This window comes from Streptomyces collinus, assembly GCF_031348265.1.
Lineage (GTDB): Bacteria > Actinomycetota > Actinomycetes > Streptomycetales > Streptomycetaceae > Streptomyces > Streptomyces collinus.
In genome coordinates this window covers 4,731,344-5,187,444 of sequence record NZ_CP133771.1, presented here as the reverse complement: position 1 = coordinate 5,187,444, position 456,101 = coordinate 4,731,344, and the positions used below count along the sequence as shown (strand labels likewise).

General features: G+C 71.0%; 417 protein-coding genes, 2 tRNA genes, 3 rRNA genes and 2 pseudogenes (1 of these 424 cut by a window edge). 134 read left to right on the top strand and 290 right to left on the bottom strand.

What is annotated here, in order from left to right; genetic code table 11:
- Both RFN52_RS23650 and RFN52_RS23645 read right to left on the bottom strand, forming a co-directional pair.
- Positions 1–51: the 5' portion of a hypothetical protein gene (locus tag RFN52_RS23650; RefSeq protein ID WP_184848833.1), read on the bottom strand. Its footprint begins 561 nt before the window's first position; 51 of the gene's 612 nt are visible here — the first part of the coding sequence; the start codon lies at positions 49–51; its stop codon lies beyond the left edge, outside the window.
- Between the two features lie 88 nt (positions 52–139).
- Positions 140–679 (bottom strand): hypothetical protein, encoded by a 540-nt coding sequence (locus tag RFN52_RS23645; protein ID WP_311241036.1) that lies wholly within the window; start codon positions 677–679, stop codon positions 140–142.
- Between the two features lie 17 nt (positions 680–696).
- On the opposite strand from RFN52_RS23645, the gene RFN52_RS23640 reads away from it, so the two are divergent.
- On the top strand, positions 697–834 hold the full coding sequence (locus RFN52_RS23640; protein WP_184848831.1) for a hypothetical protein: 138 nt from the start codon (positions 697–699) through the stop codon (positions 832–834).
- 67 nt (positions 835–901) lie between these two features.
- Here the strand turns inward: RFN52_RS23640 and RFN52_RS23635 are convergent, their stop codons facing one another.
- The 10 genes from RFN52_RS23635 to RFN52_RS23590 all read right to left on the bottom strand — a co-directional run bounded on the left by RFN52_RS23635 (position 902) and on the right by RFN52_RS23590 (position 8,062).
- Complete coding sequence (locus tag RFN52_RS23635; protein WP_184848829.1) at positions 902–1,132, bottom strand: hypothetical protein; 231 nt, start codon at positions 1,130–1,132, stop codon at positions 902–904.
- Positions 1,133–1,436: 304 nt separating this feature from the next.
- Complete coding sequence (locus RFN52_RS23630; protein WP_373308520.1) at positions 1,437–1,898, bottom strand: pilus assembly protein TadG-related protein; 462 nt, start codon at positions 1,896–1,898, stop codon at positions 1,437–1,439.
- A gap of 17 nt (positions 1,899–1,915) precedes the next feature.
- Positions 1,916–2,344, bottom strand: coding sequence for a TadE/TadG family type IV pilus assembly protein (locus RFN52_RS23625; protein ID WP_184848825.1), 429 nt, complete (start codon positions 2,342–2,344; stop codon positions 1,916–1,918).
- Positions 2,345–2,806, bottom strand: a complete 462-nt coding sequence (locus RFN52_RS23620) for a TadE family protein (RefSeq protein ID WP_184848822.1) — start codon at positions 2,804–2,806, stop codon at positions 2,345–2,347.
- 47 nt (positions 2,807–2,853) lie between these two features.
- Positions 2,854–3,105: a hypothetical protein gene (locus RFN52_RS23615; protein WP_010041603.1), complete on the bottom strand. Its 252-nt coding sequence runs from the start codon at positions 3,103–3,105 to the stop codon at positions 2,854–2,856.
- A 90-nt stretch (positions 3,106–3,195) separates the two neighbouring features.
- Positions 3,196–4,119 carry a type II secretion system F family protein gene (locus tag RFN52_RS23610; RefSeq protein ID WP_184848820.1) on the bottom strand — a complete coding sequence of 308 codons (924 nt, stop codon included), beginning with the start codon at positions 4,117–4,119 and terminating at the stop codon, positions 3,196–3,198.
- Positions 4,119–5,069: a type II secretion system F family protein gene (locus RFN52_RS23605; RefSeq protein ID WP_184853999.1), complete on the bottom strand. Its 951-nt coding sequence runs from the start codon at positions 5,067–5,069 to the stop codon at positions 4,119–4,121. The genes RFN52_RS23610 and RFN52_RS23605 overlap by 1 nt, the downstream gene beginning before the upstream one ends.
- Positions 5,070–5,115: 46 nt before the next feature.
- On the bottom strand, positions 5,116–6,423 hold the full coding sequence (locus RFN52_RS23600) for a TadA family conjugal transfer-associated ATPase (RefSeq protein WP_184848818.1): 1,308 nt from the start codon (positions 6,421–6,423) through the stop codon (positions 5,116–5,118).
- The gene (locus RFN52_RS23595; protein WP_062928492.1) at positions 6,420–7,310 is read right to left on the bottom strand and encodes a hypothetical protein; all 891 of its coding nucleotides are present in this window, start codon (positions 7,308–7,310) and stop codon (positions 6,420–6,422) included. Before RFN52_RS23595 ends, RFN52_RS23600 begins: the two co-directional genes overlap by 4 nt.
- Before the next feature lie 17 nt (positions 7,311–7,327).
- Positions 7,328–8,062, bottom strand: coding sequence for a hypothetical protein (locus tag RFN52_RS23590; RefSeq protein ID WP_184848816.1), 735 nt, complete (start codon positions 8,060–8,062; stop codon positions 7,328–7,330).
- Positions 8,063–8,651: 589 nt separating this feature from the next.
- On the opposite strand from RFN52_RS23590, the gene RFN52_RS23585 reads away from it, so the two are divergent.
- Positions 8,652–9,356 carry a hypothetical protein gene (locus RFN52_RS23585; RefSeq protein ID WP_184848814.1) on the top strand — a complete coding sequence of 235 codons (705 nt, stop codon included), beginning with the start codon at positions 8,652–8,654 and terminating at the stop codon, positions 9,354–9,356.
- A 12-nt stretch (positions 9,357–9,368) separates the two neighbouring features.
- On the opposite strand, the gene RFN52_RS23580 is transcribed toward RFN52_RS23585, so the two are convergent.
- From RFN52_RS23580 to RFN52_RS23560, 5 genes are all read right to left on the bottom strand, one after another.
- Complete coding sequence (locus RFN52_RS23580) at positions 9,369–10,586, bottom strand: LCP family protein (protein WP_184848812.1); 1,218 nt, start codon at positions 10,584–10,586, stop codon at positions 9,369–9,371.
- A 34-nt stretch (positions 10,587–10,620) separates the two neighbouring features.
- A complete protein-coding gene (locus RFN52_RS23575; RefSeq protein ID WP_486388992.1) occupies positions 10,621–12,726 on the bottom strand; it encodes a bifunctional polysaccharide deacetylase/glycosyltransferase family 2 protein in 2,106 nt (701 codons plus the stop codon).
- A 375-nt stretch (positions 12,727–13,101) separates the two neighbouring features.
- A complete protein-coding gene (locus tag RFN52_RS23570) occupies positions 13,102–13,731 on the bottom strand; it encodes a hypothetical protein (protein ID WP_184848808.1) in 630 nt (209 codons plus the stop codon).
- A 33-nt stretch (positions 13,732–13,764) separates the two neighbouring features.
- Positions 13,765–15,747: a DUF6571 family protein gene (locus RFN52_RS23565; RefSeq protein WP_184848806.1), complete on the bottom strand. Its 1,983-nt coding sequence runs from the start codon at positions 15,745–15,747 to the stop codon at positions 13,765–13,767.
- A gap of 50 nt (positions 15,748–15,797) precedes the next feature.
- Entirely contained in the window at positions 15,798–16,130 is a 333-nt protein-coding gene (locus RFN52_RS23560) for a hypothetical protein (protein WP_184848804.1), read from the bottom strand.
- A 449-nt stretch (positions 16,131–16,579) separates the two neighbouring features.
- On the opposite strand from RFN52_RS23560, the gene RFN52_RS23555 reads away from it, so the two are divergent.
- Positions 16,580–17,251 (top strand): hypothetical protein, encoded by a 672-nt coding sequence (locus RFN52_RS23555; protein WP_184848802.1) that lies wholly within the window; start codon positions 16,580–16,582, stop codon positions 17,249–17,251.
- Positions 17,242–18,327, top strand: a complete 1,086-nt coding sequence (locus tag RFN52_RS23550) for a hypothetical protein (protein ID WP_184848800.1) — start codon at positions 17,242–17,244, stop codon at positions 18,325–18,327. The genes RFN52_RS23555 and RFN52_RS23550 overlap by 10 nt, the downstream gene beginning before the upstream one ends.
- An 89-nt stretch (positions 18,328–18,416) precedes the next feature.
- Here the strand turns inward: RFN52_RS23550 and RFN52_RS23545 are convergent, their stop codons facing one another.
- Both RFN52_RS23545 and RFN52_RS23540 read right to left on the bottom strand, forming a co-directional pair.
- On the bottom strand, positions 18,417–18,917 hold the full coding sequence (locus tag RFN52_RS23545; protein WP_229856501.1) for a hypothetical protein: 501 nt from the start codon (positions 18,915–18,917) through the stop codon (positions 18,417–18,419).
- A gap of 255 nt (positions 18,918–19,172) precedes the next feature.
- A complete protein-coding gene (locus RFN52_RS23540) occupies positions 19,173–19,751 on the bottom strand; it encodes a hypothetical protein (RefSeq protein WP_184848798.1) in 579 nt (192 codons plus the stop codon).
- A gap of 432 nt (positions 19,752–20,183) precedes the next feature.
- On the opposite strand from RFN52_RS23540, the gene RFN52_RS23535 reads away from it, so the two are divergent.
- From RFN52_RS23535 to RFN52_RS23520, 4 genes are read left to right on the top strand one after another with little or no spacing between them, the layout of a single operon-like run.
- Positions 20,184–20,540: a hypothetical protein gene (locus tag RFN52_RS23535; protein WP_184848797.1), complete on the top strand. Its 357-nt coding sequence runs from the start codon at positions 20,184–20,186 to the stop codon at positions 20,538–20,540.
- Positions 20,540–22,033, top strand: a complete 1,494-nt coding sequence (locus RFN52_RS23530) for a C2 family cysteine protease (RefSeq protein WP_184848795.1) — start codon at positions 20,540–20,542, stop codon at positions 22,031–22,033. Before RFN52_RS23535 ends, RFN52_RS23530 begins: the two co-directional genes overlap by 1 nt.
- Positions 22,034–22,043: 10 nt before the next feature.
- A complete protein-coding gene (locus RFN52_RS23525; protein ID WP_229856504.1) occupies positions 22,044–22,379 on the top strand; it encodes a DUF6406 domain-containing protein in 336 nt (111 codons plus the stop codon).
- Entirely contained in the window at positions 22,360–23,142 is a 783-nt protein-coding gene (locus RFN52_RS23520) for a hypothetical protein (protein ID WP_184848791.1), read from the top strand. Before RFN52_RS23525 ends, RFN52_RS23520 begins: the two co-directional genes overlap by 20 nt.
- A 48-nt stretch (positions 23,143–23,190) precedes the next feature.
- Here the strand turns inward: RFN52_RS23520 and RFN52_RS23515 are convergent, their stop codons facing one another.
- Genes RFN52_RS23515 through RFN52_RS23495 form a run of 5 tightly spaced genes read right to left on the bottom strand, consistent with a single transcriptional unit; the run spans position 23,191 to position 26,423 of the window.
- A complete protein-coding gene (locus RFN52_RS23515) occupies positions 23,191–23,646 on the bottom strand; it encodes a hypothetical protein (protein WP_184848789.1) in 456 nt (151 codons plus the stop codon).
- Between the two features lie 50 nt (positions 23,647–23,696).
- Entirely contained in the window at positions 23,697–23,963 is a 267-nt protein-coding gene (locus RFN52_RS23510) for a hypothetical protein (protein WP_184848787.1), read from the bottom strand.
- On the bottom strand, positions 23,960–24,829 hold the full coding sequence (locus tag RFN52_RS23505) for a hypothetical protein (RefSeq protein ID WP_184848785.1): 870 nt from the start codon (positions 24,827–24,829) through the stop codon (positions 23,960–23,962). Before RFN52_RS23505 ends, RFN52_RS23510 begins: the two co-directional genes overlap by 4 nt.
- Positions 24,830–24,866: 37 nt before the next feature.
- On the bottom strand, positions 24,867–25,361 hold the full coding sequence (locus RFN52_RS23500; protein ID WP_311241035.1) for an RDD family protein: 495 nt from the start codon (positions 25,359–25,361) through the stop codon (positions 24,867–24,869).
- A 3-nt stretch (positions 25,362–25,364) separates the two neighbouring features.
- Entirely contained in the window at positions 25,365–26,423 is a 1,059-nt protein-coding gene (locus tag RFN52_RS23495; RefSeq protein ID WP_229856506.1) for a hypothetical protein, read from the bottom strand.
- 680 nt (positions 26,424–27,103) lie between these two features.
- Between RFN52_RS23495 and RFN52_RS23490 the strand changes: the two genes are divergently transcribed.
- Entirely contained in the window at positions 27,104–27,364 is a 261-nt protein-coding gene (locus tag RFN52_RS23490) for a WXG100 family type VII secretion target (RefSeq protein WP_097218954.1), read from the top strand.
- Positions 27,365–27,563: 199 nt separating this feature from the next.
- On the opposite strand, the gene RFN52_RS23485 is transcribed toward RFN52_RS23490, so the two are convergent.
- Complete coding sequence (locus RFN52_RS23485; RefSeq protein ID WP_221758581.1) at positions 27,564–27,866, bottom strand: hypothetical protein; 303 nt, start codon at positions 27,864–27,866, stop codon at positions 27,564–27,566.
- Positions 27,867–28,044: 178 nt separating this feature from the next.
- Here RFN52_RS23485 and RFN52_RS23480 point away from each other — a divergent pair, with 178 nt between their 5' ends.
- The 3 genes from RFN52_RS23480 to RFN52_RS23470 all read left to right on the top strand — a co-directional run bounded on the left by RFN52_RS23480 (position 28,045) and on the right by RFN52_RS23470 (position 30,463).
- Complete coding sequence (locus tag RFN52_RS23480) at positions 28,045–28,377, top strand: SAV_915 family protein (protein WP_184848779.1); 333 nt, start codon at positions 28,045–28,047, stop codon at positions 28,375–28,377.
- Entirely contained in the window at positions 28,370–29,833 is a 1,464-nt protein-coding gene (locus RFN52_RS23475) for a hypothetical protein (RefSeq protein WP_184848777.1), read from the top strand. Before RFN52_RS23480 ends, RFN52_RS23475 begins: the two co-directional genes overlap by 8 nt.
- 180 nt (positions 29,834–30,013) lie before the next feature.
- Positions 30,014–30,463 (top strand): hypothetical protein, encoded by a 450-nt coding sequence (locus RFN52_RS23470; protein WP_184848775.1) that lies wholly within the window; start codon positions 30,014–30,016, stop codon positions 30,461–30,463.
- 63 nt (positions 30,464–30,526) lie between these two features.
- On the opposite strand, the gene RFN52_RS23465 is transcribed toward RFN52_RS23470, so the two are convergent.
- Both RFN52_RS23465 and RFN52_RS23460 read right to left on the bottom strand, forming a co-directional pair.
- A complete protein-coding gene (locus tag RFN52_RS23465) occupies positions 30,527–35,005 on the bottom strand; it encodes a type VII secretion EssC family protein (RefSeq protein ID WP_184848773.1) in 4,479 nt (1,492 codons plus the stop codon).
- 98 nt (positions 35,006–35,103) lie between these two features.
- Positions 35,104–37,494 carry a serine/threonine-protein kinase gene (locus RFN52_RS23460; RefSeq protein WP_184848771.1) on the bottom strand — a complete coding sequence of 797 codons (2,391 nt, stop codon included), beginning with the start codon at positions 37,492–37,494 and terminating at the stop codon, positions 35,104–35,106.
- Between the two features lie 207 nt (positions 37,495–37,701).
- Here RFN52_RS23460 and RFN52_RS23455 point away from each other — a divergent pair, with 207 nt between their 5' ends.
- Complete coding sequence (locus tag RFN52_RS23455; RefSeq protein ID WP_184848769.1) at positions 37,702–38,274, top strand: hypothetical protein; 573 nt, start codon at positions 37,702–37,704, stop codon at positions 38,272–38,274.
- Here RFN52_RS23455 and RFN52_RS23450 read toward each other — a convergent pair.
- Together RFN52_RS23450 and RFN52_RS23445 are read right to left on the bottom strand one after the other, a co-directional pair.
- Complete coding sequence (locus RFN52_RS23450; protein ID WP_184848767.1) at positions 38,189–40,036, bottom strand: serine/threonine-protein kinase; 1,848 nt, start codon at positions 40,034–40,036, stop codon at positions 38,189–38,191. The genes RFN52_RS23455 and RFN52_RS23450 overlap by 86 nt on opposite strands.
- A 94-nt stretch (positions 40,037–40,130) precedes the next feature.
- Positions 40,131–40,979: a menaquinone biosynthetic enzyme MqnA/MqnD family protein gene (locus RFN52_RS23445; RefSeq protein WP_184848765.1), complete on the bottom strand. Its 849-nt coding sequence runs from the start codon at positions 40,977–40,979 to the stop codon at positions 40,131–40,133.
- A 321-nt stretch (positions 40,980–41,300) separates the two neighbouring features.
- On the opposite strand from RFN52_RS23445, the gene RFN52_RS23440 reads away from it, so the two are divergent.
- The 3 genes from RFN52_RS23440 (at position 41,301) to RFN52_RS23430 (ending at position 42,541) form a co-directional block, all read left to right on the top strand.
- The gene (locus tag RFN52_RS23440) at positions 41,301–41,504 is read left to right on the top strand and encodes a cold-shock protein (RefSeq protein ID WP_003992177.1); all 204 of its coding nucleotides are present in this window, start codon (positions 41,301–41,303) and stop codon (positions 41,502–41,504) included.
- Positions 41,505–41,614: 110 nt separating this feature from the next.
- Positions 41,615–41,848 carry a glycine zipper domain-containing protein gene (locus tag RFN52_RS23435; protein ID WP_184848763.1) on the top strand — a complete coding sequence of 78 codons (234 nt, stop codon included), beginning with the start codon at positions 41,615–41,617 and terminating at the stop codon, positions 41,846–41,848.
- A gap of 39 nt (positions 41,849–41,887) precedes the next feature.
- The gene (locus RFN52_RS23430) at positions 41,888–42,541 is read left to right on the top strand and encodes a class I SAM-dependent methyltransferase (RefSeq protein ID WP_184848761.1); all 654 of its coding nucleotides are present in this window, start codon (positions 41,888–41,890) and stop codon (positions 42,539–42,541) included.
- A gap of 141 nt (positions 42,542–42,682) precedes the next feature.
- Here the strand turns inward: RFN52_RS23430 and kstD are convergent, their stop codons facing one another.
- The 4 genes from kstD to RFN52_RS23410 all read right to left on the bottom strand — a co-directional run bounded on the left by kstD (position 42,683) and on the right by RFN52_RS23410 (position 49,555).
- Positions 42,683–44,473, bottom strand: a complete 1,791-nt coding sequence (gene kstD / locus RFN52_RS23425) for a 3-oxosteroid 1-dehydrogenase (protein WP_184848759.1) — start codon at positions 44,471–44,473, stop codon at positions 42,683–42,685.
- 401 nt (positions 44,474–44,874) lie between these two features.
- Positions 44,875–45,951: a sugar ABC transporter substrate-binding protein gene (locus tag RFN52_RS23420; RefSeq protein WP_184853997.1), complete on the bottom strand. Its 1,077-nt coding sequence runs from the start codon at positions 45,949–45,951 to the stop codon at positions 44,875–44,877.
- Positions 45,952–46,103: 152 nt separating this feature from the next.
- Entirely contained in the window at positions 46,104–48,023 is a 1,920-nt protein-coding gene (locus RFN52_RS23415) for an AMP-dependent synthetase/ligase (RefSeq protein ID WP_184848757.1), read from the bottom strand.
- 242 nt (positions 48,024–48,265) lie between these two features.
- Positions 48,266–49,555 (bottom strand): acetyl-CoA C-acetyltransferase, encoded by a 1,290-nt coding sequence (locus RFN52_RS23410; RefSeq protein WP_184848755.1) that lies wholly within the window; start codon positions 49,553–49,555, stop codon positions 48,266–48,268.
- A gap of 147 nt (positions 49,556–49,702) precedes the next feature.
- Between RFN52_RS23410 and RFN52_RS23405 the strand changes: the two genes are divergently transcribed.
- Together RFN52_RS23405 and RFN52_RS23400 are read left to right on the top strand one after the other, a co-directional pair.
- Positions 49,703–51,007 carry a 3-oxoacyl-ACP reductase gene (locus tag RFN52_RS23405; RefSeq protein WP_184848753.1) on the top strand — a complete coding sequence of 435 codons (1,305 nt, stop codon included), beginning with the start codon at positions 49,703–49,705 and terminating at the stop codon, positions 51,005–51,007.
- Positions 51,007–51,858 (top strand): MaoC/PaaZ C-terminal domain-containing protein, encoded by an 852-nt coding sequence (locus RFN52_RS23400; RefSeq protein WP_184848751.1) that lies wholly within the window; start codon positions 51,007–51,009, stop codon positions 51,856–51,858. Before RFN52_RS23405 ends, RFN52_RS23400 begins: the two co-directional genes overlap by 1 nt.
- Here RFN52_RS23400 and RFN52_RS23395 read toward each other — a convergent pair.
- The 9 genes from RFN52_RS23395 to RFN52_RS23355 all read right to left on the bottom strand — a co-directional run bounded on the left by RFN52_RS23395 (position 51,846) and on the right by RFN52_RS23355 (position 58,262).
- Entirely contained in the window at positions 51,846–52,511 is a 666-nt protein-coding gene (locus tag RFN52_RS23395) for a TetR/AcrR family transcriptional regulator (RefSeq protein WP_184848749.1), read from the bottom strand. The two genes, RFN52_RS23400 and RFN52_RS23395, sit on opposite strands and share 13 nt — an antisense overlap.
- Before the next feature lie 96 nt (positions 52,512–52,607).
- Entirely contained in the window at positions 52,608–53,918 is a 1,311-nt protein-coding gene (locus tag RFN52_RS23390) for a dicarboxylate/amino acid:cation symporter (protein WP_184848747.1), read from the bottom strand.
- Between the two features lie 65 nt (positions 53,919–53,983).
- The gene (locus tag RFN52_RS23385; protein ID WP_311241034.1) at positions 53,984–54,085 is read right to left on the bottom strand and encodes a putative leader peptide; all 102 of its coding nucleotides are present in this window, start codon (positions 54,083–54,085) and stop codon (positions 53,984–53,986) included.
- A 140-nt stretch (positions 54,086–54,225) separates the two neighbouring features.
- Complete coding sequence (locus RFN52_RS23380) at positions 54,226–54,525, bottom strand: DUF4229 domain-containing protein (RefSeq protein ID WP_184848745.1); 300 nt, start codon at positions 54,523–54,525, stop codon at positions 54,226–54,228.
- Positions 54,526–54,616: 91 nt separating this feature from the next.
- Positions 54,617–55,141, bottom strand: coding sequence for a GNAT family N-acetyltransferase (locus tag RFN52_RS23375; RefSeq protein ID WP_184848743.1), 525 nt, complete (start codon positions 55,139–55,141; stop codon positions 54,617–54,619).
- 16 nt (positions 55,142–55,157) lie between these two features.
- Complete coding sequence (locus RFN52_RS23370; RefSeq protein WP_184848741.1) at positions 55,158–55,808, bottom strand: UdgX family uracil-DNA binding protein; 651 nt, start codon at positions 55,806–55,808, stop codon at positions 55,158–55,160.
- A gap of 69 nt (positions 55,809–55,877) precedes the next feature.
- Positions 55,878–57,041 carry an aminofutalosine synthase MqnE gene (gene mqnE, locus RFN52_RS23365; RefSeq protein WP_053669557.1) on the bottom strand — a complete coding sequence of 388 codons (1,164 nt, stop codon included), beginning with the start codon at positions 57,039–57,041 and terminating at the stop codon, positions 55,878–55,880.
- A gap of 45 nt (positions 57,042–57,086) precedes the next feature.
- Complete coding sequence (locus tag RFN52_RS23360) at positions 57,087–57,542, bottom strand: Lrp/AsnC family transcriptional regulator (protein ID WP_033314055.1); 456 nt, start codon at positions 57,540–57,542, stop codon at positions 57,087–57,089.
- Positions 57,543–57,599: 57 nt separating this feature from the next.
- Positions 57,600–58,262, bottom strand: a complete 663-nt coding sequence (locus tag RFN52_RS23355; protein ID WP_033314054.1) for a UbiX family flavin prenyltransferase — start codon at positions 58,260–58,262, stop codon at positions 57,600–57,602.
- A 115-nt stretch (positions 58,263–58,377) separates the two neighbouring features.
- On the opposite strand from RFN52_RS23355, the gene RFN52_RS23350 reads away from it, so the two are divergent.
- Positions 58,378–58,983 (top strand): rhomboid family intramembrane serine protease, encoded by a 606-nt coding sequence (locus tag RFN52_RS23350; RefSeq protein ID WP_184848739.1) that lies wholly within the window; start codon positions 58,378–58,380, stop codon positions 58,981–58,983.
- On the opposite strand, the gene mqnP is transcribed toward RFN52_RS23350, so the two are convergent.
- Together mqnP and RFN52_RS23340 are read right to left on the bottom strand one after the other, a co-directional pair.
- A complete protein-coding gene (mqnP, locus tag RFN52_RS23345) occupies positions 58,973–59,875 on the bottom strand; it encodes a menaquinone biosynthesis prenyltransferase MqnP (RefSeq protein ID WP_184848737.1) in 903 nt (300 codons plus the stop codon). The two genes, RFN52_RS23350 and mqnP, sit on opposite strands and share 11 nt — an antisense overlap.
- A complete protein-coding gene (locus RFN52_RS23340; RefSeq protein ID WP_184848735.1) occupies positions 59,872–61,323 on the bottom strand; it encodes a menaquinone biosynthesis decarboxylase in 1,452 nt (483 codons plus the stop codon). The genes mqnP and RFN52_RS23340 overlap by 4 nt, the downstream gene beginning before the upstream one ends.
- Positions 61,324–61,390: 67 nt before the next feature.
- Here RFN52_RS23340 and RFN52_RS23335 point away from each other — a divergent pair, with 67 nt between their 5' ends.
- Both RFN52_RS23335 and RFN52_RS23330 read left to right on the top strand, forming a co-directional pair.
- A complete protein-coding gene (locus RFN52_RS23335; RefSeq protein ID WP_184848733.1) occupies positions 61,391–61,690 on the top strand; it encodes a PLD nuclease N-terminal domain-containing protein in 300 nt (99 codons plus the stop codon).
- 63 nt (positions 61,691–61,753) lie between these two features.
- Positions 61,754–62,269, top strand: a complete 516-nt coding sequence (locus RFN52_RS23330; RefSeq protein WP_184848731.1) for a DinB family protein — start codon at positions 61,754–61,756, stop codon at positions 62,267–62,269.
- 9 nt (positions 62,270–62,278) lie between these two features.
- Here the strand turns inward: RFN52_RS23330 and RFN52_RS23325 are convergent, their stop codons facing one another.
- Both RFN52_RS23325 and RFN52_RS23320 read right to left on the bottom strand, forming a co-directional pair.
- Positions 62,279–62,389: a DUF397 domain-containing protein gene (locus RFN52_RS23325; RefSeq protein ID WP_229856558.1), complete on the bottom strand. Its 111-nt coding sequence runs from the start codon at positions 62,387–62,389 to the stop codon at positions 62,279–62,281.
- Positions 62,337–63,287 (bottom strand): helix-turn-helix domain-containing protein, encoded by a 951-nt coding sequence (locus tag RFN52_RS23320; protein WP_184848729.1) that lies wholly within the window; start codon positions 63,285–63,287, stop codon positions 62,337–62,339. Before RFN52_RS23320 ends, RFN52_RS23325 begins: the two co-directional genes overlap by 53 nt.
- 104 nt (positions 63,288–63,391) lie before the next feature.
- Here RFN52_RS23320 and RFN52_RS23315 point away from each other — a divergent pair, with 104 nt between their 5' ends.
- Positions 63,392–64,045 carry a DUF7848 domain-containing protein gene (locus RFN52_RS23315; protein WP_184848727.1) on the top strand — a complete coding sequence of 218 codons (654 nt, stop codon included), beginning with the start codon at positions 63,392–63,394 and terminating at the stop codon, positions 64,043–64,045.
- On the opposite strand, the gene RFN52_RS23310 is transcribed toward RFN52_RS23315, so the two are convergent.
- Both RFN52_RS23310 and uvrA read right to left on the bottom strand, forming a co-directional pair.
- Positions 64,012–65,079, bottom strand: coding sequence for a ferritin-like domain-containing protein (locus tag RFN52_RS23310; RefSeq protein ID WP_184848725.1), 1,068 nt, complete (start codon positions 65,077–65,079; stop codon positions 64,012–64,014). The genes RFN52_RS23315 and RFN52_RS23310 overlap by 34 nt on opposite strands.
- Positions 65,080–65,168: 89 nt before the next feature.
- On the bottom strand, positions 65,169–67,631 hold the full coding sequence (uvrA, locus tag RFN52_RS23305; protein WP_184848723.1) for an excinuclease ABC subunit UvrA: 2,463 nt from the start codon (positions 67,629–67,631) through the stop codon (positions 65,169–65,171).
- Between the two features lie 81 nt (positions 67,632–67,712).
- Between uvrA and RFN52_RS23300 the strand changes: the two genes are divergently transcribed.
- From RFN52_RS23300 to RFN52_RS23290, 3 genes are all read left to right on the top strand, one after another.
- A complete protein-coding gene (locus RFN52_RS23300; RefSeq protein WP_184848721.1) occupies positions 67,713–68,489 on the top strand; it encodes a MerR family transcriptional regulator in 777 nt (258 codons plus the stop codon).
- Between the two features lie 102 nt (positions 68,490–68,591).
- On the top strand, positions 68,592–69,050 hold the full coding sequence (locus tag RFN52_RS23295; RefSeq protein ID WP_184848719.1) for a nucleoside deaminase: 459 nt from the start codon (positions 68,592–68,594) through the stop codon (positions 69,048–69,050).
- Between the two features lie 134 nt (positions 69,051–69,184).
- A complete protein-coding gene (locus RFN52_RS23290; protein ID WP_184848717.1) occupies positions 69,185–70,582 on the top strand; it encodes a condensation domain-containing protein in 1,398 nt (465 codons plus the stop codon).
- A gap of 21 nt (positions 70,583–70,603) precedes the next feature.
- Here RFN52_RS23290 and ccsB read toward each other — a convergent pair whose 3' ends face one another.
- The 7 genes from ccsB to hemL all read right to left on the bottom strand — a co-directional run bounded on the left by ccsB (position 70,604) and on the right by hemL (position 79,102).
- On the bottom strand, positions 70,604–71,683 hold the full coding sequence (gene ccsB, locus RFN52_RS23285; RefSeq protein ID WP_184848715.1) for a c-type cytochrome biogenesis protein CcsB: 1,080 nt from the start codon (positions 71,681–71,683) through the stop codon (positions 70,604–70,606).
- Complete coding sequence (resB, locus tag RFN52_RS23280) at positions 71,680–73,422, bottom strand: cytochrome c biogenesis protein ResB (RefSeq protein ID WP_184848713.1); 1,743 nt, start codon at positions 73,420–73,422, stop codon at positions 71,680–71,682. The genes ccsB and resB overlap by 4 nt, the downstream gene beginning before the upstream one ends.
- Before the next feature lie 3 nt (positions 73,423–73,425).
- The gene (locus RFN52_RS23275; protein WP_184848711.1) at positions 73,426–74,199 is read right to left on the bottom strand and encodes a cytochrome c biogenesis CcdA family protein; all 774 of its coding nucleotides are present in this window, start codon (positions 74,197–74,199) and stop codon (positions 73,426–73,428) included.
- A 13-nt stretch (positions 74,200–74,212) separates the two neighbouring features.
- Positions 74,213–74,860 carry a TlpA family protein disulfide reductase gene (locus tag RFN52_RS23270; RefSeq protein WP_184848710.1) on the bottom strand — a complete coding sequence of 216 codons (648 nt, stop codon included), beginning with the start codon at positions 74,858–74,860 and terminating at the stop codon, positions 74,213–74,215.
- Positions 74,861–74,926: 66 nt separating this feature from the next.
- The gene (locus tag RFN52_RS23265; RefSeq protein WP_184848708.1) at positions 74,927–76,225 is read right to left on the bottom strand and encodes a polysaccharide deacetylase family protein; all 1,299 of its coding nucleotides are present in this window, start codon (positions 76,223–76,225) and stop codon (positions 74,927–74,929) included.
- A gap of 874 nt (positions 76,226–77,099) precedes the next feature.
- Entirely contained in the window at positions 77,100–77,789 is a 690-nt protein-coding gene (locus RFN52_RS23260) for a histidine phosphatase family protein (RefSeq protein ID WP_107456063.1), read from the bottom strand.
- Complete coding sequence (gene hemL, locus RFN52_RS23255; protein ID WP_184848706.1) at positions 77,786–79,102, bottom strand: glutamate-1-semialdehyde 2,1-aminomutase; 1,317 nt, start codon at positions 79,100–79,102, stop codon at positions 77,786–77,788. Before hemL ends, RFN52_RS23260 begins: the two co-directional genes overlap by 4 nt.
- 509 nt (positions 79,103–79,611) lie before the next feature.
- Between hemL and RFN52_RS23250 the strand changes: the two genes are divergently transcribed.
- On the top strand, positions 79,612–80,049 hold the full coding sequence (locus RFN52_RS23250) for a hypothetical protein (protein WP_003974483.1): 438 nt from the start codon (positions 79,612–79,614) through the stop codon (positions 80,047–80,049).
- Between the two features lie 270 nt (positions 80,050–80,319).
- Here the strand turns inward: RFN52_RS23250 and RFN52_RS23245 are convergent, their stop codons facing one another.
- From RFN52_RS23245 to RFN52_RS23220, 6 genes are all read right to left on the bottom strand, one after another.
- On the bottom strand, positions 80,320–81,585 hold the full coding sequence (locus RFN52_RS23245; RefSeq protein WP_184848704.1) for a DUF418 domain-containing protein: 1,266 nt from the start codon (positions 81,583–81,585) through the stop codon (positions 80,320–80,322).
- A gap of 478 nt (positions 81,586–82,063) precedes the next feature.
- A complete protein-coding gene (locus RFN52_RS23240; protein WP_184848702.1) occupies positions 82,064–83,347 on the bottom strand; it encodes an NAD(P)/FAD-dependent oxidoreductase in 1,284 nt (427 codons plus the stop codon).
- Positions 83,348–83,684: 337 nt separating this feature from the next.
- Positions 83,685–84,551 carry an ABC transporter permease gene (locus RFN52_RS23235; protein ID WP_184848700.1) on the bottom strand — a complete coding sequence of 289 codons (867 nt, stop codon included), beginning with the start codon at positions 84,549–84,551 and terminating at the stop codon, positions 83,685–83,687.
- Positions 84,548–85,429: an ABC transporter permease gene (locus RFN52_RS23230; protein WP_184848698.1), complete on the bottom strand. Its 882-nt coding sequence runs from the start codon at positions 85,427–85,429 to the stop codon at positions 84,548–84,550. Before RFN52_RS23230 ends, RFN52_RS23235 begins: the two co-directional genes overlap by 4 nt.
- Before the next feature lie 3 nt (positions 85,430–85,432).
- Entirely contained in the window at positions 85,433–86,569 is a 1,137-nt protein-coding gene (locus RFN52_RS23225) for an ABC transporter ATP-binding protein (RefSeq protein ID WP_184848696.1), read from the bottom strand.
- Positions 86,562–87,665, bottom strand: coding sequence for an ABC transporter substrate-binding protein (locus RFN52_RS23220; protein ID WP_184848694.1), 1,104 nt, complete (start codon positions 87,663–87,665; stop codon positions 86,562–86,564). Before RFN52_RS23220 ends, RFN52_RS23225 begins: the two co-directional genes overlap by 8 nt.
- Before the next feature lie 585 nt (positions 87,666–88,250).
- Here RFN52_RS23220 and RFN52_RS23215 point away from each other — a divergent pair.
- Both RFN52_RS23215 and RFN52_RS23210 read left to right on the top strand, forming a co-directional pair.
- The gene (locus RFN52_RS23215; RefSeq protein ID WP_184848692.1) at positions 88,251–89,528 is read left to right on the top strand and encodes an NAD(P)/FAD-dependent oxidoreductase; all 1,278 of its coding nucleotides are present in this window, start codon (positions 88,251–88,253) and stop codon (positions 89,526–89,528) included.
- Between the two features lie 304 nt (positions 89,529–89,832).
- Positions 89,833–90,492: a GntR family transcriptional regulator gene (locus tag RFN52_RS23210; protein WP_184848690.1), complete on the top strand. Its 660-nt coding sequence runs from the start codon at positions 89,833–89,835 to the stop codon at positions 90,490–90,492.
- A gap of 101 nt (positions 90,493–90,593) precedes the next feature.
- Here RFN52_RS23210 and RFN52_RS23205 read toward each other — a convergent pair whose 3' ends face one another.
- The 3 genes from RFN52_RS23205 to RFN52_RS23195 form a co-directional block, all read right to left on the bottom strand.
- Positions 90,594–91,328, bottom strand: coding sequence for an SDR family NAD(P)-dependent oxidoreductase (locus RFN52_RS23205; RefSeq protein WP_184848688.1), 735 nt, complete (start codon positions 91,326–91,328; stop codon positions 90,594–90,596).
- A gap of 71 nt (positions 91,329–91,399) precedes the next feature.
- Positions 91,400–92,506: an alanine racemase gene (locus RFN52_RS23200; protein ID WP_184848686.1), complete on the bottom strand. Its 1,107-nt coding sequence runs from the start codon at positions 92,504–92,506 to the stop codon at positions 91,400–91,402.
- A gap of 51 nt (positions 92,507–92,557) precedes the next feature.
- Complete coding sequence (locus tag RFN52_RS23195) at positions 92,558–93,034, bottom strand: RidA family protein (protein ID WP_184848684.1); 477 nt, start codon at positions 93,032–93,034, stop codon at positions 92,558–92,560.
- Positions 93,035–93,198: 164 nt separating this feature from the next.
- Between RFN52_RS23195 and RFN52_RS23190 the strand changes: the two genes are divergently transcribed.
- The gene (locus RFN52_RS23190; RefSeq protein WP_184848682.1) at positions 93,199–93,879 is read left to right on the top strand and encodes a haloacid dehalogenase type II; all 681 of its coding nucleotides are present in this window, start codon (positions 93,199–93,201) and stop codon (positions 93,877–93,879) included.
- A gap of 620 nt (positions 93,880–94,499) precedes the next feature.
- Here RFN52_RS23190 and RFN52_RS23185 read toward each other — a convergent pair.
- A complete protein-coding gene (locus RFN52_RS23185) occupies positions 94,500–94,985 on the bottom strand; it encodes an ArsI/CadI family heavy metal resistance metalloenzyme (RefSeq protein ID WP_184848680.1) in 486 nt (161 codons plus the stop codon).
- A gap of 26 nt (positions 94,986–95,011) precedes the next feature.
- Positions 95,012–96,376, bottom strand: coding sequence for an NAD(P)-binding domain-containing protein (locus RFN52_RS23180; protein ID WP_184848678.1), 1,365 nt, complete (start codon positions 96,374–96,376; stop codon positions 95,012–95,014).
- Between the two features lie 147 nt (positions 96,377–96,523).
- On the opposite strand from RFN52_RS23180, the gene RFN52_RS23175 reads away from it, so the two are divergent.
- Positions 96,524–96,901 (top strand): ArsR/SmtB family transcription factor, encoded by a 378-nt coding sequence (locus RFN52_RS23175; protein ID WP_184848659.1) that lies wholly within the window; start codon positions 96,524–96,526, stop codon positions 96,899–96,901.
- Between the two features lie 159 nt (positions 96,902–97,060).
- On the opposite strand, the gene arsB is transcribed toward RFN52_RS23175, so the two are convergent.
- Positions 97,061–98,182, bottom strand: a complete 1,122-nt coding sequence (gene arsB, locus RFN52_RS23170) for an ACR3 family arsenite efflux transporter (RefSeq protein WP_184848657.1) — start codon at positions 98,180–98,182, stop codon at positions 97,061–97,063.
- Entirely contained in the window at positions 98,179–98,487 is a 309-nt protein-coding gene (locus RFN52_RS23165; RefSeq protein ID WP_184848655.1) for an ArsR/SmtB family transcription factor, read from the bottom strand. Before RFN52_RS23165 ends, arsB begins: the two co-directional genes overlap by 4 nt.
- Before the next feature lie 96 nt (positions 98,488–98,583).
- Between RFN52_RS23165 and RFN52_RS23160 the strand changes: the two genes are divergently transcribed.
- Positions 98,584–99,003 (top strand): arsenate reductase ArsC, encoded by a 420-nt coding sequence (locus RFN52_RS23160; protein ID WP_184848653.1) that lies wholly within the window; start codon positions 98,584–98,586, stop codon positions 99,001–99,003.
- Between the two features lie 51 nt (positions 99,004–99,054).
- Here RFN52_RS23160 and RFN52_RS23155 read toward each other — a convergent pair whose 3' ends face one another.
- Positions 99,055–99,732 (bottom strand): TetR/AcrR family transcriptional regulator, encoded by a 678-nt coding sequence (locus RFN52_RS23155; protein ID WP_184848651.1) that lies wholly within the window; start codon positions 99,730–99,732, stop codon positions 99,055–99,057.
- A 131-nt stretch (positions 99,733–99,863) separates the two neighbouring features.
- Here RFN52_RS23155 and RFN52_RS23150 point away from each other — a divergent pair, with 131 nt between their 5' ends.
- From RFN52_RS23150 to RFN52_RS23140, 3 genes are all read left to right on the top strand, one after another.
- On the top strand, positions 99,864–100,253 hold the full coding sequence (locus RFN52_RS23150; protein ID WP_184848649.1) for a VOC family protein: 390 nt from the start codon (positions 99,864–99,866) through the stop codon (positions 100,251–100,253).
- Between the two features lie 40 nt (positions 100,254–100,293).
- Complete coding sequence (locus RFN52_RS23145) at positions 100,294–100,893, top strand: dihydrofolate reductase family protein (RefSeq protein WP_184848647.1); 600 nt, start codon at positions 100,294–100,296, stop codon at positions 100,891–100,893.
- 303 nt (positions 100,894–101,196) lie between these two features.
- Complete coding sequence (locus tag RFN52_RS23140; protein WP_184848645.1) at positions 101,197–102,255, top strand: PucR family transcriptional regulator; 1,059 nt, start codon at positions 101,197–101,199, stop codon at positions 102,253–102,255.
- Positions 102,256–102,343: 88 nt separating this feature from the next.
- Here RFN52_RS23140 and RFN52_RS23135 read toward each other — a convergent pair whose 3' ends face one another.
- Complete coding sequence (locus RFN52_RS23135) at positions 102,344–103,867, bottom strand: flotillin family protein (protein WP_184848643.1); 1,524 nt, start codon at positions 103,865–103,867, stop codon at positions 102,344–102,346.
- Between the two features lie 99 nt (positions 103,868–103,966).
- A complete protein-coding gene (locus RFN52_RS23130) occupies positions 103,967–104,464 on the bottom strand; it encodes an NfeD C-terminal domain-containing protein (protein ID WP_184848641.1) in 498 nt (165 codons plus the stop codon).
- A 271-nt stretch (positions 104,465–104,735) separates the two neighbouring features.
- Between RFN52_RS23130 and RFN52_RS23125 the strand changes: the two genes are divergently transcribed.
- Entirely contained in the window at positions 104,736–105,536 is an 801-nt protein-coding gene (locus RFN52_RS23125) for a GNAT family N-acetyltransferase (protein ID WP_184848639.1), read from the top strand.
- A gap of 69 nt (positions 105,537–105,605) precedes the next feature.
- Here the strand turns inward: RFN52_RS23125 and RFN52_RS23120 are convergent, their stop codons facing one another.
- The 4 genes from RFN52_RS23120 to RFN52_RS23105 all read right to left on the bottom strand — a co-directional run bounded on the left by RFN52_RS23120 (position 105,606) and on the right by RFN52_RS23105 (position 110,065).
- Positions 105,606–107,039, bottom strand: a complete 1,434-nt coding sequence (locus RFN52_RS23120; RefSeq protein ID WP_184848637.1) for a sensor histidine kinase — start codon at positions 107,037–107,039, stop codon at positions 105,606–105,608.
- Positions 107,040–107,759, bottom strand: coding sequence for a response regulator transcription factor (locus RFN52_RS23115; protein WP_184848635.1), 720 nt, complete (start codon positions 107,757–107,759; stop codon positions 107,040–107,042).
- A gap of 117 nt (positions 107,760–107,876) precedes the next feature.
- Complete coding sequence (locus RFN52_RS23110; RefSeq protein ID WP_184848633.1) at positions 107,877–108,953, bottom strand: LLM class flavin-dependent oxidoreductase; 1,077 nt, start codon at positions 108,951–108,953, stop codon at positions 107,877–107,879.
- A gap of 218 nt (positions 108,954–109,171) precedes the next feature.
- On the bottom strand, positions 109,172–110,065 hold the full coding sequence (locus RFN52_RS23105; RefSeq protein WP_184848631.1) for an NADP-dependent oxidoreductase: 894 nt from the start codon (positions 110,063–110,065) through the stop codon (positions 109,172–109,174).
- A gap of 125 nt (positions 110,066–110,190) precedes the next feature.
- Between RFN52_RS23105 and RFN52_RS23100 the strand changes: the two genes are divergently transcribed.
- Positions 110,191–110,598, top strand: a complete 408-nt coding sequence (locus tag RFN52_RS23100) for a winged helix-turn-helix transcriptional regulator (RefSeq protein WP_184848629.1) — start codon at positions 110,191–110,193, stop codon at positions 110,596–110,598.
- Between the two features lie 44 nt (positions 110,599–110,642).
- A complete protein-coding gene (locus RFN52_RS23095; RefSeq protein ID WP_184848627.1) occupies positions 110,643–110,978 on the top strand; it encodes a YnfA family protein in 336 nt (111 codons plus the stop codon).
- A 17-nt stretch (positions 110,979–110,995) separates the two neighbouring features.
- On the opposite strand, the gene RFN52_RS23090 is transcribed toward RFN52_RS23095, so the two are convergent.
- Positions 110,996–111,430, bottom strand: coding sequence for an ester cyclase (locus tag RFN52_RS23090; RefSeq protein ID WP_184848625.1), 435 nt, complete (start codon positions 111,428–111,430; stop codon positions 110,996–110,998).
- A 124-nt stretch (positions 111,431–111,554) separates the two neighbouring features.
- On the opposite strand from RFN52_RS23090, the gene RFN52_RS23085 reads away from it, so the two are divergent.
- A complete protein-coding gene (locus RFN52_RS23085) occupies positions 111,555–112,331 on the top strand; it encodes an SDR family NAD(P)-dependent oxidoreductase (protein ID WP_184848623.1) in 777 nt (258 codons plus the stop codon).
- Positions 112,332–112,342: 11 nt separating this feature from the next.
- On the opposite strand, the gene RFN52_RS23080 is transcribed toward RFN52_RS23085, so the two are convergent.
- Complete coding sequence (locus RFN52_RS23080; protein ID WP_184848621.1) at positions 112,343–113,536, bottom strand: RtcB family protein; 1,194 nt, start codon at positions 113,534–113,536, stop codon at positions 112,343–112,345.
- Positions 113,537–113,707: 171 nt separating this feature from the next.
- Between RFN52_RS23080 and RFN52_RS23075 the strand changes: the two genes are divergently transcribed.
- The 3 genes from RFN52_RS23075 to RFN52_RS23065 all read left to right on the top strand — a co-directional run bounded on the left by RFN52_RS23075 (position 113,708) and on the right by RFN52_RS23065 (position 116,908).
- A complete protein-coding gene (locus tag RFN52_RS23075; RefSeq protein WP_184848619.1) occupies positions 113,708–114,526 on the top strand; it encodes a DUF3558 domain-containing protein in 819 nt (272 codons plus the stop codon).
- Between the two features lie 119 nt (positions 114,527–114,645).
- Entirely contained in the window at positions 114,646–115,539 is an 894-nt protein-coding gene (locus tag RFN52_RS23070) for a DUF3558 family protein (RefSeq protein ID WP_184848617.1), read from the top strand.
- A 115-nt stretch (positions 115,540–115,654) separates the two neighbouring features.
- Positions 115,655–116,908: a DUF2637 domain-containing protein gene (locus RFN52_RS23065; protein ID WP_184848615.1), complete on the top strand. Its 1,254-nt coding sequence runs from the start codon at positions 115,655–115,657 to the stop codon at positions 116,906–116,908.
- A 63-nt stretch (positions 116,909–116,971) separates the two neighbouring features.
- Here RFN52_RS23065 and lysS read toward each other — a convergent pair whose 3' ends face one another.
- On the bottom strand, positions 116,972–118,717 hold the full coding sequence (gene lysS, locus RFN52_RS23060) for a lysine--tRNA ligase (protein ID WP_184848614.1): 1,746 nt from the start codon (positions 118,715–118,717) through the stop codon (positions 116,972–116,974).
- Between the two features lie 148 nt (positions 118,718–118,865).
- Here lysS and argS point away from each other — a divergent pair, with 148 nt between their 5' ends.
- A complete protein-coding gene (argS, locus tag RFN52_RS23055; RefSeq protein ID WP_184848612.1) occupies positions 118,866–120,629 on the top strand; it encodes an arginine--tRNA ligase in 1,764 nt (587 codons plus the stop codon).
- Between the two features lie 63 nt (positions 120,630–120,692).
- Here the strand turns inward: argS and RFN52_RS23050 are convergent, their stop codons facing one another.
- Positions 120,693–121,193, bottom strand: a complete 501-nt coding sequence (locus RFN52_RS23050) for a DinB family protein (RefSeq protein WP_184848610.1) — start codon at positions 121,191–121,193, stop codon at positions 120,693–120,695.
- A gap of 95 nt (positions 121,194–121,288) precedes the next feature.
- Between RFN52_RS23050 and RFN52_RS23045 the strand changes: the two genes are divergently transcribed.
- Entirely contained in the window at positions 121,289–122,074 is a 786-nt protein-coding gene (locus tag RFN52_RS23045) for a DUF4253 domain-containing protein (RefSeq protein ID WP_184848608.1), read from the top strand.
- On the opposite strand, the gene RFN52_RS23040 is transcribed toward RFN52_RS23045, so the two are convergent.
- The 4 genes from RFN52_RS23040 to hemB form a co-directional block, all read right to left on the bottom strand.
- Positions 122,040–123,272 (bottom strand): aminotransferase-like domain-containing protein, encoded by a 1,233-nt coding sequence (locus RFN52_RS23040; protein ID WP_184848606.1) that lies wholly within the window; start codon positions 123,270–123,272, stop codon positions 122,040–122,042. The two genes, RFN52_RS23045 and RFN52_RS23040, sit on opposite strands and share 35 nt — an antisense overlap.
- A gap of 118 nt (positions 123,273–123,390) precedes the next feature.
- A complete protein-coding gene (locus RFN52_RS23035; RefSeq protein ID WP_184848604.1) occupies positions 123,391–124,290 on the bottom strand; it encodes an SAM-dependent methyltransferase in 900 nt (299 codons plus the stop codon).
- 120 nt (positions 124,291–124,410) lie between these two features.
- Positions 124,411–125,811, bottom strand: coding sequence for a helix-turn-helix domain-containing protein (locus RFN52_RS23030; RefSeq protein ID WP_184848602.1), 1,401 nt, complete (start codon positions 125,809–125,811; stop codon positions 124,411–124,413).
- A gap of 267 nt (positions 125,812–126,078) precedes the next feature.
- On the bottom strand, positions 126,079–127,077 hold the full coding sequence (gene hemB, locus RFN52_RS23025) for a porphobilinogen synthase (RefSeq protein ID WP_184848601.1): 999 nt from the start codon (positions 127,075–127,077) through the stop codon (positions 126,079–126,081).
- 285 nt (positions 127,078–127,362) lie between these two features.
- Here hemB and RFN52_RS23020 point away from each other — a divergent pair, with 285 nt between their 5' ends.
- Positions 127,363–128,751 (top strand): FAD-binding oxidoreductase, encoded by a 1,389-nt coding sequence (locus RFN52_RS23020; RefSeq protein ID WP_184848599.1) that lies wholly within the window; start codon positions 127,363–127,365, stop codon positions 128,749–128,751.
- Positions 128,752–128,771: 20 nt separating this feature from the next.
- Here RFN52_RS23020 and RFN52_RS23015 read toward each other — a convergent pair whose 3' ends face one another.
- The 5 genes from RFN52_RS23015 to RFN52_RS22995 all read right to left on the bottom strand — a co-directional run bounded on the left by RFN52_RS23015 (position 128,772) and on the right by RFN52_RS22995 (position 134,570).
- The gene (locus tag RFN52_RS23015) at positions 128,772–130,478 is read right to left on the bottom strand and encodes a bifunctional uroporphyrinogen-III C-methyltransferase/uroporphyrinogen-III synthase (protein WP_184848597.1); all 1,707 of its coding nucleotides are present in this window, start codon (positions 130,476–130,478) and stop codon (positions 128,772–128,774) included.
- Positions 130,475–131,434 carry a hydroxymethylbilane synthase gene (gene hemC / locus RFN52_RS23010; RefSeq protein WP_184848595.1) on the bottom strand — a complete coding sequence of 320 codons (960 nt, stop codon included), beginning with the start codon at positions 131,432–131,434 and terminating at the stop codon, positions 130,475–130,477. The genes RFN52_RS23015 and hemC overlap by 4 nt, the downstream gene beginning before the upstream one ends.
- Positions 131,431–133,200, bottom strand: a complete 1,770-nt coding sequence (locus RFN52_RS23005) for a glutamyl-tRNA reductase (RefSeq protein ID WP_184848593.1) — start codon at positions 133,198–133,200, stop codon at positions 131,431–131,433. The genes hemC and RFN52_RS23005 overlap by 4 nt, the downstream gene beginning before the upstream one ends.
- Positions 133,197–133,961, bottom strand: a complete 765-nt coding sequence (locus RFN52_RS23000) for a redox-sensing transcriptional repressor Rex (protein WP_184848591.1) — start codon at positions 133,959–133,961, stop codon at positions 133,197–133,199. The genes RFN52_RS23005 and RFN52_RS23000 overlap by 4 nt, the downstream gene beginning before the upstream one ends.
- A 330-nt stretch (positions 133,962–134,291) precedes the next feature.
- Positions 134,292–134,570 (bottom strand): glutaredoxin family protein, encoded by a 279-nt coding sequence (locus RFN52_RS22995; RefSeq protein ID WP_184558945.1) that lies wholly within the window; start codon positions 134,568–134,570, stop codon positions 134,292–134,294.
- Positions 134,571–134,732: 162 nt separating this feature from the next.
- Between RFN52_RS22995 and RFN52_RS22990 the strand changes: the two genes are divergently transcribed.
- The 3 genes from RFN52_RS22990 to RFN52_RS22980 all read left to right on the top strand — a co-directional run bounded on the left by RFN52_RS22990 (position 134,733) and on the right by RFN52_RS22980 (position 138,254).
- A complete protein-coding gene (locus RFN52_RS22990; protein ID WP_184848589.1) occupies positions 134,733–135,650 on the top strand; it encodes an HAD family hydrolase in 918 nt (305 codons plus the stop codon).
- A 349-nt stretch (positions 135,651–135,999) separates the two neighbouring features.
- Positions 136,000–136,770 carry an ECF subfamily RNA polymerase sigma factor, BldN family gene (locus tag RFN52_RS22985; protein ID WP_184848587.1) on the top strand — a complete coding sequence of 257 codons (771 nt, stop codon included), beginning with the start codon at positions 136,000–136,002 and terminating at the stop codon, positions 136,768–136,770.
- Between the two features lie 236 nt (positions 136,771–137,006).
- Positions 137,007–138,254, top strand: a complete 1,248-nt coding sequence (locus RFN52_RS22980; RefSeq protein WP_184848585.1) for a DUF5667 domain-containing protein — start codon at positions 137,007–137,009, stop codon at positions 138,252–138,254.
- 220 nt (positions 138,255–138,474) lie between these two features.
- Here RFN52_RS22980 and RFN52_RS22975 read toward each other — a convergent pair whose 3' ends face one another.
- From RFN52_RS22975 to RFN52_RS22925, 11 genes are all read right to left on the bottom strand, one after another.
- On the bottom strand, positions 138,475–139,530 hold the full coding sequence (locus RFN52_RS22975) for a 1-acyl-sn-glycerol-3-phosphate acyltransferase (protein ID WP_184848583.1): 1,056 nt from the start codon (positions 139,528–139,530) through the stop codon (positions 138,475–138,477).
- A gap of 14 nt (positions 139,531–139,544) precedes the next feature.
- The gene (locus tag RFN52_RS22970) at positions 139,545–140,606 is read right to left on the bottom strand and encodes an NAD-dependent epimerase/dehydratase family protein (protein ID WP_184848581.1); all 1,062 of its coding nucleotides are present in this window, start codon (positions 140,604–140,606) and stop codon (positions 139,545–139,547) included.
- Between the two features lie 200 nt (positions 140,607–140,806).
- Positions 140,807–140,905 carry a 30S ribosomal protein bS22 gene (locus tag RFN52_RS22965; RefSeq protein WP_003948845.1) on the bottom strand — a complete coding sequence of 33 codons (99 nt, stop codon included), beginning with the start codon at positions 140,903–140,905 and terminating at the stop codon, positions 140,807–140,809.
- Positions 140,906–141,060: 155 nt separating this feature from the next.
- A complete protein-coding gene (locus RFN52_RS22960; RefSeq protein WP_004984898.1) occupies positions 141,061–141,273 on the bottom strand; it encodes a helix-turn-helix domain-containing protein in 213 nt (70 codons plus the stop codon).
- Between the two features lie 129 nt (positions 141,274–141,402).
- The gene (locus RFN52_RS22955) at positions 141,403–142,218 is read right to left on the bottom strand and encodes a phosphatase (RefSeq protein WP_184848579.1); all 816 of its coding nucleotides are present in this window, start codon (positions 142,216–142,218) and stop codon (positions 141,403–141,405) included.
- 85 nt (positions 142,219–142,303) lie between these two features.
- Complete coding sequence (locus RFN52_RS22950; protein ID WP_184848577.1) at positions 142,304–143,476, bottom strand: acetoin utilization protein AcuC; 1,173 nt, start codon at positions 143,474–143,476, stop codon at positions 142,304–142,306.
- Positions 143,427–144,644 carry an MFS transporter gene (locus RFN52_RS22945; protein ID WP_184848575.1) on the bottom strand — a complete coding sequence of 406 codons (1,218 nt, stop codon included), beginning with the start codon at positions 144,642–144,644 and terminating at the stop codon, positions 143,427–143,429. Before RFN52_RS22945 ends, RFN52_RS22950 begins: the two co-directional genes overlap by 50 nt.
- An 88-nt stretch (positions 144,645–144,732) precedes the next feature.
- The gene (locus tag RFN52_RS22940) at positions 144,733–145,377 is read right to left on the bottom strand and encodes an HAD family hydrolase (RefSeq protein WP_184848573.1); all 645 of its coding nucleotides are present in this window, start codon (positions 145,375–145,377) and stop codon (positions 144,733–144,735) included.
- 62 nt (positions 145,378–145,439) lie between these two features.
- Positions 145,440–145,556 (bottom strand): 5S ribosomal RNA (gene rrf, locus RFN52_RS22935).
- Between the two features lie 95 nt (positions 145,557–145,651).
- Positions 145,652–148,767, bottom strand: a 23S ribosomal RNA gene (locus tag RFN52_RS22930).
- A gap of 306 nt (positions 148,768–149,073) precedes the next feature.
- Positions 149,074–150,601, bottom strand: a 16S ribosomal RNA gene (locus RFN52_RS22925).
- The 16S, 23S and 5S rRNA genes sit together here, the layout of an rRNA operon.
- Before the next feature lie 756 nt (positions 150,602–151,357).
- Here RFN52_RS22925 and trpS point away from each other — a divergent pair.
- The gene (trpS, locus tag RFN52_RS22920) at positions 151,358–152,386 is read left to right on the top strand and encodes a tryptophan--tRNA ligase (RefSeq protein WP_184848572.1); all 1,029 of its coding nucleotides are present in this window, start codon (positions 151,358–151,360) and stop codon (positions 152,384–152,386) included.
- A 38-nt stretch (positions 152,387–152,424) separates the two neighbouring features.
- On the opposite strand, the gene proC is transcribed toward trpS, so the two are convergent.
- The 5 genes from proC to RFN52_RS22895 form a co-directional block, all read right to left on the bottom strand.
- On the bottom strand, positions 152,425–153,237 hold the full coding sequence (gene proC / locus RFN52_RS22915) for a pyrroline-5-carboxylate reductase (protein WP_184848570.1): 813 nt from the start codon (positions 153,235–153,237) through the stop codon (positions 152,425–152,427).
- Positions 153,238–153,341: 104 nt separating this feature from the next.
- Positions 153,342–154,121, bottom strand: coding sequence for an ABC transporter permease (locus tag RFN52_RS22910; RefSeq protein WP_184848569.1), 780 nt, complete (start codon positions 154,119–154,121; stop codon positions 153,342–153,344).
- Positions 154,118–154,951 carry an ABC transporter ATP-binding protein gene (locus RFN52_RS22905; RefSeq protein WP_184848567.1) on the bottom strand — a complete coding sequence of 278 codons (834 nt, stop codon included), beginning with the start codon at positions 154,949–154,951 and terminating at the stop codon, positions 154,118–154,120. The genes RFN52_RS22910 and RFN52_RS22905 overlap by 4 nt, the downstream gene beginning before the upstream one ends.
- Before the next feature lie 60 nt (positions 154,952–155,011).
- Complete coding sequence (locus tag RFN52_RS22900) at positions 155,012–155,851, bottom strand: class I SAM-dependent methyltransferase (protein WP_184848565.1); 840 nt, start codon at positions 155,849–155,851, stop codon at positions 155,012–155,014.
- 159 nt (positions 155,852–156,010) lie between these two features.
- Positions 156,011–156,604 (bottom strand): dihydrofolate reductase family protein, encoded by a 594-nt coding sequence (locus tag RFN52_RS22895; RefSeq protein ID WP_184848563.1) that lies wholly within the window; start codon positions 156,602–156,604, stop codon positions 156,011–156,013.
- 67 nt (positions 156,605–156,671) lie between these two features.
- On the opposite strand from RFN52_RS22895, the gene RFN52_RS22890 reads away from it, so the two are divergent.
- Complete coding sequence (locus RFN52_RS22890; RefSeq protein WP_184848561.1) at positions 156,672–157,262, top strand: TetR/AcrR family transcriptional regulator; 591 nt, start codon at positions 156,672–156,674, stop codon at positions 157,260–157,262.
- Between the two features lie 9 nt (positions 157,263–157,271).
- On the opposite strand, the gene RFN52_RS22885 is transcribed toward RFN52_RS22890, so the two are convergent.
- Positions 157,272–157,772, bottom strand: a complete 501-nt coding sequence (locus RFN52_RS22885; RefSeq protein ID WP_184848559.1) for an EamA/RhaT family transporter — start codon at positions 157,770–157,772, stop codon at positions 157,272–157,274.
- 106 nt (positions 157,773–157,878) lie between these two features.
- Entirely contained in the window at positions 157,879–158,205 is a 327-nt protein-coding gene (locus RFN52_RS22880; protein WP_184848557.1) for an SH3 domain-containing protein, read from the bottom strand.
- A 184-nt stretch (positions 158,206–158,389) separates the two neighbouring features.
- Between RFN52_RS22880 and RFN52_RS22875 the strand changes: the two genes are divergently transcribed.
- Positions 158,390–160,498 carry a protein kinase domain-containing protein gene (locus RFN52_RS22875; RefSeq protein WP_184848555.1) on the top strand — a complete coding sequence of 703 codons (2,109 nt, stop codon included), beginning with the start codon at positions 158,390–158,392 and terminating at the stop codon, positions 160,496–160,498.
- Positions 160,499–160,556: 58 nt separating this feature from the next.
- On the opposite strand, the gene ilvD is transcribed toward RFN52_RS22875, so the two are convergent.
- From ilvD to RFN52_RS22855, 4 genes are all read right to left on the bottom strand, one after another.
- Entirely contained in the window at positions 160,557–162,410 is a 1,854-nt protein-coding gene (gene ilvD / locus RFN52_RS22870; RefSeq protein WP_184848553.1) for a dihydroxy-acid dehydratase, read from the bottom strand.
- A gap of 162 nt (positions 162,411–162,572) precedes the next feature.
- Positions 162,573–163,202 carry a TetR/AcrR family transcriptional regulator gene (locus RFN52_RS22865; RefSeq protein ID WP_184848551.1) on the bottom strand — a complete coding sequence of 210 codons (630 nt, stop codon included), beginning with the start codon at positions 163,200–163,202 and terminating at the stop codon, positions 162,573–162,575.
- Complete coding sequence (locus tag RFN52_RS22860) at positions 163,199–164,023, bottom strand: sugar phosphate isomerase/epimerase family protein (protein ID WP_184848550.1); 825 nt, start codon at positions 164,021–164,023, stop codon at positions 163,199–163,201. The genes RFN52_RS22865 and RFN52_RS22860 overlap by 4 nt, the downstream gene beginning before the upstream one ends.
- A gap of 82 nt (positions 164,024–164,105) precedes the next feature.
- Entirely contained in the window at positions 164,106–165,038 is a 933-nt protein-coding gene (locus tag RFN52_RS22855) for a Ppx/GppA family phosphatase (protein ID WP_184848548.1), read from the bottom strand.
- A gap of 83 nt (positions 165,039–165,121) precedes the next feature.
- Here RFN52_RS22855 and RFN52_RS22850 point away from each other — a divergent pair, with 83 nt between their 5' ends.
- A complete protein-coding gene (locus tag RFN52_RS22850) occupies positions 165,122–165,931 on the top strand; it encodes a DUF3109 family protein (RefSeq protein ID WP_184848546.1) in 810 nt (269 codons plus the stop codon).
- Between the two features lie 5 nt (positions 165,932–165,936).
- On the opposite strand, the gene RFN52_RS22845 is transcribed toward RFN52_RS22850, so the two are convergent.
- Positions 165,937–167,673 (bottom strand): BACON domain-containing protein, encoded by a 1,737-nt coding sequence (locus RFN52_RS22845; protein WP_184848544.1) that lies wholly within the window; start codon positions 167,671–167,673, stop codon positions 165,937–165,939.
- Between the two features lie 197 nt (positions 167,674–167,870).
- On the opposite strand from RFN52_RS22845, the gene radA reads away from it, so the two are divergent.
- Positions 167,871–169,280, top strand: coding sequence for a DNA repair protein RadA (gene radA / locus RFN52_RS22840; protein ID WP_107460301.1), 1,410 nt, complete (start codon positions 167,871–167,873; stop codon positions 169,278–169,280).
- A gap of 80 nt (positions 169,281–169,360) precedes the next feature.
- Positions 169,361–170,485 carry a DNA integrity scanning diadenylate cyclase DisA gene (gene disA / locus RFN52_RS22835; RefSeq protein WP_031104906.1) on the top strand — a complete coding sequence of 375 codons (1,125 nt, stop codon included), beginning with the start codon at positions 169,361–169,363 and terminating at the stop codon, positions 170,483–170,485.
- Positions 170,486–170,797: 312 nt separating this feature from the next.
- On the opposite strand, the gene RFN52_RS22830 is transcribed toward disA, so the two are convergent.
- Positions 170,798–171,655: a hypothetical protein gene (locus RFN52_RS22830; protein ID WP_184848542.1), complete on the bottom strand. Its 858-nt coding sequence runs from the start codon at positions 171,653–171,655 to the stop codon at positions 170,798–170,800.
- Between the two features lie 174 nt (positions 171,656–171,829).
- Between RFN52_RS22830 and RFN52_RS22825 the strand changes: the two genes are divergently transcribed.
- Positions 171,830–172,471, top strand: coding sequence for a phosphatase PAP2 family protein (locus tag RFN52_RS22825; protein ID WP_184848540.1), 642 nt, complete (start codon positions 171,830–171,832; stop codon positions 172,469–172,471).
- 71 nt (positions 172,472–172,542) lie between these two features.
- Here the strand turns inward: RFN52_RS22825 and RFN52_RS22820 are convergent, their stop codons facing one another.
- Both RFN52_RS22820 and RFN52_RS22815 read right to left on the bottom strand, forming a co-directional pair.
- Positions 172,543–173,226, bottom strand: a complete 684-nt coding sequence (locus RFN52_RS22820; RefSeq protein ID WP_184848539.1) for a response regulator transcription factor — start codon at positions 173,224–173,226, stop codon at positions 172,543–172,545.
- Positions 173,223–174,812 (bottom strand): sensor histidine kinase, encoded by a 1,590-nt coding sequence (locus RFN52_RS22815; protein WP_184848537.1) that lies wholly within the window; start codon positions 174,810–174,812, stop codon positions 173,223–173,225. The genes RFN52_RS22820 and RFN52_RS22815 overlap by 4 nt, the downstream gene beginning before the upstream one ends.
- 119 nt (positions 174,813–174,931) lie before the next feature.
- Here RFN52_RS22815 and RFN52_RS22810 point away from each other — a divergent pair, with 119 nt between their 5' ends.
- The 5 genes from RFN52_RS22810 (at position 174,932) to cseC (ending at position 179,621) form a co-directional block, all read left to right on the top strand.
- Positions 174,932–175,873, top strand: coding sequence for an HhH-GPD family protein (locus RFN52_RS22810; RefSeq protein ID WP_184848535.1), 942 nt, complete (start codon positions 174,932–174,934; stop codon positions 175,871–175,873).
- Between the two features lie 284 nt (positions 175,874–176,157).
- Complete coding sequence (locus RFN52_RS22805; protein ID WP_030251439.1) at positions 176,158–176,697, top strand: SigE family RNA polymerase sigma factor; 540 nt, start codon at positions 176,158–176,160, stop codon at positions 176,695–176,697.
- Positions 176,685–177,338, top strand: a complete 654-nt coding sequence (locus RFN52_RS22800; RefSeq protein WP_184848533.1) for a hypothetical protein — start codon at positions 176,685–176,687, stop codon at positions 177,336–177,338. Before RFN52_RS22805 ends, RFN52_RS22800 begins: the two co-directional genes overlap by 13 nt.
- Before the next feature lie 217 nt (positions 177,339–177,555).
- Positions 177,556–178,257, top strand: coding sequence for a two-component system response regulator CseB (gene cseB, locus RFN52_RS22795; protein WP_184848531.1), 702 nt, complete (start codon positions 177,556–177,558; stop codon positions 178,255–178,257).
- Positions 178,258–178,271: 14 nt separating this feature from the next.
- Positions 178,272–179,621 carry a two-component system sensor histidine kinase CseC gene (gene cseC, locus RFN52_RS22790; protein WP_184848529.1) on the top strand — a complete coding sequence of 450 codons (1,350 nt, stop codon included), beginning with the start codon at positions 178,272–178,274 and terminating at the stop codon, positions 179,619–179,621.
- A gap of 15 nt (positions 179,622–179,636) precedes the next feature.
- On the opposite strand, the gene RFN52_RS22785 is transcribed toward cseC, so the two are convergent.
- The 3 genes from RFN52_RS22785 to RFN52_RS22775 all read right to left on the bottom strand — a co-directional run bounded on the left by RFN52_RS22785 (position 179,637) and on the right by RFN52_RS22775 (position 182,367).
- Positions 179,637–180,083 carry a VOC family protein gene (locus tag RFN52_RS22785; RefSeq protein ID WP_184848527.1) on the bottom strand — a complete coding sequence of 149 codons (447 nt, stop codon included), beginning with the start codon at positions 180,081–180,083 and terminating at the stop codon, positions 179,637–179,639.
- A gap of 97 nt (positions 180,084–180,180) precedes the next feature.
- Entirely contained in the window at positions 180,181–180,639 is a 459-nt protein-coding gene (locus RFN52_RS22780) for a helix-turn-helix transcriptional regulator (RefSeq protein ID WP_184848525.1), read from the bottom strand.
- A gap of 144 nt (positions 180,640–180,783) precedes the next feature.
- Entirely contained in the window at positions 180,784–182,367 is a 1,584-nt protein-coding gene (locus RFN52_RS22775) for an MDR family MFS transporter (RefSeq protein WP_184848523.1), read from the bottom strand.
- A gap of 122 nt (positions 182,368–182,489) precedes the next feature.
- Between RFN52_RS22775 and RFN52_RS22770 the strand changes: the two genes are divergently transcribed.
- Positions 182,490–183,086, top strand: a complete 597-nt coding sequence (locus RFN52_RS22770; RefSeq protein ID WP_184848522.1) for a TetR/AcrR family transcriptional regulator — start codon at positions 182,490–182,492, stop codon at positions 183,084–183,086.
- Positions 183,087–183,107: 21 nt separating this feature from the next.
- Here RFN52_RS22770 and RFN52_RS22765 read toward each other — a convergent pair whose 3' ends face one another.
- On the bottom strand, positions 183,108–183,821 hold the full coding sequence (locus RFN52_RS22765; RefSeq protein ID WP_184848520.1) for a M23 family metallopeptidase: 714 nt from the start codon (positions 183,819–183,821) through the stop codon (positions 183,108–183,110).
- A 440-nt stretch (positions 183,822–184,261) separates the two neighbouring features.
- Between RFN52_RS22765 and RFN52_RS22760 the strand changes: the two genes are divergently transcribed.
- Together RFN52_RS22760 and RFN52_RS22755 are read left to right on the top strand one after the other, a co-directional pair.
- The gene (locus RFN52_RS22760) at positions 184,262–184,894 is read left to right on the top strand and encodes an HAD family acid phosphatase (protein WP_184848518.1); all 633 of its coding nucleotides are present in this window, start codon (positions 184,262–184,264) and stop codon (positions 184,892–184,894) included.
- A 60-nt stretch (positions 184,895–184,954) separates the two neighbouring features.
- Complete coding sequence (locus RFN52_RS22755; RefSeq protein WP_184848516.1) at positions 184,955–188,017, top strand: NACHT domain-containing protein; 3,063 nt, start codon at positions 184,955–184,957, stop codon at positions 188,015–188,017.
- A gap of 65 nt (positions 188,018–188,082) precedes the next feature.
- On the opposite strand, the gene RFN52_RS22750 is transcribed toward RFN52_RS22755, so the two are convergent.
- Positions 188,083–190,608: an ATP-dependent Clp protease ATP-binding subunit gene (locus RFN52_RS22750; protein WP_184848514.1), complete on the bottom strand. Its 2,526-nt coding sequence runs from the start codon at positions 190,606–190,608 to the stop codon at positions 188,083–188,085.
- Positions 190,609–191,038: 430 nt separating this feature from the next.
- Between RFN52_RS22750 and RFN52_RS22745 the strand changes: the two genes are divergently transcribed.
- Positions 191,039–191,716: an SCO3374 family protein gene (locus tag RFN52_RS22745; protein ID WP_184848512.1), complete on the top strand. Its 678-nt coding sequence runs from the start codon at positions 191,039–191,041 to the stop codon at positions 191,714–191,716.
- Here RFN52_RS22745 and RFN52_RS22740 read toward each other — a convergent pair whose 3' ends face one another.
- The 10 genes from RFN52_RS22740 to RFN52_RS22695 form a co-directional block, all read right to left on the bottom strand.
- Positions 191,717–192,052, bottom strand: coding sequence for a histone-like nucleoid-structuring protein Lsr2 (locus RFN52_RS22740; protein ID WP_107460317.1), 336 nt, complete (start codon positions 192,050–192,052; stop codon positions 191,717–191,719). It lies immediately after the preceding gene.
- A gap of 268 nt (positions 192,053–192,320) precedes the next feature.
- Complete coding sequence (locus RFN52_RS22735; protein WP_184848510.1) at positions 192,321–192,854, bottom strand: amino-acid N-acetyltransferase; 534 nt, start codon at positions 192,852–192,854, stop codon at positions 192,321–192,323.
- Positions 192,855–192,863: 9 nt separating this feature from the next.
- Positions 192,864–193,301 (bottom strand): BlaI/MecI/CopY family transcriptional regulator, encoded by a 438-nt coding sequence (locus RFN52_RS22730; protein ID WP_229856691.1) that lies wholly within the window; start codon positions 193,299–193,301, stop codon positions 192,864–192,866.
- Between the two features lie 182 nt (positions 193,302–193,483).
- Entirely contained in the window at positions 193,484–193,672 is a 189-nt protein-coding gene (locus RFN52_RS22725) for a hypothetical protein (RefSeq protein WP_184848506.1), read from the bottom strand.
- Positions 193,673–193,690: 18 nt separating this feature from the next.
- Positions 193,691–194,347, bottom strand: a complete 657-nt coding sequence (locus RFN52_RS22720; RefSeq protein WP_229856673.1) for a hypothetical protein — start codon at positions 194,345–194,347, stop codon at positions 193,691–193,693.
- Between the two features lie 100 nt (positions 194,348–194,447).
- Positions 194,448–195,245 (bottom strand): type III pantothenate kinase, encoded by a 798-nt coding sequence (locus tag RFN52_RS22715; RefSeq protein WP_184848504.1) that lies wholly within the window; start codon positions 195,243–195,245, stop codon positions 194,448–194,450.
- Positions 195,246–195,261: 16 nt separating this feature from the next.
- Complete coding sequence (gene nadC / locus RFN52_RS22710; protein WP_184848502.1) at positions 195,262–196,236, bottom strand: carboxylating nicotinate-nucleotide diphosphorylase; 975 nt, start codon at positions 196,234–196,236, stop codon at positions 195,262–195,264.
- A 5-nt stretch (positions 196,237–196,241) separates the two neighbouring features.
- Positions 196,242–197,951, bottom strand: coding sequence for an L-aspartate oxidase (locus RFN52_RS22705; RefSeq protein ID WP_184848500.1), 1,710 nt, complete (start codon positions 197,949–197,951; stop codon positions 196,242–196,244).
- On the bottom strand, positions 197,948–198,949 hold the full coding sequence (gene panC, locus RFN52_RS22700) for a pantoate--beta-alanine ligase (protein WP_184848498.1): 1,002 nt from the start codon (positions 198,947–198,949) through the stop codon (positions 197,948–197,950). The genes RFN52_RS22705 and panC overlap by 4 nt, the downstream gene beginning before the upstream one ends.
- Positions 198,946–199,884, bottom strand: coding sequence for a Rossmann-like and DUF2520 domain-containing protein (locus RFN52_RS22695; protein ID WP_184848495.1), 939 nt, complete (start codon positions 199,882–199,884; stop codon positions 198,946–198,948). The genes panC and RFN52_RS22695 overlap by 4 nt, the downstream gene beginning before the upstream one ends.
- A 181-nt stretch (positions 199,885–200,065) precedes the next feature.
- Here RFN52_RS22695 and RFN52_RS22690 point away from each other — a divergent pair, with 181 nt between their 5' ends.
- Complete coding sequence (locus RFN52_RS22690) at positions 200,066–201,247, top strand: threonine aldolase family protein (protein WP_184848493.1); 1,182 nt, start codon at positions 200,066–200,068, stop codon at positions 201,245–201,247.
- Here the strand turns inward: RFN52_RS22690 and RFN52_RS22685 are convergent.
- Complete coding sequence (locus tag RFN52_RS22685; protein ID WP_184848491.1) at positions 201,240–201,443, bottom strand: hypothetical protein; 204 nt, start codon at positions 201,441–201,443, stop codon at positions 201,240–201,242. The two genes, RFN52_RS22690 and RFN52_RS22685, sit on opposite strands and share 8 nt — an antisense overlap.
- Positions 201,444–201,602: 159 nt before the next feature.
- On the opposite strand from RFN52_RS22685, the gene RFN52_RS22680 reads away from it, so the two are divergent.
- The gene (locus tag RFN52_RS22680) at positions 201,603–202,709 is read left to right on the top strand and encodes a DUF5937 family protein (protein WP_184848489.1); all 1,107 of its coding nucleotides are present in this window, start codon (positions 201,603–201,605) and stop codon (positions 202,707–202,709) included.
- 23 nt (positions 202,710–202,732) lie between these two features.
- Here the strand turns inward: RFN52_RS22680 and RFN52_RS22675 are convergent, their stop codons facing one another.
- Together RFN52_RS22675 and RFN52_RS22670 are read right to left on the bottom strand one after the other, a co-directional pair.
- A complete protein-coding gene (locus RFN52_RS22675; RefSeq protein WP_184848487.1) occupies positions 202,733–203,401 on the bottom strand; it encodes a response regulator in 669 nt (222 codons plus the stop codon).
- Positions 203,402–203,457: 56 nt separating this feature from the next.
- On the bottom strand, positions 203,458–204,651 hold the full coding sequence (locus RFN52_RS22670; RefSeq protein WP_184848485.1) for a sensor histidine kinase: 1,194 nt from the start codon (positions 204,649–204,651) through the stop codon (positions 203,458–203,460).
- A 118-nt stretch (positions 204,652–204,769) separates the two neighbouring features.
- On the opposite strand from RFN52_RS22670, the gene RFN52_RS22665 reads away from it, so the two are divergent.
- Positions 204,770–205,765 (top strand): SAM-dependent methyltransferase, encoded by a 996-nt coding sequence (locus RFN52_RS22665; protein WP_184848483.1) that lies wholly within the window; start codon positions 204,770–204,772, stop codon positions 205,763–205,765.
- Between the two features lie 30 nt (positions 205,766–205,795).
- On the opposite strand, the gene RFN52_RS22660 is transcribed toward RFN52_RS22665, so the two are convergent.
- Positions 205,796–206,947 (bottom strand): NADH-quinone oxidoreductase subunit D, encoded by a 1,152-nt coding sequence (locus tag RFN52_RS22660; RefSeq protein ID WP_184848480.1) that lies wholly within the window; start codon positions 206,945–206,947, stop codon positions 205,796–205,798.
- A 31-nt stretch (positions 206,948–206,978) separates the two neighbouring features.
- Here RFN52_RS22660 and RFN52_RS22655 point away from each other — a divergent pair, with 31 nt between their 5' ends.
- Positions 206,979–207,509, top strand: a complete 531-nt coding sequence (locus RFN52_RS22655; protein ID WP_184848478.1) for a PH domain-containing protein — start codon at positions 206,979–206,981, stop codon at positions 207,507–207,509.
- Positions 207,506–208,840 carry a PH domain-containing protein gene (locus tag RFN52_RS22650; RefSeq protein WP_184848476.1) on the top strand — a complete coding sequence of 445 codons (1,335 nt, stop codon included), beginning with the start codon at positions 207,506–207,508 and terminating at the stop codon, positions 208,838–208,840. The genes RFN52_RS22655 and RFN52_RS22650 overlap by 4 nt, the downstream gene beginning before the upstream one ends.
- A gap of 59 nt (positions 208,841–208,899) precedes the next feature.
- Here the strand turns inward: RFN52_RS22650 and RFN52_RS22645 are convergent, their stop codons facing one another.
- Positions 208,900–210,165, bottom strand: coding sequence for a hypothetical protein (locus RFN52_RS22645; RefSeq protein ID WP_311241032.1), 1,266 nt, complete (start codon positions 210,163–210,165; stop codon positions 208,900–208,902).
- Positions 210,166–210,323: 158 nt separating this feature from the next.
- Positions 210,324–211,460, bottom strand: a complete 1,137-nt coding sequence (locus RFN52_RS22640; protein WP_184848473.1) for an alpha/beta hydrolase — start codon at positions 211,458–211,460, stop codon at positions 210,324–210,326.
- Between the two features lie 231 nt (positions 211,461–211,691).
- On the opposite strand from RFN52_RS22640, the gene RFN52_RS22635 reads away from it, so the two are divergent.
- From RFN52_RS22635 to RFN52_RS22610, 6 genes are all read left to right on the top strand, one after another.
- Positions 211,692–213,524 (top strand): phosphatidylglycerol lysyltransferase domain-containing protein, encoded by a 1,833-nt coding sequence (locus RFN52_RS22635; RefSeq protein WP_184848471.1) that lies wholly within the window; start codon positions 211,692–211,694, stop codon positions 213,522–213,524.
- A 70-nt stretch (positions 213,525–213,594) separates the two neighbouring features.
- A complete protein-coding gene (folP, locus tag RFN52_RS22630) occupies positions 213,595–214,476 on the top strand; it encodes a dihydropteroate synthase (RefSeq protein WP_184848469.1) in 882 nt (293 codons plus the stop codon).
- Entirely contained in the window at positions 214,473–214,979 is a 507-nt protein-coding gene (locus RFN52_RS22625) for a nuclear transport factor 2 family protein (RefSeq protein WP_107460336.1), read from the top strand. Before folP ends, RFN52_RS22625 begins: the two co-directional genes overlap by 4 nt.
- A gap of 235 nt (positions 214,980–215,214) precedes the next feature.
- Positions 215,215–215,574 (top strand): dihydroneopterin aldolase, encoded by a 360-nt coding sequence (gene folB, locus RFN52_RS22620; protein ID WP_184848468.1) that lies wholly within the window; start codon positions 215,215–215,217, stop codon positions 215,572–215,574.
- Positions 215,571–216,182: a 2-amino-4-hydroxy-6-hydroxymethyldihydropteridine diphosphokinase gene (gene folK, locus RFN52_RS22615; RefSeq protein WP_184848466.1), complete on the top strand. Its 612-nt coding sequence runs from the start codon at positions 215,571–215,573 to the stop codon at positions 216,180–216,182. The genes folB and folK overlap by 4 nt, the downstream gene beginning before the upstream one ends.
- A gap of 59 nt (positions 216,183–216,241) precedes the next feature.
- Complete coding sequence (locus RFN52_RS22610) at positions 216,242–216,730, top strand: DUF3180 domain-containing protein (protein ID WP_184560865.1); 489 nt, start codon at positions 216,242–216,244, stop codon at positions 216,728–216,730.
- Positions 216,731–216,741: 11 nt separating this feature from the next.
- Here RFN52_RS22610 and RFN52_RS22605 read toward each other — a convergent pair whose 3' ends face one another.
- From RFN52_RS22605 to dacB, 7 genes are all read right to left on the bottom strand, one after another.
- Positions 216,742–217,629, bottom strand: coding sequence for a hypothetical protein (locus RFN52_RS22605; RefSeq protein ID WP_311241031.1), 888 nt, complete (start codon positions 217,627–217,629; stop codon positions 216,742–216,744).
- 179 nt (positions 217,630–217,808) lie between these two features.
- A complete protein-coding gene (gene folE, locus RFN52_RS22600) occupies positions 217,809–218,414 on the bottom strand; it encodes a GTP cyclohydrolase I FolE (protein ID WP_184848464.1) in 606 nt (201 codons plus the stop codon).
- A gap of 126 nt (positions 218,415–218,540) precedes the next feature.
- A complete protein-coding gene (gene ftsH / locus RFN52_RS22595) occupies positions 218,541–220,580 on the bottom strand; it encodes an ATP-dependent zinc metalloprotease FtsH (protein ID WP_184848462.1) in 2,040 nt (679 codons plus the stop codon).
- A gap of 186 nt (positions 220,581–220,766) precedes the next feature.
- Entirely contained in the window at positions 220,767–221,327 is a 561-nt protein-coding gene (gene hpt, locus RFN52_RS22590; RefSeq protein ID WP_102913044.1) for a hypoxanthine phosphoribosyltransferase, read from the bottom strand.
- A gap of 62 nt (positions 221,328–221,389) precedes the next feature.
- The gene (gene tilS, locus RFN52_RS22585) at positions 221,390–222,466 is read right to left on the bottom strand and encodes a tRNA lysidine(34) synthetase TilS (RefSeq protein ID WP_184848460.1); all 1,077 of its coding nucleotides are present in this window, start codon (positions 222,464–222,466) and stop codon (positions 221,390–221,392) included.
- Positions 222,467–222,662: 196 nt separating this feature from the next.
- Positions 222,663–223,790, bottom strand: a complete 1,128-nt coding sequence (locus RFN52_RS22580; RefSeq protein ID WP_184848458.1) for an Rv3626c family coenzyme F420 biosynthesis-associated protein — start codon at positions 223,788–223,790, stop codon at positions 222,663–222,665.
- 84 nt (positions 223,791–223,874) lie between these two features.
- Positions 223,875–225,461 (bottom strand): D-alanyl-D-alanine carboxypeptidase/D-alanyl-D-alanine endopeptidase, encoded by a 1,587-nt coding sequence (gene dacB / locus RFN52_RS22575; protein ID WP_184848457.1) that lies wholly within the window; start codon positions 225,459–225,461, stop codon positions 223,875–223,877.
- Positions 225,462–225,540: 79 nt separating this feature from the next.
- Between dacB and RFN52_RS22570 the strand changes: the two genes are divergently transcribed.
- Positions 225,541–226,032, top strand: a complete 492-nt coding sequence (locus tag RFN52_RS22570; RefSeq protein WP_003975424.1) for an inorganic diphosphatase — start codon at positions 225,541–225,543, stop codon at positions 226,030–226,032.
- A gap of 119 nt (positions 226,033–226,151) precedes the next feature.
- Complete coding sequence (locus RFN52_RS22565; protein ID WP_184848455.1) at positions 226,152–227,849, top strand: threonine/serine exporter family protein; 1,698 nt, start codon at positions 226,152–226,154, stop codon at positions 227,847–227,849.
- 81 nt (positions 227,850–227,930) lie between these two features.
- Here RFN52_RS22565 and RFN52_RS22560 read toward each other — a convergent pair whose 3' ends face one another.
- The gene (locus RFN52_RS22560) at positions 227,931–228,815 is read right to left on the bottom strand and encodes a DedA family protein (RefSeq protein WP_184848453.1); all 885 of its coding nucleotides are present in this window, start codon (positions 228,813–228,815) and stop codon (positions 227,931–227,933) included.
- Positions 228,816–228,948: 133 nt separating this feature from the next.
- Here RFN52_RS22560 and RFN52_RS22555 point away from each other — a divergent pair, with 133 nt between their 5' ends.
- Positions 228,949–229,314, top strand: coding sequence for a YbjQ family protein (locus RFN52_RS22555; RefSeq protein WP_184848451.1), 366 nt, complete (start codon positions 228,949–228,951; stop codon positions 229,312–229,314).
- Between the two features lie 19 nt (positions 229,315–229,333).
- Here the strand turns inward: RFN52_RS22555 and RFN52_RS22550 are convergent, their stop codons facing one another.
- The gene (locus RFN52_RS22550; protein ID WP_184848449.1) at positions 229,334–230,095 is read right to left on the bottom strand and encodes a MerR family transcriptional regulator; all 762 of its coding nucleotides are present in this window, start codon (positions 230,093–230,095) and stop codon (positions 229,334–229,336) included.
- A gap of 102 nt (positions 230,096–230,197) precedes the next feature.
- Here RFN52_RS22550 and RFN52_RS22545 point away from each other — a divergent pair, with 102 nt between their 5' ends.
- Both RFN52_RS22545 and gad read left to right on the top strand, forming a co-directional pair.
- Positions 230,198–231,484, top strand: a complete 1,287-nt coding sequence (locus RFN52_RS22545; protein WP_184848447.1) for an ion channel protein — start codon at positions 230,198–230,200, stop codon at positions 231,482–231,484.
- Between the two features lie 53 nt (positions 231,485–231,537).
- A complete protein-coding gene (gene gad, locus RFN52_RS22540; RefSeq protein ID WP_184848445.1) occupies positions 231,538–232,944 on the top strand; it encodes a glutamate decarboxylase in 1,407 nt (468 codons plus the stop codon).
- 792 nt (positions 232,945–233,736) lie between these two features.
- Here the strand turns inward: gad and RFN52_RS22535 are convergent.
- From RFN52_RS22535 to RFN52_RS22510, 6 genes are all read right to left on the bottom strand, one after another.
- On the bottom strand, positions 233,737–234,498 hold the full coding sequence (locus RFN52_RS22535) for an ABC transporter permease (RefSeq protein ID WP_184848443.1): 762 nt from the start codon (positions 234,496–234,498) through the stop codon (positions 233,737–233,739).
- Complete coding sequence (locus RFN52_RS22530) at positions 234,495–235,445, bottom strand: ATP-binding cassette domain-containing protein (protein WP_184848441.1); 951 nt, start codon at positions 235,443–235,445, stop codon at positions 234,495–234,497. The genes RFN52_RS22535 and RFN52_RS22530 overlap by 4 nt, the downstream gene beginning before the upstream one ends.
- Positions 235,446–235,518: 73 nt before the next feature.
- A complete protein-coding gene (locus RFN52_RS22525) occupies positions 235,519–236,160 on the bottom strand; it encodes a PadR family transcriptional regulator (RefSeq protein ID WP_184848439.1) in 642 nt (213 codons plus the stop codon).
- A gap of 10 nt (positions 236,161–236,170) precedes the next feature.
- The gene (locus RFN52_RS22520) at positions 236,171–236,722 is read right to left on the bottom strand and encodes a DinB family protein (RefSeq protein WP_184848437.1); all 552 of its coding nucleotides are present in this window, start codon (positions 236,720–236,722) and stop codon (positions 236,171–236,173) included.
- A 106-nt stretch (positions 236,723–236,828) separates the two neighbouring features.
- Positions 236,829–238,292 (bottom strand): aldehyde dehydrogenase family protein, encoded by a 1,464-nt coding sequence (locus tag RFN52_RS22515; protein ID WP_184848435.1) that lies wholly within the window; start codon positions 238,290–238,292, stop codon positions 236,829–236,831.
- A gap of 96 nt (positions 238,293–238,388) precedes the next feature.
- Positions 238,389–239,225: a Sco1979 family transcriptional regulator gene (locus RFN52_RS22510; RefSeq protein WP_491590963.1), complete on the bottom strand. Its 837-nt coding sequence runs from the start codon at positions 239,223–239,225 to the stop codon at positions 238,389–238,391.
- A gap of 352 nt (positions 239,226–239,577) precedes the next feature.
- On the opposite strand from RFN52_RS22510, the gene RFN52_RS22505 reads away from it, so the two are divergent.
- Positions 239,578–240,072 carry an ATP-binding protein gene (locus RFN52_RS22505; RefSeq protein ID WP_311241030.1) on the top strand — a complete coding sequence of 165 codons (495 nt, stop codon included), beginning with the start codon at positions 239,578–239,580 and terminating at the stop codon, positions 240,070–240,072.
- A gap of 92 nt (positions 240,073–240,164) precedes the next feature.
- Here the strand turns inward: RFN52_RS22505 and RFN52_RS22500 are convergent, their stop codons facing one another.
- The 5 genes from RFN52_RS22500 to rpmG all read right to left on the bottom strand — a co-directional run bounded on the left by RFN52_RS22500 (position 240,165) and on the right by rpmG (position 243,258).
- A complete protein-coding gene (locus RFN52_RS22500) occupies positions 240,165–240,383 on the bottom strand; it encodes a DUF397 domain-containing protein (protein WP_045296613.1) in 219 nt (72 codons plus the stop codon).
- 976 nt (positions 240,384–241,359) lie between these two features.
- A complete protein-coding gene (rpsR, locus tag RFN52_RS22495) occupies positions 241,360–241,593 on the bottom strand; it encodes a 30S ribosomal protein S18 (RefSeq protein ID WP_184848431.1) in 234 nt (77 codons plus the stop codon).
- A gap of 6 nt (positions 241,594–241,599) precedes the next feature.
- The gene (locus RFN52_RS22490) at positions 241,600–242,838 is read right to left on the bottom strand and encodes a CobW family GTP-binding protein (RefSeq protein ID WP_184848429.1); all 1,239 of its coding nucleotides are present in this window, start codon (positions 242,836–242,838) and stop codon (positions 241,600–241,602) included.
- 4 nt (positions 242,839–242,842) lie between these two features.
- The gene (locus tag RFN52_RS22485) at positions 242,843–243,091 is read right to left on the bottom strand and encodes a type B 50S ribosomal protein L31 (RefSeq protein WP_033310254.1); all 249 of its coding nucleotides are present in this window, start codon (positions 243,089–243,091) and stop codon (positions 242,843–242,845) included.
- A 2-nt stretch (positions 243,092–243,093) separates the two neighbouring features.
- Positions 243,094–243,258: a 50S ribosomal protein L33 gene (rpmG, locus tag RFN52_RS22480; protein ID WP_184848427.1), complete on the bottom strand. Its 165-nt coding sequence runs from the start codon at positions 243,256–243,258 to the stop codon at positions 243,094–243,096.
- A gap of 65 nt (positions 243,259–243,323) precedes the next feature.
- Here rpmG and rpmB point away from each other — a divergent pair, with 65 nt between their 5' ends.
- The 4 genes from rpmB to RFN52_RS22460 all read left to right on the top strand — a co-directional run bounded on the left by rpmB (position 243,324) and on the right by RFN52_RS22460 (position 245,782).
- Entirely contained in the window at positions 243,324–243,560 is a 237-nt protein-coding gene (gene rpmB, locus RFN52_RS22475) for a 50S ribosomal protein L28 (protein WP_184848425.1), read from the top strand.
- Positions 243,560–243,865, top strand: coding sequence for a 30S ribosomal protein S14 (rpsN, locus tag RFN52_RS22470; protein WP_062928325.1), 306 nt, complete (start codon positions 243,560–243,562; stop codon positions 243,863–243,865). Before rpmB ends, rpsN begins: the two co-directional genes overlap by 1 nt.
- A gap of 123 nt (positions 243,866–243,988) precedes the next feature.
- Entirely contained in the window at positions 243,989–244,507 is a 519-nt protein-coding gene (locus RFN52_RS22465; RefSeq protein ID WP_229856669.1) for a hypothetical protein, read from the top strand.
- A 747-nt stretch (positions 244,508–245,254) separates the two neighbouring features.
- On the top strand, positions 245,255–245,782 hold the full coding sequence (locus RFN52_RS22460; protein ID WP_184848423.1) for a DUF4232 domain-containing protein: 528 nt from the start codon (positions 245,255–245,257) through the stop codon (positions 245,780–245,782).
- 22 nt (positions 245,783–245,804) lie between these two features.
- On the opposite strand, the gene RFN52_RS22455 is transcribed toward RFN52_RS22460, so the two are convergent.
- A complete protein-coding gene (locus tag RFN52_RS22455) occupies positions 245,805–246,938 on the bottom strand; it encodes a DUF2786 domain-containing protein (protein WP_184848421.1) in 1,134 nt (377 codons plus the stop codon).
- A gap of 83 nt (positions 246,939–247,021) precedes the next feature.
- Between RFN52_RS22455 and RFN52_RS22450 the strand changes: the two genes are divergently transcribed.
- Entirely contained in the window at positions 247,022–247,759 is a 738-nt protein-coding gene (locus RFN52_RS22450) for a Clp protease N-terminal domain-containing protein (protein ID WP_184848419.1), read from the top strand.
- Positions 247,760–247,840: 81 nt separating this feature from the next.
- Positions 247,841–249,586 carry a bifunctional 3'-5' exonuclease/DNA polymerase gene (locus RFN52_RS22445; RefSeq protein ID WP_184848417.1) on the top strand — a complete coding sequence of 582 codons (1,746 nt, stop codon included), beginning with the start codon at positions 247,841–247,843 and terminating at the stop codon, positions 249,584–249,586.
- On the opposite strand, the gene RFN52_RS22440 is transcribed toward RFN52_RS22445, so the two are convergent.
- Positions 249,546–252,602, bottom strand: coding sequence for an AfsR/SARP family transcriptional regulator (locus RFN52_RS22440; RefSeq protein WP_311241230.1), 3,057 nt, complete (start codon positions 252,600–252,602; stop codon positions 249,546–249,548). The genes RFN52_RS22445 and RFN52_RS22440 overlap by 41 nt on opposite strands.
- Positions 252,603–252,969: 367 nt before the next feature.
- A complete protein-coding gene (locus RFN52_RS22435) occupies positions 252,970–253,863 on the bottom strand; it encodes a glycosyltransferase family 2 protein (protein WP_184848415.1) in 894 nt (297 codons plus the stop codon).
- A gap of 206 nt (positions 253,864–254,069) precedes the next feature.
- On the opposite strand from RFN52_RS22435, the gene RFN52_RS22430 reads away from it, so the two are divergent.
- Both RFN52_RS22430 and RFN52_RS22425 read left to right on the top strand, forming a co-directional pair.
- Entirely contained in the window at positions 254,070–254,951 is an 882-nt protein-coding gene (locus RFN52_RS22430) for an AraC family transcriptional regulator (RefSeq protein ID WP_184848413.1), read from the top strand.
- 88 nt (positions 254,952–255,039) lie between these two features.
- A complete protein-coding gene (locus tag RFN52_RS22425; RefSeq protein WP_308432000.1) occupies positions 255,040–258,216 on the top strand; it encodes an AfsR/SARP family transcriptional regulator in 3,177 nt (1,058 codons plus the stop codon).
- A gap of 16 nt (positions 258,217–258,232) precedes the next feature.
- Here the strand turns inward: RFN52_RS22425 and RFN52_RS22420 are convergent, their stop codons facing one another.
- Complete coding sequence (locus RFN52_RS22420) at positions 258,233–258,445, bottom strand: hypothetical protein (RefSeq protein ID WP_184848409.1); 213 nt, start codon at positions 258,443–258,445, stop codon at positions 258,233–258,235.
- Between the two features lie 168 nt (positions 258,446–258,613).
- On the opposite strand from RFN52_RS22420, the gene RFN52_RS22415 reads away from it, so the two are divergent.
- A complete protein-coding gene (locus tag RFN52_RS22415) occupies positions 258,614–259,606 on the top strand; it encodes a LuxR C-terminal-related transcriptional regulator (RefSeq protein ID WP_229856668.1) in 993 nt (330 codons plus the stop codon).
- 123 nt (positions 259,607–259,729) lie between these two features.
- Here the strand turns inward: RFN52_RS22415 and RFN52_RS22410 are convergent, their stop codons facing one another.
- The gene (locus tag RFN52_RS22410; RefSeq protein WP_150485478.1) at positions 259,730–260,395 is read right to left on the bottom strand and encodes a response regulator transcription factor; all 666 of its coding nucleotides are present in this window, start codon (positions 260,393–260,395) and stop codon (positions 259,730–259,732) included.
- Between the two features lie 24 nt (positions 260,396–260,419).
- The gene (locus tag RFN52_RS22405) at positions 260,420–261,691 is read right to left on the bottom strand and encodes a sensor histidine kinase (RefSeq protein ID WP_184848407.1); all 1,272 of its coding nucleotides are present in this window, start codon (positions 261,689–261,691) and stop codon (positions 260,420–260,422) included.
- A gap of 173 nt (positions 261,692–261,864) precedes the next feature.
- On the opposite strand from RFN52_RS22405, the gene RFN52_RS22400 reads away from it, so the two are divergent.
- Complete coding sequence (locus RFN52_RS22400; RefSeq protein WP_184848405.1) at positions 261,865–262,503, top strand: DedA family protein; 639 nt, start codon at positions 261,865–261,867, stop codon at positions 262,501–262,503.
- On the opposite strand, the gene RFN52_RS22395 is transcribed toward RFN52_RS22400, so the two are convergent.
- Entirely contained in the window at positions 262,487–263,275 is a 789-nt protein-coding gene (locus RFN52_RS22395) for a thioesterase II family protein (protein WP_184848404.1), read from the bottom strand. The two genes, RFN52_RS22400 and RFN52_RS22395, sit on opposite strands and share 17 nt — an antisense overlap.
- Before the next feature lie 250 nt (positions 263,276–263,525).
- Between RFN52_RS22395 and RFN52_RS22390 the strand changes: the two genes are divergently transcribed.
- From RFN52_RS22390 to RFN52_RS22380, 3 genes are all read left to right on the top strand, one after another.
- Positions 263,526–264,284: an ABC transporter ATP-binding protein gene (locus RFN52_RS22390; protein ID WP_184848402.1), complete on the top strand. Its 759-nt coding sequence runs from the start codon at positions 263,526–263,528 to the stop codon at positions 264,282–264,284.
- On the top strand, positions 264,278–266,779 hold the full coding sequence (locus RFN52_RS22385; RefSeq protein WP_184848400.1) for an ABC transporter permease: 2,502 nt from the start codon (positions 264,278–264,280) through the stop codon (positions 266,777–266,779). Before RFN52_RS22390 ends, RFN52_RS22385 begins: the two co-directional genes overlap by 7 nt.
- 131 nt (positions 266,780–266,910) lie before the next feature.
- Entirely contained in the window at positions 266,911–267,516 is a 606-nt protein-coding gene (locus RFN52_RS22380; RefSeq protein ID WP_229856666.1) for a class I SAM-dependent methyltransferase, read from the top strand.
- Positions 267,517–267,600: 84 nt separating this feature from the next.
- Here RFN52_RS22380 and RFN52_RS22375 read toward each other — a convergent pair whose 3' ends face one another.
- The 10 genes from RFN52_RS22375 to sbnA form a co-directional block, all read right to left on the bottom strand.
- A complete protein-coding gene (locus RFN52_RS22375; RefSeq protein WP_184848398.1) occupies positions 267,601–268,587 on the bottom strand; it encodes a TauD/TfdA family dioxygenase in 987 nt (328 codons plus the stop codon).
- 8 nt (positions 268,588–268,595) lie between these two features.
- Positions 268,596–268,850 carry a hypothetical protein gene (locus tag RFN52_RS22370; RefSeq protein ID WP_184848396.1) on the bottom strand — a complete coding sequence of 85 codons (255 nt, stop codon included), beginning with the start codon at positions 268,848–268,850 and terminating at the stop codon, positions 268,596–268,598.
- 146 nt (positions 268,851–268,996) lie between these two features.
- On the bottom strand, positions 268,997–269,938 hold the full coding sequence (locus RFN52_RS22365; RefSeq protein ID WP_184848394.1) for a TauD/TfdA family dioxygenase: 942 nt from the start codon (positions 269,936–269,938) through the stop codon (positions 268,997–268,999).
- A complete protein-coding gene (locus RFN52_RS22360) occupies positions 269,935–271,263 on the bottom strand; it encodes an MFS transporter (protein ID WP_229856664.1) in 1,329 nt (442 codons plus the stop codon). Before RFN52_RS22360 ends, RFN52_RS22365 begins: the two co-directional genes overlap by 4 nt.
- The gene (locus RFN52_RS22355; protein ID WP_311241029.1) at positions 271,260–272,342 is read right to left on the bottom strand and encodes an ornithine carbamoyltransferase; all 1,083 of its coding nucleotides are present in this window, start codon (positions 272,340–272,342) and stop codon (positions 271,260–271,262) included. Before RFN52_RS22355 ends, RFN52_RS22360 begins: the two co-directional genes overlap by 4 nt.
- A complete protein-coding gene (locus RFN52_RS22350; protein WP_184848392.1) occupies positions 272,339–283,288 on the bottom strand; it encodes a non-ribosomal peptide synthetase in 10,950 nt (3,649 codons plus the stop codon). The genes RFN52_RS22355 and RFN52_RS22350 overlap by 4 nt, the downstream gene beginning before the upstream one ends.
- A complete protein-coding gene (locus RFN52_RS22345) occupies positions 283,285–288,525 on the bottom strand; it encodes a non-ribosomal peptide synthetase (RefSeq protein ID WP_311241028.1) in 5,241 nt (1,746 codons plus the stop codon). Before RFN52_RS22345 ends, RFN52_RS22350 begins: the two co-directional genes overlap by 4 nt.
- Positions 288,526–288,591: 66 nt before the next feature.
- The gene (locus tag RFN52_RS22340; protein WP_184848390.1) at positions 288,592–288,810 is read right to left on the bottom strand and encodes an MbtH family protein; all 219 of its coding nucleotides are present in this window, start codon (positions 288,808–288,810) and stop codon (positions 288,592–288,594) included.
- 63 nt (positions 288,811–288,873) lie between these two features.
- Positions 288,874–289,863 carry a 2,3-diaminopropionate biosynthesis protein SbnB gene (sbnB, locus tag RFN52_RS22335; RefSeq protein WP_184848388.1) on the bottom strand — a complete coding sequence of 330 codons (990 nt, stop codon included), beginning with the start codon at positions 289,861–289,863 and terminating at the stop codon, positions 288,874–288,876.
- Between the two features lie 8 nt (positions 289,864–289,871).
- Positions 289,872–290,855, bottom strand: coding sequence for a 2,3-diaminopropionate biosynthesis protein SbnA (gene sbnA, locus RFN52_RS22330; RefSeq protein ID WP_184848386.1), 984 nt, complete (start codon positions 290,853–290,855; stop codon positions 289,872–289,874).
- Positions 290,856–291,053: 198 nt separating this feature from the next.
- Between sbnA and RFN52_RS22325 the strand changes: the two genes are divergently transcribed.
- The 5 genes from RFN52_RS22325 to RFN52_RS22305 all read left to right on the top strand — a co-directional run bounded on the left by RFN52_RS22325 (position 291,054) and on the right by RFN52_RS22305 (position 298,265).
- Positions 291,054–292,865, top strand: coding sequence for an acyl-CoA dehydrogenase family protein (locus RFN52_RS22325; protein WP_311241027.1), 1,812 nt, complete (start codon positions 291,054–291,056; stop codon positions 292,863–292,865).
- Positions 292,862–294,577, top strand: coding sequence for an acyl-CoA dehydrogenase family protein (locus RFN52_RS22320; protein WP_184848382.1), 1,716 nt, complete (start codon positions 292,862–292,864; stop codon positions 294,575–294,577). Before RFN52_RS22325 ends, RFN52_RS22320 begins: the two co-directional genes overlap by 4 nt.
- A gap of 118 nt (positions 294,578–294,695) precedes the next feature.
- The gene (locus RFN52_RS22315) at positions 294,696–295,034 is read left to right on the top strand and encodes an acyl carrier protein (protein ID WP_184848379.1); all 339 of its coding nucleotides are present in this window, start codon (positions 294,696–294,698) and stop codon (positions 295,032–295,034) included.
- A complete protein-coding gene (locus RFN52_RS22310; protein ID WP_184848377.1) occupies positions 295,034–296,452 on the top strand; it encodes a condensation domain-containing protein in 1,419 nt (472 codons plus the stop codon). Before RFN52_RS22315 ends, RFN52_RS22310 begins: the two co-directional genes overlap by 1 nt.
- Before the next feature lie 49 nt (positions 296,453–296,501).
- Positions 296,502–298,265 (top strand): fatty acyl-AMP ligase, encoded by a 1,764-nt coding sequence (locus RFN52_RS22305; RefSeq protein WP_184848375.1) that lies wholly within the window; start codon positions 296,502–296,504, stop codon positions 298,263–298,265.
- A 48-nt stretch (positions 298,266–298,313) separates the two neighbouring features.
- On the opposite strand, the gene RFN52_RS22300 is transcribed toward RFN52_RS22305, so the two are convergent.
- The 11 genes from RFN52_RS22300 to bldG form a co-directional block, all read right to left on the bottom strand.
- Positions 298,314–298,390, bottom strand: a tRNA-Thr gene (locus RFN52_RS22300).
- A 107-nt stretch (positions 298,391–298,497) separates the two neighbouring features.
- Entirely contained in the window at positions 298,498–300,120 is a 1,623-nt protein-coding gene (locus RFN52_RS22295) for an alpha/beta hydrolase (protein WP_184848373.1), read from the bottom strand.
- A 107-nt stretch (positions 300,121–300,227) separates the two neighbouring features.
- The gene (locus tag RFN52_RS22290; protein ID WP_184848371.1) at positions 300,228–301,433 is read right to left on the bottom strand and encodes a DNA polymerase III subunit delta'; all 1,206 of its coding nucleotides are present in this window, start codon (positions 301,431–301,433) and stop codon (positions 300,228–300,230) included.
- Positions 301,434–301,682: 249 nt separating this feature from the next.
- Positions 301,683–304,970: a dTMP kinase gene (gene tmk / locus RFN52_RS22285; RefSeq protein WP_184848369.1), complete on the bottom strand. Its 3,288-nt coding sequence runs from the start codon at positions 304,968–304,970 to the stop codon at positions 301,683–301,685.
- A 153-nt stretch (positions 304,971–305,123) separates the two neighbouring features.
- Positions 305,124–307,952 carry a type I DNA topoisomerase gene (gene topA, locus RFN52_RS22280; RefSeq protein WP_184848367.1) on the bottom strand — a complete coding sequence of 943 codons (2,829 nt, stop codon included), beginning with the start codon at positions 307,950–307,952 and terminating at the stop codon, positions 305,124–305,126.
- 246 nt (positions 307,953–308,198) lie between these two features.
- Positions 308,199–308,396: a hypothetical protein gene (locus tag RFN52_RS22275; RefSeq protein ID WP_184848365.1), complete on the bottom strand. Its 198-nt coding sequence runs from the start codon at positions 308,394–308,396 to the stop codon at positions 308,199–308,201.
- Positions 308,397–308,619: 223 nt separating this feature from the next.
- A complete protein-coding gene (locus tag RFN52_RS22270) occupies positions 308,620–310,149 on the bottom strand; it encodes a N5-glutamine methyltransferase family protein (protein WP_184848363.1) in 1,530 nt (509 codons plus the stop codon).
- 147 nt (positions 310,150–310,296) lie between these two features.
- Positions 310,297–310,887 (bottom strand): small secreted protein, encoded by a 591-nt coding sequence (locus tag RFN52_RS22265; protein WP_184848361.1) that lies wholly within the window; start codon positions 310,885–310,887, stop codon positions 310,297–310,299.
- 192 nt (positions 310,888–311,079) lie between these two features.
- Entirely contained in the window at positions 311,080–313,485 is a 2,406-nt protein-coding gene (locus RFN52_RS22260; protein WP_184848359.1) for a sodium-translocating pyrophosphatase, read from the bottom strand.
- Between the two features lie 274 nt (positions 313,486–313,759).
- A complete protein-coding gene (locus tag RFN52_RS22255) occupies positions 313,760–314,194 on the bottom strand; it encodes an ATP-binding protein (RefSeq protein ID WP_184848357.1) in 435 nt (144 codons plus the stop codon).
- 122 nt (positions 314,195–314,316) lie between these two features.
- Positions 314,317–314,658: an anti-sigma factor antagonist BldG gene (gene bldG, locus RFN52_RS22250; protein ID WP_003991900.1), complete on the bottom strand. Its 342-nt coding sequence runs from the start codon at positions 314,656–314,658 to the stop codon at positions 314,317–314,319.
- Positions 314,659–314,736: 78 nt separating this feature from the next.
- On the opposite strand from bldG, the gene sftH reads away from it, so the two are divergent.
- Positions 314,737–317,265, top strand: coding sequence for a DEAD/DEAH box helicase (sftH, locus tag RFN52_RS22245; protein ID WP_311241026.1), 2,529 nt, complete (start codon positions 314,737–314,739; stop codon positions 317,263–317,265).
- Here the strand turns inward: sftH and RFN52_RS22240 are convergent.
- The 7 genes and pseudogenes from RFN52_RS22240 to ssd all read right to left on the bottom strand — a co-directional run.
- Positions 317,156–317,563: pseudogene (locus RFN52_RS22240) on the bottom strand (Rv3654c family TadE-like protein); the annotation flags it as partial. The gene sftH and the pseudogene RFN52_RS22240 sit on opposite strands and share 110 nt — an antisense overlap.
- A gap of 140 nt (positions 317,564–317,703) precedes the next feature.
- Positions 317,704–318,063: a TadE family type IV pilus minor pilin gene (locus RFN52_RS22235; protein ID WP_184848353.1), complete on the bottom strand. Its 360-nt coding sequence runs from the start codon at positions 318,061–318,063 to the stop codon at positions 317,704–317,706.
- Entirely contained in the window at positions 318,050–318,259 is a 210-nt protein-coding gene (locus RFN52_RS22230) for a DUF4244 domain-containing protein (RefSeq protein WP_184848351.1), read from the bottom strand. The genes RFN52_RS22235 and RFN52_RS22230 overlap by 14 nt, the downstream gene beginning before the upstream one ends.
- A 69-nt stretch (positions 318,260–318,328) precedes the next feature.
- The gene (locus RFN52_RS22225) at positions 318,329–319,123 is read right to left on the bottom strand and encodes a type II secretion system F family protein (RefSeq protein WP_184848349.1); all 795 of its coding nucleotides are present in this window, start codon (positions 319,121–319,123) and stop codon (positions 318,329–318,331) included.
- A complete protein-coding gene (locus RFN52_RS22220; RefSeq protein WP_184848347.1) occupies positions 319,120–319,992 on the bottom strand; it encodes a type II secretion system F family protein in 873 nt (290 codons plus the stop codon). Before RFN52_RS22220 ends, RFN52_RS22225 begins: the two co-directional genes overlap by 4 nt.
- Positions 319,989–321,200 carry a TadA family conjugal transfer-associated ATPase gene (locus RFN52_RS22215; protein WP_184848345.1) on the bottom strand — a complete coding sequence of 404 codons (1,212 nt, stop codon included), beginning with the start codon at positions 321,198–321,200 and terminating at the stop codon, positions 319,989–319,991. Before RFN52_RS22215 ends, RFN52_RS22220 begins: the two co-directional genes overlap by 4 nt.
- Positions 321,197–322,309: a septum site-determining protein Ssd gene (gene ssd, locus RFN52_RS22210; RefSeq protein ID WP_184848343.1), complete on the bottom strand. Its 1,113-nt coding sequence runs from the start codon at positions 322,307–322,309 to the stop codon at positions 321,197–321,199. The genes RFN52_RS22215 and ssd overlap by 4 nt, the downstream gene beginning before the upstream one ends.
- A 574-nt stretch (positions 322,310–322,883) precedes the next feature.
- Here ssd and RFN52_RS22205 point away from each other — a divergent pair.
- Positions 322,884–323,717 (top strand): HAD family hydrolase, encoded by an 834-nt coding sequence (locus RFN52_RS22205; RefSeq protein WP_184848341.1) that lies wholly within the window; start codon positions 322,884–322,886, stop codon positions 323,715–323,717.
- A gap of 335 nt (positions 323,718–324,052) precedes the next feature.
- Here the strand turns inward: RFN52_RS22205 and RFN52_RS22200 are convergent, their stop codons facing one another.
- Positions 324,053–324,877 carry a Fic family protein gene (locus RFN52_RS22200; protein WP_184848339.1) on the bottom strand — a complete coding sequence of 275 codons (825 nt, stop codon included), beginning with the start codon at positions 324,875–324,877 and terminating at the stop codon, positions 324,053–324,055.
- A 90-nt stretch (positions 324,878–324,967) separates the two neighbouring features.
- A complete protein-coding gene (locus RFN52_RS22195; RefSeq protein ID WP_184848337.1) occupies positions 324,968–326,233 on the bottom strand; it encodes a polysaccharide deacetylase family protein in 1,266 nt (421 codons plus the stop codon).
- Between the two features lie 292 nt (positions 326,234–326,525).
- On the opposite strand from RFN52_RS22195, the gene RFN52_RS22190 reads away from it, so the two are divergent.
- From RFN52_RS22190 to RFN52_RS22165, 6 genes are all read left to right on the top strand, one after another.
- Positions 326,526–328,895 (top strand): bifunctional SulP family inorganic anion transporter/carbonic anhydrase, encoded by a 2,370-nt coding sequence (locus tag RFN52_RS22190; RefSeq protein ID WP_184848335.1) that lies wholly within the window; start codon positions 326,526–326,528, stop codon positions 328,893–328,895.
- Positions 328,896–329,206: 311 nt separating this feature from the next.
- Complete coding sequence (gene acs / locus RFN52_RS22185; protein ID WP_184848333.1) at positions 329,207–331,162, top strand: acetate--CoA ligase; 1,956 nt, start codon at positions 329,207–329,209, stop codon at positions 331,160–331,162.
- 201 nt (positions 331,163–331,363) lie between these two features.
- Positions 331,364–332,800, top strand: a complete 1,437-nt coding sequence (gene nhaA, locus RFN52_RS22180; RefSeq protein ID WP_184848331.1) for a Na+/H+ antiporter NhaA — start codon at positions 331,364–331,366, stop codon at positions 332,798–332,800.
- A 120-nt stretch (positions 332,801–332,920) separates the two neighbouring features.
- Complete coding sequence (locus RFN52_RS22175; protein WP_062928293.1) at positions 332,921–333,409, top strand: phage holin family protein; 489 nt, start codon at positions 332,921–332,923, stop codon at positions 333,407–333,409.
- Positions 333,406–334,344, top strand: a complete 939-nt coding sequence (locus RFN52_RS22170) for an alpha/beta fold hydrolase (protein WP_184848329.1) — start codon at positions 333,406–333,408, stop codon at positions 334,342–334,344. The genes RFN52_RS22175 and RFN52_RS22170 overlap by 4 nt, the downstream gene beginning before the upstream one ends.
- Positions 334,345–334,508: 164 nt before the next feature.
- The gene (locus RFN52_RS22165) at positions 334,509–334,691 is read left to right on the top strand and encodes a hypothetical protein (RefSeq protein WP_079129072.1); all 183 of its coding nucleotides are present in this window, start codon (positions 334,509–334,511) and stop codon (positions 334,689–334,691) included.
- A 66-nt stretch (positions 334,692–334,757) separates the two neighbouring features.
- Here the strand turns inward: RFN52_RS22165 and RFN52_RS22160 are convergent, their stop codons facing one another.
- The 3 genes from RFN52_RS22160 to nth form a co-directional block, all read right to left on the bottom strand.
- Positions 334,758–335,957: a MarP family serine protease gene (locus RFN52_RS22160; RefSeq protein WP_184848327.1), complete on the bottom strand. Its 1,200-nt coding sequence runs from the start codon at positions 335,955–335,957 to the stop codon at positions 334,758–334,760.
- Positions 335,958–335,970: 13 nt separating this feature from the next.
- Positions 335,971–336,666 (bottom strand): NUDIX hydrolase, encoded by a 696-nt coding sequence (locus RFN52_RS22155; RefSeq protein ID WP_184853988.1) that lies wholly within the window; start codon positions 336,664–336,666, stop codon positions 335,971–335,973.
- A gap of 148 nt (positions 336,667–336,814) precedes the next feature.
- On the bottom strand, positions 336,815–337,861 hold the full coding sequence (gene nth, locus RFN52_RS22150; RefSeq protein WP_184848325.1) for an endonuclease III: 1,047 nt from the start codon (positions 337,859–337,861) through the stop codon (positions 336,815–336,817).
- Positions 337,862–338,196: 335 nt separating this feature from the next.
- Here nth and RFN52_RS22145 point away from each other — a divergent pair, with 335 nt between their 5' ends.
- Both RFN52_RS22145 and RFN52_RS22140 read left to right on the top strand, forming a co-directional pair.
- Positions 338,197–338,871, top strand: coding sequence for a Crp/Fnr family transcriptional regulator (locus RFN52_RS22145; protein ID WP_020129286.1), 675 nt, complete (start codon positions 338,197–338,199; stop codon positions 338,869–338,871).
- Between the two features lie 127 nt (positions 338,872–338,998).
- Positions 338,999–339,820 carry a nucleotidyltransferase domain-containing protein gene (locus RFN52_RS22140; protein WP_184848323.1) on the top strand — a complete coding sequence of 274 codons (822 nt, stop codon included), beginning with the start codon at positions 338,999–339,001 and terminating at the stop codon, positions 339,818–339,820.
- 26 nt (positions 339,821–339,846) lie between these two features.
- Here the strand turns inward: RFN52_RS22140 and RFN52_RS22135 are convergent, their stop codons facing one another.
- The 4 genes from RFN52_RS22135 to sp36 form a co-directional block, all read right to left on the bottom strand.
- Entirely contained in the window at positions 339,847–340,677 is an 831-nt protein-coding gene (locus RFN52_RS22135; protein WP_184848321.1) for an MBL fold metallo-hydrolase, read from the bottom strand.
- The gene (locus tag RFN52_RS22130) at positions 340,674–341,543 is read right to left on the bottom strand and encodes an NUDIX hydrolase (RefSeq protein WP_184848319.1); all 870 of its coding nucleotides are present in this window, start codon (positions 341,541–341,543) and stop codon (positions 340,674–340,676) included. Before RFN52_RS22130 ends, RFN52_RS22135 begins: the two co-directional genes overlap by 4 nt.
- Before the next feature lie 82 nt (positions 341,544–341,625).
- Positions 341,626–342,087 (bottom strand): RidA family protein, encoded by a 462-nt coding sequence (locus RFN52_RS22125; protein WP_031115991.1) that lies wholly within the window; start codon positions 342,085–342,087, stop codon positions 341,626–341,628.
- A complete protein-coding gene (gene sp36 / locus RFN52_RS22120; RefSeq protein WP_003991873.1) occupies positions 342,087–342,245 on the bottom strand; it encodes a Sp36 family protein in 159 nt (52 codons plus the stop codon). Before sp36 ends, RFN52_RS22125 begins: the two co-directional genes overlap by 1 nt.
- 129 nt (positions 342,246–342,374) lie before the next feature.
- On the opposite strand from sp36, the gene bagA reads away from it, so the two are divergent.
- Together bagA and bagB are read left to right on the top strand one after the other, a co-directional pair.
- The gene (gene bagA, locus RFN52_RS22115; protein WP_184848317.1) at positions 342,375–343,352 is read left to right on the top strand and encodes an ATPase BagA; all 978 of its coding nucleotides are present in this window, start codon (positions 342,375–342,377) and stop codon (positions 343,350–343,352) included.
- A 67-nt stretch (positions 343,353–343,419) separates the two neighbouring features.
- Positions 343,420–344,820: an ATPase BagB gene (gene bagB, locus RFN52_RS22110; RefSeq protein ID WP_184848315.1), complete on the top strand. Its 1,401-nt coding sequence runs from the start codon at positions 343,420–343,422 to the stop codon at positions 344,818–344,820.
- Between the two features lie 117 nt (positions 344,821–344,937).
- On the opposite strand, the gene wblA is transcribed toward bagB, so the two are convergent.
- On the bottom strand, positions 344,938–345,276 hold the full coding sequence (wblA, locus tag RFN52_RS22105; RefSeq protein ID WP_030846174.1) for a transcriptional regulator WblA: 339 nt from the start codon (positions 345,274–345,276) through the stop codon (positions 344,938–344,940).
- A 408-nt stretch (positions 345,277–345,684) separates the two neighbouring features.
- Between wblA and RFN52_RS22100 the strand changes: the two genes are divergently transcribed.
- The gene (locus tag RFN52_RS22100) at positions 345,685–347,973 is read left to right on the top strand and encodes a transglycosylase domain-containing protein (RefSeq protein ID WP_184848313.1); all 2,289 of its coding nucleotides are present in this window, start codon (positions 345,685–345,687) and stop codon (positions 347,971–347,973) included.
- 151 nt (positions 347,974–348,124) lie between these two features.
- Here the strand turns inward: RFN52_RS22100 and RFN52_RS22095 are convergent, their stop codons facing one another.
- Positions 348,125–348,589: a GatB/YqeY domain-containing protein gene (locus RFN52_RS22095; RefSeq protein WP_184848311.1), complete on the bottom strand. Its 465-nt coding sequence runs from the start codon at positions 348,587–348,589 to the stop codon at positions 348,125–348,127.
- A 135-nt stretch (positions 348,590–348,724) separates the two neighbouring features.
- Here RFN52_RS22095 and RFN52_RS22090 point away from each other — a divergent pair, with 135 nt between their 5' ends.
- The 3 genes from RFN52_RS22090 to RFN52_RS22080 all read left to right on the top strand — a co-directional run bounded on the left by RFN52_RS22090 (position 348,725) and on the right by RFN52_RS22080 (position 350,782).
- Positions 348,725–349,666: a metallophosphoesterase gene (locus RFN52_RS22090; protein ID WP_184848309.1), complete on the top strand. Its 942-nt coding sequence runs from the start codon at positions 348,725–348,727 to the stop codon at positions 349,664–349,666.
- A gap of 224 nt (positions 349,667–349,890) precedes the next feature.
- The gene (locus RFN52_RS22085; protein ID WP_184848307.1) at positions 349,891–350,661 is read left to right on the top strand and encodes a Pr6Pr family membrane protein; all 771 of its coding nucleotides are present in this window, start codon (positions 349,891–349,893) and stop codon (positions 350,659–350,661) included.
- Between the two features lie 47 nt (positions 350,662–350,708).
- Positions 350,709–350,782: transfer RNA gene (locus RFN52_RS22080), tRNA-Pro, on the top strand.
- Positions 350,783–350,859: 77 nt separating this feature from the next.
- Here the strand turns inward: RFN52_RS22080 and RFN52_RS22075 are convergent.
- The 11 genes from RFN52_RS22075 to RFN52_RS22025 all read right to left on the bottom strand — a co-directional run bounded on the left by RFN52_RS22075 (position 350,860) and on the right by RFN52_RS22025 (position 357,230).
- On the bottom strand, positions 350,860–352,026 hold the full coding sequence (locus tag RFN52_RS22075; protein WP_184848305.1) for a site-specific integrase: 1,167 nt from the start codon (positions 352,024–352,026) through the stop codon (positions 350,860–350,862).
- Positions 352,026–352,214, bottom strand: a complete 189-nt coding sequence (locus RFN52_RS22070; RefSeq protein WP_184848303.1) for a helix-turn-helix domain-containing protein — start codon at positions 352,212–352,214, stop codon at positions 352,026–352,028. The genes RFN52_RS22075 and RFN52_RS22070 overlap by 1 nt, the downstream gene beginning before the upstream one ends.
- Positions 352,211–353,587: a replication initiator protein RepSA gene (repSA, locus tag RFN52_RS22065; RefSeq protein ID WP_184848301.1), complete on the bottom strand. Its 1,377-nt coding sequence runs from the start codon at positions 353,585–353,587 to the stop codon at positions 352,211–352,213. Before repSA ends, RFN52_RS22070 begins: the two co-directional genes overlap by 4 nt.
- Positions 353,580–353,765, bottom strand: coding sequence for a hypothetical protein (locus tag RFN52_RS22060; RefSeq protein WP_184848299.1), 186 nt, complete (start codon positions 353,763–353,765; stop codon positions 353,580–353,582). The genes repSA and RFN52_RS22060 overlap by 8 nt, the downstream gene beginning before the upstream one ends.
- 89 nt (positions 353,766–353,854) lie before the next feature.
- Positions 353,855–354,178: a SpdD-like protein gene (locus RFN52_RS22055; protein WP_184848297.1), complete on the bottom strand. Its 324-nt coding sequence runs from the start codon at positions 354,176–354,178 to the stop codon at positions 353,855–353,857.
- A gap of 25 nt (positions 354,179–354,203) precedes the next feature.
- Entirely contained in the window at positions 354,204–354,359 is a 156-nt protein-coding gene (locus RFN52_RS22050; protein ID WP_020270385.1) for a hypothetical protein, read from the bottom strand.
- Between the two features lie 13 nt (positions 354,360–354,372).
- Positions 354,373–354,564: a mobile element transfer protein gene (locus tag RFN52_RS22045; RefSeq protein WP_184848295.1), complete on the bottom strand. Its 192-nt coding sequence runs from the start codon at positions 354,562–354,564 to the stop codon at positions 354,373–354,375.
- Positions 354,564–354,758: a hypothetical protein gene (locus RFN52_RS22040; protein ID WP_184848293.1), complete on the bottom strand. Its 195-nt coding sequence runs from the start codon at positions 354,756–354,758 to the stop codon at positions 354,564–354,566. Before RFN52_RS22040 ends, RFN52_RS22045 begins: the two co-directional genes overlap by 1 nt.
- Before the next feature lie 19 nt (positions 354,759–354,777).
- The gene (locus RFN52_RS22035) at positions 354,778–355,437 is read right to left on the bottom strand and encodes a DUF2637 domain-containing protein (protein ID WP_184848291.1); all 660 of its coding nucleotides are present in this window, start codon (positions 355,435–355,437) and stop codon (positions 354,778–354,780) included.
- Positions 355,438–355,518: 81 nt separating this feature from the next.
- Positions 355,519–356,874: an FtsK/SpoIIIE domain-containing protein gene (locus RFN52_RS22030; RefSeq protein ID WP_184848289.1), complete on the bottom strand. Its 1,356-nt coding sequence runs from the start codon at positions 356,872–356,874 to the stop codon at positions 355,519–355,521.
- A gap of 2 nt (positions 356,875–356,876) precedes the next feature.
- Entirely contained in the window at positions 356,877–357,230 is a 354-nt protein-coding gene (locus tag RFN52_RS22025) for an SCO3933 family regulatory protein (protein WP_033314179.1), read from the bottom strand.
- Between the two features lie 428 nt (positions 357,231–357,658).
- Between RFN52_RS22025 and RFN52_RS22020 the strand changes: the two genes are divergently transcribed.
- A complete protein-coding gene (locus tag RFN52_RS22020; protein ID WP_184853987.1) occupies positions 357,659–358,699 on the top strand; it encodes an NsdA family TPR-like regulatory protein in 1,041 nt (346 codons plus the stop codon).
- On the opposite strand, the gene RFN52_RS22015 is transcribed toward RFN52_RS22020, so the two are convergent.
- Entirely contained in the window at positions 358,683–359,477 is a 795-nt protein-coding gene (locus tag RFN52_RS22015; protein WP_184848287.1) for a GntR family transcriptional regulator, read from the bottom strand. The two genes, RFN52_RS22020 and RFN52_RS22015, sit on opposite strands and share 17 nt — an antisense overlap.
- Before the next feature lie 575 nt (positions 359,478–360,052).
- Entirely contained in the window at positions 360,053–360,445 is a 393-nt protein-coding gene (locus tag RFN52_RS22010) for a hypothetical protein (RefSeq protein WP_184848286.1), read from the bottom strand.
- Positions 360,446–360,779: 334 nt separating this feature from the next.
- Here RFN52_RS22010 and RFN52_RS22005 point away from each other — a divergent pair, with 334 nt between their 5' ends.
- Entirely contained in the window at positions 360,780–361,250 is a 471-nt protein-coding gene (locus RFN52_RS22005; protein ID WP_184848285.1) for a hypothetical protein, read from the top strand.
- A gap of 141 nt (positions 361,251–361,391) precedes the next feature.
- On the opposite strand, the gene RFN52_RS22000 is transcribed toward RFN52_RS22005, so the two are convergent.
- From RFN52_RS22000 to RFN52_RS21985, 4 genes are all read right to left on the bottom strand, one after another.
- Positions 361,392–361,775 carry a hypothetical protein gene (locus RFN52_RS22000; protein WP_184848284.1) on the bottom strand — a complete coding sequence of 128 codons (384 nt, stop codon included), beginning with the start codon at positions 361,773–361,775 and terminating at the stop codon, positions 361,392–361,394.
- Positions 361,776–361,951: 176 nt separating this feature from the next.
- Positions 361,952–362,908 carry a hypothetical protein gene (locus tag RFN52_RS21995; RefSeq protein WP_184848283.1) on the bottom strand — a complete coding sequence of 319 codons (957 nt, stop codon included), beginning with the start codon at positions 362,906–362,908 and terminating at the stop codon, positions 361,952–361,954.
- A gap of 310 nt (positions 362,909–363,218) precedes the next feature.
- Positions 363,219–363,515 carry a hypothetical protein gene (locus RFN52_RS21990; protein ID WP_311241025.1) on the bottom strand — a complete coding sequence of 99 codons (297 nt, stop codon included), beginning with the start codon at positions 363,513–363,515 and terminating at the stop codon, positions 363,219–363,221.
- Between the two features lie 553 nt (positions 363,516–364,068).
- Positions 364,069–364,347 (bottom strand): hypothetical protein, encoded by a 279-nt coding sequence (locus tag RFN52_RS21985; RefSeq protein WP_311241024.1) that lies wholly within the window; start codon positions 364,345–364,347, stop codon positions 364,069–364,071.
- A gap of 79 nt (positions 364,348–364,426) precedes the next feature.
- Between RFN52_RS21985 and RFN52_RS21980 the strand changes: the two genes are divergently transcribed.
- Positions 364,427–365,182, top strand: a complete 756-nt coding sequence (locus RFN52_RS21980; RefSeq protein WP_184848282.1) for a GntR family transcriptional regulator — start codon at positions 364,427–364,429, stop codon at positions 365,180–365,182.
- Between the two features lie 696 nt (positions 365,183–365,878).
- On the opposite strand, the gene RFN52_RS21975 is transcribed toward RFN52_RS21980, so the two are convergent.
- From RFN52_RS21975 to RFN52_RS21925, 11 genes are all read right to left on the bottom strand, one after another.
- Entirely contained in the window at positions 365,879–366,577 is a 699-nt protein-coding gene (locus RFN52_RS21975; protein ID WP_184848281.1) for a nitroreductase, read from the bottom strand.
- A 114-nt stretch (positions 366,578–366,691) separates the two neighbouring features.
- Positions 366,692–367,054, bottom strand: a complete 363-nt coding sequence (locus RFN52_RS21970; protein WP_184848280.1) for a hypothetical protein — start codon at positions 367,052–367,054, stop codon at positions 366,692–366,694.
- Between the two features lie 169 nt (positions 367,055–367,223).
- Positions 367,224–367,478 carry a hypothetical protein gene (locus tag RFN52_RS21965; protein ID WP_311241023.1) on the bottom strand — a complete coding sequence of 85 codons (255 nt, stop codon included), beginning with the start codon at positions 367,476–367,478 and terminating at the stop codon, positions 367,224–367,226.
- 37 nt (positions 367,479–367,515) lie between these two features.
- A complete protein-coding gene (locus RFN52_RS21960; RefSeq protein ID WP_184848279.1) occupies positions 367,516–368,472 on the bottom strand; it encodes a zinc-binding dehydrogenase in 957 nt (318 codons plus the stop codon).
- Between the two features lie 60 nt (positions 368,473–368,532).
- On the bottom strand, positions 368,533–369,267 hold the full coding sequence (locus tag RFN52_RS21955; protein ID WP_184848278.1) for an NADPH-dependent F420 reductase: 735 nt from the start codon (positions 369,265–369,267) through the stop codon (positions 368,533–368,535).
- A gap of 104 nt (positions 369,268–369,371) precedes the next feature.
- Positions 369,372–369,956 (bottom strand): TetR/AcrR family transcriptional regulator, encoded by a 585-nt coding sequence (locus RFN52_RS21950; RefSeq protein WP_184848277.1) that lies wholly within the window; start codon positions 369,954–369,956, stop codon positions 369,372–369,374.
- A gap of 240 nt (positions 369,957–370,196) precedes the next feature.
- Complete coding sequence (locus RFN52_RS21945; RefSeq protein WP_184848276.1) at positions 370,197–370,607, bottom strand: hypothetical protein; 411 nt, start codon at positions 370,605–370,607, stop codon at positions 370,197–370,199.
- Positions 370,604–371,146 carry a hypothetical protein gene (locus tag RFN52_RS21940; RefSeq protein WP_184848275.1) on the bottom strand — a complete coding sequence of 181 codons (543 nt, stop codon included), beginning with the start codon at positions 371,144–371,146 and terminating at the stop codon, positions 370,604–370,606. The genes RFN52_RS21945 and RFN52_RS21940 overlap by 4 nt, the downstream gene beginning before the upstream one ends.
- Positions 371,147–371,332: 186 nt before the next feature.
- Positions 371,333–372,550: a restriction endonuclease subunit S gene (locus RFN52_RS21935; protein ID WP_184848274.1), complete on the bottom strand. Its 1,218-nt coding sequence runs from the start codon at positions 372,548–372,550 to the stop codon at positions 371,333–371,335.
- Entirely contained in the window at positions 372,550–373,731 is a 1,182-nt protein-coding gene (locus tag RFN52_RS21930) for an N-6 DNA methylase (RefSeq protein WP_184848273.1), read from the bottom strand. Before RFN52_RS21930 ends, RFN52_RS21935 begins: the two co-directional genes overlap by 1 nt.
- 320 nt (positions 373,732–374,051) lie before the next feature.
- Entirely contained in the window at positions 374,052–374,243 is a 192-nt protein-coding gene (locus tag RFN52_RS21925; RefSeq protein ID WP_184848272.1) for a hypothetical protein, read from the bottom strand.
- A gap of 768 nt (positions 374,244–375,011) precedes the next feature.
- On the opposite strand from RFN52_RS21925, the gene RFN52_RS21920 reads away from it, so the two are divergent.
- Complete coding sequence (locus tag RFN52_RS21920; RefSeq protein WP_311241022.1) at positions 375,012–375,428, top strand: hypothetical protein; 417 nt, start codon at positions 375,012–375,014, stop codon at positions 375,426–375,428.
- A gap of 279 nt (positions 375,429–375,707) precedes the next feature.
- On the opposite strand, the gene RFN52_RS21915 is transcribed toward RFN52_RS21920, so the two are convergent.
- The 17 genes and pseudogenes from RFN52_RS21915 to RFN52_RS21835 form a co-directional block, all read right to left on the bottom strand.
- The gene (locus tag RFN52_RS21915) at positions 375,708–377,210 is read right to left on the bottom strand and encodes a peptide MFS transporter (protein ID WP_184848270.1); all 1,503 of its coding nucleotides are present in this window, start codon (positions 377,208–377,210) and stop codon (positions 375,708–375,710) included.
- Positions 377,211–377,216: 6 nt separating this feature from the next.
- Positions 377,217–378,056 (bottom strand): SAM-dependent methyltransferase, encoded by an 840-nt coding sequence (locus tag RFN52_RS21910; RefSeq protein ID WP_184848269.1) that lies wholly within the window; start codon positions 378,054–378,056, stop codon positions 377,217–377,219.
- Between the two features lie 38 nt (positions 378,057–378,094).
- Complete coding sequence (locus RFN52_RS21905) at positions 378,095–379,354, bottom strand: cytochrome P450 family protein (RefSeq protein ID WP_184848268.1); 1,260 nt, start codon at positions 379,352–379,354, stop codon at positions 378,095–378,097.
- A gap of 2 nt (positions 379,355–379,356) precedes the next feature.
- Positions 379,357–379,710, bottom strand: coding sequence for an antibiotic biosynthesis monooxygenase family protein (locus tag RFN52_RS21900; protein ID WP_184848267.1), 354 nt, complete (start codon positions 379,708–379,710; stop codon positions 379,357–379,359).
- On the bottom strand, positions 379,707–380,033 hold the full coding sequence (locus RFN52_RS21895; protein WP_184848266.1) for an antibiotic biosynthesis monooxygenase family protein: 327 nt from the start codon (positions 380,031–380,033) through the stop codon (positions 379,707–379,709). Before RFN52_RS21895 ends, RFN52_RS21900 begins: the two co-directional genes overlap by 4 nt.
- A 1-nt stretch (position 380,034) precedes the next feature.
- On the bottom strand, positions 380,035–380,784 hold the full coding sequence (locus RFN52_RS21890) for an SDR family NAD(P)-dependent oxidoreductase (RefSeq protein ID WP_184848265.1): 750 nt from the start codon (positions 380,782–380,784) through the stop codon (positions 380,035–380,037).
- A gap of 30 nt (positions 380,785–380,814) precedes the next feature.
- Positions 380,815–381,531 (bottom strand): SDR family NAD(P)-dependent oxidoreductase, encoded by a 717-nt coding sequence (locus RFN52_RS21885; protein ID WP_229856687.1) that lies wholly within the window; start codon positions 381,529–381,531, stop codon positions 380,815–380,817.
- A gap of 30 nt (positions 381,532–381,561) precedes the next feature.
- Positions 381,562–382,011: pseudogene (locus RFN52_RS21880) on the bottom strand (SRPBCC family protein); the annotation flags it as partial.
- A complete protein-coding gene (locus RFN52_RS21875) occupies positions 382,011–382,274 on the bottom strand; it encodes an acyl carrier protein (protein WP_184848264.1) in 264 nt (87 codons plus the stop codon). The pseudogene RFN52_RS21880 and the gene RFN52_RS21875, both read right to left, overlap by 1 nt.
- 38 nt (positions 382,275–382,312) lie before the next feature.
- Complete coding sequence (locus tag RFN52_RS21870) at positions 382,313–383,581, bottom strand: ketosynthase chain-length factor (RefSeq protein WP_184848263.1); 1,269 nt, start codon at positions 383,579–383,581, stop codon at positions 382,313–382,315.
- The gene (locus tag RFN52_RS21865) at positions 383,578–384,864 is read right to left on the bottom strand and encodes a beta-ketoacyl-[acyl-carrier-protein] synthase family protein (protein WP_184848262.1); all 1,287 of its coding nucleotides are present in this window, start codon (positions 384,862–384,864) and stop codon (positions 383,578–383,580) included. Before RFN52_RS21865 ends, RFN52_RS21870 begins: the two co-directional genes overlap by 4 nt.
- Positions 384,861–385,292 carry a cupin domain-containing protein gene (locus RFN52_RS21860; RefSeq protein WP_184848261.1) on the bottom strand — a complete coding sequence of 144 codons (432 nt, stop codon included), beginning with the start codon at positions 385,290–385,292 and terminating at the stop codon, positions 384,861–384,863. Before RFN52_RS21860 ends, RFN52_RS21865 begins: the two co-directional genes overlap by 4 nt.
- Positions 385,289–385,660, bottom strand: coding sequence for a TcmI family type II polyketide cyclase (locus RFN52_RS21855; RefSeq protein WP_184848260.1), 372 nt, complete (start codon positions 385,658–385,660; stop codon positions 385,289–385,291). The genes RFN52_RS21860 and RFN52_RS21855 overlap by 4 nt, the downstream gene beginning before the upstream one ends.
- Positions 385,661–385,820: 160 nt before the next feature.
- Positions 385,821–387,737 carry an AfsR/SARP family transcriptional regulator gene (locus tag RFN52_RS21850; protein ID WP_184848259.1) on the bottom strand — a complete coding sequence of 639 codons (1,917 nt, stop codon included), beginning with the start codon at positions 387,735–387,737 and terminating at the stop codon, positions 385,821–385,823.
- 329 nt (positions 387,738–388,066) lie between these two features.
- Positions 388,067–389,938: an asparagine synthase (glutamine-hydrolyzing) gene (asnB, locus tag RFN52_RS21845; RefSeq protein ID WP_184848258.1), complete on the bottom strand. Its 1,872-nt coding sequence runs from the start codon at positions 389,936–389,938 to the stop codon at positions 388,067–388,069.
- Positions 389,935–390,468, bottom strand: coding sequence for a PNPOx family protein (locus RFN52_RS21840; protein ID WP_184848257.1), 534 nt, complete (start codon positions 390,466–390,468; stop codon positions 389,935–389,937). The genes asnB and RFN52_RS21840 overlap by 4 nt, the downstream gene beginning before the upstream one ends.
- Complete coding sequence (locus tag RFN52_RS21835; RefSeq protein ID WP_184848256.1) at positions 390,465–390,914, bottom strand: anthrone oxygenase family protein; 450 nt, start codon at positions 390,912–390,914, stop codon at positions 390,465–390,467. The genes RFN52_RS21840 and RFN52_RS21835 overlap by 4 nt, the downstream gene beginning before the upstream one ends.
- A gap of 201 nt (positions 390,915–391,115) precedes the next feature.
- On the opposite strand from RFN52_RS21835, the gene RFN52_RS21830 reads away from it, so the two are divergent.
- Entirely contained in the window at positions 391,116–392,693 is a 1,578-nt protein-coding gene (locus RFN52_RS21830; RefSeq protein WP_184848255.1) for an FAD-dependent monooxygenase, read from the top strand.
- A 171-nt stretch (positions 392,694–392,864) separates the two neighbouring features.
- Here RFN52_RS21830 and RFN52_RS21825 read toward each other — a convergent pair whose 3' ends face one another.
- The 7 genes from RFN52_RS21825 to RFN52_RS21795 form a co-directional block, all read right to left on the bottom strand.
- On the bottom strand, positions 392,865–394,472 hold the full coding sequence (locus RFN52_RS21825; protein ID WP_184848254.1) for an FAD-dependent monooxygenase: 1,608 nt from the start codon (positions 394,470–394,472) through the stop codon (positions 392,865–392,867).
- A complete protein-coding gene (locus RFN52_RS21820; RefSeq protein WP_184848253.1) occupies positions 394,469–395,509 on the bottom strand; it encodes a methyltransferase in 1,041 nt (346 codons plus the stop codon). The genes RFN52_RS21825 and RFN52_RS21820 overlap by 4 nt, the downstream gene beginning before the upstream one ends.
- Before the next feature lie 199 nt (positions 395,510–395,708).
- On the bottom strand, positions 395,709–397,274 hold the full coding sequence (locus RFN52_RS21815) for an MDR family MFS transporter (protein WP_184848252.1): 1,566 nt from the start codon (positions 397,272–397,274) through the stop codon (positions 395,709–395,711).
- A gap of 220 nt (positions 397,275–397,494) precedes the next feature.
- A complete protein-coding gene (locus RFN52_RS21810) occupies positions 397,495–398,472 on the bottom strand; it encodes a quinone oxidoreductase family protein (protein ID WP_184848251.1) in 978 nt (325 codons plus the stop codon).
- Positions 398,473–398,628: 156 nt separating this feature from the next.
- Complete coding sequence (locus RFN52_RS21805; protein WP_184848250.1) at positions 398,629–399,606, bottom strand: quinone oxidoreductase family protein; 978 nt, start codon at positions 399,604–399,606, stop codon at positions 398,629–398,631.
- A 92-nt stretch (positions 399,607–399,698) separates the two neighbouring features.
- The gene (locus RFN52_RS21800) at positions 399,699–400,700 is read right to left on the bottom strand and encodes a methyltransferase (protein WP_184848249.1); all 1,002 of its coding nucleotides are present in this window, start codon (positions 400,698–400,700) and stop codon (positions 399,699–399,701) included.
- A 94-nt stretch (positions 400,701–400,794) separates the two neighbouring features.
- Entirely contained in the window at positions 400,795–402,351 is a 1,557-nt protein-coding gene (locus tag RFN52_RS21795) for an FAD-dependent monooxygenase (RefSeq protein ID WP_184848248.1), read from the bottom strand.
- 149 nt (positions 402,352–402,500) lie between these two features.
- On the opposite strand from RFN52_RS21795, the gene RFN52_RS21790 reads away from it, so the two are divergent.
- Positions 402,501–402,989 (top strand): MarR family winged helix-turn-helix transcriptional regulator, encoded by a 489-nt coding sequence (locus tag RFN52_RS21790; RefSeq protein ID WP_184848247.1) that lies wholly within the window; start codon positions 402,501–402,503, stop codon positions 402,987–402,989.
- Positions 402,990–403,070: 81 nt separating this feature from the next.
- On the opposite strand, the gene RFN52_RS21785 is transcribed toward RFN52_RS21790, so the two are convergent.
- The 10 genes from RFN52_RS21785 to RFN52_RS21740 form a co-directional block, all read right to left on the bottom strand.
- A complete protein-coding gene (locus tag RFN52_RS21785) occupies positions 403,071–404,738 on the bottom strand; it encodes an FAD-dependent oxidoreductase (RefSeq protein WP_184848246.1) in 1,668 nt (555 codons plus the stop codon).
- 50 nt (positions 404,739–404,788) lie between these two features.
- Positions 404,789–405,628, bottom strand: a complete 840-nt coding sequence (locus RFN52_RS21780) for an ester cyclase family protein (RefSeq protein WP_184848245.1) — start codon at positions 405,626–405,628, stop codon at positions 404,789–404,791.
- 104 nt (positions 405,629–405,732) lie between these two features.
- Entirely contained in the window at positions 405,733–406,695 is a 963-nt protein-coding gene (locus RFN52_RS21775) for a GNAT family N-acetyltransferase (RefSeq protein ID WP_184848244.1), read from the bottom strand.
- 178 nt (positions 406,696–406,873) lie between these two features.
- Positions 406,874–407,647 carry an SDR family NAD(P)-dependent oxidoreductase gene (locus RFN52_RS21770; protein WP_184848243.1) on the bottom strand — a complete coding sequence of 258 codons (774 nt, stop codon included), beginning with the start codon at positions 407,645–407,647 and terminating at the stop codon, positions 406,874–406,876.
- Entirely contained in the window at positions 407,644–409,092 is a 1,449-nt protein-coding gene (locus RFN52_RS21765; RefSeq protein ID WP_184848242.1) for an FAD-binding oxidoreductase, read from the bottom strand. The genes RFN52_RS21770 and RFN52_RS21765 overlap by 4 nt, the downstream gene beginning before the upstream one ends.
- The gene (locus RFN52_RS21760; RefSeq protein WP_184848241.1) at positions 409,092–409,460 is read right to left on the bottom strand and encodes a hypothetical protein; all 369 of its coding nucleotides are present in this window, start codon (positions 409,458–409,460) and stop codon (positions 409,092–409,094) included. The genes RFN52_RS21765 and RFN52_RS21760 overlap by 1 nt, the downstream gene beginning before the upstream one ends.
- A 408-nt stretch (positions 409,461–409,868) precedes the next feature.
- Entirely contained in the window at positions 409,869–410,420 is a 552-nt protein-coding gene (locus RFN52_RS21755) for an O-methyltransferase (protein ID WP_184848240.1), read from the bottom strand.
- A 131-nt stretch (positions 410,421–410,551) separates the two neighbouring features.
- Positions 410,552–410,962: a Pycsar system effector family protein gene (locus RFN52_RS21750; RefSeq protein ID WP_184848239.1), complete on the bottom strand. Its 411-nt coding sequence runs from the start codon at positions 410,960–410,962 to the stop codon at positions 410,552–410,554.
- Between the two features lie 64 nt (positions 410,963–411,026).
- Positions 411,027–411,755 carry a TIGR03943 family putative permease subunit gene (locus tag RFN52_RS21745; protein ID WP_184848238.1) on the bottom strand — a complete coding sequence of 243 codons (729 nt, stop codon included), beginning with the start codon at positions 411,753–411,755 and terminating at the stop codon, positions 411,027–411,029.
- On the bottom strand, positions 411,752–412,825 hold the full coding sequence (locus RFN52_RS21740) for a permease (RefSeq protein WP_311241021.1): 1,074 nt from the start codon (positions 412,823–412,825) through the stop codon (positions 411,752–411,754). Before RFN52_RS21740 ends, RFN52_RS21745 begins: the two co-directional genes overlap by 4 nt.
- Positions 412,826–413,008: 183 nt before the next feature.
- On the opposite strand from RFN52_RS21740, the gene RFN52_RS21735 reads away from it, so the two are divergent.
- Positions 413,009–414,904, top strand: coding sequence for an NAD-binding protein (locus RFN52_RS21735; protein WP_184853985.1), 1,896 nt, complete (start codon positions 413,009–413,011; stop codon positions 414,902–414,904).
- Positions 414,905–415,093: 189 nt separating this feature from the next.
- On the opposite strand, the gene RFN52_RS21730 is transcribed toward RFN52_RS21735, so the two are convergent.
- Entirely contained in the window at positions 415,094–416,953 is a 1,860-nt protein-coding gene (locus tag RFN52_RS21730) for a S9 family peptidase (protein ID WP_184848236.1), read from the bottom strand.
- A gap of 102 nt (positions 416,954–417,055) precedes the next feature.
- Here RFN52_RS21730 and RFN52_RS21725 point away from each other — a divergent pair, with 102 nt between their 5' ends.
- From RFN52_RS21725 to RFN52_RS21715, 3 genes are all read left to right on the top strand, one after another.
- The gene (locus tag RFN52_RS21725) at positions 417,056–417,880 is read left to right on the top strand and encodes a class I SAM-dependent methyltransferase (RefSeq protein WP_184848235.1); all 825 of its coding nucleotides are present in this window, start codon (positions 417,056–417,058) and stop codon (positions 417,878–417,880) included.
- Between the two features lie 83 nt (positions 417,881–417,963).
- Positions 417,964–418,338, top strand: a complete 375-nt coding sequence (locus tag RFN52_RS21720) for a nuclear transport factor 2 family protein (RefSeq protein ID WP_184848234.1) — start codon at positions 417,964–417,966, stop codon at positions 418,336–418,338.
- 88 nt (positions 418,339–418,426) lie between these two features.
- Complete coding sequence (locus tag RFN52_RS21715) at positions 418,427–419,221, top strand: SURF1 family protein (RefSeq protein WP_184848233.1); 795 nt, start codon at positions 418,427–418,429, stop codon at positions 419,219–419,221.
- Positions 419,222–419,276: 55 nt separating this feature from the next.
- Here the strand turns inward: RFN52_RS21715 and RFN52_RS21710 are convergent, their stop codons facing one another.
- The 4 genes from RFN52_RS21710 to RFN52_RS21695 form a co-directional block, all read right to left on the bottom strand.
- Complete coding sequence (locus tag RFN52_RS21710; RefSeq protein ID WP_184853984.1) at positions 419,277–420,317, bottom strand: hypothetical protein; 1,041 nt, start codon at positions 420,315–420,317, stop codon at positions 419,277–419,279.
- A gap of 128 nt (positions 420,318–420,445) precedes the next feature.
- Positions 420,446–421,021, bottom strand: a complete 576-nt coding sequence (locus tag RFN52_RS21705; protein WP_184848232.1) for a SigE family RNA polymerase sigma factor — start codon at positions 421,019–421,021, stop codon at positions 420,446–420,448.
- A gap of 493 nt (positions 421,022–421,514) precedes the next feature.
- Positions 421,515–422,624 carry an aspartate-semialdehyde dehydrogenase gene (locus RFN52_RS21700; protein ID WP_184848231.1) on the bottom strand — a complete coding sequence of 370 codons (1,110 nt, stop codon included), beginning with the start codon at positions 422,622–422,624 and terminating at the stop codon, positions 421,515–421,517.
- On the bottom strand, positions 422,624–423,901 hold the full coding sequence (locus RFN52_RS21695) for an aspartate kinase (protein ID WP_107456236.1): 1,278 nt from the start codon (positions 423,899–423,901) through the stop codon (positions 422,624–422,626). The genes RFN52_RS21700 and RFN52_RS21695 overlap by 1 nt, the downstream gene beginning before the upstream one ends.
- A gap of 234 nt (positions 423,902–424,135) precedes the next feature.
- Between RFN52_RS21695 and RFN52_RS21690 the strand changes: the two genes are divergently transcribed.
- Together RFN52_RS21690 and RFN52_RS21685 are read left to right on the top strand one after the other, a co-directional pair.
- A complete protein-coding gene (locus RFN52_RS21690) occupies positions 424,136–424,840 on the top strand; it encodes a response regulator transcription factor (RefSeq protein WP_184848230.1) in 705 nt (234 codons plus the stop codon).
- Entirely contained in the window at positions 424,837–426,195 is a 1,359-nt protein-coding gene (locus tag RFN52_RS21685; RefSeq protein WP_184848229.1) for a sensor histidine kinase, read from the top strand. Before RFN52_RS21690 ends, RFN52_RS21685 begins: the two co-directional genes overlap by 4 nt.
- 6 nt (positions 426,196–426,201) lie before the next feature.
- Here the strand turns inward: RFN52_RS21685 and RFN52_RS21680 are convergent, their stop codons facing one another.
- The gene (locus RFN52_RS21680) at positions 426,202–426,729 is read right to left on the bottom strand and encodes an SgcJ/EcaC family oxidoreductase (RefSeq protein ID WP_184848228.1); all 528 of its coding nucleotides are present in this window, start codon (positions 426,727–426,729) and stop codon (positions 426,202–426,204) included.
- A gap of 171 nt (positions 426,730–426,900) precedes the next feature.
- Here RFN52_RS21680 and RFN52_RS21675 point away from each other — a divergent pair, with 171 nt between their 5' ends.
- Complete coding sequence (locus RFN52_RS21675; protein ID WP_184848227.1) at positions 426,901–427,737, top strand: PhzF family phenazine biosynthesis protein; 837 nt, start codon at positions 426,901–426,903, stop codon at positions 427,735–427,737.
- A gap of 4 nt (positions 427,738–427,741) precedes the next feature.
- On the opposite strand, the gene RFN52_RS21670 is transcribed toward RFN52_RS21675, so the two are convergent.
- The 3 genes from RFN52_RS21670 to RFN52_RS21660 form a co-directional block, all read right to left on the bottom strand.
- Positions 427,742–428,401 carry a DUF5063 domain-containing protein gene (locus tag RFN52_RS21670; RefSeq protein ID WP_184848226.1) on the bottom strand — a complete coding sequence of 220 codons (660 nt, stop codon included), beginning with the start codon at positions 428,399–428,401 and terminating at the stop codon, positions 427,742–427,744.
- Positions 428,394–428,993, bottom strand: a complete 600-nt coding sequence (recR, locus tag RFN52_RS21665) for a recombination mediator RecR (protein ID WP_003991835.1) — start codon at positions 428,991–428,993, stop codon at positions 428,394–428,396. Before recR ends, RFN52_RS21670 begins: the two co-directional genes overlap by 8 nt.
- 94 nt (positions 428,994–429,087) lie before the next feature.
- On the bottom strand, positions 429,088–429,429 hold the full coding sequence (locus RFN52_RS21660) for a YbaB/EbfC family nucleoid-associated protein (RefSeq protein ID WP_078615225.1): 342 nt from the start codon (positions 429,427–429,429) through the stop codon (positions 429,088–429,090).
- Positions 429,430–429,705: 276 nt separating this feature from the next.
- Here RFN52_RS21660 and RFN52_RS21655 point away from each other — a divergent pair, with 276 nt between their 5' ends.
- On the top strand, positions 429,706–430,464 hold the full coding sequence (locus RFN52_RS21655) for an SLATT domain-containing protein (RefSeq protein WP_184848225.1): 759 nt from the start codon (positions 429,706–429,708) through the stop codon (positions 430,462–430,464).
- A gap of 6 nt (positions 430,465–430,470) precedes the next feature.
- Here RFN52_RS21655 and RFN52_RS21650 read toward each other — a convergent pair whose 3' ends face one another.
- The 4 genes from RFN52_RS21650 to RFN52_RS21635 all read right to left on the bottom strand — a co-directional run bounded on the left by RFN52_RS21650 (position 430,471) and on the right by RFN52_RS21635 (position 435,286).
- Positions 430,471–432,024, bottom strand: a complete 1,554-nt coding sequence (locus tag RFN52_RS21650) for a substrate-binding domain-containing protein (RefSeq protein WP_184848224.1) — start codon at positions 432,022–432,024, stop codon at positions 430,471–430,473.
- 130 nt (positions 432,025–432,154) lie between these two features.
- Positions 432,155–434,104: a serine/threonine-protein kinase gene (locus RFN52_RS21645; protein WP_184848223.1), complete on the bottom strand. Its 1,950-nt coding sequence runs from the start codon at positions 434,102–434,104 to the stop codon at positions 432,155–432,157.
- 79 nt (positions 434,105–434,183) lie between these two features.
- A complete protein-coding gene (locus RFN52_RS21640; RefSeq protein WP_184848222.1) occupies positions 434,184–434,642 on the bottom strand; it encodes a MarR family winged helix-turn-helix transcriptional regulator in 459 nt (152 codons plus the stop codon).
- On the bottom strand, positions 434,639–435,286 hold the full coding sequence (locus tag RFN52_RS21635; protein ID WP_184848221.1) for a DJ-1/PfpI family protein: 648 nt from the start codon (positions 435,284–435,286) through the stop codon (positions 434,639–434,641). The genes RFN52_RS21640 and RFN52_RS21635 overlap by 4 nt, the downstream gene beginning before the upstream one ends.
- Positions 435,287–435,450: 164 nt before the next feature.
- On the opposite strand from RFN52_RS21635, the gene RFN52_RS21630 reads away from it, so the two are divergent.
- From RFN52_RS21630 to RFN52_RS21620, 3 genes are all read left to right on the top strand, one after another.
- Positions 435,451–436,806 carry an aspartate aminotransferase family protein gene (locus tag RFN52_RS21630; protein ID WP_184848220.1) on the top strand — a complete coding sequence of 452 codons (1,356 nt, stop codon included), beginning with the start codon at positions 435,451–435,453 and terminating at the stop codon, positions 436,804–436,806.
- A 122-nt stretch (positions 436,807–436,928) separates the two neighbouring features.
- The gene (locus RFN52_RS21625) at positions 436,929–437,630 is read left to right on the top strand and encodes a GntR family transcriptional regulator (RefSeq protein WP_184848219.1); all 702 of its coding nucleotides are present in this window, start codon (positions 436,929–436,931) and stop codon (positions 437,628–437,630) included.
- A 118-nt stretch (positions 437,631–437,748) separates the two neighbouring features.
- Positions 437,749–438,399 (top strand): putative DNA-mimic protein, encoded by a 651-nt coding sequence (locus tag RFN52_RS21620; protein ID WP_033310151.1) that lies wholly within the window; start codon positions 437,749–437,751, stop codon positions 438,397–438,399.
- Positions 438,400–438,403: 4 nt separating this feature from the next.
- Here RFN52_RS21620 and RFN52_RS21615 read toward each other — a convergent pair whose 3' ends face one another.
- Positions 438,404–438,694 carry a DUF3303 family protein gene (locus tag RFN52_RS21615; RefSeq protein WP_184848218.1) on the bottom strand — a complete coding sequence of 97 codons (291 nt, stop codon included), beginning with the start codon at positions 438,692–438,694 and terminating at the stop codon, positions 438,404–438,406.
- 183 nt (positions 438,695–438,877) lie between these two features.
- The gene (locus tag RFN52_RS21610) at positions 438,878–440,161 is read right to left on the bottom strand and encodes an adenylosuccinate synthase (RefSeq protein ID WP_184848217.1); all 1,284 of its coding nucleotides are present in this window, start codon (positions 440,159–440,161) and stop codon (positions 438,878–438,880) included.
- Positions 440,162–440,347: 186 nt separating this feature from the next.
- On the opposite strand from RFN52_RS21610, the gene RFN52_RS21605 reads away from it, so the two are divergent.
- Positions 440,348–441,247: a diacylglycerol kinase family protein gene (locus RFN52_RS21605; protein WP_184848216.1), complete on the top strand. Its 900-nt coding sequence runs from the start codon at positions 440,348–440,350 to the stop codon at positions 441,245–441,247.
- 19 nt (positions 441,248–441,266) lie between these two features.
- Here RFN52_RS21605 and RFN52_RS21600 read toward each other — a convergent pair whose 3' ends face one another.
- A complete protein-coding gene (locus tag RFN52_RS21600; protein ID WP_184848215.1) occupies positions 441,267–441,764 on the bottom strand; it encodes a GbsR/MarR family transcriptional regulator in 498 nt (165 codons plus the stop codon).
- Between the two features lie 74 nt (positions 441,765–441,838).
- Between RFN52_RS21600 and RFN52_RS21595 the strand changes: the two genes are divergently transcribed.
- Positions 441,839–442,735: an ABC transporter ATP-binding protein gene (locus tag RFN52_RS21595; RefSeq protein WP_184848214.1), complete on the top strand. Its 897-nt coding sequence runs from the start codon at positions 441,839–441,841 to the stop codon at positions 442,733–442,735.
- On the top strand, positions 442,732–444,330 hold the full coding sequence (locus tag RFN52_RS21590; RefSeq protein WP_184848213.1) for an ABC transporter permease: 1,599 nt from the start codon (positions 442,732–442,734) through the stop codon (positions 444,328–444,330). Before RFN52_RS21595 ends, RFN52_RS21590 begins: the two co-directional genes overlap by 4 nt.
- Here the strand turns inward: RFN52_RS21590 and RFN52_RS21585 are convergent, their stop codons facing one another.
- The 11 genes from RFN52_RS21585 to RFN52_RS21535 all read right to left on the bottom strand — a co-directional run bounded on the left by RFN52_RS21585 (position 444,331) and on the right by RFN52_RS21535 (position 456,038).
- The gene (locus RFN52_RS21585; protein ID WP_184848212.1) at positions 444,331–444,933 is read right to left on the bottom strand and encodes a Uma2 family endonuclease; all 603 of its coding nucleotides are present in this window, start codon (positions 444,931–444,933) and stop codon (positions 444,331–444,333) included.
- Positions 444,934–445,020: 87 nt separating this feature from the next.
- On the bottom strand, positions 445,021–446,226 hold the full coding sequence (locus RFN52_RS21580; RefSeq protein ID WP_184848211.1) for a cytochrome P450: 1,206 nt from the start codon (positions 446,224–446,226) through the stop codon (positions 445,021–445,023).
- A gap of 109 nt (positions 446,227–446,335) precedes the next feature.
- A complete protein-coding gene (locus RFN52_RS21575) occupies positions 446,336–447,001 on the bottom strand; it encodes a response regulator (protein ID WP_184848210.1) in 666 nt (221 codons plus the stop codon).
- Positions 446,998–448,341: a sensor histidine kinase gene (locus RFN52_RS21570; RefSeq protein ID WP_311241019.1), complete on the bottom strand. Its 1,344-nt coding sequence runs from the start codon at positions 448,339–448,341 to the stop codon at positions 446,998–447,000. Before RFN52_RS21570 ends, RFN52_RS21575 begins: the two co-directional genes overlap by 4 nt.
- A 98-nt stretch (positions 448,342–448,439) precedes the next feature.
- On the bottom strand, positions 448,440–449,123 hold the full coding sequence (locus tag RFN52_RS21565) for a response regulator (RefSeq protein ID WP_184848209.1): 684 nt from the start codon (positions 449,121–449,123) through the stop codon (positions 448,440–448,442).
- The gene (locus RFN52_RS21560) at positions 449,120–450,499 is read right to left on the bottom strand and encodes a sensor histidine kinase (RefSeq protein WP_184848208.1); all 1,380 of its coding nucleotides are present in this window, start codon (positions 450,497–450,499) and stop codon (positions 449,120–449,122) included. The genes RFN52_RS21565 and RFN52_RS21560 overlap by 4 nt, the downstream gene beginning before the upstream one ends.
- On the bottom strand, positions 450,492–451,700 hold the full coding sequence (locus RFN52_RS21555) for an acyltransferase family protein (RefSeq protein ID WP_184848207.1): 1,209 nt from the start codon (positions 451,698–451,700) through the stop codon (positions 450,492–450,494). The genes RFN52_RS21560 and RFN52_RS21555 overlap by 8 nt, the downstream gene beginning before the upstream one ends.
- Positions 451,693–452,691, bottom strand: coding sequence for an alpha/beta hydrolase (locus RFN52_RS21550; protein WP_184848206.1), 999 nt, complete (start codon positions 452,689–452,691; stop codon positions 451,693–451,695). The genes RFN52_RS21555 and RFN52_RS21550 overlap by 8 nt, the downstream gene beginning before the upstream one ends.
- 299 nt (positions 452,692–452,990) lie before the next feature.
- Positions 452,991–453,854, bottom strand: coding sequence for an alpha/beta hydrolase (locus RFN52_RS21545; RefSeq protein WP_184848205.1), 864 nt, complete (start codon positions 453,852–453,854; stop codon positions 452,991–452,993).
- A 176-nt stretch (positions 453,855–454,030) separates the two neighbouring features.
- Positions 454,031–455,215: a kynureninase gene (gene kynU, locus RFN52_RS21540; RefSeq protein ID WP_184848204.1), complete on the bottom strand. Its 1,185-nt coding sequence runs from the start codon at positions 455,213–455,215 to the stop codon at positions 454,031–454,033.
- Entirely contained in the window at positions 455,208–456,038 is an 831-nt protein-coding gene (locus tag RFN52_RS21535) for a tryptophan 2,3-dioxygenase family protein (RefSeq protein WP_184848203.1), read from the bottom strand. The genes kynU and RFN52_RS21535 overlap by 8 nt, the downstream gene beginning before the upstream one ends.
- Positions 456,039–456,101: the final 63 nt, after the last annotated feature.

Genomic DNA, 456,101 nt, shown 5'->3' with positions numbered 1-456,101 from the left:
ACCGATCTCCACGATGCCTCCGAGTGGCCCGAAGACCTCACGAGCCAGCACGCTTTCCGGTACGGGAGTGATCTGACCTGCCACTACGTCATGCCTCGCATCCGCTCAGAACTGTCCCATCATGTGCTGGATGACCGCCTCACGCTGGGGCAGCGCGGGGGGGGGGGGGGACCCGCGTTGAGGATGTCCACTCCCTCCAGCGTGTCGACGAAGCACTCGGGCTGCCTTCCGCCGGGCCGCTGTGTTCCCGCAGCACGGAGTCCGCGAAGGATCGCGGCACTTCGGTCCGCACCACCACACCGTCCGGGCCGGCGTACTGCGTGGCCACCCTGTTGAGATCGTCCTCCGAAACGTCCGACTGGGCCTTCGACCGGGCCGACTTGGCATGCTGAACGTCCCGGGTCCCGGCGCGGACCTTGGCCTCATCAGGCTTCCCGGCGCCTTTGCTGCCGGTCGGGTCGTCCTTGTACTTGTCCGCCTCCTTGCCCGTCCGCTTCACCCACGAGTCGGCCGAGGTGAGGCGGGACTGCGCCGAGGAGAGGCTGTCGCGCGCCTCGCGGCCCTTGCGAAGAGCCTTGTCCGCCAGCGACTGCGCCCGCTCCAGCTTCGGCCAGAAGTCCGCCAGCGCGTCCCCGCACATCTCGTAGGACTTCTTCAGCTTCTTGAGGTTCTTCGGCACATTCGCGAAGTGCGAGTATGTCCGATGCCGTCGTGCGCGAGTTCAAGAAGCTGGACGACGAACTCGCCAAGAAGGTGAACGACGCCATGAAGACCGAGGACAAGCGGGGCGGTAAGGGCGGCGAGGGCGGTAAGGGGGATGGCGGGGGAAGGTAGAACCACCGCCGAGAGAGACGCGAAGGGCCCCGGATCCGGAGATCCGGGGCCCTTTCCTGCGCATTCGTCAGGAAGCGACGGCCGCGTTGAGGTGCAGGTCCGCCGCGATGCCCTGCGGCGAGACGGCGAGGCCCAGGCCGCCGCCGACGCCGGCGGTGAGGCCGGCGGCCGTGGTCTCGACGTAGAGACCGGCTGCGGCGCCGGCACCCGCGGCAGCACCGCCCGCCTGGCCGCCGGCGATGGTGTCCAGCTCGGCGTCGGACATCTGGGCGGTCTGGATCTGCGGGGTGAAGGCCATGGAGGGCGGTTCCCTTCGTTCAAAATTCGAAGTGCTCGAGCGCGACTGATCAAAGCACGTCGGAAGAAGGGGCGGCCAGCCAGTGCCCAGTCCGCGGATAGGGATGTGAGTGCATTTCTTGCCGCGAATTCATGAGTGTGACCATTCGGTCACCCAGGACCTCGCGGTCTTCACACTTTCTGCCGGTACGCGGTACGGAAATGCGTTCCGCAGGGCGGGAAATGAGCCGGTCTCGGCTTCTGCCCCACTCCGCCACGACCTCACGGTGACCGGTGTGCAGATTCGCCGAATGTTCCGGATCGGCTCAGCCGACCTCGTTCTGCGCCACCGCCTGCCCGTGGACCACGACGTCGCCGCCGTAGAACATCCCCGTGAAGACCGGGGAGTACGTGAGCTGTACCTCGACCTCGACCTGCTCGGCGTTCGCCGCCACGCAGTGGGTCGCGCCGATGTCCGCGCCCGTCATGTCCATCTCGCGGGCGAAGGCCTTCACGCGGGCGTTGCAGTTCTCGAAGTTGATCGGCGCGGGGCCGCCCTCGTTCTCGTAGAGGGCGTCACGGTCGATGTCCTGTGCGGCGTAACGGGCGGCCTGTTCGGCGATGTCGGCGGCACGCTCCCGCTTGGAGATGGACAGGCCGCCGTCGATGACGAACGCGGAGAGGGAGAGGAAGACGAGGGTGAAGATGATGACCGCGCCGGCGCCGGAGCCGCGGTCGTCCAGACGCGCGGCCCGGGCCGTCCACCAGGACGGCCACGAGGACCGAATGTGTCGCACACGGTGTCTCACGCCGACCTCCGGAACGGGTCGAGCGGGGAGCTGAAGCTCGACGACAGGGTCGTCGGGACGTCGAGGCCGAGCATGGCGAGGCCCCGCACCTGGCAGCTCACCTCGACGGTGAAGATGGTGTCCGGCTCGAAGCCCTGGCTGGTCTGCGTGACGGACACCGGGCCCGAGCAGACGTCCGCGAGGTTCGCCTCCGCGGCCTTCCTCGCCTCGGCCATGGCCGTCGCGTGGTCCTTCTGGATCGAGCCCGCGCGGGCCGCGTCCCGGGCCGCGCCGTCGAGCGCCCCGCGGCCGTCCACCAGCTGTCCGAAGGCCACCAGCACCAGGATGAACAGGATCATCACCGGCGCGAGGATCACGACCTCGACGGTGGACAGGCCACTGTCGTCCGCGGACCGGCGGCGCTGGGCGTGAGAAGGGACGGACATTCAGTTCCCCTCGTCCGTGACGAACCGCTCCACCGGCCCCGCCGACCGCGCGTGCACCGTCAGGTCCAGTCCGGGAAACACCGTCGGGACCCTCGCCGCGATCTCCACGCCCACCGTGTTCTGCTCCGGCTGCACCATCGTCACGTCCGGGGACAGGACCAGTTGGGGGCCGAGCTGGCGAATGTAGCTGTCCACCACGTCCCGCGCCTCGCCCCGCCACGCACCCGGCTGTTCGTCCGCCGTGGCGCGGGCCTTGCGGGCTCCGGCCTGGGCCGCCGCCTGGGCGACGTGGTCCGCGAAGAAGTACAGGGCGAACTGCACCGTCGCGAAGATCATGAAGAACAGGACCGGGGTGAGCAGCACGAACTCGATCGCGGTCATGCCTGAGTCGCCGCGGGCGGCCGCACGTTCCCGTGCGGCCCGCACCCAGCGGCGTGCCCGTCTGCCCACATCTGCCGGCATCCCGTGAACCCCGTTGCTCCTGATGCTTCTGACGCTCCCGAGGGCGATCAGCAGGTCTTGCCCGCGTCCGCACCCTTGATGCAGTCGCCGACCTTGTTGGCGCCCTCGCTCAGCGCGGCGTTGATGATGGCGGCCACGACACCGACGATCGCCACGACGACCGCGGAGATGATGACCCACTCGACCGCGGAGGCACCGCGGTCCAGCTCGCCGGAGCGGGCCCGCTCGGTGCGGGCCTGGAGGAAGGTGACCAGGAAGTCCACGGCGGGAATGCCGGTGTGGAAGTTGCGTCCGTTCATGACGTCTTGTCCTTTCGAAATCGGTTCACGGAGTTCTGGAGTTGTGAAGGTCGCTCACCTGCGACGCGCACGCACGGCTCACTGCACGGCTCACTGCACCTGGAACACCCGCATCGCCGCCGGAAAGATCAGGAACACCAGGAACCCGGCGCACAGCAGCAGCTGCGCGACGAGCATCGACTGGGACTTCTCGCCCGCGCTGCCCTCGATCTCGGCGAGTTCGCGGTGCCGCATGGTCTCGGCGCGGGAGGCGAGGGACTCGCGGACCTTGGCACCGTCGTCCGCGACCAGGGCCAGGGAGGCGGAGAGGTCCTTGAGCTCCTCCACGCCGATCTCCTCGCCGAGCGCGCCGAGCGCCTGCCACTGGCTGACTCCGGTGATGCGGGCGTCGGACAGGGCGTTGCGGATGCGCTGGTTGGCCCAGCCGTCGGACACCTCGGCAGCCGCCATCAGGGCCTCGGGCAGACCGCGTCCGCCGGCGAGGCTCATCGACACCAGGTCGAGGTAGGCGCCGATCACACGCCGCAGGTCGCGCCGCTTGTCGGCCGCGTCCCGCCGAACTTCCAGGTCGGGGAGGAAGAAGAAGACGACCGCGAAGAGCAGGGCCAGCCAGACCGGGATGATCGGGCTCCGGCCGAAGCCCAGCGTGTAGACGATGGCGAACAGGAACGGGCCGAAGAACAGGCCGGCCACGCCCAGCAGCACCTTCGTCGCCAGGAACTTCTCCCAGCTGCGGTCCAGCACCGCGAGGTCGGCGCGCAGCGAGCGCTGTTCCCAGCCCTGCTGGAGGTAGAACTCCGAGACGCGCAGACCCACTTCGGCCCGCACTGCGCCCAGGCGGCCCTTCTCCTGCTCGACGCGGGCCGACTCGTAGGCCGAGCCGCGGGCGCGCATCGCGTCGATCCGCGCGACCTGGGAGATCGCGCTGCGCTTGCTGGGCATGAGGGCGCGCACGAGGGCGTAGATGCCCAGGCCCATGACGGCGCCGACGACGAGCGGCATCGTGAGATCCATCAGCGTGCCCCCTCTTCCTGCGGCAGCCGCTGCTGGGACTGCGCCCCCGACGGCGTCCTCGGTCGGACGAACTGGACGGAGGCCTCGTCGCGGACCAGGAAGCGCTCGGGCGTCTCGATGGTGGACAGCTTGCGCAGCCACCAGAAGCCGAGCGCGAACAGGCCGCAGACGCAGGCCAGGACGAGCTGGCCGACTGCCGTTCCGTACGGCTCCACGAAGTCGCGGTTGAAGATCGACAGGCCGAGGACGAAGGCGATGGAGACCGCGACGACGATCTGCACCGACCTGCGGGTCGAGGCGCGCTGGGCCATGACCCGCTGGCGCATGTCGACCTCCTCGCGGGCCGACTTGGCCAGGGCGCCGAGTACTTGGCGCAGACCCGGGCCGCGCAGCCGCGCGTTGAGGATGAGGGCCGCGACGATGATGTCGGCGGAGGCGTCGTCGATCTCGTCGGCGAGCTGCTGGAGCGCCTCGGGCAGCGGGGTACGGGCGCGCAGCCGGTCGACGAGGGCGTCGAGGTGGGGCCGCAGGACGGGGGCCGCGGCGCGGGCGGAGGCCGGGATGGCCTGCTCCAGGCCCACGGCGCCGGCGATGGTGTCGCGCAGGGACTCCGTCCAGGAGGCGAGGGCCTCCACGCGGCGCATGGCGGCCCGTTCCTCACCGGCGCCGCCGAACAGGCGGTCCCAGAAGAAGACGAGGACACCGGCCGCGATGCCCGCGACGGCCCAGCGGGTGAGGACCAGGACGACCAGGCCGACGATGGCGGCGAGCGAACCGCGCTGCCCGGCGAAGCGGATCAGTTCGCTCGCCCGCTCGGCGGCCTTCTGCTTCTCGTGGTCGGGCTTGGCGGGCAGCCCGCGGACGGCGATGAGGAGGAGGGCGAGGCCGCCGCCGACGGCGACGCCGCTCCCTATCGAGTACAGGACGGTGGTGGAGAACAGGCCGCCCATGGAGCCGAGCGAGCCGATTGCCGCGAGGTTCGTGGTCATCCCCGGCTCACCCCCAGGTCCCGGACGGCTGGTAGCCGTGTGCCATCAGTTCCTCCAGGCAGGCTATGGGCGCGTGCGGCACGATCCGGCCGTCGGGGGCCTCCGCGAACACCTCGCTGGACAGCACCCGTCCGTCGACGCCGTTGACCTCGCGGACGGAGGTGACCATGCGCTGGAGGCGGCCGCCGTTGCCGAAGTTGTTGCGCCGCTGGATGAAGACGACGAAGTTGACCGCGCCCGCGATCAGCATCTGGCTGGCCTCGATGGGCAGCCGCTCGGTCGCCTGCAGCGCGTAGGTGGAAATACGGTTGAAGACCTCGTGCGAGCTGTTGGCGTGGATCGTGGACAGCGAGCCGTCGTTGCCCTGCGACATCGCGTTGAGCATGGTGACGATCTCGTCGCCGAGGACCTCACCGACGATGACGCGGGAGGGGTTCATACGCAGCGAGCGCCGCACCAGCTCCGCCATCGAAATGGTGCCCTGGCCCTCGGAGTTGGGCAGGCGCTCCTCGAATGCGACGACGTTGGGGTGCAGGTCGGGGAAGGTGTCGAGGCCGAGTTCCAGGGCCCGTTCGACGGTGATGAGGCGCTCGTGCGGCGGGATCTCGTTGGCGAGGGCGCGCAGGAGCGTGGTCTTGCCGGCGTTGGTGGCGCCGGCGATCATGATGTTCTTGCGGGCGCGGACCGCGCAGGCCATGAAGTGGGCGACCTCCGGCGACAGGGTGCCGTTGCCGACGAGGTCGGAGATGAACACCTTGCCCATGCGCGCCCGGCGGATGGACAGGGCGGGGCGCCGGGTGACGTCCATGACGGCCGACAGTCGCGAACCGTCGGGCAGCCGCAGGTCGAGCTGCGGGTTGGCCGAGTCGAAGGGCCGGGAGGACAGACCCGAGTACGCGCCGAGCACCTGGATGAGCTCGATGAGCTCCTCGTCGGTCTCGGCGACGGGGTCGCCCTGCACCTCACGGCCGTCGGCGTACCCGATGAACACCTGGTCGCAGCCGTTGATGTCGATGTTCTCGACGTCCGGGTTGTCCAGCAGCGGCTGGAGCCGGCCGACGCCGAACAGCGCGGCGTGCACGGCGGCCGCGTACTGCTCCTCGGTCTCGGCGTCCAGCGGCGTACGGCCCGCGTTGATCTCGGCGCGGGCGTACTCCTCCAGGATCTGGGCTATGACGGCCCGGGCGTACTGCCGTTCGTCCTCCGTGGACATCGGAGTGACGCCCGCGGCCTGGTCCTGCCGGCGCTGCTCGGCGATGCGGTCGCCGGCGTCCTGGCGGAACCGCTTGACCAACTGGTGGTCGACAGCGGTCATGCGCCGGCCCCCGCGTGGCCCTGCATCTGGCCCGGGGCGTGCGGGGCGTGGTGGGCCTGCGGTGCCTGGTTGGCCTGGGCGGAGGCGGCCCAGGCGGCGCCGTACTGCTGGTAGAGGTCGGCGGCGACCTTGCGGGCTGAGCGGATCAGCAGCGACTTGTCGAGGCGGCCGCGCTTGCGGCCGGCCAGCTGATCGGCGCCGGCCGGGTCGTCGGCGATGGTGCCGACCACGCGGGCGCCGGTCTGGGCGTGCACGAGCATGTCGTTGACCTGCGAGGCCAGCTTGCCGGCGGTGCCGGTGTCGGCGATCAGGACGACGCCGATCATCGGGGTGCCGAGGCTCGCGGCGCCACGCGATCCGCCGTGCAGCTTGCCGGCGAGGGCGGCGGCCCGGTCACGGACGCGGGCGAGAGCCTCCGGCTCGGTGCGCGAGATGAGCAGCACGAGCGCGGCGTGCGGGAACAGCTCGACGGCCGGGGTGTCCCCGCTGATGCGTCCGCAGTCGGCGATGACGTCGGCGGCTGCGTGCGGGGAGTCGGCGAGGGAGTTGAAGGCGTGCCCGAGGGTCGGCCACAACCCCGCGAGTCCGGCGGCCTGTTCGGCGATGCCGAGTCCGACGAGTACCTCAAGACCGCCGCTCAGCGGCTGAACGTGGTCCCAGAGCTGGTCGGGCACGAGGCCGCGGCGCGCGGTGGCGGCGATGGAGAGCATGCCGGTGTTGGGGTTGAGCGGGCCGCCGTGCGCGGCGGCACTGCGGTAGACGAGGTCACCGCCCGCCGGGTCCGCCTCGGCGAGCAGGACACGCCGCGGCCAGACCGCCGCGAGGGCGACGGCCGCGGTGGTGACGCCGGGGGAACCCTTGTCGGCGGCGAGAGCGATGAGCGCCATGGGTCGGGTGCCGCCTTCTAGTTGCCGGAGTTACCGGGGACCTGGACGAGAGCGACCTCGCCGTTGGAGGCGGCCTGGGCCAGATCGGCGGCCTTGTCGCTGTCGACGGTCAGGGTGACCGCCAGGTTGGTGCTGCTGACGAGTTCGTCTCCGCTGTCCTTCGCGCCCGGGACGTAGGTGACACGGGCGTTGTCGACGATGACGGAGCTGCTGGACGCCGACGACGAGGAGTTGCTGTTGCTGTTGGTCGAGCCGGAGGCGGAGCTGACGCGGTAGGCCGCGACGGTGTCGCCCTGCTTGATGCCGGTCGGGTACTGGCCGGCCTTGAGGGACAGGCCCACGGTTGCCTTGCCGGCGGCGACACCCGCCTCGTCGCCGAACATCTCGCCGACCGCGACGACTCCGGCGGGGATGGCGTTGACGGCCTTGAGCTTCTCCAGCTGCTTCAGCTGGCTCCACTCGACGTAGTGGATGCTGTCGTCCTTGGCGACCATGACGGAGGTCGTGTTCGACGTGTTGACCGAGCCGCCCGCGGGGATGGCCTGCGTGACCTTGACGACCTCGATCCGGTCACCGGCCTGGAGCACGAGCATGGTCGCCCCCAGCGCACCCACCAGGATCAGCAGCACCGCGAGCGCGGCCAGTGCCGGTTTGCGCTCGCGAGGCGGGGTGGGAAGCCGGTCGCCGACCGACGGCTGAGCCGGAACGGCAGAACGACCTGCGCCCGCCCCCGTACGCTCTTGGATCTTCACGCAACCGCTCCCCGTACACCCAAGAAGATGTCTGTCATGTGCCTTCAAATTCGGACACTTCACCCGCGTCGACCCGCACGGAGAAGTGCGGGACGGGCCGGACGTACCCGCCCGACCTGGGCGAATAGCCAGCACTGGGGGTGAGTGTCAAGCCATCGCACCGTATCAGCCGCACATAAGCCCCTCAAGGCGCGTCCGGCCCCAGGGGCCGCAGGGTACGGCCTGTTATCCATCTGCAACGTCCCACCCGCCCAACCCGGCCGGGACCAGCCCCACATGACGCCGGCACCTGTGCGCGAGCGAATCGCCACGGACCCCAACGGCCCCTGCAGAGCGGCCGGTTCGTCACTTGTCGGCCATCAGGCCTGCACGATTCGCTCACGAAGCGGGGGTGGGCATCGCGCGGATGCCCTGGCGGGAGTGACGTCGACGCCCGCAGGTGTCACTCCTGCAGGGCATCGAGGTCCAGGCGTCCTGGCCGGAGATCCGCCGGAAGACGCGCCCGGGCAGAGACCGCAGGCGTCCGCTGAGGCGCCTCCCGAGCCGCCATGCCATGATCTTCGCCCCATCAGCGACCTAGGAGCCCCCATTGAAGCGCGCCGCCCTGGCCGTCGTCTCCGTCCTGGCCCTGACCTCCGCACTGACCGCCTGCTCGGGCGGCGAGGACAAGCCCTCCGCTGCGCCGACGACGCCGAAGGCCAAGCAGATCACTCCGGCCCAGCGGCTGGCGAAGGCCATCGTGACGGAGGACGACCTGCCCGGATACAACGTGTCCGAGCTGGAAGCCGAGTACGCCTTCGCCAAGTCCTCCGATGAGCTCACGGTCGACAGGCCCGGCTGCGCCCCGCTGGCCCTTGCGATGAATCAACTCCCGCTCGGTGAGCCGCGAGCCGACCTGACGCGCAGCGCAGGGGCGGGCTACGGCAAGGAGAGCACCTACATCACTCTCGCCTCGTACGAGCCGGCGGCCGAGGCCGAGTCGTTGCTGGCCGGGCTTGCGAAGGCCGTACCGGAGTGCCGCGACGGGTTCACCGCGAAGGCGGGCAAGAACACCACCGACTACGAGTCGGTCACCGCCGAGAAGGGCACGACGAGCGGTTCCGTCGCCTTCCGCTCCACGATGACGTTCCGGGGTGTCTCCCACACCCTGCGCACCGAAGCCGTCCGCGACGGCGACGTGCTCGCCGTCTACTTCTCGGTGAACGGCTTCGCCATCGCCGACAGCACACGGCCCAGCGACGCCAAGATGCCCGCGAACGTGGTGAAGGCGCAGAACTCCAAGCTCGCGAAGTGATCGGCCCGTCGATCAGCCGGGCGACCGGTCCTCGCGCAGGGCGTCGAACAGGGCGCGGGCCCGCCGCTCGTCCCACTTCACCGCGCTGCCCTTGGGGGTGCGCAGGTCAGGGTCGGCCACGGGCACGTTGAGCCGCCGGCCTCCGCCGCCCGTGGCCTTCCGCAGGGCCTCGAACAGCCCCATGAGATCCGGCAGTTCGGTGCCCTCGTCGACGATGAGCGTGTCGAGTCCCGCGTCCAGCGTCGGGAACGATTTCGACGGGTCGGCGAGGGTGGACGGGGTGGCGGCCTTCCGGGCGAGGGCGGCGAGGAATCTCTGCTGGTTGCGGGTGCGGCCCAGATCGCCCCGGGCCTCCTGCTTGCGCTGCCGTACGAAGGCCAGCGCCTCGGCGCCGTCGAGGGTCTGGCAGCCCGCGGGCAGGTTCGCTCCGGAGTCCTTGTCCCGCACGGGCCGGCCCAGGCACAGGTCGACGCCGCCGACGGCGTCCACCACACCCACGAACCCGGCGAAGCCGATCTCCGCGTAGTGGTCGACGCGCACCCCGGTGTTGCGTTCCACGGTCCGCACCAGCAGGTCGGGGCCGCCCAGCGAGAACGCCGCGTTCAGCTTGTCCGGCGCGGCCCGGTAGCTGCGGCCGGTGCCGGGGTCGACGTACGACGGGAGGGTCACCCAGGAGTCGCGCGGCAGGCTCACCATGGTCGTGCCGTTCGCGCCGGTGTGCAGCAGGATCACCGAGTCGGTGCGGCGGCCCTCGGCGGAGCCGGTGTTGAGGTCCTTCCGGTCCTGCTCCGACAGTCCCTCGCGGCTGTCGGAGCCGACGACCAGGTAGGTGGTGCCCTCGCCGGCCGGCACCCGGGCGCCCAGCGCGCCGAGGTCGACCTCCTGGTTGAGCCGGGTGTCGGCCCAGACGTACGTACCGGCGCCGCCGAGCACCAGCACGGACGCCAGGACGGCGGCCGTACGCAGGTACCTCCGTCCCCTGCCCGCCCGGCGCCGCGGGTTCCTGCTGCCGCGCCCGCCGCGCGGGCCCGGGCCGCTGTCGTAACGGCCGGGGGCGGCGGGCGAGGGCATGCCGGGCAGCGGGGCGGTGCGGGTGGAGGGCGGAGGTGCTCTACGGGGCGGGGGCAGGGGTGCTTCTCGGGTCGGCGGCGCTAGGAAGGGCGCGGCCGGTTCAGGCTGCGGGCTCCACTCCGGCGGGGGTTGTCCCGGACGGTCGGTCCAGTCGCTCATCGACGCCTCGAAGGTGCTGTGGGGGGCTCTCGGGTCAGCGCATCGGCACACTCCTATACGGAACGGGCCCGCCGATCTGTTCAGCGGCCGTCCCGGACCGCTTCATCCGCTGCCACCGCAGCCGGCTGCCGACCAGCAGCGCCACCAGCGACTGGATGACGACGAGATACATCAACTGCCGGTAGACGACGATCTGGAACGGCATCGACCACAGCGCCCGCACCGGCTCGCCGTCGAGTCTCAGCGCGTAGCCGGAGCAGACGATCTGCACGCCCAGGAACGCGAACCAGACCGCGGCGGACTCCCACGGGTCGCGGAACAGCACGCCGTACAGGGCGTAGACGTCGATGACGGGCGCGAGCAGCGGCAACGCGACCTGGAACAGCGCGAGATACGTCAGCCCGCGCCGCCCGAACCGCCCGGCCGGGCCCCTGCCGAGGAGGGCCCCCCGGTGCTTCCACATCGCCTGCAGCGTGCCGTAGCACCACCGGTACCGCTGCCGCCACAACTGCCGCAGGCTGGTGGGCACTTCGGTCCAGGCCACGGCGGACTCCTCGTACAGCACGCGCCAGCCGGACCGCCACAGGGCCATCGTCAGGTCGGTGTCCTCGGCGAGGGTGTCCTCACTGACCCCGCCCACCCCGATCACGGCGTCCCGCCGGAACGCGCCGATGGCACCGGGCACGGTCGGCATGCACTCCAGCACCTCGAACATGCGCCGGTCGAGGTTGAAACCGAAGACGTACTCCAGGTGCTGCCAACGGGCTAGCAGACTCCGCCGGTTGCCGACCTTGGTGTTGCCGCTGACGGCACCCACGGCCGGGTGCGCGAGCGGCTGCACGATCCGCTCGACGGCGTCGGGCTCGAAGACGGTGTCCGCGTCGACCATCACGACGATGTCGTAACGGGCGTGCGCGAGCCCTCGGTTGAGCGCGGCCGCCTTGCCGGCATTGACCTGCCGTACGACCTCCACCCGCGCATCGCCCATGTTCTCGGCGATGTCGGCGGTCCGGTCGGTGGACCCGTCGTCGATGACGATGACCTGGAGCTGCCGGTGGGTGGAGTCGAGCAGCGACCGCAGGGTCGACCCGATCCCGGCCTCCTCGTTGTACGCCGGCACCAGCACGGTCACCGGCCCCGATGTCTCCCGCATCCAGGGCGCTCCGGTCCGGAACCGCTCCAGCCGCCGGACATGGGCCCGGGCGAAGAGGGCGAGCAGCAGCAGCCGCAGCACGCCGAGGCCGCCGGCGACGCCGAGGATCCAGATCATGGCGGTGGAGAAGACCTGCCCGAGGCCGGTGATCCCGATCAGCCCCCGCCCGAGCCACCGCTCGACGAGGGACGGGGAGGCGTAGGGCACGAGCCCGAGCCCGTCGGAGACGGTGGTGAACCGTTCCACGGCCCGGTTCCTCAGCAGCCTGCGCGCCTCCTGGTACGCGCTCTCCGTCTGGCTGAGCTGGCGGACGATGCCCTGCGCGGGCCTGCGCGACCCCTTGTCGGCGGCGACGAGCACGTATCCGTACCCGGCGGCCCGCCGCGCTGCCTGCCACTCGCGTCCGCACAGGGTGTCGGGCGAGGTGGTCCGAGGCATCCGCAGCAGCTGGGTGCGCTCTCCGGTGGCCCCGGCGAGGGCGCTCTGGGTCAGCTCCAGCTCGGCCCGGAAACGGGGCACGGAGGATTCTCCCAGCACGGCCCCGGTGTAGGTGTTGGACCCGATCTCATGCCCCTCGGCCCGGATCCGCCGCACCAACTCCGGGTGCCGGGCGGCCTGGGCCCCGTGCACGAAGAAGGTCGCCCGCGCGTTGTTCCTGCGCAGCAGGTCGAGGAGCCGGGGTGTCCAGACGGGGTCGGGGCCCCCGTCGAAGGTGAGCGCGACGGTCCGGGCGGGCATCGCTCCGGTCCGGATCCCGTCCCGGTTGATCCCGATCACGGGCCCGCCGCGGGCGACGGCATCGGGCACGGGCGCGGTACAGGGCGACCGCGTCTTCGCGGCATCGACCTCGTGCTGGGTCCAGCCCTGGAAGATCAGCAGGGCGAAGACGAGGGGGAGGGTGAGGGCGAGGAGGAGCCAGTGGGCCCGGGGGTCGCGGGACTGTTTGTGACGCGCTCGGGCCCGGCCCTTGGACGCGGCGGGGCTCAGGGGGCGTCACCGCCTCCGGGCTCCGGCCATCGTCCGACTCCCGCGCCCTCCGCGGGGCGTCTTCTCCACGCGTTGCCGTAGAACGGGCTGGATGCCACGGGCGTCGTACTCGCGGTGATGCTGCGGGAGTTACGCATGGGGCGCGAGTGTAGTTTCGGAGGTCTGGGTGTGGGGCCGGAACTGCGAGCTTGCACATCAGAAGAAGCGGATGACCCCGGGGAGGGGCTCCGGTCGAGGAGGCAGAGAAAGAGCGACGCGAACCCCGTCGGACGGCTCAGGACGCGGTCCACCAAGTGCGCTTGGCCACGCAGAGGGACGCGCGGGGGTGCCCAGTCCGCGAAGGGCGCCGGGCCTCAATTTCTGAGGGGTCGGCCCTCAATCCGGAAGTCTGGACGGGAGATCGCACTCCGCTTCCTTGTAGGCATTACGACCGAAGGCCGTGGCCAGATCGACAAGCTTCTGTCGATTTTCACTGTCCGACCCAGGCAGTTCTTCCGTTGCATGGGCGAACACGGTCAGGTTGTGCGGCTGCTTGGTCTTCGCCTCGCTGGAATAGCAGGGGACATAAATCGCCGCCAGATCCGACGTCGAAACACCTTTGACCCCTGCGTCGAAATAGGTGACCTTCCCGGAGGTGGGCGGCAGATTGTGGTCGGCCCACTGACGCCAAGGCATGGCAACACCCATCTCAGCGTGCAAGTTGAGAAGACGCTGGTTATTGTCACCCATCACGGAGCAGGTGTTGATGTAGGACTCGTCCGGGTCAGGTGTCGACGTCGTGACAAAGTCGTAATCGGCAGCTCGCGGCAGCAGGGAACCGAAAATTCTGGCAGCAGCTTTTCGGTCAGGCAAGCTTCGACACACATCATCGGCCTTGATATCTCCCCGCTCCTCGGAGAAAACCCCGAGGAGATAGGCCAATAGGGTAGAGAGAACGGCAGCCAGGGCAATGCCGCCGTACAAGAGGGTTCGCCGGATAGATCTACGGCCACTCGCTTCCGTCAAGGTCGTTCCCCTAATCGCTGTCAACTGAATGGTTCACGAGGCCGCTTCACTGTCGGATACCAGGCCGCCAGCATCACGGAACCCTTGGCCCGCCTTGTCGCCGGCCTTCGATTCGGCCTCTTCGGAGCCGGTGGCGGCCTTGGCCGACTCCTGTGTGGTCAGGATCGCCGAGCTTTCGACGTCATCCATCTCCTTCACGTTCTTGTAGACCTCCTTCCGCAGTCCCTCGCCGTCATCACCGAAGCCGTCCAGGAGGCCATTGAAGACCTGACCCGCTGCCGTTCCGGCCAGCCCGCCGACTACAACGCCACCGGGGCCGGTGAACGGGGCCATCGCGATGGCTGTCGCGCTGCCCACAAGGGAGCCACCCCATGTGCTCGCCTGCCCCTTCCAGGCCTCGTCCCGCGCGGACGCATCGGTGTCGTCTTTGTTCGCTTGAAAATGCTGCCCCTGAGCGATGACGCCCTGGAAGAGGCCAGTTTGGTAGGCGAGTTTATCGATGGTGTCCGGGGTGCTCAGCGGATAGGCATCGGGATGCTTCGCTTGCGCTTCCATCAGTGCAGCCGCGTAGACATGTTGGGAAACGTTGAGCCTGTCATAGCCTTCTTGATTTCGGGACACGGCGTGAATGAACCGCACAGCATCGTATTTGTCGATCTGGGCGGCAGATCCCGAGGTCGGAAAGAGTTTATCTCCGTTGGCCTGGTCATAGTTCAATGCTCGGTGAAGATCGGGCATATATTCAGCCGAGATGTTGGCGAAGCTGTCCGACATGTACCCGTGTTCCCGAAGTCGGTCCTGGTCCTCGGACACCGACTTCACAAGCGCACTGAACAGACCCGCCTGCTCCTTCGAGTGCTTCACATCCTCGGCCGTAGCGGCTTCACCGGGCCGATGCCCGGTGGTTGCCGCTTCCAGCGCGTGCCCCATCGAATTCCGACCGGTCACGCTCTCCTTGCCTTCCATGCTGTCGTCCGGCCACTTGCGCTCTTCGAAGAGGTACTTGAAGTTGGTCTCGGCCTTACCGTCGTCGCCCTTCTGCTTGGCGGTAAAGAACTTGGTCGCCGCTCCAGGGCTGTTGGCAAGTGCTTTCATGTAACCGGTGAGAGGATCGTTACCCTCATCGTTGCCTAGGTGGTTGACCGTGCTCGTGGTACCCCAGCCGGATCCGTAGAGTCCATCGGCACCCTCCATGACCCGCTTGTCTTCCTTCACGAGCGCGGTTCCATAGTCCTCGAGGAACTTGTCGTCATAGTCGCCGTAGCGCATGAGGTTGCTCATCACGATGAAACCCTCAGGACCGCCGGAGCCCCCGTGCGGGGACGGACCCGGATCAGAGATCGGATCGTCACCGATCTCGACCATGTCCTTCTTCCACTTCCTCATCTCCGGCGAGTCGGAGTTGGTGGCTGCGGCCACGGTGAGACTCAGGTTCTTCTGCATCTCGTCGAGCTCATCGGCCCGCTCGAAGTCCGACGTTTCGCCGTACCCGGAAGGCCTGTCGAGGTTGCTCATCTTTTCCCAGAGCTGCAGCGTCTTCCTCGCTCCGAGAGCTCCGACGACCTTTTCGGCAAAGGGATATTCGTCGTAGTTCTCGGCGAAGAGGGCGTCCAACTCGTCGAACTCCTCAGGACTGAGGTCCACGGGGTCCTTCTTCGCCAGCTCCGCAGCACGTTTGGCAGCCTTGGTCGCCGCTGTATTGGCAGCCCTGCTCACCTGCGCCTCGTTGATCTGGACCATGCCCGCGAAACCGGGGTACGGGTCATTGTCCATGTTGAGGGCCAAGTGGTAACGCCGTTTGAGCATGGGGAGTTCACCTTGGGCCCAGGACGCCACCTTCAAGATGTCGGCAAGTTCCTGGACGCCCACGCCCCAGTAGGCGAGCTGTGCCTTGTAGTAAGAGGCCCGGTCCCGCAGGGTCCCCTGGTCACGTCGTACGGAGTCGATCGTGCCCTTGAGCTTCTCCGGGTCGATCCCTGAGAAGACGCCGCTGCTCCCCCCGTCGTCCGGGCGCATACCGTTCCCCGTTTCGCTCTCATCGGATCCAGTGCTGTCCTCGAACCGCTTCAGTACATGTGTCTGCTGCGGTTCATCGAGTTGGCTTCCTCTTGGGTGACCTTCTCCGGCATGCGGTCGATTTCGCGCTGAATGTCCTCAAGCACCTTGTCAATGCGCGTTCGTACCGTCTTGCGGTGGCCGGCCACGTCGTCGTGCCACTTGTCGGCGTTCTTGCCGACCCATGACCTCACCGAGTCCCGGCCGCCCTTTCCGATGTCCGCAGCCGCCTTCTTCAAGGAGCTCACGAGGTCGCCCCGCTCCTTCTCAAGCTCTCGTTTGAGCTTCTGCAGCCGCACGCGGTCCGGGTTGTCCACCTTTGGGTTGTCGCCGTCGGCTCCCATGCTTCCCCCTCATCCGAGCGCACCCTACACAGCGGACGTTTCGTTTCGGCTTCGCCGGCGCGGATGAGCAAACGCGCTCAGGACACCCGCATACGGTACGGCGCGCCCTCTTCGCTCCGCGCCCGGACCACCACTGAGAGGCAGCACGCAGCTTCGCACCTCGCCGGTCGGGCGACTCTCGTCATAGGGCTGCGTGTGGTTCGTGGCGGTTCTGAGGAGACCCACACCAGGCAATCGAAAGCTCTCACCATGGGCGCCGATGCCTGGACACGGCGGCATCCAGCGCCGCCACCCGCCAGGGCGCTCTCCGGACACGACTCACCCCCTACGAAAGCCCCATATACCCGAGATTGCCGCTGCTCTTGGGCAAGTTCACGCTGGTGAAACCGGAAACCTCACCGGTACCGTCAGGGCACCAACTGAACTTCTGTCTCTCACGGGGAGTCACTGTGAAGCGCCGCTCATTGCCCGTTGCTGCCGCATTGACAGCGACGGCAGCACTGCTGTTGACGGCCTGCGGTAGCGGGGACGACAAGTCCGGCGACAGCGACAAGATCGCCGGTGCGGGCCAGGGGGCGGAGACGCCGAAGGAGTCGGCATCCGCCTCGGGAGCACCGGCAGGGGACAAGCCGGACGGTGTCGACTTGTCCCTGCCCAGCGACATGGACCTGGTTTTCGACTGGGACAAGCCGAAGGACAAGAACGAGGCGGCTGCGATGCAGGACGCCGCGAACTACCTCCGCGCTATCTATCGGGGCGTCGACAAGCGAACGACCAAGGATGCGGCGGTGACGGCTTACTCCACTGGTGATGGGCTGCACTACGCGCAGGTACAGATCAACGAGTGGATCAAGGGCGGATGGACCGCCACCGGAACACTGCGTCACTACGATGCCACCACGCGTTCCGCCCCCAATGGCAAGTCCGTTGAGGTCGCCTTCTGTGCGGACGCAGGCAAGTTTTACGGCAAGGAAATCAAGACCAAGAAGGTCCTCACCACCAAGCCCAGCATTGAGGACTTCGATTACTTCAAGATCGTCATGGTCAAGTTCCCCACGGGGACGGACCTGTGGCAGGCGTCCAAGGTCTTCGTCGAGACGAAGGCGGAGAAATGTCAGTGATCGGGTCACGACGCATACTCCTCGGAACCGCAGCGCTGACTCTAGCCCTGAGCGCCCTTGTCCTCACGGAATCCGCATACGCGGCGAAGCCGGTGGGTTCCGGCAAGGGGGCCAACACTGAGCAGGAAGGCGGAGGTGGCAAGTCAGGCATCTACGCCGCCGCCCGCATCCAGTACTCCGGATCCGTGGCCAAGGACGGCGGCACGGGCAACCTGACGTCCACGGACGTCAACTGGACGCCTCCGCCCTGCTGGTACGCGCCGTACCTCGGCGCCAAGGACTTCAAGAAGGAAATGTCGAAGCACATCGACAGCCAGCTGAAGGCACCCGGTATGGGCGGGACGGCGGGGTCGGCCATCGGCGAGACGCAGCGCCACTACGAGGACGGGTACGGCTGGTCCGGGAGTCCCGGCTACAAGGACTACAACGTCGAGAACGACGGCAAGGGCATGTTCTGGGCCGGCGTCGAGAACCCCGACGAGCCGGACTATCTCAAGCGGACCTCGTGCACCGATCTCCCCTTCTGGGTGGAGAACGGCGATGCTCCGCCGCCCCAGTACGAGGAGGCCATCTCACCGGAGATACTCGCCGCTCTCGCCTACCAGCACATGCAGCTGCCCGACACCAAGGTCACCCTCGCCCCCGAGGCCAACACCAAGGTGAACCTGCCGACCTGGGCCTGGCTCGACAAAGCCGTCTTCGACGAGGTCCAGGCGACGGCGGCCCTCAACGTCCCCGGCTTCAACATCCAGGCCACCACCACCGCCAGGCCGGTGTCCCTCAAACTGGAGCCGGGCACCGAGGACGCCGTGACCTATCCGGCCTCGGGCGAGTGCGTCATCAACACCGACAAGTCCATCGGCGAGCCTTACGCCAAGGGCAAGGCCGACGAGACACCGCCGTGCGGGATCAAGTACCTCCGCTCCTCCGGCGACGGCACGTACAAGCTCCAGGCGACCATCACGTGGGAGATCGACTGGACCGGCACCGGCGGTGCGGGCGGAGACCTCCCGAACGGCACGTTCGGCAACGAACAGGCGGTCACGGTCCAGGAGATCCAGGCCGTCAACCGGTAACCCGAACGGTCACCCCGGCGGGACCAGACCGGTCGCACGGCGGACGCACTCTCCGTCGTGCGACAGGTATGCCCCCGGACAGGATGCGCTCACCCTGGGTGCGGCGAGGACGCGAACTCGTCTGTCCTTGGGAGCAGATCGGTGATCATCTGCCAGACTTCCTTGGCATCGACCCGGACCAGCTTGAGCCGAGCGGTGTCATCCACTTGGCCGGGCAGAACCGGCTCAGCGGGCAGCTCACGATGCCAATAGCCGAGAGGTCTGCAATCCCACGCCGCGAAACCGCGCACCTGCATGGCAGGCGTTCCCTCATCGCGCCCCTGCCATGCAGCGGTCATCCGCCAACTGCAACGCATTCCGGCGGTCAACTTGGCGAGGGTGCTGAGCTGTGATTTCCGGGTAAGCCCGGCACTCTTCAGCGCCTCGCCTATCCGGTCGATGCCCTCCTCGGCCGTCAGCCCCCGAAGGCTGTCCAGGGTGGCAAGCCCCGCGTCGAGCACGGCCATCGTCGCGTCGACCTCGGGCGTGGCAACCTCTTCGGTCTCCTCCCCCTGAACGTTGACCATCCGCGTCAGCGCCCAGACGAGCATGTTCGGGTGCTTACCAGCGGAGTCAGCGCGAAGTCGAGGTTTCCGTACTGGTCGGTGAGGCCGGCCTCGCACAGTTCGCGTTCGGCTTCTTCGAACTCCGAGGGCACCTCCTCCCCCTCCAGTCGGTGACCCAGGACGGCCAGGTGGCTCTCGGCAAGCCGGAACCGACCCCGTGTGGCTGACGTACGAGGGCATTGCGTAGTCGCTTTCGTCAGCGGAAACGTGTGGCGGTGATGACCCGATGAGTCCGTCGGGTCACTGAAAGATGTCCAGCCAGTGCAGCGACCTGGCGAAGAAGGCACGGACGGCCCCGCCCCTCGTGAGGTTGCGGGTGTTGACACCACACATCACGGTGGCCAGGGCGAGGTCGGTGCCGTCAGCCGGGCCCAGAACGGTGAGAGTGGCCTTCTTTCGTGCACTGCTGCCATGGCGACGGATCCGGACCTCCACACCGTTGCGCGTCAGGGTCCGGTCGCCGTGCCGTGCACTGCTCGCGCGGTACCGGTACTCCCGCCCGGTGACCTGCATCCGCAGCGCTCGGCCTGCTCTGGTCTGTGCCCAGCGGTTGCGCTTGAGCCGGACTCCGGTTCCACCGACGCTGAGCTCCGCTATGAAGAGCGATGGCTTTCGTCCGTAGGCCCAGCCCATGAAGGAGGTGACGGGCACAGTGTCGCCCTTGACCTCGGTGACATTCCGGTCCCCCCGCCGACTCGCCGGGTAGACCACCTCGATCCTGCCGAACTCCCCGGCTGTGCCCCGGTACCCGAACTTCCAGGCCTGCCGATGGCCTGACCGGTCCTCCCACCGGTCGAGCGTGTACGTGTGTTGCTGCATGGTTCCTTCCCCTCGCGCCGCTCGTCGCGGATGTGCCACGGCCGGTGTCAGTCGAACGGATTGAGGGCGCTGGCCAGCCACTTGAAGCAGTTGCAAAATGGCCTCGTCGGCACCCTTTCCCTCTGCCTCCTGAACCCTGGCCGACCGGAGCAGCACAATCAAATTCGCTGTTGTGCGCCGGCAATCGCGGCCCCTGAGACTAGTCACCCGGCGACCATCGACAAGCCATAGGACATGTCGGATGTCGCCGAAATCAAGGAGGTGCGCTGACGTGGCCAACAGGCGCACGGATTGTGGCGGCCATGTGATGGTCCGGGGAGATTTCCCACCCCTTCGCATGGTCGAACACGCCCCCCGTATGCTTCCCCAGCGATGCCGTGGACCCGTACGCGAGACGGCATGCACCAGCGGTAAACGGGGGAGGAAACAACCGTGGGGCCCACAACGGGCGATGACGCAGCCGAGTTGAAGAGGCGGGCCGAACGGCTCCGGGAAGCCGCGCGGGAGGCCAGGACGCTGGCCCGCAGGCTGGGACCGTACCTCGACGACGCGGTGAAGAAGGCCACCCCGCGCGCCGCCGCCTTCCGAACCGGCGGCGATGAGGGCGCCATCTGGCAGGGGCCCTTCGCCGATGAATGCACGGCCAAGCTGCGGCAACGGCAACGCACGCTGAACAGCATGGGCACCGCACTGCTGGCGGACGCCACCCGCTGGGAGAGCCAGGCCGACGAACTGCTGCGCCAGGCTGGGGAGAAGGACAAGGCCCAGGCCGGAACGGGTGGCGGCTGATGGGCTTCAGAGGCTTCGACGCCGCCAAGCTGACGACTCTCGCCGGCCACCTGGACACCCTCGCTCAGAACTCCGGAAAGCTCCATTCACAGCTGGCCGCCGTGCTCACCACCGCCCAGCAGAACCTGCCGTCGGGGCAGAACGCCTCCCGCAACCCCGACCTCCAGGATCTCGTCGGCGATGTGATCCCGATGCCGTCGTTCTTCCGTCGCCCGCGTCTTCCCGGCTCCCTAGGCGGCGAACTCGACGACATGCAGTCGTCGATGAAGCGCCGCATCAGGCAGATCGAAGGACTGCGGGAGCTGGAGAAGCGGGGATACCCCGTCAGCGACAGCAGCCTCTTCCTCGACGAGAAGGCGCCCGACGCGAAGAAGATCGACGATGCCCTGCGCCATCTTCACGAGCTGAAGGGCAAGGACTTCGGTACCAACGGCAACCGCGACGACCTGGAGCAGCTCTCCGGCGAGCTCGACGGACTGACCGCCGCCGAACTGGACTCCTTCGTGACGAAGGCCTCGCCCGAGGACCTGGCCTTCTACAACCAGCTGCTCACCTGCACCGACGACTCCGGCTGGAACCCGTTCGACGACAACGGCCTGCCCGAGGGCAGGCGACGGGACACGCTGAGCCTGATGCTGTCCAAGGTGAGTCCGGAGAACGTAGCCAAGTTCACGGCGGCCTTCCCGGGCGTGCAGCCCACATTCACGAACACCGACGCGTACGAGGCGGGCGGCAACAGCCAGAACGGCCAGACCAACAACGGCATTCACTGGGCACCGCCTTCGGACCCCTTGTTCCAAGACGGAGTGTCCGCCGATGACGTCAACCAGCGCCAGTTCGGCGACTGCTGGTACGTCGCATCGCTGGCAGGCCTGGCGCAGAAGGACCCCGCCTTCGTGCAGGAGGGCATCAAGCAGAACCCGAACGGCACGGTGAGCGTCCGCGTCTGGGACAAGGAGGGCAACTACCACTGGGTGACGATGACGGCCGACCTGCCGTCCGACCAGAACGGCAACCCCATCGGTACGTACGGCAACGGGGAGAGCTGGCCGGCGTACTACGAGAAGGCATTCGCGATCGTCTACTCCGACGACGGTGACGACGAGCGTGGGTACGGCGGCATCGAAGGGGACGACCCCAAGAAGTCAGCTCCGTACCTGACCGGCAAGGAAGGCGAGGACCTCACCACCGGCGGCTTCCTTGGCATCGGCGAACACGAGGACAAGTGCCTGGAGTCGCTGAAGGAGTCCTACGACTCCGGGAAGGTCGTCACCGTGTCCACCCCGGCCGACGAGGAACTGGACAAGAACCACCCGGCCGAATGGGGCAACACTTACCACAGCAACCACGCGTACTACGTCCGGGGATTCACCGACGATGGCAAGGTCATCCTCGGAAACCCCTGGGGCGTCTCCGGCTATCCGCCGATTACCGTGTCGCAAGAGCAGTTCAACAAGTACTTCGGCGGAGCGGAGGCCTTCGATGCCCCATGACGCTCGGGAGGTGAGCAGTGTGTCCGAAGGCCAGAAGGTGAAGTATCCCTTCGCATTCGACGGTCGCTGGGCACTTCGTCACCAGATTCCGTACTCCGTCGAACACGATGGCCGGACCTATCAGGTCCTGGCGTCCGTCTTCGCCGAGCCGTCCGTGCACGGCCGTATCCGGATCGGCTGCGAAGGCCGACCCGTCGGGGAGTTCGACGGGTTGACCCCGGGTGACGTTCTGGACATCACCGGGGACAGATGGCGGGTGGTGGGTGTCGATTACCGAACCCGCATCGTGCTGGAGCACGTGATCGACGGTTGCAAGGAGGACACCGGTGTTCAGCCCGGCAAGTAGGTACGGCATCGCGGGTGCCACCCTGGCCTTGTGGGCGTTGACCGCCTGCGGAACGTCGTCCGGCGGCGGTGACAACCCGACGACCGCACCCACGACCACGCAGGCGGCGGCGAAGGACAAGGGCCCGCAATGCATCGGTGAAGCCCCGGCGGACGGCGTGCACGTCCTGCGCGGAGGCGGCTTCCGGCTGCCAGGCGGTGGAGGCGTGCAGTACGCGGCCGCGACCGCCGACGGAACGTCGCGTACTGCGACACTGCGCGACGGGGCCGGTTACGGGGCGGGACAGCAGCAGTGGACCGTGAAGCCGGGATCCCGATTGACCGTCTCGGGCCATGCCTACACCGTGCGGCAGGTCTGTTCCTACCGTGTCGTCCTGGAACCGAAGGACGCCAAGGACAAGGCCGCTCTCGCCGCCGCTCCCGAGTCCATGGAGTTCGCGGGCGGCACCGCCGACAATGCCCTGTGCTTCACCACCAACCGCGCCGTCCTGGCCGCCGCGTCGAAGAGCTTCCCGGCCAAGGGGCAGCCCCTGTCCCTCCTCGACAACGGCAGCGTGAAGCAACTGCCCACCGGCCCCTCCCTCACTGTTTCGTACGTCGACACCGCGGCGGGCACGGCCGGCCTCGGCGCGAACTGCGCCGGTGTTCCGGTGGCCATTTACAAAGACGTGAGCGTCGGCGACACGGTCGAATTCTCGGGAGTGCTGTTCGAGGTGTCGGGGCTTACGGAGCAAGCGGTACGCCTCACCCGGACGAGCGAGTAGCTCGCAGAAGGCCCGGACCAGACCGGCCGCCGACGGCAGGTGTCGGATCTATGGGAGGTGTGGCTGGGAATACACAAGGACGGGCACCTGCGGTGCGAACGCGTCCACCGCGGCCTGGAGCCGTTCTGGGTCCAAACGCCACAGGTTGATGGGACGGCTTGCCAGAAAGAGCTCGTAATCCACGTGGGGGGCCAGGTTCTCGGCCCTCTCCCGACTGACGCCCCTGTTCATGCCGGGCAAAACAGGCGCTCCGGGCTTGCGTTGCACTCCGATGTAGTTGATCCCGTTCCCAGCCGTGCGCTGATGCCACACCACGATGGACGTGATGTCGCTCCATGGGACATGGGCGAGTTGGGCATCGTAACGCGCAGGAGCACCCCCCAGGAGCACCCCTTCGCCGTCGACGCGGAGCGCAACCAGCTTCTTCCACTTCGAGCCGCTGAGCAGTTGGAAAGGCGTTCGAACGAAGTAGGCCTCGTAAACGGGTGAGTTCGCATCAGTCATCAGGAACCTCATGAAGGCCGTGTCGTGCAGGAAAGCTTCGATCCTTCAACCTACTGCGCGGCACCGGTCTTCTTCTTGTGCTCCTCGTCCTGCACGCGTTGCAAGATCTTGTTGTACTGTCCCCGTGCGGCGTCCAGGGCGTCGTGAATCGCCTTCCTCCGGCCGCGCCATTCCGAACGGAACTTGTCCGCAGCAGGGCCTTGCCACGCCTCGGTGCCGGACGCCGCGTCCACCGCGTCCAGCGTCTTGTCGATCTCATTCGCGAATCTCTTCAGATTGTTGAGATCTTTCCTGCACTCTTCGACGCGATCGCTCACTTCGCCCACCCAGTGGCCGACTTCTCAGGTGCGGTCGGCTGCCTGATCAACTTGTTGATGAACTTCTCCAGGGTACGCTCGCTGACCGCCTGTGCCGTGATGCCGGTGGGCGCCTGCGGTGAGTCCACGTTGACCACCCACACCTCGCGGTCTGTCGCGTACGCCGTCAGAAGCGGTCCGGGTTCATCGGCGAGCACGATCAACTGGCTCACCACAAGTGCTCTATCGATCACAGAGGCCAGCTTCTTGTCCACCGTGTCGTCTGTCAGAGCCGACGGGTCTAGCTGTAGGACCTTTCCATCCCGGTCAGCCGTGCCGAAGGGGTCCACAAGCGCCTGGACGATCCGGGCGGCATCGCGCGCCTTGCTGGCGAGGGTGAAGATGTGCAAACCGCCACCGGTGACCTGCTCGATCAACAAGAGGTCAGAGGAATGCACGAAGACAAATGCGGTCACGCTGCCGCTTGACGTCTGCTGCTCGACGGCGAGTGCCCGTGCAGCGGTGCGCCGCAGAGTCAGCGCCATGCTGACCTCCGGCGTAACCCTCATGTCCACATCCGCGGTGCCTTGCGCATCAGTTCCCTCGGACCGCGGGACGGCGTCGAGTTCCGGGATGTTCGCGACCTCCACTGCACCCCGGGAAACCAGCGAGCGAAGCGCCGTTGCCAGTACCCATTCGCGCTGCTCTTCGGAAAGCGTCGACAAGTGTGGTGTCGGCGACACGACTTCCTGCAGTGCGCTGGGGTCCAGCACGGCAAGTTCCTCGTCGGTCAGCTTGATGAGCGGCTGGGTCCCCCCTTCTGCCAGCGCCTTGCCGACAAGTTCGCGGAACTTGTCCAGCTCGAGGTCGAGTTCGAGGTTTGCCATACCGAGTCCCTTATATCTTTGAGGTTCTGCAGTCGGTTCACGAGTCGGCAGAGGCCTTCACGATGCGCACCCCGGAGAAATCGAGCGGTGGCGCTTCACTGCCGCCCAGGAAGAATCCGATGGGCAGGATCGTGAGGCCGTACGTAATGCCGCCGATCCAGCGGCCGAGAAGTTGCCAGAGCCGTGGCCGCCCGCCGTCCGCCATCCTGACCACACGCGTACCTACAAGCAATTTGCCTACGCTGCAACGGAACAGCAGACCCAGCAATACTTGATTGATCAACGAGAGGCCCATGCCGGCGACGAGAACTCGCAGCCACAGATTCCCGCTGGTGAGTGGGGGTGCCTCCGACGCCGGGAGACTCAACACATACACCAACCCGGACATGGCCGCGCAGATAACTGCGAGAGTTCCGTCGATGGCTGCCGCTCCATAGCGTCGGCCCGTGGACGCAGGCGCTGGTGCCGTGGCAGCATCTGGGTTCGGGCGCCGTGGCACACCGAACAAGTCCTTCGATTCCACCGGAGGCATCTCCTACCAGAACTGATACTTCTTGATGGTGCTGGGGACTAGATTCGTGACAGCACTCTTGGCGCCGTTGACGATCTCCTCGCCTTTGTCCGCCACGTCTCCCGCCCACTTGGTCGTCGCATTCCAAGCCCTTTTGGTGGTATCAGCGATCGCCTTTCTGTTGTCATAGGCCCAAGTGCCGAGGAAGTAGGCGCCGGCCACACCGAGGGCCACCCAGCCGACAACAGGGACCGCAGCCGCGACTGTCGCGCTGGCGCCAAGGGCCGTCGCCGCAGCCGATCCGCCCATGACCGCCCCGGCGCCGGCTGCCTCCACAAACCCCATGCCACGGTCAAACCCGCCCAAAACGCCGTCGTGGTCAGGAGCGACCATTTCCTTGACGCCATGAACGACCGCCAGCGGCAAGCCGACACGGTCGAGGATGCTGAGTCCGGGCGCCTGATTCAGCAGCTTGGCCGGCAGAGGAATCTTCAGTTTGGTGGTGAGGAACGTGCGAAGACCCTGCTGCCACTTCCACGGCTGCTGGTAAAGCCCTTCGATCTTCTGGAGCTTCAGAAGCTCGCGCATGTACTCGATATTCTTCAGCTTCAGCCGGTCACCGGTGATGCCGAAGTATTTGTTCAGCTCAAGGACCGCCTTGGCCCCGGCTACGTTCTGCCCTTGGGACCAGCGCTTGTACAGCTGGAGGGAAGCCTCGATGCCCGAGGCGACCTTAGTCAGCCGTAGCGGCATCGTTACGTTCTTCTTTATTTCCTTGAACTCTTCTACATACTCACCGATTTCGCCCTTGCGCTCCTGGTAGTCCTGCCAGGTCTTGAGCACTCCGGTGAGCCCCATGAACATGAGCTCGGCGCTCGGGTCTGCATCCAGAATTCCGAGTCGACGACGCACGTCTTTTGCCTGATCACGGGACCAGGTTGCATCCTGCCGAAAGCGGCCGAGGTTTCCCTGGTCGCCTTCCCATTTGGCGAGAATTCCGGAAACCAGGGGCCCTTGAATGGAGAGTGCGCCATCGGCGACGTCCAGCGCTGCAGCCAGCTTGCGCGCATTATCCTTGGACATTCCCCTGAACGTCACGCAGAAAACCCCTTTGACAGTGCTCGTCATTGCCGCCACGCGGAGCGTCGCCCTCCTGCTGCGACGCGGCCCGCTGAAGCGCGCCGGAAGGCTTTATGCCGTCCAAGCGTCTGTCAAACGCCTTTCCCGGGCGCGTGGTTGCGTCGAAACAAGGTAGCAAAGGCGCCCTGGCAAGCTACCGGCGGATCCCCGCCAGGAGAGAGCGCGATCAGCGCTCGTGACGCCATTCACGTACGCGCAACCCAACTCCCGCGTACACATACATGGCTGACTCATGTACAAATTTTCACACTCTTCGAACATCGTCCGTCACGCGCCTCGGGCAGCGGAGGGTGATCGGACTCGCAGCCATTGCGCCGGCTGTGTGACAACGCCGGACAACGGCGCATCTCGTCCTTGTTTGAACCGATCAGGCCTATATTCCCGCGGTACTGCCCTCCTTGCGCATTGCGCGTAAGTCTGGCCTCTCCCTGCCAAGGAGCTGCCGGTGCACCGGCAGCCCGCCCGGAGACACCGCGGCTCGGGCTCACCATCAGGGTCAACACCACTCGTTCACACACAACTCCCGTCCCTGAAGGCGATGGACGGCGGCTACCTCTGGTGCGGTAGCGTCCCTTGGTGCAAACGGATAGTCCGTTTACGTGTGTGACACGGGGAGGATCGCCATGGATCGCGGTGCAGATCTCACTCAGCTTCGGGAGCTGTCCAAGCTCTTCGGCAAGAAGGCCACCGACCTCCAGGGCCTCATCAAGGCACTGGAGTCCGCCACGAGCCACAGCTCGGGCTACTGGAAGGGCCCCAAGGCCGACCGCTTCCGGAACGACTGGCACGACATCAAGCCGACGTTCGACAAGTGGGTCGACACGCTGAACGACGCCAGCAAGTCGGCCAACACCAGCGCCGACAACATCGAGCGCGCGACCTGAGCTGACGCCTGCCGCGCCGACGTCGTAGCTGCCGGGGCATTCCTTCGAGGCCGTCGCACCTCGAGCGGGATGCCCCCGGCGGCAGTTGAACAGGAGGTGCGGACAGTCACTGTGCGCGACGTCAGCACGTCAAGGAACGACGTCGAGCGACACAGGAGCTGCCGCCTCAGCCCCGCACGGACAGCTCACGCGCGGCGACTCAGACGTCCTTGTTGTACATACGCGCTTCGCTTTGTGACACCTTCTCGGGTTCACTCCGAATGGCGGCATCAATGATAGGCAGCAGTTTGTCGACCTGCTCGACCAACTTTTTGTTCCGCCCGTCCAGTTCTCTATGCCAGGCTCGCGCGTTCTTCCCTACCCAGACCTTGTCACCGCCGATCTGTTCGGTCGGGCCCTTGAGTGCCTTCTTGATGCTCTCCACCTCTTTGGCCAGGTCGCTCCGCAGCCGCTCAAGGTCCGCCTTCCGCGGATTGGGCACCTTGGCATCTGAATCCGCCACAACCCCACCCCTCATTCATTGCAGTTCCGGCTGACGAATGCTCACCGTACCAGCGACCTCTGAGCGTTCCGGTGGAGCCCCCAGCGGAAGCGGAAAGCCGCTGGCGTCAACTCGATGCCAACATAAGCCGTCTGGAGATCACATTGCTTGCCGGTCCATCACCTCATAATCTGTCGCAATGACCTCAAGCGAAACGGCCCAGGCCGCTCCCGAAGCTCTCGTGCTTCCCACCATGACCGAGGTGCCTCAAGGACCTGACGGCTCCCCGCTCAGCGACAGCACCGTCGACGTCATCCTCGTGCCCATGGCCGGTGATGACGGCGAGGAGCGGCTCGTGGCATTGGCTTTCACGTCCATCCCCCTGCTGGTCGAGGCCATGGGAGAAGGGCAGCCTTGGGTCATCATCCCCACCGAGGAAGTAGGGGAGGCACTCAGCGGGTCGGGCGCAGCCGCGGTGCTGATCGACCCTCAACTGGCCGACAGCGCGGAAGGTGAATCGACCAGTGGTTGATCCAAACTTCTCCGGAATCAACCCGGACAACCTCTTGAGGACGATCAAGGACCTTGAGTCCGGCGGTAAGAAACTGCACGGGGCAAAGTCCTCATATGTGAGCAGATTTCAGAAATTTGGGCTAGAGACGAGCAACCTGTCAGAAATCGGTAAGATCGCCGGCTGGGTCGATGACGAGTTGCCCATGCTTCGCCGCCGTCAGGCACTCGCAGCAGCAATGGAGCTTGACCAAAAGGGCATTCAGAAGCCTGGCGCCATGGTCCAGCTTCGCGAACCCATAGCGACGATCGGCGAGGCTCGAAGCGCGGGAAAGAAGCTTGCAGAGGATGCAAACGAGGCGGCTGGGCTCGACCGGGGTAAAGCTGGCCCTGAATTCCACCGAATCGCAGAGGAACTTGCGAAGCACAAGGGCGACCCTGACTTCGCTTCGGCGTTCTACGCCAAGATGGACCCCGACCTCGTCAAGAACCTGCCAGTCGCCGTCGCGGCGGCCAACGCCCCGTCAGCCAAGGACGATGTAAAGATCTTTGGGTCCGCGTTCACGACGGCGGTCAATGCTGAAACACCTGCTCCTGGTTTCAACAAGAAGGCCGCGCTCTTCCACGGTCAGTTCACGAAGGACGAGCCCACGGCTGTGTTCAACCGGGCGCTCATGCAGGGGGACAATCCGGATCTTTGGGACCTTGCCTGGAAGCACACACAGATCGCCGCGAAGAAGCTGCTCGACCCGGCAGACACGTGGTCCGACAGTGCTGGTCTACTCGCCAGCGTGATCGGCGTTCAGTCGAAGTATGCAGCCCATTTCTGGGAGAATGCACAGAAATTCTCCGGTGAAGCGGCCCAGTTGAAGCAACAGCGCCTCGACGCTATGACCAAAGCGCAAAAACGAGAGTTCAAAAACGCCACTAGTCGCGCAGCCAAAGCCTCCGGAAAGTCGGCGCGGGAAGCGGAACGCATACTCGCAAAGTACGGGATGGGCTCGTTCTCCCGGCTTATGGAAGCCTCCGTTGCCGACGGCGGAAGCTGGCTGATCAACAAGGTTCCCGGCCTCAAGCCGCCCAGCACTACGTCGCTGTGGGGTCGAGCCCTCCGGACCGGCGGAAAGGTGCCTCTGGTAGGAAGCCTCCTCACCATTGGCGCCATCGGCTGGGATATCAGCAACGGTGAGGAGAAGGACGTCGCCGTGGCCGCCAACGTTGGTGGAATGGCGGCCGGTATGGGTGCAACATGGGGTGCGACGGCACTTGTTGCGGCCGCCGGGGGTCCGGTCGGCTGGGGAATCGCAGCAGGTGTCGTAGTGGGATTCGGTATCGGCTATGGCGTCTCCTACGCCATCAAGACAGAGACCGGTAGGAAGGCAGTCAACGCCGTTACTGGCGCCGCCAAGAGCGCAGGAAAGGCGATCGGTGACGCCGCGTCAAGCGTCAAGAATACGGTGGGCGGATGGTTCTCATAGGATTGCAGGAGAATGACTAAGAAAAGGAAGAAGCGCCCTGCGGAGCAGTATCGGCTTCCGCCTCACGTCCATAAGGCACGTCAGGACGTCGCCAGGGCCAAGGCGTGGAGGCCGCGGCCCCCTCTCCCGCAAGTCCGCCTGATCCTAGTCGGGTTTGGGCTATTTCTGCTGTGCGTAGGGATGGCTCTATTCTTCGTACTGCCGTCGCATTCCCTGGTTCAGGACCTGCGTTCCCGCGGGGTGAGCGCCGCTGCCACGGTCGTCGGTGTCGATTCGAAGCCGAAGTACGTGAAGGTTCGTCTGGTGAGCAGCCCCAAGGCAGGCACCGAGGTCAAGCTCTGGGACTACGCCGGGATGCTTCCCGAAACGCAAACCGGCGCTTCCATGATCGTCACCTACGATCCCGAGGACCCATCCCGTATCCTCGCTCAGAGCTGGGTGGAGGACCCGCCAGCAAACCTGCCTGCCTACGGCACTTCGGCTCTGGCCGTCATATGTCTCGGCCTCACCACGGCAGTGATCTGGCGTCGTCTCTGGATTCTTCGCACGTTCGGCCCGGAGGAACCCCCAGCCTCGTCGACGGGTGGCAAGAAGCCGAGTGCCAAGAGCACTGGCGACACAAAGCCTTAGTTCTCAGTGGCAGGCAAGCAGCGCCGAGGGGCTCCCGCTCAGTGAGCGGGAGCCCCTCGCGATTTACGCGTTCATCACAGCCTGCACCGGCACAAACGCCCCGCCGGCCACGAACAATCCGCTGCCCGCTGCCCCGCCCCCGCTGTTCGCAGGCAGCCGGATGCCGAACAGCTCTCCGTCCGATGAGCTCTGCGGCGTCAGCAGCAGGCCATTGCGGGACTTGCGGGCCTCGACCGCGAAGCCCCGGTACTGGCCGGACAGTGAGTCCGTCGTGCCGGCGGCGAGCAGGCCCACACCGCCGTCGGCTCCCTTGCGGATGACCCCTTCCAGCGGTTCGTCCAGCGGTGCGTCGTAGAGGAGTTCGGCGTCGTCGACCACGACAACGTACGGTCGTCCGTCGAGCTGGTCCTGGATCTCCTCCAGGTCGTCGCCCGAGCTGTCCGCGTTGAGCATGCCCAGCACGCCCTCTCGCCCCTCGAGGTCCCGCAGTGGAGACCGGCGAGGTGTGACAACCACCAGAGGCGTACCTGCTCGCAGAAGCGACTCGGCAGCGCACAGCAGTGCCGTGGAACGGCCGGACTTCGGCGGGCCCGCGATGACGAAGCCGGGGCCGTTCTCCTCCAGGTCGATCCCGATGGGGTGGAGCTCGTCGCCGCCCACGGCGAGCAGCGCCCACAGAGGCGACGGCGGGACGAAGTCCGGGTCCAGAGCCATTGCCTCCGACGCCGTGATGCGCGACGGAAGGGCATCGACTCGCAGAGGACGGCGGCCCGCCGGGACGCGGCCGTAGCGGGTTCGCGCCTCTTCCGCGATCTCGCGGAGGGCACGGACCTGGGCCTGACCGGCAGGATCCTGCGCCAGTAGGCCGATCTGCGTCTCGTCCACACCGGTGTCGGTGATCCGCAGGGCGCGTCCGGGTGGCATGTTCTTCGGGACCTCGCGGGCCTGGAGACCTGCTGTGGAGTAGTCGTTCGGGTCGGCGAAGCGCATGACGAGTCGGTCGGCGAAGGCCGAGGAGACGTGACCGCTGAGGCCGCTGCGGTCGGCCGTCATGACGACCTTCAGACCCGCTGCCGAACCCTCACGGAAGAGTCTCTGGGCCGCTTCCAGCAGCTGACCGTAGTTGTAGTTCTCGAATGTCGAGGCGAATCCCTCCCAGCTGTCCAGCAGCAGCACCATCCAGGGCAGGCGCTCTTCAGGAGCGGCACTCGCGCGCTGTTCCGCCGCACTCGACGCGCCCTCCATTGCGAGCAGTTGCTGTCGACGGGCGACCTCCACCTGCAAGCGCTGGATCAGGCGACGGGCTCGGTCCGGCTCGTCGCGGGTCACGACAGCGCCCACGTGAGGCAGACGCACCAGCGGCAGAAGGGCGTTGGAGCCGCAGTCGATGCCATAGACGTGCACATCGAGCGGTGAGGTGTTCCGGGCCAGGGAGCCGGCCAGGGTACGAAGAGCCGTCGAGCGACCGGAGCGGGCGCCGCCGAGCAGCAGTGTGTGCTCGCCGTGCACGAGGTCCAGGGACACCGGCACGCGGCTCTGCTTCGCCGGCAGGTCGACCAGGCCGTACGGGATCGGAGGCACGTCGCCGTCCGGGGCGGCCGGTGCACCGCCGTAGGCAGACAGTTCGTCGAGTGTGACGGACTCCGCCAGCGGCGGCAGCCATGGGCTGCGCTGCTCGCCGAAGCCCATCCGCTCGGCGCCTTCGCGTACGGCGTCGACGAGGACGGCCAGGTCCGTGACCATCGTGCCGTCGTCCTCGGCCTCCTCCCGCTTGGGCAACGGGCGGGCATAGGCGTTCCACGGCAACGGGATCAGCGTGGCCTTCGGGCCCGTCTGGCCCGTGGCGGGGCGACGGCCACCGATACGGGCCGACTGCACGCCGACCAGGGACTGGGCGCCGGAACGCACGTACATGCGCCCTGGAGTCGACTTGGCGATCGCGCCCGAGTCCGGTGCGTCGATGACGTCCATCGACTCGGAGGCGTCGGTGACGCGCAGGGCGATGCGGAGGTTGGTGTTGGCACGGATGTCGGCGCTCACCACACCCGCGGGACGCTGCGTCGCGAGGATCAGGTGCACGCCGAGCGAGCGGCCCCGGCGCGCGATGTCGACCAAGCCCGCGATGAAGTCGGGCAGTTCGGCGACCAAGGACGCGAACTCGTCGATGACGAGCACGAGCCGGGGCATCGGCTCCAGTTCGGGGCGGAGCTTGCGGGTGTCGTTGTAGTCCTCGATGTCCTTGGCCGCCGCATCGAAGAGGATGCGCTCCCGGCGATGCAGCTCGGCCGCGAGTGAGGCGAGGGCCCGCTCGGTCAGATGGGCGTCGAGGTCGCTGACCATGCCGACGGTATGGGGCAGGCGGGCGCAGTCCATGAACGCGCTGCCGCCCTTGTAGTCGATGAGGACGTAGTTCAGGGCGTCGGGACGGTTGGCGACCGCCAGCGAGGCGATGATCGTCTGGAGCAGCTCGGACTTACCGGCACCCGTCGTACCGGCGACCAGCGCGTGCGGCCCGTCACGGCGGATGTCCAGGACGAACGCGCCGTCGGCGGCGAGTCCGATGGGTGCGGCCGTGGTCGATCCACCTGCCCGCCAGATGCGTTCCACTTCGGTACCCGCCGGGTTGGGCATGTTCAGCAGGTTCAGCAGCCGGGCCGAGGTGGGCAGGGCGGAATCGGCGTCGTCGCGACTGACGTCGCGGACCGGGGCGAGGGAGCGGGCCAGGAGTTCGCACCATTCGTACGGAACCTGGTCGGCCAGCACATCGCCGACGGCCTCCAGGCCGTAGCCGCGCACCCGGACATGGTGGGCCGCGTCCGGTGACCAGGCCACGACGGCTTTGCACTCCTCGGGAAGCAGCCGCTCGTCCTCGTCGATACAGAGGGCGAAGATGCCGTACTGCGGTCCCTCGGTGAGGAGTTGGGGAACGCCCGGGACGCGGCGCAGCAGCCGTGCTCCGTCGAGGATCAGGAGCACGTTGGCGTCCGGATAGAGCTGGCCCGTCATGTTGTGCTGCTCGCGGGCCGCCTTGCGTCGAGCCAGTTCGTTGAGCAGTTCGTTGACCCGGCGGCTGATGCCCTCCGAGTCGAAACCGACCAGGGCGACGCAGTCCTGTCCCTCGTCGGGGTTGGTGTGCGGAAGCCAGTGCGCCCAGTGCCACTCGGCGCCGGCGGCCGGTGTCGCGGCCAGGGAGACCAGTGACAGGTCCCGAGGGCTGTGCAGCACGGCGGCCTGCACGCTCAGCCAGCGCGCGGTGGCAAGGGCACGGGCGCGGTCTCCCGCGATGCCGACCACGCCGAGCCGGGCGAAGGGCAGGGTGACGGGGACGTCGGGCAGGACCGGGGGTTCCGGGGGCTCCTCGTCGTGCGCTGAACCGCCACGCGCGAAGACGAGTTCCACGTCGGAGGGCAGGGCTCCTAGGCCGATACGCAGCTGCATCGCGTCCGGGTCGGTGAGCCGGCGCTCCCAGAGACGGCGGCGCGGTCCGGTCGCGAAGAGCAGGATCTCCGCCGGGTCGGGGTTGTCCTCGCGGCGGGCGCGCTGTTCTTCCTTGCCGAGGGTGACGAGTTCGGACTCGTGGGCCGCGAGATCCTTCTTGTACTGCTTGAGGGACGTCTTGTGCTTCTTCTTGCCCTCGCGGTTCTCACTGATCCACTGGCCCAGCATCATGAGCGGGCTCATCAGGCAGAACAGCAGCATGTAGATCTGCTTGGTGATGAAGTACATCGACAGCCCGAACAGCATGGGCATGAAGGCCATGATGAACTGGAAACGCGCCCGTTCCCCCTTGGAGGGAGGCACCGGCACGGCCAGCCGCCGCCGAGGCCGCAGCGGCGACAGCCGAGGGGGGCGGTTGTAGGCGAGGCCGCCTTCGCTCATCAGGGACAGATGCGCATCCGGCTCGGCCACCTGGTCGAGGACCAGCAGCGAGTCACCCACGCGTACGACGCCGCCCAGGGGCCAAGGAGTCCCGGCCGTCACCGCGTCATCGTTCAGCCGGGCACCGGTGCCGGTCTCCGGGGTGAGGGTGACGTTGCCCTGGAGGTCGATGGTCAGCCGGAGGGCGACCGCCGGCAGTGAGGCGTCCGGCAAGGGGAGCGAACAGGTCGGCGCCGATCCGGCGGTTGCCGCGCCGACGCCCAGCCGGACCACCCGCCCCGCGCCGGGACCGCCCGCCACGCGCAGTTCGTACTGTCCGACCGGCTCGCCCTTGCGCAGCAGCGGGCCTATCGAGGGGTCGACGGAGACGCGCATGCCGTCCCGCAGGGCGCCGGCCGCCGGTGCCGCGGGGTCGCACAGCTCACCGTCCGCCCACAGCACCGGCGCCCCGGAGACCGCCGTTCCGTAGCCGGGCAGCGAGGCCAGGGAGGTCCCGGGCATGGCCACGACGTTCTCCGACCCGACACCCCGCGGGTTGATGCCTTGTCCGACGGCCTGCGCCAACACCTCCGCGACATCGCCAGCCGTGGCGGTGTCGTCGGCGGTGACGACGACGTCCTCCGGCTCACCGCCTTCGCGTACGACCGTGACCAGCATCCGCATGATGGTCGTCCTCCCCGTCGGCCCCTGTGGCCACGTTCGTTAACTTCAGCTAACGGAGACTATGGCAGTCCCCTGCATGGCGCCCCAGCGCCCCGGCGTCACACCGCCGGCATCGCGTAGATCTCCGGTCCGTTCGTCACCAACAGTCGGTTTCCTGCCGTCGCGATCTGCCACGGGGCGCCGGAGTCCTTGTCATCGGTCCATGTCCAGCGCACGTCCCCGGTCTTGGCCTCAAGGGCGATGACGCCGCCTGACAGAGGCCCGGCAGCGCAGTACAGCGTCGTGCCGGCCCTCACGAACGTCCCCGCCCCGCCGCGGTTCTGGTCCTCGCAGAGCCAGATCCGCCGCTGCGTCCTGACGTCGACGGCCCAGATGCCGCGGTCGTAGTCGCTGACGTAGAGCACACCGTCGATGACGGCCGGGTTGTTGAAGCCGCGGCGGCCCTCGGGGGAGAGCGTCCAGCGGGTACGGCCGGTCTCCGCGTCGACCGCTGTCAGCTTCTCGCCGGGCAGGAAGACGAGGCCGTTCGCGACCGTGGGCTGCCAGGCCCAGTCGTCGCCGATCTTCTGCGTCCACAACTGGTCGCCGGTTGCGGTGTCGCGCACGGTGAGGTTGTGGTTGGAGTCCGCGTAGACGAGGTACTTGCCGGAGACGGTGCCCTGGACGTCGTAGTCCCGCGTGCCCCAGTCGCGGTGCTGCAACCACACCTTCTTCCCGGTGCTGTGGCTGATCGCGGCGATGGCGGTGCGGTAGTCGGTGGCGCTCTGGGCCTGTGCGTAGTCGGTTGCCGTGACGTACACGTTCTTGTCGTCGATGGCGATGGTGCTCTCGATGCCGAGTTTCTTGCCGAGTCGGCTGCGCCACACCTCCTTGCCGGTCTTCACGTCCCGGGCGACGAGGACTCCCTCGACGCCGCTGTCGGCGAGGAACACCTTGCCGTCGTGGAACAGGAGCGGGGAACCGGGGGCGCAGACATCGGGCTTCGACCAGCGGGCTTCACCGGTCTTCACGTCATACGCCACCAGAGGGTCGCCGCTGATCAAGAGCAGGCCGTCATGAATGAGGAGGGGTACATCGGTGGTGGTGCTGTCTTCCGCCGCTGTCTCGTGCCACAGGGGTTGGGGGGCGACTCCCGCCGGCGGGGTGGTGAAGTTCTCCCCGGCGGGACGGGCGGAACCGGCGCCGTTCTTACCGGTCGCCCCGTCCGCGGTGTCGCCGTTCCTGCTGAGCCACCAGGCGGAGCCGCCGCCCGCCAGCGTCACGGTGGCGGCACCGCCGAGCGCGAGACCGAGAACACGGCGGCGGGAAGGGGAGGTGGTGGCGACAGTGGAGGCCGGCCCCGGGGCACCGGGGTGTCCTTGAGGGCCGTGGCCCGGCGGGGGCGTTCCGTACCCGGGAGCGGGAAGGCCGCCCGGCGGTGTGGCGTAGCCGGGGGCCGGCGATCCCTGGGCGGCGGCCGCGGGGGCACCGCCGTATCCCGGGGCCTGCGGATACCCGTAGCCCGGGGTGGGGATGCCCGGTGACTGCGGTGCCCCCTCCGTCATCGTCGGCGCGGGCCCGAAGGACGCGGCGCCCGTGGGCTGAGGCCGCTGCGGCGCCTCCAGGTCCAGGATGCCGGCCGCATGCGTGGCGATCGTCGAGGCCACCGCCGACGGCAGCCAGTCACTGAGGACGCCTTCGACCCCCTGCGGGGCGAGCGCCGCCACGATTTCGGCCGGAACCGGCCGATGCGCCGGGTCCTTGGCGAGGCAGGCGCGGACGAGGCCCAGCAGTTGCTGCGGTACGCCCTCGACGTCGGGATCACCGTGCACGACCTGATAGAGCAACGAGGCGTGCGAGGCGGCGCCTTGGCCGAACGTGCCCCGACCGGTTGCGGCGAACGCGAGGACGGCGCCCAGCGAGAAGACATCACTCGCCGTGCCGATGTTCTCGCCCAGCGCCTGCTCCGGTGACATGTAGCCGGGAGACCCGACCACGACGCCCGTCTGCGTCATACGGCTTCCGTCCACCGCCCGCGCGATGCCGAAGTCGATGACGCGCGGACCGTCTGCCGCCAGCAGGACGTTCGACGGCTTCATGTCACGGTGGATCAGTCCGGCGGCGTGCACCTCCTGGAGGGCTGCGGCGAGGCCGGCGGCCAGCGCCCGGACGGTGTGCTCCGGCAGGGCACCGTGCGCGGTGACCACGTCCGTGAGGTCCGGGCCGAGCACGTACGACGTCGCCAGCCACGGCAGCGGCGCGTCGGGGTCGGCGTCCACGACCGGGGCGGTGAAGCGGCCGGAGACCGCCTTGGCCGTCTCGACTTCGTGCCGGAAGCGGTCGCGGAAATCGCCGTCCGCGGCCAGGTCCGGACGTACGACCTTCACCGCGACGGTACGGCCACCGGGTGAACGGGCGAGGTAGACCCGCCCCATGCCGCCGGCACCGAGTCTTCGCAGAAGTCGGTACGTGCCCAACTCCGCAGGATCGTCCGGCTGCAGTGTCTCCATGGTGGGCCTTCCCCGGCATGGCCCGATGGGGCATGCGTCATGCGTCTGTGATGGTGTTCGCTTTGGCAGACACAGTAGTGAGCACCCCAACCAGGGTGAGAATTAGGGGCCATGAGCGGAAGTTCGGCGAGGCCGAAGCGGAGAAAGGCGGCTGGATCTGCCTTGCGGTACGAGCACAGGGCAGAGCGTCCGCCGTCCCTTCGCCGCGTGAAGACCACGTTCGGGGAGCGCCTGTTCGGTTGCCTGGTGCTGCCCGGCTTCGTCGTCCTGATCATGCCGCTGGTCCTGTTGGACATGTACTGGGGCCACGAGCTGTGGGGTGACTTCGCTCCGGCGTGGCCCGGCGGTGCGTACGCCTTCACCGGCGTGGTCGGCGCCCTGGTGCCGGTGGTCTTCTTCGCCTGGGTGGCGCCACTGACCCGGATGGACTGGAAGAAGAACAGGGCGCGTTCGCTGGCCTGGGTGGCAGCCTCCCTGCCCGGGCTGGGCGCTTGCTACCTGGTCGCCGGGGTGATCGCCACGACCGTGCGGCCCAAACGGCGCCGCAACTGGGACTCCGGCTGTTACAGCGAGGGCGGCCCCTGCTGGGTGCACGTGCACTACCCATGGCTGTGGGTCGTCGGCCTCGTCTCCACCCTCGTGGCGGCCGCGCTGCTGATCACCCTGCTCGTCAGGCTCAGCCGCAGGGCGGCCCCTACCCCACCCTCGACATCCGCGCCTCCGGCCGACCCGACTCCTGGCTCTCCGACCGGTACCGGAGGTCGTCGCCCACCGGCTTGAGGTGGACGGTCGTCTTCGCCGGGTTGCAGCCGCTGTGATTGGTCTTCGCGCCGACCGACGTGGCGACGAGTTCCGTCTTCGTCACCTGCTTCAGGGTGAGTACGTCGACGCAGACGCCGCCGATCGGGTCCGTCTGGCGGAGCTTGCCCAGTTCCTGGCCGACGGCGGTCCGTTCGACCGTGAGGCGGAACGTGCCGAGGGGCAGTCTGCCGTCGAGGGCGATGCCCTGGCCCTCCCAGGTGCCGAGGTACGTGGCGGGTACCGCGCCGGCGGAGGGGGCGGAGCTCGCGCTGGCCGCCGGGGGCGAGTCGGAACCGCTGGAGGAGTCCGCGTCGTCCTGGCCTCCGCCCCGGTCCGGCAGCAGGTCGAACACGAACACCGACCCGATCGTCACGGCCGCCATCGCCCCGGCGACCGCCAGCGCCACGGAGCAGCTCAGCCTCCGCACCCGTCCGCCGCTCTCGCCCTCCGGCGTGGACGTGGCAGCGACGGAGACGGTGACCCTGCCGGGGCGCGGCCCGGAGGCCGGGGCGGTGTCCTGCGGGTGGTCGCCGTCCCGGGGTTCGGGCACGGCGGCGACGTGGGGTGTGGGGGCCATCGTCGGGGGTGGCATCGCCGGGAGTGGCATCGCCGGGGGCGGGGTCGCCCCGGAAGAGGCGGCCTCGGAAGAGGTCACCGCAGACGGCATCGACCCGGGCGGCAGTACCCCGGGCGATGGCATCACCGGCGGCGGACCGAACACCCCGAGACCGTCGCTCCCGTCACTCCCGGGCGCTTCCGGCCCGCCCACCGAGGGGCTGCTGAAACCAACCGGCCCGGAAGGCCCCCCGGCCCCTGCCCCGGCCCCGCCCGCCGCCCCGGCTCCCGTCACCTCCAGGTTCAGCAGGTGCACGGCACTCCGGCTCACCTGCTCCACCAGCGCCCCCGGCAGCCACCCGCCCGCCACCAGCCGGGCCGCGCCCTCGGGGGCCAGTCGGCGGGCCAGCTCAGCCGGGGCGGGCCGCGCCGCCGGGTCCTTCGTCAGGCACTCCGCCGTCAGGCCCCTCAGCTCCCCGTCCAGCAGGCCGAGTTCCGGCTCCTCGTGGACGACCTTGTAGAGCAGGGCGGCGGAGGAGTCCCCGGGAAAGGGAGGCCGGCCGGTCGCCGCGTACGCGAGGACCGCGCCCAGCGAGAAGACGTCGGCGGCGCCCGTGACGGCCTTGCCGAGGATCTGCTCGGGCGACATGTAGCCGGGCGAGCCGATGGACACGCCGGTGGAGGTGAGGGACGCCGTGCCGTCCGTGGCCCGGGCGATGCCGAAGTCGATGAGGAGCGGGCCGTCGAGGGTCAGCAGGACGTTCGACGGCTTCACGTCCCGGTGCACCAGCCCCAGCTCGTGCACCGCCGCCAACGCCTCGGCGAGCCCCGCCCCCAGCGCCCGTACGGTGTGGGCCGGCAAGGGACCGCCGTCGGCGACCGCGGCCGACAGGGACGGGCCGGCGGCGTACGCCGTCGCCACCCATGGCACCCGCGCCCCCGGGTCCGCGTCCAGGACGGGCGCCGTCCAGGCGCCGCCCACCCGGCGCGCGGCCTCGACCTCGCGCCGGAAACGCGCCCGGAACTCCTCGTCCAGGGCGAAATGCGGATGCACGATCTTCACGGCGACCGTGCGGCCACCGGCGCTGCGGCCCAGATAGACCCGGCCCATGCCGCCGGAGCCCAGCCGGCCGAGCAGCCGGTAGGGCCCCACGACGGTGGGTTCGTCGACGTCGAGCGGCCGCATGGGCGTCACCCCTCCCCCGTGGGCAGGCGGGGACGGCTCCGGTCCCGGTACGCCTGCACTCCCCCAGCAGAGTAGTGCGGGAGCACCGCCCGGCTCACGGCTGGAGCAGGTCCACCTTCACGTCCGCCGGGAAGCCCGTCGTCGGGCCGACCCGCCGGGCGAACTCGGCGACCGCCGCCAGCTGCGGGCCGCCGAAGCGGAAGTCGAGGGTCGTGAAGTAGCGGGCGAGGGTCTCCTCGTCGAAGGCCTCCCAGCGGGCGGCCTGCTCGGCGACCTTGCCGACCTCCTCCAGGGAGAGGTTGCGGGAGTCGAGGAAGGCCTCGTGCACCCGGCGCGTGATGACCGGCTCGCGCTCCAGGTAGTCGCGGCGGGCCGCCCAGACCGCGAAGACGAACGGCAGGCCCGTCCACTCCTTCCACAGCGCGCCCAGGTCGTGCACGGCCAGGCCGAAGCGCGGCCCGTCGAGCATGTTGGCGCGCAGCGCGGCGTCGCCGATGAGGACGGCGGCGTCGGCCTCCTGCATCATCAGGCTCAGGTCGGGCGGGCAGGTGTAGTAGTCCGGCTGGACGCCGAAGCGCTCGGCGAGGAGCAGCTGAGCGAGGCGGACGGAGGTGCGGGAGGTCGACCCGAGGGCGACGCGGGCGCCGTCCAGCCGGTCCAGGGGGACCTGGGAGACGATCACGCAGGACATGACCGGGCCGTCGCAGCCGACGGCGATGTCGGGGAAGGCGACCAGGTCGTCGGCGTGCCGGAGGAACTCGACGAGGGTGATCGGACCGATGTCGAGTTCGCCCTGCACCAGCTTCTCGCTGAGCTTCTCCGGGGTGTCCTTGGAGAGCTCGAAGTCGAGGAGCGTGCCTGTTCTCGCGAGCCCCCAGTACAGGGGCAGGCAGTTCAGGAACTGGATGTGGCCGACGCGCGGCCGGGTGCGAGGATTGTCCACATCGTGAGGCTAGCCCTCACGGCGTACGGACCGGCGCGCGACCCCGCCACCGGGGTGTGGCCCGCCGTTGGCGCCCCTTCCGCCAGTCGGCCGTGGGTTGTTCAAACATTCGGGTGACGTGATCTTGACCCCTATTGCATTCCGGGGCCTGCGTGCTAGGCTCGTCGCAAGTTGCAGTTTGGTTTCCCTTGCAGTACAGAGCCTGCGGAGCATGTGACCGCGGGCTCTCGTCATTCACAGACATATGCACTTGTGCGGAATTCTTCTTCACACTTGCTGGTTCTGGAGCAGGGCAACCCTTTTGAAGCCCAAGGAGGGCTTATGGCTACCGGAACCGTGAAGTGGTTCAACGCCGAAAAGGGCTTTGGTTTCATCGCCCAGGAGGGCGGCGGCCCCGACGTCTTCGTCCACTACTCCGCGATCAACGCGAGCGGCTTCCGCTCGCTCGAGGAGAACCAGCAGGTGTCTTTCGACGTCACGCAGGGCCCGAAGGGCCCGCAGGCTGAGAACGTCACGCCGGTCTGATTTGTAGTACCCAAGGAGCCCCGCGCCGTAAGGCGACGGGGCTCCTGCCCTTTCCGGGCCCGGTCGGCTGGTGAATTCCCGGCGAATTCCGGCCGTGGGACGATGGGCGGATGGGGAAAGATCAGGAGAACAGCGAGGAGGCCGGCGGCTCGCCCACCGACAAGGCCTTGACCACAAGCCTGTCGGTCGGCCTGTCGGTCGGCCTGTCCCTCGGCACGGCCTTAGGGATCGTGCTCGGCATGACCGTCTTCGACAACCTCGCCCTGGGCCTGGCTCTGGGCCTCGGTTTCGGGACGGCGATCGGTGCGGGTGCGGGTATCGGCGCCTGGCGGGGCCGCCCCTGACGGCGGCGCCAGGTCCCTCACGCCCTAGGGTCTACGGCCATGACCGACACCGCAGACTTCGTGACCGAGACCCGCGTGTTCTACGACACCGTGGCCGAGGAGTACGCCGCTGCCTTCAGCGATCTGCGTCCGGGGACGCCCCTGGACCGGGGCGTGCTCCACGGTTTCGCGGGGCTCGTGGGCGAGGGGGGCGAGGTCGCCGACCTGGGGTGCGGGCCCGGGCGGGTGACGGCGTACCTGGCGTCCCAGGGGCTGTCGGTGTTCGGCCTGGACCTGTCGGAGTCGATGCTCGCGATCGCCCGCCGCGAGAACCCGGGCCTGCGGTTCGTACGGGGTTCCATGCTGGAGCTCGACCTGCCGGACTCCTCGCTCGACGGCCTCGTGTCCTGGTACTCGATCATCCACACCCCCGAGGAGCACCTGCCCGCCCTCTTCGCCGGTTTCCACCGCGTGCTGCGCCCCGGCGGGCATCTGCTCCTCGGCTTCCAGTACGGGGACGAGCCCCGCCGCTACGAGGAGGCCTTCGGACACGATGTGTCCCTGACCTTCCGCCGGGGCCGTCCGGAGCGCATCGCCGCCCTGCTGAGCGGCGCCGGCTTCACCGTCCGCGCCACGACCGTACGAGAGCCCGACGAGGCGCGGGGCGAGCCGGTCGCCCAGGCGAGCCTCGTGGCCCGCAAGCCCGGGGACTGAACCGCCCGGGGCATCGCCGCAGCCCCACACGCGACGCCCCGGGTGGCTCCGTGACCGGCCGCGGATGCCCCCAGGCGCACCACGACCGGCTCACGCTCGGACGACCCCCTCTGAACACGCCCCCGGCCCTGCTCCGACCCGCTACAGCACCCCCGCGATGTCCCGCGCCGCGATGTACCCGAACGTCATCGCCGGGCCGATCGTCGAGCCCGCGCCCGCGTAGCTGTGGCCCATCACCGCCGCACTGGCGTTTCCCGCCGCGTAGAGGCCGGGGATGACCGAGCCGTCCTCGCGCAGTACCCGGGCCCGGGCGTCCGTGCGGAGGCCGCCCTTCGTGCCGAGGTCGCCGGGGACGATGCGGAAGGCGTGGTACGGGGGGAGCCAGAGCGGTGCCAGGCAGGAGTTGGGGAGGACGGACGGGTCGGTGTAGTAGTGGTCGTAGGCGCTGTCGCCGCGGTGGAAGTCGGGGTCCTCGCCCTGTCGCGCCTGGGCGTTGAAGCGGTTCACGCTGGTGCGCAGGGCCGCCGCGGGGACGCCGATGGAGGCCGCCAGCGCGTCCAGCGTCCACTCCTTGTGCGCAGCCCCGGAGTCGTACCAGGAGTCGGGGAAGGGCAGCGCCGGCAGGACGTCCTTGAAGAGGTACCGGTTGCGGTAGTTCTGGTCGGTGATCAGCCAGCACGGGATGGCCGGGTCGGTGTCGTGGACGTCGTACATGGTGTGCACGACGTCGCTGTAGGGCGCGGCCTCGTTGACGAAGCGGCGGCCCGAGCCGTTGACCAGCAGCCCGCCGGGCAGGGTGCGTTCGGCGAGGCAGAAGTAGGGCCGGCCGGGGACGGGGATGGCCGGGCCCCACCACGCGTCCTCCATCAGGTCGAGCGCCGCGCCCAGTCGCTCCCCCGCCCGGATGCCGTCGCCGGTGTTCTCCTTCGCCCCGACGGTCCACTCCGTGCCGATGGGCTGCCGCTGGAAGCGTTCCCGCATCGCGGCGTTGTGTTCGAAGCCGCCGGAGCCGACGATCACGCCCCGGCGGGCGCGGACCAGGCCGGGAGCGCCGTCGCGGGTGACGACGGCTCCCGTGACCGTGCCGTTCTCGACGTGCAGGTCCGTCAGGGGTGTGTTCAGCCAGACGGGGACCCCGGCCGAGCGCAGGCCCGCGCGCAGGCCCGCCGCCAGCGCCTGGCCCATCGTCAGGGGCTTCTGGCCGAGCGTCGCCGCCTTGGCGCCGCGGGCGAGGCACAGGGCGGCGACGGCCGCGCCCCGGGCGTTCACGGCGGCCAGGGCGACCCACTTGTAGTCGGCGCTGAAGACGACCATGCCGGCGGGTACGTCCATGTACGGCGGGTTCAGGTGCGCCAGCTCGGGCCCCAGGACATTGCCGTCGAGCTGGTCCGGCTCGATGGAGCGGCCGTTCGGCAGACCGCCGGGCAGCTCGGGGTAGTAGTCGCTGTAGCCCTCCATCCAGCGGAACCGGAGCGGGCTGTGCGCCATGACGAAGGAGATCGTCGCCGGGCCGTGGGCGAGGAAGGCACGCTGCCGGTCGGCGGGGATCTCCGGGCCGACGACGGCGGCGAGGTAGGCGGCGGCCTTCGCGGGGGTGTCCGGGACGCCGGCCGCGAGGATCACGGAGTTGTTGGGGATCCAGATCCCGGCGCCGGATCGGGCGGCCGAACCGCCGAAGGTGGGTGCCTTCTCCACGACCACACAGCTCAGGCCCTGGCGGGCGGCGGTCAGCGCGGCGGTCATGCCCGCGGCGCCGGAGCCGATGACGACGACGTCGTAGGTGCCGAGCGGCGGTAAGTCGGCTGCCCGGGCGCTCTGTTGAACGCCCGCGGCGACCGCGAGACCAGCACCGGCGGCCCCGGCGGCCCCGGCCAGCAGGCGTCTTCGGGACGGGCCTTCGGCAGTTCCTGCGGTGTCCGTGCGAGTGGTCATGGCCGCTCCAGCCCGACGAGAACGCGTAAGGGGTGGGAATGTCGCGCGGGGGCCTCGCGAAGTCAAGACCCGTGCGGCCCCCACCACGCGACCCGAGCCCGACGACACCCCACGCGTCCGGCCCGAGCCCGAAGCCCACGCGGCCCGCCCGAGCCCGAAGCCCACCCCGCGACCCGAGCCCGAAGCCCCACGCAGCCCGCCCGAACCCGCCGACACCCCACGCAGCCCGCCGAGCCCGAAGCCCACGCAGCCCGCCCGAGCCCGAAGCCCACCCCGCGACCCGAGCCCGAAGCCCCACGCAGCCCGCCCGAACCCGCCGACACCCCACGCAGCCCGCCCGGCATCGCCGCGTCGACAAGCGAAGGGGGCGCGCGCCACGGCCCGCCCCGGCGCACCCGCCGTCAGTCGAGGCCGATGGCCGCGCAGTCCGCCCTGTACTTGGAGGTGCAGATGTCCTTGACGGTGTACACGCCGTCCGTGATCACCGTCTCCTTGATGTTGTCCTTGGTGAGGGCGACCACCGGCACCAGCATCGCCGGGATGTTCTTCTGCGTGGGGCTGTCGACCGTCTCCCGGGTCAGCGCGGCGAACTCGATCGAGCGGCCCTGCACCTTGGCCACCGCGATCTTCGCGGCGTTGGTCGCCTCCAGCAGGAAGGACTTGTACACCGTCATGTACTGCTCGCCGGACACGACCCGCTGCACCGCGTCGAGGTTGGCGTCCTGCCCGGTCACCGGCGGCATCTTCGCGGCTCCGGCCTCCTGCATCGCCTCGATGACGGCGCCGGCCATGCCGTCGTTGGCCGAGTAAACAGCGGCGATGTTGCTCAGCCCGACCGACCGGATCGCCTCCTTCATGTGCTCCTTGGCGATCGCGGGCTTCCACTCCTTGGTGTCGTACTCCTTGACGATGTTCACCTGGCCTCGGAGCTCGCTCAGCGCGCCGTCCTTGAACCGTGCCGTGTTCGGGTCGCCGGGGTCGCCGTTCATCATGACGACCTTGCTCTTCCCGGCCTTGTCGCCGAGTTCCCCGACGATGGCGCGGCCCTGCACCTGTCCGACGAGTTCATTGTCGTGGGAGACGTAGGCGTCGATCGGGCCCTCGGCGAGCCGGTCGTAGGCGATCACCGGGATGCCGGCGTCCTTGGCCTTCTGCACGTCCGTGGCGATGGCCTTGGAGTTCAGTGCGTCGACGAGGATGACGTCGACCTTGTCGGCGATCATCTTCTGGAACTGCTCGCTCTGTCTGGTGACGCTGGCCTCGGCGTTGGCGTAGCGGACCTTGCCCTTGTCCTCCGTGAGGGACGCGACCTCCTCCTTGATCAGCGGGTAGTCGAACTTCTCGAAGCGTGCCGTGTCCCGGTCGGGCAGCAGCAGGCCCACCGTGATGTCGTTGCCCTTCTTCGCGGCGGTGTCGTCACTCCCGCCGTCGCCGCAGGCTGCGAGGGACAGGGCCGATACGGAGACCGCCAGGGCCATGGAGACGTGCCGCACGGCGGCCTGACGGGTGTTGCGCGCTATCACTGGTGGTGCCTTCCGATGGGGGGAGCATCGTGACGAGGTGGTCGAAAGCCAACGGGCAGACGCCGTGCGTCGTCAATAAGCACGTGTGAAGAGATCGCAAAGGTGCCTCACCGCGTGTACAGGCCCTCCACTTCCGTCGCGAACGCGCGCAGCACGGCCTCCCGGCGGAGCTTCATCGACGGGGTCAGGTGGCCCGCCTCCTCGGTGAAGTCCTCGGGGAGGATGACGAAGCGGCGGATGGACTCCGGGCGGGAGACCATCTTGTTGGCCTCGTCGACAGCACGCTGGAGGACGGCGCGCAGTTCCTCGTCGTCGACCAGGAGCGTGGCGGGGACGGGGTGTTTGCCGTTCATCTGGCGCCAGTGCGTGATGCCGTCCGGGTCGAGGGTGATCAGCGCCGAGACGAAGGGGCGGCCGTCGCCCAGGACGAGGCACTGGGAGATCAGCGGGTGTGAGCGCAGCCAGTTCTCCAGCGGGGCCGGGGCGACGGACTTGCCGCCGGCGGTGATGAGCATCTCCTTCTTGCGGCCGGTGATCGTCAGGTAGCCCTCGTCGTCCAGTTCGCCGAGGTCGCCGGTGGCGAGCCAGCCGTCGGGGGCGGCGGGGACGACGCCGCCGGCCTGCGGGTCCCAGTAGCCGCGCAGCACGTGGTCGCCGCCGACGAGGATCTCGCCGTCGGCGGCGATACGGACGCGGGTGCCGGGCAGCGGCCAGCCGACGGTGCCGAGGCGGGGTTTCAGGGGCGGGGTGACGGTGCTCGCGCCGGTGGTCTCGGTCAGGCCGTAGCCCTCGAAGATCTCGATGCCGGCACCGGCGTAGAAGGCTGCCAGGCGGCTGCCGAGCGGGGACCCGCCGCAGATGGCGTAGCGGACCCTGCCGCCCATGGCGTTGCGGATGCGGCGGTAGACCAGGGGGTCGTAGAAGGCCCGGGCGGTCTTGAGGGCGCGGGAGGGGCCGGGGCCGGTGCCCGTCTGCTGGGCCTCCAGGGCCTCTCCGTAGCGCTGCGCCACCGCCGCCGCGCGGTCGAACGAGGAGACCCGGCCGCCCGCCTCGGCCTTGGCTCGGGCCGAGTTGAAGACCTTCTCCAGCATGTACGGGATGGCGAGCAGGCAGGTCGGCCGGAAGCTGGCCAGGTCCGGGAGCAGCCGGTCGGCCTTGATGCTGGGGGCGTGGCCCAGCCGGACGCGGGCCCGGATGCAGGCGATCGCCACCATGCGGCCGAAGACGTGGGACATCGGCAGGAACAGCAGGACCGAGGCCTCTTCGCTGGTCTTCGCCCGGAAGACGGGGTAGAGCAGCTCGATGGCGTTGTCCACCTCGGCGAAGAAGTTGCCGTGGGTGAGGGCGCAGCCCTTGGGGCGGCCGGTGGTGCCCGAGGTGTAGACGAGGGTGGCGAGGGTGTCGGGGCCGAGCATGCCGCGCCGCACCTCGACTTCCTGGTCGGGCAGGTGCGCGCCGGTTTCCGCGAGCCGGTCGACGTGGCCCTTCTCGACGACCCACAGGTGCTTGAGGTCGGGCAGGCGTTCGCGCTCGGGGCCGAGGGCGGCGGCCTGCGCGGCGTTCTCGGTGACCAGGGCGACCGCGCCGGAGTCCTGGAGGATCCAGCGGGCCTGGAAGACGGAGGAGGTGGGGTAGACGGGGACGGTGACGAGTCCGGCCGCCCAGGCGGCGAAGTCCAGGACCGTCCACTCGTAGATCGTGCGGGCCATCACGGCGACCCGGTCGCCGGGCATCAGGCCCTCGGCGACCAGGCCCTTGGCCACGGCCCTGACCTGGTCGGCGAACTGGGTCGCCGTGACGTCGTTCCAGCGGCCGTCGGCGTCCTTGCGGCTGAGCACCACGGCATCGGGATGCGCGTTCGCGTTGTCGAAGGGCAGGTCGGCGAGCGACCCGTGCGCCCACGGCGGGGCCAGCGGCGGTACGGAGGCTTCCCGTACCGCCCCGTCCATCCGCCGCACCTCGGGCTGGACCAGGACCGGCCCTCCGTACGCGTCGCCGTAGGCGGAGGAGGGATACGCAGTGGACACGGGCGGCTCCTGGGGCGTGCAGCGAAGGACTGCTTGCTGCATGACGTACGTGCCTCGCACGCCGAGGCGCTCAACCGGCTCAATCCCCCCTGAGAGGTCCGTAAGGGGTTACTGACGGTAGGAACGGGATCGTACGGCGCTCACGTGGCGGGTTTGTGCGAATTCGGGAATGGTCCGGAGCCGGGCGTGTGCAATCTCGGGGGTTACGTGAGGGTCCTTCAGGTTCCGCACGGCCGTTGCTCTCAGGCGCGTTCCAGGATCGCCGTCACCCCCTGTCCGCCCGCCGCGCAGACGGAGATCAGGCCGCGGGCGGGGGCGTCCCGTTCGGCGAGGAGCTTGGCCAGGGTGGCGACGATCCGGGCCCCGGTGGCGGCGAAGGGGTGGCCGGTCGCGAGGGAGGAGCCGGCGACGTTCAGCCGGGCGCGGTCGACTGCGCCGAGGCCCCGCTTCTCCCAGGCGGCGAGCGTCGCCAGCACCTGGGAGGCGAACGCCTCGTGGATCTCGACGAGGTCGAAGTCGTCCAGGCCGAGGCCGGCCCGTTCCAGCATGCGCGGGACGGCGTACGCGGGCGCCATGAGCAGTCCGTCCTCGCCGCCGGCCACGTCGCCGCCCACGAAGTCGACGGCGGCCGTCTCGTACGCGGTGAGGTACGCCAGCGGCTCCAGGCCCCGCTCGCGGGCCCACTCCTCGCTCGCCAGCAGGACGGTGGCGGCACCGTCCGTCAACGGGGTGGAGTTCCCGGCCGTCATGGTCGGGTCGGGGTGGGCGAGCCCGAACACCGGCTTCAGGGAGGCGAGTTTCTCCACGGTCGAGCCGGGGCGCAGGTTCTGGTCGCGGGCCAGGCCGCGGAAGGGGACCACCAGGTCCTGGAAGAAGCCGCGTTCGTACGCCGCCGCCAGCCGCTGGTGACTGGTGGCGGCGAGCTGGTCCTGCGCGTCGCGGGGGATGCCCCGGGCGCGGGCGGTGACGGCTGCGTGTTCGCCCATGGACAGGCCGGTGCGCGGCTCGGCGTTGCGCGGGATGTCGGGGACGAGGTGGCCCGGGCGCACCTTCGCGAGGGCCTTGAGGCGGGCGCCCGGCGACTTCGCCCGGCGGACCTCCAGGAGGATGCGGCGCAGGGAGTCGTTGACGCCGAGGGGTGCGTCGCTGGCGGTGTCGGCGCCGCCCGCGACGGCCGAGTCGATCTGGCCGAGGGCGATCTTGTTGGCGGCGGCGATGACGGCCTGGAGGCCGGTGCCGCAGGCCTGCTGGATGTCGTAGGCGGGGGTGCTCGGGTGGAGTCCCGAGCCGAGGAGGGTCTCGCGGGCGAGGTTGAAGTCGCGGGCGTGCTTGAGCACGGCCCCGGCGACGAACTCGCCGACCGCGCCCGGCCCCTGGAGCCCGTACCGCTCGACCAGGCCGTCGAGGGCGGCGGTGAGCATCTGCTGGTTGGAAGCGGTGGCGTAGGGGCCGTCGGAGCGGGCGAAGGGGATGCGTGCTCCGCCGACGACCGCGACGCGCCGCACCGACGGCGACAGCTGCTGGGAACTCATCTCGACCAGCTCATTTCGACCAGCCCATCTCGACCTGCTCCTCGTCCGTGACGTAGCCTTACCTCCGGTAACCTTACTCCAGAGTAAGCACGAGTGGGGCTTCAGCGAGCCTCTTCGGCGAACCGTCGTCGGGAACTGGGAGTCGTCATGGCCGACCGCTATCTGCGCTTCACCGGTACCGCGCCCGGCCGCTTCCTCACCCGCCGGCTGGGGCTGCCGCAGCCCGCGGCGCTGACCCGCTGGTCCCCGGAGCGGCCCGCCCTGGACGGCGGCCTGCTGCACCTCACCGCGGGCCGGTCCGCCCTCGGCCCGGCGCCGGTCCTGGCCCGTACGGGGATCGGCCCGGCCGGCTCCGGCCGTGCGGCGGCCGTCGTCCTGGACGCGACCGGGGTGCGGGACGTGGAGGCCCTGGCCGAGGTGCATGCCGCCCTGCATCCCGTCGTACGGTCGGTCGCTCCGAGCGGGCGCGTGGTGGTGCTCGGCGCGCCCCTCGACCCGGCCGACCACCACCAGGCCGCGGCCCAGCAGGCCCTGGAGGGGTTCACCCGCTCCCTCGGCAAGGAGATCGGCCGGGGCAGGACGGTGAACCTGGTCCGGCTCACGGACGCGGGCGCCGCGGAGTCCACGCTGCGCTTCCTGCTGTCGCCGAAGTCGGCGTACGTCAGCGGGCAGGTGATCGAGGTGGGAGCCCCGCAGGAGACGGCTCCGCCCGACGCGGACCGCCCCCTGACCGGCCGCACCGCCCTCGTCACCGGCGCCGCCCGGGGCATCGGCGAGGCGGTCGCCGAGACCCTCGCGCGGGACGGTGCCCGGGTCGTCGTCCTCGACGTGCCGCAGGCCGGACAGGACGCCCGGCGGGTCGCCGAGCGGCTCGGGGGCACCGCGCTGCTGCTCGACATGACGTCCGCCGACGCGGGCGCGCGGATCGCCGAGGCCCTGCCCGACGGCCTGGACCTGCTGATCCACAACGCGGGCATCACCCGCGACCGGCGCCTGGTGAACATGCCGTCCGAACGCTGGATCTCCGTCCTCGAAGTGAACCTGGCGAGCGTGCTGCGCACCACGGACGCCCTGCTCAAGGACGGGACGCTGAAGCGCGGCGGCCGGATCGTCGCCACCGCCTCGATCGCGGGGCTCGCCGGCAACGCCGGTCAGACCAACTACGGGGCGAGCAAGGCGGGCGTCGTCGGCCTGGTCCGCTCCCTGGCGCCGCGCGCGCTCGAAGAGCACGGCGTGACGGTCAACGCGGTCGCGCCGGGCTTCATCGAGACGAAGATGACGGCCGCCGTCCCGCTGTTCATCCGCGAGGCGGGCCGCCGGATGAACTCCCTCGCGCAGGGCGGTCTCCCGGTCGATGTCGCCGAGACCACCGCCTGGCTGGCCCACCCGGCCTCGGGCGCGGTCAACGGCCAGGTCGTCCGTGTCTGCGGCCAGAGCCTGCTGGGGGCGTGATGGCCGGCCCCGACGCCCTCGTCCTCACCGGGCCCCCCGCCCTCGCCCCGCTCCTGGCCCGCGGCGCTCTGCTCTCCCCCTTCAAACGCCCCCGTTCCGACGCGGAGTTCCCCCGCACCCGGCTCGTCCTGCCGGACCTGCGCGTGGACCTCGCGCGGCTCGCGGCCTACGAGCGGGTCTGCGGGTTCCCCGTCGGGGAGGACGCGCTGCCGGTGACGTATCCGCATGTGCTCGGGTTCCCCCTGGCCATGCGGCTGATGAGCGGCCGGGACTTCCCGCTGCCGCTGCTCGGCCTCGTCCACACATCGATCACCGTGACCCGGCACGAGCGGATGCCGCCCGGCGGCAGCCACGAACTCTCCGTCCACGTCGAGGGTCTGGTCCCGCACCGGCGCGGCACGGAGGCCACGGTCGTCACCGAGGTGCGTCGCGGCGGTGCCGTCGTCTGGGAGTCGAGGAGCACGTACCTGGCCCGGCACCGCACGGACCGGCCGACCGCGGTGCCCCGGGAGCCGGAGGCGCGCAAACCGCTGCCCCCGGTCGACGAGTGGCGGCTCGCCGGGGATGTCGGGCGCCGCTACGGCGCCGCCTCCGGGGACCGCAACCCGATCCATCTGCACCCGCTCACGGCCCGCCTGTTCGGATTCCCCAGGGCCATCGCGCACGGCATGTGGACCGTGGCCCGCTGCCTCGCCGCGCACGGCGTCCCCCAGCACTGCCATCTGCGCGCGGAGTTCCGGGCACCGGTCCTGCTGCCCGGGACGGTGACGTACGCGGCGCGGGACGGCCGGTTCGAACTGCGCGGCCCCGAGGACCGGATCCACGTGACGGGGGACGTCTATCCGACGTGAGGGCCCGGCGGCTCCTCCCGGGGCGCCCAGGGCCGCCCCGCCATGAGGTCGCCGAGTCCCGCCCAGGCGAAGTTCATCAGGGTGGCCGCGGCCTGCCGGGCGGTGACGCCGGGGGTGGCGTTGGCCCAGGCCGCGAGCGACTCGGCGGCGCCGACGAGGGCCTCGGCCAGCCCGGCGACCTCGCGCTCCGGCAGGTCGGGATCGCGGTGGGCCTCACGGGCCCCGGCGAGGATCAGCTGGGTCACGAACGCGACGATCTCCTCGCGCATCGCGGTGACCTCGGCGGCGAACGGCTCGCCGTGGGTACGGGCCTGGAGGTGCAGGACCGACCACGCGTCCGGGTTCTCGCCGGTGTGCGCGAAGAAGGCGCCGAGGCCCTCCCAGAGTTGCCGGTCGGCCGGCAGGTCGCGGCGGACCCCGGCCCGCACCGCCTCGACGAGGGCCCCCGCCTCCCGGCGGATGCAGGCGGTGAAGAGGTCTTCCTTGGAGTTGAGGTACAGGTACACCAACGGCTTCGACACACCGGCCAGTTCGGCGATCTCGTCCATCGACGCGGCCATGTAGCCCCGTTGGCCGAAGATCCGCACGGCGGCGTCCAGCATCTGCTGTTCACGGACCGCACGCGGCATCCGCTTGGTCTTCACGGCACCCATACCGCTTAGCGTACGGGCCCCCTGGAGGGCCCTCGCCCGGTGAACCGGGGAAGGGCCGCCCAGGGGGCCCGTTCAGGTCTCGATGCCGGACGGCCGTCAGGCGGTCGCGGGGACCGGCTCGGCCTTGTCGCGTGGCTCGTCGACCGGCTCGTCCAGGGAGGAACCGTCGGCCGTGGCGTACGCGTCGCGGTCGAGCAGGTTCTCGCGGGCGGAGACCAGCACCGGGATCAGCGCCTGTCCGGCGACGTTGGTCGCGGTGCGGATCATGTCCAGGATCGGGTCGATCGCGAGGAGCAGGCCCACACCCTCCATCGGCAGGCCGAGGGTGGAGAGGGTCAGGGTCAGCATGACCGTCGCGCCGGTGAGGCCGGCCGTGGCGGCGGAGCCGACCACCGAGACGAACGCGATCAGCAGGTAGTCGCCGACGCCCAGCTGGATGTCGAAGATCTGGGCGACGAAGATCGCGGCGATGGCCGGATAGATCGCGGCGCAGCCGTCCATCTTGGTCGTGGCGCCGAACGGCACGGCGAAGGAGGCGTACTCCTTCGGCACGCCGAGCCGCTCGGTGACCTTCTGCGTCAGCGGCATGGTGCCGACGGAGGAGCGAGAGACGAACGCGAGCTGGATCGCGGGCCAGGCGCCCTTGAAGAACTGGACCGGGTTGACCTTGGCGACGGTCGCGAGCAGCGTCGGGTAGACGCCGAACATCACGATGAGGCAGCCGACGTAGATGTCGGCGGTGAACGTCGCGTACTTGCCGATCAGGTCCCAGCCGTAGGTGGCGATGGCGTGGCCGATGAGGCCGATCGTGCCGAGCGGGGCGAGCCGGATGACCCACCACAGCGCCTTCTGGAGCAGGCTGAGGACGGACTCGCTCAGGGTGAGGATCGGCTGGGCCTTCTCACCGAGCTGGAGCGCGGCGATACCGGCGACGGCGGCCATGAAGACGATCTGGAGCACGTTCAGGTCGGTGAACGGCGTGATGACGTCGGTCGGGACGATGCCGGTCAGGAAGTCGATCCAGGAACCGGTGCTCTCGGGCTTCGCGCCGTCCTTGGGCGTGAGGCCGGTACCGGCGCCCGGGTTGGTGACCAGGCCGATGATCAGGCCGATGCTCACCGCGATCAGCGACGTGATCATGAACCAGAGGAGGGTGCGCGAGGCCAGACGGGCCGCGTTGTTGACCTTCCGCAGGTTGGTGATCGAGACCAGGATCGCGAAGAAGACGAGCGGGGCGACGGCCAGCTTCAGCAGGCCGATGAAGGTGTCGCCGACCTTCTCCAGGGTCGTGACCAGCCAGGAGAGGTCCAGGTCGCGGGCGATCCAGCCGAGGAACACACCCAGGACGAGACCGGCGAGTATCTGGGCCCAGAAGGGCACCTTGAAGAACTTCAGACGTGAGGACACGGACTGACTCCGTTGGGGGACGCGAGGGGGGAACTGACGTGGGGAACGACGGGGGTTGCGTTACGTCAGGGACGACAGAAAGCGGACGCGCACCGACAGAGATCCACGTGCAGTCGCGCCACGAGCGGAGCGCTCAGAGGCGAATGAGGCACGACTGCTGACTTCATACCAAGACCTTAACACCTGAGCTTTGAGGACCCCAAAGCCTGGCTTTGACAGGTGACGACGCACACACACCCATACAACGCAAAGCGCCCCGTTTCCGAGCATGTACGGAAACGGGGCGCCGGAACGCGTGTGAGGGACCTTACGAGGCCTGCCCCTGGGCCCGCGCGGTGTCGTCGGCCACGTCCTCCTGGCTGCGGTTCGCGGCCAGGTTGGCCTTCATCCGGTCGACCCGCTGCGCGACCTGGACCGACGCCCGGTCCCGCTCCTTGCGCAGCACGACCAGACTGATCGGCGCGGAGATGAGCAGGGCGAGGGCCACGATCCACAGCCCGTTGCTGTTGCCGAGCCCGCGCGGGGCGATGCCGGAGTAGACAGCGCCCCAGACGACCACGAGGCAGCCCACGAAGATTCCGAGGCGCATCAGCGTGTAGCGGAGCATCTCAATCCACTCTTCCGGTTCGAACGGTCGGAACACACCCAAAGGGGCACCGTCCAGTGAAGCACGCCGAGCGGCCGATCTTGCAGGGGGGTCAGACGAGGGGCAGCAGCATGATGACGTCCTCGCGGTCGTCTCCCGGCGCCACCCGGATCGCCCCGGGGACCCGCCCGACCTCCTTGTAGCCGCAGGCCTCGTAGAACCGCTCAAGGCCGAGACCGCCCCGGCAGGTCAGCCGGATCGCCTCGATCCCGTCCATCGCCCGGGCCGTGTCCGCGGCGGTGCGCAGCAGGTCCCGCCCCCAGCCCTTGCCCTGGTGCCTCGGGTGCACCATCACCGTGTACAGCCACAGCCAGTGCGTCATCAGGTGGTGCGTGTTGAAGGTCAGGAAGGCGGTCGCCGCGACCCGCCCCTCCTCGTCGTGCCCGGCGAGCAGCTTGACCCGGCCGTCCGCCATCGCCGCGAAGTGCTGCACCAGCGCGGGGCGGATCTCCTCCCGCGTCACCGGCGGCACGTACCCGACGGCCCCTCCGGCGTTGGAGACATCGGTCCACAGATCGAGCAGGCCGTCACGCAGCGCGGGGGTGACGGCGGGTTCGAGCGTGAGGGTAAGGGGCATGTCGGAATTGTAGCTATTACGACAGGGCGTCGGCCGCCACCTTCAGGTCCGACACCAGCCCCCGGTACGCCGCCTCCCGGTCGTCCGACCGCAGCACCGAGGAGGGGTGCACGGTCGGCACCAGCCGCTCCGGCCGCCCGTGGATCTCCTCCTCCAGCACCGTCCCGCGCACCTGCGTGACCCGGAACGAGGACCCGAGCAGCGCCTTCCCGGCGGTGGCCCCCAGCACGACGATCAGCTCCGGCTCCACGACCGCGAGCTCCGCGGCCAGCCAGGGCCCGCACGCGGTCATCTCCCGCAGGTTCGGAGCCTTGTGGATCCGCCGCTTGCGGGGCTCGGCCTGCGTGAACTTGAAGTGCTTCACGGCGTTGGTGACGTAGGCCTCGGAGGGATCGATGCCGGCCTCCCCCAGGGCCCGGTCCAGCAGCTTCCCGGCAGGCCCGACGAACGGCTTCCCCTGCCGGTCCTCCTGATCCCCGGGCTGTTCCCCGACGAGCATGACCCGGGCGTCCTGGTCCCCGGCCCCGAACACGGTCTGGGTGGCGTCCCGGTGCAGGGGACAACCCCGACAGTCGGCGGCGGCCCGCCGCAGGGCGACAAGCCCGCCGCGACCGGGAAGGAACGGTTCGGCGGTGTAGGCGTCCTCAGGCGCCTCGGTCCTGACCATGCCCTCCGGGTACCCCCGTCAGGGGCGCGGAGAACTGCGCGAACAACCCCCACACAGCGAAAGCCGCAATCACACCCGCATAGGCTGCGGCGCCTCGCGAAGCAAGGGGTCAGGCCCCTCATACTCCCGAATGATCTCGTACCGCGTGTTCCGCTCCACCGGCCGGAACCCGGCATCCCGAATGAGATCGAGCAGATCCTCACGCGTCAGCTTGTTCGGCGTCCCGTAGTTGTCCGCGTCATGAGTGATCTTGTACTCGACGACCGACCCGTCCATGTCGTCCGCCCCGTGCTGAAGCGCGAGTTGAGCCGTCTGCACCCCGTGCATCACCCAGAACACCTTCACGTGCGGCACGTTGTCGAACAGCAGCCGCGACACGGCGAAGGTCTTCAGCGCCTCGGCCCCCGTCGCCATCTGCGTCCGTGCCTGGAGGCGATTGCGCACCTTGCCGTCCTGCATGTCGACGAAGTCGTGCTGGTACCGCAGCGGAATGAAGACCTGGAAGCCGCCCGTCTCGTCCTGCAGCTCACGCAGCCGCAGCACGTGGTCCACCCGGTGACGCGGCTCCTCGATGTGCCCGTACAGCATCGTGCACGGGGTCTTCAGACCCTTCTCGTGCGCGAGCCGGTGGATCCGGGACCAGTCCTCCCAGTGGGTCCGGTGGTCCACGATGTGCTGCCGGACCTCCCAGTCGAAGATCTCGGCGCCACCGCCGGTGAGGGACTCAAGGCCGGCGTCGATCAGCTCGTCGAGGATCTCCGACGCGCTCATCCCCGAGATGGTCTCGAAGTGGTGGATCTCCGTGGCCGTGAACGCCTTCAGCGAGACGTCCGGCAGCGCCGCCTTCAGCTCGCGCAGCGACCGCGGGTAGTACCGCCACGGCAGGTTCGGGTGCAGCCCGTTGACGATGTGCAGCTCGGTGAGGTTCTCCGACTCCATCGCCTTGGCGAGCTTGACGGCCTCCTCGATGCGCATCGTGTAGGCGTCCTTCTCCCCCGGCTTGCGCTGGAAGGAGCAGTACGCGCAGGAGGCCGTGCACACGTTCGTCATGTTGAGGTGACGGTTGACGTTGAAGTGCACGACGTCGCCGTTCTTGCGGGTGCGCACCTCGTGCGCCAGGCCGCCGAGCCAGGCCAGGTCGTCCGACTCGTACAGCGCGATGCCGTCCTCACGGGTCAGACGGACGCCCGCCCTGACCTTCTCCTCCAGCTCGCGCTTGAGCCCGAGATCCATGCCCACACCTTTCTACGAAGACGTCCCAACCGTACGGCTACCGCTCTACTCCTCTTCGGGCAGCTCCCCGACCCGGTTCTCCCACTTCGTGGAGAGCACGATCGTCGTCCGCGTGCGGGAGACGCCCTCGATCCCGCTGAGCCGCCGGATCATCTTCTCCAGGCCGTCGACGTCCGCCGCCCGCACCTTGAGCATGTACGAGTCGTCGCCCGCGATGAACCAGCAGTCCTCGATCTCCGAGAGGTCCTTCAGCCGCTGCGCCACGTCCTCGTGGTCGGTGGCGTCGGAGAGTGAGATGCCGATCAGGGCGGTGACTCCGAGGCCGAGCGAGGCGGCGTCGACGGTGGCCCGGTAGCCGGTGATGACCCCGGCCGCCTCCAGCCGGTTGATGCGGTCGGTGACACTGGGTCCCGACAGTCCGACGAGGCGTCCCAGCTCCGCGTAGGAGGCCCGGCCGTTCTCCCTCAGGGCCTGGATGAGCTGCCTGTCCACCGCGTCCATTGCGATCGAAGCCTTCCGCTGAAGTTGTCGTTGAGTCCGATGAGGTTCGGGTGCTGCTCAGCCGTCGCGGTGCGCACCGCCGCCGAGTTCACCCTGCCAACGGCGGTAGAGCCGGTGCGGCACGCCCGCCGCGTCGAGTACGCGTCCGGCGACGAAGTCCACCAGGTCCTGGATGTGCGTCGCGCCCGCGTAGAAGGCGGGTGAGGCGGGCACGACCGTCGCGCCCGCGTCGTCGAGGGTGACCAGGTGCCGCAGGGTCTGGCCGTTCAGCGGGGTCTCGCGCACGGCCACGATCAGCTTGCGTCCCTCCTTGAGGGTCACGCTCGCCGCCCGCTGGAGCAGGTCCTTCGACAGGCCGAGCGCGACCCCCGCCACGCTCGCCGTCGAGGCGGGCACGATGAGCATGCCCTTGGTGGGGTACGACCCCGAGGAGGGGCCGGCGGCCAGGTCACCGGCGCTCCAGTGCCGTACGGCGCCGATGTCGACGGAGAAGGTGTCCGGCTTGCCGTCGGCGCCCCGGGACAGCCATTCCCGCAGGTCGGCCTGCCAGTGGGCGTCCCGGAAGGAGATCCCGGTCTCGTCCAGCAGGGTCAGCCGGGACGCCCGGGACACCACGAGATCGACGCTCTCGCCGGCATCCAGAAGAGCCCGCAGCACGGCAGCGGCATACGGGGTGCCGGAAGCCCCGGACACCCCTACGATCCAAGGCGTACGCGGCATCTCGCCTGGCTTGACTGGGTTCACAACACCGAGCCTATCCGGCGCCACGGCGTGGGAACCGGCCAAGGGGTGCGGGCCGTTGCACGGAGGGGACGAGCGAGCACTGGGGGTCGCCATGTCGGGTCCGCAAGCCGGGTGGTCGAACGGCGACCGTGCGCTGGCCGCGGGCAAGCTCATGCTCGCCTGGGTCGCGCTGCTGTGGCTGCTGGAAGTGGTCGACGTCGCCACGGGCCACGCGCTGGACGGCTTCGGCGTCACCCCGCGCGACCCGTCCGAACTGGTCGATGTCGTCCCCTCGTCCTTCATCCACTTCGGTTTCGCCCATCTGGCGGCGAACACCGTGCCGCTGCTGGTCCTCGGCTTCCTCGCGGCGCTCGCCGGCCTGCGCCGGTTCCTGCTCGTCTGCGCGCTGATCATCGTCGTCGACGGCCTGGGCGTCTGGCTCATAGCCCCGGACCGCACCAACACCGCGGGCGCCTCCGGCGTGATCTTCGGCCTCTTCGGCTTCCTCCTGGTCAGCGGCTTCGTCGAGCGCCGCCCCTGGGGCGTCCTGGCGGGCGTCCTGATCGCCGCGGTCTGGGGCGGCTCGATCCTGGCGGGCCTGGCCCCGACCCAGACGGGCGTCAGCTGGCAGGGCCATCTGCTGGGCCTGCTGGCGGGGGTGGCGGCGGCGTTCGTGTTCCGCCGCGGCCCCACAGCCCCGGCCGCGCTCACACGGTGAGGCCACGCACCAGCAGGTCCAGCAGCGCGCACACGAACAGGGCGATGCCGATGAAGCCGTTGACGCTGAAGAACGCGCGGTTCACGCGGGAGAGGTCGTGGGGGCGCACGATCGAGTGCTCGTAGAGGAAGGCCCCGGCGACGATCAGAAGGCCCAGCCAGAAGAACGCCCCGGCACCGGTGGCGAGGGCGTACCAGACGAACAGGGCGGTCGTGAGGGCGTGGCAGACGCGGGCGCCCCAGATCGCCGACGGGATGCCGAACCGCGCCGGGACGGACATGACGCCGATCTCACGGTCGGTCTCCACGTCCTGGCAGGCGTAGATCAGGTCGAAGCCGCCGATCCAGATCCCGACGGCCAGACCGAGGATCACCGCGTCCCAGGACCAGGAGCCCGTGATCGCCAGCCAGCCGCCGACCGGGCCCATGGCCTGGGCGAGGCCGAGGATGGCCTGCGGGAAGTTCGTGAACCGCTTGCCGTAGGGGTAGACCACCATCGGGATCACCGCGATGGGGGCCAGCGCCAGGCACAGCGGGTTGAGCAGGGCCGCCGCGCCGAGGAACACGGCCAGGGCGATCAGCGCGCCCGTCCAGGCGTGCTTCACCGACATCGCGCCCGTCACCAGCTCGCGCTGCGCCGTGCGCGGATTGCGCGCGTCGATCTCCCGGTCGATGATCCGGTTGACCGCCATCGCGAACGTGCGCAGCCCCACCATGCAGACGGTGACCAGCAGCAGCTTGCCCCAGTGGATGTTCTTGTCCCACTGGAACATGGCGGTGAGCGCGGCGATGTAGGCGAAGGGCAGCGCGAACACCGAGTGCTCGATCATCACCAGCCGCAGGAAGGCCTTGGTGCGTCCCGGCTGGGGGATGGCGGCGGAAGCGGAGGTCACAGCCCGTACTCCTTCCAGCGGCGGTCCACCTTCGCCGCCGTCTCCGGGTCCGACTCGACCATGTCGGGCCAGCCGCCGTCGCGGGTGTAGCCCTCCTCGGGCCACTTCTTCGTCGCGTCGATGCCGGCCTTGCCGCCCCAGAACTGCTGGTAGGAGGCGTGGTCGAGGTGGTCGACGGGGCCCTCGACGATCGACAGATCGCGGGCGTAGTCCGTGTTGCCCAGGGCCCGCCAGGCGACCTCGTGCAGATCGTGCACGTCGCAGTCGGAGTCGACGACCACGATGAGCTTGGTCAGCGACATCATGTGCGCGCCCCAGATCGCGTGCATGACCTTCTGCGCGTGCTTCGGGTACTTCTTGTCGATCGAGACGATCGCGCAGTTGTGGAAGCCGCCCGCCTCCGGCAGGTGGTAGTCCACGATGTCCGGCACGATGATCTTCAGCAGCGGCAGGAAGAAGCGTTCCGTCGCTCGGCCCAGCGGCCCGTCCTCCGTCGGCGGGCGGCCCACGACGATCGACTGGAGCAGCGGCCGCTTCCGCATCGTGATGCAGTCGATCTTCAGTGCGGGGAAGGGCTCCTGCGGCGTGTAGAAGCCGGTGTGGTCGCCGAACGGGCCCTCGGGCAGCATCTCGCCCGGCTCCAGCCAGCCCTCGATCACGACCTCGGCCTGCGCCGGCACCTGGAGGGGCACGGTCTTGCAGTCGACCATCTCGATCCGCTTGCCCGCGAGGAACCCGGCGAACAGGTACTCGTCGATGTCGCCGGGCAGCGGGGCGGTGGAGGCGTACGTCACGGCGGGCGGGCACCCGAAGGCGATCGCGACGGGCAGCCGCTCACCCCGGCGCGCGGCCACCTGGTAGTGGTTCCGGCTGTCCTTGTGGATCTGCCAGTGCATGCCGATGGTGCGCTTGTCGTGCCGCTGGAGCCGGTACAGCCCGAGGTTGCGGACGCCGCTCTCCGGGTCCTTGGTGTGGGTCAGCCCCAGGTTGAAGAACGACCCGCCGTCCTTCGGCCAGGTGAACAGGGCGGGCAGCTGGTCGAGGTCGACGTCGTCCCCGGTCAGGACGACCTCCTGCACGGGGCCGTCCTTCACCTTCTTCGGCGGTACGTGCGTCATCGCGCCGAGCTTGCCGAAGGCCTCCCGGACCCCGACGAAGCCGTGCGGCAGCTCGGGCTTGAGCAGTCCGCCGATCCGCTCGGAGATCTCGGCGTAGGACTTGAGGCCCAGGGACTTCAGCAGCCGCCGGTCCGTGCCGAACACGTTCATCGCGAGCGGCATGCTCGACCCGCGCACGTTCTCGAAGAGCAGGGCGGGGCCGCCGGACTTCTGCACCCGGTCGACGATCTCCCCGACCTCCAGGTACGGGTCCACCTCGGCCTTGATGCGCTTGAGGTCGCCCTCGCGCTCCAGCGCCCTGAGCAGGGAGCGAAGATCGTCGTAAGCCATGGGGTCCAGTATCCCCGAGCCGCTACCCTGGCCTGGAACCACCCACCCGCTTTCGCTGAGAGGCCGCATGCTCCGGGTACTGATGTTCCTCGTCCCGCTGGCGCTCAGCGTGTACGCGTTCATCGACTGCATCAGCACGAAGGACGACGAGATCCGCCACATGCCCAAGCCGCTGTGGGCGATCCTCGTGCTGCTGTTTCCGCTCGTCGGGTCGATCTCCTGGCTCATCGCCGGCAAGAAGCGGGTGCCGGCGGCGGAGCGTCCCCGGCAGTGGGTGGCGCCCGACGACAATCCCGACTTCCTGAAGTCACTCGACCAGGACAAGGACCCGGACACGGACCCGGACGAGCGCAGGCGCGAGGACTAGTGCCTGTGCGGGTTCCGATCAATTGAGTCGACATCTCTTCAGAGCTGCGCGAAGCTCCCCTCGATGACTCAAAGAACCGATACGCCTCCCGCATGGGACGAGCGTACGCAGCTGGTCACCTTCCTGGACTACGCCCGGGACACCGCGCTGGCCAAGTGCGAGGGCGTGTCAGCCGAAGACGCCCGCAAGGCCCCGCTCCCGAGTTCGCCGCTGATGACGTTGTGCGGGCTGATCAGCCATCTGCGTTGGGTCGAGCACTACTGGTTCGAGGTGATGTTCCTGGGCGAGGAGCCCGTGGGGCCGCTCACCGAGGCGACCGACGATGATCCCGACCCCGAGATGCGGACGGCGGTCGACATCCCGTTGCCCCGGCTTCTCGTCGAGTACCAGGAGCAGAGCGCCCGTTACCGCCGCCTGGTGTCCGAGCACGACCTGAACTCAACGGCCAAGCGTCCCATCAGCGATGGCCGCCATGTCGACCTCCGCTGGGTGATCCTCCACCTCATCGAGGAGACGTCCCGCCACAACGGCCACCTCGACGTCGTGCGTGAGCTTGTCGACGGGCGGACCGGCGTCTGAGACCGGCAATCAGAGGGCGTCGGTGAACGCCGCCCAGGCAGACCGGCTTACGAGCAGGACCGGCCCGTCAGGGTTCTTGCTGTCGCGGACGGGGACGGTTTCGGGGTAACCGGGGGCTATTTCTATGCAGTTGCCGCCGTTGGCGTCGCTGTAGCTGCTCCTGATCCAGGTCAGCGAGTTCCCGTCCATGATGCGCGTACCTCTCCATCGTTTCGTGGATCAGATCGGCGGACTGGGGAGCTGACAGGGCGTCCGCCCTGAGCACATCATAAGTGTGGCTGTGGCGCGCGAAGAGGGCCGGATCGTCGTTGAAATGGCCGCGATCCAGCGATTCCGAGTAGACCCAGTCGTGCCCGTCGGGCAGCTTGATCAGCGACATGGAACCACTGGGCCGGAACAGGCCGAGGCGTGAGGCAGGGGCGACCTGGATCCGGATGTTGGGCCGCCGTCCGACGTTGAGCAAGTGCGCGCACTGGTCCCTCATCACGGCCGGACCGCCGATCATGTTGCGCAGGCAGCTCTCGTCGAGAACGACGATGTACAGCGGGCCGCCCTCCGCCAGGAAACGCTGCTGGCGACTCAGTCGCGCGCGCACGCGCTCCTCCAGCTCCTCGCCGCTCACCAGCAGGGAGAACAGCGACTGCGCATAATCCGCCGTCTGCAACAGGCCCGGCATCACCCGCTCCTGGTACTCCCGGAGGGAGACGGCCACCTCGTCCATCTCTGCCCGCCGCCGGAACCAGTCCGGATGCTCCACCTGCGGATACCAGTCGATCCGCGCCCACAGCCGCGCCAACACCCCACCTGTGCCCAACAGTTCGTCACAGGTCTTGGCGAACGTGTCCTGCGGAACCCTCGTACCGCCCTCGACCCGCGCCACGTGCGACCGGTCGCACGGGATCTGTCGGGCCAGACCCTCCTGCGTGAGCAGCGCGGCCTCGCGGAAGTGCCGCAGCACCTCACCGAACACGGCGGCCGTGCTCGCCCCCGAGTCCGCTCCGCCGTTCCGTCGGCTCAAGGCTCCCCCTCCGTGACAGTCCACCGGTGTCACACGCCAAGCATTGAACCGGACTGTTCCCGTGCGCAACGCTCGATACACCCAGAGTGACGGAGGTGCGCGGAATGGAACCGGGAACGCTCGTCTACGACCCGCAGACGTGCAAGGTCGGCGAGTACCAGGACAGGACCGGCCCGTACGTGATGCTGCGCCCGGTCGGCGGCGGCCGGGAATGGCAGGCGGACCCGGCGAGGATCCGGGAGGCGACACCGGAGGAGCGGCTGAGCGCGGGCGTGCGTGCGCTCAACGACCGTTCCAGGGAGGGCCTGTCGGCCGATCCGACCCGGCCGCCCTCCCCGGTGCCCGGGTGCGCGGCCTGCGAGGAACTGGCGCTGCGGCGGGACCGCGCACGCGCGGCGTTCGACGGCAGTGCGGTGACGGACGCGAACGTGCTGCTGCGCCAGCACCAACGCGCGGAGCACGGTGGGGAGTCGACGGGACGCAGGATCTTCCGGTACGTGCCGTACACGATCGTGCAGGACGCGTCGGCGCTGCCCGAGTACGAGGCGTACTGCGTCTCCGGCGAGGAGCGGGACTGCGGGGCGGGTTCGGGCCGGTGTCAGGGGCCCGGCGAGGTGGAGGAGTGGCAGCGCAGGCACACCCAGGAGACGAGGCACCTGCGCTACCGCCGCAGCTTCGCGGACTACGCCGTGCTCCAACAGGTCACGGCGCCGTCAGTCAGCGATCAAGGCTCTACATATCGGAATTCCGGGCCATAAGTCTTGTCGCTGCCGTCGGGCAGTGCGCGCTGCATCAGGAGCTGAGAGGGCTCGACGAGCATGCGCATCCTGGTCACCGCGGCCGCGAGCCTGCTCTGCATCGTGGCCGTCGTGGTGGCCTCCCAGGCGTCTTCCAGGAACTTGAGCATCGCGCTGTACTGGAGATTGACCTCCACCAGCCGCTGCCTCGTCTCGTCGTCCGGCGCGGGCAGGCCTCCGGCTTCCCAGCCGCCTGCCGGAACCTTCCCCATGGGGAGGACGGAGGGCATGGGTATGGCGTCTCCGAGGAATTCCCACCGGTCGGGGTTCTGAGAGGTCCTGATCAGCTTGCGGCCGTGGAAGAGTTCGCGGAAGACATAGAAGTGGGCGAGTTCCCCCTGCTCTCCTGGGTGCGGATTCTCCGGCGAGGCCGCCGTGCCCTCACCCTGCTCCTTGATGATGCCGATGGCCTTCTCGACGCCGGCGAGCCAGGTGATCTCCAGAACGTCGTTGCCCTCGCCGTGGTGCGACATGAGCCGGCGTATCTGCCGGGTGCCGGTGATCAGCTGCGGATGCTGCCGGAACGCCTCGCCGATCGCCGAGTAGAAGGCCCCGATGGACGTGTGCCCGCTGCTCTCCACCGTGACCGGGTCGTCCGGCTCCTCGATGCGGGAGAACAGATCCAGGGAATCCTTGGTCAGCCCGCTCAGGAAGACGGTCAGGTCCGGGCGCACGCCCCCGGGCAGCGGGCCGGGGTATTTCGGTGCCGTCTGGGCGTCGGCGAGGCGGGGCATGCCACCGATGGTCGTCAGCAGATTTCCGGCGAGCCCCAGATGCGACATCTCGTCGAATACGACGCGGCGAATGGCCTGGGCCACGTCGGATTCCTGATCCTCGATGGACCACAGGGCGCACAGATACGGCGGAAGCGTCGAGAGTTCCAGCATGACGGCCTGCTGCAGTGCGTCCTTCAACCATTCGGCATCACGCTGATCTTCGCGCGCGTCCATCAATTCGACGATTCTGCTGCTCTGATAGTTGACGAATGTCGCCATAGGAAGTCACTTCCCCGCCGTGCTCGTGCACCATCAGAAGGCGCATCTGAGTTTCGCCTTTTCGACGCGAATCCCCGATGTTCACGAGCCTACGACGCACCCGTACCGGGCGCAGCCCATCCGGTCCCCTCCGCCATCACCCGCCCCCCGCCCGCCCCGCCGACCGGCCCGAGGTCGATCAGCCAGTCGGAGGCCCGCATGACGTCCGTGTTGTGCTCGATGGTGATGACGGAGTGGCCCGCGTCCACCAGCCGTTGCAGGGCGTCCAGCAGCCGGGCCGTGTCCGCGGCGTGCAGGCCCGTCGTCGGTTCGTCGAGGACGTACAGCGTGCGCTCGCTCGCCCTGCGGCCCAACTCCTTCGCCAGTTTCAGACGTTGGGCCTCGCCGCCGGACAGCGTGGTGGCGGGCTGGCCCAGCGGGAGGTAGCCGAGGCCCACGTCGGCCATGCGGCGCAGCCGTCCGGCCACGGCGGGCACGTCCCGGAAGACCTCCAGCGCCTCGTCCACCGTCGCCTCCAGCACCTCCGCGATGTCGTGGCCCGCGTACCGGACGGCGAGCACCTCGGGCCGGAAGCGGCGCCCCCGGCAGGCCGGGCAGCGCACCGGGACGGCCGGGAGGAAGTGCATGCGGACCGTCAGCACACCGGCGCCCTCGCAGCGTTCGCAGCGGCCGCCCGGCACGTTGAAGGAGAAGCGGCCCGCGGGCAGCCGTCCGGCCGCCGCGAAGGCCTCCCGGACCGGGGTGAAGACGTCCGAGTAGGTCGCCGCGTTGGAACGGGGCACGCGGCCCACCGGCGCCTGGTCGATGAGGACGGCCTTGGTCAGGTGCTCCCAGCCGTCGATGCCGTCGTGCTCGGCGGGCAGCTCCCCCGCCCCGTGGAAGTGCCGGCGGGCGGCCCGGCCGAGGATGTCCAGCAGCAGGGTCGACTTGCCCGAGCCGGACGGGCCCGTGACCGTCACCAGTCGCCCCAGCGGGATCCGTACGGTGACGTCCTTGAGGTTGTGGGCCCGGGCTCCCCTGATCAGCAGGGCCGCGTCGGCGTCCCCGCGGCCGCGCGACCGGGGTGCCGGGAGGCGGCCCGAGAGGTACGCGCCGGTGACGGAGCCCTCGGCCCGGGCCACCTCCTCCGGCGTGCCCTCGGCGACGATCCGCCCGCCGTCCCGGCCCGCCCCCGGCCCGACGTCGACGACGTGGTCCGCCGCCCGCAGCACCTCCAGGTCGTGCTCGACGACGAGCACGGTGTTGCCCAGGTCGCGCAGGCGGCGCAGGACCCCGATCAGACGGGCGGTGTCCGAGGGGTGCAGGCCGATGGTCGGCTCGTCCAGGACGTAGAGGACGCCGGTCAGGCCGGAGCCGAGCAGGGCGGCCAGCCGCAGTCGCTGGGTCTCGCCGGCGGAGAGGCTGGGTGTGGCCTGGCCCAGGGTGAGGTAGCCGACGCCGACGTCCAGCAGGCGCCGGACCCGCTCCTCCAGGTCGGCGACGACCGGCTCCACGAGCAGCCACTCGTCCCCGCCCGACCGCTCGCGCAGGCCGGTCAGCCACGCGCCGAGGTCGGTCAGCGGCAGCCGGGCGGCCTCGACGACGGTGAGGCCGTGCACGGTCACCGCCCGGGCCCGGGCGCACAGCCGGGTCCCGCCGCACTCCGCGCAGGGCTGCTTCACCAGGCCCTGCCGCTCGGCCCGTTCGCGGTAGTCGGGGTCGTCGGCGCGGTCGTTGTAGCGGCGCAGCAGCGCCGTCGCGACCCCTTCGAAGCGGCCCGCCGTCACGGTCGCCGGTGGCGCGGTGTCGGGGAAGTGCCGCCGGAACTCGGGGCTTTCGACGCCGTGGAGGAGCAAGTCCTGCTGTATGCAGTCGAGCTCGCCGAACGGTGTGTCCGTGTCGAAGGTGAAGCCGTAGTGGGCGGCGGCGGCCCGCAGCACGGGCAGGCTCCAGTCGGTGTACTTCGCGTTCCAGCCCTTCACCGCCCCCTGCGCGACCGGCTTGCCGTCGTCGACCAGGCGCCGCACGTCGGGGCGGATCACCTCGCCCAGGCCGGTGCAGGCCGGGCAGGCTCCGGCGGGCTTGTTGAAGGAGAAGGAACCCATGACCAGTTCGGGCACCGGGGTGGAGCAGTGCGGGCAGGGCCGCTGCTCGGGCTCGGCGTCCTCGTCGGCCTCGGCGCCGTCGGCGTAGGACGGCGGGATGTCTTTGCCGCAGCCGGGGCAGGGCCGGATCCCGATGCGCGACCACAGCAGCCGCAGGTAGGTGAAGACCTCGGTGACCGTGCCGACCGTGGAGCGGGGGCTGCGGTTGGTGAGGTGCTGGTCGACGCTGATGGACGGGGACAGGCCGGTGATCGAGTCGACGGCGGGCTTGCTGACGAAGCCGGTGACCATGCCCAGCGACTCCAGGTACTGCCGCTGGCCCTCCCGGTGGAGGGTGTCGAAGGCGAGGGTGGACTTGCCTGAGCCGGAGAGGCCGGTCAGCACGACCAGCTTGTTCTTCGGCAGGGAGAGGGAGACGTTCTTGAGGTTGTTCAGGCGTGCGCCGGTGACGCGGATGCAGTCGTCCATTCCTTCAAGTCTTCCATTTAAGTGCTGTATTGAGACTTGAGAAGGTTCCACCGGCTGTTTCCTGCCGTAACCTTCAAATCGATGACGAACGACCGCCGCCTTCGCCCCGTCGACCTGGCCCGGCTGGCCGGTGTCTCGGCGCAGCAGATCCGCAACTACGAGGACGCCGGGGTGCTCCCGCCGGCCGCGCGGACCCCGTCCGGCTACCGCGTCTTCGGGGAGGTGCACCGCGGTGCGCTGCTGGCGTACCGGGCGCTGATGCGGGGGTACGGGCCGGTGACGGCGGCGGGGATCATGCGGACCCTGCACGCGGGGGACGTCCCGGGTGCGCTCGCGCTGGTCGACGCCGCGCATGCCGCCCTGCACGAGGAGCGGGTGTCCCTGCGGGCGGCGAGCGAGGCCCTGGAACTGCTGGCTCTGGAACCCCCGGCCCCGCTCCCCCGCTCCGGCGGCCTGCGCATCGGCGAGGTGGCCGTGCTGCTGGGCGTACGGACGTCCGCGCTGCGGGTGTGGGAGGGCGCCGGGCTGCTCACACCGGGGCGCGAGCGCGGGACGGGCTACCGGATCTACGAACCGGCCGATGTGCGCGACGCCCGGCTCGTGCACACCCTGCGCCGCAGCCACTATCTGTTCGACCAGATCAGGCCGGTGCTGGAGGGGCTGCGGCGGGAGGGCGGCAGTGCGGCGCTGCGGGCCGCCGTCGCGGCTCGCGGTGCGGCGCTGACGGCCCGCACCAGAATCATGATCGAGGGCGCGGGCGCGCTGCACGCGTACCTGGACGCCTGCCCCGACGGGCTCACCGCAGCCGGTACGACGGCAGGATCGACAGCGGACGCGCCGGGACCATCAGCCAGGTGATGACGGCCGGCACGGCACCCGTACCGGGGGACCCGAACGCCCTCGGCGCGGCGATGACCGGGGCAGGTTACAGAGCGGCTCACACAGGTCATGGATGAGGCCATGGACCAGGCACAGGCCCGATCGTGGCTCGCCACCGCCGTCGAGGAAGCCCGCACCGGCCTCGCCGAGGGCGGTATCCCCATCGGCGCCGCGCTGTACGGCCCCGACGGCACCCTCCTCGGCCGCGGCCACAACCGCCGTGTCCAGGACGGCGACCCCACGATGCACGCGGAGACAGCGGCCTTCCGGTCGGCGGGACGGCAACGCTCCTACCGGGGTACGACGATGGTGACCACCCTGTCGCCGTGCTGGTACTGCTGCGGACTGGTCCGGCAGTTCGGCATCTCCCGGGTGGTGATCGGCGAGGCGACCACCTTCCGGGGAGGGCACGACTGGCTGGCGCGACACGGCGTGGAGATCGTCCTGCTGGACGACCCCGAGAGCATCGAACTGATGCGCGGCTTCGTCATCGAGCGCCCGGAGCTGTGGCGCGAGGACATCGGCGACCGGGACGGCTGACCCGAACCGCCTCCGGAACGCTCGCCACCCGGGGTGGCATCCGTTCGACTGACCCTTCGAGAGTCCGGTGTGGGGTGTTCACCGCCACGGGCACATCTTGATCGGGACATCCCATCCGCGAACGGAGGCACCTCGTGCGCTTGACGGACATCCGGCACTGTGAGGTACGGCCGGGACGACTCGTGGAGTGGACGCTCGATCCTGGGGCCGCCGGGGCGATGGAGGGCCTCCCGGATGACTCCAGACCCCCGGCCTACATCCAGGAGTCGCACATCAGGACCTCCCGGTCCGTGCGTGAGGACGGATTGTTCGTACCGACCTGGATCGGCGTGTGTTTCGATCTCCCGGGCCGGGCGGAACCGGACGTCCTCCAGGACGCGCTGCACGCCTGGACACTGCGGCACGAGACGCTGCGCAGCGGCTTCGCCTGGTCCGGGCCGCCCGGTGACGAGATCACCCGGTTCACGCTCGGCAGCGAGGACGTGCGGCTGCACCGGGAGCAGGTCGGCGACTTCACGGACGAGGCAGCACTGGCCGAGCATCTCCAGAAGCGGTTCGACACCGTGGCGGACGCACTCCGGTGGCCCAACTTCATCTACGCGGCGGTCCTCCGGGACGACAGCACCAGCGTGTACATGGCCTTCGACCACAGCAACGTCGACGCCTACTCGCTCCAGAACATCCCCGCCGCCCTCCATGAGCTCTACGCGGCGGTCGCGGCGGGCCGCTCACCGCAGCAGGAACCCGTGGCCAGCTACGTCGACTTCTGCCAGGCCGAACGGGCGGACGCGGACAAGCTGGACGAGAACCACGACATCGTGGTCCGCTGGCGGGAGTTCATCAAGAACTGCGGGGGGCAGCTGCCGAACTTCCCGGTCGATCTCGGCCTGGACAACGACGGCGGGCTGCCCCGGCAGAAGGCGCTGTGCGAGCCGCTGGTGGACGCCGACGACGCGGAGGCGTTCGAGGCGTACTGCCGGCCCTACGGCGGCAGCCTGGTCGGCGTGCTGGCGGCCACTGCGCTCATCGTCCTGGAGATCGAGGGGGAGCCCGTCTTCCGCACCGTCGTGCCGTTCCACACCCGGGTGAGGTCCCGGTGGTCGGACTCCGTGGGCTGGTACGTCGGCGGGGCCCCGGTCGAGATCCCGCTGGCGGAGGTCCATGACTTCCACGGAGCCCTGGAGAACGCACACGCCGAGCTGCGCGCCAACCGGCGGCTGGCCCGCACACCCCTGGAGCGGGTGCTCCGGCTGATCGGAACGGACTTCCGCCCCACGTCTCCCGACCTGTACTCCCTGGTCTCCTACCTCGACGCCCGCGACGTCCCCGGCTCCGGGCAGTGGGCCGAGCAGAAGGTCTACGGACTGGTCAGGGTCTCGTACGGCGACCGGGTCTGCGTCTGGGTCAACAGACTCCACGAGGGCCTGTGGTTCGCCTGCCGCTACCCCGACACCGAGATCGCGCACGAGAACCTGTCCCGGTACGCGACCCGGCTGCGGGAGGTGATCACGAGCGTCGCCCGGCAGGGCTGACCGCTGCTGGGAAGGAGCGCGTCACACGCCCGCGTAGGAGTGCTTGCCGGAGACGAAGATGTTCACGCCGTAGTAGTTGAACAGCCAGCAGCCGAAGGCGATGAGGGCCAGGTAGGCGGCCTTGCGGCCCTTCCAGCCGGCGGTGGCGCGGGCGTGCAGGTAGCAGGCGTAGGCGACCCAGGTGATGAAGGACCAGGTCTCCTTCGGGTCCCAGCCCCAGTAGCGGCCCCAGGCGTCGCCGGCCCAGATGGCGCCCGCGATGATCGTGAACGTCCACAGCGGGAAGACGGCCGCGTTGACGCGGTAGGAGAACTTGTCGAGGGAGGCGGAGGAGGGCAGCCGCTCCAGGACGGAGGTCGCGAAGGTGCCGGGCGTGCCGCCGCTCGCGAGCTTGCTCTCGTAGGAGTCCTTGAACAGGTACAGGATCGTGCCGACCGCGCCGACGTAGAAGACCGCGCCGCAGAAGATCGCCGTCGAGACGTGGATGTACAGCCAGTACGAGTGCAGGGCCGGGACCAGCTGGTCGCTGGCGGTGTAGAGGACCGTGACCGCCAGGCCCAGGTCGAGCAGGACCGACGTGATCAGGAACAGGCCGAGCCAGCGCACGTTCTTCTTCAGCGCCAGCAGCCCGAGGTACACGCCGACCGCGACCGTGGAGAACGTGATGTTGAACTCGTACATGTTGCCCCACGGCGCCCGCTCCACCGACAGGGCGCGGGTGAGGACACCGCCCAGCTCGACCAGGAAGGCGAGCACCGTGAGGGAGATGGCGATCCGGCCGTACAGGTCGCCCTGCTCGTCCCCGCCGTGTGCCCCGGGACCGTCCGGCACGTCGCGCCGGCCGGCCACGGCCCGCACGGTGACCTTCGGCCGCTCCAGCACGGCGGTGCCGCCGGCCTGGTTCACGGTGACGGCCGGTGCCTTCTCCGCGCCCTGCTTGCTGGTGAGCGCGGCGGCGGTCCTGGCGACCTTGCTGCGGCTGCCGAAGAGCCATTCGGCGATGTACGCGAAAAAGGCCAGGGTGTAGACGGCCATCGCGGAGTAGATCAGCACATTGCTGATCTGCGCGAGGTTTTCGTTGGTGGCGGCGGCGAGAGTCACTTCTCAGCCCCTTCGGCAGGTACGGGGGTTTCGGTACCCGGCTCCTGGGCGGGGTCGGGGGAATCTGCGGGGGTGTCGGGGTCGGGAGCGCCCGGTGCCTGCTCGTAGAGGTCGCCGGCGAGGTGGCCCAGCTCCTCGGGGACCTTGGCGGACTCGCTGCGGCCGAGGCCGGCCATCTCGACGACGGTGACGCCGTCGGCACCCTTGACCGCGCGCACCCAGACGCGGCGGCGCTGGATGAACAGGGAGGCGGCGAGGCCGCCGATCGCGGCGAGGGCACCGGCGAGGGCCCAGCCGCTGCCGGGCTGCTGGACGACCTGGAAGCCGGCCCACTCCTTGATGTCCTTGCCGAAGGTGACCGAACCGGCGCCGTTCGGGAGCTTCATGGTCTCGCCGGGCTTCAGCAGCTTCTTGAACAGCTTGCCCTGGGAGTCCTTGAACTCCTTCATGTTGGTGCGGTCCATCTGGTACACGCTCTGCGGGATGCCCGAGTCGGCCCCGAGGTCGCCGTGGTAGGCGGACAGCGCGAGCAGCGGATTGTCCAGCGCCGGGAACTGGGACAGCATCGTGCCGCTGGCGTGGCCGCCGAAGGTCGGCACGAAGAAGGCGTTGAAGCCGAGCTGCTCCTTCTTGCCCTGGGCGTTGCGGTAGCCGTCGAGGACCTTGACGACGCCGGAGGAGGTGACGTTGGCGTCCAGCGGCAGCAGCGGTACGGCGTCGTCGAAGACGACCTTGCCCTTGGCGTCGCGGACGGTGATGACCGGCGCGTAGCCGTGGCTGACGAGGTAGACCTTGGAGTCGCCGATCTCCAGCGGGTGGTTGACCTCGACGGTGTCGTTCTCGTCCTTGCCGTAGGCGCCGGAGCTGTAGGTGATGTCGGCCTTGTAGACGCGCGGGGTGCCCTTGTTGGGGCCGGTGCGCTCGTAGGTGCCGGTGAACTTCTTCAGGTTGAAGCTGAACGGCACCAAGTCGTCGGACGTGAAGAGGTTGCCGGACTTGAAGTCGTCGTACTGGGTGAGGGTGTTGGAGAAGCCGTCGCCCTCGACGACGAGCTTGTTGCCCTCGGACTTGAAGAGCTGCCCCCAGGCGAAGGCGATCAGCATCACGATGAGGGCGATGTGGAAGACGAGGTTGCCCAGCTCGCGCAGATAGCCCTTCTCCGCGGCGACGGCGCCCCCGGTGAGGTGGGTGCGGAAGCGGCGCTTCTTCAGCAGGGCCAGGGCGGCCTGGTGGACCTGCTCGGGTTCGGCCGTGGTGCGCCAGGTGGTGTGCGCGGGCAGCCGGTTCAGCCGCCGGGGCGCGCCGGGCGGCAGGCCGCGCAGCTGGCCGACGAACTGCCAGGTGCGGGGCACGATGCAGCCGATGAGGGAGACGAACAGCAGGATGTAGATCGCGGAGAACCACACCGAGCTGTAGACGTGGAACAGCCCGAGCTTGTCGTAGACATCGCCGAGGGTGGGGTTGCCCTTGCGGAAGTCGGCGACCTTCGTCTCGTCCTGGCCGGACTGCGGGATGAGCGAGCCGGGGATCGCGCCGAGGGAGAGCAGCAGGAGCAGCAGGAGCGCGACCCGCATGGAGGTCAGCTGCCGCCAGAACCAGCGGGCCCAGCCGATGACGCCCAGGGCGGGCAGGTTGGGCGCGTCCTCCTTGGGGGCGGTGGACAGCTGGGAGCCGGCGTCGCCCAGCTCCTGGTCCTCGGCGGCGGAGGGGGCCGGGTCGGAGGCGGTGGTCTTGCTCATCGATCAGATCCCCACAGTGAAGCCGTCGGACCAGACCTGCATCTCCTGCACGATGCGGTCCCACGCGCCGGTCAGCAGGAGCAGACCGGTCACGATCATCATGGTGCCGCCGATCCGCATCACCCAGACGTAGTGGCGCTTGATCCAGCCGAAGGCTCCGAGGGCCTTGCGGAAGGCGACCGCGGCGAGCACGAAGGGCACGCCCAGGCCCAGACAGTACGCGATGGTCAGGACGGCACCGCGTCCGGCGCTGCCCTGGTCGGAGGAGAGAGCCAGCACGGAGGCGAGGGTGGGGCCGATGCAGGGCGTCCAGCCGATCCCGAACAGCGCGCCGAGCACGGGCGCGCCGACCAGCCCGGCCACGGGCCGCCGGTGGAAGCGGAACTCCCGCTGGGTGAGCCAGGGCATCAGGCCCATGAAGAAGACGCCCATGAGGATCATGAGGACGCCGAGCACCTTGGACAGGACGCCCTGCTGTTCCTGGAGCGTCTGTCCGAAGTAGCCGAACAGCGCCCCGGTGGAGACGAACACGGCGGTGAAGCCGAGCACGAACAGGGAGGCGCCCGCGACCATCCGGCCGCGCCGGGCCTCGGCGAGGTCGGTGCCGGCGACCCCCGTCACGTAGGACAGGTAACCGGGCACCAGCGGCAGGACGCACGGCGAGAAGAAGGAGACGAGTCCGCCGAGCAGCGCGATCGGCAGAGCCACCAGCAGGGCGCCGTTGAGCACCGTGCCGTTGGGGTCCGCCACCGCGGCGAGCGTGGTGACTGCGCTCACGTCGCTGCTCCGCTCACTTCTCGTCGACGACGGGCTTGAGCATCTTCAGCAGCCGTTCCTCGCTGAGCGCGGAGAGCGAACGGGCCGCGATCTTGCCGTTCCGGTCGAGGATGAGCGTGGACGGGATCGCCTGCGGGTTGAGCGTGCCCTTCTTGAAGCGCAGCAGCAGCTTGCCGGTCGGGTCGTAGAGGCTGGGGTAGGTGATGCCCCAGTCCTTCTCGAAGGCGAGGGCGGCGCCGGTGGAGGTGTCGCGGGTGTTGATGCCGACGAACTGCACGCCCTTGCCCGCGTACTCCTTGGAGACCTTCGCGAAGTACTTGGCCTCGGCGCGGCAGGGGTTGCACCAGGAACCCCACACGTTGAGGACGACGACCTTGCCCTTGTAGTCGGCGACGTCGAGGGTCTTGCCCGCGATGGTCTTGCCGGACAGGTCGGGCGCGGGGGTGCGCTCGCCCTTGGCGGCCGTGGCGATGCCGTCGGTGCCGGTGACGAAGTTGGTGTTGCCGCCCCCGCCCGAGGTGCCGCCGGAGCCGCACGCGGAGACGAGCAGCGCGGTCGCGGCGAGACCCGCGGCCAGGGCGGCGCTGCGGCGGACACGGCGGGTGCGCTCGGTGGCACGGGTCGTGCGGTTCGAACGCTGGGGGGCGCTGTCGGCACTCATGTGAAAAGTTTCGCATGCCCGTTCTGGGGGTCTCGCCCACCCCCCTTGCGGGCGGAAAACCGCATTTCAGGCGGCGTTCCGCGAGGCCTCTCCGCTGGGCGTGGAGGCCTGGCTCGTGAACTCCCGCCAGCCACCGGCCGGCTGCTGCCCGACCCCGAGGGTGCGGAGCTTGTCGAGCACCTCGGGCTTCTGCACGTCCAGCCAGTCGGTGAACTGCCGGAAGGAGACGAGACGCACATCCGCGCCCTTCTCCTTCTCCCGGGCGATGTGCTTGAAGGCCTCCTCGACGGCGTCCATGTAGATGCCGCCGTTCCACTGCTCGAAGTGGTTGCCGATGAAGAAGGGTGCCCGGTTTGTCTCGTATGCCCGCTTGAATCCCTGGATGTACGCCTGGGCCGACTGCCTCCGCCAGCCCGGGTAGTTGTGGGCGGGTGCCTTCGTGGTCGCGAGGGACTGGTTGGCCAGCATGTTGTAGTCCATCGACAGGACCTCGAAGCCGCGGCCGGGGAAAGGTATCTGCTGGAGGGGCAGGTCCCAGATGCCCTGGCGCTTGGCGGGCCAGACCTGGAGGCCGCCGGGCGAGGAGGCGTCGTAGCGCCAGCCGAGCTCGCGGGCGGTGGGCAGCAGGTTGTCCTGGCCGAGCAGGCAGGGCGTACGGCCGCCGACGAGCTCCTTGTCGTAGTCGAACGGCAGCGACGGCAGGTCGGTCCAGCCGGTGTTGGTGCGCCACTCCTTGACGAAGGACTTCGCCTGGTCGATCTCGCTGCGCCACTGCCGGGGCGTCCAGTTCTTGACCGAGCCGTGGGACTCGCCGCAGAAGTGCCCGTTGAAGTGGGTGCCGATCTCGTGGCCCTCCAGCCATGCCCGGCGGACGTTCTTCAGCGTGTCCTTGACGTGCTCGTCTGTGAGGTAGCCGATGTCGGAGGCGCCGCGCGGGTTGTTCGGGGGGTTGTAGAGGCGCTTCTTCGACTCGGGCAGCAGGTACAGCCCGGACAGGAAGAAGGTCATGCCGGCGCCGTGCTCCTTGGCGAGATCCAGGAAGCGCGGGAAGAGGCCGTTGCCGACCTCGCCGGCGCCGTCCCAGGAGAACACGACGAACTGGGGCGGGGTCTGCCCCGGCTCCAGCGGCTCGGGCCCCGCGGGCTGGCGGGGCTGTTTGCCGGTGTGGGCGGTGGAGCCGTCGCCGATGGGCCGGGCAGTGGGCTCGGGCTTCGGCTTCGACCCGCCCTGTGCGGAGGCGCCGCCGGAACCGTCGGCATGGCCGGAGTCGTCCGAGCCCGTGAGTCCGCCGCATCCGGCGAGCGAGACGGCGGCGGCGGCTCCCGCGCCGAGTCCGAGCATTCCCCTGCGGGAGAGAGCGCGCATGGCATCCCCGATTCGTCACGTCGTGCTGGTCACCCAGTCAGAGGACGTGAAGAACAGGGAGGTTCCGCTTAATTGCGCAGATTCCGTAACGAAGCAGTCGTAAGCGTTCAGAAGCGGGCGAACGCAGAGCGCCCACGGGGCCCTGCCGAACGCCCACGGGGCCCTGCCGAACGCCCACGGGGCCCGGCTGAACAGGCCGGGCTTCGCGACCTAACCGGGAGGGGAGGACCGGCCCCGGCGGACGGCTCGGGCCCGGGCGCGAGCCGCCGGGGCCGTGCTTCCCCCGGGGCCGGACGGACCGTTCCCGCGCCGCCTGTCCGCGGCAGCGGCAGCGCGTGCGGCTGGCCGCCGCCGACCAACTCCCCCGCACCCTTGCGCACGCGCGCCAGTCCCTGGCAGGAGCCACGGACACACCGACGCCCCGCCGACCACACACGGCCACGGGCCGCTCCCGGCCGTTGCCCGCCGTCTCGGCCCGGTGCCAGCCCGCACGGGCCCGAGCCGGGCGGACCGGTTCCAGCGCCGCCCCGCCTGTGACAGCGCGCGACTGCTCGCCGCCGACCACGAACCTCCGCTCCCGACCGCAGGCCCTCGACGGCCCGGGCACCAGGACCGGGCCGGTCGCGGCCGAGGACACGCGGACCCGCGCCGGTCCATGACGGGAGCCGAGGACCCACGTACGCCCCGCAGGGACACGCGCCGCCGGCCGCTCCCGGCCGTTGCCCGCCGTCGGGTCGGGAGCCGGGTGACCCGCGGGGCGCCCGCTCACCCGGGGGGCAAGGGACCGCCGCTGGGCCTCGCGCCCGCCAGGGTGGCCGGACGCGCGCGCCCCGGGCAGGCGCGCTCGTCCACACCCTGTCGGCTTGTTCCGCGTCTACGCTCCGAACGCCTTGTCCTGGCCCTTCACCGGCTTCGCGCCGGCGAGGAGGTGGGCCGGGACGAGGTCGCGGGCCGGCTCGGTGTAGCCGACGGAGACGATCCGGTCGCCCTGGTACGTGAAGGTCGTCAGCGAGGCGAGCGTGCACTGGCGCCTGCGCGGGTCGTGCCAGAGGCGGCGGCGTTCGACGTAGGACCGGACGATCCAGATGGGCAGCTGGTGGCTGACCACGACCGCCTCGTGCCCGCGGGCCTTGTCCTTCGCCGCGCTCAGCGCGCTCATCATGCGGACGACCTGGTCCACGTACGGCTCGCCCCAGGACGGCCGGAACGGATTGACCAGGTGCTTCCAGTTCCCGGGCTTGCGCAGCGCCCCGTCCCCGACGCCGAACGTCTTGCCCTGGAAGATGTTGTCGGCCTCGATCAGCCGCTCGTCCGTGGCGAGACCGAGCCCGTGCGCCTTGGCGATCGGCTCGGCCGTCTCCTGTGCCCGCTCCAGCGGCGAGGCGACGACGTGCGTCACATCGCGGCCGGACAGGTGCTCCGCGACCCGGTCGGCCATCCGGCGGCCCAGGTCGGACAGGTGGTAGCCGGGGAGGCGGCCGTAGAGGATGCCGTCCGGGTTGGCGACCTCGCCGTGCCGCATGAGGTGGACGACGGTGATGTCCTGGTCCGTCACGTCGCTCATGCCGTCGCCTCCGCCGCCGCCCGGGCCGCCGCCGGAAGGGCGTCGGCGATCCGCTGCACGGCCCGCTCGTCGTGCGCGGTGGACACGAACCAGGACTCGAAGGAGGACGGCGGCAGGTAGACGCCGTCGGCGAGCAGCGAGTGGAAGAACGCCGTGAAGCGGAAGGACTCCTGCGTCTTGGCGTCCTCGTAGTTCCGCACGGGCCGGTCGGTGAAGAACACCGAGAACATGTTGGAGGCGGTCTGCAGCCGGTGCGCGACGCCCTCCTTGGTCAGGGCCCCGGTGACGAGCCCCTGGATCTCCTTCGACACGGCGTCGACCTTGGCGTACGCGGCGTCGTCGAGGAGCCGCAGCTGGGCGAGCCCGGCGGCGGTGGCGACGGGGTTACCGGAGAGGGTGCCGGCCTGGTAGACGGGCCCGGCCGGGGCGAGGTGGGCCATCACGTCCGCGCGCCCGCCGAAGGCCGCGGCCGGGAAGCCGCCGCCCATGACCTTGCCGAAGGTCATCAGGTCGGGGACGACGCCGTCGACCCCGAACCACCCGGCGCGGCTGGTCCGGAAGCCGGTCATGACCTCGTCGGAGACGTAGAGGGCGCCGTTCTCGGAGCAGATGTCCTTCAGGCCCTGGTTGAAGCCCTCGGCGGGCGGGACGACGCCCATGTTGCCCGGGGAGGCCTCGGTGATCACGCAGGCGATCTCGCCCGGGTGCGCCCGGAAGGCCTCGCGCACGGCGTCCAGGTCGTTGTAGGGCAGGACGATGGTGTCGCCGGCCTGGGCGCCGGTGACGCCCGGGGTGTCGGGCAGCGCGAAGGTGGCGACACCGCTGCCGGCCGCGGCGAGCAGCGAGTCGACGTGCCCGTGGTAGCACCCGGCGAACTTGACCACCTTGGTGCGCTGCGTGAAGCCGCGGGCGAGGCGGATCGCGGACATGGTCGCCTCGGTGCCGCTGGAGACGAGCCGCACCTGCTCCAGCGGCGCGACCCGGGCGGTCATCTCCTCGGCGAGCGCGACCTCGCCCTCACCGGGCGTGCCGAAGGACGTGCCGCGGGAGACGGCGTCCTGCACGGCGGCGATGACCTCGGGGTGGGAGTGCCCGAGGATCATGGGTCCCCAGGAGCAGACGAGGTCGACGTACTCCCTGCCGTCGGCGTCGGTCAGATAGGGGCCGGTGCCGGACACCATGAACCGCGGAGTGCCGCCGACGGCTCGGAAGGCCCGCACCGGGGAGTTCACGCCGCCGGGCGTGACGGCCGCCGCGCGGTCGAACAGAGCCTGCGAGGCCGGTGCTTCATACGGATATGCCAGTTCACTCATGACCTGCGACTTCTCCGACCTTCTCCGACGCTGTCGGGCTCCGGGTGCCAGTGACCTGTTCAGGGTAGGCCAGGGGCGCGGAAGGGCGGGGCATGGGACAACCCGCCCCCAGGTCCCCGTCGTCTGCGAGACTGGACCCTGATACCCACAGCTCAAACGCCCCGGGGTGGTCGGAGGCTGCGGAGATCCTGCGGCCAGATGTTTCGGCGTACGTTTCGGCGGGCGGCCGTGGGGGAGGTCACTGACACGATGATCGGGTTGCGCGGCGGGGGCGACGCGTCCTAGAAAAGCAGTCGGGTGGAGATATGCATCGCGGTGGCGGACTGGGCGAGGGGACTGATGGCCTGGGTCCTCGACGTGCCCGGCGGGGAAGGCACCGGCGCGAGGCGGAGGACGCTCAGGAACCGCGTCAGACACAGGGTGCACCGAGTGAACCGGAGCGGGCCGCCGGACGTACTGAACGTCAGGTCGACGATCTTCGGGCCGGGAGCAGCGGGAATGGTGGTCGGGTGGGGGTGACGTACAAGTACTTCGGTGCGCCCGACGGCGCGACCGCGGCCCGCGTCCCGATCTCGATGCGCCCCGAGGAGCTCGGCGGCGACGAGCTCGGCATGAACGGCATGTTCACGAAGATCAAGCCGGAGACGATGGCGGCCATGGTCCTCACGGGCATCGAGGGCGTCCCCCTGCACAAGGTCCCGCCCCTGGAACTGGTCGTCCTGCACCCCGACTACGCGGTGGTCAAGCTCCCCATGACGGTCGTCGACCCGCTGCGCGGCATCGGCGAGGAGGCCGTGGGCGCGGCGGCCTTCATCTGGTCGACGGTCCCGGACCGCGGCGGCCCCCGGGACGCGTTCAACGTGTACCAGCTGCTGCACGAGTGGCAGGACTTCTCGCATCGGCTGCATGAGGCGGGGCATCAGCCTTATTGCTTGGTGTGGCCCTGAGCTGGGGTTTCGTAGGAGTCGGGCGGGGTCTTCGGGCCTCGCCCTTTTGCGTGCCGGGGAGGGGCCGTCAGGCGGCCAGGGCACATTGAGGGCACATTGATTTTGCTGGCGGGCGTAACCAGCCTGCACGTGGGACTTGCGGCCCACGGTGCACCCTTTCGGCGACGATCCAGACTTCCGGGTGGAAGCTTGGAGGAACTATGGGCTTGCTGGATCCATGAGCGGTCCAGGCCGGGGTGGGACGTCGCGGCGAGCCACCCCGGTCCGGAGTCATCGGATGTGCTTCGCCGGCTTGGTGGCGGCGTTGAGCAGGTACTCCAGGGGGCCCCGGCGGAAGAAGCGGGACCAGGTCGCTGCGAACACGATCGCCCCGAGGACGAACATGAGCAGCGGCACCCAGGACTGCTGGGTGCTGGTCCCGCCGGGCATGGACAGCATGGACTGTGCGACGAAGTGGCCGACGTAGGCCGTCAGAGACATGGTGCCCACGGCGATGACCGGTTTGGCCAGGCGGCGCAGTCGCGGCAGGCGGTCCATCGCCACCGTTGCGCCCACGATCACGAGGATCGCGACTCCCACGCTACCGATGATGTCGAACGTGGTGCCGCTGTGCGGCCCGGCCGTCAAGAGCATCGATGCCTGGGGCTCGAACGACCCGCCGTCGGGGGGCATCGGCCCGGAGCCACCGGACATCGAGCCGGAGCTGCCGGACGACCCTCCGCCTTCCGCCAAGCTGTCCAACGCGTCCTTGCCGGCCAGCAGCAAGGACATGCCGTACGCGGCCGCGGTGAGGGCCAAGCCGAGCGCGGCCAGGCGCCACTGGAGGGCGGTCTGGGACAGGTCAAGGCGGGCCAGGGCCATCCCGGCGACCACGAACGACATCCACGTGATCGTCGGGTAGAAGCCGGTGAACAGGAGATCGAGCACTCCCACGTCGCTGAGGCGGTGCAGCGGGTCGTAGGCGTTGATGCTCTTCCGGACCGGCTCCGTCAGCAGTGAGTTCAGGGCGAACGACAGCTGTGGTGTGACGAGGGCGAGGGTGGCCGCGATGATCGCGAGCGTCTTGGCCCGCAGTCGCACCAGGGGCAGGGCCAGCAGGAAGTAGACCCCGTAGAAGCCGAGGATGATCACTCCCCCGTATTCCATCGCCATCGCGGTGCCCAGCGCCAGCAGGACCACGGCGCGGATCGCGATCCTGGCCTTCGCCTGCCGTCCGGCGAGGCCGGTCTTCGGTTCCCGGCGGCCGGCGAGCAGCATCAGTGAGAACCCGGCGAGGGTGGCGAACAGGATCGACGAGTGGCCGTCCGCCATGTACCGGACCCAGCTGGCGACGCCGTCCGTGGCCGACAGTGGGGGACCGATGTGCACGACGTACATGCCGAACACTGCCAGCGCGCGGGCCAGGTCCACCCCGACGAGGCGTCCCATCGAAGGACCGGGCGAGGCCGGCACGGCGGACTCGGGAGAGGTTCGGGGCTGCGGAGGCGAGTTCTCCTGCGGAGCTGACGTCTCCTGCAGCGGCTGCGACTTGGTCATACGGAGAATCTCGCGTTGCCGCCGGGTGGCGGACCATCCGGCAGGCTTCGGTATCGGCCCCGCCGACCGGCGGGTACCGCCCCGCCGACCGGCGGAGTCTCGTCCCCACCGGCCCGGCGTGACCGGACGGCGGTCTTCTCCCGCCACTGGGCGGGGGTGGGCTCGACAGTCGCCGGATGGGCGGGAGGCAGCCGGGCTTCCAGGCTGGAGGCATGACACACAGTGCGCGACACAAGGAGCGCGACCCTCAGCCGCGTATCCGCTTCCTGCACCGGCCGCGCAATCACTTTCGCGCCCCTCATTCAGAACGGAGAGTCTTGATGACCGAGTCGGACGGCGGCGCGACCGAGGCCGAGGGCCGGAGGATCGCCGTACTCGGAGAGATGCTGGAACTGGAGCGCCGCGTCCCGACCTTGCGGGGCCTTCCGCGGCTGGGGAGGGAAAGGGCCACGCAGTACGGCATGCTGTCGGCAACGGTTCAGCGCAGCTTGTCCTTGGCCTGGTAGTAGGCGCCGCCGAACGGCAGGAACCAGGCGGTGCCGTTGTAGAAGGGGACGGGGACCTTGGGGAAGCCGAGGCCGCGCAGGGGGTTGGCCTCGGGGCGGCCGTCCATCATCTCGGCGACCGCGCGGCCCATATAGGTGGCCATCTGGACGCCGTGGCCGCAGTAACCCATGGCGTAGTAGAGGCCGTTGACCTCGCCCGCGTGCGGGATGCGGTCCCAGGAGAAGCCGACCCGGCCGCCCCACAGGTAGTCGATCCGTACCCCCGCGAGCTGCGGGAAGCTCGCCGTCATGTCCCGTTTCAGGATGTCTCCGCTCTTGACGTCGGAGGCCGGGTTCGAAGGGGTGAAGGCTGCCCGGCCGCCGAAGGCGAGGCGGTTGTCGGGCGTGAGGCGGATGTAGTGGCCGATGTTCTTGGAGTCGACGACCAGGCGGCCGTTCGGGATCAGGGCCTTGGCGCGCTCCTCGCCGAGCGGTTCGGTGACGATGATGAAGCTGCCGACGTTGATGAGCCGCTTGCGAAACCAGGGCAGCGATCTGTCGGTGTAGGCGTCGGTCGCGGCCATCACCTGCTTGGCACGGATGCTGCCGTGCAGCGTCTCGACCACGAAGCCGCCACCGGGGAGACGGGTGAGGCCGGTGGCCGCGTTGCGTTCGTGGATCTCGGCGCCGGCGCGTTCGGCGGCCTCGGCCAGGCCGTGGACGTACTTGCCGACGTGCAGGGCGGCGCTGTCCGGGTCGAGCAGGGCGCCGTGGTAGAAGTCCGAGCTGAGCTCCGACTTCAGCTCGCCGCGGGTGAGGAGCTGTGTCTCGTGCCCGAAGTTCTCTGCCAAGTCCCGCTGTTTCGACCGCATCGCCTCGAAGTGCCGCGGCTTGGCGGCGACGGCGAGGCGTCCGGCGCGGTGGAAATCGCAGTCGATCTCTTCCGTCCGCGTGATCTCCTCTACGGCGTCGACCGCGTCGCGGAAGGCGTCGTACAGCTCGCGGGCGCGCTGCTGGCCGTAGCGCTTACGGGCTTCTGCGGTGCTGATGGTGATGCCCTGGGTGCACATGCTGCCGTTGCGGCCGGAGGCGCCCGAGCCCACCTTGTCCTTCTCGACGAGGATGACGCGGGCGCCCTTGCGGGCGGCGTGGTAGGCGGTGGACAGGCCGGTGAGGCCGCCGCCGATCACCACCACGTCCGCCTCGTCGGGCATGTCCTTCCCTGAACGGTCGGGCAGGGCGGGGGCTGTGTCGAGCCAGTAGGGGATCTGCTTCATGGCGTGCGTCCTGTCGTGTTCTCTGTCCTGTGGCCTTGCCGGCCTCGTCAGCCTTGTCGGCGGGCTCGGAGGTCTGCCGGTCCGGCTGTGGGCGCCCGTCTGCGGGGTGGTGCTGACCCAGTCGGACTCGACGCCCATGTCTCGACGTGCTCGGCGATCAGGTCGTTGTCGGTGGTGGAGAGTGCGTGTGGCGGGGTGCCAGTCGTGGGCGAGGTAGCCGCTGGGGACGGATTGAAGGGCTGCCGACTCCCACGAGGGAGTGGTGAGCGTGTCGGTCATGCCGATGACTCTTTCGCCGGCCGCGGGAGGGTCAGAGGGGGGCAGGAGCGCTGGGTGGTCATACGGCATCGCCTCCGGGGGTGGCGACCCCTGTGGTGTTCTCGACCGACAGCAGGGAGTCCTGCCGTCCGGACCCGAGCCAGCGCACGAGGGCCACCAGGCCGAGGGCGAGGATCGCGAAGGCGGTCAGGAGCGCGCTGACCGCGGTCACGCTGGGGTCGATGTCGAAGGTCAGGGAGTTGTAGACCTGCACCGGCAGGGTGACGGTGTCGACCGAGGACAGGAACTGGGAGATGTAGAACTCGTCGAAGCTGGTGATGAAGGAGAAGATTGCCGCCGCGATCATGCCGGGGGCGGCGAGGGGGAAGGTGATCCGCCGGGCGATCGTCAGGCGTCCGGCGCCCATGCTGGCGGCGGCGTCCTCCAGCCGCTCGTCGATTCCGCGCAGGGTCGCGATGAGGATCAGCACCGCGATCGGCGAGGCCAGCACGGTGTGGCCGAGGGCGATGGCGATCGGGCTGCCCAGCATCGCGGCCGGCTCGAAGAGCAGGAAAAGCCCCAGCGCGGTGACGATCTGCGGGATGACCAGCGGTCCGAGGACCAGGGCGTAGACCGCGGAGCGCAGCGGCAGTTCGCTCCGGGTCAGCGCGGTCGCCGCAGTCACGCCGATGATCAGCGAGAAGAGGGTGCTCAAGCACGCGACGAACGCGCTGAGCGTCAGGGCGGCCGGCCACTTGCTGCCGTCGGCGAACAGCGCCTTGTACCAGTTCAGCGTCCATGCCTGTGGCGGGAACGCCGCAAAGGCATTGTTGCTGAAGGAGGTGACGAGGATGACGACGATCGGCAGGGCCAGGAACAGCAGGATCACGGTGGCGATGGCGGTCAGGGCGATCCGCCCGGCGATGGTCTTGCGCAGCTCCATCATGACGCGCTCCTCTTCTTACGGCTGGCGCCCAGGGAGCTGACGAGTCTGACGAGCAGCAGTCCTGCGAAGGTGAGCAGCAGCAGGATGACGCCCTGGGCGGCGGCTCCGTTCCACTGGTTCTCCTTCGTCACCTGCTGGTTGATGAGGGTGGCGATCATCGTCTGGTTGGGTCCGCCCATCAGGGCGGGGGTGATGTAGTAGCCCAGCGAGAGGATGAAGCTGAGCAGTCCGGCGCTGGCCAGGCCGGGGGCGACCAGGGGCAGGTAGACCCGGCGGAAGATGGTCACGCGCCCGGCGCCCATGCTGGCCGCCGCCGCCAGCAGGCGCCGGTCCACACCGCGCATCACCCCGTACAGCAGGAGCACGGTGTAGGGCAGCATCATGGAGGTGGTGCCGATGACCACGCCGAGTTCGTTGTAGAGCAGCTGGTACGGCCCGCCCGGTACCGACTCGTTCACCAGGCCCTTGTCGCCGAGCATGATGATCCAGCCGTAGGTGCGCACCAGGGCGCTGACGAAGTGCGGGACGACGACGACCAGCATCGCCAGGCCCGCCCACAACGGCTTCAGCCGCGAGATCGCGTTGGCCAGGATGAACCCGAAGACGAGACTGAACAGCGCCGTCTCGGCGGATATCCGCAGCGTGGTGAAGAGCACCGACAGGTTGACCCCGGTCAGCGCGTCGGCGTACCAGTGCAGGGTGAGTGATCCGTCGGCGTTCTTCAGGCTGAGGAACAGCGTGGTGAAGATCGGGTAGACGAACAGCACCAGCAGGTAGACGACGACCGGCAGTGCGTAGAGGATCCCGACCCGGGTGCGGCGGGAGGCCAGGAGCTTGCGCGGGCCGGCGGGAGTCCCCGCAGTGAGGGTGGCGGCCATGGCTCACCCGTCCTGTTCGTCGGCGAAGAGGTTGACGTCGTCGGGGGCGACGGTGATCCCGACCCGCTCGCCGGCGACGGGTCCCCGTCCGGCCGGTACTTCCAAGCGGAGCAGGGGTGCGTCACCACCATCGATCCGCACGCCCGCGCGCACCAGGGTGCCCACGTACGTGGCGGTCTCGACCGTGCCGGTACAGAAGCCGTCGTCGGCGGCGCAGGCCCGCAGCCGGCCCGGCTGGACGGCGACCTTGACCTGGGTTCCGGAGGCCAGGGCGTGGCGTCGCGCCTGCAGCAGGCCGCCGCACTGGTCGAGGCGGACCACGGTGTGCTCGTCCGTGCTCTGCACCACACGGCCGGGCAGGAAGTTGGCCGCGCCGAGGAAGTCCGCGACGAAGGGGGTCTTCGGCCGCTCGAAGAGTTCCCTCGGGGTGTCGAACTGCTCGATCAGGCCGTTGCGCATCACCGCGATGCGGTCCGACATGACCAGTGCCTCTTCCTGATCGTGCGTCACGTAGATGACGGTCAGGCCGAGTTCCTGCTGGATGGTCTTGATCTCGACCTGGAGCTGGTCACGCAGCTTCTTGTCCAGGGCGCCGAGCGGCTCATCCATGAGGATCACCGGCGGGCGGTAGACCAGTGCCCGGCACAGGGCGACCCGCTGCTGCTGACCGCCGGACAGCTCACGCGGTTTGCGGCCGCCGAAGCCGGACAGGCCGGCGATCTCCAGCGTCTCCCCGACGCGCCTGCGGATCTCGTCCTTCGGCACTCCGCGCAGCGTGAGCGGGAAGGCGACGTTCTCCCGCACGGTCATGTGCGGGAAGAGCAGGTACTGCTGGAAGACGAAGCCCAGCCCGCGCTTTTGCGGGGCGAGCCGCGTCACGTCGCGGTCCCCGACGGTGATGGTGCCGGAGTCGGGTTCGCAGAAACCGGCGATCATCATCAAGGTCGTGGTCTTGCCCGACCCGGAGGAGCCCAGGAAGGTGACGAACTCCCCGGCCGCGATCTCCATGGACGCCTCGTCGACGGCGACGACGTCCCCGTAGGTCTTGCGCAGAGCAACCACCGACAGCGATTTGCCGGTCGCGGTGGCGGACTTGCCGCCGACCCTGGCAGACGGGATGGCGATACCGAATTCAGCCACGAGCCCACTCCAACCAGCGCTTGGTGACGGCCGTCTCGTTCTTCAGCCACCAGTCGACGTCCGCGTCGAAACCCTTGTCGTAGTACTTCGGGGCACCCGCGAGTGCGTTGCGCTGGTCCTCGGTGAGCTTGGAGTAGGCCAGCGGGGAGGACGGGTTCGACGGGAACGCCTTGGCCAGGGCTGCCTGGCTCTCGGGGCGCAGGGCGAAGTCCATGAGCCGGTAGGCGCCGTCCGCGTTGGCCGCGTCCTTGGGGATGGCGTAGCCGGAGAACTGGCGGCGCATGCCGTTGAGCTGCCTTGCGACCGGGACGCCCTGCTTCTGCAGGTCGGCGAGCCGGCCGTCCCAGACGGTGGACATCGTCACCTCCTGGCGGCTCAGCAGCACACCCGGGAGCGGGCCGCTGTCCCAGAACTTCTTGATGTCGGAACGCAGCCGGGTCAGCACCTTGAAGGCACGGTCCACGTCGAGCGGGTACAGCTTGTCCATCGGGACGCCGTCGGCCAGCAGCGCGAACTCCAGCTCGGGCAGGTCGCCGTCCGGGCTGACCATCGAACGGCCGCCCTCGAACGCCCTGGTGTCCCAGAAATCCGCCCACGATTCGGGCTTGCGGCCGCCAAAGGCATCGGTGCGGTACCCGATGCACTGGCCGTAGAAACTGTGGCCGATGGCATGGCCGGTGATCTGCTTGTCGGGGATCTTCGCGCTCTTCAGGCTCTTGAGCCGGTCCTTGTCCAGCGCCTCCAGGGCGTCCTGCTGCACGTACTTGAGGTGAGACATCATCGAGTTGTTGATGAGGTCGCACTGCGGGCGGCCCTGCTTGATCTGCGCCAGCAGCGGGGCGTCGTCCAGGTTGAGCACCTTGACGCCGATGCCGGTCTCCTGGGTGAACGGCGTGTAGACCGCCTTCTGCAGGGCCGCACCGTAGGAACCGCCGCTGTCGCGGACGACCACCGTCTTGCCGCCGCCCTTGCCACCGCCGGCCGAGGCGCGGCTGGTTCCGGTGCCGCAGGCCGCGAGGGAGGGCAAGGCCGCGAGGGCGGCCAGGCCGCCTGCTCCGCGCAGCAGCGCTCTCCTGCCGATCTGGGGATCAGTCATGGCATTACTCCTCATCTAGGGACGCATAGGACCAGCTGTGCGGGGCCACGGGGGTTTCCGGCGGTCAGGGGTCTCGGCCGGGATGCGCAGGAGGGCTGCACACCGAGGGTGACGGTGAGCCCGTGCACGTTGGGAGATGCGTCCGGCGGCGTCGGCGTGACCCCGAACCCGAAGAACGGAGATCGCCGCACAAAAGGGGGCTCAGACCACATCCAGCGAAATTTCAGAGAACTTCGCGTAAAAGTGGCAAGAGAATGACACCAGGCTCTGAGGGAGTCAAGGGGCGGATTCCGTGGAGCCTTCAAGGGCCAGACACATGAAGGAAGGGCACCCTTACCCTCCTTCTGCTAACTGTTGACAGCCGACAGAGTGCCATCTACGGTCGAGCCGAACAACCCCCGAGAAGGGTTCTTCGATGAGCGACTTGAGATTCAGGCCGACCTACGTGTCCTTCGAGGGCCGCATGCGGACGTGCCGGAGCCGCTGAAGGCGATGTTCGCGCGCCGAGTACACCGCCAAGCAGTCCGGCGTCAGATTCCGGCAACGGGCAGCAGCCACCCCGACCGTCCCACAGGAGAAACCCCGATGAAGTTCACCCCCTACTGGCTGGATACCGCCCCGCAAGGCCCTGACCGTTCCCGGACCGAGGTGAGCGGCGATGTGGACGTGGCGGTGGTCGGGGCCGGTCTGACCGGCCTGACCGCGGCCCTGCACCTCGCCCGCAAGGGAGCGAAGGTCGCGGTCCTGGAGAAGGACACCGTGGCTTTCGGTGCGTCGGGCCGCAACGGCGGCATGGCCACCACGGGACTGTCGATCGGCATCCGCGACGCGGTCGCCCGGTACGGCTTCGCGACCGCGAGACGGTACCTGGAGACCTACCACGACGCGGTCGACACCATCGAGAAGCTGATCACCGAAGAAGGAATCGACTGCGACTTCTCCCGTCCGGGCAAGCTGGTCCTGGCCTCCAAGCCGGCTCACTTCGACGGCCTGCGCAAGACCCACGAGGTCTACGACCGGATGGGGCTCGACGAGACACGTCTGGTGTCCAGGAGCGACCTCCACGCGGAGATCGGCTCCGACCTCTTCCACGGCGCGATGGTCGACACCAAGAGCGCCGGACTGCACGTCGGCAAGTACACCCGCGGTCTGGGCGAGGCCGCGGCGCGGGCCGGCGCACAGATCCACGAGAGGGCACCGGTCGAGCAGGTCCGGCGGCTGGGCGGCACCAAGCACGAGGTGGTCACCGCGCGCGGGACCGTCCGGGCCGACCAGGTGCTCGTCGCCACCAGCGGCTACACCGGCCGGCCGTTCCGCTGGCTCCAGGTCAGGATCGCGCCCGTCGGCAGTTTCATCATCGTGACCGAACCCCTGGGCAAGGACCTCTGCGACCAGATCCTGCCGACCCGGCGGATGGCGTCGACGTCCATGAACCTCCTGAACTACTTCCGGATCACCCCCGACCACCGGTTGCTCTTCGGTGGCCGCGCCCGGTTCGCCATGGCCGGCCCGCAGTCGGACGCGAAGAGTGGCCGTATCCTTCACAAGGCGATGACCGAGGTCTTCCCGCAGCTCACGAACGCGCGCGTCGACTACTGCTGGGGCGGCCTGGTCGACATGAGCATGGACCGGATGGTGCACGCCGGCGAGCAGGACGGGCTGTTCTACTCGGTCGGCTACTCCGGACACGGCGTCCAGATGGCCACCTACATGGGCAAGCAGATGGCGGAGTACATGAACGGGGCGGCGGCCGCCAACCCCTGGCGCGACCTGTCCTTCCCTCGGATCCCCGGCCACTTCGGCCCGCCGTGGTTCCTGCCCTTCGCAGGTGCCTACTACAAGTTCAAGGACCTTGTGAAGTAAGCGAGGAATGGCGAGGATCCTGGAGGCCCAGTCCCGCAAGCAGCGGAGAACCCGGGTCGGCATCCACCGCCCCGGAGTGCCTCATCCTCCTCGCCCTTACCATGATCGGACCGGGCCTGGATGTGAAGAAGAGCCGACGCAAGCACGCAGACACCGTCCACCCCCTGGCCTCCCGCACGGAGGCCGAGGGGACAGCTGCGAGCGTTCAGGGCGCTGCGCCACGGACCGTGATCGACGAGAGGGAAGCCCTGTGAGTCCAGAGTCTGCAAGGCCCGTCCGCCTGCCTCGCGAGACGTTCGCCTCGATGGTGCTCGACCGCCTGCGGGAGGACATCATCAACGGGACCCTCGCCGCCGGCACACAGCTCAGCGAGGTGGAACTGGCCACGAGCTTCGGGGTGAGCCGTGGGCCGATCCGTGAGGCGATCCAGCGGCTGATCCAGGAGGGGCTGCTGCGCGGCGAGCCTCACCGGAGGGTCTCCGTCCCGTTGCTCACCAAGGAAGACATCGCCGACATCTACCTGGCGCGTACGGCGCTGGAGTCCGCGGCGGTCCAGTCCATCATCGCCTCCGGCAAGTCGGAGGAGACCTTCAAGGAGCTGGACAGGAACGTCAGGGCCGAGGCCGCCGCCGAAGCGGCCGGCGACTGGCAAACCGCCCGGGAGTACGACTTGGAGTTCCACACCATCCTGGTCGCGGCCTCCGGCAGCCAGCGGCTCCAGCGCATGTTCAGCACGGTGATCTCCGAGACCCGCCTGTGCATGGGCGCCCTCACCACTGAGGAGGCCCGGCACCATCACAAGGTCCAGAGCCCGGACGAAGTCAATCACCGCAAGATCAGCGAGCTGATCCGGGACGGCGACACCGCGGGCGCCCTCGCAGCCCTGAGGAAGCACTTCGACGACGCGGTGGCGACCTTGACCAGCCGGGACAGCGAGGAGAAGCCGGCGCCGCCTGCGGGCTGACGTACTCGCCGACTGCCAGGAGCCTGAGGCATGCCACAGGCCCCACACGTCCGCTCCCGGATCCTGGTGCGCCTTTCCTTCAGTCGTACACGTGAGGTGAGTCAGAAGGCGGTGTAGCCGCCGTCCACCGGAAGAACCGCTCCGGTGATGTAGGACGACTCCGGCGAGGCGAGGAACAGGACCGCGTCCGCTATCTCCTGGGGTGTCGCGAGGCGCTGGAGCGGTATCTGGGCCTCGCGCTCGCGGCGGTACGCGTCGGGGTCGGGCCGGCGCTGGAACGACGCCTCGATGACGGGCGTGACGGTCAGGCCCGGCGCGACGACGTTCACGCGGATGTTGCGCCGAGCCCACTCGACGGCCGCGCCCTTGGCCAGCATGATCAGCCCGCCCTTGGCAGCCGAGTACAGCACTTCGTCGGCCTTGCCCACCATGCCCAGCCGTGAGCCGACGCAGACGAACGACCCGCCCGCCTCGGGCATGAGCGGCGCGAAGTGCTTCATCACCAGGAACGCGCTGAGCAGGTTGCTGTGCAGCACGTTCTTCGCGTCCTCGTACGCCATATCGGTGAGCGGGCCGCTGACCTGGAGACCGTGGTTGAGGACGACGACGTCGACGCTCCCCACCGACTCGGCGGCTCGCTCAGCCAGGCTCGCCACGAACGACTCGTCGTTGAGGTCACCGGGGACGTACACGTCGTCGGGCCCGGCGGTGTCCAGCTCCTGCCTGCGGCCGGTGAGGAGCAGCCGTGCGCCCTCGCGACGGAAGTGGGAACTCACCGCCTCCCCGATGCCGCTACTGGCTCCGGTCACCAGCGCCGTGAGCTTGTCGAGTCTCATGTTCAGTCACTCTTTCCTGGGTCGGGCAAGGGGGTGGAGGCAGTGGTGGGAGAGCAGTGGTTCGAGGCCGCTCAGCTGAGGCGTCCCCGGGCCGCGACCGGCCACCATCGCAGCGTCGTGCCCTGCGAGTCGGTCACGATCAGTTCCTCGAAGTTGTTCACGATCGGGCACACGTGGTTGGGCACCATCGGGAGGACGGTTCCGACGCCGGGCCGCGGCTCCTCGGGGGGCACGGCGAGAAAGCCGTGGTACTCGTTGAGCTTGGACAGCACGGCCTTCATGCCGCCGATCTGGCCGTACCCCTTCTGCGGGTTCCCGTCCCGGCCAAGGGCCTTGGTGCCGACGTCGAGGATGACCTGGCCCGGAACCCGGTCGCTGACCACCGTGGCCGCGACGAACAGCGCGATCTGGTCCTCGTCACAGGCGCCGAGCCGGGTGTTGTCCATGTCGCAGAAGACGTACTCGCCCGGACGGACCTCAGTGATCAGACCGCTGGTGGAGAACGCGACCGTGGGCGTGGAGCCCGCGCTGACCACCTCGGCGCTCACCCCGACGCCGGCGAAGCTTCGCACCGCTGCGGCGAGCGCGACCTCCTGGTCCCGCGCGGCGAGCTCGCGAATGTCCGGGCCGGAGCTGCCGTGCCCGGGGTAGGTGTAGACGCCCACGGGCACCAGCCCGCGTTTCCGGGCGGCGAGGGCGAGATCACCCGCGGCCTCGGGCGGCGCACCCGAACGGCCGGCTCCACAGTCGACCTCCACCACGATCTCCAGCCGTTCCGGCTCGCCCCCCATGGCGTCGGCCAGGGCATCGATGGCGGCGACGTTGTCGGCGCCCACCCGCAGCCGGGTGGTGGTGGCGAGCTCACGGATCCGCTCGCCCTTGGTTCCGGCGGCCCAGACGGGATAGGCGAGGAAGATGTCGTCGAAGCCGGCCTCGGCGAAGACCTCCGCCTCACCGACGTTGCCCGCGGTGATCCCGACGGCCCCCGCCTCGATCTGGAGCCTGCCGATCTCCACGCACTTGTGCGTCTTGACGTGAGGCCTGACCTGAAGGCCGTGCTGGACGGCGAAGTCCTGCATCCGGTCGATGTTCCGCTGCATGACGTCGATCAACACGATGGGCGCGGGGGTGTCCACCCGCTCGACCAGCGCGTCGAGTGCTCGTTGAAGCCGGTGCACGCTGCACTCACTCCTTGGACTGACGGTCGGAAAATGGAGGGATGGCGCGCGTCACGACACCGTCGTGCAGACCATCTGGATCTCGACAGGGCTGTTGCGCGGAAGTCCGGCGACACCGATCGCGGTACGGGCATGCCGCCCGTTCTCGCCGAGCACCTCGAAGAGCAGGTCACTCGCCGCATTGGCGACACGTGACTGCTCTCCGAACTCCGGTGTGCTCGCGACGAAAACCAGCATCTGCACGATCCGGACCCGGTCCAGGCCGCCCACCGCCTCCGCGGCGACGGCCAGGCAGTTCAACACCGCATGGCGCGCCAGATCCCGCGCCGCCTCCACCTCGACGTCCCGGCCGACGATGCCCTGCCCCAGCAGCGCACCGTCCTTGTACGGCAGTTGCCCGGACACGTAGACGCTGGAACCGACCTGCCGGTGGTTCACGTAGGCCGCGTCGACGCCGACGCCGGGAAGCGCGTAGCCGAGGGCATCGAGGCGCTCCCTGGCCGTACCGGATGGCGTGCTGGTTTCCACTGGTCCTCCTGTGCGTCCGGGGCGCCTGTGTGAGGCGGTTCGATGACGTGACGGTAGGAGGCCGCCTGAAAACTGTCAACAGTTGTCAGTTCACAGATACGGGGGTATGGTCCTCGGCAATCACCAACCGGGCGGCTGCCCACTGATCGGCAACTGGAGGAATTGTGAGATTCGAAAACAAGCCGAAGTTCGTGACGTTCGACATGAACGGGACGCTGATCAAGTTCAGCATCAACGACACGATGCGTGAGGTCCTGGGCGACCGGCTGCCGGCCGAGGTCGCCGATGAGTACCTGCGGATCTGCAAGGCGTACCGGATCGACGAGTGCACCGGCGCGTACCAGCCGTTCCACCGGGTCGTCGCGCGTTCCATGGAGCGCGCCTCGCTCAGCGTCGGCCTCGAGTACCGCGAGGACGAGGCGCGGGCGGTGTACGACCGCATCCCCACCTGGGGCCCGTACCCCGGCGTCACCGAGGCGCTGAACCGCCTGGCCGAGGAGGTCCCGCTGGTCATCATCACGAACAGCGACACCGCTCACGCCGTGCGCCTCGCGGAGAACCTCAAGGCCCCGTTCGAGGTCGTCATCAGCGCCGAGGAGATGGGCGTCTACAAGCCACGGCTCCAGGCCTTCGAGTACCTGTTCGACAAGCTCGGTGTCACGCCCGACGAGCTCGTGCACGTCTCCGCGAGCCCGATGTACGACCACCGCTCCGCGGCCGTCATGGGCATCAAGAACAAGGTGTACGTCGACCGCGGCTTCGAGCACGACGAGCACTGGCTCGGCTACGAGCGGATCACCGACATCGCCGACCTCCCCGTCCTCTTCGGCCTGCCCCGCCCGTGACGGGAGAGGCCACCACACCATCACCGACCAACCGCGAGGCGGCCTCACGCCCTCCAGGCTCAGAGATCACTGGCATGCGGTGGCCCGCACCCGACCAGCCTCCGTCCGGGTGCGGGCCACTGCAGGCACTCTCCGGCTCACTGAGCCCCGGCCAAGGAAGCCATTTCGCGACCCACTGAGCCATGGCCCACGACGCCGGCTACGGCTCATCGAGACCCCGCCAAGATCGGAAACATCCCCGATCTGTCGGAGGCGCAGCGGTTCCCGCAAGACCTGGCACAGCTGGATGAACACGGCCGGACAGCTGACATCCAATGGCGCGAAGACGTCACGTCGGCAAGGCGTTGGCAAGGCACCGCCGAGCCACGGATCACCGCGATCGAGGTGCGAACCTCATCACGCACTGGGTCCATCCCTGCATCGTGACCTCGTTGAGCTGGACGTCCATCCCGCCGCTACGACGGACCATCGATCCCAACACCACCTTCCTGGTCAAGCCGCCTCGGTGACCGGGGTTTCGTGATGCTCGGGCGAGGTCTTCGGACCTCGCCCTCTTTCGTGCCCGGCAAGGGGCCGTCGGGCGGCCGGGGCCCGCTTCCGGAGCGCTACGCGTCGCGGTGCTACGCCGAAGTCGGCGAGCAGCAGCCGCCCGCGACGGCCGGCTCCCCGGCATCGCCGTCGGCGGAGCCGTCGGCAGAGTCGTCGCAACACGTACTGCCCCGCTGCTTGGCCAGGGAGTCCGCGTCCGCCTTGACCACGTACACCTCCCAGGGTTCCCGACCCGGGCCGCGGACCCAGACCTTGTCCTGGAGGGCGTAACAACAGGTGGTGTCGCTTTCCACGTCGGTGGTCAGACCGGCGTCGCTCAGGCGGGTCGTCGCGGCCCGGACGGCTTCGGTGTTCTCCACCTCAACGCCGAGATGGTCCATGCGGGTTGCTTCCCCCGCCGCGCCTTCGATGAGGACGAGCTTCAACGGCGGCTCAGCGATGGCGAAGTTGGCGTAGCCGTCGCGGAGCTTTGCGGGCCCGGTGCCGAACAGCTTGCTGTAGAAGGCCACGGACGCGTCGAGATCCGGGACACGGAGGGCGAGTTGCACACGGGACATGACGGTTCTCCTCTTGGGGTGTGGCGTCAGCAGCCGCCGGACGGGGCCGGGGCGCCGATGCCGGTCTGCAGGACGGCCGGGGCGGCGCAGCATCCACCGCCCTCGCCGTTCTGGGCGGCGTCGGGTTCGTCGAACAGGCCGGCGCCACCGCACACGCCGGTCTCCGGGAGGGTCAGCTCGACGCGCTCGGCGGCCTCACGGTCTCCGGCGATGGCGGCAGTGATGGAGCGGACCTGCTCGTAGCCGGTCAGGGCGAGGAACGTCGGCGCGCGGCCGTAGGACTTCATTCCCGCGAGGTAGATGCCGTGCTCCGGGTGGGAGAGCTCATGGACGCCGTGCGGGTAGACCGTGCCGCAGGAGTGGACGTTGGGGTCGATGAGCGGGGCGAGCGCGGTCGGGGCCTGGAGGCGTTCGTCGAGGCCGAGGCGGATCTCGGAGAGGAAGGTGAGGTCAGGGCGGAGGCCGGTCAGGACGATGACCTCGTCGACCGGGTCCAGGCGGCGGCCGTCCTCGTCCACGAGGACGAGCCGATCGCCGTCGCGCTCCACAGCCTGTGTACGGAATCCGGTCACCGTGCCGGCGTGGCCGGCCTCTACGGCGGCCTTGGCGCGCAGGCCCAGGGCACCGCGGGCAGGCAGCTGGTCGGCCTCGCCGCCGCCGAAGGTGGAGCCGGTGATACCGCGGCGCAGGATCCACACCGCGTGCGTGCCCGGCTCGTCCGCGGCCAGGTCCGCGAGGAGGGCGAGGGCGGTGAAGGCGGAGGCGCCGGAGCCGACCACGGCGGTGCGCTTGCCCGCGTACCGGGCACGTACGGCCGGGTCGCCCAGGTCGGGGACCCGGTAGGAGATGCGGCCGGCGGCGGACCTCTCGCCGAGCGCGGGCAGGCCGTCGGCGCCCATCGGGCCGGGGGTGGACCACGTTCCGGAGGCGTCGATGACCGCGCGTGCGCTGATCCGTTCCTCGCGGCCGCCGGCCGACGCGACGTGCACGGTGAAGGGCTGCTCGTCGCGTCCCGAGTCGACGATGCGGTCACGTCCGGCGCGGGCGACGCCGACGACGGTCGCCCCGTAGCGGACCTTGTCGTCGAGGATGTCGGCCAGGGGCTGCAGGTACCGCTCGGCCCAGTCACCTCCGGTCGGGTAGGCGGAGCCGTCGGGACGGGTCCAGCCGCTCGGGGCGAGCAGCTTCTCGGCGGCCGGGTCGGTGATCTCCGACCAGGGCGAGAACAGCCGCACGTGCGCCCAGTCGCGTACGGCGGTGCCGGCCGACGGTCCGGCTTCCAGGACCAGCGGTTCGATGCCGCGCTCGACGAGGCGGGACGCGGCAGCGAGACCTACCGGACCTGCTCCGATGACCACGACAGGCAGCTGATCAGTGGCGAGCGCGTTCACGAGACTTCCCCTTTGCTTCGACATTCGTCGATGGCTTGCGCTGCCAGCATGGCACTTGCTTCGATGGGCGTCAACATAGACATTCATCGAATTGACGGCCTCCGGCGGCCCTGGCCCGGTTGGTTCGACGTGTGTCAACATAGATGCATGTCGAATACGAAGGTGTTGCCGCTGCTGGAACCCGAGGTTCCCGAGGCCGTGGCGCCGTGCTGCCCCCCTCTCACCGAGCGCCCGTTCACCGCCGAGGAGGCCGAGACGGCAGCGCGGATGTTCAAGGCCCTGGGCGATCCGGTGCGGCTGCGGCTGTTCTCCGCGGTGGCCTCGCACGAGGGCGGCGAGGCGTGCGTGTGCGACATCTCCGATGTCGGCGTTTCCCAGCCGACGGTGAGCCACCACCTGAAGAAGCTGAAGGAGGCCGGGCTGCTGACCTCCGAGCGGCGCGGCACCTGGGTCTACTACCGCGTCGAGCCGTCCGTGCTGGCCGCGATGAGCAAGCTGCTGACCGTCGCGCCGGCCGCGGTCTGACACGGAGGCGGGCGTCCTGCACGGAGGACGAGCGTCACCGCCGGGCACGGGACGGATCCGCACTGAGCGCGGACGCCGGCCGCGGCGGCATGCGCTCCCGTGCCCGTGCCCGTGCCGGTGCAGCCCGGGCAGTGCCTCAGCTCTCCCGCGGCGCCGCCGTCAGTTGCCGGTCTCCCGCGGTGCCGCCGCCGGCTGCCGGCCGGTGCCGAACTTCCGCCGCCAGGCCAGGGACACGTGCACGAGCGCGACCAGGACCGGCACCTCGATGAGGGGGCCGACCACGCCGGAGAGGGCCTGACCCGAGGTGACGCCGAAGGTGGCGATGGCGACCGCGATGGCCAGCTCGAAGTTGTTGCCCGCCGCGGTGAAGGCGAGCGTCGCGGTCCGGTCGTAGGCGAGACCGATGAGCCTGCCGAGGGCGAACGTGCCGAACCACATCACAGCGAAGTACACCAGCAGCGGCAGCGCGATGCGGGCCACGTCCAGGGGCTGTGAGGTGATGGTCTTGCCCTGGAGGGCGAAGAGGATGACGATCGTGAAGAGCAGGCCGTACAAAGCCCATGGGCCGATCTTCGGCAGGAAGTTGGTCTCGTACTTCTCGCGGCCCAGCTTCTGCTCACCGATGCGGCGGGTGAGGAAACCGGCCAGCAGCGGGACGCCGAGGAAGATGACCACGTTCAGCGCGATTTTCCACATGGAGATGGCCAGGTGCTCGCCGTTGCCCAGGTTCAGCCAGCCGGGCAGGAGGTCGAGGTAGAACCAGCCGAGCAGGCCGAAGGCCAGGACCTGGAAGACCGAGTTCAGTGCCACGAGTACGGCGGCGGCTTCGCGGTCGCCGCAGGCGAGGTCGTTCCAGATGATGACCATGGCGATGCAGCGTGCGAGGCCGACGATGATCAGGCCGGTGCGGTACTCGGGCAGGTCCGGCAGGAAGATCCAGGCCAGCGCGAACATGACCGCCGGGCCGATGATCCAGTTGATAACCAGCGACGACGCCATGAGCTTCTTGTCGCCGGTGACGGCGTCGAGTTTGTCGTATCGGACCTTGGCCAGGACCGGGTACATCATGATCAGCAGGCCGACGGCGATCGGCAGGGAGATGCCGCCGATCTCCACCTTGGCCAGGGCGTCATTGAGGCCGGGGATGGCGCGGCCCAGACCGAGGCCGAGGGCCATGGCGAGCAGGATCCATACGGCGAGGAAACGGTCGAGCGTCGAGAGCTTCGCGACGACCGAGGAATCCTCGGTGGGGGACGTCGCGGATGCTTCGGTGCGGGTCACGGGCACGCCCTCTTGTTGTCGGCGGCAGTGCGGGCGGATTCGGCCAGGTCGGCGAACTGACTCGCGAGCGAGGCGATGACGTCGGGCTTGAGCCGGTAGTAGGTGAACCGGCCGCACGGCTCCGTATCCACGACCCCGGCCTCGCGCAGCACCTTCAGGTGGTTGGAGAGGTTGGTCTGCCGGGCGCCGGTCTCCTCCACCAGGTGAGTGGTGCACAGCGTCTCTTCGGCCAGCAAGGTCACGATGCGCAGCCTGAGCGGGTCGGCCAGAACCCGGATCAGATCAGTGTCGACTGACGTCAGCATGGGCTGATACTGTCACATCACTCCGAGCTGATACCAGCCGGGGCTGATGCCTGCGGCTCGCACCACCCGCAAGAGCCGCTGACGAAGGAAGAACCGATGTCCTCCAGCCCGCTCGCCTCCGTGCTGTTCGTCTGCGTCCACAACGCCGGGCGCTCGCAGATGGCTGCCGGATTCCTCTCCCACCTCGCGGGCGACCGGATCGAGGTCCGCTCCGCCGGTTCCGCCCCGGGCGATCAGGTCAACCCCTCGGCCGTCGAGGCCATGAGGGAGGTCGGCGTCGACATCGCCGCCGCCGAGCCGAAGATCCTGACCACCGAGGCCGTCCAGGCGTCGGACTACGTCATCACCATGGGCTGCGGCGACGCCTGCCCGGTCTTCCCGGGCAAGAAGTACCTCGACTGGGCCCTGGAGGACCCGGCCGGCAAGGGCGTCGACGCCGTCCGCCCGATCCGCGACGAGATCAGGACCCGCATCGAGGCCCTGATCGCCGAGATCGACGCCGGACAGGAGGCGTGACGTCGGCGATCGGCACTGCGTCCTGATCCGCCGGCACCGCGGAAGGACCCCTCAGGCGATCGCATAGTCGCCGACGGCCGGTTCGAGGAGGCCGAAGGCGCGTGCCGCCTCGTTCGCCATCGTCCGGGCGATCTCGTCGTTGGTGTGCCCGGCCAGGGTCAGGTCCTGGATGCGCTGGAACAGGACGCGGTGCACGGCACCGAGCAGCCCGGCGACCGTGCGGACGGTGATGTCATCCGGCCGTGCCCCGACGGCCTCGGCGAGGGCCCCGGCCAGCGCCTGCTCGCGCTGGTCGTGCAGGTTGCGCAGACACGCCGACAAGGTGGGGCTGTCGGTGATCATGCGGGAGAAGTCCGGGCCGGAGAATCCGGCGACCGGGTCCTGCGCCGCGACGGCGGCCTCGAAAGCACGGCGAAGCGCCGCGAGGGCGGACTCCCCGGGACGGCGTGACGTCACGACGCGCGCCAGCGTGGCCCTGAACTCGTCCTGGTGGTCGAGAGCCAAGTCCTCTTTGCGGGCGAAGTAGTTGGTCACCGTCTTCTTCGCGACGCGGGAGGCCGCCGCGATCTCGGCGATGGTGGTGTTCTCGAAGCCCTGCTCGATGAAGAGCCGTGTCGCATGATCGGAGATCAGCTGTCGCGTCTCCTGCTTCTTCGCTTCCCGCAGGCCCGGCGGGGCGGTGACGCCGGCCGGGGCGGCACTCGCTGCGGCGCTCGTCCAAGTCTCCATGAGGAGAATCTTACCCCCGTAGCAAAAATACGTTTACGGCATTGGGGGCATGGAAGTAATATTACTACCGACGTAAGATCAGCGCCGGCGAGGCATCGCCCCGAACCCGCAGCCCGGAAGAGGAACCCCCCTTGAGGATCACCGCCTCCACCGTCTCCCTCACCGTCGAAGACATCGAAGCCTCCCGCGACTTCTTCACCGAGCACTTCGGCTACCGGGAGCAGGCCGCGGCCGAAGGATTCGCCTCTCTCACCCGTGACGACGCCGCCGTCGACATCGTCCTGCTCCGGCGGGGCACCGACGTCCTGCCGCCCGACCAGCGCGACAAGCACGCCGGCGGACTGATCCTGGCCTTCACCGTCACCGGCCTCGAAGCCGAGGAGAAGCGGCTGCGTTCCGAGGGTGTCGACATCACGATGCCCCTGCGCGAAGAGCCCTGGGGAGAGCGCCTGTTCCAAGTCACCGACCCCAACGGGGTCGTCGTCCAACTCGTCGAGTGGATCACACCGGACCACGCGTGATCCCCCGGCCCACACGCAGAGACGGAAGAGAGAGCACCGCATGCGAAAGCTCGTGTACTACATCGCCACCACGCTGGACGGTTTCATCGCGGGCCCGGACGGCGCCGACCCGACGGGCCCGGACGGCTTCTGGCCGATCCCCGAGGACTACCTCCGGCACCTGGTGACGGAGTACCCGGAGACCCTGCCCGTCCAGGCCCGGGCGGCTCTGTCCGTCACCGCGCAGGGCACGCACTTCGACACCGTCCTGGAAGGACGGCGCAGCTACGAGATCGGCCTCAAGGCCGGCATCACCGACGCCTACCCCCACCTGCGTCACCTGGTCTTCTCCCGGACCCTCACCGAGTGCCCGGACCCTGCCGTCGAACTGGTCGCCGACAACGCGGTGGAGAGGGTCCGGCAGTTGAAGGAGGAGGACGGCAAGGACATCTGGCTGCTGGGCGGCGGGGAACTGGCCGGTGCCCTGTACGGCGAGATCGACCAGCTCATCCTCAAGACGGCACCGTTGACCATCGGCGCCGGGATCCCGCTCTTCTCCCACCAGGCCGCCTTCGATCCGCGCGGCTGGGAGCTCACCGGCCACACCGTGCTCGACAGCGGCGCGGTTGTCGGTACCTATGCGCGCGCCACCGGAGGCTGAGGTCGTCCGCGACGACACGGCCGACTCGACCGGGTCGGCGGGGCCGACCGCGCCGACCGGGCCGCACCAGCCCTCGTGCCCGGTGTGCCCCTGACGGCGCTGCCGAACGCAGCACGGTTCCGGTACCGGGCGCCTTCCGGGCCCCGGCACCGGAACCGTCCGTAGTGCTCCCCACGCCATGATGCAGGGGCCGGACCCGGGCCGGCATTGCCGGTTCCCGGCAGAGTTGCCTAGGGTCTGCCTGCCGGTGACCGTCAGGAAGCCGTCAACGGCATACGGAGCGTGCAGGGGGCAGGGGGCAGGGTGAGCGAGCCGGACACGGCAGCGCGGTATCTGGACCGGTACGCGGAGATCCTGGCCGAGGTCTCCGCGACCGGCCGTCGTCTGACGCGGGACGAGCTCGACGCCCGGCGCGCCCTGGGCGAGCAGGCCGCGGAGCGCGGACACAGCCTGCGCAGCCTCGTACGGGAGCACCTCGCCGCCACCCGCGCCGCCTGGCCCGGCAGCCGGGGCTCCGCCGACCACGTCCTGGCCGCGGTGGAACAGGCGGTCGACGCCTTCGCCGAGGGGTACGAGCGGGCGCAGCGTCAGGCCGTGCGCGAAGAGGAGGCCGCGCGCCGGGAGTTCATCGACGATCTGCTCCACGGCCGCAGCGACCTGGGCCGCCTCGCCGAACGGGCCGAACGCTTCGGGCTCGTGCTGTCCAGCTCACATGCCGTCGCGGTCGCCGAAGGACCCGAGGCGTACGACGACGTCGCACCGGTCACCCAGCGCATAGAAGCGGCGCTGATCGCGCGGTTCGGCAACCGGCGCATCCTGCTCGCCACGAAGAACGAACGGCTGGTCTGCATCGCTTCCGGCGACCAGGACGACGTGCTCGCCTACTTCGCCGGGCAGGCGCACGCCGCCACGGACGACGGCCGCGTGGCCATCGGCCGCCCCCGGCCCGGTGCCGGTGGCGTGGTGCACTCCTACGAGGAGGCGCTCAGCACCCTCGAACTCGCCGGCCGGCTGGGCCTGGACGATCCCGTCGTGCGCGCCGCCGACCTGCTGGTCTACCCGGTTCTCGCCCGCGACCGGCAGGCCATGGCCGACCTCGTGCTCAGCGCGCTCGGGCCGCTGAAGCGCGCTCGCGGCGGTGCCGAGCCGCTCCTCGAAACGCTGCGGGTGTACTTCGATTCCGGCTGCACGGCGGCCGAGGCGGCCCGCCGGCTGGCGCTGAGCGTGCGCGCCCTGACGTACCGACTGGAGCGCATCCACCAGCTGACCGGTGCCGACCCGGCCGATCCCGTGCACCGCTACACCTTGCAGACCGCCGTCATCGGGGCGCGGTTGCTGGACTGGCCCGCCCAGGAGATCTGACCGGGGAGGAACAGGGACCGGCACTGTTCAGGACCCGCCCACCGGCGAACGGTGAGCGGGCCCTCGCGGATGACCGGGTGACCGCCCGTCAGCCGGTGATCTCCACCTTGCCGTTGGGCGACGGCGACTGCTCGACCGTCGCCGGGGTGCGCTGTGTGATGCCCTTCAGCAGCTCGGCGAGGTCGACACCCGTCGTGGAGCCGAGCAGCTCCAACCCCTGGGCGACGTTGTCCGCGACGGCCCGCGGGATGCGGCCGGCGCCGTCGGTGGAGATGACCGTCATCTTGTCCACCGCGCTCAGCGGCTCGGACGCCTTGGCCACGACCTGCGGCAGCACCTCGACGAGCATCTGCAGGACGGCCGCGTCCCCGTACTGCCCGAACGCGTCCGCCTTCTGGCGCATCGCCTCGGCTTCGGCGGCGCCCTTCGCCCCGATCGCCGACGCCTCGGCCTCGCCTTCCAGCCGGACCGCCTCCGCGATCGCCGCGCGCCGGGCACGCTCGGCCTCACCCTGCTTCAGGCCCTCGACGGCCTCCGCCTCGGCCAGCGCGGAGCGGCGCTGCTTCTCGCCCTCACCGGTCAGCCGGGCCCGCTCGGCCTCCGCCTGCGCGGCCGCGATGCCGGCCGCCTTGTCCGCTTCGGCCTGCTTGACCCGGGCCACGCGCTTGGCTTCGGCCTCCTGTTCGGCGGCGTAGCGCTGGGCGTCGGCGGGCTTGCGGACCTGGGTGTCGAGCTGACGGTCGGTCAGTGCGGCCTGCCGCTCGGCGACCTTCTCCTGCTGGGTGAGGATCTCCTGCTGCCGGGCCGCCTCGGCCAGCGGTCCGGCTGCCGCCGCGCGGGCCGCTGCCTCGTCGGTCTCGGCCTTGATCTCGGCCTGCTTGAGGGCGAAGGTCCGCTGCGCGATCGCGATCTCCTCCTCCGCCTTCAGCCGGGCCTGCTCGGCGGCCCGCCGGGCGACGGCCTCGGCGATGTCGGCCTCCTGTTTGGCGCGAGCGGCCTCGGGCCGGCCGAGGTCCTCCAGGTAGGAGCCCTCGGTGGTGATGTCCTGGATCTGGAAGGCGTCCAGCACCAGCCCCTGCCCGGACAGGCTGGCCTCGGCCTCCTCCGCGACCTGCCCGGCGAACGCCGCCCGGTCGCGGATGACGTCCTCCACCGACATCCGCCCGACGATGGCCCGCAGCGCACCGGACAGCACTTCCTGGGTGAAGCCGACGATGCCGTCCTGCTGCATCAGGAACCGCTGTGCGGCGGCGCGGATGGAGTCCTCGGTGCCGCCGACCTTGACGATCGCGACACCGTCCAGATTGGCCTTCACGCCGCGCAGCGTGACAGCGCCGCGCACCGCGACCGGGATGTGCCGGGAGGACAGGTCGAGGGTGAACTTCTGCTGCACGAACGGCACGACGAAGACGCCGCCGCCGACCACGACCTTCTGCCCGCTGTTGTCGGTGAAGACCCGGCCGGTCTCCGGGTCGGTGGCCTTCTTGCCGCGCCGGCCGGTGACGATGAACGCCTCACTCGGACCCGCCACCTTGTAGCGGGTGACCACGACCAGCGCCAGCAGCACGAGGAGTACGACGACCCCCGCGACGGCGACGACGACAGGACTCATGACAGTGCCCCCGAATCACATACGAAAGAGAAGGAAGGAAGAACAGAGAGGGAGAACGAACAGCGGAGAACGAGCAGCAGAGGAAACAGGAGAGGGAGGTCAGCGGTCCACCGGGCGGACCACGACGGACGTGGCGGAGGGCACCGCCTCCACCCACACCTCGGCCCCCCGGGCCACCGGCCCCGCACTGCGGGCGGCGAACTTCGCCGTCTGCCCCGCGAGCAGGAGCAGCACCTCTCCGTAACCGCCCGCCGGAATGGCCGTGACCACCTTGCCCGACGTACCCACCAGGTCGTCACCGGTCGGTGTGGGAGCCGTCCGGTCATGCATCAGGACGCGGCTGAAGCGGTACGTCAGCCAGGCCGTTCCGAGGCCGCACACGGCCCCCGCCGTGGTGGCGACCGCGGGCCCGGCACCCCCCGCGCCGGTGGCGATGGCCCCGGCGAAGCCGGTCATCGACAGGAACCCCGCGACGACCGGAAGCGACAGCCAGCCGTCCAGGGCGCTGTCCAGCGCGCCGTCCAGCACCCCGTCGAAGAGCAGCGACAGGGCGAGCAACGCGACCCCCGTTATGCCCAGTCCCAGAAACCAGACCATGCGCGCCGTCCCCCTCCCGCCCGCCGCTGAACTCCGGCTTGAACGGAATCTTCACACATCAGGTGGGCCGTTTCATTGCCGCGTTCCGGCAATCTTTACGGGCTTTTTATGCCGGACTCCTACGCACACGCGCCGCCCGGCCCGTCCAGCGAGGGACGGGCTTCAGCCACGTACCGGCCACAAACGGCTTCCCGCGCCGGGCGGGAGGATGAGCCGGGCCCCGGACGGGCAGGACCGGTGCGGCAGCAGTCGGTGACCTGAGGGGGCCCTTGTGCGTGATCTCGCGGAGTCGGTCGAGTCGATGGAGCAACTCGCCACGGTCTGGCGGGCCATGGTGCTCGACCGGGACCCGCAGGCCGACGTGCGCGACCTGCCGGGCATCGCCGTACGGTGGGCCGACTGCCGGTTCGCCTTCTGGAACTGCTTGACCCTGACGGAGACCGGGGCGGACGCCGGGCTGCTGAAGCAGCGGCTGAACGAGGCCGCCGGGATCATGCGGTCGAAGTCCCACGCCGGGTTCCTGTGGGTCTTCGAGGATCTGCTCGACGACGGGGCGCGGGCCGCGCTCGGAGCGGCCGCCGAACAGGCGGGCCTGCGGTACGCCTTCCCCGGCACCGGCATGGCGGGCGACCTGCTGCCGGTCCCCGAGCCCGTCCACCCCGAACTGACCTTCGTGCGTGTGGACGACGACGACCTGCTGCGGGCGTACGCGGACCTCAACGCGCGCGCCTACGGCTTCCCCCTGGAGGACGGCCGGGACGGGCTCGCCGGGTCCTCGTTGTGGAAGAGCGGGGTGTTCGCGTACCTGGGACTGCGGGACGGGACCCCCGTGACCTGCGCCGCCACGGTCGAGGCGGAGGGGCGGCTCTTCGTCGTGCTCGTCGCCACCGATCCGGCCTGCGAACGGCGGGGCTACGGGGAGGCAGTGACCCGCAAGGCGCTGTACGAGGGAGCCCGGGCGACCGGCCTGACCCGGGCCACACTGCACGCGACCGCCGCGGGAGCGCCGGTGTACCCGCGGATCGGGTTCCGTCCCAACTCCCCGTTGCGGTTCTACGCCCTCGGGGACTGACGGATCGGCTCGCGGCGGCGGTGGCGGTGCCGGCCCGGCTGCCCGGCTGCCCGGCTGCCTGCCGGCTCCTCACCCCACGTCGTTCGCCGCGGGCCGCCCGCCCACCGTGAACCCGGTGACCGTCCCGCCCCCGTCCCGCCGGAGCGCGAACGGCGCTCCCCCGTGGGCGAGGGCCACCTCGCGGACGATGGACAGGCCCAGGCCGGAACCCGGCAGGGAGCGGGCGTCGGCGGCCCGGTAGAAGCGGTCGAAGACGCGGGTGAGGTCACTGTCGGCGATGCCGGGGCCGCGGTCGAGGACCTCGACCCGGACCGTGCCGGGGCGGGCGGGCCCCGAGACGACGATCTCGATGGGGGCCCGGCCGCCCTGGTCGAACTTCACCGCGTTCTCGACGAGGTTGGACAGCGCCCGGGTCAGCATCCCCGGCCGCCCGTCGGTCGTGGTGTCGCCGCTCGCGCGCAGCAGGATCTCGCGGCCGCTGCGGCGCCGGGCCACCCCCGCCACCTCCTCGGCGATGTCCGCGACGTCCACCCGCCGCGGCGGCTCGGTGTCGGACTGCCCGGCCGCGAGATCCACCAGTTCGTTGACCAGGTCGGTCAGCTCCCGGGCCTCCTGGCCCAGGTCGGCGACCAGTTCGTCGCGGGTTTCCGGCGGGAGTTCGTCGATCCGGCGCAGCAGGGAGATGTTCGTGCGCAGCGAGGTGAGCGGCGTGCGCAGCTCGTGGCCGGCGTCCTGGACCAGGCGGCGCTGGTCCTCCTCGGACTGGGCGAGCCGGCCCAGCATGCGGTCGAAGGCCCGGCCGAGGCGGCCCACCTCGTCGTGTCCGGCCACCGGCACCTGGATGCCCAGGCGGCGGGTGCGGGCGACGTCCTCGGCGGCGTCGGTCAGCACGACCAGGCGGCGCGTGATCCGCCGGGCCAGCCACCAGCCGAACAGCCCGGCGCCGACCACCACGGCGGCCACCAGCAGCAGCGTCCGCTGCTGGAGCACCCGCAGCAGGTCCTCGACGTCGCTGAACTCCTGGGCGACCTGCACCGCACCCCGGCCGCCGCCGAGGGAGACGGTGGCGACGCGGTAGACGTCGTCGCCCACGTCGACGTCCTTGTGCTCGGCCACCTCCCCGGACGAGGCCGCGGCGGCGATCCGCGCGTCGGTGCCGGTGACCGGCAGCCCCGGACTGCCCCGGTCGACGACGTGCCCGTCCGGGCCGAGCACCTGCACGTCGGTGCGGGCGGGCCGTACGAGGTCGTGGCCGGGCGCGGCGGACGAGAAGTCGCCGGGCGTCATGTGGTTCTGCCGCACCTCGTCGCGCAGATCCTGCACGACCTCGTCGAACACCGTCTGCTGGTCCACCCGCACCAGCCGCGCGGCGGCGCTGTACGACAGGATGCCGACCAGGATCGTCACGGCCGCCGTCACCGCCGCGAACGACACCGCGAACGTGGTGCGCAGCGAGACCAGCTTCGGCCGCCGCCCGGCCAGCAGGCGGCCCAGGCGGCCCACTCAGTCCTCCCGCAGCACGTAACCCACGCCGCGGACCGTGTGGATCAGCTGCGGCGCGTCCGGCTCGTCGAGCTTGCGGCGCAGGTAGCCGACGTAGACGGCGAGGTTCTTCGAGCCGGGCCCGAAGTCGTAGCCCCAGATGCGGTCGTAGATCGTCGAGTGGTCGAGGACGATGCCCGCGTTGCGCACCAGCAGTTCCAGCAGCTCGAACTCGGTGCGGGTCAGCTCCAGCTCGCGCACGCCGCGCCAGGCCCGGCGCGCCTGCGGGTCCATGCGGATGCCGGCGGCGTCGATGAACCGCTCCGGGAGCGGCCTGGGCGCCTCGGCCGCCGGTGCGCTCCCGGCGCCCACCGGGCTGGTGCGGCGCAGCAGGGCACGCAGCCGGGCGAAGACCTCCTCCACGTCGAAGGGCTTCACCACGTAGTCGTCGGCGCCCGCGTCCAGGCCGGCGATCCGGTCGGCGGTCTCCACGAGGGCCGTCAGCATCAGCACGGGCGTCCGGTCGCCCTCGGCGCGCAGCACCCGGCAGACCTGGAGCCCGTCGATGCCGGGCATCATGACGTCGAGGACGAGCACGTCCGGACGGTTGCGGTGGGCCTGCGCCAGCGCCTCGACCCCGTCTGCGACCGCCATGACCTGGTAGCCCTCCAGGGTCAGGGCCCGCTCCAGGGCATTGCGGATGGCGCGGTCGTCTTCGGCGAGCAGCACTGTTTGGGGCACGCGTCCAGTGTGCCAAGCCCGGGGGTTCCCGGAACCGTATGCGCTGCGCGGGAGCGTCCTTCTTACTGCCCTCTCACCAGGGGTCGGGCAACCGTGGAGCCGGGCCCTACCGTCCCCTCACCCTCGGTCCCGGGCGAGCCGGGCCGCGTGCGTCGGGGCGTCCGGGACGTCCGCCGGACGGTCCACCGCGAACTCCTTGCGCAGCACCGGCACGACCTCCTCGCCCAGCAGGTCGATCTGCTCCAGGACGGTCTTCAGCGGCAGCCCCGCGTGGTCGATCAGGAACAGCTGGCGCTGGTAGTCGCCGGCGTATGCGCGGAAGGCCAGCGTCTTCTCGACGACCTGCTGCGGGGAGCCGACGGTCAGCGGCGTCTGGTCCGTGAAGTCCTCCAGCGACGGCCCGTTCCCGTACACCGGCGCGACGTCGAAGTAGGGCCGGAACTCACGCACGGCGTCCTGGGAGTTCTTCCGCATGAAGACGTGCCCGCCGAGCCCGACGATCGCCTGCTCGGGCGTGCCGTGGCCGTAGTGGGCGTACCGCGTCCGGTACAGCTCGACCATGCGCTTGGTGTGGTCGGCCGGCCAGAAGATGTTGTTGTGGAAGAAGCCGTCGCCGTAGTACGCGGCCTGCTCGGCGATCTCCGGGGAGCGGATCGAGCCGTGCCAGACGAAGGGCGGTACGCCGTCCAGCGGGCGGGGCGTGGCGGTGAAGCCCTGCAGGGGCGTGCGGAACGTGCCCTCCCAGTCGACGACGTCCTCGCGCCACAGGCGGTGGAGCAGGGCGTAGTTCTCGACGGCGAGGTTGATGCCCTGCCGGATGTCCTGCCCGAACCAGGGGTAGACCGGGCCGGTGTTCCCGCGGCCCAGCATCAGGTCGACCCGGCCGTCGGCCAGGTGCTGGAGCATCGCGAAGTCCTCGGCGATCTTCACCGGGTCGTTGGTGGTGATCAGGGTCGTGGCCGTGGAGAGGATCAGCCGCTCGGTGCGGGCCGCGACGTAGCCGAGCATCGTGGTCGGGGACGAGGGCACGAACGGCGGGTTGTGGTGCTCGCCGGTCGCGAAGACGTCGAGCCCCACCTCCTCGGCCTTCAGCGCGATGGCGACCATGGCCTTGATCCGCTCGCGCTCCGTGGGCGTCCGGCCGGTCGTGGGGTCGGGCGTGACGTCGCCGACGCTGAAGATCCCGAACTGCATGGTCGCTCACCCTCCAGGTTGTTTACGCTTCAACCATACCGGGGGAACGGTGGGCCCCGTGGGGCTATTCCCCTCCTCCCGCTCGGGGCGCAGGTGGTGGATGCACGATCGGCGCCGGGCGCAGGTCGCGCATCCACCGCGATGACCACCCACCGACAGGACACGAGCACCAGATGACCGCGCGCCCTCCGGCACGAGCACCAGCCGCCCGCCCACCGTCAGGGCACGAGCACCAGCCGCCCCCGCACGCTCCCCTCGCCCAGCCGGGCGTGCGCCTTCGCCGCATCCTCCAGGGCGTACGTCTCGGCCACCCGCGTCGTCAGCACCCCCTCGTCCAGCAGCCGCACCAACTCCGCCAGCCGGGCCCCGTCGGCGCTCACCTCGACCGCACCGGTCTCCACACCCCGCACGGAGGCGGGCTCGGCGTGCGGGATGACGCCGATGTACCGGCCCCCGTCCCGCACCCACGCCAGGGCCGGCTCGCCGAGGACGGCGGCGTCCAGCACCGCGTCGAACTCCCGGTCCGCGACCGCGTCGCTCGTGACATGCCGGGCACCCAGGGACCGTACGAAGTCCTCGTCCCCCTCCCGCGCCAGCCCGGTCACCGCCATCCCCCGCTGCGCGGCCAGCCGGACCGCGTAGCCGCCGACCGCCCCGGCCGCGCCCGTCACCAGCAGCGACGACCGGCCCGGCGCCGGCTCCAGCCGGTCCAGGGCCTGCGCGGCGGTCAGCGCGTTCAGCGGCAGGGTCGCCGCGTGAACGGCGTCCACCGTGGCGGGCGCCGGGGCCACCGCGTCCGCGTCCACGACGACGTACTCGGCATGCGTGCCCAGCGGCTTGACCGCACCGTAGTGGAGCGCCACCACCTCGTCCCCGACGCTCCACGCACCGGCCGCACCCACCGCGTCCACCGTCCCCGCGACGTCCCAGCCGAGCCCGATCCGCTCCCCCGCACCCCCGAAGACACCGGCCCGCACTCCCGCGTCCACCGGATTCAGCGAGGCCGCCGCGACCTTGATCCGCACCTGACGCGCACCCGGCCGAGGCACCTCGGTCTCCACGACCTCCACGGCCTCCGGCCCACCGAACGAGTTCACCACTACAGCACGCACAGCAAAGCTCCCTGGATCGTCGGTATCCGGGACGTCCTCCCGGCCACTGCGCACAACCCTAGGAAGAGTTACTATCCATTGGTAAGTAGTTACCCACGAGTGCGTACGTACCCCGGAGGTGAGCCATGGCCACCATGACGGCGGCCCAGCGGCGCGAGCAGGCCCGCATCGAGTACGACGCGTTCCTGAAGGGCTGCCCCACCAACCAGCTCCTGGACCGCATCAGCGACAAGTGGGTCAGCCTCGTCGTGTCCGCGCTCGCCCCGGGCCCCCTGCGCTACAGCGACCTCGGCCGCAAGATCGCCGGCGTCAGCCCCAAGATGCTCACCCAGACCCTGCGCTCACTGGAGCGCGACGGCCTCCTCACCCGCACCGTCACCCCGTCCGTCCCGGTCCGTGTCGACTACGAACTCACGCCCCTGGGCCACAATCTGGCCCTGTTGCTGACCGCCGTGAAGGACTGGGCGGAGAACCACTTCGACGAGGTCAAGGACGCCCGCGAGCGCTACGACGCCGAGACCGCCGACGCCTGACGCCGACAGCACAAGGCCGTGCCGGGCATGCGAAGCTGACCGCCATGTCCGTCCTGCGCTCCGCCGTTCTCTTCGCCCTCGCCGCCTTCCTCGAAATCGGCGGCGCCTGGCTCGTCTGGCAGGGCGTACGCGAACACAAGGGCTGGCTCTGGGCGGCCGGTGGCGTCCTCGCGCTCGGCGCCTACGGCTTCGTCGCGACGTTCCAGCCCGACGCCCACTTCGGCCGCGTCCTCGCCGCGTACGGCGGGATCTTCGTCGCCGGTTCGATCCTGTGGGGCGTGGTCGCGGACGGCTACCGCCCCGACCGCTGGGACATCACGGGCGCGCTGGTCTGCCTCGCGGGCATGGCGGTCATCATGTACGCCCCGCGGGGAAACTGACCGGCCCCCAGGGAGCCTCAGAACGGCTCGTCGGGCAGCAGCCCCAGCTGCCCGAGGAAGTCCATCTCGTCGAAGTACAGCCGGTAGTCGACGATCCGCCCGTCCTTCACCGTGGCGATGTCCACCCCGCGGATCCGGATCTCCTTCTGCGTCGGCGGCAGCGTCTCGCCGTTGGGCAGCTCCAGCGGCCCGGTGTTGCGGCCGTGGTAGATCCCCTCGTCGATGGCCGTGTCACCGGCCTCATAGGAGTGCAGCACCTCGAACGTCGCGCCGGGAACCGCCTCCGTCATCGTCCGCCAGTACTCGACGATGGTGTCGCGCCCGCGCAGCTCGCCCTCGTCGGGCGTGAAGGCGACCGCGTCCTCGGCGTAGAGCTCGCCGACGACCTTCAGATCCGTGTGTGTGGTGACCGCGTCCGTGAGCCGGTCCATGACCTCACGTGCCTCGCCCATGATCGCCTCCGGGAGAACAGGGGACCCCCCAGCCCCATTCTCCCACCGCGGGGCCCGCCTATCCTGGCCGCGAGCCCGGCGCGCACGCCGGGCCGCCGCACGCCCGAGGACCCGAGGAGCACCCATGGCCACCGCAGCCCCGCCCGCAGCCTCCCGCATCGCCGTCGTCACGGGTGCGAGCAGCGGAATCGGTGCCGCCACGGCCCGGCAGCTCGCCGCGGCTGGCTACCGTGTCGTCCTCACCGCGCGCCGCAAGGACCGCATCGAGGCTCTGGCCGAGGAGATCACCAAGGCCGGCCACCAGGCCACGGCGTACGCCCTCGACGTCACCGACCGCGCCGCCGTCGACGAGTTCGCCACGGCGTTCAAGACGATCGGCGTGCTGGTCAACAACGCGGGCGGCGCGCTCGGAGCCGACCCGGTCGCGACCGGCGACCCGGCCGACTGGCGCCAGATGTACGAGACGAACGTCATCGGCACCCTCAACCTCACCCAGGCCCTGCTGCCCAAGCTGATCGCGAGCGGCGACGGCACGGTCGTGGTCGTCTCCTCCACCGCCGGCCACGGCACCTACGAGGGCGGCGGGGGCTACGTCGCCGCCAAGCACGGCGCCCACGTCCTCGCCGAGACCCTTCGCCTGGAGATCGTCGGCCAGCCGGTCCGCGTCATCGAGATCGCCCCCGGCATGGTCAAGACGGACGAGTTCGCCCTGACCCGCTTCGGCGGCGACGAGGCCAAGGCGGCCAAGGTCTACCAGGGCGTAGCCGAGCCCCTCACGGCCGACGACGTGGCCGAGACGATCACCTGGGCGGTCACCCGCCCCGCCCACGTCAACGTCGACCTCCTGGTCCTGCGCCCCCGAGCCCAGGCGTCGAACACCAAGGTGCACCGGGAGGCGTAGGACCGGGCTGGTCAGCCCTTCACGCAGACGACCTGCTTGAGCTTCGCCACGACCTCGACCAGGTCCCGCTGCTGGTCGATGACCTGCTCGATCGGCTTGTACGCGCCGGGGATCTCGTCGACGACACCGGAGTCCTTGCGGCACTCCACACCCTGGGTCTGCTGCTCCAGGTCCTTCGTGGTGAACCGGCGCTTGGCCGCGTTGCGGCTCATGCGCCGGCCCGCGCCGTGCGAGGCCGAGTTGAAGGACTTGGCGTTGCCGAGGCCCTTCACGATGTACGAACCCGTGCCCATGGAGCCCGGGATGATCCCGAACTCGCCGGAGCCGGCCCGGATCGCTCCCTTGCGGGTCACGAGCAGGTCCATCCCGTCGTAGCGCTCCTCGGCCACGTAGTTGTGGTGCGCGCTGATCTCCGGCTCGAAGGTGGGCTTGGCCTTCTTGAACTCCTTGCGGACCACGTCCTTCAGGAGCGCCATCATGATCGAGCGGTTGTGCTTCGCGTACTCCTGCGCCCAGAACAGGTCGTTGCGGTAGGCCGCCATCTGCGGGGTGTCCGCGACGAACACGGCCAGGTCGCGGTCGACCAGACCCTGGTTGTGCGGGAGCTTCTGGGCCACGCCGATGTGGTGCTCGGCCAGTTCCTTGCCGATGTTCCGGGAACCGGAGTGCAGCATCAGCCAGACGGAACCGGTCGTGTCCGTGCAAACCTCGACAAAATGGTTTCCTCCGCCGAGCGTCCCCATCTGCTTCGTGGCACGTTCCTGACGGAACTTGACCGCTTCGGCGACTCCGTCGAACCGCCCCCAGAACCCGTCCCACCCCGCCGTGGCCAGCCCATGGAACCGCCCCGGGTCCACGGGATCGTCATGCATCCCCCGGCCCACCGGAATCACCTGCTCGATCTTCGACCGCAGCCGGGACAGGTCGCCGGGCAGGTCGTTCGCCGTCAGGGACGTCCGCACCGCCGACATTCCGCAGCCGATGTCGACACCCACCGCCGCCGGGCACACCGCACCCCGCATCGCGATGACCGAGCCGACCGTCGCGCCCTTGCCGTAGTGCACGTCGGGCATGACGGCCAGGCCCTTGATCCAGGGCAGGGTCGCCACGTTCCGCAGCTGCTGGAGCGCGCCCTCCTCGACCGAAGCCGGGTCGGTCCACATCCGGATCGGAACCTTCGCACCCGGTATCTCTACATACGACATAACGCCCTCAATCCCCCGTAAACGAATAGAAGCCTTCAACAGCAAATACCGGAGCCAAGGTCGACGAAAGGGAAATCGGACCGGCGTCCACGGCAGTGCGTGCGATACACATTGTGTTCATCGCCCGCCGTGCGGCGGCAAGCCAATATCCGTGTCGAGAGGAGCCACCACGTGCAACGAAAGGCGTGCGCACCCGGTATCGCCATGCTCCTCGCGGCGGTACTGGCCGGCTGTACCGGCGGCTCGGCCGACGACGGCCCGACGGACGGCTCCAACGTCGATGACACGGGCACGGCATCGCCCGCCGCCGAGCCCGGCCGCTACCGCACCCTGCCCGACCCCTGCGTCGAGGTCGGCGAGAGCACACTCGACGAACTCCTCCCCGGCATCCGGCAGATCAGTGACGAGAAGCAGCGCGAGACGGCCTACGAGGGCGAGCCGACGACCACGTTCGACACCGACCGCAAGGTCGGCTGCCGCTGGAAGGTGGACTCCGCCGCGGCCACCGACCATCTGCTGATCGACTTCGAGCGGGTCGTCTCCTACGACAACGCCGTCAGCGACGACAGTCAGGCCGAGCAGCTCTTCGCCGAGCAGGAGGCGTCGGCCCACCTGCCGGTCCCGACGGCCACCGAGACGGCGGCCTCCGGCAGCGCCCCGGCGAGCGGTTCGGCCTCGCCCCCGTCCGGCTCCCCTTCCCCGTCCGGCTCCTCCTCGCCCTCGGCGGCACCCTCGGTGACGCCGACCGAGCTGCAGCCCCGGGTACTGGAGGATCTCGGCGACGAGGCGTTCCTCGACGACGGGCTGAGCAGTTCCGGTTCGACGGCCAAGCAGCGCACGGTGACTGTGGCGTTCCGCACGTCCAACGTCATCGTGACCATCGAGTACGCGGAGCAGCCGACGACCGTCGGCGTCGTGCCGGACAGCAAGGAAATGCAGGACAGGGCGCAGAAACTCGCCTCCCAGCTGGCCGATTCGCTGAGCGACTGAGGCCCCTTCACGGCCCCTTCACCCCTGCCCGCAAAGCACGCGAAGGAAGAACACACGGTTGCCTCACCGCGTACGGTGACCACTCGGACCCGTTCCGACCGCAGGGAACCACGAGCGTCATGAGTGAAGGAACCATGCAGCGACACGCACAGCGAGAAGAGCGAACCCAGCGAGCGAAGCGCCTCAACCGCGTCCTTGTCTGCGCGGCCGCCGTCCCCGTGATGCTGGTCGCCGCCGGCTGCTCCTCGGACTCCGGCTCCGGCGACAGCACGGACAAGGAGGCGAAGGCCGCGGCGTCGGCATCGGCGAAACCCTCGCCGACGGTGCAGGCGGCGGCGTACGGCAAGCTGCCGGAGCCGTGCAAGGTGCTCTCGAAGAAGACGCTGGAGGACCTCGTCCCGAAGGGCAAGTCCGGCAAGGAGGGCAAGTCGGACGACATCTCGACCCGCGGCAGCTGCTCCTGGAACAGCCTCGACAACAACGGCGTGAAGGGTTCGCAGTTCCGCTGGCTGAACGTGTCGATGCTGCGCTTCGAGTCGGACGTCACGCGTGGCCCGGCGGACGAGCTGGCCCAGGAGCACTTCGAGAAGCAGGTCCAGGAGGCCCAGGCCGTCGAGGGCGCCAAGAGCGTCAAGACGGAGCCGGTGGCCGGCACGGGCGACCAGGCGACCGCCGTGCACTACGACCTGAAGAAGAAGGAAGGCACCTTCAAGCAGCAGACGGTCGTGGCGCGCGTCGAGAACGTCGTGGTCACGCTGGACTACTACGGCGCGGGTCTGGCCGGCGACAAGACGCCCAGCGGCAAGGACATGCTGAAGGACGCGCAGAAGGCCGCCAAGGAGGCGGTGGGCGCGGTGTCCGAGGCGAACGGCGAGGGCGGCGGCAAGTCGGGCGGCTCCCCGTCCGCGTCGGCGTCGAAGCCGGCGTCGAAGGCTCCTTCCCAGGGCGCGTCGGACAAGCCCTCGAAGGGCGCCTCGGCTTCGCCGTCCAAGAAGCCCGCGTCGAAGAGCTGAACAGTCCCGACGGGAACCGGCCACCCGTCCTCCGCACATGTGTGCCACCCTGTTGCGCGCAACAACAGGCAAGGGGAGGGGAGTACGGGTGGCCGCGCCACTGCAACTGACTCGGATGCACCGCATCCTCATCGGCGTGGTCGTGGCCGGTGCCGTGATCATCGCCGGCATCGGCTTCGCCGGTTCGTACGCGGCGGTCCGCGAGTTGGCCCTGAAGAAGGGCTTCGGGAACTTCTCCTACGTCTTCCCGATCGGCATCGACGCGGGCATCTGTGTCCTGCTGGCCCTGGATCTGCTGCTCACCTGGATCAGGATCCCGTTCCCCCTCCTGCGTCAGACGGCGTGGCTGCTGACGGCGGCGACGATCGCCTTCAACGGCGCGGCCGCGTGGCCGGATCCGCTCGGTGTGGGCATGCACGGGGTGATTCCGATCCTGTTCGTGGTCTCGGTCGAGGCGGCCCGGCACGCGATCGGCCGTATCGCCGACATCACGGCCGACAAGCACATGGAGGGCGTCCGCCTCACCCGGTGGCTCCTCTCCCCCGGCCCCACGTTCCTCCTCTGGCGCCGCATGAAGCTCTGGGAGCTGCGCTCCTACGACCAGGTCATCAAGCTGGAGCAGGAACGTCTCGTCTACCAGGCGCGACTGCGCTCCCGCTTCGGGCGGGCGTGGCGCAGGAAGGCTCCGGTGGAGTCCCTGATGCCGCTGCGGCTGGCGCGCTACGGGGTGCCGCTGGCGGAGACGGCTCCGGCAGGGCTGGCGGCGGCGGGCATCGAGCCGGCACTGATACCCCCGCCCCCGCCGCAGGCCGACCTGGCCACGGGTCATCGTGCCGTCGGGCCGGCGCCCGACCCGCAGAGGGCGGCACCTCCCGGCGGGCAGCGCCCTCAGCTGGAGAGCAACCACGACGCCGAGTACCCGGAACCGGAACCCGAACCGGAACAGAGCCCCTGGTTCAACACCCCCCGCGAGGTCGAGTACCAGGGCGGCTACAACCCCGACTACGACCCTGCCGAGCACTACGCCCAGTGGATCGCCGAACAGCAGGAGGCCGAGCAGTACCAGCCCGAGTACGACCGGGCACCCTCCCCGGAGGACACCGGCAGTTTCCCCATCCCGGTGGGCCCGAACCGCACCCGTGAACTGGGTGACGGCGGCGGCACCCCGCCGGCCCCCGAGCCGGACGAGGAGGCGTACTACCAGGTGTTCCGCCAGTCGATAGACGGCAGCTACCCCACACCCCGCGCCCTCGGCGACAACATCCAGGCCACCTACGGCACGACGCTGAGCCCCGGGGAACTGAAGTCCCTCGCGGAACGCTTCCAGAAGCGCCACACGGCGGAACTGGAAGAGGACCACATCGCGTAGGACGCCATAAGACGCCATAAGAGAAGGGGCCCTCGTTCACGAGGGCCCCTTCTCCGTCACCGCCTACGCACCGAGCAGGTGCCGAACCCGCTCCTGCCCCACCGCCAGCAGCAGCGTGGGCAGGCGCGGGCCGGTGTCACGGCCCACCAGCAGGTGGTACAGCAGCGCGAAGAACGACCGCTGGGCGGTCTTGATCTCCGGCGGCAGCTCCTTGGGCGTGGCGTCGGCGGAGAAGCCGGCCTGCACCTTCGGCACGCCGTAGACGAGGTGGGTGAGACCGTCGAGCGACCAGTGGCCGGCCAGCCCGTCGAGCAGCAGCCGCAGCGACTCGCGGCCCTGCTCGTCGAGCGACTTCAGCAGCTCGGCGTCCGGCTCGTCGCGCACGACGGTGCGCTGGTCGGCGGGGACGTGCGTGTTGATCCAGGCCTCGGCCCTGTCGTAGCGCGGGCGGGCCTCGTCGAGCGAGGTCAGCGGCTGGTCCGGGTCGAGCTCGCTGAGGATGCGCAGCGCCTGGTCCTCGTGCCCGGCGGTGATGTCCGCGACGGACGCCAGCGTCCGGTACGGCAGCGGCCGGGGCGTGCGCCGCAGCTCACCGGCGGCCGTGCCCACCGCGCGCGCGTGCGCGGCCACGTCGGCCGGCAGGGCGCTGCCGTCGGCGACCTTGGCGTCCAGCTTGTCCCACTCGTCGTAGAGCCGCTGGATCTCCTGGTCGAAGGCGATCTTGAAGGACTGGTTGGGCCGACGGCGGGCGTACAGCCAGCGCAGCAGCTGCGGTTCCATGATCTTCAGGGCGTCCGCCGGGGTCGGCACGCCACCGCGCGAGGACGACATCTTCGCCATCCCGCTGATGCCCACGAAGGCGTACATCGGCCCGATGGGCTGCTTGCCGCCGAAGATGCCGACGATCTGCCCGCCGACCTGGAACGACGAGCCGGGAGAGGAGTGATCGACACCGCTCGGCTCGAACACGACGCCCTCGTACGCCCACCGCATCGGCCAGTCGACCTTCCAGACCAGCTTGCCGCGGTTGAACTCGTTCAGCCGGACCGTCTCGGAGAAGCCGCACGCGGTGCAGGCGTACGTCAGCTCGGTGGAGTCGTCGTCGTAGGAGGTGACGGTGGTGAGGTCCTTCTCGCAGTTGCCGCAGTACGGCTTGTACGGGAAGTAGCCGGCGGCGGTGGAGCTGCCGTCGTCCTCACCGGCCGCGCCGGAGCCCTCGGCGGCCTCCAGCTCGGCCTCGTCGACCGGCTTCTGCCCCTGCTGCTTCTTGGCCGGGGCCTTCTTCGTGCGGTACTGGTCGAGGATCGCGTCGATGTCGCCGCGGTGCTTGATGGCGTGCAGGATCTGCTCGCGGTACACGCCGGAGGTGTACTGCTCGGTCTGGCTGATCCCGTCGAACTCCACGCCCAGCTCGGCCAGCGACTCGATCATCGCTACCTTGAAGTGCTCGGCCCAGTTCGGGTGCGAGGAACCCTTCGGCGCCGGGACGGACGTCAGGGGCTTGCCGATGTGCTCGGCCCACGACTCGTCGACGCCCGCGATCCCGGCCGGGACCTTGCGGTACCGGTCGTAGTCGTCCCAGGAGATCAGGTGGCGCACCTGGTGGCCCCGGCGACGGATCTCGTCGGCGACGAGGTGCGGGGTCATGACCTCGCGCAGGTTCCCGAGGTGGATGGGGCCGGACGGGGAGAGCCCGGACGCGACGACGACGGGTTTGCCCGGGGCCCGGCGCTCCGACTCCTCGATGACCTCATCCGCGAAACGGGAGACCCAGTCGGTGGTCTCGGTGCTCTGAGCCACGATCGGCACGTCCTTCTTTCTGCATCGGGCAGCCGGTACGGTCGCACGGCTGACCGCACCATTGTCCCAGACCATGTTGCGCCCGGGAAAACGGCTTTACCCCCATGGGATACTGGCCGTGTCCATCGAATCCCCCAGGAGAACGGCACCCTCGCCCATGGCCTCGGTCACGTCCCTCAGCGACTCCGTCCACCAGCGCCTCGCGGCGGCCCTGTCGGCAGCTCTGCCGCAGGCCGGCTCCGCGGAACCGCTGCTGCGACGAAGCGACCGGGCCGACTTCCAGGCCAACGGGATCCTGGCCCTCGCCAAGAAGGAGAAGGCGAACCCGCGGGAGCTGGCGACCCAGGTCGTCTCCCGGGTCGAGTCGGGCGAGGTGATCAAGGACATCGAGGTCTCCGGCCCCGGCTTCCTGAACATCACGATCACCGACCGCGCGATCGTCGAGACCCTCGCCGCGCGCTACGCCGACGACACCGGCCGCCTCGGCGTGCCGCAGGCGCAGCAGCCGGGCACCACGGTCATCGACTACGCCCAGCCGAACGTGGCGAAGGAGATGCACGTCGGACACCTGCGCTCCGCGGTGATCGGCGACTCGGTCATGCGGCTGCTGGAGTTCACCGGCGAGCACGTGGTCCGGCGTCACCACATCGGCGACTGGGGCACCCAGTTCGGCATGCTCATCCAGTACCTGGAGGAGCACCCGCACGAGCTGGACCACAAGGCCGACGAGATCTCCGGCGAGGAGGCGATGTCGAACCTCGACCGCCTCTACAAGGCCGCCCGCAAGCTCTTCGACGCCGACGAGGAGTTCAAGACCCGGGCCCGGCGCCGGGTGGTGGACCTCCAGGCGGGCGACCCGCAGACCCTCGCCATGTGGCAGAAGTTCGTCGACGAGTCGAAGATCTACTTCTTCTCCGTCTTCGAGAAGCTGGACATGGAGATCCGCGACGAGGACATCGTCGGCGAGTCGGGTTACAACGACATGCTCGCCGAGACGTGCCGCCTCCTGGAGGAGTCGGGCGTGGCGGTCCGCTCCGAGGGCGCCCTCTGCGTCTTCTTCGACGACATCAAGGGCCCGGACGGCAACCCGGTCCCGCTGATCGTGCAGAAGTCGGACGGCGGCTACGGCTACGCGGCGACGGACCTCTCCGCGATCCGCGACCGTGTCTTCAACCTCAAGGCGAACAACATCATCTACGTGGTGGACGCCCGCCAGTCGCTCCACTTCAAGATGGTCTTCGAGACGGCCCGGAAGGCGGGCTGGCTGGGCGACGACGTGAAGGCCTACCAGCTGGCCTTCGGCACGGTCCTCGGCAAGGACGGCAAGCCGTTCAAGACCCGTGAGGGCGAGACGGTCCGCCTGGTCGACCTGCTCGACGAGGCGATCGACCGTGCCTCGGCGGTCGTCCGGGAGAAGGCCCAGGACCTCTCCGAGGAGGAGATCGCCGAGCGCGGCACCCAGGTGGGCGTGGGCGCGGTGAAGTACGCCGACCTGTCGACGTCGGCGAACCGCGACTACAAGTTCGACCTGGACCAGATGGTCTCGCTCAACGGCGACACCTCCGTCTACCTCCAGTACGCCTACGCCCGTATCCAGTCGATCCTGCGCAAGGCCGGCGCCTCCCGCCCGGTCGCGCACCCCGAGCTGGAGCTGCACGAGGCGGAGCGCGCGCTGGGCCTGCACGCGGACGCCTTCGCGGCGACGGTGGCGGAGGCGGCGACGGAGTACGCCCCGCACAAGCTGGCGGCGTACCTGTACCAGCTGGCTTCTCTGTACACGACGTTCTACGACAAGTGCCCGGTCCTCAAGGCCGAGACGCCCGAGCAGATCGAGAACCGCCTGTTCCTGTGCGACGTCACGGCCCGCACGCTGCATCAGGGCATGGCGCTGCTGGGCATCCGGACGCCCGAGCGGCTCTGACGCCGGGTTCTCCCGCGACCGCATCGAGGGCGGCACTCCCCCGGGGGGTGCCGCCCTCGGGCGTCAGCGCTGTGCCGTGGTGTTCGCGCCGTCCAGGGTCTCCCGGAGGAAGTCCGCGTGCCCGGCGTGCTGGGCGGTCTCCCTGATCAGATGCAGCAGGATCCGGCGGGCGGACCAGAACTCGGGCTCCGGCGGGGACCAGGGCGTCTTCGGCAACGGCACGCCGACGTCCAGGTCCGGCAGCGCGGCCACCGCCTCTTCGGTGGCCCGGGCGGCCGACGCGTACCGCTCCAGCAGCGCGGGAAGCGTGTCGCCCTCGGCCATGCGGTACTGCGCCGTGTCGAGCATGCCCTCGGGCAGTTCACCGTCGCGCTCGGACATGATCCGAGCCCACATCTCCTCCCCCGTGGCGAGGTGCTTCACGATGCCGCCGAGCGTCAGCTCGCTCACCGTCGTACGCCGCCCGGCCTGCGCGTCGGTGAGTCCGCGCACGGTGATCAGCAGCAGCGCACGCTGCTCCGCGAACGCGGCGAGCAGGTCCGTCTTCTCGGAGGAAGTCGTCATGTCCCAACCGTAGGAAGGAAGTAGGTCAGTTGCTGTCCGCTACGGCGATCGTCGGCCGGGTCGGATTGTCAGTGCCCGGCTCTACAGTCACCACCATGGCGACTCTTCCCAACCCCCTGCCGAAGCTGGCGGCAGACCCGAGCGGCGGCTCGCTCGGCCTCCGACTCCCCGCCGGGGCGCTCCTCGACACCACCGACGAGGGCTCCTGGCACGAGCCGTTGCTGTGGTGCGCCGGTGAACGGGCCGTCCCGGGCGGCTGGACGGCTCTGGAGCCGGCCCGTCGTGCGGGCCTCCTGCCGGTCGTCCTGGAGACGGGCGACGGCCATGGCGGTCCGGACCACTGGGAGTTGATGCCGGGCGAGATGTCCTACCCCGGGGACCACGATGCCGAGGAGGTCCTGGCGGAGTACTGGGAAGAGCACGCCGCGCCGGGCGAAGCCCGGCCCGGCCCGGCCGATGCCGCCCCCGGCGCCCAGGACCCGGACACCGTGGCCGCCGACGCCGTGGACGCCCTGCTCGGCGACGGCGGCCCCCTCAAGGACCCCCGCCTCGCCCTCGTCCCGGCCCGCCGCAGCGCGGACATTCCGACGGCGATCGGCTGGACGGGCCCGGCGAACCACGAGGCCGACACGGCCCGACTCAGCGCCGTGCTCCGCTCCTGGGAGGACCGCTTCGGCATACGGGTCGCCGCCCTCGGCTTCGATCACCTGCTGGTGTCCGTTGCCGCCCCGCCCACCGCCCGGGCCGCCGCGCAGGCCGTAGCCGCCGAGCACCTCGCCTTCTGCCCGGACAACCTCCGGCAAAGCGCCCACCCGACCCTCCGCACCTACGCCGAGCACCAGGTCCTCAACCGGCGGACGTGGCACTTCTGGTGGGACTGAGCCCCTCCCCCAGCCTGCGCAGCCCTTCCCCGATCTCCTCGGGCGTCTGCGTCACGAAGCACAGCCGCAGGGTGGTCCGGTCGGGCGTGCCCGCGTAGAAGGGGGCGCCGGGGACGTAGGCCACGTTCTCCCGGACCACCCGCGGCAGCAGGGCCGTGGTGTCGTACGGCTGCGGGAGGCACGCCCAGAGGAACATGCCGCCCTCGGGCCGGTTCCAGACCGACCCCGTGGGCAGCGCCGCGGCGAGCCCGGAGAGCATCGCGTCGCGGCGTTCGCGGTACACGCCGGCGACGCGGGCGACATGGGCGTCCAGGTCGTTGTCGGCGAGGTAGCGGGCCGCGGCGAGCTGGTTGACGGTCGGGGTGTGCAGGTCGGCGGCCTGCTTGGCGACCGTGCAGGCGCGCCGCAGCTCCCCGGGTGCCCGCAGCCAGCCCAGCCGCAGCCCGGGCGCCATGACCTTGGAGAAGCTGCCGAGCAGCACCGTCCGGTCCTCGGCGCCCGGGTGGGCGGCGATCCACGGCAGGCGTTCACCCTCGTAGCGCAGCTCACCGTAGGGGTCGTCCTCGACGATCCACAGTCCGTGCCGGGCGGCGACGGCGGCCACGGCGGCGCGTCGCCCGGCGGGCAGGGTCCGGCCGGTGGGGTTCTGGAAGGTGGGCACGGTGTAGAGCAGCTTGGGCCGCTCGCGCACGACGAGTTCCTCCAGTGCCCCGGGGTCGACTCCGTGCTCGTCACCGGGCACGGCCAGCACCCGCGCCCCGGCGAAGCCGAAGGCCTGAAGTGCCGCCAGGTAGCAGGGGTTCTCGACGAGGACGGTGTCCCCGGGTTCGACGAGTGCGGTGGCCAGCAGGGAGAGGGCCTGCTGGCTGCCGGTGGTGACGAGCAGGTCGTCGGGCCCGGTCGGCAGGCCGCGCGCGGTGGTGCGGGCGGCGAGCGCGTCCCGCAGCGCGGGTTCGCCCTCGGTCGTGGAGTACTGCAGCGCCCGCGCGGGCGCCTCGGCGAGCACCGCCTCGTACGCGGCGGCGATGCCCTTGGCGTCGAACAGCTCCGGTGCCGGGAGCCCGCCCGCGAAGTTGATCACCTCGGGGCGGGCGGTGACGGCGAGGATGTCGCGTACGGGCGAGCCGCCGACGGCCCGGGCCCGTGCGGCGAGCGGTGGCACGGAAGAGCGGGTGGGCGGGGGCTCGGCAACGGTCATGACACGGCTCCTTCGGCTGCGGTGACGCCTGGTGCCCGCAGCCTAGGGAGATACGTGCCGTCTACAAGCAGGTTTCCGGGATCCGGACGCCCCGCCGGTCAGACGGCGGGGCCGTGGCTCACGCCTTGGCGCCGATCGCCGCGTACACGTTGATGTCCGCGTCCGTGACGTCGTTGATGTCGCGGTAGCGCACCTTCTCGATCTCCTCCAGTCCGGCGAGGAAGGACTCCTCCGGCTGCTCGGGGACGGGGGCGCCATGGTCGGGCCGCCAGCGGTGCGCGGGGACGACCCCCGGTTCGGTGATCTCCAGCCCGCTCTCCGTGAAGAACCGCTCGACGTCGGCCCGGGAGCGCAGCACGAAGGTGAAACCGCGCTCGGTGTACGTCCGCTGGACCGCGCGGATGTTCTCGGGGTTGAGGTCCTCGGTGAGATGGCTCAGCACCAGCCGACTGCCGGCGGGCAGTTCGTCGAGCAGCCCGCTCACCAGCGGGTACGCCTCCTCGTCCGCGACGAAGTGCAGGATCGCGACCAGGCAGAGCGCTACCGGCCGGTCGAAGTCGAGGGTGGTGGCGGCCTGTTCGAGGATGCGGGCCGGGTCCCGCAGATCGGCGTCGATGTAGTCCGTGCGGCCCTCGGGACCGCTGGTCAGCAGGGCGCGCGCGTGCGCGAGCACCACCGGGTCGTTGTCGACGTACACGACCCGCGACTCGGGCGCGACGCGCTGCGCGATCTGGTGCACGTTCTCGGCGGTGGGCAGCCCGGTCCCGATGTCGAGGAACTGCCGGATGCCGTCCTGCGCCACGAGTGCGGTCACCCCGCGCCGGAGGAAGTCGCGGTTGTGCCGTACGTCGAGGTACCCGCGCGGGTTGGCGGCCAGCGCGGCGGCGGCCGCGTTCCGGTCGGCGGGGTAGTGGTCCTTGCCGCCGAGGAAGACGTCGTAGACCCGGGCCGGGTGCGCCTTGCTGCTGTCGATCCTCCTCTGCAGCTCGGCGGGATCCTGGCTGAGGGCACCGGACATCGACGTCTCCCTGAAAGTAGGTGGTTCAATCGACAACCACTACGACGGTCAACAACCTAACGGCTCAACCGATTTGATGGTGCCCGTGCGGCACGACGCCCACGGAGTACGCCCCCGGGACTACTCCGTCGTCCCCTCCTCGACCCACTTCTCGCCGCCCAGCGGAAACTCGTACGCCGGGCGCCCGTTGTTGCCGCTCGTACGGAAGGGCCGGCCGTGGTCGTCCACGGCCAGCGTGCCCGACCGGTCGCCGCTGGACCAGCGCAGCTCCAGGTACCACCTGACGTCGTACGCGGAGGCGTCGGCGCGGATGTAGTAGACCTCCGGGTCGGACTCGCTCACCTTGAACGGGAAGTTCGCGTGCCCCGCCTCGGGCACGACACCGGGGCGCGCGGCGTCGAGGGCGACCGTGAAGAACCGGGTCGGCACGCCACCGCCGCAGCCGACGCCCGGGTACCCCATGGCGTAGTCGTTCCAGGCGAGCGGCGCCCGCTTCCCGGCCATACGGACCGTCAGCCCCTTGACGACCACGGTCTGCTGCCCCTTGCCCTGCACGGTCAGCTTCAGGAACTGCTCCCCCGACGGCACGGCCCCCGTCGCCGCCACCCAGCCGGGCGCGTCCTGCTCCGGCGGCGGCGGCCCGACCCGCCCCGGCGGCAGATCGATCAGGTAGCGCTGGGAGCACGGGCTCTCCCAGGCGTGCGGTTCCGTGTCCACGGTGAGAGGAGCGGAGGCGGGGGCGGTGTCACGGCCGGGGCGGTCATCGCGGCCGGCGCCGGAACCGGTGCCCGTGCCGCTGCCGCTGCCGCTGCCGCTGCCGGGGGAGGCTGAGGAGGGAGTCGCGGAGACGGCCCCCTCGCCCCTGACCTTCCTGTCCTCGTCTTTCCCCTTCGTCTTGTCGCCGCCCGGGGAGGAGGAACCGGCCGAGGGCGACACGGAGGCCGCCGGGCCCGTCCCCTCCTGGCCGCCACCACCGCCGGACACGGCCACCGCACCGCGCCGTCCCTCGTCGCCCGTCCCGCCCGAGGGAACGGCCACGGCGAGACCGACCCCGCCGAGGACCACGGCGGCGGCGACACCGGCGAGCAGGGCACGACGGGGGCGCCGCCGCACGGGTCCCTCAAGGGAGGCCGCCTCTGAAGAGGCCACCTCCGGAGAGGCCACCTCCGGAGAGGCCACCTCCGGGCAGGTCGCTTCTGGACTCACCTCTGGAATCACTTCTGGATTCACTTCTGGAGAAGTCGCCTCCGAGGAGCCGATCCCCTTCCGCACCCGCCCGGCATCCGCCAGCACCCACCGCCGGTGCAGCTCGACGAGTTCCCCCGGTGACGCCTTGCAGAGCCGGGCGAACCGCTCCACCGGCGCGTAATCGGTCGGCACGGCATCCCCGTTGCAGTACCGGTGCAGCGTGGACGTACTCATGTGAAGCCTCTTGGCGAGCACGCCGTAGCTCAGCCCCGAGCGCTCCTTCAACTCCCCCAACAGCGCGGCGAAATCAGCCGCTGCCGTGCCTCCCGACACCGTTCCTCCATGCCCCGTGTCCCGTTCCCCCGTTCCAGGGAATGACTTTCCTCCCTGGTCAGAGCATGTGCGGGCATGTCAACGTCCCGGGTCGTCCGCAGGGTCCGGCGGGCGGGACGGATCACCGCACAAGCTCTGGTCATCCAAACACGCGGCTCCCGGCCCACCGGCAGCGCGACCCACCCGGGCCTGCTTCCCCACCACCTTTGTCCGAAAGGAAACGCAGACACGGGCAAGCACCACGCCCCCAAGGAGAAAACCCGAGACCTACTGATCCTTGAGCTTCAGGGCCACTTCGGTGGCCCAGTAGGTGAGGATGTTGCGCGCACCCGCACGGCGGATGCCGGTCAGGGCCTCCATGATCGCCCGGTCCCGGTCGATCCAGCCCTTCTCGGCGGCGGCCTCGATCATCGAGTACTCGCCGGAGATCTGATAGGCGGCGACGGGCACGTCCACGGCGTCCGCGACCCGGGCGAGGATGTCCAGGTAGGGCCCGGCCGGCTTGACCATCACCATGTCGGCGCCCTCCTCCAGGTCGAGGGCGAGCTCCCGCAGCGACTCACGCACATTCGCGGGATCCTGCTGGTACGTCTTCCGGTCCCCCTGCAGGGACGAGCCGACGGCCTCCCGGAAGGGCCCGTAGAAGGCCGAGGCGTACTTCGCGGTGTAGGCGAGGATGGCGACGTCCTCCCGCCCGATCTGGTCGAGGGCGTCACGGACGACCCCGATCTGCCCGTCCATCATCCCGCTGGGTCCGACGACGTGGGCTCCGGCGTCGGCCTGCACCTGGGCCATCTCGGCGTACCGCTCCAGGGTCGCGTCGTTGTCGACCTGGCCCTGCTCGTCGAGGACGCCGCAGTGCCCGTGGTCGGTGGTCTCGTCGAGGCACAGGTCGGACATGACGAGCAGGTCGTCGCCGACCTCGGCCCGCACGTCCCGCAGGGCGACCTGGAGGATGCCGTCCGGGTCGGTCCCCGGCGTCCCGAGCCCGTCCTTCTTCGACTCCTCCGGCACGCCGAACAGCATGATCCCGGAGATCCCCGCCGCGACCGCCTCCGCGGCGGCCTTCTTCAGACTGTCCCGGGTGTGCTGCACGACCCCCGGCATGGCGGCGATCGGCACGGGCTCACCGATGCCCTCCCGCACGAAGGCCGGAAGAATGAGATCGGCAGGGTGCAGCCGGGTCTCGGCGACCATCCGACGCATCACGGGGTTGGTCCGCAACCGCCGCGGCCGAGTACCGGGAAATGATCCGTACGTCGTCATGCCCCTACGCTACGCCCGCCCCAAACCCCCCGATACCGACGCCCTGTCGGCCACCGTCCCCCTAGCTGCGGGCATGCGTGCCGCAAGGGGCGGCACGGGTGGGCGCAGCGGCACCCCGCTCCGCCGGGCTGCGACACGCCCCGCCCCCAGCCCCCACGCCGAGCACCTCGCTGCCCACCGCCCCGCAATGCGCCCGACACCACCCAGGTCCATCCTGAAACAACAAGGACCCCGACGGCCCCCACACCGCCGCCGTCCCTCCGTACGCCCCCCACGGAGGACGCGATGACCGCCCCCCACCACATGCCCGACCTCTTCGCCCTCTCGGAGATCAACGGCCCCGTCGTCCGCCCCGGCGAACGCGCCTACGCCGACGAAGTCACCGGCTTCAACCTGGCCTCCCTGCACACCCCCGACGTGGCCATCGGGGCGACCGGCCCGGACGACGTCGTCACCGCGATGCGCTGGGCACACGCCACCCACACCCCCGTCGCCGTCCAGGCCACCGGCCACGGCGCCAACTTCCCGATCGAGCACGGCCTGCTGATCAACACGTCCCGCATGACGGACGTCCACGTCGACCCCACCACCCGCACCGCCACCATCGCCGCCGGCGCGAAGTGGAGCCACGTCATGGCCGCGGCCGCCCCCCACGGCCTGGCGGGCCTGTGCGGCACCTCCACCGACGCGGGCGTCGTCGGCTACACCCTCGGCGGCGGACTCCCGGTCCTCGGCCGCGCCTACGGCTTCGCCGCCGACCTGGTCCGCTCCTTCCAGGTCGTCACCCCGGACGGGCACCTGCGCGAGTCGGACCCCCGGCACGAACCGGAACTGTTCTGGGCCCTGCGCGGCGGCAAGGGCAACGTCGGCATCGTCACCTCGCTCGTCACCGAACTGCTGCCCCTGCCCCGGCTCTACGGCGGCGGCATCCACTGCCACGCCGAACACGCACAGACACTGCTGCGCACCTGGGCGGAGTGGACCCACACCGTCCCGGACGAGATGTGCAGCATGTTCTCGGTCCTGCGCCTGCCGCCGATCCCGCAGATCCCGGAACCCCTGCGCGGCGGCTTCTGGGCCCGGGTGGCGGTCGCCTGGCCGGGCGACCCGGCCGAGGGCCAGGCCCTGATCGCACCGCTGCGCGAAGCCGCCCCCGTCGCCGTCGACACCGTCGAGGAGATGGATCACGCGGCCCTCGACCGCATCCACATGGAACCCCAGGACCCGCTCCCGGCACGGGAGTGCTGCATGCTCCTGAGCGACCTGCCCCCCGACGCCATGGGCACGTTCCTGGAGCAGGTCGGCCCCGGCGCCGGCGCCGAGTACCCACTGCTCGTAGCCTCCCTGCGGCACATGGGCGGCGCCCTGTCCCGCCCATCAGCCGTCGAGGACGCCGTGTGCGCCCGCGACGCCCGCTACTTCATGGAGTCGGTCGGGATCATGCCCGCCCCACCCGTGGCCGAGGCCGTCGAACAGGCGACACGCCGCCTCTACACGGCCATGGCCCCGTACGGAACGGGCCGCACCATGGTCAACATCCACGGCACCCCGGGCGACGAACAGGACATCGCCCGCGCCTGGACCCCGGAGGTCTACGCCCGCCTACGCCACGACAAGTCCGTCTACGACCCGGACAACCTCCTGCGCTACGGCCACGCGGTGACTCCCGCGTAGCCGTAGCCGGTGAGGGTCGGTCACGTCGTCGAACGCCTCCGCCGCGCCCCCGGCCGCCGCTCGCTCGGCCGCGTCACCGGGTCGCCGGCCTCCACCGCCGCCACCCGGCGCTTCGCGCCGAAGTCGGCCAGGGCTTCGGCCAGCTTGTGGACGGACGGCTCGGGAGCCATGACGTCCACCCGGAGCCCGTGCTCCTCGGCGGTCTTCGCCGTGGCCGGGCCGATACACGCGATCACGGTGACGTTGTGCGGCTTGCCGGCGATGCCGACCAGGTTCCGCACGGTCGAGGACGAGGTGAAGAGAACGGCGTCGAAACCGCCGCCCTTGATCGCCTCGCGGGTCTCCGCCGGCGGCGGCGAGGCGCGCACGGTCCGGTAGGCCGTGACGTCGTCGACCTCCCAGCCGAGCTCGATCAGCCCGGCGACCAGCGTCTCCGTGGCGATGTCGGCACGCGGCAGGAACACTCTGTCGATCGGGTCGAAGACCGGGTCGTACGGCGGCCAGTCCTCCAGCAGACCCGCGGCCGACTGCTCACCGCTCGGCACCAGGTCCGGCTTCACGCCGAACGCGATCAGCGCCTTCGCCGTCTGCTCGCCGACGGCCGCGACCTTGATGCCCGCGAAGGCACGCGCGTCGAGCCCGTACTCCTCGAACTTCTCCCGCACGGCCTTGACCGCGTTGACCGAGGTGAAGGCGATCCACTCGTAGCGGCCCGTGACGAGGCCCTTGACCGCGCGCTCCATCTGCTGGGGCGTGCGCGGCGGCTCGACGGCGATCGTCGGCACCTCGTGCGGCACGGCCCCGTAGGACCGCAGCTGGTCGGAGAGCGACGCCGCCTGCTCCTTGGTCCGCGGCACGAGCACCTTCCAGCCGAACAGCGGCTTGGACTCGAACCACGCGAGCTGGTCGCGCTGGGCGGCGGCGGAACGCTCACCGACCACGGCTATCACCGGCCGGCCGCCGTCGGGCGAGGGCAGCACCTTGAGCTGCTTCAGCGTCTGCGCGATCGTGCCGAGCGTGGCGCTCCAGGTGCGCTGCCGGGTGGTGGTGCCGGCGACGGTGACCGTCATCGGGGTGTCCGGCTTACGCCCGGCGGAGACGAGCTCGCCGGCCGCCGCGGCGACGGAGTCCAGCGTCGTGGACACGACGACCGTGCCGTCCGACGCCCCGACCTCCGTCCAGCACCGGTCCGACGCCGTCCGCGCGTCCACGAACCGCACGTCCGCGCCCTGCGCGTCGCGCAGCGGCACACCGGCGTACGCGGGCACGCCGACGGCGCTCGCGATGCCGGGGACGACCTCGAAGGGCACCCCGGCGGCGGCGCACGCCAGCATCTCCTCGGCGGCGTACGTGTCGAGGCCCGGGTCCCCGGACACCGCACGCACGACCCGCCTGCCGCCCCGTGCGGCCTCCATGACAAGATGTGCGGCATCCCGCACCGCGGGGGCGGCGACGGAGGTTGACGTGCCGTCAACTACCGTCAGCTGGGGCGCTCCTGTGCCCGGAGCAGGATCCTGGGAAGGATCCGGATCCGTGTGCACTTCGGACACGCCCTGCCTGGCGTGCTGACGTACGACGTCGAGCACCTCGTGCTCGGCGACGAGGACGTCCGCGTGCGCCAGCGCCTCCACGGCGCGCAGAGTCAGTAGTCCCGGATCTCCGGGTCCGGCACCCAGGAAGGTGACGTGCCCGTGTTCAGGACCGGCGGAAAGGGTGGTGGGGCTCAATGTGCTCGCTCCCCCATCAGACCGGCCGCGCCCTGGGCGAGCATCTCGGCCGCGAGTTCGCGACCGAGCGCCATTGCCCCGTCGTGCGTCTCGGGCACGGGACCGGTGGTGGACAGCTGCACCATGCGCGTGCCGTCGGTGGTCCCGACGACGCCGCGCAGGCGCATTTCCTTGACAATCTGCCCGTCGGCCAGCAAGTCGGCCAGCGCCCCCACAGGGGCACTGCAACCGGCTTCCAGGGCGGCGAGCAGTGATCGCTCGGCCGTCACGGCGATCCGCGTGAACGGGTCGTCGAGTTCGGCGAGCGCGGCGATGAGGTCCGCGTTGCCCGCGGTGCACTCGATCGCCAGGGCCCCCTGGCCGGGGGCGGGCAAAATCGTGTCGACCGACAGGAAGTCGGTCACTTCGTCGCCGCGGCCGATCCGGTTGAGTCCGGCGGCGGCGAGCACGACGGCGTCGAGCTCTCCGCTGCGCACGAACCCGATGCGGGTGTCGACGTTGCCGCGGATCGGGACCGCCGTTATGTCCAGGCCGTGGCTGCGGGCGTACGCGTTGAGCTGCGCCATGCGGCGCGGCGAACCCGTACCGATGCGGGCCCCGGAGGGCAGGTCGGTGAACTTCAGCGCGTCCCGGGCGACGATCACGTCCCGCGGGTCCTCGCGCACCGGCACGGCGGCCACGACCAGCTCGTCGGGCTGCGTGGTCGGCAGGTCCTTCAGCGAGTGCACCGCGAAGTCGACCTCGCCCTTGAGGAGCGCGTCGCGCAGGGCGGTCACGAACACGCCGGTGCCGCCGATCTGGGCCAGCGCCTCGCGCGAGACATCACCGTACGTGGTGATCTCGACGAGCTCGACGGGCCGCCCGGTCACCCGGCTCACGGCTTCCGCCACCTGCCCGGACTGGGCCATGGCGAGCCTGCTGCGCCTGGTACCGAGCCTCAGCGCCTTGTCAGTCATGCCGGCCCTCGGTCTTTCTCGGTGGTGCTTTCCTCGGCCCGGGAGACGGCGGCCACCGTCTCGGGGTCGAGGTCGAACAGGGTCCGCAGCGCGTCCGCGTACCCGGCGCCGCCGGGTTCGGCCGCGAGTTGCTTGACCCGCACGGTCGGCGCGTGGAGCAGTTTGTCGACCACGCGCCGCACGGTCTGGGTGATCTCCGCTCGGTGTTTGTCGTCGAGACCGGGCAGCCGACCGTCCAGCCGGGCTATCTCGCCGGCCACGACATCGGCGGCCATGGTGCGCAGGGCGACCACGGTCGGTGTGATGTGCGCGGCCCGCAGTGCTGCCCCGAAGGCCGCGACCTCGTCGGAGACGATACGCCGTACCTGGTCCACATCGGCAGCCATCGGAGCGCCCGCGGAGGCATCCGCCAGCGACTCGATGTCCACCAGCCGCACCCCGGCCAGCCGGTGCACGGCCGCGTCGATGTCGCGCGGCATCGCCAGGTCCAGCAGGAAGAGCACGGGCTCGGGCCGCTGGGGCTCCTCGACCGGCTCGGGCCTGCGGCGCTCGGGGATCCGCCCGACGGTGGCGACGGTCGCGGCGAGCGCGGCGATGGCGTCGGTGTCCGCGGCCGGGTCGAGCGTGCCGGTCTGTCCCGCCCGGGCCGTACCGCCCGCGGCACGCCGGTCGCCGCCCGCCGAGCCGTTGTCCACCCACGCCGCGTGCTGTTCGAGGTCGGCGGCGGCCATCCCGGCCACCGCGGCCTCGCCCAGCACGGAGAATCCGGCGGTGCCCTGCACCGCGGAGAGGTCGAGCGGGCAGCCGTCCTCGCTGCCGAGGCTGGTGCCCGACGCGCCGCCGCGCGGAGCCCCTGCGGCGGGGCCGGACTCACCGCCCGGCGCCCCCGGTCCGTCCTCGCCGGACCCGGCGGCCGGCGCGGGCGTACGGCCCTCGACCGCCCAGGCGACCGACTCGGCCGTCAGGACCAGGCCCGTCGCGCCGGTGCAGGAGACGGTCACATCGGCACGTGTCAGCTCGGCAGGCACCGACTCCATCGGTACCGCGCGGGCCGCCACGTCCGTGTCGTCGCCCTCCATCAGGATCTGGGCGAGGCGCTCGGCGCGGTCGAAGGTGCGGTTGGCGACGACGATCTCGGCGACCCCGGCCCGCGCGAGCGTGGCCGCGGCCAGGGAGGACATCGAACCGGCCCCGATGACCAGGGCCTTCTTGCCCCGCGCCCACTGCTGTACGTCCCCGCCCCGGGCCAGTTGCTCCAGGCCGAAGGTGACCAGGGACTGCCCCGCGCGGTCGATGCCGGTCTCGGAGTGGGCGCGCTTGCCGACCCTCAGGGCCTGCTGGAACAGGTCGTTCAGGAGGCGGCCCGCGGAGTGCAGCTCCTGCGCCCGGGCCAGGGAGTCCTTGATCTGGCCGAGGATCTGCCCCTCGCCGACGACCATCGAGTCCAGTCCGCAGGCCACCGAGAACAGGTGGTGGACGGCCCGGTCCTCGTAGTGCACGTAGAGATAAGGGGTGAGCTCCTCCAGGCCGACGCCGCTGTGCTGGGCGAGCAGCGTGGACAGCTCGGCGACACCGGCGTGGAACTTGTCCACGTCGGCGTAGAGCTCGATGCGGTTGCAGGTGGCGAGCACCGCGGCCTCGGTGGCCGGTTCGGCGGCGACCGTGTCCTGGAGCAGCTTGACCTGCTCGTCCGCGTTCAGCGCGGCCCGTTCCAGGACGCTGACCGGGGCGCTGCGGTGGCTGAGTCCGACGACGAGGAGGCTCATGCCGGCATCACGGCGGGCATGTCCCCGTCAGGCCCCTGGTCGGCGGAGTCGCTGCGGGCGGCGGCGGCCTGGACGCCCCCGTCGGAGGCGGCGGCCTCCTCCCCGGCCTTGCGCTGCTCGTGGAAGGCGAGGATCTGCAGCTCGATGGAGAGGTCGACCTTGCGCACGTCGACGCCGTCCGGGACGGACAAAACCGTCGGCGCGAAGTTCAGGATGGAGGTGATACCGGCGGCCACGAGCCGGTCGCAGACCGCCTGGGCGGCACCGGCGGGGGTGGCGATGACACCGATCGACACGCCGTTGTCCTGGATGATCTTCTCCAGGTCGTCGGAGTGCTGCACCGGGATCCCGGCGACGGGCTTGCCGGCCATGGCGGGGTCGGCGTCGATCAGCGCGGCGACCCGGAACCCGCGGGAGGCGAACCCGCCGTAGTTGGCGAGGGCGGCGCCGAGGTTACCGATACCGACGATCACGACCGGCCAGTCCTGGGTGAGCCCCAGTTCACGGGAGATCTGGTAGACGAGATACTCGACGTCGTAGCCGACACCCCTGGTCCCGTAGGAGCCGAGGTAGGAGAAGTCCTTGCGCAGCTTCGCGGAGTTGACCCCCGCCGCGGCCGCGAGCTCCTCGGAGGAGACCGTGGGAACCGAGCGCTCCGACAACGCGGTCAGAGCGCGGAGGTACAGCGGAAGCCGGGCGACGGTGGCCTCGGGAATCCCTCGGCTGCGGGTCGCCGGTCGGTGAGTTCGGCCAGTTGCCACGGTGCTCCTGCGGGTAGAGCGGGGCTGTAGGCGGTCATACGTCCCTACATGACCGCCCCGTCGAATGCAGGCTATGTCTTTGTGAACGCGTGCACAAAGATGGTGTCCGATTTGCCCGGCCAACGTGACCGGGGTCACGCGCCCCCGGCGCACGCGCAGGGAACCGGCGCATACGCACCACCGTTCCTTGTCTTTCGGGGGCAAAACCGCACACTCTCCTCAGCGAATCCCGCCCCCGAGACCAAGTCACCATCGATCCTAAGCGACCCGACGGCCCCTTTGGACTGATCGGTCAGTCGCACGGATCGGCCAGTCGCTCACCGGGCGGGATCAGTCGGTCAGCGCCTTGCGCAGGCGGCCCTCGTTCACGCGCCAGAACGTGTGCTGCCTGCCGTCCACCAGCACGACCGGGATCTGCTCCCAGTACTGGTCGTGCAGTTCCCGATCCTCGGTGATGTCCTTCTGCTCCCAGGGGACTCCGAGATCACCGCACACCTTCTCCACAACGACCTGTGCGTCATCACACAGATGACAGCCGGGCTTGCGGATCAGGGTGACGAGCCGATCCCGAGGGGGCGTGCGACGGAAGAGGGGACTCATGTCGGCCATTGTCGCGCGCCCGAGGGCAAGCGGAACCCTCGCGAAAGCGCCAGGGGACGCTCCGGCCGCGGCCGTCCCGCGCGGCATCTTTAACGACACGCTTGCCGAGAGTTCACAGGCTTCCAACCTTCCGACTCCGGAACCCCCGAACAAAATGGCTATGCTCACGCCATGGCCGCTCTCGGATGGCTCACTCCCCGTAGGCGCTCCGCCACGGCGCGGAGCGTTTTGGCAGGCGAGGCCTCGGCGGAGGCAGCCCGCAAGTCCACACAGGAAGCCGCCGGCACGACCGAGGAACCGCAGTTCCCGGTGCACGGCGACGACCGGGCCGCCGCCTTCTTCGACCTGGACAACACCGTCATGCAGGGCGCCGCCCTCTTCCACTTCGGGCGGGGCCTGTACAAGCGGAAGTTCTTCGAGACGCGCGAGCTCGCCAAGTTCGCCTGGCAGCAGGCGTGGTTCCGCCTCGCCGGGGTCGAGGACCCCGAACACATGCAGGAGGCCCGCGACTCGGCCCTGTCGATCGTCCAGGGCCACCGCGTCGCCGAACTGCAGTCGATCGGCGAGGAGATCTACGACGAGTACATGGCCGAGCGCATCTGGCCCGGTACGCGCGCCCTCGCCCAGGCACATCTGGACGCGGGCCAGAAGGTCTGGCTGGTGACGGCCGCCCCCGTCGAGATCGCCACGGTCATCGCCCGCCGCCTCGGCCTGACCGGCGCCCTCGGCACGGTCGCGGAGTCCGTCGACGGCGTCTACACCGGCAAGCTCGTCGGCGAACCGCTGCACGGCCCCGCGAAGGCCGAGGCCGTGCGCGCCCTGGCCGCCGCCGAGGGCCTGGACCTCGGCCGCTGCGCCGCCTACAGCGACTCGCACAACGACATCCCGATGCTCTCGCTGGTCGGCCACCCCTACGCCATCAACCCGGACAGCAAGCTGCGCAAGCACGCCCGCCGACTGGACTGGCGTCTGCGCGACTACCGCACCGGCCGCAAGGCGGCCAAGGTCGGCATCCCCGCCGCGGCGGGCGTCGGAGCGGTCGCCGGAGGCACGGCGGCCGCCATCGCCCTGCACCGCCGCCGACGCTGACCACCTGATCAAACCGGGACACGGATGTTTACGGCCTGACAATCGCCGTAAATCCAACAGGCGTACCCCCACAACCTCGTGTCCAGTCCTCTTGGCTGCACACGGCCACAACACGCCCTGGACTCAGCTGCAATCCGAAGCTTTCGGATCAACAACCGTTCAGGGTCACGCACTTGATCCGGCGTCAAACGGTTACGGAAGCGACGTAATCGATGATTTGAGCAACTCGGTGTAGCAGCGCCTACACGAAGCGTTATTCTCCTCAGACGCAAACCGGTACCCCTCCGTCGCTACGACGGGTGAAAGGTCCCGCACTGCACGTGATGGAAGCTCTGCCTCTGGGAGTCCCGTGTACCCACACGTCGGGGTTGACGCCTCGGGCCTGGCTACGCTGCGCGCAACGGTCCACGACCTGTTGCGCGGCTTCGTCCCCACCGCGTACGCCGTCCCCGCATTCGCCACCGCCGCGCCCGTCGGCCCGTGCTACGCACTGGCCGACGGCAGCGCCGCGGTCGGCAGACGAGGCCGCCCGTCCGGGGCGGCCACCGCCCGCCGACCGGCGGCGGACAGCGACAGCGCCCGGATGATGGACCTCGTGGAGCGCGCCCAGGCCGGCGAGTCCGACGCCTTCGGCCGCCTCTACGACCAGTACAGCGACACCGTCTACCGGTACATCTACTACCGGGTCGGAGGAAAGGCGACCGCCGAGGACCTCACCAGCGAGACCTTTCTGCGTGCCCTGCGCCGCATCGGCACCTTCACCTGGCAGGGCCGCGACTTCGGCGCCTGGCTCGTGACCATCGCCCGCAACCTCGTCGCGGACCACTTCAAGTCCAGCCGCTTCCGGCTGGAGGTCACCACCGGCGAGATGCTCGACGCCAACGAGGTCGAGCGCTCCCCCGAGGACTCCGTCCTGGAGTCCCTCTCCAACGCCGCCCTGCTCGACGCCGTACGGCGGCTCAACCCCCAGCAGCAGGAGTGCGTGACGCTCCGCTTCCTCCAGGGCCTCTCCGTCGCCGAGACCGCCCGTGTCATGGGCAAGAACGAGGGCGCCATCAAGACCCTCCAGTACCGGGCCGTCCGCACCCTCGCCCGGCTCCTCCCGGAAGACGCCCGCTGACCGGCCCGCACACACGGCGACAGCCAACTCACGCTCCGTGAAAGTCTGTTGACTTCGACATCCGATCATCCGGCGTCCGTAACCCAAGTGCCGCGCCGCTCGTTGTGCGGGATGCAGGCTCCCTGTGGTCACCCCTGGGCCGACTCCGATCACTCGATCGCGTGGCCGTGGTCAGGGTGTGCAACCCTCAGGACCCCCTGGGGAGTCGACCGTCATGACGAGAGGAGGTGCCGCCAGTGATCGCGAACGTATCGGCGCACCGGCGGGCGAACGCCTTCGCCCAGGCCCTGGAGGAGCAGCCCGAGCAGGGCACGGCGGCCGAGCAGCCCGAAGGATCGGCACCGGCCCCGGCGGCCGCGGAGCCGAGCGAGCAGGACCGCCATCTGGCGCTCGCCTCGGGTCTCGGCGCGTTGCCCAAGCCGGAGCTCGACCCGGAGGTCAAGGTCGTTCAGCGGGCCCAGCTGGTGGCCGCCTTCGAGGCCATGCTCCAGGAGGGCACCGCGGGCGGCGGGGCGACGGACAGCGCGGTCCCCGGGCAGCGATCCCGGGCCCGCGGCGCGCACCGCGCGAGTTCACTGAAGAAGCTCCGGCCCCGTTCCCGGCTCGCCAAGGGCCTCACTGCGGGCGGACTCAGTGTCGGAGTGGCCGCGAGCGCCTTCGGCGGAGTCTCCGCCGCCAGCTCGGACGCCCTGCCCGGCGACTCGCTCTACGGCCTCAAGCGCGGCATCGAGGACGTCAAGCTCGGCCTCGCCGACGGGGCGGACGAACGCGGCCGGGTCTACCTCGACCACGCCTCCACCCGGCTCAGCGAGGCCCGCCGCCTGATGGAGCGCGGCCGCAGCGGCCCGTTGGACCACGAGTCCCTCGGCGAGATCCGCCGCGCCCTGTCCGGCATGCGGCACGACGCGTCCGAGGGCCACCGGCTGCTGAGCGAGGCGTACGAGCGCGACCCGGACTCCCTGGGCCCCATGCAGGCCCTGTCCACGTTCTCCCGCTCCCACCACGAGGCCTGGGGCGAACTGCGCGAGCGACTGCCCGTCCAGCTCGGGGACGTCAGCCGGGAGGTGTCGTCCGTATTCGACGCCATAGAGGAGGACGTCGCCCCGCTGCGGTCCCTGCTGCCCGAGCCCCCGGCCACCAGCGGCGGCGACGGCAAACGGCAGGGTGCCACCGAGTCGGCTCCCAGCGGCTCCTCCGGCACCGACCGCTCGGCCCGGCCCAGCGAAGGCGGCAGCGGGCACGGCGACGAGGGCAGCACCGGCAACGACGGCAGCCCCAGCCGCTCGGCCGGCTCCGGCAGCGACAGCGACGGTCTGCTCGGCGGCAACACCGGTGGCCTGCTCGACCCGCCAAAGGACAGCGAGGCGAGCGCCTCCCCGTCGACGGAGGGCGACACACCCGTCCCCGAGCCGGACGTGACGCTCCCGCCGCTCCTGCCCGGCCTGCTGCCCGGCCTGGGCATCGACAGCGAGGACGCGGACTAGACGGCGACGACGGGGGCGCCCCTTCGACCAGGGGCGCCCCCGTCGTCGTACGCCGGCAGGGTCAGAAAGACACCGACCTCAGAGAACACCGACCGCCGCTGCACCAGCAGCTTGGCCCCTCCCGTCTGCTGCCCTCGCACTGCTCCGCAGGCTTCGAACAGCCGCGCCGGACTCCGTCCGGCCGCTCCGAGCAACCAACGCGCTGTTGCGAACGCCAATGTCAGAAGAACACCGACCGCCGCTGCACCAACAGCTTGTACAGCGTGTGCTGGATCTGCTCCCTGACCTGGTCGGTCAGGTTGAACATCAGCATCGGGTCCTCGGCCGCCTCCGGCGGATAGCCGTCCGTCGGGATCGGCTCGCCGAACTGGATCGTCCACTTGGTCGGCAGCGGAATCGCCCCGAGCGGCCCGAGCCACGGGAACGTCGGCGTGATCGGGAAGTACGGGAAACCGAGCAGCCGGGCGACCGTCTTGGCGTTGCCGATCATCGGGTAGATCTCCTCGGCCCCGACGATCGAGCAGGGGATGATCGGCGTCCCCGCGCGCAGAGCCGTCGAGACGAAACCGCCGCGGCCGAAGCGCTGCAGCTTGTAGCGGTCCGCGAAGGGCTTGCCGAGGCCCTTGAAGCCCTCCGGCATCACCCCGACCAGTTCGCCCTGCTCCAGCAGCCGGGACGCGTCCTCGGCGCACGCCAGGGTGTGACCGAGCTTGCGGGCCAGCTCGTTGACCACCGGCAGCATGAACACCAGATCAGCGGCGAGCAGGCGCAGATGCCGGCCCGCCGGATGGTTGTCGTGCACGGCGACCTGCATCATCAGGCCGTCCATCGGCAGCGTGCCCGAGTGGTTGGCGACGATCAGGGCCCCGCCCTCGGACGGGATGTTCTCGACGCCCTTCACCTCGACCCGGAAGTACGTCTCGTACAGCGGCCGCAGCAGGGACATCAGGACCTGGTCGGTGAGTTCCTCGTCGTAGCCGAAGTCGTCGACCTCGTAGTCCCCGGTGAGGCGGCGGCGCAGGAAGGCCAGGCCGCCCGCGATCCGCCGTTCCAGCCCGCCCTCGCCGTCCCGGGAAGGCTCCGGCGGCTGTTCATCGGAAGTCACAGGAACATCATCCGTCGGAACAGCCCTGGTGGGCAGGGGCTGCACCTCACGTACCGGCACGGACTCCGCGCCCGGGCGACGGTTCCCGGCGCTCCGGCGCCGCTGGGGACGCTGCACGGCGCTCCCCCGGGACCGGTCGTCGTCGAACGGAATGACCTTGGCGTCCGCCATCGTTGATGCGCTCCTCAGTTGGCGCTCTGCGTCGGGGGGTGTCCGCCGCCCGCGAGGGGCAGGTCGGCGATCCGGTCGACGGCCCCCGCAAGGGCCTCCGGCGGAAGGAGTCCGGGACCCTGGCTGCGGGCGAAGTCCGCGAACGTCTCCGCGGTCGTGTACTTGGGCTGGAATCCCAGCGTCTCGCGCATCTGGCCCGTGGCCACCACCCGGCCGTGCGTGAGCAGCCGGATCTGCTCGGGCGAGAAGTCCGTCATCCCCAGGGTACGCACCAGCGAGCCCGCCCAGGTGACCGCCGGGAGCAGCAGGGGCACGGTGGGACGCCCGAGGCGCCGGGAGCACTGGGAGAGCAGCAGCACGCCGTCGCCGGCGATGTTGAAGGTGCCGCTGTTGAGCGTGCCGCGCCGGGGTTCGTGCGAGCCGATCCGCAGCACCTCGATCACGTCGTCCTCGTGCACGAACTGCAGCCGCGGGTCGTAGCCGAACACGGTCGGCAGGACCGGCAGCGCGAAGTACGAGGCGAGCGGGGTGTCCGCGGTCGGGCCGAGGATGTTGGCGAACCGCAGCACGCACACGGCCACGTCGGGCCGCCGGCGCGCGAAGCCGCGGACGTAGCCCTCGACCTCGACGGTGTCCTTGGCGAAGCCGCCGCTCGGCAGGGACTTGGGCGGGGTCGTCTCGGTGAACACGGCCGGGTCGCGGGGCGCGGAGCCGTAGACGTTCGTACTGGACTTCACGACCAGCCGCTGCACGGACGGGGACTTCTGGCAGGCACCGAGCAGCTGCATGGTGCCGATGACGTTGGTCTCCTTCAGGGAGGCCCGGTTGCCGCTGCCCAGCGGCGTGCCCGTCACGTCCAGGTGGACGATCGTGTCGGCGCCCGTCTCGGCGAGCACCCGCGCGATCCCGGGCTGCCGGATGTCGGCCTGGATGAAGTCGGCACCGCCCAGATGGTGCTCGGGGGGCACCGCGTCCACGGCGACGACCCGTTCCACCTCGGGGTCCCGCTGGATCCGCCGGACGAAGCGGCCCCCCAGCTGGCGGGCCACTCCGGTCACGAGCACGACCTTGCCCAAGATCAGCGCCTTCCTTCCAGAACCTCTCGCCCCCGCCGCGTTCCCCCGTGGGGCCAACTTAGCGGGTTGCTGTTGCGCTGTGATGACCGCCCGATGCGCGAAGTGACCGGAACCGCCGGACGCCGCCACGGATATGCGTGTGGCCCCCCACCGGTGGTGGGGGGCCACAGCAACGCTCTCGCGGCGTCCGCGTCGCGAACTTACTTCTTGTTGCGACGCTGAACGCGCGTGCGCTTGAGCAGCTTGCGGTGCTTCTTCTTCGCCATCCGCTTGCGCCGCTTCTTGATAACAGAGCCCACGACTACCCTCGCTCACTTCTCATCACTCGGTGTTTGGGCGCCATGGGCCCATACGACCTACGAGGGGCCAGCCTACCCGTCCGAGCGCTGAGGTCGTAATCGAGGAGGCCGGGGAGATCCCGAAGTGCCCTGTGGGGATCGCCCCGACCCTGCCGTCAGGCGGTTTCCACCCCCACATAACTCTCGCGGAGGTACTCGTGAACCGCTTGCTCCGGGACGCGGAAGGACCGCCCCACACGGATCGCGGGCAGATGACCGCTGTGCACCAGCCGGTACACGGTCATCTTCGACACTCGCATCACCGAGGCGACTTCCGCCACGGTAAGGAACTGAACCTCGTTCAGAGGCCTCTCGCCAGCTGCAGCCATGACACACCTGAACCTTCCGCACTCGACGGCCACCGGCTTCCCCTTCCGGTGACTCTTCGTCGCTGCGTGCTCACTCCCCAATGTAGGTGCCAGTGATGCGAGTGGGGAAGAGGTGCACCCATCGGCGGCCTACTGTGACAGACACGCCCGATTGAGTACGTAGCGGGTAAGCGGCAGGTAGTAATCGGACCGCACGCCGTCATCAAGTGGAACGACGAGGGACACGGACCCCTCCGCCTCCCCCACGAACAGCGCCGGGTCGTCCGTATCGGCCGGCCCGATGGCCTCGAACCCCAGCTGACCTGCCCCGCAGACCCACCCGTGGTCTCCGATCACCAGCTCGGGAAGCGGCCCGCCGGCCTCCGCGCAAGCGGCCAGCACGGTACGAACCGGGAGAGGTGAGTGCGTATGTGCGCCGGGCTCACAACCGGGGCGTTCGGGGTCGGGGGTCCGCACCAGCGCGACTCCTCGTACGTAGTCGAGGTTGTAGGTACGTAGACCGAACCGGGTCGTTATGTCGACACGGCGACCCTGCGCGGGGGTGAGAACGGCACATCCCGCCGCCGACAGCGCGTCTGCCAGAGTGCCGTAGAAGCCGAGCAGCCGGTGCGGGTGCCCGGTGCCGAGGAGCACGGGAGCCTTCCGCCGGGCGGCCTCGGCGAGGCGTTCCGCGAAGGCGTCCAGCGCCGCCAGGGTCCGCTCCGGATCGATCACGTCCTGGCCGGAAACATGCCGGGAATCGGCCGAAACCCCACACCGGTCCGCCATCAACTCGATCAACTCCCGCTGCCCCCAGGCACCTTCGGGATCGATACCGAGCAGCACCCGGGGGTCCCGGGCGGCGAAGAGCCGGTAACGGCGCAGGCTCTCCTCCCGCGAGGTCGCCACGGTCCCGGCGAGCCGCGCGCCCACCAGGTGCGCACGCAGGGCTTCGGTGGTCAGCACACGGAGATCGTGCGTGACCGGAACTCCGCCTGTCCCGAAAACCCGCGAACACCGCTCGGTCGGCTCAAGGCCTGTCGTCACCCCCTCACGCCAGCAGCCCCCGCAGCGGGAACACCGCCCGCCGGGCCGCCAGCACCGCCTGGTCCAGCCGGTCCGCCGGGTCGTACCCCGCCTCCCAGCCGGACCAGGACACCGGCCAGCGCCCGTCCGTCATCCGCGCCGGGGCCAACTGCCGTGTCCGCGCGAACACTTCCTGCCGCCAGCCCTCGGGGATCACCGCCTCGGGCTCCACGGCCCGCCCGGCCGCGATCGCGACCAGATGCGTCCACGAACGCGGCACCACGTCCACCACGGCGTAGCCGCCCCCGCCCAGGGCCACCCACCGCCCGTCGGCGTACTCGTGCGCCAGGTCGTGACAGGCCACCTGCACCGCTCGCTGCGCGTCCAGCGACACCGCCAGGTGCGCCAGCGGATCCTCGAAGTGCGTGTCCGCCCCGTGCTGCGTCACCAGCACCTGCGGCCGGAAGTCCGCGATCAGCTCGGGCACGACGGCGTGGAACGCCCGCAGCCACCCGGCGTCCCCCGTCCCGGCCGGCAGCGCCACGTTCACCGCCGAGCCCGCCGCGGAGTCCGCCCCGGTCTCCTCCGGCCACCCGGTCTGCGGGAACAACGTCCGGGGGTGCTCGTGCAGCGAGATCGTCAGCACCCGCGGGTCCTCCCAGAACGCCGCCTGCACCCCGTCCCCGTGATGCACGTCGACGTCGACGTACGCGACCCGCTCCGCCCCGAGCTCCAGCAGCCGCGCGATCGCCAGCGAGGCGTCGTTGTAGATGCAGAACCCGGACGCACCGCCCGGCATCGCGTGGTGCAGCCCGCCCGCGAAGTTCACCCCGTGCAGCGCCTCACCGCGCCACACCGCCTCCGCCGCCCCGACCGACTGCCCGGCGATCAGCGACGACACCTCGTGCATCCCGGCGAACGCCGGATCGTCCACCGTCCCCAGCCCGTACGACTGGTCCGCCGCCGCCGGATCCGCCGACGCGGCCTTCACCGCCCCGATGTAGTCCTGCCGGTGGACGAGCCGCAGTGTCGACTCCCCGGCCGCCTTCGCGGCGACGACCTCCACCTCACGGTCCAGCCCGAAGGCATCGACCAGTTTCCGGGTCAGGGCGAGCCGGACGGGGTCCATCGGATGCCCCGGACCGAAGTCATAGCCCGTTACTGCCTCGTCCCACATCAGCTGTGCGCGGCCGCTCATGCCCGCCACCGTATCGGTCCGGTTGAGGCGCGAACGACCGGGCGTACACCAGCGTCACCAGCACCAACACCATCGGCACCAGCATGGCCCCGCGATAACTCCACAGATCCCCGAGCGCCCCGACCAACGGCGAACCGATCAAGAACCCCACATAGTTGAAGACATTCAGCCGCGCGACGGCCGCGTCCGAGGCCCCCGGGAAGAGCCGTCCGGCCGCCGCGAACGTCTGCGGCACCAGGACGCACAGTCCCAGCCCCAGCAGCGTGAACCCCAGCATCCCGACCCACGCCCCCGGAGCGGCCGCCACCACGGCGAACCCGCCCGCCGCCACCAGCGCCCCGCCGCGCACCACGGCGACCGCCCCGAACCGCCGCACCCCGAGGTCCCCGATCGTCCGCCCGAGCAGCGTGGTGACCATGTACACGTTGTACGGCACCGTCGCCATCTGCTCCGAGCTCCCGAGCACGTCCTGAAGGTACTTCGCACTCCAGTTGGAGACGGTCGAGTCCCCGATGTACGCGACCGTCATCACCAGACACAGCGGCAACAGCCACTTGAAGACGACCGCCTGGCCCTCCCCGCCCTTCTCCTCCGCCACGGGCCCCGCGTCCCGGTCGTCGACGTACCACCGGCTCCCCACCAGCACAGCCGGCAACAACACCAGCACGACCGGCAGATACGACACCCACAACGCCAGATGCCAGTGCGCACCCACCCACGCCAACGATGCCCCGACGATCCCGCCCAGGCTGTAGGCCGCGTGGAAACTGAGCATGATGCTGCGCCCGTACGACCGCTGCAGGCTCACCCCGAGCATGTTCATCGACGCGTCCAGCACCCCGACAGCGAGCCCGAACGCCGCCAGCGCGACCCCGAGCTCCACCATCCGCTCCCCGGCCCCCACACCAAGCAGCGACAGCAGCACCACGGGCTGGGACCACCGCAGCAGCCGGCTCGGCCGCACCCGCTTCACCAGCCGCTCGGTGGTCACGCTCCCGACGCCGGCGAGGATCGGCACCGCGGCCAGAAACGCGGGCAGCAGCGCGTCGGAGACCCCGTACCGGTCCTGGATGGCCGGGATCCTCGTCACGAGCAGAGCGAAGGCGACACCCTGCACCAGGAAGCTGAACGCCAACGAGCCCCTGCCGCGCCGCAGCACATGAGTCATGGCGGCGAGCGTAGGGCCCTGGCTTACCCGTGGGTAGATCCAGCCAAAGATGAATTTGATTCAGCTTCGGCCGGTCTTCGGGAACCGCTCACACCAGCAGGTCGGCAAGCTCCCCCATGTCGGAGAAGAGCCGGGTGGCCCCGGCGAGCTTCTCCGCGGGCGTCATGGCCGTGAACCCGTAGACGTCCATCCCCGCAGCGACGGCCGCCTGCACACCCAGCGGACTGTCCTCGACGACGACACACCGGTCCGGCGTGATCCCCATCCGCTCGGCCGCGTACAGGAACAGGTCGGGGGCCGGCTTGCCCCGCCCGACGTCCTGCGAGCTGAAGATCCGCTCCTCGTCGAACCACCGGTCGAGCCCGGTCGTCCGATGCCCCACGCGGATCCGCTCATGGCTACCGGAGGAGGCCACGCAGTACGGCACCCCGTCGGCGTCCAGCTTCTCCAGCACCTCGGCGGCCCCGGCCACGGCGACGAGTTCCTGCTCGAAGGCCGTGAACACCCGTGTGTGGAAGACCTCGTCGAAGTCTGCCGGCAACCGCTGTCCGGTCCGCTCGAGGACCAGCTCGTGAATGCGGTGCATCGCCGATCCCATGTAGTCCCGAATGGACTCCTCGTAGGAGGTGGGGTGCCCCAGTTCGGTGAGGTACGCCGCGAGCAACCGGTTGGAGATGGGCTCACTGTCGACGAGCACACCGTCATTGTCGAAGATCACGAGGTCATAGCGCATGACTTTGAGCCTAAACGCAGAAAACCCCCGCATCCGAAGATGCGGGGGTTTTCCCAAAAATTGTTCGGCGGCGTCCTACTCTCCCACAGGGTCCCCCCTGCAGTACCATCGGCGCTGTAAGGCTTAGCTTCCGGGTTCGGAATGTAACCGGGCGTTTCCCCTACGCTATAACCACCGAAACACTATGAAACTGTCGAACAATGCCGCACCACACCGTGACCATGGCATGGGGCCGTTCGTGGTTTCAGAACCAACACAGTGGACGCGAGCAACTGAGGACAAGCCCTCGGCCTATTAGTACCGGTCAACTCCACACGTTACCGTGCTTCCATATCCGGCCTATCAACCCAGTCGTCTACTGGGAGCCTTACCCTCTCAAGGAGGTGGGAATACTCATCTCGAAGCAGGCTTCCCGCTTAGATGCTTTCAGCGGTTATCCCTCCCGAACGTAGCCAACCAGCCATGCCCTTGGCAGAACAACTGGCACACCAGAGGTTCGTCCGTCCCGGTCCTCTCGTACTAGGGACAGCCCTTCTCAATATTCCTACGCGCACAGCGGATAGGGACCGAACTGTCTCACGACGTTCTAAACCCAGCTCGCGTACCGCTTTAATGGGCGAACAGCCCAACCCTTGGGACCGACTCCAGCCCCAGGATGCGACGAGCCGACATCGAGGTGCCAAACCATCCCGTCGATATGGACTCTTGGGGAAGATCAGCCTGTTATCCCCGGGGTACCTTTTATCCGTTGAGCGACGGCGCTTCCACAAGCCACCGCCGGATCACTAGTCCCGACTTTCGTCCCTGCTCGACCCGTCGGTCTCACAGTCAAGCTCCCTTGTGCACTTACACTCAACACCTGATTGCCAACCAGGCTGAGGGAACCTTTGGGCGCCTCCGTTACTCTTTAGGAGGCAACCGCCCCAGTTAAACTACCCATCAGACACTGTCCCTGATCCGGATCACGGACCCAGGTTAGACATCCAGCACGACCAGACTGGTATTTCAACGACGACTCCCCCTGAACTGGCGTCCAGAGTTCACAGTCTCCCAGCTATCCTACACAAGCCGAACCGAACACCAATATCAAACTGTAGTAAAGGTCCCGGGGTCTTTCCGTCCTGCTGCGCGAAACGAGCATCTTTACTCGTAGTGCAATTTCACCGGGCCTATGGTTGAGACAGTCGAGAAGTCGTTACGCCATTCGTGCAGGTCGGAACTTACCCGACAAGGAATTTCGCTACCTTAGGATGGTTATAGTTACCACCGCCGTTTACTGGCGCTTAAGTTCTCAGCTTCGCCCAGACGAATCTGAGCTAACCGGTCCCCTTAACGTTCCAGCACCGGGCAGGCGTCAGTCCGTATACATCGCCTTACGGCTTCGCACGGACCTGTGTTTTTAGTAAACAGTCGCTTCTCGCTGGTCTCTGCGGCCACCCCCAGCTCACCGAGTAAATCGGATCACCGAGTGTGGCCCCCCTTCTCCCGAAGTTACGGGGGCATTTTGCCGAGTTCCTTAACCATAGTTCACCCGAACGCCTCGGTATTCTCTACCTGACCACCTGAGTCGGTTTAGGGTACGGGCCGCCATGAAACTCGCTAGAGGCTTTTCTCGACAGCATAGGATCATCCACTTCACCACAATCGGCTCGGCATCAGGTCTCAGCCTTGTGACGGATTTGCCTATCGCACGGCCTACACCCTTACCCCGGGACAACCACCGCCCGGGATGGACTACCTTCCTGCGTCACCCCATCACTCACCTACTAACCGCTTGGTTCAGCGGCTCCACCACTCCCCTTTGCCCGAAGGCTCCAGGGCGGCTTCACGGCCTTAGCATCACGATGCTCGATGTTTGACGCTTCACAGCGGGTACCGGAATATCAACCGGTTATCCATCGACTACGCCTGTCGGCCTCGCCTTAGGTCCCGACTTACCCTGGGCAGATCAGCTTGACCCAGGAACCCTTAGTCAATCGGCGCACACGTTTCTCACGTGTGAATCGCTACTCATGCCTGCATTCTCACTCGTGAACCGTCCACAACTACCTTCCGGTGCTGCTTCACCCGGCACACGACGCTCCCCTACCCATCCACACAGGCGTTGGCCCTATTGTGTGAATGACACGACTTCGGCGGTACGCTTGAGCCCCGCTACATTGTCGGCGCGGAATCACTAGACCAGTGAGCTATTACGCACTCTTTCAAGGGTGGCTGCTTCTAAGCCAACCTCCTGGTTGTCTCTGCGACTCCACATCCTTTCCCACTTAGCGTACGCTTAGGGGCCTTAGTCGATGCTCTGGGCTGTTTCCCTCTCGACCATGGAGCTTATCCCCCACAGTCTCACTGCCGCGCTCTCACTTACCGGCATTCGGAGTTTGGCTAAGGTCAGTAACCCGGTAGGGCCCATCGCCTATCCAGTGCTCTACCTCCGGCAAGAAACACACGACGCTGCACCTAAATGCATTTCGGGGAGAACCAGCTATCACGGAGTTTGATTGGCCTTTCACCCCTAACCACAGGTCATCCCCCAGGTTTTCAACCCTGGTGGGTTCGGTCCTCCACGAAGTCTTACCTCCGCTTCAACCTGCCCATGGCTAGATCACTCCGCTTCGGGTCTTGAGCGTGCTACTCCACCGCCCTATTCGGACTCGCTTTCGCTACGGCTTCCCCACTCGGGTTAACCTCGCAACACACCGCAAACTCGCAGGCTCATTCTTCAAAAGGCACGCAGTCACGAGAGCAAGGCAAGCCTTGCTCCGACGCTCCCACGGCTTGTAGGCACACGGTTTCAGGTACTATTTCACTCCGCTCCCGCGGTACTTTTCACCATTCCCTCACGGTACTATCCGCTATCGGTCACCAGGGAATATTTAGGCTTAGCGGGTGGTCCCGCCAGATTCACACGGGATTTCTCGGGCCCCGTGCTACTTGGGTGTCTCTCAAACGAGCCGCTGACGTTTCGACTACGGGGGTCTTACCCTCTACGCCGGACCTTTCGCATGTCCTTCGCCTACATCAACGGTTTCTGACTCGTCCCACGGCCGGCAGACCGTGGAAGAGAGATCCCACAACCCCGCATACGCAACCCCTGCCGGGTCTCACACGTATACGGTTTAGCCTCATCCGGTTTCGCTCGCCACTACTCCCGGAATCACGGTTGTTTTCTCTTCCTGCGGGTACTGAGATGTTTCACTTCCCCGCGTTCCCTCCACTTGCCCTATGTGTTCAGACAAGGGTGACAGCCCATGACGACTGCCGGGTTTCCCCATTCGGAAACCCCCGGATCAAAGCCTGGTTGACGACTCCCCGGGGACTATCGTGGCCTCCCACGTCCTTCATCGGTTCCTGGTGCCAAGGCATCCACCGTGCGCCCTTAAAAACTTGGCCACAGATGCTCGCGTCCACTGTGCAGTTCTCAAACAACGACCAGCCACCCATCACCCCGCCCTCTACAGGCGAGTTCACTGGGGCTGGCGACTGAGGAAGTTCATTCCCTCAGACACCCAACAGCGTGCCCGACACACTCCCCGCTTCCCTCGACGTTCCACGCTCCGAAGAGCAGTACTAGAAGGAGAAGACGATCAAGTGTGCCGAGTAGTCAACGTTCCACCCATGAGCAACCAGCATCAGACATTCGCTGATGTACTGGCCTCTGACCTCACCCCGAAGGGATCGGTAAGAAGTGCTCCTTAGAAAGGAGGTGATCCAGCCGCACCTTCCGGTACGGCTACCTTGTTACGACTTCGTCCCAATCGCCAGTCCCACCTTCGACAGCTCCCTCCCACAAGGGGTTGGGCCACCGGCTTCGGGTGTTACCGACTTTCGTGACGTGACGGGCGGTGTGTACAAGGCCCGGGAACGTATTCACCGCAGCAATGCTGATCTGCGATTACTAGCGACTCCGACTTCATGGGGTCGAGTTGCAGACCCCAATCCGAACTGAGACCGGCTTTTTGAGATTCGCTCCACCTCGCGGTATCGCAGCTCATTGTACCGGCCATTGTAGCACGTGTGCAGCCCAAGACATAAGGGGCATGATGACTTGACGTCGTCCCCACCTTCCTCCGAGTTGACCCCGGCGGTCTCCCGTGAGTCCCCAGCACCACAAGGGCCTGCTGGCAACACGGGACAAGGGTTGCGCTCGTTGCGGGACTTAACCCAACATCTCACGACACGAGCTGACGACAGCCATGCACCACCTGTACACCGACCACAAGGGGGGCACTATCTCTAATGCTTTCCGGTGTATGTCAAGCCTTGGTAAGGTTCTTCGCGTTGCGTCGAATTAAGCCACATGCTCCGCCGCTTGTGCGGGCCCCCGTCAATTCCTTTGAGTTTTAGCCTTGCGGCCGTACTCCCCAGGCGGGGCACTTAATGCGTTAGCTGCGGCACGGACAACGTGGAATGTTGCCCACACCTAGTGCCCACCGTTTACGGCGTGGACTACCAGGGTATCTAATCCTGTTCGCTCCCCACGCTTTCGCTCCTCAGCGTCAGTATCGGCCCAGAGATCCGCCTTCGCCACCGGTGTTCCTCCTGATATCTGCGCATTTCACACCGCTACACCAGGAATTCCGATCTCCCCTACCGAACTCTAGCCTGCCCGTATCGACTGCAGACCCGGGGTTAAGCCCCGGGCTTTCACAACCGACGTGACAAGCCGCCTACGAGCTCTTTACGCCCAATAATTCCGGACAACGCTCGCGCCCTACGTATTACCGCGGCTGCTGGCACGTAGTTAGCCGGCGCTTCTTCTGCAGGTACCGTCACTTTCGCTTCTTCCCTGCTGAAAGAGGTTTACAACCCGAAGGCCGTCATCCCTCACGCGGCGTCGCTGCATCAGGCTTTCGCCCATTGTGCAATATTCCCCACTGCTGCCTCCCGTAGGAGTCTGGGCCGTGTCTCAGTCCCAGTGTGGCCGGTCGCCCTCTCAGGCCGGCTACCCGTCGTCGCCTTGGTGAGCCACTACCTCACCAACAAGCTGATAGGCCGCGGGCTCATCCTGCACCGCCGGAGCTTTCGAACCATCTGGATGCCCAGACGGATCAGTATCCGGTATTAGACCCCGTTTCCAGGGCTTGTCCCAGAGTGCAGGGCAGATTGCCCACGTGTTACTCACCCGTTCGCCACTAATCCCCACCGAAGTGGTTCATCGTTCGACTTGCATGTGTTAAGCACGCCGCCAGCGTTCGTCCTGAGCCAGGATCAAACTCTCCGTGAATGTTTTCCCGTAATCGGGATGACACGCACGAGAGCGGAACAGTCAGGCGGAATAGGCCCGACCGTTCACAGCGTCCTCGCTGTGTTTTCTTCAAAGGAACCTCGACCATCGGTTGTCCGATGGACGGGGTATCAACATATCTGGCGTTGACTTTTGGCACGCTGTTGAGTTCTCAAGGAACGGTCGCTTCCTTTGTACTCACCCTCTCGGGCTTTCCTCCGGGCGCTTCCCTTCGGTCTTGCGTTTCCGACTCTATCAGATCCTTTCGGTCCTGATCCCCGGTCAGCGGGGTTTGTCTTTGCGGCTGTTGGGCCGTTCCGACGAGTGAGACTTTAGCGGATTCCCCGGCTCCCGAGCCAATCGGGGGCCGCGTCCTTTCGAACGGGGATTCCTCATTCCGTAAATACACATACCAATGAAACGACGACAGACGTGCTGCACGTCGAATAGTGGTGAGTACCTGCGGATTGGCTGCCCGGGGACCGACCGGAGTCGGCGCTCACGTCGGGCAACTCGGAGAACACTACGGATGGGGGTAGGACGTGTCAACTCGGGGGCGGGCCGCACTGCGGCGGCGTACTCTGGGCCGCATGACGACGCGTACGTGCACCCGACTGTGGTGGGCCGCCTGACGGCGGCCGCTCTCACGTATGCACTCAACGGCCGCCGCTTCGGCGGCCGTTTTCGTTTCCTCTCCCGGCACCACGGAGGGGCGGCCGCCCGGGGCGGCGGTCCCGACCAGGAGGTGGAGGAGAGATGACACGGGTCTTCAGTGGGGTCAAGCCGACGGGGCATCTGACGCTGGGGAACTACCTGGGGGCCATGCGGCGGTGGGCCGCGGTCGACCAGTACGAGGCCGACGCGCTGTTCTGCGTCGTCGATCTGCATGCCCTGACCGTCGACCACGATCCCGCGCGGGTGCGCAGGCTGAGCCGGCAGTCGGCGACGCTGCTGCTGGCGGCCGGCCTGGATCCGGAGCTCTGCACGGTATTCGTGCAGAGCCATGTGGACGAGCACGCCCGGCTGTCGTACGTGCTGGAGTGCGTGGCCACCGACGGTGAGATGCGGCGGATGATCCAGTACAAGGAGAAGGCCGCGCGGGAGCAGCGGCGGGGCGGGAGTGTGCGGCTGTCGCTGCTGACGTATCCCGTGCTGATGGCGGCGGACATCCTGGCGTACGGGGCCGGCGAGGTGCCGGTCGGGGACGATCAGCGGCAGCATGTGGAGCTGGCGCGGGATCTCGCCGTGCGGTTCAACCAGCGGTACGGGCACACGTTCGTGGTGCCGCGGGCGACGCGGCCGGGGGTGGCGGCTCGGGTGATGAATCTGCAGGATCCGGCGTCGAAGATGGGCAAGAGCGACGACGTCGGGCCGGGGATCGTCTATCTGCTGGACGAGCCGGACGTGGTGCGCAAGAAGGTCATGCGGGCCGTGACCGACAGTGGGCGGGAGGTCGTCTACGACCCGGAGGCCCGGCCGGGGCTCGCCAATCTGCTGGAGATCCTCGCGGCGTGCACGGGTGGGGAGCCCGAGCTGTTGAGTGGTGCGTACACGTCGTACGGGGACCTGAAGAAGGACACCGCGGAGGCCGTGGTCGAGGTGCTCCGGCCCCTGCGGGAGAGGCACAAGGAGTTGTGTACGGATCCCGCGTATGTGGAGGGGGTGCTGCGGGACGGGGCCGAGCGGGCTCGGGGGATGGCCCGGCCGACGGTGGATGCCGCGTACCGGGCCATCGGGTTGCTGCCGGCCGTGGCGGAGAGGGATCCGGCCGGGGCCGGGGTGTGACGTGGCTGCGGGGGCGGGTGACGGCCCGCCCCCGGTGGTCAGCCGTTGTTGCCGGAGGCCAGGGCGCGGCTGCGGTCGCGGGCGGCTTCGAGGGCGGCGATGAGGGCGGCCCGTACGCCGTGGTTCTCCAGTTCGCGGATGGCGTTGATCGTCGTGCCGGCGGGGGACGTGACGTTCTCGCGGAGCTTGACCGGGTGTTCGCCGCTGTCGCGGAGCATCGTCGCGGCGCCGATGGCGGACTGGACGATGAGGTCGTGCGCCTTGTCGCGGGGCAGGCCGAGCAGGATGCCGGCGTCGGTCATGGCTTCGACCAGGTAGAAGAAGTAGGCCGGGCCGGAGCCGGAGAGGGCGGTGCAGGCGTCCTGCTGGGACTCGGGGACGCGGAGCGTCTTGCCGACGGCGCCGAAGATCTCCTCGGTGTGGGCGAGGTGGTCGGCGGTGGCGTGGGTGCCGGCGGAGATGACGGACATAGCCTCGTCGACCAGGGCCGGGGTGTTCGTCATGACGCGGACGACCGGGGTGCCGGGGGCGAGGCGCTCCTCGAAGTAGGCCGTGGGGATGCCCGCGGCGCCGCTGATGACCAGGCGGTCGGCGGGGACGTGGGGGGCCAGCTCGTCGAGGAGGGTGCCCATGTCCTGCGGTTTCACCGTGAGGATCAGGGTGTCGGCGGTCTTGGCGGCTTCGGCGTTGGTGACCGGGGTGACGCCGTAGCGGGTGCGGAGCTCTTCGGCTCGTTCCGGGCGGCGGGCGGTGACCAGGAGGTCGGACGGGGTCCAGCCGGCGCGGATCATTCCGCTGAGCAGGGCTTCGCCGATCTTGCCGGTGCCGAGGACTGCGACTTTCTGGGTCATGGCGCGGGATGCCTCCGAAGGGTGCGTCGTCCGGGGTCCATCCTCGCACCGGGGAGTGGGGGGCGGCTCGGGTGTCCGCTGGGCGGGATGTCGCGCCGGGGTGGCTATGCCGTCCGGCGCCTGAGGGTCGCCGCGCCCAGGATCAGGACCAGGAGTGCGCAGCCCGCGACGATGAGGACGTCCCGGACGAAGGTGGCGGTCATGTCCGTGTGGCGCAGGACCTCGTTCATGCCGTCGACGGCGTAGGACATGGGGAGGACGTCCGAGATGGCCTCCAGGGTGGGGTGCATCTCGTCGCGCGGGGTGAACAGGCCGCACAGGAGCAGCTGGGGGAAGATCACCGCCGGCATGAACTGGACCGCCTGGAATTCGGAGGCGGCGAAGGCCGAGACGAAGAGGCCGAGGGCGGTGCCGAGGAGGGCGTCGAGGAGGGCCACCAGGAGGAGGAGCCAGGGGCTGCCGGTGACGTCGAGGCCGAGGAACCAGACGGCGAGGCCTGTGGCCAGGGCGGACTGGATGATCGCGAGGGTGCCGAAGGCGAGGGCGTAGCCGGCGATGAGGTCGCCCTTGCCGAGCGGCATGGCGAGGAGGCGTTCGAGGGTGCCGGAGGTGCGTTCGCGCAGGGTGGCGATGGAGGTCACGAGGAACATCGTGATCAGGGGGAAGATCCCGAGGAGGGACGCGCCGATGCCGTCGAAGGTGCGGGGGCTGCCGTCGAAGACGTAGCGCAGCAGGAACAGCATCACGCAGGGGATGAGGACCAGCAGCGCGATGGTGCGGGGGTCGTGGGTGAGCTGGCGGAGGACCCGGGCGGCGGTGGCGGTGGTGCGGGAGGCGTTCAGGGCCCGCGGTGGGGTGGCCGTCCTGGTCGGGGTGGTGGTCATCGGGTCGTCTCCTTCGTGCGGGCTGCTGCTTTCGCCTCGTCCACCAGGCGCAGGAAGGCCTCCTCGACGGTGGCGGCGCCGGTGCGGGTGCGCAGGGCGTCGGGGGTGTCGTCGGCGAGGAGTTCGCCGTCGCGCATGAGGAGGAGGCGGTGGCAGCGCTCGGCCTCGTCCATGACGTGGGAGGAGACGAGGAGGGTGGCGCCGCGGTCGGTCGCGATGTCGTGGAAGAGGTTCCACAGGTCGCGGCGCAGGACCGGGTCGAGGCCGACGGTCGGTTCGTCGAGGACCAGGAGTTCGGGGGCGCCGAGGAGGGCGACGGCGAGGGAGACGCGGTTGCGCTGGCCGCCGGAGAGGTTGCCGGCGAGGGCGTCGGCGTGGGTGGTGAGGTCGACGTCGGCTATCGCGCGGGTGACGTCTTCGGTGCGGCGGTCGGCGGCTGCCCGGCCGGGGTTCAGGATCGCGGCGAAGTAGTCCAGGTTCTGCCGGACCGTCAGGTCGTCGTAGACGGACGGGGCCTGGGTGACGTAGCCGATGCGGGTGCGCAGGGTGGGGTGGCCGGCGGGGTGGCCGAGGACGTCGAGGGTGCCGGTGACCTTGGCCTGGGTGCCGACGAGGGCGCGCATGAGGGTCGACTTGCCGCAGCCGGAGGGGCCGAGGAGGCCGGTGATCTGGCCACGGGGGACGGTGAAGCCGAGGTCGCGCAGGACGGTGCGGGTGCCGCGGGTGACGGTGAGGTTCTCGGCGTGTACGGCTGTGGTGTGCGGGTCCGGGGACCGGCCGGGGGTGGGTGCCGGGCCTGGGCGTGGCGACCCGGGAGCATTATTCATCATGTGATGAATAATGCTCCCGGGTGCGGGACGCGTCAAGCCGCCGGGACGGGCGGGTGCGCGTCAGGCCGGGGTCCTCGCGAGGAGGAGGACGACCTCGTAGACCTCCTCCACGACGCCGTCCGGGAAGGCCCGGAGCAGGTGCTCGCGCTCTTCCGCCATGAAGGAGGCGGTGTGTTCCGCGCCGGCCACGAGGAAGACGGAGTGGCTGCCGATGTTGGCGAGGTGGGTGTCGACCGGGACGCGGCGGCTCCAGCGGACCGTGCGGCGGGTGAAGTCGAGGCGGCCGCCGGGGTCGGCGGTGCCGTAGTCGACGTTGCGCTTCTCGGCGGAGACGTCGATGCCGAAGTGGCGGCTCATGCGGTCGGCGGCTTCGGCGATCCAGGGGACGTCGAGGGCGTCGGTGTTCCACCACAGGGCCAGGGCCCCGCCGGGGCGCAGGACGCGCAGGACTTCCGGGACGGCGCGGGCCGGGTCGGTCCAGTGCCAGGCCTGGGCGTAGGTGACGAGGTCGAGGGAGGCGTCGGCGAGAGGGAGGTCGTCGCCCGTGCCGCGGATGACCGGGATGCCGGGCAGGGTGCGGCGGAACTGGGCCGCCATGCCGTCACCGGGTTCGACGGCGACGACGTTCGCGCCCCGGGCGTGCAGGAGGGCGGTGGCGATGCCGGTGCCGGCGCCGACGTCCGCGACCCGGGCGCCGGTGAGGGGGCGGCCGGTCAGCTCCTCTATCGCCGCGAAGAGGGCCGGGGGGTAGGAGGGGCGGTTGGCGGCGTACTGGGCCGCGGCGGCGTTGAAGGACTGGGCTCGTGCGGCTCGGACGGGCTCGGCGGCGGGGTGTGCGGCTGGGGGGTCGGGGGTGAGGTCGGCTCCGGTGGGGTGGTGGGCGGAGGCAGGTGTGGTCATACCGCCATGGTGGCGGGGGGCGGGGTCTGGGGTGGTGAGAGTTCGGTGAGACCGGGTCGGGCGGGCGGCGGTGCTGCGCCCGGGCGGTGGGTGATGCCGGCGGGCCCGAGGTCTGTCACCCGGGGGCCGGTCGCCCTGACCTGCTCCTGGCGGTGGGCCTCAGCGGCGGGTGAGGTGCGTGAGGGTGACGCCGTTGGGGAAGGCGGTGCGCTCGGCGACATCGAAGACGGTGGGGTCGAAGGCCCCGTCGAAGGCCGGGATTCCGGCGCCCGCCACCACCGGGTAGTGCTTGACGACCAGTTCGTCGATCTCGGGCAGGAGGGCACCGGCGAGCTTGCCGCCGCCGCAGAGCCAGATGTCCGAGCCGGAGCCCTGCTCCCGCTTCAGTTCCCTGACGAGGGCCAGCGGGTCGCCCGGCACGACGGTGACGGCCGGGTCGACGTCGCGCCCGAGCGTGCTGGACACCACGTACTGGCGCAGGTGGGCGTAGGGGTTGGTGACTCCCTGTTCCAAGGGGGCGCGGTAGGTGGCGGCGCCCATGACGACGGTGTCGAAGGACCGGTTGGGAGTGTCGGCGAGGCCGGCGGCGGCGCGGTGGGCGGTCGGGACGGTCTCGGGGTACAGGGTGTTGGCCCAAGCGCTGTAGGCGGCGCTCTGCTGTTCGGTTCCGGCGGGGAAGAAGTCGTACTCGCCCTTGGGGCCCGCGATGCGGCCGTCGAGCGTGACTGCGATGTAGTACACGAGCTTTCGCATAGGAACTCCAGACGTAGTACTCTCCTTGAAGTGGTTTGAAAGTAGTACTACAGCTGGAGTGGTGTCAATGGTGAGACGGAACGACCAGCGACGCGCCGCCCTCGTCGACGCGGCGATCGAGGTGCTGGCCAGGGAAGGTGCACGGGGGATGACGTTCCGGGCGGTGGACGCCGAGGCCGCCGTGCCGGTCGGGACCGCCTCGAACTACTTCGCCAGCCGGGACGACCTGTTCACCCAGGCCGGCGCCCGTGTCTACGAGCGGCTGCAGCCCGACGAGGCGACGATCGCGCGCCGGCGGGCGGCGGGCCGCGACCGGGAGACGTACACGGTGCTGATGCGGGAACTCGTCGGGCGCGTCGCCGGATTCCGCACCGGCTATCTGGCCCTGCTCGAACTGCGCCTGGAGGCCACCCGCCGACCGGACCTGCGCAAGGTCCTCACCGAGCGGGTCCGTGCCGATGTCGAGGCGAACATCGCCCACCACGAAGCCTCCGGGCTCCCCGGCGACGCCCTGGCCGTCAAGCTGCTGATGCTGACCCTGAACTGGCTGATCGTCGAGCAGCTCACCCTGCCGGACGTCTTCACCGAGGCCGAGCGCGAAGAGCTGGTGTCGGCGGCGGTCGAGCGCATCGTGGCGGCCGAGCAGGCGGCCGAATAGGCGGCCGGGCTACGCGCGGCGGCGGTTCCTCGGGTTGCCCGAGCGGCGGGTCGTGCGCTTCTCGTACTGCCTGCGGGCCTCTTCGTACTCCTCGCGGTGGAGCTTCTCGCCGGGGGCCTCGGTGAGGGAGCGGAAGAAGTACGCGAGCAGGGAGCCGACGAAGCCGACGGTCAGGAGGCCGCGCAGGGACGCCTGGCGGTCGGGGTCGTGGCGGCGGGTGAAGCCGTCCCAGGTGTGGCGGAAGGCGAGGGCGCTGCAGATCGCGAACATCGCGACCATGAGGACCGTGACGAAGTCGCCGATCGCTGCGATCCGGAGGCCCTGGTAGGCGAGGCGGAGCACGAGGCAGGAGGCGACCGCGGCGGCCAGGGAGCCGACGGCCACGGCGATGCGGCGGGCCGCGTAGCCGTGGCCGTGGTCGACCCACGTCGTACCGAAGAGCCGGATGGGCTCCGGGCGGGGGCCGGTGGAGCCCGCGGGTGTCCTGTCGGTGCCGGTGTCGTCGCTCACGCGTCGATTATGGCGCCGGGGTCACCGCGGGCTCCGGGCGGCTCAGCCGCAGCGCCCGGCGATGCGGCCGTCGCTGCCGGTGTTCCGGTGCGCAGTGGTGGCCGGATCAGGAGCAGCGCGGGCGGATGTAGCCGTCGCTGCCCGTGTTCACATAGGCGTCCGAGACGTACTGGCCGTTGTTGATGTTGTCCCAGATGTTCGTCGTGCCGTACGGGCCCGTCACCGTGGTGCCCGGCGACTGGCAGTAGATGGGGACTTTCGCCCCCTCGGACAGGACCCGGACGACCGTGTAGTTGGTGCCGGGGCCGCTGCGGACGTTGACGCGGACGCCCGGGGCGACCGAGTAGTACTGCACGGCCGTGGCGCCGGCCTCGGTGGTGACCGCTTCCGTCACCTGGGCGCCCACCGTCTCTTCGACGCGGTCGACAGACATGAAAAATCCTCCCCCGTTGAAACCCCATGACCGGCATGGGGCCCCGTTGATTCCCCTGAATCACGACATGAAACACATGTGCGTAACTCGCACGCGGAGACTAGCAAGCCGCCTCTGTCCCGTACGAGTCATCGACTAGGCTCCGTGCGTCGCGCGCGCGGACGAACAGCACGGGGGTGGTTCCATGGCGCCGCAGAGCAGCACCGGGGCGGACGCGGAAGCGGAACTTCCCGAATACGCCGGTCACTACCGGCTGGAGACGACTCTCGGGTCCGGGGGCATGGGCGTCGTGCATCTCGCGCGGAGCACCTCGGGGATGAAGCTCGCGGTGAAGGTCGTGCACGCCCAGTTCGCCAGGGACCCCGAGTTCAGGGGGCGGTTCCGGCAGGAGGTGGCGGCCGCGCGGAAGGTCAGCGGAGCCTTCACCGCGTCCGTCGTCGATGCCGACTCGGAGGCCGAACGGCCCTGGATGGCCACCCTGTTCATCCCCGGACCGACCCTGTCCGGCCATGTGAAGCGGAACGGGGCCATGAGCCCCGCCGAACTGCGCCGTCTGATGGCCGGACTGGCCGAGGCGCTGCGCGACATCCACCGGGTCGGCGTGGTGCACCGGGACCTCAAACCCAGCAACGTGCTCCTGGCCGAGGACGGGCCCAAGGTCATCGACTTCGGGATATCCCGGCCGAAGGACAGCGAACTGCGCACCGAGACGGGCAAGTTGATCGGTACCCCGCCGTTCATGGCGCCGGAGCAGTTCCGGCGCCCCCGGGAGGTGGGGCCCGCCGCCGACGTCTTCGCGCTCGGGTCGGTGATGGTGCACGCGGCCACGGGCCGGGGGCCGTTCGACTCGGACAGCCCGTACGTCGTCGCCTACCAGGTCGTCCACGACGAGCCGGATCTGACCGGAGTGCCGGAGAGCCTCGCGCCCCTCGTGGTGCGGTGTCTCGCCAAGGAGCCCGAGGACCGGCCGACGCCGGACGAGTTGATGCGGGAGCTGCGGTCGGTCGCGGCCTCGTACGACACGCAGGTCTTCATACCGCGGCAGCGGACCGAGGAGGAATCGGAGGAGACCGGGCCCGAAGCGCCGGCCGCGGAGGTGCCCGCGCGCGAGCGCTCCGGCCGGCTGCGCAAGCGGGGGGCCGTGGTGGCCGGGGCGCTCGGGCTGGCCGTCGCCGCGGTGCTGGCGATGGTGGGTCTGCCCGGCGCGGATTCGACGCGGGGGGTCGCCTCGCCGCGGACCACGACCGCCGCGTTCTCGGGGTGGGAGGCGGAGCCGCTCGACGGCCGGAGCATGCCGCAGTGCTCCTACGCCGCGCCCGCTCTGGTGTGTGCGCAGGACGGGCTGGTGTTCGCGCGCGACGCCCTGAACGGGCGGCTGCTGTGGCGGCAGGCGCTGAAGGGGGCTGCCGCGAGCGGGCCGCCGGCCGGGGCCCCGGTCGTGGCGGGAGGCAGAGTGCTCGGCGGACTCGGTCAGGGGCGGGAGGTGACGGCCGTCGAGCTGGCCTCGGGCGAGGCATCCCGGCAGGAGCTGCCGGCGTACGGCGGTCTGCGGGCCGTGGGGGGCATGGTGCTGCTCACCGCGCCCGACGGCACGGTCAGCGGCGTGGAGGCCGCCTCGGGCCGGGTGCGGTGGAGCCGTCGGGTGCCCGGGCAGGACGTGCCGTACTTCGCCTCGTTCCCCGGTGATCGGCTGGCGTACGCGGTGGGCGTGTCCGGCGACGGAAACCGGACGCGGGTCACGGCGGTGGATCCGCGGACCGGTGAGGTTCGTTGGCAGGCGCGGCTCGACGGGAACCTGGAGGCCGTCGGCACGGCGGACGGGTCGCTCGTGGCGGTCGCCGTCGACGCCGTGCGCGGGGAGGCCGGGGCCGTCGTGCGCTACGACCCCCGCAGCCGCACGACCGTGCGGGTGCCGCTGCGCGTCCCCCTGGCGCAGGTCCAGGGCAGTGTGCGCGGGGACGTCGTGCATCTCATGGCGGCAGGCGGGGCGTTGACGGCCGTCGATCTGAAGGCGCGCGAGCAGCTCTGGAGTCTGGAGACGGGGGTCGTGCGGGCATCCACACCGGCGGCCGACGACCGCCATGTGTACGTGAGCGCGCCCGACGGCCGGCTGCTCGCCGTCGACGCCCGGCGGGGCAAGCTCGTGGGGCAGACGCCGGTGCGGCTGGGTGAGCGGTCCGACCGGGTCCCGGCTTCCCTCCCCGAGCCGGTGGTGGTGGGCGACCGGGTCTACGGCAGTGCGCCGGACGGGACGGTGTTCGCCGTCAACGGCCGCGATCCGGCCGCTTGGTGAGCCAACGCGGCGAGGGCCGCCCCCGGCAGCGGGAGACGGCCCTCGGCGCGAACAGGGATCAGCCCAGCTTCGAAACGTCCCGCACCGCGCCCTTGTCCGCGCTGGTCGCCATCGCCGCGTAGGCCCGCAGCGCCGCCGAGACCTTGCGGTCGCGGTTCTTCGGGGCGTACACGCCGTTCAGCGCCCGCTCGCGGCGGGCCAGCTCGGCGTCGTCCACCAGCAGCTCGATGGAGCGGTTCGGGATGTCGATGCGGACGCGGTCGCCGTCTTCGACCAGGGCGATGGTGCCGCCCGCGGCCGCCTCGGGCGAGGCGTGGCCGATGGACAGGCCGGAGGTGCCGCCGGAGAAGCGGCCGTCCGTGACCAGCGCGCAGGTCTTCCCGAGGCCGCGGCCCTTGAGGTACGAGGTCGGGTAGAGCATCTCCTGCATGCCGGGGCCGCCCTTGGGGCCCTCATAGCGGATGACGACGACGTCGCCGTCCTTGACCTGCTGGGTGAGGATCTTCTGGACGGCCTCCTCCTGCGACTCGCAGACGACCGCCGGGCCCTCGAAGGTCCAGATGGACTCGTCGACACCGGCCGTCTTCACGACGCAGCCGTCCACGGCCAGGTTGCCCTTGAGGACCGCGAGGCCGCCGTCCTTGGAGTAGGCGTGCTCGGCGGAGCGGATGCAGCCGCACTCGGCGTCCTCGTCCAGGGCCTCCCAGCGCTCGGACTGGGAGAAGGCCTCGGCGGAGCGGACGCAGCCGGGGGCCGCGTGCCACAGCTCGACGGCCTCGGCGGACGGGGAGCCGCCCCGCACGTCCCAGGTCTTCAGCCAGTCGGCGAGGGACGGGCTGTGCACGGAGTGCACGTCCTCGTTGAGCAGACCGGCCCGGTGCAGCTCGCCGAGCAGGGCGGGGATGCCGCCGGCGCGGTGCACGTCCTCCATGTAGTACGTGCGGTCCTTGGCGACGTTCGGGGCGACCTTGGCCAGGCACGGCACCCGGCGCGAGACGGCGTTGATCTCGTCCAGGCCGAAGGGGACGCCCGCCTCCTGGGCGGCGGCCAGCAGGTGCAGGATCGTGTTGGTGGAGCCGCCCATGGCGATGTCGAGGGCCATGGCGTTCTCGAAGGCCGCGAAGGACGCCACGCTGCGGGGCAGGACCGTCTCGTCGTCCTGGTCGTAGTAGCGGCGGGTGATGTCCATGACCGTGTTGGCCGCGTTCACGTACAGCTGTTTGCGGGCCGTGTGCGTGGCGAGGACCGAGCCGTTGCCCGGGAGGGACAGGCCGATGGCCTCGGTCAGGCAGTTCATCGAGTTGGCGGTGAACATGCCGGAACAGGAACCGCAGGTCGGACAGGCGTTCTCCTCGATACGGAGGATGTCCTCGTCCGAGATCTTGTCGTTCACGGCGTCGGAGATCGCGTCGACCAGGTCGAGCGTGCGGACCGTGCCGTCGACCAGGGTGGCGCGGCCGGACTCCATCGGGCCGCCGGAGACGAAGACCGTCGGGATGTTCAGCCGCAGGGCGGCGTTCAGCATGCCCGGGGTGATCTTGTCGCAGTTGGAGATGCAGATCAGGGCGTCGGCGCAATGCGCCTCGACCATGTACTCCACGCTGTCCGCGATGAGGTCGCGGGAGGGCAGGGAGTAGAGCATGCCGCCGTGGCCCATGGCGATGCCGTCGTCGACGGCGATCGTGTTGAACTCGCGCGGGATGCCGCCGGCGGCGACGACCGCCTCGCTGACGATCCGGCCGACCGGCGCCAGGTGCGTGTGGCCGGGCACGAACTCGGTGAAGCTGTTGGCGACCGCGATGATCGGCTTGCGGCCGATGTCCGCACCCGGTACACCGGAGGCGCGCATAAGGGCGCGGGCGCCCGCCATGTTGCGGCCGTGGGTGACTGTGCGGGACCTCAGCTCGGGCATCGTCGCTCGCTCCTTCAGAGACGGCGTCAGAGGATTGGGGATTTCTGACTGCTGTCGAGCGTACGCCGGTCATCCAGTGGGCGGGACGGTGTGTCCGAAATGCGGGATGACTGTCTCGGACGACGGCACCTGCACGCCGTGCGGATCGGTCACCCGCACGCCTTACGGATCGGTCAGATGTCCCTGTACGACGGGTGCGAGCCGCGCGATGACCTGCTCCGGGTCCGCCGAGGCCAGGGGCTCGATCTTGATGACGTACCGCAGGATCGCGGTGCCGACGAGCTGGGCGGCGGCGAGCTCCGCACGCAGCTCGGCGTCCGGCAGCTCCAGCTGCACGGCGATGCGGCGCAGCACCTGGGCGGCGATGATCCGCCGGAAGACGGCGGCCGCGGTCTCGTTGGTGACGGCGGACCGGACGATGGCCAGCAGAGGGGCACGGGTCGCCGGGTTCTCCCAGACCCCGAAGAAGAAGCGCGCCAGGCGCTCCCCCACCCCGTCGAGCGGGCCCTCCTCGATGGCCTTCGGGGCCTGTAGAGCGGGCCCGAAGGACTGGGTGATCGCCGCCTCGAAGACCTGCTCCTTGGTGCCGAAGTAGTGGTGCACGAGGGCCGAGTCCACGCCGGCGGACTTGGCGATGCCGCGCACGGAGGTCTTCTCGTAGCCGCGCTCGGAGAACTCGTCGCGGGCGGCGGTCAGGATGCGGTCGCGGGTGTCCGCGGCCTCCGCACGCGGAGGGCGGCCGCGGCGGCGGGCGGTGCCGGAGCCGGTGCCGGCCGGGGGCCGGTCGTTCATCGCCGCGGCACCTTCACCGCCGAGGCCAGATGCAGGCGGGTGAAGGCCAGGGCCTCCGCCAGATCGGCCTCGCGCTCCGCGCTCGACATGGCGCGACGGGTGTTGACCTCGATGACCACGTGCCCGTCGAAGCCGGTCAGGGCGAGGCGCTCCAGCACCTCGGCGCAGGGCTGTGTGCCGCGGCCGGGCACCAGGTGCTCGTCCTTGGCGGAACCCCTGCCGTCGGCGAGGTGGACGTGCCCGAGCCGGTCCCCCATGCGGTCGACCATGTCCAGCGCGTCGGAGCGGGCCGTCGCGGTGTGGCTGAGATCGATCGTGAAGTGCCGGTAGTCGTCCTTCGTGACGTCCCAGTCGGGGGCGTACGCGAGCATCTCGCGGTCGCGGTAGCGCCAGGGGTACATGTTTTCGACGGCGAACCGTACGTCCGTCTCGTTCGCCATGCGCCAGATGCCGGTGACGAAGTCCCGGGCGTACTGGCGCTGCCAGCGGAACGGAGGGTGGACGACGACGGTGCTCGCGTCGAGCTTCTCGGCCGCCGCACGGGCCCGCTGGAGCTTGGTCCACGGGTCGGTGGACCACACGCGCTGCGTGATGAGCAGGCAGGGGGCGTGGACGGCGAGGATCGGGATCCGGTGGTAGTCGCTGAGTCTGCGCAGGGCCTCGATGTCCTGGCTGACCGGGTCGGTCCAGACCATGACCTCGACTCCGTCGTAGCCGAGGCGCGCGGCGATCTCGAAGGCCGTGGCCGTCGACTCCGGGTAGACCGAGGCCGTCGACAGGGCGACCTTCGCGTCCGGGATCTTCACGGCTGGCTCTGCCATGCAGGACAGATTACGGGGTGTGGTCGGGGTGGCGTGGGGGGCCTCTTGGCCGTTGTGGTGTTTGCCATAGACGAGCGGGCCCCTACACGGACTCCATGTGATCCAGGCGACGCAGGATCACGCCCTCCCGCAGCGCCCAGGGGCATATCTCGACGCGCTCCACGCCGAACAGGTCCAGCGCGGCCTCGGCCACCAGGGCGCCCGCCAGCAGCTGGCCCGCTCTGCCCTCGGAGACTCCGGGCAGCTCGGCCCGCTCCGCCTCCGTCATGCCGGCCAGCCTCGGGACCCATTCCTCCAGGGACTCCCGCTTGAGCTCGCGCTGGACGTACAGGCCCTCGGCGGAGCGGGCAGCGCCGGCGATGCGGGCCAGCTGCTTGAAGGTCTTCGACGTGGCGACGACGTGGTCGGGGGTGCCGAGGCGGCTGAACTCTCCGACCGTGCGGGCGATCTCGGTCCGCACGTGGCGGCGCAGGGCGCGGACCTCGTCCGGGCCGGGCGGGTCGCCGGGCAGCCAGCCGGCGGTGAGGCGGCCGGCACCCAGCGGCAGGGAGGCGGCAGCGTCGGGCTCCTCGTCCATGCCGTAGGCGATCTCCAGGGAGCCGCCGCCGATGTCCAGGACCAGCAGCTTCCCGGCCGACCAGCCGAACCAGCGGCGGGCGGCGAGGAAGGTCAGCCGGGCCTCCTCGGAGCCGGTGAGCACCTGGAGCTCGACGCCGGTCTCGGCGCGGACGCGTTCGAGGACCTCGTCGGCGTTACGGGCCTCCCGTACGGCGGAGGTCGCGAACGGGAGGACCTCCTCGACGCCCTTGTCCTCTGCGGCCTGGAGCGCCTCCTTGACGACCGAGACCAGCCGGTCGACGCCGTGGGGGCCGATCGCGCCGTCGTCGTCGAGGAGCTGGGCGAGGCGCAGTTCCGCCTTGTGCGAGTGGGCGGGGAGCGGGCACGCGCCGGGGTGCGCGTCCACCACGAGCAGATGCACCGTGTTCGATCCCACGTCGAGGACACCGAGTCTCATGTACGGAACGCTACTGCCCACCGGGCCGTCCGCCGTCCTCGGTGGGGGTATGAGGCCCGTACCGGGGCCCGTACCCTGGAGGCGTGCCAAAGACGAAAAAGGCGAAGCGCGACAAATCACCGGCTGTCGTGGACTCCGACGAGAAGGGCCTCGACTTCGCTCGCGCGTGGGTGGAGTTTCCCGATCCGGCGGACGACGAGCAGGTGTTCCGCTGCGATCTGACATGGCTGACCTCTCGCTGGAACTGCATCTTCGGCAGCGGCTGCCAGGGCATCCAGGCGGGCCGCGCGGATGACGGGTGCTGCACGTTGGGTGCCCACTTCTCCGACGAGGACGACGAGAAGCGCGTCGCCGAGCATGTGGCCAGGCTCACGCCCGACATCTGGCAGCACCATGCCGAGGGCACGCGGGGCGGCTGGGTCTCCGAGGACGAGGACGGCGAGCGGCAGACGCGGCCCTTCCAGGGCTCGTGCATCTTCCAGAACCGGCCCGGCTTCAAGGGCGGCATGGGCTGCTCGCTGCACATCCTCGCCGTGAAGGAGGGCCGCGAGCCGCTGGAGACCAAGCCGGACGTGTGCTGGCAGCTGCCGGTGCGGCGGACGTACGAGTGGATCGACCGGCCCGACGACACGCGCGTCCTGCAGGTGTCGATCGGTGAGTACGACCGCCGCGGCTGGGGTCCGGGCGGCCACGACCTGCACTGGTGGTGCACGTCGGCGACCTCGGCGCACGGCGCCGGTGATCCCGTGTACGTCTCCTACCGGCCCGAGCTGATCGAGCTGATGGGCAAGGCCGGCTACGACCGGCTGGCCGAGCTGTGCGAGGAGCGGCTGGCCTCGCAGCTGCCGCTGCTGGCACCGCATCCCGCGGACCCCGCACCTCCGGTGGCCTGAGGCCGCTACGACGTGGCCGGGCTCGGGTCGCCGCTGTCCGAGGGCGGTGGCGTCGAGCCCGTGGGGTCGGTCGGGGCCGGGTCCGTCGGCGTGGGCGTGGGGTCCGGGTCGGTCGACGGGGGCGGGGTGGTCGGCGTCGGGTCCGGGTCCGGGGCTGAGGTCGTGGGCGTCGGGTCGGGCTGGGTCGGAGTCGGGTCGCCCGGCCCGCCGGGGTGCGGGCCCTGGCCCGGGCCCGGGCCGGAGGGGCTGGGCGCGGCGCCGTAGCCCTCGATGTGCACGACGGCGCCCACCGGTGCGACCGTCACCTGCGCGCGCCAGGGGCCGGCGGGCTCCCGCAGGTAGTCGACGTACACCTTGATCGTCAACGACTCGCCGGGCCGGAGCGTCCCCGAGGACTGGCTGAGGTACAGCCAGTGGGCTCCCGTGGACGCGGACCAGCGGACCGGGACCGGGCCGGTGGCGGTCAACGTGACCAGGGTGGTGTCACCGCTGTTGTCGGCCGTGACCTCCAGGGCGGTCTCGCGGCCGGCGCCGGCGACGCCGATGACCTCGACGGAGACGTCGGCCTTGCCGTCCTTGCCGAAGCGGGGGCCGGGCCGGGTGCTCGCGTTGCCGGTGTTCTCGTAGCCGCCGCCCGCCATCTCGCCGTCCAGGCCGAACGGGTCGTCCGCCTCGCGCGCGGAGGCCGAGCGGCCGTCCTGGCCCTCGCCGACCGGGGTGCCGCGGTAGGCGGCCCACAGGGCCAGCACGGGCGCGGCCACGACGGTGGCGACGACGGTCGTGGTGACGGCACGCGCGCGCAGGCGGTCCCGGCGGGCGGCGTGGTCCTTGGGGTCCATCGGGAAGCCGCGCCGGTCGAAGCGGGGTGCGGCCATCCGCGCGCGCGGATGGTGGGTCATGGCCACGTACAGGGCCGCCCGGGGCGCCGGCAGGACGGGCAGTTCGGCGGGTGTGACGCTGGTGCCGGGCCAGCGGCCGGGGATGGCACGCTCGGCGGTGCGGCGGCAGCGCGGGCAGTCGTCGACGTGCCGGACGAGTTCGGCACGCAGGGCCGTGCCGAGCACCAGCCGGTCGTCGCCGGCGAGGTGCGCGACGCTGGGACACGCTCCGGTCTCCACCACGGCGAGGGCCGCACGCGTGCGTTCCACCTCGCAGGCGGCGGAGGCGAGCAGATCACGGGCGGCGGCCGGGGCCATGCCGAGGACGGCGGCGACCTCGCGGGCCGCGAGGTGGTGGCGCACGGCCAGTTCGAGCGCCTCCCGCTGCTCCGGGGTGGTGCCGGCGGCCTCCGGCCAGGCAAGCAGGGCCAGTTCGCGGCGGCGCCGCTCCTGGACCTCTTCGGAGAGGGCCGGAGCGGCCGGACGGTCGGCGCGCTGCCGGTCGGCGCGGCCCGCGGCATGGCTGCTCTGACGTTTCTGCTTGGCCTCGGCCAGCTTGCGCAGGCACGCCCAGCGGGCCAGCGCGTACATCCAGGCCCTGCGGTCCGCGGGTGCCTCGGGGACGTGCCGGCCGCGGCGTTCGGCGAGGGCGAGGACGTCGCCCAGGGCGGCGGTCGCGGCCTCGTGGTCGCACAGCACGGACAGGCAGTAGGTGAACAGGCCGTCCAGGTAGGGCTCGTAGCGCGCGGGCGGCCGCTGCGCCAGCGTGCGCGCCGCCCCGCGGTCGCGCGCTTCCCGGTGCGCCCGGTGTGCGCCGGCCGTGCGGGCCGAGCGGGTCGAGATCTCCGGAGTACTGCTCATCATTCGGCGACCGTAGGGGGCCGGAAGTGGCACCTTCAGGCGGCTTGAGCACATTTAATCCGTACGGGTGAAACGATCCCTCAATCGGGGACATGAACCGGTGGTTCCGCCGCCGGCGCGGGGTGGCGGGCCCCTGGCGCGCAGATGGCCGCCGTCGGCCGGTCCCCGCGATGTCAGTGCCGGCGGCTACGGTTTCGTCCATGGCTGCCCGTACGAAGACCACCAAGGACCGCCCGTCCTACCGCTGCACGGAATGCGGCTGGCAGACGGCGAAGTGGCTCGGCCGCTGCCCCGAGTGCCAGGCCTGGGGGACGGTCGAGGAGTACGGCGCGCCCGCGGTGCGGACGACGGCCCCGGGCCGGGTCACCACCTCCGCCCTGCCCATCGGCCAGGTGGACGGCCGCCAGGCCACCGCCCGCCCCACCGGCGTGCCCGAGCTGGACCGCGTGCTCGGCGGAGGCCTGGTCCCCGGCGCGGTGGTGCTGGTCGCGGGCGAGCCGGGCGTCGGCAAGTCGACGCTCCTGCTCGACGTGGCGGCCAAGTCCGCGAGCGACGAGCACCGCACTCTGTACGTCACGGGTGAGGAGTCGGCGAGCCAGGTGCGGCTGCGCGCCGACCGCATCGGCGCCATCGACGACCATCTGTACCTCGCGGCCGAGACGGATCTGGCCGCGGTGCTCGGCCACTTGGACGCGGTGAAGCCGTCGCTGCTGATCATGGACTCGGTGCAGACGGTCGCGTCCCCGGAGATCGACGGCGCGCCCGGCGGCATGGCCCAGGTGCGGGAGGTCGCCGGAGCCCTCATCCGGGCCTCCAAGGAACGCGGCATGTCCACGCTGCTGGTGGGCCACGTCACCAAGGACGGCGCGATCGCGGGCCCGCGCCTGCTGGAGCACCTGGTGGACGTCGTCCTGAGCTTCGAGGGCGACCGGCACGCCCGCCTGCGTCTCGTCCGAGGCGTCAAGAACCGCTACGGCACCACCGACGAGGTCGGCTGCTTCGAGCTGCACGACGAGGGCATCACGGGCCTCGCCGACCCGAGCGGGCTCTTCCTGACCCGCCGGGCCGAACCGGTCCCGGGCACCTGCCTGACCGTCACCCTCGAAGGCCGCCGCCCGCTGGTCGCCGAGGTCCAGGCGCTCACGGTCGACTCGCAGATCCCCTCCCCGCGCCGCACCACCTCGGGCCTGGAGACCTCCCGCGTCTCGATGATGCTCGCGGTGCTGGAACAGCGCGGGCGGATCAGCGCCTTGGGCAAAAGGGACATCTACTCCGCGACGGTCGGCGGTGTGAAGCTTTCGGAGCCCGCCGCCGACCTGGCCGTCGCCCTCGCCCTGGCGAGTGCCGCGAGTGACACACCTCTCCCCAAGAACCTCGTCGCGATCGGCGAAGTGGGCCTCGCGGGCGAGGTGAGACGGGTCACGGGAGTGCAGCGCAGACTGGCCGAAGCCCACCGTCTGGGCTTCACGCACGCGCTGGTCCCGGGCGATCCGGGCAAGGTCCCGGCGGGCATGAAGGTCCTGGAAGTCGCGGACATAGGGGACGCCCTGCGGGTCCTTCCCCGCTCCCGTCGCAGAGAGGCCCCACGGGACGAGGAGGGTCGCCGGTAGACTTTGCCCTGGTCTCGCCCGTCCGTGCGAACCAAGCGCGCGACACGGGGGCGCCCAGAACCTGCGACCGGAGGAGTGCAGTGGCAGCCAACGACCGGGCATCAGCTCCCGGAAAGTCCGGTGGGAGTGCCGGTACCGATGGCCTGATGCGCGCCTCCCTGAGCGCCGTGGCACCGGGCACCGCCCTGCGTGACGGCTTGGAGCGCGTACTCCGCGGCAACACCGGCGGTCTCATCGTGCTCGGCTCCGACAAGACGGTCGAGGCGCTGTGCAGCGGCGGTTTCGTGCTGGACGTCGAGTTCACCGCGACCCGTCTGCGCGAGCTGTGCAAGCTGGACGGCGGCATCGTGCTGTCCTCGGACCTGTCGAAGATCCTTCGCGCGGGCGTGCAGCTGGTCCCGGACCCGACGATCCCGACGGAGGAGACGGGCACCCGGCACCGCACCGCCGACCGTGTCAGCAAGCAGGTCGGCTTCCCGGTGGTCTCCGTCTCCCAGTCGATGCGGCTGATCGCCCTGTACGTCGACGGCCAGCGCCGCGTCCTGGAGGACTCGGCGGCGATCCTGTCCCGTGCCAACCAGGCCCTCGCGACCCTGGAGCGCTACAAGCTCCGCCTCGACGAGGTCGCGGGCACGCTGTCGGCGCTGGAGATCGAGGACCTGGTGACCGTCCGGGACGTCTCGGCGGTCGCCCAGCGCCTGGAGATGGTCCGCCGCATCGCCACGGAGATCGCCGAGTACGTGGTGGAGCTGGGCACGGACGGCCGACTGCTGGCCCTCCAGCTCGACGAGCTGATCGCGGGCGTGGAACCCGAGCGCGAGCTGGTCGTGCGGGACTACGTCCCCGAGCCCACGGCCAAGCGCTCCCGCACGGTCGACCAGGCCCTCGCCGAGCTCGACGCCCTCACCCATGCCGAGCTGCTCGAACTGTCCACGGTGGCCCGGGCGTTGGGCTACACCGGCGCGCCCGAGACGCTGGACTCGGCGGTCTCTCCGCGCGGGTACCGTCTCCTCGCCAAGGTGCCCCGGCTCCCCGGCGCGATCATCGACCGCCTCGTCGAGCACTTCGGCGGGCTGCAGAAGCTGCTCGCCGCGAGCGTCGACGACCTCCAGACGGTGGACGGCGTGGGCGAGGCCCGGGCGCGCAGCGTCCGCGAGGGGCTGTCGCGGCTGGCGGAGTCGTCGATCCTGGAGCGGTACGTCTAGCGGCGCGCAGGGCACCTTGCCGTATGCCTAGGGCCGCAGGGCACCTTGCCGTACGTCTAGCGGCGCGCAGGGCACCTTGCCGAGACGGCTGAGGGCGGTACCCGGCAAGGGGTACCGCCCTTGGACTTTGTCCGCCGCTGTCTCTCCCGCCGCCTCTCCCTGACGCCAGTGCGCCAGTCGGCGGTCTCTGCCGCCCGTGTGCCGGGGGCGGGCTCTGCCGCCCATGTGGCACAGTCGGCGGCCTCTGCCGCCCGTGCGCCAGACGGCGGGCTCTGCCGCCGTGTACCGGTCGGCGGCCTCTGCCCCCGTGCGCTAGTCCGCCGAGAGCACGAACGACGTCTGCACCTTCGCGAAGCCCGGGGCCTTGGCTTCCACCAGGTAGGTGCCCGCCCCGGCCGAGCCCGCCGGCGGCGTGGCGCACTCGGGGGCGCTCGGCTTGCGGTCCCACTTCACGGTGTAGGTGATGCCGCTGCCGGCGGCGACCCGGTACAGCTGGTGCGCGGCGGCCTTGGGGCAGTCCTCGGAGGACCAGTAGTCGTCGTCGCTGCTCGCCGGGGCGATGGTGAACACCGCGTTCTTCGGCCCGAGATCGATCTTGCAGTCGCTGCCGGAGACGTTCCGGGCGGTCAGCAGGAAGGTGGGCGTCTGCTCGGGGTCGTAGGTGTTGTGCCGGCTGCGCAGGCTGAACTTGACCGCGCTCGCGGTGCAGTTGGGCAGGGTGGAGCCGGCCGGCAGTGTGTCGCCCGCGCCGACGCCACCCGCGGTGGCACCGCTCCCCGAGCCGCCGGAGCCGCCCGAGCCCTCGGAACCGCCCGAGCCGGAACCGTCGCCGGAGCCCGAGCCGGAGCCGTCTCCCGAGCCGTCACCCGATCCGTCGCCGGAGCCGTCACCGGACCCCGACGACGAGCCGCCGGAACCGCCGCCGCCCGACTCGTCGCGTCCGCCGGGCGCTTGGCTGATGGCCGGGCCCGAACTCGACGGGCCGGGCGTGATGGAGGGCGCGGGATTCTTGCCGTCGGCGCCGTTGTCGCGGTCCTTGCCGCCCCCGCCCATCGTCACGATCCAGGTGGTCAGCAGCGCCAACACGGCGACCACAGACACCAGTACGACCCTCCGACGCCAGTAGATGGAGGAGGGAAGCGGCCCGACCGGATTGCGCAGAGATCCCACGGCGCAAACCTTACGAGAGATCGGCGCGTTCGCCGGTCCCACCCGCCGTCGGGCGAACAACTTTTCCGGATCATCATTTCGCAATCCCGGTTTCCATCCCTGTCTTTCGTCAGGTACGGAACCCGACGATCGCTGGGTGTGACGATATGGGCCCGCCGCCTACCGTCTGTGACCATGGACTTCGAGGACACCGCGCTCTACCGCGACATCACCGACTTCGCCCACGACACCCCGAACTGGGTACAGCACGGCGCTGGGATATGGACGGAGGCCGGACTGCTGGTGTTCGCCGGGCTGTGCGCGACAGCCTGGTGGCGTGCCCGCCGGGGCAGCCCCCGTGCGTTCGCGATCGCGGCCCTTGCACCTCTGGCCACGGCCATGGCGTACGTGTGCAGTGAGGTGCTCAAGTCCGCTGTCGCGGAAGAGCGTCCGTGCCGTGCGGTGGCCGGGGCGGCCGCGTCACTGGCCGCGTGCCCGCCGCACGGCGACTGGTCCTTCCCGTCCAACCACGCCACCATCGCGGGCGCCGCGGCGGTCTCCCTGGCCGTAGTGCGGCGCGCGCTGCTGTGGCTGACGGCCCCGCTCGCCCTGCTGATGGCCTTCTCCCGGGTCTTCGTCGGTGTGCACTATCCGCACGACGTCATAGCGGGGTTGGTGCTCGGCACGCTCGTCGCCCTCGTCGTCGTACGGCTGGGCAGGGATTCGATGACGCGACTGGCCGGGGCGATGCGCACCTCGTCGGCACCAGCCGTGCGGTGGGTTCCGGGGCCGGGCCCGGCGCCCGGCCCGTCGTACGAGACGCACGCGCGCCGGTGAGCCGGGACGCCCGGCGCACCGGCGTGCTCAGCGGCTCGTCCCCGGCTCACTGGCGCTGTCGCACCCTGCGGTCACTGCTCCACCAGACCCGCCTCGTACGCGACGATCGCCGCCTGCACCCGGTTGCGGACACCCAGCCGCTCCAGGACCGCGCTCACGTACGCCTTCACCGTGCCCTCGACGAGATGCAGGCGGGCGGCGATCTCCGGGTTGGACAGGCCCGCGCCGACCAGGCCGAGCACCTCGCGCTCGCGGGGACTCAGAGCGGTTACCCGCGCGCGTGCCCGCGCCTCACGGGTGAGGCGGCCGCCGCCGAGGCCCTCGTCGATGACGTACCGGGCCACCTTGGGCGAGAGGAACGCGGCGCCGGCGGCCACCGCCCGTACCCCCGCGATGAGTTCGTACGGATCCCCGGACTTCAGCAGGAACCCGGTGACGCCGCCGCCCAGGGCGCGGGTCACATAGGCGCCCTCGGAGAAGGTGGTGAGCATCGCGACGGCCGTGCCGGGCACGGTCCGTACGATCTCCTCCGCCGCCGCGAGACCGTCCAGGCGCGGCATGCGGATGTCGAGCAGGGCCACGTCCGGGCGGTGGGCGCGGGCCAGTTCCACCGCCTCGCGTCCGTCGCCCGCCTCGGCGACGACCTCCGTCTCGCCGCCGCTGCCCAGGATGGCGCGCACGCCGGCCCGGACCATCGCCTCGTCGTCGGCCAGCAGCACGCGGATCGGCGCCCCGCTCGTGTCTCCGGTACTCATCGTGCGAACTCCTCGTACTCTTCCCGGCCTTCGCCGGACAGGCCGACGCCGGGGACCACGTCCTTGGCGACCAGCCGTCCGGCGTCGAAGCAAAGTCTGAAGTGCGCGACGGAGACGAAGAGTTCCCCGCTCGCGCGGTAGTAGCGGCAGTCGGCTCCGTCGGGCGGGGCCGGGGCCCGCTCCTCGGGCGGGTCGTTGACGTCGCGCTCGGGCAGCACCCGCTCGACCTCGGCGACCGGAGCGCCCACGCGGAGCTTCGCGTACGCGGCGGGTTCGAGCACCGAGTGGGTCTCGGCATACGCGTACCAGCCGAAGGCGGCGCCGACGAGCACCACGCCCACGCCGGCCGCGGTGCCGAGGCCGGCGGCGACCCGGCGGCGGGCGTGCGTGAACGGCGCCCGGGCCGGGCGCGGGGTCCTGGCCGCGACCGGCTGCCCAGGGACGTACGCCCGGACCCGGAAGCCCTCCCCATGCGCACCGGCCTCGAACTCGCCGCCGACGGACGCCACCGCCGCCCGCAGCCCGAGCAGGCCCGTGCCGCCTCCCGAGGGCCGGGAACCGTCCTGTGTCGGGCGGCCATTGGTGACGGTGACGGAGGTGCCCGCCGCGCATCCGGTGACCGCCACGACCACGGGGGCGCCCGGTGCGTGCCGTGCCGCGTTGGTCAGCGCCTCCCGGACCACGCGGTGCAGCAACCGCTCGGCGACCTCGCCGGGACCGGAGGAGTGCGGGCCCGCGGCCGGGTCCCGTCCGCCCGGCTCCCAGCGCACCGGGAGGCCAGACTCGGCGGCGCGGGCGACCAATTGCTCCAGGGTCTCGCCGGCCGGGGACAGCGGCACCGGCTCGTCGTCGTCCTCGCGCAGGACGCCGATGATGCGCTGCAGCCGGTCGGTGGCGTCGGCGGCGGCCGCGCGCAGGTCGGCCGCCGCCGCCCGGTGTTCGTCGCCGAGGCCGGGAGCGACCTGGAGGGCGCCGGCACGCAGGGCGATGAGGCTCAGCTCGTGGCCGAGGGAGTCGTGCATGTCCTGGGCGATCCGGGCCCGTTCGCGCAGCCGTGCGCGCTCCTCGGCGAGGCCGGCCTCGTCCTCCAGCCTGGCGGCGCGCAGCCATCCCGCCTCGGCCAGCTCGCGGCTCTGCCGCCAGTAGCGCCCGCCGAGCCAGGGGAAGACACAGCCGAAGAGCAGCGTGCCCGTCATGACGAGCCACTCGGGGGCCGGGTCCACGCCGGTGAGCACGATCCGTGCGGTCCCCGCGCAGCCGACAGCGGCGAAGCACAGCACTGCGGGGCGCGCCTGGCCCGCCCGCAGCCCGAGCAGCAGCGCGCACACGCCGAGGGCGGGACCGTAGGAGACGGTGAACAGGGCCGGGGTGGCGGTCATGCTCAGGGCGGCCACCAGCACGAAGGCGACCGGCGGCAGCCGCCGGGACACGGCGACGGCCACGGCCAGCACGGCCACACCGGCCGCCTGCTGCCAGCCAGACCGCGGCTCGTTCAGCCCGATCCGGTCCGCCGTGAGCGCCGGGACGGCGAAGGCGGCCCAGAGGAGGACGCCACGGGCGAGCGAGGCCGGGCCGGGAGGTTCCATGCGCCCGACGCTACAAGTGCCAGACCTGCCCGCACTGCTGTCGATCGCCAGGTACCCACCTCTTTCAGGGGTGGCGGTGTGCCCGATCGGACGGCTTTGCGTGGCACCATCGATATGCCATGACTGCTCCCACGAAGCCCCCGCAGCCCATCCCCGCCCCCGCCGACTCCCCCTCCGGCCCGCCCCTCGGAGCGGACCTGCACTCCCCCGTCATCGACTGGTTCGGCGAACACGCCCGTGACCTGCCGTGGCGGCGTCCCGAGGCCGGGGCGTGGGGGGTGATGGTCAGTGAGTTCATGCTGCAGCAGACGCCGGTGAGCCGCGTCCTGCCCGTCTACGAGCAGTGGCTGGAGCGCTGGCCGCGCCCCGCCGACCTGGCCAAGGAGGCGCCCGGCGAGGCCGTCCGCGCCTGGGGCCGGCTCGGCTACCCGCGCCGCGCGCTGCGGCTGCACGGCGCCGCCGTCGCCATAACGGAACGGCACGGCGGTGACGTACCGGCCGACCACGCCCAGCTGCTGGCGCTGCCGGGCATCGGTGAGTACACGGCCGCCGCCGTCGCCTCCTTCGCCTACGGGCAGCGGCACCCGGTGCTGGACACCAACGTGCGCCGGGTCTTCGCCCGTGCGGTCACCGGCGTGCAGTACCCGCCGAACGCCACCACCGCCGCCGAGCGCAGGCTGGCCCGCGCGCTGCTGCCCGAGGACGAGCCGACCGCCGCCCGCTGGGCCGCCGCCTCCATGGAGCTGGGCGCGCTGGTGTGCACGGCGAAGAACGAGTCGTGTCACCGCTGCCCGATCGCCGCGCGGTGCGCCTGGCGGCTTTCGGGCAAGCCGGAGCACGACGGTCCGCCGCGCAAGGGCCAGACCTACGCGGGCACCGACCGGCAGGTGCGCGGGCGGCTGCTCGCCGTGCTGCGGGAGGCGCACGGGCCCGTTCCGCAGGCCGCTCTGGACCGGGTGTGGCACGAGCCGGTGCAGCGGGCCCGCGCCCTCGACGGTCTCGTCTCCGACGGTCTGGTGGAGCCCATGGCAGGCGGTCTGTACCGGCTGCCGCTGACCTGACGTACAGGCACATCACAGCCGCGGGCCGCCGTTCGTCACAGCATCCGGGGTGGACAAATCACCCCTTAACCGCCTCAACACCCCCAGTTCTTTACCCCGTTCGGATTTCCGTTACACAACCGACGGACAGCCGAGTGCTGGCCGCAGGCTGCTTCGGACAGCGCCGTGACAACGCCTCCGTACCTTCAGATGCGTTCCCGGAAGACACGGGACGACGGAAGACCACAGGCAGTGCACGGGCGGCGGGGAGCCGGCCCGAACGGGGAAACGGGAGGCGGTTCACCATGGCGCAGGGCGAGGTGCTCGAGTTCGAGGAGTACGTCCGCACCCGGCAGGACGCGCTGCTGCGCAGTGCCCGCCGCCTGGTCCCGGACCCGACGGACGCGCAGGATCTGCTGCAGACGGCGCTGGTACGGACGTACGGCCGCTGGGAGACCATCGAGGACAAGCGGCTGGCCGACGCCTATCTGCGCCGGGTGATGATCAACACCCGCACGGAGTGGTGGCGGGCGCGGAAGCTGGAGGAGGTCCCGACCGAGCAGCTCCCGGACGCCTCGGTCGACGACGCCACCGAGCAGCACGCGGACCGCGCCCTGCTGATGGACATCCTGAAGGTCCTCGCCCCCAAGCAGCGCAGTGTCGTGGTGCTGCGACACTGGGAGCAGATGTCCACGGAGGAGACGGCCGCCGCCCTCGGCATGTCGGCCGGAACGGTCAAGAGCACGCTGCACCGGGCGCTCGCCCGGCTCCGCGAGGAGCTGGAGTCCCGCGATCTGGACGCACGCGCGCTGGAGCGTGAGGAGCGGGAGCGGTGCGCGGCCTGACCGGCGAGGGTTCTGCACGGACCCGGGGCAGTATCCAGGCGGTGAGCGCGGCCCTGGCCGTGCCCACCGCCCTCGCCCTTTTGGTGTCCGGGTGCGGTGCCGGCGGGACCGGCGCCCGTGACGAGGGCCCGGCGCACGCCGACTCGGTGGCCGGCGCCGCCGCCACCCCGTCCGCCGCGCCGTCGAAGTCCCCCGACAACGTGAACGCGGTCAAGCTCATCAAGGACGACCCGAAGGTCGCGCCCGAGGTGAAGCGCGAGCTGAAGCCGTGCGTCGCCGACGAGTACCCGGTGGACGTCTCCTACGGCAATCTGACCGAAGGCTCCGCGGACGATGTCGTCGTCAATGTGCTGACCTGCGGTGACGCGGTGGGTGTCGGCAGTTACGTGTACCGCGAGCAGGACGGCTCGTACGAGAATGTGTTCAAGGCGGAGGAGCCGCCGGTCTACGCGGAGATCGACCGCGGGGACCTGGTGGTGACCAAGCAGGTGTACGAGAAGGGCGACCCGGTGTCGAGTCCCTCCGGGGAGAACGTGATCACGTACAGGTGGACCTCCGGCCACTTCACCGAGAAGTACCGCACCCACAACGACTACGGGAAGGTCGTCGGCGACAGCGCGACGCCGGTGCCCGCGGGCTGACGCGGGCGGGAGAGACGCCGGCCGACTCGGGCGGAAGCGCCGCGGGCCGACTCGGGCGGAAGATCCGCGTGAACCGATCGGGCCACTCGGCCCGATCCCTCGGTGAACGCATCGCAGGGACCGTGCGTCCCAGCAGTAGAACGCATCCTCAACAACCGAACGCGCGCCCCAGCAGTGGAACGCACCCCACGAACCACAGAGGACAGAGAGCACCGGGATGGCAGACCAGACCCATGTCCTGTTCGTCGAGGACGACGACGTCATCCGCGAGGCCACCCAGCTCGCCCTGGAACGGGACGGCTTCGTGGTCACCGCGATGCCCGACGGGCTCTCTGGCCTGGAGGCGTTCCGGGCGGACCGCCCCGACATCGCGCTGCTGGACGTCATGGTCCCCGGCCTCGACGGTGTCAGCCTGTGCCGCCGCATCCGCGACGAGTCGACCGTGCCGGTGATCATGCTGTCGGCGCGGGCCGACTCCATCGACGTCGTGCTGGGCCTGGAGGCGGGCGCCGACGACTATGTGACCAAGCCGTTCGACGGTGCGGTCCTGGTCGCCCGGATCCGCGCGGTGCTGCGCCGCTTCGGGCACGCGGGCGGCGGCCGAGGCGACGAGCCGGCCGCCCCGGCGAGCGGCGGCGTGCTGGCCTTCGGGGACCTGGAGGTCGACACCGAGGGCATGGAGGTCCGCCGCGCCGGACAGCCGGTGGCGCTGACGCCCACCGAGATGCGGTTGCTGCTGGAGTTCTCCTCGGCGCCGGGCACGGTGCTCTCCCGCGACAAGCTGCTGGAGCGGGTGTGGGACTACGGCTGGGGCGGGGACACCCGCGTCGTCGACGTGCATGTGCAGCGGCTGCGGCAGAAGATCGGCCAGGACCGGATCGAGACGGTCCGTGGATTCGGCTACAAGTTGAAGGCCTGAGCAGGGGCAGGGATATGAGGGGGCACTTCCGGCGCCTGGTCGCCGCGGGCTTGGAGCGTGCGGGCATCCGTACGGGCCTCAGATGGAAGCTGAGCGCGGCCATCGCACTGGTGGGTGCGCTGGTGGCGGTCGCGCTGAGCCTCGTCGTGCACAACGCCGCCCGGGTCTCGATGCTGGACAACGCGCGTGACCTCGCCGACGAGCGGATCATGATCGCCCAGCGCAACTTCGAGCTGTCCGGGCGGATGAACTTCCCCAACACCAAGATCAACGACCCGGATCTGCCGCATGCGCTGCGGGAGCGGGTCGAGGCGGGCCAGCGGGCGACGTACGTGGCCGACCGGCCGGGTGACGTGCCCGACATATGGGCCGCCGTGCCCCTGAAGAACGGGCAGGTGATGTCCCTGCACTCGGGCTTCACCGACCGCAGCTCCGACATCCTTCAGGACCTCGACCAGGCCCTGCTCATCGGGTCCATCGCGGTCGTCCTCGGCGGCAGCGCGCTCGGGGTGCTGATCGGCGGGCACCTCTCTCGGCGGCTGCGCAAGGCGGCCATCGCGGCGGGCCAGCTCGCGGGCGGCGAGACGGACGTGCGGGTGCGGGACGCCATGGGCGGGGTCGTGCGGGACGAGACGGACGACCTGGCGAGCGCGGTGGACGCCATGGCGGACGCGCTGCGGCAGCGCATCGAGGCCGAGCGGCGGGTGACCGCCGACATCGCGCACGAGCTGCGCACCCCGGTGACCGGGCTGCTCACCGCCGCGGAACTGCTGCCCCCCGGACGCCCGACCGAGCTGGTGCTGGACCGGGCCAAGGCCATGCGCACGCTGGTCGAGGACGTGCTGGAGGTGGCCCGCCTCGACGGGGCCTCCGAGCGGGCGGAGCTGCAGGACATCATGCTCGGCGAGTTCGTCGCCCGGCGGGTGGCGGCCAAGGACCCGGCCATCGAGGTGCGCATCGTGCACGAGTCGGAGGTCACCACCGACCCGCGCCGCCTGGAGCGCGTGCTGTTCAATCTCCTGGCCAACGCGGCCCGGCACGGCAAGCCGCCCGTCGAGGTCAGCGTCGAGGGCCGGGTCATCCGCGTGCGCGACCACGGCCCGGGCTTCCCCGAGGACCTGCTCGCCGAGGGGCCGAGCCGCTTCCGCACCGGCAGCAAGGACCGCGCCGGGCACGGCCACGGACTCGGCCTGACCATCGCGGCCGGGCAGGCCCGGGTACTGGGAGCCCGGCTGACCTTCCGCAACGTCCGCACCCCGGGGACGCCGGAGCATCTTCCGGCCGAGGGGGCGGTCGCCGTGCTGTGGCTGCCGGAACACGCGCCGACGAACACGGGGAGCTACCCGATGCTGCCGGGGTCGTGAGGGTGCCGCGGCGGGTCAGCAGGTCCAGTCCTGGTCCATGTCGAGGCCGCCCTCGCGGGGCTGGGTGAAGGAGAACCAGTTGCCCGAGTCGTCGCGGAACAGCGCCTCCGTGCCGTACGGACGCTCCTGCGGCTCCTGGAGGAACTCCACGCCCCGGTCCTTGAGCTTCTTGTAGTCGCCGTGGATGTCGTCGGTGGTCAGCACGCCCGCGCCGAGCGCCCCCTTGGTCACCAGCTTCCTGAGCATCTCGGCGGACTCGGGGTCCATGGCGGGCCCGCCGGGCACCATGAGCGTCAGCTCGACCTCGGGCTGGTTCGGTGAGCCGACCGTGAGCCAGCGCATGCCGCCCTCGCCCATGGTCATGTCCGTACGGACCTCAAGACCCAGCTTCTGCGTGTAGAACTCCTTCGCCCGGTCCTGGTCGAGGACCCAGACGGTCGAGATGGCGAGACCCTTGATCATGGCGTGCTCCTGCGCTGACTCTGTGGCTGTGGCTCTGCCGCTGCGGCTGTGACTGCGGCCGGTCGTGCCCGCCCTGCCACGGTAGGCAGCGGGGGTGTCAGCCCGCTTCTCCGGAATTGCGCTGCTGCGCCTCTCCGGAAGGGTTCTGCTTGCCGGCGCCGGGCGCGGAGCGGAAACCGCCGGCCCAGAGCATGGCGTAGCAGCCGGGTATGAGGGCGGCGCCCCGGCCCACGTGTTTCGTCCGGTACTCGCTGGGGGTCAGGCCGGTCCAGGTCTTGAAGCGGGCCGAGAAGGTGCCGACGCTGCTGAAGCCGACCAGGTGGCAGATCTCCGTCACCGACAGGTTCGCCGTGCGCAGCAGGTCCTCGGCGCGTTCTATGCGGCGGTGCGTGAGGTACTGGCCGGGGGTCTCGCCGTACGCCTCCTTGAAGGCGCGGATGAAGTGGTAGCGCGAGTACCCGGCGTGCGCGGCCACGGTGTCCAGGTCGAGCCCGGGGTCGGCCCAGTCCCGGTCCATGGCGTCCTTGGCGAGCCGGATCTGGCGCGTCTTGTCCATGCGACCGATGGTGGCACGGGGGTCTGACAACGGCCCCCGGCTCGCACCCCGGCCCAGGCGTGACGGGTGTGTGCCCCCCCCCCGGAGGCCGGGGCATGCCGAAGGCCCCCGGGCGGACACTCCCGGGGGCCTCCTGCGGTGCGGTCAGACGGTCTCCACGACGGGCGGCTGGGCAGCCGGGGCGTCCGGCTTGCCGTCCTCCTTCGGCCCCGCTCCCCGCAGCGGCACTTCCTTCACGAACACGGCCGCCACGAGGGCGACCACCGCGACCACGGCGCCCAGCAGGAACGCCGAGTGGGTGCCGGCGGAGACCGCGTGCTGGTACGCCTCCCTGGCCAGCACCGGCAGCTTCTCCAGGCTCTTCGCGTCGAGCTGGGCCGACTGCTCGGTCACCTTGGAGCCCAGCGCCCCGGCCCGCTCGCTCATGACGTCCTGGACGCGGTTGTTGAACAGAGCGCCCATGATCGCGACGCCGAAGGAGGAGCCGAGCGTGCGGAACAGGGTGGTCGACGAGGACGCGACGCCCATGTCCTTCATCTCCACGCTGTTCTGCGCGACCAGCATGGTGATCTGCATCAGGCAGCCCATGCCGAGTCCGACCACGGCCATGAAGACACCGGACGTCAGACGGGAGGTCCCGGTGTCCATGGTGGAGAGCAGATACAGCCCGACGATCATCAGCGCGCTGCCGACGACCGGGAAGACCTTGTACTTGCCGGTGTTCGTGGTCACCCGCCCGGCGACCATCGAGGTCACCAGCATCGCGCCGAGCATCGGCAGGAGCAGCAGCCCGGAGTTGGTCGCGGAGGCGCCCTGCACGGACTGCTGGTAGAGCGGCAGGAAGAGCGTGGCGCCGAACATCACGAAGCCGGTGATGAAGCCGATGACCGACATCAGCGTGAAGTTGCGGCTGCGGAAGATGTGCAGCGGCACCACCGGCTCGGCGGCCCTGGTCTGCCAGAACACAAACCCGACCAGGGCGGCGACCCCGATGCCGATCAGCTCCATGATCCGCGCGGAGCCCCAGGCGTACTCGGTGCCGCCCCAGGTCGTCACGAGCACGATCGCGGTGATGCCGACGGTCAGCAGCGCGGCCCCCAGGTAGTCGATCCGCGCCTTGGAGCGCTTCTTCGGCAGGTGCAGCACCGCACTGACGGCGACCAGCGCGACCGCGCCGAGCGGCAGGTTGATGTAGAAGGCCCAGCGCCAGCCCCAGTTGTCGGTGATGGTGCCGCCGACCAGCGGACCGCCGATCATCGCCAGCGCCATGACGCCGGCCATCATGCCCTGGTACTTGCCGCGCTCCCGGGGCGGTATCAGGTCGCCGATGATCGCCATGACGCCGACCATCAGACCGCCGGCGCCGAGGCCCTGCACGGCGCGGAAGCCGATCAGTTCGCCCATGTTCTGGGCCATGCCGCTGAGCGCGGAGCCGATGAGGAAGAGGACGATGGACGACAGGAACGTGCCCTTGCGGCCGTACATGTCGCCGAGCTTGCCCCACAGCGGAGTGGAGGCAGCGGTCGCGAGCGTGTAGGCGGTGACGACCCAGGAGAGGTGTTCGAGCCCGCCCAGCTCACCGACGATCGTCGGCATCGCCGTACCGATGATCATGTTGTCGAGCATCGCGAGCATCATGGCGATCATCAGCGCGAGCAGCACCACCCGCACGCTTCTGGGCTGTTTCTCCCCGGCGTCGGCCGCCGGTGTCTCCGTCGTGTCCGTCATCGCTCCCACTCCCCCAGCTACCGCTACTTACTTGTCGACCGGCTAGTGACTACACTCGGAAGCTAGACCTGGAACTAGCCGGTCGTCAAGTAAGTTTTATGGAAAGCGGGGGACGTAGGAGGATGGGCGGCACCATGGACGGCACCAGGCAGCGGCGCCGCGGGGACACCCGCCGGCGCATCCAGGACGTGGCCCTCGAACTCTTCGCGGAGCAGGGCTACGAGAAGACCTCCCTGCGCGAGATCGCCGAGTGCCTGGAGGTCACCAAAGCGGCGCTCTACTACCACTTCAAGACGAAGGAAGAGATCCTCGTCAGCATCTTCGAGGACCTCACCCAGCCGATCGAGGACCTGATCGAGTGGGGCCGGCAGCAGCCGCACACCCTGGCCACCAAGCAGGAGATCGTCCGCCGCTACGCCGCAGCGCTCGCCGAGGCGGCGCCGTTGTTCCGCTTCATGCACGAGAACCAGGCGACGGTCCGGGACCTGCGGATCGGCGAGTCCTTCAAGGCGCGCATCCACAGCCTGCGCGACATCATCGTCGACCCGGACGCCGCCCTGGTCGACCAGGTCCGCTACGCCAGCGCGATCTTCACGCTGCACGCCGGCATGTTCCTGCTCCAGGACATGGGAGACGACCCCGAGGAGAAGAACAAAGCCGTCCTCGAGGTCGCCACGGACCTGGTGGCCCAGGCCCACCGGGGAGCCGGGGGCTCCTAGGGCCTGCGCCTCACAGGCGGGTCAGACCGTCACGCCCTTGGCGCGCAGGAACTTCACCGGGTCGACCGCCGAGCCGTAGTTCGGGGTCGTGCGGATCTCGAAGTGCAGGTGCGGGCCGCTGGAGTTGCCGGTGTTGCCGGACTTGGCGATCTCCTGGCCGGTCTTGACGATCTGGCCGACGTGCACCGTGACCTTCGACAGGTGGGCGTACTGGGAGTACGTGCCGTTGCCGTGCTTGATCACGACGGCGTTGCCGTACGCGGGACCGTCACCGGCGCCGTTGCCGCCGGCCTTGACCACGGTGCCGCCGTGGGTGGCGACGACCTGGGTGCCGCTCGGCACGGCGAAGTCCTGACCGCTGTGGGTGGACTGCCACATGCCGCCGTTCTGGGCGAAGGACGCGGAGAGCTTGTACTTCTTCACCGGGTCGACCCAGGACGGCGCGGCCTTCTTGGCGGCCGCCTTCGCGACAGCGGCCTTCTTCTCGGCGGCCTTCTTCGCGGCGGCGGCCTTGGCGGCCTTCTCGGCCTTCACGGCCTCGGCCTTGGCGGCCTTGGCCTGGGCGGCGGCCTGCGCCTGGACGGCACTGGCGGCACCGGACGCGGCCGTGGTGTCGGCGGCGGACGCGACCCCGGCTCCCAGTGCGACCGAGACACCAAGGCCGGCGGCCAGCACGGTCGCACGGGTGCGGAGCTGGGACGTACGGGAAGAACGGGACGTGACGCGCTGGGACATCGAAACCTCGTATGGAAGGGGACGGAGAAAACCACCCGGCGCACAGTCGCTCGCCGTGTGGCCATCCCTTGGTAACCCGAGGCCCGACAAACACCCAAAAGCGTGATCTACGACGCTAGTTAGTAATTTGGTTCAGTGTTCTAAGTCTCTTGACACAGCAGTCATTCGGGACGAATCAGGGCACTGGCCCGCACTTCCGCACCCACAGCGGGGCAAGAATCCCTTTTCTCCCGTTCCGTTATCCACTATTCCAGCTAGTAACGGACATATCGCCTGTGCGGCATGTCACCGGGGGCACTCTTCGGCCATTCCTGAAATGTGGCGCACGCCTCTAGGCGCCTACCGCCCGGTAACCCTACGGTTCCCTTCGCGCCACCCTCGCGCACGAACATGCACACGACATGTTGGCAGCGTCACGGACGTGAGAGGACCCCCACGACATGCAGACCCGACGCCCCTGGTTGCGCCGCGCATCAGTGACCGCCGTATCGGCCGCAGCCCTCCTGGCGATGGCCGCACCGGCCGACGCCACCACCGCCACCCGGGCCCCCGCGGCCGCCCCCACGGCCGCAGCCGCGGACGTCGACTACGGCACCTGGCAGAAGGACTGCCAGGCCGTGATGGACCAGGCGCTGCCCTATCTGAAACAGCGGATCGCGGCCGCGAAGCCGGGCGAGAAGCAGGCGATCGTCCTCGACATCGACAACACCGCGCTGGAGACGGACTTCGGCTTCAGCTACCCGCAACCGGCCAACAAGCCGGTCCTGGCGGCCGCCAGATACGCGCAGGAACGCGGCGTCGCCCTCTTCTTCGTGACCGCCCGGCCGGACATCATCGCCTCGTTCACCCAGTACAACCTGAAGCAGACGGGCTACCAGGTCTCGGGGCTCTACGTCCGCAACTTCATCGACCTCTTCAAGAACGTCGCCGAGTACAAGACGGCCCAGCGCGTCGACATCGAACGCAAGGGCTACACGATCATCGCGAACATCGGCAACAGCAGCACCGACCTCTCGGGCGGCCACGCCGAGAAGACGTACAAACTGCCGGACTACGACGGGCAGCTGTCCTGACCCGCCTGGTCAACTGCTAGTAGTCTCACCCCCGTTCACGTGATCACGGGGGTGAGGCGGTTGGATCCGACGGTACTCGGCGGCAAGCTGGCGTCCGCACTGGTGACCCCGCTGCTGAAGAAGCTCTTCCGCCCCGACGGACCGGGAGCGGGCCTGGTCGACAAGCCCGTACGCCTGTCCGCTCTCGTGTCCTTCCGGGGCGAGAAACGCACCCTGGACGAGCGGGACGTCCACAAGCTCGCCGCGCAGCTCGTGGCACAGGCGGTGGAATCCCCCGGCGAGCCGCCCTTCCCGGCCGACGAGCGGATCGCGGTCACCGACACCCTGGCCCGCAGGCTCCTCGCCCTCGGCGACCTCGACATGGACGACGTCCAGGCGGTCCGCCTCGGTCACCGCGAGCTGGCCATGAGACTGCACCGCGCGGGCCCCGCCCCCGACGGTCTGTCCGCGGACGCCTGCCACTTCCTGGACTACGCGACCGAGTGGGCGTGCCTGAACATCCTGGAGTTCTTCACCCGCCGCTCCACCTTCGTCGCCCGCTCCCTCGTCGAGCAGACCCGCGGCCAGGCGGAACTGATCGCCAAGGTCGACGAGCTGCTCACCCGCGCACCCCGCCCGTACGCCCGCGACGCCGCCTTCGAACGCCGCTACCGGCCGTATGCCGCCGAGCGCCACAACCACATCACCATCTACGGCATCGACCTGCGGGACTCCCCGGACCGCTGGCCCCTGGAAGTCGCCTACCTCAGTCTTGAGGCGACCAGCGGCGAGCAGACCGGCGTGTCCGACGCGCCGCCGGGCGAGCACACGGGCGCCGCCACCGCCGCCGCCCGGCTGCCCGCGGAGGAGGCCCTCAGCAGCCACGACCGGGTCATGCTGCGCGGCGACGCCGGCTCCGGGAAGACCACGCTCGTGCAGTGGCTGGCGGTGACCGCCGCCCGGGACGCGACCCGCGTCCCGTTCGTCCTCCCCCTGCGCACCCTGGTCCGCTCGGGCACGCTCCCCGCCCCCGCGGCCTTCCTCACGGCGGTGGCCTGCCCCCTCACCCCGCCGGAGGGCTGGGCGGAACGCGTCCTGGCCGAAGGGCGCGGGCTGGTCCTGGTCGACGGCCTCGACGAGATCCCCGCCGCCGACCGGCACCGCACCCGCGACTGGCTGCTCGCCCTGATCCACGCCTTCCCCGGCAACCACTGGCTGCTCACCTCACGCCCCACCGCCGTACGCCCGGACTGGCTGGCCACCGAGGGCTTCAGGGAACTGACCCTCACCCCGATGCGCCGCGCCGACGTGGCGACGTTCGTGCACCGCTGGCACGCGGCCGCGCAGGCGCCCGAGTACGAGACACAGCTCCTGGACTCCCTGCGCACCAAACGGGACCTGGCGCGCCTCGCCACCAACCCCCTGATGTGCGGTCTGATCTGCGCCCTGCACCGGGAGCGGCGGGGCTATCTGCCCACCGGCCGCAAGGAGCTGTACGACGCCGCCCTCGCGATGCTGCTCGCGCGCCGGGACCGGGAACGGGGCATGGGCGCGGTGGACGGCGTCGAGCTGGGCGAGGAGGCCCAGCTGGAGGTGCTCCAGCGCCTCGCCTACGCGCTGGTGCTGAGCGGCAACACGGAGATGGACCTGGAGACGGCCGAGGGCATCGTGGCCCGCTGTCTGCCGGTCGTCGCGCCGGGGTCGGGACAGGGTGACGCCGAGGCGGTGCTGCGCACGCTCCTGCTCCGCAGCGGCCTGCTCCGCCGGCCCGGCGAGGGCGTCGTCGACTTCGTCCACCGCACCTTCCAGGACTACCTGGGCGCCCGGTACGCCGTCGAGGAGGGCCACCTGGACGTCCTCGCCGGGCACGCGGGCGACAGCCTCTGGGAGGACGTGATCCGCATGGCGGTCGCGCACGCCCGCCCCCGGGAACGGGCCGCTCTGCTGCGCCGGCTGCTGGCCGAGGGCACCCCGCGGCTGACCCTCCTCGCCCTGGCCTGCCTCGAACACGCCGCGGCCCTGGATCCCGGGGTGCGGGCCGAGGTGGAGGAACGGGCCGGGGCTCTGGTGCCGCCGCGTACGACGGAGGAGGCGAAGGCCCTCGCGGAGGCGGGCCTGCTGGTCCTGGAGCTGCTGCCCGGGCCGGAGGGACTGACCGCCGAGGAGGCCCACGGCGTCGCCGTCACCGCCTCACTCCTCGGGGCGGAGGAGGACGAGGGCGCCCTGGCGGTGCTGCGCCGCTTCCGCGACCATCCGGATCTCGACGTACGGCGCCAGCTGGCCGGCACCTGGAGCCGCTTCGACACGCGCGAGTATGCGATCGAGGTGCTCGACCACCTGGAGCGGGACGGCCTCTCCCTGGTCTGCGAGTCGGCCGAGCAGAGGGCGGCGCTCAGCTTGATGCGCCCCTGGCACAGGCTGCGGTTCGACGGCCCGCTCACCGCGGCCGCGCTCATCGACTGCGTCCCCGACCCCGCCGCGGTCCGCCTGCTGCACCTGCGGAACAACCCGGGCCTCGGGCATCTGGGGGAGCTCCGGGCGTTCCGGTCCCTGAGCTCCCTGCGGCTCCAGCGCTGCCCGGACGCCGTGGGCCTGTCGAGCCTGGCGGACCTGCCGCTCACCGACCTGTCGGTCTTCGACCGCGGGGCCGACCTCACCGGGCTGGGGTCGCTGGCGCTGCTGACGCGGCTCTCCATCGCCCAGAGTCTTCCGGGGGACGTCCTCACCGACGTCCTCCCCGTGGAGGCGCCCCTGCTGAGTCTCTTCCTGGGGATGGGGTCCATCCGCTCGACGGGGCTGCGCGGCCTGACCCGGTGGCCCACGCTCCAGTCCCTCGCGTTCGGCGTGTCCGGCGAGCAGTACCTCGGTGCCGAGGACTGGTCCGAGGTGGCCGGTCTCCCCGCGCTCACGACGCTGTCGCTCTACGGGCAGCCCGAGGCGTACGCGCACGACGCCATGCCGGAACTGCCCGGTGTCCGGGACCTCCAGTTCCTCGCGACTCCCCCGCCCCCGCAGGCGCTGCGGGTCCTCGCCTCGCGCCTGCCCGGACTGCGCACCGTGGGCGTCGCCACCCCGGTCGACAGTGCGGAGTCCCTCGACCCCTACGCCGAGCTCTTCCCCGCCGCCGAGGTCTTCCGCATCTGACGCCGGGCAGAGACAAGGGGCCGGTGCCCCGGAAGGCACCGGCCCCTTTCACTCGGCCGTGACGCTTACGCGTCCTTGCTCAGGTTCGGACCCGTGCCGCCGGCCGCCTGCTCGATCGGCGGGACGTCCGGGAGGGCCGCCTTCTCCTCGCCGCGGAAGGTGAAGGTCTTGGTTTCGCCCTCGCCCTCCGTGTCGACGACCACGATGTGACCGGGACGCAGCTCGCCGAAGAGGATCTTCTCCGACAGCGAGTCCTCGATCTCGCGCTGGATGGTGCGACGCAGCGGACGCGCGCCCAGCACGGGGTCGTAGCCCTTCGTGGACAGCAGCTCCTTGGCGGACTGGGAGAGCTCGATGCCCATGTCCCGGTCCTTCAGGCGCTCGTCGACCTTGTCGATCATCAGGTCGACGATCTTGAGGATGTCGGCCTGGCTGAGCTGCGGGAAGACGACCACGTCGTCGACGCGGTTGAGGAACTCGGGCCGGAAGTGCTGCTTGAGCTCGTCCGAGACCTTGTTCTTCATGCGCTCGTAGTTGGACTTGGTGTCGCCCTGGGCGGCGAAGCCCAGGTTGAAGCCCTTGGAGATGTCCCGGGTGCCGAGGTTGGTCGTCATGATGATGACCGTGTTCTTGAAGTCCACGACCCGGCCCTGGGAGTCGGTCAGGCGACCGTCCTCCAGGATCTGCAGCAGCGAGTTGAAGATGTCCGGGTGGGCCTTCTCGACCTCGTCGAACAGGACGACCGAGAACGGCTTGCGGCGGACCTTCTCCGTGAGCTGGCCGCCCTCTTCGTAGCCCACGTAGCCGGGGGGCGAACCGAAGAGACGCGAGACCGTGTGCTTCTCGCTGAACTCCGACATGTCGAGGGAGATCAGCGCGTCCTCGTCGCCGAAGAGGAACTCGGCGAGCGCCTTGGACAGCTCGGTCTTACCGACACCGGACGGGCCGGCGAAGATGAACGAGCCACCGGGGCGCTTCGGGTCCTTCAGACCGGCACGCGTACGGCGGATCGCCTTCGACAGCGCCTTGACGGCGTCGTTCTGGCCGATGACCCGCTTGTGGAGCTCGTCCTCCATGCGCAGCAGACGCGAGGACTCCTCCTCGGTCAGCTTGAAGACCGGGATGCCGGTGGCGGTCGCGAGGACCTCGGCGATCAGCTCGCCGTCGACCTCGGCGACGACGTCCATGTCGCCGGCCTTCCACTCCTTCTCCCGCTTGGCCTTGGCGGCCAGGAGCTGCTTCTCCTTGTCGCGGAGGGAGGCGGCCTTCTCGAAGTCCTGCGAGTCGATCGCGGACTCCTTGTCGCGGCGGACGCCGGCGATCTTCTCGTCGAACTCGCGCAGGTCCGGCGGCGCGGTCATCCGGCGGATGCGCATCCGGGAACCGGCCTCGTCGATCAGGTCGATCGCCTTGTCCGGCAGGAAGCGGTCCGAGATGTACCGGTCGGCCAGGGTGGCGGCCTGGACCAGCGCCTCGTCGGTGATGGAGACGCGGTGGTGGGCCTCGTACCGGTCACGGAGACCCTTGAGGATCTCGATCGTGTGCGGCAGGGACGGCTCCGCGACCTGGATGGGCTGGAAACGGCGCTCCAGGGCCGCGTCCTTCTCCAGGTGCTTGCGGTACTCGTCCAGCGTGGTGGCACCGATGGTCTGCAGCTCACCGCGGGCCAGCATCGGCTTCAGGATGGAAGCCGCGTCGATGGCGCCCTCGGCGGCACCCGCTCCGACCAGCGTGTGCAGCTCATCGATGAACAGGATGATGTCGCCGCGGGTGCGGATCTCCTTGAGGACCTTCTTCAGGCGCTCCTCGAAGTCACCGCGGTAGCGGGAGCCGGCGACCAGGGCGCCGAGGTCCAGGGTGTAGAGGTGCTTGTCCTTGAGGGTCTCGGGCACCTCGCCCTTGACGATGGCCTGGGCGAGGCCCTCGACGACGGCGGTCTTGCCGACGCCGGGCTCACCGATCAGGACCGGGTTGTTCTTGGTACGGCGGGACAGCACCTGCATGACCCGCTCGATCTCCTTCTCGCGCCCGATGACCGGGTCGAGCTTGGACTCACGAGCGGCCTGGGTGAGGTTCCGGCCGAACTGGTCGAGGACCAGGGACGTGGAGGGGGTGCCCTCGGCAGGACCGCCGGCGGCGGCGGTCTCCTTGCCCTGGTAACCGGAGAGCAGCTGGATGACCTGCTGCCGCACCCGGTTGAGATCTGCGCCCAGCTTGACGAGGACCTGGGCGGCGACGCCCTCGCCCTCGCGGATCAGGCCGAGCAGGATGTGCTCCGTGCCGATGTAGTTGTGGCCCAGCTGAAGGGCCTCGCGGAGCGACAGCTCCAGGACCTTCTTGGCACGGGGGGTGAAGGGGATGTGGCCGGACGGGGCCTGCTGGCCCTGGCCGATGATCTCCTCCACCTGCTGGCGGACCGCCTCGAGCGAAATCCCGAGGCTCTCAAGGGCCTTGGCGGCGACACCTTCACCCTCGTGGATCAGGCCCAGGAGGATGTGCTCAGTGCCGATGTAGTTGTGGTTGAGCATCCGGGCTTCTTCCTGAGCCAGGACGACAACCCGCCGCGCGCGGTCGGTGAACCTCTCGAACATCGTTAATCGCTCCTCAGAGCGGTCAGGCAGTGGGGGGAACTTCCCCTCCCTGTCCTTCCGCAGCTTAGTCCCGCAAGCGGGGACCGCTCATTCCAACTGCCGACACCGTCCTTGGCCTCCTGACCCCGAACGCCGACATCTGCTCCAACCCGATGGTGCGAGACGATGTTCCCGCAGGCCAGGCAGATACCCCACTCGCCAGTACGCCGATGGCGAACGTGAGACGTCCTTTCCTGCGTGTCGCCCCCTCCCACTAGGGATGTCTTACCCGTGGGGACCGGAAGTCCATGCCGAGCGCCCCCGTTCCCTCCGCTACGGGCGAACAACCTTGCGCCTCCCCGCGCCCCCCGCACGCCCCCAATTCGCCACTCTGCGCACTTGCGGCGCGACCCAGCGTAACTTGCACGGCCTTCCGACTGTTGCACTTGGCATGTTCGGCGCCCCTCACCCCGTGATCGCGTCCGCATCCCGGTTCCTTCCGCTCCCCCGCCGGCCGCTCGACGCGGCCGGCGCGAGCGGTCAGGTCCGGCGGTGGTACGAGAACGAACTGGGGTGGCCGACGGTGCCCGGCGATCCGCTGCGGCTGGTGGTGGGGGTGCGCTACGACGTCCTGGACGTCCCGGCGGAGGCGGGGCACGCGGCGCTGCGGCGCCTGGTGCCGGGCTCTCCCGTTGCCCTGCACGGCGACCGGATGCTGTTCCTGGTGGCCGCGGGCAGCGCGGAGGAGCTTCCCGGGCTGCTGGAGTGGCTGGACTGGGGGTCCCTGCCGCTGGATCTCGGGGCGATCGGGGCGGGCGGTCTCATGGCGGCGCCATCGTGCCCGGCGCCTCGCGAGGAGGGGGACGCACCGCTCAGGGGCGCGTCACCGCCGTCCGGCCGCCCGGGCCGGGCCGGTTCCCAGGGGGCCGCCGTGTGGCTGCGGCCCCCCGAGCCGGGATGCGAGGTCGAGGCCTCGCTGCCGACACTGTCGGCGCTGGGGGCGGGTGGGAACGCCCCCGGTCTCGTGCGGCTGGTGAACACGGTGGCCACCCAATGTCACCGGGTCCGGCTGCGGCGCGCGGGCGCCCAGCCACCGGCCTTGCGTGCGCAGGGTCGGCAGTGCCGCTGATCAGCCGTTGGCCTTCTCGTAAGCCTCGCGGATGGTCGCGGGAACACGGCCGCGGTCGTTGACCTCGTAGCCGTTCTCCTTCGCCCAGGCGCGGATCGCCGCGGTGTCCTGGCTGCCGCCCGACGCGGCGCGCGCCTTTCCGCGCCCGCCCGAAGCACGGCCTCCGGTACGCCGACCGCCCTTCACGTAAGGCTCGAGAAGGCCACGGAGCTTGTCCGCATTGGCAGTGGTGAGATCGATCTCGTACGTCTTGCCGTCCAGCGCGAACGTCACGGTCTCGTCCGCCTCGCCACCGTCGAGGTCGTCGACAAGAAGGACCTGAACCTTCTGTGCCACCGGATTTCCTTTCATCGATATCTTCAAGGGCCGGGGGAGTGCCGGCGTCCGCCGTATCGCCGTCCCCTGTTATATGCAGTACTGCAGTACCTCGGAAAGCAAACCGCTTTTCCCGGGAAAACACAAACCCCCGGCAGAGACCGGCAGCCCGGGCTCGGTCCGGAAACGTGCGCGTTTCGGACATAGGGCACCGGGGCAGGGGCGGGCGTCGCGGAATATGCCTTGACGAACCGGCCGGGCGCTCTCGCGGCCCACTAGCGGCCGGCGATCACAGATGTAGAAGCATCCGGCTGTTGCCCAAGGTGTTCGGTTTCACTCGTTCGAGTCCGAGGAACTCCGCGACACCCTCGTCATAGGAACGCAGCAGCTCCGCGTAGACATCCGTGTCGACGGGCGTCTCGCCGATCTCCACGAAGCCGTGCTTGGTGAAGAAGTCGACTTCGAAGGTCAGGCAGAAAACACGGCGAACGCCGAGCCAGCGGGCGGTCTGCAGCAACTTCTTCAGCACATGGTGTCCGACGCCCGCCCCCGTGAGGCCGGGCTTCACCGCGAGAGTGCGGACTTCCGCGAGGTCTTCCCACATCACGTGCAGCGCACCGCAACCGACGACCTCGGCGTTGTCGTCCCGTTCCGCGACCCAGAACTCCTGGATGTCCTCGTAAAGCGTCACCGTCGCTTTGTCGAGCAGGATGCCGCCGCGGACGTAGGCGTCAAGGAGGCTGCGCACGGCCGGGACATCGCTGGTGCGGGCCCGTCGGACGGTGATGGCTTTTGCGGTGGCTTCGGGGCTCTTCGCGGACATGACCGGACGCTATCGCCCGCCGTCGCCCTGAGCGGAGGCGGGGTTCTCCGGCAGACCTTGTCGGGGTTCCGCTCGTTCGGCCCGTTCCGCGGATTCCGACGGTTCGGTCGGTTCTTGGGTTTCCGGGCCCTGGACGATGCGTACGGCATCGCTGAGCGACCGGCGCTGTTCCTCGCTCATCATGCCGAAGAAGGCGACGAGAGCGGCCGCGGGGTTGTCGCTCTGCGACCAGGCGTCGTTCATCAGGGCGGCCGCGTAGGCGGCGCGGGTGGAGACGGCCTCATATCGATAGGCACGGCCTTCAGCCTCGCGGCGCACCCAGCCCTTCTGATGGAGATTGTCCAAAACGGTCATCACGGTGGTGTACGCGATGGACCGCTCCTTCTGAAGATCTTCCAGGACTTCTCGAACGGTCACCGGGCGGTTCCACTTCCACACCCGCGACATGACCGCGTCTTCGAGTTCTCCCAATGGGCGAGGCACGCTCAGAACAATAGTGGGAGATCACGGTTATGGCGTGGCGGACGTGCGCTTCACCGGCGAACGGGAACAAAAAGGGCGTACGACTCGAAGTGCGGGCGCCGCGGGGGGCGGGTCCGCCGAGTCGTACGCCCTCGGAGGGAGTGGGGTCAGGCGTCGGCCTTCGGAGGTGTCGCGGTGGGCCGGCCGGCGCCCTCCATGCGCGCGAGGGCGGCGTCCACGGCCGCGTCCTCCTTGGCCTTGTTGGCGCCGCCCTGTGTCTTCACGATCACCCGGATCACGCCGATGAAGAAGACGGCCATGACGGCCGGGGGCAGGAGCGCGGAGACGTAGTCCATGGATCCAGGGTAGCCACGTCAGCCCGCGGCGAGCTGCTGGGGGTTGGCCGGGGGCGGCGGTGCCGGCTTGCGGCGCGGGAAGACCTCGCCCGGGGTGGGGATCGGACGGGAGGGCTTCGGGGTGCCCGGGGCGGGGGCCGGGGCGGGCTTGGGCGCCGGCGGCTTGCGTACGGGCTTCTTCTCGGGCTGTTTCTCCGGGCCGTCCCCCGCGGAGTCGCCGCCGGAGGCGCAGCGGCCCCCGGGGAGCGCCAGCAGGCGGGTGCGGGAGCCGGGGACGGTGGCCGCGGGGAGAGGGGCGGCGGTGAGGGGGGCGACCGTGCAGCGGTCCAGGAGGGCCGCTGCGGCGGGGTTGCCGCGCAGGGCGCGCAGGGCGGCGAGGTCGTCGGGCAGGGGGCGGTAACCGGCATCCAGCGCCTCGTCCAGGAGTGCGAGGTAGCCGGCGGCGGTGCCGGGGAGGGCGGCGCGGTACCGGCCCAGGTCGGCCACGAGGAAGGCGCGCAGCCTGGCTCCTTCCCGCAGCGCCTCGTCGAGCGACTCTGCGAGACGGAGACAGTCCTGGACGTCGTCGGCCGAGGCAGGGGCGGGGTGGAGGGCAAGGGCGAGAGCGCGGCGGAGCACACGCAGCTCCTCCGCGCCGAACGCCAGACCGCCGCGGGATCCGTATGGCGTGGGCATGCGGCGACGATACGCGCTAATCAGACAAATCTCGCATAGGGGGCGGGTGTGGCGTGGGGGACCACTCGTCCCGCCCAGAGCCCCGCCCGCCCCCGGCACCTCACATGCGCGACACGTTCCGCTCGTAGACCAGCCGCAGGCCGATCAGCGTCAGCCACGGTTCGTGCTCGTCGATCACCGACGACTCGCCCAGGACCATCGGCGCCAGCCCGCCCGTCGCGATCACGGTGACGTCGTCGGCGTCCTGTGACAGCTCGCGGGCCATGCGGCTGACCACGCCGTCGACCTGGCCGGCGAAGCCGTAGATGATGCCCGACTGCATCGCCTCGACCGTGTTCTTGCCGATGACGCTGCGCGGCCGGGCCACCTCGATCTTGCGGAGCTGGGCGCCGCGCACGCCGAGGGCCTCGACGGAGATCTCGATGCCGGGGGCGATGACCCCGCCGACGTACTCGCCGCGCGCGCTGACCGCGTCGAACGTCGTCGCCGTGCCGAAGTCGACGACGATCGCGGGACCGCCGTAGAGCTCGACGGCGGCGACCGCGTTGATGATGCGGTCCGCGCCGACCTCCTTGGGGTTGTCGGTCAGGATCGGGACGCCCGTCTTGACGCCCGGTTCGACGAGGACCGCCGGGACGTCGCCGTAGTAGCGGCGCGTCACCTCGCGGAGTTCGTGCAGGACCGAGGGGACGGTGGCGCAGATGGCGATGCCGTCGATGCCGTCGCCCAGTTCGTCGCCGAGGAGCGGGTGCATGCCCATCAGGCCCTGGAGGAGGACCGCCAGCTCGTCGGCCGTGCGGCGGGCGTCGGTGGAGATGCGCCAGTGTTCGACGATCTCGTCGCCGTCGAACAGTCCGAGCACGGTGTGGGTGTTTCCTACGTCGATCGTCAGCAGCATGGCCCGTACCCGCTCCCTACTCCGCCGGCCGCAGGTCGAGGCCGATGTCCAGGATCGGCGAGGAGTGGGTGAGGGCCCCGACGGCCAGGTAGTCGACGCCGGTGTCCGCGTAGGCCTTGGCATTGTCGAGGGTGAGGCGGCCCGATGCCTCCAGAGCGGCGCGGCCCTGGACGATCGCGACCGCCTCCGCGCACTCGCCCGGCGTGAAGTTGTCCAGCAGGATCAGATCGGCGCCGGCGTCCAGGACCTCGCGGAGCTGGTCCAGGGTGTCGACCTCGACCTCGATGGGGACGTCGGGGAAGCGCTCGCGGACCGCCTGGAAGGCCTGGGCTACACCGCCCGCCGCGACCACGTGGTTGTCCTTGACCAGCGCCGCGTCCGAGAGGGACATGCGGTGGTTGACGCCGCCGCCGCAGCGGACCGCGTACTTCTCCAGGGAGCGCAGGCCCGGCGTGGTCTTGCGGGTGTCGCGGACCTTGGCCTTGGTGCCGTCCAGGACGTCCGCCCACGCGCGCGTGGCCGTAGCGACGCCCGACAGGCGGCACAGGATGTTCAGCGCGCTGCGCTCGGCGGTGAGGAGGTCGCGGGTGCGGGTGGTGACGGAGAGGAGCTTCTGTCCCGCCTCGACGCGGTCGCCGTCCTCGGCGTGGCGCTCGATCTCCAGCTCCTCCTGGCAGACCACCGAGACGACCGCCTCGGCGACGCGCAGCCCGGCCACGGTGCCGGCCTCGCGGGCGGTGAAGTCGGCCGTGGCCACCGCGTCCTCGGGGATGGTCGCCACCGTCGTCACGTCCACGCCGTGGGCCAGGTCCTCCTGGAGGGCGACGTTGGCGATGTCCTCGACCTCGACGGGGTCGAGGCCGGCGTCGGCCAGGAGCTGGGCGAGTGCGGGGTCCAGGCCGCACTCCAGGTATACCTCGTCGTCCGCGCCGCAGGCGCAGCCGTCTGAGCAGCCTCCGGAGGAGGCGAGGGGAAGGTCGGGGGTGCTCACGTCGGTCACTGCTCCTGGGGGGCCTGGGGCGGGAAGGTCGTCGGGGGGAAGTCTGTGGTGTCCGTGGTGTGCACGGCCAGCGTGCGGTCCGGGTTCAGGGTCACGACGATGTGCCGGCGCCAGGCGCTGTCGTCGCGCTCGGGGCGGTCCTCGCGCCAGTGGCAGCCCCGGGTCTCCTCGCGCAGCAGGGCGGCGGCGACCAGGACGCGGGCCACGCACAGGAGGTTGGTGGCCTCCCAGGTGTCGACGCCGGCCTCGGCCGTCTTGCCGTTCTCGGCGAGGGCCTCCCGGGCGTCGGTGTGCAGGCGCTGGAGCTGGTCGGCGGCCTTGGTGAGGGAGCCCGCCGAGCGCAGGACGCCCGCCCCGGCCGTCATGATCCGCTGGATCGTGAAGCGGGCTTCGGGGGTCTGCAGGGGGTGCTCGGGGATCTCCGGGTGCGGGAGCGGCTGGGGCACGCGCGCGTGCAGTCCGTTCGCGGCGATGTCGTCCGCGATGCGCTCGGCGTAGACGAGGCCTTCGAGCAGGGAGTTGGACGCCAGGCGGTTGGCGCCGTGCACGCCGGTGCAGGCCACCTCGCCGCACGCGTACAGCCCGGGGACGGTCGTCCGGCCGTGGGAGTCGGTGCGGACGCCGCCGGAGGCGTAGTGCGCGGCCGGGGCCACGGGGACGGGGGCGGTGACCGGGTCGATGCCGTGGGCACGGCAGGCGGCCAGGATCGTCGGGAAGCGGTGCTCCCACATCTCGGCGCCGAAGTGCCGGGCGTCGAGGTACATGTGCTCGGCGTCCTGCTCCAGCATGCGGCGCGTGATGCCCTTGGCGACGATGTCCCGGGGGGCGAGTTCGGCGAGTTCGTGCTGTCCGACCATGAAGCGCACGCCGTCGGCGTCGATCAGGTGGGCGCCCTCGCCGCGCACGGCCTCGGAGACCAGGGGCTGCTGGCCCTCCGCGTCCGCGCCGAGGAACAGCACGGTCGGGTGGAACTGGACGAACTCCAGGTCGCTGACCTCCGCGCCGGCCCGCAGCGCGAGCGCCACGCCGTCGCCCGTCGACACCGACGGGTTGGTGGTGGCGGAGAAGACCTGGCCCATGCCGCCGGTCGCGAGGACCACCGCGGGGGCGTGGACGGCCCCCACCCCGTCGTGCTGGCCCTCCCCCATGACGTGCAGGGTGACACCGGCGGTGCGGCCCTCGGCGTCCGTGAGGAGGTCCAGGACGAGCGCGTTCTCGACGGTGCGCATGCCCCGCGCGCGGACGGCCTCGACCAGGGCGCGGGAGATCTCGGCGCCGGTGGCGTCGCCGCCGGCGTGGGCGATGCGGCGGCGGTGGTGGCCGCCCTCGCGGGTCAGCGCCAGCTCGCCTTCGGACTCGTCGAACCGGGCGCCGGTCTCGATGAGGCGTCGTACGGCGTCGGGGCCCTCGGTGACGAGGAGGCGGACCGCTTCCTCGTCGCACAGGCCCGCGCCCGCGACCAGGGTGTCGTCGAGGTGCTGCTCGGGGGTGTCGCCCTCGCCGAGGGCCGCGGCGATGCCGCCCTGGGCCCAGCGGGTGGAGCCGTCGTCGAGACGGGCCTTGGTGACGACGACCGTGCGCAGGCCGGCGGCCTCGCAGCGCAGGGCCGCGGTCAGCCCGGCGACGCCGGAGCCGACGACGACCACGTCCGCGGCGATGGACCACCCTGCGGCGGGCGCGTGCAGTCGTATGCCTGTGGTGGTCACGAGGCGGCTCCGAAGCTTCCGAAGGTGAGGGGGATGTTGTCGATCAGCCGGGTCGCCCCGACCCGGGCGGCGACGGCGAGGACCGCGTCGCCCGTGAAGTCGTCCCCGATCTCCGTGAAGTCGGACGGGTCGACCAGGGCGAGGTAGTCCAGCGCGAGCGGCGGGTCGAGGCGCGCGGCCTCGTCGAGGACCTGGCGGGCGGCGGCGCGCACGGCCGCCGGGCCGCCCGGGACGGCCGTCGCCACGGCGTGCGTGTCGGCCGCCGCGCGGGACTCCCCTATGGCGCTGAGCGCCTCGGCACGCGCGCGCGTGGCGGGCACTTCGCGGGCCCGGGCCAGCAGCGCCTCCTGCGCGGCGTGCCGGTCCTGGCCCGCGAACAGGGCCCCGGACAGGGCGAGGGCGGTGCGCCGCTCGGCGGCCGACAGGTAGCGGTTGCGGCTGGACAGGGCCAGGCCGTCCTCCTCGCGGACGGTGGGCACGCCGACGATCTCCACGCCGAAGTTCAGGTCCCGCACCATGCGGCGGATCAGCGCGAGCTGCTGGGCGTCCTTCTGGCCGTACAGGGCGAGGTCGGGACGGGTGAGGTGCAGGAGTTTGGCGACGACGGTGAGCATGCCGTCGAAGTGGCCGGGCCGGGAGGAGCCCTCCAGGCGCTCGCCCATGGGGCCGGCGGTGATGCGGACCTCGGGCTCGCCGCCGGGGTAGACCTCGTCCACGGAGGGCGCGAACACGACGTCCGCGCCCGACTGTCCGGCGAGCTCGATGTCGGCGTCCAAGGTCCGCGGGTAGCGGTCGAGGTCCTCGCCCTTGCCGAACTGGAGCGGGTTGACGAAGACGGTGACGACGACCTCGCCGTCCGGCCCGGCGATGCCGCGCGCGGTGCGGATCAGTGTGGCGTGGCCCTCGTGCAGCGCGCCCATGGTCATCACCACGGCGCGGCGGCCCGCACGCGCGCGTGCGTGCAGTTCGCCGGCGGTGCGCAGCAGGGTGGTGGTCATCGGGCGTCCCCTTCGGTGCCGTCGGTGCCGTCGGTCCCGTGGGCGAGTACCCCGAGGAGGTCCTCGGCGAGTTCCGGCTTCAGCAGGCCGTGGGCCAGGGCCCGGTCGGCGGTCGCGCGGGCCATCGCCAGGTAGCCGTCGACGGTCTGCGGGGCGTGCCGGCGCAGCTCCGTGACGTGCGCGGCGACCGTGCCCGCGTCCCCGCGCGCGACCGGGCCGGTCAGGGCCGCGTCGCCGGAGCGCAGGGCGTTGTCCAGAGCCGCGCCGAGCAGCGGGCCGAGCATCCGGTCCGGGGCCGAGACGCCGGCGGCGCTCAGCAGCTCCATGGACTGGGCGACCAGCGTGACCAGGTGGTTGGCGCCCAGGGCGAGGGCCGCGTGGTAGAGCGGCCGGTTCTCCTCGGCGATCCACTCCGGCTCACCGCCCATCTCGATGACCAGGGCCTCGGCGGCCAGCCGCAGCTCCTCGGGCGCGGTGACGCCGAAGGAGCAGCCGGCCAGGCGCTGGACGTCCACGGGCGTGCCCGTGAAGGTCATCGCGGGGTGCAGGGCGAGCGGCAGGGCGCCCGCGCGCAGGGCGGGGTCGAGGACCCGCGTGCCGTAGCGCCCGGAGGTGTGGACGAGGAGCTGGCCCGGCCGGACGGACCCGGTGTCGGCGAGGCCGGTGACCAGGCCGGGCAGCGCGTCGTCGGGAACGGTCAGCAGCACCAGGTCGGACCGCTGGAGCACCTCGGCGGGCGGCATCACCGGCACGTCGGGCAGCAGTTGCCCGGCGCGGCGCCGGGAGGCCTCCGAGACGGCGGAGACGGCGACCGGGCGGTGCCCGGCGAGTTGCAGGGACGCCGCCAGCGCGGGACCCACGCGGCCGGCGCCGACGACGCCGACGGTGAGCCGCGCGGGGCGGTCCTTGGGGTCTGGCTGTGGGGTTGTGTTCACTCGACGGCGGCCTTCCCGTTCCAGTCCGCTCCGGGTACCGGACGATTTCTCGTCATGTTAACGCGATCGGTTCGGGGGGCGTTCGGCCGTCCACAGGCTGTGCATGCCGGTGCGGCGTCCCCGGAAGGGCGTTCGGAAATGCGGATGCCGTGCCGCACGCGCGCGAGGGAGGATCCGGGGCATGACGGAGACAGCGCAGCGAGACGAACAGGCGGCGGAAGAGGACCGGGGCGCGGGGCTGCGGGAACGGCGGCTGGCCGCCCATCGCTCGGCCCGGCGCGTGTTCGCGCGCTTCGGCTTCCACCGGACCCTCCGGGAGCGTCTGGCGGTGCTGGCGGAGGCGGACGGCGTCCACGACCTGGACCAGCTGTCCGACGTGTACGGCGACGGCGTCGTCGAGGCGCTGGAGACGAAGGTCGCGGGGCTGCTCGGCACCGAGGCCGCCGCGTTCTTCCCGACGGGCACGATGGCCCAGCAGGTGGCCCTGCGCTGCTGGGCGGGCCGCACCGGGAACCCGGCCGTCGCCCTGCACGCGCTCAGCCATCCCGAGGTGCACGAGCGGAACGCGTTCAGCGAGGTCGGGGGCCTGCGCACGCTGCGGCTGACGAGCGAGCCGCGGCTTCCGACAGCGGCCGAGGTACGCGACTTCGAGGAGCCCTTCGGGGCGCTGATGCTGGAACTGCCCCTCAGGGACGCCGGTTTCGTGCTGCCCGCCTGGGAGGAGCTCACCGAGGTCGTGCAGGCCGCGCGGGACCGGGACGCGGTGGTGCACTTCGACGGGGCCCGCCTCTGGGAGTCCACCGTCCACTTCGGCCGGCCCCTGGAGGAGATCGCGGGCCTGGCCGACAGCGTCTACGTGTCGTTCTACAAGTCCCTCGAAGCGTTCGGCGGCGCGGCGCTCGCGGGCCCCGGGGAGCTCGTCGAGGAGGCGAAGGCCTGGCGGCACCGGTACGGCGGGATGGTCTTCCAGCAGTTCCCGACGGTGCTGTCGGCGCTGGTCGGGCTGGACCGGGAGCTGCCCCGGCTGCCGGAGTACGTGCTCCACGCGCGCGTGGTGGCAGCCGCCCTGCGCGAGGGGTTCGCGGCGGCCGGGGTGCCGTGGGCGCGCGTGCACCCGGAGGTGCCGCACACCCACGACTTCCAGGTGTGGCTGCCGTACGAGCCGGACGTCCTCGGGGAGGTGGCGGTGCGGACGGCCGAGGAGACGGGGGTCATGCTCTTCGGCAGCGCCTGGGACCGGGGCGGGCCCGGGCTGGCGCTGACGGAGGTGCACCTGCGGGCCGCCGGGATGGAGTGGACCGCCGAGGAAGTGAAGGCGGCGGTGGCGGAGTTCGTGGCCCGGCTGCCGGAGCAGGTCAGCTAGGGCGCCGCCGCCACCGGCCCAGGACGTCCCGGAGCCCGTGGCGGGCCGGGCGGCCTGAGAGGACCGCACGGAACCGCCGTTCGTCGCACCGCTCCCGTACGACCCGCCGGTCGTGCGTGCCCGGGGCGGGCGGGACGGGCTCGCCCAGGGAGCGGGCGCGGTAGGCGTCGAGGAGGTGCTGCTGCGTGATGCTCATGGTGAATCGCCTCTGCGGGACGGGGTGATGGAGGTCCGAAGGCTCCGCGGCTGCCCCGGTGGTCCCACCGTGCGCCCGCGCCGCGCGTGGCGTCGCGTCGATTGACGAGGCCCGTCAATCGGCGGGGGCGTTGTCAGTGGCCGGGTGCACCATGAGGGCATGAGCGTGCACATCGACATCGCGGGGCTGCGGCCGGAGGAGGTCGCCGTCGTGCCCTCGCCCCTGGCCGAGCTCGGCATGGCGCTGCACGCGCTGTCCGAACCGGCTCACCACCCGGGCCTGCAGGGCTGGGTGACGGCCGTGACGGCCCGGCTCGACCCGCATCTGGCCGACCGCATGTGCGAGGCGGACTTCCTGTGGCGGACGACGTTCTCGGACCTGTTCCTGCCCTGGGCGGGCCTGCCGGACCGGCACGCGCTGCCGGGCGCCGGCCTCGCCGAGGAGCTGGACCAGCTCGACAAGCTGTCCGACGAGCAGTTCGTGGACGCGGCGCTGGAGTTCACCTGTGGCACCTGCTACGGCGAGAGCGAACCGACGACGCTGTCCGACCCGGAGACGCGCCGCAGGGCGCTGGACCTGGCCGCCGCTCGCGGACCGCGGCAACTGCGCTTCGGGGAACGGCTGCTGGCCGACCCGCCCCGGATCCGGGCCTGGCTGCGGCAGTTTCTCCGGGACTGCGACGAGGCGTTCTTCGCGGAGGCCTGGTCCCGGCTGCGCCACCAGCTCGCGGCGGACGCCCGGCACAAGACGGACCTGCTACGGCGCAAGGGCCTGGCCGAGGCGCTGGCCGCGGTGTCCCCGGCGATCACGCTCGACGAGGAGGCCGCCCACATCACGGTCGACAAGCTGGGCGACGGCCGTACGGCCACGGGCGACGGCGGCCTGCTGCTCGTCCCGACCAGCCTCGGCTGGCCCCATCTGATGGTCCTGCACCGGTACGGCTGGCAGCCGGTGCTGCACTACCCGGTCGGCTCCCCGGAGCTCGCCGCACCGCAGACACTGGAGCAGCTGGCCATGCGGATGGCCGCGCTGTCCCACCCGGTCCGGATGCGCATGTGCCGCCATCTGGCCCGCAGCGCGCACACCACCAGCGAGCTGGCGCAGGTGCACGGCATGACGGCCCCGGAGATATCCCGGCACCTGGCCGTGCTGAAGAAGGCGGGCCTGATCACCACCCGCCGCCGCGGCCGCTACGTCCTGCACCAGCTGGACGTGACGGTGGTGGCCCGGCTCGGCAGCGAGTTCCTGGAGGGGATCCTCAGGTAGCCGGCGGGTGGCCGGCCCGCGGGTCAGCCGTGTCCGCCGGCGCGCACCAGCCCCGTCTCGTAGGCCAGCACCACGACCTGCACCCGGTCCCGGAGCCCGAGCTTGGTGAGGATGCGGCCCACGTGCGTCTTCACCGTCGCCTCCGACAGCACCAGCCGCGCCGCGATCTCGCCGTTGGACAGGCCCTGCGCGACCAGCACCATGACCTCGCGCTCCCGCCCGGTGAGCCGCTCCAGTTCCTTGTGCTGGGGCTGCTCGGTGCCGGGCAGCATCGGTGCGAAGCGGTCCAGCAGGCGCCGGGTGGTGGAGGGCGCCACGACCGCGTCACCGCTGTGCACGGCCCTGATCGCGGCCAGGAGCTCCGCCGGGGGCACGTCCTTGAGCATGAAGCCGGAGGCCCCCGCCTTCAGCCCGGAGAAGGCGTACTCGTCGAGGTCGAAGGTGGTCAGGATGAGCACCTTCGGCGGGTCGGTGTCGGCGCAGATCCGGCGGGTCGTCTCCACCCCGTCGAGCTTCGGCATCCGGACGTCCATCAGCACCACGTCGACCTCGGTCGTCCGCAGTTCCTGGAGGGCCTCGACGCCGTCGCCCGCCTCCGCCACGACCTCCATGTCCGGCTGGGCGGCGAGCACCATCCGGAACCCGGTGCGCAGCAGCACCTGGTCGTCGACGAGCATCACGCGGATCGTCATCGGGCCTCTTCCCTATCGGGGTCGTTACAGGTGTCAGTGAGGGGCGTGCGTCGGCGTCAGTGCGCGGGTTTGAGCGGCAGCAGGGCACTGATGCGGAATCCTCCGCCCGGGCGCGGGCCCGCGTCCAGGGTGCCGCCGACCATACCGACCCGCTCGCGCATGCCGATCAGACCGTGGCCCTGGCCGTCGAACCCGCCCTCCTCGTACAGCTCGTGCGGGGCGCCCTTGCCGTCGTCCTCGACGAGCAGGCCGAGGCCGTCGTCGAAGTAGACCAGGCGGACGCTCGCGCCCGCGTTCGGTCCGCCGTGCTTGCGGGTGTTGGTCAGCGCCTCCTGCACGATGCGGTAGGCGGTGAGCTCCACGCCGCTGGGCAGCGGGCGGGCCGTGCCCTCGACCTTGAAGTCGACGGGCAGTCCGGAGGTGCGGCACTGCTCGACGAGGTCCTCGATCTGCTCCACGTCGGGCTGCGGCACGTACTCGCCGGCCTCCTGGTGCTCGCCGGTGCGCAGCACGCCGAGCAGGCGGCGCATCTCGGCGAGGGCCTGGCGGCCGGTGGAGGAGATCGTCTCCAGGGCCTTCTTGGCCTGGTCGGGCGCGGCGTCGAGGACGTAGGCGGCGCCGTCCGCCTGGACCACCATGACCGAGACGTTGTGCGCGACGACGTCGTGCAATTCGCGGGCGATCCGGGCCCGTTCGGCGGCGACGGCGACCTTGGACTGCGCCTCGCGCTCCTTCTCCAGGCGGGCGGCCCGCTCCTCCAGCTGCGCGAAGTAGGCGCGCCGGGTGCGGATGGAGTCGCCGAGCACCCAGGCGAGGGCGAAGGGAACGGTCTGGAGGACCGCCAGGGCGATGTCGCCCGCGACCCCCGTCTGCTCGTTCGACCAGCGCAGCTGCGCCAGGGGGGCCGCGCACAGGCCGGCGACCAGCGCGAAGCGGGAGGCCCAGCGGGAGCCTTCCACCGCGACCGTGTAGACGATCACCAGCATGGCGAAGTCGGCGGGCAGGATCGCGACGTCGGTGACCAGCTGCGCCACGCCCACCGCGGCCGCCAGCAGCAGCATCTTCTCCGGCATCCGGCGGCGCAGCGCGACCACGAGGCTCAGCAGCAGCGTGATCGGAAGGACGGCGGCCCACGGGCCGATCCGCTCGCCCGCCGCCCCGCCCAGCACCGAAATCCCGAGGAGGACCACGGCCCAGAAGCCGTCGACCCACATCGGGTGCCTGCGGAGGAAGTCATAGAGGCGCTGCACGTAACCCAGCGTAGGGAAGCGCGATAGGTGCAGGGGTCAACCGGAGGACCGATCCGCACCGGGCGCACGTACTCCGCAAGGTGGAGTTGCGTTCGTTGTGTCCGCATAGCCTGGCCCGGTGACGGCAAGGACGAGGCAAGAGTGGCGTGAGTGGCGCGGGTGGCGTGCGGCGGCGCAGGACGCCCTGTACGCGCCGGGGGGCTTCTACCGGCGCGCGGAGGGACCGGCCGGGCATTTCCGGACGTCCGTGCACGCGTCGCCGCTGTTCGCCGGGGCCGTGGCACGGCTGCTGTGCCGGGTCGACGAGGCGCTGGGGCGGCCCGCGGCGCTGGACTTCGTCGACATGGGGGCCGGACGGGGCGAGCTGACGGGCGGGGTGCTGGCCGCGCTGCCCGCGGGCGTCGCGGCCCGCACGCGCGCGTACGCCGTCGACATCGCCGAGCGGCCGACGGGGCTCGATCACCGGATCGAGTGGCTGGCCGAGCCCCCGCGGGGGACGACGGGGCTGCTGTTCGCCAACGAGTGGCTGGACAACGTGACCGTGGAGGTCGCGGAGGTGGACGCCGCGGGGGTCGCGCGGCTGGTGCTGGTCCGGGAGGACGGGACCGAGCGGCTCGGCGAGCCGGTGGACGGGGACCCGGCGCGGTGGCTGGAGCGGTGGTGGCCGCTGCCGGGCGAGGAGGGGCTGCGGGCCGAGATCGGCCTGTCCCGGGACGAGGCGTGGGCCGCGGCGGTCGCGACGCTCGGGCGGGGGCTCGCCGTCGCCGTGGACTACGCGCACACGGTGGACACCCGGCCGCCGTTCGGGACGCTGACCGGCTTCCGCGGGGGCCGCGAGACGACACCGGTACCGGACGGCTCCTGCGACATCACCGCACACGTCGCCCTGGACGCCTGCGCGCTGCCCGGCGGGCGCGTGCTCCCCCAGCGCGAGGCGCTGCGCACCCTGGGCGTGACCGGCGCGCGCCCCCCGCTCACGCTGGCCTCCACCGACCCCGCCGCCTATGTACGCGCCCTCGCGGGCGCCGGTGAGGCCGCCGAGCTCACCGCGGCGGGCGGGCTGGGCGATTTCGGCTGGCTGGTGCAGCCCGTCGGCGTCGAGGACCCCTTCTAGGCACCTTCCAGGCGCCACTTGTTCCAGGCGCTACTTGTCGATGTCCCCGACCACGAAGAACATCGACCCCAGGATCGCCACCATGTCCGCGACCAGCGTCCCCGGCAGCAGCTCCGTCAGCGCCTGGATGTTGTTGTACGACGCCGAGCGCAGCTTCAGCCGGTACGGGGTCTTCTCGCCCTTGCTGACGAGGTAGTAGCCGTTGATGCCGAGGGGGTTCTCGGTCCACGCGTACGTGTGGCCCTCGGGTGCCTTGAGGACCTTCGGGAGCCGCTGGTTGACCGGCCCGGGCGGCAGCTCGGCAAGCCGGTCGAGGCAGGCGTCGGCCAGGTCCAGCGCGTTGTGCGTCTGCTCCAGGAGGCACTCGAAGCGGGCGAGGCAGTCGCCCTCCCGCCGGGTGACCACCTTCAGCGTGTCCTGGAGGTCGCCGTAGGCGAGGTACGGCTCGTCGCGGCGCAGGTCGAAGTCGACGCCCGAGGCGCGGCCGATCGGCCCGCTGACCCCGTAGGCGTGCACGGCCTCCGGGGTGAGGACACCGACGTTCCTCGTGCGGCCGCGGAAGATCTCGTTGCCGAGCACCAGGTCGTCGAAGCGGTCCATGCGGGAGCGCACGTCGGCGACGGCAGTGCGCGCGCGGGTGGTCCACCCGGCCGGCAGGTCCTCCTTGAGGCCGCCCACCCGGTTGAACATGTAGTGCATCCGCCCGCCGGAGATCTCCTCCATGACGTGCTGGAGCTCCTCGCGCTCCCGGAAGGCGTAGAAGATCGGGGTGATCCCGCCGAGTTCCAGCGGGTACGAGCCGAGGAACATCAGGTGGTTGAGCACCCGGTTCAGCTCGGCGAGCAGCGTGCGCAGCCACACCGCCCGCTCGGGGACCTCCATGCCGAGCATCCGCTCCACGGCGAGGACCACGCCCAGCTCGTTGGAGAACGCCGACAGCCAGTCGTGGCGGTTGGCGAGCATGATGATCTGGCGGTAGTCGCGCGCCTCGAACAGCTTCTCCGCGCCGCGGTGCATGTAGCCGATCACCGGCTCCGCGTGCCTGATGCGCTCGCCGTCCAGGACGAGCTTCAGCCGCAGCACGCCATGGGTGGACGGGTGTTGCGGCCCGATGTTGAGCACCATGTCGGTGCTCTCCGCGGCGCCGCCGATTCCGACCATGGTCTCCGTCGTAGGAGTCATGGACACAGTCTCCCCTACGTACGCTGGCCCCATGGATACGGGGAGTCCGCAGGACACGGGACCGGACGTGGCGCAGGGCACGGTCGAGGCGGCCGGGGGCGAGCCGGTGTGGATCGCGCTGCCGCCCGGCCTGCTGAAGATGCGCCGGCTGCTGCTGGTGGTGTGGCTCGGGCTGATCACCCTGGCCGCCGGGCTGGTGCCGGGGCTGCTGGCCGGGCCCGCCTGGGCCGCCTTCGCGCTGCCGCCGCTGGCGCTGCTGGTCTGGGGCTGGGTGATGACCGAGCGCAACTGGCGTTCCTGGCGGTACGCCGAGCGGGCCGACGACCTGCTGATCAGCCGGGGCGTGCTGTGGCGCGAGGAGACGGTCGTGCCGTACGGGCGGATGCAGCTGGTCGAGGTCACCTCCGGGCCCGTCGAGCGGCACTTCGGGCTGGCCAGCGTGCAGCTGCACACGGCCGCCGCGGCCACCGACGCGACCATCCCCGGCCTGGACCCGGCCGAGGCGGAGCGGCTGCGCGACCGGCTCACCGAGCTGGGCGAAGCCCGGTCGGCGGGACTGTGACGGCGCCCGGGGCCGCCGAGGCCTCCGAGGTCGCCGCCGAGGTGACCGAGCGGCGGCTGCACCCCGTCACCCCGCTGCGCCGCGCCTGGGCACCGGTCGCCGTGCTGATCGGCTGGGCCGTGCACGACCCCGACGGGACGCAGCGCCATCTGACCCGGCTGACGACGACCACCCTGCTGATCGGGCTCGCCGTGCTCGTTCCGGCCGCCGCCCTCTACGGCTTCTGCTCCTGGTGGTTCACGCACTTCGCGGTGACCGAGACCGAACTGCGCATCCGTACCGGGCTGGTCTTCCGGCGCACCGCGCACATCCGGCTGGAGCGGATCCAGGCCGTCGACGTCACCCAGCCGCTGCTGGCCCGGGTCGCGGGCGTCGCCAAGCTGAAACTCGACGTCATAGGCACAGACAAGAAGGACGAACTGGCCTTCCTCGGTGCGGACGAGGCGCGGACGCTGCGGGCCGAACTGCTCGCCCGGGCGGCCGGTTTCGCACCCGAGACCGCGCACGAGGTCGGTGAGGCCCCGTCCCGGCAGCTGCTGCGGGTGCCGCCCCGTGTGCTGGCCCTGTCGCTGGTGCTGACGGGCGCGACCTGGATGTCGCTGGCCGCGGCGCTCGTCGTCCCGCCGGTGCTGTGGCTGCTCACCCACAGCCTGTGGACGGTCCTCGCGGTCGCCCTGCCGCTGCTGGGCACGGCGGGCGCGAGCAGCGTCGGACGGTTCGTCGCCGAGTACGACTGGACGCTGGGCGAGTCGCCCGACGGGCTGCGGATCGACCACGGGCTGCTGGACCGGTCCCACGAGACGGTGCCGCCGGGACGGGTCCAGACCGTACGGATCGTGGAACCGCTGCTGTGGCGGCGGCGCGGCTGGGTGCGCGTGGAACTGGACGTGGCGGGCTCGTCCAACTCCGTGCTGGTGCCGGTCGCCCCGCGCGAGATCGCCGAGGACGTCGTCGCGCGCGTGCTGCCCGGGGTGAGCGTGCCGGGCCCCGCGGACCTGTCACCGGCGCCGCGCGGCGCCCGCTGGTGCGTGCCGCTGTGGTGGCGCGGGTACGGACTCGCCGTCACGGACGCGGTGTTCGCGTCCCGGTCCGGGCTGCTGCGGCGGAGCCTGGCGCTGGTGCCGCACGCCAAGGTGCAGAGCGTACGGATGACACAGGGGCCGTGGGAGCGGGCCCGGGGTGTCGCCGACGTGTGTGTGGACACGGGCGCGAACAAGACCGTGCGGGCCCGGCTGCGGGACGCGGCCGAGGCGCGCGAGCTGCTGGCGGCCCAGGCGGAACGGTCCCGCACGGGGCGCCGGGACGCGCGGCCGGACCGCTGGATGGCATGACCGCGCACATGCGCGGGGCCCCTCGGCCGTAGCCGAGGGGCCCCGCGTCGGAAGAAGCATCAGGACACCGCGCTGCGCAGCCCCTGGACGTCGATCTGCTCCGTCTCGTCGTGCGCCGTCAGGTCGATGACCTGGCCGATGCCGCGCGACTCCTCGTCGGCCGGCTTGTAACGGGCCTCGGTCTCGGCCTTGTGCAGGGCGAGCGCCTCCTGTCCGACGACATCGGCGAGGTCCTCGTTCTGCACGGCCTCCAGGGCCGCTCGCGAGGTGCCCGCCTTCGTGCCGAAGAAGTCGAACCCGCCGCCGGCCTGCGGACGCCGCACCGGCGACTGCGGCGGGACGGCCACGGCGGTCGGCACGGTGTAGTGGCCGGAGCGCCGGCCCGCGGGCTGCTCGGCCCGCACGGGCTCCGGGAGCCGGCCGGTCCCGTCGCCCGGCGCGGCAGCCCCGTCGCCCGGCGCGGACGTCTCGGCGGTCGGCACGGACGTCTCGGCGGTCGTGCGCTCGTGCCCGTCGTCCGTCTCGGACTGCGGCTGCGCCTCGTCCTGCGGCGCCTGCTCGCGCTGCTCCGCCCGCTCCTGCTCCGCCCGCTCCTGCTCCGGCTGTTCCTGCTGCGACTGCTCCTGCTCCTGCTCCTGCTCCTGCTCCTGCTCCTGCTCCTGCTCCTGTGCGAACTCCGCGTCCTCGCCCTTCGGTACGCCGTCGCCGTCGCCGCCGCCGTCCGGGTCCGGGACCGTCTCGCCGTCGAACCGGGCGAGTGCGGCCGCGGCCCGCAGGAACAGCCGGGAACCCTCGGGCGAGAACACGGCGGGAACCGCGCTCTCCTCCTCCACGGCGAGAGCGGCGGACGTCCCGTCCGCGTCCGGCGCGGTGTCCGACGCACCTGCCGGCAGCGCGGCCCGTACCGGAGCCGTCGCCTCTATCTCGAGCATCCGGCGGTCTTCGAGGACGCTCGCGCGTTCGGTCTCCGACGTGGCGTACCGGCGCAGCAGCGCGGCGTGTTCGTTGCGCAGACCGGCCAGTTCCGTGCGCTTGGCGCGCAGCCGCTGCTCCAGCTTCGCCCGCAGCTCGCGCGACTCGTCCAGGTCGGCCTCCAGTTCGGCGACACGCTCCTCGAAGCGCCACTCGTCGCTCGCACGCGCGCGCGTGAGGTCGGCGACGCGCTTGCCCGCCTGGGTGTCCCAACGGCGCAGCACGACCGCGCCGATGACCGCCGTCGCCGCAGCGGCCGCGGCCAGACCGCGGAGCACCATCGGCTCCGTGAACACCCAGGGGCCCAACGCGCAGACGAGGGAGACGCCTGCGATCGCCGACGGGGGCAGCATCCTGTGAAGGGGCGGGGAATGGCGGTGACGTCCACGTGGCATGGCCAGAAACTTACCGCGCGTAGGCGAATCATGGTGACCCACCCCGCAAAAACAAAACCACACCGAAACGTTCACACGGCACCAGAACGAGGGAAGAACCGGAATCGGCCGCCCACTCAATTCCCAAGATCATTTCCACGCCCGGTCAGCCGCCCGCTCATCCACTCCAGCGCCGCCGGAATCTCGCGCCGCCAGGTGTTGAAGTTGTGCCCGCCGCTTTCCAGGACGATCGACGAGATCCGCGTCCGCCCGGTGCCCTTCACCCGCTCTATGAACCTCAGCGTGTCCCGGTAGTTGGTCTCGCCCCGCTTGCTGCTGCTGACCAGCAGGGACGTGTCGGGAGCGGGCATGTGCGCGAGGTACCACCACAGATCGGCGCGATTGCGCAGCGCCTTGTCGCCCTGGAAGAGATCGCCCGTCGTGGCGTCGATCGGCGCCTTGTAGTAAGCCGACAAGCCCGCCCCGGCGGCGTACACATCGGGATGGTGCAGCGCGATCTTCAAGGCGCAGTAGCCACCCGTGGAGTTGCCGATGATGCCCAGACCGCCCGCCTTTTCGGCAACCCTGTAGTGCGAGCGCAACGCGTCGGGGAGGTCCTTCGCGAAGAACGACTCGGTCTGCGGACCGCCCGGGATGTCGACGCACTCCGTGTCCCGGGGCGGCGCCACCGTGGGCCGCAGCATCACCAGGATCATCGGCTCCGCCCGGCCGTCCCGGGCCAGTTCCAGAGCCGTACGCGGATAGTGGAGCTTCTCCACCAGCGCCGACGCCGTACCCGGATAGCCGGTCAGCACGACGGCCGCCGGGAACCTGTGGGTGCGGTACCGCGACTGGAAGTACTCCGGCGGCAGATAGACGTACGCGGGCGTGGCGATCCGCGTCGTACGGCCCACGATCTCGACCTTCTGGACCCGGCCGCCGGCCCGGGGCAGCGCACCGCCCGCCCCCGGCACCGGGCGCGAGCCGACCACCTCCAGCGGACCGCCGCCCGGCGTGTGGTCGACGACCACGCCCTGGTCCTTCTCCTGCCCGAACAGGTCCGCCCAGCTCGCGTAGAAGCCGAAGGCCTGGTTGGCGGCGAGGCCCACCGCGGCGAACAGCGCCAGCTGCGTGCCCAGCAGCAGGCCGATACGCCCGCCCACGGCACGCCAACTGCGCCGGGCCAGCCGTGGCCACAGCCAGACCGTGCCGGCGAACAGCAGCACCGCGGACAGCACCGCCAGCACCAGCACCTTGTTGCTCGTCAGACCCATGCGTTGGTTACCTGTCCGCACTCTCTGTCCGGCCGCCCCGCGAACACACCTTCGCAAGGGCTTGTCCCGGACTTTCCTCTGCCTTTGACACGGCTTTGACGTGGAGAGTGAACCTCTCCCCACGAGACACCGTCCTAGAGGGCGCAATGTCGCCGGATGCCCGAATCGGTACCGGATCCAAGGTCTCTCGCAGAACTACGGGATGCGATGTCTGTCAGGACAGATGAGGAAATGTCGGGCGAGGTTCCGAGCCGCACCAGCGGCACGGACCGCCCGGGCCGGGTGAGCCGGATACTGCGCGGGCCACGCCCCGAAGCCGTCCCCGTCCTCGTCGGCAGAGCCTGCGCCCTGGTGGGCGTCCTGGACGTCGGCGCGGGCGTCTTCCCTCGCTTCCGGCACAGCCGGATGCACGCCATCGCCGAGGTCCTGCCCGGCGCGCTCGGCCCCTTCGCCGCCGCCCTGTCCCTCAGCACCGGCGTGCTGTTGCTGCTGCTCGCCCACGGCCTCAAGCGCGGCAAGCGCCGGGCCTGGCGGGCCGCCGTGGCGCTCCTGCCCGCCGGTGCCATCGCCCAGTTCACCTACCGGCACTCGCTCGTGGGCATGCTGATCTCCCTGGCGCTGCTGGCACCCCTGCTGCGGCACCGGGACCAGTTCAACGCCCTGCCCGACCCGCGCAGCCGCTGGCGGGCTCTTGCCAACTTCGTTCTCATGAGCGCCGGTTCGCTCCTGCTCGGGCTGCTCATCGTCAGCGTCCACAGCGAGCGCATCGTCGGCGACCCCAGCCTCGCCGACCGCATCACCCACGTCATCTACGGCCTGTTCGGCTTCGAGGGCCCGGTCGACTACCAGGGCAACACCTCCTGGACCGTCGCCTTTTCCCTCGGCGCCCTCGGCCTGCTCACCGCCGTCACCACCATCTACCTGGCCTTCCGCCCCGAACACCCCGCCGCACGGCTCACCGAGGAGGACGAGGCCCGGCTGCGCGCCCTGCTCGACAAGCACGGGCGCCGCGACTCCCTCGGCCACTTCGCCCTGCGCCGCGACAAGGCCGTCGTCTTCTCCCCCAGCGGCAAGGCCGCCGTCACCTACCGCGTCGTCTCCGGCGTGATGCTCGCCAGCGGCGACCCGATCGGCGACGTCGAGGCCTGGCCCGGCGCCATCGAACGGTTCATGGACGAGGCCAAGGCCCACTCCTGGACCCCCGCCGTCATGGGCTGCTCCGAGACCGGCGGCGAGGTGTGGACCCGCGAGACCGGGCTCGACGCCCTCGAACTGGGCGACGAGGCGGTGGTGGACGTCGCGGATTTCTCCCTCTCCGGCCGCGCGATGCGCAACGTGCGTCAGATGGTCAAGCGCATCGAGCGCGCCGGTTACGAAACCCGGGTACGACGTGTCCGTGACCTCGGCGAAGCCGAACTGGAGCGCATCCGCCAGGCCGCCGACCACTGGCGCGGCACCGACACCGAACGCGGCTTCTCCATGGCCCTGGGCCGCGTCGGCGACCCCGCCGACGGCGACTGCCTCATCGCCACCGCCCACAAGCAGGACGACCACCCCGGCCCCTACGGCGACCTGAAGGCGATCCTGCACTTCGTGCCCTGGGGCACCGACGGCGTCTCCCTGGACCTGATGCGCCGCGACCGCTCGGCCGACCCCGGCATGAACGAACTGCTCATCGTGGCCGCCCTCCAGGCCGCCCCCAAGCTGGGCATCGCACGTGTCTCCCTCAACTTCGCCATGTTCCGTGCCGCCCTCGCCCGCGGCGAGAAGATCGGCGCCGGTCCCGTGCTGCGCGCCTGGCGCGGACTGCTGGTCTTCCTCTCCCGCTGGTTCCAGATCGAGTCCCTGTACAAGTTCAACGCCAAGTTCCAGCCGCGCTGGGAGCCGCGCTTCGTCGTCTACCGCGCCTCCGCCGACCTGCCCCGCATCGGATTCGCCGCCATGCAGGCCGAGGGCTTCGTCACCCTCGCCCTGCCCCTGCCGCGCTTCCTGCGCCGACGACGCCCGGCCGCCCACCGCCCGTGCGCCCACGGCACCGCGGAACGAGGTGTCCGGGCCGCCTAGGAGGCTTCCCGCGGGGCCGTCGCCCGGGCCGCAGCGCCTGACGGCCCCCGCCGGGGCCTACGCTGAACATATGAGCAACCAGAGCGGACGCGGGCGCGTGGCGGGCCTACCGGAACGGGACCGCTGCGCGGTCATGGGAGTCGTGAACGTCACCCCCGACTCCTTCTCCGACGGCGGCCGCTTCTTCGACACCACGGCCGCCGTCAAGCGCGGCCTCGACCTGGTCACCGAGGGCGCCGACCTGGTCGACGTCGGCGGGGAGTCCACCCGCCCCGGAGCCACCCGGGTCGACGAAGCGGAGGAACTGCGCCGCGTCGTCCCCGTCGTGCGCGGCCTGGCCTCCGAAGGCGTCACGGTCTCCGTCGACACCATGCGCGCCTCCGTCGCCGAACGGGCCCTCGCGGCCGGCGCCGCCCTCGTCAACGACGTCAGCGGCGGCCTCGCCGACCCCCGCATGATCCCGGCCGTCGCCGACGCCGGAGCCCCCTTCGTCGTCATGCACTGGCGCGGCTTCCTCCAGGGCGGCAACGTCAGGGGCGAGTACACCGACGTCGTCACCGAAGTCGTCGACGAACTGCACGCGCGCGTGGAGGCCGTCCTCGCCGGAGGCATCGCCCCCGACCGCGTCATCGTCGACCCCGGCCTCGGCTTCTCCAAGGACGCCGAGCACGACCTCGCCCTCCTCGCCGGCCTCGACCGCGTCCTCGCCCTCGGCCACCCCCTGCTCGTGGCCGCCTCCCGCAAACGCTTCCTCGGCCGGATCCTCGCCGGCCCCGACGGCCCGCCGCCGCCCGCACGCGAACGCGACGCGGCCACCGCCGCCGTCTCCGCACTCGCCGCGCACGCCGGCGCCTGGGCCGTCCGCGTCCACGAGGTCCGCGCCACGGCCGACGCGGTCCGCGTCGCCCGCGCCATCGCGGGAGCGCGCACCGGCACAGAAGGAACCCGGTGAGCGCCCCGCACACCGACGTCGAGCAGGTCGAGGCCGCCAACACCGCCTTCTACGAGGCGCTGGAACAGGGCGACTTCGAGGAACTGGCGTCGCTCTGGCTCACCCCGTCCGACCTGGGCGTCGACGAGAGCTACCACGACCCGGCCGACACCGGCGTGGTCTCCTGCGTGCATCCCGGCTGGCCCGTGCTCACCGGCCGCGGCGAGGTCCTCCGGTCGTACGCGCTGATCATGGCGAACACCGACTACATCCAGTTCTTCCTCACCGACGTGCACGTCTCCGTCACCGGCGACACCGCCCTGGTCAACTGCACCGAGAACATCCTCAGCGGCGGCCCCGCCCCCGAGGGCGCCGGCGAGGAGCTCGGCCCGCTCGTCGGACAGCTCGTGGTCGCCACCAACGTGTTCCGGCGCACGCCCTTGGGGTGGAAACTCTGGTCGCACCACGCTTCCCCCGTCCTGGCAGAAACCGACGAGGACGAGCAGGACGACACCCCCGCCTGAGTGGGTAGGCGGCATGAAGTGGTTGGAATCACGGACGCCCGGGTAGGGGCGGCTACCAACCCGTGTACCGGCGGATTCCCCAGGGGAAACGCCGGATGAATCCTGCCGGGCCCGGCCAAAGCCCCCACCCACGGCCCGGGCCCGCTTGTGCCCGCAGGTAGATTCGACCGAGGCCGGTGTGCCGACCGCACACGGCACCGCCCGGCCCTGACCGACGATTGCAGGAGTGATTCGCGTGGATCGTGTCGCGCTGCGCGGCCTGAAGGCCCGCGGGCACCACGGCGTGTTCCCCCAGGAACGCGCAGAGGGCCAGACCTTCATCGTGGACCTCGTCCTCGGCCTGGACACCCGACCGGCCGCGGCCGACGACGACCTGGCGAAGACCGTGCACTACGGCATCGTGGCGGAGGAGGTCGTGGCCGTCGTCCAGGGCGAGCCCGTCGACCTCATCGAGACGCTCGCCGAGCGCATCGCCCAGGCCTGTCTGAAGCACGAGGGGGTGCAGGAGGTCGAGGTCTGCGTCCACAAACCGGACGCCCCGATCACCGTCCCCTTCGACGACGTGACCGTCACCATCACCCGGAGCCGAGCATGACCGCGCCCTTCATCAAGGGTCCGACCGACCCGACCGTACAGCCGGTACCCGCCTCCGTCGTCGAGAAGGTCGACGCCGCCGACACCACCCTGTCCAACCCCAAACGGGCCGTGGTCGCCCTCGGCTCCAACCTCGGCAACCGCCTGGAGACCCTCCAGGGAGCCATCGACGCCCTGGAGGACACGCCCGGCGTCCGCATCAAGGGCGTCTCCCCCGTCTACGAGACCGAGCCCTGGGGCGTGGACCCCGGCAGCCAGCCCGCCTACTTCAACGCCGTCGTGGTCCTCAAGACGACCCTCCCGCCCTCCTCGCTCCTGGAGCGCGCGCACGCCGTCGAGGAGGCCTTCCACCGCGTCCGGGACGAGCACTGGGGCCCCCGCACCCTCGACGTCGACATCGTCTCCTACGCCGACGTCGTCTCCGACGACCCGCTGCTCACCCTCCCCCACCCCCGCGCCCACGAACGTGCCTTCGTCCTGGCCCCCTGGCACGACCTGGACCCCGAGGCACAGCTGCCCGGCCGCGGCCCGGTCGCCGGTCTGCTGGACGCCGTCACCCGCGACGGCGTGGCGCCCCGCACCGACCTGGAACTCCGGCTGCCCGAGTAGCCGTTAAGGTCAAGACGGCCGCGAACCGGGCCGGAAGCCGGGGGAACCGAAGGGACACCGTGAGAGAGCTGCGTATCCGGGTGCTGGCCGGCGTGTTCGTCGTGGCCGGAGTCCTCTCCTGGGCGGGCGCCCGCCTGTGGAACTCGGTCGGAACGCTCCCCAGCGTCCCCCTGGCCGCCCCCATCGTCCTGGCCGTGATCGCCGTCATCCTGCTGGCCACGGCGCTCTCGATCCGCGCCCGGCTCAAGGCCCAGCGCGAGCGCCGCCCCGAGGCCAAGGGCGTCGACCCCCTCATGGCGGCCCGCGCGGTCGTCTTCGGCCATGCCAGCGCCCTGGTCGCCGCCCTCGTCTCCGGCATGTACGGCGGCACCGGCGTCTTCCTCCTGGAGTCCCTCGACATCCCCGCCCGCCGCGACCAGGCCATCTACGCCGGTCTCTCCGTCCTCGCGGGCATCGGCGTCATAGCGGCCGCCCTCTTCCTGGAGCGCGTCTGCAAGCTCCCGGAGGACGACGAGAACGACGGCACGGGGGTCGCCCCGACGGTCTGACGCCCCCGGGCTCACCAGGCCTGCCGGGCGAGATGCCCGTTGACCAAGAAGCCGGGGTGGGGGTCGAGGCGGTAGCTGTAGAGGGTGAAGGGCTTCGTCCCGGTGGCTCGGCGCAGGTGAACGTCCCGTACCTCTGCCCAAGTGTTCTCCTCCGGCTCCAACGGGTGGCACTCGGGCCGGAAGGTTCCCCTGCGGGCCCACTGGTCGGAGATGTACACACGCGACGCACGACCTGGCACGGGGTTCGGCGTGAATCGCGCTCCGATGATCGCTGCCATCTCCCGTAGAAACGGCACGTTGCCGCTGACCACCACCCGCGCGTCCCAGTGTTTGCGGATCCGATGGCCGTCACCGTCCACATAGCCGTCGAGGAAGCCGGCGAACGTGACGTCGTCGCACAGCACGACCCGTGGGAAGCGCTGCCGCATGTGGTGCGCGTCGCCTCCCAGGTACTGCCGCAGAGCGTCGGAGAGGTAGGACGACACCACCCTCACGCGGAACCCCGGGACGTCCCGCTCGAGAAACCCGGAGGGCCGCGTCACCGGTTCGATGCGGGCGGACAGCCCGGTGGCCTTGGTCAGACACTCGGCGTACCGCGACGCGAAGGACTCGTCATTGACGACGAGAGACACGTAGTTCTTGCCGACCGTGCCGTCAGCACAGGTGGCCCCGACGAAGTAGCCGAACTCGTACCCGGCCACGATCGTCGGTCGCGCCCGGCACAACTTCCGGGCATGAGTCCAGGCAAGCATGGTGCCCGCCACGTGGACTGCGGGGACCCAGCCCTCGGTCGTGCGCAGCTCCTGCCGCGGGGCAACGGTGAAGGTGACACGGTCGGTCACCACATCGACGACCTCACGCGCCTTCACAGCCGAGATGCCGACGACGGTTGTCTGCACGGTTCGCGTACCGGCCAGGCTCCACAGTTTCGAGCCCACTTCGACGTTCCGGGCTTGGCGACCCCCGCCGACCACGCTCACCAGCTGTTTGCTCGGCAGCCCATACCCCACCGCGATCCCCCCTGAGCAGCGATCACCTCACTGATCAAGGACGGTATCGGGCACCGCTGACAACCGGGTCAGCGCGCCAGTATCAGACTCATCGCCTCGGACCGGGTCGTAGCATCCCGAAGCTGGCCACGGACCGCAGATGTCGTGGTCTTGGCCCCTGGCTTGCGAATGCCGCGCACGGACATGCACATGTGCTCCGCCTCGATCACGACGATGGCGCCCCGCGCCTCGAGGATCTTCATCAGCGAGTCCGCTATCTGCGTGGTGAGTCGTTCCTGCACCTGCGGCCGCCGGGCGAACACCTCGACGAGACGCGCGAGCTTCGACAGGCCGGTGATCTTGCCAGTTTCGGCCGGGATGTAACCCACATGGGCTACACCATGGAATGGCAACAAATGATGTTCACAGAGGGAAACTATCTCGATGTCCTTTACCAGGACCATCTCGTCGTGCCCCAGGTCGAACGTCGTCGTCAGAACGTCCTCGGGCTCCTGCCGCAGCCCTGCGAGCAGCTCGCGATACGCCCGTGCCACCCGCGCCGGCGTCTCCCTCAGGCCCTCGCGGTCCGGGTCCTCGCCGACCGCGATCAGCAGTTCACGTACGGCGTTCTCGGCGCGCTTCTCGTCGAACTCGCCGATCTGGCCCTCGCCGTCCAGCGTCACGGGGTCGGTCATCTGGTGCCTCGTTCCTGTTCCTTCACGGTGGGCCTGCGCATATGGCGCAAAGCCGCGCCCCCCAGGCTAAAACCTGGGGGGCGCGGCATCCATTCCGGGGCCGGTGGGCCGGCCGGGAGAGCCCGGTCAGCTCTCGGGGCGGTCCTCCGGGGTCCGCTCGGGCGCCGGGGCGGGCTCCGCCACGGTGCTCTTCGCGGTGGAGATGGCCGGCGTCGCGCCGTTCGCCCCGTTCGTCAGGGCCAGCTCCTTGGGGGAGAGGACCGGCGGACGGGTGGACGGCGTACGGCGGGAGGACCCGGTCCAGGCGGGCCGCGGCGGGCGCTTGACGATCGGCGCGAAGATCTCGGCGATCTCCTCCTTGCCCAGCGTCTCCTTCTCCAGCAGCTGCAGCACGAGGTTGTCGAGGACGTCGCGGTTCTCGACCAGGATCTCCCACGCCTCGTTGTGCGCGGTCTCGATGAGCTTCTTGACCTCTTCGTCCACGAGCGCGGCGACCTCTTCCGAGTAGTCGCGCTGGTGAGACATCTCACGGCCGAGGAACGGCTCGGTGTTGTCGCCACCGAACTTGATCGCGCCGAGACGCTCGGTCATGCCGTACTGCGTGACCATCGCGCGGGCCAGACCGGTGGCCTTCTCGATGTCGTTGGCGGCACCCGTGGTCGGGTCGTGGAAGACGAGCTCCTCGGCCGCGCGGCCGCCCAGCATGTAGGCCAGCTGGTCCAGCATCTCGTTGCGCGTGGTCGAGTACTTGTCCTCGTCCGGCAGCACCATCGTGTAGCCGAGGGCCCGGCCTCTCGACAGGATCGTGATCTTGTGGACGGGGTCGGAGTTCGGCGAAGCCGCCGCGACCAGGGCGTGTCCGCCCTCGTGGTACGCGGTGATCTTCTTCTCCTTGTCCGACATGATCCGGGTCCGCTTCTGCGGGCCCGCGACCACACGGTCGATCGCCTCGTCCAGCATGTGGTTGTCGATCAGCTTCTGGTCGCTGCGGGCCGTCAGCAGGGCGGCCTCGTTCAGCACGTTGGCGAGATCGGCACCCGTCATGCCGGGCGTACGGCGGGCCATGGCCGACAGGTCGACGTCGGGCGCGACCGGCTTGCCCTTCTGGTGGACCTTGAGGATCTCCAGACGGCCCTGCATGTCCGGGCGGTCGACGGCGATCTGCCGGTCGAAACGGCCGGGGCGCAGCAGCGCCGGGTCGAGGATGTCGGGCCGGTTCGTCGCGGCGATGAGGATCACGCCGCCCTTGACGTCGAAGCCGTCCATCTCGACGAGGAGCTGGTTCAGGGTCTGCTCGCGCTCGTCGTGACCGCCGCCGAGGCCGGCGCCGCGGTGGCGGCCGACCGCGTCGATCTCGTCGACGAAGACGATCGCCGGGGCGTTCGCCTTGGCCTGCTCGAACAGGTCACGGACTCGGGAGGCACCGACACCGACGAACATCTCGACGAAGTCGGAACCGGAGATCGAGTAGAAGGGGACGCCCGCCTCGCCCGCGACGGCGCGCGCGAGCAGGGTCTTGCCGGTGCCGGGAGGCCCGTAGAGCAGGACGCCCTTGGGGATCTTGGCGCCGACGGCCTGGAACTTGGCCGGCTCCTGGAGGAACTCCTTGATCTCGTGGAGCTCCTCGACGGCCTCGTCGGATCCGGCGACGTCGGAGAAGGTCGTCTTGGGGGTGTCCTTGGTGATGAGCTTGGCCTTGGACTTCCCGAAGTTCATGACCCGGGAGCCGCCGCCCTGCATCTGATTCATCAGGAACAGGAACACGACCACGATCAGTACGAAGGGCAGCAGGGAGAGCAGGATGCCGACGAACGGGTTCTGCTTGGACGGCGAAACGGTGTAGCCGTCCGGGATCTGCTTGTCCTGGTACTTGTTCTGCAGCGTGTTGGCGAGGTCCACGCCTTGGGTGCCGATGTAGCTCGCCTGGATCTTGGAGCTGTCCTCGACCTTGACGCCGTCCTTGAGAGTGACCTTGATGATCGACTCGTCACCGGTGGTCAGCTTGGCCGACTCGACCTTGTTCTGGTTGATCGCCTGGACGACCTGGCCGGTGTCCACCGTCTTGTAGCCGCCGGACGAGCCGACGACCTGCATCAACACGACCACGGCGAGGACGGCCAGCACGATCCACATGACCGGCCCACGGAAGTATCGCTTCACGTCCATCCATACGGAGCGGTGCCGCCCCGTCCCTCCTGCCATAGTGAGTTTGATAAAGACTGTTCTTCGGACGGTACCCCAGCATTGTCACCTGAAGCCGCGAGGGACGGCTGGCGATCCGCCTACGCCTGCTCCAACGGCGGGAAGCCCGCTGGGGTTCCCGATCACCGGCACGGCACTCCGGCCGGGTTCTCAGCCGCCGTACACGTGGGGCGCGAGCGTACCGACGAACGGGAGATTGCGGTACTTCTCGGCGTAGTCGAGGCCGTATCCCACGACGAATTCGTTGGGGATGTCGAAGCCGGCCCATTCCACGTCGATGGCCACCTTCGCGGCCTCGGGCTTGCGCAGCAGCGTGCACACCTTGAGGGATGCGGGCTCGCGCGAGCCGAGGTTGGAGAGCAGCCAGGACAGGGTCAGGCCGGAGTCGATGATGTCCTCGACGATCAGGACGTGCTTGCCCTTGATGTCGGTGTCGAGGTCCTTCAGGATCCGCACCACACCGGAGGACTGGGTGCCCGCCCCGTACGAGGATACGGCCATCCAGTCCATGGTGACGGGGGTGGACAGCGCCCGGGCGAGGTCGGCCATGACCATCACCGCGCCCTTGAGGACTCCGACGATCAGCAGATCCTTGCCCGCGTACTCCGCGTCGATCTTCGCAGCCAGCTCGGTCAGCTTGGCGTCGATCTCTTCCTTGGTGATGAGCACCTTCTCGAGGTCGGCACCCATGTCTTTCGCGTCCACCCGCATCACTTTCGGTCGTCCCACCGGCCGAGCGGCCCCTCCTGGCGACTGCGGGGAGGGGTCGTGGTTCAGCCTTGCCGAATCACCAGTCTGCCACCCTGCCGCCGGGCCACGACCTTGCCGGGGAGGTTGATGGCTCCCTGACCGCGCCAGCCGGTGATCAGCCGGTCGATTTCCTCGATGTGGCGGGCGAACAGCGACCCGGCGGGCGCCCCGGCCTCGATGGCGGCCCGGCGCAGGACGCGGCGGCGTACGGCGGGCGGCAGGGCGTAGAGCTTGGCGCACTCCAGGAGCCCTGCGGCGTCGCGGACGGTGGCCTCGGCCTGGCTCGCCCAGGAGTCGAGGGCGTCGGCGTCGTCGCGGGAGAGCTGGGCCGTACGGGCGAGGGCCTCGACGACGCCTTTGCCGAGGGCCTTCTCCAGGGCGGGCAGGCCCTCGTGGCGCAGCCGGGAGCGGGTGTAGGCCGGGTCGGCGTTGTGGGGGTCGTCCCAGACGGGCAGGGACTGGACCATGCAGGCCTTGCGGGCGGTCTGCCGGTCGAGCTCCAGGAAGGGGCGCCGGTAGCGGCCGCCGGCCCCCGAGACCGCGGCCATGCCGGACAGGGAGCGGATGCCGGAGCCGCGGGCGAGGCCGAGCAGGACGGTCTCGGCCTGGTCGTCGCGGGTGTGGCCGAGCAGGACGGCGGTGGCGCCGTGGCGTTCGGCGGCGGTGTCGAGTGCGGCGTAGCGGGCGTCGCGGGCGGCGGCTTCGGGGCCGCCGGTGCGGCCGACGGTGACGGCGACGGAGTCGACGGGGTCGAGGCCGAGTTCGCGCAGGCGCTGGACGACTTCAGCGGCGCGGGCGTCGGAGCCGGGCTGGAGGCCGTGGTCGACGGTGATGCCGCCGGCTCTGATGCCGAGCTTGGGGGACTCGAAGGCGAGGGCGGAGGCGAGGGCCATGGAGTCGGCGCCGCCGGAGCACGCCACGAGCACGAGCGGCGGGGGTGGGGGTACCTCCCTGCTCGAGCGCAGCCGAGAGCTCGGGGGATGCTCGTGCGCGGGGGCGTGCGAGACCGCGGCGGGGACGCGGTGGTGTTCGGTGAGGAGGTCGTGGAGGACGCGGCGGACCGCCAGGCGTATCGCCGCGACCGCAGGATGGGGACCCATGTCCGGTTCCCTTCATGAAGTTTTCGGGGGGTGAGCCCGCGTGTCGGTCACGCAGAGTGTGTAGATGGTGACAGAACCGGGCCGTTCCCCGAGCATTGCACGCCTACCCCTGCCTCACGGTCCCTCGGACGGGTGATTGGAGGGGCGTTCGCCTGTCGTCCGCCGGTTTCCTTTCACGACTCTCCCGCGATGTTCACTACTCGGCCCTGCGGTGCACCCGCGCGACCCAGTCCGCCGGTTTGGCGATCTCCGACTTGGTGGGGAGGGTGTTGGGCGAGGTCCACACCCGGTTGAAGCCGTCCATGCCGACCTCGTCGACGACGGCCCGTACGAAGCGTTCGCCGTCCCGGTACTGGCGGAGCTTGGCGTCCAGGCCGAGCAGCTTGCGCAGGGCCAGGTCCAGGCGGGAGGCGCCCTTGGCGCGGCGCTGCTGGAACTTCTCGCGGATCTCGCCGACGGTCGGTACGACGTCCGGGCCGACGCCGTCCATCACGAAGTCGGCGTGGCCCTCCAGCAGGGACATCACGGCCGTGAGGCGGCCGAGGATCTCGCGCTGGGCGGGGGTCTGGACGATCTCGACGAGGGAGCGCCCGCCGTCGTCCTCCTCGGCCTCGGGGCGGCCTCCGGCGAGGGTCTGGGCGGCTTCCCGGACGCGTTCGAGGACGGTCATGGGGTCGACGTCGGTCTCCTGGAGGAAGGCCTGGATCTCACCCTCCAGGTGGTCCCGCAGCCAGGGAACGGCGGTGAACTGGGTGCGGTGCGTCTCCTCGTGCAGGCACACCCAGAGCCTGAAGTCGTGGGGGGCGACGTCGAGTTCGCGCTCGACGTGGACGATGTTCGGGGCGACGAGGAGGAGCCGGCCGCCGCCGTTGGCGCCGGAGGGGAGTTCGCGGGTGGCCGGGGCGAAGGTCTCGTACTGGCCGAGGACGCGGGAGGCCAGGAAGGACAGCAGCATGCCCAGTTCGACGCCGGTGACCTTGCCGCCGACGGCGCCCATGACGGAGCCGCCGGGGGTGTTGCCGCGCCGTTCCTGCATCTTGTCGAGCAGGGGCTTGAGGATTTCCCGGAACCCGGCGACGTTCGCCCGGATCCAGCCCGGGCGGTCGACGACGAGGACGGGGGTGTCGTGCCCCTCCTCGGTGCCCAGTCGGGTGAATCCGCGGACGTGTTCCTCCGAGGCCTTGGCATGCCGGCGCAGCTCCGCGACGACGGCCCGGGCCTCGTCGCGACTGACCTCAGGGCCCGGCCGTACGAGCCGGGTCGCGGTCGCGACCGCGAGATTCCAGTCGACCATGCCGGTTGAAGCACCACCGATGCTCGTCATGCGTCAACCGTACGTGAGCGCCGACCGCTGGGGCAGGGCGGCGAGGGCCGGGGGTTGGCCGTGGGGGCGCGGGGTGGGTGGCGGTCACCGGCAGCCGCACGCCGCCAGCGCGCTGGCGATCCGGTCCAGTGCCTGCTGGGTCGCCGCCGGTCTGCCGGGGTCCGTGTCCGTGGCCATGAACGCGAAGGCGAGCAGGCGGCCGTCCTCGTCGACGAGGGTGCCCGCGAGGGTGTGGACGCCCGAGAGGGTGCCGGTCTTGGCGCGGACGACGCCGGATGCTCCGTCCGTGTAACGGGTGGTCAGGGTGCCGGTGAACCCGGCGACGGGGAGGCCGGTGAGGGCCGGGCGCAGCTCGGGGTGGGAGGGGTCGGCGGCCTTGGCGAGCAGGGCGGTGAGGAGGTCGGGGGTCAGCCGGTCGGCGCGGTTCAGGCCGCTGCCGTCCTTGAAGGCGGTGCCCTTCACGGGGAGGCCGAGTTTGCGCAGCTGGGTGCTGATGGCCTTGCCGGCGCCGGCGAAGTCGGCCCGGTCGCCCGTGGCGATGGCCGTCTGGCGGGCGAGGGCTTCGGCGATGTCGTTGTCGCTGTTGGTCAGCATGCGTTCGGCGACGGCGGAGAGCGGGGGCGAGGAGACCACCGCGAGGGTCTTGGCGCGGTTGGTGGCCTTGGACGGGCCGGGGGCCGTGGTCTTGATGCCGTGGGACTTCAGGAGCTCCCCGAACCGGCGGGCCGCGTCCGCGGCCGGGTCCGGCACGCGCTGGGCCGGGCCGCTCGTCGAGTCGTCGGTGCGGCCCTCGTCGGCCATCAGGGGGGTGACGCGGGCGAGGTTGCCGTCGACCCCGATCGGGTGCATTTCGTCGCCCGCGTAGCGGGTCGTGTCGTAGGAGAGGGTCACCTCGCGGACGCCCCGGTCGGCGAGGGCGGCGGCCGTCCCGGCGGCCAGGGTGCGCAGGCTCGCCCACGGGCCCGCCTTCTCGCGGGCGGTGAGCGTGGGGTCGCCGCCGCCGACCAGGACGACTTCCTTCGTGTCGGGTTCGAGCGCGGCGCGGGTGGTGAGGCGGTGGTCGGCGCCCATCGCGGACAGGGCGGCAACGGCGGTGGCGACCTTCGTCGTGGAGGCGGGGGTGAGCGCGGTGCCGGAGGCCTTGCCGTACAGGCGCCTGCCGGTGGTCACGTCGATGACCGCGGCGGCGGGCCGGGGGCCGAGGGCGGGGTCCTTCAGCAGGGGTGTGAGGGCGTCCGTGAGGGCTTTGCCGTCCGGGGCCGACTTGACGGTGCTGACGCCGCCGAGGCCGGTCAGCACCGGTCCGGCGCTGGGGGCGGGGCGGGGCCGGCCGGGCGCGCCGGGGGCGCTGCCGTGATCTGTGCCACCCGCGCGGCCCAGCGCCACTGCCCGGTCCCGCTCGGCCGTACGCTGACCCGAGGAGTCCCAGGGACCGGCGGCGGTCACCACACCGGCGGTCAGTGCGAGTCCGGCGGTGGCGGCGCCCGCGGTGTACTGCCAGGCCTTCGGCCGCGCACCCATCGCGACCTGCGGTCTTGCGGCTCGTGCGAGCCGTTCGAGCCGTGGTTTCGTGGCTGCTGCGGCCCGGGCCAGGCGCGGTCGTACGGCATCCGCGAGGCGCACCACGTGCGGTTTCGCGGCCCGCCAAGGCCTCAGCTCTGGCACGACCACCAGCCCCTTTCGCGATCACACACCTGCGTGAGGGACACTTAACCACCAGAACTATGTGTTGATCATGGAGGAGCCACCGGTGGAGTTCGACGTCACGATCGAGATTCCGAAGGGTTCGCGCAACAAGTACGAGGTGGACCACGAGACCGGTCGTATCCGCCTGGACCGGCGACTCTTCACCTCGACCGCCTACCCGACCGACTACGGTTTCGTCGAGAACACCCTCGGCGAGGACGGCGACCCGCTGGACGCGCTGGTCATCCTCGACGAGCCGACGTTCCCGGGCTGCCTGATCCGCTGCCGCGCGATCGGCATGTTCCGCATGACGGACGAGGCGGGCGGCGACGACAAGCTGCTGTGCGTGCCGTCGACGGACCCGCGTGTGGAGCACCTGCGGGACATCCACCACGTGTCGGAGTTCGACCGCCTGGAGATCCAGCACTTCTTCGAGGTGTACAAGGACCTGGAGCCCGGCAAGTCGGTCGAGGGTGCCGACTGGGTGGGCCGCACCGAGGCCGAGGCCGAGATCGAGCGGTCCTACAAGCGGTTCAAGGACCAGGGCGGTCACTGACCTCCTCTGCTGTTGCTGACGGGCCGCACGCCTGCGTGTGCGGCCCGTTCGTCCGTCTGTGCGCATACTGAGGCTGTGGGGGGTACGAGGCTGACGTGTCGTACAGGGAGCGCCAGGCAGTGACGGACGCGGAGGACCGCAAACCGAAGTCGGACGAGGCGAGGAGTGCGTTCCTGCCTCCGGCCGGGACCGGCGTCGACGGGGACATGTCGACGACGTCGGAGTTCGCGATCCCCGAGGGCCTGGCCCTGCACAGAACGGCCGGTGCGGAGCCCGAGACCACCTCCGAGTTCGCCGTGCCGCAGGGGCTGGACGTGCATGCGGTGCCCTCGGCGGAGCAGGAGGGGTCGGCGTTCACCCCGCCGAGCACCTACAGCACGAGGCACGCTCCGTCGGCCTTCACGCCGCCGACCGGGATCCCCGTGGTCAGCCTGACCAAGGACGTGCCGTGGCAGGACCGGATGCGCACGATGCTGCGCATGCCGGTGGCGGAGCGGCCTGCGCCGGAGGCGATCCAGCGCGGCGGCGACGAGAGCGGGCCGGCGGTGCCGCGCGTGCTCGACCTGACGCTGCGCATCGGCGAGTTGCTGCTGGCGGGCGGTGAGGGTGCCGAGGACGTGGAGGCGGCGATGTTCGCCGTCTGCCGGTCGTACGGCCTGGACCGCTGCGAGCCCAACGTCACCTTCACGCTGCTGGCGATCTCCTACCAGCCGTCCCTCGTGGACGACCCGGTCACGGCGTCGCGGACGGTGCGCCGACGGGGTACCGACTACACGCGGCTGGCGGCCGTGTACCAGCTGGTGGACGACCTCAGCGACCACGAGACGGCGGTCTCCCTGGAGGAGGCCTACCGGCGGCTGGCGGAGATCCGCCGTAACCGCCACCCCTACCCAGGCTGGGCGCTGACCGGCGCGAGCGGGCTGCTGGCCGGTGCGGCCTCGGTGCTCGTGGGCGGCGACCTGATCGTGTTCGTCGCGGCGGCGCTGGGCGCGATGCTCGGCGACCGGCTGGCGTGGCTGTGCGCGGGCCGGGGGCTGCCGGAGTTCTACCAGTTCACGGTGGCCGCGATGCCCCCGGCCGCGATAGGGGTCGCGCTGACGCTGGGCCACGTGGACGTGAAGGCGTCCGCGGTCATCACCGGTGGCCTGTTCGCGCTGCTGCCCGGGCGGGCGCTGGTGGCGGGGGTGCAGGACGGTCTGACGGGCTTCTACATCACCGCGTCCGCGCGGCTGCTGGAGGTTCTGTACTTCTTCGTCGGCATCGTCGCGGGTGTACTGCTGGTGCTGTACTTCGGCGTGCAGTTGGGCGCGCGGCTCAACCCCGACCAGGCGCTCGGGGCCTCCGACGACCCGGTGATGATGATCGGCGCGTCGATGCTGCTGTCACTGGCGTTCGCGGTGCTGCTCCAGCAGGAACGATCCACCGTGATGTGGGTGACGCTGAACGGCGGTGTCGCCTGGGTGGTGTACGGCGCGATGCACTACGTGGGGGACATCTCGCCTGTGGCGTCCACGGCGGCCGCAGCGGGACTGGTGGGCCTGTTCGGGCAGTTGCTGTCGCGCTATCAGTTCGCGTCCGCCCTGCCCTACACGACCGCGGCGATCGGGCCCCTGCTGCCGGGTTCCGCGACGTACTTCGGGCTGCTGGCGATCGCGCAGAACGAGGTGGACGAGGGGCTGGTGTCGCTGTCCGCGGCGGTGGCGCTCGCCATGGCCATCGCCATCGGGGTGAATCTCGGGTCGGAGATCTCGCGCATGTTCCTGCGCATCGGGTCCGCGGAGAAGCGCCGGGCCGCCAAGCGGACCAGGGGTTTCTGAGGGTCCGCCGGCGGCCGTGGGCCCGCGGGGGCTGTTCGCGCGGTGCCCCGCGCGGCGTCCCGCCCCCGCGGGAAGGCCGGCTCAGTAGCCGTTGTTGTAGGGGCCCTGCTGGCTGCCGTAGGGCTGCTGCGGGGTGCCGTAGGGCTGCTGCTGGCCGTAGCCCGGGCTCTGCGGGTACTGGCCGTAGTACTGCTGGTCGTCGTAGCCGTTCTGGTTGCCGTACGGGGGCTGCTGCTGCGGCTGCTGGTGGGACGGCTGGTCGTCCGGGGCGATCCGGCGGAGCTGGGTCGTCGCGTCGTCCATGGCGGGGGGCTGCTGCCGCTCCGCGGGGGCCTCGGCAGCCGCGCGCTTCTTCTTCGAGCGGTCGCGCAGGTACTCGATGATGATCGGGACGACGGAGAGCAGGACGATCAGGATGAGGATCGGCTCGACGTTCTTCTTGATGAAGCCGATCTGGCCGAGCCAGTAACCCGCGAGGGTGACGCCGGTGCCCCAGGCGATGCCGCCGATGACGTTGTACGTGAGGAACGTGCGGTACTTCATGCGGCCGGCGCCGGCCACGATGGGGGCGAAGGTGCGCACGATGGGGACGAAGCGGGCCAGGACGATCGCCTTGGGGCCGTACTTCTCCATGAACTCGTGGGCCTTGTCCAGGTTCTCCTGCTTGAAGAGCTTGGAGTTGGGACGGTTGAAGAGCTTCGGGCCCAGGAACTTGCCGATCATGTAGCCCACCTGGTCGCCGATGACGGCCGCGAGCACGATCAGTGTGCAGACCAGCCACAGCGGCTGGCTGATGTACTGGCCCTCGGCGACGAAGAGGCCCGCGGTGAACAGCAGCGAGTCGCCGGGGAGGAACGCGAAGAGTCCGGACTCGGCGAAGACGATGAGCAGGATGCCCGGCAGGGCGAAGGTCTCGATCAGGTAGTCCGGGCTGAGCCACTCGGGGCCGAGCGCAAGCGTGGTCACGGGGATGTGGCTCCTGCTGCTGGGGGGACGGGCTGGGCTGGCTGCCTCAAAGTATCAACGCAGCCGTCATGGCCCAGGTTCCATGGGCGTACTCAGGATGCACTGTGCCCGGCCCCGGTCAAAGCTGTGAAGCATGGGCATCGATGAATACGGCGGCGGACAGGGTCCGGACCCCGAGGTCCTCGTCGTCACCACGAACGACGTACCCGGCTATCACGTGCGGGAGGTGATCGGCGAGGTCTTCGGCCTGACCGTGCGCTCCCGCCACGTGGGGAGCCAGATCGGCGCCGGGCTGAAGTCGATGGTCGGCGGCGAGCTGCGCGGGCTCACCAAGACGCTCGTGCAGACCCGCAACCAGGCCATGGAGCGGCTCGTCGAACAGGCACGCACGCGTGGCGCCAACGGCATCCTCGCGTTCCGTTTCGACGTGACGGAGGCGGCCGACGTGGGCACCGAGGTGTGCGCGTACGGCACGGCGGTGGTCCTGACCCGGGAGTGAGGCACTCCCGGGCCGGGGATCAGGAGGTGTGACGTGCCGCGTTCGCGACGATCGCGTCCCTCAGGTGCTCGGCGAGGCCCGGGCGCAGCACGTCGTAGAACGCCTTGAACCGCTCGTCGGAGACGTACATCTCGCCGAGGCAGCGGTGGATCTCGTAGGAGCACTCGTAGAACCACGTGCAGATGTGCTGCCGGTGCTCCTCCGCCAGGGTCATGGCCGCCTCGCCGGCGGGCGGCTCGCCCGCCGCCATCAGGGCGCCGTAGCGCTCGCCCCAGTCGGCGGCCTCGGCCTGAATGCGCTTCCAGTCCTCCTTGGTGTAGCTCGCGGTGCGGCGTTGCGAGTCGGCGTACTCGTCGGTGTCGCCCCAGCGCTCCTCCACCTCTTCGGCGTACTGCTCCGGGTCGTTGTCCCCGAAGACCTCGAACCTCTCCTCGGGTGTGAGGTTGAGTCCCATCGTGCGTGCCTCCATGGCGTGCTCCACGGCCGCCGCCATCTTCCGCAGCTTCTCGATCCGGGCGGTCAGCAGTTCGTGCTGCCGGCGCAGGTGTGCGCGCGGGTCCGCGTCCGGGTCGTCGAGCAGGGCGGCGACCTCGTCGAGCGGAAAGCCGAGCTGCCGGTAGAACAGGATCTGCTGCAGCCGGTCGAGGTCGGTGTCGCTGTAGCGCCGGTGACCCGCGTGGCTGCGTTCGCTCGGGACGAGCAGGCCGATGTCGTCGTAGTGGTGCAGCGTGCGCACCGTGACGCCGGCGAAGCCCGCGACCTGTCCCACGGAGTAGTTCACTTCCGCTCCCTTCTTCTTCCGTGCTCCACGGTCGGGCCTCACGCCACGTGAGGTGCAAGCGTGTTTGCGATTTGTCCAGTTTGAGCCGTTTATGGTGAGCGCGTGGTCCAGGATCCCGCGCAGCAGGCGCCCTCCGTCACCCCCGCGACTCCCGCCCGCGCACTCTTGCCGACGATCCTTCCCGCTCTCGCCGTGGGGATCATGTCCAGCCTGGTCCTGGTGGGGGTCGAAGTCGCCGCCGAGCAGCTCCAGGACGTGCTCTGGGGGCCGCTGCCCGACGCGCTGGGGATCGGCAGGTACTCCGTCGCATGGATGTTCGTGATGCTCTTCGCGACGGGGGTCGCGGTCGGGCTGGTGGTGTGGAAGGCGCCGGGGCACGCCGGCCCGGATCCGGCGACCGTCGGCCTCGACGCCCCGGTGCTGCCGCCCGTCGTGCTGCCGGGACTGGTGCTGGTGACCGCGCTGATGCTGGCCGGCGGGCCCAGCCTCGGCCCCGAGAACCCCATCATCACCGTGAACGTCGCCCTGGCGGCCTGGCTGGGCGCCCGTCTCGTGCCGCGTGCCCCGGGTCGGGTCTGGCCCGCGCTCGCCGAGGCGGCGACGATCGGCGCCCTGTTCGGCACGCCGGTCGCGGCGGCCCTGGTGATCTCCGAGGCGCTGGCCGTTCGCGAGACCCGCGGACTGCTGTGGGACAACGTCTTCGCCCCGCTGACCGCCGGCACGGCCGGTGCCCTGACCGCCACCCTCATCGACCATCCGAGCTTCGACCTGAACCTGCCCTCGTTCGGCCGGCCGGGCTGGAGCGACCTGTTCGCGGCGGTCGTGGTCGCCTCGCTGGCCGCCCTGCTCGGCATGGCCGCCGTGCGGGCCTTCCCCTACGTCCACGGCGCCTTCCGCCGGCTGCGCCACCCGATGCTGATGCTCCCCGCGGGCGGCCTCGTGCTGGGTGCCCTCGCGGCCCTGGGCGGCCATCTGACGCTGTTCAAGGGGCTCGACGAGATCGCCGAGCTCGCGAAGGACCCGGACGGCCGGTCGGCCGGGGAGTACGCCCTGCTGACCGTCGTGAAGCTGGCCGCGCTGCTGGTCGCCGCGTCCTGTGGCTTCCGGGGCGGGCGCATCTTCCCGGCGGTGTTCGTCGGCACCGCCCTCGGCCTGGGCGCCCACGCCGCGGTGTCCGGGGTGCATCCCTCGGTCGGCGTCTCGGCCGCCGTGCTCGGACTGCTGCTGGCCATCACCCGGCAGGGCTGGGTGAGCCTGTTCGTCGCCGCGGTGCTGGTCGCCTCGCCGGGGATCATCGCCGTGCTCTGCATCGCCTCGCTGCCGGCCTGGCTGCTGGTGACGGGCCGGCCGCAGATGCAGCTGCGCGTGGACGGCACGCCCGTCCGCTGACGCCCTCCCCTCCCCTCCCCTCCCCCCTTTCCGAAACCACCCCTGGAGGCACGATGCCGCTCCACGAAGCTCCCCGCCGGGCCGCCGGAGGCCGCCTGTCCGTCAACCCCTTCTACGGTCCCGCCAACCCGCTCGGCGACATGGCCGAGGCGCCGCCCACCCACCGGCTCCCGGACCAGCCCATGGCGCCGGCGACCGCTCACCAGCTGGTGCGCGACGAGCTGATGCTCGACGGCAACGCCCGGCTGAACCTCGCCACCTTCGTCACCACGTGGATGGAGCCGGAGGCCGGGGTGCTGATGGCGGAGTGCCGGGACAAGAACATGATCGACAAGGACGAGTACCCGCGCACCGCCGAGCTGGAGCGGCGCTGCGTGGCGATGCTCGCCGACCTGTGGAAAGCTCCCGACCCGGCGACCGCCGTGGGGTGTTCGACGACCGGGTCGAGCGAGGCGTGCATGCTCGCCGGGATGGCGCTGAAGCGGCGCTGGGCGAAACGCAACGCCGACCGCTACCCCGGGGCGCGGCCCAACCTGGTCATGGGCGTCAACGTGCAGGTCTGCTGGGAGAAGTTCTGCAATTTCTGGGAGGTGGAGGCCCGGCTGGTGCCCATGGAGGGCGAGCGGTTCCACCTCGACCCGCAGGCCGCGGCCGAGCTGTGTGACGAGAACACCATCGGCGTCGTCGGCATCCTCGGCTCGACCTTCGACGGGTCCTACGAGCCGATCGCGGACCTGTGCGCGGCGCTGGACGCGGTGCAGGAACGGACCGGGCTGGACGTCCCGGTGCACGTGGACGGGGCGTCCGGGGCCATGGTCGCGCCCTTTCTCGACGAGGACCTGGTGTGGGACTTCCGGCTGCCGAGGGTGGCGTCGATCAACACCTCGGGCCACAAGTACGGGCTGGTCTACCCGGGCGTCGGCTGGGCGCTGTGGCGGGACGCGGAGGCGCTGCCGGAGGAGCTGGTGTTCCGGGTGAACTACCTGGGCGGCGACATGCCGACGTTCGCGCTGAACTTCTCCCGGCCGGGCGCGCAGGTCGTGGCGCAGTACTACACGTTCCTGCGGCTGGGCCGGGACGGCTACCGGGCCGTCCAGCAGGCCGCGCGCGACGTGGCCACGGGACTGGCCGGGCGGGTCGAGGCGCTCGGTGACTTCCACCTGCTGACCCGGGGCGACGAACTGCCGGTGTTCGCCTTCACGACCGCACCGGACGTGAAGGCGTACGACGTCTTCGACGTCTCCCGGCGGCTGCGCGAGAGCGGCTGGCTGGTGCCCGCGTACACCTTCCCGCCGAACCGGGAGGACCTCTCCGTCCTGCGCGTGGTGTGCCGCAACGGCTTCTCCGCCGACCTCGCGGAACTCCTCGCCCAGGACCTGGAACGGCTGCTGCCGGACCTGCGCCGGCAGCCGCGCCCGCTGACGGAGGACAAGGGCGCGGCGACGAGCTTCCACCACTGACGGCTCGGCCGCGGGGGGTTGGCCTGCCGGGGGCGGCGGGCAGGCTGCGGGGGCTTCGTCTGCCGAGTGTGGCGGACGGGCCGCCGGTACTTCGCCTGCCGGAGGCGGCGGTCGGCCGCGGGTGCTTCGCCTGCCGAAGGCGGCGGTCGACCGCCGGTACATCGCCTGCCGAAGGCGGCGCTCGACCGCCGGTACATCGCCTGCCGAAGGCGGCGCTCGACCGCCGGTACATCGCCTGCCGAAGGCGGCGCTCGACCGCCGGTACATCGCCTGCCGAAGGCGGCGCTCGACCGCCGGTACATCGCCTGCCGAAGGCGGCGCTCGACCGCCGGTACATCGCCTGCCGAAGGCGGCGCTCGACCGCCGGTACATCGCCTGCCGAAGGCAGCGCTCGACCGCCGGTACATCGCCTGCCGAAGGCAGCGCTCGACCGCGGGCGCTTCGCCTGCCGAAGGCAGCGCTCGACCGCCGGTACATCGCCTGCCGAAGACGACGGCCGGCCGCGCGGACTTCACCTGCCAGGGCCGACGGCCCGTACCGTCTGCCGGCCGGACCACCCCGCCGGCCCGGATCAGCGGCTCAGCCGCCCGCACACCGCCTGCCGGACCCGGCGGCTCCGCAGTGCGTACCCGCCTGCCGGACCCGGCGGCCCAGCCGCGGGCGCTCCGCCCACCGGGGCGGCGGGCCTGCCCCCGTCGGCCGGGGCGGCGGCTCTACCGGCCGTAACCACCTGACGGTAGCCCGCCCGGGGGCCGGCGGCCCGACCGACCACACCCCGGCCCACCGGAACTACTAGCGGCTCAGCCGGGCGAACCTCCGTACCGCCAGCGGAAAGAACACCGTCAGGAGGGCCAGGGGCCAGGCGATGGCGGCCCAGATGTGGCCGGACTCCGTGCCGGGCACGCCGAACAGGTCCCGAACGGCCGTGGCCGTGTGGGACATCGGGTTCCATTCGACGACCGTGCCCAGCCAGCCGGGCATGGAGCCGGGCGTGGCGAGCGCGTTGGACAGGAAGCCGACCGGCCAGACCAGGATCTGCACGGCCTGGACCAGCTCCGGCTTGCCCGCCACCAGGGCCAGGTGGATGCCGATCCACAGCATCGCGAACCGGAACAGGAGCAGCAGGCCCATCGCCCCGAGGAGGGCCGTCGGGCCGCCGCCGGGGCGCCAGCCGAGGGCGAGGCCCACGCCGATGAGCACGGCCAGGGCCAGCGCCGACTGGAGCATGTCGGCGGCCGAACGGCCGACCAGGACCGCTCCGTTGGCCATCGGCATCGAGCGGAAGCGGTCGATCACGCCCTTGTTGAGGTCCTGTGTGACGGCGAGCATCGTGCCCTCCAGGCCGAAGGCCATGGTGAGCGCGAGCATGCCGGGGATCAGGTAGTCGCGGTACTCGCCGCTCACCCCGCGGCCGCCGCCGACGAGGTAACCGAACATCAGCAGCAGCATCACCGGGAAGACGAGGTTGACGACCAGCTGCACCGGCTGCCGTCCCCAGCGGGCCAGTTCCCGGCGGGTCATGGTCCAGGAGTCGGTCAGGGCGTGGGCGGTCACGCGGCCTCCTTCGCTCGGCGGTCGTCCCCGGTGAGGTGCAGGAACACCTCGTCCAGCGTCGGGCGGCGCAGCGCGACGTCCTCCGCCTCGATCCCGGCCTCCTGAAGGGCCCGTACGACCCCGGAGAGCGCCTGCATGCGGTCGGTCACCGGCGCGCTCAGCAGCCGCCGGTCGGCGTCGACGCTGACCCCGGTGAGGGGCAACAGCGCGACGGCGGCCCTCAGTTGGCCGGCGTGCCGCAGGATCACGTCGATACGGTCGCCGCCGGCCTCGGCCTTCAGCTCGTCCGCCGTGCCCTCGGCGATGACCCGGCCGGCGTCGACGACCGCGATGCGGTCGGCGAGCTGGTCGGCCTCCTCCAGGTACTGGGTGGTGAGCAGGACCGTCGTGCCGCCGCCGACCAGGGAGCGGACGGAGGACCACACCTCGGCGCGGCCCCGCGGGTCGAGGCCGGTGGTGGGCTCGTCCAGGAACAGCACCTCCGGCTCGGTGATCAGCGAGGCGGCCAGGTCCAGGCGGCGCCGCATGCCGCCGCTGTACTGCCGGACCGCCTTGCGGCCGGTGTCGGCCAGGCCGAAGCGCTCCAGCAGTTCACCGGCACGCGCGCGTGCCCCCCGGGCGCCCAGGTGGTGCAGCCGGCCGAACAGCTCCAGGTTCTGCCGGCCGCCGAGCTCCTCGTCGAGCGCGGCGTGCTGGCCGAGCAGGCCGATGCGCAGCCGCACGGCGTACGCCTCGCGCACCACGTCGTGCCCGGCCACCTCGACCCGCCCCGCGTCGGGCCGCAGCAGGGTGGACAGGACCCTCACGAGGGTGGTCTTGCCCGCGCCGTTCGGGCCGAGCACCCCGTGCACCGTGCCGCGCGCGACCGTGAGGTCGAGCCCGTTCAGCGCCTTCTTGTCGCCGTACGTCTTCTCCGCGCCTTCGACGGTGATCGCCGCGTCGGCCACTGAGCCTCCCCATCTAGTCAAACTTGACTACAAGCTCGAAGGTAACCCCGCCCCAGTCATTCGTCAAACTTGATTAGTGGTCGTCCCCGGGATGCCGCTCCCCCGTCGCGTAGGGGTTCTCCTCGCCCGGGGCCAGGACCCCGACGAACGGGTCGCCCTCGTCGGCGAAGGTGTAGGCGCCGCCCTCGACGCGCTCGATGAGACCGCGGGTCCACTCGGCCTCGGAGTCGGCCGTGTGGACCCACATGTTCATGATCTCGCCGATGTGCCCGAGCTGCCCGGGACCCTCCTCGGGCACGTAGTGCTCCAGGACGGAGGTGCGCCACTGCTCGATCCGCAGGGTCCGCTCCTTCAGCAGCGCGACCGCCTCCGCCCGCGGCAGGTCGACGACGAAGCCGACGGCGGCCGTCTTCAGGTCCCCGCGCTGGTCGTAGGTGACCAGCGCCTCCCGCAGCAGCCGGAAGTACTCCTCGGTCCCCGGCCCGGTGATCTCGTACTCCGTGCGCGGCGGTCCGCCGGCCGTGGACGGGGCGATCTCGTGCGCGTGCAGCAGTCCTTGCTTCGCCATCTGCTTCAGCGCGTGATAGATCGAGCCGGGCTTGGCGGTGGACCACTCGTGCGCGCCCCAGTACTCCAGGTCGTTGCGCACCTGGTAGCCGTGGGCCCGGCCGTGCATGCGGACCGCGCCGAGCACGAGGAGGCGGATCGTTGACATGCGGCCAAGGCTATGCCTCGGCCACCACCCGCTGTTCCTCGGCCACCAGCTCGAATGCCGTCCGGCCGTCGAGCGACTCGCGGATGACGTCGGCGTGACCGGCGTGCCGGGCCGTCTCGCGGATCAGGTGCAGGCAGAGCCAGCGGTGCGAGACCCGGCCGTCCGGCGGGAACCAGGGCTGGGCGGGCAGCGCGAAGGTGTCGTCGAGGCTGGGCACCGAGCGGATGTACGCCTCCGTCTCGGCGGCGACCTTCTCCCAGTACGCCAGCTGCGACGCGACCGTCTCGCCCTCGACCAGCCGGAAGCACTCGTGCCAGTTGCTCTGGTCCCGCACGACGGCCGGCGGCTCGCCCTTGGCCAGGGAGATCCACATCTGCTCGACCTCGGCGACGTGCTTGACCAGCCCGGCGAGGGACAGCTCACTGGCGCTGGGGCGGGAGCCCGCCTGCTCGTCCGTCAGCCCGAGCACCGCCCGGCGAACGCCGCCGCGCTGCTCGGCGATGAAGGCCAGGAGCGCCCCGCGCTCGTCGCCGTGTGCCTCCGCCGGAACGTGCATGACCATGACCGCCGCCTTTCGCCGGGTCCGGGGGCCTTTCCCCCTGACACCGACCAAGCTACGGACCCTTGCGGTCAGGTTCTGTCCGCAAGGGTCCGGGGGCGTACGAGATCTAGAACGGGAAGCCGCTGCGGCCGTGCTGCACCGAGATCCACTTGGTCGTGGTGAACGAGTCCAGCATCGTGTCGCCGTTGAGCCGGCCGATGCCCGAGTGCTTCTCACCGCCGAAGGGGACGATCGGCTCGTCGTGCACGGTGCCGTCGTTCACATGGAACATGCCCGTGTCGATCTGCTTGGCGAAGGCGACGCCGCGCTCGATGGTCCCGGTGTGGACGGCACCGCTCAGGCCGTACGGGGTGTCGTTGACGAGGCGTACGGCCTCGTCCTCGCCGTCGAACGGGACGAGGAACGCGACCGGCCCGAAGACCTCCTGCTTGAGCAGCGCCGAGTCGGCGGGGAGGTCCGTCAGCACGGACGGCTCGACGAGGTTGTCGGTCCGTCCGCCGCGCACCAGGGCCGTGGCGCCCTCGGCGAGGGCCTGCTCGACCACACCGGAGACGGCGTCCGCCTGGGAGGAGTTGATGACCGGGCCGATGACGGTCTCCGGGTCGCGCGGGTCGCCCGCCTTGAGGGTCTTCACCTTGGCGACGAACTTCTCGGTGAACTCGTCCGCCACCGACCGGTCGACGAGGACCCGGTTGGCGGCCATGCAGACCTGACCCTGGTGGACGTACCGGCTGAAGACGGCCGCGTCGACCGCGTAGTCGATGTCGGCGTCGTCGAGGACCACCAGCGCGCTGTTGCCGCCCAGTTCGAGGACGGAGCGCTTGAACATCCGGGCGCAGACGGTCGCCACGTGCCGGCCGACCGCGTCGGAGCCGGTGAAGGAGATGACCTTGGGGACCGGGTGCTCCAGGAAGGCGTCGCCGATCTCGGCGATGTCGGTGATGAGCACGTTCAGCAGTCCGCCGGGCAGCCCCGCGTCCTCGAAGATCTTCGCGACCAGGGAGCCGCCGACGATCGGCGTGTTCTGGTGCGGCTTGAGCACCACGGCGTTGCCGAGCGCGAGCGCCGGGGCGACGGACTTGATCGACAGCAGGAAGGGGAAGTTGAAGGGGCTGATCACGCCCACGACACCGACCGGCACGCGGTAGACGCGGTTCTCCTTGCCGTCCACCGGCGAGGGGATGATCCGGCCCTCGGGAGCCAGGGCCAGATGGACCGCCTCGCGCAGGAACTCCTTGGCGAGGTGCAGCTCGAAGGCGGCCTTCAGACGGGTGCCGCCGAGCTCGGCGATGATGGCCTCGGAGATCTCGGCCTCGCGCTCCTCGATCAGGCGCAGCGCCTTCTCGAAGACCGCACGGCGGGCGTAGGGGTTGGTCGCGGCCCACTGCTTCTGGGCGCGGGCCGCCGCCCGGTACGCCTGATCGACCTGGTCGACCGTGGCTATGGTGATCGACGCCAGCTTCTCGTCGTCGTACGGGTTGAAGTCGATGATGTCCCAGGAGCCGGTACCCGGGCGCCACTCACCGTCGATGTACTGCTGTGCAAGGTCGGTGAAGTAGGACGACGACATGTGTGATCCCTCGATCCCTGGCAGACCTCTGATCGCGCCTTCACGATCTGATCACACGTCATCGTACTTGTGTTTCAGGAGAGTTGGAGGAGTACTTCAGGAGAGCTGGAGCAGGCCCCGCAGAAGGTCCCGGCTCTCCGAAGGGCCCGGGCTGTCGCTCTGCAGCTCCTTGAGCGCCTTCTCGTACTGGGCGACGTCCTCGGCCTTGTCCAGGTACAGCGCGCTGGTGAGCTGCTCCAGGTAGACGACGTCCGAGAGGTCGGACTCCGGGAAGCTGAGGATCGTGAACGCGCCACTCTCGCCGGAGTGGCCGCCGAGGCTGAACGGCACCACCTGAAGCCGTACGTTGGGCCGCTCGGAGATGTCGATGAGGTGCTGGAGCTGTCCCCGCATCACCGTGCGGTCGCCGTAGGGGCGGCGCAGGGCGGCCTCGTCCAGGATGATGTGGAAGTCGGGCGCGCGCTCGTCGACGAGGTACTTCTGGCGCTCCAGCCGCAGTGCCACGCGGCGCTCGACATCGGCCTCGCTCGCGCCCTGCATGCCGCGCCGGACCACCGCGTGGGCGTACGCCTCGGTCTGCAGCAGGCCGTGCACGAACTGCACCTCGTACGCACGGATCAGCGAGGCGGCGCCCTCCAGGCCGACGTAGGTCGGGAACCAGCTGGGCAGCACGTCCGAGTAACTGTGCCACCAGCCCGCGACGTTGGCCTCTTTGGCCAGGGACAGCAGGGAGGCGCGCTCCTGCTCGTCCGTGATGCCGTACAGGGTCAGCAGGTCCTCGACGTCTCTGGTCTTGAAGCTCACCCGGCCCAGCTCCATCCGGCTGATCTTCGACTCGGAGGCGCGGATCGAGTAGCCCGCCGCCTCGCGCGTGATGCCCCGCGCCTCACGCAGTCGCCTGAGTTGTGATCCGAGCAGCATGCGCCGCACCACCGATCCCGGCTCTCCCGCGCTCACGTTCGCCAGCCTCCCCAACGTCTTCAGGGGCCGCAGTCTGCCACTAAAACACTCCGAGCAGTACTCGTCCGGTTACGGAAACGGAATCGAGACGGTCGACGCTCGTGCGCGGGAGCAAGAAGAGGGCAAGTGAACGGCCAAAGAGGGACACGAAGATGACGGAAAAATTGACCAACAAGCGGTACGGGACGACTCATTCCGGTCACCTGCACGTGCATCTGCCCTTGCATCTGCTGTACGCATCCGAAACCATGGTCCCGCACCACCGCTGCATCGCACCGACCGCGAATTCCCGGGAGTGCCTCGCATGGGGACGAATGGATCGACCATGCTCGAGCCGTTACGGCAGGGCCTTCCGCCGCTGGACCCCGCGGCCGTGTCCGACGCCGCCTCCTGCGCTCTGCCCGCCCGCTACGAAGCGGTGCGCGAGGCACGGCAGTTCACCCGCAGAACCCTCGACCAGTGGGACATGGGCGACCGGTTCGACGACGTCTGCCTGGTGGTCTCGGAGCTCGTCACCAACGCCCTGCGGCACGGGCTGCCGGCGAACGGCGTCTGCGGCAACGGCCGTGAGCCTCCCGTGCGGCTGCACCTGATGCGGTGGACCGAGCGGCTGGTGTGCGCGGTGCGCGACCCCAGTCACGACAGCCCGGTGACCCGGGAGGCCGACGACTTCTCGGCCGAGTCGGGCCGCGGACTGTTCCTCGTCGACTCCTTCAGCGACAGCTGGGGCTGGCATCCGCTCGCGGGCGCGCTCGACGGCAAGGTGGTCTGGGCGCTGTTCCGGCTGCCGCGGACCGGTTCGCGGCCGAACGGGGAATGAGAAACCGCGGCGCTCTCTCGCGTCGCGGTTCTACGCGCGTTACCGCGCGTAAAGTGCCGATTACCCCCTTTGCGACGGGGGCTGTCGGATCGTCAGCCACCCACCAGGTGGTCGAACTCGCCGTCCTTCACGCCCAGCAGCATGGCCTCGATCTCCGCACGGGTGTAGACCAGGGCGGGGCCGTCGGGGAAGCGTGAGTTGCGGACGGCGACGTCTCCGCCCGGCAGCCGGGCGAACTCCACGCACGAGCCCTGCGAGTTGCTGTGCCGGCTCTTCTGCCAGGCCACACCATGCAGCCCGGCGGCCGCCATACCGTTGTACGCGTCGTGGTCCACAGGTCGCTCCCCGGTGGTGCACTGGCTGGTGTGGCCATTGATGCAGTGGTCAACTGACCCGGATCATAGCCCTGTTCATGTGCAGATGCATGGGCAGATGCACGTGCACGCGGGGTGGTCCCGCGGTTACAGCTTTGACGAGCGCTTGACCGAAGTTCTTGACTGTTTGACGGCTTGGCCGCACCTCTCGTTCCCCGCGGCCTGCGACGAAGTCGGTGGGTTCGGCGGAGGTCCGGTGGAGGCGGAGCATCCGGTCGGCGGCGCGACGAGGGGCCCGGCGGGGGCCGCGCCGGAGAACCGGGAGCTGAGGCGCGGGGCCCCAAGGCGGCCGTTCGACCGGCCGACCCGCATCCGGAAGACGGCCGCGGCCTGCGGGGACGGGGAGAAATAGGACGGTCGCAGCAGGCCGGGGTCGTCCCTGTGACCGGTGCGCCGCTCGGACCATCGCCGGACCCCACGCCCCGGCTTCCGGCCCCGTCAACCTGCGCGCCCCACTCCGGCCGACGGCCTCCGGGTGCCCACCCCGGCCGGCGTCCGGCCCGGTCCGGGGCGCCCGGGGCGGACCACGGGGCCGGCCGGCCGACGGAGTCGGCACGCCGTGCGCCGGAGGGTCCCCGTCCGTCAAGCGTGGGGAACCTCACCCGAGTGCGGGTGCGAGTGCGGGTGCGAGTGCGAGTGCGAGTGCGAGTGCGGGCGTGGGTGCGGGTGCGTCGGCGGCGGGCGGCTGTGCCCGGCGGCCGCCGCGGCCAGGGGCGTCGACGCCCCGCCCGGGGCCGGCCGCATGCAGCAGGCCCCGGCGGAGTCCGGGGCGTCAGGGTGGGGGCCGGGACCTCCGGCCTCGGGGCGTCAGGGTAGGGGCCGGGCCCTCCGCCCCCCAGGCGTCAAGGCATGGCCGGGGCCCGGTCACGGGTGGAGGGCTTCGTTCGGGGCGGGGCGGGACGGCGGAGGGGGATCAGCGGGTGGTGTACGGGAGCAGTGCCATCTCGCGGGCGTTCTTGATGGCCCTGGCCAGTTGGCGTTGCTGCTGGGACGACACCCGGGTGACGCGGCGGCTGCGGATCTTGCCGCGGTCGGAGATGAACTTCCGCAGCAGGTCGGTGTCCTTGTAGTCGATGTACGTGATCCCGGCCTGGTCCAGGGGGTTGGGCCGGTTCTTGGCGGGCTTGCGTTCGGGCTTGCGCGGCATGAGGGGTCAGACCTCCAGGAGGGTGTCGAAGGCGTGCGGCAGCCGCTGCCAGGCGTCGGGCCCGGCGGCGTACTCCGCGTCGGTCAGCAGGCAGGACTCCAGCAGCCGCTCCAGGCCGTCCCGGTCGAGGCCGGGCGAGGTGAAGACGAGGTGCTGGCAGCGGTCGCCGTGCTCGGGGTGCCAGTCCAGCGCGGCAGCGGCCCGGCGCACCGGCGGGACCATGTCCCAGGCCGCGTCCGGCAGGGAGGCCAGCCACGGGCCCGTGCTCTCCACGCACAGCGCCCCGCCCGCCGCGTCCCAGTGGAACAGCGTGTCGGGCTTGTCGGCGAGCCAGAACCGGCCCCGGCTGCGGGCGGCCGCGCAGGTCAGGTCCTCCAGCGCTGCGTACAGCCGCTCCGGGTGGAAGGGGCGCCGCATGCTCCACACCAGGGTGGAGACGCCGTGCGCGTCGGCCTCGGCGGGGAGCAGGGCACAGGCCGGGTGCTGGGCGGCGGCGGCCGCCTCGACGTCGAAACCGGCCAGGGCGGCCTGGGCCAGGGGGGAGAGCGCACGCCGGCGCGGGGTCGGCACGGTCAGGCCGTCGCCGGACGGTTGCGCCGGGGCGATCGGTCCGGCCGTTTCCGCCGGTTCGGCGGGGAGGTCCTGTCCGATGCGCACCTGGCGGGCCGTCGGGTGCAGTTGCGCGAGCAGCTCGCGGTCCTCGTCGTCGGCCTCCGGGGAATCGGCGACCGCGAGGACGGGGGCGTACTCCAGCTGGCGCGCGAAGGTGTCGGCGACCGTGCGCTGGTCGGTGGCCGCGGCGGCGAGACCGCCGTCGGCCAGGTCGTCGCCGTTGCCGAGGTAGGGCAGGACCAGGGCCGGGTCGACGGCGGTGATCACGCCGGTGACGGTGAGCCCGCCGGCCGTGACGACCTCGGCCATGGCCTTGGGCTCGACGGAGTCCCACAGTTCGACGACGGCGAGCCGGGTGCCGCCGGTGTCGCGCAGCCGCTCCAGCTCCGGCACCAGGTCCTCGCGCAGGGCGCAGCAGGCGCAGTCGTTGACGAGCGGCGCCTCTCCCGCGTCGAGGATGCCGGAGGCGTCCCTGATGGTCCGTACGACCGTGCCCGCGGCGGCCGTCGCGAGGTCGTGGTGGAGGACGACGCTGCCGGGCACGTCGGCGAGCAGCCGCGCGACGGCCGCCCTGCGGGCATCGGCGTGCAGCCCGCCGACGATCACGACGGGGAGCCCAGGAGGCACAGCCATGGGGTCAGCCCTTCTTTCCGTACCGGCGCTCGAAGCGCTCCACGCGGCCTGCGGTGTCCAGGACGCGGGCCGTGCCGGTGTAGAAGGGGTGGCTGACGTCGGAGATCTCGACGTCCACGACCGGGTAGGTCCGGCCGTCCTCCCACTCGATCGTCTTCTCGCTCGTCATGGTCGAGCGGGTGAGGAAGGCGTAGTTCGCGGCACGGTCACGGAAGACGACGGGGCCGTACGCCGGGTGGATTCCCTCGCGCATGGTCAGCGCTCCTCTCGGAATTCGACGTGGCGGCCGGTGACCGGATCGAACTTGCGCAGGGTCAGTCGGTCCGGGTCGTTGCGGCGGTTCTTGCGGGTCACGTAGGTGAAGCCGGTCCCGGCGGTGGACCGGAGCTTGATGACCGGACGGAGTTCGTTGCGTGCCATGCCGCTATGCTACTGAAAATGAATTCCATTTACATCACCTGAGACGGAGAGGTACGTCACCACCCATGTCCGCGCACTGCATGCTGACCGGCGCACAGCCGGGCTTCGGCAACCGCATCTCGCACTCGCACCGGCGTACGTCGCGCCGGTTCGACCCCAACATCCAGTCCAAGCGCTACTGGCTGCCGAGCGAGGGCCGGTACGTCCGGCTCCGGCTCAGCACCAGGGGGATCAAGACCGTCGACACGATCGGGATCGAGGCGGCCGTCGCCCGGATCCGCGCCCGGGGAGTGAGGATCTGATGGCCAAGAAGAGCAAGATCGCGAAGAACGACAGGCGGCAGGAGGTCGTCGCGCGGTACGCCGCCCGGCGGGCCGAGCTGAAGGAGATCATCCGGAGGCCGTCGTCGACGGAGGCCGAACGGCTCGCCGCCCAGGCGGAGCTGCGCAGGCAGCCGCGGGACGCGAGCGCCACGCGGGTGCGCAACCGCGACCAGGTGGACGGCCGGCCGCGCGGCTACTTCCGGGCGTTCGGACTCTCCCGGGTGAGTCTGCGGGAGCAGGCACACGCGGGGTATCTGCCCGGCGTGCGCAAGTCGTCCTGGTAAGAGGCGTTCGAGGGGGCCCTTGACGGGCCCTGGTAGCTTGCTGCGATCGTTCCGGCCACGAGGCCGGCCGGTGCCGTCCGGGCCGGTCGGCCGGCTACAGCTTGGGGGCTTGCAGTGACTTCGGTGATCTTCTCGCGTCGCTCCGGCGCCGTGCGCGTCGCGGCGGCGGCCGCGGGGCTGGCGGGCGTGCTCGTGCTCAGCGCGTGCAGCAGCGACAGCGGCTCGGGGGACGACTCGGCGTCCGGTCCGTCCCCGTCGGACTCGGCGTCCGCGGCGACGGGCGGGGGCTCCGGATCCGGATCCGGCTCCGGGTCCGACGGATCGGCCGGCGGTGAGCTGGCGGGCAGCTGGCTCGCGACGACCGGCGGCAAGGCCGTGGCCCTGGTGATCACCGGCAAGCAGGCCGCGCTGTTCGCCACCGGCGGGAGCGTGTGCAGCGGCACCGCGGGCGAGGAGTCCGGGATGCGGATGATCCGCCTGAAGTGCACGGACGGCTCCAAGGACCGGGCGACCGGCATGGTCGACTCCGTGAACAAGAGCAGCCTGAAGGTCACCTGGGAGGGCGGCCTCGGCGCGGAGACCTACACGAAGGCCGAGGGCGGCAAGCTCCCCACGGGCTTCCCGACGGCGGGCCTCGGCTGACACCGGCATCCGCACGGACGGGCCACGGATCCCCTGAGGGGCCGTGGCCCGTCCGGCGTTCGGGGCAGTGGCAGGGGCGGGCGCCGGACGATCAGCCGGGCGGCGCAAGAGGCACAGGCCGTGCGGCAGCGAGCGCGGCGCCCTCCGGCGGGGTTCGGGGGATGGCAGCGGGCGTGTGCCGGAGAAGAGGCCAGGGCCCGCGCCCGGCCGGCGAGCCCGGGGCATCGCACCAAGCGTCCGCCGGAGAAGCGGCCAAGGCCAGGGCCCGCGCCCGGCCGGCAGGCCCGGCGCACCGCCGGGGCGGGCGGGCCGGGCTCGGTGAGGGCGAGTGGGGAGGAGCGGCCAAGTCCTGCGCGCCCGACTGGCAGCTCCGGCGCATCGCAACCGGCCCGCGCCGGAGAAGCGACCAGGGCCCGCCCGACCGGCAGGCCCCCCGGGCATCGCAACCGGCGTCCGCCGGAGAAGGGGCCAAGGCCTGCGCCCGACGGGCCGGCCCGGTGCGTCCGCCGGGGGAGGGTCTGGGCGGGCCGGGGTTCCGTGCGGGCATGCGAGGAGAAACCGCCAAGCCCTGCGCGCCCCACCGGCACACCCTGCGCATCGCAACCGGCCCGTGTCTGGAGGGTGGTGAGGGCGTGTGGGCGTCCGGCGTTCGGGGGAATCGCAGGGGGTGGGTGCCCGTGTCGGAGCCGCGTGCGTGATGATCCAGGGGCCCGAAGCCGCTTCCGTACGACATGCCCAGAGGACCCCATGCGCCCCTTCCCCCTCACCCTGGCCGCCGCCCTCGCCGCGACGCTCCTGCTGACCGGCTGCGACGACGACAAGACCGGTGGTGACGACGTCAAGAACGCGGACCGGAAGAGCGGTTCGGCGTGCGTGCTCGGCGACATGGGCGTGGAGGTCGGTGCGGGCGCCGCCCCGGCCGCCGGGGACACCGGCACCGTCACCGTCACACTCACCAACAAGGGTGCGCAGTGCTCGCTGAAGGGCTTTCCCGGCGTCGACCTGCACTTCAAGGACGGCACGACGTCCGTTTCCCCGGACGAGGGCGCGCAGGCCCAGTCGCTGACCCTCGCAAAGGGCAACACCACGTCCTTCACGATCACCTACGTCCGGGGCGAGGCGGGCTCCGCGGAGAGCCTCGACGTGCACCAGGCGTCCTTCACCCTGCCCGGCGACACCAACACCGCGCACGACCTGGAGTGGACGTACGGCGAGGTCGCCCGGACGAACGGAACGCAGGCCTCGGTGAGCGGCTTCGAGACCTCGGGCGACTGACGGGAGAGCGGCGCGGCAGGCGTCAGCGCAGCGGCGGCCGGTGCCGGACCTGGGCGCGGTCCGCCGCCTGCGCGCCCTCCGTCCAGCCCGCCGCGTCGCGCACCCCGCGCAGCCGGGTCGTGGTCGTCTCCGGGAACATCCGGTCCAGCCGCCCGGTCACGGCGACCTCACGGGAGGCGAGGACCGGCAGCAGGTCGTCGGTCACCTGGGTCTCGGCCGCCGCGGCCAGGCGGGTGCCGATGCGGTGGGCGTACGCCGCGAGGAAGGACTGCCGGAACGTCTTGGTGCGCTTGCGGCCGCCCGCCCTCCCCCGAGCTCTGGGCACCCCCAGCGCCGCCTCCGCCTTGGTCAGCGCGGTCGTGGCCTGCATGAGGAGCGAGGTGTAGAGGAGTTCGACCGCCTCCAGGTCGGTTTCGAAGCCGACGACGGTGGAGAAGCCGAGGGGCTCGTTCCACACCGCCCGGCAGTGGTTGGCACCGGCGACGGCGTCCAGCAGCACCGCCTTGGCCTGCTCGTACGGCGGCTCGACCCCGATCCGGCAGGCCCCGGGCGCGTCCGGCGACGGCGCCCGCGCCGCGAGCAGCGCCTCGTCGACACTGTGCCGGGCCATCAGCTCCTGCGCCTTGGCACTGAGCGCCTCGGCCTCCTCCGGGAACCCGGTGGCCTCCGCCTTGGCGAGCAGCGCGCGGATACGGGTGAGCATGCGGGACCCGGTCCCCGCCCCTCCGGATGCCTGCCCGGGCGCCTCGTCGAGGGCCTCCAGCGTCGGCAGCCGCAGCAGCAGGCGGTACAGCTCCAGTACGGCGGTGGCGTGCGAGAAGCGGTCGGTGCGGGGCGGGGCGTCGTCGGGGACCTCCGCGAGCTGGGCGTTCCAGCGGCGGCCCCGGGGACCGTCGCCGGGGGCCTGTCCGCGGATCAGCGCGGCCACCAGCAGCACGTGCACGTCGTCGAGCTCGCGCCGCACGATCCGCACGACATCGGCCGGCTGCCAGCCGCGCCGCCACGCCCCGGCCACGAACTCGTGCCCGCGCCGGGCGAGTTCGGCGTCGGCCGCCGGGTCGGAGGCGAGCAGGGACGCGCCGGCGTCCAGGGCCGTCTCGCCGGTCTCGTAGAGAGCCGACGCGAACGCGCGATCGACGGTGCTGGACGTACTCACGGGCCGATGGTGCCATGCTGCCCCCTCGGCACGGATGTCAACCCAAGGTTGACACCCGTCAGGGCGCAACCTACGGTTGACACATGACGAACCCCGACACCACGTCATCCATCCGTCTCGACGACCTCATCGCGGCCATCAAGAAGGTCCACCCCGAGCCGCTGGACCAGCTCCAGGACGCGGTGATCGCCGCGGACCACCTGGGCGACGTGGCCGACCACCTGATCGGCCACTTCGTCGACCAGGCCCGGCGGTCCGGCGCGTCCTGGACGGACATCGGCAAGAGCATGGGCGTCACCCGGCAGGCCGCGCAGAAGCGGTTCGTGCCGAAGGAGTCGAACGACCTCGACCCGAGCCAGGGCTTCAACCGGTACACGCCCCGCGCCCGCAACACGGTGATGGCCGCGCACACCGCGTCCAAGGCCGCCCGCAACGCCGAGGGCCTGCCCGAGCACCTCGTCCTCGGTCTGCTGGCCGAGCCGGACGGCCTCGCCGCGAAGGCGATCATCAAGCAGGGCGTCTCGCTCGACGCGGTCCGCGAGGCGGCGACGGCGGCGCTTCCGCCCGCCCTCGACGAGGTCCCGGAGCTCGTGCCGTACGGCCAGGCGGCCAAGAAGGTCCTGGAGCTCACCTTCCGCGAGGCCCTGCGCCTCGGCCACAACTACATCGGAACCGAGCACATCCTGCTCGCCCTGCTGGAGCACGAGAACGGCGAGGGCGTCCTCAGCGGCCTCGGCATCGACAAGGAGCGCGCCGAGCAGTACATCGGGACGGTGCTGGAGAAGATCATGCAGGCGCAGCAGGAGACGGACCAGGCCTGACCCGCCTCAAGAGGCCTGGCGAGGTCCTCCACGGAGGCGAGCGTCGGGGGCGTTGTCAGACCCCCCTGTCACACTCGCGACATGGCCGACCGGTGGGCACTCGCTCCGGCCGAGGACGGTGGCGTGGACGTCGCCCCCCTCGGTCCGGACGGGCTGCCCTCCGGCCCGGTGCGCCGGGAGACGGACGCCGCCGAGACCGTCCGGAGCCGCCCCGGCGTCACGCGGTGGGTGTGGCGTTCCACCGCCGAGATCTACCCGCGCCTGCTCGCCACGGGGGTGCGAGCCGAGCGGTGCTACGACATCGAGGCCGCCGAAACCCTCCTCCTCGGCCACGAGGGGCGCTACGGGGAACCCCGCTCGGCCGCGGCCGCCCTGGCCCGGCTGCGCGGCGGCCCCGTGCCGCCCGATCCCCCGCAGCGCTCCGCCGAACCGGGCTCGCAGTCCTCGCTGTTCGAGCCGCAGGGCGTCCACCTGCCCCTGGCGGACCTCCTCGCCGTCTACGCCGAGCAGCACAGACGGCACGAGCGGGCGGAGCACCCCGACCGGATGCGGCTGCTGACGGCAGCCGAGTCGGCGGGCATGCTGGTGGCCGCCGAGATGAACCGCGCCGGGCTGCCCTGGAGCGCCGAGGTGCACCGCGCCGTGCTGCACGACCTGCTGGGCGACCGGTACGCGGGCGGCGGTGAGCCACGCCGCCTGGCCGAACTGGCCGACGAGGTGTCCGCCGCGTTCGGCCGCCGGGTCCGCCCCGACCTGCCCGCCGACGTGGTCAAGGCCTTCGCCCAGGCCGGGATCAAGATCTCCTCGACCCGCCGCTGGGAGATCGAGACCGTCGACCACCCGGCCGTGAAGCCCCTCGTCGAGTACAAGAAGCTGTACCGCATCTGGGTGGCCCACGGCTGGTCCTGGCTCCAGGACTGGGTGCGCGAGGGGCGGTTCAGACCCGAGTTCCTCGCGGGCGGGACGGTGACGGGGCGCTGGGTCACCAACGGCGGGGGCGGGCTCCAGATCCCCAAGGTGATCCGGCGGGCCGTGGTCGCCGACCCCGGCTGGCGGCTCGTCGTCGCCGACGCCGACCAGATGGAGCCGCGTGTCCTCGCCGCGATCTCCCGCGACCCCGGCCTGATGGAGGTGGCAGGCCGGGAGACCGACCTGTACCAGTCCGTCTCCGACCGCGCCTTCTCCGGCGACCGCTCCCAGGCCAAACTCGCCGTGCTCGGCGCGGTCTACGGCCAGACCTCCGGGGACGGCCTGAAGAACCTCGCCGCGCTCAGACGCCGCTTCCCCAGGGCGGTGGCGTACGTCGACGACGCGGCCCGGGCCGGTGAGGAGGGCCGGCTCGTGCGGACCTGGCTCGGCCGGACCTGCCCGCCCGCGGCCCGGGGCACGGACGACGCGACGGAGGAGGCCGGCATCCCCACGGCCGCCGTCGGCACCGGCTTTGGCTCCGGCTCCGGCTCCGGCTCCGGCTCCGGCTCCGGGGAGGACGACCAGCCCGACGGCGGGCAGTGGGTGCCCGGCTACGCGTCCACGAACGCCCGCGCCCGCGGCCGCTTCGCCCGCAACTTCGTCGTCCAGGGCAGCGCCGCCGACTGGGCGTTGCTGCTGCTCGCCGCGCTGCGCAAGGCCTGCGCGGGGCTGGCGGCCGAGCTGGTCTTCTTCCAGCACGACGAGGTGATCGTGCACTGCCCCGAGGAGGAGACGGAGACGGTCGTGGCGGCGATCCGCGAGGCCGCTGCCCTGGCCGGACGGCTGACCTTCGGGGAGACGCCCGTGCGGTTCCCGTTCACGACGGCGGTGGTGGAGTGCTACGCGGACGCCAAGTAGCCGGACCGGGCGGGGTGTCGTCGAGGACGCCGGGTGACCGGTCTTCGGGTGCGAGCAACGCGCGTAGCTCTGTGACGACCGTCTGCTCGTCCGTTCCCTCCAGGGCCGCGAGAGCCGAGTTCCACGCCTCGCGCGCCGCGTCGATGTGCCCCCGCTCCCGCAGCAGCAGCCCGTGCTGGTGGCGGGCGAGAGCGCCGGTGTAGCGGTCGGCGCGGGCGTCGGCCAGGCTCAGCAGCTCGGCGCACTCACGGGCGGCCCGCCCGCCGCGGCCCAGCAGCCGCAGGGCACGGACCAGACCGAGCCGGGTCTGGGACTCCCCGTGCCAGTCGCCGTGGCCGCCGAGGATGCGCAGACTCTCCTCGAAGTGCGGCAGGGCGGCGGCCGGCTGACCGAGCCGCAGATGCGCGTACCCGATGTTGCAGTGCGCGGAGTGCCGCAGGATCACGGCGCCGATCTCGTCCCCGAGGGCGAGCGACCGCCGGTGCCGCTCGATGGCGGCCCGCGGGTCGGTGTGCTCGACGAGGTTGCCGAGGTGGCTGTGGGTGACGGCCTCGCCGTACGGGTCGTTCAGCTGCCGCGCGTACTGAAGGCTCCGCGCGAGTGCCTCACCCGCCTCGGTGCGCCGGCCGAGCCCGTCCAGCAGCAGGCCGCGGTTGTTGAGGCAGCGGCGGATCCAGGAGGGGTGGTCCAGCCGCTGCCAGAGGGCGAGCGCTTGGTCGTTGAGCGCGAGGGCGTCGTTGTGCCGGCCGGTCAGGAAGTGCACCCCGGCCAGGTCGGCCAGCGCGTACGCCTCCGCCTCCGCGTCTGCGAGCCGGCGGGCCACCCGGAGGCCGGCCTGTCCGAGCACCTCCGTCTCGGCGACGCGCCCGCGGCGATGCGCGTAGGGAAAGATCAGCCGGACGAGGGTGCAGACCAGGCCCGCGCGCTGCCCGGACGGGTCGTCCGCGTACCGCTCGACCAGGGTGACGACGTTCTCCAGCTCCCTGTCCCCCCAGGCGAAGGCCGCCCCGGGGCCGGCGAAGGGGGCGACGGTGCCGACGTGGGCCGTGTGGCCGCTCGGCTGGGACGGGGTGGGCCTGCGGCGGTCGTCCAGGTCGGGGCCGGGTTGCACGATCGCGGCGAGGACGCGTTCGGCGACGGCCGCGTACCAGTGCAGTGCCGTGCCGACGGTGTCGGTGGCATCGGCGGTGTCGGTGGCATCGGCGGTGTCCCCCTCACCGGCCCGTTCGCGGGCGAAGTCGCGCACCAGGTCGTGCGGTGCGTAGCGGCCGTACGCCGACTCCTCCAGCAGGGCCACGTCGAGGAGGCGTTCCAGGGCGGCCTCGGTGCGGGGTTCGCCGGTGCCGGTGAGGCGGGCGAGCAGCGGGGCGCCGTACGTGGGCAGGCCGAGCGCGCCGATGCGGCACAGGGTGCGGGCCGCGTCCCGGTCGGTCTCCCGCTCGGAGGCGGCGAGGGCGTCGTGCGCGACGGCCAGGGAGCGGCGGACGCTCAGGTCGTCGTACTCCAGGTGGTGCAAGCGGCTGTCCGCGGCGGCGAGTTGTCCGGCCAGGGTGCCGGGGGTCAGGGCCGGGCGTGCGGCGAGCCGCGCGGCGACGATGCGCAGGGCCAGCGGGAGCCTGCCCGTGAGCTCGACGAGGAGCCGGGCGGCGTCCGTACCGTCCAGGCCGTCGCGGCCCGAGGCCCTGCGCAGGAGTTCGGCGCTCTCCTCGTCCGACAGCGGGGCGAGCGGAAACCTGGCCGCGCCGTCGAGGGCGGTCAGCGGCGAACGGCTGGTGACGATCACCCCGCACCCGGCACCCCCCGGCAGGAGCGGCCGTACCTGCGCGGCACTCGCGGCGTCGTCCAGCACCAGGAGCGTGCGCGTCGGCGCGAGCAGCGAGCGCAGCAACGCGGCTGCGGCGTCGGGCTGTTCCGGGATGCGGCGGGGTTCGGTACCGAGGTCACGCAGCAGGGCGGTGACCGCCTGAGCAGCGGTGAGCGGGGTCATGCCCGGGGTGGCGCCGTGCAGGTCGAGGTGGATCTGCCCATCGGGGAAACGTTCCGCCAGCTGATGGGCGACGTGCAGGGCGAGCGCGCTCTTGCCGACGCCGGCCATGCCGCTGATGACGGCGGTGGGGTGCGGACCGGGTGCCGTGAGCGCGCGCCGCAGGGACGCGCACAGGGCGGCGCGGCCGATGAAATGGGTCGGAGAAGGCGGCAGTTGGGCCGGAGCGGGTACCGGCCGGTCCGGTTCACCGGGCTCCCCCGCGCCACCGCCCCCCGTGACCCCCCGCAGCACCTCGACATGCGCCTCCCGCACCCCCGGCCCCGGCTCGACGCCGAGCTGGCCGACGAGGCGGGTGCGCAGGTCGCGGTGGACGGCCAGGGCCTCGGCCTGACGGCCGGTGCGGTGCAGGGCGAGCATCAACTGCCGGTAGAACACCTCCCGCAGCGGATACTCGCCCGTCAGCACCGCCAACTCCGGCACCAGCTCGTGGAGCCGTGGGCCGCCCAGAGCCAACTCGGCGTCGTAGCGCCACTCCAGGAGCAGCAGCCGGGCCTCGCACAGCCGCTGCGCGAAGGCGTACCCGCCCACCTCGGGCGGCAGTCCGGCGAGCGGCGCACCCCGCCACAGGGCGAGCGCGTCCGTGCACACGCGCACGACCCGCTCCCGGTCCCGGCCGGTGTGCGCGGCACGCGCCTCGGCGACGCGGGCGTCGAAGAGGTGGACGTCCAGCTCGCCCTCGTCGATCCGCAGCACGTACCCGGACGGCACGGTGCGCAGCCGTTCCGGATCGTCGAGCAGCCGTCGCAGCCGGGCGATGTGGTTGTGCAGCGAGGCCTGGGCGGACACGGGCGCCGTCTCGCCCCACAGCGCGTCCTTGAGCGACTCGACGGAGACGGCCCGCCCGGCGTCGAGGAGCAACGCGGTCAGCAGTACACGGGACTTGGGGCCTGCGATGGCCCGGGCCGTGTCCCGGGCGACGCCCTGGGCGTCGTAGAACAGCACCGGCGGCCCCAACAGCCCGAACCGCATCGTCACGCCACTCTCCCCCGTGCACCCCGCCCTGACGAACCCACCCCCGGGCAGTTGATTTCCGCCACCTTGATCTTCGCCTGCTCCGCGGGAATCCGCCGCCGCCCCGGCCGTCGCCGGCCTCGGACCGGCGACTTCCGGCCGACCGGCAGACGACGCGACGGCGAACCGTTGGCCATATGTTAGCGATCCGTTGGCAAAGGCTGATGTGATCACTACATCGGATCTGGCCCGGCGGTGCGCGCGTCTGGACGCGCAACTCGGGGGAGTGTCGCCGCCGCGGCCGGGTCCGGGTCCCGGTCGGCGGAGGTGAACGGCCGGGGCCCACTCAACCTCTCCTGCGCCCGGCCGGCCTTGCCGGCAGGCGTCAGACGACGGGCGGCCGCCCCAGCCGGGTGAGCCGCCACACGGTCCGCCACCGCATGGGCCGCCGCTCCCCCGCCGGCTCCCGTACGCCTTCCACGAATCCGCCGAACCACGCGCGCAGCCCCGCGCCCGACCGGTTCCGGGCGAGGGTGAGCAGCACCCACACCCCCAGGTGGACGGGGACGAGCGCGAGCGGCAGCCGGCGGCGGGCCAGCCAGACCCGGTTGCGGGCGTTCACCCGGTAGTAGATGGCGTGCCGGGCGGGCGAGGTCTTCGGATGCCGGAGCAGCAGCTCCGGCGCGTACAGGATCCGCCAGCCGGCATCCGCCGCGCGCCATGCGAGGTCGGTCTCCTCGTGCGCGAAGAAGAACTCGGCGGGCCAGTCGCCGACCTCGTCGAGCATCGCCATCCGCAGGGCGTGCCCGCCGCCGAGGAAGCCGGTGACGTAACCGCCGCGGAGGGGGTCCGAGTTGCCGATCCGGGGCACGTGCCGCTGCTGCGTCTCACCGAGGTCGTCGGCGATGCGGAAGCCGACGATGCCGAGCCGCTCGTCGGCGGCGTACAGATCCCGTACGCGGCGCAGCACATCGGGGTCGACGAGCAGACCGTCGTCGTCCAGGTCCACCACGACGTCGATGTCGCCGAACTCCCGCAGCCGGGCGAGGGCCGCATTGCGCCCGCCGGGGCAGCCGAGGTTCTCGTCGAGCTCGACGGCGGTGACCTCGCCGGGCAGCGACAGCCGCCGGGCGAAGTCGGGCAGCGGGCAGCCGTTGCCGACGACGACGATCCGCTCGGGCGGCACGTCCTGCTTGGCCACGGACTCCAGCAGGGCGTCGACCTCGTCGGGCCGGTTGCCCATCGTCACCACGGCGACCGCGATCCGGGGCGCCCTCATGTCCTCACCTCGTCCCGGTCGGCAGCTGACTGATTGACGGGCGATGCTAGCCGTTCACGGTAGGGACGCCTTAAGGACGCCTGCCGGACCGCGGTCCCCCTACGCCGTTCAGTGCAGGCGGCACCCGACCGGAGCGGGCACAGGATGTCGGGTGCGGCAGGGCACGCGCTGCCTAGCGTGAAGGCACGAAAGGAAGGAGACCGGACGTGCTGGACCGGCTCAACCAGGTGATGGACCGGATCGAACGGGACCTCGCCCACACCGTGGACGTGGCGGATCTGGCGCGTACCGCATGCACCTCGGAGTACCACCTGCGCCGTATGTTCTCGGCCCTGTCGGGCATGCCACTGTCGGAGTACATCCGACGCCGGCGGCTGACGGTCGCGGGCGCGGAGGTGCTGTCGGGCGGCGCGACGCTGCTGGAGATCGCGGTCCGCTACGGCTACGGCTCGGGCGAGGCGTTCGCGCGGGCGTTCCGCACGATGCACGGCGTGGGTCCGGGCGAGGCCCGGCGCACCGGTGCCGTGCTCGTCTCCCAGCCCCGGCTGGCCTTCCGCCTCACCGTCGAAGGGAACAGCAGCATGCACTACCGCGTCGCCGACCGCCCGGCCTTCACCGTCACGGGCTTCAGGACCCGGATCCCCCTGATCCACTCCGGCCCGAACCAGGCGATCATCGATTTCGTCCGGGGCCTGGACAAGACCGCCGTGGAGGCCCTGGAGAAACTGTCCGACCAGGAGCCGCGGGGCGTCGTCGCGGTCTGCGACGACCTGGACCCGAGCCGCGCGGAGGGCACGGAACTCGACTACTACCAGGCCGTGATCACCTCGTTCCCGACCCCGGCGGGGGTCCCCGAGGGCACCACCTCCCTCTCGGTCCCCCCGGGCACCTGGGCCGTCTTCACCACGTCGGGCCCGGCCCCCCGGGCCATCCAGGAACTCTGGCGCGACGTGTTCATGGAGTGGTTCCCGTCCAACCCCTACCGCACCCGCCCCGGCCCGGAGATCCTCCGCACCCGCCTGTCACCCGACGGTACGGAGGCGGACGCCGAACTGTGGCTCCCGGTGGAGCGGGAGACCAGCCGCTGAGACACACTCGCATCCTTATGCTCGGTTGCAGCCCGGCCGCAAAGCGGACCAATGCCGTGAATTGAGTTGCGCAAGGGCCCGCACCGGCATGTCCGGAACACAGTTGACTTCCCCTTCCTTTTCGCGATCATTACAGGTGCGACCCTTCCAATTCCCCCATGCCGAGGCGTGGGGGCAACGGGGCGAGAAGGCGTCGCACAGCCGACGGGGGTGTGAATTCGCTGTGCGCGAAAGGGTGTCGTTCAAGCTGCTCGGACCACTCGAAGCAGCCGTCGCCGACGTACCGATCCGGATCAGCAGTGCACGTCAACGATCAGTTTTGGCCACGTTGTTGCTTTCCTGCGACCGGGTGGTCTCGGTCGACAGCCTCACCGAGGCGGTGTGGCAGGGAGACCCTCCGGCCACCGCACGGAACCAAATCGCCATCTGCATTACCGCGCTGCGAAGAATCTTCCGCGAGGCATCCGTGCCCGCGGAAATGATCGAAACGAGCCACCCCGGCTACATACTCCACTCCGCACACTGCTATATCGATCTGAAAGACCTGAACCAGTCCGTGGCGAGAGCCCGAATGGTCGCCGCTCACAATGAACAGGCGGAGGAAGCCGCCACGTTGTTCGAGCACGCTCTGGCCCTGTGGCGGGGCCCCGCACTGGACGGCCTCTCCGGGGCGCACATCGACGACGTCTCCGCTCAACTGGCCGAGTTCCGGCTCGATCTGTGCGAGGAGTACGCGGCCCTCCAGCTGCGACTCGGCCACCACCAGAAGGTCAGCGCGCAACTGGCGGCGCTCGTGAAGGAGAACCCGCTGCGCGAGCAGGCCCGGGCGCACCTGATGCAGGCCCACCACGTGGCCGGCCGGCGCGCCGAGGCGCTTCAGGTCTACCGCGAAGGACGCCGGGCTCTCGTCGACGAACTCGGCATCGAACCCGGACCCGTGCTGCAGGAGATGCACCGCCGGGTCCTCCAGGACGCCGACGACTCCGAGCCCCGTACCGACACGCCCCCGCCGGCCAAGGCGGCCGCCGCCACCGCCGAGCCCGTGGCCCAGCCCGACCCCGCCCCGCACGCTCCCGCCCAACTGCCGCTCGCGCTGTCCACGTTCACCGGACGCGAGCCGGAGATCGAGGCACTGGAGACGCTGCTGCGCCGCAGCGCCGACGGGTCCGCGCCGGCCGTGGCCGTCGTCACCGGGGTGAGCGGCATCGGCAAGAGCGCACTGATCGTGCACTGGGCGAACCGGGTCGCCGACCGCTTCCCCGACGGGCAGCTCTTCATCGACGTACACGGCTACGACAAGTCCAACCGGCCGCTGTCGTCCCTGTCCGTCCTCGACCAGGCGCTCCGCGGGCTCGGGGTGCCCAGCACGCAGATACCGGCCGGGCTCCAGGAACGCTCCGCGCTGTACCGCTCCCTGCTGAACCATCGCCGGCTGCTCGTCATCCTGGACGACGTGCGCTCGTTCCGGCAGATCCAGCCGCTGCTGCCGGGGCGCGGCCGGTGCATCGTGCTGATCACCAGCCGGGATCCGCTGGACGAGCTGGTCAGCGACTACGGGGCGGTCCAGATCCAGCTCAACGTGATGACGGCGCACGAGGCCGACCGGATGCTCGCCACCGTGATCGGCCAGGACCGGGTCGCCGCCGAGCCCGAAGCCGCGGCGCGCCTCGCGGAGCTGTGCGGGCATCTGCCGCTGGCCCTGCGCATCGCCGCGGGCCGGCTCACCCCGCGCCCCTACCGGTCGCTGCAGCGGCTCGCCGCACGCCTGGAGGACGGAGCCGGCCGGCTCGACGTGCTCAGCCCCTCCGACGGCGGGGTACGGGCCGGATTCTGGCTCAGCTACCGGGAGTTGACCCCGGAGGCGGCCGTACTGTTCCGGCGCCTCGCGCTACTCCCGGTGGAGGGGTTCGCCGCGTGGGCGGGCGCCGCCGTGCTCGACGTGAACCTGATGAAGGCCGAGGACCTGCTCGAACAGCTCGTGGACGCCCAGCTCGTCGAACTGTGCCTGACGCAGACCGGACCGTCGGCCCGCTTCCGCTTCCACGAGCTGCTGCGTCTGTTCGCGTGGGAGCGCGCCCACGACGAGGACTCCGCCGAGGACCGCGCCGACGCCCTGGAGCGCGCCTACGGCACCCTGCTCACGCTCGCCGGCTCCGCACACCAGCGCCTCTACGGGGCCGGGCACCTGCCCCGCCATTCGGCCCGGCTCGCCCACGAGCTGCCGGTGGACGCGGTCACGGAGCTGCTCGCCGATCCGCTGGAGTGGTTCGAGTCGGAGCGGGGCACCATCCTCGCCATGGTCGGCGCGGCGGCACGGCACGACGCCGCCGCCCACGCCTGGGAACTCACGGCGCGCGCCATGCCGCTGTTCGAGATGCGCAACTACCAGGAGGACTGGCAGCAGGCCGCACAGAGCGCCCTGGAGAGCGCCCGGCGGGCCGACGACACCTTCGGTGCCACCGTCATGCTGCGCTCCCTCGGCTCGCTCGCCATCTACCAGCGCCGTTACCAGGACGCCGACGGCCTGCTGACCTCAGCGATGGAACTGCTCGACCGGGCCGACGACCCGCACGAGCGGGCGGTGGTGCTGCGCAATCTCGCCCTGTGCGCTCGTTTCCGCGGTGACCTCGACGGCGCGGCCGAACACTGCCGGGCCGCGCTCACCCGCTTCCGGGAGACCGACGACCCGGTCAGCGCCGCGCACGCCCTCGGTCTGCTGGCGCAGATCGAGCTGGAGCGCGGTGACAACGACACCGGGATCGCGCTGACCCGGCAGGCCATCACGGCCAGTGCCGAGAGCGGGTCGGTGCGCGGCCGGGCCCAGAACGTCTACCGGCTCGCCGAGGCGTATCTGCGCATCGGCGATCTGCGCGAGGTGATCGGGGCCTGCCAGGAGGTCATCGAACTCACCCGGGCCCAGGGAGACCGGCTCGGCGAGGCGTACGCGCTGCGCGCGCTGGGCGAGGCCCAGTGGCGCCAGGAGCTGTACGACGCCGCCGAGTCGACACTGGGCGAGGCGTTCACGGCCGCCGAGGACGTCGGGGACCGGTTCCTGCAGGCACGGATCGAGACCGACCGGGCCTGCTCCGAGGCCCTGCGGGGCGACACCGCGGCGGTGGACCGGCTGCGGCGGGCCCATCAGGACTTCACCGTGCTGTCGGCGTCCTCCTGGCAGGAACGCACCGCCCGCCTCGTCGATGTCGTCGGCGAGGCCTCCGCCGAAGGCCGACCGGTGCCGCTGGAGCGTCTCCTGGCCACCCGGTGACACCGGCCCGTCCGGACTACTTGGTCCAGGGCAGGTCGCCGTCGCCCAGGGCCCCGTCCAGCGCCCCGCCCACCAGGGAGGTCACGTCCGTCACGGTGGTGGCGGGGCTGGGGCTGGGGCCGGGGCCCGTCCAGGGCAGGTCGTCAGCGCCGGCCGTACCGCTCATCAGCGCGATGTTGACCGCGACCGCACCGAGCACCGACACGACGAAACCCGTCTTCTTCTGCATGTCCTGGAATCCCCTCCGTTGCTGAACTCTTCAGCTGCCACAGACCGTACCCCAGCGAATCATCGCCGCTATTTCTCATCGATTTCGCCCGGCTCCGGCCGGAGAAAATGAGCCGACATGACCGCGGGCTAGGGTCGGCTCCGAAGTCGACAGCGGAGGGGGACCAGCGTGCTCAAGGAGATCGGCGTCGGGATGGATGCGGAACGCGCCTACCGCGCTCTGCTGAGACAGCCGGGCGCGAGCCCGCAGGACATGGCGGAGCAGCTCGGATGGCCGCTCGACCGGGCCACCGGGGCCTTGGGCGAGCTCGCCGAACTGGCGCTGGTGCAGTCGTCGCAGGAACACCGCGGAGGCACGCGGGCGGTGGATCCGGAACTGGGTCTGAGGTCGCTCGTCCAGTCCCAGGAGCGGGAATTACTCAAACTCCAGCTGTCTCTCTCCGAGAGTAAATTGGCGGCCGAAAAACTCATCTCCGAATACCGGCGCGGAGCCCGTACCGAAGAAATCGAATCGGTACAGCTCGCGCAGGGTCCCGATGCGATCCAGGCGTGCATCGAAAAGGTGAGCCAGGAGTGCCGCGAGGAGGCCGAGGCGCTGCTGCCCGGCGGTGCCCAGCCGGCCGACAGGCTGCACGCGGCGAGGCCGCTCGACCAGATGCTCCTGGAGAGGTCCGTGCAGGTGCGGTGCGTCTACGCGCACAGCATCCGCAACGACCGGCCGACCACCCGGTACGCGCAGTGGCTGAGCGAGCAGGGCGGGCAGGTCAGGACCGCCCCGCAGCTGCCGCTCAGGATGGTGATCTGGGACCGGAGCAAGGCCCTGGTACCGCTCGACCCGGACCAGCCCGACCGGGCTGCGTTGCTGCTGTCGAGCCCTGGTCCGGTGGCCGCGCTGCGCGCCCTGTTCGAGCAGGTGTGGCGGCAGGCGTCCCAGTTCGGCCAGGAGCGGCCGCCGGGCCGGGCGCGGGAGCTGAGCGACGAGGAGAGCGCGGTGCTCGGCCTCATGGCCGGCGGGCTCACCGACGAGGTGATCGCCCGCAAGCTCGGGGTCTCCGTGCGCACGAGCCGGCGGATCACCGCCGAGCTGATGACCAAGCTGGGCGCCCGCAGCCGCTTCCAGCTCGGGGCGGTCGCGGCGCAGCGGGGCCTGCTGACGGTTTAGGTGGTCCGGGTGGTCCGGGTGGTTTAGGTGGTCCCGGCGGTCCAGGTGGTCCGGGCCGCCCCGGCGGTCCAGCCCGGGCCAGGCGACCCGGGCGGCCCCGGCGGCGCGCGGCGACCCGGCGGGCTAGGCGGTTTCCACCCCGGGCCGGCCGCGGAGGTACGCGAGGACCGCGAGGACCCGGCGGTTGGTCGTGTCGTCGAGGGAGAGGTCGAGCTTGGTGAGGATGGACCCGAAGTGCTTGCTCACGGTGCCCTCGCTCACCACCATGGCCGCGGCGATCGACGCGTTGGACTTGCCCTCCGCCATCAGCGCGAGCACCTCCTGCTCCCGCGCGGTGAGCCGGGCCAGCGGGTCGCGCCGGTGCCTGATCAGCTGGCGCACCACCTCGGGGTCGACGACGGTGCCGCCCTCCGCGACCCGGTGCACCGCGTCGACGAACTCCTCGACGTGGCCGATCCGTTCCTTCAGGAGATAGCCGACCCCGGTGCCGTCGGAGGAGTCGAGCAGGTCCTCGGCGTAGGACCGCTGGATGTACTGGCTGAGGACCAGGATCGGCAGTCCGGGCCGGCGGCGGCGCAGGGCGATGGCGGCACGCAGGCCCTCGTCGGAGAAGCCGGGCGGCATCCGCACGTCGGTCACCACGATGTCGGGTTCGTGCGCGGCGACCGCCTCGGTGAGTTCGTCCGCGGACCCCACCGCTGCGACCACCTGGTGCCCGAAGCGCTCCATGAGGCCGACGAGTCCTTCGCGGAGCAGGACACTGTCCTCGGCCAGCACGATGCGCAGCATCAGTTCCTCAATCATGCGGTCGTATCAGGGGGTTGAGCAGGGTACCAGCAGGCGGAACACGGTGGGGCCGCCGGGCGGACTGGACACCAGCAGGCGTCCGTCGAGGACCGAGACCCGATCGGCGACGCCCTGCAGGCCCGTCCCCCGCTCGGTGTCCGCGCCCCCGTGGCCGTCGTCCTCGACCTCCACGGCCAGCTGCCCGTTCTCCAGGCCGCCCCGCACCACGGCCCTGCTCGCGCCGCTGTGCTTGGCGACGTTGGCGAGGGCCTCGCTGACCGCGAAGTACACGGCCGTCTCGATCGCCTCCGGGGGCCGGACCGGCAGGTCGAGGTCCACGTCGACGGGGATCGTCGAACGGTCCGCCAGATCCTCCACGGCCGCCACCAGGCCCCGGTCGGTGAGGACTTGGGGGTGGATGCCGCGGATCAGCTCCCTGATCTCGACGAGGGCGGTGGCCGCCTCGTCCTGCGCCTTGGCGAGCAGCGGGCCGAGCGGGCCGTCCGCCGCGTCGAGACGGGCCAGGCCGAGCGTCATGGACAGGGCGACGAGCCGCTGCTGCGCCCCGTCGTGCAGATCGCGCTCGATGCGGCGCCGCTCCGCCTCGAAGGCGTCCACGAGACGGACCCGGGAGCGGCCCAACTCCTTGATCTTCGAGTTCAGTTCGCCGGTCGGCGATGCCAGCAGGAAGCGGGTCAGGGCGGCCCGGCCCGCGGCGATCGCACCGAGCGGGTAGGCGAAGACGGGCATCAGCAGCAGCCCGGCGAGCGCCGCCGCGAGCGCCCCGGGCCAGCTGTCCACGATCCACATCTTGAGGACCCGCGCCTCCTCGCCGTCGACCGCCAGCATCACCGGCGTCGCGAGCAGCCCGCCGCACACGAGGAGGACGGAGCCCACGACCAGCGCTTCGAGGGGCCACAGCAGGAAGCCGAAGAGCACCGCGTAACCCAGCTCGCGCCAGGTGGCGCGTTCCTGGAGCCGGGTGCGCAGCCAGGCGGTGAGGCCGGTGCGGTCGGGTTCGCGGTGCGGATCGGCGAGCGGCTCGCTGTCGATCAGACGCAGCCGGCTGCGCTCGACCGAGGCCAGCGGCACCCCGGTGAGGACGAGGACCAGCAGCAGCGGAAGGCCGACGACGACCACGGTGAGCACGCTGCCCGCGACGGCGAGCAGCACGAGCGTGAGCAGGGTGATCAGGCCGAGGACCGCACTGCTGAGCAGGTACAGCGCGGCGCGCCAGGGCCAGCCGCTGCGTACGTAGTGGCGCAGATGGAGCCGGGTCCAGATCGTCGGGGGGTGCATGCGCCGCACGTTATGAGACCTTTCCGGCCCGGACCACCCAGCTAGCTCCACCATCGGGGTGGGCACGGGCTACCGGCCAGGACTGGGCCTGCCTGCGATGTGCCGGGGCGCCCCCGCGCGGTCTGCTGTAAGGGCTCCGGACGACGGGGTGACGGCACTGCGAGAGGACCGAAATGGGCTGGATCCAGGGACAGTTGGCGGCTGTGCCCGTGTGGCTGACGCTGCTGATCGTCTTCCTGCTTCCCATGGCGGAGCCCGCGCTCCCTCTGCTCGGCATGCTGTTCCCTTCGCAGACCGCCTTGATGGCGAGCGGCGTGCTCGCCCACCACGGCGCGCTGCCGCTCCCCGCCGCGATCGCGATGGCGGTGCTCGGCGCGCTGGCGGGCAATGTGATCGGTCATCTGGTGGGGCGCCGGTGGGGGCCCCGGCTCGTCGCGAACCTGCCGGCCCGGGTGACCGGCTCTCCCGGCTACCGCGCGGCGCTGCACACCGTCGGCGCCTACAGCGCGCGGGCGGTGCTGCTCGGCCGGTTCAACGCGGTGCTGCGCACGCTGGTGCCGGTGATGTGCGGCGCCGTCGGCGTGCCCTGGACCCGCTTCCTCGGCCTGTCCCTGCTCGGCAGCCTGCTGTGGGCGCCCAGCTGTGTGGCGGTCGGGATGATCGCGGGCGGCTCCTGGCAGAAGTGGGGCGGCTCCGGGGTGCTCGCCGCCGGCGGCGCCGTGCTGCTGCTGACCAGTTCCCTGCCGATGCTGCTCTCGTACCTCAGCAGCAGGAAGGCCCAGGCGAACGCCCCGCTCACCACCGCCGGTTGAGATACGCCAGGAGTTCCGCCTCGTGCGGTACGAGGTAGAAGTGGTCGCCGGGGAAGACCTGGTGCTCGTACGTGGATGTGGTCAGGGGCCGCCAGGACAGCAGGTCGGCCTGGGAGCAGCCCGGGTCGTCCACGCCGCCGACCGCCGTGATCGGTGCGCGCAGGGGCGCCGGCGCCACGGGCCGGTAGGACTCGATGAGGCGGAAGTCGCCGCGCAGCGACGGCAGCAGCAGGGGGCGCAGGTCGGGGTCGTCGTAGACGGCGGAGCCGAGGTCCCCCAGGCCCCGGGCCGAGGCGATCAGAGCGTCGTCGTCGAGGAGGTGGAGGGCGCCGCCGCGTTCGGTGTGCGGGGCGCCGCGCCCGGAGACGACGACGCGCTCGGGCACGATGCCGTGCCGCTCGTCGAGGCGGCGTGCCACCTCGTAGGCGACGGCGGAGCCGAGGCTGTGCCCGAACAGGGCGAGGGGGGCGCCGAGTCCGGGCCCGAGGACGTCTTCGAGGGCGTCGGTGATGCGGTCGGCGAGCTCCGCCATGGACTCGGCGCAGGGCTCGGCGAGCCGTTCCTGACGGCCGGGGTACTGGGTGGCGAGCAGTTCCACGCCGCCCGGCAGGCGGGCCGCCCAGCCGTGGAAGAGGGTCGCCGTGCCGCCCGCGTGCGGGAAGCCGACGAGGCGCAGCCGCACGCTCCCGTCCGTGGCCGGGTAGCGCCGGAACCAGCGGCTCCTGATCCCCGCACCCGCCCCCGCAACGCCCCTTGCTCCTGCGACGCCCATACGAATCCACCCTCGCCCTGTCGTGGCACGGCCCCTGACGGGCCCCGGTCCCGCCATGATCCGTCGCGCGCGGGCCCGCGGGCGGGGCGGGCGCGGGCAGGACGCTGCCGGTGCAGGTTCTTGCAGCCCTGTGCTCTGCCTTTCCGTGCCGGGTCCAGCCATCGTGCACAGGAGGGTGGAGCTACCTCCACCCCCAAGACTCCGTCCCGCTGCGATGTCACCGTCGAGCGGGCCCGATTGAGTGGACACCATGAATCAAGCAGCCGTCCGGCTCCGCTCCGTGACCCGGTCCTACGGGACCGGCGACAACGCGGTCACCGCCCTCGACCAGGTCAGCCTCGACATCCCGCGGGGTACCTTCACCGCCGTCATGGGCCCCTCGGGCTCCGGCAAGTCGACCCTGTTGCAGTGCACCGCGGGGCTCGACCGGCCGACCGGGGGCCAGGTCTTCCTCGGGGAGACCGATCTGACCCGGCTGAGTGAGAAGAAGCTGACGCTGCTGCGCCGGCGGCGCATCGGGTTCGTCTTCCAGGCCTTCAACCTGCTGCCCGCGCTGAGCGCCGAGCAGAACGTCGGGCTGCCGCTGCGGCTCGCGGGCCGCCGCCCCAGGCGGTCCGAGGTCCTGAACGTCCTGGAGCAGGTCGGCCTGCGCGAGCGCGCCGGGCACCGGCCCAGCGAGATGTCGGGCGGCCAGCAGCAACGCGTGGCGCTCGCCCGCGCCCTGGTCACCAAGCCGGAGGTGCTGTTCGGCGACGAGCCGACGGGCGCCCTGGACTCCACCACGAGCCGCGAGGTGCTGACGCTGCTGCGGACGATGGTCGACCGCGGCCAGACGGTGATCATGGTGACGCACGACCCGGTCGCCGCCTCCTACGCGGACCGGGTGCTCTTCCTCGCCGACGGCACGGTCCAGGGCGAGCTGTACGCGCCGACGGCGGAGCAGGTCGCCCAGCGGATGACCGCCATGAGCGCCGTCCCGGCGAAGGCCTCGGCGGTGGCGTCGTGCTGAGTCTCGCGCTGCGCGGGATGCGCACCCGCTGGGTCACGTTCGTCGGCTCGTTCGTCGCGCTCGCGCTCGGGGTCGGCCTCATCGCCACCACCGGCCTCGCGCTCGCGGCGACGTTCGACGCGCCGGAGCGGGGCACCGAACGGTTCGCCGAGGCGCGGGTCGTGGTGCAGGGCACGGACGAGGTGAAGGCCGACACCCCGATCGGGGTGCGGACGTCGACGCTGACCAACCCCCGTGCCGTGCCGGAGAAGCTGGCCGCCGAGCTGGCCACGGTGGGCCCGGTCGCCGAGGACCGTACGTTCCCCGTCTCGGTGCCGGACGCGGACCGGCGGGTCGGTGCGGACACCGCGCTCGTGGGCCACTCGTGGGCCGTCGCCGCGGCCACGCCGTACCGTCTCACCTCCGGACGCGCCCCCACATCGCCCGGCGAAGTCGTCGTCACGACCGGGCCCGGCGCGCAGGTGCGCGCCGGGGACCGGATCCAGGTCGTCACGCCCGAGGGCGCCGGCACCCGTACCGTGGTCGGCACGGTCCCGGCGGCCGGCTTCGAGTCGGCGGTGTTCTTCACCGCCGCCGAGGCCGCGCGCCTGTCCCCGCGCATCGACCGGGTGACGGTGGACGCCGACCCGGCCGCCGTCCGCGCGGCACTCGGCACCGGCTCGGGCATGACCGTCCTCGCCGGCGACGACCGGCGGCGCGCCGACCCCGACCCGGACCGCGACAAGGAGGCCCTGGTCTCCGTGAACGCCCTGCTGGGCACGGCGGCCGGCATCACCGCGTTCGTGTCGGTGTTCGTGGTCGCCTCGACGTTCACTTTCGCGGTGGCACAGCGCAGGCGGGAGTTCGGCCTCCTGCGGATGGCGGGCGCGACGCCCGGTCAGGTGCGGCGCATGGTCTACGCGGAGGCCCTGGTGATCGGGGTGCTCGCATCGGGCGCCGGGTGCTGGCTGGGCCGTTGGGCCGCGCCGCGGCTCGCCTCGTGGATGTCGGGAGAGGGCCTGGCCCCGACCTGGTTCCGGATCGGTGAGCAGGCCTGGCCGCTCCATGTCGCCTTCTGGACCGGCCTGACGGTGGCCCTGTGCGGCGTCGTCGTGGCGTCCTTCCGCGCGGGCCGGACCGGCCCGACGGCGGCGCTGCGGGAGTCCGCCGTCGACAGCGGCACCATGCCGTGGAGCCGCCTCCTGGTGGCCGCCGCCGTGCTGCTGACCGGCCTCGGCCTGCTCGTCATGGCGCTGGTGGACAACCCCGGCGACGTGCTGAAGCGCAAGACGTACATCACCCAGCCGATGCTGCTCATCGTGGCGATGGCCCTGCTCGCGCCGCTGCTGGTGCGGCCGCTGACCCGGCTGCTGACCTGGCTGCCCGCCCGGCTGCCGGGCGCCGTGGGCATGCTGGCGCGGGAGAACGCGGCGGCGGGGGTGCGCCGGACGGCGGCCGTGGCCGCGCCGGTCATCATCACCGTGGCACTCGCCTGCTCCCTGATGGGCACGACCGCCACCATCAACGAGGCCAAGGCCTCCGAGGCCCGCACCCAGACGCGGGCCGACTACGTGGTCTCGTCGGGCGACGCGGGCCGGGCGCTGCCCGACGGGTTCGTCCGGGCGGCCCGTGACGTCCCCGGCGTCACGGTCAGCACGTCCCGCTCGACCGGCGTGACCGTCCTGGAGGAGGGCACCGCCCTCGTCCGCTCCGAGGCCCGCGCCGTCGACAGCGGCACGGAGCTGTCCGGGGTGTCCCGGCTCCCCGTCGTGGCGGGGAAACTGGCCGACCTCGACGACGACAGCATCGTCGTCAACGAGGAATGGCTGACCACCCGCGTCGGCGACCGGGTGCCCGTCTGGCTGGGCGACGGCCGCAAGGTGAACCTCAGGATCGCCGCGGTCCTCGGGATCGGCACCGGCAACAACGGCGTGTACCTCACCGCGCGCAACGCCGCCGGCGCGGGCGTCGACCGCGTCGACATCAAGGTCGCCGCCGGCGCGGACCGGGCCGCCGTCGACCGGCGGCTGCGCGCCGCGGGCGAGGCGAGCGGCGTCGAGGTGCTCGGCGCCGGGCAGTGGATCGACGAGCACTATCCGCGCTCCAGCGAGTCCACCCGGCTCGGCCTGCTGATGATCCTGGCCATCGCCCTGGTCTACACGGGCATCGCACTGGCCAACACGCTGGTCATGGCCACCACGGACCGGGTCCGCGACCTCGCCGCACTGCGCCTGACGGGCGCGACGAAGACCCAGGTGCTGCGCCTGGTCGCCGTCGAGTCGGTGATGGTCGTGGTGGTCGGCGCGGTGCTCGGCGCGGCCGTCTCGGCGGTGAACCTGCTCGGCGTCCGCACCGCCCTCGGCCTGCTCGACGTGCGCTCCGCGATCGTGGTGCCCTGGCCTACGGTGGGTGCGGTGGTCGCCGCGAGCGCCCTGCTCGCGGTCCTCGCGGCCACCCTGCCCGCGTCGTTCGCCCTGCGCACCCGGCCGGTTGAGCTGGCGGGCATGCGCGAGTAGTCACGCCGGAGACGCACCGGCCGATCCACCGATCCCTACGAGCCCGAGAGGCACAGAAGTTGACGAGTGAGACCGCCGCACCCGGGTCGTTGTTCAGAGAGTTCCTGCGCAGTCCCCGGGAGGTCGGTGCCATGGCTCCCAGTTCGCGCCGGCTGGCCACCGAGGTGACCCTGCCCGTGCCCGAGTCCGGCGACCCGGTGGTCGTCGAACTCGGGCCCGGCACCGGGGCGTTCACCGGACTGATCCAGGAGCTCCTCGGCGGTCGCGGCCATCACCTGGCCGTGGAGATCAACCCCCGGCTCGCGTCGTCGCTCGCCGAGCGCTTCCCGCGCGTGCAGGTCCTGAACGACGAGGCGGCCGCGCTGCCGCGGCTGCTCGCCGAGCGCGGGCTGGGTGTGGCGGACGCCGTCATCAGCGGGCTGCCCTGGGCCAGCCTGGACCTCACGACGCAGCGCACGACGCTCGACTCCGTACGCCGGTCGCTCGCACCGCAGGGGGCGTTCACGACCTTCGGCTATGTGCACGCGACGTACCTGTCGTCCGCCCGGCGCTTCCGGCGCATGCTCGGCTCCTCCTTCGAAGAGGTGGTGCCGGGCCGCACGGTGTGGGGCAATCTGCCGCCGGCGTTCGTCTATCACGCACGCCGTCCACGCCCCCGCCTGGCGCCCGCGACCCTCGATCTCCTCGTCGCGCAGGTCGGTGCGCGTGCAGCGGCGAGCACAGGCATGCGCTTCTGAATCCCCCGGGAGGCGCATGAGTCCGCCGCCGTACCCGACACAGGTACGGCGGCGGATCCTTCTCGGGGCGGGCCGCCCCGGGCGTCAGCCGTCGGACGGCTCGGCCATCGCGACGGCGATCTTGCGCGGGCCGGTGAAGGGCTCACGGGCGTGGGCGGCCAGCATGTTGTCGACGACCAGGACGTCGTGCCGCTGCCAGTCGAAGCGGGTGCTCGCGTCCCGGTAGCACTGGCGCAGGTGAGCGACGACATCGTCGGGGATCGGCGCCCCGTCCCCGTAGTAGGAGTTGGTGGGCAGGTCCTCGGGCGCGAAGATCTCCAGGAGGCCGTCGCGCACATCGGGGGCGACCGTGCTGACGTGGAAGAACGTGATGTGGTTGAACCACACGGTCTCCCCCGTCACCGGGTGCCGGTGCACCGCGTCGCGCACCGCCGTGGTGCGCAGCCCGCCGGCGGTCCACTCCACGTCGATGCCCTTGCCCGCGCAGTACGCGGCGACCCGGTCCTTGTCGTCGGTGTTGAACGCCTGCTGCCACGGCACCCCGAAGTCCTCGTGGAAGTTGCGCACCACACGCCAGCGGCGCCGGGTGAACTCCTCCCGCACGTCGGGGTCGATGGCCGCGTGGACGGCCCGGATGTCGGCGAGCGGGGTGGCGCCGAGCGTGTGAGGGGGTTCGATGCAGAAGAAGTACAGGGTCTGCGGCCAGACCGACTGGTACGAGTTCTCGTTGTGCAGGAAGATCTCCTCGTCCGCCGGGTAGTCGGTCGAGGTGTACACCTGCCCCTTGATGGTGGAGCGCGGCGAGGAGCGTTCCGCGTACGTCAGCGGCGGGGTGCCCGACAGGGCGTGCACCGAGCCGTTGAAGCCGTCGACGCCGTCGACCGCGAAGCCGCGCAGCAGGACCGCGCCACGGTCGACGAGGGCGGCGCGGACGGCCGCCCGGTGCTGTGCGAGGTACGCGCCGATCTCCACGGAGGGGTCGGGTGCGAGGAAGACCTTGGGGAGATGGCCCGGGAGGTCGACTCCCTGGGCCGGCACGCCGGTCGGGGTGGGTATCGCCTGGGTGGTCATGGTGGTGGTCAGCTCCTGGAGGAGGCGAAGGGTTCGAGCAGGGAACGGGACAGGGCGGATTCCCGGGCGCGCTGGACGACGGAAGCCGCACTGCCCGCGGGCCCGGCGAGCGCCGTGAAGAGGTCGTTGCGGCTCGGCACGTCCTCGGCGAACCGGTCGCCGCCGCCGTCGCCTTCCGCGCCGGTGACGACGAGGCGGCCCGGGTCCTCCGGGCGGTCCCCGGACGTGAGGTCTTTGGTGGTGCCGACGCCGATCGCCTTCACGACTGCCTCCTTACGGGTCCGGCACCGCCGGACGGGTGGGTTCTGCCGGGGTCGGGACGAGCGACACGGCGACGGGCCGGCCGCACAGGGGCGCCACCGCTGTCGCGCAGAGTGCGCTCATGGCGCTCAGCGGTACGCATCCGGTCTCAGTCGGACATCGCGACGAGCACGCGGCGGGTTCCGGTGAAGGGCCGGCGGCCGTGCGAGACCAGCATGTTGTCGATGAGCATCAGGTCCCCGGTGCGCCAGTCGCAGTTCACGGCGGCGTCCAGGCCCCGGTCACGGATCTGGAGGACGTACTCGTCGGGGATGGGTGTGCCGTCGGCGAACGTGACGGACTGCGGCAGTTCGTCGGCCGGCATGATCTGGGCGAGCGCGGCGGCGGTGTCGTCGCCGAGGCCCGCCGGGTGCCACTGGTCGGACTGGTTGAACCAGACCTCCGTGCCGGTCACCGGGTGCACGGCGGTCGCGGGCCGGATCTGGCGCACCCGCAGCGAGCCGTCCGGCTTCCATTCCCACTGGGCGCCGGTCTGCCCGAGGAAGGCCTCGACCTCGGCGCGGTCGGTGGTCTCGAAGGTGTCCTGCCAGCTCTTGCCGAGGCCGAGGCCGTCGTGCAGGTTCTGCTGGTAGCAGACGCCGCCCTTGAACGCCTCCCTGACCTCCGGGTCCAGGGACCGGAGCCAGAGGGCGGAGTCGGTCACCGGGGTGGCGCCGCCGGTCTCGGCCGCCTTCTGGCAGAAGAAGAGCAGGCGGGCCGGCCACGCGTGGGCGTACGACATCTCGTTGTGCATCGAGATGGTGAACTCCTGCGGGTACTCCGTGGAGGTGTAGACGTTCTTGCCGACCTTGGTGCGCGGCGAGTTGCCGTGGACGTAGGCGAGCCGGTTGGGCAGCAGCTCGTCCATGACCGGGTCGAGTTCCTCCTGTGTGACGCCGAAGCCGCGGAAGATCAGCGCCTTCTCCTTGACGAGCTGGTCGTCGATGGTGGCGGTGTCGCCGATCACCTTGAGCAGCCCGGCGGCCGAGGCCTCGACCCCGGCGCTCTGCGGGGTGATGACCAGCGGGCTCCAGCTGGGGGTCGTGTTCATGAGGTGCGTTCTCCTTCTTGTTCTTGTTCTCGTACGGGTTCTTGCTGCTGTTCCTGAGAGGTCTGCTGTTCCTCGGCGGCCAGGAGGCGGGTCAGTGCGGAGGCCGCGGCGACGAGCGCCAGGACGCCCATCGCCGCACCGAGCAGGGCGGCCGTGCGGGCCGCGCCGAGGGAGTCGAGCAGCACTCCCCCGGCGAGTGCGCCGAGTGCGTTGGCACCCGAACCCGCCAGCTGTAGCGCGCTGTTGACGCGGCCCTGGAGGGCATCGGGCGTGGTGCGCACCTGGTGGACACCGCCGGCGACGTTGACGGCGCCGCCCACCAGGCTCATTCCGGCCAGCAGCGCTCCGAGGAGCAGCGGCGACCGGGTCAGGGCGAGGGCGGGCACGAGCAGCGCCCACACCACGAGCGCACCGCGGACCAGGCCTGCCAGGCCGATGCGGCGCGTGGCCCAGCCGCCGCACAGGGCGCCGACGGCGCCGCCCGCCCCGCTGATCGCCGCGATCACGCCGACCGTCGCGGGCGAGAGCCCGTCCTCGTACAGGACGAAGGCGGGCAGCAGGGCCAGCGCCTGGAAGATCACGTTGCTGCCGGAGATCAGCAGCGTGATCCGGCGCAGGAAGCGGCGCCGCCACAGCCAGCGCAGCCCCTCGGCGATCTCGGGCCCGAGTCTGCGCCGTTCGGCCGCCGGCCTGCCGCCGAACGGCGCCCTGACGCACAGGACGGCGAGCAGTGACAGCAGGTGGGTGACGCTCCCGAGCAGGAACGGCGACCACCGGGCGGCGGCGAACGCGGCGCTGCCGAGCGGCTGTCCGAGCAGGCCCGCGGCCCGCCCCCGGGCCTCGTTCCCGGCGAGCGCCGCGGTGAGCTGCGACGCCGGCACGACCTGGCGGACGCAGGCCCGTTCGGCGAGGCGGTGGCAGACCATCAGCGAGCCCTCGACGAACGCGGCCACCGCCAGGTGGGCCAGATGGACCCGGCCCACCGCGACCGCCAGGACCACGCTCGCCGTGGACACCGCGCAGCCCGCGCTGCACACGAGCATCGTGCGGCGCCGGTTCCACCGGTCGACGAGCGCGCCGGCGGGCAACTGCACGATCAGGTGCGGGAGTTGCGCCGCGAAGGCGGCCATCGCCCCCGCCGCCGCCGATCCGGTGGACCAGATCAGCAGCAGCGGGTAGGCGACCGAGGTGGCGCGGGAGCCGAGCAGGGTGAGCCCGGCGCCGCTCCACAGCATGAGGTAGTCGCGGTTGCGTCGCAGCGGGACCGGATCCGGCCCCTTCGCCTGCGGGTGCGCGGGAGCCGTCCGGCCGTCGGTGACGCTCACTCTCCCGGTGCGGGCGGACCGCCCGCCCGGCACCACTTCAGGACGGCCATCGCGCTGTGCATCTTGTTCTCGGCCTGCTCGAAGGCGATGCTGTGCGGCCCGTCGAGCACCTCGGCGGTCACCTCGTCGCCGCGGTGGGCGGGCAGGTCGTGCAGGAACACGGCCTTGGGGCTGGTCTCCCACAGCCGCGCACTCACCTGGAACGGGGCGAAGACGTCCCGCCAGTCAGGGTCGGGCTTGGTGGTGCCCGTGGTCTGCCACCGCGTGGTGTAGACGGCGTCGACGTCGGCGGGCAGGTCGTCCATGTCGTGGCGTTCGCGCACGCTCGCGCCGGTGCGGGCGGCGTGCGCCTCGGCCCGGGCGAGATAGGACGGGTCGAGGCCGTAGCCGGGCGGGGTGCGCAGTTCCAGCTCGGTGCCCGGGAAGCGGCTCAGGGCGAGGGCGAGCGCGGAGGCCGAGTTGTTGCCCTCCCCCACGTACAGCACGCGCAGCCCGTCCAGCCGGCCGAAGTGCGCGCACAGCGTGGTGAGGTCGGTGAGGGCCTGGGTGGGGTGCTCCCCGGCGCTCATCGCGTTGACGACGGACATCCGCCGCTGGCTCGCCCAGGCCCGCATCTCCGCCTCGTCACCCGCGGTGCGGGCCACCAGGACGTCGAGCATGCGGGAGAGCACGGCCCCGGTGTCCTCGCTGGTCTCGCCGGTGTTGAGCTGGAGGTCGCCGGGCCCGTAGGTGATCACGGAGGCGCCCAGGCGCAGGGCGCCGCTGGAGAAGGCGGTACGGGTGCGGGTGGACGTCTTGCTGAAGTAGATCCCCACGACCTCGTCCCGCAGCGGCTTCAGGCCGCCCTTGCGGTCGGCGGCGCGGAAGGCGACACCGTCCGCCACCAGGGTGCGCAGGTCGTCGTCGGTGAGGTCGTCGACGGAGATAAGGTGGCGTGTGCGGGGGTGGTGCACAGGGTCCTCCTGGATGGTGGTGGCCGTTCGCGGGGCGGGGGTGGTGGCGGCCGTTCGCGGGCCGGGGGTGGTGGCCATGCGCGGGCCGTGGGTGGTGGCGGCCGTTCGCCGGCCGGGGGTGGTCATGACCGCTCCTCGTCGGTGACGACGGGGCTGAGCAGCGGGTGATCGGCGGGGGCGGCGGAGCCGGTGCCGGCGGCCGCCCAGTCCGCCATCAACTCGCCCTTGCCGAAGGCCTCTTCGTGCTTTCCGATCCGGGCGGTCAGATGCTTCACGACTCCCTTGCCGCTGTCGGAGTTGGTGAGGGCGACCAGGCCGACGCCGCTGCCGAGGTGGGAGAGCGAGAGGTTCCAGTAGCCGGCGGGTTCGCCGCCGTGCCCGAACTCGGCGTCGCCGCCGGTGTCGTCGACGATGGTGCCGAGGCCGTAGAAGCTGCCCGGGTGGGTGGCGAGCAGTTCCTGGGCGACTGAGCGGGGCAGCAGCGCCCCCTCGTGGCCCAGGAGTGAGGCCCGCACCTGCCGGGCGAGCCGGGCGATGTCCTCGGCCGTCGTCCACAGTCCGGCGGCGGCGAGGTGGGCGCGTTCGCGCCAGCCCCCTTCCATGGCCACGCCCTTGACGTGGTGGCCGAGTGCCACCGGCCGCCCCGACGTGCGCGGGAAGTCCTGGTCGAAGCTGCTGCCCGTCATGCCGAGCGGCGCGAGGACCAGGCGGTGCGCGAGGTCCTGGAACGCCTCACCGGTGACGTCCTCCAGGAGCTGCTGGAGGACCCAGTAGTGGGTGCTGGACTTGCGGAACGTGGAGCCGGGCACCAGCTGGCGGCGCACGCGCGGGGTCGAGACCGCGCCCGTGCCCTCCAGGAGGTCCAGCAGGGTGGGGACCTCGCCGCCCGGCGGGAATCCGACGCTGCGGTGCCGGGCGAGCCCGGCGGTGTGCCCGAGCAGGTGCCGGACGGTCACCGCGCCGGGTGCCGAGTCCAAATCGTCGAGGCGCCAGGACGTCAGGTGCGTGTCGATGGAGTCGTCGAGGCCGATGTGCCCCTCGGCGACGAGCCGCAGGGTCGCGAACGCCGCCACGTGCTTGCTGATCGAACCGACCTGGAACAGCGTGTCCGGGGTCACCGGACGGTCGCCGTCCACCGCGAGGACGCCGGCCGCGTGGGTGCGCACCGAGCCGTCCGCGCCGAGCAGGGCCAGGCTCACGCCGGGCACCCGGTGCTCGGCCATGAGGGCGTCCAGGTCGTCGAGAGCGACCGTCTCCTGGGCTTCGGCGGTGGCCGGCGCTCCGCCGAGCAGGGCCGCGACCTGGGCGAGCGGCCCCTCGGTGAGGCGCGTGGCGTCGCCGCCGGCGGCCTGCCGCAGAAGTGAGGCGAGCAGCTCGGCCGGGACCTCGACCGGTGCGGGCTGCGCCTCGGCGGTCTTGGCGGCCTGGGCGGCCTTGGCGGCCTCCTCCGCGGCGGCGGCCGCCCTGTCCTCGTCGATGGCCGCGGCCAGGTCGACGAGCGTGCCGTGCTGGTACATGCGCCAGACCGAGACCGCGAGACCCTCGCGGCGGGCCGCCGCGAGCACCTGGATCATCAGGATCGAGTGTCCGCCGAGCTCGAAGAACTCGTCGTGCACACCGATCTCGTCGACACCGAGCACCTCGGACCAGATCTTGGCGAGCGTGCGTTCCGTGTCGGTGCGCGGCGCCACGAACTCGCGGCCCGAGCGCATCGCCGAACGGTCGGGCGCGGCCAGCGCCTTGCGGTCGACCTTGCCGTTGGCGTTGAGCGGGATCGCGTCCAGGGCGACGAACGCGGAGGGCACCATGTACTCCGGCAGCAGCGCCCCGCAGTCCTCGGCGAGAGCCGCGGCGTCCGGCAGCGGCCGTCCTTCCGCGGGCACGCAGTAGGCGACGAGTCGCCTGTCGCCGGGCGTCGGCTCGTGCACGGCGACCACGGCGTCCCGGACGGCCGGGTGGGCCGCCAGCACGGCCTGGACCTCGCCGAGTTCGACGCGGTAGCCGCGGATCTTGACCTGGTCGTCGAGGCGGCCGAGGAACTCGATGTTCCCGTCGGCCCGCATCCGGACCCGGTCGCCCGTGCGGTACAGGCGGCTGCCCGCCGGCCCGTACGGGTCGGGCACGAACCGCTCGGCCGTCAGGTCGGGGCGGCCCGCGTAGCCGCGCGCCACGCCCGTGCCGCCGACGTACAGCTCGCCGACGACACCGGCCGGCACCTCGCGCATCGCCGCGTCCAGGACGTACGCCGTCATGTTGGGCAGCGGGCGGCCGATCGGGACGACGTCGAGCGCGACATGGTCGGTGACGGGGTGGATGGTGGAGCCCACGGACGCCTCGGTCGGCCCGTACTCGTTGATCATGCGGCCGGAGCCGAGGACTTCGAGGGACCGGTTGGCGGTGGAGCCCGGCAGGGCCTCGCCCGCGACGACGTAGACCCGGCTGAGCCGGTCGACCTGCTCGGTGGTGAGCTGCTCGGTGATGATGTCCAGGTGGCCCGGGGTCAGCTTGACGAAGCTGTACGGGCCGCCGTCGAGCAGCGCCGCCGGCAGGTCGGCGGGCAGCGTGTCCTGCGGGACGACGTGCACGGCCTGGCCGGTGACCAGCGGCCCCCACAGGTTGGGGACGACCAGGTCGAAGGCGACCGAGGAGAACAGCGGCGCACCGCCGGTGCCCCGTACGGCGAGCTCGTCCGCCGCCCACGCGACGTGGTTGGCCAGGCCCCGGTGCGGGACCTGGACGCCCTTGGGCCGCCCGGTGGAACCGGAGGTGAAGATGACGTAGGCGAGCCGCTCGGGGTCGTCGACCCGGGCCACCGCGCCGAACTCGCCGTCGCTGCCGGCCGGTCCGGCGACGTCCAGCACCGGCACGGAGGCGGGGAAGCGGTCCGCGTAGCCCTCCTGCGTCACGGCGAGCTGCGCGGCCGCGCTCTCGCACATGGAGGCGATGCGCTCGGCCGGGTAGGACGGGTCGATCGGCACGTAGGCGCCGCCCGCCTTCCACACCGCGAGCAGCGTCGCGAGCAGGTCCGGTCCGCGGTCGAGCAGCACGCCCACCGTGGACTCGGCGCCGACGCCCGCCGCGCGCAGCCGGTAGGCGAACCGGGTGGCCCTGGCGTCGAGTTCGGCGTACGACAGCTCGCCGCCGGCGTGCCGTACGGCGACGGCGTCGGGGGTGCGGGCCACCTGCTCCTCGAAGCGCTGCAGGACGGTCGCTTCCGGGAAGTCGCGGGCCGAGTCGTTCTGCGCGAGCAGCCACTCCCGCTCCGGTGCGGGCAGGTAGGTGTCCTGGGCGCTGCCCTGCGGGTCGCCGGCCATGGCCTCCAGGACCTGCCGGTACAGGGCGGTCAGGCGCTCGCCCTGCTCACGGGCCAGGGCGTGGGTGTGCGTGGTGAGCAGCAGGTGCCCGGAGACCGCGGAGACCGCGAGCGCGAACTCGGTGCCGCCCTCGCCACCGCTGGCCCCGGCGTCGACGAGCTTGTCGTCGACGTGGTCGAAGTCCTGGTAGCTGAACCGGACGTGGAGCAGGCGGCCGGCGCCCGCGTCCCGCTGGATGACCGGCATCGGGAACCGTCGGCGGTCCCAGACCTCGGCCTCGCGGGTGAAGACCTGGCGGACCAGGTCGGTCCAGTTGCCCGCGGTGCGGTCGAAGGCGAACGGCAGGGTGTTGAGGTACATGCCGTAGACGCGTTCCGCGCCGGGCGACTCCGGGCGGGCACTGCACACCAGGCCGCTGAAGAAGCCGTCCTCCTCGGTGAGGGTGCTCATGACCTTCAGGTGGGCGGCGAGCAGCACGCTCTTGAACGATGCCCGCGCCTGGGTGGCGAGGGCGCGCAGGCGCGGTTCGAGGTCGTGCACGGGCACGGCGAGCCGGTACTTCTCGCTCGGCTCTGCGGGGTCCCCGGCCCAGTCGGCGGGCAGCGCGAACGGTGCGTACCGGCCGATGAGGTCCTGCCAGTACGTCCGGTCCTCCGCCGAGTCCAGGGAGGCCAGTTCGGCCGCGATGAAGTCGGCGTACCGCACCGGCGTGGCCTCGGCGGGAGCGGGGACACCCCCTTCGCGCAGGGTGCGGTAGACGTCGAGGAGCTCCATCAGGAGGGCGCGGTGGCTCCAGCCCTCGGTGATGGCGTGCGAGACGGTGACGACGAGTCGCCAGGAGTCGTCGGCCTCGACCTGCGCGGTCATGCGCAGCAGCGGGGCCGTCGCGAGATCGAGCCCGCGGGCCCGCTCCTCGCGCATGATGTCCCGTACGCGCAGCTCGCGGGCGCCCTCCGACAGCTGCCGCAGGTCCTCGACGGCCAGCGGGATCCGGGCCTTCGGGTGCACGATCTGCAGCGGCTGGGTGAAGGAGTCCAGGTCGAAAGAGGTCCGCAGCATCTCGTGCCGCTCGGTGACCACGTCGAGGGCGGCGCGCAGGGCGTCCGCTTCGAACGGGGTGCCGTCGGTGATGCGGAACGACGCGACGTTCAGGTAGACCCGCCGTTCGTCGTCGGCGAGCATCTCGACGAGCATGCCGAGCTGGACCTGCGACATCGGGTACGCGTCCACGGCGCCCTCGGGCAGCCCGGCCCGGTCCTCGTCGGCGAGCAGCGCGAAGGGCTCGACGGGCGCGGCGGTCTCCTGCGGCGCCGGGCGCCCGGTGAGGAACTCGCTCAGCTCGGCGACCGTGCGGTACTCGAAGACCTCCCGCACGCCGATGTCGAAGCCGGCCGTACGCAGGGCGCCGACCAGGGCGACCGCGCGGATGGAGTGGCCGCCCAGGTCGAAGAAGCCGTCCAGGACGCCGACCCGCTCCAGGCCGAGGACCTGCGCCCAGATGGCCGCCACCTGTGCCTCGGTGATGGTGCGGGGCGCGACATAGGACGTGCCGCCGTCGAGGCCGGTGTCGTCCGGCGCGGGCAGGGCCCGCCTGTCGGTCTTGCCGTTGGCGTTGAGGGGGATCTCGTCGAGGGCGATGTAGGTCGCCGGGAGCATGTAGTCGGGCAGCCGGGCACCGCTGTGCTCGGCGAGTTCGGCGGCACTCGTGCCCGCCGCGCCGGACGGGACGTAGTACGCGACGAGCTGGATGTCTCCCGTCGCCGTCTCGTGCGGGACGACGACCGCCTCACGGACCGCCGGGTGCTCGGCGACGACGGTCTGGATCTCGCCGGGTTCGATGCGATAGCCGCGGATCTTCACCTGGTCGTCGAGGCGGCCGAGGAACTCCACGGCGCCGTCCGGACGGGTACGAACGAGGTCACCGGTGCGGTACAGGCGAGCGCCCGCCGGCCCGTACGGGTCCGGCACGAACCGCTCCGCCGTCAGACCGGGCCGGCCCGCGTAGCCGCGCGCCACGCCGGTACCGCCGACGTACAGCTCGCCCGCGACACCGACCGCGACCTGGTCGAGGCGCGCGTCCAGGACGTACATCGTCATGTTCGGCAGCGGATGGCCGATCGGCATGACCTCGCCGATCTCGGCTTCGGTGACGGGGAAGACGCAGGTGCCGACGGACGCCTCGGTCGGCCCGTACTCGTTGACGAGGTCGGTCCCGGGCGCCAGCGCCCGCCACCGCTCCACCGTCGTCCGCGTCAGCGCCTCACCGGCGATCACCAGTACCGGCGCCAGAGCGGAGGCCTGCTCCGCGGTCAGCTGGGAGGCCAGGACGTCGACGTGCCCGGGGGTCAGCTTGATGAAGCTGAACGGGCCCGCCGCCACCAACTCCCGTGCCAGGTCGGCCGTGTCGGTGTCCTGCGCGATGGTGTGCACCCGCTGACCCGTGACCAGCGGCGCCCACAGGTTCGGGACGACCAGGTCGAAGGCGACCGAGGAGAACAGCGGCGCACCCGTCGTCCCCCGCGAGGCCAGATCCCGCGCCGCCCAGGCGACATGGTTGGCCAGACCCCGGTGCGTGACCGCCACACCCTTCGGCCGGCCCGTCGAACCCGACGTGAAGATGACATAGGCCAGCGCCTCCGCATCCTCCGCACGCTCCGGCGCGGACCGCGACCGCCCATCGATCACGGACGCATCCCAGTCCACCAGGATCACGTCCAGGTCACCACCGAAACGATCCGCGTACGCGGAATGCGTCAGGACGGTGCCCGCCTCCGCGCTCTCCAGCATCGAGACGATCCGCTCCGCCGGATAGGACGGATCGATCGGCACATACGCCGCGCCCGCCTTCCACACCCCCAGCAGACTCGCCACCAGGTTCGGTCCGCGGTCGAGCAGCACACCCACCACGGAGCCAGGGCCACTCACCCCGGACGCACGCAGATGGTGAGCGATCTGGTTGGCCCGCACATCGAGCTGCGCGTACGTCACCACCTCACCGGCGAAACCGACCGCGGGCGCCTCGGGAGTGCGGGCGGCCTGCTCCTCGAAGCGGGCGCAGATACTCGCGTCACCGAAGTCGGCACGCTCGCCCGTGCCCTGTTCCAGGAGCGTCCTCCTGGTGGCGGAGGGGAGGTACGAGGCATCCGCATCGCCCTCCGGGTCCGCGGCCATCGCCACGAGGACCTCGCGCAGGGTGCCCGCGAGGCGCTCCAGGGCCTCGGCGGAGACGTGCTTGCGACCGCCGGTCAGGAACAGGTGGCCCAGGCGGGCCGAGACGCCGAGCGGGAACTCGGTGGGACTGTCGTCGATGCTCGCCAGGTAGTCGACCCGGTCGCGGTCGACCTGATCGAAGTCGTGGTAGCTGAAGCGGACCGAGACGAGCCGCTGCCCCTCCTCGGCCTGCCGCTGGATGTCGGGCATCGGGTAGCCGCGGTGCGGCCACAGTTCGACCTCGCGCTCGAAGACCCGGCGCACCAGGTCGCGCCAGGTTCCGGAGGCGCCGTCGAAGGCGAACGGCAGCGTGTTGAGGTGCATGCCGTACAGGCCGTCGGCGCCGAGGGCCTCGGGGCGGGCGTTGCACACCAGGCCGGTGAAGAAGCGCTCGTCACCGGTGACCGTGCTGAGGACCTTCAGATGGGCGGCGTGCAGCACGCTCTTGAGCGAGGCGCCGGCGGTGGACGCCAGGGCCCGCAGCTGCGGCTCCAGGTCGTGGAAGGGGACCTTGACCCGGTGCGGGGCACCCGCGACCCCATCGCCCGCCCAGGCCTCGGGGAGCGTGAAGGGCGTGTGGCCCTCGATGATGCCGGTCCAGTACGCCCGGTCGTCGCCGGCCTCGCGGGAGGCGACCTCGGCGGCGATGAAGTCGGCGAACCGCACGGCGGGGGCGGCCGGCGCGTCCACGGGCCGCCCGTCGCGGACCCGGTGGTAGCCCTCGACGATCTCCATCAGGAGGGAGTGGTGGCTCCAGCCGTCGAGGATCGCGTGGCACTCGGTGATCGTCAGCCACCAGCTGCCGTCGTCGCAGGCCGTGCCGTACAAGCGCAGCTGCGGCGCGCTGTCCAGCGGGATCAGCCGGGAGCGCTCCTCCGCGGTGAAGGCGCGCAGCGCGTCCCGCACCCCCTCGTCGCCGAGGCCCCGCAGATCGCGTCCCTCCACCGGCAGTTCGACCTGCTCGTGCACCAACTGCATCGGCACGGCGTAGGAGTTGAGGTCGAAGGACGTGCGCAGCACCTCGTGCCGGGCGACGGCCGAGGCGACCGACGCGCGCAGCGCCTCGATGTCGAAGGAGCGGTCGTCGGGGACCCGGAAGGAGGTGACGTTGTGGTACGGGTGCCGGCCGCTGTCGCTGAGCATCTCGACGACCATGCCGATCTGCACCTGCGACATCGGGTAGGCGTCCACGACGCCTTCGGGCAGCCGGGCCCGGTCCTCGTCGCCGATGAGGGCGAACGGGCGTACGCCGTGCGTGGTGGTGACCGGCGCCCGGTCGGCGAGCTGCTCGCACAGCAGCGCCACGGTGCGGTACTCGAAGAGGTCGCGGACGCCGACGTCGAGTCCCGCCTCGCGCAGCCGTCCGGCCAGGGTGATGGCGCGCAGGGAGTGCCCGCCCAGGTCGAAGAAGCTGTCGTGGATGCCGACCCGGTCGACACCGAGGACCTCGGCCCAGACGGCGGCGGTGCGCTCCTCCAGGCCGGAGCGCGGCGCGGCGTACTCGGACGCGGCCGCGCGCGTGGCGGGCGCGGGCAGCGCCTTGGCGTCGAGCTTGCCGTTGTCGGTCAGCGGCAGCGCGTCGAGGGTGACGAACGTCGCCGGGATCATGTACTCGGGCAGTTCGCGGGCGAGCAGGGCGCGCAGCCCGGCGGGGTCGGGGGCGGCGCCGTCGGCGGGGACGACGTAGGCGACGAGCTGCTTGTCGCCCGGGGTGTCCTCCCGGACCAGGACGACGGCGTCACGCACACCGTCCTGCGCCGTGAGCGCGGCGTTGATCTCACCGAGCTCGATGCGGAACCCGCGGATCTTCACCTGGGCGTCGTTGCGGCCCAGGAACTCCAGGCTGCCGTCGGCCAGGCGGCGCGCGACGTCGCCGCTGCGGTACAGACGGTCGCCCGGCGCCCCGTACGGGTCGGGCACGAACCGCTCGGCGGTCAGGGCGGGACGGCCACGATAGCCGCGGGCGACGCCGCGGCCCGCGACGTGGATCTCCCCGGGCACCCCGATCGGCGCCAGGTTGCCGTGCGCGTCGAGGATGCGGACGGCGAGGTCGTCGAGGGGGACGCCGACCGGGCTGACGGAGCCCCGGGCGAGGTCGTCCTCGTCGAGGAGGTGGTACGTGACATGCACGGTGGTCTCCGTGATGCCGTACATGTTGACGAGGGTGGGGGCGTCCAGGCCGAGCCGGTCCGCCCACGGCCTCAGGTCGGCGACTTCGAGCTTCTCGCCGCCGAACACCACGGTGCGCAGGGCCAGTTCGCCGATGCGCGGATCGCCCTCGCGGGCGGCGGCGACCAGGGCGCGGAACGCGGACGGCGTCTGGTTGAGCACCGTCACGCGCTGCTCGACGAGCAGGTCGAGGAAGGCGGACGGGTCGCGCGAGACGTCCTTCGGCACGACGACGAGCCGGCCGCCGTGCAGCAGCGCGCCCCACATCTCCCACACGGAGAAGTCGAAGGCGTAGGAGTGGAACAGGGTCCACACGTCGTCGGTGCGGAACCCGGTCTGGTCCGCGCAGACCGTGAACAGGCGCTCCACGTTGGCGTGGGTGAGGCCGACGCCCTTGGGGCGGCCGGTGGAGCCGGAGGTGTAGATGACGTAGATCAGGCTGTCGGCGTCCGTCCGCGGGGCCGGGTCCGTGACCGGCCGGCCGGCCAGCACGGCGCGGTCCTCCTCCGCGTCGAGGACGAGGACGGGCCCGTCGTGCAGGCCGTTCAGCAGCTCCGCGTGGGCGCGTTCGGTCACCACGACCGGGGCTGCGGCGTCCCGGAGCATGTAGCCGATGCGGTCGGCGGGCTGCGAGGGGTCGAGCGGCAGATAGGCGCCGCCCGCCTTGAGGACGCCGAGCAGGGCGGGCATCAGGTCGGCGCCGCGCTCCAGGCAGACGCCGACCAGGGTCTCCTGGCCGACGCCGAGTCCGACGAGGTGGTGGGCGATGCGGTTGGCGCGCTCGTTGAGTTCGGCGTACGTGAGCGTCTCGCCGGCGGCGTGCACGGCGACGGCGTCCGGGGTGCGGGCCACCTGCTCCTCGAAGGCCCGGTGGACGGTGCGGGTGACCTCTCCGGTGACGGCCGCGCCCTGCGTGAGCAGGCGCACCTCGTCCGCGCCGAGGAAGGCCAGCCGAGCCAGGTCGGCGTCCGGGTCCGCGGTCGCCACGTCGAGGAGGCGCACGAGCTGCCCGGTGAGGCGCTCGGCGGTGGCCCGGTCGAACAGCTCGACGGCGTACTCCAGGTGCCCGTGCAGCGTGCCGTCGGCGTCCTGGCGCAGCTGAAGGTCGAGGTCGTACTTGGCGGCGTCGCCCTCGGCCCGGTACGGCTCGGCGGCGACGCCCGGCAGGGCGAAGGCGCCGGTGCGCTCGCCGTGCATGGTCAGGACGACGTCGAAGAGCGGGTTGCGGGACAGGTCGCGCTCGGGCTGCACGGCGTCGATCAGCCGGGCGAACGGGACGCCCTGGTGGTCGAAGGCGCCGAGGACGGTGCCCTTGGTGGCGTCGACGAGGTCGCGGAAGGAGGTTCCGTCGGCCCATCTCCCGCGCAGCGCGAGCGTGTTGATGCCGTACCCGAGCATGCCCTGCAGCTCGGGGCGGCCCCGCCCGGACACGACCGTGCCCACGGTGACGTCGGCGGAGCCGGTGTGCCGGGCCAGCAGGCTCTGGAACGCGGCGAGCACGACCATGAAGGGCGTGGCGGCCCGCTCCCGGGCGAACTCCTGCACGCGCCCGGCGAGTGCGGCGGGCACGGAGAAGGCGACCGTGTCACCTCTCGCGTCCCGGACGGCCTTGCGGGGCCGGTCGGTGGGCAGCTCGATCGGGGTGATGCCCGCCAGCTCGCTCTTCCAGTGGTCGAGGTGCCGCTCCAGGGTGGCGCCGGACATCTCGGCGCGCTGCCAGGCGGCGAAGTCGGCGTACTGGACGGCGACGTCGGGCAGCCGCGGCTCCTCCCCCTTCACGAGGGCGCCGTACAGGGCGCTGAGTTCCTGCCCGACGATCTCGGTGGACCAGGCGTCGCAGGCGATGTGGTGGAAGACGACGGCGAGCACGTGCTCCGCGTCGCCGAGCCGGATCAGCCGGGCCCGCACCGGCAGGTCGCGCTCCAGGTCGAACGGCACGAAGATCTCGCCGGTGACGATCGCCCGGGCGCGTGCCTCGCGCTCGCCCTCGGGCAGGTGCGTGAGGTCTTCGAGGGGCAGCGTGACCCGCTCCCGCTCGGAGACGATCTGCACCGGCTCCTCGCCGTGCAGCCCGTACCGGGTGCGCAGGATCTCGTGCCGGTCGGTGAGCCGCTGCCAGGCGTCGGCCAGGACGCCGGCGTCCAGGGCCCCGGTCAGCCGGACGAGCAGCGGGACGAGGTACTGGGTGCTGTCGGGGTCGAGGCGGTTGAGGAACCACATCTGCTCCTGCCCGTACGACAGGCGCAGCGGGGCGTTCCGGTCCGCCTTGGGTATCGCGCTCCTGCGCGCACGCCGCCGCCCGGCGAGCCGCTGCCGCACGATCGCGTCGCGGGCCTCGTCCGTGTCGATGCCCGGGGGCGTGTTGGCACCGGTGCTCATGCTGTCTCCTTGACCGGCGCGTGGCCGTTGGTCGCGGGGTCGGGGTGGGTGGGGGCGCCGGCGAGACCGGACGGGTCGTCGAGGTCGGCGGGCCGGAAGTGGCCGGAGGGGTCGTCGTGCTCCGAGGGGTCCTCGGGCTCCGGCGGGTCGGCGATGCCGGACGGGTCGTCGGCGTCCACCGCCTCGTCGGGGTCCGTCAGGCGCGGGCCGCCGGCCGTGGCCTGTCCGTCGAGGTCCCGTCCGTCGAGGTCCCGTCCGTCGGGGTCCTGCCCGTCGAGGTCCGCGAAGATCTCCCGTTCCACGGCCACGGCCAGCTGAGCCACCGTCGGGCCCTCGAAGACCGCCCGGACCGTGAAGTCGATGTCGAACTCCTCCTGGATGCGGGAGATCAGGCGGATCGCCAGGATCGAGTTGCCGCCGGAGTGGAAGAAGCTGTCCGTCATGCCGGGCTCGACCGCGAGGAGTTCGGTCCAGATCTCCGCGAGGCGTTCCTCGGTGGCGGTGCGCGGGGCGATCCGGCCCTGCGGGGCGTCCGTGGCGCCGGCGTCCGGCGCGGGCAGGGCCCGCCTGTCGGTCTTGCCGTTGGCGTTGAGGGGGATCTCGGCCAGCGGGACGTAGTGGTCGGGCAGCATGTACTCCGGCAGCCGCGCGGCACAGTGCGCCGAGAGTTCGCCGGCCGGGCTCACGTCCGCGTCGTCCCGCGGGACGTAGTACGCGACGAGCTGACGGTCGCCAGCCGCCGTTTGACGCGCCACCACGACCGCCTCACGAACCGCCGGGTGCTCGGCGACGACGGTCTGGATCTCGCCGGGTTCGATGCGATAGCCACGGATCTTCACCTGGTCGTCGAGGCGGCCGAGGAACTCCACGGCGCCGTCCGGACGGGTACGAACGAGGTCACCGGTGCGGTACAGGCGAGCGCCCGCCGCCCCGTACGGGTCCGGCACGAACCGCTCCGCCGTCAGACCGGGCCGGCCCGCGTAGCCGCGCGCCACGCCGGTACCGCCGACGTACAGCTCACCGGGAACCCCGACGGGCACGAGAGCGAGCCGCTCGTCGAGGACATACATCGTCATGTTCGGCAGCGGGCGCCCGATCGGCATGACCTCGCCGGTCTCGGCCTCGGTGACGGGGAAGACACAGGTGCCGACGGAGGCCTCGGTCGGCCCGTACTCGTTGACGAGGTCGGTCCCGGGCGCCAGCGCCCGCCACCGCTCCACCGTCGCCCGCGTCAGCGCCTCACCGGCGATCACCAGCACCGGCGCCAGAGCAGAGGCCTCCTGAGCGGTCAGCTGCGCCGCCAGCACCTCCACATGTCCCGGCGTCAGCTTGATGAAGCTGAACGGGCCCGCCGCCACCAACTCCCGTGCCAGGTCGGCCGTGTCGGTGTCCTGCGCGATGGTGTGCACCCGCTGACCCGTGACCAGCGGCGCCCACAGGTTCGGGACGACCAGGTCGAAAGCCACCGAGGAGAACAGCGGCGCACCCGTCGTCCCCCGCGAGGCCAGATCCCGCGCCGCCCAGGCGACATGGTTGGCCAGACCCCGGTGCGTGACCGCCACACCCTTCGGCCGGCCCGTCGAACCCGACGTGAAGATGACGTAGGCCAGCGCCTCCGCATCCTCCGCACGCTCCGGCGCGGACCGCGACCGCCCATCGATCACGGACGCATCCCGGTCCACGAGAACCAGACCCAGGTCACCGCCGAAACGATCCGCGTACGCGGAGTGCGTCAGGACGGTGCCCGCCTCCGCGCTCTCCAGCATCGAGGCGATCCGCTCCGCCGGATAGGACGGATCGATCGGCACGTACGCCGCGCCCGCCTTCCACACCCCCAGCAGACTCGCCACCAGGTTCGGCCCACGGTCGAGCAGCACGCCGACGACGGACCCCGGACCACTCACCCCGGACGCACGCAGATGGTGAGCGATCTGGTTGGCCCGCACATCGAGCTGCGCGTACGTCACCACCTCACCGGCGAAACCGACCGCCGGGGCTCCGGGGGTACGGGCGGCCTGCTCCTCGAAGCGGGCGCACACGCTCGCGTCACCGAAGTCGGCGGCGGAGGCGTTCCACTCCGTGGCGATCAGGTGCCGCTGGGCGTCGGACAGCAGCGGGACCTCGGCCAGGCGCGCCGACGGGTCGGCGGTCACCTCTTCGAGGAGGCGCACGAACTGCTCCCGCACCCGCTCCACGGTCGCCGCGTCGAACAGCGAGACCGCGTACTCCAGGACGCCTTCCAGGGAGCCGTCCGCCGAGCGCCCGATGAACACCGACAGGTCCGTCTTGGCGACGGTCCACGACTCGGCGAAGGCGCGCAGGTCGGCGGCGTCGGTGGCGATGCTGGTGACGCCCTCGCTGTGCATGTCGAAGGCGACCTGGTACAGCGGCGTGCGCGACAGGTCGCGCTCCGGCTGGATCTCGTCGACCAGGCGGTCGAAGGGCAGTTCCTGGTGGGCGAAGGCGGCCGTCGCGGCGGCCCGCACCCGGCCCAGGGCCTCCTCGAACCGCAGCTCGGGACCGAGCCCGCAGCGCACCACCAGGGAGTTGAGGAAGAAGCCGACGGTGCCGGACAGCTCCGGCCGGGTGCGGCCGGCGACCGGGGTGCCGACGGGCACGTCCCACTGGCCGGTCTGCCGCGCCAGCACCGTGGCGAACGCGGTGAGCAGCGTCATGAACTCAGTCGCCGCGTTCTTCCGGCTCAGCCGCTCCACGGCCGCCGCGAGGCCGGGCTCGATCCGGATCGGCACGACCGCACCGCGCGGGTCGCGCACGGCGGGCCGGGGCCGGTCGGCGGGCAGGTCGAGGGCGGTGATGCCGTCGAGCGCGGTGCGCCAGTGGGCGAGCTCGCCCGCGACGAACGCGTCGGTCTGCCGTCCGGACTGCCAGGCCGCGTAGTCCGCGTACTGCACGGTGACCGTGGGCAGGACGGGCTCGCGGCCCTCACGGGCGGCGGCGCACAGCTCCTGCAGTTCGCGCTCCAGGACGACCGTGGACCAGCCGTCGCACGCGATGTGGTGCAGGGTGACGAGCAGCACGTGGTCCTCGCCGGGGATCCGGGCCAGCAGCGCCCGCCACAGCGGTCCGGTCGCCAGCTCGAAGCCGCGTGCGAACTGCTCCTCGAAGTGCTCGGCGAGCCGGTCGCGCCCGGTGTCGACGACCCGCAGCTCCACGGGGTGCGCGGCGCCGATCACCTGACGGGGTTCGCCGCCCTCGTCGACGTACCGCGTGCGCAGCGCCTCGTGACGGCCGCCGAGCGCGGCCAGCGCCGACTGCAGCTCCTCCGGCGTGGTCGCGGCCGGCAGGCGCAGGATCAGCGGGGCGACCCACTCGCGGCTGCCCGGGCCCATCCGGTCCAGGAACCACAGCCTGCGCTGCCCGGACGAGAGCGCCAGGCGGCCCGTGCGGTCGGCCGCCGGGATCGGGGTGCCGTCCGCGTCCTGCGCGCCGATCAGCCGGGCCTGGGCCTCGACCGTGGTGGCGCTGAACAGGCCGCGCATCGACAGGGTGACACCGGTGGCGCGCAGCCGGGCCGCGAGCCGGGTGAGCTGCAACGACGTGCCGCCCAGGGCGAAGAAGTCGTCGGTGGCGCCGATCTTCTCGCGGCCCAGCAGCGCCGCCCACACCTCGGCGACCTTCTCCTCGGCCGCGTTGCGCGGGGCGATGTAGGCGCCCTGCCCGGTGAGGTCGTCGCCCTGCTCCAGGGCGGCGGTCAGAGCCGCGCGGTCGATCTTGCCGTTGGGCGTCAGGGGCAGTTCGTCGAACGTGCGGAACAGTGCGGGGACATGGCTGTCGGGCAGCCGGGTGCGCAGGAAGCGGCGCAGGTCGCTCCCGGTGAGTTCGCCGCGCGTGGTGACGGCGGCGCCGATGCGTACCGCGTCCTCGTCCGTGCGGAACGCCACGACGGCCGCGCCCGTGACCTCGGGGTGCGCGCCGAGCTGGGCCTCGATCTCGCCGGGCTCGATGCGTACGCCGTTGACCTTGAGCTGACCGTCGGCACGGCCCTGGTACTCCAGGAGACCGGCGGCGTTCCAGCGCACCAGGTCGCCGGTGCGGTAGAGGCGGGCGCCGGGCGGACCGTACGGATCGGGCACGAACCGCTCCGCCGTGAGGCCGGGGCGCCCCGCATAGCCCTGGGCGACGCCGACGCCGCCGGCGTACAGCTCTCCCGTGACGCCCTTGGGCGCGAGGCGTCCGTCCGCCCCGAGAACGAGGACCCGCATCCCGGTGAGCGGCCGGCCGATCGGGACGGGCCCGGTCTTCTGTGCCGGGTCGGCCTTGTGGGCGGTGATGTCGATCGAGCACTCCGTGGGCCCGTACGTGTTCCAGACCTCGATGCCGGGGCCTGCCAGCGCCCTGACCCGCTCGACGAGTTCGGCGTGCAGCGGTTCCCCCGCCGAGGCGAGCAGCCGCAGCGCGCCGCAGCCCTCCCACGACGGTTCCTCGACCAGCAGGCGCAGCACGGACGGCACCAGTTGCAGCACGGTCACGCCGCCGTCGGCGACGGCCTTCAGCAGCGCGGCGGGGTCCTTCTCGGCGCCGTCCGGCGCGACGACGACGCTCGCTCCGCACACCAGCGGCGCGAAGATCTCCCAGCCCGCCGCGTCGAAGCCGACGGACGTCTTGAACAGGATCCGGTCGCCGGCGCCGAGCCGCTGGGCGCGCACGGCCCAGGCGACACGGTTCGCGATGCCCTCGTGGGTGATCTGTACGCCCTTGGGGGCGCCGGTGGAGCCGGAGGTGAAGATCGTGTACGCGAGCGAGGCCGGGTCCACCGGAGCCGGGCCGGCCGGGCCGTCCTCGGCGGCGGTGGTCAGCTCCTCAACACTCAGGACGCGCGGGCCGTCCTCCCCGAGCGGCCCGCGCAGTGCGGCTGTGGTGACGACGAGTTCGGCACCGGCCTGGGACACCAGGGATCTGAGGCGTCCGTGCGGATGGCCGGCGTCGAGCGGCAGATAGGCCGCGCCCGCCTGCCACACCCCGAGGAGCGTGGCGATGAGTTCGGTGCCCCGGGGGAGGCACACCCCGACCAGGGAGCCCGGGCCCACGCCCTGCGAGCGCAGGAGACGCGAGGTGCGCGCGGCGGCGTGGGCCAGGTCCCGGTAGGTCGTCGTGCGTGGGCCGTCCAGCACGGCAGCCGCGCCGGGCGTGCGGTCCGCCTGCGCGGCGAAGAGCGCGGGCAGGGTGGGCGGGACGGTTCCGCTCAGGGTGTTCCCCGGCAACTGTGCGGCGTTCAACAGGTGCTCCTTCAATGACCTGGCGTACTGGACGGTTCTCCGAAGTGACGTTCAGGCGGGTGGACTTCAGGCAGCGGTGGCCTGGGTCTCCATGCGGCGGCGCAGGCTCAGCGGGCGCATGTCGGTCCACACCTCGTCGATGCGGGCGAGGCACTCCTCGCGGCTGCCCTGGGTGCCCTCGGCGTTCCACCCGGCGGGCAGTTCACGGCCGGCGGGCCAGATCGAGTACTGCTCCTCGTCGTTCAGGACGACGCGGTACTCGGGGGCGGCGGACTGCTGGGACATGGTTCTCCTCGTGTGGATGTACGGAAGGGGCTGGGAAAGGGCGGCGTACGGGCACGGGCCGGGTCAGGACAGGAAGTCCGTGACCTCCACGCCGATGCCGAGCTCCCGGGCGGTGGTGTGCACGTCGACGGCGAGGGCCAGGTCGAGGACGCCGAGGCCGAACGGCGAGTAGACGGTGACCTTGTCCGGGTCCGGCGTGAACGCGACGGTCCCGTTGATGAGCTGGCCGATGGAGGCGTCGATGAAGGCGCGGCCGCCGGTGATCTGCTCGGTCAGGTGCAACGAGGTCCGCTCGCGGCACACGTGGTCCGCGTCGTCGACGATGTTGTGCGCGCCGTTGACGGAGAGCGGGTCGATGTCGCGCAGCGAGACGTGCAGGACCACGGTGCCGGGTTCGGCGGGCGTGAGGTCCACGTGCGGCTCGCCCGCGTTGGTGGCGAACGAGACGAGGCGCTGCGCCTCCAGGGCGTCCTCGATGCTGTCGGCGAGGGTGACCACGGCGTCCGGCAGGAGCTCGCGGCAGCGGCGGGCGAACTCCTCGGCGCGCACCCGCGAGGTGTCGTAGAGCGTGATCTCGCCGAGCGTTCCGATCGCGGCCTGGAGGTAGCGCAGGATCTCCAGGTTGATGACGCCGCAGCCGATGAGGGAGACGCCCTGCGGGCGCCGGCCCTCGGTGAGGATGTCGGCGGCGAGAGCGGCACTCGCGGCGGTCCGCGCGGCCGAGATCAGCGAGGCCTCCAGCAACGCCTCGGGGTGTCCGGTGCGCAGCGAGTTGAGCACCATCACCGCACTGGCACGGGCGATTCCGGACTGGATGTTCTCGGGGAACGAGGAAATCCACTTCAGCCCCGCTGCCGGGTTCTCGCCGCCCCGGTAGGACGGGAGTCCGATGATGCGGTTCGCGGGCTGGTCGGGGAAGCGCAGGAATATGGAGTGGGGTACGGCCGTCTCCCCCTTTTCGTGCAGGGAGTAGGTCTGCCGGACCAGCTCGATGTGCTCCTTCTCCCTCCCACCGAGTATTTTCTCTACGTCTGCCTTGCGCAGTACGAGCATGGGAAGTTTCAGTCCTTCCACAGGTGCGACACTTCACCGAAGTGTTCGCGCACCCAGTCGTCGGAATAGATGGTGTCCAGATAGCGGTCCCCGCCGTCGGGGAATATCAGTGCGCTGACCGAGCCGGGCGGAATGCGCGGCAGCATTCGCTCCGCCGCGGCGATCGTCGCCCCGGAGGAACCGCCGGCCAGGATCGCCTCGCGGACCACGAGGCGGCGGCAGGCCGCCACGCAGTCGAGGTCGGAGACGTGAACGACCTCGTCGGCCGCGGCCGGGTCCATCAGGGCCGGCACGACGGAGGCGCCGTGCCCCGGGATCAGCCGCCGGGTGGGCAGCTGGCCGAAGATGGCGCTGCCCTGCGCGTCGACCGCCACGATCTTGGTGCGCAGCCCCTCCTTGCGGAGGTGGTCGGCGCAGCCGCGCAGCGTGCCGAAGGTGCTGACGGAGCAGAAGAGGTAGTCGAGCCGCCCGTCGAGCTCCTCCACGATCTCCCGCATGGTCCGCTCGTGGGCCCGCGGGTTGGACAGGTTCGCGTACTGGTTCGGGGAGTAGGCGTGCGGGATGCTCGCCACGAGCTCTCGCACCCTGCGCAGCCGCACCGGCAGGAACTCGCCGGTCGCGGGGTCCCGCTCGTCGATCACCACCACCTCGGCCCCGTAGGCCCGCATGATGGCCAGGTTCTGCTCCGTGGTCTTGGCGTCGACCACGCAGATGAAGCGCAGATCGAAGTACCGGCAGATCTGGGCGAGCCCGACCGCCAGATTCCCCGAGCTCGATTCCACGACCACGGAACGCCCCGGCGTGATCTCGCCGTTGCGCAGCGCCTCAAGAAGCATGTTGAGGCCGCTTCGGTCCTTGATGCTGCCACCTGGGTTGAACCGCTCGATCTTGGCGAAGAATTGCGAGTGTTCCCCGGGGAACACTCTCTCCAGTTTCACCAGAGGTGTCTCGCCGATCGTCCCCAGAATCCCCGAATCAAATGTTTTCGGCATGGATTCCCTCTCACCTGTTAGGCGTGCAGTGGAGACACTAGTTCGCCTTTGGACGGGGGTAACGGGTTCAGCGCTGGCAGCCAGATGCAGACGCAGGATCCTGACACCGGGATCCTGCGACAGCGCTCCTTGTGGTGGCCAAGACTGGGGCCATTCAGAAATCCCGGAGTGCACACATTCTCAGATTCAGGTGGAGTCGTGACGGAACCTCAACTCGCACCCCCGCGGCGGTACGCGCCGTACGACCGGGCCGGCGGATTCGACCGCTCCCTCGGCCATCCCTCCCGCCGGGACCTGCCGTTCTTCGCGGCCCGGCTGCGTGAACTCGACGCCGCCGAGGCGTTCCCTACGGACGCCGTGGCCCGCCTCGACGCGCTCGGCATGCCCGCGCACTACGTGCCCGCCCGGCACGGCGGCGCCCTCCACAGCTACGAGGACCTGCTCCAGCTGGTACGGGTGGTGGCCCGGCGCGACCTGACCGTGGCGATCGCGCACACCAAGACGTATCTGGGCGCGGTGAGCACCTGGGTCGGCGGAACGGCGGAGCAGGCGAAGGAGTTGGGCGCCCGCGTCACCTCCGGCGCCGTCGTCTCCTGGGGCCTGACCGAACGCGCCCACGGCAGCGATCTGCTCTCCGGCGAGCTGACCGCCACCCCCGTGGCGGGCGGCTACCGGCTCGACGGAGAGAAGTGGCTGATCAACAACGCCACCCGCAGCGACCTGGTCTGTGTCCTCGCCCGGACCTCCCCGGCCGGCGGCACCCGTGGCTACAGCCTGCTGCTCGTCGACAAGGCCCTGCTCGCGGACGGCAGTCACACCTGTCTGCCCGCGGCGAAGACGCACGGCATCCGCGGCGCCGACATCAGCGGCATCGCCTTCGACGGAGCCGTCGTGCCCGCCACCGCGCTGATCGGCGAGGAGGGCGAGGGCATCGAGACCGTCCTGCGCAGTCTGCAGATCACCCGCACGATCTGCGCCGCGCTCTCGCTCGGCGCCGGCGACCACGCGCTGCGCATCGCCACCCGCTTCGGCCTGGAGCACCGGCTGTACGGCAAGCGGCTGATCGACCTGCCGCAGGCACACCGCGCGCTCACCGAGGCCTACGCCGACCTGCTCGCCATGGAGGCCGTCACGCTCCTCGCCTCGCGGGGCGTGCACACCCTGACCGAGGAGATGAGCGTCTCGTCGGCCGCGGTGAAGTACCTCGTGCCCACCACGGCCGACGAACTGATCTCCGCCATGGGCCAGTTCCTGGGCGCCCGCTCCTTCCTCAGCGAGGAGTTCGCGCACGGCCTGTTCGCCAAGCTGGAGCGCGACCACCGCATCGTCGGCATCTTCGACGGCAACACGCTGGTCAACCTGAACGCCCTGATCAACCAGTTCGCCGCCCTCGCCCGCGGCTACCGCGCCGGGCGCACCGACGCCGAGGGCCTGGCCGCCGCGGCCACCTTCGACGCGCCGATCCCCGCCTTCGATCCGGCCCGGCTGCTGCTGACCTCCCGCACCGGCAACAGCGTCGCGGCGTCCTTGCCCCGAGCCGTCGCGGAACTGCGGGAGCTGGTGGCGTCCGGCGAGGCGCCCGCCACCCTGCTCACCGTCGCCGAGAAGCTGCTGCGCATCAGTGACACCACGCACGAGCAGATGGCCGCCCACCGGCCGAGCCCGCGCGACGTGCCCGCCTCGGCCTTCGACCTGGCGCACCGCTACACCCTGTGCTCCGCCGCCGCGGCCTGCCTCCAGGTGTGGCTGCGCAACCGGACCACCGTCGCCGCCGACACCACCGCGACCGCCGGCCTGTGGCAGGACGGGCTGTGGGCCGAGGCCGCGCTGTGCCGTCTCGCCGACCGCCTGACGCCCGGCACGCTCCCCGAGGACGGCACCGACGGCTCGGCGGTGCTCGACCGGCTGATGCCGCTGCTCGTCGACCAGTACGACAGCGGCGAGATGTTCTCCCTGCTGCCCTTCCCGCTCGCCGAGGCGGCCGACTCCCTCGCCGAGGAGGCGTCATGACCGGCCCGAACTCCGTCCCGGGCGGCCCCGACGTCCTGGAAAGGGCGCTCGGTGACGCCCACGACCCGGACAACCCGCTGGGATTCGAAGCCGTCCTCGCCGCAGACGAGCGCGCCGAGATCCTGCCCGCCGGCGAAGCCGCCCTGGACGCCTACGGGTTCAACGCGGAGTACGTGCCCAGGCGGCTCGGCGGGCGCCTGGGCCGCATCGACCGCCTGATGCGCATGATGCGTACCGTCTCCCGCCGCGACCCGACCCTGGCGCTCGGCCACGGCTTCACCAACTACATCTCCGGCTCCGCGATGTGGACCGCGGGCAGCGACGTCCAGCAGAAGCGGATGGCGGGCGTCCTGCTGTCCGGCGGCAAGACCGCGGCGGGCTACAACGAACTGCCGCACGGCAACGACTTCACCCGCACCGACCTCACCGCGACGCCCTCGGCCGACGGCAGCCACTACCGGATCAACGGCCGCAAGCAGATCGTGAACAACCTGGGCCGGGCCGACGCCGTCGTCCTGCTCGCCCGCACCGGCGCAGGCCCCGGCAACCGCAGCCACTCCCACCTGTGGGTGGACCTCACCCAGGCCCCGGCCGACCGGTTGCGCAGGGACTACCGCTTCCCCACGGTCGGACTGCGCGGCTGCCTGATCGGCGGCGCCGACTTCACCGATCTTGAGGTCCCCGCGGACGCCCCCGTCGGCCCGGTCGGCAGCGCGATGGAGACCGTCCTGCGCGCCTTCCAGACCACCCGCGCCGTACTCCCCGGCATGATGGTCGGCACCGCCGACACCCAGCTGCGCACCGTCACCCGCTTCGCCCTCGACCGTGCCCTGTACGGACGCAGCGTCGCCGACCTGCCGCACGCCAGGGCCACCCTCGTCGGCGCCTTCCTCGACCTGCTCGCCGGCGACTGCATGGCGACCGTGGCGTGCCGCGCCCTGCACGTCCTGCCCGGCCAGACCAGTGTGATCACCGCGGTCAACAAGTACGTGGTCCCCAAGGTCCTGCACCGGTCGTCGCAGACGCTGGGCACCCTGCTCGGCGCCAACTCGTACTGGCGCGACGGCCGCTACGGCATCTTCCAGAAGTTCTACCGCGACCTGCCGGCCATCACCTTCGCGCACGCCAACGCGGCCGTCTGCCAGGCCACGACACTGCCGCAGCTGCCCCGCCTCGCCACCACCAGCTGGGGCACCGCCGAGGTGCCGCCCGCCGCGCTCTTCGACCTGTCGGCGCCGCTCGACGACATCGACTACCGGGCGCTGGAACTCACCTCGCGCGGCGCCGACCAGCTCACCGCGCTGCTCCACGACCACGCCGGCGGCCCGGCACTGCCCCCGGCGGCCGCCCGGCTCGCCGCACTGCTCCGCGCCGACCTCGACGACCTCGGCCGGCGCTGCCGTCAACTGCCGCCGAGCGAGCACTCGGTCGTCGCGGGCCGCTCCGGTTTCGCCCTGGCCGAACGGTACGCGCAGCTGTCCATGGCCGCCGCGTGCATCGGCGTGTGGCAGCACAACCAGGACGGCGTCGACCCGTTCCTGCGCGACGACGCCTGGCTGACCGGCGCCCTCGCGCGGATCGCCGCCCGCCTCGGCCACGAGGTGGGCGCCCTGCCCGGCGCGGTGGAGCAGCGCCTGTTCGCCGAACTGACCGCGAGGGAGGAAGACCGTGCCGGTTTCGACCTCGACCGTTCGCGGCTCGCGCGCGCCTGACCAGGCACCCGGCCGCGCCCACCGCCCCGGACCCGATCACCCCGGCCCCTACCCGTATCCGGACCAGAAGCCCTACCCCACCAATTTCCACACCCTTCACATCACCAGGAGCCTCCTCATGGCCACGCCCGCCACCACCCCCGGGACCACCGGCACCGAGACGACCGGAGCCGAGACGACCGGAGCCGCATCCGCCGCGATCGCCGCATCCGCCGGCGCCGAGGCGATCCGTACCTGGCTGACCGAGCGAGTCGCCTACTTCCTCGACGTCCGCCCGCAGGACATCGCCGCCGACGACCTGCTCGTCGAGATCGGTCTCGACTCCGTGTACGCCCTGACGCTGTGCGGCGACGTGGAGGACGAGTTCGGCATCCTCGTCGAGGCCACCCTCGCCTGGGACCACCCCACGATCGACGCGCTCACCGCCCACATCCACTCCGAACTCGCCGCCCGGTGATGGACCGGGAGCGAGCCCTCGCCGACGGGCAGGAACGGGAGCGAGCCCTCTCCATCGGGCAGGAAGCGCTCTGGTTCCTGTACCGGATGGCGCCCGACAGCCCCGCCTACAACGTCCAGGCCGCCCTGCGGGTGCGCGGCGCGCTCGACGAGGCGCGGCTGCGGCGCGCCCTGCGCGCGGTGGTGGAGCGGCACGACGTGCTGCGCTCCACGTTCACCGAGACCGCGGCGGGCCCGCGGCGCGTGATCGGCCTCCCGGACCTGGTGCCCCTCCAGGTCCGGGAGGTCCCCGGGGTCACCGACACCGGCCTGCTGGAGAAGCACGTCAAGGCGTTCGGCGACACCCCCTTCGACCTCACCGGCGAGGGAACGTGCCGTGCCCTCCTGCTGCGCATCGCCCCCGACGACCACGTGATCGTCGTCAGCACCCACCACATCGTCACCGACGCCACCTCCCAGTGGCTGCTGCTCCAGGACCTGCTCGACGCCTACGCGACGGACACCGCGCCGCCGCCCCTGACCCGCGGCTACGACGACTACGTACAGGGCGAACAGGAACTGCTCGAAGGGCCACGACGGGAACAACTGGTCGCGTTCTGGCAGGAGTTCTGCGCGGACGCAGGCGCCGGTGAACTCCCCGCCGACCGGCCGCGGTCCCCGCGCCCGCCGGCGGTCTTCAACGGCGCCACCTGCGAGGCCCGGATCCCCGACGAACTCGTGCCGCGCCTGCGCGAGGCTGCCAAGCGGGCGAAAGTGACCCCGTTCGCGCTGACCCTCGGCGTCTTCCAGGCCCTGGTGCACCGCTACAGCGGACAACGCGACTTCCTCGTCGGCTGCCCGACGACCACCCGCAGCGGCCCCGGCATGCGCGAGGTCGTCGGCTACCTCGTCAACACCCTCGTCCTGCCCGCCCACTTCACCGGCACGACCACGTTCGCGCAGGCCGCGCACACGGCCCAGCGCCAGGTGATGCGCGCCATGAAGCACATCGGCTACCCGTACGCCCTGCTCGCCGGCGAGGAACCGTACAGCAGCCGGAACCCGCCCGTGCGGATGGTGTTCACCATGGTCGCGCCCGGCCGCCTCGAACCCCTGCTGATGCAGGTCACCGAGGCCGCGGCCCGCGGCACCGACACCGAGTACGCCGGTCTGCGCATCGAGTTGATCGAGGTGCCGCAGCTGGAGGGCCAGTTCGACATCAACGTGGAGATGCGGCAGAGCGCCTCCTCGCTGACCGCCGTGTTCCGCTACGCCACCGACCTGTTCGACGAAGCCACCGTCCGCCGGCTCCTCGACTCCTATGTGCGGCTGCTCGCCGAGGCGATCGACGACCCGGACGCCCCGGTGGCCGGCGCGGCCCTGGTCGAGGCGGACGACCTGGACGACCTGCTGGCCCTGGGCGAGGCCACCGACTGGTGACCGAGCCCGCCGACCCACACCCGCTTCCTGCTACCCCCCGGGGGATCCCATGCTCACGGACGACCACACACTTCTGCAGGCCCGCAGCGCCACGGCCCGCATCCGTACGAACGCCCATGTCACCCCGGACGACCCGGCCGTCATCTTCGTCCGCGACCCCGACTCACCCGACGGGGACGAGACCTGGTCGTACGCCAGACTCGACCACGAGGCCCGCAAGATAGCCGGCTGGCTCCAGGAGAGGTACGCGCCCGGCGACCGGGTGCTGCTGCTGTATCCGGAGAGCCTGCAGTTCGCCGCCGCGTTCGTCGGCTGCCTCTACGCGGGCATGGTCGCCGTCCCGTCCTCGCTGCCCGGCCAGTACAGCCACCAGCGCCGCCGCGTGGACTCCATCGTCGAGAACGCCGCCGTCGCCGCCGTCCTCACCAGCGAGGCCGTCGCCGCGAGCGTCCTGGACTGGGCGGCGTCCGACCCGGGCCGGGAGATCACCTGCGCCGTCACCGACGGCCCCGGCTTCACCGCCGCGCACGCCGAGGCCTGGCAGGTGCCCGACGTCGACCGGAACACCCTGGCCCTGCTCCAGTACACCTCCGGCTCCACCTCCGACCCGAAGGGAGTGATGGTCGACCACGGCAACCTGCTGCACAACTCGGCGGCCCTCAGCTCCGCGTTCGGCCTCGACCGCACCACCCGCTTCGGCTCGTGGATCCCGCAGTACCACGACATGGGACTGCTCGCGATCCTGCTGCCCCCGCTGCTGCTCGGCGGCTCCTGCGTCCTGATGAGCCCGACGACCTTCCTGAAGCGACCGCACCGGTGGCTGCGGATGATCGACAAGTACCGGATCCACTGGTCGGCCGCGCCCAACTTCGCGTACGAACTGTGCGCACGCCAGATCACCGACGAGCAGCTCGCCGAACTCGACCTGTCCTGCTGGCGTTTCGCGGCCAACGGGTCGGAACCCGTACAGGCCTCCACCCTCACCGCGTTCGCCAAGCGCTTCGCCCCGGCCGGCTTCCGCAGCGACACGATGGCGCCCTGCTACGGCATGGCGGAGGCGACCGTGTTCATCTCGGGCACCGGGCCGCGCGAACTGGCCGTCACCCGGGTCGACGAAACCCTCCTGGAACAGCACGAGTTCCGTCCGGTCACCGAGGACCGGCCCGGCCGTGACGTCGTCAGCTGCGGCAGGGCCGAGGAGTACACGGTGCGGATCGTCGACCCGGCCACCCGCGCGGTGCTGCCCGCGGGCCGGGTCGGCGAGATCTGGCTGCGCGGGGCCAGCGTCGCGCAGGGCTACTGGGGCCGCGAGGACGCCACCGCCGAGACGTTCGGCGTCAGCACCCTCGACGGGGACACCGGGTACGTCCGCACCGGCGACCTGGGCACGCTCCACGACGACGAGATCTACGTCACCGGCCGTCTCAAGGAGATGCTGATCCTGCGCGGCCGCAACATCTACCCGCAGGACGTGGAACACGCGCTGCGGCGCCTGCACCCGGAGCTGGTGGGACTGTTCGGCGCCGCGTTCGCCGTCCCCGTTCCCGGCGCCGACGGCGCCGCCGAGGAGCAGCTCGTCGTCGTCCACGAGGTGCGCGGCTCGGTCGGCGCCGAGGAACTCCCACGCCTCGCCGCCCGCATCAGGGGCGGCATCGCCCGCGACTTCAGCGTCCGCCCGGCGGCGGTGGCCCTGGTCAGACGCGGGGCGGTCCTGCGCACCACCAGCGGCAAGATCCAACGCGCGGCGATGCGCGCGCAGTACCTGGACGGCCTGACGGACAGCCGCTACGCGGACGCCCCGCCGCCCGCGTAGCCCGACAGCAGAAACCCCAGGTCACGAGCACGTGACCTGGGGTTCCGGTGGAGCCGCCTTCGGGATTCGAACCCGAGACCTACGCATTACGAGTGCGTTGCTCTGGCCATCTGAGCTAAGGCGGCGCGCTGTGCGCACTATGGTGCGATCAGCAACGACGGTAAGTCTACACAGTTTCCGAGGGTGCTCCGCACCAGCCCCGGAGGCGGGCCCTCCGGGGCCGGAGACAGGGCTATGAGCAGCGCTTTCCGTCCGTGGGCGGGGTGCCCCGCAGAAGGTAGGCGTTGATCGTCCGGTCGATGCAGGAGCTGCCGCGGCCGTAGGCCGTGTGGCCGTCGCCCTCGTAGGTGAGCAGCCGGGCCGAGGAGAGCTGGCCGGCCAGGGCCTGCGCCCAGCGGTACGGCGTCGCCGGGTCCCGGGTCGTGCCGACCACGACGATGGGCGCCGCGCCCTTCGCCTCGATGCGGTGCGGCTCGCCCGTGGCGTGCACCGGCCAGTACGCGCAGTTCAGGGCCGCCCAGGCCAGGCCCTCACCGAAGACCGGCGATGCCTTCTGGAACGCGGGCAGCGCCCCGCGCACCTCGTCGGGGGTGTCGAAGGAGGCCGGGAGGTCCAGGCAGTTCACCGCCGCGTTGGCGAACATCAGGTTGCTGTAGGCGCCGTCGGCATCCCGCTCGTAGTAGCCGTCGGAGAGGACCAGGAGTCCGGAGCCGTCGTTCTCCTTCATCGCGGACGTCAGGGCCTCGCGCAGCTGTTCCCAGGAGCCCTCGTCGTACATGGCCGCGATCACACCGGTCGTGGCGAGCGACTCGGTGAGCTTGCGGCCGTCGCCGTCGGCCGTGGGGACGGGCCGTGTGTCGAGCTTCTCGAAGAACGCCTTGAGGTTCGCGCCGACCCGCTCAGGCGTGGTGCCCTTGCCGCCCAGCGGGCAGTCGGCCTGCCGTAGGCAGTCCTTCGCGAAGGACCGGAACGCCGTCTCGAAGCCGGCCGTCTGTTCCAGGTTCAGCCGCCGGGCCGGCAGCGACGGGTCCATCGCGCCGTCCAGCACCAGCCGGCCCGCCCGGTCCGGGAAGAGCCCGGCGTACGTCGCCCCGAGGAAGGTGCCGTAGGAGGCGCCGACGAAGTTCAGCTTCTCGTCGCCGAGCACCGCCCGCACGATGTCCATGTCCCGGGCCGCCTCCACGGTGGAGACATGGCGCAGCAGCCGGGGCGCGTCCGCGCCGCAGCCCTCGGCGAACGTCCGGTACGCCGCGACCAGCCCGTCCCTCTCCTTTCCGTCGTCGGGCGTGGCGTCCGTCTGCGTGTACCGGTCCATGCCCGGCCCGTCCAGACACTTGACGGGTTCACTGCGGGCCACGCCACGCGGGTCGACCGCCACCATGTCGTAGCGGGCCCGCACCTCGGCCGGGTAGCCGATGCCCGCGTACGCCTGGACGTAGCCGATCGCCGAGCCGCCCGGTCCGCCCGGGTTCACGAGCAGCGAGCCCAGTCGCTTGCCGGGCCCCGTGGCCTTCTTGCGGGTGACGGCCAGCCGGATGTCGCCGGAGGAGGGCTCGGCGTAGTCGAGCGGTGCCTTGAGGGTGGCGCACTCGAAGCCGGGCACACCGCAGCCGCGCCAGGCCGGCTTCTGCCCGTAGTACGACGTGAGCGCCGCGGGCGTGGCCTGCGGCAGCGCTACCAGTGCCGCCTCCGCCGCCGCGGAGGCGGCGGACGTCGTCGCGCTGCCGGAGGAGCAGGCGGAGACGAGCAGCGCAGCCGTGGCGAGGAGTCCGGCGGCGGTCTTGGCCCGGTTTCGTGTCCTGCGGTGGAGACCGCCGGCACCGGAGGCGGAGCGGGGGGTGCGCCGTGTGTACATCCAGCGAGCGTAACTCTGGGCGACGGAATGAGTGCCGTGCGTGCGTGTCGTGCCTCGTACGAGTTACGGCGTCAACCGCACGTCCGGCCCGGGTGTCCTGCCGTTCCTCAGCCCGCTCTGAGTGCCATGGTCATCGCCTCCACCGCGAGCAGCGGCGCCACGTTGCGGTCGAGGGCGTCGCGGCAGGCGGCGATCGCCTCGATGCGGCGGAGGGTGGACTCCGGGGAGCTGCCCCGGGCGAGTCGCTCCAGGGCGTCCTCGGCGTCCGCGTTGGCGATGGCCACGCGCGAGCCGAGCTGGAGGGCGAGGACGTCGCGGTAGAAGGCCGTGAGGTCGGTCAGGGCGAGGTCGAGGCTGTCACGCTGCGTGCGCGTTCTGCGGCGCTTCTGCTTGTCCTCCAGGTCTTTCATCACACCCGCGGTGCCCCGGGGCATGCGGCCGCCCTGGGCGGCGCCGAGCGCGGCCTTCAGCTCCTCGGTCTCCTTGGAGTCCGTCTCCTCCGCGAGCTGCTTGGCGTCCTCGGCGGCCGCGTCGACCAGCTCTTGGGCGGCCTTGAGCGCGCCGCCGATGTCCTCGACGCGCAGCGGCAGCCTGAGCACGGCGGCGCGGCGGGCGCGCGCGGCCGGGTCGGTGGCCAGGCGGCGCGCCCGGTCGACATGGCCCTGGGTCGCGCGGGCCGCGGCGGCGGCGACGTCCGGCTCGATGCCCTCGCGGCGGACGAGCATGTCGGCGATGGCGTCGACCCTGGGTGTGCTCAGGTTCAGGTGACGGCAGCGGGAGCGGATGGTCGGCAGGACGTCCTCGATGGAGGGGGCGCACAGCAGCCACACCGTGCGCGGGGCGGGCTCCTCCACCGCCTTGAGGACGGCGTTGGCCGACTTCTCGTTCAGCCGCTCGGCGTCCTCGACGAGGATGATCTGCCAGCGGCCGTTCGCCGGCGACGTGAACGACTTGCGGACGGTGTCGCGCATGTCGTCGGCGAGGATCTGCGTGCCGACCGCGGCGACGGTGGTGACGTCGGCGTGCGTGCCGATCAGTGCCGTGTGGCAGCCGTCGCAGAAGCCGCAGCCCGGGGAGCCGCCGAGGGCGCGGTCGGGGCTGACGCACTGCAGCGCCGCCGCGAACGCCCGCGCCGCCTGGTTCCGCCCGGCGCCGGGCGGGCCGGTGAACAGCCACGCGTGCGTCATCTTCGACGCCTCGGGCGGCGGGGTGCGGGTGGTGGCCGCGGTGACCAGGGCGTCGGCATCCCGGGCGGCAGCGGCCAGCTGCTCGCTCACCCTTTCCTGCCCGACGAGGTCGTCCCACACGGTCATGGGTCACGCCGCCCTTCCGTCACGTTCCGCGTTGCGAGATCCATTGTGGGGGCGACCACTGACATCGCCTGCCGCCCCCCACCCGGCTCGCGGTGCGGAGGCCGGTTTCCCGCAGCGGTCCGCGGGAGGCGTCAGCGCCGCCGGGCGCCCCTGGGGGAAGCCGTGCTCCCGCGGCAGTCCGCCGGAGGCATCAGCGCCCCCGGCCACCCCTACGGGAAGCCGTGCTCCCGCGGCAGTCCGCCGCAGGCATCAGCGCCCCCGGCCGCCCCTGCCCCGGCGTCCGCGCCTGTCGTCCGGCTCGTCGTCGTGCGGTCCGAGCAGCTCGTCCGCCAGCGAGGGCAGGTCGTCCAGCGGCGTCTCCTCGGCCCAGTCGGACCGGCGGCGGCGCGGTGTCCCGTCGGGGTCGACCTGGGGCATCTCCCGCGTACGGTCCTCGGTGCCGTCGGGCCGGGCGGCCGGGGCGTCCTTCCGGAAGTACCCGGGCGGAACCCGGTCCGCCGGTCCGTCCCCGCGCACCGGCGGGAGGACGGCCGTCTCCTCGGCGTCCCCCGGGCGGACCGGAGGCAGCACCGCCGTCTCGTCGGCCGCTCCGGAGGCGTCCCGGTCGCGCACCGGCGGCAGCACCTCGGTCTCGTCCCCGGCGCGAGGCGGGACCGGCGGCAGGACCTCCGTCTGCTCCCCGGCGGCCGGCGGCATCGGCAGCTCCGCCGTCACCTCGGCTTCGGAGTCTCCGGAGGACCGGCCCGCACCCCGGTCGTCGTCCCGCACCGGGCGCAGCACGGTCGTGTCGTCCCCCGCACCGCCCGGTGTCACCACCGGGGTGGGCACGGTCGCCGCGTCCTGAGCGGCCGCGGCAGACGCGGCACCCTGCGCGGGCGAGTTCTTCGGGGCGGAGCTCTTGGGGGACGAGTTCTTCGGCCCGGCCTCGGCCGCGGCGGCAGCCGCCTCCGCGAGCCGGCGTGCCTCCTCGGCCCGCAGCAGTGCCGCCTCGGCCTTGCGCTGCTTCTCCAGGCGGACCGCCTCGGCCTCGGCACGCAGTCGCGCCTCCTCCTCGGCCTGCTTGCGGCGCCGCTCCTCCTCGGCCTTGCGGCGGGCCTCCTCCTCGGCGCGGGCCTTCTCCTCCGCGAGGAGCCGGGCCCGCTCCTCCTCGGCCTTCCTGCGCGCTTCCTCAGCCCGGCGCCGGGCCTCCTCCGCCTGCCGTTCGGCCTCGCGGCGCTGCGCCTCCTCCAGCTCGCGGCGCTTGCGCTCCTCCTCCTCGGCGCGCAGCTTGGCGAGCTGCTCCTGGCGCTCGCGCTCCAGGCGCTCCTCCTCGGCCTTGCGGGCGGCCTCTTCCTCGGCCTTGCGACGGGCCTCCTCCTCGGCCTTCTTCCGCGCCTCCTCCTGGGCCTTGATCTCGGCCTCCGACAGCGGCAGCACCTGGTCGAGCCGGTGCCGGATGACCGTCGTGACGGCCTCGGGCTCCTGGCCGGCGTCCACCACCAGGTACCGTCCGGCGTCGGCCGCGGCCAGGGTGAGGAAACCGGCCCGCACGCGCGCGTGGAACTCCGCGGGCTCCGACTCCAGTCGGTCCGGCGCCTCGGTGAACCGCTCGCGCGCGGTCTCCGGGGCGACATCCAGCAGCACGGTCAGATGCGGCACCAGCCCGTTCGTCGCCCAGCGGTTGATCCGGGCGATCTCGGTCGGCGAGAGATCACGGCCGGCGCCCTGGTAGGCGACAGACGAGTCGATGTACCGGTCGGAGATGACGACCGCGCCCCGCTCCAGGGCGGGCCGTACGACAGTGTCGATGTGCTCGGCCCGGTCGGCCGCGTACAGCAGCGCCTCCGCGCGGTGGGACAGACCCGCGCTCGACACATCCAGCAGGATCGACCGCAGCCGCTTGCCCACCGGCGTCGCCCCCGGCTCGCGCGTCAGCACGACCTCGTGGCCCTTGGCGCGGATCCACTCCGCGAGCGCCTCGGCCTGCGTCGACTTGCCGGCCCCGTCGCCGCCCTCCAGGGCGATGAAGAAGCCGGTGGCCGCCGCCCCCTGCCGGGGGTCGTCGCCGCCGAGCAGCGCGTCCTTCAGGTCCTGCCGCAGCGGCACACCGGAGCGGTCGTCGACCTTGGCCAGCACCAGCGCGGCGACGGGCAGCAGCAATGCGCCGGTCAGCATGAGCGTGAAGGCCGCGCCGCCGTGCGCGAAGACGAACTTGCCGCTCTCCAGCCGGTGCGGTCCGATCGCCGCCGCCACCAGCGGGGCGATGACCGCGCCGAGCGCCACGCAGACCCGGACGACCGCGTGCAGGTGCTCCGTCGTGCGGGAGCGGCGGTACTCCTCGGTCTCCTGGTCGAGCAGGGTGTGCCCGATGTTGGCGGACAGGCCCGCGCCGACTCCGGCCAGCGCGAGGATCAGCAGCACGGTGGTGACGTCCGGGACCAGCCCGGCGGCCAGCAGGGCGACGCCGGTGAAGGCGATCGTCAGCGCGAGCAGCCGGCGGCGCGACAGGGCGGGCACGAGGGCGGGCGCCGTGCGGATGCCGACGACGACACCGCCGGTCAGCGCGGCCACGAACAGGCCGTAGAGGACCGGGCCGCCGCCCAGGTCCTTGGCGTGCAGCACGGCGACGGCGACGGCGGCCGACACCGCGGCGGCGACGGCCGCGCAGGCCAGGACCAGCAGCGGCATCGCGCCGGTGCGGCCCTTGTCGGAGCCGGTGCCGGTCTTCGGGCGGCGCAGGCCTTCGAGCGGCGACCGCGCGCGCGGGGTGCGCGTGCCGGGCAGCTCCAGGAAGGTCAGCACGGACAGGGACGCGGCGAACAGGCCTGCGGCCACGTAGGAGGCGAGGGCCGCCTGGTGCTGGCCGAACCAGTCGATGCCGGCGCCCAGCAGGTTGTTGAACAGGGCCGCGACGACCAGGGCGACGGCCGCGAGGGGGATCGCCACGAAGCCGGTGCGCAGCGACAGGCGGCGCAGGGCGTCCATGTGGTCGGGCAGCGGCCGGATCGTCGCCCCCTCCGGCGGCGGGGCGGGGAGCAGCGCGGGCGCGGCGCTCTCACGGCACACCGTCCAGAACCGCTCGGCGACCCCCATCACGAAGGCCGTGACGAGCAGGACGGCCAGTGCGTTCTCGGGCGTCCAGTCGATCCACAGGGGCGCGACGATGAGCAGCGCGGCGCGCAGCCCGTCGGCGCCCACCATGGTCCAGCGGCGGTCGAGCGGGCCGTCCTGCGAGGTGAGCGCGGTGAGCGGGCCGAGCAGAACGGCTCCGAACAGCAGCGTCGCGAGGATGCGTACCCCGAAAACGGTCGCCACTGCGAACGCCACGCCCCGGTAGCCGCCCCCGAACGAACCTTCGGCGATGGCCGCCTGCAGTGCCAGGACGACCAGCACGAGAAGGGCGAGGGTGTCCCCCACGCCGCCCACGAGCTGTGCGCTCCACAACCGCTTCAGCTGCGGTCGTCGCAGCAGGGCGCGGACGGCACGCTCGCGGGAGTCCGCGACCAGGGCGTCGTCGGGGGCGGGCTGAGGGGCCGTTGGGTGGTCGGCTCGCGTCATGCGTTCAGCCTATCGGGAGCCACCGACACCCTGGAGGGCGCGGCATGGCATGCGCACGCCCCGACACCGAAGTGTTGCCGGGGCGTTCGCTTTCCGAACCCCGGGCGAAGATCCGGACGCGGAGGTCCGGCTTCGCTCAGGACTCGAACGGTCTCAGTCCTCCGCGGAGTTGGCGGCGGTCGCCGTCTTGGCGGCCGTCTTCTTCGCGGTGGTCTTCTTCGCCGTCGTCTTCTTCGCGGTCGTGGTCTTCTTCGCCGCGGTCTTCTTGGCCGCCGTCGTCTTCTTCGCCGGCGCCTTCTTGGCCGCCTTCTTCGCGGTCTTCTTCGCCGGCCCCTTGGCGCGCTTCTCGGCGAGCAGCTCGTAACCGCGCTCCGGGGTGATGTCCTCGACGCTGTCGCCGGAGCGCAGGGTCGCGTTGGTCTCCCCGTCGGTGACGTACGGACCGAAGCGGCCGTCCTTGACCACGACCGGCTTCTCGCTGACCGGGTCGGTGCCCAGCTCCTTCAGCGGCGGCTTGGCCGCGGCCCGGCCACGCTGCTTGGGCTGGGCGTAGATCGCCAGCGCCTCCTCCAGCGTGATCGTGAAGAGCTGCTCCTCGGCCTGGAGCGAGCGCGAGTCCGTGCCCTTCTTCAGGTACGGGCCGTAGCGGCCGTTCTGCGCGGTGATCTCCTGGCCCTCGGCATCGGCGCCGACGACACGCGGCAGCGACATCAGCTTGAGGGCCTCGTCGAGGGTCACCGTGTCGAGGGACATCGTCTTGAACAGGGACGCCGTGCGCGGCTTGACCGCGTTCTTGCCCGTCTTCGGGGTGCCCTCGGGGAGGACCTCCGTGACGTACGGGCCGTAGCGGCCGTCCTTGGCGACGATCGTGTGGCCGGTGGCCGGGTCCGTGCCCAGCTCGTAGTCGCCACTCGGCTTGGCGAGCAGCTCCTCCGCGAGGTCGACGGTCAGCTCGTCGGGCGCCAGGTCGTCGGGGATGTCGGCGCGCTGGTGCTGCTCGGTGTCCTTCTCCCCGCGCTCGATGTACGGCCCGTAGCGGCCGACGCGCAGCACGATGTCGTTGCCCACGGGGAACGACGACACCTCGCGGGCGTCGATCGCGCCCAGGTCCGTCACCAGCTCCTTGAGGCCGCCGAGGTGGTCCCCGTCGCCGTTGCCGGCGTCGGCCGCGCCACCGCTGGCGGTGCCCTCGCCGAAGTAGAACCGCTTCAGCCACGGCACAGACTGCGCCTCACCGCGGGCGATGCGGTCGAGGTCGTCCTCCATCTTGGCGGTGAAGTCGTAGTCGACGAGCCGCCCGAAGTGCTTCTCCAGGAGGTTGACCACGGCGAAGGACAGGAAGGACGGCACCAGGGCCGTGCCCTTCTTGAACACGTAGCCGCGGTCGAGGATCGTGCCGATGATCGACGCGTACGTCGACGGGCGGCCGATCTCGCGCTCTTCCAGCTCCTTGACCAGGGAGGCCTCGGTGTAGCGGGCCGGGGGCTTGGTGGCGTGCCCGTCGACCGTGATCTCCTGGGCGCTCAGGGCGTCACCCTCGGAGACCTGGGGCAGCCGGCGCTCGCGGTCGTCCAGCTCGGCGTTCGGGTCGTCGGCACCCTCGACGTAGGCCTTCAGGAAGCCGTGGAAGGTGATCGTCTTGCCGGACGCGCTGAACTCGACGTCCCGGCCGTCGGCCGCCGTGCCGCCGATCTTCACCGTGACGCTGTTGCCGGTCGCGTCCTTCATCTGGGAGGCGACGGTCCGCTTCCAGATCAGCTCGTACAGCTTGAACTGGTCACCGGTCAGTCCGGTCTCGGCGGGAGTGCGGAAACGATCACCCGAGGGGCGGATCGCCTCGTGGGCCTCCTGCGCGTTCTTGACCTTCCCGGCGTACGTCCTCGGCTGCGGCGGCAGGTAGTCGGCGCCGTACAGCTGCGTGACCTGGGCGCGGGCGGCGGCGACCGCCGTGTCGCTCAGGGTCGTGGAGTCCGTACGCATGTAGGTGATGTAGCCGTTCTCGTACAGCTTCTGCGCGACCTGCATGGTGGCCTTCGCACCGAAGCCGAGCTTGCGGCTGGCCTCCTGCTGCATCGTCGTCGTACGGAACGGGGCGTACGGCGAGCGGCGGTACGGCTTGGACTCGACCGAGCGGACGGCGAACCGCGTCTGCTCCAGGGCGGCGGCCAGGGCGCGGGCGTTCGCCTCGTCGAGGTGGAGGGTGTTCGCGCTCTTCAGTTGTCCCAGGGAGTCGAAGTCACGGCCCTGCGCGACCCGCCTGCCGTCGACGGTCTGCAGGCGCGCGACCAGCGACGACGGGTCCGACGAGTCTCCGGCGCGGCCGGTCGCGAAGGTGCCCGTCAGGTCCCAGTACTCAGCCGAACGAAAGGCGATGCGCTCGCGTTCCCGCTCCACCACGAGTCGGGTGGCGACCGACTGGACACGGCCGGCCGACAGGCGCGGCATGACCTTCTTCCACAGGACCGGCGAGACCTCGTAGCCGTAGAGGCGGTCGAGGATGCGGCGGGTCTCCTGGGCGTCGACGAGCTTCTGGTTGAGCTGGCGCGGGTTGGCCACGGCGGCCTGGATCGCGGCCTTGGTGATCTCGTGGAAGACCATCCGCTTGACCGGGACCTTGGGCTTCAGCACTTCCTGGAGGTGCCAGGCGATGGCCTCGCCCTCGCGGTCCTCATCGGTGGCGAGGAAGAGTTCGTCGGACTCCTTCAGCAGGTCCTTGAGCTTCTTGACCTGCGCCTTCTTGTCGGCGTTGACCACATAGATCGGCGCGAAGTCGTGTTCGACGTCCACACCGAGGCGGCGGACCTCGCCGGTGTACTTCTCGGGCACCTCGGCGGCGCCGTTGGGAAGGTCGCGGATGTGCCCGACGCTCGCCTCGACGATGTAGCCGGGGCCGAGATAGCCCTTGATCGTCTTCGCCTTGGCAGGCGACTCGACGATGACGAGTCGGCGGCCGCCCTTCGCGGTCTCGCTGGTCGGGGACAACTTCGCTCTTCTCTCCGGTCGACGCTGGGGCCTCCCCGGAGTCGCTTACCGGGGCTGGGTACGTGGTGACGCTGCGGAGTGTGACGGTACATCCCGCCCCCGTGTCAAACGGGAAAAGCCCGCAACGGCCACTCGAACGGTAACCCGACTACCACCAATCCTGCCGCCCGGCGTAGCGGGAGCCGGCCCGCCTTCACACGCAGCGCGACGCCCCGGTCACCCGCGGGCACGCCTCCGGAGGGGGCCTCAGAGGCGTGTGAAGCACCAGGTTCCGGCCGCCAGCGCGAGCACCGCGACGAGGCCTGCGAAGGTCGCCGACGCGACCGGCCTCACACCTTCGGCGACGGGCCGGTCCTGACGCACGCGCGTCACCGTCCACGCCAGCAGCCCGCCTCCGAACAGGGAGAACACCGCTCCCGCGAAGATCGCCGGTTCACTCTCCATGACCCGCCGCGCCCCTTTTCCCCTGTCCGCGCATCCCCAGCCACGGGAGGCTGACACGCGCGGGCGGCGGGCAGGCGAACCCGAGGTGAACGGCGTGGCGACACGGTGGCGGATCAAGGTCGTCCGGTTCCTCACGAACCGTCTCGGACGAGGTGTCCAAATCGACTCGAATTTGTTGGCGAGCCGCTTCGAGGCACCCCGAGGCCGCCCCTCGGCGGTCCGCTCAGCGGACCGGCTCCAGGAACCCCTGTTCGACCAGCAGCCGGATCTGCGCGGGGGTGCGGTCGCGCAGCAGCACGGGATCCTCTCCGATCAGCTGGGCGATGGCGTCGAGGATGCGGCCCGCGCTCATCGTGCCGTCGCACACGCCCGCGAAGCCCGCACCGACCGTGTCCACCCGGGTCGCCCGGCGCATGCCGCGGTGCTGGCGCAGCACGACGTGCTCGGGGTCCTCCGCGCCGGGCAGCCCGACCTGCTCCTGCACGATCTCGGCGGCCAGCCGGAAATGCCCTTCGAGCAGCGCGGCGTCGTCGTGGCCGCGCAGGTGGTCGAGCCGGTCGAAGTGGGCCCGGATCGTGTCGCCGAGCGGCTGCTCGACCGGGTGCGGCCACTCCTCCACCGTCAGCGAGGGCACGGCGGCATTCGTCCTGCGCAGGGTGATCCAGCCGAAGCCGACGGCCTTCACCTTGCGCGCCTCGAACTCGTCGAGCCATGCGTCGTACCGCGCCTGGTACTCCGCCGCGTGGCCCTGGTGGTCGCCCGCGTCACGCAGCCACAGCTCGGCGTACTGGTTGACGTCCTGCACCTCGCGCTGCACGATCCACGCGTCGCAGCCCGGGGGCACCCAGGACCTGAGCCTGTCCTGCCAGTCCTCCCCTTCGACGTGCTGCCAGTTTGCGAGGAACTGAGCGAACCCGCCCTCGCTCAGGCGGTCGCCCGCTTGTTGAACGAGCGTGCGGCACAGATCGTCCCCGCCCATCCCGCCGTCGCGGTAGGTCAGCCGCGCGCCGGGCGAGATCACGAAGGGCGGGTTGGAGACGATCAGGTCGTACGTCTCGTCGTTTCGCACGGGCTCGAAGAGGGAGCCCTCGCGCAGGTCGGCGGCCGCGGTGCCGGACAGCGCCAGCGTCAGGGCGGTGATGTGCAGGGCACGCGGGTTGAGGTCGGTGGCCACCACCCGCGTGGCGTGCTGCGCGGCGTGCAGGGCCTGGATGCCGGAGCCGGTACCGAGGTCGAGCGCGGCGGCGACGGGCGTACGGACGGTGATGCCCGCGAGGGTCATCGAGGCGCCGCCGACGCCGAGGACGACGCCCTCCTCCCGCCGGCCGATCCCGCCGGCGCCGCCGACCGCGCAGCCGAGGTCCGACACGATGAACCAGTCCTCGCCGCCGGGACCGCCGTAGGGCCGGACGTCCACCGTCGCGACGAGTTCGTCCCCGCCGGCCCGGGCCAGCCAGCCGCTCTCCAGGCAGGCGTCCACGGGCAGGACCTCCGCAACGCGCGCTTGCGGCACGGGCTGCTGGAGCAGGAACAGCCGGACGAGCATCTCCAGGGGCGTGTCCCCGCGGGTCGCCCGGAGCGCGGGCACGGTCTCGCTGCGGGCCAGTGCCGCGTACGCGGGGGCGCCGAGCAGTTCGAGCAGTCCGTCGGCGGTGAAGGAGGCCGCGAGCAGGGCGTCCCGGAGCCGGGCGGCGGCTTCGGGACGGTCGGAGGCGGGCAGCGGGGGCAGGGGTGACTGGCTGGCGTTACTCACGCCCCCATTGTGGCCGCCGGTGCGGGTGGCGCACGTGCCCGTGCGGCGATGCGCACGCGTTCGCGCCGTACGGCACATCGGACACGGCGGTCACCTACGACTCAGCCGTCACACCCGCGTCACTGCGCTGCCCGCCCGCTCGGGGCCTCAGCTCTGCGTCGCCCCCGCCGACGCCGTGGCCGCGTTGCAGCTGGACTGCTTGGCCATCGCCTGGCCGACCTCGCCCTCCTCCAGGTTCCTGAGGGCGTCGTTCCCGCTCTGGCTCAGCTTGTCCAGCTCGGTGGCGATGTCCTTCAGGCCGTCGGCGAACTCGCCCTGGTCCTTGGTGTCGAGCCCGTCCACCTGCTTCTTCAGCGAGGCGTACGAGGCGGAGATCGAGTTGAGCTCCTTGACCGCGTCCTGCTGCTTCTTCTCGCCGTTCTCGACGTCCGGGGCCCCGGCCTTGTTCACGGCGGTCCCGATCGCCTTGTAGGCGTCGGACATGTCCTGGAAGGCCTGTGCGTCGGTCTTCTGGACGTCCTCCGGCGTGCTGTTGTCGGAGGTCTCCTTCTGGATCGCGGCATTGGCCGACTCGATCTTCTTGGCCTGAGGCTGTACGGCGTCACAGACCTGCTTGGCCCAGGAGTCCAGCTTCTCGTTGCTGTCGTCGCCGCCGCAGCCCGACAGCGCCAGTACCAGTACCGCACCGCCGGACAGTGCGGCCGCGAGCTTCTTGTTCACCGGTTTGGTCCCTTCCATGGCTCTCGGCCCCGGAACATACACGCCAGATGCACGGCAACCGCACGTCGAGCGCCTATTAAGACCGTTTTGTTACCTATTGCACCACGCGAGATAAGGCTCACGCGTGATCGTGTACCCACACAGCGCGGGCGGGCGACGCGTCAACGCGCATCGCCCGCCCGCACCTTGAGCTGGGGCTCGGAAACCTCCCTACGAAACCACTGCCGGATCGGCCGACTTGGGTGCCGACCCGGCGTTGTCTTCGTCACCCATGGCGATACCGCGCCGCTTTGACACGTACACCGACCCTGCGATCACGAGGAACGCGAGGACGGCGACCAGAATCCGCACTCCGATGCTCTTGTCCGGGCCGTAGGAGAACTTGATCACCGCGGGCGCGATGAGCAGGGCCACCAGGTTCATGACCTTCAGCAGCGGGTTGATCGCGGGCCCCGCGGTGTCCTTGAAGGGGTCGCCGACCGTGTCTCCGATCACGGTCGCCGCGTGCGCCTCGCCGCCCTTGCCTCCGTGGTGGCCGTCCTCGACGAGCTTCTTGGCGTTGTCCCAGGCGCCACCGGAGTTGGCGAGGAACACCGCCATCAGCGTGCCCGCGCCGATCGCGCCCGCCAGGAACGCGCCGAGCGGGCCGACGCCGAGCGTGAACCCGATGAAGATGGGCGCCAGCACGGCCAGCAGGCCGGGGGTGGCGAGCTCGCGCAGAGCATCCTTGGTGCAGATGTCGACGACCTTGCCGTACTCCGGCTTCTCGCTGTAGTCCATGATCCCGGGCTTCTCGCGGAACTGCCGCCGCACCTCGTAGACCACGGAACCCGCCGACCGCGACACGGCGTTGATCGCCAGCCCCGAGAAGAGGAAGACGACCGCCGCGCCGGCGATGAGCCCCACGAGGTTGTTGGGCTGCGAGATGTCCATCATCAGACTCATCGGGGCGCCGTCCCCGCTGAGTTTCTCGCCGACGTCCCGCGCGCCGGTGAAGATCGCGTCGCGGTACGACCCGAACAGCGCCGCCGCCGCGAGCACGGCCGTGGCGATCGCGATGCCCTTGGTGATCGCCTTCGTGGTGTTGCCGACCGCGTCCAGGTTGGTGAGCACCTGCGCGCCCGCGCCCTCGACGTCGCCGGACATCTCCGCGATGCCCTGCGCGTTGTCGGAGACCGGCCCGAAGGTGTCCATCGCGACGATCACACCGACCGTGGTGAGCAGGCCGGTGCCCGCCAGCGCCACCGCGAACAGCGCCAGCATGATGGACGTGCCGCCGAGCAGGAACGCCCCGTACACACCGAGGCCGATCAACAGGGCGGTGTAGACGGCGGATTCGAGGCCGACGGAGATACCGGCGAGGACGACGGTGGCCGGGCCGGTGAGCGAGCTCTTGCCGATGTCCCTGACGGGCCGGCGGGTGGTCTCGGTGAAGTAGCCGGTCAGTTGCTGGATCAGGGCGGCGAGCACGATGCCGATGGCCACCGCGACCAGCGCGAGGACCCTCGGGTCACCGTCCTTGCCCAGGATCGCGGCGTCGGTGACCCCGTCGAGCTCGGAGTACTTCCCCGGCAGGTAGACGAAGACGGCCACCGCCACCAGCACCAGCGAGATCACCGCGGAGATGAAGAACCCGCGGTTGATCGCGCTCATGCCGCTGCGGTCGGCGCGCCGGGGCGCCACCGCGAAGATGCCGATCATGGCGGTGATCACACCGATCGCCGGCACGAGCAGCGGGAAGCCGAGCCCGGCGTCGCCGAAGGCCGCCGAGCCGAGGATCAGCGCGGCGACCAGGGTCACGGCATACGACTCGAAGAGGTCGGCCGCCATGCCCGCGCAGTCTCCGACGTTGTCGCCCACATTGTCGGCGATGGTCGCGGCATTGCGCGGGTCGTCCTCCGGAATGCCCTGTTCGACCTTGCCGACCAGGTCGGCGCCGACGTCGGCCGCCTTGGTGAAGATGCCACCGCCGACACGCATGAACATCGCGATCAGCGCGGCCCCGAGGCCGAAACCTTCGAGCACCTTCGGCGCGTCGGCCGCGTAGACCAGCACCACACAGGAGGCGCCGAGCAGGCCGAGGCCCACCGTGAACATGCCGACCACGCCGCCCGTACGAAAGGCGATCTTCATCGCCTTGTGCGAAACGGCGGTCAGATCCTTTTCCGGCTCGCCTTCCGCCGGGGTGGCTTCACGCGCCGCGGCGGCGACACGCACATTGCTGCGTACGGCGAGCCACATGCCGATATAGCCGGTGGCCGCCGAGAACGCCGCTCCGATCAGAAAGAACACCGAACGTCCGGCACGCTGACTCCAGTCGTCCGCGGGCAGCAGCATGAGCAGGAAGAACACGACCACGGCGAATACGCCGAGCGTGCGCAACTGACGTGCCAGATAGGCGTTGGCGCCTTCCTGGACCGCTGCCGCGATCTCCTTCATGCGGTCGGTGCCCTCGCCGGCCGCGAGCACCTGGCGCACCAGGACGCCCGCGACCGCCAGTGCCGCCAGTGCGACGACCGCGATGACCACGACGAGCACGCGGTTGCCATCGGTCAGCACGGCGGCCGCGAGGTCGGTGGGATGACCCGACTGTTGTGAGAGGGAAAGCCCCGCCATTCGTCCTCCTTGACGCTTGGGCTGAGCTCAAGATGTGGACGGGATTGTAGGTACCGGAACCTGATCAAAACAGAGCGCGATAAACGGAATTGAACTTCCGAGGTAATGCCCTGAAAGCATTCTGAGGCTGCCGGAGAGCGCGCGAATGATCGTGAACGAATTCACGCGATGAACGGCACAGGAACTACTGTAAAGGCGAGCACTGACACCCGCACATGACGAAGGGCCCCACGGGTGGTGGGGCCCTTCGGATGAACGGTGTGCGGTGGCGGGGTCAGACCAGGATCGTCGGCGGCGGCGTGGTCGGCCAGGTCATCTTGATCAGCCCGCCGTGCTCTCCCGCGCTGACCTCGACGTCGTCAACGAGTCCGCTGATGACCGCGAGGCCCATTTCGTCCTCGTCGGCCTCACCGTCGGGGTCGCCGGGACCGGCGCCGGCACCCCCGCCGGCCACCGCGTGCGGGGCCTCGTCGCCGACCTCGATGGAGAACTGCTTCTCCTCCTCGATCAGCAGCACCTTCACCGGTGCCGAGATCCCGCCGATCTGGTGCAGCCCGACCGCCCGGCTGCACGCCTCGCCGACGGCGAGCCTGACCTCGTCGAGGACGGCCTCGTCCACTCCGGCCCTGCGCGCCACCGCTGCCGCCACCAGCCGGGCGGTCCTGACGTGCTCGGGCAGCGCGCTGAAGCGGAGCTCAACGGTGGCCATGCATCCCCCTCGCAACTACGGGCGTGCTGTCGGCAGGCTCCGGGCGGCCGAAAGCCCGGGCCCCCTCGGTCTGTACTTCAGCCGAACGACGGCCGGCCCGGGCGCATGGCCCGGGTCCGGTGTCAGTCGGTGGCCGCAACCGCTTCCTCGACCGAGGTGTGAATCGGGAACACCTTGGTGAGGCCGGTGATACGGAAAATCTTCAGAATGCGCTCCTGGTTGCACACCAGGCGCAGGGAGCCCTCATGGGCACGCACGCGCTTCAGGCCGCCGACCAGTACGCCGAGCCCGGTGGAGTCGAGGAAGTCCACGCCCTCCATGTCGACGACAAGGTGGAAACTGCCGTCGTTCACCAGCTCGACCAACTGCTCGCGCAGCTTGGGCGCGGTATATACGTCGATTTCGCCACCGACCCTGACGATCGTGCGATCGCCCATGGTTTCGGTCGACAGGGACAGGTCCACGGATCCTCCAGCACCTTGCTATCGAGCGGTCGCCCTAGGGGCATTCGGCTTCAGCCCCTGGACGCTTCGCCAGCCGCGATGGCATTCAATCACTTACCGGCAGGCGTGCACGACGCCTTGGCTCCATTGTCCGTCACGCCAGTGACACACTCGGTGCCGATGGCCAAGAATCACCGATCCGATCGAACCCGGACGGACCCTGCCTCCCGACCCGCGCCGGGCGCGGTCCTGGACCGGCTCGCGTCCGGTCCCGGCAGGGCTGCGCGCATTACTCATACGGAGCACTTGCCCCCACGTGAGGGTCGGCATGCCGTCTGGCCGGACCGGATCCGCGCGGAGGTCGTCGCGGCCGTGCGAGCCGCGGGCATCGAGCATCCCTGGGCCCACCAGGCACGCGCGGCGGAGCACGCCCTGGACGGGGATTCGGTCGTCGTCGCCACCGGCACGGCCTCCGGCAAGTCCCTGGCCTACCTCGTGCCGGTCCTGTCCGCGCTCGTGGAGGGCGCGGAGGCTCCGAACGGCCGCGGCGCGACCACCCTCTACCTGGCTCCCACCAAGGCTCTCGCGGCGGACCAGTGCCGTTCCGTGAAGGAACTTTCACATCCCCTGGGCCATTCCGTTCGCGCAGCCGTGTACGACGGCGATACTCCGTTCGAGGAACGCGAGTGGATCCGCCAGTACGGCAACTACGTCCTGACCAACCCGGACATGCTGCACCGCGGCATCCTGCCGTCCCACCCCCGCTGGTCCTCCTTCCTGAAGTCGCTGAAGTACGTGGTCATCGACGAGTGCCACACCTACCGGGGTGTCTTCGGCTCGCACGTCGCCCAGGTGCTGCGCAGGCTGCGCCGGCTGTGCGCCCGCTACGGCGCGTCGCCCGTGTTCCTGCTGGCCTCCGCGACCGCCGCCGAGCCCGCGGTGGCCGCCCGCCGCCTGACCGGGGTGCCGGTGCTGGAGGTGGCCGACGACGCCTCCCCGCGCGGGGAACTGGTCTTCGCCCTCTGGGAGCCGCCGCTGACCGAGCTGCACGGCGAGAAGGGCGCACCCGTCCGCCGCACGGCCACCGCCGAGGCCGCCGACCTGCTGACCGATCTCACCGTGCAGGGCGTGCGCTCGGTCGCCTTCGTCCGCTCCCGGCGTGGCGCCGAGCTGATCTCGGTCATCTCCCAGGAGCGTCTGGCCGAGGTCGACCGATCGCTGGCCGGGCGTGTCGCGGCGTACCGGGGCGGCTATCTCCCCGAGGAACGCCGCGCTCTCGAACAAGCCCTCCAATCGGGTGAACTGCTGGGCCTCGCCGCGACGAACGCCCTCGAACTCGGCATCGACATCTCCGGCCTCGACGCGGTAGTCATCGCCGGCTACCCGGGCACGCGCGCCTCCCTGTGGCAGCAGGCGGGCCGGGCCGGACGGTCCGGGCAGGGCGCCCTGGCCGTCCTGGTGGCCCGAGACGACCCGCTGGACACCTTCCTCGTCCACCACCCCGAGGCCCTGTTCGACCAGCCCGTCGAATCGACCGTCCTCGACCCGGACAACCCCTACGTGCTGGCCCCGCACCTGTGCGCGGCCGCCGCGGAGCTGCCGCTGACGGACGAGGACCTCGACCTGTTCGGCCCGGCCGGCGAGGCCCTCCTGCCGCAGCTGGAGGCCGCGAAGCTGCTGCGCCGCCGCACCCGGGCCTGGCACTGGACCCGCCGCGAGCGCGCCGCCGACCTGACCGACATCCGCGGTGAGGGCGGACGCCCGGTCCAGGTCGTCGAGACCGGCACGGGCCGGCTGCTCGGCACGGTCGACGCGGGCGCCGCGCACTCGACGGTGCACGAGGGGGCGGTCCACCTCCACCAGGGCCGCACGTACCTCGTGCGGTCGCTGGACCTGGAGGACTCCGTCGCCCTCGTCGAGGAGGCCGCCCCGCCCTACTCCACGGTCGCCCGCGACACGACATCGATCTCCGTCCTGGAGACGGACGTCGAGATCCCCTGGGGGGACGGCCGTCTCTGCTACGGCTCCGTCGAGGTCACCAACCAGGTCGTCTCCTACCTCCGCCGACGGCTCATCACCGGTGAAGTGCTCGGTGAGACCAAACTCGACCTCCCTCCCCGTACGCTGCGCACCCGCGCCGTGTGGTGGACCGTCACCGAGGACCAGCTGGACCGGGCCCGGATCAACCCCGAGATCCTCGGCGGCTCCCTGCACGCCGCCGAACACGCGTCGATCGGCCTGCTGCCCCTCTTCGCCACCTGCGACCGCTGGGACATCGGCGGCGTGTCGATCCCGCTCCACCCCGACACGCTCCTGCCCACGGTCTTCGTCTACGACGGCCATCCGGGTGGCGCGGGCTTCGCGGAGCGTGCCTTCCACACCGCCCGCACCTGGCTGACCGCCACCCGCCAGGCCATCGCCTCCTGCGAGTGCGACGCCGGCTGCCCGTCCTGCATCCAGTCCCCCAAATGCGGCAACGGCAATGACCCGCTGCACAAGAGGGGGGCCGTCCGGCTCCTCACGGTGCTGTTGGAGGGGGCTCCTGAGGAGAAGGAGACGGCGGACGAGGCACCTGAGCAGGCTCAGGGAGATCCAGCAGACCCGTCGGAGGCCCCGCCCGGGCCCTGACCTCCGCTGTGAAGGGCCCGCGGCCCGACGCCGCCGTCACGTCCGAGATCTCCCCGGCGACCTCGCACCGCACGAGCCGCGCGCCCTGTGCCCGGGCCACCCGGCCGGCCCGGGCACAGGCAGCCGTGCCACCGTCGGCCCAGTGGTCCGCCGCGGCGAGCGCCGCGAGATCCGCACCGCCCGCCGCACGATGGCGGATGACGACGGCCTGCCCGAGCGCGAGCACGACACCGAACACCACGCACAGAACGGCGATCGCCCCGACGCTCCAGACGCTGGCAGACCCCCGGTCCGGGCCGAGCCCATGAACGCCCTGCTCGGCGCCGACGGCCCCCCGGCCCCGGCCGACACCCCGGACCGCGACGGACCCCCGGCCCGGGCCGACACCCCGGACGGCAGCCGATGCCCGGTCCTGCTCGGCATCCCTTCGACGCCGTCTCACGGGCCCACCGCCTCCTCCGCCGACGCCACGGCCTCCTCGCGCACGGTGAAGGACAGACCGCGCAGCACCGGTGGCTCCGCCTCGACGACCACCCGGACGTGCTCCGCATCCCGGCTGACGGTCACCGTCGCGCCCGGCGGCGCCGCCTCGCGGGTCAGCTTCACGACCGCCCCGGGCGGGTCCTGCCGGGCCGCCGCACGCGCACCCGTCCGCGCCGCGTCCACACACTGGATCTGCGCGGCCACGACCAGCAGCCCCCACACCAGCGCCATCGCGAACATCACCAGAACGGGCAGCACCACGGCCGCCTCCGCCGTGACGAACCCCCGGTCCGCGCCCCGCTCACATCCGCGCATTGAGGGCTTCCTTCACGATGTTCTGCAGCTCCGTGCTGACCGGGCCGCTCGTGACGACCTTGTAGAGCACCACCGCGAACGCCACCGCCGCGACGATTCCCATCGCGTACTCGGAGGTCACCATCCCCGCGTCCCTCCGCGCCGCACGCATCCCGCACACCAGGGCACGCAGTCGTGCCCGTACCGCCTGATACATCTCAACCCCCGTGGGAAAGAGTCCGAACCCCTGTTGTTCACTGCTCACTGCTTGCGGTCGGTCGCCGCGTCATCCACCACCCCCTCCGAGCACCCCGCCCGCGAGGCCGATCACCACGGGCAGCACGCCGACCGCGATGAACGCGGGCAGGAAGCACAGCCCGACCGGCGCACTGACCATCACGCCCGCCCGCCGGGCCCGGGCCGTCGCGGCGCGGCCCCAGTCGGCCCGGGCCTCCGCGGCGAGCCGCGCGACCGGTACCGCGGCGGGCAGTCCGGACACATCGGCCCGTTCCAGCAGCCGTGCGAGACCGCCTGCGCCCGGGACGGCACCCAACGTCCGCCAGGCCGAGCCCGGTTCGCCGCCCAGCCGCACCTCCGCCGAACCCCGGGCGAGGGCATCGCCGACAGGTCCGCGCAGGGCCTCACCAACCGCCTGCGCGGCGATCACCGGGCCGGCGCCCGCCGCGATGCAGGCCGCCAGCAGGTCCGCGGCCAAGGGCAGTTGGCGCGCCGCCTCGGCGAGGTCGGGTGCCCCAGGGTCCGCCCCGGCCGTCTCCTGCCTGAGCCGCCACCGCCACAAGCCCACCGCGCCGACCAGTCCCACCGCGGCCCCGGTGAGCCCTCCGGCAAGCACCCATCCGGCGCAGGCCACGCCCACAGGGGGCAGCCACGTCCGCGCGGCCCCGCGCCATGCCCGCCGTGGGACGGGAACGGTCGCTTCCCGGACCCTCGACAGCCCGGCCAGCCGTCGGCGCATCCTCCGGCGGCGTCGCACCTCCACCACCCACCGCACCGGCCACACGCAGGCCAGCACGATCCCCACGGCCGCCCCCAGCCTGTGGACAACTTCTCCGCTGCTCATGTCGCCGCCTCCGCACCCCTCACGATCCGCTGCACCCACCACAGCCCCAGACCCTCCAGCACCCCGCCGGCCGCCAGGCAGCCCAGCCCCGCCCCGGTGTGCAGCAGGACGTGCAGGGGATCGGCCCCGAGGGCGGTGCCGATGAGCAGCCCCAGGGCCGGCAGCCCGGCGAGCATCACCGCGGTGGCCCGGGCACCCGCCAACTGGGCCCGCAGATCTGACCGCTGATCCCGTTCGGCACGCAGTGCGGCGGCCAGCCGGTCGAGTCCGGCGGCGAGCCCGGCGCCCTGGTCCACGGCGACCCGCCAGCACGCCGCGAGTCCCCGCAGTCCCTCGGCACCCGGTTGCCGGGCCGCCGTAGCGAGCGCGCCCGGCACGTCACCGCCGAACCGCGCCGCCGCCAGCACCGTCGCCTGCGCGTCCGCGAGTCCGCCGCAGTCCCGCGCGGCCCGCAGCAGCGCCTCACCCGGCTGGCGTCCGGCCCGCACCTCGCCGGCGAGCGCTCCGCACAAGGCGACCACCGCGTCGGACCGGCGCTCCCGGTCCCGCCGCGCCCGGCCGGCCAGCCGGACCCGCCGCAGCAAGGGCACCCCGGCCGCACCCAGGACGGCCGGCAGCACCGACGCCCCGAGCACCGCCAGGACCAGCCCGGCCACCGGTGACCACCACTCGGGCCGCAACCGCCCGCGGACGTGCCGCAGTTCACCGGCCATCCGCCGCCAGCCGGGCGGCCCGCTCCCCGCGGCTTCGCCGCTCGCGAGCAGCAGCCGCGCCCGTCGCGCCGCCCCTTGGCGCTCACCCAGCAGCCAGACGGCCGCGCCCACGCACGCCACGGCCGCACCCATCGACATCTCAGGAATCCCCGTCATGACGTCCCCTCCGCCCCGGCCTCACCCGGCCCGCTCCCGCTCGCGCCGCCCCGAAGCAGCCCCCGCAGCCGCTCCCACCCCCGCTCACACGCGAACGCCTCCGCTCCCCACCGCAGCGCCGGCACCGTCCGCACCAGGCCCGACGGGTCCCGCTCCAGCACGTGCACCTCGGCGATCCGCCGCCGACCGGTCCGATCGCGTACCAGGTGCAGCACCACGGAGAGGGCGGCCGCCAACTGGCTGTGCAGCGCGGCCCGGTCGAGCCCGGCGGCCGTACCCAGCGCCTCCAGCCGGGCCGGTACATCGGCGGCGGCGTTGGCGTGCACGGTTCCGCAGCCGCCCTCGTGGCCGGTGTTCAACGCGGCCAGCAGATGCACCACTTCGGGCCCGCGCACCTCGCCCACGACCAGCCGGTCCGGCCGCATCCGCAGGGCCTGGCGCACCAGGTCCTCCAGGGTCACGAGGCCCGCGCCCTCCTGGTTGGCGGGTCTGGTCTCCAGCCGCACGACGTGCGGGTGTTCGGGCCGCAGTTCCGCCGAGTCCTCGGCGAGGACGATCCGCTCGTCCGGTCCCACGAGCCCCAGCAGGGCACTCAGCAACGTGGTCTTGCCGGTGCCGGTGCCTCCGCTGACGAGGAAGGACAGCCGGGCGTCGAGCAGGGCGCGCAGCATGCGGTCCCCGCCCGGCGGCACTGTGCCCGCCGCGACCAGCTCGCCCAGCGTGAAGGCGCGCGGCCGTACGACCCGCAGTGACAGGCAGGCGCAGCCCACCGCCACCGGCGGCAGCACCGCGTGCAGCCGGGTGCCGTCGGGGAGCCGGGCGTCGGCCCAGGGACGGGCGTCGTCCAGACGGCGCCCGGCCACCGCTGCGAGGCGCTGGGCGAGCCGTCGTACGGCCGCCGCGTCGGCGAAGCGGACCGGCGTCAGCTCCAGTCCCCCGCCCCGGTCCACCCAGACCCGGTCGGGGGCCGACACCAGCACGTCCGTCACCGAAGGATCGGCGAGCAGCGGCTCCAGCGGCCCGCTGCCGACCAGCTCGGACCGCAATTGTGCGGCGGCTCCCAGGACTTCGGCATCTCCGAGGACCCGCCCCTGCTCCCGCAGAGCCTGCGCCACGCGCGCGGGGGTCGGATCGGCCCCGCTCTCGGCCAGCCACCGCCGCACCCCGTCGAGCAGCGCCGCGCCTTCGGTTCCGGCCAGGGTGCTCATGCCGCACCCGCCTCGGCGAGCGCCCGCTCCCAGAACTCCTTGCAGAACCGGGCGAGGGGTCCGCGGGGAGCCGCGCCCGGTGGCGCCGGGGCGTCGTCCGGGCGCGACAGACCCGGCTCTGCCGGTACCTCGCCGACCAGGGGCAGTCCGAGCAACCGGGCCACCTCACGGTCGTCGAGCCCGGGTGGGTAGGGCCCGCGGACGGCCACCCGCAGGTCCCGCAGGACCATGCCGACCGCGGAGGCCACCCGGCCCGCGGCCGCGACGGCCCGCAGCTCGGCGGGCACGACCAGTACGCCCACGTCCAGCTGGGTGAGGACCTCGGCGACGCCGTCGTCGATCCGGCGCGGCAGGTCGACCACGACCGTGCCGCCCCGGCGCCGGGCCGCCGCGAGCACCGCCCGCACCGCCTGCGGCGGGACCGCGATCCGGTCGCCGCGGTCCCAGCTGAGCACGCGCAGCGCATGCAGTTCGGGCAGCGACTCCTCCAGGGCGCCCCCGCCGACCCGGCCGCGCGAGGAGGCGAACGCGGGCCAGCGCAGCCCTTCGGCCGTCTCACCGCCGAGGAGTACGTCGAGTCCGCCACCCAGCGGATCGGCGTCCACGAGGAGGGTGCGCAGTCCCTCCCGCGCGGACGTGACGGCGAGGGCACACGCGAGAGTGGATGCTCCCGCCCCGCCCCGGCCGCCGATGACGCCCACGGTGAGGGCGGGCCGGCCGACGCCCTCGGCCACGTCGGCGATCCGGTCGACCAGCCACTGCTCGCCGTCGGGCAGCATCAGGACGTGCTCGGCCCCGATCTCGACGGCCCGCCGCCACACCCCGGAGTCGTCCTGGTCCCGGCCTACGAGCACCACGCCCCTTCTGCGCACGGCCCCGCGCACCCGCCGCGCGGCGTCGTCGCCGACCAGGACGAGCGGTGCGGCCTCCCAACTGCCCCTGCGCTCCGGCACTCCGTGGTGCACCTCGGGTGTGGCGCCCGCCGCCGCGCACAGGCGCAGCAGGTCGTCGAGGAGTTCGGTGTCCTCGGTGACGATCAGCGGTCCGCCCTGCCGCCCTCCGGCGCCCGGCGGCGGGTCGTGTGTGACGGTTCCGGTCACGGTTTCCATCCCCCTTCGCTGCATGGCTCGCGCGGCCCCTGCGGCCCGCGATTCCCAAACGCGGGAAGAACCGGCAAGCGGCCTCCCTGTGAACGGCCGACAGAAACCGGCCATACGCCCCCGGGTACTCGGAACCGGCCATGAACTCGCCGCGAGCGGGGCGCGCTGGAATCACGGTGCAGCGATCCCGGAAATCGTGTGGATCTTGGTGGATAACTGTGGACACCCGGGGGGTTGTGAATATCGCCGTCACCCGTACCGGTGAGCCGCTCCGACCCTCTGTGCTGCTCCCACAGAGCAGCCCGATGACTACTCAACGTCATAAGACATGGGCATGCCAAGTCCTTGCTGCACGTCCGCACAGGAGCGGCGTTCAGGCCGTGAAACGAGGGAGAAAACCCACCCGGACATGCGACGACCCCCGCCGGGGGGGAGAGCGGGGGTCGTCCCCACGGCCGACTCGGGGGGGGAGGAGTCGGGCCGGGTTAGCACGGTCGCGAACGATCCGTGACTTCCATGGTGTACCCGAGAGCCTTCTCAGGCAAACCCACGCGCCCCACCTTACGCCGAATGGGCTGCCCCTATGCTCTGGGACGTGGAAAACCACTCGTTGCCCCGCACAGCCGCCTTCTTTGACCTGGACAAGACGGTCATTGCGAAGTCGAGCACGCTCACGTTCAGCAAGTCGTTCTACCAAGGCGGTCTGATCAACCGCAGGGCCGTCTTGCGTACCGCATATGCCCAGTTCGTCTTCCTGGCGGGCGGCGCCGACCACGACCAGATGGAGCGCATGCGCGCATATCTGTCCGCCCTGTGCCGCGGCTGGAACGTGGAACAGGTCAAGGAGATCGTCGCCGAGACGCTGCACGACCTGATCGACCCGATCATCTACGACGAGGCCGCCTCCCTCATCGAGGAGCACCACACCGCCGGCCGCGACGTCGTGATCGTCTCCACATCCGGCGCCGAGGTGGTCGAGCCGATCGGCGAGCTGCTGGGGGCGGACCGCGTGGTCGCCACCCGCATGGTCGTGGGCGACGACGGCTGCTTCACCGGTGAGGTGGAGTACTACGCGTACGGCCCCACCAAGGCCGAGGCCGTCAGGGAACTGGCCGAGTCCGAGGGCTACGACCTCAGCCGCTGCTACGCCTACAGCGACTCGGCGACCGATGTGCCGATGCTGGAGTCCGTCGGGAACCCGCATGCCGTGAACCCGGACAGGGCACTGCGCCGCGAGGCCCTCGCGCGCGGGTGGCCGATCCTCGACTTCCACCGCCCGGTCCGGCTCAAGCAGCGCATCCCCGCGTTCTCCGTGCCGCCGCGCCCGGCGCTCGTCGCGGTGGCCGCGATAGGCGCCGCCGCGGCCACCGCGGGACTCGTCTGGTACGCGAACAGGCGCCGTACGACGGCCGCTTGACCTGCGGCGACAGGCCGCCCTGTGTGAACCCGAAAGTAAAGAAGTGCAGCCTGGACTTCCGCTTGCTCCGGGGCAGGAGTACAAAGGACTCAACGGCCCGCGAGACCAAGGACATCCGAGAGGATCACCTTTTAACGCATTTGGCCCCACGGACCGAGCATGAACACCGGGCACCCACGCGACGTCGACCCGTCGAATACGGGCCAGCCGCACCAGGTCACGGGCAAAGCTCCCGGCCTGATGGGCATATATCGAGGACGCTTGGTAACCCGATGCTCATGCCAGCGGCGGTACGAGATCTCGTACCGCCGCATCATTTTTCCGGCCGGGTGATGTCAGGCCGCTCCGCGCTGCAGCGCCTCGCACACGGCCATCGACTCGCGGGCTCCCAGTTCGACCGCCCTGCCGCAGTGGGCGATCCATGCGGCGACTCCCTCCGGGGTGCCGGAGACGTACCCGCCGAGGGCTTCCAGATAGGCGTCACGGCCCAGCTCGGCGTGGCCGACCTCGGCCGCACAGACCGACTTCGGGTCCAGACCGCTGCCGACCAGGACGATGCGTTCGGCCGTGCGGGCGACCAGGCCGTTGTGGGAGGTGAAGGGGCGCAGCGCCAGAAGCTCGCCGTGTACGACGGCGGCCGTCACCAGCGCCGGTGCGGAGCCGCCCGCGATGATCAGGCCGGCCAGTCCGTCCAGCCTGCCGTGCGTCTCGGCGGCGCTCGGCAGCGGCAGTCCGACGAGCGGCTCGTCGACCTGCTCGCCCTCCTTGCGGGGCCGTCCCACCTGATCGGCCTTGTCCGCGGCCGCCACCAGGTGCAGCCGGGCCAGCACCCGCAGGGGCGACTGCCGCCAGATCGACAGCAACTGGCCCGCCTCCGCGGTGAGCCGCAGGGCGGCGCCCACGGTGCGGGACTCGTCGTCGCCGCTGAAGTCCGTACGACGGCGCACCTCCTCCAGGGCCCAGTCGGCCCCGGAGAGCGCGGCCGAGCCGCGGGCGCCGCGCAGGGCTGCCTCGGAGGTGATCGCGTTGCTGCGCCGCCGCATGACCCGGTGCCCGTAGACCCGGTCCACGGCCTTGCGTACGGACTCCACGGAATCGGCCACTCCGGGCAGCGCCCCCAGGGCCGCGAGGGGATCGGCGGTCGCGCCTGCTGTACTCATGAGTACGACCCTACGCATCCCTGGGCCCGGCCCCACGGCGGAGTGGCCTTCTTCACGCGCGCGTGCGCCTGGCGGCATCACCCCGGAGAGCTACCGCTTGGCCGCCGGAGGCCCGGGGACACCCTTGGGAGCCGGGGCGGGCCGGTCCGACAGGAAGGACGCCCAGCCCTCCTTGGGCGCCTGGCCGACCGGCAGGGTGCGCAGCTTCTCCAGCGTGTTCGGGTCCTGCGCGTCCAGCCAGTCCACGAGCTGCCGGAACGAGACGCAGCGCACTTCCTCCTTGGTGCACACCGTCTCGATGACCTCCTCGACGGCCCGCATGTAGGTGCCGCCGTTCCAGGACTCGAAGTGGTTGCCGATGATCAGCGGCGCGCGGTTGCCCTGGTAGGCCCGTGAGAAGCCCTTGAGCAGGCCGTCGCGCATCTGGTCGCCCCAGAAGCCGTGCATGGCGGGGTTGCCCTGGGTCTTGGTGCCCGACTGGTTGACCATGAAGTTGTAGTCCATGGTGAGCTGCTCGAAGGAGTGGCCGGGGAACGGCACGAGCTGCATGGACACGTCCCACAGACCCTCCTTCTTCTTCGGCCAGACCTGGTCGTTCACGCCGCTGGTGTCATAGCGGAAACCCAGCTCGCGGGCCGCCCTCATGAAGTTGCGCTGGCCTTCGAGGCAGGGCGTGCGGGCGCCGATGAGCTCCTTGTCGTAGTCGAAGGGCAGCGGGGCCGCGTCCTTCAGGCCGGTGTTGGTCTTCCAGGTCTTCACGAACTGCTTGGCCTGGGAGATCTCGTCCTTCCAGTCCTCGACCGACCACTCGCCCACCCCGCCGCCGCTGCCGCAGAAGTGGCCGTTGAAGTGGGTGCCGATCTCGTTGCCCTCCAGCCATGCCAGGCGCAGCTGCTTCGCGGTGGCGGCGATGCCGCGGCGGTCGTTGAAGCCAATGTCGGAGCGCCCCGGCGAGTGCTGCGGCGGCCGGTACCGGTCACGCCTGTCCTCCGGCAGCATGTACACGCCGCTCAGGAAGTACGTCATGGTCGCGTTGTTGTCCCTGGCGACCTTGCGGAAGTGGGAGAACAGCTTCTGGCTGTCCTCGCCCGCGCCGTCCCAGGAGAAGACGACGAACTGCGGGGGCTTCTGGCCGGGCCGCAGGCGTTCGGGTCTGGGCAGGCGCGGCTGGGCGCCGGTGTAGGCGGTGGAGCCGTCTCCGATCAGCCGGACCGCACTCTTCGGCGCCTGCGCCGGCGTCGCCTTCTGCGGGGCGGGAGTCTTTTGCCGGGGGGTGCCGGTCGCGCAGCCGGCGAGCGATGCGGCGCAGACCGCGGCGATCACGGAACTCGCGGCGATCCTGTGGGTGGCGGCCATGTTCCGCCCACCTTCTTCCTTCTCTCGGGTGCGGACAGCGCCGCCAAATTCGCACGAGATCGAGAAGGAATTAGTACGACAAGCCGATCAAATAGCCACTTCACCCTTCAGGGTGATCTATTCGCCCATTTGCCCGTAAAGTCTATGCTCGTCCTTTACTCTGCATTACGATCCGTTTACCGAGCGTTGGATTCATCCCGCCGATTTACGCCGTGACCGCCGCGACCGAACCCCGCCCCGAGCGGGACCCCACAGTTACGCGACCGCGCAGCCCCGGAGGAGACGGGAAGCCATGTCAGCCTGCGTCCCCACACGCGCCACCGATCCGAACCGAACCGAACGCACCCATCCGCCCCACAGTCCGCCGCCGCCCGGGCCCCGCCGGTTCCGGATCGCGGGTGCCGATGTGTCGGCCTCGATCGCGGTCTTCCTGATCGCCCTGCCCCTGTCCCTGGGCATCGCCCTCGCCACCGGCGCCCCCCTCCAGGCCGGCCTCGTCGCCGCGGCCGTGGGCGGACTGGTCGCCGGGCGGCTCGGCGGCTCCCCGCTCCAGGTGAGCGGACCGGCCGCCGGACTCACCGTCGTCACCGCCGACCTCATCCAGCGCTACGGCTGGCGGACGACCTGCGCCATCACCATCCTCGCCGGCCTCGCCCAACTGGGCCTGGGCTGCCTGCGCGTGGCCCGTGGTGCGCTCGCCGTCAGCCCCGCCATCGTGCACGGCATGCTCGCCGGGATCGGCGTCACCATCGCCGTCGCCCAGTTGCACATCGTGCTCGGCGGCACCCCGCAGAGTTCCGTCCCGGACAACCTCCGCGCGCTGCCCGCACAACTGGCGGACATGCGCCCCGCGTCGGTGTCCGTGAGCGTGCTGACCCTGGCGCTGCTGCTGCTCTGGCCGAGACTGCCCGGCCGGGCCGGACGCCTGCTGCGCAAGCTTCCCGCCGCGCTCGTCGCCGTCGCCGGAGCCACCGCGGCCGCCGCCCTCGCCGGGCTCCGCCTGCCCAAGGTCGACCTGCCGTCCTGGAGCAACCACGCCCTGGCCGGACTGCCCGAGGGCCCCGTGCTCGGCCTGGTCGCCGCCGTGCTCACCACCACGCTGGTGTGCAGCGTGCAGTCGCTTCTCGGCGCCGTCGCCGTGGACAAGCTGGTGTCCGCCCGCCCGGGCCTGTCCGCCCGGGTCGGGCGCTCTCGCCTCGACCGCGAACTGCTCGGGCAGGGCGCCGCCAACATCGTCTCCGGCTCGCTCGGCGGGCTGCCCATCGCCGGTGTGGCCGTGCGGAGTTCGGCTAATGTGCACGCGGGTGCCGTCAGCCGGAGCTCCACGATGCTGCACGGCGTTCTCGTAGTGATCGCCGCGCTGCTGATGGTCCCGATCCTGGAGCTCATCCCGCTCGCCTCGCTCGCCGCCCTGGTGATGGCCGTCGGCATCCAGATGGTCTCCCTGAACCACATCCGCACGGTGACCCGCCACCGGGAGGTCTGGGTCTACGCCGTCACCACCCTCGGCGTGGTCTCCCTCGGCGTCCTGGAGGGCGTGGCGCTCGGCATCGCCATGGCCGTCGGCGTCGCCCTGCACCGCCTCACCCGCACCCGCATCAGGCACAATGAGAAGGAAGGAGTCCATCACGTACACGTCAGAGGGCAGTTGACGTTCCTCGCGGTGCCACGGCTCAGCCGGACCCTGCATCTCGTGCCCCACGGTGCCGACACCGTCGTCGAGCTGGACGGGTCGTTCATGGACCACGCGGCGTACGAGACGTTGCAGGACTGGCAGAAGACGCACACCGCGCAGGGCGGCACCGTCGAGATCACCGGCCGGCATCCCGGAACCCGCATCTCCGAGCCCCAGGCCTCCGGCGACTGCCGCTGCCGGCCCTGGACACCCTGGCGCAACCACCAGTGCGACGGCCCCCAGTCCACACCCCCCGCCGAGAAGAACCCGGACGGGTCGGACCGCTCCGAGCCGGACCCGACGGGCACCGGCGGAGCCAGCGGGCACGAACTGGCGCGTGGCATCAGCGCGTTCCAGCGCAACACCGCACCCCTGGTGCGCAGCGAGCTGGCCCGGCTGGCACGTGAGGGGCAGCGGCCCTCGCAGCTCTTCCTGACCTGCTCGGACTCCCGGCTGGTCACATCGATGATCACCTCCAGTGGCCCGGGCGACCTGTTCGTCGTGCGCAACGTGGGGAACCTCGTGCCGCGCCCGGGCGAGGAGAGCGGCGACGACTCGGTGGCCGCCGCCATCGAGTACGCCGTGGACGTGCTCCGGGTACGGTCCATCACGGTGTGCGGGCACTCTGGCTGCGGCGCGATGCAGGCCCTGCTCGACTCCGAGCCCGGCGGCGCCCGGACCCCGCTGAAGCGGTGGCTGCGGCACGGGCTGCCGAGCCTGGAGCGCATGGCCGACGCAAGTCGGCCCTGGGGCAGGCTGGCCGGGCGCACCCCCGCAGACGCGGTCGAGCAGCTCTGCCTGACGAACGTCGTCCAGCAGCTGGAGCACCTGCGCGCCCACGACTCGGTCGCCCGGGCCCTCGACGAGGGCGCGTTGGAGCTGCACGGGATGTACTTCCACGTGGGCGAGGCCGAGGCGTATCTGCTCACCGAGACGGATGCCGGTGGGGTCTTCGACCGCGTACGGGAGTCGGACCTGACGGCGTGAGCCGGACGCCGGGCCGGGGATGCTCCGGCCCGGCACCGGTTGGGGTGTGCTCCCGGTCGAACCGAGAGCACACCCGGTTGCCCTCTGTGGCGGACGGTCCTGGCCGGCCGCCGATCGCCCGAGTTCCAGGTGACCGGCAGCACACGACGTGAACTTTCCCTGGTCGGCGTCCGTGGGTACGGATGACCCCGGTCCCGACAGCACCGCTCGACAGGTCTAAACCAATCGGCGGTCGGCCCTTGTCATCGCACCCCCGGGTCTGATGAGCTGTGGCCTGGGACACAACGGACACCCTGGGAAAGGCAGATGCCGTGAGCAACGAAAGCCTGGCCAACCTGCTCAAGGAAGAGCGCAGGTTCGCACCCCCCGCCGACCTGGCCGCGAACGCCAACGTCACGGCGGAGGCGTATGAGCAGGCCAAGGCTGACAGGCTCGGCTTCTGGGCCGAGCAGGCCCGTCGGCTGACCTGGGCCAAGGAGCCCACCGAGACGCTCGACTGGTCGAACCCGCCGTTCGCCAAGTGGTTCAAGGACGGCAAGCTCAACGTCGCCTACAACTGCGTCGACCGGCACGTAGAGGCAGGGCACGGCGACCGGGTCGCCATCCACTTCGAGGGCGAGCCCGGCGACAGCCGCGCCATCACCTACGCCGAGCTCAAGGACGAGGTGTCCAAGGCGGCCAACGCGCTGCTGGAGCTGGGCGTTCAGGCCGGGGACCGGGTCGCCGTCTACATGCCGATGATCCCCGAGACGGCGATCGCGATGCTGGCCTGCGCCCGGATCGGCGCCGCCCACTCGGTCGTCTTCGGCGGCTTCTCGTCGGACGCGCTCGCCACCCGCATCCAGGACGCCGACGCGCGCGTGATCATCACCTCCGACGGTGGCTACCGGCGCGGCAAGCCGTCCGCGCTCAAGCCGGCCGTGGACGAGGCCGTCGAGAAGGCGGGCATCGTCGAACACGTCCTGGTCGTGCGCCGCACGGGCCAGGACGTCGCCTTCACCGAGGGCCGCGACGTGTGGTGGCACGACCTGGTCGGACGGCAGAGCGCCGAGCACACCCCGCAGGCCTTCGACGCCGAGCACCCGCTGTTCATCCTCTACACCTCGGGCACCACGGGTAAGCCGAAGGGCATCCTGCACACCTCCGGCGGCTACCTCACGCAGACCGCCTACACGCACCACGCCGTCTTCGACCTCAAGCCGGAGACCGACGTCTACTGGTGCACGGCCGACGTCGGCTGGGTCACCGGCCACTCGTACATCGTCTACGGCCCGCTGGCCAACGGCGCGACGCAGGTCATGTACGAGGGCACGCCCGACACCCCGCACCAGGGCCGCTTCTGGGAGATCGTCCAGAAGTACGGCGTGACGATCCTCTACACCGCGCCGACCGCGATCCGTACGTTCATGAAGTGGGGCGACGACATCCCCGCCAAGTTCGACCTGTCCAGCCTGCGCGTGCTGGGCTCGGTGGGTGAGCCGATCAACCCCGAGGCGTGGATCTGGTACCGCAAGAACATCGGCGGCGACCGCACCCCGGTCGTCGACACCTGGTGGCAGACCGAGACCGGCTCGATGATGATCACCCCGCTGCCGGGCGTGACCGCGACCAAGCCCGGTTCGGCGCAGACACCGCTGCCCGGCATCTCCGCGACGGTCGTCGACGACGAGGCCAGCGAGGTGCCCAACGGCGGTGGCGGCTATCTGGTGCTGACCGAGCCGTGGCCGTCGATGCTGCGCACCATCTGGGGCGACGACCAGCGGTTCATCGACACCTACTGGTCGCGCTTCGAGGGCAAGTACTTCGCCGGTGACGGTGCCAAGAAGGACGACGACGGCGACATCTGGCTGCTCGGCCGGGTCGACGACGTCATGCTCGTCTCGGGGCACAACATCTCCACCACGGAGGTCGAGTCGGCGCTGGTCTCCCACCCCTCCGTCGCCGAGGCGGCGGTGGTCGGCGCCGCGGACGAGACGACCGGGCAGGCGATCGTCGCGTTCGTGATCCTGCGCGGCACGGCCTCGGAGACCGAGGACCTGGTCGCCGAGCTGCGCACGCACGTCGGCAACACCCTCGGCCCGATCGCCAAGCCCAAGCGGGTCCTGCCGGTGGCCGAGCTGCCCAAGACCCGCTCCGGCAAGATCATGCGCCGTCTGCTGCGGGACGTCGCCGAGAACCGCCAGCTGGGTGACGTCACCACGCTGACCGACTCCACGGTCATGGACCTCATCCAGTCCAAGCTGCCCGCCGCGCCCAGCGAGGACTGATCACGGCACCGGCATGACGGAACCGATGGAGGGCACCCGATCATCGGGTGCCCTCCGTGAGCGCGTCCCGGCGGAGGCGAAGACCACCGGATGCGCGCGGCTGTACGGTTACCTAAACTAAGCAAAACAAGTGTTCCATGGTGCGCCGGGAAGTCTGGTCGGCAGGTGTTCCGCCCTGCCCATCGACCGGAGGTCTCCCCCGTGACCGCGCCCCGCTCCACCACCCCCCGCAAGGTCTTCGGCCGGCTGTCGCTGCCCGAGCGGACCTATGTGGCCGACGCGCTGCGCACCGAGACCGTCGGCGGGGTGCTGCTGCTCGCCGCGGCGGTCACCGCACTGCTCTGGGCGAACATCCCCGCGCTGCACGACAGCTACGAGAGCGTCTCCCACTTCCACATCGGCCCCGCCGCCCTCGGCCTCGACCTCTCCGTCGCGCACTGGGCCGCCGACGGACTGCTCGCGATCTTCTTCTTCGTCGCCGGGATCGAGCTCAAGCGCGAGCTGGTCGCGGGCGACCTGCGTGATCCGAAGGCCGCCGCGCTGCCGGTCGTCGCCGCCCTGTGCGGCATGGCCGTACCGGCGCTCGTCTACACCGTCACCGCGGCCGCCGGCGGCGGCTCCCTGGACGGCTGGGCCGTGCCGACCGCCACCGACATCGCCTTCGCGCTCGCCGTGCTCGCCGTCATCGGCACCTCCCTGCCCAGCGCGCTGCGGGCCTTCCTGCTCACACTCGCCGTCGTCGACGACCTCTTCGCGATCCTGATCATCGCCGTCTTCTTCACCGCCGACCTGAACTTCGCCGCGCTCGGCGGCTCCGTCGCCGGGCTGCTGCTCTTCTGGGTGCTGCTGCGCAAGGGCGTGCGGGGCTGGTACGTGTACGTGCCGCTCGCCCTCGTCGTCTGGGCGCTGATGTACAACAGCGGCATCCACGCCACCGTCGCCGGTGTCGCCATGGGCCTGATGCTGCGCTGCCACCGCCGCGAGGGAGAGGACCGCTCCCCCGGCGAGCGCATCGAGCACCTCGTGCGGCCCCTGTCGGCGGGGCTGGCGGTGCCGCTGTTCGCCCTCTTCAGCGCCGGTGTCGCCATCTCCGGCGGGGCTCTGGCCGACGTGTTCACCCGCCCGGAGACCCTCGGCGTCGTCCTCGGGCTCGTCGTCGGCAAGGCGGTGGGCATCTTCGGCGGGACGTGGCTGACGGCTCGTTTCACCCGCGCCTCGCTCAGCGACGACCTCGCCTGGGCGGACGTCTTCGCGGTGTCCAGTCTCGCCGGCATCGGCTTCACCGTCTCGCTGCTCATCGGCGAACTCGCCTTCGAGGGCGACCAGACCATGACCGGCCAGGTCAAGGCCGCCGTCCTGCTGGGCTCGCTGATCGCCGCGACACTCGCGACCGTTCTGCTGAAGATCCGGAACGCCAAGTACCGCCGTCTGTGGGCGGACGAGGAGCGCGATGAGGACGCCGACGGCATCCCGGACGTCTACGAGGAGGACGATCCCGCCTACCACTTGCGGCTCGCCGCCCTCTACGACCGCAAGGCCGCCGAGCACCGCCGGATCGCCCGGGAGAAGGCAGCCGAGCGCCACGGGCTTGCCGAAGTACCGGGCGGGGCAGGCGAGGACCACCACCGTCCGGCATGATCTGACGAGACGGTACAAAAGACGGGACCGTACGCAGTCGGACCGTGCCCGGCCGGAAGACTGCGGCGGGCCAGGAACACGACGCGGACAACGGACCGTACGCAGAAGAGGGAGACCGCGATGAGCGCACCCGACGGCAGCCCGGTCGGCGCCGAACGCAGCATCGGCCAGCTGTTCGCCTCGGCGACAGCGGAAATGTCGGCGCTGGTGCACGACGAGATCGCGCTGGCCAAGGCGCAACTCAGGCAGGACGTGAAGCGGGGCGCGACCAGCGGCGGCGCCTTCTCGGCGGCCGGAGCGGTGCTGATCTTCTCCCTGCCGATGCTGAACTTCGCGCTGGCGTACGGCATCCGCACCTGGAGCGACTGGAACCTCGCGGTCTGCTTCCTGCTGTCGTTCGCGGCGAACGTGCTGGTCGCGCTCGTCCTGGCGCTGGTCGGCATCGTCTTCGCAAAGAAGGCCAAGAAGAGCAAGGGCCCGCAGAAGGTCGCCGCCTCGATGAAGGAGAGTGCGGTCGTCCTGCAGAAGGCCAAGCCGCACCCGCGTCCGGAGCTCCCGCAGGACCGGGTCCCCGAGGCCATCGAGGCTGTGGCACGCTCGTCATCATGACGGACCCCGACACACCCTCGGCACCACCGGCTCCGGCCGTCCTGCTCGACGGCCCCTGGAGCCACCGCGACGTCGCCGCCAACGGCGCCCGCTTCCACATCGCCGAGCTGGGCGACGGGCCGCTGGTGCTGCTGCTGCACGGCTTCCCGCAGTTCTGGTGGACGTGGCGGCACCAGCTGGTGGCGCTCGCCGACGCGGGTTTCCGGGCCGTCGCCATGGACCTGCGGGGTGTCGGCGGCAGCGACCGCACGCCGCGCGGCTACGACCCCGCCAACCTCGCACTCGACGTCACCGGCGTCATCCGCTCCCTCGGCGAGCCGGATGCCGCGCTGGTCGGCCACGACCTGGGCGGATACCTCGCGTGGACGGCGGCGGCGATGCGCCCCAAGCTGGTGCGGCGGCTGGCGGTCTCGTCCATGCCGCACCCGCGGCGCTGGCGCTCGGCCATGCTGAGGGACGTCAAGCAGAGCCGCGCCGGTTCACACATCTGGGGGTTCCAGCGGCCCTGGATCCCGGAGCGGCAGCTCACCGCCGACGACGGGGCGCTCGTGGCGGAGCTGATCCAGGAGTGGTCCGGGCCGCGCCCACCCGAGGACGAGGCGCTTCAGACGTACCGCCGCGCCATGTGCATCCCCTCCGCGGCGCACTGCGCGGTCGAGCCGTACCGCTGGATGGTGCGCTCCCTGGCCCGCCCGGACGGCCTCCAGTTCAACCGGCGGATGAAGCGGCCGGTGCGCGTGCCGACCCTCCATCTGCACGGCTCGCTCGACCCCGTGATGCGCACGCGCAGCGCGGCCGGGTCCGGCGAGTACGTCGAAGCCCCCTACCGCTGGCGTCTGTTCGACGGCCTCGGTCACTTCCCGCACGAGGAGGACCCGGTCGCGTTCTCCTCGGAACTCATCAACTGGCTGCGGGATCCCGAACCTGACCGGTGACCGGCACCGGCCCGGGCACGACCGGCACCAGCACCAGCACCAGCACCAGCACCAGCACCAGCACGTGAACGCTTGTCCGACGAACGGCCAATTGCCCGGCGCATAGGCCAATTGGACCCTCCGGGCGCGGTTATCGACCATGGAGCGGGGGCACACGTCGGGGTATGGGCTGGACGCACGACTACAGTGACGCAACCCGCAATCGCCGCTCGGCGAGCGGTACGAACCCCCACCAGCGAAGCGGCGCACCGCAGATGGTGACCGCGGATCCCAGGGTGGGGATCCCGCGCATCCTCCGCCGCCGGGCCCGCTGGGTCTCCGTACGTCTGCGCCACACACGCGACTGAGGCGTCACCCCCGCGAGTGACGCCCCGACACCTGCCGCCCCGACACCTGTTGCCTCGGCACCGCGCCTAGAGCGCGCAGCTGTCGCTTCCCACCTGCTGGTTGGCGGTGCGCCCCTTGGTGATGTCCTCCTGGATCTCGTCCACGGTCAGCGCGTACCCGGTCTTGGCGTCGTCGAGGGACTTGGCGAACACCACGCCGTAGACCTTGCCGTCGGGGGTGAGCAGCGGGCCGCCGGAGTTGCCCTGGCGGACGGTCGCGAAGAGGGAGTAGACGTCGCGGCGGACCGTGCCGCGGTGGTAGATGTCCGGGCCGTTGGCCGAGATGCGGCCCCGTACGCGTGCGGCCCGCACGTCGTACGCCCCGTTCTCCGGGAAGCCCGCGACGATCGCGCTGTCGCCGCTGCTCGCGTCCTTGCCGGTGAACCGCAGCACGGGTGCCTTGAGATTCGGCACGTCGAGGACGGCGATGTCGCGCCGCCAGTCGTAGAGCACGACCTTGGCGTCGTACTTCCTGCCCTCGCCGCCTATCTGAACGGTCGGCTCGTCGACTCCGCCCACCACGTGCGCGTTGGTCATGACGCGGCGGTCGGAGAAGACGAAGCCGGTGCCCTCCAGGACCTTGCCGCAGCTCGGGGCCGTGCCCATGACCTTGACGATGGAACGCTGGGCGCGGGCCGCCACCGGGCTGTCGGCCAGCGCCGGGTCCGGGGGCCGGACGTCGGTGATCGGCTCGTTCGAGAACGGGCTGAACACCTGCGGGAAGCCGTTCTGCGCGAGGACGGAGGAGAAGTCCGCGAACCAGGTGGCCGCTTGGTCCGGCAGGGCCTGCGAGACGCCCAGCAGCACCTTGGAGTTGCGGACCTCCTTGCCGAGCGTGGGCAGCGTCGTGCCCGCGAGGGCCGAGCCGATCAGCCAGGCGACCAGGAGCATCGCCACGACGTTGACGAGGGCGCCGCCGGTGGCGTCGAGAGCCCGGGCCGGGGACCAGGTGATGTGCCGGCGCAGCTTGTTGCCGAGGTGGGTGGTGAGGGCCTGGCCGACGGAGGCGCAGACGATGACGACGACGACCGCGACGACGGCGGCGGTCGTGCTCACCTCCGCGTTGTCCGTCAGCGCGTCCCAGATGACGGGCAGCACGTACACCGCGACGAGGCCGCCGCCCAGGAAGCCGATCACCGACAGGATGCCGACGACGAACCCCTGGCGGTACCCCACGACCGCGAACCACACGGCGGCGACCAGCAACAAGATGTCCAGCACGTTCACGGAGGCCACCCTGTCATGCGCGCCAGTCGAGCGGGACCTGCTTCTCGCGGTCCCAGGGCCGCTCCCAGCCTGCGAAGTGCAGCAGCCGGTCGATGATTCCGGCCGTGAAACCCCAGACAAGGGCCGATTCGACCAGAAATGCCGGACCTCGGTGGCCGCTGGGGTGGACGGTGGTCGCCCGGTTCGCCGGATCCGTGAGATCCGCCACGGGGACGGTGAAGACCCTGGCGGTCTCGTTCGGATCGACCACCCCGACCGGGCTCGGCTCCCGCCACCAGCCCAGAACCGGAGTGACGACGAAACCGCTGACCGGGATGTAGAGCCGGGGCAGGACGCCGAAGAGCTGGACGCCGGAGGGATCGAGGCCGGTCTCCTCCTCCGCCTCGCGCAGGGCGGCCCGCAGCGGGCCGTCACCGGCCGGGTCGCCGTCCTCCGGGTCGAGGGCGCCGCCCGGGAAGGAGGGCTGGCCGGCGTGCGAGCGCAGGGAGCTCGCACGCTCCATGAGCAGCAGCTCCGGCCCGTGCCTGCCCTCGCCGAACAGGACCAGCACGGCGGACTGCCGCCCGGCGCCGTCCTCCGGCGGCAGGAAGCGGCTCAGCTGTGTCGGCCGAACGGTCTCCACGGCGTGCACCACAGGGTCCAGCCAGCCGGGCAGCCCGTCCTTGCTCAGCACCACCGGGCCGTCCTGTGTGTCGCTCGCGCGCGTCATCGCCACCCCCGTCGTCCTGCCGCATCCAACGCGCGACGGCCCCGAGATCGTTCCGCGAGCGCCCGGGATCCCCTGAACGGGCGGCGCGTCAGGCTCTCAGGGGGGCGCGCCGGGCCGCTCGGCCGACGGACCGCATGTTCCCGGCGGCTCATCCGGCCCCCAGCGGCGGCGCCGGTGTGCCGCCCGCGTCCAGGTAGGCCTGCGGCGGCTTCAGACGCTGGCCGGGGAAGCCGCCCTTCTCGTACTTGAGGAGCTTCTTCGCCTTCTCCGGGTCCGTCTCGCCCTCGCCGTACGCCGGGCAGAGCGGGGCGATCGGGCAGGCGCCGCACGCGGGCTTGCGGGCGTGGCAGATGCGGCGGCCGTGCCAGATCACGTGGTGCGAGAGGTCCGTCCAGTCGCTCTTCGGGAAGAGCGCGCCGATGGCGGCCTCGATCTTGTCCGGGTCGCTCTCACCGGTCCACCGCCAACGGCGCACCAGGCGCTGGAAGTGCGTGTCCACGGTGATGCCGGGGCGGCCGAAGGCGTTGCCCAGCACGACGAACGCGGTCTTGCGGCCGACGCCGGGCAGCTTGACCAGGTCCTCCAGCCGGCCGGGCACCTCACCCCCGAAGTCCTCGACCAGGGCCTTCGACAGCCCTATGACCGACTTCGTCTTGGCCCGGAAGAAGCCGCACGGGCGGAGGATCTCCTCCACCTCCTCGGGGTTGGCGGCGGCCAGGTCCTCCGGGGTCGGGTACTTCGCGAAGAGGGACGGTGTCGTCTGGTTGACGCGCAGGTCGGTCGTCTGGGCGGACAGGACCGTGGCGACGACGAGTTGGAACGGGTTCTCGAAGTCCAGCTCGGGGTGCGCGTACGGAAAGACCTCGGCGAGCTCGCGGTTGATACGGCGGGCCCGGCGGACCAGAGCGGTGGGCGACTCGTCGCCCGGCGGGTGGACGACGGCCTTGGCGGGGGCGGTGCCCTTGAGGCGGGCGGTGGCCTTCTTGGGCGCGACCGCGACCTTCTTGGGCGCGGGCGCCTTCTTCACGGCAGCGCCCTTCGCGGCCTTCTTGGCAGCGGACGTCTTCGAAGAGGATGCCTTCGAGGCGGTCGACTTCGAGCCACTCGCCTTCGAGCCACTCGCCTTCGAAGCACCCGCCTTGGAAGCAGCCTTCTTCGCGGACGCGGCCCCCTTCGCGGACGCGGCCTTCTTCACCGGCTCCGTCTTGTTCTGTTTCGCCGTTTTCCTACCGCCATCGGGGCTCTGTTCGCCCACAGCGGAATCGCGACGTACAACCACCCGCGCAGCCCCCTCGGCCTGTGCTCTCACCGGCGATTTGGACACCCGGCCAGCCTAAGGCCCGGCACCGACATCCGCCCCGGCCCCTGAAGATCGGCGCCCAATTGGACCCCTGCCGCGTACCCCGGGACACGTGTGCGGCATCCTTGTGACAGATCACACTGTTTGGACTGCCCGACAAAATGGGCACCACGGTCCCTCGGTACACGGGGGAGCAAGATCCCCTGAGCAGGTCGACAAGGAGAGAACTCGTGGACGACGTTCTGCGGCGCAATCCGCTCTTCGCGGCGCTCGATGACGAGCAGGCCGCGGAGCTCCGCGCCTCCATGAGTGAGGTGACCCTCGCCCGCGGTGACTCGCTGTTCCATGAGGGCGACCCCGGAGACCGCCTGTACGTGGTCACCGAGGGCAAGGTGAAGCTCCACCGCACGTCCCCCGACGGCCGCGAGAACATGCTGGCCGTGGTCGGCCCCAGCGAGCTCATCGGCGAGCTGTCGCTGTTCGACCCGGGCCCGCGCACCGCGACCGCCACGGCACTGACCGAGGTCAAGCTGCTCGGCCTCGGCCACGGCGACCTCCAGCCCTGGCTGAACGCCCGCCCGGAGGTGGCCACGGCGCTCCTGCGCGCCGTCGCGCGCCGGCTGCGCAAGACCAACGACGCGATGTCCGACCTCGTCTTCTCGGACGTCCCGGGCCGCGTCGCCCGCGCCCTGCTCGACCTGTCGCGCCGGTTCGGCGTGCAGTCCGAGGAGGGCATCCACGTCGTGCACGACCTCACGCAGGAGGAGCTGGCCCAGCTGGTCGGCGCGTCCCGCGAGACGGTCAACAAGGCCCTCGCGGACTTCGCCCAGCGCGGCTGGTTGCGCCTGGAGGCCCGCGCGGTGATCCTCCTGGACGTGGAACGCCTCGCCAAGCGCTCACGCTGACCGCACGCCTGACCGCACATCCGGCCGTACGTCATCGGGCCCCGTCTCCTCATGAGACGGGGCCCGACGTCGTCAAGAACGCGGAAAACACGCCCCACGGCGGCCCCGCCCGCGGCACGGTGAGCGCATGACCGGCAACGCCGTCCGCCGCCCCGGACTCGACGCGCGGGGCTTCCTCACCCGGGAGGGCTCCCTCGCGCGCGTGCCCCCGGCCTTCCGGCCGGTGGTCACCGCGACGCGCGACCGGCTGACCGACGTGTTCGGGCACCGGCTGCACAGCGCCTACCTCTACGGGTCGATACCGCGCGGCACCGCGCGCGTGGGCCGCAGCGACCTCGACCTGCTGCTCGCCCTGCACCAGGAGCCGACCGGGGCGGACCGGGACGACGCCCGGGCGCTCGGCGCGGCCCTGGACGAGGAGTTCGGGCAGATCGACGGGCACGGCACCCTGCTGTTCGGCCGGGCGCGGCTGCTGAGCGACCTGGAGCGGTACGACCTGGGGTGGTTCGTCGCCTGCCTGTGCACACCGCTGCTGGGCGAGGACCTGGCCGCTCACCTGCCGCGCTACCGCCCCGACTCGCTGCTGGCCCGCGAGACCAACGGCGATCTGGCCCTCCTCCTGCCGAGCTGGCGCCGGCGGATCGCCGGGGCGGACGACACGGAGGAGGCCCGCCGGCCCCTGGTCCGCTTCATGTCCCGGCACCTGGTCCGTACGGGCTTCACGCTGGTCATGCCCCGCTGGCACGGCTGGACCAGCGACCTGCACGAGATGGCCGAGGCCTTCGCCGGGTTCTACCCCGAGCGGGGTGAGCAGATGCGGGCAGCGGCCGCCCTGGGCCGGGAGCCGGCCGGGGACGCCGCCGTGCTCGCGGCGTACGTCGGCGATCTCGGACCCTGGCTCGCCGGGGAGTACGCGCGCGTGCACGGCGTCAAAGCGCCGCGCCCCTGAGGGCTGCGACCGCGTCCCCGAGGGCCCTAGATGAGCCCGTGCTCCTCCAGATAGTCCATCTGCGCCCGCACCGACAGTTCCGCGGCCGGCCACAGGGAGCGGTCCACGTCCGCGTAGACGTGCGCCACGACGGCGGCAGGGGTGCGGTAGCCGTCCTCGACCGCCGTCTCCACCTGGGCGAGGCGGGTGGCGCGGTGGGCGAGGTAGTACTCGACGGCGCCCTGGGCGTCGTCGAGTACGGGTCCGTGACCCGGCAGGACCGTGTGGACGCCGTCGTCGACCGTGAGGGAGCGCAGGCGGCGCAGGGAGTCCAGGTAGTCACCGAGACGCCCGTCGGGGTGGGCCACGACCGTCGTGCCGCGGCCGAGGACCGTGTCGCCGGTGAGGACCGCCCGGTCGGCCGGGAGGTGGAAGCACAGGGAGTCGGAGGTGTGGCCCGGGGTCGCTACGACGCGCAGTTCCAGTCCGCCGGTGGTGATGACGTCTCCGGCGGCCAGGCCCTCCTCGCCCAGCCGCAGGGCCGGGTCGAGGGCACGCACGCGCGTGCCGGTCAGTTCGGCGAACCGGGCGGCGCCCTCCGCGTGGTCGGGGTGGCCGTGGGTCAGCAGGGTCAGGGCGACGCGCTTGCCCGCCTGCTCGGCCGTGGCGACGACCCGGCACAGATGCCCGTCGTCCAGCGGACCCGGGTCGATCACCACGGCCAGGTCCGAGCCGGGCTCGGAGACGATCCAGGTGTTCGTGCCGTCGAGGGTCATCGCCGAGGCGTTGGGGGCCAGGACGTTCACGGCCCGCGCGGTGGCGGGCCCCGAGAGGACCCCGCCGCGCGGCTGGCCGGGAAGGGCGGCTGCGTCCGTCATGCGGTGGCTCCACCGGTCGCGATGTGCTTGGTGAACTCGTCGTGGCCCGGCCAGGAGAGCACGATCTCCCCGTCCACCAGGCGGGCGGAGGCCAGGACGGGCGTGAGGTCACGCCCCGGGGCCGCTTCGAGTGCCCCGGCGGCCGTGTCGTACGCCGTCAGCTGGCGCAGGGTCGCGATCGTCGGCGGCATCATGAGCAGCTCGCCCTTGTCGTACCCGGCCGCCGCCTCGCTCGGGGCGATCCACACCGTGCGGTCGGCCTCCGTGGAGGCGTTGCGGGTGCGCTGCCCCTCGGGGAGCGCGGCCACGAAGAACCAGGTGTCGTAGCGGCGGGACTCGAACTCCGGGGTGATCCAGCGGGTCCAGGCACCGAGCAGGTCGGAGCGCAGGACCAGGCCGCGGCGGTCCAGGAACTCCGCGAAGGACAGGTCCCGGGCGACCAGGGCGGCCCGGTCGGCCTCCCAGTCGGCGCCCGTGGTGTCACCGACGACCGAGTCGGCGGCCGGCCCGGCGAGCAGCACGCCCGCCTCCTCGTACGTCTCGCGCACGGCCGCGCACACGATCGCCTGGGCCGCCGTCTCGTCGGTGCCGAGCCGGTCCGCCCACCACGCGCGCGTGGGGCCGGCCCAGCGGACGTGGTGGTCGTCGTCGCGCGGATCGACACCGCCGCCCGGGTACGCGTACGCGCCTCCGGCGAAGGCCATGGAGGCGCGTCTGCGCAGCATGTGGACGGCCGTGCCGCTGCCGGTGTCCTTCAGGAGCATGACGGTGGCCGCGCGCTTCGGGGTCACCGGGGTGAGGGTGCCGGCCGCGAGTGCGCGGATGCGGTCCGGCCACTCCGGGGGGTACCACTGACCGTTCGCCATGGGCGCGAGGCTATCCCGTGACGGGCGGATGTTCGAGTGGCCCCGGGGACGGATTCCGCAGCTGGGGCCACCGAAGAGGGTGCTAGGCGAGCTCCACCTGGATCTCGACCTCGACCGGTGCGTCCAGCGGCAGCACCGCCACGCCCACCGCGCTGCGCGCGTGCACGCCCTTGTCGCCGAGGACCTCGCCGAGCAGCTCGCTCGCGCCGTTCAGCACCGCGGGCTGACCCGTGAAGTCGGAGGCCGAGGCCACGAAGCCGACGACCTTCACCACGCGCGCGATGCGGTCCAGGTCACCGGCGACGGATTTCACGGCGGCCAGGGCGTTCAGCGCACACGTGCGGGCCAGCTCCTTGGCCTCCTCCGGGGTGACCTCGGCGCCGACCTTGCCGGTGACCGGAAGCTTGCCGTCCACCATCGGGAGCTGCCCGGCGGTGTAGACGTACGGGCCGGACTGCACGGCCGGCTGGTACGCGGCGAGCGGCGGCACCACGTCGGGCAGGCTCAGGCCCAGCTCGGCCAGCTTCGCCTCGACGGCGCCCACTACTGCTTCTCCCGCTTCAGGTAGGCGACGAGCTGCTCGGGGTTGTTCGGCCCGGGCACGACCTGGACGAGCTCCCAGCCGTCCTCGCCCCAGGTGTCCAGAATCTGCTTCGTGGCGTGGACGAGCAGCGGCACGGTTGCGTATTCCCACTTGGTCATGCGGCCGACTCTAGCCGCTGGCGGAGGGGGGTCACGCGGCCGGTCGCACCCCGGTCGTCCACAGGGCGCGGCCCACGTTGTCCACAGCCTCCCGCGTAGCCCGGGCACGAACTGGTTAGGCTCGAATACGTGAGCAGGCTCCAGGTCGTCAGCGGCAAGGGCGGTACCGGCAAGACCACGGTGGCCGCGGCCCTAGCGCTGGCCCTGGCCACGGAGGGGAAGCGGACGCTTCTCGTCGAGGTCGAGGGCCGTCAGGGCATCGCGCAGCTCTTCGAAACGGAAGCGCTGCCTTATGAGGAACGGAAAATCGCGGTAGCACCCGGGGGCGGGGAGGTGTACGCACTCGCCATCGACCCCGAACTGGCCCTTCTGGACTACCTCCAGATGTTCTACAAGCTGGGCAGCGCAGGCCGGGCCCTGAAGAAGCTCGGCGCGATCGACTTCGCCACCACCATCGCGCCCGGCCTCAGGGACGTCCTCCTGACCGGCAAGGCGTGCGAGGCCGTGCGCCGCAAGGAGCGAAGCGGTCGGTTCGCCTACGACTACGTCGTCATGGACGCCCCGCCGACCGGGCGGATCACCCGCTTCCTGAACGTGAACGACGAGGTCGCGGGCCTCGCCAAGATCGGCCCGATACACAATCAGGCGCAGGCCGTGATGCGGGTGCTGAAGTCGCCCGAGACGGCCGTGCACCTGGTGACGCTGCTGGAGGAGATGCCCGTCCAGGAGACCGTGGACGGCATCGCCGAGCTGCGTTCGGCCCGGCTGCCGGTGGGGCGGATCATCGTGAACATGGTCCGGCCGGAGGTGTTGGACGAGACCGACCTGGAACTCGTACGGACGGTCCCGCGTTCCACTGTCGCGCGGTCCCTGTCGTCCGCGGGGCTCGGCGGGGCACGGCGCGGCGGGCACGCCGAGCGGCTGGTGGACCCGCTGCTCGCGCAGGCCGAGGAGTACGCCGAGCGGTACACGCTGGAGCACGAGCAGCGCGCCGTCCTGGCCGAACTGGGCCTGCCGCTGCACGAACTGCCGCTGTTCGCCGAGGGCATGGACCTGGCGGGGCTGTACGAGCTGGCCCGTGAGCTGCGCGAGCAGGGCGTGTCATGAGCCAGGTCGGACAGGCAAGGCCCGCGAGACCCGCAAGGCCCGTCATGAGTCGGAAGCAGGGGATGTCATGAGTCGTCCGGACCCGGCCCACCACCGTCTGTCGCCGGCGCGTCTGCTCGACGTCGATCCGCTGCTGGAGGACCCGAAGACCAGGATCATCGTCTGCTGCGGCTCGGGCGGGGTCGGCAAGACGACGACCGCGGCGGCCCTGGGCCTGCGCGCCGCCGAGCGCGGCCGCAAGGTGGTCGTCCTGACCATCGATCCGGCTCGCCGGCTCGCCCAGTCCATGGGTATCGACTCCCTGGACAACACCCCGCGCCGGGTGAAGGGCATAGACGACTCCGCGGGCGGCGAGCTGCACGCGATGATGCTCGACATGAAGCGCACCTTCGACGAGATCGTCGAGGCGCACGCCGACGGCGAGCGGGCGGCCGCCATCCTGGGGAACCCCTTCTACCAGTCGCTCTCGGCGGGCTTCGCGGGCACGCAGGAGTACATGGCGATGGAGAAGCTCGGGCAGCTGCGCGCCCGGGACGAGTGGGACCTGATCGTCGTCGACACCCCGCCGTCCCGCTCTGCGCTGGATTTCCTGGACGCGCCCAAGCGGCTCGGCTCGTTCCTGGACGGCCGGCTGATCCGGCTGCTGACGGCACCGGCGAAGCTGGGGGGCCGGGCCGGGATGAAGTTCCTGAACGTCGGGATGTCGATGATGACCGGCACCCTCGGCAAGCTGCTCGGCGGTCAGCTCCTCAAGGACGTCCAGACGTTCGTGTCCGCGATGGACACGACCTTCGGCGGCTTCCGCACCCGCGCGGACGCGACGTACAAGCTGCTCCAGGCGCCCGGCACGGCGTTCCTCGTGGTCGCGGCCCCGGAGCGGGACGCGCTGCGCGAGGCCGCGTACTTCGTGGAACGCCTGGCAGCGGAGAGCATGCCGCTCGCCGGTCTGGTGCTCAACCGGGTGCACGGCAGCGGCGCCGACCGGCTGTCGGCCGAGCGGGCGCTCGCCGCCGCGGAAAATCTTGAAGAGCCCCGCATTGTGGATCAGGAGGGCGGGAAAGCAGTACTTCGTAACTCCCCCGACGCACAGGACAGTTCAGACTCTCCCACGCCCGGAACACCAGCTGGGTCTCCGGCATCGGCTCCCGAGGGTGGCTCCCCCACCGAAGACGCCGTGAACGCCGAGAACACCGAGCACGCCGAGGACCCCGAGCGGTCCGTCGACCAGCTCACGGCAGGCCTGCTGAAGTTGCACGCCGATCGCATGCAGCTGCTCTCCCGTGAGCAGCGCACGCGTGACCGCTTCACCGCGCTGCATCCCGAGGTGGCCGTGACGGAAGTGGCCGCACTGCCCGGCGACGTGCACGACCTCGCGGGACTGCGCACCATCGGCGACCGGCTCGCGGCCGACGAGCGCGAGCTGCCCGACCCCGCCGACCAGCCGGAACCGCCCGAGGCGACTGCCTGAGGGCAACCCGGCGAGGGCGCAGGGCGCCTGAGCCACGGCCAAGGACTCGCAGGTGATGGCGAAGGGCCCGGCAAGAGCCCTCAGACCTGGGCCTGGGGAGCTCCCGCGAGGGACTCCTCAGCTCACCGCCGCGTAGTTCTCGTAGATCTCGTCGTCGTCGAGGGGCAGAACACCGCACCCCCGCTCGTACTCCGTGCGCGCCGTCTCCAGCAGCCGGCGCCAGGAGGTCACCGTGGGACGCCTGCGCAGCAGTGCGCGGCGCTCCCGCTCCGTCATGCCTCCCCACACACCGAACTCGACGCGGTTGTCGAGCGCGTCGGCCAGGCACTCCGTGCGCACCGGGCAGCCGGTGCACACCGCCTTGGCCCTGTTCTGCGCTGCTCCTTGAACGAACAGTTCATCCGGATCGGTAGTGCGGCAGGCCGCCTGCGCACTCCAGTCGACTACCCAGCCCATACCGGCGCCGTCCTCTCCCGAATCGAGGCTCCCCCACGGCGGCAGCGGCATATTCACCGCCGCCAGTTGAGGACGTTACGGAAGGTGGGCACAGCGCAACACCCCCTTCGGGCCCAATCTTGAATGGCCCGAACGGACTATGGGTAAGCGGCAGATCACCCGGGGGAGTGAGCTGGCGGCATACGTAACTTTCCCGGCAAACCGGGACAGTTCAGCTGCGTCACAACGGACGCCGTATGACACACAAGGCGGATTCGGACACGGCCCCACCAAAAAAGTTGGGGAACACCCAGAACGATTCGGGGTCGCCGGACGTATTGATACGTGACCTCACTGCTGTGACAGTTGAGAGCAGCTTAGGCCAAGGCCTATACGCCTGTCCGGCGAATGAGAACGTAGGCTGCCCTCATGCCAAACAAGCGCTCGGGCGGTGGTCTGTCTCCCACGCAGCAGGCCGCCAAGTTCCTCGGTGTCAGTGTCCTCGCGGGAGCCGTGCTGGCCGGCATCGCGCTCCCGGCGGTGGGCGCGCTGGGACTTGCGGCCAAGGGATCGGTCGAGAGCTTCGACGAGCTCCCGGCCAACATGAAGACCCCGCCGCTGAGTCAGCGCACCACGATCCTCGACGCCGACGGCGGCCAGATCGCCACGGTCTACTCGCGCGACCGCACGGTGGTCCCCCTCAAGGACATCTCGCCGTACCTGCAGAAGGCGATCGTCGCGATCGAGGACTCGCGCTTCTACCAGCACGGCGCGGTCGACCTGAAGGGCGTCCTGCGCGCCCTCAACAAGAACGCGCAGACCGGCGGGGTCTCCGAGGGCGCCTCCACCCTGACGCAGCAGTACGTCAAGAACGTCTTCGTCGAGGAGGCGGGCAACGACCCGACGAAGGTCGCGCAGGCCACCCAGCAGACCATCGGCCGCAAGATCCGCGAGCTCAAGTACGCGATCCAGGTCGAGGAGGAGCTGGGCAAGAAGAAGATCCTCGAGAACTACCTGAACATCACGTTCTTCGGCCAGCAGGCCTACGGCGTCGAGGCCGCGGCCCAGCGCTACTTCTCCGAGTCCGCCAAGGACCTCAGCCTGGAGCAGTCGGCCCTGCTCGCCGGCATCGTCCAGTCGCCCAGCCGGTACGACCCGGTCAACGACGAGACGGAGGCCACCAAGCGCCGCAACACCGTGCTCCAGCGCATGGCGGCCGTCGGCGACATCTCCAGGGCGCAGGCCGCCGACGCGATGAAGGCACCGCTCGGCCTGAAGGTCAGCAAGCCCAAGAACGGCTGCATCACGGCGGTCAAGGGCGCGGGCTTCTTCTGCGACTACGTGCGCGAGGTCTTCCTGACCGACCCGGTCTTCGGCAAGACCAAGGAGCAGCGCGCGAAGATCTGGAACCAGGGCGGCCTCACCATCCGCACGACCATGGACCCCCAGGCCCAGAACGCGGCGCAGCGCTCCATCAAGGAGCACGTCTACAAGAGCGACGAGGTGGCCACGGCCGTCTCCCTCGTCCAGCCGGGCACCGGCAAGATCCTCGCCATGGGCCAGTCGCGTCCGTACGGCTTCAAGAAGAACGAGACGCAGATCAACCTGTCCGTCGACCAGTCGATGGGCGGCGGCATGGGCTACCAGCCCGGTTCGACGTTCAAGCCGATCGTGGCCGCGGCTGCCCTGGAAGACGGCATGCCGGCGAACAAGGTGTACTCGTCGCCGTACCAGATGGCGTACCCGAGCCCGGTCTCGGCCTGTGACGGCAAGCGGTGGGTGAACGACCCCAACACCCCGGCCAAGCTGGAGAACGAGAACTCCTCCGAGGTCGGCCCGTACGACATGCGGGAGGCGACCGCCAAGTCGGTCAACACCTACTACGTGCAGATGATCAGCGACATCGGCATCTGCCCGGTGACGACGATGTCGAAGAAGATGGGCGTCGTGCGGGCCGACGGCGACAAGATGCCCCAGGTGCCCTCCATCGCCCTCGGCACCCAGGAGATGTCCCCGCTGACCATGGCGAACGCGTACGCGACCTTCGCCTCGCGCGGCATGCACTGCACGCCGGTCGCCATCGAGTCGGTCAGCCGGCGCGTCGGTGACAAGACGTCGTCGCTGGAGGTGCCGAAGTCGACCTGCTCGCGCGCGATGTCGGAGAACACCGCCGACACGATCAACGCGCTGCTGAAGGGCGTCGTCGAGGACGGTACGGGCACGAAGGCGGGTCTCGGCAGCCGTCCCAGCGCCGGTAAGACCGGTACGACGGACGAGCGCTACGCGGCCTGGTTCGTGGGCTACACGCCGAACATGGCCGGTGCCGTGTGGGTCGGCGACCCCGCGCACAAGCGGAAGATGTCCGGCATCACCATCGGCGGCCGGTCGTACGGCAAGGTCTTCGGTGGCGAGGTCCCCGGCCCGATCTGGCGGGACATGATGTCCGGCGCGCTGCAGGGCAAGCCCGTCGAGAACTTCAACACCGTCCACATCCCCGACAGCAAGCCGCGGGACCGCGGTGACGGGGACGACGACGGCGGCCGTGACGACGGTGGCAACGGCGACGACGACGGCTTCATCGGCGGCCTGGTCGGCGGCGGCAACAACGGCGGAGGCGGCGGCGAGCCGTTCCCGACGCCCTCGTTCTCCATCCCGGAGGGCTTCTTCCGGGGCCAGACCAACGGCGGCGGCAACGGCAACGGCGGCCGGTTCGGCTGATCCGCCGGTGTGACGCCGAGAGGGACGGCCCCCTCTTACCCGCGTGGGTGAGAGGGGGCCGTCTCCGTCCGGCTGAAAGGTCAGGGTCAGGCGGACGGCAGCGCCTCCGTGCGCCGAGTCAGCAGGCCGCTGAAACGATCACCGGCTCGGCTCAGCCGGCCAGCAGCTTCTTCACCGCGGCGGCGACGCGGCCGCCCTCGGCCTGCCCGGCCACCTTCGGGTTCACGATCTTCATGACCGCGCCCATGGCCCGCGGCCCCTCGGCACCGGCCGCCTTCGCCTCCTCGACGGCCTGGGCGACGATCTCCTGAAGCTGCTCGTCCGACAGCGGCTGCGGCAGGTACGTGGCGAGGACCTCGCCCTCCGCCTTCTCCCGCTCGGCCTGCTCGGCACGGCCACCCTGCGCGAAGGCGTCGGCCGCCTCACGCCGCTTCTTCGCCTCCCGGGCGATCACCTTCTGCACCTCGTCGTCGGAGAGCACGCGCTTCTCCTTGCCCGCGACCTCCTCCTTGGTGATCGCGGCGAGCGTCAGCCGGAGCGTCGAGGAGCGCAGCTCGTCGCGCTCCTTGATCGCAACGTTGAGGTCATCCTGCAGCTTCGACTTGAGCGTGGTCATGGGGTCGATTGTCGCAGGTGCGGGAGGAAGAGCGCCCCTTCATTTAGGGGGCCGTGGCCGAAGGGCCGGTGCCGTCAGGGGATTTCGGGCACCGCCCGGGCACGGGCAAGGGCCGCGGTCTGACACGATGGTCATATGCGCGCGCGATACGGAGTCCCCCTGGGAATCGCGGCGGCTGGCGCCGCCGGTCTGTTGTACGCGGCGGGCTTCGAGGCCCGCTCCTTCCGCCTGCGCCGGGTCACCGTCCCGGTCCTGCCCCCGGGAATGCGCCCCCTGCGCGTGCTCCAGGTCTCCGACATCCACATGGTCGGCGGCCAGCGCAAGAAGCAGCGCTGGCTGCGGTCGCTGGCGGGCCTGCGCCCCGACTTCGTGATCAACACGGGCGACAACCTGTCCGACCCGGAGGGCGTCCCGGAGGTCCTGGACGCGCTCGGCCCCCTGATGGACTTCCCGGGCGCGTACGTCTTCGGCTCCAACGACTACTACGGCCCCAAGCTGCGCAACCCCGCCCTCTACCTGCTCGAGAGGGCCCAGGGCCGTCACGGGCTCAACGGCAACGCGCCGGCCGAGGGCGCGGTGCACAACCCGTGGGAGGACCTGCGGGACGGTTTCGACGCGGCGGGCTGGCTCAACCTGACCAACGCGCGCGGCGAGCTCAAGCTGGAGGGCGTCTCGGTGGAGCTCACCGGCCTGGACGACCCGCACATCAAGCGGGACCGCTACGCGCAGGTGGCCGGCGGCCCGTCCGAGGCGGCGGACTTCTCCATGGGCGTCGTACACGCCCCGTACCTGCGCACCCTGGACGCCTTCACGGCCGACGCCTACCCCCTGATCCTGGCCGGCCACACCCACGGCGGCCAGCTGTGCATCCCCTTCTACGGCGCCCTGGTCACCAACTGCGACCTGGACACGGACCGGGTGAAGGGCCTGTCCCGGCACAGGGCGAAGGGCAATACGTCGTACCTGCACGTGTCGGCGGGCTGCGGCACCAACCGCTACACGCCGGTGCGGTTCGCGTGCCCGCCGGAGGCCACGCTGCTGACGTTGGTCGGGCGCGACGAGGAAGCGCGGAGGTAGGGGAGAGGGCTGGGGCGGGACTGGCAGGAGCTGGTCGGTGCCTGGGGCTGGGGGCTGATCGGGACCGGGGCCCAGGGCTGATCGAGGCCGGGCTGAGGGCTGCGGGACCGAGGGCTCAGGGCTGACCTGGGCCGGGCTGAGGGCGGTCGTGACCGTCGGTACCGGGTAACCCACACAGCCCCGCCCGCATCGCCCCCTATGTCCGCTTCTGTCAGCGTGGGGGCATGCCCGCCCCGATACCCCGGGACATCCCGGGCCTCCCCGCGATCCCGCCCCCGCCGGCACTGAAGCCCTCCCCCGTGCCCGCCACGGCCGTCGTCACCCCGGTCCGCCGCCCCGCGGCCGCGGCCTTCCGCCTGCTGGTCGCCCTCGCGGCGGCCGGGGGCGTGACGCTCGAACTGCTCCTCGGCGATCCGCCCCGGGCCCTGAGCCACTTCACGATCCAGAGCAACATGCTGCTGGCGCTGGTCATGGCCCTCTCGGCCCGCCGCGCGTGGACGGCCGGCAGGCCGCTGCCGGGCGCGGTCCTGGGAGCGACGCTGCTCTACGTCGTCACCGCGGCCCTGGTGCACCACCTGCTCCTGGCGAACGAGGCGAGCCCCTCCTCCCTCACGGGGGAGGCCTCCGCCCCGACGGGCCTGCCGGCCCTCTCCCACGCGGTGCTGCACACCGTGACGCCGATCGCGGCGGTACTGAACTGGCTCCTGCTCACGCCCCCCGGCCGCATGCACCTCCGCCAGGCCGGCACCTGGCTCCTCTACCCCATGGCCTACCTGGCCTTCTGCCTCACCCGGGGCGAGCTGATCCTCCCGGGCACGCCCGACCGCTACCTCTACCCGCTCCTGGACGTCGGCCAGGACGGCTTCAAGCGCGTCCTCGGCAACACTCTCCTCCTGGGCCTCGCCTTCTACGCCCTGGCCGTGCTCCTCGTGGCCCTCGACCACGCCCGCCCGAACCCCATCCGCCACCGCGGCAAAACCGGATTTCGTCTCTAGCCACCGGTGGGCTAAAGTAAACGTCGTCGCCGCGACAGCAGCGACATCGGGGTGTAGCGCAGCTTGGCAGCGCGCTTCGTTCGGGACGAAGAGGTCGTGGGTTCAAATCCCGCCACCCCGACAGAGAAACACCAGATCAGCCAGTCTACTCACGTGAGTAGACTGGCTGATCTGCTTTCTGCGTGTCTATCTGCGTGACTACCGCTTTGGATCGCGAGTGAAGATCCCGTCCATGACCACCGCGCCGGTCTGGATCACTGGTCTGATCTGCTTCCGGTAGACCTCCTCAGTCACAGCAGTACCGGAGTGGCCGACAAGACGGGAGATCTCCTCCAGAGGGACGCCACGGTCGGACAGCAGCGACACGAAGCTGTGCCGGAGCTCCCTCGGTGTCCACTCGTCGGCGTTGATCCCATCGGCGTCCTTGAGCGCCTGGCGGAAGGCCCGCCGGACGTTGGTCGCGTCGAGCGGCTTGCCGACGGCTGAGGAGAAGACCAGTCCGTGTTCCTCCCAGCTGTCGCCAGCGCCGAGCCGCTCCCAACCCTGGTCCTCGAACTGCTGCCACAGGACCTCGACGCAACGCGCCGGCAGAGCGAGCGTTCGCCGAGACTTCCGGGTCTTGGTGTCCCCGCCGCGCCGGACCGAACGCCACACGGCGATGTGCGGGGGCTGCGGCGGATCGGCGTCCGGCCTGCCCTTGAGGAAGACGTGGTCCCAGGTCAGCGCCCGCAGCTCCTCAGTGCGGGCACCGGTCAGCAGGGCGACGACGATGTACGCGTACATCGAGGTCCCCTCGGCCGCCTTGAGCACCGCCTCGGCCTGGGCCAAGGTGAGCGCCTTGGAAGGTCGCCCAACCTGGCCCTGTGGCACGGAGCACAGCTCGACGACGTTGCGCTTCACCTTGTCCCGCGCCATGGCCCGCTTGACCGAGCGGTTCAGGCAGGAGTGGACGGACTGCAGCGTGCGGGTGCTGAGGGTCTTGGCCTTGGCGGCCAGCCAGCGGTCGACATCCTCCGCGCTGAGGTCGCGGAGCTTCCGGGCGCCCAGAGCGGGGATCACATGGTTCTGGCTCAGGATGGTGCAGGTCTCGACCGTGCCCGGGTCACGACCCGCCAGGCCGTAGGCAAGCCAGTCGTTCACGGCGTCGGCGACGGTGTAGCCCGTGGGCGCGATCGCAAGACCGTCTTCGTGGTCCCGCAGCACCTCCTTGAGCTTGTTCTTCGCCTCTGTCTTGGTCCTGCCACTCCCCCGCTTCACGATCCGCTTGCCGCTCGGATCGAAGCCGAGGTTCGCCGTGGCGATCCAACGCTGTCTCTTCTCGTCCCAGTGGAGCCCACCGTCGCCGCGGCTGCGTCGCTTGGTCATCAGGCGGCCTCCTCCAGCTGGTGCTGGATGAAGTCGTGCACGGCATCGGCAGGTATGCGACGAGCCCCATCGATCTTGATGGAGGCCAGCCGGTGCGTACGGATCAGGTCGTAGACCTTGGAGCGTCCGACCTTGAGCCGCGTCATGACGTCCGACACCGTCAGCAGTTCAGGGGTGGCAGTGGTCATGCTGCGGCTCCTTCCAGGGCGAGTTGGTCGCGTAGGGCTTCGCGGGCGGTTTCGCGGTTGAGTTGGAGGTCGCGGGCGATGGTGGCGGCGAGGGCGGATTCGCCGGGGGTGTGGCCGTGTCCGGCGTACTGCCAGTCGGCCAGGACCAGGACGGTGTCGGGCTCGCGGTCGTCCAGGCCGAGGGCGGCGTGTTCCTGGGCGGCGCGGTAGTCGGCGCGGGCCTGGCGGAGGGCACCGAGGGTGGTGGAGTAGCGGCGGGACTTGGAGGAGAAGTGGCCGCGGAAGCCGAGCATGTGAGCCCAGGCCCACAGCCGTCGGTCGGGGTAGAGCGGGTCGAGCTGCTTGCATGCCTGGATGAGGCGGCGGGTGTGGTCGGGGACTTGGTGGCGGTCGAGTTCGGAGAGTTCGCCGATGCGGCGGTCGAGCGTGCCGGTGTTCTCGGCGGCTTTGGTGGCGTACTTGGCGACGTAGGAGGCGACGGCCTGTTCGGTGATGTCGGAGCCGTCGCCGAAGGTCTTCACGGGCCGGACGTCGAGCTGGGTGCCCCAGCGGAAGGTGCGGGCCGGTTGGTCCTCGGCGGCGGGGACGGAGACCGAAGTGTAGGAGTGCGCAGCAGCTGCACGGATCGAGTCGCTGAGAAGGTCGACCGTGGCCCAGGACGGCGGCGGGGTGTCGGGTCCGTCGGGACCGTCGATGCGGATCACGGCGTGGAAGTGCAGGGCGCCGCGCTTCTGGAACTCGGCGACCTTGCCATACGACAGGCGGGCGCACTCGCTCAGCTCTCGCTGGGTGATGCCGGCGCGGGCGGCGATCTCGCGGCGGAGCCGGTTGGTGAAGCGCTGCCAGAGCTGTCCGGCATGGTTGTTGAACAGCACCGCGCCCGCGTAGTCGTATGTGGCCGAGTCCAGCGCGGTGCCGAGGTCGGGATCGTCAGCGGCGTGGTGGTCACCACAGCGGCAGACTCCACGATCGGGCCGGTTGTGGACCGGGCCGAAGGAGGGGGCGGTGAGGGTGGCGAAGACCCTCGGATGGTCCCGGACGGTGGCGGGGATGTCGCGTCGGTCGTCTCCGGCCAGGCCCGCACGGATGAGGTGGTAGGTGTCGCCCGCGTAGGTCCAGGCGCAGGAGGGGCAGCGGGAGGCTCGGCGGTTGCCGCAGGCGACGCGGAGGCGTCCGCCGGGCTCGTTGGCGGTGGCGTAGTGGTGCAGGGTTTCGCCGGTGGTCTTGTCCTTGGTGAGGGTCCAGCCGGTGAGGTGGATGGGGTCGGCGCAGCCGCCGGTGCGGCGGATCTGCTCGTGCCAGCGGTGGTAGTCGGAGGCCGAAGCCACCCTCAGCAGGTCGCCGAGGGTGGTCGGGTCGAGCATGTCAGGCACGCGCACCCTCCCGGACGCGGCGGGCGGGGACGGTGCCCAGACCGTTGCAGGCCCGGCAGTCGACGGTGAGCGTCTGCAGGTGGCCGTGCCGGTCGCGGCCGCCGGTGGTGATGGCGGCGGAGGCGAAGCCGTCGCAGTTCGGGCAGATGCGGGGCACGGGTGCGGTGCGGTCGGTCATGCTGGGGGTTCCTTCCGGTTCGTTGGATCGGACAGGGACGGCGCCCGGGCGGCGGATGCTTGGCGGTATCGGAGCCGCCCGGGGGCCGGTCAGCGTCGCTTCATCTCCGAGGCGAGCAGCGAGCGCAGGACGACGGCGCAGACGGCGACCGAGGCGCCGGTGATGGCGACCGCCAGGAGCATGGAGACCAGGACGGCGCCGACGACCAGGACCACGGCGGTGCCGCCACCGACGAGGGCGAGAGCGGTTCCAGGGGTCAGCTGCACCGTCGGCCGTACGGGCGCCGGAGCCGGGGCCACCGGAGCGGGCGGCGGGGTCTGGGCGGCCGGGACGATGGTGGTCGGCTCGACCACGACAGGCGGTGTGACCTGGCCGGTCGGCGTGGGCATGGTCGGGATCTTCGGACGGAACATCAGCGGTTCTCCCTTCCGGGGACGGTTACTTGACGAAGGTGTCGATGGCGGGGGCCAGGACGCTGTCGGCGAGGAGGAAGCCGCCGAGCAGCAGGACGGCGATGAGCCAGGCGGGCGGGCGGATGAGCTTGACGCCGAGGTAGCCGACGACGAGCAGCGCGAGCCAGAGCGGTACTTCCATGGCGGTAGGCCTCCTAGCGGACCCGGCAGCGGTGGGTGCGGGCGGCGAGCTGGGCGGCGGACTGGCTGGAGTAGTCGGAGGACCAGCCGCAGCGGTCGGCGGTGCACACGGCGGCGTACTTGGTGCGGCCGTTGCGGTCGCGGTGGGTGCCGATCTGCACGGGTCCGATGCGCATCACGGAGTGGAAGTGGTCGCGGGCGGGCATCAGTCGGTCTCCTCTCGGGACGGGGCCGGGTTGGGGAAGGCGGCGCGGATACCGTCGGCGGTGGCCGGGTCGGTGGTGCGGCGGGCGGCTTCCTCGGCGAGCAGGTGCGCGAGGTAGGGCCGGTTCGCGGCGGTCATCTCGCGGGCGGCGTCGAGGTGTTCGGCGGCGGTCAGGTCGGCCGGGTCACTGGTCATGGCGTGTCTCCCGTCGATGTCAGGTGAGTTGGGCGGCGATGGCGTCGGCGAGCTGGGGCGGGACGCCGAGGCGGGCGCGCAGGGTGTCGGTGTCGATCGGCGTACCGGTGCGGGCGTGGTGGTCGTCGGCGACCTTGCGGGCGTGGTCGACCAGCGCGGCCGGGACCGACGAGGCCGGGGCGGGCTCGGCGGCCGGGAGGGCCGGGGTGTCGTCGGCTGCCGGGACCGGCGCAGGCTCAGGTTCGGTTTCGGTGACCGGCTCGGGGTTCGGCTCGGTGGCTGGGGCTGCGGGTGCCGGCGGTTCCGGCACCTGCTCTGTGGCGGAGTGGGCAAGGAGGGTGCCGCCCATGAAGGCCAGGGCGGGCCAGGCGGCGACGAGGATGCGCAGCCAGGCCGGGACGTCGGTCAGGTCGAGGAGTCCGGCGGTGGCGACGTTGGCGCCGAGGGAGGCGACCAGGGCGATCACGAACCAGCACCAGGCCAGCCGGGACGGCCCGTCGGAGCGGAGCCGCCGCCAGGCAGCGACCAGGAGCAGGTCGACGCTGATCGGGTAGGCCCAGGCTTTCCAGCCGTCCTGTCCGGCAGCGGCGGCCAGGTCGTGGAGGTGGGCGAAGGACAGCGCCCCGGCGATGACGGCCTGGACCAGGACGGCGTCGATACGGAGAGCGGGGCGGGCCATCACGGCTCCTTCCTGTGAGTGGCATGGCGGGGGTAGGGACCTGGCGCGAAGCGGTCACGCCGACCGATGAAGTGGGGAAGGTCAGGCGGTGGCGGGGGCTGTCTTGGACAGCGGCACCCGGGCCGAGGGCAGCGCGGCGACCGCGGGCCGGAACGGGGCCAGGGCGGGCACGTCGGGGGTGCGGTCGGCGTACTTGTTGCAGGTGTTCACGGCCTGGCGCAGCGAGGTGTGCGGGGCCCGGATGCGGTGCCAGCCACCGGTCGAGTCCCCGGCAATGGCCAGCCCGCGTGTCTCGGCGGGTATCTGGATGGCGGCCAGGACGGCGTCCGGGGAGATGTCGCCGAAGGCCATGTTGGCGGAGGTTTCGTCGTTGACGCGGTGGGCGGTGCGGCCGGTGAGCTGGGCGCGGAGCATGGTGATGCCCTTGCCGAGTTCGGAGCCGAAACGCTGCCCGCAGATCTCCAGGTAGATCCCGGCCGCGCGGCCGAGCTGAGCGAGGCGAACCAGGGCGGTGATGATCCGGTCCCGGCGCTTCTCCTCCTCCTTGCTGGCGAACAGGGCGAGTTCGGCGACCTCGTCGACCAAGACCACGACCGGTACGGGGCGGATGTCTTCGGGCAGGTCCCAGATGTCGGCGGCGATCTCCGCATCCGGCACGGCGACACTGATGCGCTGCTCGGCCCGGATCAGTTGGTAGACCTCTTCCATGTGGGACACCAGCGCTTCGAGCAGTTCCAGGGCGGTGTCGGGGTTGTCGGCGAGGGCGGAGAAGCGGCGGGCGAGGGGGAACAGTTCGACGCCTTGCTTGCAGTCGATGCCGACCAGGGCGACGTCCATCGGGGCGAGACCGGCGACCAGGTTGCGCTGGTAGACGGACTTGCCGGACTCCGTGGCCCCGAGGGTCAGGCCATGGGGAACGGCGCGATAGTCGCGATAGTGCACCGAGCCGTCCTCCCGCAGCGCGACAGGAACCCGCATCGGGCGCGTGTCGGTCTTGGCAGGCATCTGGACCTGCTTGAGCACGTCATAGCCGGTCATCCGCACCTCAACGACACCGGAGCGCACCTCTCGGGAGTTCACGCCGTACATCCCGAAGGAGTGCCGCAGCCGGTCCGTCGCGGACGCCACGTCGAAGGCGTCCTGTCCGGGACGGAGCTTGAGCCGCAGGACGAGACCGGTGCGGGTCGGGCGCAGACGCAGGATGCGCGGCGCGCGGGACTCCGGCACCGGCCGGTTGGCCACCCGGGCCAGCGCCAGCCGCCAGCGCGAGGGGGGAACCGTCAGCCCGCAGGCCTCCATGACCGAGGAGTACCGGACCAGTACCCGCACCGTGGCGAGGACGACGCCGAAGGCCAGCCAGTACCAGGCGGGGCGCCGCCACCGCAGAAGACCCGCAGCGACGACGACCACAACCACAGCGACCATGAACCAGGTCATGATCAGGCCGCCTCGGATGCCGAGCCGGTGGCGGCCAGCGAGGTGACGGCGACCGCGCGGAAGGCGATGCCGTGCCGCTTCTGCCCGTTGAACTCGTTCTCCCACGGCCGGGCGATCAGACCCGTCAGGGCCACCGGGGTGCCCATGGCCAGGTCACTGGAAATACCGGGCTCCGGGACGGCGACGGAGAGGATCTCGACTTCGTCGTTGGCGGCGAACATCACGTCGACGGTCATCAGCTTGACGCCGTCGGCGTCGGTGGCGATCTCGCCGGTACGACGGTCACGCACCTTGGGCTGCGGAGCCTTAGCGACCATCACAGTCGCGGTGGACGTGTCTACGGGAATCTGACGCATGATGGAACTCCCTTGAGAGGGGTGGGAGCGGCGTACTTGCTTGGCGGTGGGTCGCCGCTCCTGTGAACGTGGATGGAATGCCGCAGCAAAGCCGCGGAGCACTTCGCGCACCAACTGGTGCGCACCAGAAGGTTGCATCTGGTGCGCACCAGATGTCAAGCGCTGTCGCGGGCCCGGCACCTCAACTCGCCTGACTGCGACGGTTCCAGGAAAGCGCGCCAGGCAACGTCCCGGTAGACAACAGGGGTTAACACCCGACCGGTTAACCCCTCCCTACCTGCCCTGATGTGAGGCATCCTGCTGTTACGGCTCAACAACCCCAGGAGGAACGGCAGTAGCGCATGAGTGGACTCAGGGCAGCACGAACGGCACGGACCTGGTCGCAAGAGCATCTGGTGCGGGAGATCGAGCGCCATGCACGTCAGCACATGCTCACCGTCGCCTCAACCGCGAGTTTGCGAGTGTACGTCTCGGAATGGGAGAACGGCCGACGAACGATCTCCAGCTACTACGCCAAGATCCTCCGTGCCCTCCTCGGCCTCACCGACGTCGAACTCGGAGGCGGAGCGCAGCCGCCGGCACCCGCGACGGCGGACGGCTACGACGAGCTGATAGACCGGATCGACGAGGCGCGGAACGTCAGCCTGACCATGGTGAAGACGTTCATGGACCAGACTGAACTGCTCCGCACCATCGACCGCCAGATGGGCGCCGCAAGCCTGGTCGACCAGATGACAGCCCACCTGACGCGGCTGGAAGACGCCCTCACCTTCGCCGTACTCCCGGAGACCCGACGCCCGGTCGCCCTGGCCCTGACCGGTGCGGCAACCCTCGCAGCCTGGCAGGCCCTTGACGTCGGAGCCGTCGAACGAGCCTGGCGTCACTACGAGCTGGGCAAGCGCGCCGCCCAAGAGGCCGAGGAACCGATGTACCTCGCCCACGCCACCGCCGAGCAGGCATACGTGCTCTGCGACGCCGGGCGCCCCGAAATGGCGGTGCACCTGGTTCGAGAAGCACAACGTCTCGGAGGACCGGGCATGTCCCCTCGCCTCAAGGCGTGGCTGCACGCAGCCGAAGCGGAAATCTGCGCCCGAGCTGGGCTCCAAGAAGACTGCCGACGGGCCCTCGACCATGCGATACGTCACCTGCCCGCAGGAGATGAAGCCCGCGATCCGGACATGCTGAGCATCTTCCTGAACGAAGGCCACCTCACCAGGTGGCGCGGCAACGCACTCGCTCTCATCGGCGACGGCGAAGCCGTGGACAACCTGTATGCCGCACTGGAGACGACCGACCCCACGTTCGTCAGAGCGTCGGCGGGACTCCACTGCGACTTGGCCCAAGCCCACCTGGCCCGCGGGGAGCACGACCAAGCCCGAAAGCACCTGCGGCAAGCCCGGCTCATGGCGAGCCGGACCAAGTCAGTACGTCACAGGCGCCGGATAGAGCAGCTCACGCAGCGCTTGTAGGCGAGGCGCCGGACCCTCGTGAAGCGAGCACATGGAGAAGGGCGACCAACGTGCCGGACCCCATCAGCTCGCCACGAACCATCAGGCCCGGAATGTCAGACAGCGGCACCCAGGCGATATGCCCCGCCTCTTCCAGGTCGGTCGGCTCCCCCACGAGCTTCGCTCCCTCACCGACGAAGATGTCGTGAGGCGAGTCGACCATGCCGACCATGGGCTGGTAAGTGACCACGTGCTCCAGGGCGTTCGGCCGCCACCCGGTCTCTTCCTCGACCTCACGCAGGGCCGTCTGAAGAGGGTCTTCCCCCTGGTCGACGATGCCACCCGGCAGCTCCCAGCCGAAGGCATCAGGGACGAAGCGGTACCGCCACATCATGAGCACACGGTCTTGGTCGTCGATGACGGCAGCGATGGCCACATGGTGAAGCTTGACCACATGGTGCTCGAAGCGGTCGACGCCGGGCGGCTCGACATCGACGAGGCTCAGCTTCACCCACCGGTTGTCATACAGCGTCCGCTCACCGTGGATCTGCCATGGCTCGACATCCGCCGGCGCTTCTGTGGTCACGGATCGATCCGGCACTCGGTACGAACTACGGCCGTGTACCTCGACGACGCCCTCGGCAACCAGCTTGGCCAGCACTTGACGCAGGGCCGTGCGGCCGATCTCCAGGCCCTCCGACAGGGTCCGTTCGGACGGAAGCTTGGAGCCCGGCGAGTACCTGCCCTCAGCGATCCACTCACGAATCGTGCGGTAGACCCGCTCCGACTTCGGTCCCATCCGGCGAGCACGCTCCTGTCGTCCTGCTATGTCGGCCAGCACAACTGTAGCCGGGACCTACTCACGTGAGTAGGTGAGCGTCAGCGCCCATGAGTCAGTACTGATCAGTCCAGCGCGGTAAGAGTTTCCCTACGTTCATCAAGCCCCGGCTGCGCTCCGCTCCGCCGGGCGCGCTTCCCGGCTCCGCTCCGGGCGCCGCTCCTGCCTTCGGCCCGCTCCGCCCGGGCTGCGCCGACGCGCGCCCACATGTGAAACAGGCCGGGCCATGAGTCGAGAACCGCGAAGCGCGGCAAACGCTCAAAGCATGCCTCCGGCGGGGGCGCTCAGGCTCCGAGATGGAGGAGGCGCCGCTTGCGAGTGCCGGCCGGAGTAGTGGCGTGCGCGGGGAGCTCCCATCCCGCCTGCCATCGACCCAGGCAGAGCCGAGCAGACGCGGCCCATGGCGTCCAGGTCGTTCGTACAGTGGCGCGCTCCACCTGGACGCCATGAACCACGCCCGCTCCACGGTGTGTGGGTCGACGGCAGACGGGATGGGAGCTGGGGTGAGTGGTGGGCGGATGCGGGACGGCATCCCGCTACCTTGCCATCTTGAGCTGGTCGACCAGGTGTTTCAGTTCTTCCTCCGTAAGTTGGAACTGGTCAGGGTTCCAAACCACTTTGTAGTGAGGCTCAAGCTCGGCTATCGCCTGGCGCATCCCGTAGGTCGCCTCGAAGAATCGTTCCACGCGTCGAGTCAGAAGCTGATCCGCAAACTCCTGCGCATATGTGCTGTCACCGATATGACTGCGATCAACATGACTGGGGGCCGTGTACGCGTACAAGACAGCTTTGACCGCAGTAATGGCCCGATCGAAGGCCTGGTGCCGTTCGTGACGGCGATCAAACCGAGCCTTAGCCCAAGGCGCCAGAAATCCGCCGCTCATGCCACCAATAAGAGCCGCTACCAATGTCGCCAACCAGCTCATCATCTCAACTCCCCCATTCCAAGACTTCGGCGAGCGTATCGAGAACCACCGACACCGTCTGCTGACGCTGTGCCCCAGCCGTGCCCAACCAGGCGGGAGACGGCAGCGAACACCGGGAAGCCAGACGAGCCAGACAAGCCGACGGCGCCGACCAAATGCCCAGGCCAGGAGCCATCACCTACTCACACGCGAGGGCGGTGGGGTTGGGATCCACGGCGACGTCGCTGCTACGGCGGTTCCCAAGATCATCGACTGGGCTCGTCCGACGCCCTTGCTACTAAAAGTGCGAACTGGAGTCTGTAGCGTAGGCGCATACCGCTACAGGATGGGGGCGACTTTGAAGGACACAGTCACCGAGGTAGTTACAGCCTTTTCGCCCGTTGTGATTGCGCTGATTACTGGGTTCTTCGGGGCTCGTCTGGGACGTCGTACAAGGTCAGACAAGATTATGGAGCGACTGAAGGCTGAGATCGAAGCCTCGGAAGCACTGCCTGCCGGGTCAGCAGCCAAGGAGGCGCTACTGATTCAACTCGACGCCACAGCAAAAAAGTACGCGGAGACGTGCAAGCACGAGGACACGTTCCGTCGAGACTCGTTTTCCGTAATTCTGGGGCTAATTCTCGGTGGAGTGGGCATCGCCCTCGGGAGTTGGGCGGCCCTTGCCGGGGGTTCTAACCTGTGGTGGTGGGTGCTCGCCATTCCACTGATTGTCTTCGGTGTGCCTGGCTTCTTCTACGAGATGGCAGGCGGGAAGAGTAGGGAGGTGCCCGCGACGGATCCGACGAGGTCAGGCGGCACGAGTGCCTAATTTCGATGTTAGACGAGCCGCGCATCCGTTTGAACAGTCGAGATCCCGTGTCGGGCAGAGGGACCCTATGTCGAGGCTGCCCAGCCGCGCTGAAACCAACTAGCTCGCACACTAGCAAACTATGTCGAGCGGCTCCGCAGGCTAATCGTTCTCCGGGTCAATGATCCTCACTGGCTCGTTCCTTGCGGCGACTGTGCCGTCGTGATCGGATACGTCGATAAGGAGGCGGAATAGCCAGATCAATCGCACCGCACGAAGAAGCCCTAAAAAGAGCAGGAATTCTACCATCCACCCCTGCCAGCCGATCGTTTTCCCCGTATCGCCTAGCATGGTCGCCAAACAACCGGCAGATACTGCGGTCATCGACGTCAGGATGCTCACCCAGTTTCGACGAAGACTCTCACCAAAGCGTTCCCGTAGGAATGTCATTCGCCGACCGGAACTTGTCGCATACTGGCTAATTGCAGCGGTTCCGAAACCGCCGACAATCGCCGCCACAGACGCAACTGTCGCATAAACGCTCATGCGTTGATCAACGGAGTGGTCAGTAAGAATGTGGCTGCGCTGCCATAAGCCGAGCACCACTACACAAACTGCTGCGCCTATCCAATCGGTGGAGGGGTGTTCGCTCCACCGATTGTGAGCTCTCCGAGTTAGTTGAACCCCGCTGACCATCACTGCCCCCTTCGGCTAGTGAGAGCCTAAGGCACGGGTCTGACAGCGTCGCGGAGCTCGGCCTCGTGGGCCGCAGCAACGTCGAGGACCGCATGCACAGCGGCCTCATACCAGGGAGCTTGCCCTTCGCTCCGACGCAGGAACACCGGCTTCTGCGCAGTGATGTGGTCAGATACGAAGTTGATTTGGTCCTCTATGAGTGATCCATCTGAAGCCGACAGAGTCACATGCGCAATTGCTCTGTCTACTGCTCCATCAGGCCCAACCAAGCTGCCGAAGTCTGAGATGAAATGTTGAACATCCTCACGCAGCCGCCGTTCTCCGCGCGAGCGGGATGTGTCACGCCCGAATCCGCGCCGCTTGGGGATCTTCATTGCTAGCGTGATTAACGCATCAGGGTTGCGCTTGTGCGCCTGCCGTGAGAAATCCCCGAGACCTTCTGCGTCTGAAGGGAACATCATCTGCCCGGGCCGGAGTCGCATTTCGAAAAGGTTGACCGCCTCGGCGTTGTTCAATTTCTCCCACGCCTTTTTCCCCACCAAGGGCATGACGGCCAAGTCTTCGTTGACCACATTCATGGCATTTAGCCAGCGCTGTAAGGCTGTTGGTCGAGGGGCGGAAGCGCTTCCTTGAATTACACCGATCACGTTACCGAATGGCAGGAAGCAGATGATCGTGGTGTCGACCACGCTGCGGTTTCCGTCGAGCCTCAAGTCAGAGATGTGATTGTGTTCCCAGTCGATCTGTTGGATATCACCATCCCGAAGCCTCGCGAGTACGAGGTGTTGGCGCCCCTGCACCGATATGGGGTCACCAACGTACACATCGGCGCCATGCGTGTATCGACGCTGACGCATCTCGATCCGTCCAAGATTTCTTAGAACTCTCGGCCAATCGAGGTGCTCAAACCTGGGGTCTCCCGCTTCTTTGGGCCTGACGATCTCATAGAAAGCGACGGTCTTCTTGCGCCCCGTGTTCCCCAACTGAAGCCACCCCCAGAAGAATCGGCGTTCCGGTGAGACAGTATGGCCCCGCAGCAGTCCGCTTGCCAGCAAAAGGAGAGATCGTCCGTCCTTTGGGCGACCGGGCGGAACGTAGAACGCCTGTCTCCAGCGAGCACGGGCGGTGACTCTGGCTGACCTACCCCAGTCCCGCGCAGCCACGGAGTCTCTCAAGGCGATGTGATGCCTGGAATGCGTGCTGCCGTTGCACATCGCACGCCGCACGAAAACAGGGAGCCCGGACCGTTCCGAGGCTCCCTGCCGCACTATCAATCGCTGTTGTTCAGTTCCTTCAGGGAGGTCCAGCGCGGACCGGTCCCCGTCCACGGCTGTTTGCTACGCGCAATACGTCTCGTAAGGCGCTGGTCAACTGGGCGGTGAGAAGGTGCAACTCCTCCAAGTCTTCGGTCTCGTCGTCGAGTACCTGACGCGAGTGCTCCAGCAGTTGAGACGCCATGCCGAGTTGGAACGCCTCGATGTGGTCCGCCAGGCGGGAGACGTAACCGCCTTGGTCATCGGTGCTCAAGTAGCACGGTTTGCCATCCGGCCCCGCCCACGGGAGAAGCCTCAGTTCGTCCTGTGCCGTCATCCCTGCGTGAGCCTCTCGGTGATCTGGGCGTTCGGTGCCGGCGTGCCGGTGGGCCCAGACTGACCAGGCGCCGAGTGACACAGACAGTCGCAGGCCTCGTAGATCAAGGGCAGGTCGACCGGCGCCGATTCCGGGGAGGACTCCGCGCAGGCGTGGTGCGTGCCGATCCGGCAGGCAGTCGAGCGGTACGAGGTGTCCGTGCCAAGAGTCTGTCGCTGCGAGGGCATCAGTGGACCCCCAGGAGAGCCGACCAGGTGTCGGTCGGCAGCTGGGGAGCGATGACAACCGTCGGGTGCCGTCGCACGCGTTCTTCGTGAGCCAGAACGTACGGGCGGACAAGTGCGGTGTCCTCACCCCGGAGCGGATGCCAGTGACCCGCTCCGTCGAGAGCGGGGTCCAGGACGACCGTCGACTCGTCAGCGGATGCAGCAGAAGCGGAAACACGTGTCGGCCGAGACGGCCGTAAGGGGCGGCGGTGCCTGCCCCTTGGGAAGTACCGCACTCTGGTGAGCGAGGCGGCACGGCGGATACGGTTGAGCACGCTGGTCAGCTCCTATCGCTGATGGCCCGGTCCCCCGGCATCGCCCGTTGTGGGGACCGCTTTGCGTACGACCGCCCAGAGGGTGCGGTCGTTCAGGCTGGTGGCGAGGAGTCCGAACCTGTCGGCCTCAGCCACAGCCTTCAGAACCTCCCGCCATAAGTCGGCGGGGAGTGATTCAGGCACCTCCGCCTCGACCGAGGTATGCCGGTCGTGCTCCTCCAAACGCGCAGGAAGCCCGAGGGCGGACAGTCGGGCAGCGATGGCTGCCGCGCGGACTCCCGAAGCGGGCACAGGGCAGCCTCCGTTAACCGGCGATCACTTTGAGTGAAGCTAGTTAACTAGATTAGAGCTAGTGGACTAGATTTTCCATATGTCTGAGCAGCCACCCTACCTCCGCATCGCCGACGAACTCCGGCGGCGGATCGCGGAGCACGTGTGGGAGCCGGGGGACCGCCTGCCGTCGCGCGCTCAGATCGGCCAGGAGTACGGCGTGGGCGAGAACGTGGTCCGTCGGGCGCAGGAGCTGCTGATCTCGCAGGGCGTGCTGGAAGGCCGCGCCGGATCGGGGACCTACGTCGCCGAGCCCCGGCAACGGGTACGTATCGTCCGGTCGTCCGCGCGCGAGCAGCCCGAGAAGTCGCCGTTCCGTGCAGATATGAAGGCCCTGGGCAAGCAAGGCGACTGGGAGAGCAGGACCGACGCCAAAGTGCCGGCCCCGGCCGACATCGCCGCCCGACTCGGAATCGTCGAGGGTGACCTGTGCGTCCGAACCACGTACGAGTTCCTCGCCGACGGCAGGCCGGTGCAGCTGTCGACGAGTTGGGAGCCGTACGACCTCACCGCGGGCACGCTCGTCGTTCTTCCTGAGGGAGGCCCGCACGCCGGGGCCGGTGTCGTGAACCGCCTGGCCGCGATCGGCGTCACTGTGAGCCACGCCGTGGAGCAGCCCGAGCCACGACAGGCGACCGCCGAAGAGGCCTCACTTCTGGGCATCCAGAAGGCCGCGCTCGTCACGCACATCCGGCGGACGTACTACAGCGACGACGGGCGCCCCGTCGAGACAGCGGACATCGTCGTGCCCGCCGCTCACTGCGAGATCGTCTACGAGATCCCGATCAACCGATAGGCGCAAGCGCTCAGCTGCGGCGCGACCATCCCCGGCGGTGAGCAGCCGGAACCCGAAGGACCCTGAGTGTCTAACTGCGTGACAACGCCCGCGAACAGCGGCGGACGACCGCGCACACCTGCGGACCATCGCAGCAGATGAGAGGCCCATCGGTCCAAGGCCAGCCGCACGCCCAAGTTGCTTCGGGACGAAGAGGTCGTGGGTTCAAATCCCGCCACCCCGACAGAGAAACACCAGGTCAAGGGCCTGATCCGCATCGCGGGTCAGGCCCTTCCTGCATCTCCGGTGATCGTTTGGGAGAAACCTGGGAGAAGATCTTCGTGCGTCGCCACTGCTCGACAGCTCCGGGCATCAAGAAGGGCTTCAGTACAACCCGCCTCGGGGAGGTTCTGGCCAAGGCCGACATCGAGTACGTCCACCGGCGTGGCCCGGGGGAATCCCAATGACATCCGGACACCGTTCCGGGAGGGATGCCTCGCCGAAGTCAGGGCAGAGTTCCGCAGTTATGGACAGGGTTCGATCTTGTCCATTGTCCGCATGAACTGCTCCGTGTCCGTGGCCCGTTCACCGGCCTCGGCGTCCCAGTCGCTACGTGGCACCACGCCGGGTGGTGTCGTGTCAGGTCAGCGTCTGGGCTGCGTAGAGAGCGCCAAGTGTTCACGAACAGCAGGAGCAGCCCGAGCCGCCGATTTGGGGCTAGCGGTTGTCGAGGACGCCGGGGGTGTCGTGCACGACCACGCTTTGCTGCAGTGGGATGCGTCCCATGTTGATGTCGTGCATGGGTGATGTCTGATCGCCGATGCCGAAGGCGATTCCGAAGAGCAGCTTGAGCTCGTCGTCTACGCCGAGGGATTTGCGGACTGTGTCGGCGTAGACGCCGAGGACGGCCTGTGGGATGCCGCGGTATCCGCGTGCGGTCAGCGAGAGCAGGAAGTTCTGGGCGTACATGCCGATGTCTCCGGCTGTTCGCACTCCGTCGCCGAGCACCGGCATGAAGAGGAGGGCGACGTGGGGCGCTCCGTAGAACCTCAGGTTCTCGCGGATGACCTCTGTCCTGCCCTCCCGGTCCGAGCGTTCGACGCCACGGGCTCCGTAGACGATGGCCGCGTGCTGGTGCGACCGTTCCCGGTAGATGCCTTCGCCGTAGTCGGAGGTGAAGTCGGGGGAGGTCTGGTCTTCCTCGTACGCTTTGAGGAGCTCATTGCTCAATGTGTCCCGTGCCGCGCCGGAGATGATGTGGACGTGCCACGGCTGGGTGTTGCTGTTCGAGGGGGCTGTCTGCGCGTCTTCCAGAATGCCGCGGATGTCCATGGCGGGCAGCGGAGTGGGCAGGAACTGCCGGGGGGAGTGCCGGGTCCGCACGAGATCGGTGAAGAACGAGGCGGTGGCGGGCAAAGCGGATCCCTTTCGAGAGTGTTCAGTTGCGTTGTTGCGGCATCGCCGTACACGTATCGCCGGGTGGCGCTTTGCGCTTGTCAGCCGAGCGACGGTGAGCGGGCAGCAGCCGGATCAGCTGGGTGACCTGGCTGGTGAGGCGGGGGTGACGTCGAGTGCCTGGGCCAGCAGGGCTCGCGAGTGCGACCGGGCTTCGGGGTCCGCGATGATGTCCTGAACCATGACTTCCTCGACGCCGGTGGCCTTGGTCATCTGCTCCAGCTGATCCCGTACGGTCTGCGGGCTGCCGGCGAGCTGGCGGGGCCAGCGGCCGTCTGTGATGACGGTGGGGGTGTCCTTCTGGTCCTGGCTGAGTTCCCGGTCGGCTTCCTCGACCGTGGGAACCTGCGCCGCGCTCCCTTGCCGGGCCAGGCGTGCCATCAGGGCGGTCCTGGACCAGTTCAGCCGCCGCGCCTCGGCGTCGGTGTCGGCGACCACGGCGCTGACGGAGAGGATGCCGCGACCGCCGGCCAGACCATTGGCCCGCGGGCGCGGAGAACGCGCCGTGGCGCAGCAGAGCGCGACTGGCGCCGTCAGGGTTGTGTGTAGGGCTCGTTGAAGGTGGTGGAGGCGGTGGCGACCAGGCCGATCCGCTCGGTCTCGCGGGCTATCCGGTGAGGACGAGGAGCGGGTCGATGGGGTGGTGCGGGGTCTGGTCTTCGAGGTCCACGTCCAGGACCGGGGTGTCCGCGATGAACAGCAGCTGGATCTTGCCGCGCTCGGCGGCCTGGGCGTAGCGCACGAACTGGTCCATGTCGGTGTAGCTGGACAGGTTCGCGCCGGGCAGCCGCCATGCGCCGGGCTCGGCTCCGTAGCCGCTGGTGAACTGCATGGCCAGAAGCATCTGGCGGCTGCTCGCCATGATCGTTCCTCCTGCAAATGCCCGGGCAGGGGTGGGGTCAGTTCTCGTAGCGGGCGATGATGCGGCCGACGACCCCGCCCTTGCGTAGGCGCTCCAGGCCGTCGGGGATCTCGTCCGGGGTGATCCGGTTGATCGGCGGGTTGAGGTCGCCGCCGCGCATCAGGGCGTACAGCTCGGTGAGGTCCTGCTGGGTGCCCGAGAGCGAGCCGAGGATCTGCAGCTGCTTGAAGACGATCGTCTTGGTGTCGACCGTGGACTGCGTACGCCCCAGGCCGACCTGTACGAGCGTCCCGGACGCGGCGAGCGTCTCGACCGCCTGGGCGGTGGTGGTGCCGAACCCCGCGTAGTCCACGATCAGTTGCAGGTCCTTGTCCGTGAACTCGGTGATCGATTCGGCGACGCCGGCCAGGCCGATCTCGTCGGCGAGCAGCCGGGTTGCCGGGTTGACGTCGGCCGCGTACACCTGTGCGCCCAGCAGCACGGCGATGCGCGCGCCGATGTAGCCGAGCCCGCCGAGTCCGATCACCCCGATCCGCATGCCGGCCTGGGCGCCGCCACGGGTGACCATCGCGTGATACGAGGTGAGGCCGGCGTCGGTGGCCATCGCGCCCCTCTCGAAGGAGAGCTCATTCGGCAGCCGTACGAGGTTGGCGTCGGTGGCGCGGACCTTGGGCCCGTAGCCGCCGTCCCAGGCGCCGTAGCCGATGGCGTCGCCGTCGGGCATCAGCGGTGCAAGGCCGACGCGGTCGCCGACCCTCCAGTGGCCCATGCCCGGGACCACCTCGCTGATGACGCCCGCATTCCCATGGCCGAGGGTCATCGGTAGGCGCGGGAACGACGCCATCCACTCCGGGTCGTCGAGTGCGCTCACATCGGAGTGGCACAGGCCGGCGGCCTTGATGTCGACGACGACCTCGCCCGGCCCGGCGTGCGGCACTTCCACTTCTTCGAGGACCAGAGGTTTGCCGGTGCCGTTGAATCGCCAGGACTGCATGATTCTCACGTTCCTTTTGTGCAGCAGCGGAGGGGATGTCGGCAGGAGGGCGCGGGTGGTTCAGCGGTGGGCGGCGCGGTTCATCTCCACGACGTCCTCATGGGTGGGCGCGTCGCCGAGGGCCGTGAAACGCTCGAACATGGAGTCGCGGACGGCCGCGTCCTTGACGCGGTCGGCCCTGGCCAGGGCCGGACCGAGCTCGTCGAGGGTCAGCTCGGTGCAGTAGGCGGGGCCCATGGGCTGCTGGCGCCAGGAGTCGGCGAGCACACCGGCGTCGTACGGGTCGAAGCCGGTGTCGTCGACGAGCTGCATGGCGACCTTGCGCGCCTCGTCGGAGTCGGCCGCCACAGGGATGGCGATCCGTCCGGGCTTGCCCGCCGGCAGCCCCTTGGAACGCTGGGTCTCGGCCAGGGCCGCGTTCCACGCCTTGACCAGGGGGCGGCCCAGCTTCTCGGCGTTGCGGACGGTCTCCACCTGCCCGTTGTCGACCTCCTCGATGCGGCCGTTGAGGTGCGGGTAGTAGTTCGAGGTGTCGATGACCACCGTCTCGGCCGGAACGTCGGCGAACAGATCGGCCAGCTCGGGGACCCGGTCGAAGGGGATCGACAGGATGACGACATCGCGCTCCTGAACGGCGGCGTTCAGGACAACGGGGCGGGCACCGGCCTCCACGACCTCGCTCGGCACGGCCTCGGGGCCGCGGGCGTCCGCGACCTGTACGTCGTGACCGGCCACGGCGAGCTTGCGGGCGAGGTTGCCGCCGATCGCACCAGCACCTATAACAGTGATTTTCATGAATTGTCCCTTGGAAGGTTGCACTGCCCTCAGGGCAGCGTGAGGTGATGACGGTGCGGCAACGGACGCCGAATCGTCGGTGCTAAAGAAGGCGGGCTGCGGCCTTACGCCTGGCCGTAGCCGTTCGCGGTCAGGACGCGGAGCCGGTCCAGCGAGTCCTCGTCGACGGCGCCGGTACCCTTGAGCCAGGCCACGGAGATGGCCGCGAGGAACAGGTCGTACCCCTTCACCGACGCGCGCACATGCCCCGTCCGCTGAGCGGCCTGTACGTACTCCTCGGTGGCGGTGATGACCGTGTCACAGGGGAGCGTGAGCGGGTTGTCCGGATCCTGCGCCCTGGCCGCGGCCATGAGCGGCTCCGGCAGTCCACTGAACGCGCTGAAGTACTCCTCCAGCGCACGCAGCCACTGCTCCAGCGCCTTGTAGGTGTCGCCGAGCTGCGTGATCTCCGCCTGGCGGGCCACCAACTCCTCGGAGCGCGTCTGCAGAACGGCCGCCAGCAGCGCTTCCCGGGTGGGAAAGTGCCGGTACAAGGTGCCGGGCCCGACGCCCGCCTCCTTGGCCACCGCCTCCAGGGACGTACCGACCCCGTATTTCAGGAAGTGACGCTGCGCCGCGTCCAGGAGGGCCGCACGGTTGCGCTGGACATCCGCACGGGGCTTGCGCCCCTGCTGGGTACCGGCACTCATACGCCCTCCTCGCTCTTCCATAATACGGAGGCTGCCTCCGCACTGCTTCCACAGTAAAGCGGAGGCACCGTCCGGTCAAATGGCGTCCCTCCCGCGCCCCTCTCCGTGCCCCGTCCGGGGGTAGCTCACGACGCGCCTCGGCGAGCATCGGCTGAATCGGAGGTGTCAGGGCCACACCGTCACATCTCCGCCGTAAGGCCCTCGCGCGCTCGCTGAGCCCTGCCCTCGCACGGGCCCAGTTCAGGAGGATGGCGGCGAGGTGCGCCGGTGCCAGCCTTGAAGGGGGATGACGGTGGCGCCGGTGCGCAGGGCCTCGTTCTCGATGGCGAGTTGGCGGATGGCCTCCTCGTAGAGGGTGAGGGTGCGGCGTAACTCGGTCTTCTCCTTCCGCAGTCGGGCTAGATTCGCCTCCCGCCGCTCGTCCGGCTCGGAGGATTGCGCCTGGGCCGTGGTTGGGGTGGTCGCAGGAACGTGGGGCCGGAAGTAGGTGTCGATCAGGTCTGCGTAGTGGCGGTGGAAGGTGGCGTGGGGGATGCCGAGGCGCCGCTCGATGGCGGTGACGGTCGGGCGGTGTCCTCTGGTGGCTGCCTCTTCGAGGACGGTGTCGATGGCGGCTTTGACGGTGTCGGCGTCGGGCAGGGCACGTTTCACTCGGCGGGCTCCGGGGCGTGGCGAGCGAGGAACGCGGCCGTTTCACGGTGCTGTTCCTCCGGGCGATGGCGGACATAGGGAGCGAGGCGGTCGCGGTTGGCCAGGGCCTCCTCCAGCTTGGTCAGGTGGCCGTTCAACGCCTGGCGATTGGCAGGCGTGAGGGCGGTGTTTCGGCAGGCCAGGGGCTGGCAGTCGGCCAGGACGGGCTGGCCGGCGCCGGGGTCGTTCGACGTGCGGCACAGGGCGCGGTCGGGGTTGTAGACGCAGGTGCCGAAGGTCCCCAGGTACACGTGCGGGTCGTGGCGGGCCACGATGCGGCGCAGGCGGGCTTCGTCAGTGACGACCTGGCCGTCGAAGACGGTGTGCCGGGCGAATTCGGCGAGCCGGGCTTCGGCCTCGGCCCCGGCCGGCCCAGCCAGCGTCGGTCGGTCTTCGTCGGCACCCAGCTCGGCGAGCAACTGGCCACGGGCGAGGGCTTGCTCGGCTTCGACCTCATCGCGGAAGCCGGAGTCGCTGGTGCCGGCGTAGCCCTCGAACATGCGAATCTGCCGTCCCCGTCCCCCACGGCCCCCGCAACCAGCCTTTCGAACTGGCTCAGCAAGTCCTGACGGACCTCGGCTTGGTCGGACCGCGGCCACCACACTGCGAGCAGTAGCCCGTGGTGACGCGAGCGATGGGCATTGATGGGCCGCCGAAGCGGTGAGGGACCTGAGGGTCTCAGCTGGTCACGCCATCGTTGCAGGTTCCCGGAGGACGCCGGCTTTCGCTGAGATGTCGCGCAGGAGCGCGTCCCGCAGGGTGTGCAGCGTCGCGATCTTGGCGATCAGGAGTCGCGCCGCGGTGTGCAGGGGATCGGCCATCGCGTGGAAATCGGTGCGCGTGAACCGGTCCGGCCAGGTGACCTCCAGGCGCTTGAGGGCGCGGGCCGAGATTTCCCGCCCGTTCTGGCCCTGCGCCAGCCGCGCGATGTCGCTGCTCCTGCTCCTGAGTTCGTGGAGCAGCCACCAACCGTCTTCGTCCTCAGCAGGTCGTACGGCCACGACGCCTCTGAGTGGTGTTGCCGGTCGGCTCGGCACAGCGATGTGTGCACCGTCGGAGCGGGTGCTCAGCATCAAGGTGCCGGGAGGATGTGCCTCGCCGTCGTTCGCCGGACTGCTCAGACGGAACCTCTGGACATGGGGCACGGGGAGGTCGTAGAGATCTTTAGGGGCGACTGCATCGGTTACGTCGGTGGTGGGTTCTGTGGGCAACGGGGGAATCGAGCGTTCGGAACCTTTGCCCGTCTCCGACTTGGCGACTTTCGCGAGGGGCCGTGCCTCCCACGGCGGAATCGTCGCCGCCCAGTCGTCATGGAGGGCGTCGACCAGTTCCACCGCCTTGCGGGCGGTTTCCTGGTAGAGGGCGGTCATCTCGTCGATGAGGCCGAAGGCTCGGTGGTACGCGTTGATGACGTCTGGCGGAGGCAGTGGAAACAGCATGCGGTGGAGGGTGTCGAGGCTGATGGTGGGCTCGACATGTGCCGTCACGTCCTCGTCGATACGAGCCTTCGCCGTCGGTGTCTGCAGCCAGATACGCAGCCACCGCACTATGTGCGGTTCAGCGCGGATGATGCCGATCGACCTGGTCGCTGTACATCCCGCGTGCTCGGCGGTGACCAGCGCGGAATCGCCCACCCGTCGGACGAGTACGACGGCCAGGTCGCCCTCTCTGAGGATTGCCCGGCTAGGCGGGGATTCGCCGGGCCGGCACTCATCGGCCCTGGGCGAGAGGATCCTGCCGCCCTGGACGAACGTCGAGCTGACGACTCCTGCCGTCTGAGCGGCAGCCGCTTCGTCGAGGAAACCGGAAGTGGTGTAAATACGCCCGTGGACCCGCTCATGGTTGATGGAGGTCGTCTGCCAAGCCGCATTACCCGAGTAGGCCTGGTCGGCATTGGCTTCCATCACATCTCCTCCAAGGCGTCCAGCAATTGGAGCTCCAGGGCGCGCATCTGCTGGAACTGATCGGTTAGTTCGAGCTTGAGCTGCTCGACCCGGCTCCGTGTGTCCCGCTCTGGGCCAGGAGGCTCCATGACGTACGAGGTCGGCATCAGACTGGACTCGCGGTCGGCGATCTCCCTGGTGGAGCAGCTTCGGGACCAGCCGACGGCGTCGTCGTACGGCGAGGCCGCAGCACCGTTCTCGGAGAGGCCACGCCAGGCCGCCAAGGTGGCCAGGACCGCTGTCGTGTTCGTCTCGCCCAGCCTCCGCGCTCTCGACTTCGGGACCGGTTCGAAAGCTCGCCGCGCGTTGATGAACAGCACCTGCCGACGGCGGTCCCGGGCACCCCAGCCGGGGCGAGCGCTCTTGTCCTTGTTGAGCACCCACAGACAGGCGGGGGCTTTGGAGTGACCGAACACGCGAGGTGGCAGAGCGATCACGCATTCGACGAGATCGTCACGCAGGAGGCGCTCGCGAAGCCTTCGGGTGACGGGCTGTCTGCTGTTGGCCACGCTGTCGGCCATCAGGAAGACGGCACGTCCGGCCGGAGCCAGCGCGTGCGCGATGTGCTGAATCCACGCGGAGTTGGCGGATCCTTTGGACGGAGACTCCTCCGGCCACCTGGGATCGACCGGGATCGGGGAAGGCGACCGGCGGACGTCCCGCTCCGTCTTGTCCTCGGGTGCCCAGTCGCGCTGGTTGAAGGGGAGGTTGGCCAGGATGATGTCGTGGGGCTCCGGTTCGGGATCCGCGAGGCTGTCCCCGGGCGGGAAGACGTGAGCCGTGATCCCACGTACCGCGAAGTTCATGCGGGCCACCTGTGAGGTATGGGCGTGCTGCTCCTTTCCCTGCAAAGACATGGTCGGGTCCAGCCCGACGTTTTCGCGGACGTAGCGGTGGCTCTCGACGAGCAGTCCTCCTGAACCGCAGACCGGGTCCAGCACTCTGTGCCTGTCACGGGGGACGGCCGCACCAACCATGAGACGCGCCATGTCATCCGGCGTGAAGTAGCGGCTGCCCTCAGCCTGGTCCGCCGAGAGGTCACGGAGGCACTGGTCGAGCAGGGGCCCGACCCGCTGGATGGAACCGATGGCCTGGACGAGAGCGTGCAGGTGTCCTTCGGAACCAGGGGGCGGAACGGGCATCAGGCTCCTCGTGCCCGCGTCAGAACCCTGTTCGTCGGTTGCGGGAAGCCAGTGGCTCAGACACTTGCTCACGGCAGCGCGGACTCCCGAGCCGCGCCCTGCCGGCTGCCCCATCAACCACGCCCATGTCGGTACGCCGGTGCCGGGCTCGGCGTGCGCCTTCCTGCTCAGGTACAGCAACCCTAGAACGAGGCGGGTCGCGTCGTGAGCGTTCATCAGCCGCGAGAGATGCATGCGGTGTCGGCGCACCTTCGCGAGAACCTCGTCGAGCGAGGAGGCACTCCCGGCCTGCACGTGTCCTCCAAGGGCACTCATGTCGCTCACGAGCCCACCACCCCCAGGGCCCCCATGACCACCATAAGGAGCGTCAAGGAGCCGGCGAAGGTCAATGCTCCAGTCTTGAAGGCCGCCGTGGGACGCCCTCCCTCGACAACGGTCACGACGCTGCCGACAAGAGCGGCGACAAGCGCCGCGAGGACCGCGGTGATCACGTACATCAGCCTCAACTGCACGACTTGGTTCCTTCCTGAGGTCGGGGGATCTCCCAGCGGACGAGTGAGCCGGTGATCCCTGGCTTCAGGAAGGACAGTAGAAGGCGAAGGCCACGCACCGCTGGGTGCACGCCGTTTGGGGTTTCTCTAGACGCGCGCCCGAGGTTCGAGCACTTTCGTCGAGTGCACGTCGTTTGGGATTTGAGACAGCGAGTCGACGTAAGGGGGCATCTGGGCCCTCAACTCACGCCCCGAACAGGCAGACGAAGAGCCTTGACCCGGATCAGTGGACGCTCTGCGCAGGGATGGGGCCCAGGGCACCTCGCCGATGCCGTTCCGTGATCACCAAGACGGCCGTAGTGCACCCGAAGGGCGATGGCGACAAGAAGTACAAGGACGAGGTGACGCGGTCCGACGCAGGGTCGGAGATTACCGATCAACTGTCACGCCGGGGCGGGCTCGGGTAGCACGAGCCCCGGGGCCTGTGTCGATACCGTCGAGCAGCAGGGAACACGCAGTGGCTGGCGCACATCCGCTTGAAGGACGCTCCGTGAGGTCCGTCGCCTTCGCCTCACCAACGGCGCTCTGGTCGACAACGCGCCCTGAGCACCTTTCACGAGATGGCACCCTGGCAATGCCGACCTGTTGTTCACTGGGATCGAACAAAGTGCTTTGCCGTAGAACCACATTGGGGGGCCAATGAAACCACGAAGCGCGGCCGCAACCGGCAGAGACTTCCCGTACACCTCAAGTACAACGTGCTATATCGAGGTCCACGGGGATGGGACCGTGACGCACGGGGACCAGCGCGCCGCCTACGAGCGCGCGGTCGCCGGAGAGTCCCGGCTGTTCGCCGTCTGGCCCGGCCAGTGGTCGAGCGACCTCTTCGAGATCGACGACCTGGACGAGTTCGCCAAGGCACTTGGGATCAAGCATGACGAAGAGCGAACGGGCCTGAAGGACCACATCCACAAGGTCGAATGGATCAAGGACCCGTACGGCAACGACAACCCTCGCAGCCAGTACCTCGACATCGACGTCACCCTCACCTGCGGCTGCTCCATCAACGACCGCCGTGCCTTCGCCGCGCAGATGAAGGAGCAGCAGGGCTGGGTCATCGCGACGAGCGGTGGCTGGTCGAAGAGCGGCAGGCCGGGCGGGCCGACGACCTACTCCCTGCGCGCGCGCCGCAAGAGCCTCACCTGATACGCAAACTTGCCGCGGCAACCGCACCACTCTGCGCCCAGTGCGCAGGAAGAAATCTGGGAGATGATCTTCCAACAGAGGCCCACCGAAGCCATGCGAGCCCGCCCCACAGCAAGCCTCTGACCAGCACCGATACTGATCTCCGCCGATCACGAGCCCATTCGAACCTCATTCGGGACGAAGAGGTCGTGGGTTCAAATCCCGCCACCCCGACAGTTTGAGAACACATCAGGGACCTGATCCGCAGTGCGGGTCGGGTCCCTGTGTGGTTTTCGGGGTTCAGGGGCCGGGGTTCCTCCGGAGGGCGAGGAGTGTGCGTAGGCGCGGGGTGCCGAGGGCGATGGTTGTGCCGACTGCCAGTACGAAGGCGCCGAGCAGCAGGAAGTACGTCGCCGGCGACAGCACCGTCGTCAGCCGGAACAGCTGGCCTCCCACGACCACTCCCACCGCGCCGAACAGGCCGTTCACCGCGAGCAGGCGGCTGGTGCTGCCGGGTGGGGCCACCGCCGCGGCGAGTGCCAGGCCCGCCGGGGCGAGTGCGATCTCGCCGCAGGAGTACAGCAGGTAGACCAGCAGCAGCCAGTGCGGGCCGACCGGGCCGTGCTCGGCGAGCGTGGCCGCGACCGCCATCAGCAGAAAGCTGGAGCCTGCCGCGATCAGCGCGCCCGCGAACTTGACCGGCACGTCCACCCGCGGCGCCCGTACCCAGAGCCGGGCGAAGAGCGGGGCGACCAGCAGGACGAAGAGCGGGTGCACCGACTGGAACCAACTCGCGGGGACCTCGAAACCGAGCACATCCCGGTCGGTGTGACGCTCGGCGAAGAGGCTGAGCACCGAACCGCTCTGCGCGAAGATCATCCAGAAGGCGGCCGACGCCGCCATCAGCGCGGTGAAGCCGGTCAGCCGGCGCCTGTGGCCCGTGCCCGGCGCGTGGGCCAGGCGGAGTGACCTCAGGTACCAGAACGGGAGGGTGATGGTCGTCAGGCCGAGGGCGGCGAGCACCACGGGAAGAGGCAGCAGTCCGCGGGACACCGGCAGCACCACCAGCGCGCCCACCGACCCCGTGACCCACGCGGCGCGCCGGAGCATCGCGAGGGCCTCGGGGCGCGGCACCGGGCGGGGCGGACGCGCGCCGACGTCCCCGTACCGGCGCAGGCCCAGGGCGAACTGGATCAGTCCCGCCGTCATGCCGACGGCGGCCGCCGCGAAGCCGAGGTGCCAGGCGACGCGCTCGGCGAGCAGCCCGGTGACCACGGGGGCGATGAGCGCGCTGACCTGGATGCACATGTAGAAGAGCGAGAAGGCCGCCTCGCGGCGGCCCTCCCCGTCCCCGCTGACCCCCGCGACCATCGCCGCCATGGCCGGCTTGACCAGGCCCGTCCCCCCGACGACCAGCAGCAGACCGGCGTAGAGCGTGCCCGTCACCGGAACCGCCAGTACCGCGTGGCCGCAGGTGATCAGCACACCGCCGAGCAGCACGGCCCGGCGCGCACCCAGCACCCGGTCGGCGAGCCAGCCGCCGGGCAGGCCGGCCATGAAGCAGAGCGACATGTACGCCGCGAAGATCGCGGTGGCCGGCTGCGGCGCCATGCCCATGCCGCCGCGCGCCTCGGAAGCGGTCAGGTAGAGGACCAGGATCGCCGCCATGCCGAAGAAGCTGAACCGCTCCCACAGGTCGACCGCGAGCAGTGTGCCGAAGCCGGGCCTGTGGTCACCGGCCCGCGGAGGTGCGGAGCCCGCGGTGGCCGGCGGGGAGTCCTGTGGGGTGAGGGACGTGTCCACCGGAGGTCACCGAGCCGGTTTGAGTGCCACTCCGGCCAGCATCGCGAGCGCCGGGTCGGGGGTGTCGGCCGGTTCGGGGCGCCACAGCGGGGCCCGGACCACACCGGGCGTCACAAGCTCGAAGTCCTCGAACAGCGCGGCAAGTTCCCGGTTGTCGCGCCAGATCACCTGGCTCACCGCGCCCCGGTACTGCTCGGCCGCCTCCGGCGCCGTCCTCGGGACCTCCTCCGCGCCGGCGTGCGAGATCACCAGGGCGCTGCCGGGTGCCAGCCGCTCGGTGTACCGGCGCACCAGAGCGAGCGGATCGTCGCCGTCCGGGACGAAGTGCAGTACGGCGGCGAGGATCAGCGCGACCGGCCGGTCGAAGTCGATCAGCCGACGGGTGTCCTCCGCCTCCAGGATCTCCCGGGACTTGTACAGGTCGCCCTGGAAGACGGCCGCCCGAGGTTCGTCGGCGAGCAGCGCCCGACCGTGCGCGACGGCCACCGGGTCGATGTCGACGTAAACGACCCTGCTGTCCGGGTGGGCGGCGAGGGCCACGTCGTGCACGTTGCCCTCGGCCGGGATGCCGGAGCCGATGTCGAGGAACTGCCGTATGCCGAGCGCGGACAGCTCGCGTACCGCGCGGCGCAGGAAGGCGCGGTTTGCCTTGAGGGTGGCCGGGAGGTCCGGGTTGCCGGCCGCGACCTTGCGGGCGAGTTCCCGGTCCGCCGGGAAGTTGTGGGTGCCGCCGATCCAGTGGTCGTAGACCCGGGCGATGCTCGGGGTGTCGATGTCGACCTCGGGCGGGGCCCAGGTGGGGCGTTCGGTGGTGCGGGGTGCGGGTCCGGTGTCCTGACGTTCCACGGGTGTCTCCTCCAGTAGGGGCGGGGCGGGGTCGGCGGTCACGCCGTGAACACCGGGAGTTCTTCGAGGCCGCGCATCATCAGGCTGCTGCGCCAGCTCAGTTCGTCCGGGTCCGCGGCGAGCCGCAGCCCGGGAAGGCGCGCGAACAGACGGCTGAGGACGATCCGGCCCTCCAGCCGGGCGAGCGGGGCGCCCAGGCAGTGGTGGATGCCATGGCCGAAGGCGACCGAGCCGGAGTGGGCGCGGGTGATGTCCAGGCGGTCCGGGTCGGGGTAGCGGTCCGGGTCCCGGCCGGCGGCGCCGATCGAGATGGTCACGAACTCGCCCTCGGGGATGGTGACGGAGCCGACCTCGACGGGTTCGGTGGTGAAGCGCCAGGTGGCGTTGGTGACCGGGCCGTCGTAGCGGAGGAACTCCTCCACGGCCCCGGGCCACAGCGACTCGTCCGCCGCGAGCTGCTCGCGCACCTCGGGGTGGGTGAGCAGGGCCAGGGCGCCGTTGCCGATGAGGTTGACCGTGGTCTCGTGGCCGGCCACCAGCAGCAGGAACGCCATGGAGATCAGCTCGTCGGACGACAGCTGGTCGCCGGCGTCCCGGGCGTGCACCAGGTCGGTGAGCATGTCGTCGGCCGGCTCGTTCCGCTTGGCCTCGATCAGCTCCGTCAGGTACGTGATCATCGACGCGCTGGCCTCGCGTACCTCGTCGGTGCCCGCGCCGGAGACGAGCAGGTTGGACCAGCGGCGGAACGCGGCCCGGTCGTCCGGGGGGACGCCGAGCAGCCAGCAGATGACCGTGAACGGCACGGGGAAGGCCAGGGCCTCCATGAGGTCCAGCCGCTCGTGCCGGGCCATGGCGTCCAGCAGTTCGTCGGTGAGTTCGGTGATGCGCGGCCGCAGGGACTCGACCCGTCGCGCGGTGAAGGCCCGGCCGACGAGCCGGCGCAGCCGGGTGTGGTCCGGCGGGTCGCTGTCCAGCATGTGCACGCTGAGGACGTGCGGGAACTGGCTGCGCTCCCCCGACTCCGCGAGGAACTCCCGCTGCTTGTCGGGATCGACGAAGTTCCGCGGAATGAGGTCCCGGCCGACCCGCATGTCCTTGCTCAGCCGGGGATCGGCCAGCAGTGCCCGGGCGTGCTCGTGTCCGGTGACCAGCCAGGTGCGCAGGCCATTGGGTGTCATGACGGGCACGGCGGGCGCGGTGCGCCGCAGGCCGGCCAGCGCCTCGTGCGGGTTCTGGTGGAAGGCGGGGGTGAACAGGTCGGCGGGCGGGGCTGCTTGCGGGGCGTCCGTGCGTGCCATGCTCAGACTCCTTCCTTGACGTCGGCGGTGGGGGTGGCGGCCCGGCCCTCCGGGTAGCTGGCGAGCTCCCGGTAGATCTCGAAGGGCCGGTCCCGGCCGGTGTCGCGCAGCGGACGCAGCGGTGCGGTCTGGTCCTTGTGGGCGGAGCCGCTCTCCCAGGCGGTGAACGCCTCCCAGTCGGACCAGCGGCTGACCACGACGTAGGAGCGCGGGTCGCCGAGGGCGTGCAACAGCTTGTTGCCGAGCAGGCCGGCGGTGCCCGCCATCCGGCGGCTGGCCTCGTGGTACGCGGGCAGCACCAGGTCCGGTTCGTCGCTCAGGTGGTAGAGCACCACCTCGATGGCGCCGCCGGTCACGACGCGGCGCCGGCCAGGGCGGCGACGACGTGCATGGTCGTCATGGAGCCGCCGCTGCGGTAGGGGTGCAGTTTCTGGCGGTGCTCCAGATGGCGGTCGCTGGTCTCGAACTCGCGGAACAGCGGTTCGTCCACCCAGTCGCTGACGATGTAGTAGATGCCGTCCTCCTCGGCGCTGCGGGACAGCCACTGGCCGAGGTTGGCGGGGTGGGTGGTGACCGAGTCGCCGACCTCCAGCCACACCTTCTCGAACTCGTGCTCCATGCCGGACTTGATCTGCATGCGCAGCATGACCCGGAAGACCTTCTCGGTGGGCTCGGGCATGTCAGATCCCCCCGTCGACGTTGAGGGTCTCGCCGGTGATGTACGCGGCGGCGTCGGAGAGCAGGAACAGCACCGGTCCGGCGAGTTCCTCGACGGTGCCGAGGCGGGCCAGGGCGGTCTTCTGGGAGTAGGTGGCGCGCAGTCCGGCGGCGCGCTCGGCGGGCATGTCGGCGAAGGCCTCGGTCTCGATGACGCCGGGGGCCACCACGTTGACCCGGATGCCCTTCGGGCCGAGTTCCTTCGCGAGGGAACGGGTCAGCCCGATCATGGCGGCCTTCGCGGCGGTGTAGTGGGCGCGCAGTGGTATGCCCGCGGCGGCTCCGCGCGAGCCGATGTTGACGACCGAGGAGCCGGTGCCGAGCAGCGGCAGCGCCTGGTGAATGATCCGGTAGGCCGCGGTGAGGTTGGTGTCGAGGATGCGCGACCACTCGTCGGCCGGCAGTTCCCCGAACGGGATGTGGCTGATCACGCCCGCGTTGTTGACCACGCCGTCGAGGCGACCGAAGCGGTCCTTGGCCTCGCCGACGAGGCGGTCGGCCTCGGCGGTGTCACCGACGTCCGCGCGGATCACGTGGTGGTCGCCGGCGGTCTCCTTCAGCGCGGCGGTCAGGCTGTCGACGGCCTCGCTCTCCTGCCGGTAGCAGGTGAGGACGTCGGCGCCCGCCCGGGCCGCGGCGAGGACGATGCCCCGCCCGATGCCCCGGGTGCCGCCGGTGATGAGCAGTTTCCTGCCGTGCAGTGCGAGTTCCATGGGGATTCCCTTCATGGCTGGGGCCGCGGCTCAGACGCAGCCGTCGACGTGGATGTTCTGGCCGGTGACGTAGCCGGCGTGGTCGCTGATGAGGAACAGCACGGTCCGGGCGATGTCGTCGACGGTGCCGAGCCGGCCGAGCGCGGTGAAGGAGGCGAAGGTGGCGCGCTGGCGCTCGGCCTCCTCGGGGGGCAGTTCGTCGAGCGCCTCGGTGGCGATGCGGCCGGGTGAGACGGTGTTGACGCGGATGCCGCGCGGTCCGAGTTCCCGGGCCAGCGAGCGGGTCATGCCGACCAGTGCGGACTTGACGGCGGTGTAGTGGACGCCGCCCGCCATGCCGATGAAGGCGACCGTGGAGCCGATGTTGACCACCGAGGATCCGGCGGAGAGCAGCGGCAGGGTGCGCCGGGTGACCAGGTGGGTGGCCGTGAGGTTGCCCTGGAGGGTGTCGGCCCACTCGGTGGGTCCGAGGTCGGTGTACGGCTGGGGGCGGAACGTCCCGGCGTTGTTGACGACCGCGTCCAGTCCGCCGGGGCTCGCCTCGCACGCGGCGGCCAGCCGGTCCACGTCCGTCGCGTCGGCGGCGTCGGCCCGCAGCACCTGGTGCTTGCCGGGGGTGCCGGCGAGTTCCTCCTCCAACGTGGCGACGGCCTCGCCGGGGGTGCGGTAGCAGGTGACGACGTCGGCTCCGGCCCGGGCCGCGGCGAGGACGATGCCCCTGCCGATGCCGCGGCTGCCGCCCGTCACCAGGATGCGCTTGCCCTGGAGTTGCCGGCCGGCCCGGGCCGCGGTCTCCACCTTGGCCTTGATCAGCCGCATCTGGACGGCGGTGTTGCGGTTGAGCCGGGCGGTCATCCCGGCGTCGTCGATCGGGGCGTCGGGCTTCATCGCGAAGTCCTGGATCCAGCGCATCCGTACGCCGCCAGGCACCTCCTCGTACTCCCAGCGGATGTTCATGTGCGCGAACGGGCCGGTCTCGACCCGGCGGGCGACGACGGTGCGGGTGGCCGGGTCGGGGGTGCGCTCGGAGACCCAGCTCCAGACCGTGCCGTTCTCGTCCGGGTGCAGGGCGAGGCGGAAGGTGACGGTGTCGCCGTCCCGGCCGAGGATCTCGGCGGAGGCGTACTCGTTGAACAGCCGCGGCCAGGCGGCCACGTCGTTGGTCATCGTCCACACCAGGTCCATCGGTGCCTCGACGACGATCGCGTTGTCGGTGTGTCCTGCCATCAGACGCGGGCCTCCGTAAGCCGGGCGTGGACATAGGTCAGGGCCTCGCGCGGGGTCTGGGTGTGCGAGAGGTCGCCGTCGGGGATCTGGATGCCGTACTCGCGCTCGATGCGGTTGACGAGTTCCAGCAGGGCCAGGGAGTCGTAGCCGAGGTCGGCGAACGAGGTGTCGGCGAAGTGCTCGCCGTCCAGGTCGGTCTGCTCGTCGACCCCGCCGCTCGCGCGCAGGATCCGCCGGATGTCGTCGAGGGTGAACTCCGCCATGGGGAGCCGCCTTTCGTACGTCGTGGATGGTGGGCCGGTCACTTGCCGGGGGCGCCGCGGTCGCCCGCGCCGAGGACCAGGGCGGAGGTGAAGCCGCCGTGCCCGCGGGCCAGGACCAGGGCGGTGCGCGGGTCGGTCTGGCGGGGGCGGTCGAGGACGAGGTCGATCTCGCAGCCGGGGGCCGGGCGGCCGAGCCCCGCGGTGTGCGGGACGACACCGGCGCTCAGGGCGAGCAGCGCGGTCGCCACGTCCAGGGCGGCGCCGCCCGCGTAGAGGCGCCCGGTGAGGGTCTTCGGCGCGGTCACCGGCACGCCGCCGGGCCCGAAGACCTCGGTGATCGCGCGGGCCTCGGCGAGGTCCTCGGCGGGGGTGCCGGAGGCGTCGGCGAAGACCACGTCGACGTCGCCCGGGGCGAGCCCTGCGTCGGCGAGGGCCCGCCGCACGACGGACACCAGCACGGAGTGGCCCGTGGTGGTGCCGTCCGCGGTGGGGTCGAAACCGGCCGCGTAGCCGAGGAGTTCGCCGTACGCCGGGACCCCGCGGGCGTGTGCCCCCTCGGCGTTCTCGACGACGAGGATGGCACCGCCCTCCCCCGGGACGAAGCCGGAGGCGGCCGCGTCGAAGGGCAGGTAGGCGCGGGCGGGATCGTCCTCGGTGGACAGCCGGCCGGTGGACAGCTGCGCCACCAGGCCGTACGGGCACAGCGAGGCGTCGGTGCCACCGCTGAGCACGAGCCGGGAGCCGGTGTCCAGCAGCCGCCGGGACTGGCCGAGGGCATCGAGACCGCCGGCCTGCTCGCCGCAGATGACCCCACAGGGGCCGCGCATGCCGTGCCGGATGGAGACCTGGCCGGTGGTGGCCGCGTAGAACCAGGCGATGGACTGGTACGCCCCGACCCAGGAGGACCCCTTCTGGTAGAGGTTCTCCATCTCGTGCTGTCCGAACTCGGTGCCGCCCGAGGAGCTGGCGGTCACCACCGCCATCTCGTACTCCGGCAGGGTCGCCGGGTCGGCGGCGGCGTCCGCGAGGGCGTCCTCGGCGGCGGCCAGCGCGAAGTGGGTGAAGCGGTCGGTCTGCGGGACGAGCCGTCCCGGCACCTGTTCACCGGCGTGGAATCCGGGGACCTCGCCCGCCACCCGGACGGGGTAGCCGGTCGGGTCGAAGCGGGTGATGCGGCCGAGGCCGCTCTTCCCCGAGAGCACCGACTCCCAGTGCCGGACGGCTCCGATCCCGGTGGGCGCGACCACGCCGAGCCCGGTGACCACGGACCGGCCGCGCCGGCCGGGGCTGATGCCGGAGGCGCTCATGCCGCCTCCCCGTGCGCGAGGTGGGGCCGGCCCAGGACCATCGCCGTCTGGAAGCCGCCGAAGCCGCTGCCGACGCTGAGCACCCGGTCCATACGGTGCTCGCGGGCCGTCACCGGCACGTAGTCGAGGTCGCACTCGGGGTCGGGCGTGGACAGGTTGGCCGTCGGCGGGACGACCTGGTGGCGCAGGGCGAGAGCGCAGGCGGCGATCTCCAGGGAGCCGATGGCGCCGAGCGAGTGCCCGATCATCGACTTGATGGAGCTGACCGGCACCTCGTGGGCCCGCTGTCCCAGGCTGCGCTTGAACGCGGCGGTCTCGTGCCGGTCGTTCTGCTTCGTGCCCGAGCCGTGGGCGTTGATGTAGTCGATGGCGCCCGGGTCGAGCCGCGCCCGGTGCAGGGCGACCCGGACGGCCTCCGCCATCTCCCGGCCGTCGGGCTTGAGTCCGGTCATGTGGAAGGCGTTGCTGCGGCCCGCGAAACCGAGGATCTCGGCGTACACGGTGGCGCCGCGGCGTCTGGCCGACTCCAGCTCCTCTATCACCATGACGGCGGAGCCCTCGCCCAGGACGAAGCCGTCGCGCTGCCCGTCGAAGGGCCGGGAGGCGTGTTCGGGATCGTCGTTGTTGGCGGTGGTGGCCTTGATGGCGTCGAAGCAGGCGGAGGTGATCGGCGACAGCGGGGCGTCGGTGGCGCCGGCGAGCACGATGTCGGCGCTGCCCTCCTCGATCAGCTGGACGCCGTGTCCGATGGCGTCCAGTCCCGAGGTGCAGCCGGTGGAGATCAGCGCGACCGGCCCCTCGGCTCCCGCCTGGCGGGCCACCTCGACGGCGAGGGTGCTGGGCACCATGTAGCCGTAGAGGTGGGGGACGCCGTAGCTGTGGTCGACCAGCCAGTCGCGTCCGCCGTCGGAGAGGACCGCGTACTCCTCCTCCAGGCCCATGGTGCAGCCGACGGCGCTGCCGATGCTGATGCCGACCCGCTCCGGGTCGGTGCCGGGCAGCTCGACTCCGCTGTCCGCGACGGCCTCACGGGCGGCGACGACCGCGAACTGACCGGCCCGGTCCATCCGGCGGGCCTCCTGGGGGGTGAGCCCCGCGGCGAGCGGATCGAAGTCGCACTCGGCGGCGACCTGGGAGCGGAAGCCGGCCGGGTCGAACAGGCTGATGCGGCGGGTGGCGGTGCGTCCGGCGGTGAGCAGGTCCCAGTAGGCGTCCCGCCCGATCCCGCCGGGCGCGACGGCCCCCACCCCGGTGATCACCGCGCGTCGGTGTCCGGCTGTCATCGGGCCGCACCCACATCCGGGTTGCCCGCGGACGCGTCGAGCGGCTGCTCGGTGTCGATGTGGCCCAGTTCGGGGCGGGGCGCGAGCGGGGAGAGGTGGAAGACCGCCTCGGCCGGCACGGACCCGGTGTTCACCAGGCGGTGGCGCACCCCGATGGACACCAGCAGCGAGTCGCCGGGGCCGAGCGCCACCGGGGTGCCGCCGTCCAGCGTCATCTCCAGCCGGCCCTGGACGACGTGCAGGAACTCCTCGGAGTACGGGTGGAGGTGCTCGGTGACGTGATGTCCGGGGGCCAGCCGCAGCACGCCGCCGAAGCCCGAGGTGCAGCCCACGGTCTTGGGGCTGAGGGTGACGCGGATGTCGCCGCCGCGCTTGGTGTTGGCGGCGACCTCGTCCGCGGCGACCTTGGGGGTGGCGGGGGCGCTCATCGGGCACCGCCCAGGTTCGCCGAGCGCGGCGCGCTGGTCTGCGGGCCGTCCTGGGGTGTCCAGGAGTAGAAGGGGACGGCCATGGCGTCCTTGGGCTCGCGCCAGTCGGGGTCGTACGGCGAGATGAACTGGCCGAGCCGGGTGTTGATCTCCTCGTAGAGCGGGTGGCTGCGCGCCTTGTACAGGTTCGGCGCGATGTCCTGGTCGGCTTCCACCAAGTGGAAGTACAGGTTGTGGAACGCGAACAGCGTCCGCCTCGACACCCCCACCAGATGGGGCAGTTCGGTGCTGTCCGAATCGGCGAAGACCTGCGCGACGCCCTCGGCGTCGGCGAGGTCCATCCTCGCCACGATCAGCGTTCGGTGCACGATGTCCTCCCGGCTTGTCGGTTCTGTGTTCACCCTGGTCGGCGGGGGTCGAGACGCTCTCGAAGGCGCCTGGAGAACCGCTGACGGACCCGGTGCAGCGCACGGGGGCAGCACGACGGCCCGCCGCACCCGGGGTGCGGCGGGCCGTGGACGGGCCGGGCTAGCGGCGGACGTCGGCCTTCATCAGGGTGACGCCGGTGCCGGCGACGACACCGGCGCCGACCATCCGGCCGTTCGGTACGTCGCCCGCGGGCGTGCCCCGCGACAGGAGGATCAGGGCCTGCCGGGTGAGCCGGGGCACGGAGTACAGGAGCTCGGCGTCCGGTGTCAGGTGCTCCTGGACGAGGTGGACGTCGACGAGGTATTCGAGGAGCGTCTCGGCGTCTCCGCTGCCGGGACGCAGCCGTGTCACCACCTCGTCGAGGCTCCAGCGGGGGCGCTCGCGCTGGAGCAGCAGGCGCAGCAACTCCCGTGAGCGGGCGGGCAGATGCCGGTGGCTCGCGGCCACGGTGGTCATCAGCGACTGGGTACCGGCGGGCAGTTCGAGCAGCATCCGGTGGTTGCCGCGCAGCCGCGACGCCAGCCGGGCCGCCGACCAGCCGGGCCGCGCGGTGAGCCGGCCGGCCACGGCCCTGATCGCCAGGGGCAGCCCCTCGCACAGCCCTATCAGCTCCTGCACCGCCCCGGGGTCCTCCTGCCGGGAGCGCTCCCCGGCGACCCGGTCGTAGAGCTGGAGGGACTCCTCCGGGGACAGGGCCGGGAGCACGATCTTGCGGCCGGTGGACAGGCTGTGCGCGCGGTAGCGGTTGGTGGCGATCACCGCGCAGCCGGAGCCGCCCGGCAGGACGGCGCGGATCTGGGAGGCGGTGAGGGCGTCGTCGACCACGACCAGCACCCGGCGGTCGGCGGTCCAGGTGCGGAAGAGCCTGCTGAGCTCGCCGAGCCCGCTGGGCTGCTTCTCGCGCTGGATGCCGCAGGCGGTGAGGCAGGCCGAGAGCACGTCCGCGAGTTGCTGGGAGCCCTCGCCGACGGCGGACAGGTCGATGAAGAGCTGTCCGTCCGGGAAGCGCGGGCGCAGCCGGTGCGCGGCACGCACGGCGAAGGCGCTCTTCCCGACCCCGGGCGGGCCGTGCACCTCCACCACGCGCATGCCGGTGCTGGGCCGGTCCGCGCCGAGGAAGGTCTCCAGCTGGTCGAGTTCGCGTTCCCGCCCGACGAAGTCACCGACGTCGGCGGGGAGCTGGGCCGGCCCCGGCACGAGCCGGCGTCCGCCCGACACGGTCTCGGCCTTGGCCGGGGCGGGCCCTCGGAGGTGGCCGCGGTCCGCGAGCACCTCCTGGTGGAGCCGCTGGAGCTGCACGGAGGGTTCCAGGCCGAGTTCCTCGACGAGATGGCTGCGCAGGGTGCGGAAGGTGTTGAGGGCGTCCGGGCGGCGGCCGCAGCGGTGCAGGGCCCGCATCAGTTGGCCGGCGAACGCCTCGTGGGTGGGGTGGGCCCGGAAGGCCTCCGACAGTTCGTCCAGGACGGTGTGGTGACGGCCGAGTTGGAGCTCCAGGGAGAAACGTTGCTCCAGGACGCTCTTACGGCGTTCCTCCAACTGGGTCGACCAGGCCGACAGCCGGCGTCCGGTGCTGACGTCGACCAGGGCTCCGCCCTGCCACAGGGAAAGGGCCGCCTTGAGGGTGCGGGCCGCCTCTTCCTCCCCCGCGCCGGTGCGGAGTTGTGCCATGCCCTGTTCTATGAGCTGGTCGAACCGGTAGGCGTCCACCGACTGCTTGTCGTCCAGGCGCAGTTCATAGCCGCCGACCCTGGTCAGGATTGCGGGGCAGCCGTGCGGTGGACGGGAGCCGAAAGCCGCGCCGTGCTGGCCGGTGGCCAGCAGCAGTCTGCGGCGCAGTTGATAAATGTAGGTTTGCAAGGTGGTCAGCGCGCTGAGCGGCGGGTGGTCCTCCCACAGCTCCTCGCACAGCTGGTCCACACTGACCAGCGAGTTGGCATTGAGCACCAGCAGGGCCAGCACCTGACGCAGTTTGGGGGCGGACGGTGTGACGTCCTCCCCGTTCCTGCGTATTCGCATGGAGCCCAGCAGACCGATCTCTATCACTGCATTCCCCCTGAGTGAGCCGCCTGTGTGGGTGGCGGCCATCGGTTATTCACCTTCCTGCGTCACTTATTTTTGGGCGAAACATCATTCGCTCGAAGGGGCGGAAAAATTGCCTCCCCTTTACTCGGGAATTACGTTTCGCCGAAAAAGAAGTTGAAACCAGCAATAACCCTGCGAGCACCCGGCGATGCGAGTCGAAACCGAATGCCGCATTCCCATTCTCTATCTCGTCCGCATCCTATGCTTCGCACACATGGATGACAAGGAGCACATTTCTGCGCGGGCGGTGGCCTCCGGCACTCTCACACCCGCAGCTCGACCCCGTACTCCGAGAGCCACGTGTTCAGCTGAAGCACCATCTCCATGCTCGCCCGTTCCACCCACGCGAAGGCACCGCTGGGAGCAGCCGCCGCACCAAGGGCCACCCGGGTCGCCTCGGCGTCCAGCAGCGGGGCGACCGGCGCCGTGCGGTCCGCGGCCACGTCCTCGAAGCGGTGGCGCACGAACTCGCCGTACGCCGCCTCCTGCACGGTCGGATAGGCGCTCTTGGGCCGGTTGAGCACCCGCTCCGGCAGCAGATCGGCGACCGCGGCCCGCAGCAGGCTCTTCTCCTGGCCGTTCACGCGCTTCAACTCGGCCGGGACGTTGTAGACGTACTCCACCAGCGCCCGGTCGCAGAACGGCGGGCGCAGTTGCACCCCGTGCGCCATGCTCATCCGGTCGGCCCGGTCCAGATGGGTCGGGGCCCACCGGGTCAGCGCCAGATACGTGACCTCGCGCGCCCTGCGCTCGGCAGGACTCTCGCCGGCCACCTGCGGGACCTCGGTGAGCGCGTCGCGGTAGTGCTGGTCGGCGTAGTCCATGAAGTCCAGCTCCTTGCGGAGCGTACGGTCCACCAGCGAGCAGCCGAGACCGCCCGCGGCGGCGTCGTGCCCGCGCTCGAAGGAGACCCACGGGAAGGTCGTGGAGTTGCTGTGGCCCGGGTCGTACGCCCAGAAGTAGCCGTTGAACACCTCGTCCGCGGTCTCCCCGGAGAGCACCGCGGTGATCCCCGCGCCGCGCAGCGCCTCGAAGAACAGCAGCAGCGAGACGTCCATGTCACCGAGCGGCGAGGGCGCGTCCTGGCTGCGCAGAGCGGCGGCGTGCGTCCCCGGATCGGCGAGCGCCGCCGTGTCCAGCAGGATCTCGGTGTGCTCGGTCCCGATGTGCTCGGCGGCGAGAGCCGCGTAGGGGGCGTCGGGGGTGGCGCGCATGGTCGGGTGCGGCTCGAAGTTCTCCGCGTAGCCGGAGAAGTTCACCGAGAACGACCGGAGGCCGGCCCCCTCGGCCCGCCGCCGGTGGGCCGCGAGCGCGGTCAGCGCGCTGGAGTCGATCCCGCCGGAGAGCATCGCGCCGACCGGCACGTCCGCACGCAGATGCGTGGCGACCGCCTCCGACAGCAGCCGGCGCACGGTGGCGACGGTGGTCTCCAGGCTGTCGGTGTGCGGGCGGGCGGGCAGCGACCAGTAGCGGCGGTGGCCGGTGCCCGGCGCCCGCACGGTCATCGTGTGGCCGGGCAGCACCTCGCGCGTGCCCCGGAACACCCCGGTGCCCGGCTTGCGGCTGTGCGCGAACAGCTCCCGCAGCCCGTCGGCGTCGACCACCGGCCGGACCGCCGGATGGGCCAGCAGCGCCTTGGGCTCGGAGCCGAAGACCACACCGGACGGCGTCAGGAAGTAGCACAGCGGCTTCACCCCCAACCGGTCGCGGACCAGCAGCAGTTCCTGCCGCCGCACGTCCCACACGGCCAGCGCGAACAGGCCCTCCAGCCGCTCGGGGAACGCGGCACCCCACTCCAGGTAGGCGTGCAGCGCCACCTCCGCGTCACCGTCCCCGGTGAACCGGTGCCCCTTCGCCGCCAGTTCGCGGCGCAGCTCCACCGCGTTGGTGACGCTCCCGTCCAGGGTCAGCACGGCCACCGGGCTCCCGGCCTCCGACTCCACGATGGCCGGCTGCCCCGCGTGCTCGGAGCCGATCAGGGAGAGCCGCCGGTGGGCCAGTGCGGCATGGCCCTCGATCCACTCACCGAAGCCGTCCGGGCCGCGGTGCGCGAGCGCCGCCGCCATCGCCCGTACGGTGGGGGCCTCCGGTGTCAGGTCCCGTTCGAAGTCCACCCAGCCGGCGATTCCGCTCATCGTGGCGTCCTTTCGCTCTCTGCGTCTGATGGGGGTGCGCTGTTCTCCGCCGGGGCGTGGGTGACGAGGGTGACCTCCACCAGGGAGAGCCCGTGCCGGCCGACCGCCTCCCGGAACTCGGCGAGTGCGGGCGTCCCCGCACCGCGCACCGCCAGTCCGAGCCGGCGCGGGGCCTCCTCCCCGTAGCGGCGGTACAGCTCCAGATAGCCGCGCGCGCTGCGCTCCGCGTCGTCGACCAGCGTGAACCGCACCGGCCGCCGCTGTCCGCGCCAGGTCAGCTCGCCCGGCGAGCCGCCCGCGAAGTTGTACCGCCAGCCGCTGCCGGTCGCCACCACCAGCGCGCCACCGAGGGTGTGCACCCCGGCGGGCACGGTGTACGGCCGCCCGCTGCGCCGGCCGCTGAAGTGCAGCAGCGCGAGCCGCTCGGCCACCGGGCCGGGCGCGGGACGGGACAGCAGCTCCCGCATCCGGGCATCGGCCGCCGCTCGCTCCGGGCCCTCCGGCAGTTCGCGTACGACGACGGGGCTCATGACAGCACCACCGCAGCGGCGGTCAGCGCGCAGCCCGCGATCGCGAGGCCGGTGCGCACCAGATGCCAGTCCCGCCAGGCCGGGCGCGGGTCCCGCCAGCCAGGGCCCAGGTCCTCGGGCCGGGTCCGCTTGACCCGCCGGTTGATCGGCACGTTCCGGGTCTGCGACACCACGGCCACCCCCGCCATGCAGACCGCGGCGGCCGCGAACAGCACCCGGGGGCCCTCCGACGCCCGTATCGCGAGCCCTACGTCCACGGCCGTGGAGCCGGTGACGATGAACGGCATGATCCGGTCGTAGCGCTTGCCGAGCAGGATGTGCGTGGACACGTACCGCTCCGGGGTCATCGCGATCAGCGCGGGCATCACGCTCACCGCGACCGCGAAGAGCACCCCCGCCACCAGGCCGGTGCCCGTGAGCACCAGCACACTCAAAGCCTCCACCACCGCTTCCGTCCTCCTTCGAGCCGTGTACTTCGGGCCTGGTCCGAAACTGTCAGCCGGTCCTCGCACGGCACTCGAATCCGACTGGGAGCGCGTCGCTCCGCACCGGTTCCGCTCGCCCGCGCCGCGAGCCCGGTTCGAGGCGTCGGGTGTTGCATCGGCCCCCCGAAACCGAACGCAATCCACACCCTTCGAGGAGCCGGTATGGCGGACGAGACGACCGAAGTACTCATCGTGGGCGGCAGCATGGTGGGGCTCGCCCAGGCCCTGTTCCTCGCCCGGCAGGGCATCCGGCCGGTGCTGGTGGAACGGCACGCCGAGATCTCGGCGCACCCCCGGGCGCAGGCCGCGAGCCCGCGGACCATGGAGCTGCTGCGCGCGCTCGGCCTGGAGGACGCGGTACGGGCACGGGAGAACCCGCACGCCCAGTACGGCGACATCCTCCAGGCCGAGTCCCTCACCGGGGCGGAACTCGGGCGGTTCGACGGGCCGTTCCGCTTCGACCGGCACGAGGTCGGCACCACCGGCTGGACACTGATCGGGCAGGACCGCCTCGAACCGGTGCTGCGGGAGCGGGCCGAGGAACTCGGCGCGGACATCCGGTTCGCCACGGAGATGACGGAGTTCACCCAGGACGCGGACGGCGTCACGGCCGTCCTGCGCGACCTGGGCGACGGCTCGGAGCGGACCGTACGGGCGCGGTACCTGGTCGCGGCCGACGGCTCACGGGCGCCGATCCGCACCTCGCTCGGCATCGGCCATCACGGGCAGGGCGTGTTCGGCCGGCAGATGAACATCGTCTTCCACGCCGACCTCGACCCCTACGTGGCGGGGCGCACCTTCTTCCTCTGCTTCGTCAGCAACCCGGCCGTCAAGGGCGTGCTCGGCAAGCTCGGCGGCGCGGACTCCGACCGCTGGGTGCTCGCGCCGAGCCTGCCGCCCGGGGCCGACCACCGCGTCTACGGCACCGAGGACTGCGTGGAGCTGGTCCGGGCCGCGGTGGGCGTGCCCGATCTGCCGGTCACGGTGGAGTCCGCGACGAGCTGGGAGATCGCCGCCTGGGTCGCGGACCGCTTCCGCTCCGGACGCGTGCTGCTGGCCGGCGACAGCGCCCACGTCATGCCGCCCACCGGGGGCTTCGGCGGCAACATGGGCATCCAGGACGCGCACAACCTGGCCTGGAAGCTCGCGCGGGTGCTGCGCGGACAGGCGGGCCCCGGCCTGCTGGACACCTACGAGCAGGAGCGGGCCCCGGTCGCCGAGTTCACCGTCGACCAGGGCGTCATCCGCTACCTCCAGCGCAGCGGCCTCGACGAGGCGGCCGCGGCCCGGCACCGGCCCGAGACCACGGTGCTGTTCGGCCACGTGTACCGGTCGGACGCCGTCCTCCGCGAGGCCGGGGACGACGACACCGCCGTGATCGAGGACCCGACGACGCCCACCGGCCGCCCCGGCACCCGCGCTCCCCACCTCCCCCTGGTCCGCCAGGGCAAGGACGTCGCCCTCCACGACCTCCTCGACGGCGACTTCTGGCTCCTCGCCGGCCCCGGCGGCATCGCCTGGCAGGAGCCGGCGGCCGCGCTCGGCCTGTCCTTCCACCGGGTGGGCGCCGAGGAGTCCCCCGCGGTCGTCGAACGGTTCCTCGCCCGCTACGGCGTCGAGGAGACCGGTGCGGTGCTGCTCCGGCCGGACGGGTTCATCGCGTGGCGTGCCGGTCGGGCGGAGGGTGATGCCGGCGGGTCGCTGCCGGCGGTGCTCGACGCGGTGTTGCGGCGTGCGTGAGCGTTCGGCTCGTGGGTGTCCGGGCGGCCGCGGCGTCGGCGTGGCGTGTCGCGCGGTCCCCCGCACCCCTTGACGCACGCTGCGCGTGCACAGGACGGCCGCGGTGCTCCGGGAAGGAGCACCGCGGCCGCTTCATGGGGCGCGCGGCGCGCCCATGCGGGCGCGTCGCGCCTAGACCCGGTCCAGCACCCCCCGCAGCGCGTCGATCGCCGCCTGGTCGACGGGCCCGCTGCGCCCCGCGGTCGTACGCCACCCCACGAACCCGTCGGGCCGTACCAGAACCGCGCCCCCGGCCAGCAGCCCGTACCGCCGCCGGAAGGACCCGTCCTGGTCCCACAGCCGCGTCCCGCGTCCGATCCGTACGACCTTCAGCGCGACACCCAACCGCTCGGCCTCCCGCTCCACCGCCCCGGTCCACCGTCCCGCCGCCTCGTCGACCAGCAGCGTGAATCCGTCGCCGTACAGGTCGATGACCGAAACCGGTCCTTCCGGCCCGTCGAGTTGGAGGTGCGGTGCCCGCGCCCCGGGCCGCGCCGAGGGGTGCGCGGGGTCCTCGACGATGGCGTCCGGCGCCCCCTCCTCCGCGGCGAAGGCCCCGGAGCGGTAGCAGTACCCGAACGTCATGGTCGTCTCGTCCAGCAGCTCCGCGGCGACGTCCTGGTACTGCTTGCCCTCCCGCACCGCGAACCGCAGCATCGCCTGCCGGACGGTCTCCTCGGCCACCGGCCGCCGCTCGGCGTCGTAGCTCTCCAGGAGTCCGGGACCCGCCGTGCCGGAGAGCACCAGGGCCAACTTCCAGGCCAGGTTGTACGCGTCCTGGATACCGGTGCTGGCGCCGAACGCCCCGGTCGGCGGCATCACATGGGCGGCGTCCCCGGCGACGAACACCCGGCGGGTCGCGAAGGTGTCCGCCACCCTCGCGGAGATGTCCCACGCGGGCATGTCCGCCGACTCGATCTTCAGCGGCAGGTCGGGCACCCCGACCGCGGCGCGCACCAGGGCGGTGCAGCGCTCCTCGGTGAAGTCCTCGGCGCGCTGGCCCTGTTCGGGGAAGAAGGAGACGTTGATGACCCAGCGGCGGTCGTTGTCGATGGGGATGACCGTGCCGCGCACCTCGGGGTTGTTGACGTACGCCGCGATGATCCGGCGGCCGCGCAGCGCCTGAGTCAGGTCGGCCTCGAAGAAGAAGCTGACGAGGTTGGTGATGGTGCCCCGGCCGTGTGCGCCGATGCCCAGCATCTCGCGCAGCGGGCTGCGGCTGCCGTCCGCCGCGATCACGTAGCGGGCGTGGATCTGCGAACTCTCGCCGGTGGACAGGTCTGTGGTGTGGGCCAGCACCCCCTCCGCGTCCTCCTGAAGCCCGTCGACCCGGGTGGAGAAGCGGACGTCCGCCCCGGCCTCGACGGCCCGCTCCCGCAGGATCGGCTCCAGCTGGTTCTGGTCGATCAGCGTCCACTGGGTGGGGCTGATCCGGCCGATGTCCTCCGGTGAGGCGCTGGGCATCCGTACGCGTTCCTTGCCGGCCAGGCTCTCGACGTGCACCAGGTCGGTGTTGCCGGAGATGGGGGAACGCCCTGCTCGTACCCGCTCCTCCATGCCGACCGCGCGGTACAGCTCCATCGTCCGCGGGTTGATGGCACGGGCCTTGGGGTGGATGGAGGTGTCGGGATGGCGCTCCACCAGGGTGGCGGCGATGCCGTGGTGGGCGAGGAAGACGGCCGCGGACAGTCCGGTCAGCCCGCCCCCGACGATGAGCACAGGGGTCCGGTGCTGCTTCATGCTGCCTCCTTGTGGGCGGTGACCAGGGTGTGGGTGCCGAGCAGGGGTTGTGCGTCGCCGTCGGTGAAGCCGGCCCCGCGCAGCCAGGCCCGGCAGTCCGCCACCCGGTACTCCGAGCCGTCGGGGCTGACCAGCCGCATGTGCAGGCTGCTGAGCAGCCGCTCCGGGTCGCTGCGGTCGTCGTCGATCATCCGGTCGTAGACGAGGACCGTGCCGCCGGGCCGCACCGCGTCGAAGACCCGGCCGAGCAGCTCGCGCCGGCGGGCGGTGTCGAAGCCGTGCAGGATGTGGCCGAGGACGACGACGTCGGCCGGCGGGATCGGGTCGGTGAAGAAGTCGCCGCCGGCGAAGACGACCTTGTCGGTCAGGCCCAGGCCCGAGATGTGCTCGGTGAACAGCGGCCGTGTCCGCTCCAGGTCGAAGCAGGTCGCCCGCAGATGCGGGTGCGCCCGCACCAGCACGGCCGCGAGGTTGCCGCGGGCGCCGCCGAGGTCGACGAACGAGGAGTGGCGGTCCCAGTCGGTGCGCCGGGCGAGTTCGGCGCCCATCCGGTCGCTGTACGCGTCGAGTCCGGCGAGGAACCGCTTCATCTTGGCGGGGTCCTGGTGCCGGTCGCCGACGAAGCCGCCCTTGTCCGGGTCGAGGTGCTGGGGCTCGCCGGAGCGCATCGCCTCGGTGAGCCGGCCCCAGGTGCCGTAGAGGGTCTCGTTGGTGAGCTCGACGAAGCCGCCGAGGTATGACGAGGAGTCCGGCACCAGATAGGCCTGCGCCAGCGGGGAGTTGCGGTAGCTGCCCTCCGTCCGCTCCAGCATCCCGAGCCCGACCAGCGCATCCAAGAAGTCCGGGACCATCCGGTGGTGGGTGCCGGTGCGTCGTGCCAGCTCCGCGGCGTCGGCGGGACTTTCGGCCAGCGCGCCGAACACGCCGAGGGTGACGGCGCTGTGCAGCACCTTGGCGGCGCAGTCGGCAATGGTCAGCCGGATGAGTGGTCCGGGGTCGACCGCCGGAGCCGCCTGCGGGTCTTCGGTCGTTGTCACACGAGCCTCCTGGTCTGCCTCTGCCTGTTCTTCGGCCTGCGTCGTACGGCTGTGCAGTGCCGACGATGGTCGCGAGCCGTCGATTCGGGCTCGAAGGGCGCTGAAGGGCGGGCCGGGGCGTGAGCGGGCGGCCGGGCGGACGCGCACGAGCCGCCGTCCCGTGCGGGACGGCGGCTCGCAGCGCGGTGGGTGCGGTGGGTCAGCTCTCCTCGACGGCCGCCTCTCCGCCCTGGTGGTCCTCGCCGCGCAGCGGGAGGTTCTTCATCGTCAGGGCGGCCACCAGTCCTAGAAGGAGGACCGGTACGGCGGTGAGGAACACGGGGGTGAGAGCGGCTGCGTACGACTGCTCGACGGCGTGGCGCACGGGCCCGGTGAGCCGGTCCAGCGTCTCGGTCGAGGACAGCGCGTCGTGGTCGATGCCGCGCAGCGCGCCCGGGGGCGTCCGGTCGGCGATCTCCTCGGTCAGCCGGTTGTAGAAGATCGAGGCGAACAGGGAGATGCCCACGGTGGTGCCCAGCTGCCGGGCGAAGGACACGGTGGCGTGGACCGCGCCGATGTCGTCGCGGGGGGCGGTGTTCTGCGCGGCCATGGTGAGCACCTGCATGTTCAGCCCGGCGGCGACGCCGAAGACCAGCATGTAGGCGATGACCACAACACGGGGTGTCCCGGTGTCCATGGTGGCCAGCAGCAGCGCCCCCGCTGTGCCGACGGCCATGCTGAGCACGGGGTACCACTTGTAACGCCCGGTCTTGGTGATCGCCGCGCCGCTGACGACGGAGGAGGCGACCAAGCCGAACATCATGGGCAGCAGCACCACTCCGGACATGGTCGGGCTGGCGCCGGTGACCACCTGGATGTAGATCGCCAGGAAGTTGACCGAGCCGAGGAAGACGATGCCCGCAGCGACGCTCACCAGCACGCTGACGCTGAAGGTGGAGTCGCGGAAGAGGTGCAGCGGGATGACGGGTTCGGTGGTCCGGCGCTCGGCGGCGACGAACGCGACGGCGAGCAGCACGGCCGCCGCGCCGAGTCCGAGGATCCGCCAGTCCAGCCATGCGTACTTCACTCCGCCCCAGCTCGCGGCCAGGGTGAGCGCGACGATTGCGGCGCTGAGCAGGACGAAGCCGGTGTAGTCGATGTGCGCGGGGCGCTCGACGCGGGGCAGGTGCAGGCAGGTGGAGACCAGCACCAGGATCACGATGCCGACGGGCAGGTTGATCAGGAAGACCCAGTGCCAGCTCAGCAGGTCGGTGAGAGCACCGCCGACGGCGGGCCCGGCCAGCGCCGCGAGGGCGAAGACGATGCCGAAGAGGTTGAAGTACTTGGCGGCCTCGCGCGGGTTGAACAGCTCGCCGATGATGGCGAGCACGGAGACGAAGAGGCCGCCGGCGCCGATGCCCTGCACGGTGCGGAACAGGATGAGCTGGTCCATGGACTGGGCGGCGCCGCTCAGCGCGGACCCGGCCAGGAACACCGCGACGGCGATCAGGAAGATCTTCTTCCGGCCGAAGAGGTCGCCGAGCTTGCCGTAGACGGGCGTGGTGACGCTGGCGGAGATGATGTACGCGGTCGTCACCCAGGCGAAGACGTCGAGGCCGCCGAGGTCCCCGACGATGCGGGGCAGCGCGGTGGCCACGATCTGCGAGTCCAGCATGGCCAGGAAGACGGCCAGCAGGCAGGCGGTGATGACGGGACGGATCCGGGTCTGGGGTGGGGAACCGACGGCGGTGAGCGGGCCGTCTGCCCCTGTGGTCCGGGAGGGCACGGGAATGGGCCTTTCAGGCTGGAGTGGGTGCCATCCCCGTCCCGCCGGCCGTGGTCGGCCGGCGTCGGCTGCGGTGTGGGGTCCGTCAGGGGATTGCTGTGGGCTGCGCCGTACGGCACGAGTGCCTCTCGTGCCGTACGGCGAGTGGCCGCTCTCGAACGGGGGATGGTCGTGACCGGCCACGTCGGTCGGGAGACGGTGGGTCGTCGCCGGTCCCGCGTCAGGGAACGAGGACGACCTTGCCGAGCTGGGCCCGGGCCTCCATGAGTTCGTGCGCCTTGACGGCCTCGTCGAGACCGAGCCGCTCGTGGACGACCGGGCGCACCTTGCCGGTGGCGATCATGTCGAGCAGGTCGCGCTGTCCCGCGGCGATCGCCTCGGGCTTGTTGTAGAGCATGGCGTACAGGGCGAAGCCGGCCACGGTCTTCATCCGGCTGAGCATCAGCGGATGGATGGGCTGGATGTCGCCGCTGGCCGAGCCGTAGAAGACCAGCCGGCCGAACTGGGCGGTCAGGGCGATGGACTTGGTGAGGATGTCGCCGCCGACGGTCTCCAGGACGACGTCCACGCCCCGGCCGTCGGTCGCCGCCCGGACCTGGTCGTCCCAGTCGTCGTCGGTGTAGTTGACGGTGACGTCGGCACCGAGGTCACGGACGAAGTCCAGCTTGGCCTGTGTACTGGCGGTGGCGATGACCTTGCCCGCGCCCATCGCCTTGGCGATCTGCACGGCGAGGTGGCCGACGCCCCCGGAGGCGGCGTCGATCAGGATCGACTCCCCCACTCTGAGCTGGCCGGCCTCCTTGATGGCGTGGTAGGCCGTCTGGGCGGGGCTGGGCAGCAGGGTGGCCTCGGCCGCGTCCATCGTGTCCGGGATGGTGATGGCCCAGGCGGCGTCGGCGGTCACGTAGTCGGCGTAGGCGCTGTGGTCGACGTCGACGACGACGCGGTCCCCGGCGCTCAGGTTGGTGACGCCCTCGCCGACTGCCTCGACGACGCCGGCGACATCGCCGCCGGGGGCGCCGGGCAGCGTGGCGTGGCCGCCGATCGGGATGCCCTGGCGGCGTTGGACCTCGGCGAACGTGACGCCGACGGCCTCGGAGCGGATCAGCACTTCGCCCGGTCCGGGCTGCGGCTTCTCCGCCTCTTCGACACGCAGCACCGAGGGGGCGCCGTGCTCGTAGTGGCGGACGATTCGCATGGTGTTCTCCCAACTAGGAGGTGTTGTCGAGCCGCGGATGGTTCTCGCGCGGCTCCGCCCAGGGATCCGGGTTACATGGTGTGAGGCAATTACATGTCTTCATGCATGCACTTGTCAACCGCACATCAGTGGTTGAATGCATGACATGAGGGGGTGTCAGGGAACGAGGACCACACGGCCGAGCTGGGAGCGCGACTCCATCAGCTCGTGCGCGGCCGCCGCGTCCTTCAGCGGCAGCTCGGCGTGGACGACCGGCCGGACCGTGCCGGAGCTCACCATGTCGAGCAGCTCTCGGGCGCCCGCGGCCATGGCGTCCGGCTTGGCGCTCATCACGCCCCACATGCTGAAGCCCATGACGATGCGGTTGTCGAAGATGTCGGCGACGTCGATGGCCGGCAGCTCGCCGCCCGCCGCGCCGTAGACCACCGTCCGCCCGAACGGGGCGGTGAGGTTCACGGACTTGGTGAGGATGTCACCGCCGACGGTCTCCAGGGCCACGTCCACGCCCCGGCCGTCGGTCGCGGCCCGCACCTTCTCGTCCCAGCCGTCCTCGCCGTAGTCGACGGTGACGTCGGCGCCGAGCGAGGCGGCGAAGGACAGCTTCTCCGCTCCGCGGGCGGCGGCGATGATCTGGCCCGCGCCGAGCGCCTTGGCCATCTGGACCAGCAGATGCCCGATGCCACCCGCGGCGGCGGTGATCAGTACGGTCTCACCGGGCTGGAGCTTCGCGGCCGTGACGATCACGTGGTAGGCGGTCTGGCCCGGGATGGGCAGCGAGGTGGCCTGGCCGGGATCGATCCCCTCGGGGACGGTGAACAGCCAGTCGGCCTGGGTGACGACGTACTCGGCGTACCCGTCGGCGGCGACACCGGTGACCACCCGGTCACCGACCTTCACCTGGTCGACGCCCTCGCCGAGCCGCTCGACGACGCCCGCGACGTCACCGCCCGGCGAGCCGGGAAGCGTGGCGGGACCGCCGACGGGGATGCCCTGACGGCGCTGGCACTCGGCGAAGTTGACCCCGACGGCCTCGGCGCGGATCAGCACCTGGCCGGGGCCGGGGACAGGAATGTCGGCCTCTTCGAGCTGAAGCACCGAAGGGGCACCGAACTCGTGGTGTCGGACGATACGCATGGACGTACTCCTCTTTCTCTTTCATTCGCTTGCGTGCACACCGGGGTTGCTCCCGCATGCACGGCGGGGGTTCGGGGGGGGAACGGGCCGGGTCAGGCCCGCGTGAGTTCGACGAGCGAGCGCACCGGTCCCAGGTCGACGACGCGGCGCAGTGCGAGCCCGGCACCGGCGGCCAGTTCGCGCAGCTGCTCGGTGGTGCGCATCCGCCCGCCCAGGTAGATGAGCATCCGCAGGTCCAGATCCGTCTGGTCGGTCTGCACGTCGAGCAGGCCTTCGAGGACCATGACCCGGCCGCCCGGACGAACGGCTTCGGCGCAGCGCCGGAGAATCTCGGCCGCCCGGTCGTCGGGCCAGTTGAGCAGGACGTTGGACAGCAGGTACACGTCGCCGTCGGCGGGCAGCGGATCGAAGAAGCTGCCGACCACCGCACGGCAGCGCTCCTGGAGTCCGGCGTCCGCGAAGTCCCGCTCGGCCGCGGCGGCGGGCGCCTCCAGGTCGAGCAGCGTGCCCCGCGCGCCCGGGGTGGCGTCGACCACGGCCGCGAGCAGGTCACCGCTTCCGCCACCCACGTCGACGACGTGCCGTACGGACTGCCAGTGGCCCTGGGCCAGCAGCTCGGGGACGACCCAGCGCATACTCGCCGCCATCCGCCGGGCGAAGGCCTCGGCGAGCGCGCCGTCCGACTCGACGTCCGTCCAGAACTCCTGCCCGTACAGGGCGGAGTAGACGGGTTCGCCGGAGCGCACGGCATCGAGCAGGCGGAACACCGCCGCCTCGCCCCGGCCGGTGGGGCCGTCCAGGCGGAGCCAGTCACGGCCCGACTGGGGGAGGTCGTCGCGCAACAGGGCGCCGAGGTCCGTCGGTTCGTAGGCCCCGTCGGGGAGCCGGCGGTAGATCCCGGCGTTCACCAGGTGACCGAGGAGACGGCCCAGGGCGATCGCGTCCACGTCCGCCTCGCGGGCCAGCGTCTCGACCGTGACCGCTCCGGCGGCCATGTGGTCCGAGAGTCCGAGGGTGGCGGCCACTCTGATGGCCATGGGGGTGATCAGGTCGCTCTTCTCCAGTAACTCCTGCGACCAGGGGGGATTGCTCACGTCGTCCTCTCACGTGCACAAGCGGTGTGGGGGGTTGGAGTAGCTGTCGTGCCGGCCGGAGGGGCGTGCCCCTCCGGCCCTCGCCGGTCCTGCGTCAGTCGGTGCCGAACCAGGTGGTGACGGCCGCGGTCAGCGATTCGCGCAGCTCCGCCTCCGGCATGTCCCGGTCCGCGGCCCAGGCGACATAGCCGTCGGGGCGGACCAGCAGACCGGCCAGCTGCGGCTCCTCGGCGCACTCGGCCCGGACGTGCTGGAGCCGGCCGGCCCAGGAGGCGCCCGCGGCCCACTTCTCGTGGACCTGCCCGATCTGCCCGTCGCCGGTCAGGTCGAGCAGCAGACCGGTGCCGCGCTTCAGGTACTTGGGGAGCGGCCTGACGCCGTCCTCGGTCCTCAGTTCCAGGTCGCGGGCGAAGTCGCCGAGCAGCCGGTGTTCGGGACCGTCGATCGCGTAGCGGACGGTGACGCCGCTGAGCATCTCGGCGAGGTGCCGGTTCACCTGCTCCTTGCGCATGAGGTCGGTGAAGAGCTCGCGCAGCGGGGTGACGTAGGGGTCCGGGTTCATCAGCGCGATCTGCGCGCGGGTGTTGGCCAGCACCTTGCGGGCCGGCGCCTGGCGTTCGCGGTCGTAGCTGTCGAGCAGGTCCTCGGGAGCCCAGCCGTGCACCTCGGCGGCGAGCTTCCAGCCGAGGTTGAAGGCGTCCTGGAGACCGAGGTTGACGCCCTGCCCGCCGACGGGGAAGTGGGTGTGGGCGGCATCGCCCGCGATCAGCAGCCGGCCCTCGCGGTAGCGGTCCGCCTGGCAGGCGGAGTCGGTGAAGACGGAGAGCCAGCGCGGCGAGTGCGCACCGAGGTCGTCGCCCCAGATCTCGCGCAGGCTGGCGGTCAGCTCCTCCAGGGTGAGTTCCGCCCCGGGCTCGCGGTCGGCCTCGAAGTCGAAGGTGGAGACCCGGTGGTAGGTGTCGTCCAGCGGCACGCAGAACAGCAGGCCGCGTTCGGTGCGCTCCATGCCCATGGGGGCGTTCTCTCGGTCGGCGAGGATCACGTCGCCGAGCCGGGCAGTGACCCGGCCGCCGGTGCCGGGGAAGTCGATGCCGGCCTCCCGGCGGACCAGGCTGCGACCGCCGTCGCAGCCCACGGCGTACCGGGCGCGCAGGGTGTAGGTGCCGTCGGGGCCGGCGACCTCGGCCTCGACGCCGTCGGCGTCCTGGCGTATCGCGGTGACCTCGTGACCGCGTCGGATCTCGGCGCCGAACTCGGCGGCACGCTCCTCCAGCAGTCGCTCGGTCCTGGTCTGCTCGGAGAGCAGGGCGTAGCCGTGCGCGCTGTCGAGGGTGGAGAAGTCGACCCACTCGTCGAGGCCCGCGAAGTGGCCGTTGTTCCAGGACCGGGCTCCCTCGCGGAACCGCTTGAGCAGGCCGCGCCGGTCGAGGGATTCCAGGGAGCGGGCATGCAGCCCGAAGGCCTTGGAGTGCGGGGTGCGCTCGGGCAGCCGTTCGAGTACGACCGCCCGGACGCGGGAGATCCGGAGCTCCGCGGCGAGCAGCATGCCGACGGGACCGCCGCCGACGATCAGCACGTCGAAGTCGACGTCGGTGTCGTAGGTGATCTCGAAGTCGCGTTCGGACTGCTCGGGTGGCACGGACTGGGACATGGGGTTCCCCCTCGGTGGATGTGTGCGTCGAAAGTGCGCGAGAGTTGTGGCGATATATGTTCGCTCACAGGTATATGCTTTATGTCATGCAGTCGATTGAGAGCATACAGATGCTCGTCTGCCGTAATCAACTCGCTTAGAATGCGGACATGGACACTTCGACTCAGCCCCCGCCCCGGGCAGCGGATCTGCTCGACGCCGTCGGCCCCGCCTTCTCCCGGCTGCGGCGTGCGCAGGCGCTGAACGTGGAGAAGCAGGTGTCCCGCAAGGACTTCACCAGGACGCTGGTCCTCAACATCGTCCAGGACGGGCCCGACCAGGAGGGTCAGGAGATCACCGTCGGTGTCGTGGGCGAGCGGCTCGCCGTCGACCCCTCCGTGGCCAGCCGGATGGTCTCCGACTGCATCTCCGCCGGCTATCTGATCCGTGCGGCCTCGCAGCGCGACGGCCGCCGTACGATCCTGCAGCTCACCCCGGAGGGGCACGAGACGCTCGCCCGCTTCCGGCGCCACCAGCGTGCGGCCTTCGAGCGCATCACTCAGGACTGGCCGGAGGAGGAGCGGCTCGAATTCGCCCGCCTGCTCATCAAGTACGTCGACTCCGTAGGCGAGTTGCAGCACGAGTCGGGTTCTGCCTGACCCTGTGCCCTGGCCGGGTGGGCGGCCCGGCGCTCCGCACGGCAGAGGCCCGCGGCGGCGGCCGCCACGGACCTCGGCCCGCTACTTCCCGCCCGTGCGGGACTCTCGCGCGAGGACACTCCGCAGCACCGCTGCCAGCACCGCGCTCTCCTCGCCTCCCGGGTCGGCGCCCGGCGACCGCCACGCGACGACACCGTCCGGCCTGACCAGGACAGCCCCTTCCGGGCGCAGACCGCCGTAGCGCTCGGACCAGTCGCCGTCCGGGTCGGCCAGGGTGCCCGCCCCGGCGTCCGTACCCGGCACCACCCGGCGGGCGGTGATCTTCAGGCCCAGTCCGGCGGAGGCGGAGACGGCCGCCGAGATCCACTCACGGCCGTGCTCTCCGGTCAGCAGGACGAAGTCCCGCCCGAAGAGGTCGAGCGTGGACACCGTTTCACCGCCCCGCAGCAGCTCCACATACGGCGCCCGGGTGCCCGGCGCCCCGCGCAGTTCCCGCGGATCGGAGGCGACCGGGAGATCCGCGCCGTCCGGCTCCCCCACCACCGCCGTGGAGCGGTACGCCTGCCCCGACGTCACCGTCACCGCGTCCGCGACGGCGGCCTGCTGCTCCGGGGTGGCGGTGCCGGAACGCAGTGCGAGCTGGAGGGATCCCTGCTCGGCCGTGTAGACCGCCACGGGCCGCCGCTCGGCGTCGTACGTCTCCACGAGGCCGGGCCCTGCGACGCCCGCGGCCACCAGGGCGAGCTTCCAGGCGAGGTTGTGGGCGTCGGCGATACCGGTGTTGGCGCCGTAGCCCCCCGTGGGCGGGACCACGTGAGCCGCGTCCCCGGCGAGCAGCACCCTGCCGTGCACGAAGCTCTCGGCCACCTGCTCCGCCATGTCCCAGGGGAAGCGCGAGCGGATCGTCACCTCGACCCCCGGCGCTCCCACCGCGGCCCCCACCAGCTCGGCGCAGCGGTCGTCGGTGAAGTCCTCCAGGCTCTCGCCGTCCTCGGGCCGGTACCCGACGATGAGCGTGCCCCCGGTCAAGGTGTCGTCATGCACGAGAATGCCCGTGACCTGGGGGTTCTTCACATGGACCACGCTGTAGCGGCGGTCCCCCAGCACCGGGCGCAGATCCGCGCCGAACGCGATGCTCACATGGCGGGACAGCACCCCGCGCCCCTGCCGGGGCACCTTCAGCGCCTCCCGGACGGTGCTGCGCGGCCCGTCGCAGGCCACCAGGTAGGAGCTGCGGAAGGTACGGGTGCCGCCGGTGCCGTCGTCGAGGACGGCGGTGACCCCCTCCGGGTCCTCCGCGAAGGACACCAGTTCCGTGCCGAACCGGAGGTCGGCCCCGAGCTCCACCGCACGGTCCCGCAGCAGCGGCTCCAGCCGGTCCTGCGGCAGCAGAAGCAGCCGGGACGGCGTGAGGTCGCCCAGATCGTCATCGCCCTCCAGCTCCTCCTTGCTGAACAGCACCTCGCCGGCCAGCGAGGTCACCCCGGCACGGGTGCGATGCGTGGCGAACCCGGACGCCTCCCGCACGGCGGCGTCCTCGACCCCGGCCTGCCGCAGCAGTTCGCCGGTCCGGGGGTAGTACCCGACGGCCCTCGGATGGACGGACGTGCCCGGATGGCGCTCCACCAGAGTGCAGCGGACCCCGTGCCGGGCGAGGAACACGGCGGTGGACAGGCCGACGAGGCTGCCGCCGACGATCAGTACGGGTGCGCTGCCGGAAGGGCCGGAAGGTTCGGAAGCGGAGGTCATCGCGGGGTCCCTCTCTCGGATGTCGGCTTTCGGAACGGCGTCGGTCCTGCTCACGGGGTCGGCAGCCCGGCCCGCCCCAGGGCCAGGTAGTCCACGACCTCCCAGTGCTCGGCGACCTTCCCGCGTTCGATCCGGAACTGGTCGCAGGTGCGCATCTCCAGAGGCAGCCCGGAGGGCCCGCCTCCGCTCCACGCGCCGGTGAGCGTGCCGGTCCAGGTGACGAAGACCATCACCCGGTCGTCGGCGGCGACGATGTGGTCCACGGTGGTGACCAGGTCGGGGAAGGCGGCGATGTTGTCGGCGAAGAACGCCTTGAACGCGTCGAGCCCGTCCGGCACCGCGTCCGTACGCATGTTGTGGTGCCGGTAGTCCTGGTGGTAGTAGCGCTCGGCCAGCTCCAGCCGGTGCTCGCTGAAGACGTCGCGGTACGCGCCGAGCACCAGCTCCGCGTTGGCCCGCTCGGTGTCGCTGTGCGGGCCGTGCAGACCCGGGGCAGCCGGCTGACCGCTCCGGTCCGGTCCGCCGTCCACACCGTGCCCGACGAGCACGTCGCGGTCCACCACGCTCCAGTGCTCGGCGACCCTACCGTCCCGCAGGCGGTACAACTCAGCGGTATGCAACCGGAGTTCGGTACCCGAGCGGGAGCGTCCGGTCCAGGTCGCGAAGAGCATCACCCGGTCGTTGCCGGCCACCAGGTGGTCGATGTCGGCGCGCAGCGCCGGGAACGTACGGTCCGATGTCCGCCAGTCGCCCGGGTCGTGCTCGACGCAGTCGGCATGGAAGAAGCGACCCGCCTCCTCGAAGCGGCGCTCACGATAGAGCGTCCCGTACAGCTCGCGGATCAGCTCGGCGTTGCGCGTGCGCTGCCTGGCGGGGATCACGGTGGTCATGGGTTCCTCTCGGCTCGGCTCTTGATCGGGGGTCGGGGGTCGGGCACCGGGGATCGGGCACCGGGGAAACGGATGCGGGACCGGATCGGGGCGGGGCCGGCCGCTCAGGCCTTGAGCGCGTACGTCGACCAGTACGAGTCGGCCTCGAAGCCGAGCTTCCGGTTGAGCGCGACCACAGCGGTGTCGGCGGTGTCGTTGAAGACCTGGATCAGCGCGAGCCGGTTGTTCTCCCGGGCGGCCCCGAGCAGCAGTTCGCCCTTCAGCCAGGTGGCGAGACCACGCCGCCGGTGCTTGGGCAGCACCAGCGTCTCGCCGACGTCCGCCATCGGGCTGTTGCGCACGAACAAGGTGGCGTACGCGACGATCGACGTACCGTGCTCGGGCAGTGCCGCCACCACGTGGGGCACATGCCCGGCCCGCTCCGCCTCGGCCTCCCGCGCCCGTACGTCGTCGGCGGAGGGACGCCGGATCCTGGCCTGGCCGTTGACCCGCTCCTCCAGGGCGCTCCAGGCCCGGGCGTAGGACTCCACCAGGTCGTCGGGGCAGGGCCCCTGCCACGCCACCAGCCGGTAACCGGGCACCGGCCGGGTTGCGGCCGCCTCCAGCGCCGCGCGAGCGGGCCCGGCCGGGCGGAGCCGATGGCGCACGCTCTCGCCGATGAGGTCGGCTCCGAGCTCCGCCGCGAACCGCTCGCCGCCCGCCGCCCGGGGAGCGTCGGCCAGCAGCAGCTCCCGCCCGCGCTCCCGCAGCGCCACCAGCCCCGCAGCCACCAGCGCCCGCCCGGCACCGCGTCGCCGGAACCCCGGGAAAACCCACAGCGAACCGTGTCCCGGCCCGCTCGGATCTCCCAGATCGAGCCCCAGCTTCAGCACACCGGCCGGGGTGCCGCCGTCGTACGCGGCCAGCACGATCCGTTCCGTCCCGTGCCGCCGCTGGAACAGCCGCGCCAGCAGGGCCTCCGTCACCGGTGGATCACCGGGCAGTTCCAGGCTCATGGTGTCCCGGAATCCGGGAAGCAACGCGGCAATGGTCGCCGGCTCATCGCCGTCGAGGCTACGAATCTCCATGCCCCACACGGTGGCCCGGGCCTCTCGAAACATCGTCGAGGACAACTCGACACCGCGCGCGTGCGCCGGCCAGGAACGGGGGCGGAAAGAGGAGGCGGGAACGGGGCGGGCCCCGCCGCGCTCCGGGGTTCCCGGAGAGCGGCGGGGCCGTACCGTGAGCGGACGCCGGCCGGACCCGTCAGGCGCCGCCCGTCACGCGGAGCGTCTCGCCGTTGGTGTTGCCGTTGGCGGCCGAGCCCAGGAAGGTGATGGCCCGGGCCACGTCCTCGGGCGCGGACATCCGGCCCGACGGCAAGGTCTTGCCCTTCTCCTCCAAAAAGCCCGGGGGCACGTGCGCCCGCACGGTCTCGGTGCTGGTCTGGCCCGGCACGACCATGTTGACCAGGATCCCGTCGGGCCCCAGCTCCCAGGCCAGGCTGCGCATCAGCCCGAAGAGCGCGGACTTGCCCGCGCCGTAGGCCCCCGCCCCGGCCTTGCCGGTGTCCGCCAGGCCCGCGCCGAGCAGCACGATCCGGCCCCACGGCCGTCCGCGCATCCACGGCAGGACCGCCTGCAGCGTGTGGAACACGGCGTCGACGGACGTACGCAGCACCTCCTGCCACTGCTTGGCCGGCACGTCCTCGAAGCGCGGCACCGGCTGCCCGGGCCGCGGGATCGCCTCGCTCCAGACCACCGCGTTGGCCACCAACACGTCGATGCCGCCCCACTCCTCGGCGACCCGCCCCACGGCGTCCCGTATGCACCGCTCGTCCGCGAGGTCGTAGCGCACCACCAGCGCAGTCCCGCCCGCCTCGGTCACCAGCCGGGCCGTCTCCCGGGCCCCGTCCTCATTGCTGTGGTACGTGATCGCGACCTTGGCCCCCTCCTCCCCGTACGCCACGGCCGTCGCCCGGCCGATGCCCGAGGAGGCGCCGGTGACCAGTACGACCTTGTTCCGCAGATCCGTCCTCATGACTCCACCTCGGTCGTCGGGGCACGGCCGATGCTCTGCGCGTGCCGGAAGAAGTCCTCGGGGTCGTAGGCCCGCTTCACGGCGCGCAGCCGGAACCGGTTCGCGCCGAAGTACTCCGTCTCCCAGTCCCCGCCCACCCGCGAGCTGGGGAAGTTGATGTACGAGCCGCAAGCGAGCGGCGTGAGTGCCTCGGCGGCACGGTCCGCCAGCGCGGTCAGCCGCGCCGGCGCCGCCGGGTCCGCCTCCGCCTCACGGCAGGCGAACTGATAGCCGATCAGGAACCGGGCGTCCCGGTGCGCGTAGGCGGTGGCGCTGACCGGCACCCGGTTCGCCGCTCCGCCCAGCGCGATGCACAGCAGATAGCGCTCCTGGCCCACCGCGTCGAGTGCGGGATCCCAGGCATCGAGCAGTGCCGCCGATTCCGCCCGGGTCGCGGACCGGCCGGTGAGCCGGTAGCTCTGCCGGGTGTACGGGTGGCGGTGCCCCTCGGCCTCGGGCCCGGTTCCCGTACGACGGCACTGGGACACCGACTTCGAGCCGCACAGCGCCTCGTGCATCACCTCGGCATACCCGCCCCGCGCGGCGACGGTCCTGCTCAGCGGCTTGCACCCGGCCCGCTCCGCCAGTTCGTCCAGACCCTCGTGCAGGGCCTCGTCCGGACCCAGGTGCGCCCCCCAGACCCGGACCACGGGGCGCCCGCCGGGCCCGAACATGCCCGGCAGCACGACCAGAGAGGTGCCGAGCTCGTCGGGGCCGTCCACGGCCCACTCCTGCCAGGCCGTCAGCACCTCCACAGCGTCGTCGTACGCCCACAGCGTCTCGAAGCCGGTCATGGCGGGCGCGTCGATCGACCGCACCTCGAACTCCGTGACCACCCCGAAGGTGCCGCCGCCCCCGCCGCGCGAGGCCCAGTACAGATCGGGTTCCTCGGTGGGCGAGCAGCGGACGGCCCTGCCGTCCGCGAGCACGACGCGCGCGGCCGCGACCCGGTCGCTGCCCAGCCCGAACCTGCGCGTCTGCCAGCCGATCCCGCCGCCGGTCAGAAATCCGCCCGCGGCGACCGTGGGAAACGTCCCGGTGACGATCTGCCGCCCCTGGGACCGCAGGGCGTCCAGCGCGTCCAGGGACTGGACGCCCGCCCCCAGCCGCACCACGGGCCCCTCGGCGACGGCGTGGTTCATCCGGGACAGGTCGACGACCAGCCCCTCACCGGTCGACCAGCCGTTGAAGCTGTGTCCGCCGCCCCGGACGTGCAGCCGCACCCCCTGCTCCCGGGCGTGCCGCACGCACAGCGCGACATCCCGCTCGGAGGCGCAGTACGCGACGGCCGACGGCTCGATCGTGTCGTACTCGGTGTTCTGCAGCTGCCGGGCCAGAGCGAAGCCCGTCTCGTCCGGCAGAACCAGGTCCCCGTCGAGCCGGTCCCGCAGCGCCGCCGCCCGCATCAGTCGTCGATGCCGAACTTGCCGGCGGTCACCTTGGACCCCGCGTGCCCGCGCAGCTTGGTGCCCTGCGGGTCGAAGAACTCGGCACCGCCGTTGCCCTGCCACTCCGTGTCCGAGACGAACTCGCCCGACACCCGGACATGTGCCTCCCCCACGTGGTTGCCCTCGGGGTCGGCCGCCAGGATGTGGAAGCCGTACTCGAAGCTGTGCGGGCCCGTGGAGCGCCAGGTGCCCAGGCCGATGTTCTTCGTGTTGAGCTGGGTGGAGACGACCGTGCCGTCCGCCGAGAAGCAGACGAGTCCGGGGACCGCCTTGCCGTCGTCGTCCAGCTGCGTGGTCCAGGTGCCGACCAGCCGCGCGTCGCTCATGACAGATCTCCTCGATTCTCTCTGGGAACTGGGGGGTGGGGATGTCCCGGCCAGGCTTCCGGCCCGCTCTCAAGACCCGCTCGAAACGTCCTGTAGCTCGGCGGCTCCTGCGGCGGCCGGCTGACCGCGGGCCCGAACTCCGGATGCCAGAGCGCTGCCACGTGCACCGATCCGAGGGCCACCAGCGCGCGGTACGCCGGCAGCAGGAGGTAGCGAACCAGCCCTCGCCACAGGGCGCGCGAGGCGGTGCCGCGGGGTGGGACGGGGTTCTTGTCGGGGTGTCCCTCGGGCAGGAACTCCGGGTCGAACGGACGAGGGGACACGGCACTCCTAGAGGATGGCTGCGCGGATTCGTCAGGCGGGGCGTTTCCGTCGGGCGGCGCGGATCCCTCGGGCGCCGCGCATCCGTCAGGCGGCGCGGACGGCCATTTCCACGCCGCCGTCGAAGGGAAGGGGGAGCGACACATAGCCGCTGCCGGAGAACCGGACGTGGGCGATGAATTCCGCGCACAGCGCCCGCACGTCCCGTACGCCGTGGGCCACCACCACCGCGCCCGGCAGCATCCTGGGTTCCACCAGCTTCAGCAGCGGCAGGAAGGACTCCGGCGGGCCGCCGAGCAGCAGCAGGTCGACCGGTCCGGGGACGGTCGCCAGCGACCGCTCGGGACGGCCCTCCCGGACCTCCGCGTACCGTCCGAGTCCGGCCTTCTCGACCGCCGCCGCGGCGGCCTCGGCCCGTACGGTCTCCGGCTCGCAGCAGATGACCCGGCCGTGCCCGTTCTCGCTCACCGCGGCCGCGAGCCTCGCGGTGAACGACTCGTACGGACAGCCGATCTGGAGCACGGTGAGGGGACCGGCCGCCAGCACCAACTGCTGGAGGAGGGTTCCGGTGGCGGCTTCGAAGGATGGAACGGCGGAGCATTCGGCCGAAGAGCCGGTGCAGGAAACGGCATTGGGCATGCGGAACTCCCCGTCACGAGTTTCGAGACGTTCGCGGTCTCTCCGCCGAGAGTTACAGACGCCGCTCCCCTGGGCGACGGCCCTGGATGCCTTCGCGAGCGAGACTCCAGCCGCGCTCCAAACCGGGCGGTCTAGGAGAGCAGCCCCGCCAGCGTCCCCGCAAGGGTCAAGGCGAGGAACGCCGCTCCCCACGCCATCGCCTGACGTATGCGGCGGCGCTTCGCGCAGGTCGTGCGGGTGAGCAGCTGGGGCGGGGTGTCGGCCGTGGTGGCCGGCTGGGGCTTGGTCGCGAGGCTCAGGAGGACCAGGGACGGGGCGCAGGCCGCGCAGCCCGTCCAGAGGAGGAGCTGGGGGATCGTGGCGTACTGGGTGGGGGTGATGACGCCCACGGTGATCGCGGTGAGGAGGGCGGCCAGGGCCGCGCCCAGGGTGGCCAGGGTCAGGTTGGCCCGGTGGTCGGCCTTCGCCAGTTCCTCGCGGGCCGCTTCGGGCAGGAGCGGCCGGTCGAATTCCGCGGTGTGGCCGCCTCGGAGTGTGGTCATGGGTGCCCCTCGCTGATCAGCGGTTCCCTGCGGGTACCCCAACGGGGCCGTGCCATACCGCAGTTCAGGTGTTCCACGTCTCGTCGTACGGGTCGTGCGGAGTGGGGACCGGTCTCGCGGTCGTCACCTCCAGGTAGGGGATCGGGCCGTCGTTGACCGGGTCCTTCGTGCGGCGGGGTGTGTAGGTGCCGGTGATCTCCAGCCATGTGTCCGGGCGCAGGACGGGAGGGACGTTGCCCGTCAGGGCGATCTTGACCGGCTGGGCGTCCGCCGCACAGCAGTTGAGGCCCATGCGGACCAGGTAGGGGGCGCCCTTGCGGTCCAGGGTGACGAAACCGGTGATCTTCAGCTCGCGGTCGCGGAGGGCGCGGCCGTCGTCGTAGATCGCGCGGCCGGCGTAGTCGGCCACGGCGAGGCGGAGGGGGGCGTCGCCGGTGGGGAGGGCCGGGAAGCCGAAGGGCTTGGTCAGGGCCGTGCCGGTGTGGGCCGCGCTGTAGGAGCCCAGGGCCGGCGGGGCGACCAGGATCAGGGCGAGGACCGGGAGCGTGAGGAGCCAGGAGACGCGGGGTTCTCGGTGGTGGTCGTGGGTGGGGGTGCCTCGCTCGTGCGTGGCGGTGCCGCGGCGGTCGTACCAGAGGGTTGCCGCCGCCGTGACGATCAGGACGGCGCCCGCCAGGAGGACCAGGGGGCGCAGGCCCTCCTTGACGTAGCGCAGGTAGAGGTCGGTCGTGCCCGCGTGCAGGAGGGTCGCGCCGAGCAGGAAGAGGAGGGCCGTCTGGGCCAGGCGGTTCACAGCAGGACCGTTCCGGTCAGGGCCGATACGACCACGGCCAGGGCGAAGGTCGCGGGGGCGAAGCGCAGGGCGAAGGCGCGGCCGAAGGTGCCCGCCTGCATCGCGAAGAGCTTCAGGTCGATCATCGGGCCGACGACCAGGAACGTCAGACGGGCCGTCAGCGAGAACTGGGTCAGGGACGCCGCCACGAACGCGTCCGCCTCCGAGCAGATGGAGAGCAGGACGGCCAGGGCCGCGAGGAACAGGACCGACAGCACGGGGTTGCCCGCAGCGAGGCTCAGCCACTGCGCCGGGACCACCGCCTTCAGGGTCGCCGCGGCCATCGCGCCGATCACCAGGAAGCCGCCCGCGTGCGTCACGTCGTGGCGGACCGAGCCCCAGAAGGCCGCGCCCTTGCTCTGTCCCTCGTACGACGCGCGGGCCGGGGGACGCAGCCAGTCCGTGCGGCCGAGGCGGTGCCAGAGCCAGCCCATCGAGCAGGCCACGAGCAGACTGGCGACGAAACGGGCCAGGACCATCTCGGGGTTGCCGGGGAACGCCACGGCCGTCGCCGTCAGCACGATGGGGTTGATGGCGGGCGCCGAGAGGAGGAAGGCCAGAGCCGCCGCCGGTGTGACGCCGCGGCGGACCAGGGCGCCGGCCACCGGCACCGACGCGCACTCGCAGCCGGGCAGTACCGCGCCCGCCGCGCCCGCGACCGGGACCGCCAGCGCCGGGTGCTTCGGCAGGGCCCGGGCGAAGAACGACGGCGGCACGAACACCGCGATCGCCGCCGACAGCAGCACACCGAGCACCAGGAACGGCAGCGCCTGGACCATGACCGCGACGAAGACCGTCATCCAGCTCTGCATCACCGGTGCGGCCAGGGCCCCGCGGAGCGGGTCCTGGAACATCACCGCCGTCAGCAGCAAAAGGGTCAGCAGGAGCGGGGAGTTGAGGTGCCGGGCCTCCGCATCCCTGCCGCCGTCCGTCGCGGTGTCCGCAGGCCTGGCATCCCCGCTGTGGGCGTCCCCGCGCTCGGCTTGCCCAGGATCGGCGCCGTCCTGCGGGACGGTCTTCGTGATGGCCACGGGCCCGGTACCTCCGGTGGTGCGCGAGGGCATTGCCCCATTCCCTCCCCTTGCGTACGGACAGCGACGGCCGGGTGTTCACGCCCCGCGGTCCCCTTCTGGAACCGGCCGTCCCGGTGAGGCAGTCTTCTCCCCGTGGGGAGCGTTCCGAACCAAGGTCAGCCGAGTGATCCGGCCACGCACATGATCGTGTGCGGTGACGACGGGCTCGCGCACCGGCTGGCCGCCGAACTCCGCGGTGTCTACGCCGAGCAGGTCACGCTCGTCGTACCGCCCTCCGGGAGGCGGGTGCGCCGGCCTGTGGCCGGGCGGGCCCGGGCCGCTTCGGCGGCGCTGCTCGACCGGGTGGTGAGCGCGGCCGCCGGCCGGGCGGGGACGGGCGGTGCCGAACCGGCCCCGAACGACCAGGTCGTCGAGGCCGCCGAGGTCACCGACGCCGTGCTCACCGAGGTGGGCGCCGACCGGGCGGCGGCGCTCGCCCTCGTCTACGACGACGACGAGACCAACATCCGCGCCGCGCTCACCGCCCGCCGCTTCAACCCCCGCCTCCGCCTCGTACTGCGGCTGTACAACCGGCGGTTGGGGCAGCACATCGAGGAACTGCTCGACCAGACCGCGGCCGTGGCCTCCGGGGACGGGCAGGGCGCGGGCCTCGACGCGTCGACGACGGTGCTGTCCGATGCCGACACGGCCGCGCCCGCACTGGCCGCCACCGCCCTCGTCGGCACCAGCAAGGTCGTCCAGACGGAAGGACTCGTGCTGCGTGCGGTGGAACGGCAGCCGCCGCGGCCGGGCGAGGTCGCCGACCCGGGACTGTGCACCCTGGCGCTGCTGTCCGCGACGAGCAACGACCCGGCCGGCGCGGACGGTTCCGAGGGCAGCGGGGAGCACGGGCCGCAGTTGCTGCCGGACGAGGCGGCGGTGGCGGCGGCGACCGGGCGCGGCACCGTCGTCCTGGAGCAGGTGTCGTACTCCGGGCCGTCCCTGCCCCCCGGGCGGGGTGGTGTGCCGCCGTTCGCCTCGCTGTTCTCGCGGCGGCTGCGGTGGTCGCTGGCCGGGCTGGTGGCCTGTGTGCTGGCGCTCGCCGTCGGGTTGATGATCGTGACCGACGAGCACCCGCTGTATGCCACGTACGTGACGCTGCTCGATCTGTTCGGCATCAACGATCCCGCCTTCCACGACTCGACCGCGCGCCAAGTGCTGCAACTGCTGTCCGGGCTGGTCGGGTTGTTGCTGCTGCCGGTGCTGCTGGCCGCGGTGCTGGAGGCACTCGGCACGTTCCGCAGCGCCTCGGCGCTGCGCAAGCCGCCGCGGGGGCTCGGCGGTCATGTGGTGCTGCTCGGGCTCGGCAAGATCGGGACGCGGGTGCTGACGCGGCTGCGGGAGCTGCACATCCCCGTGGTGTGCGTGGAGTCCGACCCGGATGCCCGCGGGATGGCCACGGCACGGCGGCTGCGGGTGCCGGTGGTGCTCGGGGACGTCACGCAGGAGGGCGTGCTGGAGGCCGCGAAGATCCACCGAGCGCACGCGCTGCTGGCGCTGACCAGCGCGGACACGACGAACCTGGAGGCGTCGCTGTACGCACGCTCCGTGCGGCCCGATCTGCGGGTCGTGCTGCGGCTGTACGACGACGACTTCGCGACGGCCGTGTACCGCACGCTGCGGGCCGCGCATCCCTTCGCCCTCACCCGGAGCCGGAGTGTGTCGCATCTGGCCGCGCCCGCGTTCGCCGGGGCGATGATGGGTCGGCAGATCCTGGGCGCGATCCCGGTGGAGCGGCGGGTGCTGCTGTTCGCGGAGGTGGACGTGGCCGGGCATCCGCAGCTGGAGGGGCGGACGGTCGGGGAGGCGTTCCGAGCCGGGGCCTGGCGGGTCCTGGCGCTCAACACGTCACCTCCCGGTGGACGTCGGGGAGAGGCCGAGCTCCCGGGTGAGGAGCGGGTACCGGCGTCGGGACTGGTGTGGGATCTGCCTCCTACGTACGTGCTGGGGCCCGGGGACCGGGTGGTGCTGGCGGCCACTCGACGAGGGCTCGCGGAGCTGCTGGGGCGGAGGCGGCGGGAGCGGTCGGGAGCGTAACGGGACGCCCGAACGCCCCCGAGGACGCGAAACACCCGAAGGGGCCGGCACGAAACGCCCGCAGGGGCCGGCGCGAAACACCCGCAGGGGCCGAACGCCCCATGGGCGCGAAGCCTCCCAAGGGGCGCTGGGAACTGCGCGATCGGACACACCCCGCCCGCAGCCGCCGGACCACCCCCGCCTCCTGCACTACTGGGCGCCCGGCACCCCCTTGAGGTGCCTCTCCGCGAACTCCAGCTCCAGCCGCACCTGCTTGATCCGCTCGTCCACCACCAGCGACCCGTGCCCGGCGTCGTAGCGGTACACCTCGTGGACCGCGCCTCGGGCCTCCAGGCGCTTGACGTAGTTCTCGATCTGCCGGATCGGGCAACGGGGGTCGTTGACGCCGGCCGAGATGTAGACCGGGGCCTTGACCCGGTCTACGTAGGTGAGGGGGGACGAGGCCTCGAAGCGGTCGGGGACCTCCTCCGGCGTGCCGCCCAGGAGCGTGCGGTCCATCGCCTTCAGCGCTTCCATCTCGTCGTGGTACGCCGTGACGTAGTCGGCGACGGGCACCGCCGCGATGCCCAGGGTCCACGCGTCGGGCTGGACGCCGAGGCCGAGCAGGGTGAGATAGCCGCCCCAGGAGCCGCCGGTGAGGATCAGGCGCTCGGGATCGGCGAGGCCGGAGGTGACGGCCCACTCGCGGACCGCGGCGATGTCCTCCAGCTCGATGAGACCGACACGGTGCTTCAGGGCGTCCGTCCAGGCCCGGCCGTAACCCGTGGAACCGCGGTAGTTGACACGGATCACCGCGTAGCCGTGGTCGACCCAGGCCGCGGGGCCCGCCGCGAAGGAGTCGCTGTCGTGCCAGGTGGGGCCGCCGTGGATGTCGAAGACCGTGGGGAACGGGCCCGTTGCGCCCTGCGGCTTCTGGACGAGGGCGTGGATGCGGCCTCCGGGGCCCTCCACCCACACGTCCTCCACCGGCACCGAGCCGGGCGACTTCATGCCGGGCGGGTCGAGCACGACACCGCCGGTCGTGGAGCGCACCGCCGACGGCTCGGCCGACGAGGACCACAGGAACTCCACGCTGCCGTCGGGCCGGGCCGTCGCTCCGGACACCGTGCCCTTCGGGGTCGGGATCTCCGAGAGGGTGCGGCCGGCCAGGTCGTAGCGGAACAGCTCGCTGCGGGCCTCGAAGCTGTGCGCGATGAGCAGGCCGCTGCCGTCCGGGTACCACTCGGCGCTGACGTCGCCCGGCAGCTCCAGCGCCAGGTCCGTCTCCTCGCCGGTGGCCACGTCCCACACCAGGGGCTCCCAGCGGCCGCGGCGCTGGTGGCCGATGAGCAGACGCGTGTCACCGTCGACGGGAGCGAAGCCGAGGACCTCCAGGCCCAGCTCCCGGGTACCGCCCTCGGTGTCGTCGAGGTCGGCGACCGCGGTGCCGTCGGGGCGCAGGACGCGCAGCGCGGAGTGCATCGCGTCGCCGTGCTCGGTGTGCTCGACGGCGATGAGCGAACCGTCGTGGGAGAGGTCGCCGACGCCGGCCGATTCGCGGTGGCGGTAGATCTGCACCGGTTCCTCGCCGGTGCGCACCAGGTGGATGGTCGTGCCGTCCTCGTCCGTGGAGCGGCCCACGACCGCCGTGCGCCCGTCACGGCCGAGGGCGAGGCCGGCCGGGTAGGAGGCCTCCAGGCCCTCGGCGGCCGGTTCGTCCGCGCCGCCCGCGAAGGGCTGGCGGCGCCACACGCCGAACTCGTCGCCGTCCTTGTCGTCGAACCACCAGATCCACGCGCCGTCCGGGGACAGCACGCCGTCCGTCGTGCCGTTCGGCCGGTCCGTCACCTGGCGCTGCTCGCCCGTCGACCGGTCCCAGGCGTACAGCTCGTACGTCCCGGTCGCGTTCGAGACGAACAGGGAGCGGTCCGGCGCGTCCTCCGCCCAGTCGGGCAGGGACACCCGGGGCGCCCGAAAGCGCTTCTCCCAGTCCGGCATCCGCTCCTGCCGTCCCGCCTGTACCGCTTGCTCGTGCTGGTCCCGCGCGGCGGACCCGTTGCTCTCAGTCATGGCCCCATACTGCCCGCCCCGGCCGACAATTCGCTGGCGAGGTCCCCAGCCTGTGGATAACCTCCACCGGTCCCCCCTCCGAGCAGGTCAGGAGTCGCACTCTTGTACTCCCCCACACCGGCCGACTGGAACGAGGCCAACCGCGCCCACTGGGATGAGCGGGTGCCGCTGCACGTGGCCGGTGATTTCTACGATCTGGACGCCTTCCGGGCCGGTCAGGACCCGCTGCGCGACTTCGAGCTCGCCGAGGTCGGCGACGTCGGCAACCGCTCTCTGCTGCACCTTCAGTGCCACATCGGCCTCGACACGCTGTCCTGGGCCCGGCACGGCGCCGCCCGCGTCGTCGGTCTCGACTTCTCCGAACCCGCCGTCGACCTGGCCCGCGGGCTGGCACGCGACCTCGGCCTCGGCCCGGACCGGGCGGCGTTCGTCGCGGCGGACGTGTACGACGCGGCGGCCGCGGTGCCGGACCCGTCGTACGACATCGTGTACACCGGCGTCGGCGCGCTGTGCTGGCTGCCCGACATCGGGCGCTGGGCGGAGACCGTCGCGGCGCTCGTGGCCCCGGGCGGATTCCTCTACCTCTTGGAGTTCCACCCGCTCACCGACGTCCTCGACGACGAGACCGGTTCGCGGATCACGCACGACTACTTCGCCCGGGACGCCTGGGTCGAGGAGAGCGCGGGGTCGTACGCGGCCGAGGGCGCCGAGTTCACGCACGGCCGGCGGGTCGAGTGGCAGCATCCGGTCGGCGAGGTCGTCTCGGCGCTCGCGGCGGCCGGGCTGCGGATCGAGTTCCTGCACGAGCACGACGTGTCGCTGTTCCGGCGGTTCGGGAGCTTCGAGCAGCGGGACGGCTACTTCCGCTTTCCGGCGGGCCGGCCGCGGATACCGCTGATGTACTCGATCCGAGCCCGCAAGGACTGAGCCCACTGAGCCCACTGAGCCCTGACCGGGGTGTTCGCGCAGGTCAGGGCCGATTGTCAGTGGAGGCGTGCAGACTTTTGGGCATGACCGATCTGCGCAAGGCCGTCGAGAGGTTCTGGGCCGCCGCCGAGGCCCGGGACTGGGCCGCGTTCGCCGATACCCTGTCCGAGGACGTCGTCTACACCCTGCCCCAGACGCGTGAGCTGATCAGCGGCCGGGAGCGGTATGTCCGGTTCAACCGCGAGTATCCGGGCGACTGGCACCTGAGAGTCGAGCGCGTCGTCGCCGAGCCCGGACAGGTCGTCACCTGGACCCACTTCACCGTGGGGCCGGAGGAGATGGACGCCATCTCCTTCTTCACCGGGGACGGAGCGGGCCGGATATCCGTGATCACCGACTTCTGGCCCGAGCCGTACGAGCCCCCGGTGGGCCGGGAGCACCTGGCCGAGCGGTACTGAGCGGCCGGCGTCCGGAACCGCCCGCCGCCCCCGCCCCGTTGCCGACCCCGCAGCCTGTCCCTGCCCGGCACCCCCGTACCGTGGGGGTGTGTACCGGTTTCTGCTGACGCCCCGATGGTGGGGGATCAACGTCTTCGTGCTGCTGTCCATCCCCTTCTGCATTTTCATGGGGTCCTGGCAGCTGGGCCGGTTCGAGGACCGGGTGCAGGACCATCGCACCGCGACCGAGCAGGTCACCGAGGCCAAGAGCGAGGCGCCCCGTCCCCTCAAGGACATGCTGCCGGTGACCAAGGCCACGTCCGGCAAGCTGGTCACCGCGAGCGGGCGGTACGCCAAGCAGCTCCTGGTGCCCGGGCGCGAGCTCGACGGCAGGCAGGGCTTCTACGTGCTGGCCCTGCTGCGGACCGGCTCGGGCGAGGCGCTGCCGGTGGTGCGGGGTTGGCTGCCCGGGACCGCTGGGACGGCACGGGTTCCCGTCCCGCCGGCCGGTGAGGTCACCGTCACCGGGGCGCTACAGGCGTCGGAGACACCGGGGGACAACGGCGTCAGTGCGCAGGGCGGGCTGCCGGCCGGGCAGACGGCGGCGATCAGCGCGGCGTCCCTGGTGAACCTGGTGCCGTACGACGTGTACGACGCGTGGGTCACACTGTCGAAGGGTGACGCGGGGATGAAGGCGGTGCCGGCCGCCGCGCCGCCGGACTCGGGGCTGGACCTCAAGGCCTTCCAGAACCTGGGCTACACCGCCGAGTGGTTCGCCTTCGTCGGGTTCGTGATCTTCATGTGGTTCCGGCTGCTGCGGCGCGAGGTGGAGTCCGTGCGGGATGCGGAGCTGGGGCTGGTGACGGGTGAGGAGCCCGTCGCCGTGGACGCCGCCGTGAAGTGAGGGGCGTCCGCGCCGGGCCGGGTGGCCCGCAGCCCCGGAGGGGCTGCGCCCTCGCCTACGCCCCTGCCAGCACGCCCGTCCAGTACACCGTGCCCGCGCACGCGTTGGACACCGTCACCGAGGTGGCGCCCGAGCCCGTGCCCGGCGTGTAGGTCACCGCCACGCTGCCGTCGACCGTGCCGTCCTCCCTGGCCAGCTGCGGGGCCGCGCCCGTGTCGCCGCCGGTGGAGGTGCCGGCCGTGGTCGCCGGGTCCTCCGTCGGGGTCGGATCGGGGCTGGGGTCCGGACCGCCGACGCTGCCGCCGGGGGTGGGGCAGGTCTCGGAGGGGACCCACGCGAACTTCACGTCGTAGCCGATGCCCGGCTGAAGCACCAGCTGGGCGGCCTCCAGCGACGGGTCGGGCAGCAGCCCTGCCGCCGCGTCGCCCGCGGTGTGGCGGGCCGAGCCGACCTTGCTCATGTCGGCGGCGCCCTGCGGCAGCGCGCTCACCGAGCCGGGGCCGGTGACCGTGCAGGCCGCGCCGGAGACGTTGGTGACGCGGAAGGAGCCGGAGACCGCGCCCGTGGAGTCGGGGGCGCCCGCGCTTCCGGAGGCGGGGCCCAGCTGGGCCGCGGTGCACGCCTGGATACCGGCGGCGGCGGTGGAGGAAGGGTCGGTACCGCCCTGGGACGCGCCGGTGGAGGCGCCGGACCCCTTGCCCTCGTCCTTCTCCTTCTTCTCGCCCTTCTCCTTGCTCTCGGTCTTGCCGGAGGAGCCGCCCGCGGTGCTCTCGCCGCCGTCCGGGCCCTTCCCCTCGCCCGAGCCGCCTTGCGTCTCGGAGGCGTGGCCGATGGCGGACGGGTTGGCGTCGGAGCCGGTGGCGTTGGAGACGTGCACCAGGGCGGGGATGGCGGTGCCGATGAAGAGCGCGGCGGCGGCCATGCCGACGACGGCCTGCCGCTTGCGGGTCCGCCGCTGGGGCACCGCCTTGCGCAGGTACTCCAGGGTGCCGTCGCGCGGCTCCACCTCCTGCACCACCTGGTGCAGCATCGTGCGCAGGTCCAGCTCGTCCGAGTCGAACCCGTCGGGGCTCTGGTCGTCGGGGCCGTGGTTCACAGTTCCGTTCCCAGCGTGCGATTGCTTCGGATCTTGCCCGTGCAGCCGTGACGGCGTCCGCCACTCGTCGAGGCGCTCGGCGGGCTCGGGGCCCTCGCGCCCGTTGCCGCCCGTGCCGTTGCGGTCACTCATGCCGGCGCCTCCATGGCGATCCGGAGCGCCGCGATGCCGCGCGAGCCGTACGCCTTGACCGAGCCCAGCGATATGCCGAGGGTCTCGGCGACCTGCGCCTCGGTCATGTCCGCGAAGTAGCGCAGCACCAGCACCTCGCGCTGGCGGCGCTGCAGCCCCTTCATCGCCTTGATGAGCGAGTCGCGCTCCAGCTGGTCGTAGGCACCTTCCTCGGCGCTGGCCATGTCGGGCATGGGCTTCGACAGCAGCTTCAGGCCGAGTATGCGGCGGCGCAGCGCGGAACGCGAGAGGTTGACGACGGTCTGGCGCAGGTACGCCAGCGTCTTCTCGGGGTCGCGGACCCGCTTGCGGGCGGAGTGGACACGGATGAAGGCCTCCTGGACTACGTCCTCGCAGGAGGCGGTGTCGTCGAGGAGGAGGGCGGCGAGACCCAGCAGCGAGCGGTAGTGCGCGCGGTAGGTCTCGGTGAGGTGGTCGACGGAGGTGCCGGCCGCTACGCCGTCCTCTGCGCCGTCACGCTGACTGGGTATGCGGGCCGGCCGCGCTGCGGGCACGGGCGCGATCACCGGCATGCCACCGGGCGTACCGGCCATGCGGGGTCGTAGAGCCGCCGGACGGGGCGGTCGAAGGACCGTGCCGCGTGCCGCGCTGAAGTCGAGTACCTCTGCCACGCCTGTTGGACACGCTGACCCCTGTCAGGGTTGTACGTGCCGGGCATCACTTTCACGCCGACCGTCGCCGACGGTCTACCCGCGTCAGGCAGCACAACCGATAGTGCATCAAATGCCCTCATGCGTCCCGCTCTTCCCCTATGTCCAAATGTGAACGGACGTCCCCACGCCCGGTTCCAGGCGTCCCCACGCCTGATGAAGCGCTCCCACGACCGAAGGGCGACCGCAAAGACGCTCCCCGCCCTCCGCACGGTTGCGGAGGACGGGGAGGTAAATCCTCTGATGCCGAAGCGCCATGGACAAGTGGTCCGGACCATCGACCGGCTCACATGTCGTGCACAGATCCTACAAACCGCCTATGACATCGGCCGGGGTGTTTTGACGCGGCGAAACTTCACGAAAACCGATCGGTGACCGGCCGGGGCAGCTCGGCGGCGACCAGCTCGGCGATCTGCGCGGTGTTGAGCGCGGAGCCCTTGCGGAGATTGTCCCCGCAGACGAACAGTTCGAGCGCCGTCGGGTCGTCCAGCGCCCGACGGACCCGCCCGACCCACGTCGGGTCGGTGCCGACCACGTCGGCCGGCGTCGGGAACTCCCCCGCGGCCGGGTTGTCGAACAGCACGACACCGGGCGCCGTGGCGAGGATCTCGCGGGCCTTGTCGACGGTGACCTCGCCCTCGAAGCGGGCGTGCACGGTCAGGGAGTGCGTGGTGATCACCGGCACCCGGACACAGGTGACGGCCACGGGGAGGCCCGGCAGGCCGAGGATCTTGCGGGACTCGTCCCGTACCTTCAGCTCCTCCGACGACCAGCCGTCCTCGCACGCCGAACCCGTCCAGGGCACGACGTTCAGCGCGACCGGCTCCGGGAACGGCCCGGTGTGGTCCCCGACGGCCCGCCGTACGTCGCCGGGGTTGGTCCCCAGCTCCGTGCCGGCGACCAGGGACAGCTGCTGCCGCAGCGTCGCCACGCCCTCGCGCCCGGCGCCGCTGACGGCCTGGTACGAGGAGGCGACCAGCTCGCGCAGCCCGAACTCGGCGTGCAGCGCGCCCAGGGCCACGATCATGGAGAGCGTCGTGCAGCTGGGGTTGGCGATGATCCCGCGCGGGCGCATCCGCACGGCGTGCGGGTTGACCTCGGGCACGACGAGCGGCACGTCCGGGTCCATCCGGAACACGCCGGAGTTGTCGACCACCACCGCGCCCTTGGCCGCGGCGATGGGCGCCCACCGCCCGGCGACCTCGTCGGGGACGTCGAACATGGCGACGTCGACCCCGTCGAAGGCCTCCTCCGTGAGCGCGAGGACCTCGGTCTCCTCGCCGCGCACGGTCAGCTTGCGGCCCGCCGAGCGCGGGGAGGCGATCAGCCGGATCTCGCCCCAGACGTCCGCCCGCTGGGACAGGATCCGGAGCATGACCGTGCCGACGGCTCCGGTCGCCCCCACCACGGCAAGCGTCGGACGCCCGGACCGTACGGTCCGGGCGTCCTGTCGGAGATCGGCCATCAGCGGCCGGTGCCCCCGTAGACGACGGCCTCGTCGCTGTCGGAGTCGAGCCCGAACGCGGAGTGCACCGCACGGACGGCCTCGGGCACGTCGTCGGCGCGGGTGACGACCGAGATGCGGATCTCGGAGGTCGAGATCAGCTCGATGTTCACGCCCGCGTCGGACAGGGCCGTGAAGAAGTCGGCCGTGACACCCGGGTTGGTCTTCATGCCGGCGCCGACCAGGGAGATCTTGCCGATCTGGTCGTCGTAGCGCAGCGAGTCGAAGCCGATGCCGGCCTTGTTCTTCTCCAGCGCGTCGATGGCCTTGCGGCCCTCGGTCTTCGGCAGCGTGAAGGAGATGTCCGTCAGGCCCGTGGAGGCGGCGGACACGTTCTGCACGACCATGTCGATGTTGATCTCGGCGTCGGCGATCGTGCGGAAGATCGAGGCCGCCTCGCCCGGCTTGTCCGGCACGCCGACGACCGTGACCTTGGCCTCGGAGGTGTCGTGCGCGACACCGGAGATGAGAGCCTGCTCCACCTGCTTTTCCCCTTGCTTGATCGGCTCGCTGCTGACCCAGGTCCCCTGGAGTCCGCTGAAGCTGGACCGGACGTGGATCGGGATGTTGTACCGGCGGGCGTACTCCACACAGCGGTGGAGCAGCACCTTCGACCCGGACGCCGCCAGTTCGAGCATGTCCTCGAAGGAGATCCAGTCGATCTTCCGGGCCTTCTTCACCACGCGCGGGTCGGCGGTGAACACGCCGTCGACGTCGGTGTAGATCTCGCACACGTCGGCGTCGAGGGCGGCCGCGAGAGCCACCGCCGTGGTGTCGGAGCCGCCGCGGCCGAGGGTGGTGATGTCCTTGGTGTCCTGGGAGACGCCCTGGAAACCGGCCACGATCGCGATGTTGCCCTCGTCCACCGAGGTCTTGATCCGGCCCGGCGTGACGTCGATGATCCGGGCCTTGTTGTGGACCGAGTCGGTGATGACACCCGCCTGGCTGCCGGTGAACGACTGGGCCTCGTGGCCCAGCTTTTTGATCGCCATGGCCAGCAGGGCCATGGAGATCCGCTCTCCGGCGGTCAGCAGCATGTCGAGCTCGCGCCCGGCAGGCATCGGGGAAACCTGCTCGGCGAGATCGATCAGCTCGTCCGTCGTGTCGCCCATCGCGGAAACCACGGCAACCACCTGGTTGCCGTTCTGCTTCGCTTCCACGATCCGCTTGGCGACGCGCTTGATGCCCTCGGCATCGGCTACGGAGGAGCCTCCGTACTTCTGCACGACAAGGCCCACGTGCGCTCCTCGCTCAATCCGTCTCTATCCGCTCATACGCATTCGTACCGCGGTCGGCTCAGTCTAACGAGCGTCCGAAAAACCCCTCCGCGATATCGCATGGTGAGATCTCGGGCCGCCCGTCCAGAGTCGCTCATGCCCATCTGGGCACCGGCCACTCGGGAAAGTGCCCGGCGTCACAATCGCACGAGCCTCGGTCCCGGTCACACAACTTTCAAGCACTAGGGTTCGGCTGTGCGCGTACTCCTGGTGGAAGACGATGAACCGGTCGCCGAGTCCCTGCGCCGTGGCCTCAGGCGCTACGGCTTCGAGGTCGAGTGGGTCACCACGGGCGGGGCGGCCCTCGCACACGAGGGTCCCTACGACGTCGTCCTGCTCGACCTCGGCCTGCCGGACACCGACGGCCTCGACGTCTGCAAGGCGCTGCGCGAGCGCGGCGACGTCCCGATCATCGTGATCAGCGCCCGCAGCGACGAGACGGACCGGGTGGTCGGCCTGGAGCTGGGCGCGGACGACTACGTCTCCAAGCCGTTCGGCGTCCGGGAGGTCATCGCCCGGATAAGGGCCGTCATGCGCCGCACGCGGCCCCAGCCCCCCGCGGGCACGCCCGACGCCGGCCCCGACCGCTACGGCACCCGCCTGACGATCGACCGCAAGGCCGCCCGGGTGCGCCTGGACGGCGAGGAGGTCGCCCTCGCGCCCAAGGAGTACGACCTGCTGGCCTTCCTCACCGAGGAGCCCGGGGCGCTGATGTCGCGCGAGCAGATCATGGAAGCCGTCTGGGACGCGAACTGGTTCGGCCCGACGAAGACGCTGGACGTGCACGTGGCGGCGCTGCGGCGCAAGCTCGCGGGCGCGATCGCCATCGAGGCGGTGCGCGGGGTCGGCTTCCGGCTGGAGATCGCGAAGGACACCGGCGGGGACGGCACCGCCTCATGATCCGCCAGCTCGTCCGCAGCTACGTCCTGCTCGTCGCGGTCGCCATCGCGCTGTTCACCGTGCCGGTGGCGTTCACGCTCACGGACCAGCTGCGGGACGACACCAGGTCGTCCGTCCTGCGCGAGGCCGACGCCATGGCCCTGCTGCTGGGCGACGGCCGGGCCGCCTCCTGCCGGGCGCTGGAGGAGATGGCCAAGGCCTACGACGACGAGATCCAGGTGACCCGCACCGCGAGCTGCCCGGCGGACCTGCCGCGGCCGACGGCGGACACCGCCCTGGCCAGGGCGTTGAAGGAGGGCGGGTCCACGACCGACTGGGGCTCCTCCTTCATCTGGGGCCCGGAACTGCAGATCACGGTGCCGGCCCGCGCGGCCGGCACGGACCGGGTCGTCGGCGCCGTGCGCATCCTGTACTCGACCGACGAGATGACCAGCCGGCTGTGGCAGATCTGGGGCTTCCGGGCGGTCCTCGCCGTGCTCGTCCTCGGAGTGGCCGCCCTGCTCGGCGTCGCGGTGGCCCGGCGCCTCACCCGGCCGCTGCGCCAGCTCAACGACATGGCCAGCAAGTTCAGCGACGGCGATCTGACGGCCCGCTCCCCCGTGACGGGCCCGCCCGAGACCCAGACCCTGGCGCGCACCCTCAACCAGGGCGCCGAACGCCTGGACACCCTGATCGCGGCCCAGCGCATCTTCGTCGCGGACGCCTCCCACCAACTGCGCACCCCGCTCACGGCGTTGCGGCTGTCCCTGGACAACATCGCGGACGGCGTCGACGACGAGTTCGTCCGGGAGGACGTGGAGCAGGCCACGGCGGAGGTCGTGCGGATGAGCCGGCTGGTCAGCGGGCTGCTGGTGCTGGCCCGGGCCGAGGCGAAGGTGACGGCGGCCGAGCCGCTCCCGCTGATGGACATCGTGCGGGAGCGGCTCGCCGTGTGGAGGCCGGCCGCCGACGAGCGCGGAGTCACCATCGCGCTCAGGGGGAGTACCGACGGCCGGCCGTCTGTGCTGGCCAGCTCCGGTCATCTGGACCAGATGCTGGACAACGTGCTCTCGAACGCCCTGGAGGTCTCGCCCGACGGCGGGACGATCACCGTGCGGGTGGAGCCCCGGGGCGATGTGGTGGGGGTGTCGGTCCTGGACGAGGGGCCCGGCATGTCGGACGCCGAGAAGTCCCGTGCCTTCGACCGTTTCTGGCGCGGCCAGGGCCTGACCGGGAAGTCCGGCTCCGGCCTCGGTCTCGCCGTCGTCAGGCAACTGGCGACGGACGACGGCGGGACCGTGGCGCTGACGGACGCTCCCGGCGGCGGCCTGTGCGTGACGATCACGCTACGGGCGTCCCACCGGAGCGGCGGCTGACCCGGCTCAGCCCTGCGGCATCTTCGAGGAGTGGTGGTTCACGATCAGCCACTTCCCGTTCGGCTGCTTCTCGTAGGCGTAGGTGTAGCGGGCCTTGACGGTGCTCTTCGCGCCCGTGTCGTGGTCGGTGAGCTCGAAGGCGTACACGCCGGTGTCGATGACGGTGTCGCGGTCGAGGACGTTGACGACGGACTCGATCTTCGTGCCCTGCGGCTTGTTCTGCAGGAAGTGCTCGAAGTAGTCGACGATGCCGGCTCTGTCCGTGCGGACCTGGTTGGAGACCGTCGGCAGCAGGACCGCGTCCTTCGCGTACAGGTCGGCGACCTTCTTCGGGTCGCCGGTCTGCAGCGCGGCGTTCCACTGGTCGAACAGCGCGAGCACCTGCGTCCTGGTCACCGGCTTGGCGTGCTTGCCGCCCTTGCTCGCGGGGGCTGCTCCGGCGACCCCGGCACCGAGGGCGAAGGTGCCCGCGGCCAGGACTGCGGTGGCAGTGGCGGCTGCGGCTATGCGCCGGCGGGCGGGGCGACGGTCCATGACATCTCCGTGGGATCGAGGGGAGTCGGCTTGCCTCCGCGTTCTCCGCGGTGGAAGTGACTCCAGCCTCGCGTTTCACCGGTTAGGGGCCGTACAGCGCGCGTCCAGGGCCCGTACAAGGAGCCGCCAAATCACGCTGCGTGACCGGGGTTCGGGCGCTACCGTCTGGGCATGGAGATATTGCGCTACGTGGCGTTCAGCAGCGATCCCCGGGGCGGCAACCCTGCCGGGGTGGTGCTCGACGCGAGCGGTGCCGACGACGCGGCGATGCTGGCGACGGCGGCCGAAGTGGGCTATTCCGAGACCGCGTTCGTACGGGACGCGTGCGACGGCTCCCTGGACGTCCGGTACTTCAGCCCGCTCGCCGAGGTGCCGTTCTGCGGCCACGCCACGATCGCCACCGCCGTCGCCCACGCGGAGCGGCACGGCACCGGGCGGCTGCTGCTGCGCACCGCGGCGGGCCTGGTCACCGTCACCACGGACCGGGCGGCGGACGGCACCCTCGTGGCCACCCTGGTGAGCGTCGCCCCGCGCACGGTCCCCCTCGACGAGGCCGACTTCGCCGAACTGCTGGCGATCCTCGGCTGGTCCGCCGGGGACCTGGACCCGGCCCTGCCGCCCCGGGTGGCCTTCGCTGGCGCCTGGCACCCGGTGATCGCCGCCGCGACCCGGGACCGGCTGGCGGACCTGGACTACGACATGCCCGCGCTCACCGCCCTCATGGCCCGCAGGGACTGGACCACGATCGACCTCGTCTGGCGCGAGTCCCCCACCGTCTTCCACGCCCGCAACCCGTTCCCGCCCGGCGGCGTGACCGAGGACCCGGCGACCGGGGCGGCGGCGGCCGCGTTCGGCGGCTACCTCAGGGAACTCGAACTCGTCCCGGTACCCGCCACCCTGACGATCCACCAGGGAGCGGACATGGGCCGCCCGAGCACGATCACGGTGACGGTGCCGGCGGACCCGGCCGGCGGAATCGGCGTCACCGGCACGGCCGTTCGGATCTGACCGGCTACTTCGCCGGGCGCAGCCCCAAGGGCTCCGCGATCTCCTCGACCATCACGCGGCCCGCCTCGATCTCCAGGGTGTCGTCGCCCATGGCCTGGTCCGTGTCCAGGCCGTCGAGTTCGGCGAGGGGCTGGTTGAGGCGGACGTGGGCGAGGACCGACTGGAGGGCCCGCAGGCTCGCCGAGGCGGTGGAGCCCCAGTTGGAGAAGTAGGAGAACTGCCACCACCACAGGGCCTCCGTGGTGCGGCCCGCCCGGTAGTGGGCCATGCCGTGGCGCAGGTCCGTGATGACGTCCGTGAGGTCGTCGGAGATGCGGGCCGGGACCGGGGCCTTGCGGGGCTCGTAGGGGTCGAAGACCTCGGAGTAGACGTCGATCGGGTCCAGCAGGCGGGCCAGGTTCTCGCGGAGCTCGTCGACGTCCGGCTCGGGGCCCGAGTCGGGTTCGTAGCGCTCGTCGGGCACGATGTCCTCGTGCGCGCCGAGCCGGCCGCCGGCCAGGAGGAGTTGGGAGACCTCCAGGAGGAGGAAGGGCACGGCCGATTCCGGCTCGTCGCCCTTGGCGACCTCCGTGACGGCGACCAGGAAGCTCTCGATCTGGTCCGCGATCTGGACCGCGAAATCGTCCGGGTTCTGGTCGGTCGCGTGCAGCGTGGCGTCAGACATCTAGGAGTCGTCTCCCCTCGAAGGCGCGGCCGAGGGTGACCTCGTCCGCGTATTCCAGGTCCCCACCCACCGGGAGGCCGCTGGCCAGGCGGGTGACCTTCAGGCCCATGGGCTTGATCATGCGGGCGAGGTACGTCGCCGTCGCCTCGCCCTCCAGGTTCGGGTCCGTGGCCAGGATCAGCTCGGTGACCGTCCCGTCCGCCAGGCGGGCCAGGAGCTCCCTGATGCGCAGGTCGTCGGGGCCCACCCCGTCGATCGGGCTGATCGCGCCGCCCAGGACGTGGTAGCGGCCGCGGAACTCACGCGTGCGCTCGATCGCCACGACGTCCTTCGGCTCCTCGACCACGCAGATGACGGCCGGGTCGCGGCGGGTGTCGCGGCAGATGTTGCACAGCTCCTCCTGCGCGACGTTGCCGCAGGTCGCGCAGAAGCGGACCTTCGCCTTGACCTCCATCAGGGCCTGCGCGAGGCGCCGTACGTCGGTCGGCTCGGCCTGGAGGATGTGGAAGGCGATCCGCTGGGCGCTCTTCGGACCGACGCCGGGCAGCCGCCCCAGCTCGTCGATCAGGTCCTGGACCACGCCTTCGTACAACGGACTGCCCTTCCTGGGTCTTCGGGGTCGGTACGCACCGTCCCGTACGTACCGTAGTTGTCTGCCGCCTCTGTGAGGAAGGCGGTGAGCCGGGTCAGAACGGCAGGCCGGGGATGCCGCCGCCGCCCAGACCCTGTGCGAGCGGGCCCAGCTTCTGCTGCTGGAGCGTCTGCGCGTTCTCGTTGGCCGCCTGGACGGCCGCCACGACCAGGTCGGCGAGGGTCTCGGTGTCCTCGGGATCCACCGCCTTCGGGTCGATCTTCAGGGCGCGCAGTTCTCCGGCGCCGGTGACGGTGGCCGTCACCAGACCGCCGCCCGCCTGCCCGTCGACCTCCGTCTGCGCCAGTTCCTCCTGCGCCTGTGCCAGGTCCTGTTGCATCTTCTGGGCCTGCTGGAGCAGCTGCTGCATATTGGGCTGGCCACCACCGGGGATCACGATCAGCTCCTTGCTCGGTACGGGTTTTCCCGTTCGGCACGAGCCTACGTGGTCGGGGCTGCCGTCGCCCCAGCACTCTTTCGAGTGAGTCCCGCTCGCGCCCTATACCCGATCAAGGAATACTTCCGGGCGGAAAAGAGGCGAAAGCTACGTCTTCGCCACCCATTGGGGGGTAGGAAGGGTCGGGCGCGTTCCGGAGGCGGGTTTTCGTCCATCGCGCAGCGTGATCGGTGAGTGAACCGTACGTGGTCATTCGTGGTCAGTGAGGAGTGCCGGGTGGGTCAGCCGGAGATGCAGCCCGAGGGGCCGCCTCAGGACGGGCGGGGCGAGCAGGCTGCGGCCGGGCTGCGGCCGGGCGATCTGACGGGGCGGGTCTTCCCGCTCGGGGACTGGGGCGAGCCGGCGGTCCGGCTGGACGAGCTGTACCGGTGGGTGGAGCGCGGGGCGCTGCGGACGGCGGCCTGGTATCTCGCCGACCGGGTGTGGAAGCGGCGGTGCGCGCGGGTGCTGCGCTGCGGGACCGCGGCCGGGGCGGTCACCGGGGTGGCGCTTCCCCTGCTGGACCTGACCGGGGTCGCGGGCGGGGTCGCCCCGTGGGGGTGTCTGGCGCTGCTGGCGGGGGCGGCCTGCATGGCCGTCGACCGGTACTTCGGGGTGACGTCGGGGTGGATGCGGGACGTGGCCACCGCGCAGGCCGTGCAGCGGCGACTTCAGGCGTTGCAGTTCGACTGGGCGGCGGAGAGCGTGCGGGAGGTGCTCGGCCCGGCGGAGGGCACGGCCGGCGAGGCCGCCGAGCGGTGCCTCGGGGTGCTGCGGAGGTTCTCCGAGGACATGACGGAACTGGTGCGGGTGGAGACCGCCGACTGGATGGGCGAGTTCCGGTCGGGGTGTGCCGCGCCGGCGGGGCTCCAGACGGTCGTCTTCCCGGGTCCGGGCCGCGGACCCGAGCCAGGGGTGAACGGACGGTTCCCGGTGCCGCCGCACGGCGGGACCCGGCCGAACATGCCGCGCCAGCGCCCGCCGGAGCCGCGGTGAGGGGCCTCAGCCCCCGCCGTCCTGGGCGCACAGGGTGAGCCCTTCCGGGGTCCAGCACGGTAGGTGGCCGTGGGTGCGGATGACGTCCTGGCCGTTGCCGCGGGCCAGGTACGTGAGGAAGCTGGAGGCCAGGGAGTCGGCCGGGGGGCGGCCGTAGGTGTAGGCGTACTCGATCTCGCGGTAGGGGTATGCGCTCGTGCCGTGTTCGATGGCGTCGACGGAGGGCGGGTCGCCGTCCAGGCGCAGCGCGTGCAGGCCCTTCGCCCGGGCGGCGAGGTTCAGTTCGCTGTAGCCGACGGCGCCGGGGAGACCGGCGACCGTCGCCAGGACCTGCTCGGTCGAGTCGAGTTCGCAGCGCAGGACGGTCGCCGTGGGGTCATCCTTGTGGGCGCAGTCGACGGAGGAGTTGGCGATCTCGCCCCGGCCCAGAACCCGGCGCTGGAAGACCTGTCTTGTCCCGGAGTTGGCGTCCCGGCTCACGAGGCGCACGGGCAGGTCGGGGCCGCCGAGCTGCCGCCAGTTGCGGATCTCGCCCCGGTACAGGCGCCGGACGTCGTCGGTGGACAGGTTCGTCAGCCTCACGTCGTCGTTGACCACGAGCGCGAAGACGGACACCGCCACCCGGTTCTCGCGCAGGTCGGGCAGACCGGCCGGCTTGGGGCCGTCCGAGAGGGCCACGACCGGCGGGGAGCCCGCGGAGTCCCGTTTCGCCCGGTCACCGGCGGCCGTGAGCTCGCGGATCCCCGCCGTCGAGCCGTGGGCGTCCACGTCGATGACGGGGTCGCCGCCGCAGTCCCGCTCGTACTTGGCGGCCACCTCGCGCAGGACCGGCGCGAACGCGGTGGAGCCGGTGAGGGTAAGGGTGCCGCTCGCGCAGCCGATCGGGGGCGGGGTGTCGTCCTGGGCGACGACGATCGCCGCCAGGGTGACCACGCTCGCCGTGAGCGCGATGGTGATCAGCCGCGCGGCCCTGCTGAACAGGGGCGGTTTCTCGTCCGGCGTGGCACTGCGGTTGGGGTGCACCTCGCCGTCGCGCAATCCGCCGACCAGCCGGATCTCGTCCCCGACGTCACCGCCGGAGAGGAGGACGAGCAGCTTGAAGTGGTCGCCGCGGTTGAGCGGGACGCGCGGGATGCGCAGCGTGTTGCCGTCGTAGGCGAAACCGCGTGCGGCGGTGAAGTGGTCCATGAGGTGGTCGGTGTCCGACGGCTGGGTGACCGAGACACCGCGGACGGTACGGCCGGCGAACACCGCGGTCAGACCGTGGACTTCGGGGCCGGTGTAGTCGTCGCGGTCGATGCCCTGCGAGCCGTCGTTCTCGATGCGCAGCAGGACCAGGGTCGCGTCGGACATGCCGGGATCCTCGTCGAACAGGCCGAGGCGGCGGTTGGCGCGGCCCGAGCGCACGTCGTCGCCGACGGGGTTGTCCATCTGCACCCGGTAGCCGACCCGTTTGCGGCGCGGCACCCGGCGTTCGTACCAGACCATCACGCCCGAGGCGATGATGCCGAGGAGGGCCGTCGCCACGGCCACGAGGTTCTCCGCGCTCAACCACTCCACCGTGGGTGCCCCCGCCGCCGCCCGGACGATTCGATCGTCCGGTCACCGTACGGCCGTGCGAGCGCCCAGCCGGTTGTCGTCGGCCGGAATTCGCCGGACGTTCAACCGCCAGGTGGCCGAGAGCAGTCGGTCACTGCCTCGTGTACGTCAGCCGCTCCCCGCTGCTGGTGTTCACGCGCTCCAGGGTGCCGTCCGGCAGGAGGGTCACCTCGGTGGCCGCGCCCGGGGTGCAGGCGGTGCGGGGCTGTCCGACCTTCACGGTGGACGGGCCGATGCTCAGCGCGCCGCCGGTGCCGGGTTCAGCGGTGAGCCGCCCCTCGAACACGCAGTGGTAGGTGCCGCCGTCCTTGGTCGGGCCGTCGGCCACGAGGGACAGGACCGTGTCGCCCGGTTCGCCCTGCTGGAGGGTGAGCGAACGGCTGTGCTCGCCCTCGGCGTTGTCGATGGTCGTGGTCCAGGTGCCGAGGTACCCGGCCGGGATCGTGCCGCCCGCCGGGGAGGGGGAGGTGCCCTGCTGCGAGGTCGTAGGGGACGGACCCGGAGTGGTCGGGGACGTGCCCGTGCTCTGCGTGGGGCCGGGGCGGTCGTCGGCCCGGTCGTCGCCGCCGCCCTGCATCAGCGCGTACACCGACCCGCCCGCGGCGAGCGCGACGACCAGGGCGATCACGACGAGCAGCGCGGTGGAACGGCCGTCTCTTCCCCGCTGCGGCTGCGGGGGGCCGTAGGGCGGGGTCGTGCCGTAGGGCGGCGGGCCGTAGGGCGGGGTGGAGCCGAGGCCGCCGTAGGCGGGGTGGGGCTGGGGGTGCTGCTGGGGGTAGCCGTACGCGGGGTGCGGGGGCGGGGGCGCCTGCACCTGCGGATGGGGCGGGACGCCGGCGGCCGGGAGCCGCCGTGGCGCCGGGGGTGCGCCCTGGCCCGCCACCATGGTGGGCAGATGGTTGACCGGCCCGCCCTCGCCGGGCAGGCCCGGCGGGGGCGGGCCCGGGGTCGCGGCGGGCGCCGCCGCGGGGGCCGGGGGCAGCGCGGGGCGCGGTGACGCCTCGTCGGCGGCGGGGGCGTGTTCGGGGGTGGGGCCGGGGCCGGGGTTCTCGCCGGGGCCGGAGCCCCGCCGGCCGGCGGGCGGCCCGGGAGGGTCGGCTCCCTCGGCGGAACCGGCTCCCTGCGGATCCTCCGTCTCCAGCAGCCGCACCGCGTGCCGACCCAGTTGCGCCACCAGCGCGCTCGGCAGCCAGGGGTCGAGGGCGCGGCCGTCCGCGACGGTGTCGTCCGCGCCCGTGCGTTCCAGGACGCGGTCGAGGGAGGGCCGGGCGGCGGGGTCCTTGCGCAGGCAGTCCCGGACCAGGTCGGCGATGCCCTCGGGGACGCCGTCCAGGTCCGGTTCCTCCTGGGCGATGCGGAACATCAGGGCGTGCACGCCGCTGTTGGCGGTGCCGAAGGGCAGGGCGCCGGTCGCGGCGTAGGCGAGGACCGAGCCGAGGCAGAAGACGTCGCACGCCGGGGTGATGCGGTCGCCCCGCACCTGCTCGGGCGCCATGAAGCCGGGCGATCCGACGAGCGCGCCGGTACGGGTGAGCCCGCCGTCCGTCACGGTCTCCAGGGCGCGGGCGATACCGAAGTCGATGACGCGCGGGCCGTCGATGGTGACCAGCACGTTGGACGGCTTGAGGTCGCGGTGGACGATGCCGGCGGCGTGGATGTCCTTGAGCGCGTGCGCGAGCCCGGCCGCGAGGATGCGGACCGTGCGCTCGGGCAGGGCGCCGTGGTCGTGCCCGACGACCTGCTGCAGGCTCGGCCCGGCGACGTACCCGGTGGCGACCCACGGCACGGCGGCCTCGGTGTCGGCGTCAAGCACCGGCGCCGTCCAGTACCCGCCGACCCGCCGCGCGGCCTGCACCTCCTGCCGGAACCGCTCCCGGAACTCCTCCTGCGCGGCCAGTTCCTCGCGCACGAGTTTCACGGCGACCGTACGGCCCCGCTCCGAGCGGGCCAGATAGACGTGCCCCATACCCCCCGCACCGAGCCGCGCCAGCAGCCGGTACGAACCGATCTGCTGCGGATCCCCGGGCCCCAGCTTCTCCATCGCTCAGCCGCCTTCCCCCCACACGCGAGCAACAGACCGAGAATAGTGGGGGGCCGGGGCGGGGTGGCCCGGGCGACGTCTACGGTTCGGTAACAGGCGGACCTGCCTGTTCGAGCACCTTCGACAGCCGTTCGAGGACGCGGACCGCCTCCGCCAGTTCCGCCTCCCCGAACTCCTCCGCCAGCCGGTCCGCGAACGCCGCGTGTCCGGGGTCGATCCGGGCGATCGCCGCCCGCCCCTGCGCGGTCGGTGCGAGGAGCTTGGCCCTGCGGTGCGCCGGGTTCGGCCGGTACTCCGCGAGCCCCTGCTCCACCAGCAGGTCGGCGATGCGCTGCACGCTCTGCCGCGTGATGCCCATGGCGCGGGCGATGCCGGAGACGGGCAGCGGCTCCCCGAGGACCGCGCCGAGCACCTGCCACCAGGCGGCGGTGAGTCCGGCGGGCCGGGCCAGTTCCTCCGCGACGGCGAGGTACTGGCCGTTGAGCCGGAACACCCCGAGGGCGCTGCGGCTGAGGAGGTCCTGACGCTCGCGGCTCACAGCGCGCCGGCCTTCTCCAGCACCGCGTACGCCGCCGCGTCGGAGTCGTGGAAGAGCCGGTACCAGGCGTCCAGTACCTCACCCTCGTAGACCCCGAGCAGCCGGAGGATCTCCCGGGCGAAGGCGACGGGCTCGGTCGGGCCCGCGGTGACCAGGGCGCCGTCGGTGACGGCGTCGGCCTCGACGTAGCGTCCGCCGCCCGCGTAGCCGGTCGCGGCCAGGTAGAAGGAGACGGCGCTGGTGTGGTCGCGGTCGTCGAGCAGGCCCTCCCGGGCGAGTCCGGCGGTGGCTCCGCAGATCGCGGCGACCGGGACGCCCGCGTCCAGGAAGGCCCGGGCCGTGCGGGCGAAGGGGGCCAGGTCGCCGGATCCCGCCGCGGTAGCGGCTGATGTCACATTCCAGAGGTCGGCGCCCGGGAGGATCAGCAGCGCGCTGTCCTCGGGTCGCAGGTCGTCCAGGGCCAGGTCGGGCTGGATGCGCAGTCCGCCGATGCTCCGCACCGGGGCCGTGGTCGGGCCGACGGTCCGGATCTCGTGGCCGGCGCGGGCGAGGTGGGCGGTGGCGTGGCCGGTCTCCCAGTCGGCGAGCGTGTCGTAGACGGCGAGATGGACGGGCTTGCCGGGGCGGCCGGTGGTGGCGTTCATGACTCCTCCTCGGTCCTGCACTGCTTATGACAGTATCCTGTCAGTACGACAGAAGACTGTCAATGAGTTTCCCCGGCGTCTGGACAACCTGTCGGCGGAAGACCTCCGACGCCCGACAGGCCGCCGCTTTCACCGCCGTCTCCCCCGCACCTACGCTCGCCCGCATGACCCCTCAGCCGAACCCCGAAGCCGGTGCCGCCGTCAAGGCCGCCGACCGTGACCACGTGTTCCACTCCTGGTCAGCTCAGGAGCTCATCGATCCGCTCGCCGTCGCCGGTGCCGAGGGGTCGTACTTCTGGGACTACGACGGCCGGCGCTACCTCGACTTCTCCAGCGGGCTCGTCTACACGAACATCGGCTACCAGCACCCGAAGGTCGTCGCCGCGATCCAGGAGCAGGCCGCGAAAATGACGACCTTCGCGCCCGCCTTCGCCGTCGAGGCCCGGTCGGAGGCGGCCCGGCTGATCGCCGAGCGGACCCCGGGCGACCTGGACAAGATCTTCTTCACCAACGGCGGCGCCGACGCCGTCGAGCACGCCGTCCGGATGGCCCGTCTGCACACGGGCCGCCCGAAGGTGCTCTCGGCGTACCGCTCGTACCACGGCGGCACCCAGCAGGCCGTGAACCTCACCGGCGACCCGCGTCGCTGGGCCTCCGACAGCGGCACGGCCGGGGTCGTGCACTTCTGGGCGCCCTACCTCTACCGCTCCCGCTTCTACGCCGAGACCGAGGAGCAGGAGTGCGCCCGGGCGCTGGAGCACCTGGAGACGACGATCGCCTTCGAGGGGCCCTCGACCGTCGCGGCGATCATCCTGGAGACCATCCCGGGCACGGCCGGGATCATGGTCCCGCCGCCCGGCTACCTCGCCGGGGTGCGGGAGATCTGCGACAAGCACGGGATCGTCTTCGTGCTGGACGAGGTCATGGCCGGGTTCGGGCGGACCGGTGAGTGGTTCGCAGCGGACCTGTTCGACGTCACGCCGGACCTGCTGACCTTCGCCAAGGGCGTGAACAGCGGGTACGTGCCGCTGGGCGGGGTCGCGATCTCCGGTGCCATAGCCGAGACGTTCGGGAAGCGCCCCTACCCCGGCGGTCTGACGTACTCCGGGCACCCGCTGGCGTGCGCCGCCGCGGTGGCGACGATCAACGTCATGGCCCAGGAGGGCGTCGTCGAGAACGCGGCCCGGCTGGGCGCCGACGTCGTCGGGCCGGAGCTGCGCGCGCTCGCCGAGCGGCACCCGAGCGTCGGCGAGGTGCGCGGCACCGGCATGTTCTGGGCGCTGGAACTGGTCCGCGACCGCGAGACGCGGGAGCCGCTGGTGCCGTACAACGCGGCCGGTGAGGCAGGCGCCCCCATGGCCGCCTTCGCCGCCGCGGCGAAGAAGGGCGGGCTGTGGCCCTTCGTGAACATGAACCGGACGCATGTCGTGCCGCCCTGCAACATCAGCGAGGCGGAGCTCAAGGAGGGCCTCGCCGTGCTGGACGCCGCACTGTCGGTGGCGGACGAGTACACCGGGTAAACACCTGTAAACCCGTCAGTAACCGACATCCTCGCGTCCCGTTCGAACGCGTAAGGTGGCGTGCTCGTAGACATACATATACGCGCACGCCACCCGAACGCGACGAGGGAGACGCCCTGACCATGCCCGCCAGCACCGGCAACGGCGCCGTGACGCGCAGCACCCTGCGGCAGCAGATAGCCGAAGCGCTCCGTGACGAAGTGCTGGCCGGACGGCTCCAGCCGGGGCAGGAGTTCACGGTCAAGGAGATCGCCGAACAGTACGGGGTGTCCGCGACGCCGGTGCGCGAGGCGCTCGTCGACCTGTCCGCGCAGGGGCTCCTCGAAGCCGACCAGCACCGCGGCTTCCGGGTCCGCGAGTACTCGGTCGACGACTTCCGCGGCATGATCGAGGCCCGCGGGCTGGTCATCGAGGGCATGTTCCTCGCGCTGAACGAGGGGCGGCCCAATGCGGTGCGGCCCGATGACCCCCGGGCCGCCGCCGTCGTCGCCGGGGTCCGCAGGCGCGGCGAGGAGGCGCAGCGGGCCGCCGCGGCCGGTGACCTCACCGTGCTCATCGGCTACGACCTGCGCTTCTGGCGCGAGCTCGGCGCCTGCTTCGGCAACCCCTACCTGGCCGACTTCCTGCACCGGCTGCGCGTCCAGACCTGGGTCTGCGCGGTGCAGCACCTGCGCCGGCTCACCGATCTGCGCGGTGAGCTGTGGGCCGGTCACACGCAGCTGGTGGACGCCCTGATCGTCCGCGACAACGAGGCCGCCCGGGCGATCATCGCCGCGTACAACACGCACTCGCTCAGCCTGATCGAGCGGCTCGCCTCCGGATGATCCGCGTCGCCGCTGTCCGTGTGGGTATGGGACATGCACGGCGGGAGCCGTGACCGCGGCGCACCGCTACCCTTCTTGACCACCGTGCTACCCGACCGCGCTGAGCGAGGAGCCTTCTTTGGCCTGTGACCTGTGGCTGGTACCGCTCGTGGACGTGTTGTGCCACACGCCGGACAACCCCTTCGCCGAGGAACTCGCGCAATACAACAAGGTGCTCGCCGAGGCCGGTCTGCCGCCGGTGCCGGTGTACCAGTACATGCCGGGCCTGTCCGGCGAGGTCGCCCCGGTCGCGGGCTTCGACTACGACGCGCTGCACTTCCTGCGCCGCGCCTATCTGCTCCAGGTGTGCGGCCTTCCGGTGACGCCCGTGGACGAACTGGGCGGTGACTACGAGCAGTTGCTGGAGATGTTCGAGTCGACGGCCCAGCAGTCGCACCTGGTCTGGCACTACGACCACGCGGGCGCCTACGTCCCCGTCGACTTCCCCAGTCCGCTCGCCGACGACGATCTCCTCGCGGGCGGCGGCCCGCTGGGCTCCTCGCACGCCCTGCTGCGGGAACTGGAGACGGTCGCCCCGGGCATCGGTATCGACCCGGCCAACCCGCCGGCCGCTCCCCAGCCGCCGCTCGCCCCGACGGAGCTGGAGGAACCCGCCGTCCCCGCCCCGTACGACCCGAGCCCGTTCGCCCGTGAGCGGCACGTCTGGCTGGGGCTGCACGCGGCCGTGACCCGCAGTCTCGCCCAGGGGTCGATGATCGTCTTCAGCTGAAAGGTCAGGCCAGCTGGGACAGGCCCTTCTGGAGGTCGTCGCCGTTCATGATCGGGAAGACCTCGACGTCGGCGTTGAGGTCGGTGAAGAACGGTTCGAGCAGGGGCGGGAGCTGGGCGCTCTCCTGCATGTCGAAGACCATGAAACAGGTTCTGCGGCCCCCGCAGGGCCCGTAGTAGGCCGCCTCCGGCTTCAGCTTCTCCAGGGCCTCCTGCATGATCTGCGGCATCTTGCCGCCCCGGATGGCGTCGTTGCCCTTGTCGGTGTCCAGCGTCGCCTTGAGCATCACGCGCATAGCACTCACTTCTTCCGTCTCGGGGTGGTGGTGGCTGAGGTGGTGGCTGCTGCGAATCGCAGGCTCAGACTATGGCCGGACAGGACGGTTATGCCCCTTGAGTGCTCCATCGGGAGCAGACAGCGAAACGCCCCGGCGACCGCGGGGGTCGCCGGGGCGTGGCGCGCGTGCCGTCCGGTGGGGCTACAGGAACGAGTTGATCTCGATCGTCTCGTCCCGGCCCGGGCCCACGCCGATCGCGGAGATCGGGGCGCCGGACATCTCCTCCAGCGCCTTCACGTACGCCTGGGCGTTCTTCGGCAGGTCACCGAAGGTCTTCGCCTTGGAGATGTCCTCGTTCCAGCCGGGGAGCATCTCGTAGACCGGCTTGGCGTGGTGGAAGTCGGTCTGGGAGTACGGGAGCTCCTCGACGCGCTTGCCGTCGATCTCGTAGGCGACACAGACCGGGATCTGCTCCCAGCCGGTGAGGACGTCGAGCTTGGTGAGGAAGAAGTCGGTCAGGCCGTTCACGCGGGTCGCGTAGCGGGCGATGACCGCGTCGAACCAGCCGCAGCGGCGGTCACGGCCGGTGGTGACACCGCGCTCGCCGCCGATGCGGCGCAGCGCCTCGCCGTCCTCGTCGAACAGTTCCGTCGGGAACGGGCCGGCGCCGACGCGGGTCGTGTACGCCTTGAGGATGCCGATGACCCGGCTGATCTTCGTCGGGCCCACGCCGGCGCCGGTGCAGGCGCCGCCCGCGGTCGGGTTCGACGAGGTGACGAAGGGGTAGGTGCCGTGGTCGATGTCGAGCAGCGTGCCCTGGCCGCCCTCGAACAGGACGACCTTGTCCTCCTCCAGCGCCTGGTTGAGGACCAGGACGGTGTCGGAGACGTACGGCGCGAGCTTGTCGGCGTAGCCCAGCAGCTCCTCGACCACCTGCTCCACGGCGATCGCGCGCCGGTTGTAGAGCTTGGTGAGGACCTGGTTCTTGACGTCGAGGGCCGCCTCGACCTTCTGCGTGAGGATCGACTCGTCGTACAGGTCCTGCACGCGGATGCCGACACGGTTGATCTTGTCGGCGTAGGTCGGGCCGATGCCGCGGCCGGTCGTGCCGATCTTCCGCTTGCCGAGGAAGCGCTCGGTCACCTTGTCCACCGTCACGTTGTACGGGGTGATGATGTGCGCGTTTCCGCTGAGGAGGAGCTTGGACGTGTCGACGCCACGCTCGTTCAGACCGCTCAGCTCGGAGAGCAGGACCGACGGGTCGACGACGACGCCGTTTCCGATGACCGGCGTACAGCCGGGAGACAGGATTCCGGAAGGGAGGAGGTGCAGTGCGTACTTCTGGTCACCCACGACCACCGTGTGGCCGGCGTTGTTGCCGCCCTGGTAGCGCACTACATAGTCCACGGAGCCACCGAGAAGGTCGGTGGCCTTTCCCTTGCCTTCGTCACCCCACTGAGCACCGAGCAGCACAAGTGCGGGCACGCGCGTACACCCCTTCCGGGCGGGGCATGTCCATGGTCGAGGGTGAACGCGGAGAATATGCAGCCGCGTGCACCGCGACCGCCGTTGGTCGCCAACCGTCGGACCGGATGCCCCGGAATAGACGAAGCCCCTGGCGCAATAGCGCAAGGGGCTCTTGCACAAAGATGCTACCCGAGGAAGCGAGGCATGGCCGAGGTGGCGACTTCCGCGACGTCCGAGCAGCTGTTGGTGGTGGTCGACCCGGTCGCCCGTAGGTCCGACGGCGAGTCCGTCAGGATCGCGAAAGACGTGCTCGGAGCGGGTGCGGGCATGAAGCTGTGCCTGCCGGACGGGCCGGAGGAGTTCGCCAGGGCGCTGGCCCGGCGGGGCTCGCGGCGGCCGGTGGTGGTGGGCGACGACCGGGCGCTGATCCGGGCGGTGGCGCTGCTGCACCGGCACCGGGAGCTGGCCGGATGCGCACTGTCGGTGGTGCCGGTCGGGGGCGCGCTGTCCCTGGCCCGGTCGCTGGGGGTGCCGACGGGGCCGGTGGCGGCGGCGCGGGCGGTGCTCGACGGGGTCGAGCGGCGCATGGACCTGATGGTCGACGACAGCGACGGGGTGGTGCTCGGCGCGCTGCGGATACCCCCGCTGCGGCCCTCGCAGGCGGCCGGGGCGGGCCCGGAGGCCGCGCCGGATCCGGACGACGTGCCGGGCCGCCCGTGGCTGCGGACCTGCCAGTCCCTGGTGCGGACGCTGGTTCCGCCGGGGCGCCCGTCCCGGCCGGCCGCGGCGCCCGAGCCGGGGCCGTCCCGGCTGCGGGTCGAGGTGGACGGGGAGACCCTCGTCGACCTGCACCAGCCGGTGGAGGCGGTGTCGGTGTCACCGGTCGCGTCGGGCGTCGCGTCGGTGGAGGTCAGACCCGTGTCGGTGGGCGCGGAGGCCTCGCCGCTGCTGGCGCGGGGCCGGACGGTGACGGTGTCCGGGGCGCACTTCCGCTACCGCGCGGACACGGTGGTGTCGGGGCCGGTGCGGACCCGGACGTGGGTGGTGCAGGAGGGGGCGTGGGGGCTGACGGTGCCGGCGGGCAGTGAGCCGGCAGGTTCGTGATCCTTGCCGCGTACGGGGCTCACACCGGCCCGAACGTCTTGTCGCGGTGCACCCGCCAGCGCTCCATCAGCGCGGCGAGTTCGACCTCCACGAACTCGAAGAAGGCGAGGGTCTCCGACATCCGGCGGCCGGCCGGGGTGTCGGCGCCGAGGCTGGCGACGCCCTCGCGCAGGGCGACCTCCCACCGCTTGAGGACGGCGTCGCGGTTGGTGAGGGCCTCGTACCACTGGTCGCCGCGCACCCGGTACCGCTCCCGGCGCGAGCCCGGCTCCCGCTCGCGCGAGACCATGTGCGTCTGGGCCAGGTAGCGCACCGCCCCGGACACCGCGGCGGGGCTGATCCGCAGCTGCTCCCCCAGCTCGGCGGAGGTCATCGAGCCCGCGTCGGAGGAGAGCAGCGCGGCGAAGACCCGGGCGGGCATCCGCGCCATCCCCGCCTCGACCAGCTGCGCCGCGAAGGACTCCACGAACCTCGACACGGCCTCCGCGTCCCGGCCGGTCCCGGCTGATTCCGTCATGAGGCCCATCCTATCCGCGGTTCACACGATTCTTTAACTTCACAAATTTCTGAAAGAAGCGTACGTTCTGAAGCATGACGAAGGCCATCACCGTCTCCGGACTGCACAAGTCCTTCGGGCGGACGCACGCTCTCGACGGGCTCGACCTGGAGGTCGCCGCCGGTGAGGTCCACGGCTTCCTCGGCCCCAACGGCGCCGGGAAGTCCACCACGATCCGGGTCCTGCTCGGTCTGCTGCGCGCCGACTCGGGCGCCGCGCAGGTGCTCGGTCGCGACCCCTGGGCGGACGCGGTGGAGGTGCACCGGCGGATCGCCTACGTCCCCGGCGACGTGACGCTGTGGCGCAACCTCTCCGGCGGCGAGGTCATCGACCTCTACGGCCGGCTGCGCGGCGGACTGGACTCCCGGCGCCGCGCGGAGCTGATCGAGCGCTTCGAACTCGACCCCACGAAGAAGGGCCGCACGTACTCCAAGGGGAACCGGCAGAAGGTCGCCCTGGTCGCCGCGTTCGCCTCGGACGTCGACCTGCTGATCCTGGACGAGCCGACCTCGGGCCTGGATCCGCTGATGGAGGAGGTCTTCCGGCGCTGCGTCGAGGAGGAGCGCGACCGGGGCCGCACGGTCCTGCTCTCCTCCCACATCCTCAGCGAGGTCGAGGAGCTGTGCGACCGGGTGAGCATCATCCGGGGCGGCCGTACGGTCGAGAGCGGTTCACTCGCCGACCTGCGCCATCTGACCCGCACCAGCGTCGTCGCCGAACTCGCCGGGCCGCCCGACGGGTTGTCGGCACTGCCCGGCGTGCACGACCTAGACATACGGGGGCGCCGCGTCCGCCTCCAGGTCGACACCGACCGGCTGGACGGCGTCCTGCGGTCGCTGAGCGAGTCGGGCGTGCGGTCGCTGACGTCGACACCGCCCACGCTGGAGGAACTCTTCCTGCGGCACTACCAGGACGAGGCGGCGGGCCGATGACGGCCTTCGCGGTACGGCACGGCGGCTCGCGCCAACTCGCCGGTACCGGCACCCTGCTGCGCTTCGCCCTGCGCCGCGACCGGCTGATGATCCCCGTCTGGATCGCGGTCAACGCGCTGATGGTCCTGTCCATGCCGGGCACCCTGGAAGGCCTCTACGGCACCCCGGCCGAACGCGCCGGCCTGGTCCGGCAGATGGAGACCAACTCCTCGCTGCGCGCGATGGTCGGCCCGGTCTTCGGCGACTCGCTGGGCGCCCTGACGGCCTGGCGCGTCGGCATCTACGCCGGTGCCCTGGCAGCCGTGCTGAGCCTGCTGGTCGTCGTACGGCACACCCGGGACGAGGAGGAGAGCGGCCGTCAGGAACTGGTCGCGTCCGGGACGGTGGGCCGCCGGGCCTCGCTGACGGCGGCCCTGCTGGCGGCGGCCGTCGCGAACGCGGTGCTCGCGCTGCTGGTGACGGCGGGCCTGGCCGGACAGGGCGGGGCCGGGGCCCTGGCGCTGGGGCTCGGGATCGCCGGGGTCGGGATGGTCTTCGCCACGGCGGCGGCGATCGTCGCGCAGCTGACCGAGAGCGCACGGCTGGCACGCGGCCTGACGGCGGCGGTGCTCGGGACGGCGTTCGTCCTGCGCGCTGCGGGCGACTCGGCGACCGACGACGGCTCCTCGGCACTGACGTGGGTGTCTCCGCTGGGCTGGCTGGAGAACCTGCGGCCCTATGCCGGCGAGCGCTGGTGGGTGCTCGCGCTCCTCGCCGGGGCGGTCGTCCTCCAGGGGGCGGTCGCCTACGCCCTGGCCGGCCGCCGGGACCTCGGCATGAGCTTCCTGCCGACCCGGCCGGGCCCCGCGTCCGGCCGGCTGGGCACCGCGAGCGCCCTGGCCTGGCGGTTGCAGCGGGGCGGCCTGCTGGGCTGGAGCATCGGCTTCCTCCTCGCCGGGGTCGTCTACGGCGGCATGACCGAGGGCGCGGCCGACCTGGTCGGCGACAACGACAACGCCCGGCGGATCGTCGAGCGGATGGGCGGGCAGTCCGGCCTGACGGACGCGTTCCTGGCGTCCATGATCGGCATGCTGGGCCTGGTCGCGGCGCTCTGGATCGTGGCGTCGGTGCTGCGCCTGCACGGCGAGGAGACCTCGGGCCGGGCGGAACCGGTGCTGGCGAACGCGGTGGGGCGACTGCGCTGGGCCGCCGGGCACCTGGTGATCGCCTTCGGCGGTGCCGCCTTGATCATGCTGCTGGCCGGACTGGGCTTCGCCGTCGGCTACGGCAGGCAGACCGGGCCGGTCCTGGCCGCGTTCCTGGTGCAGCTCCCGGCGGTGTGGGTGGTCGGCGGGGTGGCGGTGCTGCTGCACGGCGTCCTGCCCCGGGCGGCCGTCGCGGCCTGGGGTGTCGCCGGGGCGGTGCTGCTGATCGGCTGGGTCGGCCCGGCGCTGGATGTGCCGCGGGCGGTGCTGGACGTCTCGCCGTTCGGGCATCTGCCGAAGCTGCCGGGCGGCTCCATGGAGTGGGGGCCGGTGGCGGTGCTGACCGGGGTGGCGGTGGTACTGGTGGCCGGGGGGCTCGCAGGGTTGCGGAGGCGGGACATGTCCACGTGATCAGTCGACGTACTGCTTGAGCTTCTCGGTGTCCAGTTCGATGCCGAGGGGCTCAGGGATCAGCAGGGCGACCCCGAAAGGTGCCGTGCGGCAGTTGCCGTATCCGACGCCCGGGTCCGGATCGCTGTAGAGCTTGACGGCGCAGGCATCCCGATCGACCAGCAGATAGAACGGAATGCCGGCGGCGCCGTAGGCGACGGGCTTCTCCTGGCGGTCGCGCCGGTCGGTGTCGGAGTCGTACGACGTGACTTCGAGAACCAGGAGCACCCCGCTCGGGTCAGCCCATTCCCCGTGCCCCGCGAAGTGTTCCTCGGGCACGAGCACGGCGTCGGGGCGGGCCCGGCCATCGCGGTACTTCTCCACGCGCAGGCCCTGCCCTTGGTAGAGGTCGAGGTCGGGCCTGTATTGCATGCAGCGCCGCAGCAACCACGTGACGATGGTGTTGTGGTCCCCGTCGGCCACCCTCTTGACCCCGATCCGTCCGTTGATGAACTCCAACCTGACGGCGTCGTCGGTCTCCTTGGCCGCGAAGGCGGCGATCCTCTCGAACTCCTCGACCGACATCTGGGGCGTCTGCAAGCCGCGCTCTGCCATAAGCGTCATGGTGCACCGCCTTTCAGGTTGTGGCCAGTGTGGCGAGGCTCGGACGACAGCGGGTCGATACGCCTTCCTGATCATCCGAACGGGTGATCACCCCACCTCGACAGTCAGACACTCCAAGCCTCTGATCACGAAGTTCGGCTTCCGAGCAGGCTCCGCGGCCAGTCGCAGCGTCGGGGCCCGCTCCAGCAACGCCCCCATCGACGCCGCCAGCTCGATACGGGCCAGGGGAGCGCCGATGCAGTAGTGGATGCCGGCGCTGAAGGAGATGTGGGGGTTGTCCGCGCGGGTGAGGTCGAGGGCGGACGGGTTCCGGAACACCGCCGGGTCGTGGTTGGCGGAGCCGAAGAGCATGGCGATCTCCGCGCCGCGCGGGATCGTCGTGCCGTCGATCTCGATCTCGTCCAGGACCCAGCGTTCGAACAGCTGGAGCGGGGTGTCGTAGCGCATCAGCTCCTCGATCGCGGAGGGGACGAGCGTGTGGTCCGCGCGCAGCGCCTCCAGCTGGGACGGGTTGCGGAACAGGGCGTACCAGCCGTTGACCGTGGCGTTCACCGTGGCCTCGTGGCCGGCGTTGAGCAGCAGGACGCAGGTGGAGATCATCTCCTGCTCGGTGAGCCGGTCGCCCTCGTCGTGGGCTGCGATGAGCCCCGAGATGAGGTCCTCGCCGGGTTCCTTGCGGCGGGCCGCGATCAGCTCGCGCAGGTAGTCGGAGAACTCGACCGACGCCCGGACCGCCTTCGCCGCCGTGTCCTCGGACGGCTTCAGCTCGTACATCCCGCAGATGTCCGCCGACCAGGGGCGCAGCGGGGCCCGGTCGGACTCCGGGATGCCGAGCATCTCGGCGATCACCGCGACGGGGAGGGGTTCGGCGACGTCCTTCAGCAGGTCGCCGCCGCCTTTCGCGACCAGCGCGGACACCAGTTCGTCGGCCAGGCCCCGCACGTACGGCTTCAGCCGCTCCACCGTGCGGGGCGTGAACGCCTTCGACACCAGACGGCGGATCCGGGTGTGGTCCGGCGGCTCCAGGTCGAGCATCCCGTGGTCGTTGAGCGTGTGGAACGGCTCGTGCTCCGGCGGGGGCGCCGTGCGGCCGAACTCCTCGTGTGAGAACCGGTGCTGGTACGTCCGGCCGAGGCGCCGGTCGCGCAGCAGTGCCGAGACGTCCGCGTGGTGCGGGACGAGCCACTGGTTCGTGGGCTCGAACCAGTGCACGCGGCCCCGGGCGCGCAGCTCGGCGTAGACGGGGTACGGGTCGGTGAGGAACGCCGGGTCCCACGGGTCGAATGCAGCCATGCCGGGACGCTAGCCCCACACCCCCTCCCCTGACCAGGGATGTTCCTACACACGGGTCGGAACGGTCCGGCGAGAGGGAGATCGTCGGGCCGGGCCTGCCGCCGGCGGGCTAGCCGGGCGTCACCAGCCGCGCCTCGTACGCGAACACCGCCGCCTGCGTCCGGTCCCTGAGGCCCAGCTTCACCAGGATCCGGCTGACATGCGTCTTGATCGTGGACTCGGCGACGACCAGCCGCCCCGCGATCTCCGAGTTCGACAGGCCCTGCGCGATGAGGACCAGCACCTCCGTCTCCCGCTCGGTGAGGTCACCGTGGGCCGCGTGGGCGGAGGGCATGAGGTGCGGCTTCTCGGAGAGCTTGGAGAACTCGGTGATCAGGCGCCTGGTCACCGAGGGGGCCAGGAGCGCCTCCCCGGAGGCCACGACCTTCACTCCGTCGGCCAGCTGCCGGGCCGAGGCGTCCTTGAGGAGGAAGCCGGAGGCACCCGCGCGCAGCGCCTGGTACACGTACTCGTCGAGGTCGAAGGTGGTGAGCACCAGCACCTTCGCCGCGCCGTCGGCGGCCACGATCTCGCGGGTCGCCTCGATGCCGTTCAGCTCGGGCATGCGGATGTCCATCAGCACCACGTCCGGGGCGAGCTCGCGGACCTTGGTGACGGCCTCCCGGCCGTTCACCGCCTCCCCGACGACCTCGATGTCCGGCATCGCGTTCAGCAGGACCGAGAACCCCTCGCGCACCATCATCTGGTCGTCGGCGATCAGGACGCGGATGGTCATACGTCACCCTCGTCCGGCAGGGCGACCGGCAGGAACACCGCCACCTCGTAACCTCCGTCGTCCGTGCCGCCCGCCGTCATCTCGCCGTTCAGCATCGACACCCGCTCCCGCATGCCCGTGATGCCGTGCCCGGCGCCGGGCGAGGGCTTGATCAGGCTCGGGTTGGGTGGCGGGCCGTTGACGACGCGCAGGCCCAGGCCGCCGAGAACGTACCCGATCTCGACGCGGGCCGTCGCGCCCGGCGCGTGCCGCAGGGTGTTGCTCAGGGCCTCCTGCACGATGCGGTACGCCGACAGCTCCACGCCCTGCGGCAGCTCCCGCACCGCTCCGGTCACCACCTTCTCGACACCGAGCCCGGCCTCCCGGACATTGGCCAGCAGCCCCTCCAGGTCGGCGAGGGTGGGCTGCGGGGCGTCCGGGGCCTCGTAGTCCTCGGCGCGGACGACGCCCAGCACGCGGCGCAGTTCGGTCAGGGCCGCCACCGCGTTCTCCCGGATCGTGGCGAACGCCTTCTCCAGCTCCGGCGGCGGGTTCTCCACCCGGTAGGGCGCGGCCTCCGCCTGGATGGCGACCACCGACATGTGGTGGGCCACCACGTCGTGCAGCTCGCGGGCGATCGTGGTGCGCTCCTCCAGGAGGGTGCGGCGGGAGCGCTCGTGCGCGGTGACGGTCTGCTGGGCGGTGACCTCCTGCTCGGCGTGGCGCCGGATGTGCCACACGGTGACGCAGAGCAGGACCAGGGCCGATATGACCAGCATGGGGCCGGAGTTGGTGCCGTACTCGTAGTAGGTCGGGCCGATGCCGGTGTCCGCGAGGAGGGCGTACAGCGCGGTCAGCGCCCACATCCAGGCGGCCGTGCGCGGCCGGGTGCGTATCGCCACGACCGTCAGCACGGTCAGGTGGCAGGCGAAGCTGCCGGCCGCCCAAGGCCATTCGCCCCAGCGGCTGCCGAGCACGGCGGCGAGCGGCGTGGAGACCATGGACGCCCAGAACGCGCCGACCGGCCGCACCATGGTCAGGAGCACGGGAATCGCGCAGAGCGGACCGAGCAGCAGGGCCGGACCGCCGGAGTCGACCGAGGCCAGGGCCAGGGTGATCAGGGCCGCCGCGGTGATCACGGCGTGCGGGAGCCACTGCGCGTACTCCCGCAGCCGACCCGGCAACCGCCGGACGAGCCGCCCGTCCATGTGCCGGCCCGGCATCGGCCGGTAGGCGAACGCGTCGTGGATCAGGTCCTGCCGCAGCCCGCGCAGCGCGTCCACCGCCAGCCGGTACTCCGGGCTGCGCGATGCCGCCCCGTCCCCCGGTGGCGTGGTCTGTATGCGAGTCGTCTCGGTCACGTACAGAACGGTATGCGGCCCCCCGGCCCCGGTCGTCCCCTTGGAGAGGGGTTCCTCGGCGTCCCTCTCAGGTACTACGGGGCCCCGTCGGCCACCCCTCAGTACCCCGACGGCCGCACCAGCCCCGACTCGTAGGCGAACACCGCCGCCTGCGTGCGGTCCCTGAGGCCCAGCTTCACCAGGATCCGGCCCACGTGGGTCTTCACCGTCTGCTCGGCCACGTACAGGTGCCGGGCGATCTCCGCGTTCGACAGACCCTGCGCGATCAGCGCGAGCACCTCCGTCTCCCGCTCGGTCAGGTCGCCGACGCGTTCCCTGAGCGGGGAGCGGGGCTTGCCGTCGAGCCGGGAGAACTCGGCGATCAGCTTGCGGGTGATGACCGGGGCGAGCAGCGCTTCCCCGGCCGCGACCACCCGGACCGCCTCGGCGAGCTGCTCCGACGACGCGTCCTTCAGCAGGAACCCGGAGGCCCCTGCGCGCAGCGCGTCGTACACGTACTCGTCGAGGTCGAAGGTGGTGAGCACCAGCACCCGCATGTCCGGGTGCGCGGCGGTGATGTGCCGGGTGGCCTCGATGCCGCCGATCCCGGGCATGCGGATGTCCATCAGGACGACGTCCGGGGCGAGCTCCGCGGCTAGGGCGACGCCGCTCTCCCCGTTCTTCGCGTCGCCGACGACCTCTAGGTCGGGCTGTATGCCGAGCAGCACGGTGAAGCCCTGCCGGACCATCGCCTGGTCGTCGACGATGAGAACCCGGATGGGTTTGCCGGTGCCGCTCGTCATGAGGTCCCTTTCCTGCGGGCCGTGGGGTGGTCGGTGCCGGGGGCGTCCGCGGGCGGGGTGTCCGGGAGGAAGGCGGTGACCTTGAAGCCGTCCCAGTGCCACAGGTGCGCCGTCATGGTGCCGCCGAGCATCGCGACCCGCTCCCGCATGCCGAGCAGCCCGTGGCCCGCCCCCGTCGACGGCGGTGGCGGTCCGGTCGGTCGGCCGTTGACGATCTCCACCTCCAGGCCGTCCGGCTCGTAGGTGAGACGGACCGTGATCCGCGCGCCGGGCGCGTGCCGCAGGGCGTTGCTCAGCGCCTCCTGCACGATCCGGTACGCCGACAGCTCCACGCCGGGCGGCAGCGGGCGCCGCTCGCCCTGGATGTCGGTGACGACCTCGCGTCCGGCCGCCCGGGTGTTCTCCACCAGCGCGTCGAGCCGGTCGAGCGTGGGCTGCGGGGCGTGCGGTGTCGTCTCGTAGCCCGCGTCGGCGAACGGCTCCCCCGGCCCGGAGTGCTCCGAGCGCAGCACGCCCAGCACGCGGCGCAGTTCGATCAGTGCCTCCAGCGCGTTCTGCCGTATGCCCGCGAGGTTCTCCCTGAGCTCGTCGGGCGGGTTCTCCACGAGGTGCGGGGCGACCTGTGCCTGGATGGAGATGACCGACATGTGGTGGGCCACCACGTCGTGCAGTTCCCGCGCGATGCGGCTGCGCTCCTCCAGCAGGGTGCGCCGGGTGCGTTCCTCGGCGGTCAGCGTGGTCTGCTCGACGAGTTGGGCTCGGGCCTCGCGGCGGCCGTGCAGGGCGGTTCCGAGGAGCACGACGACGGCGAACAGGGTGACCGCGAGTACCCCGGTGGACGCATAGTTGGCCGCGCCCAGCAGCCCTTGGACGACATAGGTGAGGAGCACGGTCAGCGCGAGCGCCTCGACGGATACCCGGGTCCGCACCCGCAGGGCGAGCAGCAGCAGCACCGCCATGTGTCCGATGATCCCGGCCGACGTCCAGGGCCAGGTGAAGTCGGGGGCACCGCCGGCCAGCAAATGGCGGCGCACTTCGAGCGCGCCCAGCAGCATGGCCACCGTCGAGAGCCACCACGCCGGTAGGGGCCGCCACAGCGCGAGCACCATGGCACCGCCCTGCGCCAGCCCGAGCGGGAAGGCGATCTGCGGGCCCACCCCGCCGTTGTCGACGAGCTGCCCCACCGCGCCGAGGGTGACACCGAACGCGGCCAGGCACACCAGGCCGTGCGGCAGCCAGCGCAGCCACTTGGAAGGCGGCATCGGATCTGCCCGGAGGGTCCACAGGTCGTCACGCAGCACCCGCAGCCAGCCCCTGACGCGCGCCCGCAGCGCGCGGCCCACCCCCGTGTCCGTCACACGGCCCAGCCTAGACATGGCGCGCCTTCGCCGCTGCGCCCCGGCCGGACGGACGGTGCGCCCGCACCACCCGCGACCTGCGGCCCCGGCCGCCGCCTCGCTCGAAAGAGCGGAAGGCGGCCCAGCAGGCCGCGAGGGCCAGTGCGAACACGGGCAGCCACAGCAGCCGGAGCCCGACCCAGCCGAGGCCGTCGGGCCGCGTGTGCAGACCCGGGAGCCTGCCTGCGAGGAGGCCGGTGGCGGTCGTGGCCATCAGGGCCGTCTGGTGCCAGAGGAAAACGGTCATCACGGAGAGGTTGACGAGCGCCACCGCCGCCCACGCCACGGGACGGCGCATCGCCCGCCGCAGCCGCTCGCGCAGCAGCAGGGCAAGGCCGCACTGGGCCAGGCCGAACGTGACGACGGCCAGCGTCGGCGGATCCAGGTTGGACACGCCCTCGCCCGGGACGCCGACCATGGCCGCGGGGTAGCCCGCCCACGCCACGAGCGCCGCGGTCGCCGCCGCCCCGGCACCCAGCAGGACCCAGCCCGCACGCCGGCGCTCCAGTTCGCCGCGGGTCCAGGCCGCGCCCAGCGTGTAGGGCACCGCCCAGGCGGCCGCCACGTTCACCCAGCCCAGCCAGGAGGGGCCGCCGAGGCCGAAGCGCAGCAGGTCCACGTGCAGCACGACGGCCAGCGGCCAGAGCGGGTTGAGCCGGGCGAGCAGCGGGGTCGCCGCCGTCAGGCCCGCGAACACCACGAGGAACCACAGGGGGGACAGGGCCAGCTTCACCAGCGTGCGCACCGTGCCGTACTCGGTGCCCGACAGCAGCAGCGCGACGGCGGCGACCGTCCACAGGGTGAGGACGGCGGCGACCGGCTTGAACAGCCGGGACAGCCGGGACGTCAGCCACTGGTGGTACGGGATCCCCCGGTCCCGGGCCGAGGCATGGCTGCGGGTGGCGACATGGCCCCCGACCAGGAAGAACACGGCGAGTGTCTGGAACATCCAGGAGACGGGCGTCAGCCAGGGCATGTGCTGCAGCGGGCTCGCCGTGCGCAGGGCGCGGCCGTCGGAGACCAGGGCCGTGACCAGCCAGTGCCCGAGGACGACGCCGAGGACGGCGGCGGCCCGCAGGGCGTCCACGGCCCGGTCCCGGCCGGGCGGGGTGGCCGCGCCGATGCGGCCGGCGCCCCGTCGCACTCCCTGCCGCAGGGCGCGTACGCCGATGTCAGTCATGGGTCACCGCCTTGGTCTCGCCGAGGACGATCCGGGCCAGGTTGGTCAGGGAGGCCGAGCCGGGCCTGAAGTAGTCGCTGTGGCCGCCGTCGCCCGCCGTGAAGACCCGGGCGCCGAAGGCCGGGGAGACGGGGTCGGTGCCGAAGCCGACCGTGGTGCCGAACAGGTCCAGGTCGACGTGCGGGACGTTCCCCACCCAGTCGTCACCGCCCCGGGCCGCCCAGACGCGGGCGCGGGTGTGCAGGCCGGCAGCGGTGCCGGCACCGGTGCCCGGGCTGCCGACGAGCGCGATGTCGTCGACGGCGAGCCCGGCGGCGGCACGGCCGCAGACCACCGAGCCGTACGAGTGGCACAGCAGGGAGATGCGCGGTCCGGTGCCCGCTATGGCACGCAGGTCGGCCACGAGCGCGCGCAGGTGCGGTGCCGCCTGCTCGGCCCTGCCGGTCGTCGTGACGGTCGTGCTGACCGTGCCCGGCGTCTCGTAGCCCAGCCAGGCCACGACCGCGGTGCGCGTGCCGGCCGGGGCCTGCCGGTCGAGCTGCCGGTACAAGGCGGCGGCCGCCGCGTGGAACCGGCCGTAGGTGTCGAGGCTCGTGTCGGATCCGGGGACCAGGACGGCGATGCGGTCGGCGCGGGCGAGGTCGCCGAGGACCTCCGTCACCCGGCCGGAGCCGCGGCCGTCGAACCGCAGGAGGTGCCGGGCCGGGCCGGCCAGACGACGGTCCGTCGCGGCACGGTCGCGATCGTGGTGGACGGCGGCCGTACGGGCCGCCTCGGCGGCGTTGGCCCGGTTGGCCGCGTACGCCTCGGCGAGCGTCGACGCGCTGAGAGGGGCGAGGTCGGCGGGGGCCGGTGCGGGGGTCTGCGGTCGTACGGCCCCGGAAAGGGGGACGACCACCGCACCGGTGATGAGGGCGGCGAGCGCGGCTCGGCGCCATCGGCCGGCGCGGCGCCTGCCGCCGTCACAGCGGTACTGCGGTGCGGACCCCATGGTCGTCCCCCTCCAGCGCACCCGGCCATCGGGTCTGCATGGAAGGGAAGTTACGGAGCGGGACACCTCGTCCGCGTCCCACCCGGGAACTCACCTGCGGCGTAGCTCTCAGGTACTACGGGTATGCCCCGGGACCCCTCTTAAGGGGCTGCTCTCCGGGGTCCCCTTGGGCTTTCCAGAGTCCAGCGCCCCTGGGGCAGCTCTCCAGTGGCCAGCGCCCGGGGCAGCTCTCCAGAGGCCGCGCCCCAGAGGCCGCGCTCCATGGGCAGCCCCCATGGGCTACCGGGCCACCGGGCCCCTCACCAGGCCAGCTGCGCGATCTCCTCCACCACCACCGCGCACGCGTCGGCCGCCGGGTCGATGAGCGGGAAGTGGCCCACGTCCTCCAGCAGCGTCACCCCCACCATCTCCCCGGCCTTCGCCGCCGCCTCCGCGTACGACTCGGCGACCGCCTGCGGCACGTCGAGGTCCGCGCGGCCCTGCACGAGGGTGGTGGCGATGCCCGTGGGCAGCAGCAGCGCCGGGTCCGCGTACGGCTGCCGCTCGGCGAAGTGCTCGTCCCCGCCGAGGAGTTGACGCGCGGCGCCACCGCACACGTCCAGCTTGTCGGCGATCGCCAGGTCCGCGATCGGGGCGAGGGCGACGACGCCGCGCAGCGTCACCGGACTGCCGCTGCGCCAGGGCGAGTCCGCCGGCAGGACGTGCCGGGCGGCACCCCACAGCGCGAGGTGCCCGCCCGCCGAGTGGCCCGTGAGGACCGTACGGCGCGGGTCGGCCTGCGGCAGCAACTCCCGTACCAGCGCGGGCAGGGCGTCCAGCGCCGCCGCGACGTCGTCGAAGGTGTCGGGCCAGCGGCCCGCGAGGGAGTCGGTGTCGCCGCCGCGCCGGTACTCGACGCCGGCCACGGCGAACCCCCGGCGGGCGAGGAACTCCGCGAACGGGCTGATATGACGCCGGTCGTAGGGCGCCCGCCAGGCGCCGCCGTGCAGCACGACGACGACCGGGGCCGGTCCGGGGCCGCCGGCCCGGCGCGGTGCGAAGAAGTCGATCACCTGGTCGGGATGGTCGCCGTAGGCCGCGGTGGCGTCGGGGTCGACGGGCGCGTGGGAGAAGGCCGACTTCTCCTCGGCAGCGGCCCGTGCTGCTGCGACGTCGTCCGTCATGCTCCAACCTTCCAGCGATGAACCGTACGCGGCGGACCAGTTGAGGGGGTCAGCCGTTGGCCGGGACGGTACCAGGCGCGTGACATGCGCGGACATGCAGATGTCACGCTCGGTGAAGACGGGACGGACACCGCGGGGCCGGGACAAGCACAGGGCCGTCCCGGCCCCGCCGCCGCTCAGGCCAGAGTCTGCGCCAGCACCCGCGCCGCCCGCTCCACGTCGGCGAACCCGACGTACAGCGGCGTGAAGCCGAAGCGCAGCACGTCCGGGGCCCGGAAGTCACCGACCACACCCCGATCGATCAGCCGCTTCATCACGTCACCGGCGTCGTCGCAGCGCAGCGCGATCTGGCTGCCCCGCTCCCCGTGCGCCACCGGCGTCACGCACTCGACCCGGCCCTCGGGCACGTACGCCGCCACGCACTCCAGGAAGAAGTCCGTCAGCGCGAGGGACTTGGCCCGCACCGCCTCGACCGTCACCCCGTCCCACACCTCAAGGGCCGCCTCCAGGGCGAGCATGGAGAGGATGTCGGGCGTGCCGACCCGGCCGCGCAGGGCGCCGGGGGCGGCCTCGAAGTCGCTCCGCATCCCGAACGGCTCGACGTGCGAGTTCCAGCCCGGCAGCGGCGAGTCGAAGCGGTCCTGCACCTCCCGCCGCACATACAGGTACGCCGGTGAACCGGGCCCGCCGTTCAGGTACTTGTAGGTGCAGCCGACCGCGAGGTCCACACCGTGCTCGTCCAGCCCGACCGGCAGGGCGCCCGCGCTGTGGCACAGGTCCCAGACGGCGACCGCGCCCGCCGCGCGCACGGCGGCCGTCAGACCGGGCAGGTCGTGCAGGCGCCCGGTGCGGTAGTCGACGTGGTTGAGGAGGACCGCGGCGGTGCGGTCCCCCAGTGCGCCCGGGACGTCCGCCGGTGCCACGGGCCGCAGGGTGCAGCCGGTCATGCGGGCGGCGGACTCGGCGATGTACCCGTCGGTGGGGAAGGTCGTCGCGTCGACGAGCAGCTCGTCACGGCCCTCCCCGGCCATCCGCACCGCGCCCACGAGTGCCTTGAGGACGTTGACGCTGGTGGAGTCGCCCACGACGATCTGCCCGGGCGCCGCCCCGACCAGCGGGGCGATCCGGTCACCGATCCGCTCGGGCGCCGTCCACCAGCCGCTCTCCTCCCAGGACCGGATGCGCAGCTCGCCCCACTGGCGGCGTACGACGTCCTCGACCCGCCCGGGGACGACGGCCGGCAGCGCTCCGAGCGAGTTGCCGTCGAGGTAGACCACGTCGTCGAGGACGAACTCGGCGCGCTTGTCGGCCAGTTCGTCGACGGCGTCCAGCTTCTGCGCGCGCTCCGCCGGCTCAGACATAGGACCGCGCCGTCCACAGCTCGGGGAACACGTTCTTCTGCGCGCGCTTCTCCAGCCAGGCCACCCCGGCGGAGCCGCCCGTGCCGGTCTTGGCCCCCATCGCACGGCGGGTGGCGACCAGGTGGTCGTTGCGCCAGCGCCACACCAGCTCGGCGACGTCGCTCAGCGCCTCGCCCAGCCGGGCGACCTCGTCGCTCTCGTCGCCCGAGTAGACGGCCGTCCAGGCGGCCTCCACCTCCGGCGACGGCTCGTAGCGCTTCGAGACGTCGCGCCGCAGCACGGCCTCCGGGATGTCGTGCCCGCGCCGCGCCAGCAGCCGCACGACCTCGTCGTACAGGCTCGGCTCGTGCAGCGCCTTCTCCAGCTCGGCGTGCACGCGCGGTGCGCCCCGGTGCGGGACGAGCATCGACGCGGACTTGTCGCCGAGCAGGAACTCCATGCGGCGGTACATCGCCGACTGGAAGCCCGATCCCTCGCCGAGGGCGCTGCGGTACGAGTTGAACTGGGCCGGCGTGAGCTGGGCGAGCGGCTTCCAGGAGTGGTTGAGCGCCTCCAGCTCGCGGACGGACCTCTTGAGCGCGTGGACGGCGGTCGGGATGTCGTCACCCCGGAGCGCGCCCGCGGCCGTCTCCCACTCGTGGACGATGACGGTGAACCACAGCTCCATCACCTGGGTCGTGACCAGGAAGACCATCTCTCCGGGATCGTCGGAGAGGGTGTGCTGGAGGTGGGTGAGTACGTCCGCCTTGACGTAGTCCTCGTACGGCGTCGTGCCGTGGAAGTCGAGATGCGGGGTCTCGGGCTCGTGAGCCTCGTGGGACATCGCTGTCTCCTGCGTATAACTCCGGGTAGCGGTCCGCCCCTGCCGAATCCGACACGGGGGCCC

Bases quoted from the DNA above. Each gene is read 5' to 3' on its own strand.
- RFN52_RS23640 (WP_184848831.1), top strand. From the start codon at position 697: ATGTCCGATGCCGTCGTGCGCGAGTTCAAGAAGCTGGACGACGAACTC.
- RFN52_RS23635 (WP_184848829.1), bottom strand. From the start codon at position 1,132: ATGGCCTTCACCCCGCAGATCCAGACCGCCCAGATGTCCGACGCCGAG.
- RFN52_RS23625 (WP_184848825.1), bottom strand. From the start codon at position 2,344: ATGTCCGTCCCTTCTCACGCCCAGCGCCGCCGGTCCGCGGACGACAGT.
- RFN52_RS23620 (WP_184848822.1), bottom strand. From the start codon at position 2,806: ATGCCGGCAGATGTGGGCAGACGGGCACGCCGCTGGGTGCGGGCCGCA.
- RFN52_RS23615 (WP_010041603.1), bottom strand. From the start codon at position 3,105: ATGAACGGACGCAACTTCCACACCGGCATTCCCGCCGTGGACTTCCTG.
- RFN52_RS23610 (WP_184848820.1), bottom strand. From the start codon at position 4,119: ATGGATCTCACGATGCCGCTCGTCGTCGGCGCCGTCATGGGCCTGGGC.
- RFN52_RS23605 (WP_184853999.1), bottom strand. From the start codon at position 5,069: ATGGGCGGCCTGTTCTCCACCACCGTCCTGTACTCGATAGGGAGCGGC.
- RFN52_RS23600 (WP_184848818.1), bottom strand. From the start codon at position 6,423: ATGACCGCTGTCGACCACCAGTTGGTCAAGCGGTTCCGCCAGGACGCC.
- RFN52_RS23595 (WP_062928492.1), bottom strand. From the start codon at position 7,310: ATGGCGCTCATCGCTCTCGCCGCCGACAAGGGTTCCCCCGGCGTCACC.
- RFN52_RS23580 (WP_184848812.1), bottom strand. From the start codon at position 10,586: ATGAGCGACTGGACCGACCGTCCGGGACAACCCCCGCCGGAGTGGAGC.
- RFN52_RS23565 (WP_184848806.1), bottom strand. From the start codon at position 15,747: ATGCGCCCGGACGACGGGGGGAGCAGCGGCGTCTTCTCAGGGATCGAC.
- RFN52_RS23560 (WP_184848804.1), bottom strand. From the start codon at position 16,130: ATGGGAGCCGACGGCGACAACCCAAAGGTGGACAACCCGGACCGCGTG.
- RFN52_RS23550 (WP_184848800.1), top strand. From the start codon at position 17,242: ATGTCAGTGATCGGGTCACGACGCATACTCCTCGGAACCGCAGCGCTG.
- RFN52_RS23545 (WP_229856501.1), bottom strand. From the start codon at position 18,917: ATGCTCGTCTGGGCGCTGACGCGGATGGTCAACGTTCAGGGGGAGGAG.
- RFN52_RS23540 (WP_184848798.1), bottom strand. From the start codon at position 19,751: ATGCAGCAACACACGTACACGCTCGACCGGTGGGAGGACCGGTCAGGC.
- RFN52_RS23530 (WP_184848795.1), top strand. From the start codon at position 20,540: ATGGGCTTCAGAGGCTTCGACGCCGCCAAGCTGACGACTCTCGCCGGC.
- RFN52_RS23515 (WP_184848789.1), bottom strand. From the start codon at position 23,646: ATGACTGATGCGAACTCACCCGTTTACGAGGCCTACTTCGTTCGAACG.
- RFN52_RS23505 (WP_184848785.1), bottom strand. From the start codon at position 24,829: ATGGCAAACCTCGAACTCGACCTCGAGCTGGACAAGTTCCGCGAACTT.
- RFN52_RS23500 (WP_311241035.1), bottom strand. From the start codon at position 25,361: ATGCCTCCGGTGGAATCGAAGGACTTGTTCGGTGTGCCACGGCGCCCG.
- RFN52_RS23495 (WP_229856506.1), bottom strand. From the start codon at position 26,423: ATGTCCAAGGATAATGCGCGCAAGCTGGCTGCAGCGCTGGACGTCGCC.
- RFN52_RS23490 (WP_097218954.1), top strand. From the start codon at position 27,104: ATGGATCGCGGTGCAGATCTCACTCAGCTTCGGGAGCTGTCCAAGCTC.
- RFN52_RS23480 (WP_184848779.1), top strand. From the start codon at position 28,045: ATGACCTCAAGCGAAACGGCCCAGGCCGCTCCCGAAGCTCTCGTGCTT.
- RFN52_RS23470 (WP_184848775.1), top strand. From the start codon at position 30,014: ATGGCTCTATTCTTCGTACTGCCGTCGCATTCCCTGGTTCAGGACCTG.
- RFN52_RS23465 (WP_184848773.1), bottom strand. From the start codon at position 35,005: ATGCGGATGCTGGTCACGGTCGTACGCGAAGGCGGTGAGCCGGAGGAC.
- RFN52_RS23460 (WP_184848771.1), bottom strand. From the start codon at position 37,494: ATGGAGACACTGCAGCCGGACGATCCTGCGGAGTTGGGCACGTACCGA.
- RFN52_RS23450 (WP_184848767.1), bottom strand. From the start codon at position 40,036: ATGCGGCCGCTCGACGTCGACGAACCCACCGTCGTGGGGCCCTACCGG.
- RFN52_RS23440 (WP_003992177.1), top strand. From the start codon at position 41,301: ATGGCTACCGGAACCGTGAAGTGGTTCAACGCCGAAAAGGGCTTTGGT.
- RFN52_RS23435 (WP_184848763.1), top strand. From the start codon at position 41,615: ATGGGGAAAGATCAGGAGAACAGCGAGGAGGCCGGCGGCTCGCCCACC.
- RFN52_RS23430 (WP_184848761.1), top strand. From the start codon at position 41,888: ATGACCGACACCGCAGACTTCGTGACCGAGACCCGCGTGTTCTACGAC.
- kstD (WP_184848759.1), bottom strand. From the start codon at position 44,473: ATGACCACTCGCACGGACACCGCAGGAACTGCCGAAGGCCCGTCCCGA.
- RFN52_RS23420 (WP_184853997.1), bottom strand. From the start codon at position 45,951: ATGGCCCTGGCGGTCTCCGTATCGGCCCTGTCCCTCGCAGCCTGCGGC.
- RFN52_RS23410 (WP_184848755.1), bottom strand. From the start codon at position 49,555: ATGAGTTCCCAGCAGCTGTCGCCGTCGGTGCGGCGCGTCGCGGTCGTC.
- RFN52_RS23405 (WP_184848753.1), top strand. From the start codon at position 49,703: ATGGCCGACCGCTATCTGCGCTTCACCGGTACCGCGCCCGGCCGCTTC.
- RFN52_RS23400 (WP_184848751.1), top strand. From the start codon at position 51,007: ATGGCCGGCCCCGACGCCCTCGTCCTCACCGGGCCCCCCGCCCTCGCC.
- RFN52_RS23395 (WP_184848749.1), bottom strand. From the start codon at position 52,511: ATGGGTGCCGTGAAGACCAAGCGGATGCCGCGTGCGGTCCGTGAACAG.
- RFN52_RS23385 (WP_311241034.1), bottom strand. From the start codon at position 54,085: ATGAAGTCAGCAGTCGTGCCTCATTCGCCTCTGAGCGCTCCGCTCGTG.
- RFN52_RS23380 (WP_184848745.1), bottom strand. From the start codon at position 54,525: ATGCTCCGCTACACGCTGATGCGCCTCGGAATCTTCGTGGGCTGCCTC.
- RFN52_RS23375 (WP_184848743.1), bottom strand. From the start codon at position 55,141: ATGCCCCTTACCCTCACGCTCGAACCCGCCGTCACCCCCGCGCTGCGT.
- RFN52_RS23370 (WP_184848741.1), bottom strand. From the start codon at position 55,808: ATGGTCAGGACCGAGGCGCCTGAGGACGCCTACACCGCCGAACCGTTC.
- mqnE (WP_053669557.1), bottom strand. From the start codon at position 57,041: ATGGATCTCGGGCTCAAGCGCGAGCTGGAGGAGAAGGTCAGGGCGGGC.
- RFN52_RS23360 (WP_033314055.1), bottom strand. From the start codon at position 57,542: ATGGACGCGGTGGACAGGCAGCTCATCCAGGCCCTGAGGGAGAACGGC.
- RFN52_RS23355 (WP_033314054.1), bottom strand. From the start codon at position 58,262: ATGCCGCGTACGCCTTGGATCGTAGGGGTGTCCGGGGCTTCCGGCACC.
- RFN52_RS23350 (WP_184848739.1), top strand. From the start codon at position 58,378: ATGTCGGGTCCGCAAGCCGGGTGGTCGAACGGCGACCGTGCGCTGGCC.
- RFN52_RS23340 (WP_184848735.1), bottom strand. From the start codon at position 61,323: ATGGCTTACGACGATCTTCGCTCCCTGCTCAGGGCGCTGGAGCGCGAG.
- RFN52_RS23335 (WP_184848733.1), top strand. From the start codon at position 61,391: ATGCTCCGGGTACTGATGTTCCTCGTCCCGCTGGCGCTCAGCGTGTAC.
- RFN52_RS23330 (WP_184848731.1), top strand. From the start codon at position 61,754: ATGACTCAAAGAACCGATACGCCTCCCGCATGGGACGAGCGTACGCAG.
- RFN52_RS23315 (WP_184848727.1), top strand. From the start codon at position 63,392: ATGGAACCGGGAACGCTCGTCTACGACCCGCAGACGTGCAAGGTCGGC.
- RFN52_RS23310 (WP_184848725.1), bottom strand. From the start codon at position 65,079: ATGGCGACATTCGTCAACTATCAGAGCAGCAGAATCGTCGAATTGATG.
- uvrA (WP_184848723.1), bottom strand. From the start codon at position 67,631: ATGGACGACTGCATCCGCGTCACCGGCGCACGCCTGAACAACCTCAAG.
- RFN52_RS23300 (WP_184848721.1), top strand. From the start codon at position 67,713: ATGACGAACGACCGCCGCCTTCGCCCCGTCGACCTGGCCCGGCTGGCC.
- RFN52_RS23295 (WP_184848719.1), top strand. From the start codon at position 68,592: ATGGACCAGGCACAGGCCCGATCGTGGCTCGCCACCGCCGTCGAGGAA.
- resB (WP_184848713.1), bottom strand. From the start codon at position 73,422: ATGAGCAAGACCACCGCCTCCGACCCGGCCCCCTCCGCCGCCGAGGAC.
- RFN52_RS23270 (WP_184848710.1), bottom strand. From the start codon at position 74,860: ATGAGTGCCGACAGCGCCCCCCAGCGTTCGAACCGCACGACCCGTGCC.
- RFN52_RS23265 (WP_184848708.1), bottom strand. From the start codon at position 76,225: ATGCGCGCTCTCTCCCGCAGGGGAATGCTCGGACTCGGCGCGGGAGCC.
- RFN52_RS23260 (WP_107456063.1), bottom strand. From the start codon at position 77,789: ATGAGCGACGTGACGGACCAGGACATCACCGTCGTCCACCTCATGCGG.
- hemL (WP_184848706.1), bottom strand. From the start codon at position 79,102: ATGAGTGAACTGGCATATCCGTATGAAGCACCGGCCTCGCAGGCTCTG.
- RFN52_RS23245 (WP_184848704.1), bottom strand. From the start codon at position 81,585: ATGACCAAGTCGCAGCCGCTGCAGGAGACGTCAGCTCCGCAGGAGAAC.
- RFN52_RS23240 (WP_184848702.1), bottom strand. From the start codon at position 83,347: ATGAAGCAGATCCCCTACTGGCTCGACACAGCCCCCGCCCTGCCCGAC.
- RFN52_RS23235 (WP_184848700.1), bottom strand. From the start codon at position 84,551: ATGATGGAGCTGCGCAAGACCATCGCCGGGCGGATCGCCCTGACCGCC.
- RFN52_RS23230 (WP_184848698.1), bottom strand. From the start codon at position 85,429: ATGGCCGCCACCCTCACTGCGGGGACTCCCGCCGGCCCGCGCAAGCTC.
- RFN52_RS23220 (WP_184848694.1), bottom strand. From the start codon at position 87,665: ATGACTGATCCCCAGATCGGCAGGAGAGCGCTGCTGCGCGGAGCAGGC.
- RFN52_RS23215 (WP_184848692.1), top strand. From the start codon at position 88,251: ATGAAGTTCACCCCCTACTGGCTGGATACCGCCCCGCAAGGCCCTGAC.
- RFN52_RS23210 (WP_184848690.1), top strand. From the start codon at position 89,833: ATGGTGCTCGACCGCCTGCGGGAGGACATCATCAACGGGACCCTCGCC.
- RFN52_RS23205 (WP_184848688.1), bottom strand. From the start codon at position 91,328: ATGAGACTCGACAAGCTCACGGCGCTGGTGACCGGAGCCAGTAGCGGC.
- RFN52_RS23185 (WP_184848680.1), bottom strand. From the start codon at position 94,985: ATGTCCCGTGTGCAACTCGCCCTCCGTGTCCCGGATCTCGACGCGTCC.
- RFN52_RS23175 (WP_184848659.1), top strand. From the start codon at position 96,524: ATGTCGAATACGAAGGTGTTGCCGCTGCTGGAACCCGAGGTTCCCGAG.
- RFN52_RS23165 (WP_184848655.1), bottom strand. From the start codon at position 98,487: ATGCTGACGTCAGTCGACACTGATCTGATCCGGGTTCTGGCCGACCCG.
- RFN52_RS23160 (WP_184848653.1), top strand. From the start codon at position 98,584: ATGTCCTCCAGCCCGCTCGCCTCCGTGCTGTTCGTCTGCGTCCACAAC.
- RFN52_RS23155 (WP_184848651.1), bottom strand. From the start codon at position 99,732: ATGGAGACTTGGACGAGCGCCGCAGCGAGTGCCGCCCCGGCCGGCGTC.
- RFN52_RS23145 (WP_184848647.1), top strand. From the start codon at position 100,294: ATGCGAAAGCTCGTGTACTACATCGCCACCACGCTGGACGGTTTCATC.
- RFN52_RS23135 (WP_184848643.1), bottom strand. From the start codon at position 103,867: ATGAGTCCTGTCGTCGTCGCCGTCGCGGGGGTCGTCGTACTCCTCGTG.
- RFN52_RS23130 (WP_184848641.1), bottom strand. From the start codon at position 104,464: ATGGTCTGGTTTCTGGGACTGGGCATAACGGGGGTCGCGTTGCTCGCC.
- RFN52_RS23110 (WP_184848633.1), bottom strand. From the start codon at position 108,953: ATGCAGTTCGGGATCTTCAGCGTCGGCGACGTCACGCCCGACCCCACG.
- RFN52_RS23100 (WP_184848629.1), top strand. From the start codon at position 110,191: ATGGCCACCATGACGGCGGCCCAGCGGCGCGAGCAGGCCCGCATCGAG.
- RFN52_RS23095 (WP_184848627.1), top strand. From the start codon at position 110,643: ATGTCCGTCCTGCGCTCCGCCGTTCTCTTCGCCCTCGCCGCCTTCCTC.
- RFN52_RS23090 (WP_184848625.1), bottom strand. From the start codon at position 111,430: ATGGGCGAGGCACGTGAGGTCATGGACCGGCTCACGGACGCGGTCACC.
- RFN52_RS23085 (WP_184848623.1), top strand. From the start codon at position 111,555: ATGGCCACCGCAGCCCCGCCCGCAGCCTCCCGCATCGCCGTCGTCACG.
- RFN52_RS23080 (WP_184848621.1), bottom strand. From the start codon at position 113,536: ATGTCGTATGTAGAGATACCGGGTGCGAAGGTTCCGATCCGGATGTGG.
- RFN52_RS23070 (WP_184848617.1), top strand. From the start codon at position 114,646: ATGAGTGAAGGAACCATGCAGCGACACGCACAGCGAGAAGAGCGAACC.
- RFN52_RS23065 (WP_184848615.1), top strand. From the start codon at position 115,655: ATGCACCGCATCCTCATCGGCGTGGTCGTGGCCGGTGCCGTGATCATC.
- argS (WP_184848612.1), top strand. From the start codon at position 118,866: ATGGCCTCGGTCACGTCCCTCAGCGACTCCGTCCACCAGCGCCTCGCG.
- RFN52_RS23050 (WP_184848610.1), bottom strand. From the start codon at position 121,193: ATGACGACTTCCTCCGAGAAGACGGACCTGCTCGCCGCGTTCGCGGAG.
- RFN52_RS23045 (WP_184848608.1), top strand. From the start codon at position 121,289: ATGGCGACTCTTCCCAACCCCCTGCCGAAGCTGGCGGCAGACCCGAGC.
- RFN52_RS23040 (WP_184848606.1), bottom strand. From the start codon at position 123,272: ATGACCGTTGCCGAGCCCCCGCCCACCCGCTCTTCCGTGCCACCGCTC.
- RFN52_RS23035 (WP_184848604.1), bottom strand. From the start codon at position 124,290: ATGTCCGGTGCCCTCAGCCAGGATCCCGCCGAGCTGCAGAGGAGGATC.
- hemB (WP_184848601.1), bottom strand. From the start codon at position 127,077: ATGACGACGTACGGATCATTTCCCGGTACTCGGCCGCGGCGGTTGCGG.
- RFN52_RS23020 (WP_184848599.1), top strand. From the start codon at position 127,363: ATGACCGCCCCCCACCACATGCCCGACCTCTTCGCCCTCTCGGAGATC.
- hemC (WP_184848595.1), bottom strand. From the start codon at position 131,434: ATGACTGACAAGGCGCTGAGGCTCGGTACCAGGCGCAGCAGGCTCGCC.
- RFN52_RS23005 (WP_184848593.1), bottom strand. From the start codon at position 133,200: ATGAGCCTCCTCGTCGTCGGACTCAGCCACCGCAGCGCCCCGGTCAGC.
- RFN52_RS22995 (WP_184558945.1), bottom strand. From the start codon at position 134,570: ATGGCCGACATGAGTCCCCTCTTCCGTCGCACGCCCCCTCGGGATCGG.
- RFN52_RS22990 (WP_184848589.1), top strand. From the start codon at position 134,733: ATGGCCGCTCTCGGATGGCTCACTCCCCGTAGGCGCTCCGCCACGGCG.
- RFN52_RS22975 (WP_184848583.1), bottom strand. From the start codon at position 139,530: ATGGCGGACGCCAAGGTCATTCCGTTCGACGACGACCGGTCCCGGGGG.
- RFN52_RS22960 (WP_004984898.1), bottom strand. From the start codon at position 141,273: ATGGCTGCAGCTGGCGAGAGGCCTCTGAACGAGGTTCAGTTCCTTACC.
- RFN52_RS22950 (WP_184848577.1), bottom strand. From the start codon at position 143,476: ATGAGCGGCCGCGCACAGCTGATGTGGGACGAGGCAGTAACGGGCTAT.
- RFN52_RS22945 (WP_184848575.1), bottom strand. From the start codon at position 144,644: ATGACTCATGTGCTGCGGCGCGGCAGGGGCTCGTTGGCGTTCAGCTTC.
- RFN52_RS22940 (WP_184848573.1), bottom strand. From the start codon at position 145,377: ATGCGCTATGACCTCGTGATCTTCGACAATGACGGTGTGCTCGTCGAC.
- trpS (WP_184848572.1), top strand. From the start codon at position 151,358: ATGACACGGGTCTTCAGTGGGGTCAAGCCGACGGGGCATCTGACGCTG.
- proC (WP_184848570.1), bottom strand. From the start codon at position 153,237: ATGACCCAGAAAGTCGCAGTCCTCGGCACCGGCAAGATCGGCGAAGCC.
- RFN52_RS22910 (WP_184848569.1), bottom strand. From the start codon at position 154,121: ATGACCACCACCCCGACCAGGACGGCCACCCCACCGCGGGCCCTGAAC.
- RFN52_RS22905 (WP_184848567.1), bottom strand. From the start codon at position 154,951: ATGATGAATAATGCTCCCGGGTCGCCACGCCCAGGCCCGGCACCCACC.
- RFN52_RS22900 (WP_184848565.1), bottom strand. From the start codon at position 155,851: ATGACCACACCTGCCTCCGCCCACCACCCCACCGGAGCCGACCTCACC.
- RFN52_RS22895 (WP_184848563.1), bottom strand. From the start codon at position 156,604: ATGCGAAAGCTCGTGTACTACATCGCAGTCACGCTCGACGGCCGCATC.
- RFN52_RS22890 (WP_184848561.1), top strand. From the start codon at position 156,672: ATGGTGAGACGGAACGACCAGCGACGCGCCGCCCTCGTCGACGCGGCG.
- RFN52_RS22880 (WP_184848557.1), bottom strand. From the start codon at position 158,205: ATGTCTGTCGACCGCGTCGAAGAGACGGTGGGCGCCCAGGTGACGGAA.
- RFN52_RS22875 (WP_184848555.1), top strand. From the start codon at position 158,390: ATGGCGCCGCAGAGCAGCACCGGGGCGGACGCGGAAGCGGAACTTCCC.
- ilvD (WP_184848553.1), bottom strand. From the start codon at position 162,410: ATGCCCGAGCTGAGGTCCCGCACAGTCACCCACGGCCGCAACATGGCG.
- RFN52_RS22865 (WP_184848551.1), bottom strand. From the start codon at position 163,202: ATGAACGACCGGCCCCCGGCCGGCACCGGCTCCGGCACCGCCCGCCGC.
- RFN52_RS22860 (WP_184848550.1), bottom strand. From the start codon at position 164,023: ATGGCAGAGCCAGCCGTGAAGATCCCGGACGCGAAGGTCGCCCTGTCG.
- RFN52_RS22855 (WP_184848548.1), bottom strand. From the start codon at position 165,038: ATGAGACTCGGTGTCCTCGACGTGGGATCGAACACGGTGCATCTGCTC.
- RFN52_RS22845 (WP_184848544.1), bottom strand. From the start codon at position 167,673: ATGATGAGCAGTACTCCGGAGATCTCGACCCGCTCGGCCCGCACGGCC.
- radA (WP_107460301.1), top strand. From the start codon at position 167,871: ATGGCTGCCCGTACGAAGACCACCAAGGACCGCCCGTCCTACCGCTGC.
- RFN52_RS22825 (WP_184848540.1), top strand. From the start codon at position 171,830: ATGGACTTCGAGGACACCGCGCTCTACCGCGACATCACCGACTTCGCC.
- RFN52_RS22820 (WP_184848539.1), bottom strand. From the start codon at position 173,226: ATGAGTACCGGAGACACGAGCGGGGCGCCGATCCGCGTGCTGCTGGCC.
- RFN52_RS22815 (WP_184848537.1), bottom strand. From the start codon at position 174,812: ATGGAACCTCCCGGCCCGGCCTCGCTCGCCCGTGGCGTCCTCCTCTGG.
- RFN52_RS22810 (WP_184848535.1), top strand. From the start codon at position 174,932: ATGACTGCTCCCACGAAGCCCCCGCAGCCCATCCCCGCCCCCGCCGAC.
- RFN52_RS22805 (WP_030251439.1), top strand. From the start codon at position 176,158: ATGGCGCAGGGCGAGGTGCTCGAGTTCGAGGAGTACGTCCGCACCCGG.
- cseB (WP_184848531.1), top strand. From the start codon at position 177,556: ATGGCAGACCAGACCCATGTCCTGTTCGTCGAGGACGACGACGTCATC.
- cseC (WP_184848529.1), top strand. From the start codon at position 178,272: ATGAGGGGGCACTTCCGGCGCCTGGTCGCCGCGGGCTTGGAGCGTGCG.
- RFN52_RS22785 (WP_184848527.1), bottom strand. From the start codon at position 180,083: ATGATCAAGGGTCTCGCCATCTCGACCGTCTGGGTCCTCGACCAGGAC.
- RFN52_RS22780 (WP_184848525.1), bottom strand. From the start codon at position 180,639: ATGGACAAGACGCGCCAGATCCGGCTCGCCAAGGACGCCATGGACCGG.
- RFN52_RS22775 (WP_184848523.1), bottom strand. From the start codon at position 182,367: ATGACGGACACGACGGAGACACCGGCGGCCGACGCCGGGGAGAAACAG.
- RFN52_RS22770 (WP_184848522.1), top strand. From the start codon at position 182,490: ATGGGCGGCACCATGGACGGCACCAGGCAGCGGCGCCGCGGGGACACC.
- RFN52_RS22765 (WP_184848520.1), bottom strand. From the start codon at position 183,821: ATGTCCCAGCGCGTCACGTCCCGTTCTTCCCGTACGTCCCAGCTCCGC.
- RFN52_RS22760 (WP_184848518.1), top strand. From the start codon at position 184,262: ATGCAGACCCGACGCCCCTGGTTGCGCCGCGCATCAGTGACCGCCGTA.
- RFN52_RS22750 (WP_184848514.1), bottom strand. From the start codon at position 190,608: ATGTTCGAGAGGTTCACCGACCGCGCGCGGCGGGTTGTCGTCCTGGCT.
- RFN52_RS22745 (WP_184848512.1), top strand. From the start codon at position 191,039: ATGTTCGGCGCCCCTCACCCCGTGATCGCGTCCGCATCCCGGTTCCTT.
- RFN52_RS22735 (WP_184848510.1), bottom strand. From the start codon at position 192,854: ATGTCCGCGAAGAGCCCCGAAGCCACCGCAAAAGCCATCACCGTCCGA.
- RFN52_RS22730 (WP_229856691.1), bottom strand. From the start codon at position 193,301: ATGTCGCGGGTGTGGAAGTGGAACCGCCCGGTGACCGTTCGAGAAGTC.
- RFN52_RS22725 (WP_184848506.1), bottom strand. From the start codon at position 193,672: ATGGACTACGTCTCCGCGCTCCTGCCCCCGGCCGTCATGGCCGTCTTC.
- RFN52_RS22720 (WP_229856673.1), bottom strand. From the start codon at position 194,347: ATGCCCACGCCATACGGATCCCGCGGCGGTCTGGCGTTCGGCGCGGAG.
- RFN52_RS22715 (WP_184848504.1), bottom strand. From the start codon at position 195,245: ATGCTGCTGACGATCGACGTAGGAAACACCCACACCGTGCTCGGACTG.
- panC (WP_184848498.1), bottom strand. From the start codon at position 198,949: ATGACCACCACCCTGCTGCGCACCGCCGGCGAACTGCACGCACGCGCG.
- RFN52_RS22690 (WP_184848493.1), top strand. From the start codon at position 200,066: ATGACGGAGACAGCGCAGCGAGACGAACAGGCGGCGGAAGAGGACCGG.
- RFN52_RS22685 (WP_184848491.1), bottom strand. From the start codon at position 201,443: ATGAGCATCACGCAGCAGCACCTCCTCGACGCCTACCGCGCCCGCTCC.
- RFN52_RS22680 (WP_184848489.1), top strand. From the start codon at position 201,603: ATGAGCGTGCACATCGACATCGCGGGGCTGCGGCCGGAGGAGGTCGCC.
- RFN52_RS22675 (WP_184848487.1), bottom strand. From the start codon at position 203,401: ATGACGATCCGCGTGATGCTCGTCGACGACCAGGTGCTGCTGCGCACC.
- RFN52_RS22660 (WP_184848480.1), bottom strand. From the start codon at position 206,947: ATGACTCCTACGACGGAGACCATGGTCGGAATCGGCGGCGCCGCGGAG.
- RFN52_RS22655 (WP_184848478.1), top strand. From the start codon at position 206,979: ATGGATACGGGGAGTCCGCAGGACACGGGACCGGACGTGGCGCAGGGC.
- RFN52_RS22645 (WP_311241032.1), bottom strand. From the start codon at position 210,165: ATGCTGCCCCCGTCGGCGATCGCAGGCGTCTCCCTCGTCTGCGCGTTG.
- RFN52_RS22640 (WP_184848473.1), bottom strand. From the start codon at position 211,460: ATGGGTCTGACGAGCAACAAGGTGCTGGTGCTGGCGGTGCTGTCCGCG.
- RFN52_RS22635 (WP_184848471.1), top strand. From the start codon at position 211,692: ATGTCGGGCGAGGTTCCGAGCCGCACCAGCGGCACGGACCGCCCGGGC.
- folP (WP_184848469.1), top strand. From the start codon at position 213,595: ATGAGCAACCAGAGCGGACGCGGGCGCGTGGCGGGCCTACCGGAACGG.
- folK (WP_184848466.1), top strand. From the start codon at position 215,571: ATGACCGCGCCCTTCATCAAGGGTCCGACCGACCCGACCGTACAGCCG.
- folE (WP_184848464.1), bottom strand. From the start codon at position 218,414: ATGACCGACCCCGTGACGCTGGACGGCGAGGGCCAGATCGGCGAGTTC.
- ftsH (WP_184848462.1), bottom strand. From the start codon at position 220,580: ATGGACGTGAAGCGATACTTCCGTGGGCCGGTCATGTGGATCGTGCTG.
- hpt (WP_102913044.1), bottom strand. From the start codon at position 221,327: ATGCGGGTGGACGCGAAAGACATGGGTGCCGACCTCGAGAAGGTGCTC.
- tilS (WP_184848460.1), bottom strand. From the start codon at position 222,466: ATGGGTCCCCATCCTGCGGTCGCGGCGATACGCCTGGCGGTCCGCCGC.
- RFN52_RS22580 (WP_184848458.1), bottom strand. From the start codon at position 223,790: ATGACGAGCATCGGTGGTGCTTCAACCGGCATGGTCGACTGGAATCTC.
- RFN52_RS22555 (WP_184848451.1), top strand. From the start codon at position 228,949: ATGGGCATCGATGAATACGGCGGCGGACAGGGTCCGGACCCCGAGGTC.
- gad (WP_184848445.1), top strand. From the start codon at position 231,538: ATGCCGCTCCACGAAGCTCCCCGCCGGGCCGCCGGAGGCCGCCTGTCC.
- RFN52_RS22525 (WP_184848439.1), bottom strand. From the start codon at position 236,160: ATGTCAACGATCCGCCTCCTCGTGCTCGGCGCGGTCCGCATGCACGGC.
- RFN52_RS22520 (WP_184848437.1), bottom strand. From the start codon at position 236,722: ATGGTCATGCACGTTCCGGCGGAGGCACACGGCGACGAGCGCGGGGCG.
- RFN52_RS22515 (WP_184848435.1), bottom strand. From the start codon at position 238,292: ATGTCGTCGTCCTACTTCACCGACCTTGCACAGCAGTACATCGACGGT.
- RFN52_RS22505 (WP_311241030.1), top strand. From the start codon at position 239,578: ATGCTCGAGCCGTTACGGCAGGGCCTTCCGCCGCTGGACCCCGCGGCC.
- RFN52_RS22500 (WP_045296613.1), bottom strand. From the start codon at position 240,383: ATGGCGGCCGCCGGGCTGCATGGTGTGGCCTGGCAGAAGAGCCGGCAC.
- rpsR (WP_184848431.1), bottom strand. From the start codon at position 241,593: ATGCCGCGCAAGCCCGAACGCAAGCCCGCCAAGAACCGGCCCAACCCC.
- RFN52_RS22490 (WP_184848429.1), bottom strand. From the start codon at position 242,838: ATGGCTGTGCCTCCTGGGCTCCCCGTCGTGATCGTCGGCGGGCTGCAC.
- RFN52_RS22485 (WP_033310254.1), bottom strand. From the start codon at position 243,091: ATGCGCGAGGGAATCCACCCGGCGTACGGCCCCGTCGTCTTCCGTGAC.
- rpmG (WP_184848427.1), bottom strand. From the start codon at position 243,258: ATGGCACGCAACGAACTCCGTCCGGTCATCAAGCTCCGGTCCACCGCC.
- rpmB (WP_184848425.1), top strand. From the start codon at position 243,324: ATGTCCGCGCACTGCATGCTGACCGGCGCACAGCCGGGCTTCGGCAAC.
- rpsN (WP_062928325.1), top strand. From the start codon at position 243,560: ATGGCCAAGAAGAGCAAGATCGCGAAGAACGACAGGCGGCAGGAGGTC.
- RFN52_RS22460 (WP_184848423.1), top strand. From the start codon at position 245,255: ATGCGCCCCTTCCCCCTCACCCTGGCCGCCGCCCTCGCCGCGACGCTC.
- RFN52_RS22450 (WP_184848419.1), top strand. From the start codon at position 247,022: ATGACGAACCCCGACACCACGTCATCCATCCGTCTCGACGACCTCATC.
- RFN52_RS22445 (WP_184848417.1), top strand. From the start codon at position 247,841: ATGGCCGACCGGTGGGCACTCGCTCCGGCCGAGGACGGTGGCGTGGAC.
- RFN52_RS22440 (WP_311241230.1), bottom strand. From the start codon at position 252,602: ATGCGGTTCGGGCTGTTGGGGCCGCCGGTGCTGTTCTACGACGCCCAG.
- RFN52_RS22435 (WP_184848415.1), bottom strand. From the start codon at position 253,863: ATGAGGGCGCCCCGGATCGCGGTCGCCGTGGTGACGATGGGCAACCGG.
- RFN52_RS22425 (WP_308432000.1), top strand. From the start codon at position 255,040: ATGTCCGGAACACAGTTGACTTCCCCTTCCTTTTCGCGATCATTACAG.
- RFN52_RS22420 (WP_184848409.1), bottom strand. From the start codon at position 258,445: ATGCAGAAGAAGACGGGTTTCGTCGTGTCGGTGCTCGGTGCGGTCGCG.
- RFN52_RS22410 (WP_150485478.1), bottom strand. From the start codon at position 260,395: ATGCTGCGCATCGTGCTGGCCGAGGACAGTGTCCTGCTCCGCGAAGGA.
- RFN52_RS22405 (WP_184848407.1), bottom strand. From the start codon at position 261,691: ATGCACCCCCCGACGATCTGGACCCGGCTCCATCTGCGCCACTACGTA.
- RFN52_RS22400 (WP_184848405.1), top strand. From the start codon at position 261,865: ATGGGCTGGATCCAGGGACAGTTGGCGGCTGTGCCCGTGTGGCTGACG.
- RFN52_RS22395 (WP_184848404.1), bottom strand. From the start codon at position 263,275: ATGGGCGTCGCAGGAGCAAGGGGCGTTGCGGGGGCGGGTGCGGGGATC.
- RFN52_RS22390 (WP_184848402.1), top strand. From the start codon at position 263,526: ATGAATCAAGCAGCCGTCCGGCTCCGCTCCGTGACCCGGTCCTACGGG.
- RFN52_RS22380 (WP_229856666.1), top strand. From the start codon at position 266,911: ATGGCTCCCAGTTCGCGCCGGCTGGCCACCGAGGTGACCCTGCCCGTG.
- RFN52_RS22375 (WP_184848398.1), bottom strand. From the start codon at position 268,587: ATGACCACCCAGGCGATACCCACCCCGACCGGCGTGCCGGCCCAGGGA.
- RFN52_RS22365 (WP_184848394.1), bottom strand. From the start codon at position 269,938: ATGAACACGACCCCCAGCTGGAGCCCGCTGGTCATCACCCCGCAGAGC.
- RFN52_RS22355 (WP_311241029.1), bottom strand. From the start codon at position 272,342: ATGACCACCCCCGGCCGGCGAACGGCCGCCACCACCCACGGCCCGCGC.
- RFN52_RS22350 (WP_184848392.1), bottom strand. From the start codon at position 283,288: ATGAGCACCGGTGCCAACACGCCCCCGGGCATCGACACGGACGAGGCC.
- RFN52_RS22340 (WP_184848390.1), bottom strand. From the start codon at position 288,810: ATGTCCCAGCAGTCCGCCGCCCCCGAGTACCGCGTCGTCCTGAACGAC.
- sbnB (WP_184848388.1), bottom strand. From the start codon at position 289,863: ATGCTCGTACTGCGCAAGGCAGACGTAGAGAAAATACTCGGTGGGAGG.
- sbnA (WP_184848386.1), bottom strand. From the start codon at position 290,855: ATGCCGAAAACATTTGATTCGGGGATTCTGGGGACGATCGGCGAGACA.
- RFN52_RS22320 (WP_184848382.1), top strand. From the start codon at position 292,862: ATGACCGGCCCGAACTCCGTCCCGGGCGGCCCCGACGTCCTGGAAAGG.
- RFN52_RS22315 (WP_184848379.1), top strand. From the start codon at position 294,696: ATGGCCACGCCCGCCACCACCCCCGGGACCACCGGCACCGAGACGACC.
- RFN52_RS22310 (WP_184848377.1), top strand. From the start codon at position 295,034: ATGGACCGGGAGCGAGCCCTCGCCGACGGGCAGGAACGGGAGCGAGCC.
- RFN52_RS22305 (WP_184848375.1), top strand. From the start codon at position 296,502: ATGCTCACGGACGACCACACACTTCTGCAGGCCCGCAGCGCCACGGCC.
- RFN52_RS22295 (WP_184848373.1), bottom strand. From the start codon at position 300,120: ATGTACACACGGCGCACCCCCCGCTCCGCCTCCGGTGCCGGCGGTCTC.
- RFN52_RS22290 (WP_184848371.1), bottom strand. From the start codon at position 301,433: ATGACCGTGTGGGACGACCTCGTCGGGCAGGAAAGGGTGAGCGAGCAG.
- tmk (WP_184848369.1), bottom strand. From the start codon at position 304,970: ATGACGCGAGCCGACCACCCAACGGCCCCTCAGCCCGCCCCCGACGAC.
- RFN52_RS22275 (WP_184848365.1), bottom strand. From the start codon at position 308,396: ATGGAGAGTGAACCGGCGATCTTCGCGGGAGCGGTGTTCTCCCTGTTC.
- RFN52_RS22265 (WP_184848361.1), bottom strand. From the start codon at position 310,887: ATGGAAGGGACCAAACCGGTGAACAAGAAGCTCGCGGCCGCACTGTCC.
- RFN52_RS22260 (WP_184848359.1), bottom strand. From the start codon at position 313,485: ATGGCGGGGCTTTCCCTCTCACAACAGTCGGGTCATCCCACCGACCTC.
- RFN52_RS22255 (WP_184848357.1), bottom strand. From the start codon at position 314,194: ATGGCCACCGTTGAGCTCCGCTTCAGCGCGCTGCCCGAGCACGTCAGG.
- sftH (WP_311241026.1), top strand. From the start codon at position 314,737: ATGGCATTCAATCACTTACCGGCAGGCGTGCACGACGCCTTGGCTCCA.
- RFN52_RS22235 (WP_184848353.1), bottom strand. From the start codon at position 318,063: ATGCGCGGATGTGAGCGGGGCGCGGACCGGGGGTTCGTCACGGCGGAG.
- RFN52_RS22230 (WP_184848351.1), bottom strand. From the start codon at position 318,259: ATGTATCAGGCGGTACGGGCACGACTGCGTGCCCTGGTGTGCGGGATG.
- RFN52_RS22225 (WP_184848349.1), bottom strand. From the start codon at position 319,123: ATGAGCAGCGGAGAAGTTGTCCACAGGCTGGGGGCGGCCGTGGGGATC.
- RFN52_RS22220 (WP_184848347.1), bottom strand. From the start codon at position 319,992: ATGACGGGGATTCCTGAGATGTCGATGGGTGCGGCCGTGGCGTGCGTG.
- RFN52_RS22215 (WP_184848345.1), bottom strand. From the start codon at position 321,200: ATGAGCACCCTGGCCGGAACCGAAGGCGCGGCGCTGCTCGACGGGGTG.
- ssd (WP_184848343.1), bottom strand. From the start codon at position 322,309: ATGGAAACCGTGACCGGAACCGTCACACACGACCCGCCGCCGGGCGCC.
- RFN52_RS22205 (WP_184848341.1), top strand. From the start codon at position 322,884: ATGCTCTGGGACGTGGAAAACCACTCGTTGCCCCGCACAGCCGCCTTC.
- RFN52_RS22200 (WP_184848339.1), bottom strand. From the start codon at position 324,877: ATGAGTACAGCAGGCGCGACCGCCGATCCCCTCGCGGCCCTGGGGGCG.
- RFN52_RS22195 (WP_184848337.1), bottom strand. From the start codon at position 326,233: ATGGCCGCCACCCACAGGATCGCCGCGAGTTCCGTGATCGCCGCGGTC.
- RFN52_RS22190 (WP_184848335.1), top strand. From the start codon at position 326,526: ATGTCAGCCTGCGTCCCCACACGCGCCACCGATCCGAACCGAACCGAA.
- RFN52_RS22175 (WP_062928293.1), top strand. From the start codon at position 332,921: ATGAGCGCACCCGACGGCAGCCCGGTCGGCGCCGAACGCAGCATCGGC.
- RFN52_RS22170 (WP_184848329.1), top strand. From the start codon at position 333,406: ATGACGGACCCCGACACACCCTCGGCACCACCGGCTCCGGCCGTCCTG.
- RFN52_RS22165 (WP_079129072.1), top strand. From the start codon at position 334,509: ATGGGCTGGACGCACGACTACAGTGACGCAACCCGCAATCGCCGCTCG.
- RFN52_RS22155 (WP_184853988.1), bottom strand. From the start codon at position 336,666: ATGACGCGCGCGAGCGACACACAGGACGGCCCGGTGGTGCTGAGCAAG.
- RFN52_RS22140 (WP_184848323.1), top strand. From the start codon at position 338,999: ATGACCGGCAACGCCGTCCGCCGCCCCGGACTCGACGCGCGGGGCTTC.
- RFN52_RS22135 (WP_184848321.1), bottom strand. From the start codon at position 340,677: ATGACGGACGCAGCCGCCCTTCCCGGCCAGCCGCGCGGCGGGGTCCTC.
- RFN52_RS22130 (WP_184848319.1), bottom strand. From the start codon at position 341,543: ATGGCGAACGGTCAGTGGTACCCCCCGGAGTGGCCGGACCGCATCCGC.
- sp36 (WP_003991873.1), bottom strand. From the start codon at position 342,245: ATGACCAAGTGGGAATACGCAACCGTGCCGCTGCTCGTCCACGCCACG.
- bagB (WP_184848315.1), top strand. From the start codon at position 343,420: ATGAGTCGTCCGGACCCGGCCCACCACCGTCTGTCGCCGGCGCGTCTG.
- wblA (WP_030846174.1), bottom strand. From the start codon at position 345,276: ATGGGCTGGGTAGTCGACTGGAGTGCGCAGGCGGCCTGCCGCACTACC.
- RFN52_RS22100 (WP_184848313.1), top strand. From the start codon at position 345,685: ATGCCAAACAAGCGCTCGGGCGGTGGTCTGTCTCCCACGCAGCAGGCC.
- RFN52_RS22095 (WP_184848311.1), bottom strand. From the start codon at position 348,589: ATGACCACGCTCAAGTCGAAGCTGCAGGATGACCTCAACGTTGCGATC.
- RFN52_RS22090 (WP_184848309.1), top strand. From the start codon at position 348,725: ATGCGCGCGCGATACGGAGTCCCCCTGGGAATCGCGGCGGCTGGCGCC.
- RFN52_RS22085 (WP_184848307.1), top strand. From the start codon at position 349,891: ATGCCCGCCCCGATACCCCGGGACATCCCGGGCCTCCCCGCGATCCCG.
- RFN52_RS22075 (WP_184848305.1), bottom strand. From the start codon at position 352,026: ATGACCAAGCGACGCAGCCGCGGCGACGGTGGGCTCCACTGGGACGAG.
- RFN52_RS22070 (WP_184848303.1), bottom strand. From the start codon at position 352,214: ATGACCACTGCCACCCCTGAACTGCTGACGGTGTCGGACGTCATGACG.
- RFN52_RS22060 (WP_184848299.1), bottom strand. From the start codon at position 353,765: ATGACCGACCGCACCGCACCCGTGCCCCGCATCTGCCCGAACTGCGAC.
- RFN52_RS22055 (WP_184848297.1), bottom strand. From the start codon at position 354,178: ATGTTCCGTCCGAAGATCCCGACCATGCCCACGCCGACCGGCCAGGTC.
- RFN52_RS22050 (WP_020270385.1), bottom strand. From the start codon at position 354,359: ATGGAAGTACCGCTCTGGCTCGCGCTGCTCGTCGTCGGCTACCTCGGC.
- RFN52_RS22045 (WP_184848295.1), bottom strand. From the start codon at position 354,564: ATGCCCGCCCGCGACCACTTCCACTCCGTGATGCGCATCGGACCCGTG.
- RFN52_RS22040 (WP_184848293.1), bottom strand. From the start codon at position 354,758: ATGACCAGTGACCCGGCCGACCTGACCGCCGCCGAACACCTCGACGCC.
- RFN52_RS22035 (WP_184848291.1), bottom strand. From the start codon at position 355,437: ATGGCCCGCCCCGCTCTCCGTATCGACGCCGTCCTGGTCCAGGCCGTC.
- RFN52_RS22030 (WP_184848289.1), bottom strand. From the start codon at position 356,874: ATGACCTGGTTCATGGTCGCTGTGGTTGTGGTCGTCGTCGCTGCGGGT.
- RFN52_RS22025 (WP_033314179.1), bottom strand. From the start codon at position 357,230: ATGCGTCAGATTCCCGTAGACACGTCCACCGCGACTGTGATGGTCGCT.
- RFN52_RS22020 (WP_184853987.1), top strand. From the start codon at position 357,659: ATGCTCACCGTCGCCTCAACCGCGAGTTTGCGAGTGTACGTCTCGGAA.
- RFN52_RS22015 (WP_184848287.1), bottom strand. From the start codon at position 359,477: ATGGGACCGAAGTCGGAGCGGGTCTACCGCACGATTCGTGAGTGGATC.
- RFN52_RS22010 (WP_184848286.1), bottom strand. From the start codon at position 360,445: ATGATGAGCTGGTTGGCGACATTGGTAGCGGCTCTTATTGGTGGCATG.
- RFN52_RS22000 (WP_184848284.1), bottom strand. From the start codon at position 361,775: ATGAGCGTTTATGCGACAGTTGCGTCTGTGGCGGCGATTGTCGGCGGT.
- RFN52_RS21990 (WP_311241025.1), bottom strand. From the start codon at position 363,515: ATGACGGCACAGGACGAACTGAGGCTTCTCCCGTGGGCGGGGCCGGAT.
- RFN52_RS21980 (WP_184848282.1), top strand. From the start codon at position 364,427: ATGTCTGAGCAGCCACCCTACCTCCGCATCGCCGACGAACTCCGGCGG.
- RFN52_RS21965 (WP_311241023.1), bottom strand. From the start codon at position 367,478: ATGGCGAGCAGCCGCCAGATGCTTCTGGCCATGCAGTTCACCAGCGGC.
- RFN52_RS21960 (WP_184848279.1), bottom strand. From the start codon at position 368,472: ATGCAGTCCTGGCGATTCAACGGCACCGGCAAACCTCTGGTCCTCGAA.
- RFN52_RS21955 (WP_184848278.1), bottom strand. From the start codon at position 369,267: ATGAAAATCACTGTTATAGGTGCTGGTGCGATCGGCGGCAACCTCGCC.
- RFN52_RS21950 (WP_184848277.1), bottom strand. From the start codon at position 369,956: ATGAGTGCCGGTACCCAGCAGGGGCGCAAGCCCCGTGCGGATGTCCAG.
- RFN52_RS21940 (WP_184848275.1), bottom strand. From the start codon at position 371,146: ATGTTCGAGGGCTACGCCGGCACCAGCGACTCCGGCTTCCGCGATGAG.
- RFN52_RS21935 (WP_184848274.1), bottom strand. From the start codon at position 372,550: ATGGAAGCCAATGCCGACCAGGCCTACTCGGGTAATGCGGCTTGGCAG.
- RFN52_RS21930 (WP_184848273.1), bottom strand. From the start codon at position 373,731: ATGCCCGTTCCGCCCCCTGGTTCCGAAGGACACCTGCACGCTCTCGTC.
- RFN52_RS21905 (WP_184848268.1), bottom strand. From the start codon at position 379,354: ATGGCACGCACGGACGCCCCGCAAGCAGCCCCGCCCGCCGACCTGTTC.
- RFN52_RS21895 (WP_184848266.1), bottom strand. From the start codon at position 380,033: ATGCCCGAGCCCACCGAGAAGGTCTTCCGGGTCATGCTGCGCATGCAG.
- RFN52_RS21890 (WP_184848265.1), bottom strand. From the start codon at position 380,784: ATGGAACTCGCACTGCACGGCAGGAAACTGCTCATCACCGGCGGCACC.
- RFN52_RS21875 (WP_184848264.1), bottom strand. From the start codon at position 382,274: ATGGCGGAGTTCACCCTCGACGACATCCGGCGGATCCTGCGCGCGAGC.
- RFN52_RS21870 (WP_184848263.1), bottom strand. From the start codon at position 383,581: ATGAGCGCCTCCGGCATCAGCCCCGGCCGGCGCGGCCGGTCCGTGGTC.
- RFN52_RS21865 (WP_184848262.1), bottom strand. From the start codon at position 384,864: ATGACAGCCGGACACCGACGCGCGGTGATCACCGGGGTGGGGGCCGTC.
- RFN52_RS21860 (WP_184848261.1), bottom strand. From the start codon at position 385,292: ATGAGCGCCCCCGCCACCCCCAAGGTCGCCGCGGACGAGGTCGCCGCC.
- RFN52_RS21850 (WP_184848259.1), bottom strand. From the start codon at position 387,737: ATGCGAATACGCAGGAACGGGGAGGACGTCACACCGTCCGCCCCCAAA.
- asnB (WP_184848258.1), bottom strand. From the start codon at position 389,938: ATGAGCGGAATCGCCGGCTGGGTGGACTTCGAACGGGACCTGACACCG.
- RFN52_RS21840 (WP_184848257.1), bottom strand. From the start codon at position 390,468: ATGAGCCCCGTCGTCGTACGCGAACTGCCGGAGGGCCCGGAGCGAGCG.
- RFN52_RS21830 (WP_184848255.1), top strand. From the start codon at position 391,116: ATGGCGGACGAGACGACCGAAGTACTCATCGTGGGCGGCAGCATGGTG.
- RFN52_RS21825 (WP_184848254.1), bottom strand. From the start codon at position 394,472: ATGAAGCAGCACCGGACCCCTGTGCTCATCGTCGGGGGCGGGCTGACC.
- RFN52_RS21810 (WP_184848251.1), bottom strand. From the start codon at position 398,472: ATGCGAATCGTCCGCCACTACGAGCACGGCGCCCCCTCGGTGCTGCGT.
- RFN52_RS21805 (WP_184848250.1), bottom strand. From the start codon at position 399,606: ATGCGTATCGTCCGACACCACGAGTTCGGTGCCCCTTCGGTGCTTCAG.
- RFN52_RS21795 (WP_184848248.1), bottom strand. From the start codon at position 402,351: ATGTCCCAGTCCGTGCCACCCGAGCAGTCCGAACGCGACTTCGAGATC.
- RFN52_RS21790 (WP_184848247.1), top strand. From the start codon at position 402,501: ATGGACACTTCGACTCAGCCCCCGCCCCGGGCAGCGGATCTGCTCGAC.
- RFN52_RS21785 (WP_184848246.1), bottom strand. From the start codon at position 404,738: ATGACCTCCGCTTCCGAACCTTCCGGCCCTTCCGGCAGCGCACCCGTA.
- RFN52_RS21780 (WP_184848245.1), bottom strand. From the start codon at position 405,628: ATGACCACCGTGATCCCCGCCAGGCAGCGCACGCGCAACGCCGAGCTG.
- RFN52_RS21775 (WP_184848244.1), bottom strand. From the start codon at position 406,695: ATGGAGATTCGTAGCCTCGACGGCGATGAGCCGGCGACCATTGCCGCG.
- RFN52_RS21770 (WP_184848243.1), bottom strand. From the start codon at position 407,647: ATGAGGACGGATCTGCGGAACAAGGTCGTACTGGTCACCGGCGCCTCC.
- RFN52_RS21765 (WP_184848242.1), bottom strand. From the start codon at position 409,092: ATGCGGGCGGCGGCGCTGCGGGACCGGCTCGACGGGGACCTGGTTCTG.
- RFN52_RS21760 (WP_184848241.1), bottom strand. From the start codon at position 409,460: ATGAGCGACGCGCGGCTGGTCGGCACCTGGACCACGCAGCTGGACGAC.
- RFN52_RS21755 (WP_184848240.1), bottom strand. From the start codon at position 410,420: ATGCCCAATGCCGTTTCCTGCACCGGCTCTTCGGCCGAATGCTCCGCC.
- RFN52_RS21750 (WP_184848239.1), bottom strand. From the start codon at position 410,962: ATGACCACACTCCGAGGCGGCCACACCGCGGAATTCGACCGGCCGCTC.
- RFN52_RS21735 (WP_184853985.1), top strand. From the start codon at position 413,009: ATGATCGTGTGCGGTGACGACGGGCTCGCGCACCGGCTGGCCGCCGAA.
- RFN52_RS21730 (WP_184848236.1), bottom strand. From the start codon at position 416,953: ATGACTGAGAGCAACGGGTCCGCCGCGCGGGACCAGCACGAGCAAGCG.
- RFN52_RS21720 (WP_184848234.1), top strand. From the start codon at position 417,964: ATGACCGATCTGCGCAAGGCCGTCGAGAGGTTCTGGGCCGCCGCCGAG.
- RFN52_RS21705 (WP_184848232.1), bottom strand. From the start codon at position 421,021: ATGCCGGTGATCGCGCCCGTGCCCGCAGCGCGGCCGGCCCGCATACCC.
- RFN52_RS21700 (WP_184848231.1), bottom strand. From the start codon at position 422,624: ATGGCCGATCTCCGACAGGACGCCCGGACCGTACGGTCCGGGCGTCCG.
- RFN52_RS21685 (WP_184848229.1), top strand. From the start codon at position 424,837: ATGATCCGCCAGCTCGTCCGCAGCTACGTCCTGCTCGTCGCGGTCGCC.
- RFN52_RS21680 (WP_184848228.1), bottom strand. From the start codon at position 426,729: ATGGACCGTCGCCCCGCCCGCCGGCGCATAGCCGCAGCCGCCACTGCC.
- RFN52_RS21675 (WP_184848227.1), top strand. From the start codon at position 426,901: ATGGAGATATTGCGCTACGTGGCGTTCAGCAGCGATCCCCGGGGCGGC.
- RFN52_RS21670 (WP_184848226.1), bottom strand. From the start codon at position 428,401: ATGTCTGACGCCACGCTGCACGCGACCGACCAGAACCCGGACGATTTC.
- RFN52_RS21645 (WP_184848223.1), bottom strand. From the start codon at position 434,104: ATGGAGAAGCTGGGGCCCGGGGATCCGCAGCAGATCGGTTCGTACCGG.
- RFN52_RS21635 (WP_184848221.1), bottom strand. From the start codon at position 435,286: ATGAACGCCACCACCGGCCGCCCCGGCAAGCCCGTCCATCTCGCCGTC.
- RFN52_RS21630 (WP_184848220.1), top strand. From the start codon at position 435,451: ATGACCCCTCAGCCGAACCCCGAAGCCGGTGCCGCCGTCAAGGCCGCC.
- RFN52_RS21625 (WP_184848219.1), top strand. From the start codon at position 436,929: ATGCCCGCCAGCACCGGCAACGGCGCCGTGACGCGCAGCACCCTGCGG.
- RFN52_RS21615 (WP_184848218.1), bottom strand. From the start codon at position 438,694: ATGCGCGTGATGCTCAAGGCGACGCTGGACACCGACAAGGGCAACGAC.
- RFN52_RS21605 (WP_184848216.1), top strand. From the start codon at position 440,348: ATGGCCGAGGTGGCGACTTCCGCGACGTCCGAGCAGCTGTTGGTGGTG.
- RFN52_RS21600 (WP_184848215.1), bottom strand. From the start codon at position 441,764: ATGACGGAATCAGCCGGGACCGGCCGGGACGCGGAGGCCGTGTCGAGG.
- RFN52_RS21595 (WP_184848214.1), top strand. From the start codon at position 441,839: ATGACGAAGGCCATCACCGTCTCCGGACTGCACAAGTCCTTCGGGCGG.
- RFN52_RS21590 (WP_184848213.1), top strand. From the start codon at position 442,732: ATGACGGCCTTCGCGGTACGGCACGGCGGCTCGCGCCAACTCGCCGGT.
- RFN52_RS21585 (WP_184848212.1), bottom strand. From the start codon at position 444,933: ATGACGCTTATGGCAGAGCGCGGCTTGCAGACGCCCCAGATGTCGGTC.
- RFN52_RS21580 (WP_184848211.1), bottom strand. From the start codon at position 446,226: ATGGCTGCATTCGACCCGTGGGACCCGGCGTTCCTCACCGACCCGTAC.
- RFN52_RS21575 (WP_184848210.1), bottom strand. From the start codon at position 447,001: ATGACCATCCGCGTCCTGATCGCCGACGACCAGATGATGGTGCGCGAG.
- RFN52_RS21565 (WP_184848209.1), bottom strand. From the start codon at position 449,123: ATGACGAGCGGCACCGGCAAACCCATCCGGGTTCTCATCGTCGACGAC.
- RFN52_RS21560 (WP_184848208.1), bottom strand. From the start codon at position 450,499: ATGTCTAGGCTGGGCCGTGTGACGGACACGGGGGTGGGCCGCGCGCTG.
- RFN52_RS21555 (WP_184848207.1), bottom strand. From the start codon at position 451,700: ATGACTGACATCGGCGTACGCGCCCTGCGGCAGGGAGTGCGACGGGGC.
- RFN52_RS21550 (WP_184848206.1), bottom strand. From the start codon at position 452,691: ATGGGGTCCGCACCGCAGTACCGCTGTGACGGCGGCAGGCGCCGCGCC.
- RFN52_RS21545 (WP_184848205.1), bottom strand. From the start codon at position 453,854: ATGACGGACGACGTCGCAGCAGCACGGGCCGCTGCCGAGGAGAAGTCG.
- kynU (WP_184848204.1), bottom strand. From the start codon at position 455,215: ATGTCTGAGCCGGCGGAGCGCGCGCAGAAGCTGGACGCCGTCGACGAA.
- RFN52_RS21535 (WP_184848203.1), bottom strand. From the start codon at position 456,038: ATGTCCCACGAGGCTCACGAGCCCGAGACCCCGCATCTCGACTTCCAC.